Here is a 454947-nt window from a genome sequence, read left to right on the forward strand (position 1 = left end):
ACGCTGGCAGCGCGGCGACGATCTTCCCGGCTTCGGCCACGCGCTGTATCCGCAGGGCGATCCGCGCGGCGCCGAGCTGCTGGCACGCGCACGCGAACGCCACGCAGGCGAGCGCGAAATGGCCGCACTGGAAACACTGATCGCGGCGACCGAGGACATCAGCGGCCTGCGACCGAACATCGATTTCATGCTCGCCGCGATCTGCCACCTCAACCGGCTGCCGGCGACGCCGGCGCTGGTGATGTTCGCCGCAGGACGCCTGGCCGGCTGGCTGGCGCATGCGCTGGAACAGCAGGCGCAGGGCCGCCTGATCCGTCCGCGCGCCCGCTACACGGGCATCACGCCGGCGGCGTGATACCCGCGCGCGGGTTTGACATCGCGGACGCATGCAGGGACCCTGCGGATGTCCGCCCACCGTGTCGCTTGCAATGCGCCCTTCCCTCCTCCTGTGCCTGCTGTTGACGATGATGACGCCCACCACCATCGCCCGGAACGCCGACAATCCTCACGCACCGACCGCGGCCTCCACGCCGGTGCCGCCCCCGCCTGCCTGGTTGCCCGCCCTGGAGGCGCGCTACGACGCCGAGTTGCGTGCTGCCGGGCTCGACGACCGTGTGTTCACGGCCGAGCACTGGTGGACCGTGACCACGCCGCTGCTGGAGCGCACGCGCGGTTTCCATGTGGAAGACATCGGCCGCAGCGTGGAGAACCGTCCGCTGCGCCACGTGCGCTGGGGCGAAGGCAGGACGCAGGTGCTGCTCTGGTCGCAGATGCATGGCGATGAGAGCACGGCCTCAATGGTGCTGTCGGACCTGTTCCGCTTCCTCGGCGAACACCCGGACGATCCGCAGGTGAAGGCGCTGCGCGCGAACACCACGCTGCATGTCCTGCCTATCCTCAATCCTGACGGCGCCGCGCGTTTCCAGCGCCGCAACGTGCAGGGCATCGACATCAACCGCGATGCGCGCATGCTGGCGACGCCCGAAGCACGCACGCTGAAGGCGCTGTACGACAAGGTGAAGCCGATGTACGGCTTCAACCTGCACGACCAGCGCGTCGGCTACCGCGCCGGCGACTCCGATCGCGGCACCGCCATCGCGTTGTTGTCGCCGCCGTACAACCACGCCGCCGACGTCAACGATGTGCGTGCGCGCGCCATCGAAGTGGCGGGCGTGATCCGCACGGCGCTGGAACCCTACCTGGCCGGCCATATCGCACGCTGGGATGAAACCTTCGATCCGCGCGCGTTCGGCGACCTCACCACGCAGTGGGGCGCCAGCACCGTGCTGATCGAGGCCGGCGGCATCGAGGGCGACGTGCAGAAGCAGCGCCTGCGCAAGCTCTACTTCCTCGGCCTGGTGGCGGCACTGGACAGCATCGCGACCGGCAGCCACCAGGGCGTATCGCCTGCGCTCTACCGCGAACTGCCGGAGAACGGCGACGTGTGGCCCGACCTGTTGGTGCGCGGCGGCACGCTGGCCGTGCCGGGCCGGCCCCCGATGAAGGCCGACCTGCTGGTCAACTTCCGCAACCCATTGATGGAAACCGACGGTGCGATCGCCGATGTCGGCGATCTCGGCAGAAAGAAGGCGCGCCGCACCATCGACGCACGCGACCTGTTCATCGTGCCGATCCCGGGACATGCGGGCGAACGCACGCGGATCGAAGCCAACGACGAAGGCGACAACGACGAGCCGCCCTCGCCTCTGCCGCTCACGCCGGGCGCGAGCGCGCACTTTGTGCTCAGCCGCGATCCGCAGGGCCGCGACGTGGTGTGGACGCTGGATGGCAGCGTGGATCCGGCGGCGCCCTCGCCACCCGCACGCTGATCTTCAGCTACCGACTTCCGGCCCGCGCTTCAGCGCGCGTTTCACTTCCTCCAGCGCGTTAGGATCGTCCAACGTGGACAGGTCGCCGGGATCGGCGCCCTGCGCCAGCGCCTGCAACGAGCGCCGCAGCAGCTTGCCGGAGCGCGTCTTCGGCAGGGCATTGACGATGTAGACCCGCGCCGGCCGCGCGACCGCGCCCAGGCTCTGCTCCACCGTGCGCCGCATGCCATCGGCGGCCTGCACGCGTTCGTGCGGTTCGTCGGTGGCGTGCCGCAGCGTCGCGAACACCACCGGCACCTGCCCTTTCAGTTCGTCGGCCACGCCGATCACGGCGGCTTCCGCCACGGCCGGGAAGCCCGAGACGGATTCCTCGATCTCGCGCGTGCCCAGGCGATGCCCGGCGACGTTGATGACGTCATCCGTGCGGCCGAGGATGAAGGTGTAGCCGTCCTCGTCGCGGATCGCCCAGTCCAGCGAGCTGTACAGCAGTTCCTTGAAATGGCTGAAATAGCTGGAGATAAAGCGTGCGTCGTCGTTCCAGATCGTCGTCATGCAGCCCGGCGGCAGCGGCGGCTGCATGACCAGCACACCCTTCTGCCCGGGCCCGACATCCTCGCCGGTGCTCTCGTCGATCACCCTCATGCGATAGCCGAGATTCGGGAAGCCGGGCGAACCGAACCGCACCGGCTTCATGTCCAGGCCCGGCAGCAACGTCAACGCGGGCCAGCCGGTCTCGGTCTGCCAGTAGTTGTCGATCACCGGCTTGCCCAACGCATCGGTGATCCAGTGCGCAGTGGGTTCGTCCAGCGGCTCGCCCGCCAGGAACAGGTATTTCAGCTCGGACAGATCGTGGCGCTTGATGAAGTCGATGTCGTGCTTCTTCAACACGCGCACCGCCGTCGGCGAGGAGAACATCGTGCGCACGCCGTACTGCTCGCACAGCGCCCACCAGATACCGGCATCCGGATGGGTCGGCAGGCCCTCGTAGAGCACCGAGGTGGCGCCGACGATCAGCGGGCCGTACACGTTGTAGGAATGCCCCACCGCCCAGCCGACGTCCGAGGTGGAGAACATCACCTGCCCGGGCCCCACGTCGAACACCGTGCGCATCGACAGCGCCATGGCCACGGCATAGCCGCCGACATCCCGCTGCACGCCCTTGGGCTTGCCGGTGGTGCCGGAGGTGTAGAGCAGATAGCTGGGCTCGTTCGATTCCAGCCATTCGACCGGCACCTCGGCACCGCCGACGGCGGCACGCAACGTGGCGTAGTCTTCGTCGCGGCCCGCCACCTTCGGCTCGGCCGCATCCAGCCCGCGCGAGACGATCAGCACCCTGGCCGGCGGCGTGGCGGCCTTCGCACAGGCTTCGTCCACCAGCGGCTTGTACGGGATCACCTTGCCGCCGCGGCTTCCCGCATCGGCAGCGATCAACAGCTTCGGCTGTGCGTCGTCGATGCGCAGCGCCAGGTTGTGCGCGGCGAAGCCTCCGAACACGACCGAATGCACCGCGCCGATGCGCGCGCACGCCAGCATCGCGAACACGGCCTCGGCCATGTTGGGCATGTAGATGACCACGCGGTCGCCGCGGCCGACATCGAGCTTTTTCAGCACCGCGGCGAAGGCGTTCACCTCGCGGTAGAGGTCCCGGTACGTCAGCTCGCGGGTGACATCGGTCTCGGTGGACACCGCCACCAGCGCCAGCTGATCGCCGCGTTCGGCGAGGTGGCGATCCACCGCGTTGTAGCAGAGATTGGTCTGCCCGCCGACGAACCAGCGGCGGAACGGAGGATTGGAATAGTCCAGCACCTGCTGCGGTGACACATGCCAGTGGATGGCCTTCGCCTCCTCGCCCCAGAAGGCCTCGGGCTGCTCGATCGAGCGCCGATAGACGTCTTCGTATGCCATGTGATCCTCCCAGATCCGACAGCCGGGACCAGCATAGACCTGCCCTGTCGCGGCCACCTTCCTACCTTGGTCGCATGGCGCCCCCTGGAGGCATCGACACGCGTCGCTCGTCACGCGTCGCAATGCGCCCGGAGGGTGAACCATCGGAGTGGCGATGCGCGATGCCGCAAAAAAGAACGCCGGGCATAAGCCCGGCGTTCTTCGCACTCATTGCAGGCCGCGATCAACCCAGCAGATGCGCCACGCCGCTGCGCTCTTCTTCCAGTTCGCCCAAGGTCTTGTCGATGGCGGCCTGGCTGAAATCGTCGATCGGCAGGTCCTTCACCATGGTGTACTCGCCGTTCTCGGTGGTGACGGCGAAGCCGAACATCACGCCTTCCGGGATGCCGTAGCTGCCGTCGGACGGGATGCCCATCGTCACCCACTTGCCGTTGCTGCCCAGCACCCAGTCGCGCACGTGGTCGATGGCGGCGTTGGCGGCCGAGGCGGCCGAGGACAGGCCACGCGCCTCGATGATCGCGGCGCCGCGCTTGCCGACCTGCGGGATGAAGGTGTTGGCGTTCCAATCGGCGTCGTTGATCTTGTCCTTCAGCGACTGGCCGTTGACCGTGGCGAAGCGGTAGTCCGGGTACATGGTCGGGCTGTGGTTGCCCCACACGACCAGCTTTTCGATGTCGCCCACGGCCACGCCGGCCTTGTTGGCCAGCTGCGACAGTGCGCGGTTGTGGTCCAGGCGCAGCATGGCGGTGAAGTTCTTCGACGGCAGGTCCGGCGCGGACTTCATCGCGATGTAGGCATTGGTGTTGGCCGGGTTGCCGACCACCAGCACCTTGACGTTGCGGCTGGCGACCTTGTTCAGCGCCGCGCCCTGGGCGGTGAAGATTTTGGCGTTCTCCAGCAGCAGGTCCTTGCGCTCCATGCCCGGGCCGCGCGGACGCGCGCCGACCAGCAGGGCCACGTCGGCGTCCTTGAACGCGACTTCCGGATCGTCGGTACCGACGATGCCGGCCAGCAGCGGGAACGCGCAGTCTTCCAGCTCCATGATCACGCCCTTCAGCGCGGCCTGGGCCTTCTCCAGCGGCAGCTCGAGCAGTTGCAGGATGACCGGCTGGTCCTTGCCCAGCATTTCGCCGGAGGCGATGCGGAACAGCAGCGCGTAGCCGATCTGGCCAGCGGCGCCGGTGACGGCAACACGGACGGGGGTTTTCATGGTGCGGACTCCTTTGGAAAGCGGGAACGGGGACCTGGGAACGGGAAATGGAACATCGCGGGCAGCGTCGCGCGGAACCTTCATTCCTGGTTCCCCGTTCCCTGTTCCCGCCGTACTTGTTACTTCAACTCGGCAAAGAATTCCTGGAAACGCTGCAGGCCCGGCGCGAGCTGCGGCGTCGGACAGGTGTAGCTGATGCGCAGCGCGCGCGGCTCGCCGAATGCCGAACCCGGCACGCAGGCAACGCCCTTGGCGTCGAGCAGCGCATTGCAGAAGTCGACGTCGTTTTCGATCTTCACGCCGTTATGCGACTTGCCGAAGGCGCAGCTGATGTCCGGGAACACGTAGAACGCGCCCTGCGGACGCGGGCAGACCACGCCGGGAATCGCATTCATCGCAGCGAGCACCTGGTCGCGCTTGGCCTGGAACTCGGCGTTCTTCGCGGCTGGCACGTCCTGCGGACCGGTCAGCGCGGCGATCGCCGCGGCGGTGACCACTTCCGGCACGTTGGTGATGTGGTTGGAATTCATCGTGGTCAGCGCCTTGGCGACCGCCTCGGGGCCGGCCATGAAGCCGACGCGCCAGCCCGGCATGCCGTAGGTCTTGGACAGCGAATCGACGAACACCGTGCGGTCGCGCAGTTCCGGTCGCGCCTGCACGAAGTTGGTGTAGACCAGCCCGTCGAACAGCATCCGGTTGTAGATGTCGTCGGTGACGATCCAGGTGTCCGGATGCTTCACCAGCACATCGGCCAGCGCGGCGACTTCCTCGCGCGTGTAGACCATGCCCGTCGGGTTGGACGGGTTGTTGAACAGGAAAACCTTCGGCGTGTGCGTCGCCAGCGCTTGGTCCAGCTGTGCCGGCGTCAGCTTGTAGTCCTGGCTGGCCGGACAAGGCAGCGGCACCGCCTTGGCGTTGACGATGTCGGCGATGTCGGCGTAGGTGGTCCAGTACGGCGACGGGTAGACGATGGTGTCGCCTTCGTCCAGCAGCGACTCGGCCAGGTTGTACAGGATGTGCTTGGCGCCGATGCCGGTGGACACGTTGGCACGCGTGTAGCCCGTCAAGCCCAGCGCCTCGATGTGCTGCAGGAACGCGTCCAGCAGCGCGTCGGTGCCGCGGTTGCTGCCGTACTGGCCGGAGTCCTTCGCCAGCGCGTCGCGCGCGGCCTGGTAGACGTGATCGCCAGGCAGGAAATTGGGAACGCCGATCGAGAAGCTGATGATGTCGCGGCCTTCGGCCTTCAGCTTCTTGGCCTTTTCGGCCACCGCCATGATCGCACTGGGCTTGGCGCGACCGATGCGCCGGGCAAGCAGGGGCATTGCACAACCTCGCGTGGAAAGGTCAGGGAGGGTCGCCGCCGTCTTTTTGCGGCGCAAAATGGTATCACGGCCCCTCGCCGCGACCGGATGCGCCAAAGGTCCAAGGCGGCGGGTGCGGCCGCCTTGGATGGAGCCCAGGATCAGGCGCTCAGGAAGCGGTTCCACTCCGCCACGCGCTCGGCCTTGGCGGCCAGCACGGCGTCGGCATCGCCTTCGATGGTGACCTTGGTGATCAGGTCGCCCTGCTTGACGGCATCGACCACGTCCAGGCCTTCGGTGACCTTGCCGAACACGGTGTGCTTGCCGTCCAGCCACGGCGTGGGCACGTGGGTGATGAAGAACTGGCTGCCGTTGGTGTTGGGGCCGGCATTGGCCATGGACAGCACGCCGCGCTCGTGGCGCACGCCGTTGGTGGTCTCGTCCTCGAAGCGGTAGCCCGGGCCGCCACGGCCGGAGCCTTCCGGGCAGCCGCCCTGGATCATGAAGTCGGCGATCACGCGGTGGAAGTTCAGTCCGTCGTAGAAGCCACGCTTGGCCAGGTTGACGAAATTGGCCACCGTCAGCGGCGCCTTGTCGGGGTAAAGCTCAATCTTGATGGGGCCGCGCGAGGTATCGAAGGTAGCGGTCAGCTGACTCATGGGGTGGTTCTCCAGGGTGAAAAAAGGGAAACGGGTGGCGTACCACGCCGGCAGTGGCTACCCGGGTGCGGCCGAGCCCGACATCGGGTCGGCCACGAGACTATGGAAGCGCCAGACGCCCCCTCCCCGCCCAACAAGGGGCCGGATGGGGGAGCGGCGACAGGTCGAGGCCGGGGATGCAGGCCTTCCCTTTGCGAGATCACGGCGCCAGTCCGGGATTTCAAGGGAAGACCGTCGTCGGCGGCGTTCGTTCAGTGTTCTCCGGCAAATCAGGTGCTTAGGGCTCGATAGCCCGCTATAATACGCCGCCTTCTTTCCTCCCCGTCCTCGCGCCCTGCCCCTTCGAAGGGGGTATCCGGGTGCGTTTTTCCGATCCCAGAATCCATGTCCATCCAAAACCTCCGCAATATCGCGATCGTCGCGCACGTCGACCATGGCAAGACCACCCTCGTCGACCAGCTGCTGAAGCAGTCCGGCACCCTCTCCGAGCGCACCGTGCTGGCCGAACGCGTTATGGACAGCAACGATCAGGAAAAAGAGCGCGGCATCACCATCCTCGCCAAGAACACCGCCATCACCTGGCGTGAGAACCGCATCAACATCGTCGACACCCCCGGACACGCCGACTTCGGTGGCGAAGTCGAGCGCGTGCTGTCGATGGTGGATACCGTGCTGATCCTGGTCGATGCGATGGACGGCCCCATGCCGCAGACCCGCTTCGTCACCCAGAAGGCCTTCGCGATGGGCTTCAAGCCGATCGTGGTGGTGAACAAGATCGACCGCCCGGGCGCTCGCCCGGAATGGGTCGTCGAGCAGGTGTGGGACCTGTTCGACCGCCTGGGCGCCACCGCCGAGCAGATGGATTTCCCGATCGTCTACGCCTCGGCGCTGAACGGCTACGCCAGCCTGGACCCGGAGGTCCGCTCCGGCGACATGACCCCGCTGTACGAAGCGATCATGCAGCACGCGCCCAAGCCCGACGTCGACCCGGAAGGCGCCTTCCAGATGCGCATCAGCCAGCTGGACTACAACAACTTCGTCGGCGTCATCGGCATCGGCCGCATCCAGCGCGGCACGCTGAAGAAGAACATGCCGGTTGCCGTGATCGACCGCGAAGGCAAGAAGCGCCAGGGCAAGGTCCTGCAGGTGCTGGGCTTTCTGGGCCTGGAGCGCATCGAGCAGGAAACCGCCGAGGCCGGCGACATCGTGGCCATTTCCGGCATCCAGGACCTGACGATCTCCGATACGGTCTGCGCGCTGGACGTCCCGGAGGCGCTGCCGGCGCTGACGGTGGACGAGCCGACCATCAGCATGACCTTCCAGGTGAACAACTCGCCGTTCGCCGGCCACAAGGACCTGTCCGGCGGCAAGTTCCTGACCAGCCGCCAGCTGAAGGAACGCTTGGAACGCGAAACCGTGCACAACGTGGCGCTGAAGGTCGAGCAGTTGGAGGATGCGGACAAGTTCCTGGTCTCCGGCCGCGGCGAACTGCACCTGTCGGTGCTGATCGAGAACATGCGCCGCGAAGGCTACGAGCTGGCCGTGTCTCGCCCTGAGGTCATCATCAAGGAGATCGACGGCCAGCTGATGGAGCCGATCGAACAGCTCGTCGTCGACGTGGAGGAAGTCCACCAGGGCGGCGTGATGGAGAAGCTGGGCACCCGCAAGGGCCAGCTGAAGAACATGGAACCCGACGGCAAGGGCCGCGTGCGCCTGGACTACGAAATCCCGGCGCGCGGCCTGATCGGCTTCCAGAACGAGTTCAAGACGCTGACCCAGGGTTCGGGCCTGCTGTTCCACGTGTTCGACCACTATGGCCCGAAGGAACAGGGCGCCATCGCCAAGCGCCTGAACGGTGTGATGATCGCCAATGCGCCGGGCGCCACGCCGGCGTACGCGCTGGGCCCGCTGCAGGAGCGCGGCAAGCTGTTCGCCGCCGAAGGCGACAACGTGTACGAAGGCCAGCTGGTCGGCATCCACTCCAAGGACAACGACCTGACCGTCAACGCCATCAAGACCAAGCCGCTGACCAACATGCGCGCCTCGGGCAAGGACGACGCCATCCAGCTGACCCCGGCGATCAAGTTCTCGCTGGAGCAGGCGCTGGACTTCATCGACGACGACGAACTGGTGGAGATCACGCCGAAGGAAATCCGCCTGCGCAAGAAGCTGCTGACCGAGAGCGACCGCAAGCGCGCCTCGCGCGCGGCGTAACCGCCGCCCGCGCCTTGGACGACGCCGCCTACAATCCCGACCCCAAGGCGCATCCCGGCCTGCACGCCATCGCCCTGTTCGAGGGCGCCAAAGGCGTGCTGGCCCTGGCCTTCGCCGGCGGCCTGCTGGCGTTCGGCCCGGAACGCCTGCGCGAGAGCGTGCAGGCGATCGTCACCCGTTTCATCCCCGACGCCGGTCCCGGCGTGGTGAGCCAGTGGATGGCGCGCATCAATCCCGAATCAGTCCACGTGGCCGCCCTCATCATCGCCGTGTATGCGGGCATGCGCCTGCTGGAGGCCTGGGGCCTCTGGCGCGCACGCGCCTGGGCCTCGTGGCTGGGCTGCATCGGCTCGGCCGCCTACCTGCCCCTGGACGTGTATGCGCTGTACCACCACCGGGGCTGGCATACCTGGGCGCTGCTGCTCGTCAATCTGGTGATCGTGTGGGTGCTCTGGCGCGATATCCATCGTCGCCGGTCGATTTGACGCGCGGTGCGGGGGCTGCGTAGCCTGCACACCCATGTGACAAAGGTGTCCGCATGCGTCGATCCCTGCTGCCGCTCGGCCTGATGCTCGCCCTGGCAGCCTGCCAGCCGGCGTCGCCGCCGAATGCCGCCGCGCCCGCAGCCCCGACCGACTTCATCTATGCCGAACTCGACATCGCCGACCTGCAGGCGCGCATGCAGGCCGGGGAACTGGACAGCCGCCGGCTGACACAGGCTTACCTGGACCGGATCGCCGCGGTCGACAAGGCCGGCCCCCAGCTCAATGCCGTCATCGAACTGAACCCGGACGCCCTTAAAGAAGCCGCCTTGCGCGACGTGGAACGCCGCGCCAATGCGGTGCGCGGTCCGCTGCATGGCATCCCGGTGCTGCTGAAGGACAACATCGATGCGGTACCGATGGCCACCTCGGCCGGCTCGCTGGCACTGAAGGATTTCCGACCCGGCCGGGATGCGTTCCTGGTGCGGCGCCTGCGCGAGGCCGGCGCGGTGATCCTGGGCAAGGCCAACCTGAGCGAGTGGGCCAACTTCCGCTCGTCGCATTCGACTTCAGGCTGGAGCGCGCGCGGCGGGCAGACCCGCAACCCCTACGCACTGGACCGCAATCCCTGCGGCTCCAGCTCGGGCAGCGCGGTGGCGGTATCCGCCAACCTGGCGGCCGTCAGCGTGGGCACCGAAACCGATGGCAGCATCCTGTGCCCGGCGGCGATCAATGGGGTGGTCGGCCTGAAGCCCACTGTGGGCCTGGTCAGCCGGCAGGGCATCCTGCCCATCTCGCACAGCCAGGACACCGCGGGCCCCATCGCACGCACCGTCGCCGATGCCGCGCTACTGCTCGGCGTACTGGCCGGGCGGGACCCTGCCGACGCCGCAACGACCAATGCAGCCTGGAACACCACCCTCGACTACAGCGCGCGACTGACGCCCGGCGCGCTGAAGGGTGCGCGCATCGGCGTGCTGCGCAGCAAGGCAGCCATCCATCCCGACGCGGCCGCGGCGCTGGAGGGCGCCATCCAGGTGATGCGCGAGGCCGGCGCGATCGTGGTGGATGCGGAGATTCCCACCGACGGCCAGTGGAACGCCGACGAGCTGGAGCTGCTGCTGTACGAGTTCAAGCACGGCCTGGAACGTTACCTCGCCGAGCGCAACGCCCCGCTGACCACGTTGACGCAGCTGATCGGCTACAACGAACAGTACCGCCTGTCGGAGATGCCGCATTTCGGCCAGGACCTGTTCGAGCGGGCCAACGCCAAGGGCGGACTGGGCGAATCGGCCTACATCGCCGCCCGCAGTCGCGCACGCCGCCTGGCCGGGCCCGAGGGCATCGACGCCGCGTTGAAGGCGCAGCGGCTGGATGTCCTGATCGCCCCCACCACCGGTCCTGCCTGGCTGACCGACCACAAGGCCGGCGACCACTTCCCTGGCGGCGGTTATGGCGCTGCCGCCGTCGCCGGCTACCCCAGCCTCACCGTGCCGGCGGGCCACAGCGACGGACTGCCGCTCGGCATCGTGTTCATGGGAACGGCATGGAGCGAAGCCCGGCTGATCGCGCTCGGCTACGACTACGAGCAGCGGACGCGGGCACGCAAGCCGCCCGAGTACTGGCCGACCCTGCCCCCCGGCGCCACGCGACATCGGACCGGCGGCTAATGTAAGACGTTTCGCGACGCGCGGCGCTTGCAGCCGCGGCACGTTCGTGGCGTCATAGCCAACTAACGGCAGGTGGGGATCGCACGCGTGGAGTCAGGCGCGGACCGGGCATCGGAACTGCGTGCGTTGAGTGGATCCGTCTCCACGGCACGACGACGCCAGAGAAACCTGAACTCGCTTGCGTGGGGCGTGCTGGTCGCGGCCTGCCTGTTGTCGCTGTGGGCCGGCGCGACCGCCTGGCGGCAGGCCCGCGATCACGCGCGTGCCCAGTTCGACACCCGCGCCGATGCCATCGCCACCGCCATCGGCACGCACATGAATGCCTATGAGGACACCGTGCGTGCCGCCGCCGCGGTGCTGGAGGGGCGGCAGGACATCGAGCAGGACAGTTTCTACGCATTCGTGGACAAGCTGCAGGTGCCCACACGCCAGGCCGGCGTTCATGGGCTGGGCTTCGCGCGCCACGTGCGCCATGACCAGCTCGAGGCCTACCTCGCGTCCCAGCGCGCACGCTACGGGGACGCCTTCGCCATCCATCCAGCCGGCGAACGCAGCGAGTACGTCGTCGTGGACCTGCTGTATCCGGATACGCCCGGCATGCGCCCCCTGCTGGGGAAGGACGTCATGGCGGAAACGGTGCGTCGCAGCGCCATCGAATCGGCGCGCGACAGCGGCGAACTGGCCGCCGCCCCCCTGGTCGCGCTGGGCGACGCCTCCCACGGCAGCACCGGCACAGCGGGCTTCCTGCTGTACGCGCCGGTATACGCCGACCCGGTGGCGGCAGTCACCGTGGAAGCGCGGCGGCGCCTGCTGCGCGGGTTCGCTACGGCGGGTTTCGGCTGGGAACGGGTCATGGAGGACGCCATCGGCAGGACCGCCGGGGACGAGTTCGACCTGCAGCTGCTCGCACGCGACTTCGGCGACGAACCGGTCTTCCAGCTCCGCGCGCTGCGGGATCGCCACGGCCAAGGCTGGCGGCCGGCCTTCACGGCCCAGCGCAGCATCCGCGTGCTGGGCAGCGAGTGGCAGCTCGTCCTGCAGTCGCCGCCGCTGCGCGATGCCCTGTCCGGGTTGACGACCATCGTTTCGCTGACGCTGTGCGGGATCGGATTGGGAGGGCTGCTGTTCCTGCTGCTGCGCAACCTGGCGCGCACCGAGCACCGCAGCCGCGCCCTGCTGGACGCGGTCGCCGACCATCTGCCCGCGCTGATCGCCTATGTCGATGCCGATGGGCGTTACGGCTTCGCCAACCGCGCCTGCCGGGAGTGGTCGGGAACGGAGGCGGAGTGGCGCGAGCGGCATGTGGACGAGGTGCATGCGAGCGCGCCGGCGTTCCTGGCCTCGCTCAAGCAGGCCATGCGCGACTGTACGCCGGACCGCTGGATCGCGTGGGACGCCGAACTCGGGCAGCCCCCACGTGCCGTCCACCTGTACCTCGTGCCCGACGTCGAGCCGGGCCGGCGGATCGCGGGCTGGTACCTGATGGGCAACGATGTCAGCGAACAGCGGCGCACGCACCGCGAGCTGGCGCTGGCGCGCGACCACCTCAAGCGCGTCACTGATCGCCTGCCCGCGCTGATCGCGCAGTTCGACTCCGAACACCGGCTGGTCTTCCACAACCGCGCGTTCGCCGAACAGATGCGTTGGCGCGTGAGGCCGCAGGCGGGCCAGCACATGCGCGAACTCTTCGGCGAGGACGCGTACCTGCGTCGGTTGCCGCAGATCGAAGCGGCCCTGCAGGGGCGCGAGGGCGAGTTCGAGAGCAGTTTCGCCACGGTGGACGGCGTGCGCAGCCTGCACAGCTTCTACACGCCCGACATCGATGAAGCGGGCAGGATCGGCGGATTGTTCGTCATGACGATCGACATCACCGAGAAAGCACGCCTGGAACACGCGCTGCATGAGGCGAACGAACTGGCCGAAGTCACCCTGACCTCCATCCGCGAAGCCGTCATCACCGTCGACACCGAGGGGCGGGTGACGTACCTCAATCCCGCGGCGGAGGCGCTGTGCGGCTGGAGCATGGAGCAGGCGCTGGGCGAGACGCTGGATCGCGTGGCGCCGCTGGCGAAGGTCCAGGCGCAGCCGGAAGCCGACGGTCCGCACGCGGCGGGCCAGCCGGGCGACCTGCGGCTGGAGCGCAAGGACGGTTCGTACATGCTGGTGGAGCGCTCGCTGTCGTCCATCCACGATCGCGACGATCGCCTCGTAGGCACCGTGATGGTGCTGCGCGACATCACCGAATCGCGCGCATTGAGCTCGCGCATGACCTTCCTGGCCCACCACGACGTGCTGACCGGGCTGCCCAACCGCCTGCAGCTCAACGAACGCCTGGGCCAGGCCATCACCCACGCCACCAACCACGGCAACGGTATCGCCGTGCTGTTCCTGGACCTGGACCTGTTCAAGCACGTCAACGACGCGCTGGGCCACCACACCGGCGACGAACTGCTGCAGCAGGTGGCACGACGGCTGCAACGCAATGTCGGCAACCTGGGCACGGTGTACCGCACCGGTGGCGACGAATTCGTGGTGCTGCTGCCCAACGTGGTGGCGCGTGACAGCGTGCTGCAGGTTGCGGACCGCCTGCTCGCCCTGTGCGGCACACCGTACACCGTGGCCTCGCACGAACTGCACCAGGCCTTCAGCATCGGCATCAGCCTGTTCCCCGACGATGGCTACGATGCTGGCACGCTGATGATGCGTGCCGACGCCGCCATGTACCTGGCCAAGCGCAACGGCCGCAACGCCAGCCGTTTCTACACGCGCGAGCTCGCGTCCAGCGTGGACGCCCGCATCGAACTGGAAAACAGCCTGCGCCGCAGCCTGCGCAACGGCGACCTGATCCTGCACTACCAGCCGCAGATCGACAGCGTGAGCGGGCGGATCGTCGGCGTCGAGGGCCTGGCGCGCTGGCAGCGTGGCGACCGACTGGTACTGCCGGGCGAATTCCTGCCCATCGCCGAAGAGACGCGCCTGATCGTCGACATCGACCAGTGGGCCATCCACGCGGCGTGCAGGCAGAACCGCATCTGGCAGCAGGCGGGCCTGCCGCCGATCCGGGTATCGGTCAATATCGCCGCCGCCAACTTCGATACCGACGACCTGGTCGACACGGTGGTTGAAGCGCTGCAGGACAGCGGGCTGCCCGCCGAGTTCCTGGAGTTGGAAGTCACCGAAACCACGCTGATGCGCGACGTGCAACGGACCGACCGCGCGCTGCGCGCCCTGAAAGCCTTGGGCGTGCGCATCGCCATCGACGACTTCGGCACGGGCTTCTCCAGCCTCAGCTACCTGGGCAACTACGGCTTCAACGTGCTCAAGATCGACCAGACGTTCGTGCGGGACGTCGGCGAACCGAACCAGGCCGCCATCACCCGCGCCATCATCAGCCTGGCGGCGCAATTGCAATGCCGCACGATCGCCGAAGGCGTCGAAACCGCCGCGCAGGCGGCCTGGCTGGTCGCCAACGGTTGCGACGAGCTGCAGGGCAACTACTTCAGCCCATCGGTGCCGGCTGCGGAGTTCGCGCGCCTGTATGCGCGCGGGAAGACCTGGCGCCTGCCACCGATCGCGCCAGCCGCGCACACGCGCGGTTGGTGACGCCGGCCCGGCACGGCCGTCAATGCGTGGCCGGCGCGGCCAGCTGGCTCTGCTTGCGCACGATGCACATGGCGATCTCCAGCGACTGCTCGTAGTTCAGCCGCGGATCGACGGTGGAGCGATAAGCGCGCTCCAGATCCAGGTCCGTCAGTTCCCGCGCACCCCCGGTGCATTCGGTGACGTCCTCGCCCGTCAGTTCCAGATGCACGCCACCCAGGCGCGTACCGGCCGCCGCATGCAGGTCGAAGGATTGCTCGACTTCCCCGCGCACGTTGTCGAAGCGGCGGGTCTTGAACCCGTTGCTCGTGCTTTCGGTATTGCCATGCATCGGGTCGCACACCCATAGCACGCGACGACCGTCGCGGCGGACCGCATCCAGCAGCGGGGGCAGCTTGTCCGCAATCTGCTTCGCCCCCATGCGATGGATGAAGGTCAGGCGGCCCGCCTCATCTTCCGGATTCAATACGTCGATCAGCCGCAGCAGTTGGTCGGGCGTGACCGAGGGCCCCACCTTGATGGCGATGGGATTGCGCACGCCGCGCAGGTACTCCACGTGCGCGCCGTCCACCGCCGCGGTGCGCATGCCGATCCACGGATAATGGGTGCTGAGGTTGAACCAGCCCCACTGGCGGGGCACCTCGCGCGTCAACGCTTCCTCGTACGGCAACAGCAGCGCTTCGTGCGAGGTGTAGAAGTCGATCCGGTTGAGGTTGTGCACCTCGGAGCCCGACAGCGTCTCCATGAACCTCACCGCGTCGCCGATCGAGGTGACCATGTGCTGGTATTCGTTCGCCAGCGGCGAATAGCCTACCCAGTTGAGGTTCCAGTATTCGGGATGGTGCAGGTCGGCGAAACCGCCGTCGATCAGCGCACGCACGAAGTTCATCGTCATCGCCGAGCGCGCGTGCGCCTTGATCATGCGCCGCGGGTCGGGCACGCGGGCTTCGGGCGTGAATTCCGGCGCATTGACCAGGTCGCCGCGATAGCTGGGCAGCGTGACGCCGTCGCGCGTTTCCATGTCAGCCGAGCGTGGTTTGGCGTACTGCCCTGCAAAACGCCCCACGCGCACCACCGGCAGCCGCAGGCCATGCACCAGCACCAGGCTCATCTGCAAGAGCACTTTCAGCCGGTTCGAGATCAGCCCGGACTCGCAGTCGCTGAAGCTCTCGGCGCAGTCGCCACCCTGCAGCAGGAAGCGCTTGCCTTCCTGGGCTTCCGCCAGTTGTTTCTTCAGCGAGAAGATCTCCCACGACGTGACCAGGGGCGGCAGCTGGCGCAGTTCGCCCAGTGCCGACTCCAGCGCCGCGGCATCCGGGTACGTGGGCATCTGCACGGCCGGACGCGAACGCCAGCTGTCTGGCGCCCAGTTCGGCGGCAGGGTGACGGCGCGCAGATTGCGGTCGGACGGATTCATGGTGGACTCCTGGGGGCCCACCATCCTGCCAGATTGGTGCGCCGCGTCAAATCAGCGGAAGGTCGAGGTCCTGCGGATGCGGAAGCCGATCCAGAGCGCCCAGACCGCCAGCAGCGCAAACCACACCAGGCTCCACATCGGCATGGTCAGGCCCAGGAAACTCCAGTCGATGGTGCTGCAGTCGCCCTTGGCGGTCAGCACCTTCTGCACCACGCCCAACCACGTGTTGGTCTCGATCATGTAATCCCAGCCCGGGCCGCAGCTGGGCATCAGCGGTGGGTACAGCTGGACCCACACGTGCCTGCCCGCGATGCCGATACCGGTGGCCGCACCGATGAAGGCCAGCACGCCGTACCCCTTGCGACCACCGGGCCGGCGTGGTCCATGCAATGCGCCGAGCAGGAAGAACACCCCGGTCGCGGCGAAGGCCAGCCGCTGGAAGATGCAGAACGGACACGGTTCCAGCTGCTGCACGAACTGCACGTACAGCGCATAGCCCAGCAGGCCCGCGCAGATCGCGAAACCCAGGAAGCACTGCGCACGGAAACTCCAGCGAAGAGGATTCATTGGCACCGGTGGCATGAGGTCTTGCCCGCATTATCCATGCGTGGTGGGGCCAACGTCACCCTGCGGCGCTTCGCCGCGCCCTCGCTCGCCTGAAAAGCAAAAACCCCGGCATCGGCCGGGGTTTCTGGGGTCGCGCGGTAACGCGAGGCTTACTCGGCCGCCGCTTCCGGACGGTCGACCAGCTCGACGTACGCCATCGGGGCGTTATCGCCGGCGCGGAAGCCGCACTTCAGGATGCGCAGGTAGCCACCGGGACGCGACTGGTAGCGCGGGCCCAGCGTAGTGAACAGCGTGCCGACGGCTTCCTTGTCGCGCAGGCGCGAGAAGGCGAGACGACGATTGGCGACGCCATCGACCTTGCCGAGGGTGATCAGCGGTTCCGCGACGCGGCGCAGTTCCTTGGCCTTCGGCAGGGTGGTCTTGATCAGGCCGTGCTTGATGAGCGAAGCGGCCATGTTGCGGAACATCGCTTCGCGATGGGCGCTGGTGCGGTTGAACTTGCGACCGGCTTTCTGGTGGCGCATGGGTGTGATTCCTGTTGAATGGTGGGTCGTTGTACTTCGCTGTCGCCTTCCAGGCGTTGGAACAGTGGACTGCGGGTGGTCCGTACCGGCCATCCCTGACCGGAGCGCCGCAGACCTTCAGGTCCGTCGGCGTGGTGTTGCATCTGGAACAGCGGGACCCCCGCGCGAACGCGGGAGTCCCGTATCACTTCATCAGCCGAGCATGCCGTGCTGGGCGACACCGGCCGGCGGCCAGTTCTCCAGCTTCATGCCCAGGGACAGGCCGCGCTGGGCCAGGACTTCCTTGATCTCGGTCAGCGACTTCTTGCCGAGGTTCGGGGTCTTGAGCAGTTCGACTTCCGTCTTCTGGATCAGGTCGCCGATGTAGTAGATGCTCTCGGCCTTCAGGCAGTTGGCCGAACGCACGGTCAGCTCCAGGTCGTCGATCGGGCGCAGCAGCACCGGATCCACACCGCTGGCGGCCTGCTTCGGCGCGCCGCGGTCGCGATGCGTGAAGTCACCGAACACCGACAGCTGGTCGCTGAGGATGTCGGCGGCGGTGCGCACGGCTTCCTCGGCGTCGATGGTGCCGTTGGTCTCGATGTCCAGGACCAGCTTGTCCAGGTCGGTGCGCTGCTCGACGCGCGCGGATTCCACCGCGTACGCCACGCGACGGACCGGCGAGAACGAGGCGTCCAGCACCAGGCGGCCGATCGCACGGGTCTCTTCGTCCGGACGGCGGCGGGCAGCGGCCGGCTGGTAGCCGAAACCGCGCTCGATCTTCAGGCGCATGTTCAGCGCCGTGTCCTTCGTCAGGTTGCAGATGACCAGTTCCGGATTCAGGATCTCGACGTTGTGGTCGGTCTTGATGTCGCCGGCGGTGACCACGCCCGGGCCCTGCTTGGCCAGGCTCAGCGTGGAGGAGTCGCCGCTGTGGATGCGGATGGCCACATCCTTCAGGTTCAACAGCACTTCCAGCACGTCTTCCTGCATGCCTTCGATGGTGCTGTATTCGTGCAGCACGCCATCGATCTCGACTTCGGTGATCGCGAAGCCGGGGATCGACGACAGCAGCACGCGGCGCAACGCATTGCCGAGCGTATGGCCGTAACCACGCTCCAGCGGTTCGATGACCACCTTCGCACGGTTGCCGGTCAGGCGCTCGATCTGCGGGCCGCGGGGGCGCAGCACTTGCTGAGTAATACCCGTCATGTTGCTTTGTCTCCTGCGGTCCCCCGGTCGCCCGGGGGTGCGTGAATGAATTACTTCGAGTACAACTCGACGATCAGCGCTTCGTTGATGTCGGCGGGCAGGTCCGAACGCGCCGGAACCGCCTTGAACACGCCACTGAACTTCTTCGCATCGACTTCGACCCACGACGGGTTCAGGTCGAGCTGCTCGGCGACCGTCAGCGACTCCTGCACGCGGAGCTGCTTCTGGGCCTTCTCCGACAGCGCGATCGCGTCACCGGCCTTGACCTGGTAGGAAGGCAGGTTGACCGGCTTGCCGTTGACCAGCACGCCGCGGTGCGAGACCAGCTGGCGCGCGGCCGGACGGGTCACGGCGAAGCCCATGCGGTAGATGACGTTGTCCAGACGGGTTTCCAGCAGCTGCAGCAGGTTCTCGCCGGTGTTGCCCTTCTTGGTCGAGGCCTTCTTGTAGTAGTTGCGGAACTGGCGCTCCAGCAGACCGTAGATACGCTTGACCTTCTGCTTCTCGCGCAGCTGGGTGGCGTAGTCGGACAGCTTGCCCTTGCGGGCGGTGGCGCCGTGCTGGCCGGGCTTCTGCTCCAGCTTGCACTTGGAGTCCAGCGCACGGGCCGGGCTCTTGAGCGACAGGTCGGCGCCTTCGCGGCGCGCGAGCTTACAGGTAGGACCGATATAACGAGCCATTTCTTATCGCCCCCTTAGACGCGACGCTTTTTCGGCGGACGGCACCCGTTGTGCGGGATCGGCGTCACGTCGATGATGTTGGTGATCTTGTAGCCCACGTTGTTCAACGAACGCACGGCCGACTCACGACCCGGACCCGGGCCCTTGATGCGGACTTCCAGCGACTTCACGCCGTAGTCCAGTGCGGCGCGGCCGGCCTTCTCGGCGGCGACCTGGGCCGCAAACGGCGTGGACTTGCGGGAACCGCGGAAACCGGCACCACCCGAGGTCGCCCAGGAAAGCGCATTGCCCTGGCGGTCGGTGATGGTGACGATGGTGTTGTTGAAAGAAGCGTGGACGTGGGCGACGCCGTCGGTGATGACGCGCTTGATCTTCTTCTTGACTTTGGCAGCAGCTGGCTTGGCCATGATGGTCGCCCCTTACTTCTTGATGGCTTTGCGCGGGCCCTTGCGGGTGCGGGCGTTGGTGCGGGTGCGCTGGCCACGCAGCGGCAGGCCGCGACGGTGGCGCAGGCCGCGGTAGCAGCCCAGGTCCATCAGGCGCTTGATGGCGATGCCGACTTCACGGCGCAGGTCGCCTTCGACCACGTACTTGCCGACTTCGGCGCGCAGACGCTCGACTTCCGGCTCCGACAGGTCGCGGATCTTGGTGGTCGAGGCGACGCCGGCGGCTTCGCAGACCTTCTTGGAACGGGTACGGCCAATGCCGTAGATGCTTTGCAAACCGACCCAGACATGCTTCTGGGCAGGCAGGTTGACACCTGCAATACGCGCCATGACGCGGCTCTCCAACTGTGAGTATTGGCCCGTGTACGGTCATCCCGGGCGGGATTCGCGCAGACAGGCGGAGTGAACTGGAAATTTTAGCAAGATCCGGTGGTTACGGGAAGCCCGTGCCGGCCAAAGCCGGCGGCGGACCGGCATGGGGAGTGTGCCCATGCTCCGGCGCCGGAACCTGCCTGGTGCGGGAAGGGGGTTTCCCCCCTGCCCCGCCCCGCCCGCGCTACTCTGGCGCAGGGACTGGCCGGTTCGCACCCCCGCACCGGATCGCTGCGGGGGCCGCCCATCTAAGTCAGCCGGCCATGAGGGCCGGACTGGTGCGGGAAGCCCGCGATTATACCTCAGCCGCGGGGGGCAAGACCGCCCCGCGAACCACCCTTCAGGTTGGCCTTCTTCAGCAGGCTCTCGTACTGGTGGGACATCAGGTGCGCCTGGATCTGCGCGATGAAGTCCATCACCACCACCACCACGATCAGCAGCGAGGTGCCACCGAAGTAGAACGAGGTGCCCAGCTGCGTGCGCATCACTTCCGGCAGCAGGCAGACCGCCACCAGGTACAGCGAACCGATGGCCGTCAGGCGGGTCAGCACGCCATCGACGTAGTCGGCGGTGGCCTTGCCTGGGCGGATGCCCGGGATCAGCGCGCCCGACTTCTTCAGGTTCTCGGCGGTTTCCTGCGAGTTGAACACCAGCGCCGTGTAGAAGAACGCGAAGCCGATGATCATTGCGGCGAACACGATCATGTGCAGCGGCTCGCCCGGGGCGAGCGCATTGGAGATGCGCTGCAGCCAGGTGGTGGCACCACTGTTCTCGCCGGACCACATCGCCAGCGTGGCCGGGAAGGCCAGGATGCTGGACGCGAAGATCGGCGGGATGACGCCGGCCATGTTGAGCTTGAGCGGCAGGAACGAGGTCTGGTTCATGTACGCATTGCGACCGCCCTGGCGGCGCGCGTAATTCACCGTGATCCGGCGCTGCCCGCGCTCCACGAAGACGACCAGGAAGGTGAAACCGAGCACCACCACCGCGATGACCAGCAGCGAGATGAAGCTCAGCGTGCCGTCACGGAAGGCCCCCACCGTCTGGATCACCGCACCCGGCAGGCCGGCCACGATGCCGGCGAAGATGATCAGCGAGACACCGTTGCCGATGCCGCGCTCGGTCACCTGCTCGCCCAGCCACATCAGGAAGATGGTGCCGGCGGTCAGTGCGACCACTGCGGTCAGCACGAAACCCATGCCCGGCGCGTACACCACCGGCATGCCGCCCGGCGCGACCTGGTTCTGCAGCGCGGTGGCGATGCTGCCGCCCTGCACGACCGCCAGCAGCACGGCGCCGATGCGCGAGTACTGGGTAATCTTGCGGCGACCGGACTCGCCTTCCTTCTGCAGTGCCTTGAGGCTGGGGAAGATGTGCACGCCCAGCTGCATCACGATCGACGCCGAGATGTAGGGCATGACGTTCAGCGCGAAAATGCTGAAACGGTGCAGGGCGCCGCCCGAGAACATGTTGAACATGTCCACGATGCCGCCGCCCTGCGCCTGCATCATCGCAAGCATGGCATCGGGATTGACGCCCGGGACCGGAATGAAGCAGCCGATCCGGTAGACGATCAGCGCACCCAGCACGAACAGCAGGCGCTGGCGGAGTTCGGTGAACTTGCCTGCGCCTGCCAGCGCACCGGCGGCATTACCCTGCGCCATGCGTCCGTTACTCCTGCACGCTGCCGCCGGCAGCCTCGATGGCGGCCTTGGCACCGGCCGTAGCGGCCACGCCCTTCAGCACGAACGTCTTCGTCAGCTCACCCTTCTTCACGATCTTGGCGCGCTTGGCGGTGCTGGGCACCAGCTTGGCGGCACGCAGCGCGGCGAAGTCGATCTCGCCGGCTTCCAGCTTCTCCAGCTGGTAAGACAGCACTTCGGCGCAATCCAGCTTCAGCTTGGAGCGGAAACCGACCTTCGGCAGACGCTTGATCAGCGGCATCTGGCCGCCTTCGAACTTCGCCTTGATCTTGCCTTTGCCGGCGCGCGCGAACGAGCCCTTGTGGCCGCGACCCGCGGTCTTGCCCAGGCCGGAACCGATACCGCGACCGACGCGGGTGCGTTCGGTACGGGCGCCGTCGGCGGGCTTCAGTGTGTTGAGACGCATGTTGATTACTCCTCGACCTTGACGAGGTAGTGGACCTTGGCGATCAGGCCGCGCACCTGCGGGCTGTCCTTCAGTTCACGCACGTCGTTGAGCTTGTTCAGGCCCAGCGCCTTCACCGACAGGCGGTGGCGCGACTGGGAACCACGCAGGCCGCGCACCAGGCGCACCTTGACGGTCTTGTTGGACTCGTTAGCCATTGAGGAGTTCCTCCACCTTCTTGCCGCGCTTGGCCGCGATGCGGGTCGGCGACTGCATGTCGCTCAGGCCCTTCAGCGTGGCGCGCACCAGGTTGATCGGGTTGCGCGAACCGACGGCCTTGGCCAGCACGTTCTTCACGCCCACCGCTTCCAGCACGGCGCGCATGGCACCGCCGGCAATCACGCCCGTACCTTCCGACGCCGGCTGCATGAACACGCGCGCCGCACCGTGACCAGCCTTCACCGGGTGCCACAGGGTGCCGTTGTTCAGGTCGACGTTCAGCATGCCCTTGCGGGCGTACTCCATCGACTTCTGGATCGCGACCGGCACTTCACGCGCCTTGCCGTAACCGAAACCGATCTTGCCGTTGCCATCGCCCACCACCGTCAGCGCGGTGAAGGTGAACTGGCGACCGCCCTTGACGGTCTTGCTGACGCGATTGACCGCGACCAGCTTCTCGATCATGCCGTCGTCGACTTTCTCTTCGCGGTTGCGGTCGCGATCGCGACCCCGCGGCTGACGTTCTTCTGCCATTGCTTGAATTCCTTGGTTGATGAGGTATGTACGGCTTGGCCGCTTATGGTTGTGGTGTGGAGCGGTGACGCATCGGCCGCTGCAGAAGAGCGACCGCGCCCGGCGCAGCCCGCGCCGGCAGGACAAGGCATGGGGTCGCCCCCATGCCTTTCAGGATTAGAACTGCAGGCCGCCTTCGCGGGCCGCGTCGGCCAGGGCCTTGATGCGGCCGTGGTAACGGTAGCCCGAGCGATCGAACGCAACCTTCTCGATGCCCGCGGCCTTGGCGCGCTCGGCGATGACCTGTCCCACGCGGGCGGCGGCGTCGCTGTTCTTGCCGTTCTTCAGGCCATCCTTGACGTCGGCCTGCAGGGTGTTGGCGGAGGCAATAACCTTCGCGCCGTCGGCGGTGAACAGCTGGGCATAGATGTGCTGGCCGGTGCGCAGCACCGACAGGCGCGGCACGCCGAGCTCGCGGATGTGCGCACGGGTCGACTTGGCGCGACGCAGACGGGCGGTGTTCTTGATGCTCATGATCTGGTTCCTCGAAGCCGAAAGCCCGGTTAGGCCTTCTTCGCTTCCTTGCGGATGATGGTTTCGTCGGAGTACTTCACGCCCTTGCCCTTGTAGGGCTCCGGCGGACGGAAACCGCGGATCTTGGCGGCGACTTCACCCACACGCTGCTTGTCGGCGCCCTGCACCAGGATTTCGGTCTGGGTCGGGGTGGCGATGGTGATGCCTTCCGGCGTCTTGAACAGGATCGGATGGGAGAAACCCAGCGACAGGTTCAGGTCCTTGCCCTGCATCGCGGCGCGGTAGCCCACGCCGACCAGCTCCAGCTTGCGCTCGAAGCCTTCCGACACGCCCTTGACCATGTTGGCCAGAATCGCGCGGATGGTGCCGGTGATGGCGTCGTCGGCCGGCGTGGCGGGCGACAGGTTGGCCACGCCGTTATCGACGTTCAGGTCGACGCCGGCAGGCTTGGCGATGGACAGGGTGCCCTTCGGGCCCTTGACGTTGAGGGTCTCGCCCTGGACGTTCAGTTCGACGCCCTTGGGGAGGTTGATCGGCTTCTTGGCTACGCGGGACATGTTCTGGGCTCCTTCGCTTAGGCCACGAAGCACAGGACTTCACCACCGACGCCGGCCGCACGGGCCTGCGCATCAGTCATGATGCCCTTGGAAGTGGAGATGATGGCGACGCCCAGGCCACCGAGGACCTTGGGCAGTTCGGCCTTGCCACGGTACTGGCGCAGGCCCGAACGGGACACGCGGCTCAGCTTCTCGATGACCGGCTTGCCTTCGAAATACTTCAGGACGATCTCGAGCTCGGCCTTGTTGTTCTCGGTCTTCGTTACGCGGACGTCGCCGATATAGCCTTCGGCCTTCAGGACGTTGGCGATCGAGGTCTTGATCTTGGAGGACGGCATCTTCACCGTCGGCTTGCCCACAGCGGCGGCATTGCGAATGCGCACCAGCATGTCGGCGATGGGATCAGTCATGCTCATTAGAGTCTGCCTTATGAGTAGCACCGATATCCGCTTTCGCGAAAATCTTGTGTTGTCCCTGGAACCCCCAGGCGGGCCGCCGGCGGACCGGCACTCCCCGGCCAGGCCACGGGAGCCGAACATTGTACAACAACAAGTCCGGCGTGTGCCGGACTTGTCGCTTCACTCCGTGCGACCGCCCTCGCGGGTGGCGCGGGAGACGGTTACCAGCTGGCCTTGCGCAGGCCGGGAACGTCGCCGTTCATGGTGGCCTTGCGCAGCATGTTGCGGCCCAGGCCGAACTTGCGGTACACGCCACGCGAGCGGCCGGACAGTTCGCAGCGGTTGCGCTGGCGGCTCGGCGACGAGTCGCGCGGCAGCTTCTGCAGCTTGGTGACCGCTTCGATCTTCTCTTCGTACGATGCCGTCGTGCTGGAGATGATCTTCTTCAGCGCATCGCGCTTGGCGGCGTACTGCTTGGCCAGCTTTTCCCGCTTGATGTCGCGGTTGACCATCGAGGTCTTTGCCATGATGTCTTCTTCCTAGCGAATCAGTTGCGGAACGGGAACTTGAACGCTTCGAGCAGCGCCTTGGCTTCGGCGTCGTTCTTGGCGGTGGTGGTGATGGCGATATCCATGCCGCGGATCGCGTCGACGGCGTCGAAGTCGATTTCCGGGAAGATGATCTGTTCCTTCACGCCCATGTTGTAGTTGCCGCGACCGTCGAACGAACGCCCGGACACGCCACGGAAGTCGCGGACGCGCGGCAGCGAGATGCTGATCAGGCGGTCCAGGAATTCGTACATCTTGGCGCGACGCAGGGTCACCTTGCAGCCGATCGGCCAACCGTCGCGGATCTTGAACGAAGCCACCGACACGCGGGACTTGGTCGTGATCGGCTTCTGGCCGGTGATCTTGGCCAGGTCGGCCACGGCGTTTTCCAGGATCTTCTTGTTGGTCGCCGCTTCACCCACACCCATATTGATGGTGATCTTGGTGATCTTCGGCACTTCCATCGGATTGGTGTAGCCGAACTTCTTCATCAGAGCCGGCGCCACTTCTTCCTTGTACATTTTTTCGAGACGGGTGGTCATGACCTCATTCCTCAGGCGTCGAGCGCCTCACCGCTGGAGCGGAACACGCGCAGTTTGCGTCCATCCTCCAGCACCTTGAAACCGATACGCTCGCCCTTGCCCGTCGCCGGGTTGAACAGCGCGACATTGGAAATGTGGATCGAGCGCTCGCTCTCCACCACGCCACCCGCAATGCCGGCCTGCGGGTTCGGCTTGGTGTGGCGCTTGACGACATTAACGTTGGACACGACCACGCGATCGCCGTCCACACGCACAACGTCGCCCTTCTTGCCCTTGTCCTTGCCGGTGATGACGACGACCTGGTCGCCCTTCTTGATACGGTTAGCCATTTCTATGTCCTCCGCTCAGAGCACTTCAGGCGCGAGCGAAACGATCTTCATGAACTTCTCGGAGCGCAGCTCGCGGGTCACGGGCCCGAAGATGCGGGTGCCGATCGGCTCCTGCTTGTTGTTGAGCAGCACGGCGGCGTTGCCGTCGAAGCGGATCAGCGAACCGTCCGGGCGGCGGACGCCCTTGCGGGTACGCACGACCACGGCGTCGTAGACTTCGCCCTTCTTGACCTTGCCGCGCGGAATGGCGTCCTTGACGGTCACCTTGATGATGTCGCCGATGCCGGCGTAACGGCGCTTGGAACCGCCCAGCACCTTGATGCACATCAGTTCCTTGGCGCCGGAGTTGTCGGCCGCGTCAAGGTAGCTCTGCATCTGGATCATGATTCAGATCTCCTCTTTATTCGGCCGCGCGGGTGATGATTTCCACCACGCGCCAGTTCTTGGTCTTGGACATCGGGGCGATCTCGGTCACGCGCACCACGTCGCCTTCCTTGCAGCTGTTGTCCGCGTCGTGCGCGTGCAGCTTGGTGGAACGCTTGATGTACTTGCCGTACAGGGCGTGCTTGACCTGACGCTCCACCAGGACGGTGACCGTCTTGTCCATCTTGTTGCTGACGACGCGGCCTTCGATGGTGCGTTGCGCTTTGTCTTTGTTATCGCTCATCTTGGTCGCTCCTTACTTCTGGCTGCCCAGCAGGGTCTTGACGCGAGCGATCTCGCGACGGACCCGGCGGGTTTCATGCGTCTTCGGCAGCTGGCCGGTCACCTTCTGCATGCGCAGGGAGAACTGCTCCTTGCGCAACTCGGTCAGGTGGGCCTTCAGCTCGTCAGCCGATTTCTCGCGGAGTTGCTTGAGTTCCATTAGCGCACCGTCCGGGTCACGAAAGTGGTGGTGACCGACAGCTTGGCCGCGGCCAGGCGGAACGCCTCGCGCGCGATGTCCTCGCTGACGCCTTCGATTTCATAGATCATGCGGCCCGGCTGGATCTGGGCGACCCAGTACTCGACGTTACCCTTACCCGAACCCATTCGGACTTCGATGGGCTTCTTGGTGATCGGCTTGTCGGGGAACACGCGGATCCACATCTTGCCGCCGCGCTTGACGTAGCGGCTGATCGAGCGGCGGGCCGCTTCGATCTGGCGCGCGGTCAGCTGACCGTGCGCCGTGGCCTTCAGGCCGTACTCGCCGAAACTGACGAGGTTACCGTTCCAGCTCAGGCCTTCGTTCCGGCCCTTGTGCGTCTTGCGGTATTTGGTTCGCTTGGGTTGCAACATGACTGATTACCTCGCGTCGCGGTCACGAGCCGGGCGCGAAGGACGCTCGCTACGCTCGGGGCGCGCGTCGTCCTGCTTCTCCTGACCCACCTGGCTGAAATCGAAGATTTCGCCCTTGTAGACCCACACCTTGATGCCGATGATGCCGTAGGTGGTCTTCGCCTCGGCAAAACCGTAATCGATGTCGGCACGCAGCGTGTGCAGCGGCACGCGGCCTTCGCGGTACCACTCGGAACGGGCGATTTCCGCACCGTTCAAGCGGCCTGCCACGTTGACCTTGATGCCCAGGGCACCCAGGCGCATCGCGTTGCCCACGGCGCGCTTCATGGCGCGGCGGAACATGATGCGGCGCTCCAGCTGCTGCGCGATCGATTCGGCCACCAGCTGGGCGTCCAGCTCGGGCTTGCGCACTTCGGTGACGTTGATGTGCGCCGGGACGCCCATCAGGTCGCTCACTTCCTTGCGCAGCTTCTCGATGTCCTCACCGCGCTTGCCGATCACCACGCCCGGACGGGCGGTGTGGATGGTCACGCGGGCGGTCTTGGCCGGACGCTCGATCAGGATCTTGGAAATGCCGGCCTGGGCCAGCTTCTTGCGAAGCATCTCGCGCACCTTCAGGTCCGCGGCCAGATAGTCGGCGTAGTCGCGCTTGTTGGCGAACCACTTGGAATTCCAGTCCTTGGCGATGCCCAGGCGGATACCGGTCGGATGAACTTTGTGACCCATACTTATTTGCCCTCGCCCACGACCACGGTGATGTGGCTGGTGCGCTTCAGAATGCGGGTGCCACGGCCCTTGGCGCGGGCCATGAAACGCTTCAGCATCGGACCTTCGTCGACCATGATGGTCTTGACCTTCAGCTCGTCGACGTCGGCGCCCTGGTTGTTCTCGGCGTTGGCGATGGCGGACTCCACGACCTTCTTGATCAGGTGGGCAGCCTTCTTGTCCGAGAACTTCAGCAGGTTGACGGCGCGCTCGGCCGGCAGCCCGCGCACCTGATCAGCGACCAGGCGGGCTTTCTGGGGGGAGATGCGCGCGGTGCGCAGGATGGCTTTCGCTTCCATGGTCATCTCTCCTTACTTCTTGCCGCCGGCTTTCTTGTCGCCACCGTGACCCTTGAAGGTACGGGTGACGGCAAACTCGCCGAGCTTGTGGCCGACCATGTTCTCGTTGACCAGCACCGGAACGTGGTTCTTGCCGTTGTGGATGGCGATCGTGAAACCCACCATTTCCGGCAGGATCATCGAACGGCGCGACCAGGTCTTGATCGGCTTCTTGCTGCCGCCCGCGGCCTCCACCTTCTTGACGAGGTGGTGATCGACGAACGGGCCCTTCTTGAGTGAACGTGCCATGGTCGATTAGCCCCTACGATCGCGGACGATGAATTGCTGCGTGCGCTTGTTCTTGCGCGTCTTGTAACCCTTGGTCGGCACACCCCACGGGGTGACCGGGTGCGGGTTGCCCTGGCCGGCCTTGGCCTCACCACCACCGTGCGGGTGGTCGACGGGGTTCATGGCCGCACCGCGGACGGTCGGCTTGACACCACGCCAGCGCTTGGCACCGGCCTTGCCCAGCTTCTCCAGGCTGTGCTCGTCGTTGCCGACTTCGCCCACCGTGGCGCGGCACTCGACCTGCACCTTGCGCATCTCGCCGGAGCGGAGGCGCAGCGTGGCAAAGCCCTGCTCGCGGGCCACCAGCTGCACGGCGGCGCCGGCGGCGCGGGCGATCTGCGCGCCCTTGCCCGGCTTCAGCTCGATGCCGTGGATCGTCGTACCGACCGGGATGTTGCGCAGCGGCAGCGTATTGCCAGCCTTGATCGGCGCATCGCTACCGGCGATGACCTGGTCGCCGGCCTTCAGGCCCTTGGGGGCGATGATGTAGCGGCGCTCGCCATCGACATAGCACAGCAGCGCGATGTGCGCAGTGCGGTTGGGATCGTATTCGATCCGCTCCACGCGCGCCGGGATGCCTTCCTTGTCGCGCTTGAAGTCGATGAGACGGTAGTGCTGCTTGTGGCCACCGCCGATGTGGCGGGTGGTGATGCGACCGTGGTGGTTACGACCACCGGTCTTGCTCTGCTTCTCGAGGAGCGGCGCATGCGGCGCTCCCTTGTGCAGGTCGGGCGTCACCACGCGGACGGCGGAACGGCGGCCGGCGGAGGTGGGTTTGAACTTCATCAATGGCATGTGGGTCTACCTCAGGCCTTGGCCGACACGTCGATGGCCTGGCCATCGGCCAGACGCACGTACGCCTTGCGCCAGTCGCCGCGGCGGCCGGCGCGGTTGCGGAAGGACTTGTTCTTGCCCTTCACGTTCACCACGTTGACCGTCTCGACCTTGACGTCGAACAGCTGCTCGACCGCGGCCTTCACATCAGCCTTGGTGGCATCGTTCGAGACTTCGAAGACGTATTGGTTGGAGAGTTCCTGCAGGCGCACGGTCTTCTCGGAGACACGCGGAGCGCGCAGCACGGCAAAAATCTTTTCGTTGCTGATCATGCCAGCCACTCCTCGATCTTCTTGACGGCATCGGCCGTGATCAGCACGGAGTCGGCACCGACCAGTGCCGCCGGATCCAGGCCCTGCACGTCGCGCACTTCCACGTAGGGAAGGTTGCGGGCGGACAGGTACAGGTGCTCGGAGGCATCCTCGGTGACGATCAGCGGACGCCGACCCAGTTCCAGGCCCTTCAGCTTTTCGACCAGGGCGCTGGTCTTGGTGGCGTTCACGTCGAACGCCTCAACGACCTTCAGACGGTTCTGGCGGTTCAGCTCGGACAGGATCGAGCTGATGGCCGCGCGATACATCTTGCGATTGACCTTCTGCGCGAAGCTACGCGGCTTGGCCGCGAAGGTCACGCCGCCACCGACGAAGATCGGCGCGGTCAGGGCACCGTGACGGGCACCGCCACCCTTCTGCTTCTTGGACTTCTTGGTGGTGCCGTTCACTTCGGCGCGGGTCTTCTGCGCCTTGGTGCCTGCACGACCGGCGTTGCGGTAGGCAACGACGACCTGGTGGACCAGATCCTCGCTGAATTCGCGGCCGAACACGTCGTCGGAGACCGACAGCTTGTTGGCGCTACCTGTAATGGCTAGTTCCATGGTCGTTCTCCTCAACCCTTGCTTGCCGGACGGACGATCACGTCGCCACCCGGCGCACCCGGCACGGCGCCGCGAACGGCGATCAGGCCGCGCTCGGCGTCCACGCGGACGATTTCCAGGTTCTGCGTGCTCTGCTGCACGGCACCCATGTGGCCGGACATCTTCTTGCCCGGGAACACGCGGCCAGGCGTCTGGCGCTGACCCAGCGAACCCGGCGCGCGATGCGACAGCGAGTTACCGTGGGTGGCGTCGCCCATGCGGAAGTTCCAACGCTTGATGGTGCCCTGGAAGCCCTTGCCCTTGGTGACGCCCTGGACGTCGACCTTCTGGCCCACTTCGAAGATGTCGGCCTTGATCTCGCCGCCGACGGTGAAGTCACCCAGCTTGTCGGCTTCGACACGCAGCTCCCACAGACCACGACCGGCTTCGACCTTGGCCTTGGCCAGGTGACCGGCGACCGGCTTGGTGACGAGCGAGGCGCGGCGCGTACCGACGGCGACCTGCACGGCGCTGTAGCCGTCGGCTTCCGGGGTCTTGATCTGGGTGATGCGGTTCGGGGTGGCTTCAATCAGCGTCACCGGGATGGACTTGCCGTCTTCGGTGAACACTCGGGTCATGCCGGCCTTGCGGCCGACGAGACCCAACGAATATTTCTTCGCGGTCATGGTCGTTGGCCTCAGGTCAGCTTGATCTGCACGTCGACGCCGGCAGCCAGTTCGAGCTTCATCAGCGCGTCCACGGTCTTGTCGTTGGGGTCGACGATGTCGAGCACGCGCTTGTGCGTGCGGGTCTCGTACTGGTCGCGCGCGTCCTTGTCGACGTGCGGGGACACCAGGACGGTGAAACGTTCGATCTTGGTCGGCAGCGGGATCGGGCCGCGCACCTGCGCGCCGGTCCGCTTGGCCGTCTCAACGATCTCGCTGGCCGAGCGGTCGATCAGACGATGATCGTACGCCTTGAGCCGGATTCGGATCTTTTGGTCCGCCATGACGGAAATTTCCTTCGTTAAAGAGCGACGGGCGCGGCCTCTGGGATGCCTTGCCCCGGTTAGTCCAAGCTGATCCATTTCCCCACCGCCCGCGAGGACTCCACGAGCGGAAAGCACCTGAACCGGCTGGGGATTCTTCCTGAAAAACAAGGCAGGCCGGTAAACCGGCCCGCCCAGACATGAAAGTATAGGACGCGTGACACACCCCGTCAACCACCAGGGCGCCCCGCCCGGCCGAAGCCTGCAGGATGGCACGCGACACTCCGTGTCTGGCGAACACGAGGCGCATCCTGCACCTCTTTTCGCGGTAGGCCGGCCTCCTCCCAGGGGGCGCCGGCAGATATTGCGATCCTGAATAGCGGGTCGCCATTCGGGGGCCGGCATTGTAGCCGCTCAGCAGCCTTGCCGCAAGCGCTTCGCGGCTCCAGCTGATGCACCCCCAAGGAAGGCCGGCGTTACCAGCCTTCCCGGGTTGCGTGGCGCGCCCGGAGGCGCGACACGCGGGACCGCCGGGGCCTTACTTGATGATCTTGGCCACCACGCCGGCGCCGACCGTACGGCCGCCCTCGCGGATCGCAAAGCGCAGACCTTCGTCCATCGCCACCGGGTTGATCAGCGTGACCACCATCTTCACGTTGTCGCCCGGCATCACCATCTCCACGCCTTCCGGCAGCTGCACCGCACCGGTGATGTCGGTGGTGCGGAAGTAGAACTGCGGGCGGTAGCCCTTGAAGAACGGGGTGTGACGGCCGCCTTCGTCCTTGCTCAGCACGTAGACTTCGGCTTCGAACTCGGTGTGCGGGGTGATCGAACCCGGCTTGGCCAGCACCTGGCCACGCTCCACGTCGTCACGCTTGGTGCCGCGCAGCAGCAGACCGGCGTTGTCGCCCGCCTGGCCCTGGTCCAGCAGCTTGCGGAACATTTCCACGCCCGTGACCGTGGTCTTCTGGGTCGGACGGATACCGACGATTTCGATTTCGTCGCCCACCTTGATGATGCCGCGCTCGATACGACCGGTCACCACGGTGCCGCGGCCGGAGATCGAGAACACGTCTTCCACCGGCATCAGGAACGGCTTGTCGACGTCACGCTCCGGGGTCGGGATCCAGGTGTCCAGCGCGTCCACCAGCTTCAGGATCGCCGGCACGCCGATCTCGCTCTGGTCGCCTTCCAGCGCCAGACGGGCCGAGCCCGAGATGATCGGGGTGTCGTCGCCCGGGAACTCGTACTTGCTCAGCAGTTCGCGGACTTCCATCTCCACCAGCTCCAGCAGCTCGGCGTCGTCCACCATGTCGGCCTTGTTCAGGAACACGACGATGTACGGCACGCCCACCTGGCGCGACAGCAGGATGTGCTCGCGCGTCTGCGGCATCGGGCCGTCGGCGGCCGAGCACACCAGGATCGCGCCGTCCATCTGCGCCGCACCGGTGATCATGTTCTTCACGTAGTCGGCGTGGCCCGGGCAGTCCACGTGCGCGTAGTGGCGCGTGGCCGATTCGTATTCCACGTGCGCCGTCGAAATCGTGATGCCGCGCGCCTTCTCTTCCGGCGCCGCGTCGATCGCGTCGTACGCCTTGAACTCGCCACCGAAACGCTCCGCGCCGATCTTCGTCAGCGCCGCCGTCAGCGTCGTCTTGCCGTGGTCAACGTGGCCAATCGTGCCCACGTTCACGTGCGGCTTGGTGCGTTCGAATTTACCCTTTGCCATTGTCTTTACCTATGTGATTCGTGATTCGTGATTCGTGGTTGGCTTGATGCGGGACCCGTGCTCTTGCGAATCACGAATCCCGAATCACCCATCACGTCTTTTAGTTCTTCTTGACGACCGCGTCGGCGATGTTGGCCGGCGCTTCCGCGTAATGGTCGAACTCCATCGAGAACGTGGCGCGACCCTGCGACATCGAACGCAGCGTGGTGGCGTAGCCGAACATTTCGCCCAGCGGCACCATCGCGTTGATCACCTTGCCGGACGGACTGTCGTCCTGACCCTGCAGGATGCCGCGACGACGGCTCACGTCGCCCATCACGTCGCCCAGATAGTCTTCCGGGGTGACGATCTCGACCTTCATGATCGGCTCCAGCAGGACCGGCTGGGCCTTGCTGAAGGCTTCCTTGAACGCCATCGAGCCGGCGACCTTGAACGCCATTTCGTTGGAGTCGACGTCATGGAAGGAGCCGTCCACGGCCTTGATGGCGATGTCGACGACCGGGAAGCCGGCCAGCGGACCGCTCTTCATGGCCTCTTCGATGCCCTTGCCCGCCGCTGCGACGTATTCCTTCGGCACGACGCCGCCGACGATGGCGCTCTCGTACGAGAAGCCCACGCCGCGCTCGACCGGCGACATCTCGATGACGATGTGGCCGTACTGGCCGCGACCGCCCGACTGGCGCACGAACTTGCCTTCCTGCTTGATCGCCTTGCGGATCGTCTCGCGATAGGCCACCTGCGGCTTGCCGACGTTGGCCTCCACGTTGAACTCGCGCTTCATGCGGTCGACGATGATGTCCAGGTGCAGCTCGCCCATGCCCGAGATGATGGTCTGACCCGATTCCTCGTCGGTACGGACGCGGAACGAGGGATCTTCCTGCGCCAAACGACCCAGCGCCAAACCCATCTTCTCCTGGTCGGACTTGGTCTTCGGTTCGACGGCCATCGAGATGACCGGCTCCGGGAAGCTCATGCGCTCGAGGATGATCGGGGCGTCCTGGGCACACAGGGTGTCACCGGTGGTGACGTCCTTCAGGCCCACGGCAGCCGCGATATCGCCGGCCAGCACTTCCTTGATCTCGTCACGGTTGTTGGAGTGCATCTGCAACAGACGACCGATACGCTCCTTCTTGCCCTTGACCGAGTTGAAGACCTGATCGCCGGCATTCAGCGTTCCCGAATACACGCGGAAGAAGGTGAGCGAGCCGACGAACGGATCGGTCATGATCTTGAAGGCCAACGCCGAGAACGGCGCCTTGTCGCTGGAATCGCGGGTCAGCTCCTTGGATTCGTCATCCACGTCGGTGCCCTTCACCGCCGGCACGTCCACCGGCGACGGCAGCAGCTTGACCACGCCGTCCAGCATGGCCTGCACGCCCTTGTTCTTGAACGCCGAGCCGCAGAACATCGGCACGATCTCGGTCTTCAGCGTACGGGCACGCAGCGCGGAATAGATCTCGTCCTCGGTCAGCTCCTCGCCACCCAGGTACTTGTCCATCAGCTCTTCGTTGGCCTCGGCGGCCGACTCGACCATGAACGCACGCGCCTCCTCGGCCACGGACTGCAGGTCAGCCGGGATGTCGCGGTACTCGAAGGTCATGCCCTGGGTCTTGTCGTCCCACGCGATGGCCTTCATCTTGACCAGGTCGACGACGCCGACGAAACCGTCCTCGGCACCGATCGGCACCTGCATCGGCACCGGCGAGGCGCCCAGGCGCGACTTCAGCTGGTCGCGGACCTTGAAGAAGTTGGCGCCCGTCCGGTCCATCTTGTTGACGAACGCGATGCGCGGAACGTGGTACTTGTTGGCCTGGCGCCACACGGTCTCGGACTGCGGCTGCACGCCGCCCACGGCGCACAGGACGAACACCGCGCCGTCGAGCACGCGCAGCGAGCGCTCCACTTCGATGGTGAAGTCGACGTGCCCGGGGGTGTCGATGATGTTGAAACGGTGCTCCGGCATGGACTTGTCCATACCCTTCCAGAACGCGGTAGTGGCGGCGGACTGGATCGTGATGCCACGCTCCTGCTCCTGCTCCATCCAGTCCATGGTCGCGGCACCGTCGTGCACTTCACCGATCTTGTGGCTCTTGCCGGTGTAGAACAGGATGCGCTCGGACGTGGTGGTCTTGCCGGCGTCGATGTGCGCCATGATGCCGAAGTTGCGGTAACGCTCGATGGGAGTGGTGCGAGCCACGACAGTCTCTCTTTTCTGATGGAGGGCCGGCGGGATGCCGTGGCCTTCCGTGGAGGGCGGATCTTCAAATGGCCGAATGCCGCCTTTCGGCGGCCTTCGGGATCGGGACGCCGGAGCGCGTCCCAGGGGCACCTAGATGGTGCCGAGGGCCCTTGATCGCAAGGGCCCGCAGGCCGTTACCAGCGGTAGTGCGCGAACGCCTTGTTCGCTTCCGCCATGCGGTGGGTCTCTTCACGCTTCTTGATGGCGCCACCGCGGTTCTCGGAGGCATCCAGCAGTTCGGCGGCAAGCTTGCGCGGCATGGAGTTCTCGCCGCGCTTGCGGGCGGATTCGATCAGCCAGCGCATCGCCAGCGCCATGCGGCGCGAGGAACGCACTTCGACCGGCACCTGGTAGGTGGCGCCGCCGACGCGGCGGGACTTCACCTCGACGGCCGGAGAGACGTTGTCCAGCGCCTTCTCGACCAGCTCCAGGGCGTTCGGATTCTTCTCGCCGATCACATCCATGGCGCCGTAGACGATCTTCTCGGCGACGGACTTCTTGCCGCTCAGCATCACCATGTTGATGAAGCGGGCGATCGTCTGGCTGCCGTGCTTGGGGTCCGGCAGGATTTCACGTTGGGGGGCAGAGCCTTTGCGCGACATGTTCGTTTATTCCTTAAGCCTTGGGACGCTTGGCGCCGTACTTGGAACGGCCCTGGCGGCGCTTGGCGACGCCCGAGGCGTCCAGCGAGCCGCGCACGGTGTGGTAACGCACGCCCGGCAGGTCCTTCACGCGACCGCCGCGCACGAGCACCACGGAGTGCTCCTGCAGGTTGTGGCCTTCACCGCCGATGTAGCTGATGATCTCTTCCTGGTTGGTCAGGCGCACCTTGGCGACCTTGCGCAGGGCCGAGTTCGGCTTCTTCGGGGTGGTCGTATAGACACGGGTGCACACGCCGCGACGCTGCGGGCAGTTGTCCAGCGCGGGCGACTGGCTCTTGTACGTGGGGGCCTGCCGCGGCTTGCGGACCAGCTGATTGACGGTTGCCATAGTGGATTCTTCGTGTGAAGGCCGGAGCCTTGTTTGACATGAAAACGAAGGCAGGCCGCAAGACGGCCCACCTAGACGGAAAAGTATAGCCGGCTACCCACCCGACCGTCAACGCGACGGGGGTAGGTGCCTGCCAACTGACTGCGATCCCGCCCTTCCTGGGCCGAAAACGAGGCGCGTCCTGCGCCTCTTTTCGTGGTCTGGGACGGCCCGGAGGCCGTCGGGTGGTACGGATTAGCTTGCGCTGGACTCCTCGCCCGCCTCGTCCGAGGTCACGGCCACCGGGGCGGCCGGCTCGCTGACGACACCGGACAGGGCGTCGACCTCGGCTTCGGTCAGGCCGGAGGCATTGCGGCGCCGCTGGTTGTGGTACGCCAGACCGGTGCCGGCCGGGATCAGGCGGCCGACGATGACGTTCTCCTTCAGGCCGCGCAGGGTGTCGCGCGTACCGCGGACAGCCGCCTCGGTCAGCACGCGGGTGGTCTCCTGGAAGGAAGCCGCGGAGATGAACGATTCGGTCGCCAGCGACGCCTTGGTGATGCCCAGCAGCACGGGATCGTACTTGGCGGGCAGCTCGTTACGCGCGACCAGCTTGGCGTTCTCCTCGATCACGCGCTGCTTCTCGACCTGCTCGCCCGCCAGGAACTTGCTGTTGCCGGCATCGGTGATCTCGACCTTGCGCAGCATCTGGCGGGTGATCACCTCGATGTGCTTGTCGTTGATCTTCACGCCCTGCAGGCGGTACACGTCCTGGATTTCCTTCACCAGGTAGGCGGCCAGCGGCTCGACGCCCAGCAGGCGCAGGATGTCCTGCGGGCTCGGCTCGCCGTCCACGATGGTTTCGCCCTTGGCCACGTGCTCGCCTTCGAACACGATGATCTGGCGGAACTTCGGGATCAGCTCCTCGTGCTCGGAACCGTCGGTGTCCTTGATGATCAGGCGCTGCTTGCCCTTGGTGTCCTTGCCGAAGCTGATGATGCCGGAACGCTCGGCCAGGATGGCCGGGTCCTTCGGCTTGCGGGCTTCGAACAGGTCGGCCACGCGCGGCAGACCGCCGGTGATGTCGCGCGTCTTGGACGCTTCCTGCGGCACCTTGGTGACCACGTCGCCCACGCCGACGGGCGCGCCGTCCTGCAGGTTGACGATCGAGCGCGGCGGCAGCAGGTACTGCGCCGGCAGGTCGGTCCCCGGGATGCTCAGGTCCTTGCCGTCCTTGTCCACGATGCGGACGATCGGACGCAGGTCCTTGCCCTGCGAACCGCGACGCTTCGGATCGGTGATCTCGCGCGAGGCCAGACCGGTCAGTTCGTCGGTCTTCTCGATGACGGTGACGCCGTCGACGAAGTCGACGAAGCGCACGAAACCGGCCACTTCCGACACGATCGGGTGGTTGTGCGGATCCCAGTTCGCCACGGCCTGGCCGGCGGTGATCTGGTCGCCGTCCTTGACGTTGATGGTGGCGCCATAGGGCAGCTTGTAGCGCTCGCGCTCGCGGCCATGGCCGTCGAGCACCGACAGTTCGCCCGAACGCGACACCGCGACCAGGCTGCCATTGGCGTGCTCGACGAACTTCAGGTTGTTGAACTTGATCGAGCCGGTGGTCTTGACGGTGATGTTGTCGACCGCCGCCGCACGCGATGCCGCACCACCGATGTGGAACGTACGCATGGTCAGCTGGGTGCCGGGCTCGCCGATCGACTGCGCGGCGATGACGCCGACCGCTTCGCCGATGTTGACGATGTGGCCACGGGCCAGGTCGCGGCCGTAGCAATGCGCGCAGACGCCGAAGTCGGATTCGCAGGTGATGGTGGAACGCACCTTCAGGGACTGCACGCCGGCATCTTCCAGCTTCTGCACCCAGGCTTCGTCCAACAGCGTGTTGCGGGTGACGATCGGATCCTCGTCGTTGCCCGGCAGGAACACGTCCTCGGCCACGATGCGGCCCAGCACGCGGTCGCGCAGCGGCTCGACCACGTCGCCGCCTTCCACGATCGGGGTCATGGTCAGGCCTTCCAGCGTGCCGCAATCGACCTCGGTGATCACCACGTCCTGCGCCACGTCGACCAGGCGACGAGTCAGGTAACCGGAGTTGGCGGTCTTCAACGCGGTATCGGCCAGACCCTTGCGGGCACCGTGGGTGGAGTTGAAGTACTCCTGCACGTTCAGGCCTTCGCGGAAGTTCGCCTTGATGGGCGTCTCGATGATCGAGCCGTCGGGACGGGCCATCAGGCCGCGCATGCCGGCCAGCTGGCGGATCTGCGCCTGGCTGCCACGGGCGCCGGAGTCGGCCATGATGTAGAGCGAGTTCATCGACTTCTCGTTGATGGTCTCGCCCTTGGCGTTCTTCACCTTGTCGGTGCCGATGGTGTCCATCATCGCCTTGGCGATGCGCTCGTTGGTGCGCGACCAGATGTCGACCACCTTGTTGTAGCGTTCGCCGGCGGTGACCAGACCGCTCTGGTACTGCTCCTGGATCTCCAGCACTTCCTGCTCGGCTTCGCCCAGGATGCCCTTCTTCTCGGCCGGGATCAGCATGTCGTCGATGCCGATCGAAACGCCGGCGCGCGTGGCGTACGCGAAGCCGGTGTACATCAGCTTGTCGGCGAACACGACCGTGTCCTTAAGGCCCAGCATGCGGTAGCTGGAGTTGATAAGGCGGCTGATGGCCTTCTTGTTCAGCTCGGTGTTCACCAGGGCGAACGGCAGGCCTTCCGGCAGGATCTCGGCCAGCAGCGCGCGACCGATCGTGGTGTCCACGATGCTGGTCTGCTTGCTGCGGCCGCCTTCCTCGTCGATCACGGTGCCGCTGATGCGGACCTTGACCTTGGCGTGCAGCTCGACGGCGCGGTTGTCGTAGGCGCGCTTGACCTCGGCGATGTTGGCGAACGCCATGCCCTCGCCCTTCTTGTTCTCCAGCGCGCGGGTCATGTAGTACAGACCCAGCACGACGTCCTGCGACGGCACGATGATCGGCTCGCCGTTGGCGGGCGACAGGATGTTGTTGGACGACATCATCAGGGCGCGCGCTTCCAGCTGGGCTTCCAGCGAGAGCGGCACGTGCACGGCCATCTGGTCGCCGTCGAAGTCGGCGTTGAACGCAGTACAGACCAGCGGGTGCAGCTGGATGGCCTTGCCTTCGATCAGCACCGGCTCGAACGCCTGGATGCCCAGGCGGTGCAGCGTCGGCGCGCGGTTCAGCAGGACCGGGTGCTCGCGGATGACTTCTTCCAGGATGTCCCAGACTTCCGCTTCCTCGCGCTCGACCAGCTTCTTGGCGGCCTTGATGGTGGTGGCCAGGCCACGACGCTGCAGCTTGGCGAACACGAACGGCTTGAACAGCTCCAGCGCCATCTTCTTCGGCAGGCCGCACTCGTGCAGGCGCAGGGTCGGGCCGACCACGATGACCGAACGGCCCGAGTAGTCGACGCGCTTGCCCAGCAGGTTCTGACGGAAGCGGCCCTGCTTGCCCTTGATCATGTCGGCCAGCGACTTCAGCGGGCGCTTGTTGGTGCCGGTGATGGCGCGGCCGCGGCGACCGTTGTCCATCAGGGCGTCGACCGACTCCTGCAGCATGCGCTTCTCGTTGCGCACGATGATGTCGGGCGCATTGAGTTCCAGCAGGCGGCGCAGGCGGTTGTTGCGATTGATGACGCGACGGTACAGGTCGTTCAGGTCGGAGGTCGCGAAGCGGCCGCCGTCCAGCGGCACCAGCGGACGCAGGTCCGGCGGCAGCACGGGCAGCACGGTCATGACCATCCATTCCGGACGGTTGCCCGACTCCAGGAACGCCTCGATCAGCTTGATGCGCTTGGTGAGGCGCTTGAGCTTGGTCTCGGAGTTGGTGCTGGCGATCTCCTCGCGCAGGTTCACCATCTCGGCCTGCAGGTCGATGGTGCGCAGCAGGTCGTAGACGGCCTCGGCGCCCATGGCGGCGTCGAAGTCGTCGCCATGTTCCTGGCGCGCCTGCATGAACTGCTCTTCGGTCAGCAGCTGGCGGCGTTCGAGCGAGGTCAGGCCCGGCTCGGTGACGACATAGGCTTCGAAGTACAGCACGCGCTCGATGTCGCGCAGGGTCATGTCCAGCATCAGGCCGATGCGCGACGGCAGCGACTTCAGGAACCAGATGTGCGCGACCGGGCTGGCCAGGTCGATGTGGCCCATGCGCTCACGGCGCACCTTGGCCAGCGTCACTTCCGTGCCGCACTTCTCGCAGACCACGCCGCGGTGCTTCATGCGCTTGTACTTGCCGCACAGGCACTCGTAGTCCTTGATCGGGCCGAAGATGGCCGAGCAGAACAGGCCGTCGCGTTCGGGCTTGAACGTCCGGTAGTTGATGGTTTCCGGCTTCTTCACTTCGCCGAAGGACCACGAACGGATCAGGTCCGGCGAGGCCAGCGCGATCTTGATCGCGTCGAAGTCCAGCGTCTGGCGCTGCTGGTTGAAGAGGTTGAGCAGGTCTTTCATTTTGTTTCTCCGTCAGGAGGAATCTTTGTCGGGGGCGGGATGACGTGCTTGCAGCGCGGGCGCAAGGATGCGCCCGCGCGTGGCGATCAGTCTTCCAGTTCCATGTTGATGGCGAGCGAGCGGATTTCCTTCACCAGCACGTTGAAGGATTCCGGCATGCCCGCGACCATCTCGTGGGCGCCATCGACGATGTTCTTGTACATCTGGTTGCGGCCCTGCACGTCGTCCGACTTGACCGTCAGCATTTCCTGCAGGGTGTGCGCCGCGCCGTAGGCTTCCAGCGCCCAGACTTCCATTTCACCGAAGCGCTGACCGCCGAACTGCGCCTTGCCGCCCAGCGGCTGCTGGGTGACGAGCGAGTACGGACCGGTGGAACGCGCGTGCATCTTGTCGTCCACCAGGTGGTTCAGCTTCAGCATGTGCATGTAGCCGACCGTGGTGTGGCGGTCGAACGCCTCGCCGGTGCGGCCGTCGTACAGCTGGGTCTGGCCGCTGATCGGCAGATCCGCGAGCTCGAGCATGTGCTTGATCTCGGTTTCCGCCGCGCCGTCGAACACCGGGGTGGCCATCGGCACGCCGTCGGTCAGGTTCTTGGCAAGCGCGATCAGTTCGGCATCGCTGAACTGGTCCAGGTCCACGCGGTCTTCGCCCAGCTTCTGATCGTGGTTGTAGATCTGGGTCAGGAACTTGCGCAGGTCAGCGACCTTGGCCTGGGCATCCAGCATGTCCTGGATCTTCTTGCCCAGTCCCTTCGCCGCCCAGCCCAGGTGCACTTCCAGCACCTGGCCGATGTTCATGCGCGACGGCACGCCCAGCGGGTTGAGCACGATGTCCACCGTCTCGCCGTTGGCCATGTACGGCATGTCCTCGACCGGCACGATGGTCGACACGACGCCCTTGTTGCCATGACGGCCGGCCATCTTGTCGCCCGGCTGGATGCGGCGCTTCACGGCCAGGTACACCTTGACCATCTTCAGCACGCCCGGGGCGAGGTCGTCGCCCGCGGTGATCTTGCCGCGCTTGTCGGCGAAGCGGCGCTCGAACTCCTTCTCGTGCGCCTGGATCTGCATCTGGGCGCGCTCGATGGCGTCGGAGGCGTCATCGTCCTTCATGCGCAGGGTGAACCACTCGGACTTCTTCAGCCCGTCCAGGTACGCGTCGGTGATCGCGTCGCCCTTCTTCAGGCCGGCCGGACCGCCGTTGGCCACCTTGCCGACCAGCTGCGAACGCAGGCGGGCGTAGATGGCGCCTTCCAGGATGCGGAACTGGTCGTCGAAGTCCTTCTTGACGCGCTTGATCTCGTTCTCCTCGATCTGGCGCGCGCGCTTGTCCTTCTCGATGCCGTCGCGGGTGAAGACCTGCACGTCGATGACGGTGCCGTCCATGCCCGGGGGCACGCGCAGCGAGCTGTCCTTCACGTCCGAGGCCTTCTCGCCGAAGATCGCGCGCAGCAGCTTCTCTTCCGGGGTCAGCTGGCTTTCGCCCTTGGGCGTGACCTTGCCGACCATGATGTCGCCGGCGCGCACTTCGGCACCGATGTACACCACACCGCTCTCGTCCAGGCGGTTCAGCGCCTGCTCGGAGACGTTCGGAATGTCGGCGGAGATCTCTTCCGGGCCCAACTTGGTGTCGCGCGCGACACAGGTCAGCTCTTCGATGTGGATCGTGGTGTAGCGATCCTCTTCCACCACGCGCTCGGAGAGCAGGATGGAGTCTTCGAAGTTGTAGCCGTTCCACGGCATGAACGCGATCAGCATGTTCTGGCCCAGCGCCAGCTCGCCGATGTCGGTCGACGGACCGTCGGCCAGCACGTCGCCGCGCGCCACCACATCGCCCACGTTCACCAGCGGGCGCTGGTTGATGCACGTGTTCTGGTTGGAGCGCGTGTACTTGATCAGCGAATAGATGTCGACGCCGGCATCGGTTTCGCCGGAGATCTCGTTCTCGTTGACCTTCACCACGATGCGGCCGGCGTCGATCTGCTCGACCACGCCGCCACGACGGGCGTTCACGGTCACGCCCGAGTCGCGCGCCACGGCGCGCTCGATGCCGGTACCGACCAGCGGCTTCTGCGCACGCAGCGTCGGCACGGCCTGGCGCTGCATGTTGGCGCCCATCAGCGCGCGGTTGGCGTCGTCGTGCTCGAGGAACGGCACCAGAGCCGCGGCGACCGACACGGTCTGCATCGGCGACACGTCCATGTAGTGCACTTCGCTCGGCGGCTTCAGCAGCGATTCGCCCTGGAAGCGGCACGGCACGAACTGCTCGGTCAGGCGGCTCTTGGCGTCGTGCAGCGCGTTGGCCTGCGCGATGACGTACTCGTTCTCCTCGATCGCCGACAGGTACTCGATCTCGTCGGTGATCACGCCGTCCACGACCTTGCGGTACGGCGTCTCGAGGAAGCCGTAGCTGTTGGTGCGCGCGTACACGGCCAGCGAATTGATCAGGCCGATGTTCGGACCTTCCGGCGTTTCGATGGTGCAGACGCGGCCGTAATGGGTCGGGTGCACGTCGCGCACTTCGAAGCCGGCGCGCTCGCGGGTCAGGCCGCCCGGGCCGAGGGCCGAGACACGACGCTTGTGCGTGACTTCCGACAGCGGGTTGTTCTGGTCCATGAACTGCGACAGCTGCGAGGAGCCGAAGAACTCCTTGATCGCGGCGGCCACCGGTTTGGCGTTGATCAGTTCCTGCGGGGTCAGGCCCTCGGACTCGGCCATCGACAGGCGCTCCTTCACGGCGCGCTCGACGCGGACCAGGCCCACGCGGAAGACGTTCTCGGCCATTTCGCCGACCGAACGCACGCGACGGTTGCCCAGGTGGTCGATGTCGTCCACGGTGCCGCGGCCGTTGCGGATCTCGGTCAGGACCTTGATGACGTCCAGGATGTCCGAGGTCTCGCCCAGGCTGGCGACCAGGCGCTTGGCTTCCTCATCGTTGCGCGCGCCGAAGTACTTCTTGTCGTACAGCACGGCTTCGCCGGTGGTTTCCTTGCGGCCCACGCGGCGGTTGAACTTCATGCGGCCGACATTGGACAGGTCGTAGCGCTCGAAGGTGAAGAACAGGTTGTGGAACAGGTTCTGCGCGGCGTCCTTGGTCGGCGGCTCGCCCGGGCGCATCATGCGGTAGATTTCGACCAGCGCTTCCAGCTGGGTCTTGGTCGGGTCGATGCGCAGGGTGTTGGACAGGTACGGGCCGCGGTCCAGGTCGTTGACCCACAGCGTGCCCACGGCGTCCACGCCGGCCTTGCGGAACTTGGCCAGCTGGTCGTCGGTGATCTCGTCGTTGGCCGCGGCCAGCAGCTCACCCGTGTTGGCGTCGATCACGTCGTGCGACAGGATGCGGCCCACCAGGTATTCGTCCGGCACGGCCAGGGCGGCGATGCCGGACTGCTCCAGCTGCTTCACGTGGCGCGCGGTGATGCGCTTGCCGGCTTCCACGATGACCTTGTCGCCGTCGGCCAGGTCGAAGTTCAGCGTCTCGCCGCGCAGGCGCTCGGCGACCAGTTCCAGCTGCACGCCTTCGGGCAGGATGTGGAACGTGTTGACGTCGAAGAACTCGTTGAGCATCTCCTCGTTGGAGTAGCCCAGGGCGCGCAGCAGGATCGAGACCGGCAGCTTGCGGCGGCGGTCGATGCGGGTGAACAGCGCATCCTTCGGGTCGAACTCGAAGTCCAGCCACGAGCCACGGTAGGGAATGATGCGGGCGCTGTACAGCAGCTTGCCCGAGCTGTGGGTCTTGCCGCGGTCGTGGTCGAAGAACACGCCCGGCGAACGGTGCAGCTGCGAGACGATGACGCGCTCGGTGCCGTTGACGATGAAGGTGCCGTTGTCGGTCATGAGCGGGATCTCGCCCAGGTAGACCTCCTGCTCCTTCACGTACTTGATCGCCTTGGTGGACGACTCGCGGTCGTAGATCACCAGGCGCACGGTCACGCGCAGCGGGGCGCCGTAGCTCAGGCCGCGGTTGCGGCACTCGCGCTCGTCGAACACCGGCTCGCCCAGCTTGTAGCCGACGTATTCCAGCGCGGCGTTGCCGCTGTAGCTGGCGATCGGGAAGACCGACTTCAGCGCGGCGTGCAGGCCACGGTCCTCGCGCTTGGCGGGATCGACGTGCTCCTGCAGGAATTCGCGGTAGGAGTCGACCTGGATGGCCAACAGGAACGGGACTTCGAGGATCGAGCGCTGCTTGCCGAAGTCCTTGCGGATGCGCTTCTTTTCGGTGAACGAATATGTCGTCATGTGACTGTGCCTTTGGCAGCGTGGGGCGCGCGTCCGCGACCGCACGGGGGACATTCTTTCGAACGGGGGAATTTTCAGTTGGAAGTCGCTGGTATTGCCGGCACCAGCACGCCCTCTGCTGCTACTTCCAACTACAAACTCGCTTGGGCGGGAGTCGGGAATAGGGAATGGAGAATCGCTGGCGAGCAAGGGACGGCGCTGCGCTGGTGCGATTCCCTATTCCCTATTCCCTCTTCCCGTTGAAACGACCGAAGGCCAGGGGCTTGCGCCCCCGGCCTCGGGTTGTCGCCTGAGTGGACCGGCGACGGATACGGCTTACTTGACTTCGACGCTCGCACCAGCGGCTTCGAGGTCCTTCTTGAACTTCTCGGCATCTTCCTTCGACACGCCTTCCTTCAGGACGCCGCCGGCCTCGGTGAGGTCCTTGGCTTCCTTCAGGCCCAGGCCCGTGATGGCGCGGACGGCCTTGATGACGTCGACCTTCTTCGCACCGGCGTCCTTCAGGACGATGGTGAACTCGGTCTGCTCTTCGACCGGGGCGGCGGCAGCGGCCGGACCGGCAGCGGCGACGACCGGGGCGGCGGCGGAGACGCCGAACTTCTCTTCGATGGCCTTGACCAGCTCCATCACTTCCATCAGGGTCTTGCCGGCGATGGCGTCGACGATCTGTTCGTTGGAAAGGGACATTGTGTTTACCTTTGGAAATTATCTGGGATTAGGGTTCGTAGAACCGTAGAAGACGTCGGATCAGGCTTCGGCCGGGGCTTCGGCTGCGGCTTCCGCCGGCGCTTCGCCACCACCCTGCTTGTCGGCCACGGCCTTGACGGCGCGGGCGAACATCGAGGCCGGTTCGGCCAGCACACGGGCCAGCATGGCCAGGGCCTGGTCGCGGGTCGGCAGCGACGCCAGGACTTCCACATGGCTGGCCGGATACAGCTGGCCACCCACGGAGACGACCTTCGGCTGCAGCTTGTCGTTACCCTTGGCGAATTCCTTGATCAGGCGGCCGGCAGCGCCGGGCTCCTCGGTCGAAAACGCATACAGCAGCGGACCGACGAGCTTGTCCTGGACAACCTCGAACTCGGTACCGGCCACGGCACGCACGGCCAGCGTGTTCTTGACAACCTTCAAGTACACGCCGGTCTCGCGGGCCTTCTTGCGCATCGCGGTCATCTGACTGACCGTGGTGCCTGCGTATTCGGCGGCGACCAGGGAGTGCGCCTTGGCGGCGACGTCTGCCAGCTCGGCGACTACTTCTTGCTTCTGGGACAGATTGAGAGCCATACACTCCTCACTTATTGACTCCGCTCGCGACTCCTGCCGCTTGCGGTCCTGGACGGCACCCCTCCGTGGGTACCGGGGACACGAAGGTCCCGTCGGTGGCCTGTCTGACTGGCGACCTTGCGGTCGTGCTCCAGAAAACTTCCAGAAGGCGGCACCATCTGCGCAGGCGCATTCCCGGGGGAATGGATTAAGCGGTCCCGCTAGCCACGACGGCGATTCCCTGCCAGCACGAGCTTCCCTGCCCGTCGTCGTTGCGCGCTGACCGCACCTGCGGTCTTTGACGGCTGTCGCTTGCACCGGCACCCCGGCCTGGGCGACTGCCCTCAAAATTCGTTGCGCCCTGCCCCGCGTCGCGGGACAGGGATGATGCGATTACTTCAGGGACAGCGAGGACTGGTCGACGGTGACGCCGGGGCCCATGGTCGAGCTGACCGAGATCTTCTGCAGATACTGGCCCTTGGAGGTGGCCGGCTTGGCCTTCACCAGGTCGATCAGCAGCGCCTGCAGGTTCGACTTCAGCGCTTCGTCGTCGAAACTGGCCTTGCCGATGGTGCAGTGGATGATGCCGGCCTTGTCGGTGCGGTAGCGCACCTGGCCCGACTTGGCGTTCTTCACCGCCTCGGCCGGGTTCGGCGACACGGTGCCGACCTTCGGGTTCGGCATCAGGCCGCGCGGGCCCAGGACCGTACCCAGCTTGCCGACCACGCGCATCGCGTCCGGCGTGGCGATGACCACGTCGTAATTGATGTCGCCGGCCAGCATCTTCTCGGCCAGGTCATCCATGCCAACGGCTTCGGCGCCGGCGGCAGCGGCTTCGTCGGCCTTGGCGCCAGCCGGGGCGAACACCGCCACGCGGACGGACTTGCCGGTACCGGCCGGCAGCACGGTGGAGCCGCGGACCTGCTGGTCCGACTTCTTGGCGTCCACACCCAGGCGCACGGCCACGTCGACGGACTCGACGAACTTGGCCTTGACCGCGGTCTTGACGATCTTCAGGGCCTCGTCAATGGCATACGCCTTGCCGGGGGTCACGGCGGCCAGGATGGCCTTCTGTCGCTTGTTCTGTGCCATCTCTTAACCCTCCACCGTCAGGCCCATGGAGCGGGCCGAACCCGCGATCGTGCGCACCGCTGCATCCAGATCGGCCGCGGTCAGGTCGGGTTCCTTCGCCTTGGCGATGTCCTCGAGCTGCTTGCGGGTGACCTTGCCCACCTTCTCGGTGTTCGGGCGCTTGGAGCCGGACGTGATGCCGACGGCCTTCTTCAGCAGGATCGTCGCCGGCGGCGTCTTGGTGATGAAGGTGAACGTACGGTCGGAATAGGCCGTGATGACCACCGGAATCGGCAGGCCCGGCTCCAGCTTCTGCGTGGCGGCGTTGAACGCCTTGCAGAACTCCATGATGTTCAGGCCGCGCTGACCCAGCGCAGGACCGACCGGCGGCGAGGGGTTGGCCTGGCCGGCCTTCACCTGCAGCTTGATGTAACCGACAACTTTCTTTGCCATGTGAGTACTCTCCGGGTGCTAGCGCCTGTGAAGGCTCCCCATCGGACCGGGAAAATCACGCGTCCCGGCATCGCGTATCTCGAATGCGCCGACGGCCGCCCGAAGGCGGCCATGGCCCCCGCCGGCTCAACCGTTCAGGGAGCCGCGCAGTATAACAGGCTTTTGGCAGGACCGCCCAGACGGTCCGGCCGCCGACTCAGGCCTTCTCGACCTGGCCGAACTCCAGCTCCACCGGGGTGGAGCGGCCGAAGATCAGCACCGCCACGCGCAGGCGGCTCTTTTCGTAGTTGACTTCCTCGACCACGCCGTTGAAGTCGTTGAACGGGCCGTCGGTGACGCGGACCATCTCGCCCGGCTCGAACAGGACTTTGGGCTTGGGCTTCTCGACGCCCTCCTGGACGCGGTCCAGGATGGCCGCCGCCTCTTCGTCGCGGATCGGCAGCGGACGATCCGCGGTACCGCCGATGAAGCCGAGCACCTTGGACGTATCCTTCACCAGGTGCCAGCTCTCGTTGTCCATGCGCGGGATGCCACCCTCGTCATGGGTTTCGATCTGGACCAGCACGTAACCCGGGAAGAACTTGCGCTCGGAACGGCGCTTCTGGCCGGAGCGCATTTCCACGACCTCTTCGGTCGGGACCAGCACATCGCCGAACTTCTCCTGCATGCCGTCGCGGACGATGCGGTCGCGCAACGCCTGCGCCACCGACTTCTCGAACCCGGAATAAGCATGGACGACATACCAGCGCTTCACTGAGCGACTCTCCTCAACGGCCAAAATTCAGGAACCACTCGATCAACGCCTGGATGGCGAAATCGAAACCGGCCAGGATCAGGCTGAGCACGATCACCACGACTATGACCACCCACGTGGTCCGGGTGGCTTCCTCGCGCGTGGGCCACACCACCTTGCGCAACTCGAAACGCGACTCGGCCAGGAATTCGCGGGTATCGCGCCCCTTGCCGGTCTGCAGGAACACCAGCGCGCCCAGCACCAGGCCCGCAACCACCGCCAGCGAACGCAGCGGCGTGGCCCATTGCCCATTGAACCACCACCACGCCACCAGACCACCCACGACCAGCGCGAGCGCCAGGACGTACTTGGCGATGTCGGCCGCGGGCGTGCCGGCTTTGGATTGTTCGACCTTGCTGTTCAAGTCAGTTGTCGCTCTTTAGCTCGAGGGGAGCACGGCAGATCCGGACTCCGCGGGGAAGGAGGTGGCACGCCAGGAGGGACTCGAACCCCCAACCTGCGGTTTTGGAGACCGCTGCTCTGCCAATTGAGCTACTGGCGTATCGATTTGCTACAACCTTCCCTTAGACGGCGAAGGCGGACCGAGGTTCCGGCCCGCCCTTCGCGCTGTCCGGCGAACCCGTCGCCGGGACCGCCGGGGCCTTACTTGATGATCTTGGCCACCACGCCGGCGCCGACCGTACGGCCGCCCTCGCGGATCGCAAAGCGCAGACCTTCGTCCATCGCCACCGGGTTGATCAGCGTGACCACCATCTTCACGTTGTCGCCCGGCATCACCATCTCCACGCCTTCCGGCAGCTGCACCGCACCGGTGATGTCGGTGGTGCGGAAGTAGAACTGCGGGCGGTAGCCCTTGAAGAACGGGGTGTGACGGCCGCCTTCGTCCTTGCTCAGCACGTAGACTTCGGCTTCGAACTCGGTGTGCGGGGTGATCGAACCCGGCTTGGCCAGCACCTGGCCACGCTCCACGTCGTCACGCTTGGTGCCGCGCAGCAGCAGACCGGCGTTGTCGCCCGCCTGGCCCTGGTCCAGCAGCTTGCGGAACATTTCCACGCCCGTGACCGTGGTCTTCTGGGTCGGACGGATACCGACGATTTCGATTTCGTCGCCCACCTTGATGATGCCGCGCTCGATACGACCGGTCACCACGGTGCCGCGGCCGGAGATCGAGAACACGTCTTCCACCGGCATCAGGAACGGCTTGTCGACGTCACGCTCCGGGGTCGGGATCCAGGTGTCCAGCGCGTCCACCAGCTTCAGGATCGCCGGCACGCCGATCTCGCTCTGGTCGCCTTCCAGCGCCAGACGGGCCGAGCCCGAGATGATCGGGGTGTCGTCGCCCGGGAACTCGTACTTGCTCAGCAGTTCGCGGACTTCCATCTCCACCAGCTCCAGCAGCTCGGCGTCGTCCACCATGTCGGCCTTGTTCAGGAACACGACGATGTACGGCACGCCCACCTGGCGCGACAGCAGGATGTGCTCGCGCGTCTGCGGCATCGGGCCGTCGGCGGCCGAGCACACCAGGATCGCGCCGTCCATCTGCGCCGCACCGGTGATCATGTTCTTCACGTAGTCGGCGTGGCCCGGGCAGTCCACGTGCGCGTAGTGGCGCGTGGCCGATTCGTATTCCACGTGCGCCGTCGAAATCGTGATGCCGCGCGCCTTCTCTTCCGGCGCCGCGTCGATCGCGTCGTACGCCTTGAACTCGCCACCGAAACGCTCCGCGCCGATCTTCGTCAGCGCCGCCGTCAGCGTCGTCTTGCCGTGGTCAACGTGGCCAATCGTGCCCACGTTCACGTGCGGCTTGGTGCGTTCGAATTTACCCTTTGCCATGGCTGCTAGTTCTCGCGTGAATCGTCAATGGGAAGTGGTGCTCACGAATGGAATCGAACCATCGACCTCCTCCTTACCAAGGAGGTGCTCTACCGACTGAGCTACGTGAGCGTGAAACCTGTTCGTGTTGCCTGGACTTGCTGCAGACCCTGTACGGGCGTTCAGTGGAGCGGGAGACGGGAATCGAACCCGCACTAGTAGCTTGGAAGGCTACAGTTCTACCATTGAACTACTCCCGCACCGGGAGACCACTACAACTCGAAACAACAACGGAAAGCTGGTGGAGGGAGGTGGATTCGAACCACCGAAGGCGTAAGCCAGCAGATTTACAGTCTGCCCCCGTTGGCCGCTTGGGTATCCCTCCGGGATCACCGGACTGATCAGGCTTGGCGGCCAAATCAAACCAGGGTGAAACAGCCCGAGATTTTGGCGTGTGCGGATGCGTCTGTCAACGCGCCAGACACATTTTTTTCTCAGACGTTGAACCGGAAGTGCAGGACGTCGCCCTCCTGGACCCGATACTCCTTGCCCTCAAGCCGCAAGCGGCCGGCGTCGCGGGCGCCCGCCTCGCCCCGGTACTTGATGAAGTCGTCGAAGGCGATGGTTTCGGCGCGGATGAAACCCTTTTCGAAATCGGTATGGATCACGCCCGCCGCCTGCGGCGCGGTGGACCCCGCCCGCACGGTCCAGGCCCGGACTTCCTTCACGCCGGCGGTGAAGTAGGTCTGCAGGCCCAGCAGGGCGTAGGCGGCCCGGATCACCCTGTTAAGGCCCGGCTCGTCCAGCCCCAGATCGGCCAGGAAGGCGTCCCGGTCGGCGTCGTCCAACTGGGACAGCTCTTCCTCGATGGCGGCCGACACCGGCACCGCCTGGGCCCCCTCAGTCGCGGCGCGGGCACGCACGGCCTCCAGGTGCGGATTGTTCTCGAACCCGTCCTCCAGCACGTTGGCCACGTACATGACCGGCTTGAGGGTCAGCAGGAACAGGTCGCGGACCAGCGCCTTCTCCTCTTCGTCCAGCCCCAGCGCGCGACCGGGCCTGCCGTCGTTCAGGCCGGCCTGCAGCTTCTGCAGTACCGGCTTGCGGGCGATGGCGTCCTTCTCGCCGGCCTTGGCCGACCGTTCGGCGCGGTTGAGCGCCTTCTCCACGCTTTCCAGGTCGGCCAGCGCCAGCTCGGTGTCGATGGTGTCGATGTCCGAGATCGGGTCGATCCGGTTGTTGACGTGGATGACGTCATCGTTCTCGAAGCAGCGCACCACGTGGGTGATGGCGTCGACCTCACGGATATGGGCCAGGAACTTGTTGCCCAGACCCTCGCCGCTGGCCGCGCCCGCGACCAGCCCGGCGATGTCGACGAACTCGACCGCGGTCGGGATGACCTTCTGCGGGTTGATGATCTCGGCCAGCTGGTTCAGGCGCGGGTCCGGCACCGGCACCACGCCCACATTGGGCTCGATGGTGCAGAACGGGAAGTTGGCCGCGGCGATGCCCGCCTTGGTCAGCGCGTTGAACAGGGTCGACTTGCCGACGTTCGGCAGGCCGACGATGCCGCATTTGATGCCCATATTCGAGTAGTGAGTCGTGAGAAGTCAGGAGTGAGCGCACTGGCGCCCTCACTCCTCACTGCTCTCCACTCAGCCCTGCCTTGGGGTATGCAACCGCGTCATCGCATCCATGAAATTGCCCAACACCGCCAGCGGCAGCACGCCCAACGCGTCGTCGATGGCCCGCGCGATCAGGATCTCGTCGTCCTTGCCTGGCTTGCCCAGCACCCAGCTGGTCACCCGGTCCTTGTGGCCGGGATGGCCGATGCCGATGCGCAGGCGGTGGAACTTGCCATGACCCAGGTGCTGGATGGTGTCGCGCAACCCGTTCTGGCCGCCATGGCCGCCATCGAACTTCAGCCTGGCCACACCAGGTGCCAAGTCCAGCTCATCATGCGCCAGCAGCGCCTCTTCCGGCGCGATCTTCCAGAACCGCAGCGCCGCGGCGACCGACTTGCCGCTCAGGTTCATGTAGGTGGCCGGCTTCAGCAGCCACACCGGCTGCCCGGCTACGACGACCTTGGCGGTCTCGCCGAACAGCTTGCTGTCCAGGCCGAAGCGCTCACCCTGCCGTTCCGCCAGGGCGTCGACAAAATGGAACCCGGCGTTGTGCCGGGTTCGGGCATGTTCGGCACCGGGATTTCCCAGTCCGACGATGAGGCGCAGGCCTGCCATGGGGACGCATCACGCGCCTGCGCCCGCCGGAACGGGCGCAGGCTCACGCGATTACTTGTCGTCCTTCTTGGCGACCTTCGAAGCCGGCACTTCGGCCGACTCGGCCGGCGCTTCCTCGGCTTCTTCCTTGCCATGCTTGGCGATCACGACGGCGACGTCGTGCTCCTTGCCCAGCTTCAGCTCGGGGATGACCACACCGGCCGGCAGCTTGACGTCGGACAGGTGGATCACCGCACCGATGGCCAGGTCGGCCAGGTCGATCTCGATGAACTCCGGCAGGTCCTTCGGCAGGCACTCGACCACGACTTCGTTCAGCTCGTGGGTAACCACGACCTCGGCGGACTTGCCGGCCGGCGACTTGTCTTCGTTGAGGAAGTGCAGCGGCACCGCGGTGCGCAGCGTCTCGTTCTCGTTCACGCGCTGGAAGTCCAGGTGCATGATCTGCTGCTTGAACGGGTGGCGCTGCATGTCACGCAGCAGCACTTTCTGGATGTCGCCATTGAGGCTCAGGTCCAGGATGGACGAGTAGAACCAGTCGTTCTGGCTGGCCAGCCAGACCTCGTTGTGGTTCAGCTGGATGCTGACCGGATCGAGTTCGCCACCGTAGACGATGGCGGGCACCTGGCCGGCGTGACGGAGGCGGCGGCTCGCACCCTTACCCTCGTCCTCGCGGCGCTGCACCTTGATTTCATGCGTGTTTGCCATGTTTCTTCACTACCCAGGTTGTGGGATCGCCTTGCGGCGGCCCGATGAAGGCTCATCCGCGACCAGATGAACCCGAAAAGCCACGCCCCGATGAGCCGGCGCGCGGCGGAGACTCAATCCACGTACAGCGAACTGACCGACTCGCCGAAGGCGATACGGCGGATCGTTTCCGCCAGCAGTTCCGCCACCGACAGCTGGCGGATCTTGCTGCAGCCCTGCGCCTGCGGCGAGAGCGGGATGGTGTCGGTGACGACGAGTTCGTCGAGCACCGAGTTGTTCAGGTTGTCCACCGCCGGGCCCGAGAGCACGGGATGGGTGCAGTACGCCGCCACCTTGTTGGCGCCGTGCTGCTTCAGCGCCGCGGCCGCGGCGCAGAGGGTGCCGGCGGTGTCGACGATGTCGTCCACCAGCACGCAGTCCTTGCCTTCCACGTCGCCGATGATGTTCATCACCGTGGCCACGTTGGCGCGCGGACGGCGCTTGTCGATGATCGCCAGGTCGGCATCGTCCAGGCGCTTGGCGACCGCACGGGCGCGCACCACGCCGCCCACGTCGGGCGACACGACCAGCAGGTTCTCCGTGCCGTAGGCGCGCCAGATGTCGGCCAGCAGCAGCGGGGAGGCGTACACGTTGTCCACCGGGATGTCGAAGAAACCCTGGATCTGGTCGGCGTGCAGATCGACCGTCAGCACGCGGTCGGCGCTCACCGCGCCGAACATCTTCGCCGCCACCTTGGCCGTGATCGGCACGCGCGAGGAGCGCATGCGGCGATCCTGGCGGGCGTAGCCGAAGTACGGCACCACCGCGGTGACGCTGCTGGCCGATGCGCGCTTCAGCGCGTCGATCAGCACCAGCAGCTCCACCAGGTTCTCGGCGCTCGGCGCGCAGGTCGGCTGCACGACGAACACTTCCTGCCGGCGTACGTTCTCCTGGATCTCCACCTGCACTTCGCCGTCGGAGAAACGGGACACCAGCGCCTTGCCGGGACGCACGCCCAGTTCGCGGCAGATGCTGTTGGCCAACGGCTTGTTGGCGTTGCCGGAGAACACAAGCAGGTTACGTTCGTCTTGCATGGGTCGTCTCGGCGGATGCGGCTGGACTGGATTGGCAGGGGCGGAAGGATTCGAACCTACGAATGCCGGGATCAAAACCCGGTGCCTTAACCACTTGGCGACGCCCCTAGGCGTTTTTCTCCGTTCCGCGGACCTGCGCCAGCGCATCCAGCAGCGGCGAGCGCGCCGCGCCCTCCACCACCCGGGCACGCAGCCCGGCCGGCAGACGCGCCAGCGCAGCCTCGGCGGCGGCCCGGTCGGCGAACTCCACGAAGCAGCCGCCGCCGGAACCGGTCAAGCGTGGCGTGCCGATATGCGAAAGGGCCTGGAAGACCGCCTCGATGGCAGGCTCCCGGCGACGCACGACCGGCTCGAACGCGTTGCCGAGCAGTGATCCCGAAACGAAGTCCGATATTTTCGCGGGTGCAGCATCACGCGTCAAATCCGGGGACGCGAACAGCGCCGCGGTGGGCACGTGGACGCCCGGATCGACCAGCAGGTACCACGCCGGGGGCAGGTCCAGCGGGGTCAGGACCTCACCGACGCCTTCCGCCCAGGCATTCCGGCCTCGGACGAAGACCGGAACGTCCGCCCCGAGCTGCAGGCCCAGCCCCGCCAGCCGGTCCGGGCCCAACTTGCAGCCCCACAGATGGTCCAGCGCCACCAGCACCGTCGCGGCGTCGGACGACCCACCACCAAAGCCGCCCCCGGCCGGAATGCGTTTTTCGACGCCGATATCCGCACCTTGATTCGCTTTGGCGACTTTTTGCAAAAGTTTGGCAGCCTTGATGACCAGGTCGTCATCCTCGGCCACACCGGGAACCGAGGCGCCGACACGTCGGACCATGCCGTCGGACCGGGGGCGCAGGTGGATGCGGTCGCCCCACGCCAGCAGCCGGAACACGGTCTGCAACACGTGGTAACCATCGGCCCGTCGGCCGGTGATCTGCAGCACGAGGTTGAGTTTCGCGGGGGCCGGCCACGTGGACCAGCCCTCTTCGGCGGGAAACCGGCTCACTGCGGCGCCATCTGCCATTGGTCGACGGCGAGCTTCACCGCTGCGCCGTCGCGTCGCGCCTCTACCCGACGCGGCAGGACGGGTCGGGCGCCCTCGGCCGGAAACCAGTCCAGATAGTCGACCCGCCAGCCGTGCTGCGACAGGGCACGCAGGCGGCCTTGGGGGTCGTATTCCAGCCCCTCCACTGCCATGGCGGGGTCCGCCAGACCGCGCGCCCAATGCACCATCGAGGCTACCGGGATGTCCCAGCCGGTGGCCTGTCTCAACAGGTCCGCTGCGTCGCCGCCCTCCCGGGTTCCGCCCTCCAGCCCCTCCAGACGGCCTGCGCCGGTCTGCAGGTCGCCGGCCAGCCGCCAACTCTGGCGGGTGACCGGCGCGCTGAGCGCGACCCGGTAACGGGCGTCGGTCTGCTCCCAATCGATGCGGCCGCTGCCGCCCTTGCCGTTGGCGCTGACGGCCACCCGCCCGGAGAACGACCAGTCCGCCTGCGAGGCCAGCCATGCGGCCCGCGTGGCCTGCGACGCCTGCGCGGCCGCGAGCGCTTCAGGATCGCGCAGGACCGGCGAGCCCACGGCCGGTCCGCGCGTGGCGCAGCCGGCCAGCGACAGGGCCATCAGCCCCGCCCACAGCATTCCTGAAACCTTCATGCGCCCGTCTTCTCCAGCGCCCGCTGCAGCGAGCGGTTGTCGGGATCGATCTTGCGCGCCTCCTCGAAGAACCGGCGCGCCTCCTCCTTCTGTCCCATCACCCACAGTACCTCCGCGACATGCGCGGCGATCTCGGCGTCCTTCTGCAGGGTGAAAGCCCGGCGCAGCTCCACCAGCGCCTCGGCGTTGCGCCCCAATCGATACAGGACCCAGCCATAGCTGTCGATGATCGCCGCATCCTCGGGCGCGGCGGCCCGGGCGCGATCGATCAGTTCCAGGGCTTCCTGGTAGCGCGTGGTGCGGTCGGCCAGCGTATAGCCCAACGCGTTGAGCGCGGCCACGTTGTCCGGCTCGATCACCAGGATCCGGCGGAAATCGGCTTCGGCGTGGTCGATGCGGTCGCGGCGTTCCCAGGCCAGGCCGCGCGAATACAGCAGCGCCAGGTCGTCGGGATAGGCGGCCAGCCCGCGCGCGAAGACCTCCAGTTCGCCCGCGTCCTGCTGATCCTCGTGGCGCAGCTCGGCTTCCATCAGATAGGCGTCGCGACGGGTCCCGTCGCCGACCTCGGCATCGGCCTGCAGCCTTCGCGCCTCGGCGAAGGCTTCGTCCTTGCGCTCCAGGTCGAACAGGGTCTTGATCGCCCGCAGGCGCGCTTCGGCGCGCTGTTCGCCGGCTGGAACGCTGCGGTACCACGCCAGCGCTTCCTCGCGCCGTTCGAGGAACTCGGCCATCTGGCCCAGCAGCAGGCGACGTTCCGGGCTGTAGGCCGTCGCCGGGTCCTTCCCCGTGGACGCCCGCTTCAACTCCTCATACAGCGCATCCAGTGCCTGCTTGTCGTCGGCCTTGGCCAGCAGCTGCGCCCGCAAGCCGTAGGTCAGGGTGTCCTGTGGCCCCTGCCCCATCGCCCGCGAGGCCGCCGCCGGGTCGCCCAGCCGGTCGTACTCTTCCGCCAGCTTGAGGCGCAGCGCCGCATCACCGGCCGCCTTCGGCAGCAGACCGTCCAGCACCGTTTTCGCTTCGTCCTTGCGGCCAGCCTGCTGCAACTGGCTGGCCTGCAGCAAGGCCACCTGCGGCTCGCCGGAGAAGCGCTTCACCACATTCGCCACCATGCGCTCGGCCAGCACCGGCTGGTCCATCTGCTGGGCCAGCCCGGTGAACGCCAGCCAGGCCTGCAGGCTGTCGGGGATGGCGCCCTGGTCGACCAGCTCCCGCAGCAACCGCGGTGCCAGTTCCGGATCCTTGCCTCCGCTGGCCAGCGCGGTGAGCGCATACCGCCAGCCCAGCTCGTCCGGGTCCTGCATCAACCCGGCCAACTCCCGACGGGCCTGGCGACCCTGCCCCTGGCGCAGGGCCAGCGTGGCTTCTGCCCCACGCAGGGCGAGCGTACGCGGCGATCTGGCCCGCCAGAGTTTCAGTGCCTCGGCAGCGCGCGCATCGTCCTTGGCCAGCAGGGCGATGCGCGTGGCGCGCTCGGCCAGGCCGGCATCGTCGTCCTGTCGGGCCGCATCCAGGTACCAGCGCGTCGCGTCGGGCAACTGGCCGGCCTGCAGGGCGAACTCGCCGGCCATGACGGTGGTCAGCGCATCATCCTTCGGTTCCACGGGACGCGTGGACGGAGCGGCCAACGCCGTGGGCGCCAGGGCCACCAGCGCCAGCGTCGCCAGGCGGGTGCGAATCATTTCGGACATGAAACTCACGTGGGCCGTAAAATGGCGGCCCTGATGAGCCAGCAGCTTACTGCAAGCACCTGAACGATGACGTTGTGGGTCCTCGGATTGAACCACCAGACCGCGCCGGTCGACCTGCGCGAACGGGTGGCGTTCGACGCCGGCACGGTGCCGCATGCGTTGTCGTCGCTGCGCGCGTTGCCGGACGTGGCCGAGGCCGCCCTGCTGTCCACCTGCAACCGCACCGAACTCTACGCCGTGGCCGAAGATGGCGACGTGCTGTCCAGCTGGCTGGCCACCCATGCCGAAGGCCTGGAGGGCTATCTGTACCGGCATCGCGACGCCGATGCGGTGCGCCACCTGTTCCGGGTGGCCACCGGCCTGGATTCGATGGTGCTGGGCGAGCCGCAGATCCTGGGCCAGGTGAAGGACGCCTGGGCGACGGCGCGCGAACACGGCGCGCTCGGCAACCGCCTGGACCGGCTGTTCCAGCAGACCTTCGCCGTGGCCAAGCGTGCGCGCACCGATACGCGGGTCGGCGCCAACCCGGTTTCGATCGCCTCCACCGCCGTGCGCCTGGCGCAGAACTCCTTCGCCCGCCTCAGCGAGTCCACGGTGCTGCTGGTCGGCGCCGGCGAAACCATCGAACTGGCCGCCAAGCACCTCAGCGAAGGACGGGTGCGCCGCCTGCTGGTGGCCAACCGCACGCTGGCGCATGCGCAGGAACTGGCCAGCCGCCACGGCGGCTACGCCCTGCCGCTGGCCGAACTGGACCGCCACCTGGCCGAGGCCGATGTGGTGTTCTCCGCCACCGCCGCGCGCGAGCCGGTGGTGCGCCACGCGCAGGTCGCCGCTGCGCTCGCCGCGCGCAGGCACAAGCCGATGCTGCTGTTCGACCTGGCCGTGCCGCGCGACATCGACGCATCGGTGGCGGAGCTGCGCGATGCCTACCTGTACACGGTCGACGACCTGGAACGCGCGGTCGAGGACAACCGGCGCAGCCGGCGCGAAGCCGCCGATGCGGCCGAGGCCATCATCGACGTGCAGGTGGGCCGGTTCATGGAAAGCCTGCGCGCCGGCGCGCGCACCGAGCCGCTCAAGCGCCTGCGCGCCCTGGGCGAGGCCACGCGCGAGGACGTGCTGGCCAAGGCACGCCAGCAACTGGCCAACGGGCGCGAACCCGAACAGGTGCTCGACTTCCTGGCCCACACGCTGACCAACCGGCTGCTGCACCCCCCGACGGCCGCCCTGCGCGAGGCCGCGCTCAACGGCGACGCCGACCTGGCCCGCGCCGCCGACCGCCTGTTCCCGGCCCAGCCGCCCTATTCCCACCTGAAGAACGACGATGACGCCAACGCTGCGCCGTAAGCTGGAAGCGCTGGCCGAACGCCGGGAAGAACTCGAACGCCTGCTCGCCGACCCGGACGTGATCGGCGATGGCGACCGTTTCCGTGCCTTCTCGCGCGAGTTCGCACAGCTGGAACCGCTCGCCACCGCGATGGCGGAGGAAAAGCGTGCCCGGGCCGACCTGACCGCGGCGCAGGCGATGCGCAACGACCCCGAGCTGGCCGAACTGGCCGACGAGGAAATCACCGCCGCGCAACAGCGCCTGACGCAGCTGGACGAACAGCTGATGCTGTTGCTGCTGCCCAAGGACAGCCGCGACGAGGGCAACCTGTTCCTGGAAGTCCGCGCGGGCACCGGCGGCGACGAGGCCGCCATCTTCGCCGGCGACCTGTTCCGCATGTATGCGCGCTATGCCGAACGCCAGGGCTGGAAAGTGGAGGTCGAATCCGACAGCCCGGGCGAGCACGGCGGCTACAAGGAAATCGTCGCCCGCATCGTCGGCCGCGGCGCATACTCGAAACTGAAGTTCGAATCCGGCACCCATCGCGTGCAGCGTGTGCCGGAAACCGAATCGCAGGGCCGCATCCATACCTCGGCCGCCACCGTGGCGATCATCCCGGACGTGGACGACGTGGACGAGATCGTGATCAACCCGGCCGACCTGAAGGTCGACACCTTCCGCTCCTCCGGCGCCGGTGGCCAGCACGTCAACAAGACCGAATCGGCCATCCGCATCACCCACGTGCCGACCGGCGTGGTGGTGGAGTGCCAGACCGAGCGCAGCCAGCATGCCAACCGCGACAAGGCGATGAAGCGGCTGAAGGCGCAGCTGCTGGAGGCCGAGCGTAGCAGGCAGCAGGCCGCGCAGGCCGAATCGCGCAAGCTGCAGGTCGGCAGCGGCGATCGCAGCCAGCGCATCCGCACCTACAACTTCCCGCAGGGCCGCATCACCGACCACCGCGTGGAAGGCCTCACCCTGTACGATCTGCCCAATGTCATCCAGGGCGATCTGGACGCACTGATCGACCGCCTCGCCCGCGAGCATCTGGCCGACGAGTTGGCACGCCTGACGGAGTCCGCATGACGCTCACCGTTGTCCGCCGCGCGGGCCTGAACCACCTGGACGTGGTGGCGCATCTGTTCGACCTGTACCGGATGTTCTATGGCCAGCCGAGCGATCCGTCGCTGGCGCGCGCGTTCATCCGGGCCAGGCTGGAGCGCGACGAATCGGTGGTCCTGCTGGCCTGGCGCGACGAGCAGGCCGTCGGTTTCGTCCAGTTGTACCCTGCGTTCTCGTCGGTCAGTGCGGCCCGCACGTGGATCCTCAACGATCTGCTGGTGGTGCCCGAAGCGCGCCGGCTGGGCGTGGCGCGTGCCCTGCTGTCCTCCGCGGCCGACTTCGCCCGCGACGACGGCGCCTTGCGGCTGGAACTGGAAACCGACCACGACAACCACGGCGCGCAGGCCCTGTACCGTGACATGGGCTGGACGCTGTACGACGGCACACTGCGCTACCGCCTCCCGCTCCGCTGACGCACGATTGCGCTACGCTGCGCGGCATGAGCCATGCCGACGACCTGATCCCGTTGCACCTGTGCGTGCTGACCGTTTCCGACAGCCGCACCCTGGCCGAGGACCGTTCCGGCGACTACCTGGCCGAAGCGCTCGGGCGCGAAGGCCACCACCTGCATGCCCGCGCCCTGCTGCCCGACGACCGCTACCGCCTGCGCGCGCAGGTGTCGCAGTGGATCGCCGATCCGGCCGTGGACGGCATCCTGGTGACCGGCGGCACCGGCTTCACCGGTCGCGATTCCACGCCCGAAGCGCTGCTGCCATTGCTGGACAAGGACATGCCGGGCTTCGGCGAACTGTTCCGGCAGATCAGCTTCGACGAGATCGGCACCTCGTCGCTGCAGTCGCGCGCCTTCGCCGGGCTGGCCAACCAGACCTTCCTGTTCTGCCTGCCCGGCTCCACCTCGGCCTGCCGCACGGCGTGGGAAAAGATCATCCGCGCGCAGCTCGATGCGCGCACGCGGCCCTGCAACCTCGCCACGCTGCGTCCCCGCCTGAAGGAATGAGTCAGGAGAGCTCCACATGTCGCTCGATGCCACCCTGCGTCTGCTCACCAAGGCCAGCGGCCTGACCGCCGCCGACCTGGCCGCCGCCATCCCGCGGGCCGGCGTATCCACCGTCAAGGCCTGGCTGGCCGGCGAGAAAATGCCCGGCAGCGAGCAGCTCAACGCCCTCGCCCGCGCGTTCGGCGTGCCGGCCGGCGCACTGCTGTCGGAACTGGCCTCCACGCTGGACCCGGCGCGCACGCAGGGCGAACACGACCTGCTCGCCGCCTATCGCGCCCTGAACACCCGCCAGCAGGGCGCACTGCTGGAAGTCGCCCGCGGCATGGCCGGCCACGCCGCGCGCCGCAAACGCTGAACCTCCCACCGCCGCACAGGATGACGCGATGAAGCCGCTCAAGCGCAAGGACTACGAAGCCCGCCTGAAACCCCTGCAACTGGAACTGGCGGCCATGGCCCGCTGGGCCTCGCATTGCGGGGCGCGCATCGTGGTGGTGGTGGAAGGCCGCGACACCGCCGGCAAGGGCGGCGCCATTGGCGCCATCACCGAACACCTCAACCCGCGCCAGTGCCGCGTGGTGGCGCTGCCCAAGCCCAGCGAACGCGAAGCCACGCAGTGGTATTTCCAGCGCTACATCGCGCACCTGCCGGCCGCAGGCGAGATCGTGCTGTTCGACCGCAGCTGGTACAACCGCGCCGGCGTCGAGAAGGTGATGGGCTACTGCACGGACGAACAGTACCAGCGCTTCCTGCAGCAGGCACCGGTATTCGAACGCGGCATCACCGACGACGGCATCCTGCTGTTCAAGTACTGGCTGTGCGTGGACCAGGCCCAGCAGGAGGAACGCTTCGCCGAGCGTGCGGACGAACCGCTGAAAAGCTGGAAGCTGTCGCCGATCGACCTGAAGGCGCGCGAGAAGTACGCCGACTACACCGCCGCGCGCGAAGCGATGCTCAAGGCCACGCACACCGCCAACGCCCCGTGGACGCTGGTGGATTTCAACGACCAGCGCGTCGGCCGCCTCACCATGATCCGCGACCTGCTGGACCGCCTGCCCGACACCCGCGTGCCGGTGGAACCCCTGGGCCTGCCGCCACTGCGCGGCAAGCTGCACAAGGAACGCTACGGCGTGCTCAAGCCGATCAAGCCGCAGCGCGGCGGCTGACGATGCGCCTGCCCTTCATGGCCGCGGTGTGGCTGGCGGCGACGCCCGCGCTGGCGCAGGACCCGGCGGGTACGCAAGATCCGTCGGCGACCACCCTGGAAACGCTGACCGTGCGGCCCGAGCCGGAGGAAGTCGTGGACCTGTACCGCTTCCGCAATCCCATCGAGGTGGAACCGGGCACGTTCGAACGCACGTGGCGCGAACCGACCAGCCTTGAGCAGTTGGGCAAGAACGGGGGCATCGTGCCGGTGCTCGCCGGCCTGGCTGCCAAGGGCATCCAGGCCGGCGCGCGCAAGATCCCCGGCTGGAAGGAACCCAGGCAGGCGGTGGTCGCGCGACCGCCGCCGCTGGACGAAGCCCAGACCGCACGCGCGCTGCGGCTGCACGAAGCGGGGGAGTGAAGTCTCAGCCGGTGACGAAGCCGTCGTTTACCGCTCCCGTCCACGCGTCGCGCACGACCGATTCGACGCGCGCAGCGGGTGGCCCGTGGTAAAGCCACGCTTCCAGCGCGTCCAGCGCCGCGGCATCGCCCTCGGCGATCACTTCCACGCCGCCGTCGGCAAGATTGATGGCCCGGCCGCACAAGCCAAGATCCAGCGCGCGCTCGCGCGTGGAGGCGCGGAAAAACACGCCCTGCACCTTGCCGCCGACCCGGAAACGCGCGGCGGGCATCAGGCCCCGGCCTTCGGCCCGCCTGCCGCCGCGATGGCCGCCTCGATCTCCTTGCCCGTCACCGGACCGAGGAACTGCTTGGCCACTTTGCCGTCCGGTGCGATCAGGTAGGTCAGCGGCAGGCCGCGCGGCGTGGCGAAGTCCGCGGGCGGGTTGTACACGTCGAGGATCGCGATCGGGTAGACGACCGGCCGCTCCTCCAGGAACGCCTTCAGCTCGTCCGCCTCGATTTCCTCGTAGGCCAGCCCGATCACCTCGATGTGGTCGTTGTCCTTGTCCAGCGCCGACAGGTCCGGCATTTCCTTCAGGCATGGCGCGCACCAGGTGGCCCAGAAGTTCACCACCACCCATTTGCCACGATGCGCGGCCAACGAGTAGTCGGCGCCATCCAGCGTCTTCACCTGCAGGGTCGGCGTCTCGGCGGTCCGCTCGGCGGGTTTCTCCGCGTCGGGATCGACGTCCTGCACGTGGGCCTCGATGGCCGGTTGTGCCGCTTCCGAGGGCGCGGAGCCGGCATTGCAGGCGGCGAGCGACAGCACGACGGCCAGCGACAGGGAGGGAACGGACTTCATGCAGGCTCCTGGGAGGATTCGACGTACAGGTCGCTGACGCGCTTCTTCAGCAGTTCGCGCAGGGGCACGCGCAGGTCGTCCAGCGCGCGCCGCGCCGCGCATCCCAGCGCATCGTCATGGAAAGGAAGGTGCGCTTCGGCGACGGGAATGCGCAGCTGGCAGGCTTCGTACAGGTCGCACAGCGTCAGGTCGTCCAGGTCGCGCGCCAGCAGCCACTCGCCTTCCTCGTCGCGACGCAGCAGGTTGATTTCGGCCAACTGGCCCAGCATCTGCTGGATCAGCGAATCGGTCAGCATCGGCTCCATCGCCAGGATCTGGTCGCTGTGCAGCCCCCTGCCCTGCGCACGCGCCTGCGCGAAGCGGCCCAGCATGCGCAGCAGGCCGTAGATCTCGTAGCCCAGCGGCAGGCGCAGCGCGACCGGCTGGTAGCGGAACGCCGCCATGCCCGACGCCAGCGACGCACCCAGCAGCACCGCCACCCAGCACAGGAAGATCCACAGCAGCAGGATGGGCGCGGCCGCCACCGCGCCGTAGATCTTCTGATAGGTATTGAAACTGCCCAGGTAGACGCCCAGGCCCCACTTGGCCAGTTCCAGCAGTACGGTGGCCAGCAGCGCGCCGGCCACGGCGTAGCGCCACTTGATGGTCCGGTGCGGCACCACGCGGTAGATCACCACGATGGCCGCCAGCTCGATCAACACCGGCGCCACGCTCAGCGACAGCGTCTGCAGCCACTTGCCGCCGCTGGTGGCGAACACCGGCAGCGCATAGAAACGCGCCGACAGCGCCAGCGAGGCGGCAGCCATCAGCGCCCCCAGCGTCAGCACGGTCCAGTAGACGAGGAAGCGCGAGAGTTTCGGCCGGGCGCTGTGCACCCGCCAGATGCGGTTGAAGGTCGCCTCGATGCTGTTGAGGGTGATCAGCAGCGACACCACCAGCGCGATCACGCCCACCGCCGTCAGCTTGCCGGTGTTGGCCAGGAAGCCGTCCAGCTTCACCTTAAGGCTGGCCGCCGCGCCCGGCAGAAAGTTGGCGAAGATGTAATCGCGCAGCTGGTCGCTCCATTCCTGGAACGTGGAGAACGCCGACAGCACGCCGAACACCACCATCGCCAGCGGCACCAGCGCGAACAGCGTGGTGTAGGCCAGCGAGCCGGCCGCCTGGAACAGGCGGTCGTCGAGGAATCGCTTGGCCAGGAAGCGGAAGAAGGTGCCCATGCGCGCACGGTCGCGCATGCGTTCGGTCCAGCGGTTCAACGAGTCCAGGGGCTCCATGGACGGAAGGGTAACCGATGCGTCTTGGAGGCGACATCGCCGATACTAGGCGCTCCCCGAACGACGAAGACGGCCCATGCCCGAGATCCTGGTGCTCTACTACAGCCGCGGCGGTTCCGTGGCCAAGCTGGCGCGGCAGATCGCGCGCGGCGTGGGCGAAGTCGACGGCATGTCCGCGCGCCTGCGCAGCGTGCCGCCGGTGGCCGCGGTGACCCAGCAGGCGGCACCGCCCGTGCCCGAGGACGGCGCGCCGTACGTGGACCGGCAGGACCTGGCCGAGTGCGCAGGCCTGATCGTCGGCAGCCCCACCCGCTTCGGCAACATGGCCGCGCCGGTGAAGCACTTCATCGACGGGCTGGGCGCGGAATGGGCCAGCGGCACGCTGGTGGGCAAGCCGGCGGCGGTGTTCACCTCCACCGCCACCCAGCATGGCGGGCAGGAATCCACGCTGCTGTCCATGCAGGTGCCGCTGCTGCACCACGGCTGCGTGATCGTCGGCATTCCCTTCACCGAGCCGCAGCTGAGCAGCACGCGTACCGGCGGCACGCCGTACGGCGCCAGCCATGTGGCCGGTGGCCAGGACGATCCACAGCCCAGCGACGAGGAAGCCGCGCTGGCGCGTGCGTTGGGCCGGCGCGTGGCCGACATCGCGCGTCGGCTGGAGGTGCGCTGATGGAACGCTCGCGCCTGGTCCTGGCCGGCCTGCTGCAGCTGCTGGCCGTCCTGTATGCGGTGTGGTTCTACGGCGACCGCCAGTACACGCTGGCGCTGCTGGTGTTCGCGCTGCCGCCGATCCTGCTGATGATCGGCGTGATGGCGCGGCGGCGCACGGCGGCATTCTGGGCGGGCGTGTTGGCGCTGTTCTGGTTCTCGCACGCGGTGATGGTGGCCTGGGCCGATCCGGTGAAGGCGCCCTTCGCCTGGGCGGGCATCGTGCTGTCCGTCGGCATCGTGCTGGCCACCAGCTGGCCGGCGTTCGCCAAGCGGTTCGGCAGCAGGGAATGAAGCGTTTCGTCGCGACACTGTTCCTGGGTCTGTTCGCGCCATCCGCGTGGGCACAGGAGGCGGTGTGCGAACCAGTCGAACCGGCACGCGTGGAGAACCGGGACGGCAGCGTGCTGACCGTGCGGACGGAATGCCCTTCGCCCACGCTGCGTCGCCACATCGTCGAGCTCGCGTGCGACGCCGGACGTACCTGCGACCGCCTGGAGATCGACCAGGAAACGACGTACACCCCGATGGGCAATGCCCGTCTGGTGGATCTGGACGGTGACGGCCTGCATGAGATCGAGATCCTCGGCGCGTGCGGTGCGGGGCCGAACTGCGAGGGCGATGTCTACCGGGTCGACCCGGCCACGCGGACGCTGCAGCACTTCTTCAGCGGTGGTTATTACGAGCTGCAGTTCATCGACGGATGGCTGGTGCAGGCCGGGCGCAGCAGCTGCTGCAGCTGGAACTATCTGATGTGGAAGCTGGATGCCGTGCGGTCGCTGCCCCTCGGCGACGGCAACCAGGACCTGCGGGCGCAGGTGGACGGCAGTGGCGCCACGTACGACGAAGACGGTCGCGGGGACGCGCAATGCACGTTCCTGCGGGAAAGCAGCGATAATCGCGTGGTGGTCGCACCGCCTTCGCCGGGACTGGAAGAAATGATCTGCCGGCACTACGGCGAGGCGTACCGCCTGACACCCCCGGACACAACGCCAGGCGCGCCGTGAGCGCCGGCAGGAGCACAAAGATGGACGAGCTGCTGATCGTCACCACCGGTGGCACGATCGACAAGATCTACTTCGACGACAAGTCCGATTACCAGATAGGCGACCCGCAGATCGGCATGATCCTGCGCGAGTTGGGGGTGACGTTCCGTTTCACGGTCATCCCGATCCTGCGAAAGGATTCGCTGCACATCACCGACGAGGACCGCGAGCTGATCCGCGCCACCATCGCCGCGCAGCCGACGAAGCACGTGCTGGTGACGCACGGTACCGACAGCATGGTGCAGACGGGCCACGTGCTGGCCTCCATTCCGGACAAAACCATCGTGATGACCGGCGCCCTCAGTCCGGCCCGCTTCCGCGGCTCGGATGCGGAGTTCAACATCGGCTGCGCCATCGGCGCCGTGCAGTCGCTGCCGGCGGGCGTCTACATCGCCATGAACGGCCGCATCTGGGACCCGGCGAAGGTCAGGAAGAACGTGGCGGCGAACCGGTTCGAGGCGGTGTGATACCGGCCGACGGACGCAGAAGCAACAATGAGGCCCGCAGATGCGGGCCTTGTGCTTTCACGGGAGGGAAAATCGTTTCCCGACGCCTACGCTGAAAACCTCTCCTGACCCTGTGTCGGAATGGGCCTACGGCGGTGAAATGGCGAATGCGCAAAGGTTTGACGACAGCGGGACGGCCTTTGCACCCAGGGCCTCATAGAGCGAGATGGCCCTGAGGTTACTGGAGCGCACATTGTTGATCACCAGCTCGCGACATCCCTCGTCACGCGCCTTCTGTCGCAGCTGTTCGATCACCGTACTGCCATAGCCGCGAGAGCGCTGCCTCGAATCGATCTCGATCTTCTCCAGCACAAAGCGCTCGCCCGACTCGAACCACCCATGAGCACGACCTACGCGGCGGCCATCGAGCCATGGCTCAATGACATAGTGCCGTCGCTGCTGGCTCTCCTCGAAGCACCAGTCTGTTTTCCATTGGAGGGGGGTTGCTTTCAATGAGGGTCCACTTGACGGCGATGGCCGAATGCCGGGTCACGCTGGGCCGTGTCGCGGCCCAGGCAAAGGCAAACAGGCCGGAAGGGGAGGCAGAATACCTGTCCCCAGCTGAATCGCCGCGCAGCCGACCCGGCACGCGCAGGTCACCCACGGCACCGACAGCAGGATGCAGATGGGCCACGAGCTAGCCTCCATCCCGGACAACACCCGCGTGATGACCGGCGCGCTCAGCCGGGCCCGCTTCCGTGGCCCAGACGCGGAGTTTTTCATTAGCGACGGCGCCATCGGCGCAGTGCAGTCGCTGCCGGCAGGCGTCTACATCGCCATGAACGGGCGGATCCGGGACCCGCCGAAGATCAGGAAGAACGTGGCGGCGAATCGGTTCGAGGCGGTGTGAGGCTGGATGCCTTCCATCCTCGGTAACGACAAGGTCCGCTGATGCGGGCCTTGTCGCAAGGGGAGATGAGGGGCATGGGGCCTGCCCGGCATTCCGACACGGCACGCCACATCAGCGGGCGTAACGGCATGCCGCTTGCGAGCGCAAGAAGCGGATATCGGCGGGTGGCACGGGCCGATAGATTCTCCCGACTCAACAAGACGGGAGTTGCAGATGGATGTACTGGCAAAGAAAGTGGCCATCGTCACCGGGGCCAGCTCCGGCATTGGACGTGCGACGGCCAGGCTGTTCGCCAGAGAAGGGGCGCGCGTGGTCGTGAGTGGACGTCGTTCCGCCAAACTCGACGCGCTTGTCAGTCAAATCGAAGCCGAGGGCGGGCAAGCGATCGCGGTGCCGGGCGACATCAAACACGAGAAGGTGGCCAAGGCCCTGGTCGACACGGCCAACGACCGCTTCGGTGGCCTTGACGTTGCGTTCAACAACGCGGGGATGGTGGGAGAGATCAAGCCCATCACGGAGATGTCGCTCGACGAATGGCACGAGATGCTCGACACCAATCTTGCCAGCGCGTTCCTGGGCGCCAAGTACCAGGTGCCGGCCATGCTGGCGCGCGGCGGCGGCTCACTCATCTTCACGTCCTCCTTCGTCGGCTACACGGCCGGCCTTCCCGGCATGGCGGCGTACGCCGCCAGCAAGGCGGGACAGATCGGCCTGGTCAAGGCGCTGGCGGCCGAATACGGCGCGAAGGGTATCCGGGTGAATGCCGTCCTCCCCGGAGGCACCGACACGCCCGCCAGCCTCACCCATGCGCCGGACGCCACGCCGGACGTGCAGGCTTTCGTGGAGGGCATCCATGCGTTGAAGCGCATGGCCATGCCCGAAGAGATCGCACGCTCCGTCCTGCATCTGGCATCGGATGCGTCGAGTTTCATCACGGGCACGGCCTTTCTCGTCGACGGCGGGGTATCCATCGCGCGCGCCTGACAGGGAGACAGGTCCGCTTCGGGTCGGCAGCCGACATCCGACGTGTCTGTCGGCTATCGGCCCCCTACGGCTCGCGCGAGACGTGGGTTCGCCGGCCCCTTCAGCGGCCCCTGCCAGCATCGGCCATGCGCGGAATGGCATCCCGGGCCACCGCGCAGGCCTGCATCGCCGCGACGGCACCTTGGCCAGGATGGGGCGCCCCCCATGCGTTGCACGGCAGCGGTGGGCGCGGGTAACGCCTATTTCCCCTCGCGGGACAGCAGGTGATCGGCCAACGCCTGATAGGCGGGAAGGGACGTCGCATCGTTGGCGGCGTTGGCCGCCTGCGGGTGCGACGCGAAGCGCACGATCACCATCTCCGCCTTCGGATCGATGTAGACGGTCTGGCCGTGGACGCCACGCGCCGCGAATGCGCCATGGGCGTTGTGGGTGACCCACCACATGTCGCGATACGACCAGCCGACCAGGCCCGGATGCCCGGAACGCGCGAATGCCGCGCGACTCCCTCCCTTGCGGATGTCCTCCACTACCGCGCGCGGGATGAGCTGCTCGCCCTGCCAGCTCCCGCCGTCGAGCAGCAGCTGGCCGAAGCGCGCCATGTCGCGCAAGCCGGCGCTGAAGCCACCTCCGGCCACCGGCATGCCGGTAGCATCCACCTGGAAGTAGCCGGCCTGCTCCATCCCCATGCGGCGCCAGATGCGTTCCGACAGCAGGGTCGCGACCGACTTGCCGGATGCGCGTGCGACGATCCAGCCCAGCACATCGGCGTTGGGCGTCTTGTACGCGAACGCCTCGCCCACCCGGCATCCGGACTCGGGCTGCAGCGTGCGCAGGTAGGCCGCCGTCCCGACCACCTCCGCACCAGGCTGCGGCAATGGATTGCTGGCCTTGGCGTACTCCCAGATTTCCGCTTCCGGATCGGCGTAGTCCTCGCTGTAACGCAGGCAGGTGGTCATGTCCATCACGTCGCGGACGCGCGCATCCGCGAACGCCGACCTCGCGAGCTCCGGCACGTAGCGCGTCACGGGCGCCGCCGGGTCGATCACGCCCTCGGCGGCCAACATCGCGGCCAGGGTACCGGTCAACGACTTGGTCACCGACATCGCGGCATGGCTGCGGTCCTCGCGCAGCTCGCCGGCATAGAACTCGTACACCACGCGGCCGCGATGCAGCACCACCAGACCGTCGGTGTAGTTGGCCGCCAGCGATGCCTTCCAGGTCATCGGCGCGCTCGCCCCGGTGGGCGTGAAGCGGATCGCATCGATCGCGCCGTCCAGCGCCACCGGCAGCGGCACCGGTGCGCCCAGCCCGCGCGACACCTCCACCGTGGGCAGGAACTCCCGCATGTGCACCACGCTCCAGCGCAGTGCGGGAAAGCGGAAGAACGACCCATCGGCCGCGCTCAGGCGCTTGTCGGGCGGCGGCGGAAAGCCCTGCATCCAGCCCAGGGCGCGGGGGTCGGAGGCCTCGGCATCGGGCGCAGCGTTCGGCGGGGCCGTATCGGCTGCGTGTGACGGCCCGGACATGCCCAGCAGCACGAGTGCGAGCGCGGCGACGAATGCATGTGTCATGGGCTGTTCCTCAGTCGAGTTCCTGGACCCCACCACCCGAGACGGTGAGGATCTGTCCGCTGACCCACGCCGCCGCGGGCGAGCACAGGTACAGCGCGGCATTGGCCATGTCCTGCGGCTCACCCAGTCGGTGGATGGGCGTGTGCGCAAGCATCCGCTGCTCGATGTCGTCGTTGAGCACCGACGCCAGCGCCGCGGTGCGGGTGGCGCCCGGCGCGATGCCGTTGATGCGCACGCCCAGCGGACCGAGGTCGAAGGCAAGATTGCGGATCAGGTGGTTGGTGGCGGCCTTGGAGGCCCCGTATGCGGCCATGCGCTTGTTGCGGTTCTCGCCCGCCATCGAGGTGATCGCCAGCATCGCGCCGCCGCCGGCTTTCTGCATTTCCGGCGCCGCCAGCTGGGCCAGCCGGAACAGCGAGAACACGTTGAGGTCGAATGCGCGACGGAAGTCGGCCATCGGCATGTCGAAGGGCTTCGGCCCGCCGCCGCCGGCATTGCTGACCAGCACGGTGAGCTTGCCGAAACGGGCGACGGTCTCCCGCACCAGCGCCTCCAGTGCGTTTTCGCGAGTCACGTCGCAGGCCAGGCCCAGCGCCTGGCCGCCGCGCGCCACGATGCCGTCGGCAACCGCCCGCGCCGCGCCTGCGTCCAGGTCGCTGGCCACCACGCCCGCGCCGGCGGCGGCGAACGTCTCGGCGATCGCGCGGCCGATGCCTGCGCCGGCGCCTGTGACCACGGCCACCTGGCCGTCCAGCCTGAAATCCGCAGGATCGAACATCGCGCGCTCCTCGCAGCCGGAATGACGTGCGGCTACTGTACGCCGACTTCACCGGCCCGGCACGCCGCTCGACCACCTGCCGTCGGAACGCCACCCATCGCTGGACCGATGTCCGCCGAGCCTTGTCCGAATACGATGCCCGCGCCTGCGCACCACCCGGCGAGTCGTGGCTCGTGCGCCGCGAATCCCGGCTTGATCGGCCTCCTGAGCGTGCCTGCACGCGCTTCCCAAGCCGCGCCACTGCCGCACGGGCCACCGCACGCGAGGCGGCGTCACCCTACCCCACGCTTCGCCTTGTGATACGCCACCAGCGCGTTCGCATGGCCGTGGCCCAGCTTGTGCTGCGACTTCAGCACGGCCACCTGCTCCATGTGCTTGCGGTCGCTGATGGCATCCAGCACCTTGAACCAGTGCTCCACCGGCTTGCCGTACTGCTTCTCTATCGAGGGGAAGTAGGAGGCCGGGCCTTTCACTTTTTCGTTCGTCGTCATCGTCGTCTCTCATCGTGCCGTGGCGGCGGCCGTCCCATTGGCTGCCGGGATACCGCCCTTGCCTGTTCGACGAAACTGCGTGCACGGGATCGACATGCGGACACGCGGTCGTCAGTCACAGCTCGCCCCCATTGCCTGTCCTTGCTATGCCCCATGAAAGGGCGTAGAACGGTTGCGCGCACACTCTCGGCGCCTACGAGCGCCCATGATGGAACCGAAAGAAGCCTGCGAAGCGGGCATCGTGCTGCGCATCGAATTTGCCGAGCGACGCAACGCCCTTGGCATGGGCTATGTGCAGGCCAGAGCGAACTTCAGGAGCGCGAAAGCGCCCTGCACGGTGTATGTCGTGACCCGCGAGCTGCACGCCACGCCCGAAGCCGCCGAGGATGACATCCTCAAGATCGCGCGGCGGCAGGGCTGGGGCATCGCCTAGGTTCGGACCCAGTCTCGACCGGCGCGTGGTCGACGGGTCCGAACGCCTGCCGCCTGATTCCGGATTCGCACTCTGCTCCAACCCGGCCCGTGCATCGCAGGCGGTGGGTGCCGGCGCGGTCGATCATGTCGGCGATCACCTTGGGCTGCGTTGAGCTGCCCCCGCATCGCGGGGCCGTTGCTTTCCATCACCCAGCAACGAGCTATTCGTTGCCGCCGCTCGTTCCTTCCGGCTCCTCCGTTCCCTGCCGGCTGATGCGCCACCGCGCGCCCAGGTTGCGGCTGGCTTCGTCGAGGCCTTGTCCTTGCCGGTCACCTTCAACACACCGTACGCCTCCAGCGCAGCGGCCATCAGGTCGCTGTCCAGCGCCATTTCGGTGTCAATGACTCGCTGGTGGAGATGGGCGATGCGCAGGATGAGCGGGCGCCGCAGGTCCAGCGTCTGCTGGCCTATGACGGGAGAAGATCGATGGCGATGTCGCCCCGCATGCGGATGTCAGGACGCGAACTGATCGATTTGTGCCCGTGGGGCCTAGAAGTGCAAATCGCTTTGCGCGATTTGCACATGTTCCACGAATCTATATGGAATCAGTTATTGGGCTTCGTCGGATTCGGATTCTCCGTATTGGGAACCCATACCCACGCGCAACCAGAGGAAACGCATATCCACTGAAAGCATCCCGAGACAGTACAAAATTCACCTTGGCCTGCTTGCACGGGAGCCGGCGCTGCTGCAGCCATACCGCCCAACATCATGGCCAATGCCATCGAAAGACCATATTTTGCCTTCATGAGATCGTCCTTGTGTCTTTTGCGCACCCTTAAGTAGGTGCGAAATCAGTAGATATGCAGACCAATCTCGTGTCAATACGATTGGCTTGATACATCGGTGTACCAAGGATCGCGACTGCCCCGCGTCTTCGCTTAGGAGGCCCTGTCTGGGCCATCGCATTTGGTACGCGGGGGAGACGCCAGCAGGTGGCTCGGACCAGATTGATTTGGCCGTCACGGGGTAGCGCCCGCACCCTCGCCTTTAGAAAAGAACCCCGGCCAAGGCCGGGGTTCCTCCTGCACCTCCGTGCGCGCCCCAGCGGGCAGACGCTCAGAAGGTGATGCTCCAACTGTTGATGTAGCCGGTGTCGACGCTGGCGCGATCGCGGGCGCGCAGACGCCAGCTGCCGTTGAGCGCTTCGCTGGACAGGTTGACCGTGTAGGTCTGGTTGATGTTGTCGGCGCTGCCGCCGCTGCGGTTGTGCAGCACGTATACCGAACCATCGGGTGCGATCAGGTCCACGATCAGGTCACCGATGTAGGTGTGCACGATGTTCACCGCCACCTGCGCGTTGCTGGGCGCATTGCCCGTACGGCCCGACACGGCGATGGTGCTGGTCACGCCGGTGCTGTTGTTGTCCGGAATGTTGACATCGGTGCCGTTGGTGTAGGTCGTCGTGCCGCCGCCCGGCGGGGTGCCGCCCTGCACCGCCGTCACCGCGCCGTCGGCGTTGGCGATGCCCGCGCCGCACCCGCCGGAGCACGTGCCGGGCAACGGACGCGCCGTGCTCTTCAACGTGCTTTCCACCTGTGCGGGCGTCAGCGGCGAGGGCGCCGCGGCCTGCATCAGCGCGACCACGCCAGCCACGTGCGGCGCCGCCATCGAAGTGCCGTTGTACGAGGCATAGCTGGCGCTGCCCGGCGTGGTGGTGCCGGTGTTGAGCGTGGACAGAATGCTGGCGCCCGGCGCGGAGATGTCGATGCCCGTGCCGTAGTTGGAGAAGCTGGCGCGCGAGCCCGCCGACGTGATGGCCGCCACGGCGATGACGTTGGGGCAGTTGGCGGGAACCGAACTGGACACGTTGGTGTTGCTGTTGCCGGCCGCCACCACCACCGTGGTACCGCGACCGACGGCGCCGTTGATCGCGTTCTGGTACGTGGTGGAGCAGGTGCCGCCACCACCCAGCGACAGGTTGATCACTTCGGCCGGGTTGGCGTTGGCGGGCACGCCGCTGACCGTGCCGCCGGAGGCCCAGGTGATCGCGTCCGCGATGTCCGAGGTGTAGCCGCCGCAGCGACCCAGCACGCGCACCGGCACCACCTTGGCGCCGAACGCGGTGCCGGCCACGCCACTGGCGTTGTTGGTGACCGCCGCCACCGTGCCGGCCACGTGGGTGCCGTGCCAGCTGGAATTGGTCACCGGTGAACCGCTGTAGCACTCGCCCGCCACCGGGTTCCAGTCGCCTTCGTCGTTGGGGTTCGAATCGCGGCCGTCGCCGTCGCGCGAGACGAACGTGTCGCTGATGAAGTCGTAGCCCGGCAGGAGGTTGGCGTTGAGGTCGGCATGGTTGGTGATGCCGGTGTCGATGACCGCCACCACCACGCCCGCACCGGTGGACTTGTCCCACGCCGGCCGCACGTTGATGCCCGCCGCCGTGGTGCCGAAGCCCCACTGTTCGGAGAAGCGCGTGTCGTTGGGCGTCAGCACCGCGTACATGCGCTGGTCCACTTCCACGTAATCGACGTTGGGATCGGCGGCCAGCTGGCGCATCAGCGATTCGGCTTCCACCCGGTCCAGCTTGCGGTCGGCGCGCACGACGTCCGCGCCGCTGGCGGCAAGACGGCGCAGCTTCTGCAGGCCCAGCGCGCGGCCACCGCGCTTGGCGACGCCGGTGCTGGCGGCCGTACTGAGCGAGCGTTGCAGCTGCGTCGCGTTGGTGCTTTCGGCACTGCCGTCGCGGTACTTCACGATGAAGCGATCGTAGCCGCCCGGCTCTTCCGCCCGCAGGCCGCTCATGTCCACGCGGCCGGCCATCGCCGGCAACGCGTACAGGGACATCAGCACCGCCGACGACAGGCACAGCAGGCGCACACGCGAACCATGCTTTGCAATTCCAGACATCAGACTCTCCCTCAAAGGTTGACAGCCGCGAATGCGGCAAGAGCCCGGTCGGGGCGCGGAGACTGACACGGGAGGGCGTAGCGGACTGCCGCGTTCGACCGGGCGACACGCCATGCAATGCATGGCGCACCACGACGCTAGCGGAGCCCGGCCGCGTGAATCAGCGATGAAAGCCACACTTCATCGCATGATGTTTCAAACGTAATCGCCGGGATACACGCATGAAGCGGGAGCCACCGGTGGACACCGCTTCGTAGATTCATTTACGTGCTGCATGCGTGAAGATCGCGAATTTTCTATTCCTGCGCGCGTCGGTTGCGTACGCGAAAAGGAGGTTCGCTCGATGCGTCTCTTCCTGAGGTAGAGACACGGCCGTGGATCGGTCGCTCACGCCATCGCGGCCTGGCAAGCCCGGAAGAGGTCTTCTCGAGACGAGAAACCCCGGCCAAGGCCGGGGTTTCTCCTGCACTTCCCTGTACATGCTCGCGGTGCATCCTCAGAAGGTGACACTCCAGCTGTTGATGTAGCCGGTATCCTTTCTGGCGCGATCCCGGGCACGCAGGCGCCAGCTGCCGTTGAGCGCTTCGCTGGACAGGTTGACCGTGTAGGTCTGGTTGATGTTGTCGGCGCTGCCGCCCGTGCGGTTATGCAGCACGTACACCGAACCATCGGGTGCGATCAGGTCCACGATCAGGTTACCGATGTAGGTGTGCACGATGTTCACCGCCACCTGCGCGTTGCTGGGCGCATTGCCCGTACGGCCCGACACGGCGATGGTGCTGGTCACGCCGGTGCTGTTGTTGTCCGGAATGTTGACATCGGTGCCGTTGGTGTAGGTCGTCGTGCCGCCGCCCGGCGGGGTGCCGCCCTGCACCGCCGTCACCGCGCCGTCGGCGTTGGCGATGCCCGCGCCGCACCCGCCGGAGCACGTGCCGGGCAACGGACGCGCCGTGCTCTTCAACGTGCTTTCCACCTGTGCAGGCGTCAGCGGCGAGGGCGCCGCGGCCTGCATCAGCGCGACCACGCCAGCCACGTGCGGCGCCGCCATCGAGGTGCCGTGGTACGAGGCGTAGCTGGCGCTGCCGGGCGTGGTGGTGCCGCTGTTGAGCGTGGACAGGATGCTCTGCCCCGGCGCGGAGATGTCGATGCCCGTGCCGTAGTTGGAGAAGCTGGCGCGCGAGCCCGCCGACGTGATGGCCGCCACGGCGATGACATTGGGACAGTTCGCCGGCACGGCGTTGGACACGTTGACGTTGCTGTTGCCGGCCGCCACCACCACGGTGGTACCGCGACCGACGGCGCCGTTGATCGCGTTCTGGTACGTGGTGGAGCAGGTGCCGCCGCCGCCTAGCGACAGGTTGATCACTTCGGCCGGGTTGGCGTTGGCGGGCACGCCGCTGACCGTGCCGCCGGAGGCCCAGGTGATCGCGTCGGCGATGTCCGAGGTCAGGCCGCCGCATCGGCCCAGCACGCGCACCGGCACCACCTTGGCGCCGAACGCGGTACCGGCCACGCCACTGGCGTTGTTGGTGACCGCCGCCACCGTGCCGGCCACATGGGTGCCGTGCCAGCTGGAGTTCGCGACCGGGGAATTGAGGTAGCACTCACCCGCCACCGGGTTCCAGTCGCCTTCGTCGTTGGGGTTCGAATCGCGGCCGTCGCCGTCGCGCGAGACGAAGGTATCGCTGATGAAGTCGTAGCCCGGCAGGAGGTTGGCGTTGAGGTCGGCATGGTCGGTGATGCCGGTGTCGATGACCGCCACGACCACACCCGCGCCGGTGGACTTGTCCCACGCCGGCTGCACGTTGATGCCCGACGAGGTCGTGCCGAAGCCCCACTGTTCGGAGAAGCGCGTGTCGTTGGGCGTCAGCACCGCGTACATGCGCTGGTCCACTTCCACGTAGTCGACGTTGGGATCGGCGGCCAGCTGGCGCATCAGCGACTCGGCTTCCACCCGGTCCAGTTTGCGATCGGCGCGCACCACGTCCGCGCCGCCTGCCGCCAGCCGGCGCAGTTTCTGCAGGCCCAGCGCGCGGCCGCCGCGCTGGGCGACGCCGGTGCTGGCCGCATTGGTCAGCGAGCGCTGCAATTGCGTCGGATTGGTGCTTTCGGCACTGCCGTCGCGGTACTTCACGATGAAGCGGTCGTAGCCGCCCGGCTCTTCCGCCTGCAGGCCGCTCATGTCCACGCGGCCGGCCATCGCCGGCAACGCGTACAGCGATGCGAGCACGGCAGACGACAGGCATAGCAGGCGAACTCGCGAACCACGCATTGCAAATCCAGACATCAGCTTCTCCCAAAATGTTGAAAAAGCCGCGAACGCGGCAAAGGCCCGGACGGGACGCAAGAGGTGGCACGGAGGACATGGCGGCCTGCCGCGTTCGGCCGAACGACGCGCCGTGCAACGCATGACGCATCCAGACGCTAACGGAGCGAACCCGCGCCATTCCGTGACAGCGAGCACACTTGATCGCATCACGATTGCAGCGAAATCTAGATTGCCTCCGCCTTGAGGAGCATCCGCGGAACGACGGGCAGCGCCATGCTCGGCACTCGGCCCCGCGATGCGGTTCCATCTCACACTTGCATCGCACCCGCCACAAAAAAACGAGGCCCGCCAAGGGCGGGCCTCGTCCTCGTCCGTGCGCAAGGGTGGATCAGTCGCGCAGCTTCACCAGCCAGCCATGGCGATCCGGCAGGCGGCCGTACTGGATATCGGTCAGTTCCTTGCGGATGCCCATCGTCACTTCACCCGCCGGCGCGTTGATGTCGCCAACGGCGAAGCCCTTGCCCTTCAGCTGGCCGATCGGCGTGATCACGGCGGCGGTGCCGCAGGCGAAGACTTCGACGATGTCGCCGGAGGTCACGCCCTGCTTCCACTCATCGATGGAGACCTTGCGCTCTTCGACGGCGTGACCGCGATCGCGCGCGATCTGCAGGATGCTGTCGCGGGTGATGCCTTCCAGGATGCTGCCCGACAGCGCCGGGGTGACGATGCGGCCGTCCTTGTAGACCAGGAACACGTTCATGCCGCCGAGTTCCTCCAGGTACTTGCCTTCCACCGGATCGAGGAACAGCACCTGCGAGCAGCCCTGTGCCTGCGCTTCCTGCTGCGGCAGCAGCGAGGCGGCATAGTTGCCGCCGCACTTCGCCGCGCCAGTACCGCCCTTGGCGGCGCGTGCATAGTCTTCGGACAGCCAGATCGACACCGGCGCCACGCCCTTGGCGAAGTAAGCGCCCGCCGGGCTGGCGATGACGTAATAACCGGCCTTCTGCGCGGCGCGCACGCCGAGGAAGGCTTCGGTGGCGATCATGAAGGGACGGAAGTACAGGCTGGTCTCCGGCGCCGACGGCACCCAGTCGCCATCGACGGCGACAAGTTGGCGCAGCGACGCGACGAACTCGGACACCGGCAGCTGCGGCAGCGCCAGGCGTGCGGCCGAGCGCTGCAGGCGCGCGCCGTTGGCGTCGGGACGGAAGGTCCAGATGGAACCGTCGGCATGGCGGTAGGCCTTGATGCCTTCGAAGATCTCCTGACCGTAATGCAGCACGGAAGCCGCCGGGTCCAGCGACAGCGGGCCGTAGGCGCGTACCTGCGCATCATGCCAGCCCTGCGCCTTGTCCCAGGTGATCTCGACCATGTGGTCGGTGAAGTGCAGGCCGAAACCGGGATTGGCGAGGATGGCGTCGCGCTCGGCGGCCGTGCGGGCCTTCTCGTTGCGGATCACGCGGTAGGTCAACGGGGCGGCGTTCATCACGTTCATCTCTTCCTTCCTGACGGGTTCTGCAGCGGGCGAGCCGGGGCTCAGAGCATGCCGGTTTCCAGCTTGGCGGCTTCGGACATCATGTGGCGGCCCCACGGCGGGTCGAACACCAGTTCGACATCGGCCTCGGCCACGGTGGGGATCATTTCCAGCTTGCTGCGCACGTCGTCGACCAGGATCTCGCCCATGCCGCAGCCGGGGGCGGTCAGCGTCATCTTGACCTCGACGCCGCGCTGGCCATCCTCGCGGGTGCTGAGGTTGGCTTCGTACACCAGGCCCAGGTCGACGATGTTGAAGGGGATCTCCGGATCGAAGCAGGTGCGCAGCTGGTTCCAGACCAGCGCCTCGACCTCGTCGTCGCTGGCGTTGTCCGGCAGCGACAGCGGTTCGGTGGGTTCCTTGCCGATGGCGTCGCCGTCCTTGCCGGCGATGCGGAACAGGTTGCCTTCCACGAAGACGGTGTAGCTGCCGCCCAGCGCCTGGGTGATGTAGCCGTAACTGCCGGCCGGCAGGGTGACGAGTTCGCCCTGCGGCACCAGCACGGCCGCGCAATCGCGGGAGAATTGGACGGGTTCGCTGCTGCGGGAATACATGCCGGACCAGATGGTGGCGCGCGTGGGGCGCTGCAAGGCGGCCTATTGTAGCCCCCACCCCCGGGAACCGGGTCGAAGCCTTATCCTTGGCGGCCCTGTCGGAGTTCCCATGCCCCCCGCGACGCGTCGCCCTTCCCGCTGGCTGGTCCCCCTGATGTTGCTGCTCGGCGGCGCCAGCCTGGTCCTGATCTGGGTGACGGCCGCCCTCTATCTGCAACGGCAGGCGGGCTGGATGGCCCTGCTTGCGGCTCTGGACGTGATCGTGGTGCTGCGTCTGGCCGGCATGCCGGCGGGCACGCCGCGGGCCGCGCTGGCACTGGTGGCGACGGTGGTGATCTGCGGGATGTCGCTGTGGGGCATCGTGGCGACGCAGTTGGGCTTCGCGCTGGGGCTCACGCCGTGGGATTCGGCGCTGAAGCTGGGCCTGCACCATGGCTGGACGCTGCTGATGTTGGCGATGACGCCGCTGGACTGGGCCGCGCTGGCGCTCGCCCCGCCGGCCGCCGCGTGGGGCGCACGCTGACCGTTCAGGCCAGTCCCCCCTCGCGCATGCAAGTGGCGAACACCTGCACGGCCTGCTCGATCTCGGCCACGGACATGCTGGCGAATCCCATCAGCAGCCCGGCCTGCGAGGGAGAACGCTGGTAGTACGGCGCGATGGAGTACAGGTCCAGCCCTTTGTCGCGCGCGGCGAGGATCAATGCGTTCCCCTGTTCCGGGTCCGCCCTGCGCAGCCACGCGACAAGGTGCATGCCAGCGCGCGAGTCGGCCACATGCAGCGCATCGCCCAGTTCCCGCGACAGCGCGGCCAGCAGCGCGCCACGTCGCTCCAACAGCGCGCGCCCGGCGCGGCGCAGGTGGCGCTCGAAGCCGCCATCGGCCATGAAGTTGGCCAGCGCGGCCTGCTCGATGGCGGAACTGCCGAAGTCGTCCTGCCACTTGGCGTTGAGGTAATCGCGCTGCAGGCCGGGCGGCATCACCAGGTAACCCAGCCGCAGCGAGGGGAACAGCGCCTTTGAGAACGTGCCCACGTAGACCACACGGCCGTCGCGGTCCAGTGAGCGCAGCGCAGCCAGCGGCTGGGCGTCGTAGCGGAATTCGCCGTCGTAGTCGTCCTCGAAGATCCAGCAGTCGTGCCGGCTGGCATAGGCCAGCAGTTCCAGCCGGCGCTCCAGCGTCATGACCACGCCGGAAGGGAACTGGTGCGACGGCGTCACGCACACCAGCTTGGGCGGCGCGGCAGGCAGCCGGTCCAGGCGCAGGCCGTGCGCGTCCACCTCCACGGCCTCCACCTGCGCACCATGGATCTGCAGCACTTCGCGCATCGCCGTGTAATGCGGTTCCTCCAGCACGGCGCTTTCGCCCACGTCCAGCAGCACGCGTGCGGTCAACGCCATGGCCTGCTGGGTACCGGCGACGATGAGCACGTCCGCGGGGGCGGCCTGCACGCCGCGACGGCGCGCCAGGTAGTCGCACACCGCTTCGCGCAGAGCCGGCAGGCCCTGGGTCATCGGGTAGCTGGGGGGCGTGTACGCGGCGGCGCGGCCCAGTTCGCGCGCCCAGGCGGTGGTGAGCGCGGGGTTGGTGTACGGCACACCGTAGGAGAAGGCGTAGCGCATGCCGGGCGTTGCCCGCCCGGGCATGGTGGCGTGGTCGTGGAAACGGCGGCCGCGCCGGGCGAAGGCGGACTGCGGGGGGTGCTCGACCTGGGCGGGCGACGGCAGTGCCTCGGGCTTGACCGGGGGCGTGACGAAGCTGCCCGACCCCACCTGGCCGCGGACGAAGCCCTCCGCCCGCAGCTGCTCGTAGGCGGCCAAGACGGTGTTGCGCGACAGACCCAGCTCGCGCGCCAGCTGGCGCGTGGCCGGAAGGCGGCCACCTTCGCCCAGGCGGCCGGCGAACATGGCCGCCTTGAGGGCCCGGGTCAGCTGGGCATGCAGCGGCCCCTGGCCGTCCATGTTCACGTGCACGAAAAACTCCCTGCGTGGATTGGCCCTATTCCAAGCGATGGAATTGGACCTTGATAGTGCCACTTCCAAGCGCGTTGATAGAGCCAATTCCCCTGCCGGAGGTGTCCCGCCATGCCCGTCCTGCTCGCCCACGGCGTCGAACGCCCTCATCTCCGGACGCCCTGGGTGCTGCTCGCGGCGGCCACTGGCGCGGTGCTGGACCTCGGTGTGGTGGTCCTGTTCTGGGGGTTCGAGGGCGTGGACCCGCTGCGCATCCCGCAGTCCATCTCCGCCTGGTTCCTCGGCCGCGCCGCCTACGACGGCGGCACCTCCACCGCCTTGCTCGGGGTGCTGGCCTACACGGCGCTGGTGTGGCTGCTGGCGCATCTGTACCTGGCCGCGTTCAGGCGTCATGCCGCGCTGCGCCGACACCCGTTGCGCGTCGGCGCCCTGTTCGGCGCGTCGATGTACGTGGCGGTGTTCCATGTGGCCGTCCCTTTGCTGGCGGTGGAGGGCGGCGCACCGTCCCGACCCGACGGGGTGCTGGTATGCCTGCTGGCGTGCGCCGGACTGATCGGCGTACCGATCGCCTGGGCGTGCGGACGCGTGATGCGTCGCTGAAATCCGCGTCGGCATGGCCCCGTGGGGCGGGGACGCAATTGGATCTGTGCATGCGCGCACGCCACACGTCCAATCGCAGCCCCGATGTCCCATCCGCATGCACATGACACCTTCCTGCTTCCGCCGTGCCGTCGCTCCCACCGTGTTCCTCGCCGCCGCCTTCGCGGGCTCGCTCGACCTGCTGTACGCCTTCGCCTTCTGGGGTGCCCAAGGGGTGCCACCGGTGCGCATCCTGCAATCCATCGCCTCGGGGTGGCTGGGGCGCGAAGCCTATTCGGTCGGCGCGCCTGCGGCCGTGCTCGGCGCACTGTCGCACTACGGCATCGTGCTGGTGATGGCGTGGGCCTGTTATCGGGTGGCGCGCATCTGGCCCGCACTGGCCCGGCGCCCCTGGCTGTTCGGACCGCTCTACGGTGCAGTGCTCTATCTGGCGATGACCTACGTGGTGGTGCCGCTCTCCGCCGCAAGCAACGGGCAATGGCCTGCGTGGCAATGGAGCCAGCTGGCGCACCTGGCTGCGCACATGGCGCTGGTGGGCACACCCTGCGCATTCGCCGCCGCACGCGCGCTGCGCGGCCCGGCGCCCGGCTGACGACAAAAGGGCGTGCACGTTCATTCCGGCCCGCATGCCGACAACGGCAACTCCATCGCCTGCAGTCCCTCGCCGGTCAGGGACGACTCGGCAAACAGCACCAGGCCCATCACGCGGATGTCCGCATCCGCAGGCAGCGGCACGCTGGCCTCGCTGGCATGTGTGTCGCCGAGGACTGGCAATGGCCCCTGCAGGTGTCTTACCACCCGGTCGTGCCGCAGCCACCTGCCGGCGTTCTCGCCGCCCGTCACCCGCCGGCTCAGCCCGTCCTCATAGAGGGCCAGCCACAACAGCGATGACGAGACGGACGCTTCCCGCGTGTGTGCGCCGATCGCCACGCGCAATTCGCCCTGTCCGCGCGTGACATCCAGGGAGAGGTCGATGCCCGGCGGCAGAAAACGCTCCGCCGCCAGCAGCCTCGAGAACGCGCCCGTGTCCCGCCAATCGACCAGCACGTGCCGACCCATCATCACCTGAGGCGTCACCACCACGCGCTTGCCGGCGAGCAGGACGCGTGCCTCCTGTCGCCTGCCATGCAACGGTGCGGCGAACGGATCGGGCCAGCCGATATCGTCCCAGTAGTCCACGTGCAGCGCCAACAGCACGGGCCGCTGGTCTGGCGGCTGGAGCGCCAGCGACGACAGCCATCGATCCGCTGCGGGGCATTCGCTGCAGCCTTCGGCGGTGTACAACTCGACCAACGGCACACGCCCGCTTCCGCTCGTCATCGAACACGCCGCATCGGCTTCCATGCACGCGGCGATGCCCGTGATCCAGCAGACGGCCCGCAATGCACTGCGCAGCATGGCGACTCCCAGGCGTGAATGGAAGGCATGACGCTAGCGGCGCGCTCCCGTGAGCGTTGTGCAGGCGCTGCGCAAGTCGTGGCCCGGGATATCGCTGCACGCGCCGCATGGACGCGCCGGTCCGGATGATCAAGCCGCGCATATCGTTTTCGTCGTGGTGCGCGCAATCCCGGGGTTAAGAACTCGTGATGCTGACGGAAGCCCGCCGACGCAGCGCGGGCGCCTTCCACCCATCACGGAGCCATCCCATGACGTTGCAGCACAGCCCACTGCGCGAGGCCATCCGCGTGGCGCTCGCCGCCACCGCGATGTACACCTGCGCCGCGGCCGCCCAGGACAGCACGCAGGACCCCACCACGCTGGACCGTATCGAGGTCACCGGCAGCCGCATCCGCCAGGTCGACATGGAAAGCGCCGCGCCGGTGTTGACCATCAGCCGGGACGACATCGAGCGACAGGGTTTCCAGTCCATCGCCGACATCCTGCAGAACATCTCCGCCACCGGTGCGCCGGCGATCAGCCGCGCCATGCCGTTGTCGGCGGGCGAGAATGTGGGTGGACAGTTCATCGACATGCGCAACCTCGGCACCGTGCGCACGCTGGTGCTGGTGAACGGCCAGCGCATCGGCGCCAGCACCAGCGGCCTGCAGGACATCTCGCTGATCCCGACCGCCGCCGTCGAACGCATCGAGGTGCTGAAGGACGGCGCCTCGTCGATCTACGGCTCCGACGCCATCGCCGGCGTGGTCAACATCATCACCCGCTCCGGTGTGGAAGGCGCGCAGGCGCAGCTCTATCACGGCCAGTACGACGAGGGCGACGGCAAGATCACCCGCGCCGACTTCGTACTGGGTTTCAACGGCGACCGCGGCTCGCTGACCACCGCGGTGGAGTACCGCAAGGAAGAGGAGGTCATGGCCCGCGACCGGCCATACTCGGCGTACCCGCAGGGCCAGTGGCATCCCACGCGCGGATGGACGACGGTGAGTCAGTGGGGCGTGATCAATCTTCCCGCGTCCCTGGGCGGCAATCGCGTGCTCGACGCCGGCGCCGACTGGCGCAACATCGGCAACTTCCATGCGCTCAACACCAATACCGGCACCAGCGCGGCCGATCCGGCCGGCTCCACCGCCGACAAGAGCAATCCCAACCAGCAGACCCACCTGCGCACGCCGCTCGAGAGCCGCTCGCTGTTCGTCGATGGCAGCTTCGACCTTAACGAGGACATCCGCCTGCGCGGCAGCATGCTGTACAGCGAGCGCGAGGCGGCACGGCAGGTGGCCGGCTACCCGTTCCAGAGCGCGTCGTTCGGCCTGATGATGTCGGCCGACAGCTACTACAACCCGGTCGGTACGCACCACGGTTATGCCACACCGACCGCCGTCAACTTCGCGCGCCGCACGTGGGAGATCCCGCGCGTGGACAAGCCCACCTCCACCACCTGGCGCTTCACCGCGGGCCTGGAGGGCAGCTTCCAGGCGGGCGAACGGTTCTACGACTGGGACGTGAACTACCTGTACAACAACAACAAGGTCCAGCAGGAGAACTACGGCAACCTCAATCTGGCGCGCGTGGCGCATGCGGTGGGCCCGTCGTTCCTCAACGCCAACGGCCAGGTGCAATGCGGCACGCCGACCAGCCCGATCCCGCTGACCGACTGCGTGGCCTGGAACCCCTTCATCCCCTTCGGCCGCGTCGGCGACGGCGGCCTGACCGACAACCAGGCGCTGACCGACTTCCTGTTCCAGACGTTGAACTCGACCGGCGAGACGGAGACCGAAGCGTTCACCGCCAATCTGTCGGGCTCGCTCTTCGCGCTGCCCGGTGGCGAACTGGGCTTCGCCGTGGGCGTGGAAAGCCGCAAGGAATCCGGCCGTTTCATTCCCGACGCGATGGCGGTGACGGGCAACTCAACCACCCTGTCCGCAGGCCCCACCCGCGGCAGCTATCGCGTGGACGAGCTGAATGCCGAGCTGTCGATCCCCCTGCTGGCCAACCTGCCCGGTGCCGAGGAGTTGAGCTTCAGCGTGGCCACGCGCTATTCGGACTACGACACCTTCGGCGATACCACCAACAGCAAGCTCGGTTTCAAGTGGAAGCCGGTCGACTCGGTGCTCGTGCGCGGCACCTACGCCGAAGGCTTCCGCGCGCCGACCATCAACGACCTGTACGGCGGGGGTTCGCAGACCTTCAGCTTCTTCACCGACCCTTGCGACACGCTGTTCGGGGCATCGGCCGGCAATGCATCGGTCCGCGCGCGCTGCGCCCAGGACATCGCCAATGCCGACACCTACCGCCAGCTCGCACAGGGCTTCGTCCCGGCCGGATCGCCGAACTCGCAGACACCGGTGGCGTTCTTCAACGGCTCCAACCCGGACCTGCTGGCGGAATCGTCCGAATCGAAGACGCTGGGCGTGGTGTGGAGCCCGGGATTCGCCAGCGGCCTGAACGTCAGCCTGGACTGGTGGAACATACGTATCGAAGACACGATCGTGGCCGATACGCCCACACAGATGCTCAACGACTGCTACATCCAGAACGATGCCGCGCGCTGCGCCGCCTTCACCCGCGACCCGGTGCTCGGCTTCGTCAACAACCTGACTTTCAACGGCATCAACGCCGGTTACCGCGAAACGGAGGGCTACGACCTGGACCTGAGCTATCGCCTTGCCACCGAAGCGGCGGGCGATTTCCGGCTGGTCTGGCAGACCACCTACACCGCGCGCGATGAGATCAAGACCGACACCAACCCCGCCACCCTGCCGCAGCAGTTGGTCGGCTACGCGACCTCGCCCGGTTTCATCGGCACGTTCCGCGTCCGCTCCAACGCCAACCTGACGTGGACCTACGGCAGCTTCGGCGCGACCTGGGGCGCCCGCTACTACTCCTCGCAGAAGGAAACCTGCCTGTCCGCAGCCCTGTTCCCGGACGAATGCAGCGATCCCAGCTTCGTCGCCGCTAACCCGGCGCAGTCCCGTGCGGTGCACAAGCGCGGCTCGGTGACGTTCAACGACATCGAGTTGCGCTGGACGGCGCCGTGGGATGCGACGATCTCGGTGGGTGCCAACAACGTGTTCGACCGCCAGGGCCCGCAGTTCTACAGCCAGCCCAGCGCCAACGTGTCCTACCACGGCCAGTACGACATCGGCCGCTTCCTCTACATGAAGTATCTGCAACGCTTTTGAGCGACGCCCGCGTCCGGACCCGTGCTGGGGCCGGACGCGGGGCGCGCAGCGGCTGCACATCCATCGCGCGCGTGCGGTCCATTGCCGGCGCTGCCCGGGCACCACGCGCCCCCGTGCGTTGCGCGATGCTGCATGCGTCCACAGCGCCGCACCGCTCTCACGGCCAGACCGGGCGCCAGTTCCCCGCAGAGGAACGTCCTGCCCTTCAGGTGGACATGCCCGGCCCCGCCGGGCGTTCTTTTTTGCGGCCGGGAAACGCGGCCGGGGCGACGCATTGGCCCTCGTGCAGGGCAGCGAATTGGCCCTCAAACGCCGCGCCAATGACGCCTAGAGTGGTCTTGATGCAGTGCTTCCAGCGCATGCATGCAGAGGGCCAATACGATGCGCACACTCCACTACAGCCTCAGGTTCGGCGACAGTCTCGATCTCTCCCGACTTCCCGACGATGCCTTCCACGTCCTGCATGCGCGCGGCCGCGGCATCCAAGTGGATACACCCGCCGGATGGATGTCGCTGTGGTGGCCGCTGCACGGCCCACTGGCTCTGTCCGCCACGGGCGGCCACTGGACCCTGCCCTCACGCCACATGCAGGTGTGGCGTGACGGTGCGCTGCGCTGCCGCGCACTCGGTGCGCGCGGATGGCTCGCACTGTGTGCGCCCGTGGCCGCATGGGAGCGTATGGGGCAGACCCGCGAGCCGGCGAACGGGCTACTGCCATGGCGCGGCCGCGCCAGCCGCGACGCGGCGGGCCTGCTCGCACGGATTGCCCGCGACGGCCACGCAGGCGATGCACGCACGCCGGGCGACCCTGCCACGTTGCTCGAAGCCCTGCATTCTGCGCTGGCCGACCTGCAGGTCGATCTACAGGCCTGCCTGGCCCGCTGCAACGGCCGCACCCTGGCACGGCGGCAGCAGACGTTGCTGCGCCTGCTGCGCGTGCGCCATACGATCGAATGCAACCCCGACGTGCGGCTGGACCTGGATGCGCTGTCCGGCATGGCGAACTACTCGCCCTGCCACCTTATCCGCATCTATCGCAACGTGTTCGGGGAAACACCCACCGAGTACGCCGCGCGCCTGCGCGAACGCCAGGCTTGGGACATGGTCAGCGGTACCGGACTGCCGATCTGCGAGATCACCGGAATGCTGGGATTCGAGAGCCAGAGCGCATTCTGCCGCGCGTTCAAGAACGCCTTCGGCCGCACCACTTCGGAAGTCCGCCGCCTGCGACAGGAGGACGCCGACGAAGTGCGCCAGCCCGCTGCCGCCTGACGACCAGGATGCGCGCAGGCCGGCGGCCTCAGTGCCCGCCGTCCAGCGCCTTCAGTTCGCTGACCAGCGCGTTCGCCATCTCCGAGCCGTCGCCGTACAGCATGCGGGTATTGTCGGCGTAGAACAGCGCGTTCTCGATGCCGGCGAAGCCCGTGCCCTTGCCGCGCTTGATGACGATGGTGTTCTTCGAATTCACCACGTCGAGGATGGGCATGCCGTAGATGGGGCTGGCCGGGTCGGTCTTCGCCACCGGGTTGACCACGTCGTTGGCGCCGATGACCAGCGAGACGTCGGTGTTGGCGAACTCGGGGTTGATGTCGTCCATGTCGGCGATCAGGTCGTAGGGCACGCCGGCTTCGGCCAGCAGCACGTTCATGTGGCCCGGCATGCGGCCGGCGACCGGGTGGATGGCGAACTTCACCTTCACCCCGCGTTCCATCAGCTTCTGCGTCAGCTCCCAGATCTTGTGCTGCGCCTGGGCCACCGCCAGGCCGTAGCCGGGCACGATCACCACGCGTTCGGCATAGGCCATCATCGCGGCCACGTCGGCGGCTTCGATGGGCTTCATCGATCCGCCGATCTCCTGCATGGCCGCGCTGCCGCCACCGAAGTTGGAGAACAGCACGTTGCTGATCTTGCGGTTCATCGCCTTGGCCATCAGCCGCGTCAGCAACATGCCGGCCGCGCCCACCATGGTGCCGGCGATGATCAGCGCTTCGTTGCCCAGCACGTAGCCTTCGAACGCCACCGCCAGGCCGGTGAAGGCGTTGTACAGCGAGATCACCACCGGCATGTCGGCGCCGCCGATGGGCAGCGTCATCAGCACGCCCAGCGCCAGCGACAGCACGAAGAAGGCGATGATCCATGGCATGGCCAATGTGGCCAGCGCCATCACGCCGCAGGCGATGGCGGCCAGCGCGACCAGGGCGTTGAACCACTGCTGGCCCGGGAAGGTGTAGCGCTTGTCCATGCGCCCGTCGAGCTTGGCCCAGGCGATCACCGAACCGGTCAGCGAGACCGCGCCGATCAGCGCGCCGGTGACAGCCAGCGACAGCGTGAAGGTCGACGGAACAGCCGCTTCGCCGCCGGAATAGCGCACCAGTTCCACCGCGCCGATGGCCGCCGCGGAACCGCCACCCATGCCGTTGAACAGCGCGACCATCTGCGGCATGTCGGTGATGGCGACCTTCTTGCCCCACACCCAGTTCAGGCCCACGCCGACCACGATGGCCGCGACCATCAGGCCGATGTTGTGCAGGCCCGGCAGGAAGAACGTGGCGATCGTGGCGATCAGCATGCCCACGCCCGCCCACTGGATGCCGCTGCGTGCGGTCCGGGGGCTGGCCATGCGCTGCAGGCCCAGCAGGAACAGCGTAGCGGCCACGAAATAGCTCAGCTTCACCAGCGTCAACGCACTCATGCAAGGCTCCCTTCAGACGACGACGCGGACCGCTTGTCCAACCGATGGTGTTCACGCATCTCGATGGCGGTCTTCAGCAGCCCCACCATGCCCAGGCCGAACGCGACCAGTCCCAACGACAACTGGTTCACCACCGTCGTATCGGCCAGGTACGCACCGACCAGCCCGGCCACCATCGGGGTGACCGTATACAGGGACAGCAGCACAAGCATCCAGCGCCCCTTGCGCGGGTCCTGCCAGACCCGCCTGGAGACGTCGTTCTGCGTTCTGGTGGGGTCCTGCAGCGAAGACAGGCCGATGCCGATGCCGGCGTACAGCAGCACGTAGTTGAAATCGTCGTAGACCGTCGCCCCGCTGTCGGTGCCGGCCACCGCGAGCGACCAGCCCGCTTTGGCCGCGTACCCCAGCGCCACCAGCAGCGCGGGGTACTGCAGGTAGCTCAACCACTGGAAGAGGTCGCGCGCGGTGGCGCGAGCGGGCGCAGGCGTGATCGGCATGCTGCTCACTTGCCACCCGCGGGCTTGCTGCTCTTGAACATCTCCAGCATGCGCTCGGTGACCACGTAGCCTCCGGCGGCGTTACCGGCGCCAAGCAGGACGGCGATGAAGCCGATGGCCTTCTCCAGCGTCGTATCGGCGTGGCCCAGCACCACCATCGCGCCGATCAGCACGATGCCGTGAATGAAGTTGGAGCCCGACATCAGTGGCGTGTGCAGGATCACCGGCACCCGCGAAATGATCACGTGCCCGGCGATGGCCGCCAGCATGAAGATGTACAGCGCCACGAACCCGTCGCTCATCCGCTCCCCCATCCTGTCCACGTTGTCGGCGCCGCCGCGCAGGGGCGGGGCGTGTTCCGCATCATAACCATACCTGAATCCACCGGGGCTCCAGCGGGGGCGTGTCAACCGGACGCGCCGTGGCGCGTTCCCGCCTGCGGTAACCACGGAGGATCGACCTTGACGCCCATCCCCGCCCCTGCGCATCCGCATCGCCCGCGCCCTTCGGATCGCGGCTGATTCACGGCACCGGCCGCTAAGCTATGTTGGTGAGCAGCGCCCCCCCTCCGTCGCCGGACACGATGTCGTCCCCCGTATCGGCGGCGACGCTGGAACGGTTCCTCGCCGACATCGGCCCGCGGGCGTTCCGTTTCGCCGAGGCCGGACTGCGCCACCGCGAGGACGCGCTGGATGCGGTGCAGGACGCCATGATGAAGATGCTGGCCTACGCAGACCGCCCCGCCGAAGAATGGACCCCGCTGTTCTGGAGCATCCTGCGGCGGCGGATCGTGGACCTGCAGCGCCGCGCCAGCTTCCGGCTGCGCTGGCTGCTGCCCACCGGCGACCGTGGCGAGGAAGGCCCGGTGGACTGGGCGCCCGACCTGGGCGCGGGCCCCTCGCAGGCGCACGACCAGCGCGAGGCCTACGCGCGTCTGGTGAGGGCGCTGCGCGGCCTGCCGGCACGCCAGCGCGAAGCGTTCACGCTGCGCGTGCTGGAAGAACTGGACGTGGCGGACACCGCGCGCGTCATGGGTTGCTCGGAGGGATCGGTGAAGACCCACCTGTCCCGTGCGCGAGACGCCCTGCAGAAGCAACTGGAGGAATTCCGATGAACCCGCATACCTGTGACGACGGCGGCTTCGATGCGCAGGCCCGCAGCCTGCATCGCGCGGCGCTGGCGCAGATGTCGCCTCAGACCCTGGCGCGCCTGCGCGCCGCCCGCCATGAAGCCCAGCGCGCCGCGCCGGCCTCCGGCGGCGCGCGCCCGTGGCGCTGGCTCACCGCGACCGCGTTCACCGCCGTGCTGGCGGTCGGCGTCGGCCTGCAGTTCCTGCCGCAGGCGCCCACCCCCTCCTCCCCCGGCGTCACGACGCCCGTGCCGCTGGCTGCGACCGACGGCGACGCGCTGGACGGAACCGCCGCCGGCACGCTGGAAGAAGACCCCGACCTGTACCTGTGGCTGGCGTCCGCCGAGGCGCAGCCCCTTGCGATGGAGTGACCCATGACATCCCGTATCGCCCGCCTCTTCGTCCTGGGCCTGCTGGCCTTCGCGTCTGCCCAGGCGTTCGCCCAGTCGCCGCCGCCCGCGCCCCTGCCCACCTGGGAACAGCTGACCCCGCAGCAGCGCGAGGCGTTGATCGCCCCCTTGCGCGACCGCTGGAACCGCGAGCCCGAGGACCGTCCCCGCATGATGGAGCGCGCGCAGCGCTGGCAGGCCATGTCGCCCGAACAGCGCGCGCAGGCGCGTCACGGGATGAAGCGCTTCGAAGGCATGAATCCGGAACAGCGCCGGCAGGCCCGCGCGCTCTACGGCCGGATGAAGGAACTCACGCCCGAGCAGCGCGCCGCGCTGCGCGACCAGTGGAAGAAGATGACGCCCGAGCAGCGCGAGGCGTGGATGCAGGAGAACGCACCGCGGCGGCGGCCGTCGCGGGAGGAACGCTGATCCGGTTTCGCCCGCGTCAGGCCGCTTGCGCGGGCGCGCCGGACCGTTCCGGCCACACGGTCTTCGCCAGCAGTTCGTCGTTCCAGTCGAACTGCAGCGCACCGTCCCTGACGAACAAGGACACGAAGTTGAGCACGTTGCGTGCGTACATTTCGCTGGCGTGCACCGCGCCCAGGCTGGCCAGATTCAGCGGCCCGGCGATGGTCACGCCCTGTGCGTCGTAAGTCTCGCCGGGGCGGGTGAGTTCGCAGTTGCCGCCGGTCTCCGCCGCCAGGTCCACGATGACGCTGCCCGGTTTCATGCCCGCCACCATCGCGGCGGTGATGATCTTCGGGGCCGGCCTGCCGGGGACCGCCGCGGTGCACACCACCACATCGATGCCTTTGAGGTGGTCGGCCAGGCGCTGCTGCTGCAGAGCGCGTTCCTCTTCGGTGAGCTGGCGCGCATAACCGCCCTCGCCCGCCGCGCTCACGCCCAGGTCGAGGAACCTGCCGCCCAGCGATTCGATCTGTTCGCGCGTTTCCGGGCGCACGTCGAAACCTTCCACCTGCGCCCCCAGGCGCTTGGCCGTGGCCACGCCCTGCAGCCCGGCCACGCCGGCACCGACGATGAGCACCTTGGAGGGCCGGATGGTGCCGGCGGCCGTGGTCAGCATGGGGAAGAAGCGCGGGGCGAGCTGCGCCGCGATCAGCACCGCCTTGTAGCCGGCCATGCCGGCCTGTGAACTGAGCACGTCCATCGCCTGCGCGCGCGTGGTGCGCGGCAGCCGTTCCAGCGGAAAACTCTGCAAGCCACGCGCCTGCAGCGCATCGGCCCGCACGGGATCGGCGGTGGGCTGGAGCATGCCGACCAGCGTGGCGCCCGCCTTGAAGCCGGCGATCGCATCGGAGGCAGGCGGCTGCACGCAAAGCAGCACATCGGCCTGCGCCCGGCCTTCGCCCCCATCCACGGCGGCGCCGGCATCGGCGTAGGCCTGATCGATGAAGCCGGCCCCCGCGCCTGCGCCACGTTCGACGACCACGCGCGCACCGGCGGCGATCAGCTTCTTCACCGTCTCCGGCGTGGCGGCCACCCGGCGCTCGCCGGGCGCGGTTTCCTTCAGTACCCGAACTTCGACCGCCATGGCGCCCCTCGTCGTTAGGTCATCGCTGCGGCGATGCTAACAGAGCGCGGCAGGGCCGCGCGGACACCCGGCGCGATCAGGAAGGAATGCCTGCCGAGGGCGTGGGCTCCAGGCGTTCGATCACGCCCTGCATCGCGCTGTCGAACGCGTCCTCGCTCTGGTGCGTGCGCAGGCGGCCCAGCCTGACCATGGCCGCCAGTTCCTCCGGCGAGGCCACGCAGAAGCGCACGCCGCGCCGGTTGACGAACAGCAGGCGCGAGGAAATGGGACTGACCCAGGACAGCTTGCCGGCCTGGACCTTGTTGTCCTTGTCGATGAAATCCAGCCACGTACCGATGGGCAGGCCGCGGAAATGGTCCGCATCGCTATGGTCGAAATCGAGCGTATCGGCCCCACCGACCAGCTGGATGGGCGTGGCCTCTTCGTCCACGGCCGGCTTGGGCAGCACCACCTGGGGCAGTTCGGGCAGTGCCTTTTCCAGGTCCGGACGCGCCGCGGCCACGGCCTGCAGCGTGTCGTGCAGCGCGTCGACGGCCCCGCCCGCCGCATCCTGGTTCAGGCCGACACTGGCGAACACCTTCAGCAACGCCGGCCTCCAGGCCTGCAGCCACGGCTTGCCGATCACATGGCGCTGCGCTTCGGTCAGTTCTTCCAGCAGCCCGTCGGCCAGCGCCAGCGATTCGCGCAGGCCCTCGCCCTCTTCGCCCTCGCGCAGCACCGTCATGGTGACGTGGTGGGCCCACGGCTGACGCAGGAAATCCTCGATCGCCTGCGGCACGCGGCGGTCGGCCAGGCGCTCGTCCAGCTCGGCAGCCATCCGGGTGCGCGCAGCTTCCAGGCGCTCCTGCCCGCGCTGGATCTCGGCGGCACGGCGCTCGGCGATCTCGATGCGGCGACGGTGCTGTTCCAGGAACGCGCGGAACTCCTCTTCAAGCGTCAGGAAGATGGCCAGATTCTCGTTGAACTCGGCCACCAGGCGGTCGATGACCTCCTCGACCTTGGTCAACAGGGTGCGCTCGGCGGCACTCTCGCCGTTGTTGCCCTCGCAGGCCTCGGCCAGCACATTCAACAAGCGGCGCGCAGGATGCGTCTTCTGCACGAACATGCGGCGGTCCAGCAGCGCCACCTTGACGAACGGCACCACCAGGCGGCCGATCAGTTCGCGCGGACGGCCTTCCAGATCGCGCTCGTCCAGCATCACGTCGAACAGCATGCCGACCAGGTCGATGGCGTCCTCGTCGACCGGCGCCAGACGCGCCGTGGCCGGATCCACGCCCAGCTGCATCGCGCTGCTGAGCACTTCGTTCTTCAGGCGCTGCGACAGCGACTCGCCCGTGTCGCCGATGGCGGCGCGCAGCGTGGCACTGGGGGAACTCTGCAGCAGCGACAGCACCGACAGCATCTCGCGCTGCGACAGGTCGCGCTGCGGATGCGCCGGGCGCGGCGCCTCGTCCTGCACGTCACGGCCACGGCGCGATTCCTGCAGCAGGTGATGCAGTGCCTCCAGCAGCACGCCCTGCGCACCGGGCGCAGCGGCATAACCGGGCGGCACTTCGCCGAAGCCGGGGGACGGCGCACCGGCATGTGCGGCCTGCAGGCCACGGTTCACGCCGGCCATGCGGTTGAGGAAGCGCGCGGCCCAGGCCGGGGCGCCCGGCTCCTCGTCGGCGATCAGGTCCTCCAGCTCGCGCGCAGGCTCGGGCCTGGACGCACGGCGCGCCGCCGGATCCGGCGCGGTACCGCCGCCGAGCCGTTGGTCGAGCGCCGCGTAGATCCGGGCGATCGCCGGGACCAGGTCCCGTTCGCACAGCTTGATCACCACCAGCCTGACCTCCGGGGCCAGGTCGCAGGCCGAGAAGGCCTGGTGGACCGCCACGCCGATGTGCTCGGGGCCGATCGGATTGAGGTCGCTGTCCAGCACCACGTCGCCGGCGATCCAGCCGAGCCGCCGGTCCAGCCGCGCCAGCACCGGCTTGCAGTCGCGCTGGATCACGCTGGCCAGGTTGCGTACGGCCAGCCGGGATTCGAGTTCCTGGTCCGTCACCAGGGTCAGGGTGTCGTCCGCCCCCTGTGCGAATGCGGTCTCCATCGACAGCGGCTGTCCTTCCTGCAGGGACTTCCAGGCACGCTGCAGGTGGGCGCGGAAGCGCACGATGATGTCCTCGCGACGGCGACGCAGCTCGCGCATGGCATCCAGGAACGCCATCTGCGAAGGGCCCGCGCGCTCCGCGCGGTCGAACAGGGCGTCGTCGAACCGGCCCAGCGCCATGGCGAAGGCGTCCACCAACGGCGGGATCGCCGCGTCGCGCGCCTGGTCGAGCAGGCGCGTGTCGCGCCCGGGGCGGTCCGCGATATTGAAGACGTTCGACATGCGCAGGGTCTCCGCCCGGGGAGGGCGAAAGGCGTTCGGGGGATGCGGACCGGGGATCCGCCATGACATCGTAGGAAATCCGCCGCACGGGCAACCGTGATGGGCTCGGCATTTTAGTGCCATGCAACAACATGCGACACGGTAAACTTGACGCATGTCGCTTACCGATCCCCTGCACGCCCTCGACACACGCCGCTCGGTGCCGTCGAAACAACTCGGCGAGCCCGGCCCGGACCACGCCACGCTGCTGCGCATGCTGTCCTCGGCCGTGCGCGTGCCGGACCACGGCAAACTGGTGCCGTTCCGCTTCATCCGTCTGCAAGGGGAGGCCCGCCATGCGCTGGGCGACCTGCTTGCGGCACGCACCTTGCATCTGCAGCCGGATGCGGCCGATGCCGTCGTTGAGAAGGACCGCGCACGCTTTTCCCACGCGCCGGTGATCGTCACCGTGGTGGCGCGGCTCACGCCGGGGCACAAGGTGCCCGCGCAGGAACAGCTGCTGACGGCCGGCAGCGTCTGCTTCGCCCTGCTGCAGGCCGCGCAGGCGCTGGGCTTCGGTGCGCAATGGCTGACCGGCTGGATGGCCTACGACGAAGCCGTCGCCACCGCGCTCGGCCTGTCGGCCGACGAGCGCATTGTCGGCTTCATCCATATCGGCACGCCGAGGATGGAAGCACCGGAGCGCGAGCGCCCCGATCCCGCCCTGCTGCTCACGGACTGGACGCCCGGTGACTGAAGCGCTGCCTGTGCGTCCGCTCTACCTGGTCGACGCCAGCCTGTACGTGTTCCGCGCCTGGCATTCGATGCCGGACGAATTCCAGGACGCCGAAGGCTGGCCCACCAACGCGGTGCACGGCTTCGCACGCTTCCTGCTGGAACTGCTGGAGAAGGAGCGGCCGGCGCACATCGCCATCGCCTTCGACGAAGCGCTGGACAGCTGCTTCCGCAACCGCCTGTATCCGGCCTACAAGGCCAACCGCGATCCCGCGCCGGAAGCGCTGCGCCGCCAGTTCACCCACTGCAAGGCACTGTGCGCCGCGCTGGGACTGAGCGTGCTGTCGCATGGCGAGTACGAAGCCGACGACCTGATCGGCAGCGCGCTGCACGCCGCCCGACCGCAGGGGTACCGGGGCGTCATCGTGTCGGCCGACAAGGATCTTTCCCAGTTGCTTGGCGAGCACGACGAGCAATGGGATTTCGCGCGCGGCCAGCGCTGGGGCATGGCCGGCGTGAAGGCGCGGCATGGGGTGGAAGCGCGGCAGATCGCCGACTATCTGGCCCTGACCGGCGATGCGGTGGACAACATCCCGGGCGTCAGCGGCGTCGGGGCGAAATCCGCCGCGGTGCTGCTGGCGCACTTCGGCGACCTGGATACTCTGCTGGCCCGCGTGGACGAAGTCGCCTTCCTGCGCCTGCGCGGCGCCGCCACGATGGCCGTGCGCCTGCGCGAACAGCGCGAACACGCCCTGCTCTGGCGGCAACTGACCACCATCGCACTGGACGCCCCCCTGGGCGATATCGCCCACGGCCACGCCCGCGGCCCGGCCGATGGCGACATGCTCGCGGGCCTGTCCGATGCGCTGCGCTTGGGCCCGATGACGCGACGGCGGCTGCGGGTGGCGGCGAGGCTGGAGAACTGACACGTCCTGTCTTCGCCTTGTGCTGCGGATAGAATTCAGGATCAACCACAAGGAAGGACGCGATGCATCTGCTTGTCTGCGGCGGCGCCGGCTACGTCGGCTCCCACGTCGCCAAGGTCCTGGACGACCGCGGCCATCGCGTCACCGTCCTGGACAACCTGAGCACGGGTCACGAGCAGGCGGTCCGCTGGGGGCAGCTGATCCGGGCGGACCTTCTCGACCCCCACAGTCTGGAGGCGGCCTTCCAGGGACAGCACTACGATGCCGTGCTCCATTTCTGTGCCCGCTCCCTGGTCGGGGAGTCGATGAGTGCGCCCTACGACTACTACGAGAACAACGTGGTGGGAACGCTTAACCTGCTGCGCGTGATGCGCAGGCACGCGGTGGGTCGCATCGTGTTCTCCTCCACGGCCGCCGTCTTCGGCAATCCGGTCAGCGCGCTCATTGACGAGGATCACCCCAAGGCGCCGATCAATCCGTACGGGGCCAGCAAGCTGATGGTCGAGCGCATCCTGGCGGATGCGGCGCAGGCCTATGGATTGCGCTCGGTGTGCCTGCGCTATTTCAACGCGGCCGGGGCGTCCGCTGCGGATGGCATCGGCGAGTCCCATGAACCCGAAACGCATTTGATCCCCAACCTGCTGCGTGCGTTGATCAATCCTGCGGCGCCGTTGAAGGTGTTCGGGCAGGACTACCCGACACCGGATGGCACCTGCGTGCGGGACTACGTGCACGTGCTTGATCTGGCGGATGCGCACGTGCGGGCGCTGGACTACATGACGGACACGCCGGGTGCGCACGCCTTCAATCTGGGCAACGGCACGGGCTTCAGTGTCATGCAGGTGATCCGTGCGGCCGAACAGGTCACCGGGTTGCCGGTGCCGTTCGAGGCCGCGCCACGTCGTGCCGGTGATCCGCCCGTGCTCGTGGCGGCAAGCCAGCGGGCGCGCGAGGTATTGGGGTGGGCGCCGACCTTTACCGACATCGAAGCCGTGCTGCGCAGCGCCTGGGATTGGCATCGCGCCCCGGCATTCTGAGTGGGCCACGCGCCCGGTACGCAAGAGGATCCACGATGAAACTTCCGCATTTCCTGTCCAGCTACCTGAAGCACAGCAAGGACCTGATGGACTCGCACGACGAGGGCGAGGCGATGTCGCTGGCGGTGGGGGGCGATTACGAGGCGGTGGGGATGCTGGAGTTCCAGTTACTCAAGCATCTGGGGCTGCGACCGGAGCATACGGTGGTGGATGTGGGCTGCGGCAGTGGGCGGCTGGCGTACCGGCTGAAGGACTATCTGACCGGACCATACGTGGGAATCGATGTGGTGCCGGAATTGTTCCAGTATGCGCAACGTAAGTGCGGGCGGGATGATTGGCGCTTCTATGCCGCACCCGGCACGGTGATCCCGGAGCCGGATGCCTCCGCGGATTTCATCACGTTCTTCTCGGTGTTCACGCACCTGCAGTTCGAGGAAACCTACCGTTACCTCCAGGACGCCAGGCGGGTGCTCAAGCCCGGCGGCAAGATCGTGTTCTCGTTCCTTGAATTCCGCATCCCTTCGCACTGGAACATCTTCGAGGCCTCGCTGCAGGATACGCGCCCGGACAAGGTGTTGAACCAGTTCATGGATCGGGATGGGATCAATGCGTGGGCGCAACACTTGGGCTTGGAGATCGACCAGATCTTGGATGGCGACAGGAACTACATACCCCTCGATCAGTTGATCCGGTGGGATGATGGTCGTGAAATGAGAAGTGAGGGTAGCTTGGGCCAGTCGGCTTGCGTCCTCGGGCTGCCCGAACTCCCTCACCATGACTAAGCTGCCCAGTCCGATTGTATGCACAGGGTTCCATCGAAGTGGCACTTCGTTGGCAGCGCAGTGGCTCCACAAGACAGGCTTCGACCTCGGGGCACGACTCGTACCTCCTCACCCATCCAACCCCGACGGACACTTCGAAGATGAAGATGTGGTGGCTCTACACGACCGATGGCTGGCTCGCCAATGTACCGATTGGATCCATGCTTCCAGCGAGCCGCCCGCCATCGATGAGGAACTGATATCAGATATTCAGGCCTATGCCGCTAATCGCACGAAAGAGACCGCGGCGTGGGCCATTAAGGATCCGCGCGCCACGTTATGTCTACCTGCATGGGAAACTGCCACACAACATAAAGCCCACTACCTTCTGGTCGTCAGGCATTGGACGGAGTGTGCTCAGTCCCTCCTCTTCCGCCACTCGCGCGAACTGGCCTACCACCTCCCGCGTGGTGAAGGGGCGCGCCAGCATCTCCGACTGTGGGTCCAGCCTCAGCTTGCGTACCAAGCATGGCTAAGCGCCAATCGAGCCCTACTTCATTTCGCGAGCACCAATCAGAGCTGCTCAATTGTCACCGCCGACTTTCTCCGTAGTGCGAACTGTGTCGAACTGCTGCTGAGTGACGGGCGGAAGGTTGCGCTCACTGCCAACGATAAGCCGCGAATATTGCAGGGGCTTCTGCGCGACGCCCCAATGTCGCAGTACCACCATGCACTAGACCCTGCTCTCTTGTTAGAGCTTGATGGATTGTGGGACGAACTGACCGCGCTTACAGAACTGAAATCCCCCGCTGATCTCACTAAGCGCGACTACACCGCATTCACTTTAATCAACGAGACACATACAGCCACAACTCCCGCCAGGTCGCTGCCGGAAACTAATGCAACACCCCGGAACGGAGACGGGGCTCTAGACGTCGCAAAGATACTAGCCGACGTAGAGCAACGCCCAGTGGAAAATCGCGCCATCAAAGCATTGGCGGAAACCCACAAGCTCATGGTCGCTGGACGCTTGGAGGACGCTCTTGCCGTTGTAAAGCACGGTTTGAGCTCCACGCCTGACAGCGTCGATCTAAATATTACTTATGGCGACCTGCTGCTTCGACTGAGCCGGGCCGAGCTCGCCCTTGCCCCGTACCAACTCGCAGCGCAGACCAAGGACACTCCTGGACTCCGACTACGCTTAGTTAAGGCTTGGCTGGCGCGAGGCGAGTATCAATCCGCGCAACATGCCGCTCTGCAGCTGCTGCACGATGACCCCGGAAACCAAGAGGTGATCCATCTCGTCGGCACATGCATACTGGCAGAGTCTGGGCCAGAAGCAGCCATCGCTTGGCTAGAAACTCAAGAAGGACTGGGGCGCGCCTCACTGTTGCTTCTGGCGAAACTCTTGTTTCCCGTGGACTACATCAGAGCGAATCAAGTCTACCTACAAGCAGTGATCGCCACCATTTCGAAGGAAAATCTCGAGTCCTGGCGGGACGAAATATTAAGCCAAGTGACCGATCAGCACTCACGCAGTCGACTTGAGTTCGCTCTTCACCGGCACTGGGATGCGCTGCAAGGCCTGCCCGACCCCCAACCGATCAAGATTCCATCAGTCGGACAGAAGACAACCTGAAACCAGCCATCTCCATGACGGCCGAATTCTTACCATAGTTGTTGTCGTACAAGTGAACTTCGATTCCAAGCAGTCCCGCCCCCACGGCTACATGTAATCGGTCTGTCCGTACCAGCCTGGCAGGGGCGAGGGCCGTCAGGAAACACGCGGCATTGGCCATGATGCTTTGAGTCGAATTGAGCTTGGGATAGTAGATCGCGGATAGATCCACCCAACTTTTCACACCTTTAGGTCGGCGTCCCGCCTCACCATCTCCGCGAAATATGTCTAGCACCAAAGAGGTTCGCTCTCCAATCGCGTCCCGGAAGCTCTTAACCGCCGCCAAGCAGTCGTCCTGAAACGATAAGCCGAATGCCATATCGCAAGCGCCGTGCGCCTCTACACCCGGCATACCGGACAAGTACTCTAACGACAATGCGTCCCTGCAGAACACCGTCATGCCAGAGCTAGCACGCCAGAAATCCTCGTGACCCCGAACAGTGTGTGGCAGCACCAGTACCGGGCGCCCCAGCGACTGAAGGAAACGCAAGCAAGCGACACCACCCTCGTACATGTCCACCAGAGCCCCGCCGCCGCCGTAAACGCATACATCTCCATCGCGGACTTGCTCTGCACCGCCGGTAAGGAACTGCCACTTGAGCCCCTTCCTATTAAACGCCTGGATCGTCGCGGCTGCGATCAGGTTGTCCCCCTGATTGCCTCCATTTGGCATATACAAGACCCTGACGTTGTCACCGTACTTTTTCTTAATGAAATCGACGGGATCTTCCATTTAGCCTCTCAGGAATTTTTCAGTGTAAAGATCAAGGAATGGGCCGTCTTGCTTCACCTTTCGGAGGAACAGGGTGCTGTCACCAAAGGCAGGAATGTCTTCGAGAGCACCGAACACGTAGGGTTTTGGCTCACGAGAAAAATCCGCATAGACAGGACAGGGTTCCGAAGGCTGTGCTGCGCCCGAATGCATTGCGGCCAGAGTGTGGAAATAGATCTCATCCGGAATTGCAGAGAATCTAAAAGACTCGATCAGCCAATCATTGTTGTCATACTGCTCAAGGCAGAATTCGGCGATATCCCGCGGCAGACACCACCACTGCGGGCCCGCAAAGATCCGCACTGGAAATTTTCCACGCCGACGCAGGACCTGGATCTCATTCACGAATGCCAATGAGCCCTCGTCGATGTACCGGCTTTCCGCCGGCAACCATCGAGGCGTAGTGAAGGACGAATCGAAGTGGAAATAGTTAGCATACCTCGCGTGGGGCTCACTTCCTGGCAAGCAGACGTGGGAAGTCATTCTGATGCCTGCACTCGATATGCGGCGATAAAGATCATTCCCAGGCAGCGTAGGGATCGCATCGTCAGACACCAGCAAGAAGTGGGTGTTCTCCGGGCGCTGCAGGGCGCATCGCAGTAGAGACAAGGTAGCCTGAACCATGCTGAAGCCCCCCCAAAAAACGGAACGGCGGTCTGGTACGAAGCTGACGTTTCGCGACTGGCTAAGCGGGGCATAACCGTCTAGCGCCGCCTTTCTGTCCACGTGCAGATAAACCTCAAACTGCTCGGGGTCCAATAGCGGCACGTATCGCTCCAACGCACTCGTACAAGAATGCGCCAAAACCATGATCGCTACGCTCACGACCGGGCCTCCGCCTCGATGGGTCTGATTTCACCCTGATCGATCATATATCGCTCCAAGATCAACGGCGCCAGTTCACCTGCTGTCAACGCCGCTTCAATTCGACCAAGCGACTCCTCGACACAGGAAAAATCAAGCCCCGCAAGTCCAAATACATTGTATTTCCACCACTGGACTGCCTCGAATCTCTTTATGATGGACTCGTTGAATCTGTACTTTTTAATTTTCGCGGGAACCCCCGCGACGATCGCATACGGCGGTACATCATCTATGACTACTGCCCCCGCAGCGATGATCGCGCCATCGCCTACGGTCACACCCGACCGGACAATCACGTTCTTGCCGATCCAGACATCATTTCCAATAGTTACTACAGCGTTAGACGTGAAGCCCTTTTCTGGCGGCAGATTCTCGTAACCGCGCGCGCTGAGCCAGGCAGACCAGCCATGTACATCGCGCACGTACTGCATCATGGAAGTTGAAAGCCAGCTGGTCGGATGCTGGTCGGATGCGATATCCACCCCGGGGGCGATCGAGCAGAACCTGCCGATTCTGCAGACACCAAGCTTTCCACCGTAGATGCCGGTGAATGCCCCCACCTGAATCAGGTTGAGTGGCGCCAGCTCGGCCTGAATGACTAGCGGCGCCTCAAACCAACTTCTTGGATCGAGGCGCGGTGGCGCCTTCGAAAACGTCAGCCCTGCGCTGGCAGGCGTCGCATTGGAAATCATTGAAGCGCTCCTTGATGCTTAGCGCAGTTCTGGAACGCCTAAGCCTGGCGCACCACTCCACAACACGTTCAGATGCTGCGTCGAACACTCCGCCTGCGATGCGGGGGAATGAACACCTTGGCGGCAAATTGACCATTGCTCGACACTGCTGGCACGCACCAAAGATCTCGCCCACGCATCGGCATTGGCCACCGGCACATGAAGGCCGTTGACCCCATCGACGACTTTCTCTCCCATACCACCGATGTTGCTCACCAACAGCGGTCGACCATAGAGAAATGCCTCCTGGATCACCATCGGCGAGTTTTCCCACCAGACGGACGGCACCACCACCCAGTCGATGTTGGCCATGCGGCTGGCGATCTCGTGCGGCTGGTAGGGCCCCACCCACTGCACCACGCCCTCCTTGATCAACGGATCCGCCAATTCCTTGATCCTGTCGCGGAACTCGCCGCTCTGGGTCTCGAGATTGGCGCCATGCACTTCCAGCACGATCTGCTTGCGCTCGGACTTGCGCATCTGCGTGAGTGCGCGCAGCAGCACATCCAGACCCTTGAACGGATTGATCTGGCCGAAGTAACCGAACCGGTTGCGGGACTCCCCTTCCGCCAGCGGGCGCGGCGGTAGCGGCTGCACGTCATCCTGACCGTTCTCGATCACCACGATCCGGTCGGCCGGGATACCCCACGCGATGTAGCGCTGGCGCAGGAACTCGGACGGCGACACGAACTGGTCCACGTAGGCGAAATGGCTCTGGATGAAATCCTTGCGGCGCCAGAAATCCTGCACCGAGTACTGCGGGAAACATAGGCGGCAATCGTCGTACGACTCGCGACTGCACAGACGGCCGTTGGTCTTGATCATCTGCCCCTGGTTGTTGCAGATGGCCATGTACTCGTGCAGCGTCAGCACCAGCTTGATCGTGGGGTCGAATTCCTTGACCAGGCGCAGGAACTCCACGCCCAAGTGGGCGTAATGATGCGTGTGCACCACATTGGGCCGCAGCGCGCGCAACAGATCGAGGAAGCCATTGACCAGCGAGCGGCGATGCGCAGCCTTCAGCATGGTCCAGTCGCCGATGCTCTGCTCCCACAGGTACTCGTTGGCACGCCTTGGCGTGATGGCGCCGTTGGCGCCACGCCCGCGATCTGCGCTGGCCAGGAACCACGCCTGCTCCACCTCTTCGCTGTCGCGGTACGCCTTGTAAAGGTTGTAGGCGGCGATCTCGCCGCCCCCCAGGCTGAAGTCCGGGTGGCGGTGGGACATCACCAGGATGCGGGGCTTGTTGGACATCGGCAGCGTCTCGACGGCGCTCATTCAGCAGCCTCCATGGTCGACTCGATGAGGGTGCGCCAGCGGGCCTGGTGGCGATGCGCGTTCCACAGCGTGACCTTGCTGCGGAAATCCTGCGTGCCCAGCGCGGCCATCGACTGCCGCTCCAGGTGCACGAGTTCGACCTCGGGCAGGTAGGCGGACGACAAGCCCTCGGCACGCAGCTTCAGGCAGAAATCCGAATCCTCGAAGTCGCCGATCAGGTAGCCCGTATCCCAACCACCGATGCGGTCGAAGTCCTCGCGCCTCACCAGCACGCACGCACCGGTGACACCGGGTACGTCCACGACGCCCTTGCGAGAGTCCAGCATGGGATCCAGCCCCATCATCGGATGCTCATTGATGTAAACCTCATGCTCCGGCGCCCATGCGAAGCGCATACCCGCGTGCTGTATGCCGCCATCGGCGAAGAGAAGCCGGGGCCCCACCGCTCCTACGCTGGGACGCTCGTCCAGCACCTCCACCATGCGCTGCAGCCAACCGGGTGCGCGCGGGAACACGTCGCTGTTCAGGAAAAGCAGATGGCGCCCCTTGGCGTACTGCGCACCGAGATTGTTGGCGCCGGAAAAGCCGCGATTGACGCCCCCCCATACCCAGGTGAACGGCACGCGATACAACGCATGCAACTCTTCCGCTAGCTGGCGGAATCCGGGAACGATGTTCGGATCGTCCAGGACATAGACCAGCTGCGCATGCTGCCGGATCCAGGAATCGCGCACCCATGCCAGCATCTGGCTCTCGACGAAATCCACGCGACCGTAAAGCGGCACCACGATGCTGACCGCAGGCGCCTCGAGCACCTTCCCGCACTCGCGCACGGCGACCGGATACTCGTCCCAATGCGACCGCGCGCGCTCGATCATCGCGGAGACCAGGGGCACGTCGAACTCATTCACGCGCCGAGTCCAGTCTTCATCGCTCGCGCCGACATCGAACAACCAGCGCGAGAACGTGACCGGATCCTCGCTCAAGGGGGTCAGCGCCGCTTCGGCCAGCAGATGAATGCCATCCTCGGAAAGCGCCTTGATGCGAAAGTGCGAGGGCACTCCCGTTACCGGCGCATTGAGAATGAAACCGCAGCGGCGCGCAGAGGCCCCGTAAAGAGAGCCGAACAGCTGGTGCACATCGTTGCGCACCAGGCGATGAGCGCCTTCGAACGAGTAAGTGTTGCCCTTGTCGTCCTCGCCCCACACCTGGGTGCCTGGTCGCGCGACCAGCCAGCCCACCACGATGACCTGTCCTGTACCCCGAATGACGTGTGCGGCCTCAAGGTAGGCCTTGGCGTCCAGGGACTCGGTGGCGGCCGCCGGGAAGCGGGTGATCGCCTCGCGCCACTCGGGGGTATGGGGCGTCATCGCGCTCGTCAACAACCCCGCGGAGGGCCCCAGCAGACCCGAGTCGGCGTCGGACAACTCGCTGGCCGACCGCAGCACGAGCGCCTGCGCGCCCGTCCGGCCATCGCGCAGGGCCCAGGACAGGCCGACCGGCGTCCCCGCCGGGATGTCGGCGATCAGCACGAAACCGGCTTGCGCTTCTTTCGGCAGGTTCAGGTGCGTCGACACGTCCGGCCGCCCGAACCGTGTTTCGCCCGTGTTCACGGACGTCCCCTCGGCCGACAGGGCGAGCTGGATCGGGCCGGTGCTCCACCCTCCCACCAGCACCTTGTCGCCCAGTCGCACCGCAACGTCCACCTTGATGCGGCCCGGCGTGCCACCCGACCGGTCCCGGAACTCGAGGGGCGTTGCCTGGATGTCGACCGCATCCGATCCGCTCGCGGCCTTGGAAGGCTGCGCCATTTTCCCCAACAGATTCTTCATGGCGATGGCTGTGTGCTCCGTTGACTGTAGCGACGACGTGGTCGCCGCTTATTCCGTTTCGACGACGCTGGCGCGCACCAGCGACAGGGGCGTACCGAGCCGCGACGCATTGCGCCCCACGCGGACCCGCAAAGCCTGGACCAGTTCATGGGCGACGACCGGCTGCTCAAGGGCGAGCGACAACCGGAACCCGTATTTCCCCTGCTTGCCGACATAGTCGTTCACGTCATCACGCTGTACACGCTCGAACGATTCCAGCAAATGCTTCTGGCCGGCGAACTCCAGGCAGACCACGTCGGCCTCGCGACCGCGGTCGTCCATGGCCCAGCCGATCACCTCCAGGCTGTCGCGGGTCGCCCGGATGCGCTCCACCACGCCCCGCGAATCGCCGAAAAGCACCGGATCGGAGCTCATCGCGGCGTCGCGTTCTTCGGACGAAGCCTGCGACACGATGTCGCGATAGGAGTCCAGGGCATCGGCCGTGTCGCCGAAGAAGTGCATGCGACCCTTGTCCAGAACGAGCGCCTTGTTGCACGTATCCCGCAGCAGACGGGTGCTGTGGCTGGCGAGGACCACGATGCGGCTGCCCTCGAAACGATCCTTCATGCGCTTTTGCGCACGTGCAACGAAGGCGGCGTCGCCCGTGGACAACCACTCGTCCATCAACAGGATATCGGGCTGCACCGCCGTGGTGATGGCGAAGCCGAGCCGCATGCGCTGCCCACTGGACAGCGTGTAAAAGGGGTACTCGGCTCTGTCGGCCAATCCGGCGAACTCAAGGACGTCGGGCGCTATCGCCTTCAGCTGGCGATAGCGCAGGCCCATGGCCGTGCCACGCAGGAAGATGTTCTCCGCCACGGATGCGTACTCGGCGAAGCCCAGCAGCGGGTTCAGCAGCGACTGGCGGTTGCCCTCTACGCGGAGCACGCCTGCCGTAGGCGCGTAGGCGCCGTTGAGTACCCGCAAGAGCGTGGTCTTGCCCGCGCCGTTCAGGCCCATGACGCCGATGCGGTCGCCGTCGACCGCTTCGAAATTGATGCCCGACAGGATCGTGGACTGATAGCGCACGGAACCCGACAAGGTCGCCAGCAGGTCGCTATACCCCTTACGCCCGGTCTTGTGGACCTCGGTGGGCAGTTCCAGCGAGACGTTGTAAGCACGCAGCATGGCCGTCATGGCGTTCTCCTTACAGCCATGCCGGCATGCGCTTGGCCAAGCGCCCGTATACGATGGATGCCAGCACCAGCCCCACTGCAGTCATCACGCCCAGGTAGGCATACGTCATCGGCTCGATCGGCTCGCCCAATACCGGCCCGCGCACGACCGCGAGCAGGTGGTGGAACGGATTGGCCCGCATCAGCATGCCATGCACGGTATCGGCCGGCGCATCCTTGGCGAACCAGACGATGGGGGTGATCAGGAACATGGCCAGCATCACGCTGCTGAAGAACTGGTTGACATCGGGGAAGCGCGCGCCGATGAACGCCAGCAGTGTGCCATAGAGCAGCAGGTTCACCAGGACGACGAGGAAACCGACGAGCGCCCCCAGCATGCCCATCGGAAGGATGGGCGCATCGCCCACCAGCACGATCACCAGCAACGGGACCGCGAACAGGAAGTAGATCACCGAGCGCGCCAGCGGGCGCAACACGTAGTCGGTCAGGCGCAGGTGACCTTCATGGATATAAGGCAGATACGAGGCGAAGCTGTTGCCAGCCTCCATGACGACGGTCGACATCAGCCGGAACGCGATGAAGCCAAAGCCTATGTGCGCAAGGAATCCCGCTTCTTCGGGCACGGCGCTACCGCGGATCGCACGGAAGAACAGACCCAACCCCCAGATGTAGATGATCGGCGGAAAAAAGATCCAGAACAGTCCGAGCGCGTTCTTGCGATACTTGGTGATCACGTCCAGCCAGCTGGCATACAGCCAGTGGTCGGGTTTGCGGAAGCTCTCGGCCAGATGCCGGAAAAGGAGACTCATCGTTCGGATTGCCTGGGACGTCAATGTCGGGAAAGGGCGCCGGCGACGCGCAGCTTCGGCGATCGCGGCGGGAAGGCCAGGCCGTAATCGCCCTGGTCCAGCGTGAGGTTGGGGTTGTAGGCGGGATCGTCATGCAGCACGTCGCCCCAACGCCACTTCATGGCGTGCACCTCGGCGGCGAAGCGCTGCTGCTTCTCCGGCGAGTTTTCGCTGCCGCGGCTCGCCGACTCGTGGTGGTACAGCTCGGCGTACGGGGTCCAGACATTGCGATAGCCGGCCTGAAGCAGGCGCAGGCAGAAATCGATGTCGTTGAAGGCCACGGGGAGCGCCTCGTCAAAGCCTCCCACCTCCTCGAAGACGCTTTTCCTCACGGCCATGCAGGCCGCGGTCACGGCGCTCATGTTCTGCGCCACCCACGCACGGGCCATGTATCCCGGCGCGCCACGGCCCATGCGGGTGTAGACGTGGCCGGCGACCCCGCCCAGACCCAACACCACGCCTGCGTGCTGGATGGTATCGTCGGGGTAGTAGAGCATCGCCCCGATCGCGCCGGCGTCGCGCTGCACGGCACGTTGCACCAGCTCCAGGAGCCAGGAGGGATTGATGACCTCGGTGTCGTTGTTCAGCAGGCACAGGACGTCGCCCGTGGCCTGACGCGCGCCGTGGTTGACGATCGCGGAGAAATTGAAGGGAATCGGATAATCCAGCACCCGCACGCGCGGCGTGGCACGAAGCACCTTCAGCAGCTGGCGCGAATCGGCTTCTAGGCTGCCATTGTCGACCACCACGACTTCGAAATCGGGGTAGTCCGTCTTCTCCAGCACGCTCGTCGTGCAGATGGATAGCAGGTCGGCGCGATCCCGGGTCGGAATGATCAGACTGACTTTGGGCAGGCGGGCCGGCGCCAACCGCGTGCGGTAGCAGCCCGGGGACACGACGTCCACCGTGCCCGGGCGACGGATGCGCTGCAAATGCTCTTCCACGGCGCGCCGCCCCGCCTCGGACGCGTAGCTTTTCTGATCGCCGCCGAGCGCGGTGGATCCCTCTATCGCACGCCAGTGGTACAGGATGCGCGGGATGTGGCAGATCTGCTCCGGCGCCAGCACCTCGGTGCACCTGAGGACTAGGTCGTGATCCTGCGAGCCCTCGAAGCCCGCGCGCAGCAAGCCAACCTGCGCCAGCAGGCCCGTTTCCACCACCAGCAGGTGACAGATGTAGTTCTGGGAGCGCAGCAGCTCCGGATTCCATCCGGGCTTGAAATGCGGCTCGAAGCGGCGACCGGTCGGGTCGATCTTGTCCTCGTCGCTGTAGAGCAGCCTGGCCTGCGGGTGCTCGGCCAGCGCAAGCGCCACTTGGTGCAACGCGTCCGGGCTGAGTTCGTCGTCGTGATCGAGGAACGCGACGTGGCTTCCGGTCGCCATCGCCAGCGCGCTGTTGGTCGCCAGGCTGATATGGCCATTCTCCTCGCGGACCGCCACCTTGATCCGCGCATCGTCGCGCGCGTACGCGCGCAGGCACGCCGCCACCCTCGGATCCGTGGATGCGTCGTCGGCGATGCAGAGCTCCCAGTTCCGGTACGTCTGGCCGCGCACACTGTCGATGCAGCTCCGCAGGAACGGCAGCGGCGTGTTGTAGACGGGCAGCACCACCGATATCAGCGGACCGCTGGCGTACTGGCCCGCCTGGAGGCGCGCACGCTCGAGTCCCGACCCCTTCAGCGGATCGAAATGATCCAGCCACAGCGTGTACCCGCCGGATGCGTGCCGCGAAGCGCCGTAGTAGCGGTGCACGAGGTCGTCGACAGCAGGACTCAATCCCCGCCTGCGGACTTCGCCCAGGAACCTGCCGAAGCGCGTAGCGAATGCGCGCAGCGAGGAACGCTCGCCCCCGCGCGCCTCCTCTGTCCCCTGTAGCAGAAGCCCCAGCGCCCGCATCCGCGTGATCCGTCGGAACACCATGGCGCCGGCCTGGAAACGCACCGGGCGGATCGAAGGGTCGAAGCGCAACGCGCGCAGGGGCCGGCTGATGATGACCATGCCGCGGATCCGGCCGGCAGCATCGGGGGGCGGCAGCGGGATGCGGGTCGCTTCGCTACAGCCTCCGCCATAGTCCGGATAGAGGCAGGGCCGCTGGATATCGCCGTCCAGGGCGATCAACGCGACATCGACCAGATACCAGCCTGGCGCGAGCGCGTGGATGCCCCGAACGGGATCCACGCGGAACTGGGGGTCGTCCCCCTCGGCCTCGTACACCATCTCCCCCGACGGACCCGTCCCGACCGTCAGTTGGACGATCGGGGTCAGACGTGCATCAAGATGCTGAAACCGGAAAGTTCGCAGAACGCGCAAATCCATCATTCCCCAGGCCTGCCGTCGCTGGCAGCCGAATTCCCCAAAACCTGCGAGGCTCCTCCTCGACACAGGAGTGTAACAATTTCCAGCAGGCTAGCTATCGTCACTGCGCACAGGAACCGGACATGACATCTCACATATCGCCTCATCTTCCCGTTCAGAAACATGAAATCGACGGAATGGACAATGCACGCCCGGAACAGGCCCGCATCGTCTGGCAAGGCAAGTACCAGCGCATGATGGTGCGCGGCACGTGGGAGTACGTGGAGCGCGCGCACGCCGGTGGGCTGGCCGCGATCATCGTCGCGGTGACGCCGCAGGACGAGGTGCTGTTCGTCGAGCAGTACCGGGTGCCGTTGCAGGCGCGCACCATCGAGATGCCGGCCGGCCTGGTGGGCGACATCCATGCCGGCGAATCCATCGAAGCGTCGGCGATCCGCGAACTGGAAGAGGAGACCGGCTGGACCGCCGCGCGCGCGGAGGTGCTGATGATCGGCCCCACCTCGTCCGGGAGCAGCAGCGAGAAGATCGCCTTCGTCCGCGCGACCGGCCTGCGCAAGGTGGGCGAAGGCGGCGGCGATGGTGACGAGGACATCGTCGTGCACGCGATTCCCCGCGCACGCGCCGCCGCGTGGCTGGCACAGAAGATGGCCGAAGGCTATGAACTGGACGCCAAACTCTGGGCGGGTCTGTGGATGATCGACCACCACCTGGACGGCACACCGCGCGCCTGAGCAGGCCGCGCCCGGACAGACTCAGTCGGGTCGGGCCTGATACCCCGTCAGGCGCCATACCCCGCCCTCTTCGTACCGGAGCGTGACCCGCTCCCGATACGGCAGGCCCAACGCCCCCATCCGGCAGGAGAACTCCAGTACGGCATAGGTGCCCGGCGGCTGTGCGCGCCCCCCGCGCGGACGATCGATCCGCGCGGCAGTCCAGCGCCGCTCCATGCCCCATCCCAGCGCGCGACGATGCGAGGTGATGGCGGCGATGAAGGCGTCCCGGGTCTGATGCCGTCGAAGCAGCGCCGAGGCGGCATCCCACATCTTCCCCACATCGCCGTTTTCGACCACGCGGATCAGGCGCAGGGCGGCCATGCCGAGCCGGGCGACATCCACATCCTCCAGCCCGATGCGGGGCGATCCGATCTCCGAGACAACGTCCTGCTCTGCCATCGCCCCCATCGCACCCTCGCCATCATGCGCTCAGAGGCTTCATCGGAAATCGTCCGCGACCCCGGACACACAGACACGGCACAGCAGGCGAAACGGCGCGCGGATACACGCCGACTCACGCGGGCGGCACCGCCGCGCACCGCACGCGTCCATCCTCAACTCACGTGCCGGCACACCTCATGAACGTGCGTGCGCGCAGACCTGGCCGCACACGCCGTCCCGCCTCTGTCCCTCAGGCGAACGCGTCGGTGGCGCGCACCAGGGCGTCGACATTCTCGGCTTCGAACGCCGAGTGGCCCGAGGCCGGCGTGATCTCCAGTTTCGCCCGGGGCCACGCCTTGTGCAGGTCCCACGCATTGGCGATGGGGCACACCACGTCGTAGCGCCCATGCACGATGACGCCCGGGATGTCGGCGATGCGCGGTGCATCGCGCAGCAGCTGGTCTTCGACCTCGAAGAAGCCGCCGTTGACGAAGTAGTGGTTCTCGATGCGCGCGAACGCCAGGGCGAACTCGGGCTCCTCGTGGCCGCTGACGAAATCGGCGTCCACGTGCAGGAAGCTGGTCGCGCCCTCCCACACGCTCCAGGCCTTGGCCGCGGCCAGGCGCGTGGCCTTGTCGTCCGAGGTCAGGCGGCGATGGAACGCCGAGATCAGGTCGTGGCGCTCCACCGGCGGGATCGCGGTGATGTAGTGCTCCCAGGCGTCCGGGAACAGGCGGCTGGCGCCTTCCTGGTAGAACCACTCCAGTTCCCAGCGTCGCAGCATGAAGATGCCGCGCAGCACCAGTTCGGTGACGCGCTGCGGATGCGTCTCGGCGTAGGCCAGCGCCAGCGTGGAGCCCCAGCTGCCGCCGAACACCTGCCAGCGTTCGATGCCCAGCGTCTCGCGCAATTTCTCGATATCCGCCACCAGGTCCCAGGTGGTGTTGTCCACCAGATCGGCATGCGGTGTGGAGCGGCCGGAGCCGCGCTGGTCGAACAGCACGATGCGGTATTTCGCGGGATCGTGGAACCGGCGCATCTTCGGGCTGCAGCCTGCGCCCGGCCCGCCGTGCAGCAGCACCACGGGCTTGCCCTGCGGATTGCCGCACTGTTCGTAGTACAGCGTGTGGCGGTCGTCGACTTTCAGCGTACCGGTGTCGAAGGGTTCGATGTCGGGGTACAGCGTGCGCATGGGCGGCCCGTTCTGGATGAAAGCGACAGTCTAGCGGCTCGTGTCTTGCACTTCCGGTAGTCGTCCGAGGGTCACGCGGTCGCGCGCCTCCAGGTCGGCTTCCGTGGCCACGTCGACGAAGCCCGCAGCGGTCATCAGCGCGCGGATGGCGGCGCCCTGATCCCAACCGTGCTCCAGCAACAGCCAGCCGCCCGGCACCAGGAAGCCCGGCGCCCCGCCGATGATTTCGCGGAGGGCGTCCAGCCCGTCCGTACCGGAAGCCAGTGCTGTCGTCGGCTCGAAGCGCAGGTCGCCCCGCATCAGGTGGACGTCGTCGTCGGCGATATAGGGCGGATTGCTGGCGATCAGATGGAAGCGCTCGCCCCGCAGCGGCATCCACCAGCTGCCCTGGCGGAATTCGACATGGGCGATGCCGTTCGCCACGGCGTTCATGCGGGCGACGGCGAGCGCGTCGGCGCTGAGGTCGGTCGCTATCACACGGGCCTGCGGGCGCTCGCTCGCCAGCGAAAGTGCGATCGCACCGGTGCCGGTGCCAAGGTCGGCCACGCGCCATGATGTGTCCGCCGACAGGCGCTCAAGCGCCAGTTCGACCAGCCGCTCGGTCTCCGGGCGCGGAATGAGCGTGGCGGGCGACACCTTCAGGTCCAGGGTCCAGAAGCCCCGATGGCCCGTCAGGTAGGCCACCGGCTCCCCGGCGATGCGGCGCGTCAGCAAGGCTTCGAACGCGGCCGTGTCGGCATCCGTCAGGCCCGCGTCGCCGTGTGCGAACAGCCAGGCGCGGTCGCGTTCCAGTACACGCAACAGCAGCAGTTCCGCCTCGTGGCGCGCTTCCGGGCCCGGTAGGCGCGCGGCGGCGGCACGCAGGGCGGAGTCGATCCTTACGGGGGTCTGGTGGGCGGTCATCGCACGCATGGTACCGGCCGCCGGGGCGCCGGCGCCCGGGTATCGCCGCACCGCACCATCATGGTGCTCAATCGCGTCCAGGCATCCGCCGCGCGGACATCGGTATTGCGAGGGTCGTTCGCCGCGGAAACGCCTCAGTCTTGTCGCTGATCGTCACGATGAATCGGCGCCGACTGCCACGTGAATCCCTTGAAAAACAGCGTGTTGGGCCACAGGTTCAGGCCAGGAAGGTCATCTTCCCGAGTCAGATCCGCAGTGCCTCACGATTTCATAGCTTGAGCCTATTGATTCAATTCCATTAATCGATTTGAGATATCAATAGACCCTGCCTACCATGGCGCCATCGCTTCACCACACCCATCCCACTCCACACGAGGATTTCCGATGTCCCTGATCAACACCCCGGTCCAGCCATTCAAGACCACCGCCTTCCACAACGGCGAGTTCGTCGAAGTCACCGACGGCACCCTGAAGGGCAAGTGGTCGGTCCTGATCTTCATGCCGGCCGCCTTCACCTTCAATTGCCCCACGGAAGTGGAAGACGCCGCCGCGAACTACGCCGAGTTCCAGAAGGCCGGCGCCGAGGTCTACATCGTCACCACCGACACGCACTTCTCGCACAAGGTGTGGCACGAAACCTCCCCGGCGGTGGGCAAGGCCCAGTTCCCGCTGGTCGGCGACCCGACCCACCAGCTGACCCGCGCCTTCGGCGTGCACATCGAAGAAGAAGGCCTGGCCCTGCGCGGCACCTTCGTCATCAACCCGGAAGGCGTCATCAAGACCGCCGAGATCCACAGCAACGAGATCGCCCGCGACGTGTCGGAAACCCTGCGCAAGCTGAAGGCCGCGCAGTTCACCGCCGCCAACCCCGGCCAGGTCTGCCCGGCCAAGTGGAAGGAAGGCGCCAAGACCATCGCGCCGTCGCTGGACCTGGTCGGCAAGATCTAAGTCGCCCCCGCACCACCGGCGCATCCGTGCATGGATGCGCCTGCTCCAAGAACACGCATCGAACCACCTCCGGGCCACGCGCCCGGAGGTCGGTCTCCCCGACGGACGCTTGCAGCAGCGGCATGTGCCGCTTGCCGGTTCCCCTCCCTGGCCGGCTCCCTCCCCCGGCGCATGCCGCTCCTGCAAACGCCTGACCTCACTTCCCCCGATTCCTCCACGGAGACGTTCGCCATGCTGGACGCCAATCTGAAGACGCAGCTGCAGGCCTACCTGGAAAAGGCCGTGCGCCCCATCCACATCACCGCGTTCCTGGACGACAGCGACGCCTCGGCCGAGCTGCAGTCGTTGCTGCACGACCTGAAGGACGTATCCGACAGGATCAGCGTCACCGAGCAGCGCGGCGGCGAACGCACACCGTCGTTCTCGCTGACCTCGCCGGGCCACGATATTCATCTGACCTTCGCCGGCCTGCCGATGGGCCACGAGTTCACGTCGCTGGTACTGGCGCTGCTGCAGGTCGGCGGCCATCCGTCGAAGCTGGCGCAGGACGTGATCGAGCAGATCCGTTCGCTGGACGGCGAGTATCGCTTCGAAACCTACTTCTCGCTGTCGTGCCAGAACTGTCCGGACGTGGTGCAGGCACTGAACCTGATGGCGGTGCTGAACCCGAACATCCAGCACGTGGCCATCGACGGCGCGCTGTTCCAGCAGGAAGTCGAGCAGCGCGAAGTGATGTCGGTGCCGACCATCTTCCTCAACGGCGACGTGTTCGGCGCCGGCCGCATGGGCGTGGAGGAGATCGTCGCCAAGCTGGATACGAACGCAGGCCAGCGCGAGGCCGAGAAGATCAAGGCCAAGGCGCCGTACGACGTGCTTGTCGTCGGCGGCGGCCCCGCCGGCGCGGCGGCCGCGATCTACGCCGCGCGCAAGGGCATCCGTACCGGTGTGGCGGCCGAGCGCTTCGGCGGCCAGGTGCTGGACACGATGGCCATCGAGAATTTCATCTCCGTGCCCTACACCGAAGGCCCGAAGCTGGCCGCCGCGCTGGAACAGCACGTCAAGGACTACCAGGTCGACGTGATGAACCTGCAGCGCGCGGAGAAGCTGGTGCCGGCCGGTGCCGATGGCCTGGTCGAAGTACAGCTCGCCAACGGCGCGTCGTTGAAGTCGAAGACCGTGATCCTGTCCACCGGCGCGCGCTGGCGGCAGATGAACGTGCCCGGCGAGAACGAGTACCGCAACAAGGGCGTGGCCTACTGCCCGCACTGCGATGGCCCGCTGTTCAAGGGCAAGCGCGTGGCGGTGATCGGCGGCGGCAACTCCGGCGTCGAGGCGGCCATCGACCTGGCCGGCATCGTGGCCCAGGTCACCCTGATCGAATTCGACGGCAAACTGCGCGCCGACGAGGTGCTGCAGCGCAAGCTGCACAGCCTGCCCAACGTGCGCGTGGTCACCAGCGCGCAGACCACCGAGGTGCTGGGCGACGGCAGCAAGGTCACCGGACTGGTCTACAAGGACCGCGTGGGCGGCGATACGCACCGCGTGGAACTGGAGGGCATCTTCGTGCAGATCGGCCTGCTGCCCAACACCGAATGGCTCAAGGGCGTCGTGGAACTGAGCCCGCGCGGCGAGATCGTCATCGACGACCGCGGCCAGACCAGCGTGCCGGGCGTGTTCGCCGCCGGCGATGCGACCACCGTACCGTACAAGCAGATCGTCATCGCCATGGGCGAGGGTTCGAAAGCCGCCCTCAGCGCCTTCGACCACCTGATCCGCAGTTCCGCCCCGGTGGAAACTCCGGACGCCGTGGCGGCATGATGCATCGCGCGGGCGGTGCGCCCGCGCCGCTCCGCGCGCCTTGAGGGAGGGTTCCGATGAATCTGCGCGACCTGAAGTACCTGGTGGCCCTGGCCGACCACAAGCATTTCGGTCGTGCCGCCGCGGCGTGCTACGTCAGCCAGCCCACGCTTTCCACCCAGATCAAGAAGCTGGAGGACGAACTGGGCGTGCCGCTGGTGGAGCGCGCGCCGCGCAAGGTCATGCTGACGCCCGCCGGCCGCGATGCCGCCGAGCGTGCGCGCCGCATCGTGGCCGAGGTCGAGCAGATGAAGGAAGCCGCCCGCCGCAGCCAGGACCCGGAGGCCGGCACCGTCCGGTTGGGAATGTTCCCCACGCTGGGGCCCTACTTGCTGCCGCATGTGGTGCCGCGCATCCGCGCGCGCTTCCCGCACCTGGAGCTGCTGCTGGTCGAGGAGAAGAGCGACGTGCTGCTCTCGCGCCTGCGCGAGGGCAGGCTGGATGCCGGCCTGCTGGCCCTGCCGGTGACGGACGACCAGTTGCACACCGAGTTCCTGTTCGAGGAGCCGTTCGTGCTGGCGGTCCCCGAATCGCATCCACTGGCGCAGCGCGGGTCGCTGACGCTGGCCGAACTGTCGCAGCAGCAGCTGCTGCTGCTGGAGGACGGCCACTGCCTGCGCGAGCAGGCGCTGGATGTGTGCCGCCTGTCCGGCGCCAACGAGAAATCCGAGTTCCGTGCCACCAGCCTGGAAACCCTGCGGCAGATGGTGGCGGCGGACGTGGGCATCACCCTGCTGCCGACGCTGGCGGTGACGCCGCCCGTGGCGCGTTCGCCGAACATCCACCTGCTCGGCTTCAGCGATTCGCATCCCAGCCGACGGATCGCAATGGTGTGGCGCAAGAGCTCGGCGATGAGCGCATTCCTGCAGGCGTTCGCGCAGGTGTTCCGCGAACTGCCGCCTGAGCTTTTCCAGCCGGACGCGCCCGTGCCGGCCGCACCACCGGCCGACGTCGCCGGACCCGTGCCGACGCCTCCGCGCCCGGCTTGAACCAGGCCGCCTTCCGGGCTACGGTAGGCAGGCAAAACAGGACCCCGATGGGCGGCGCGGCGACGCGTCGCCCGTTTCCTTTTGCGCGATCCCAAAACCAGAGAGAACACGATGAACAACACCCGCACCAGCGGCTTGCCGCCTTCGCTGCCCCCGCTCGTCATCTCCAGCCGCGACATGTCCCGCCTGGAAGCCCTGCTCGACACCCCCGTGCTGCGCCGGCACCCCGCCGCGCTGGCGCTGATGGACGAACTGAACCGCGCCGACGTGCGATCGCCGGAGGACATGCCCGGCAACGTGGTGACGATGCATTCGCGCGTCGAATGCGAAGACGAGCTCACCGGCGAGCACCATCGCCTCACCCTGGTGTACCCCCACGAAGCGAACGTCGAGACCGGCCTGGTCTCCGTGCTGGCACCGGTCGGCAGCGCACTGCTCGGACTGTCGGTGGGGCAGACGATCGACTGGCAGACGTCCGGCAACCGGCCATTGCGCCTGCGGGTCACCGCGATCGATTACCAGCCCGAAGCCAGCGGCGACCTGCACCGCTGATCCGCAGCCGCGTTATCGCGTCAATCCACGAAAAGTACGCTCCCGCAGCCGGCCTGCCCCTGCGGGACAGGGCATACTTGTCGCCCGATTTCCCCCACCCCATCGACCGCTCATGACCGACTCCGCTCCCTCCAAGCTGCAGCAGCTCCGCGACCTGTCCGTGGTCGTCGCCGACACCGGCGACTACGACGCCATCAAGCGCCTCAAGCCGGTGGACTGCACGACCAATCCCACCCTGGTGAAGAAGGCGCTGGATCTGCCGGTCTATGCCGACCTGATCGAAGAGCAGCTGGCCTGGGCGCGCGCGCAAGGCGGCGGCGACGCGCTGGTGGACGAAGTGGTGGATCGTCTGACCATCGGCGTGGGCGCCAGGCTCGCCGGCCTGATCCCCGGCCGCGTCTCCACCGAGGTCGATGCCGACCAGGCCTACGACACCGGCGCCACCATCGCCAAGGCGCGCAAGTTCGTGCAGATGTATGCCGACCACGGCATCGACCGCGAGCGCATCCTCATCAAGGTCGCCTCCACCTGGGAAGGCGTGGAAGCCGCGCGCCAGCTGCAGGCCGAAGGCATCGACTGCAATCTCACCCTGATCTTCAACCCCACCCAGGCCATCGCCTGCGCCGAAGCCGGCGCGTTCCTGATCTCGCCGTTCGTGGGCCGCATCCTGGACTGGTACGTGGCCAACGGGCAGGCCCCGGCGCACATCGACGAGGATCCGGGCGTGGTGTTCGTGCGCGGCGTGTACACGGAGTTCAAGCGCCGCGGTTCGCCGACGGTGGTGATGGGCGCCTCGTTCCGCTCCACCGCGCAGATCGAGGCGCTCGCCGGCTGCGATCGCCTGACGATTTCGCCGGACCTGCTGGAGGCGCTGGACCAGGACCGTGGTCCGCTGCCGCGCAGGCTGTCGCCCCTCGAAGCGCAGCGCGTGAACGCGGAGGCGGTCACGGCCGACCGTTTCGGCGCCGCGATCCAGGCCGATCCGATGGCGAAGGAAAAGCTCGCCGCCGGCATCGAGACCTTCGCCAAGGACCTGGCCGCGCTGCGCGCCACCGTCCGCGAGAAGCTGTCCGCCTGACGCCACCCCGACCCGACGCGGGCAGGGCTGGCGCCCGCGCGCCGGACACGGGATGATCGGGCGCATGCGCGCCCTCCTGCTCTGGTCCGCCCTCCTCGCCGCATCCCCGATGGCCCATGCGTCATCGGACGATGCCAGCCTGATCTTCGTCGGCGACATCATGGTGGCGGAAACGCCCGGCGAGCTGATCGCACGCGGCGAGGATCCTTTCCAGCCCTTCGCGGCGCTGCTGTCTTCGCACGACGTACGGATAGGCAACCTGGAGTGCGTGGTCGCGACCACGGGCACCGCGGAAGGAAAACCGTACACGTTCCGGGCCGATCCGCGCACGCTGCCGGTCCTGAAGCGGCACTTCGACGCCGTGTCCCTGGCCAACAACCACTCCGGCGATTTCGGCAAGGCCGCATTCGCCGAGCAGCTGGCGCTGATGGACAAGGCGGGCCTGCCCTATTTCGGCGGCGGTCGCGATGCCACGGCAGCGCATGCACCCTGGATCGTCGAGCGCAACGGCGTGCGCATCGCGCTGCTGGGCTATGTGGAGTTCAAGCCCCGTTCCTTCGAAGCCGATGCCAGCCGCCCCGGCGTGGCCTGGAGCGGCGAGGACGACGACGTGATCGAGGACATCATCGCCGCGCGGCGCGTGCACCGGGCGGACATCGTCATCCCCTTCATGCATTGGGGCTGGGAGGACGAACCCGATCCCAGTCCGCGCTTGCGCGCATTCGCCCGGCGCATGATCGACGCGGGCGCCGACATGGTGGTGGGAGGTCATCCGCACGTCACCCAGGGCGCCGAGTACTACCGCGGCAAGCCGATCATCTACAGCCTGGGCAACTTCCTGTTCAACGGATTCGACACGCCCGCGACGACCACCGGCTGGGTGCTGTCGGCCAGGGTGGACCGCACCGGCGTGGTGGACTGGCGCACGCACGTGGCCAGGCTCGATGCCAACGGCGTGCCGCATCCGGACCCGACCGCCAGCAGTCCCTGCGCCAGCCCCGACCGGAAGACCATCAACCAATGCGCGGGCGAATGACATGAAGGCCGGACGCTTGCTGACCCTCCTCGCCCTGGCGCCGCTGGCCGTACAGGCCCAGGCCGCCAGCGTACGCTGCCACATCGTCTACGGTGGCGAGCACTTCACCGTCGACGCGGCGCCGACCGACGATCCCTACCGGGCGACCGGCACGAAGGTCGGGCGCTACTTCGAGTTCAAGCCGGTCTACGTGGACCGTGTCGCCACCGGCAAGGCCGTCAAGGTCTATGTCTACGGCATGGCCACCGGCCAGCCCGTGCTGATCCATGCGGCCACGCACGCGCCCCCGTTCGCCGGGAAGCAGGAAGGACGCGGTTTCACCGGCCTCCATGCCGTCTACGAACCCACCAAGAGCAGCGAACTGCAGTACTGGTGCGAACACCTGCCTTGATGCCGGCCGGGCGTGGGATCAGACGCCCAGTCCGACAGGGCAGCTCACGCCGGTGCCACCCAGCCCGCAGTAACCGTTCGGATTCTTGGCCAGATACTGCTGGTGGTAGTCCTCGGCGTAGTAGAACGCCGGCGCCGGATAGACGATCTCGGTGGTGATGTCGCCGTAGCCGGCGGCACGCAGCGTCTGCTGGTAGGCCTGCCGGCTGGCTTCGGCCGCGGCCTGCTGTTCCGGCGTATGGCAGTAGATGCCGGAGCGGTACTGCGTGCCCACGTCGTTGCCCTGACGCATGCCCTGGGTGGGGTCGTGGCTTTCCCAGAACACCTGCAGCAGGCGTTCGAACGACACCTGGGCCGGGTCGTACACCACGCGCACCACTTCGTTATGGCCGGTCTGGCCGGAGCAGACTTCTTCGTAAGTGGCATTCGGCGTGCCGCCGCCCGCGTAGCCGACCGCGGTGGTGTACACGCCGGGCAGCGTCCAGAACGCGCGTTCCGCCCCCCAGAAACAGCCCAGGCCGAACTCGACCTGCTGCAATCCGTCGAATGCATCCCGCAGCGGGCGTCCGTTGACGAAATGCACGTTGTGCAGCGGCAGCGGCGTGCTGCGCCCCGGCAGCATGTCTTCCGCGCGCGGCATGCGCTGCTTGTAGGCTCCGATACCCAGCATGGCGAACCTCGTGTGTTGGGGGAAAGCGGATCAGGCCGGCAGGATGCCCAGGCCTTCGTCGTCGCCTTCCAAGATGGGGCCGTTGCCGCCTGAATCCAGTCCCACGCCCTGCACGACGCCTTCCGCGTCGGAGAACGCTGTGTCCGGCACGCAGACGCGCAGCACGCCGAACAGCGGCAGTTCGCCCATGCCGCCCAGCAGCGACTCGCCGAACACGAACGCCGGGATCTCCGCTTCCTCCAGCGCGTGCTTCACCAGATGGGCGTCGAACAGGTTATCGGCCAGGTAGACCACGCGCATGGATACATCCTCCGCGGCCAGCCTACACCCGGTCAGGCAGGCAGGGGCTTGCGCAACGCGTCGGTGGCCGGCACCGATTCAGGCTCGAGCGCCGCCGCGGCCCGCCATGCCTGCATCGCCGGCAGCGCGAACAGCGCCTGCATGTAGCGGCGCGTGGTGTCGTCCACCTCCACACCATAACCATCGAAGCGGATCGCCACCGGTGCGTACATCGCATCGACGATGCCGAACTCGCCGAACAGGAACTCGCCATCGCCGCCATGCGCCTCGCGCAGCGCGCGCCACAGCGCCTGCACGCGGTCGATGTCGCGCTGGGCGGCAGCGTCCCAGCGGTAGGCATCCGGCGTGCGCCGGCTGTTCATCGGCAACTGCGTGCGCAGCGCCGTGAAGCCGGAGTGCATTTCAGCGGCCGCCGCGCGTGCCACCGCACGTGCGGCACGCTCGCGCGGCCAGCCCTGGCCGTCCAGCCAGCGCTCGTTGGCGTACTCGCAGATCGCCAGCGAGTCCCAGACGTGCACATCGCCATCGTGCAGGGCGGGCACCTTGCCGGTCGGGGAATGGCGCCCGACTTCCGCGGCGAACTGCGGGGTATCGAGCGGCAGGCGGACTTCTTCGAAGGCCACGCCGAAATGACGAAGCAGCAGCCAGGGGCGCAGCGACCAGGACGAGTAGTTCTTGTTGCCGATGACCAGGACGGGAAGGCGCATGGGCGGTTTCGCAGGCACGAGGGCCGTTCAGGATAGACCAGCCCGGGCGCCGGACCGGCTAAACTTGCGTTTTCCTGAGCCTGCTGCCCTCCCGATGTCCAACGATGCCGCCCAGCCTGCCGACCTTCCGGACGATGCCGCCCCCGAAAAGCGGGACTTCATCCGCCAGATCGTGCGCGAGGACCTGGCCAGCGGCCGCCACGTCGCGGTGAAGACGCGCTTCCCGCCCGAGCCCAACGGCTACCTGCACATCGGCCATGCCAAGGCCATCTGCCTGGACTTCGGCATCGCGGCCGAGTTCGGCGGCGTCTGCAACCTGCGCCTGGACGACACCAACCCGGCCAAGGAAGACCCCGAATACGTGCGTGCCATCCAGGACGACGTGCGCTGGCTGGGGTTCGACTGGCACGACCTGCGCCACGCCTCGGACTATTTCCAGGTGCTGTACCTGGCCGCCGAGAAACTGATCCGCCAGGGTGACGCCTTCGTCTGCGACCTGAGCGCGGACGAAGTGCGCGCTTACCGCGGCACCCTGACCGAACCCGGCCGCAACTCGCCGTACCGCGACCGCAGCGTGGAAGAAAACCTGGACCTGTTCCGCCGTATGCGCGCGGGCGAATTCCCGGATGGCGCACGCACGCTGCGCGCGAAGATCGACATGGCCAGCGGCAACATCAACCTGCGCGACCCGGCGCTGTACCGCATCAAGCACGTCGAGCACCAGAACACCGGCAACGACTGGCCGATCTATCCGATGTACGACTACGCGCATTCGCTGAGCGACGCGGTGGAAGGCATCACCCATTCGCTGTGCACGCTGGAATTCGAGGACCACCGCCCGCTGTACGACTGGTGCGTGGACAAGGTGGACTTGGCGAATTCGCCGGACCTGCTGGCGCCGCTGCTGGCCAAGGGCCTGCCGAAGGAAGCCAGCAAGCCCCGCCAGATCGAGTTCTCGCGCCTGAACTTCAACTACCTGGTGATGAGCAAGCGCAAGCTGCTGGCGATGGTCAACGACCGCTTGGTCGACGGCTGGGACGATCCGCGCATGCCCACGCTGCAGGGCATCCGCCGCCGCGGCTACACGCCGGCCGCGCTGCGCCTGATGGTGGACCGCGTGGGCATCAGCAAGCAGAACTCGCTGCTGGACATCGGCATCCTGGAAGGCGCGCTGCGTGAGGACCTGGACGCCGCCGCGCCGCGCCGCATGGCCGTCATCGACCCGGTGAAGCTGGTGCTGGCCAACCTGCCGGACGGTCACGAAGAAACGCTGACGTTCTCCAACCATCCCAAGGACGCATCCTTCGGCCAGCGCAGCGTGCCGTTCTCGCGCGAGCTGTGGATCGAGCGCGAGGATTTCGAGGAAGTGCCGCCGAAGGGCTTCAAGCGCCTGACCTCCGGCGGCGAAGTGCGCCTGCGCGGCGCCGGCATCGTGCGCTGCGATGAAGTGATCAAGAACGACGCCGGCGAGATCGTCGAGCTGCGCGGCTGGCTGGACCCGGAGTCGCGTCCCGGCATGGCCGGCGCCGAGCGCAAGATCAAGGGCACCATCCACTGGGTCAGCGCCATGCACGCCGTCGCCGCGGAGATCCGCCTGTACGACCGCCTGTTCACCGTGCCGAACCCCGATGACGAGTCGGAGGGGAAGACCTACCGCGACTACATGAACCCGGACTCGCGGCGCACGGTCACCGGCTACGTGGAGCCGGCGGCCGCCAGTGCAGCGCCCGAGCAGTCGTTCCAGTTCGAGCGCACGGGGTATTTCGTCGCCGACCGCTACGACCACACGCCGGAACGTCCCGTGTTCAACCGCAGCGTCACCCTGCGCGACACCTGGGCGACCAAGGCCTGATGCCGGCGCCTTTCACCGCGTCTTGAAGCGGCGAAAGGCAGGCTGGCGCGCACCACCACCGAGGAAGGAGTCCGCCATGTCCCGCATCGCGCTGCGCCTGTTGCCTGCCATGCTGTCGTGCCTGTTCCTGTTCGCGCTGTCGGGCTGCGCGGCGCCGGCGTCCTCCGAGGGCGTGGCGACCGATCCGCCCCCCGCATCAACGCCGGCGCCCAAGCCGACCGGCGGCAACCTGCCACCGCGCGAAGCCGGCGCCGTCGCCGTGGACTACAGCTGCCGGACCAGCGCCGACTGCGCGGTGAAGAACGTGGGCAACTGCTGCGGCGCCATGCCGGCCTGCGTCAACAAGGACAGCTCTACCGACCCGCAGGGCGTGCAGGCGCAATGCGCTGCGAGTGGCCGCATGAGCGTCTGCGGCTTCGCCGACGTGACCGCGTGCCAATGCGTGAGCGGCCGCTGCGAATCCGATTACTCTTCCTCGACACTGCCTGCCCGGTAATGCTCTACCAACAGATCCACCTGACCCTGCCCGCCTGGACCCACGACCTGGTCGATCCCGCGGCGACCTACGCCAGCGACGAAGAGAAGGTCGCGCTGGCCATCGAGCTCTCGCGTCGCAACGTCGACGCGAACTCCGGTGGTCCGTTCGGCGCGGTCGTATTCGGACCCGACCATCGCGTCATCAGCCTCGGGGTGAACCGGGTGATGCCGCACACCTGCTCGCTGGCGCACGCCGAGAACATGGCCTACATGCTGGCGCAGCAGCGCCTGCAGACGCCGCGCCTCAACGAACGCATGGCGCCGGTGGTCCTGGCCACGTCCTCGCAGCCGTGCTGCCAGTGCTACGGCGCGACGGTGTGGGCCGGCATCGACCGCCTGCTGATCGGCGCGCGTGCCGAGGACGTGATGGAACTGACCGAGTTCGACGAAGGCCCGCTGCCGGCCGACTGGATCGGCGAGCTCAACAAGCGCGGCATCGAAGTCGTGCGCGACCTGCGTCGCGACGACGCGCGCGCCGTGCTGCGCCGCTACGGTGAATCGGGCGGCGACAGGTACTGAGCCGGACGCAGGGAAGCCCTCCCCCCGCTTCTCCTGTACCCTGTGACTGCGGCAGGCGCCGCAGCCCTCCGCTTCACGCGACCGTGCCATGTCATCGACGACCGGCCTGCTGGCCTATTGCCGCCAGGGATTCGAACCCGAACTTGCCGCCGAGCTGACCGAGCGCGCCGCGCTGGCCGGCTTCGCCGGCTATGCCCGCGCGCAGCGCAACGATGGCCACGTGGTGTTCGTGTGCGGGGAAGCGCAGGCGCTCGACCGCGCCCTGCCCTGGCGCGAGCTGATCTTCGCGCGGCAGAAGCTGCGGCTGCTGGCCGAGCTGCGCGGCATCGACCCGAAGGACCGCATCACGCCCCTTCTCGCCGCCCTGGCCGGCGGCGGGCGCTACGGTGACCTGTGGGTGGAGCATCCGGACTCGGACAGCGCCAAGCCGCTGGCGGGACTGGCGCGCAGTTTCGGCAACGCGCTGCGTCCGGCGTTGCGCAAGGCCGGGTTCCTCACCGAGAAAGACGATGCGCGCCTGCCGCGCCTGCACGTGGTGTTCGTGCAGGGCGACCACCTGTTCCTGTGCGCGGCGGACGCGCGCGACAGCGCGCCGTGGCCGCTCGGCATCCCGCGCCTGAAGCTGCTGCCGGATGCGCCTTCGCGCTCGGCACTGAAGCTGGAGGAAGCCTTCCTGTCCCTGCTCGATGATGCCCAGCGCGAGGCACTGCTGAAGCCCGGCATGACCGCCGCCGACCTGGGTGCCGCGCCCGGCGGCTGGACCTGGGTGCTCACCCGCCACCACCTGCGCGTGACCAGCGTCGACAACGGCCCCTTGCGCGAGCACGTGCTGGCCACGGGCCTGGTCGAGCACCTGCGCGCGGACGGCTTCCACTGGAAGCCACCGCAACCGCTGGACTGGATGGTCTGCGACATGGTCGAGCAGCCACGGCGCGTCGCCGAGCGCATGGCGCAGTGGTTCCGCGAAGGCTGGTGCCGGCACGCCGTGTTCAACCTCAAGCTGCCGATGAAGAAGCGCTGGGACGAGACCAAGCTCTGCCTGGAGCTGTTCGCGGACCAGGCCGGCCGGCCACTGGAGATCCGCGCACGCCAGCTGTACCACGACCGCGAAGAGATCACCGTGTTCGCAACGCCGGGCTGACACGTGCAGACCCACTGCGCGCCCCCGAGGGGAAACCGATGACGTCACCCGGGTCCACACGCATCGTGGCGGCACTCCTTGCCGCGCTGCTGGCCGGCTGCACCCACATGGGCACGCCCGCCCGCACCGGCGCTGCGGAGGAAGCGCTGTACGTCGCGCGCGATGTCGTCGGTGACGGCGCGTTCGGTGAAGGCATCGAGGGCCCGGCCTTCGGTCCGGACGGTGCGCTGTATGCGGTGGGCTTCGGCCGCGGCGGCACGATCGGGCGGGTGACCTTCGATGCCGATGGCAGCGGACGCGCGGACCTGTTCATGACGCTGCCCGAGGGCAGCACCGGCAACGGCATCCGCTTCGATACCGACGGCTTCATGTACGTGGCCGACTACACCGGCCACCAGATCCTTCGCATCGATCCACGCGACCGCTCGGTGGGCGTGTTCGCCACCCTGTCGGGCGCGCACCAGCCCAACGACCTCGCCTTCGCGCCGAACGGGATGTTCTACGCCAGCGACCCGGACTGGCGCACCGGCACCGGCCAGCTGTGGCGGATCCTGCCCTATGGCAGGGCCGCGCTGCTGGAAACCGGCATGGGCACCACCAATGGCGTGGAGGTCGGCCCGAAGGGCGACGTGCTGTACGTCAACGAGAGCGTGCAGCGGCGCGTGTGGGCCTACGACCTGGACGCCAGCGGCGGGATATCCGGCAAGCGCCTGCTGATCACCTTTCCGGACCATGGCCTGGACGGCATGCGCACCGACGTGCGGGGCAACCTCTACATCGCCCGGTACGGGGCCGGCACGGTGGCGGTGGTGTCGCCGCAGGGCGAGCTGCTGCACGAAGTGCGGCTCAAGGGACGCAAGCCGACCAACGTTGCCTTCGGCGGGCCCGACGGACGCACGGTGTTCGTCACCCTGCAGGACCGTGGCGCCATCGAAGCCTTCCGTACGGCACTGCCCGGGCGCGAAACCGGCCCGTAACGCCGCGGCCGCTCACTTGCGGCCGAGCGCGTCCTCGATCGCCCGCTGGGCCAGCGGCGCCATCACCGCATAGCCGGCCGGCGTGGGATGCACGCCATCCGCGGCCAGCCGGGCATCCAGCCCGCCTTCGGCGTTGGCCATGGCCCGGTGATAGTCCAGATGCACGGCCCCCGACGCGCGCGCGTAGGTCTCGATCCATTGGTTCAGCGCCTTGATCGGCTCGGCCGGTCGGTAGCCCGGTCGCCAAGGGTAGGCGCTGGCGGGCAGCACGGATGCCAGCACCACGCCGATGCCGTTGGCCTGCGCCAGCTGCACCATCGAACGCAGGTTGTCCTCGATCATGCGCTGCGTGGCCGGTCCGGTATTCCCGGCAATGTCGTTGGTCCCGGCCAGGATCACCACCACCTCCGGGTTCAGCGCGATCACGTCCTGGCGGAAGCGCACCAGCATCTGCGCCGTGGTCTGCCCGGAAATGCCGCGGTTGACGTACGGCTTGCCCGGAAAAAACGTCGTGTCCGTCATGCGCCCCCACCCGTCGGTGATGGAATCCCCGTAGAACACCACGCGGCCCGCTTCGTGCGCGGGCAGGCGCGCGTTGTCGTCCCGATAGCGCGTCAGGCCGGGCCAGTCGAGCAGGCGCTGCTGCAGGCCCTGCACGCGCTCGGGCGGCAGCGATGCCGCCGGGGCGATGTAGTCCGGATCCACCGCCGGTGCCTGCGTCTCCGCCCGGGCGACAGCGGCCGTCAGCAAGGGAACAAGCAACAGGGCGCAACGCAGGAAGGGCATGATCGAGTTCCAGTGAGTGGGGCTGGCGTACCCTACGCGATCCCACGCCGCGCGGCACCTGGCACGTCGTCGGCCATGGCGTGCGATCGGTTAGTCTCAGTCCCTGCAATCCGGCCCGGACATACTGGCCCGACAGCGAAGGAGCGTCATGAATCCCCTCTCCCTCAAGGACCCCGCCGGCTTCGGCAACGAGTTCCTCCGTCTGACCCTGCTGCAGGGGTTCCAGTCGCTGACCAAGCGCGACCTGGAGTTGCTGATCTTCGTCCTGCTGGAGCGCGATGGCGCCATCGGCCGCGACGAATCCAACTTCACGGTCGCCGGCAAGCTGCGCGTGACGCCCGCCAAGGTCAAGGCGCTGCGTCGCGACGGCTATGCGCGCTGGCGGGCGCTGGTGCCGGAGGAACGCGATGCGGCCCTGCAGCGCATCGTGGCGACCGTGCTGACCGAGGCCAACCTGAAGGCCGGCGCGAAGCATGTCAGCGAACGCAGCCGCAAGGACGGCTTCCTCGCCATCCGCATCGAGCATCCGGACGACCACCAGCAGTTCGAACAGGCCATCCTCGACGTGGGCGCGCTACCGGTGTACGAGCGCAACCGCGAGGTCGTCGCGGTGCGCTTCGACACCCTGCTGGCGATCGCCGAGCGCTGGGGCTACCTGCAGACGGATCCTGCGTCCGTCGTGGCGGAACTGAAGAAGCTGACCCCCACGGCCGAAGAAGTGGCCGACCTGCTGAAGAAGGACGTCTCCAAGCTGCGTTGGCAGGACGCGCGCAATGCGCTCAACAGCCTGGGCGCGAAAGCCGTCACGAGTACCGCCGAGGGCGGGCTCAAGGGCCTGCTGAAGATCGTGTTCCCGTTCATCCCGGGCTGACAGGATTCAGGCGGACGCGATCTCCACCCGCCTTCCTCCGGCGCGCGCGGACGCGAAGATCGCATCCAGGGCGAGCATGTCGCGCCAGCCCTCCTCGCCGGGCACGCGCGGCGGACGACGTTCCAGGATGGCCAGCGCATCGGCATCCATCTGCCGCGCCTGCTGCGCGGGCGTGGCGCCGATCACAGCGTCGAAGCGGCGCCCGTCGCTGGCCTGGCCACGCACGCCTTCGTACGCCTGGAACGGCGACAGTTCGTACCAGCCTTCCTCGCACTCGGCGCGCAGCAGGTTGAGGTTGCGGCCGAAGCTGGTTTCGCACGCGGCGGTCACGCCGTCCGGAAATTCGAGGCGGAAGCGCATCGTCTCGTCGACACCGCGGAAGATCTCCGGCCGTTCCACCGACGAGGTCGCGGTGACCGCGACCGGTTCGGCAGCGGTGGTGTAGCGCGCGGCATTGAGCGCGTAGACGCCCATGTCGTACATCGCGCCGCCGCCGCGCGCCGCGTCCAGGCGCCAGGTATCGCGGCTGGCGCCGTCGAACCCATGGAAACCGGCCTCGGCGCGGATGTGCCTCAAGCGGCCGAACGGCCGGGACTTCGCCAGCGCCATCACCGCCTGCGTATTGGGTTCGTGCTGCATGCGGTAGCCGATCGCCAGCTGCACGCGGTGCTGCCGGCAGGCGTCGATCATCGCGCGCGCTTCGGCTGCGTCCATCGCCATCGGCTTCTCGCACCACACGTGTTTGCCCGCGGCGGCCGCGCGCAGGGTGAACGGCTTGTGCAGATGATTCGGCAGGACGACGTAGACCACGTCGATGTCCGTGTTGTCGGCGATGCGGTCGAAGCCTGCATAGTCGTAGACGTTGCGATCGGGAATGCCGTGTCGCCGCTGCCACTCCGCCGCCTTCGCGGGCGTGCCGGTGACGATGCCGGCCAGGCGGCAGTGCTTCGTCGCCTGCAACGCGGGCGCCAGCAGGTCGCGGCTGTAGTAACCCAGGCCGACCAGGGCGACGCCGAGCGGTCGCGAACGCTTGGCGTGCACGCGCGGCATCACGCCTGCCAGGCCGGCCGCCGCCAGGGTGCCCAGCAGGCGCCGGCGGGCGGGATCGTGCACGGAAGAAGCGTCGTCGTTCATCGCGGCGGCCTCGTGGGGGAATCCCGAGGCTACCGCATGCCTGCAGCCGATGTCGTCAACGCCCGCGCTGGCCCGCCGCGTGCCGCCAGAAGAAGTCCACCAGGGGTGGCAGCTTGCCGGCAAGGCCGAGCAACGGCCCGCGCAACAGGGTCAGGTGCATCTCGTCGTTGGAGAACAGACGGTTGATGCCGTCGAAGGCATGGGCCGCGGTCGCATTCTCACTGCGGCGCTGGCGCGCCCAGCGCTCGAGCCGGTGCGGCGCATCCCAGTCGGCGCGCTTGGTGGTGGCGGCACGGATGCCGTCGCGCAGCGCCGCGACATCGCGCAGGCCCAGGTTGACGCCTTGCCCCGCCAGCGGATGGACCACGTGCGCGGCATCGCCTGCGACGATCACCCGCCCGGCGACATAGTCCCGGGCCAGCTGGCGCTTCAACGGGAACGCGGCGCGTGGCGAGGCCAGGACCACTTCGCCGCGCTGACCGCCCATGGCCTGCGTCAGCTCCCGACCGAAGCTGGCTTCATCAAGCGCCAGTACACGCTCGGCCTCCGCGTCGGGCAACGTCCAGACGATGGAGCTGAGGCCGTCCGCGAACGGGAGGAAGGCCAGCGGCCCCCTCGGCAGGAAGCGTTGCCACGCGGTGTCCTCGTGCGGCTCCCCGGTGCGCACGAACGCCACCACGCCACGCTGCGCGTAATCGTGTGCGGCGACCTCCAGCCCGGCCAGACGCCGCAGCGTGGAATCGCCGCCGTCGGCGGCCACCGCCAGCCGCGCATCGATACGCGTGCCGTCGTCCAGCCGCAGCGTCACGCTGCCCGCGTCCTGCTCCATCGCCTCCACGCGCGCCGGGCAACGCACCTGCACGCCAGCCGCCGGCAGCGCGGCCCACAGCCGATCGACCAGCAGTGCGTTCTCGACGATCCAGCCCAGCTGCGTGCGTCCCAGTGCATCGGCATCGAAGCGCAGTTCGCCGCCGCCCGCCGCGTCCCAGACGCGCATGCGTCGGTAGGGCTGCGCGCGCGCACCGCGCACTGCGTCCCATACGCCGGCCGCGTCGAGCAGCGCCGCGTTGTCGGGCGCGAAGGCATACACCCGCAGATCCGGCTGCGACGGCGACCAGCGCGGCGGCTCGCGGCCTTCGACCAGCATCACCTCCAGCCCCTCGCGCGCCAGCACCAGCGCGCAGGCCGCACCCACCACGCCGCCGCCGACGACGGCCACGTCGATCTGTCCGCGCCGCTTCATGCCGCCTCTACCCGGCAGAGCGCCGGCACGTCGCCGCGGAAGCCCATCGCGCCCCCCACCAGGAACGCCTGCAGCGAGGGTTGCGCTTCCATGGCCACCAGGCCTGCGCTGCGCACGGGCTTCAGCAGGGGCGAAGGGTTGGCCGTCAGGCGTGCCAGGCCGTCGGAGAACGCGAGCGTGCGTTCGCGATCCTCGCGCCGCCGCGCCGCATAGGCGGCCAGGCGGGAGGCGGCGCCCGGATCGTCACCGCGCGCGATCTCCTCGGCCAGCGTCAGGGCATCGCGCAGGCCCAGGTTGAAGCCCTGCGCGCCGATCGGATGGATCGTCTGCGCCGCATTGCCCAGCACGACCGCGCGGTCGGCGACCAGCCGTTGCGCGACGACGCGGACGATGGGATACGCGCTGCGCTCGCCGCTGGCGACCAGCCGGCCAATGCGCCAACCGACCGCGTGCTGCAGACGCGCCAGCCAGGCCGCTTCGTCCAGGGCGGCCACGGTCTCGGCCTGCTCGCGCGCCACGCCGTGCACGACGCCCCAGTGGCGATCGCCACGCGGGAGCAGCGCGGTCGGGCCGTCGTCGCCCAAGCGCTCGTACGCGGTGCCGTCCGGCGCCTGCGTGGCCCGCACGCGGGCGACGAACAGGGTCTGGCCGTAATCGTGCTCGTCCACACCGATGCCCAGTGCCTCTCGCACGGCGCTGCGGGTTCCATCGGCGGCCACCACCAGGCGGGCATGCAATGTGCGCTCGCCCCCGGCATCGGCGATCCGCAGCGCGCGATGGCCGGCTTCGTCCGGGGCGAAGCCGACGAAACGCGCCGGCCGGTACCGGGTCAGCCCCGACAGGCCGGCCAGCCGGGCTTCCAGCGCTTCGCCGAAGTCGCGCGCCACGACCACCTGGCCGAACGTGGCACGGCCGTAGTCCTGCGCCTCCAGCCGGACCCGACCGAAATCCCCCTGCCGGCTGATGTGGATGCGGCGGATCGGCCCGGTGGGCGTGCGCAGCTGCTGCATCACCCCCAGCGCGGTCAGCGCATTGACCGTCGCCGCTGCGAAGCTGAGGTTGCGCTGGTCGAATACCGCCGGCATCTGCCCGGCAGGTGCCGCTTCCACCAGGCCCACCTCCACGCCCTGGCGCACCAGGGCGATGGCAAGACTGGCACCCACCAGCCCACCGCCCACGATCACTACGTCATGCCGATCTGTCATGCCGACATGATAGCGCCCGCCCTGCGGACCCCGACCGGCCGGCTCCGGTAGAATGCGGGGCTGAGTCTCCGGAACCGTGCCTGATGAACACCACTTCGCAACGCGCCCTCGTGATGGCGCTGGTCGCCGCTCTGCTGGTCCTCACCCGCCTGCACCTGCCCACCACGTTCGGCCACCTCGGGCCCCTGCCCGATGCCAGCTGGGCCGCGTTCTTCATCGGCGGCTACTACCTGCGCGGCTGGTCGCGCTGGGCGTTCCCGCTGTTCATGGCGGCGGCGGTGGCGGTCGACTATGTGGTGATCAGTGGCCAGGGCATGAACTTCTGGACGCACTATTGCGTGTCGCCGGCGTATTGGTTCCTGCTGCCGGCGTACGGCGCACTGTGGGCCGGTGGCACGCTGCTGCGCCGCTATCAGACCGCGCACCACGGCCGCACGCTGGCCCTGCTGATCGGCAGCCTGCTGGCGTCGGTGACCGTCTGCCACCTGCTCAGCCAGGGCAGCTTCTACTGGCTGAGCGCGGTCATCGCCGAGCCCACCCTCGCCGGCTGGTGGAAGAACTTCAGCGACTGGTACCTCCCCTACCTGCGCGTGGCCGCGCTCTACGTGGGCCTGGCGGTCATCGTGCACGTGATGGTCGGCCAGGTCGTGCGCCTGGCCCGTCCGCGCGCGCGCGCTGCCGGCTGACCGGGCCGCCATCCGGATGGGCAACCGCCTCTCGAAGATCTACACCCGCACCGGCGACGATGGCAGTACCGGGCTGGGCGACGGCACGCGCGTGGGCAAGGACTCCGCGCGCGTCACCGCCTACGGCACGGTGGACGAAGCCAATTCGGCCATCGGCGTGCTGCTGGCCGTACCCAGCGTGGCCGACGACATCCGCGCCCTGCTGACCACCGTGCAGCATCAGTTGTTCGACCTGGGCGGCGAGCTGTGCATCCCCGGGCATGCCGCCATCACCGGCGACGATGTCGAGGCGCTGGAGCGGCAGCTGGACCATTACAACGACGATCTGCCGCCGCTGAAGGACTTCATCCTGCCGGCGGGGGGCGAGGCCGCCTCGCGTTGCCACCTGGCCCGCACCATCGTGCGCCGGGCTGAGCGCGAGACGGTCACCCTGGCCCGCCACGACGCCGTGCGGCCGGAAGCGATCCGCTACCTCAACCGGCTGTCCGACCTGCTGTTCGTCCTGGCCCGGGTGCTGGCCCGCGCCGACGGCCAGGGCGAAGTGCTGTGGAAGCACGAACGCCGGCACGCATAGCCGCGGGCCTGCTCCCAAGGTCGAGTGCCGGCCCCTGCCGGGCCGCGCATAGAATGGACCCGGACATCCACCCGGGAGAGGCGGTTCCCGCCCCGTCGAGGGCAACGCCGGCATCGTGATCATCTATACCCATCCCGCCTGCCTGTTGCACGATCCGGGCCCCGAGCACCCGGAGCGGCCGGCACGGCTGGAAGCGGTGCTGGAGGCGCTGCGCGGGCAGCACGGCGATGCCGACTGGCGCGAGGCGCCCATCGTGAAGCTGGGCGACCTGCGCCGGGTGCACGACGACGCGCTGGTGCACGAGGTGCTGGAGGCCGATGTGGCCGGCTACCGCATGCTCGACCCGGATACGGTGATGTGTCCGGCCTCGCGCGCAGCCGCGCTGCGGGCCGCGGGCGCCGGCGTGGCGGCAGTGGATGCGGTGATGAACGGCGAGGACCGCGCGGCCTTCTGCGCAGTGCGCCCACCCGGCCACCATGCGACCGGCACGGCGGCCATGGGCTTCTGCCTGTTCAACAACATCGCCGTGGCGGCGGCCTATGCCCTCGACAGGCATGGGCTGGAGCGCGTGGCCGTCATCGACTTCGACGTCCACCACGGCAACGGCACCCAGGCCATCTTCTACAACGATCCGCGCGTGGCCTATTTCAGCAGCCACGAATCGGGCATCTACCCGCACAGCGGCGCGCCCTACGAGCGCGGCGTGGGCAACGTGTTCAATGCCCTGCTGCCGCCGGGCAGCGGGGGCTTCCGCTTCCAGAACACCTGGGCGGACGAACTGCTGCCCGCGCTGGACGACTTCAGGCCGCAGCTGCTGCTGATCTCGGCCGGGTTCGACGCGCACATGCGCGACCCGCTGGCGGACCTGATGCTGGAGACCGAGGACTTCGGCTGGCTGACCCGGCAGCTGCGCGAGGTGGCCGAACGGCATGCTGGCGGAAAGATCGTGTCCATGCTCGAAGGCGGCTACGACCTGGACGCCCTGCGCGAGTGCACCGTGGTCCATGTGGAGGCGTTGCGCTGAGCCGGACGGGTCCGCCCGCCGGTCGCTGAACCCCGCCCGACATCGTCCCGGGGCCTTCATTGCCCGCATGCATGGGATGGGGCAAGCTAACGGCCGTTTTTCGTCCGACAGCGAGCCCAGTAACGCGTGCGCCCTGCCCTCCGCCTGCTACCGTTACCCCTCAGCATCGCCCTGTGCCTGCCCGCGCTGGCCGACGATGAGAAGCCCGAAAGCTGGGCGCTGTGTCCCATCCAGGACGCGGTTCCGGCATTCGGCGAGGCGCCGCAGGCGCCTGCGCCCGGCAATGCCCAGGCCACGCGCGAGCAGCGTGCCGAGCAGCCCACCTCCATCGAAGGCGACAGCCTGGGCGGGACGGAGACCAATCTGGAGTACCAGGGCAACGTGGCGCTCAGCCGCGGCGACCAGTTCCTCGGCGCGGACAACCTGAAGTACGACCAGGAGAAGGACACCTACGTCGCCGACGGCCACATCCGCTACCAGGATGCCGGCATCCGTCTGATGGCCGACAGCGCGCGCGGCGACCAGGGCGCCGATACGCACCAGATCGACAACGTGCGCTACCAGCTGGTGTCCCGTCGCGGCAACGGCGGCGCCGACCGCATCGACATGAAGGGGCCGGAAGGCAGCCTGCTGCACTCCACCTACTCCACCTGCGATCCCGAGGACCGCCGCTGGGAACTGCGCTCGCGGCGCATCGACATCAACACCGACGACGGCTGGGGCGTCGCGCGCGGGGCGACGATCCGGCTGGGCAAGGTGCCGGTGCTGTACGTGCCGTACCTGAAGTTCCCGATCGACGACCAACGCCACACCGGCCTGCTGTACCCGGCTGTCGGCCTGTCCGGCCGCAACGGCTTCGACTGGAAGCAGCCGATCTACCTGAACCTGGCGCCGAACTACGACGCGACGCTGGAGCCGCGCTACATGAGCGAGCGCGGGTTCCAGATGGGCGCGGAGTTCCGCTACCTGTACGAAAAGGGACGCGGCGAAATCCAGGGTACCTGGATGAACAAGGACGACCTGGTCCGCGACCGCATGGGTGAGGCGGACTACGACGACAAAAATCCGAACAACCCGGATCCGGACGACGGGCGCGGCTTCTTCTCCTTCGAGGGCAGCCATCGCTTCAGCCGCAACTGGCAGGCGCGCGCCAACCTGATCTGGCTGAGCGATGCGCGCTATCAGGAAGATTTCGGCAATTCGCTTTACGGGCAGGCGTATTCCTCGGTGACCAGTACGGCCGGCGTCTACGGCGCGGGCGAGTTCTGGAGTGCCGGCGTGATGGCCGATCAGTGGCAGCTGTCGGACTATCTGAGCAGCGAAGCCTCCCTGCCCTACAACCGCCTGCCGCGCGCCTACCTCAACTGGAACCAGCCGCTCAGCCGCTGGATCAACGTCGGCGGTCATGTCGAGGCGGTGAGGTTCCAGCACAACGAATGGGGCGACGGCAGCCGGCTGGACATCAAACCCACCCTCTCCTTCCCGCTTCAGGGCGCGGCGTGGTACGTCACCCCGACGCTGGCGTACCGGCACACCGAGTACCGGCTCGATGCCGAACTGGCGCAGAGCGTCGCGGTGCGCCAGGCAAGCGCGGCCTACGGGCTGGATGCCGACCAGTTGTCGCCGGCGCAGATCGCCGAGTTCTACAACCGCTCCCCCAGCCGCAGCCTGCCGATCGGCTCGCTGGACGCGGGCGTGTACTTCGACCGCGAAACCGAGATCAAGGGCGACCGTTTCCTGCAGACGCTGGAGCCGCGGCTGTTCTATCTGAAGGCGCCCTATCGCGAACAGGACGGCCTGCCGATCTTCGACACGCGCCCGTTCAACTTCAGCTACGGCCAGCTGTTCCGCGACAACCGCTACACCGGCCCGGATCGCCAGACCGACGCCAACCAGCTGACCCTGGCGCTGTCCACGCGGCTGCTGCGGCAGAAGGACGGCTTCGAGCGGCTGTCGGCCAGCATCGGCCAGATCCGCTACTTCGACGACAGCCGCGTCGTCCTCCCCGGTGAGGTGCCGCTGGAAAAGGGCAAGTCGGCGTGGGTGGTGGACGCCAACTATGCGCCGACCGACCGCTGGACCATCGGCGCGTCCTACCAGTGGGACCCCAAATTCCGCCGCGAGGACCTGGCCAGCGTGCGCGCGCGCTACCTGCTGCCCGACGACGGCGTGGTCAACATCACCTATCGGCGTCGCCGCGACCTGCTCGAACAGGCCGACTTCTCGTTCCTGTATCCGGTCACGCCGGCGTGGAGCGTGGTGGGCCGCTACTACCATTCGTTCTACCGCGATGCCGCCACCAACCAGGAGCCCGGCCTGCTGGAAGGCGTGGCCGGCGTGCAGTGGGACAGCTGCTGCCTGGCCGTGCGCGCGCTGGTGCGCCGTTACGTGCGCAACCGCGACGGCGACATGAACACCGGCTTCCAGGTCGAGTTCGTCCTGAAGGGCCTGGGCTCGGCGGGCCAGGACACGGAGCGTACCCTGCGCCGTGCTATCCTCGGTTACTACCGAGACGACCTCTATCTCGTCCCGCCTAGCAATATCGCGCAGCGACCGGACGATACTTCCTACGATCCGGATCCGATTCCATGACCAAGCCGTTTCCCCGCCTCCTGATTGCCGGCCTGCTGGCCCTCTCGACCGTCGCCACGCCGGTGATGGCGCAGACCCTGCAGCCGCTGGACCGCATCGCCGCCGTGGTGAACGAGGACGTGGTGCTGCAGAGCGAAATGGACCGCGCCGTGCAGAACGTGCTGGCCCAGTACGCCAACCAACCGGGCCAGCTGCCGCCGCGCGCGGTGCTGGAGCGGCAGGTGCTCGAGCGCCTGGTGCTGGTCAAGCTGCAGGTAGCCCGCGCCACCGAAAGCGGCATCCGCATCGGCGACGCCGAACTGAACAACGCCATCAATGCCGTGGCCCAGCAGAACGGCACCACCCCGGACGGCCTGCGCCAGCGGCTCGAGGCCGATGGCATGTCCTTCGACGAGTTCCGCAGCTCGCTGCGCGACGAGATCACCATCCAGCGCCTGCGCCAGAGCTATGCGCAGTCGCGCGTGCAGGTGAGCGAAGGCGAAGTGGACGCAGCCATCGCCGCACAGGCCGCCACCGGCGTGCAGTACCGCCTGGCCCATATCCTGGTGGCGGTGCCCGACGGCGCCAGCGCCGACCAGATCAGCACCGGCAAGAGCAAGATCGATGGCGTGAAGGCGCTGGTCGACAAGGGCGAGCTGGATTTCTCGGCCGCCGCGGTGCGCTACTCCGACAGCCCCAACGCGCTGGAAGGCGGCGACCTGGGCTGGCGCAGCGTCGACGAGATCCCGACGGCGTTCGTCGAGATGCTCAAGGGCATGAGTCCCGGCCAGGTGGTGGGCCCGCTGCGCGGCCCCAGCGGCTTCCAGCTGCTGAAGCTGGTGGAAGTGCGCGATGCCGCGCAGATGGAGAAGCGTTCGGTCACCGAATACAACGCGCGCCACATCCTGGTGCGCGTCACCCCGACCCAGGATGCCGCCGCGGCCAAGGCCAAGATCGACACCCTGCGCGCACGCATCGCCGGCGGCGCCGACTTCGTCGAAGTGGCGAAGGAATCCACCGAAGACGCCAACAGCCGCGACGATGGCGGCGACTTGGGCTGGTTCCCGGCCGACGCTTTCGGCCCGGCGTTCGGCCAGCAGGTCAGCGGCCTGCAGGATGGCCAGGTCAGCGCTCCGTTCCGCACCGACGCGGGCTGGCACATCGTCCAGCGCGTCGGCAGCCGCCAGACCGACGTGACCGACCAGAACCGCCGCGCCCAGATCCGCGAAACCATCGGCCGTCGCAAGGCCGAGGACGAGTACAACCGCTTCCTGCAGGAGCTGCGAGGCGAGGCGTACGTCAGCTTCCGCACCGGCGACCGCGCAGAGACCACGCCGGGCGGCTGAGATGACCCCCCGGCTGGCGCTGGTACCGGGTGAGCCGGCCGGCATCGGCCCCGAGTTGTGCGTGCGGCTGGTGCAACAGCCGCGACAGGACTGCTCGCTGCTGGCTTTCGGCGACGCGGCCACGCTGTCGGCAGCGGCGCAGGCGCTGGGGCTTCCTCTCAGACTGCTCGAAGAGCACCAGGTCGCCGCGCGCCCGGGCGACCTGCGCCTGCGGCCGATACCCAATGCGGTCCCCACCGAATTCGGCCGCACCGATCCGCGCAATTCGCCTGCCGTCGTCGAAGCGCTCACGCGCGCAGCAGACGCCTGCCTGACCGGCGAACTGGATGGCCTGGTCACCGGTCCCGTGCACAAGGCCGCCATCAATGCCGGAGGCATCGCCTACACCGGCACCACTGAACTGCTGGCCGAACACGCGGGCCGGCCGGTGGTGATGATGCTCGCCAACGCGATCGTCCGCGTCGCGCTGGTCACCACCCACCTGCCTTTGCGCGAGGTGCCGGATGCCATCACGTCCACCACGCTGGAGGAAGCGCTGCGCATCACCCACGCGGCGCTGCGGGCGGATTTCGGTATTCCCCATCCCCTCATCGCGGTCCTGGGGCTGAATCCGCACGCGGGCGAAGCCGGCCACCTGGGGCGGGAGGAGATCGAGGTCATCGAGCCGGTGCTGCACACGCTGCGGGCGGATGGCCTGGACCTGGTGGGTCCGCTCCCGGCCGACACGGCGTTCCTGCCGCAGAGGCTGCGCGGCTTCGATGCCGTGGTGGCGATGTACCACGACCAGGGCCTGCCGGTGCTCAAGTACAGCGGGTTCGAGCAGGCCGTGAACCTGACCCTGGGCCTGCCCTACCCCCGCGTGGCCGTCGACCACGGCACCGCGCTCGAACTGGCCGGCAAGGGCACCGCGGATCCGTCCAGCCTGTTCGCCGCCGTGGCCACCTGCGCACGCATGGCCTCAACGCGAGGAGTGAGTGGGGAGAAGTGAGGGGTGAGCGAGATCTACAACCTCTGTTCCTCCCACCCGCCCCACTCACTTCTCACTTCTCCACACTCACTCCTCGCCCTATGTCCTTCAAGGCTCCCCCCAAGAAGTCCCTCGGCCAGCACTTCCTGACCGATCGCACCTACATCGAAAAGATCGTCATGGCGGTCAATCCCCAGCCGGGCGACCGTCTCGTGGAGATCGGGCCGGGCCAGGGCGCCATCACCTTCCCGCTGCTGCGCAGGCACGGCGAACTGACCGCCATCGAGTTCGACCGCGATCTCATCACGCCGCTGATGGAGGCCGCCGAAGGCGTGGGCCGGCTCACCATCATCCACAAGGACGTGCTGGATGTGGATTTCGGCAAGCTGGCGGGCGAAGACAGGCTGCGCCTGGTCGGCAACCTGCCCTACAACCTGTCCTCGCCCATCCTGTTCCATGCCATCGAGCACGCCGCGTCCATCCGCGACATGGTCTTCATGCTGCAGAAGGAAGTCGTGGACCGCATGGCCGCGGAACCCGGAAGCAAGGTGTACGGACGCCTCAGCGTGATGCTGCAGGCCTACTGCCGCGTGGACAGCCTGTTCGTGGTGCCTCCCGGCGCGTTCCGTCCGCCGCCGAAGGTGGATTCGGCCGTGGCGCGGCTGGTGCCGCGCGCGGCCGACCAGGTGGGCATCCGCGACCACCGCCGCTTCGCGGACGTGGTGCGCGCCGCATTCGGCCAGCGCCGCAAGACATTGCGCAATGCGCTGTCCGGCACCTGCAGCGTGGAGCAGATCGAAGCGGCGGGACTGCGCCCCGACCTGCGCGCGGAACAGGTGCCCGTCAGCGATTTCATCCGTCTGGCCAACCAGCCCGACGCATCCTGACCGCACGCAACGTGCCGTCGTTTCCGCTTTGACGTGCCATTGCATACACTGAACGCATGGATTCCCCCGACTACGCCATCGACGTCGACGTCGCCACGCGCTTCCTGGACGACCAGTCCGCGCCCGAGGACGGCCGCTACGTGTTCGCGTACACCATCCGCATCCACAACCGCGGGCGCGTGCCCGCGCAGCTGCTGCGCCGCCACTGGGTGATCACCGACGCGAATGGCAAGGTGCAGGAAGTGCACGGTGAGGGCGTGGTGGGCGAACAGCCCTGGCTGAGGCCGGGCGAGGATTTCCGCTATACCTCCGGCGCCGTCCTCGAGACCGCGCTCGGGACCATGCAGGGACGCTACGACATGCTCGCCGACGACGGCACCCGCTTCGACGCCCCCATCGCCGCCTTCACCCTGTCCGTCCCGCGGACCCTGCACTGAGGCCCCGGCGCATGAGTGTCTGGGCCATCGGCGACCTGCAGGGCTGCTACGACGCCACGCAGCGACTGCTGGAGAAGATCCGCTTCGATCCCGCGCAAGACCGGCTGTGGTTCTGCGGCGACCTGGTCAACCGCGGCGGACAGTCGCTGGAAACGCTGCGCCTGGTGCATTCGCTGCGCGAACAGTGTGTCGTCGTGCTGGGCAACCACGACCTGTCCCTGCTCGCCATCGGCGAGCGCTCGCCGGACGAGCAGCGCAAGGTCAATCCCGACCTGCAGCGTGTGGTCCTGGCCGACGACGCGCGCGTGCTGCTGGACTGGCTGCGCCTGCAGAAGCTGCTGCACGTGGACCGCGAGCTGGGCTGGATGATGGTGCACGCCGGGCTGGCGCCGAAGTGGACCATTACCCTGGCCGAGAAGCACGCGCGCGAAGTCGAGGCGCAGCTGCACGGCAATGGCTACCGCAAGCTGTTCCGCAACATGTACGGCGACAAGCCGAACTGGGCGCCGCACCTGTCCGGCCACGACCGCTCACGCGCCATCATCAACGTCCTCACCCGCATGCGTTACTGCACGCCGCGCGGGCGCATGGCGATCGAAGAGAAGGGTGCACCGGGCCGGCAGGCCCAGGGGCTATACCCCTGGTACGAAGTGCCCGGCCGCGCCGAGCGCGACCTCAAGATCGTCTGCGGCCACTGGTCCACGCTGGGCCTGATGATCGGCCATGGCGTGCATGCCATCGACACCGGCGCCGTGTGGGGCGGCAAGCTGACCGCGCTGCAGTTGGACACCGACGAGATCCGGCTGGTGCAGGTGCCCGGCCGCGACGTACCGCCTCCGCCCAAAGGCGAACTGCCGAAGGATTGAGCGCGTAGCGTGCGCCATGCGCACGCTACGTTCGGTCAGACGCGCCGGTACTCGACGAAGTCGAATCCGATGGCATGCTTCGCGTCCGCCGGATGCGGTTCGCGGGCGACTTCATGCCATTCCGCCGGATCGAAGGCCGGGAAGAACGCATGCGCGCCCTCCACCTCGGTATCGACCTCGGTGAGGTGCAGCACGTCGGCGCGACCCAGCGTGAGCGCGTAGACCTCGCCGCCACCGATCACGCAAAGCTCCTCGCTCCCCTGCTCCACCGCGATACGGACCGCCTCGTCCACCGAGGCGACCGCCTGCATACCCTCGAACGGCACGCGTCCGCTGCGCGTCAGCACCAGATTCAACCGTCCGGGCAGCGCACGCCCGAGCGACTCGGCCGTCCTGCGTCCCATCAGCACCGGCTTGCCGAGCGTCAGCGCCTTGAAGCGCTTCAGATCGTCCGGCAAGCGCCACGGCAGGTCGTTGTCGCGACCGATGGCGCGATGACGGTCCAGCGCGGCGATCAGGGAGATGCGCACGGGCGCTCAGACCGCCACCGGCGCCTTGATCGCCGGATGCGGATCGTAGCCGTGGATCTCGATGTCGTCGAAGGTGAAGGCGAACAGGTCGGTGACCTCGGGATTGAGGCGCAGCGCGGGCAGCGCGCGGGGCGTGCGTGCCAGCTGTTCCCGGGCCTGCTCGTAGTGGTTCGAGTACAGGTGCGCATCGCCCAGCGTGTGCACGAAGTCGCCGACGCCCAGCCCCGTCGCCTGCGCCACCATATGCGTCAGCAGCGCGTAGCTGGCGATGTTGAACGGCACGCCCAGGAAGATGTCGCCGCTGCGCTGGTAGAGCTGGCAGCTGAGCTTGCCGTCGACCACGTAGAACTGGAACAGCGAATGGCACGGCATCAGCGCCATCTTCGGCAGTTCGGCGACGTTCCAGGCGCTGATCACCAGCCTGCGCGAATCCGGGTTGCGCTTGATCTCCTCCACCAGCCACTGCATCTGGTCGACCGTCTTGCCGTCGGCGCCTTCCCAGCTGCGCCACTGCTTGCCGTAGACCGGGCCGAGTTCGCCGTTCTCGTCGGCCCACTCGTCCCAGATGCTGACCTTGTTGTCCTTCAGATACGCGATGTTGGTCTCGCCCTTCAGGAACCACAGCAGCTCGTGGATGATCGAGCGCAGGTGCAGCTTCTTGGTGGTGACCAGCGGGAAGCCTTCGTTCAGGTCGAAGCGCATCTGCCAGCCGAACACGCTGCGCGTGCCCGTGCCGGTGCGGTCGGACTTCTCGGCGCCGTGCTCCAGCACGTGGCGCAGCAGGTCGAGGTATTGCTTCATGCGCGCTCTCCGGCGAGGGACTTCACGTTCACTTGCCGGCGACCGGCGCGGGGACGACGGGCTGGAGCGTCGGCGCGCGTCGCGACAGCCACAGCAGGTACAGGCCCAGCAGCACCAGCGGCACGCTGAGGATCTGGCCCTTGGTCAGCCAGCCCCACGCCACGTAATGGCCTTCATCGGGCACGCGGACGAACTCCATCAGGAAGCGGAACACGCCGTACATCAGCGCGAACAGGCCCGAGACGAGGTAGCGCGGCCGCGGCTTGCGCGACACCGTCCACAGCACGACGAACATCACCAGCCCTTCGAGGAAGGCCTGATAAAGCTGCGAGGGGTGGCGGGCGAACGGATCCAACGCACCCGCGGCGTATTGCGCCTTCAGCTGCAGCGCGTCCAGATGGCGCAGCGCCGGATCGGTCGGAAAGATCACGCCCCAGCCGGCCTGGGTGTACTTGCCCCACAGTTCCGCGCCGATGAAGTTGCCCAGCCGCCCGAAACCCAGTCCCGGCGCGGCCAGCGGAGCCACGAAATCCATCGTGTCAAAGAAATGCAGCCGGTGCCGGCGCGACCACCACAACGCCGCGGCCATCACGCCGAGCAGCCCGCCGTGGAAGCTCATGCCGCCTTCCCACACCTTGAAGATCGACAGCGGATTGTCGAGGAACGTGCCGAACCCATAGAACAGCACGTAGCCGATGCGCCCGCCCAGCACCACGCCGAGCATGGCGTAGAACATCAGGTCGGAGAATGCGTCGGCATCGACACCCGGCAGGCGCCCCTGTGAAGCCCGCCTGCGTCCAAGCCACCAGGCCACGACGAAGGCCAGCAGGTACATCAGGCCGTACCAGTGCAGCTTGACCGGCCCCAGCGAAAAGATGATCGGATCGATCTGGTGGAGGTAGATCATGCGCCTCGGCATGGCCGGTGGGGAGCGCCTATTTTGCCCCAGGCGGGCATGCGGATGGGCATCCGTCCACTCCCGCCATAGCGCAGGGCTTGCCTGGCCGACCCCGGATGCCGGGTCGGACTGCCGGCCCACGGAGCAGGCTCCGTTCTGCGAAGTCGCCTTTCAATCCAGCAGCGCCGGCCGATTCGGCAGTTCGTCCTCGTCGGACTGGCCGTCCTGCTGCGGCCAGTGCAGCGCCAGCAGGTCGGAGACCGCACGCACGCCGTCGATCACCGCCCGTTCCGGATGGCCGGCGCGCATTTCCTGCTCGATCAGCCGGCAGACCTGACTCCATTGCGCGTCGCTGACGCGCCCGTCCAGTCCGCGGTCGGCGACGATCTCGATGCGATGGTCGGCCAGCAACAGATAGATCAGCACGCCGTTGTTGGCGTCGGTGTCCCAGGTGCGCAGACGGACGAAGACCTCGTGCGCACGTTCGCGGGCCTGCACCCCTGCCAGCACCGCGCTAGGCGGCAGGTTGGTTTCCACCGCGAACATCACCTCGCCGCGGTGCAGGCGTTCGCCGGCCGCAATGGCCTCGGTGATGCGATGCAGGCTGTCCTCAGGGAACAGCCGGCGCGACGAGCGTGCGAACAGATGGCGCAGCAGGCGCATCACCAACTCCCCGAGGCGCCACCGCCTCCCGACATGCCGCCCCCACCGCTCCAGCCACCCCCCCCGAAGCCGCCGCCACCTCCGAACCCACCTCCGAACCCGCCGCCGCCCCAGCCTCCGCCGCCGCCACCCCAGCCACCCCAATCGCGATGACGGGCGTAGGCACCCCGCGTCGACACCGAGGCCAGCCCATACAGCAGGCCGAAAACGCCCGCGATGCCAGCCGGAATCAGCGACGACAGCAGCAGCGCCACGCCCGCCGCAGCGCCACCGGTGAACAGGCCGCGCAGCCCGGCCGGCGCGCGGCCGAACATGCCCCGTACCACGGTCGCCACCACGAACGCGGCGAACAGCGCGAAGAGCCAGTCGCCACCGGAACCTTCGCCCGTCGTCGACCGGTGCGTGCTGACGGGCGCCGGCAACGATTCGCCATCGATCAGTTTCACCAGCACGGCCGTGGCGTCGGTGATGCCGCCGGCGTAGTCGCCGGCACGGAACTTCGGCACCAGGTATTCCTGGATGACGCGGTTGGCCACGGCATCGGGAATCGCGCCCTCCAGGCCATAGCCGGTATGGATGCGCACCCGACGGTCGTCCTTCGCCACCACCAGGATCACCGCGTCGTCCACGCCCTGGCGCCCCAGCTTCCACTGGTCGGCCACGCGCTGGGTGTAATCGAAGATGTCTTCGGGCTGCGTGCTGGCCACGATCAGCACCTGCAGTTGGCTGCCCTTGCGCTGTTGCAGCGCCAGCGCCTGTTGCTTGAGCTGCTGCTTCTGTGTGGCGTCCAGCGTGCCGGTGGTATCGACCACCGGCGAATCCAGCGCCGGAATGGCCGCCAGCGACTGTGCCCAGACCGGCGCAGCGACCAGCAGCAGGCACCATGCCAGCGCGCGCAGCATGGCGGCGATGGCCTTGGCTCAGTTGTCCGGGGACGGAGCAGGCGGCGGCGTGGGCGCCTGCGGCGCGGCCGGCGGCGGCGAACCGAAGTCGACCGCGGGAGCCTCGGAAATCGCCGCCTCGTTCTCGACGGTGAAGTTCGGTTTTTCCTTGGCGCCGATGATCTTGGCGGTGACCACCTGCGGGAACTGGCGGATATAGGTGTTGTAGTCCTGCACCGTCTGGATGTAGCGGCCGCGGGCGACGGTGATGCGGTTCTCGGTGCCTTCCAGCTGCGCCTGCAGGTCGCGGAAGGACTGATCGGATTTCAGGTTGGGGTAGTTCTCGGTCACCACCAGCAGGCGCGACAGTGCGCTGGATAATTCACCCTGCGCCTGCTGGAACTGCGCCAGCGAAGCGGCGTCGTCGGCGTTCACCTGGATCTGGCCGACCCGGGCGCGCGCATTGGTCACGTCGGTCAGCACCTGCCGTTCCTGCTGGGCGTAACCCTGCACGGTCTTGACCAGATTGGGGATCAGGTCCGCACGGCGCTTGTACTGGTTCAGGACTTCCGACCAGCCGGCCTTCACTGCCTCGTCCTTCTGCTGGATGGCGTTGTAGCCGCAGCCCGACAGCAGCGCGACCAGCACGACGAGCAACCACAGACGCGACACCTGGCGCATGGCACGGCACTCCCTTGGGCGGACGTGCCGATTCCAGCACCTTGCCCATGAAGGCGCAAGCTGCGCGCACGCGCTGCGGGAGACGCTTCGTTAGGCCTTCGTGAAAAAGGAAGGGCTCCCGAGGGAGCCCTTCGCGACATCAGGAGAGAAATGAGGAGCTATTCACGCAGCATGCGCAGGCCGGCGCGCTTCTTGGCCCACAGGTTGAGGCATTCGACCACGGCCGAGAAGCCCATCGCGCCATACAGGTAGCCCTTCGGGATATGCATCTCGAAGCCGTCCAGCAACAGGTACGCACCCACCGCCACGATGAAAGCCAGCGCCAGCATCTTGATGGTGGGGTTGTTGTCGATGAACTGGCCCAGCGGACGCGCCGCCAGCAGCATCACCGCCACGGCCAGCAGGATCGCGGCCACCATCACCGGCGTGTGGTTGGCCATGCCGACCGCCGCGATCACCGAGTCCAGCGAGAACACGATGTCGATCACGGCGATCTGCGCGATCACGCCGGCGAACGACGCCGCAGGGCGGGTGTGCACGTCTTCCGAATCGGGTTCGCCCTTCACCAGCTCCAGGATCTCCTTGGTGCCTTTCACCAACAGGAACACGCCGCCCAGGATCAGCACCAGATCGCGCACCGAAATGCCCTGGCCGAACAGGGTGAACAGGTCGGAGGTCAGGCCGGCCAGCCAGGCCAGCGTCAGCAGCAGCATGATGCGGGTGATGCACGCCACGGCGATGCCGAACTTGCGCGCGACTTCGCGCTGGTGCGGCGGCAGCTTGCTGACCGCGATGGAGATGAAGACCAGATTGTCGATGCCCAGCACGATCTCGATCGCACTCAGCGTGACCAGCGTGATCCACACCTGCGGATCGGTAAGCAATTCCATCATCAGGGAGTACCTAGGTTCAGATCAGGAGTTCAGAGGTAGCGCGGCGCGAGGACCAGCGCCCAGCACAGCAACACGTTCATCATCAGCACGAACACGGCGGCCGAACCCATGTCCTTGGCGCGGCCGGCCAGTTCGTGGTGTTCCGGGCCGTAGCGTTCGATCACCGCCTCGACGGCCGAATTCAGCAGCTCGGCCGCCAGCACCAGCAGGCAGCTGCCGATCATCAGCGCGCGCTCCAGGCCGCTCTGCCCCAGCCACAGGGCCAGTGGCGCCATGACCACCAGCAGATAGACCTCCAGGCGGAACGAGGATTCGTGCATCCACGCTGCCCGCAGTCCCTGCAGGGACCACACGGTGGCTTTCAGGATGCGGCCCGGGCCGCGCGGTAAGTGTCCGGTTTCGTCAGCCATGGGGCGGGTAGAGGCGAAAGTGGGGCCGCATCGGCCTTGCCGGACGGCCAAGGCCTGATCCAGCGGAAGCACGTGTCGGGTGGGCTGGCACCGTCAACGTGCCAAGGCGCCAATTTTGCCACAACGGGCTCCCCGGCCGCGTCGGCGCGGTTTGCATCCCCTGGAACGGGCTGGTCCACTAGACCCCTTCCGTGTCCGAGGAGCCCGCACCCCGTGTCGTTCATGAACACCCTTCGCCCCCTTCTTGTCGCCGCGCTGGTCGTCCTGCTGCCTGCCTGCGCCGGCGTGCAGCCTGCAACGCCGGAACCCGCGCCACCCTCGACGGTGAAGGCCGCGCCCCGCATCCCGGAGCAGGTATCCAACGCGGTCTGGGAGGCGGACATGCAACGCTTCGAGGCCGCCGATGCGCAGTCGCCGCCGCCACGCGGCGGCGTGCTGTTCATCGGCAGCTCGTCGATCCGCTTCTGGGACACGCTGGCGCAGGACTTTCCGGGCGTGCCGGTGATCAACCGCGGCTTCGGTGGTTCGGAACTGCGGGACAGCACGTGGTACGCCGACCGCATCATCGTGCCGTACGCACCGCGCCAGATCCTGATCTATGCCGGCGACAACGACCTCAATGCGGGCCGTACGCCGCAGCAGCTGCGCGCCGACTTCATCGCCTTCGTGGAACGCGTGCGCCGCGACCTGCCCAAGGCGAAGATCGCCTACATCAGCACCAAGCCCAGCCCTTCGCGCGCGCAACTACTGCCCGTACAGCGCGAGGCGAACACGTTGATCGCAGCGGAAGCCCACCGCCTGGGCGTGGACTACATCGACATCTTCACGCCCATGCTGGATGCGACGGGCCAACCGGACGAAAGCCTGTTCATCGAGGACCGCCTGCACATGAACCGCGCGGGCTATGTCATCTGGCAACGTGCGATCGCGCCCTACGTGAAGTAGTCCCTCGCAGAAAAAGAAGCCCGGCGATGCCGGGCTTCTTCGTTCCATGGAGGCCTTGCGTCAGAAGCCGCTGGCGTCGAGGCGCCCACCGGTGACGGTCTTGCCCTGCAGCGATGGCGTCGGCACGGTGCTGTTGAGAATGGCGGCCTTTATCTGCGCCGCGGTCACGCCAGGACGGGTCGATGCATACAGAGCCGCGGCACCGGTGACATGCGGCGTGGCCATCGAGGTGCCGCTGTAGCTGGCATAGCCTGACGAAAGCTTGCCCTTCGACGACGTCGGCACCGTCGACCAGATGCCATAGCCCGGCGCACCCAAGTCCACCGTGGTGGCGCCGTAGTTGTAGACCAGCGCACCGGTGGAGCGCAGCGCCGCCACCGAGATGATGCTCGCGTTCGGGTACGCCGCCGGATAGCAGGCGCCCGAGGTGTTGCCTTCGCAATTGACGCTGTCGTTGCCGGCCGCGACGATAGTGAGGATCTCGGCCTGGCCGGCGCGGTCGATGGCATCGCTCAGCGCCTGCGAGTAGCCCCCGCCCCCCCACGAATTGTTGGTCGCCACCAGGTTCAGGCCGTGGCGGGTCTTCAGGTCGGTGAAGTAATCCAGCGCCTTGACCGCGTTGGCGGTGTTGCCGCCGCGGCGGCCGAGGAACTTGCCGCTGATCAGCTTCACGCCGCTCCAGCACACGCCGGCCACGCCCTTGCCGTTGCCGCCCACGCCGGCGATGGTCCCGGCCACGTGCGTACCGTGGTCGTCGTTGGCCCCGCCGGAGTTGATGTTGTTGCTGTTGCCGTCGAAGTCCCAGCCGCGCACGTCGTCGACGTAGCCGTTGCCGTCGTTGTCCACGCCATCGACCGGATCGTACGGGTTGGTCCAGATGTTGGCGGCCAGGTCTTCATGGTTGAAGTAGATGCCTTCGTCGATCACGCCGATCACGACGTTGCCGCAACTGGTGTGTCCGGCGGCCCATGCCTCGGACGCCTGTGAACCGTAGGCGTTGGCGGGCGTACCGGCGTCGCCGTACATGCCCCACAGCGAGCCGTTGGTGGAATAGGTGTCGTTGGCAACCGCGTGGTGCTGGTAGGTCCAGTTCGGCTCGGCGTATTCCACGGCCGGATCGGCGCTGAGCGCCTGCACGGCGGCGGACAGGTCCATGTTGCCCGGCAGCTTGAGCAGCGCGATCTCGCCGGTGCGGCCGTTGCCGCGGCGCACGGTATCCAGCTTCTGCGCGCCCAGGCCATGCACCACGGCCTGGCGGTCGGCGGCTGCGGCGCCATCGCGGTACTTCACCAGCAACTCGCCGCTGGCGTGGGGCTTGCCTTCCTTCAGGCCCTTGACCACCAGGTCGGGCCTGCCGCCCGCGCTGGCCGCCTGCGCCGCCCCCATGGCCACCAGCGTCAGTCCCACCCATACCGCCATGCGATTCTTCTTCATAGACCGATTCGACTCCGCGTGTTGTGGTTGCCGCGCCGAGCGGCGCAGTGGATCGAATCTAGCTTGTAATAACGGTTCTAGATATCGAATATGGCTCACATTTGCAGTGCTTCGCGCACGCATTCGCGATGTCACCGGTAGCCATGAGAGCGATTCGCATCGCAACGTTGGAAGTCGCTGCGATGCGATGCACCGTTACCTGATTCAGCGCCTGCGTGGCACCCCCTCCGGTTGGTGCAGGCTGAGCACATTGCCGTCCGGATCGAGGAAATCCAGCGACAGTCCGCCATCCGGCGATTCGCTCACCGGCACCACGATTTCGACGCCTTTGGCCACCAAGGCTTCGGCGTGGTCGTCGATGCCGCCGTCGAGGCTGAAGACCACCACCGGGGATTCGCCCGGACGTGCGGGCCGTAGAATGAACACCAGCGCCAGGCCGTCCACTTCGCCCATCGCCCACGGTCCGTCATGTCCCTCCAGCGCTTCCACCGGCAACCCCAGCGTGTCGCGGTAGAACGCGACCGAGCGGGCCAGATCGGAAACGAAGAACACGATGGCGCCTACCTTGCAGTTGCTGATCATGGGATGTCCTCCTGTGTGATTCCCGTCCTTACGTTGCCGCGGAGGCGCGATGTGTGAGCGCCCGCGTCGATCAGGACCAGGTGCCCGTCCGGATCGTGCGTGCCCAGGCCATCGCCGACGCGCATGGCGGCCTTCAGTGCGCGGCGGACCAGGCCGAACGGAAGATCGGCGGAGCGCGCCGGCTCGCGTACGTAGGCCAGCGCCAGACTCTCGGCGCGCAGCTGCGGGGACTGCGTGGCCAGCGCGCGTCGGATGCGGGTGAGGCGCTGGCGGAAGGCGGTCGGTTCGATGCGCAGGATCCAGCGGATCTCGTCCGCCGACAGGCCATGCAGCGCCAGCAGCGCAAGGCGGCGCGCCGCCGGCGGCAACGTCGCCAGCCAGGTGGGCGATGCATCGTGAAGCGGGCGGAGCGGCACGGCGTCCTCCGCATCGCCCGCCTGCCAGTCGGCCATGGCTTCGCGACGACGACGACGCACGCCGCTGCGCGCCGCCAGCGCGGCCTGGCGCTTGAGGACGCCCGACAACCAGGGTAGATCGTGCCGGCCGGCAAGGCACGCGGCCAGCAGCGTGTCCTGGACCAGATCCTCCGCATCCTCGACGCGACGGCACAGGCGCAGTGCCTGTGCGCGCAACCGGCGATACGTCGCCAGCGACAGCCCGTGGTCCCCGTCACCACCGCCGGAGTCGGTCATTCAGTCGTCCCGCTGGATGGCCGTACCGCGACTGCCGTCGGGCCGGATCCAGCCCCGGTACATGCCGCGCGTACTGAACGCGACCACCACGTTGCCGTCGCGATCCAGCGCGATCACGCCACCGTCGCCGCCATGCGCAGGCACCTCGCCCAGCACCACGTCCTCGGCGGCGTGGCGCAGGCGGTCGCCGCGATACGCGACCCGGCATGCGATGTCATGCGCGACCGCATTGCGGATGTAGTATTCGCCCCAACCCGAGCAGGACACGGCACAGCGCGCATCGGCCCAGGTTCCCGCGCCGATTAGCGGGGAATCGCCCACCCGTCCCCAACGCTTGTTGGTCATGCCGCCGGTCGACGTGGCGGCGGCCAGATGGCCACGGCTGTCCAGCGCGACCGCGCCCACCGTGCCGAAGTAGCGCCCGCGCAGGTCCTGGCTGGCTTGCCAGGTCTGCTGCTCCTCCCGCTGGGCCTCCAGCAGCTGCAGGCGCCGCGCTTCGGTGGAAAACCACTCATTGGGCACCCGCTCGATGTCGGCGTGCAGGTCGGCGAACTGCTCCGCGCCGGCCCCGATCAGGAAGACATGCGGAGAATCTTCCAGCACCCGCCGTGCGAGCCTCACCGGGTTGCGTACACTGGAGACGCCGGCGACCGCGCCGGCACGCCGGTGCTGTCCGTCCATGATCGAAGCGTCGAGCTCGTGCCGGCCGTCGGCGGTGAACACGGCGCCGCGTCCCGCATTGAAGCTGGGGGCGTCCTCCAGCGCGCACACGGCGGCCTCCACGGCATCCAGCGCACCGCCCCCTGCGGCAAGCACGCCGTAACCGACGTCCAGCGCGTGGTCGAGATCGGCGTGGATGCGCTGCGCGGCCGTTTCGCCTAGGGTCGCCATGTCGATCACGCCCGCGCCGCCATGGATGACCAGCGCGAGCGGCCGGCGCGGGGACTGCATACTCATGGCACCCTCCGGTCTGCGGACCCGATGGCGCCAGCATACTCCGCGCTACTGCGAGCGGAGCGCCTCGATCGGATCCAGCTGCGAGGCCTTGCGCGCGGGGTAGTACCCGAAGAACAGCCCGGTTGCGATGGAGAAGCCGGCAGCCAGGCCGATCACCTGCCCGTTCAACACCACCGGCAGTTCGCTGAACTGGCCGACCAGCAGCGCGCCGGCCACGCCGATCACGATGCCCAGCACGCCACCGCCCAGCGACAGCAGCATGGCTTCGGCGAGGAACTGCCTGCGCACGTCGCCCGGTCCCGCGCCCACCGCCATGCGCAGGCCGATCTCGCGGATGCGCTCGGTCACCGACACCAGCATGATGTTCATGATGCCGATGCCGCCCACGATCAGCGAGATGGTGGCCACCGCACCCAGCAGCAGCGACATCAGCTTGGTGGTGGCCGTGCGGGTGGCGACGATCTCGGAAATATTGCGAACGTTGAAGTCGTCTTCCTCGCCCGGATTGATCTTGTGCCGCTGGCGCAGCAGCGCTTCCACTTCGCCCTGCACGTAGCTGAGATCCTTGGCATCGGCCACGGTCAGCGCCACCTGCATCACCGCGCCCGGCGGCAGGCCCATCGAACCCATCAGCCGGCGACGCGCGGTTTCCAGCGGCACCATCATCACGTCGTCCTGGTCCTGCCCGAAGCCGCCCTGCCCCTTCGGTGCCAGCGTACCCACCACGGTGAACGGCACCCGGCCCAGGCGTACGGTCTGGCCGATGCCGCTGTCCTCGCCGAACAGCGTGCGCCGCACCGTCTCGCCGAGGATCACGACCTTGGCCGCACTGGAGTAGTCCTGCGCGTCGAAGCCCTCGCCGTTGGCGATCACCCAGCTGTTGATGTCGAAGAAGTCGGACTGCACGCCCTGCCAACTGGTGGATGCATTGTTCTCGGCGAACACGATCTGGGTGTTGCCGCGCAGTGCGCCCGCCACGTACTGCACTTCCGGGATCTCGTTGCGGATCGCCTCCACGTCACCCTCCTTGAGGGTGTAGAAGCTGCTGGAACTCATGCGCACGCCACCGCCACCCGGGCCGCGGCCCGCCCCGGGGCTGATGTCCAGCCGCTGCGAGCCCAGCCCGGAGACCAGCTTGTCGATTTCGGCCTGCGTGCCCTGCCCCACCGACACCATGACGATGACGGCGGCGATGCCGATGATCACGCCCAGCGAGGTCAGTGCGCTGCGCATCCAGTTGCCGCGCAGCGCGTGCAGTGCGGTGCGCAGGATGTCGGAGAAGTTCATGGCAGAAGGCCGGGAGTGGGGAATTGGGAATCGGGATTCGCAAACGCAAAGCCGCACCGCATGAGCGAGGCCAAGGCCGGCAAGAAATGCGGAAAGATCACGGGTGTGCGCCTCTAATTCCCGATTCCCGATTCCCGAATCCCGGCTCCTCATGCAGTTCGCCATCGCGCATCACCAGGATGCGGTCGGCGTGCGTGGCGACTTCGGGATCGTGGGTGATCAGGATGACGGTATGGCCGTCGTCGCGCAGGCGCTTGAACAGGGCCAGGATCTCCTCGCCCGTCTTGCTGTCCAGCGCACCGGTGGGTTCGTCGGCCAACAGGATCGGCGGCTGGTTGATCAGCGCGCGTGCGATGGCCACGCGCTGCTGCTGGCCGCCGGACAGTTCGTTCGGACGATGTCCCGCACGCTCGGCCAGGCCGACCGCGGCCAACGCCTGCCTTGCGCGTTCGGCGCGCTCGCCCGGCGGCACCTGCGCGTAACCCAGCGGCATGGCCACGTTCTCCAGCGCGGTCATGCGCGGCAGCAGGTGGAAGCCCTGGAACACGAAGCCGATCTTCTCGCGGCGCAGGATCGCCAACTGTTCGGCGTCCAGCGTGGCCACGTCGATGCCGTCGCACAGGTAGCGGCCGTCGGTGGGCGTGTCCAGGCAGCCGATCAGGTTCATCAGCGTGGACTTGCCCGAGCCGGACGGCCCCATGATGGCGACGAAGTCGCCGCGGTCCACGCGCATGTCGACGCCTTTCAGCGCGACGACTTCCGCCTCGGTGCCGGCGGAATAGACCTTGCCCAGCGCGTGCGTCTGGATGACCGGCACGCGGTCGCCCGCATTCGCTGACGGCATGTTCATTCCTTCGCGCGCTCGCCCACGACCACCACGTCGCCTTCCTTCACCGCGCCGGACACCTCGGTGCTGCTGCCGTCGCTGGCGCCGATGCGGACCTGCACCATCTCGGGCTTGCCGTCGACCAGCGTGTAGATGGGCGCGCGCTTGGCGCCCAGCAGGGCGCGCAGTTCGGCATCCCAGCGCTGCTTCTGCGTATCGTCCAGCGTGGCGCGGAACGGTGCGAAGTCCTGCTGCATGCGTTCGGCCATGCGCTGGCGCATCTGCGCCTGCATCGCGCCACTGCCGCCGCCGGCATTGCCACCCGGCCGGGGAGCGCCGCCGAACATGCTGGCGCCACGCTGCTGCGCCTGCGCCATCCGCGCGGCCTGACGTTCCCGCAATGCCGTGAGCGCGGCATCGAACGCAGCCTGCTGGTCGGGCTTGAGCTGCAGGCTGCCGGCCACGCGCACCAGGTCGTCGCCGATACCGCCGCTCCGGTTCTGACCGCCCTGCGGCGCCTGCGCGCTGGCGGTGGCATTGGCGGCCTCACCGGTCGGCTTGTAGCGCAGCGCCGCGTTGGAGACCTTCAGGATGTCGTCGCGCTTGCTGACCTCGATCTCGGCGTTGACGGTCAGGCCGGGCAGCAGGGTGCCGTCGCTGTTGTCCACGCTGACCACCACCGGATACGTCACCACGTTGCTGGTGGTGGTGGCCGACAGGCGCACCTGCTGCACCTGCCCGCGGAACTGACGGTCGGCGAAAGCGTCGACGGTGAAGGAGACCGCCTGCCCCACCTTGACCTGGCCGATGTCGGCCTCGTCCACGGCCAGCTCGATCTTCATCTTCGACAGATCCTCGGCGATGGTGAACAGCTCGGGCGCCTGCAGGCTGGCGGCCACGGTCTGTCCCGGCTCGATGGTGCGCGTCAGCACCACGCCATCCACCGGGGAACGGATCACCGTGCGGTCCAGGTTGACCCGGGTGGTCTGGGTGGATGCAGTCTGCTGGCGGATCGATGCCTGCGCCGCATTGACCTGCGCGCGCGCCTGGTCGCGGGCGGCGCGGGCCAGGTCCACGTCGCTCTGCGCGACCAGCTTCTGCCGGCCCAGGTCGGCCTTGCGCGTGTAATCGAGTTCGGCGTTCGCCAGCGTGGCCTGCGCCTGCTTCAGGCTGGCCTGCGCGTTGGCGATCTGCGCATTGCCCTGTTCGATCTGCGCTTCGTACGTACTCGGATCGATGCGCGCCAGCACTTCGCCCTTCTTGACCTCGCTGTTGTAGTCGACCAGCACGTCGGTGACCTGGCCGGAGATCTGGCTGCCGACGGTCACCGTGGAGATGGCGCTCAGCGTGCCGGTGGCCGAGATCGCCACGCGGATGTCGCCGCGTTCGATGGTGGCGGTGCGGTAGGCACTGTCCGCCGCTTCCCCCTTGCGGGCGGTCCACCACCAGGCGCCTCCACCGAGGATGGCCACCACGGCGATGCCGAGCAGCAGGGAGGGGATGGACTTCTTGCGCGGGGCGGAACGGACAGGCTGGCTCATGCAGTGAGTCGGCTCGGAAGGTGGGGAGTCGGGGGATGGGAACGCACCGGGGGCCGCGGCGTTGACAGCCCCGCGCGCCGGTCGGTTCCCGTATAGATTACGGAACGAAGCGGATCGTCGCCGTCGTGCCGCGTCCCAGTTCGCTGTCCAGCTCGATCTTCCAGCCGAACCGGTCGCACAGCCGGCTGACGATGGACAGGCCCAGTCCGCTGCCCTGCGGCCGGCTGGGGTCGGCCCGGTAGAAGGGCTCGAAGACCCGCACCATCGATTCGGCCGACATGCCGATGCCCGTATCGCGCACGATCACCCGGTCCGGTTCCAGGATCACGTCGATCCGTCCACGGTCCGTGTAGGAGCAGGCGTTGCGCAGCAGGTTGCTCACCACCACCTGGAACACCCTCGGTGGCGCATGCAGCCGCGGGCGCGCGTGCAGCGTGACTTCCAGGTCTACCGGCTTGTTGAGCAGCAGGGCGCGCGCATTCTCGGCCTCGTCCATGACGATGTCGGCCACGTCGAAATCCTCGCTCTGCGGCTCGACCTCGGCCTCGCGGGCCAGGATGAGGAACGCGTCGATCACCGCCTCCATGTCGCGGCCGGCGCGCTGGATGCGCTGCAGGGCGCGCGCCACCCGCGGTGGCGAATCCTCGGCCATCGCCATGTCGCTGGCCACGCGGATCACCGTCAGCGGCGTGCGCAGTTCGTGGCTGGCGTCGCGGGTGAAGTCGCGCTCACGCGCCACATGCGCGGTCACACGCTGCGCCAGCCCATGCAGGGCGGCGGCCAGCTGGCGCGCTTCACCCTGCACGTCGCTGGGCAGGCGGTCGGCGGCGAGCGTGCTGACGTCGGGACGGCGCGGGTCCCACTCGGCCACCTGCCGTGCCAGCCAGCTGACCGGCGAGACCAGCCGCTTGGACGCGCGGTAGGTCAGCCAGGACACCAGGTAGATCGCCACCAGCGTCATGATGATCGGCACGGTACCGAAGTAGAACGCCAGCCGCTCGGCCTGCGAGCGCAGGAACACCAGATACAGGCGCCCGGCGGGCTGTTCGTCCACCAGCACCAGCAGGTCGTCGTCCTTGAGTTCGTGGAAGCCGGGCCGGAGGTCGCGCAGGTTCTCGGGCAGCACCAGGTTGGAATGGCCCTTCACCACCAGGTAGCCGCGCAGGTTGTGCGTGTTCGGCGGGGGTTGTGCGGTGCTGGCGCTGTACAGCTCCCAGAAGTGCGCGGCTTCTTCCTGCAGCGCGGTGTTCATCAGGCTGTGCTTGATGACCGCGGAGATCAGGTACACGCCCAGCACGATGGCCAGGCTGACCATGACGGCCTGCAGGATGAAGGCGATCCTGAGCTTGCGTGGCAGGCCGTGGCGCATGGGGATCCGTCGGGCGAAAGCCGGAGTATGCCGCGCGCGGACGGCCGGGTCAGCCGATGTCGGCGATGCGGTAGCCCGCGCTCTGCACGGTGTGCAGCAGCGGCTTGTCGAACGGCTTGTCGATCACCTTGCGCAGGTTGTACAGGTGGCTGCGCAGGGTGTCCGAGTCCGGCAGGCCGTTGCCCCAGATCTCGCGTTCGATCTCCTGGCGGGTCACCACGCGCGGCGATTCGCGCATCAGGATGGTCAGCAGGCGCAGGCCGATGGGCGACAGCATCAGCTCGGTGCCGCCGCGAGTGGCCCGCATGCTGACCGGATCCAGCACCAGATCGGCGACCTTCAGCACTTCGGCACCCACCTGGCGGCGCTCGCGGCGGATCAGCGCCCGCAGGCGGGCTTCCAGTTCCTGGATGGCGAAGGGCTTGGTCAGGTAGTCGTCGGCACCGGAACTCAGCCCGGTCAGCTTGTCGTCCAGGGTGTCGCGTGCGGTCAGCATCAGCACCGGGGTGGACTTGCGCGCCTCGTTGCGCAGCCGCTTGCAGACCTCCATGCCGTCCAGACGCGGCAGCATCAGGTCCAGCACCAGCACGTCGTAGCTGTTCTCCACGGCCAGGCGGTAGCCGTCCAGGCCGTCGGTGGCGTAGTCGACCTCGAATCCGCGTCCTTCCAGGTATTCCCCGATCATCTCGGAAATGTTGCGGTTGTCTTCCACCACCAGCACCAGACCTGCGGTTTCCTGACTGTGTCGCATGACAGCTCCTTGAAAGGCTTCAGGTTTGTGAAACTACCTGTCTGCCGGTAGACACCGTGTGAAGACGCCGGCTCCATTCAGCCGGCAGTTGGGATTACGCTCTGCCATCCCCTCCTTCGAATGGCCCCCATGCTCGAACGCGTCCTGCCCCTGTGCCTGCTGCTGGCCTCCAACGTCTTCATGACCTTCGCCTGGTACGGCCACCTGAAATACAAGTCCGCGCCCCTGGTGGTGGCGATCCTCGCCAGCTGGGGCATCGCCTTCTTCGAGTACTCGCTGATGGTGCCGGCCAACCGCATCGGCAGCGCGGTTTATTCGGTGGTTCAGCTGAAGACGATCCAGGAGATCCTGACCCTGCTGGTCTTCGCCGGCTTCAGCACGTGGTACCTGGGCCAGCCGCTGAAGTGGAACCACTACGCGGCGTTCGCCCTGATCGTGGGCGCGGCATTCCTGATGTTCTACGAGTGAAGCAGGAGTGAGGGGAGAGGAGTGAGCCGTGAGCAGAGCCCTGCTTTTCCTCACTTCTCACTCCTGTTCACTCACTCCTAGAACCGGATCTTCCCCGTCAGGATGTCCTTGAACATCACCCAGTCGCCGGCAAAGGAATAGAACGGGTGCTTGAAGGTCGCGGGGCGGTTCTTTTCGAAGAAGAAGTGGCCGACCCACGCAAAACCATAGCCGCAGAACAGCGCGGCGAGCAGCCACCAGGCATTGCGTTCGACAACGGCCAGCGCCACCAGGGCCAGTACGCCGCAGCTGCCGATGAAATGCAGCCTGCGCGAGGTGCGGTTGCTGTGTTCGGCCAGATAGAACGGATAGAACTCGCGGAAGCTGGCGAAGCGGCTCATGTCCCCTCCCACAGGGTCAGGCGGCGCGTGGCGAGAACATGATCACCGCCATGCCGGCCAGGCACAAGCCGGCGCCCAGCAGGTCCCAGCGCGTGGGTTTCACTGCATCCACGGCCCACAGCCAGAAGATCGCCATGGCGATGTAGACACCCCCATAGGCCGCATAGACCCGACCCGAAGCCGTGGGGTGCAGCGTCAGCAGCCCGGCGAACAGCGCCAGGCTGGCCGCGGCCGGCACCAGCAGCCAGGCGCTGCCGCCCTTGCGCAACCACAGATAGGGCAGATAGCAGCCGACGATCTCGGCCAGTGCGGTCAGCAGAAAGAGCAGCAAGGTTTTCATGTGACCCCTGTAGGAGGCGCGTCAGCCCCGATGTCTGGCGCGGTCGAGACTGAAGCCCTCCTACGCACCCTGCCGCTTGACCCTCGCCCACAGCGCTTCCTGCTGCTCCAGGGTCAGTGCGGACATCGTGGTGCCGTCTTCGACGGCCAGCGATTCCATCGCGCGGAAGCGGCGCTCGAACTTCAGGTTGGCCCGGCGCAGCGCGCCGCCCACGTCCACCTTCGCATGACGCGCGAGGTTGGCGGCCACAAAGAGGAGGTCGCCGATCTCGTCCTCCAGCCGTGCGTCGCGTTCGGGCGACGGCGCCGCGGCGAGCTCGACGCGGACTTCATCGATCTCCTCGTGCAGCTTGTCGATCACCGGCGCGGTGCCCGGCCAGTCGAAACCCACGCGCGCCGCGCGCGACTGCAGTTTCACCGCGCGCTGCCATTCGGGCAGCCCGCGCGCGACGCCGGCCAGCGCCGAGGTGTCCTCCTCGCCGGCGGCCTTGCGCTCGGCGGCCTTGATCGCTTCCCAGTTGACGGTCTGCGCTTCGGCATCGGCGAAGGCGGCATCACCGAACACGTGCGGATGCCGGCGGACCATCTTGTCGCAGATGGCGGCGACGACATCGTCGAACGCGAAGGCGCCCCGCTCCTGCGCCATCTGCGCATGGAAGACGACCTGCAGCAGCAGGTCGCCCAGTTCGTCCTTCAGCGCAGGCAGGTCGCCGCGGTCGATCGCGTCGGCGACTTCGTAGGCTTCCTCGATCGTGTAGGGCGCGATGGTCGAAAAATCCTGCTCCAGGTCCCAGGAGCACCCGCCATCGGGGTCGCGCAGGCGGGCCATGATGGCCAGCAACCGTGCGATGCCCCGCTCAGGCGGTGCGGGCATGTCCATGCTCATCCCCCAGCGCCTGCGCCAGCCACGTCCGCCACGGCAGCGTCATGTCGCCCAGCGCGACGAAGTCGCCGTTGAGCAGCGTCTGGCGGCGGTTGTAGCGGAACGCGCGGCCATCCGGCGCCAGCAGTGCGCCGCCCGCCGCTTCCAGTACGCACTGCGCTGCGGCGGTATCCCATTCGCTGGTCGGGCCGAAACGCGGATAGACGTCCAGCGCGCCCTCGGCGATGCGGCAGAACTTCAGCGACGATCCCAGCGACATCTCCTCGATGCCGCCCATCGCATCCAGGAAGGCCTGGGTGCGCGCATCGCGATGCGAACGGCTGGCGGCGACCTTCAGCGCACCGGTCGCGGGCGAGCGTGTGCGGATCTGGGTGTCCACCTCGCCCACGCGGCGATAGGCGTTGCGGCCTTGGCGGGCGTGCCAGGTCTCGCCGGTCACCGGCGCGTGCACCACCCCGAAGATGGGTTCGTTCTGCTCGATCAGCGCGATGTTGACGGTGAACTCGCCATTGCGCTTGATGAACTCGCGGGTGCCGTCCAATGGATCCACCAGCCAGTAGGTGGGCCACTGGCTGCGTTCGGACCAGGGAACATCGGCGGCTTCCTCCGACAGCACCGGCCATTGCGGCGTGAGCCGGCGCAGGCCGTCGGTGATCACCTGGTGGGCGGCCATGTCGGCGGCGGTCAGCGGGCTGTCGTCGGTCTTCTGCTGTACGTCGAAGGTGCCTTCGTACACGGCCATGATGGCCTGGCCCGCTTCGCGGGCGATGACGATGACGGCTTCGTGCAGGTCGGCGGTCATCCGGCTCATGTCCGCTCTTTCAACCATTCGCGGGCGATGAACAGCGCCGCCAGCGAACGGCCTTCCGAAAAATCCTCGCGCAGCATCAGCCGGTCGAGGTCTTGCAACTTCCAGGGCACTACTTCCAACTCCTCGGGTTCATCCCCCGGCAGGCGCTCGGGGTACAGGTCTCTTGCCACCACCAGCCAGGACTGGTGGCTCATGTAGGTGGGTGCCAGGGTCAGGGCACGCAGCACGTCGATGCGGCGCGCGCCGAAGCCGGCTTCTTCCTTCAGTTCGCGGTCGGCCGCCTGCTCGGGCGTCTCGCCCGCATCGATGCGGCCCTTCACCAGGCCCAGTTCGTAACGGTGCATGCCGGCGGCGTACTCCCGCACCAGCAGCACCGTGTCGTCGTCCTGCATCGGGACCACCACCACCGCGCCATGGCCCTGCGAGCGCAACCGGTGATAGCGGCGGCGCTCGCCGTTGCTGAATTCCAGATCCAGCTCCTCGACATGCCGGTCCGGCCCGTCGGTGCGCTGGGTGATGCCGTGGATGATCGGCAGGCGGCTCATCGGGCGGCGCGGCGTCCACGCCCGGCGCGCGAGGCACGACGACGGCAGGGGGCGGAGCCCGATATCATGTGGGGATGCGACGACAGGATCATCAAGCGGGAATGCTAGCAGAGGCCGAGGACTGGCGTGACCGCGATCTGTCGGTGCTATGGCATCCCTGCACCCAGATGCGTGAGCATCCGCACACCTTGCCGCTGGTGCCGATCGCACGCGGCGAAGGCGCTTGGCTGATCGGCCACGACGGCAAGCGCTACCTGGACGCGGTCAGCAGCTGGTGGACCAACCTGTTCGGCCATGCCGAACCGCGCATCGGCGCCGCCATCGCCGCGCAGGCCGGCGCGTTGGAACAGGTGATGCTGGCCGGCTTCACGCACGCGCCCGCGGTCGAACTGGCCGAGCGCCTGCTGGCGGTCGCGCCGCGGCAGCCCGGTCGCGCGCCGCTGTCCAAGGTGTTCTACGCCGACAACGGCTCGGCCGGTGTGGAAGTGGCGCTGAAGATGGCCTTCCACTGGTTCCACAACCGTGGCGACACCCGGCGCACGAAGTTCATCGCGCTGGAGAACGGCTACCACGGCGAAACGCTCGGGGCGCTCGCGGTGGGCGACATCCCCCTGTACCGGCGTGTGTATGCGCCGCTGCTGGCCGAAGCGCTGTTCGCGCCTTCGCCCGATGCCTACCTGGCGCAGCCGGGCGAATCCCCGGCCGAATGCGCCACGCGCGCGGCCGATGCGCTGGCCGCATTGCTCGACCGTCACGCCGGCGAGGTCTGCGCGGTGATCGTCGAGCCGCGCGTGCAGTGCGCCGGTGGCATGCGCATGCATCATCCGGACTACCTGACCCGCGTGCGCGAGCTCTGCGACACCAGTGGCGCGTTCCTGATCGCCGACGAGATCGCGGTGGGTTTCGGCCGTACCGGCACGCTGTTCGCCAGCGAACAGAGCGGCGTGATGCCCGACCTGCTGTGTCTGTCGAAAGGCCTGACCGGTGGTTTCATGCCGTTGGCGGCGGTGCTGGCCACGCAGGCGATCTACGACGGCTTCCTGGACGATTCGCGCGAACGCGCCTTCCTGCATTCGCACAGCTACACCGGCAATCCGCTGGCCTGCGCCGCCGCGCTGGCGTCGCTGGCCGTCTTCGGCGACGAAGACATCCTGGCGCGCAACCGTATTACCGCGCGCGGGATGGCCACGCTGGCCGAACCGCTGGCCGCGCACCGCCATGTCGCCGACGTGCGCCAGGCCGGCATGGTACTGGCGTTCGAACTGACCCGGGACGGCGACAAGGCCACGCCCTTCCCCCCCACCGCACGCGTGGGCCTGAAGGCCTACCGCGCTGCGCTGGCACGGGGCGTGGTGCTGCGCCCGCTGGGCGACGTGCTGTACTGGATGCCACCGTACTGCGTGGACGAGGAGCAACTGCAGCTGCTCGCCGATGTCACCCGCCACGCCATCGACGAGGCCACGTCATGCGACTGACCCGCTGTTATGTGGCGCTGCCGCTGCAGGCGGGCGCACGCGTCGTCCTGCCCGAACTCGTGGCCAACCACCTGGTCCGCGTGCTGCGGCTGCGCGAGGGCGACGCCTGCGTGTTGTTCAACGGCGATGGCCAGGATCATGACGGCCGCATCGCGTCCATCGGCAAGCGCGAGGTGGTGGTCGAACTGCAGGCATCGCGGGCGGTCGACAACGAATCCCCGCTGCATGTGACCCTGCTGCAGGGCATCGCGCGTGGCGAGAAGATGGACCTGATCCTGCAGAAGGCGACCGAACTGGGGGTCGCTGCGGTCGTCCCCGTCATGGCCGAGCGCACCGAAGTGAAGCTGGACGCCGAGCGCACCGAGAAACGCATGGCGCATTGGCGCAGCGTCATCGCGTCGGCCTGCGAACAGAGCGGCCGCGCACGGTTGCCGACGCTGTCCGCGCCGGCGGCGCTCGCGGAGGCTGCGCGCATCGTTCAAGCCGACGCGATGAAGTTGACGCTCGATCCGACTGGAGACGTCTCGCTGGCCACCATGCAGATCGTCGGCGGTGCAGTGGTGGTGGCGATCGGCCCGGAAGGGGGCTGGTCGCCGCGCGATCGCGACACCCTGTCGGCGGCCGGATTCACCGGGCTGAGGCTTGGCCCGCGCATCCTGCGCACGGAAACCGCCGGTCTGGCCGCCATCGCCGCGCTGCAGTCGAGATTCGGCGACCTGTAGGGGGGCCGGGCCCGCCATCGCACGGCATCGGGCGCATGGATTGCGCGCCCGAGACTGGCGAACATGGATAGCGACAAGGGGGGCCAAGCCACCCTGCGGAACGTCAGGCCGCGTTGGCCAGCGCTTCGCCGATCATCGCTTCGACGACTTCCAGGTCCGGCAGCACGGCGGCTTCGTCGCCGAGCAGCACGCGGACCTTCACGCCGACCGGGAGCTCTTCCTCGGTCGCGTCGGCCAGCAGGCCATCGCGCGGCACCGACACCAGGCGCGGGAACGAGGGCGTGAGCAGCGCGAAATACGGGCGATCCTTGTCGCCGCTCAGCGCCTTCAGCACCACGATCTTGCTGTTCAGCGCGACAGGCTCGTTCGCATTGCCGCTCAGGCGGCCGAACGCCACCAGCGGCACCGGCCAGCCATGCCAGTCGATCCGACCCGGCAGCCAGTCGGGCATGTCGGCGATCGGCTCGACCGGTGCGCGGGTCAGCACCTCGGCGACGGTGGCATTGGGCAGCAGCAGGCGATGCTCGCCCGCCTGGATCAGGACGCCGCGGATCTCGTCGTTGGAATGAGCCATTGTGTGTTCCTCAGAACCAGCGGTCGGTCAGGCGTTGCGCCAGCTGCACGGGGGTGCCGAGCTCGGCACCGCGGGCGGCCAGCGCACGCGGCGCGGCCGGGTCATAGCAGCCTTCCTGCGACTGGCCGAGCACCAGCGCGCCCTGCGTGCCCAGCGCCGCCGCCGGATCGACCAGCGCGCTGTCGCTGCCGCTGAGCAGCAGTACCGCGCTGTCGGCGGGGGGAAGCTGCGGGATCATCGTGTGGATGACCGTGCCGGGGCGGAACGCCACCTGGCCGGCATCCACGAACGGCACGACGTCGCCGGGCAGCACGTAGATATGTCCCGCTTCGGCAGGCGTGCCGGCCTCGGCCAGTACCACCGGCATGTGCGCCACGCGCTCCATCTGCCGGACCAGGTTGTCGTAGCGGCCACCGTCCAGGCGCAGGTGCACCAGCAGCGGCTTGGGGAATCCCTCCGGCAGCTCGGCCAGCAGCTTGCGCACCGCATCGGGGCCGCCGATGCCGGCGAAGACCAGCACGGCGCCCTGCACGCGGGCGGCCGCCGACGCACTGCCGGCATCCAGCGGTTCCAGTTCCAGAGTGGACAGGTCGAACTTGGGCATCGGTACCGGCGGCGGGACCGACGGCACCTCGGGCAGCGGCGGCGGCACGGCCGGAGACGATGCCGGGGCCGTTTCCAGGCCGGCCGTGCGCAGCCAGTCGTCGGCATCCACGACCTGTTCCCCGACCTGGCGCGCCTGCAGGCCGCCGGTATAGGCGAAATCGTCGCTCGGAAGTTCCAGCGCCCGGTCGGCCGCCTCCTCCAGATGCAGGGCGATGCCGTCGGCTTCGTGCAGCTGCGCGGGTGTCACCGGCAGGCCGGGTTCCAGCTGCAGGACCACGTCCTCTTCGCGGCCGGGAGGCAGGACATCGCGGTGGCCGTGCAGCTTGGCGGCCAGGTGGCGCGCCCATCGCTGCGCCTCCCAGCCCTGTCGACGCGCGGCCAGATCGGCTTCGTCGAAGATGACGGCGACCGCAGGATCGTGCAGCACGTTGTCGAAGCGCTCCAGGCTGTCCTCGATGGCCGGCTCCAGCGCCACCAGCACCACCTGGGGCGCGCTGCCGCCCAGGGCGTCCGCGTCCAGCGTATTGGGGTCGTCTTCCAGCACGATGTCGGCGCCCGCTTCATGCAGCGCCACGCGCAGGCGCTCGCGCGCCTCGCCCGGGCGCGCCAGCAGGGCCACGCGTTTGGCTTCACTCACGGACACGGGCGATTCCCAGCAGGTCGTACACGTTGCGCATCAGGTCCAGCTCCTGGTACGGCTTGCCCAGGTAACGCTGCACGCCGATGTCGAAGGCGCGCTGGCGGTGCTTGTCGCCGGTACGCGAGGTGATCATCACGATGGGCACGTCCTTGAAGCGCGGATCGGCCTTCATCGTGGTAGCCAGCTCGTAACCGTCCATGCGCGGCATCTCGATATCCAGCAGCATCAGGTCGGGCACGCGCTCCTCCAGCTTCTCCAGCGCTTCCACGCCGTCGCGCGCGGCCGAGACCTCGAAGTTGTGGCGTTCCAGCACGCGGCTGGTCACCTTGCGCATGGTCAGCGAGTCGTCCACCACCATCACCAGCGGCACGCGGCGCTGCTCGACGGCCGCCGTGGGCTGCGCCGGCTGGGCCGGCTGCGCCAGGTGGCGGCGCACCAGCGGTGCGGCGTCCAGGATCACCACCACGCTGCCATCGCCGGTGATGGTGGCACCGTAGATGCCCGGGATGGAGGCGATCTGCGGGCCGACCGGCTTGACCACGATCTCGCGGTTGCCCAGCACCTGGTCCACGGCGACGGCTGCACGCAGGTCGCCGGCGCGCACCAGCAGCAGCGGCACCTGCGCCTGGCCCTCGGCCTTGGCCGGGCCGTGACCCACCAGATGGCCGAGGTTGTACAGCGGATAGTCCTCGCCGGCGTAGTGATAGGCGCCGGTACCCGCGTTGAAGCGCGCGTGGCTGATGCGGCCGATGCCACTGACCGCCGCCACCGGCACGGCGAACTGGGTTTCGCCGATCTGCACGAACACCGCCTGGGTGACCGCCAGCGTCTGCGGCAGGCGCAGGGTGAAGGTGGCGCCCTGGCCCGGCGTGGAGCTGATGTCCAGCGAGCCGCCCAGCTGGCGTACCTCGTTGTGCACCACGTCCATGCCCACGCCACGCCCGGCCAGCTGGCTGACCTGGTCGTAGGTGCTGAAGCCGGACTCCAGGATGAGGCGGTCCAGATCGGCGTCGGCCAGCGTGGCACCGGGCTGGATCAGCCCGCGCTGCTCGGCGCGACGGCGGATCGCCTCGCGGTCCAGGCCGGCACCGTCGTCGGAGACGACCAGCACCATTTCCGACCCTTCGCGGCGCAACGCGACCTGCACGGTGCCCTCCTCCGGCTTGCCCGCCTTGCGGCGCGCCTCCGGCGACTCCAGACCATGCGCGACCGAATTGCGCAGCAGGTGCTCCAGCGGGGCGGTCATGCGCTCCAGCACGTTGCGGTCCATTTCGCCGTGGGTACCGGACAACTGCAGGTTCACCTGCTTCTGCGTGTCGCTGGCCGCCTGGCGCAGCACGCGGCGCAGGCGCGGCACGATGCCCTCGAACGGCACCATGCGCGCGCGCATCAGGCCGTCCTGCAGCTCCGAGCTGACGCGCGACTGCTGCTGCAGCAGGCTGTCGTACTGACGGGACAGGTCGTCCAGCACGCCCTGCAGGCCGCTGATGTCGGCGGCCGATTCGGCCAGCGCACGGCTGAGCTGCTGCAGCGTGGAGAAGCGGTCCAGTTCCAGCGGATCGAACGTCGGGTCCTGCTTGTCGTGCTCGCGCTGGTAACGCGCCACGATCTGCGCTTCCGTTTCCAGGTCCAGGCGGCGCAGCTGGTCGTGCAGGCGGATGTTGGTGCGGTCCAGTTCGGCCATCGCACCGCGGAACGCACCCATCTGCTGTTCCAGGCGCGCGCGGTAGATGGCGACCTCGCCGGCGTGGTTCACCAGCCGATCCAGCAGGTCGGCGCGCACGCGCACCTGCTCCTGCTGGCCCATCGGGAAGAACTCCTCCTCGACGGGCGCAGCCAGGTCGGTCTCGATCGGGGCCGACAGCGGCGCCAGTTCGATCGACGCGGGCGCCGCAGCGACGACTTCCGGCGCGGTCGGCAGTTCGATGCCGCGCGCACGCGCATTGAACTCCGCGATCATGCCGTCCGGGATGGTCACGGCGCGACGCGCGGTGACGCGCGCCAGCTGCGCATGCAGGGTGTCGAATCCACGCTCAAGCAGCTGGATCGCCCGGCGGTCCAGCTCGGTGCGCTGGCCGGCGATCGATTCCAGCATCGACTCGATCGCGTGGCCCAGGTCGCCGACGGCGTGGATGCCCGCCATGCGCGCACCGCCCTTCAGGGTGTGCAGGTCGCGCTGCAGGCTGATCACCAGCGCGCGGTCTTCCGGCGTTTCGCGCAGCTTGGCCAGCAGGTCGTCGGAGTGGTCGAGCAGGTCGTTGCCTTCCTCGATGAAGATCTCGACCAGGTCCAGGTCCAGCCCGGTCAGGTCGAGGGCCTCCTCCGGCTCCGGCATGTCGGCGGGCGCACTGGTCACGGCAGACTCCTCGGCTTCGACGGAGGCAACGGGTTCGACGTCCTGCGATGCGGAAGTCTCCGCCTCGGATGCATCCTCCACGTCGACGATGTCCTCGGTTTCGACGACCTCGACGACCTCGGGCGCTTGCGCAGCTGCGTCTTCCATGGCGAGACGGTCGACGATCAGCGATGCGTCGGCATCGGCGTCGGTGTCGCCCGCTTCCTCCACCGTCGGCGAAGTCGCGTCGATGGCCTCGCCAGAGGTCTCTTCGCGGACATCGACAGGGTCGGCGGGACCGGCAGTCTCCGACACTACGGCGGGCTCGGCCGCGGTGGTCTCGATCTGTTCCCCGGACACGGCTGCGTCGACCTTGTCCTGCGCCGCGGCGTCATCAGCCGGCTGCTCGTCGCCGGTGGTCTCGGCTGCCGGTGCGGCATCCGTCTCGGCGAGGAAGGCGGGCAGATCGCCATCGACCAGCACGGCTTCGTCGACAGCAGCGAAGCCGATGTCGTCCGAGGCGTGCTCCGCGCCGTCGGCCAGTTGCGGGACGGGCTCGTCGACCGGATCGGTCTCTGTCACGTCGTGCAGCCCGGCATCAGCATCGGCGTCGATGTCGGCGGCGGTCACCTCTTCTATCGCCGATGGCGCTTCGTCCTGCTGCGTCTCTTCATCCTGCTGCGCCTCTTCGCTCGACGGCACCGCAGCATCGACGTCCGGCACCTGCGTGCGCGGCAGGATGCGATAGTCGATGTCGTAGAAGGTGACGCTCTGGTCGGCGGGCGCCGTGGCCTGGGGCAGGTCGGCGGGGATGTCTTCCCGCGACACGGTCTCTCCCGCATCGACCGGAAGCGCTGCGCCCGTGTCCGTCGGAAGTTCTGCGGCGTCTTCTCCCTCGGCGTTACCGGCGATGGCGAATGCACCCGCCACATTGGCCGCCTCGGTATCGAGGTAAGCCGACAGGTCCATCGCCAGCAGTTCCACGTCGGATGGCCCGACCGGCGCGGCGATGGGCGTCTGGCCCACGTAGGTCCCCTGGCGCGCGTCATCGACGATCTGCGCGCCTGCACGCAGGTCGGGCAGGCTGTCGCCCAGCGCCACCAGGTGTGCGGACAGCGCGGTGAAGACGGGAATCCGCGGCGACGGCGCCTGCAGGGCCGCCACGCTGCGGCGGATCGCCTGCGCGGTATCGGCCAAGGCGGCCACGCCTTCCGGCGTGGGCGTCTCGCCCGCTGCCAGCAGCCGCTTGACGTACTGTTCCGCCGGCGCGGTGACGTGGGTGATTTCGGGCACGTCGGCCATGGCCAGGGCGCCGTTCATCGTGTGGATGGCGCGCAGCAGCTCTTCGCTGACCGGGGTAGCCTCCACCTGCGCCTTCTGCAGCCAGGTGTCGACGGTGTCCAGGTGGTTGTCGACTTCGGTTTCCAGGATCTCGCGCAGCACCGCGTCCACCGACGCCGGCGTACCTTCGGTTTCCGGCTCGAACACGGCCGGCACGTCCTCTGCGACCGGAGCGACGTAGGCGGGCTCGACGAACTCCTCGTCCTCGGCCAGCACGGGGGCTTCGGCGCTGTAGTAGGCGTCTTCGCCGGCGGCAAGACGATCGGCCACGTCCTGCAGGCCGGTCAGGTCGGCGGTCACGCTGCCCTGGCCGCGCAGTGCGGCGTTGAGCTGCGGGAGCGCATCGCAGGCCTGTTCCAGCAGCGCTTCGACGGCGTGGCTGGGCTCGCGCGTGCGGTCCAGCACGCGGTTGAGCATGTTCTCCACCTTCCAGCTGAACTCGCCGAGCGTCTTGGCGCCGACCAGGCGCCCGCTGCCCTTCAGCGTGTGGAACACGCGACGGATCGGCCGCAGCCGTTCCAGGTCTTCGGGATTGCTGCGCCATACCGGCAGCAGCTGACGGAGGTTGACGATCTCCTCGTCGAACTCCTCCAGGAAGACCTCGCGGATCTCGTCGTCGATGTCGGTGGCGTCGCCATCGAAGCCGCCGACCACGGTCGCCGCCGGGAGCGCGGCGGCCGCAGCCGCGATTTCATGGCGAAGATCCGGCAGCGCGTCTTCTTCCGCCTCGACCGCTGTGGTCGGAGCGAACCCAACGGCCTCTTCCCGCGGCGCGGGCGCCTCGGGTTCGACCAGCGCGTCGTCCGGCGCCGACGCAGTCGCCTGTTCTTCAAGCTCGACCACGAAGGTCGTGGCTTCGACGCTCGCCCCGGCCTCTTCGAAACCGACCGGATCGAAGGGATTCGCGTCGCCCAGCACGGGCGCCGTATCGAGCGGCTCCAGGCTCAGCGCGCCGAAGGACGGCGCGGGCGCGGTGTCCTCTGCGGGCTGCGCGGTCGGTGCCTCGATCGCGGGCGCCGCGGGCGGTTCGGTCGCGGCCACCGCCGGTGCGGTGACGACCGCGGACTCCTGTTCGGCCGGCGCTTCCGGCGGCAGCGGCCAGTAGCGCAGCGCTTCCAGGCTGCCGCGGGTGATCTCGAGGATGTCCTCGCGATTGGGACGCCGCTCGCGCAGGGCTTCCAGGTAGTACTCCAGGCTGGCCATCGCGTCGGCCAGGGTGTCCAGCTGCTGTCCGCCGGGCACGCGCTTCTTGCCGATCAGTTCGCTGCCGACATAGCGGCGCACGCCGGTCACGTAGTCGCCGGCCTGGCCCAGTTCGAGCATGCGCAGCGCGCCGGCCACTTCGTCCAGCAGGCGCGGCACCTCGGCCAGTTCGCCGTGGTCCCAGTTGGTCTCGATGAAGGCGACGAAGCGCTCGCGGGCACCGGCGAAATTGATGATCGCCTCCTGCGCCAGGACCTCGACGGTGCGTTGGGATTCAGCCGTACTCGGGTCGGGCGCGGCGTCGCCGGCGCTGCCCAGCCGGGCCACCTGGTCGTCCAGCGACGCGTCCACGTACAGCAGCGCGCCGGCCACATCGAGCAGCGTGCCTTCGTCCGCCGGCCGGCTGCCGGCGACGACGTCGCGCAGCGTGTCGCGCTGCTGCATCACCACGTCGCGCGCCACGCCCAGGCCCATCATGCCCAGCGTGTCGGCCACGTTGCCCAGCTCGGCAACCTGCGGCTCGAGGTCGTGGGCGTCGCTGCCGGTGCGCAGGTGCAGGTCCAGCGCATCCTTTACCCGCAGCAGTTCTTCCTTCACCGCATTGCCGACCGTGTCGAGCAGTTCGCGGTTGCGCCCGCTCAGGCTGCTGCGCGCGTGGTCGATCTCGGCCTCGCTGGGCGCCGCGGCATCGCCGGCGCCCGGCGGGAACAGCATGCTCTCGTTGAGCCCGGACGCGCCGCGCGCGGCGCGGATCTCGTTGAGCAGCGGCAGCAGCACGATGGGAATGTCGCGATGGCCTTCCTGCAGGCGTTCCAGGTAATCCGGCAGCAGCACCGCGCCGCGCATCAGCGTGGCGCAGGCCTCGTCGCGATCCCCCGCGGCGCCTTCCTGCAACGCCTTGGCCAGCAGCTCCAGCTCCTCGGCCACCATCGCCGGGGCATACAGCTCCACCATGCGCAGCGTGCCCTGCACCTGGTGCAGGTAACCGGCGCAGAAACGCATGCGGCTGGTATCCGCGGGCGTCTCGACGAACGCCTCGATCTCCTGCCGCACCAGGCGCAGGGTCTCGTCCAGCTCGGGCTTCACCCAGCCGAGCACGGCGTGGCTCATGGCTTCGCGCAGCGCACTCATCGGCGGGCTCCCGCGACGACGGCGGAACCGTCAGCCTCGCGCTGCTGGCGGGCGGGATGGCGTAGGAAGTTCATGCGGTACGTCCCGTCCTCAGCCCGGCAGCTTGAAGTCGGCGACCGAACGGCGCAGGTCCGACGCCAGCTGCGCCAGGTGGCCGATCGATTCGGCGGTCTGGCCCGCGCCCAGCGAGGTCTGCGAGGTGATCTGCCGGATCACGCCCATGGTCTGGGTGATGTCCAACGCCGCGGTGGACTGCTGCTGGGCGGCGGAGGAGATGTTCTTGATGAGGTTGTTGAGATCGTTCGACACGCGTTCGATCTCGCCCAGCGCGGTACCCGCATCCTCGGCCAGGCGGGCGCCGGACACCACTTCGGCGGTGGTCTGCTCCATCGAGCTGACGGCTTCGTTGGTGTCGGCCTGGATGGTCTGCACCAGCGATTCGATGCGGCGGGTCGCCAGCGACGTGCGCTCGGCCAGGCGCTGCACTTCGTCGGCCACGACCGCGAAACCGCGGCCCGCTTCACCGGCCGAGGCCGCCTGCACGGCCGCGTTGAGCGCCAGGATGTTGGTCTGCTCGGAAATGTCGTTGATCAGTTCCACCACCGAACCGATTTCCTGCGAGGACTCGCCCAGGCGCTTGATGCGCTTGGAGGTCTCCTGGATCTGGTCGCGGATCTGGTCCATGCCGCGGATGGTCTCGCGCACCACGCCCGCACCCTCGGTGGCGATCTGCACCGAGCGCTGCGCCACTTCGGCCGATTCGGTGGAGTTCCTCGACACTTGGTCGATGCTGGTGGCGATCTCGCTGATGCGGTCGGAGGCGGTGGTGATCTGGTCGGCCTGGTGGCCGGCGGCCTCGGCCAGCTGCAGCGCGGTGGCCTGCGTTTCCTGGGTCGACGCGGCCACCTGCACCGAGGTGTCGTTGATCGTCGTCACCAGGTTGCGCAGTTCGTCCACGGCGTAATTGATGGCGTCCGCGATGGCGCCGGTCATGTCCTCGGTCACCGAGGCCTTCACCGTCAGGTCGCCTTCACCCAGCGAGCTGATTTCGTCCAGCAGCCGCATGATCGCCTGCTGGTTGCGGCTGTTGTATTCCACCTGGGTCTGGTAGCGCACTTCCTGCTCGCGCTGGCGGGTGCGGTACAACGAGTACAGCAGGCCGATGATGGAGATCAGCGCCGCGATGCCCGACGCGATGCCAAGCCAGAAATTGGGGAACAGGCGGGTGTCGCGCACCGAGCCGAACGCCGAGAACGCCTGGAACAGGTTGGTGCTGTCCTGCAGCATCTGGCCGGAGCCATTGGTCAGCGCGGTGGCCGCCGCCTGCGCGGCGAACAGGTTGCGCGAGCTGGCCAGGATCGCGTCCAGGTCCTTCTTCATCGCCGTCCACAGGGTCTGCGAGTTCTGCAGCGCCGTGAGCGCGGCGCCATTGCGGACCGCCGCGATGCCCAGGTCGGGGTTGCCGTCGCGCAGGCCGTCCAGCACCTGGCCGAACAGCACCGCATCGCGGCCCAGCGCGTCGCCAGCGGTGGCGGCGCCGGCGCCACCGGCGCGGATTTCCGTCACCCGGCGGGCCATCGTGCCCGCCAGCACGACCTGCTGGAGCGCACTGTAGATCTGCGAGGACGGCGCGCCGCCGGCCGACATGGCGCGCACCACTTCGTTGAGCTGCGCCTGCAGGTTGGGCACCTGGTTGGCGAAGCGGTCGGCGTTGCCTGCCAGTGCCAGCACCGCGGCCTCGGAGGCGACGATCTGGTCGGCGCTCTTGCCCAGCGGCGCCCAGGTGGCGCTCAGCTTGGCCAGCGGACCGGCGATGGCGCCCTCGTTGCCGAAACGGCTCTGCAGGTCGGCGACGGTCGATTCCACCGACTGCTTGGTTTCCTTGAACGCCTTGAACGCCTCGGCGTTGCCGGCCACGGCCTCGCGGCCCTGGTTGGCCAGCTGCTGCGACAGCACGCGCATGTCCGATGCGCCGGTGCTGGCACCGGACAGACGGCTGCCCTGGTAGGTGGCCACGCCGGTGTTGGCGCCGAAGACGATCACCGAGATCGCCAGCAGCGCCAGCCAGAAGCTGTTGCCGAAACTGCCGATCTTGCTGGCGCTAGGAGAATCCGTCGCAGTGCTCATCGTTCAACCCCTGGATAGTGCTTGTCGTTCGCGCTCAGAGCGCGGTCTGGCGGAATTCCGGTGTGCGCGCCAGCAGGCCCAGCGCGAACACCCCCCACCGCTGATCGTCGCTGGCGAAAGCGCGATCGATGAAATGCCCGTAGCGGCCGTCCGCCAGGTCGCCCGGCTCGACCTGCTGCGACTCGTGGAAGCTGCGCTGGCCGTACAGTTCGTCGATGGTCAGGGCCACGTCGCCGCCGGCCTGGCGCATGACCAGCACGCGCTGGCCCTCGTGCAGGACGGTGCGCTCGCCTTCTAGGAACTGCTTCAGGTCCACCACCGGGAACAAGTTGCCGCGCAGGTTGCCGATCCCCAGCAGCCACGGCTGCGCGCCGGGCACCGGCGTGACCGGCGGCATCGGCACGATTTCCACCACTTCCCCGAAGTTGGAGATCAGCCGGCGCTTGCCCACGCGGTAACCCACGCCGCGGTACTGGTCCTGCGCGATCTCGCGGGCGGGCTGGGCCACGGCATGCGCCAGGCTGCGGCGCTCGTATTCGGCCAGCGTATCGAACGGTGTGCGGATCATGGCCCGCCCCCTGTGCACTCAGTGCGAATGGTCGCCATGCCGCCAGCCCCTCAGGTGCTGACGTGGGCGCGGATGGCGTCGAGGAGTTCCTCGCGCGTGAACGGCTTGGTCAGGTACTGCTCCGAGCCGACGATGCGCCCGCGCGCCTTGTCGAACAGGCTGTCCTTGGACGACAGCATGATGACCGGCGTGGACTTGAACACCTGGTTGTTCTTGATCAGCGCGCAGGTCTGGTAGCCATCCAGGCGCGGCATCATGATGTCCACGAAAATGATCTGCGGCTGCTGGTCCGCGATCTTGGCCAGGGCCTCGAACCCGTCCGTCGCGGTCACCACTTCGCAACCCTCCCGCTTGAGCAGGGTCTCCGCGGTGCGGCGGATGGTTTTCGAGTCATCGATCACCATGACCCGTAGGCCGTGGAATCCACCGGCCTGGCCTTCGTTCTGCGTCATTACCTGATTTCCCCGTGCGCGCGTGGCTTCATAGACGAACCGGCCCCGCTGCGTTGGTGCTTATATCCCCTATCCCGCCGCGCACTGTCAAGCCGCACCCCGGCGGACGGTGTCACTGAACGGCGTGGTGCGAACTGCGTCTCAGTTTGCGCCGATGGTGCGAACGGGGTGTTCCATGCGCGTCGGCCCGGGCGAGCGGCATGCCCTGATACCATCGTGCCGTCTCCCGCAGAACCGCCCCCCATGCCACTGGATGTCGTCGTCGTCATGGACCCCATCGGGTCCATCAAGATCGTCAAGGACACCACCTTCGCCATTCTGCTGGAAGCCCAGCGGCGCGGCCACCGCCTGCACTACGTGATCCCCGGCCGGCTGTCGCTGCGCGACGGCGTGGCCCAGGCCCAGGTGGCGGCGCTGACCGTCAAGGACGACAAGGCGGGCTGGTTCACCCTCGGCGACACGCGCACGCTGACCTTTGGTCCCGGCCAGGTGGTGCTGATGCGCAAGGACCCGCCTGTCGACGATCAGTACCTGTACGACACCCACGTACTGGGCATCGCCCAGCAGGCCGGCGCGCTGATCGTCAACGATCCGCAGGGCCTGCGCGACTACAACGAGAAGCTGGCGGCGCTGCTGTTCCCGCAGTGCTGTCCGCCGACCCTGGTCAGCCGGGATCCCGCCGCCCTCAAGGCCTTCGTCGCCGAGCACGGCGAAGCGGTGCTCAAGCCGCTGGACGGCATGGGCGGGCGCTCGATCTTCCGGGTGAAGGCCGGCGACCCCAATACCAACGTCATCCTGGAAACCCTGGTCGGCGACGGTCGCCTGACCCTGGCCCAGCGGTTCATCCCCGGCATCAAGGACGGCGACAAGCGCGTGCTGCTGGTGGACGGCGAACCGGTGGACTATGCGCTGGCGCGGATCCCGCAGGGCGACGAGTTCCGCGGCAACCTGGCCGCTGGCGGCCGCGGCGAAGGCCGGCCCCTGAGCGAGCGCGACCGCTGGATCGCCACCCAGGTGGGCCCGGAGATGAAGCGGCGCGGCATGCTGTTCGTCGGCCTGGACGTGATCGGCGATTACTTGACCGAGGTCAACGTCACCAGCCCCACCTGCGTGCGCGAACTCGATGCGCAGTTCGGGCTGAACATCGCCGCCCTGCTGTTCGACGCGATCGAGAAGAAGCTCGCCTGAGATGTCGGCGGTCCCCGTCACCCCACCGAAGATCGGTGCGAACGAACGCCTCGGCGCCACGCTGGCGCTGTCGCTGATCGTGCACGGCCTGCTGGTGCTGGGCGTGGGCTTCGCCCTGGACGACGCCGCGCCGGTGATGCCCACGCTGGACGTGATCCTCAGCCAGACCAGCACGCCGCTGACGCCGAAGGAAGCCGACTTCCTGGCTGCCGCCAACCAGGAAGGCGGCGGTGAAAGCGACCAGGCCAGGCGCCCGCGCGACAGCCAGGCCGGCTGGATTCCCCAGCCCGATACCGGGCTGGCCCCGCAACCCCTGCGCGCGCAGACGACGGCCCCGGCGCCGCCGCCGGAAAGCCGGGTGGTCACCACGCGCGCGAGCGACGCGCGCGCACCAGCGGCAGAGGCCCGGCCGCAGCCGGACCAGCCCGACCTGCCGCAGGGCGAGCAGAAGGTGCAACGCGATGCCGAGATGGCGCGACTGGCCGCCGAGTACCACCTGCGCTCGGAGCTGTACGCCAAGCGCCCGAAGCGCAAGTTCGTCTCGGCCAGCACCAAGGAATACGTCTACGCCAACTACCTGCGGGCGTGGGTCGACCGCGCCGAGCGCGTCGGCAATCTCAATTACCCCGACGAAGCGCGCCGCAAGCGCCTGGCCGGCACGCTGGTGATCAGCGTGGCGGTGCGCCGCGACGGCAGCGTGGAGCAGACCCGCATCATCCAGTCCAGCGGCATTCCGCTGCTGGATTCCACCGCACTGCGCATCGTGCAGTTGGCCTCGCCGTTCCCGCCCCTGCCCGAGACCGCCGAGAACGTGGACATCCTGCACGTCACCCGCACCTGGCGCTTCCTGGCCGGTGGCGAGGTGCGCGACGAGTAGCAGGCCGGTTCAGCGCGAGGCGCGCAGGGCCTTCTGTTCTTCCAGGGTCAGCGCGACGTTGTTGCGCAGGTAGGCCGGCTCCACGCGCTCGGGCGCGATGACCTCGCCACGCTGCCAGGCGTCCACCGCCAGCCGCGCCAGATCAGCGGCATGCGGCAGCGCGTGCGGGTCGATGCGGGCGAAGCGCGCGTGCAGCGCGGTCGCCAACGCACCCTCGACGGCGGCGAATCCCGTGCCCATGCCGATCCAGCCGGTGGCATCGCCGGGCAGCCGGTACTCGGCCGGCGCGACGACGCTTTCGTCGGTGGTGGCCTGCAGACCGTCGCCCTGACGCACGAACGTGCCGGTGTAGATCTCGCCCATCCGCGCATCGATCGCGGCAAGGATGGCGTGGGGCGCGCCGATATCGCAGCCGCCCTCGCCGGCCAGCGCGGCCGGCGGCGGCACCTGCGCGGCCAGCACCGCCAGCGTCGAGACCGGCAGCAGCGGCCGGTCCAGCGCCAGGGCGATGCCTTGCGCCAGCGCGATGGCCAGACGGACCCCGGTGAACGCACCCGGGCCGCGACTGAGCGCCACCGCATCGAGCTGCGAACGGGAGATGCCGGCCTCGGCCAGCAGCTGCCCGGCCCATGGCAATGCCAGCTCGGCATGGCGGCGCGGCGCTATCTCGAAGCGCTCGCGCACCTCGCCATCGACGTAGACGGCGACGGAACAGGCTTCGGTGGCGGTTTCGAAGGCGAGCAGCTTCATGCGGGTCGGCAGGCAGTCATCGGACAAGGATACCCGTGCGGATCAGAAGCGGGCATCGGCGAACCAGTCGTCGGCGGGCGCCTGCGGCGCGACGGCCCCGTCGTCGCTGATCGCGGCGCCGAAAAAGCCCTGCACGTCCTGCACGCGCTGCGTACGCGCGAACGGCGGCAGCGAATCCAGGAAGATGCGGCCATACGGCTTGCCCGTCAGGCGCGGGTCGCACAGCACCAGCACGCCGCGGTCGGTTTCGCTGCGGATCAGCCGGCCCACCGCCTGCTTCAGCGCGATCACCGCCTGCGGCAGCTGTTCGTCGCGGAACGGATTGCCGCCGGCACGACGTACCGCCTCCAGGCGCGCCTCGAACACCGGATCATCCGGCGCGGCGAAAGGCAGCTTGTCCACCACCACCACGCTCAGCGCATCGCCGACCACGTCCACGCCCTCACGGAAACTCGCCGCGCCCAGCAGAACGCCGTTGCCCGATTCGCGGAAGCGCTGCAGCAGGGTGCCGCGCGGCGCCTCGCCCTGGACGAACAGCGGCCAGGGCCCGCCGCGCAGCGCCTCGGCGGCCTCGCGCAGCGCGCGGTGCGAAGCGAACAGCAGGAACGCCCTGCCCTGGGACGCCTCCAGCACCGGGCGCACGGTCGCGATCAGCGCCTGGCCGAAGCTGGGCGCGTTGGGGTCCGGCAGGCCGGCAGGCAGGTAGCACAACGCCTGATGCGGCCAGTCGAAGGGACTGGGCTGGAGCAGCGTCGGTGGGTCATCCAGACCCAGGCGGGTGGCGAAGTGGTCGAAGCGGCCACCGACGGCGAGCGTGGCCGACGTGAACACCCACGCCGCACGCGACTGCTCGCGGTGCTGGCGCAATGGACCGGACACGTCCAATGGCGTGCGCTGGCAACGGAACGCGCGCGGCGTGAGTTCGTACCAGAGCACGTCGCCGTCGTCGGGTTGCGGCAGCTCGTCATCGTCGAAGGCCTCCGCGCCGGACGATGAGGCATGCCAGCGCGCCAGCCGCTTGGCGAACTCGGCGGCGCGCGCGGCGCAGGCTTCCAGCCCGAGCGATGCCTGCGCCAACGGCGCCAGCGCCGCGGACAGCTCGGCCAGCGCCCGATCGAGGGCGTCGAACCCGGCCGCCACCTCCGGCCGGGCCAGCAGGCGTTCGCGGGTGCCCCGCGCGGGCAGGCCTTCCATCGCCGCGCGGGCCTCGCGCAACGCCTGTTCCAGCGCGCGCACGGGCGGCTGCAGCGCCGACAGCGCGCCGGCGACGTCCTTGCATTCGGCCAGGCAGTCGCGCGCCAGTTCCTGCAGCGGCCGCATGCCGAACCCTTCGCCGAAGAAGTTCGCCGCCAGTTCGGGCAACTGGTGGGCCTCATCGATCACGAAGGCCTGCGCGCCCGGCAGGATCTCGCCGAAGCCCTCCTGCTTCAGCGCCAGGTCGGCCAGCAGCAGATGGTGGTTCACCACCACGATATCGGCCGCCTGCGCGCGCTGGCGCGCCTGCACCACGAAACAGTCGTCCCAGAACGGGCATTCGCTGCCCAGGCAGTTGTCGATGGTGGAGGTAACCAGCGGCAGCAGCGGCGAATCGTCCGGCAGCGACGCCAGTTCGGCCATGTCGCCGAATTGGGTGCGTCCGCCCCACGCGACGATCCGCTGGAACTGGTCCACCTGCTCGCGGCTGGTGAAGGTGGTGCGCAGGGCCTGCGGGTCGCCCTTGGCCTGGTTCAGGCGGTAGCGGCACAGATAGTTGCTGCGCCCCTTCAGCAACGCGGATTTCAGCCCGGCCACGCCCAGCGCGTCGCGTACGCGCGGCAGGTCGCGATGGTACAGCTGGTCCTGCAGTGCGCGCGTGCCGGTGGAAATGATGGTCTTCAGGCCCGACAGCAGCGCCGGCACGAGGTAGGCGAACGTCTTGCCGGTGCCGGTGCCGGCTTCGGCCAGCAGCACGTCGCGCGCGTCGAACGCATCGGCGATCGCCGCCGTCAGGCGCTGCTGGGCGTCGCGGGGCGCGAAAGCGTCGAGTCGTTCCGCCAGCGCACCGCCCTCGCTGAGGGCATCGCGGCTGGCCTGGGCTAGTTGGGACATCGGGGAAACGTAAGACGGCGTGCAGCGACAAGGGTACCGCGTCGCTCCGCGGGCGGCATGCGCCTCACATCCGCTCGATCACCGGCACGGTGCACGCGTCGCGGCGGCTTTCCGCTTCGGCGATCGCGGCCCCCATCGTGGCCGCGCGTGCGGCCTGCTGGGCGGCGTCCTCCGGCGTGTGACGCGCGGGCAGCGGCGCCTGCACGGCGAGTTCATGCTGGCGCGCCTGGCGCACCGTCTCCCAGTGCTGGCGGCACAGCGGGCCCACCTGCGAGCCCAGCTGGAATGCGCGCTGGGCCAGCGTCTCGGCGCGCGCGTAGTCGCCCTGCAGGATGGCCACTTCGGCACGTTCCTGCAGCACGGCGGGATCCTCGGGCACCAGCAGCAGCGCCTGGTTCAGCGCGTCCCCGGCGGCCGCGGCATCGCCGGCGGCACGCGCCTGCTGCGCCCGCTCGCGCAGATCCTCCACCTGCGGGTCGCGCAGCGGTTGCACGGCCAGTTCGCGGTCGTCGTCGCCGGCGGCGGCATGGATGGCCGCCACGCGCTGGGCGGGGGTCATGGGGTCCTGGGGGGCGGGTGCTTCCGGCATCGGCGAGGACGCACATCCACCCAGAGCCAGCAGGAACAGGGGAAAGGGGAACTTCATGATCACGGGCGTGGCGGGGGAGTCTCTTCAGGGGGCGGCGCGGGCTCTTCCTTGCGGTCCAGGCCGAACCAGCTGCGCCAGCCGCCACCGCTGTCGGCGTCCTCGCCCTCGATCAGTGGCTGCTCGACCACGCAGGCCGCGTAGGCCGGGGCGTGGCCGGAGACGAAGGGCAACTGACGCGCACCGGGACAGCCGGCATCGGTGCTGTTGGAGCCTACGACCCACTGCCAGTCCAGGCCCTTGCCGGACACCTTCAACGGCGCGCTGGGCAGGCGCGCGAACAACCCCGACCAGACGCGCATGGCGCCGGTACCGCCGTAAAGTCCGGTCTGCTCGTTCTGGTCGTTGCCCATCCAGACCACGGCCAGATGGTCGCCGGTATAGCCCGCGTACCAGCTGTCGCGCCCGTCGTTGCTGGTGCCGGTCTTGCCGGCCGACTGCAGGCGTCCCAGTCCGTCGCCGATCAGCTGGCGGCCGGTGCCGCTGGACACCACCTGCTGCAGGGCGACCGTGATCAGGTTGGCGGCGATCGAATCGCCCTCCTGCGCCGGTGCCGGCGTCTTGTCGTAGCGCTTGAGCAGCCTGCCATCGGGGTCGAGTACGCCGCGCACGGCATGCAGCGGCTGGATCTCGCCACCGGAGGCGAGGAACTGGTACAGCTGCGCCATCGCATACGGGCTCTGGTCGGTGGCCCCCAGGATCAGCGCCGGGTTGGGCTCGGCCTGAATGCCGGCCAGCACGCGGATCAGCTGCGCCAGACGGTCCGGTTCGACCTGCATGCCCACGCGCACCGTGGCCTGGTTGTACGAGCGGGCCAGCGCATCGACCAGGCGCACGGTGCCGTGGCTGCGGCGGTCGGCATTGGCCGGCGTCCACCGCTTGTTCTTGCCCAGCTGCACGGTGACCGGCGAATCGTCGACCCATGACGCCAGCGAGTACTGGTCGGGCTGCGCCAGCGCCAGCAGGTAGACGAAGGGCTTGAGCAGCGAGCCGACCGGCCGCTGCGCTTCCACCGCGCGGTTGAAACCCACTTCCGACACGTTGCGGCTGCCGACCACGGCCAGCACATCGCCGTCGTGCACGTCGGTCACCACCATGCCGGCCTGCAGCGGCGGCCGGCGCTTGTTCTCCAGCGCCTTGATGGTGCGCGTCACCGACGCTTCGGCATACGCCTGCGCCGAGGGCGACATGCCGGTCAGGACCGTCAGCCCGGCGCCCTGCAGGGCGCTCTCGGGGTAGTCCCGCGCCAGCTGGCGACGGACCAGGTCCACGTAGGCCGGGAAGCGGTTCGCCGCCGCCATGCCCGGCGTCTTCGTCACGCCCAGCGGGGCCTGCAGCGCGCGCTTGTACTCGGCGTCGTCGATCAGGCCGGTTTCGTGCAGCTTCAGCAGCGCATAGTCGCGGCGCTCCTTCGCTCGTTCCGGGTTGCGGCGAGGGTCGTAGTGCGACGGCCCCTTGACCATGCCGATCAGCAGCGCGACCTGCTCGGTGGTCAGGCTGTCGAGGTCGCGTCCGAACCAGAATTCCGAACCCGCCGCCACGCCATGGATGGCCTGGCTGCCGCGCTGGCCCAGGTAGACCTGGTTGAAGTAGGCCTCCAGGATGGTGCGCTTGTCGTAGCGCGCTTCCAGGATCAGCGCGAACAGGATCTCGTTGAACTTGCGGGTCGGCGTCTGCTCCTTGCCGATGCCCAGCAGACCGCTGCGGGCCAGCTGCTGGGTCAGTGTGCTGGCGCCCTGGCGGGTGTCGCCGCCGGATTTCACCAGCAGCCATGCCGCGCGCACCATGCCGGACAGGTCCACGCCGTGGTGGTCCTTGAAGTCGCGGTCCTCCACCGCCTGCAGGCCGGTGACCAGCAGCTCCGGCACTTCCTCCAGGCGCACCAGGCGGCGTTCTTCCTGCTTCTGCCCGTACAGCGTGGCGATGCGCGCCGGGTCCAGCCGCGCGGCCTTCAACGACTGCTTGCGGGCGACATCGCGGACGGCCGCCACGCGCCCGCCGGACAGGGTTACCTGGATGCGGCGCGGCGCCACGCGGCCGTCCACATCGATGTAGCCGCGGCTGGAAATGGTGAAGCGGCTGCCTTCGCGCGCATACGTGCCCGGACTCTGGCCGGCACCGTCGTCGCGGTAGGCGGCGGCATCGAGTTCGGTCTTCAGCGTCTGCGCATCCATGGCCAGCCCGGGCGCGAGCTGCAGGGGACGCGCGTACACGCGGGTGGGGATCTGCCAGCGCAGTTCGCCGAAACGCTCGGTGACCTGATGGTTCAGGTACAGCGTGTAGGGGATCAGGAACCCCAGGCCCAGGCCCACGGCCGCCAGTCCCCAGCCGAGCAGGCGCTGCCGCCAGACCGGTCGGCCCTCGTCACCGTCGTCGATGTCGTCTTCGTCCAGCGCTTCGTCGTCGTAGTCGTTGCGGGCCACAGGGGATGCGACAATGGGAATTCGGGCGAGTCTAGCGCAGCCGTCGAGGGTGCGCCCGGCCCGCTCCCCTTTCGCTCAGCTGGAGTTGCAACGGAATGTCGATGACGTGGGCCGACGTGCGCTTCATGCTGGAACGCGCGCGCGGCCTGCTCCGTCGAGGTCTGACCAGTCTGCGCACGCGTGGGCTGGTGGCGACCTGGGCGCGGGTACGCCGTCAGTTCGCGCGGCATCGCCGGTTGCCGCCCGTATCGCTGTACAGGCCTGGCGAGGCACCCTTCGCGCCGTTCGCCGTGCCCGCCAGCGACGCCCCCCGCGTCAGCATCGTCGTTCCCGTCTACAACCAGGCATCGCACACCCTCGGCTGCCTGCGCGCGCTGGCCGAGCATCCCCCGTCGGCGGCCTGCGAGATCATCGTCGTCGACGACGGATCCAGCGACCAGACGCACGACTGGATGACGTCGATCGCGGGACTGCGTTACCACGTGCGCGCCGGCAACGGGGGTTTCATTGCCGCATGCAACGACGGCGCCGCGCTGGCGCGCGGCGAGTACCTGGTCTTCCTCAACAACGACACGTTCCCGCAGCCGGGCTGGCTCGACGCGCTGCTGCACACATTCGGCACATGGTTAGATGCGGGTCTGGTGGGCGCCCAGCTGGTCTACCCGGACGGCCGCCTGCAGGAAGCCGGCGGCGTGGTCTTCGACGACGGGTCGGCCTGGAACTACGGGCGCTTCGAATCGCCCGAGGATCCGCGCTACACCAGCGTGCGCGATGCGGACTATTGCTCCGGTGCCGCGATCATGGTGCCGACCGGGCTCTTCCGGGATATCGGCGGTTTCGACGTACGCTACGCGCCCGCGTACTACGAAGACACCGATCTCGCCTTCGCCGTCCGTGCGCGCGGCCTTCGGGTGCTCTACCAGCCCGCCGCGCGCGTCGTGCATCTTGAAGGCATCACCGCCGGCACCGACACCGGTAGCGGGATCAAGGCCTACCAGATCCGCAACCGCGACCTGTTCGCACGCAAGTGGGCCGAGGCACTCGTCGGGCGGCCGGCAGCCGGCACGCTACCCTCCCCCTCGACGCTTGCGCGCGGCCGACGGCAGGTTCTGGTGGTCGATGCCGAGACGCCGCGCCCCCGGCATGATTCGGCGTCGTTGCGCATGGTCAATCTCATGCGCCTGCTGGTGGACGAAGGCGCGCATGTGGTGTTCCTTCCGGCGGACCTGCGCGCCGCGGGAGAGGACGCGGCGGCCCTCCGGCAGCTGGGCGTCGAAACCTGGCATGCCCCGTTCGCCGGCAGCGTCGCTTCGTGGATGCGCGCGCACGGCCAGCGTTTCGACGTGGTGCTGCTGTCGCGCCACTACGTCGCCGCCGAGCTGATTCCGCTGGTGCGCCGTTACGCACCGCAGGCCCGCGTCGTGTTCGACACGGTGGACCTGCATTTCCTACGCGAACAGCGGGGCGCGGACCTCGCGGGCGATGGCGCACTCCGCCGCAGCGCGGGGAAGACACGCGATCGCGAACTCGCGCTGATGCGCGGGGCGGACACGACGCTGGTGGTCAGCCCCGTCGAACGCGACATGCTGGCCGCGCTGCTGCCGGCGACCGCCCACGTCGAAGTGCTGTCGAACCTGCACGACCTCGCCGGAAGCGGCGCACCCTTCGCGCAACGCCGGGACCTGGTGTTCGTGGGCGGCTTCCGCCATCCACCGAATGCCGATGCGATGCTGTGGTTCGGCCGCGAGATCTTTCCCCGCATCCGTGCGCGACTGCCCGACGTCCGACTTCACTGCATCGGCGCCGAGCCTCCGAATGAGATCCGCGCGCTGCAGGAGATTCCCGGCATCACGGTGCATGGACACGTGCCGGACCTCGCGCCTTACATGGACGGCGCACGTCTGGCGGTCGCGCCGCTGCGTTTCGGCGCCGGCGTCAAAGGCAAGGTGAACCTGAGCATGGCGCATGGCCAACCCGTGGTGGCGACGCCGTGCGCGGTGGAGGGCATGCACCTGGTGGATGGCCACGATGTGCTCGTCGCGGAAGGTGCCGACGCCTTCGCCGATGCGGTGGTGCGCCTGTACGGCGACGCGTCGCTCTGGCACCGTCTGTCCACGAACGGTCGCGAGAACATCCGCAAGCACTTTTCGCTGGACGCCGCGCGCGACACGGTTCGGCGGATCTTCTTCTAGCGCGGCGGCGCTGCCTGCGCGAGCCGTACGCGCGCGAGAAAGTCGTCCAGGCCCGACACGCCCGCATCGAGGCGACGCGCCTCCTCCAGTGCCTGCGCGGCAAACGCCACGTCGCCCTCGCCCAGGCGCTCGCTGCCCACCGCGATCCACTTCTCGGCCAACCGCCGGCGCGCATCGGTGAGGCCCGCGTCGCGCGGCTGCAGCGTCTGCCAGGCCTGCAGACAGGCCTGCGCACGGCGGATGCGGTTGGCGCGCAGTTCGTCTTCGTAGCAGTTGCGCACCGCGGGCAGCAGCCGCGCGGAGGCCTGCTTCACCGCCGGCGCGTCCGCCGCGAGCGCCTGTGCGGCACGCAGCTTGTCGTAGGCGCTTTCGCCGGGCGGCGCGAGCCATTGACCCTGGGCTTCGGCGCTTGCCATCTCCGCCAGCAGGGTCTGTACACGGCGCGCGCGCTCGCCGGCCGACATGCCCGTGCCGGGGCGATCGCGCGCCTGCTCCGCACGCGCCACGGCCTGCTCCGCCTGGGCGATGCGGGGAGAGTGCGGCGCAAGCGCGCGTGCGTCCAGCAGCTCACGCCGCGCCTGCTGCAGGCGGAAGTCCGCGGCATGCCGTTCGGCCCGTCCCGCATGGGCCACGCCCACCTGCTCCAGCCCCTGACGTGCCGCCGCGTCGTCGGGCGCGACGGCCAGCACCTCCTCGTAAGCCGCCCGCGCCGTGGCCAAGCGACCGCGCGCGAGATCCCGTGCAGCTGCCCGGCGACGCGTTTCCAGCGCGGTGGCGAGCGCGGCCTGCGCCTGCGGCAAGCCCACGTGTCCGGGGTCGAAGGCGCGTGCCTGGGCGATCAGCGACGCAGCTTGTTGCAGATCGTTGCGCTGCAGGTGCCGGCCTGCCTCCTGCAGCAGGTCCGACAACGCATCCTCACGCCCTTCCAGCGCTTCCAGCCGGCCCGGCTGCAGGGCCAACACGCGCTGGTACAACGGCAGCGCGGCGTCCGGACCGCCGACCAGGCGTCCCGCGGCATGCGCCTGCATCGCCGCCTGCACCACACCATCGAGCCCGGCATGCTCGGCCTCGCGCGCGCGCAGGCGTGCGGCCAGCGCATCGGCCTGCGCACGCGGCACCTGAAGTTCGCGCGCCAGCGCAAGGCGTTCGCGCGCTTCGGCGAAACGGCTCTGCGCGAGCGCGGCGGCCGCCTGTCGCAGGGCCTCCTGGCCCACGCGCCGCAGGCCCATGGCCGCCTCGCTACGGTCGGTATCCAGCGCCTGCGCCGCTTCGTAGAGTTGGCGCGCACCGCTGCCGTCCGTCGCATCGAGATGTCCGCCGGCGAGCGCGCTGTCCGCCTGGTCGAGCAAGGTCTGCACCCGCGTCTCGGGCCACAGCGCATCCGCCAGCGGACGGCGGAACACGACCAGCAGCACGACCAGCAGCAACGCCACCAGGAGGGCCCATCGCCAATACCGCCGGTCGCGCCAGGCGGGGACAGGGTGATCACGCCGTGCGCGCGGGGCCGCGACGATGCGCGTCCAGTCGATGCGCGGTTCGATGCGGCGATCGCGGCCGGTGTCGGGGCGGTCTTCGCGGGTCACGCCCGCAGGATAACGGCTCAGCCTGAACGTCGCGCGTCTTCCACGCCCGGTAGCGCGTCCAGCTTGCCCAGCAGGGTCGAGAGCTGGCCGAAGTCGGCCACCTTCAGGCGCAGGCGCAGGTGTACGCGTCCGCTGGCGCGGTTGCCCTGGCTGTTGATGTCCAGCACGTTGGCTTCTTCCTGGGCGATCAGCGTGGTGATGTCCTTCAGCAGCCATTTGCGGTCGAGCGCCGTGACCTGCACGTCGACCTCGTAGCCGCCGCCGGCCTGGCCCCACTCCACCGGCAGCACGCGCTGCGGGCTGGCGGCGGCGAGCCGCGCGAACGAGGCGCAATCCGCGCGGTGCACGGTGACGCCGCGCACGCGCGTCAGATACCCGGCGATCGGCTCACCGGGTACCGGCTGGCAACAGCGCGCCAGCTGCACCAGAAGGTTGCCCACGCCCTGCACGGTGAACTTCGACTTGCCGGGTGCCGCGACCCTGCGTGGCGGGCGCCGCACGGGCAGCGCAGGGACGTCGGGTTCAGCCGTTGCCCGCTGCTCTTCGTGCAGTGCGCGCCCTACCTGGTGGGGCCCGACATCGCCCAGCGCCACCTGGATGTAGAGATCGTCGATGCTGTCGGCGTGGAATTTCTTCGCCACACCGGCCAGGTCGGCCTGGTGCAGGCCCAGGCGCTTGAGCTCCTTCTCCAGCAGTTCGCGCCCCGCCTGCAGGTTGCGCGTGCGGTCCAGCTTGTGGAACCACGCCCGCACCTTGTCGCGGGAGCGCCCGCTGGCGAGGAAGCCGTTGGCCGGCAGCAGCCAGTCACGGCGCGGCTCGGGTTCCTTCGAAGTCAGGATCTCGACGCGATCGCCGCTGCGCAGCACGTGGTTGAGCGGCACGATGCGCCCATTGACCTTCGCCCCGCGCGTGCGGTGCCCGACCATGGTGTGCACGTGGTAGGCGAAATCGAGCACCGTGCCGCCGCGCGGAAGGTCCACCACTTCGCCCTTCGGCGTCAGCGCGTAGACGCGGTCCTCCACCAGCTCGGCATCCAGATCGCCAGCCAGGGTGCCCTCGCCCGTCGCGTCGCCGCTGCCATCGAGCAGGCGGCGCATCCAGGCGATCTTGCGGTCGAATGCATCGCCGCCGCCCTTGCCTTCCTTGTACTTCCAGTGCGCGGCCACGCCCAGTTCAGCCTGCGCATGCATCTCGTGCGTACGGATCTGCACTTCCAGCGTCCGTCCCTCGGGACCGACCACGGCCGTGTGCAGCGAGCGGTAGTCGTTGGCCTTGGGCCGGGCGATGTAGTCGTCGAACTCGCTGGGAATGGGCACCCACAGCGCATGCACCACGCCCAGCGCCGCATAGCACGCCGCCACGTCGTCCACCGCGATGCGCACTGCGCGCAGGTCGTAGAGTTCGTCGAAACCGACCTGCTTGCGCTGCATCTTCCGCCAGATGCTGTAGATGTGCTTCGGCCGGCCGCTGATCTCGGCGCGGATGCCGTGTTCGGCCAGGGCCTTCTGCAGGCTGGCGATCACCGCGGCGATGTAGCGCTCGCGCCCGGTGCGCTTCTCGTCCAGCTGGGTGGCGATCTGCTTGTAGACCTGAGGCTGCAGGTACCGGAATGCCAGGTCCTCCAACTCCCACTTGAGCTGCCAGATGCCCAGCCGGTTCGCCAGCGGCGCATGGATGTCGCGGGTGAGCCGCGCCAGCGCCTGGCGCTCGGGCTCGGGCAACGCGCCTGCCGCGCGCATGCGCGCCAACTGGCGGGCCAGCAGGATCGTCACCACCCGCAGGTCGCGCACGATCGCCAGCAGCAACCGGCGCAGGCCTTCGGTGTTGACGCTGCGCTCCTGCTCGGCGTGCAGGGCCCACACCTGGGCCGCGGCGGCCTGGCCTTCGCGCAGATCCGCCAGCGCGGCGGACATGCCGGTGCCGCTACGCACCGCGGACTGCAGGGCCGGCACCGCGTACAGCAGCGCGGCCAGCATCACGTCGCCATCGGCGGACAGGGCCGCCAGCGTATCCAGCGTGTCCGCGGCCACGCCCACCGGATCGGGCATGCCGGCATCGGCGCCCTCCTGCGCGGCCGCTTCGGCGAGCGCATGCCGCAACGGCTCAGGCAGCGCTTGCAGCGCAGGCCGTTGCAACAGCGTGGCGATGTCGTGAACGGGGGGCACCATGGCAGGACGGGACCGCGGCCAAGCGCCGCCGGAATGACTACACTAACGGCCAGTCGACCGCAGGAACAACCATGAAGATGAGCCGCTTGTTTCTATCCCTCGTGTTGCTGACCGCCCCGCTGGCCGCATTCGCCCAGGATGCGTCGAACGATGCGCGGTTCGCCGACCTGCGCGCCTCGATGACGGCGGAGGAATTCAAGGCTGCCGGCCTGGACAAGCTGTCCGATGCCGAACTGTCGGCGCTCAGCGCGTGGTTGACCCGCAAGGTCGGCGCCGAAACCGCGCGTGCGGTGGAACAGGTCCGCCAGGAGACGCAGACCGCGGTCGCCCAGGCCCAGGCCGACACGCGCAAGCAGGTCGAACAGGAGAACCGCGGCTTCTTCGATTTCGGCTCGGACGAACCCATCAAGAGCACGCTGGCCGGCGAGTTCAGGGGATTCGCGAAAGGCAACCGCTATACGCTGGCCAACGGGCAGGTATGGGAGCAGATCGAAGCGGCCAGCCTGAGCGGCGTGCGCAAGACCAACCCGGCCGTAACCATCAAGCCCGGCCTGTTCAACAACTGGTTCTTCCGCATCGACGGCTACAACACGCCGGCCAAGGTGCGTCGCATCAAGTGACGCCCGCTCAGCCGCGCAGCGCCTGCAGGCGCTGCGCGAGCTTCTTCGGCGACACGCCCGCACGCGCGCCCAGCTCCTGGGCGAACATCGACACGCGCAGTTCCTCCAGGTCCCAGCGCAGGGCCTGCCAGTCCGCCGATCCGGCAACGCCGTCCTCCACCGCCTGCGCCAGCGCATCGGCAAAGGGCTTGATCTCCAGCATGCGGGCCTGGTCGCGGGCGGGGTCGCGCACCGCGCGCTCGGCGCGCAGGCGCATCGCCTTCACGTAGCGTGGCAGCTGCGCCAGTGCATCGGCCGGGGTTTCGCGCAGGAAGCCCGGATGCACCAGCGCTGCAAGTTGCGCGCGCAGGTCGTCGAGGTTGCCGCGTGCCCAGCCCATCAGCGGCGCTTCCAGCTGCGGCTTGAGGTCGGCGACGGCGGACAGGATGGCTTCGGCCAGCTTCAATCTTTCCATCGCTTCGCCGAACAGCCGTTTGCCCGCCTCGTCGCGCCGCCGCTCGAACGCGGCACGGTCGCGGATCGCCTCCAACCCGTCCGCCAGCACCGCATTCATCGCCGCATCGACGATGTCGCCGCGCAGGCGTTCCTGCGATTCGATGGCCGCATACAGCAGGCCGGTCTTGGGCGAAACCGGCAGCTGCTTGCGGGCCTGCTTCACCTTGTCGGCCAGGGCGATCTCCAGCAGGCGGCGCACGCCGCGCGGGTGGGCCGCCTCGGCTTCGGCCCGGTCGGCGAACACCTGCAAGGCCACCGTATCGCCCTCGTCGCGCAGGGCCGGATAGGCCGGCACGCCGGCTTCGCCCGGGACTTCGTGCGGGATGGCCTGCGGCGGAAAGTCGCGCAACCCGCTGGCCGCCATCGCGCGGCCGGCGCGTGCGGCGAAGGCCTGGCCGGCCTTCGCGCCGAAGCGCGCACGCAATGCATCCAGGTCGCGCGACTCGGCCAGCACACGGCCTTCGCCACCGCCGCGCGGATCTTCGCGCAGGCGCAGGTTCATGCGCAGGTGCGGCTCCAGCGCCGCTTCTTCGAAGTCCAGCGCGGTCACCGGCACCCCGGTCGCCTTCGAAAGAAAGCGCGCCAGTTCGCCGCGGATATCGTCGGCCGTCGGCTTCGGGAACGCCTCGAAGAACGCACGCCCGAAATCCGGCGCGGGGACGTAGTTGCGCCGCATCGCCTTGGGCAGGCTGCGGATCAGGGCCGAGGCCTTGTCGGCGACGAATCCCGGCGCCAGCCACGACAAGCGCGCCGGATCGAGCGCATTGAGCAGGTGCAGCGGCACCTCCAGCGTCACGCCGTCATCGGCCGCGCCCGGTTCGAACCGGTAGTGCAGCGGCAACCGCGCGTCGCCGAGCGCGAAGTATTTCGGGTAGCGGTCTTCTTCACTGCCTTCGCCGGGCAGCAGGTCGGTCAGCGACCAGTGCAGCGCGCGGCGCTTGTCCGCCGGCAGCGCTTTCCACCACGCGTCCAGACCCGTCGCGGAATGGAGGTCGGACGGTACGCGATCCAGATACCAGCGCGCCTGCCAGTCCTCATCGGCGACCAGGCCGGCGCGGCGCAGCTTGGCTTCTTCCTCACGGGCCTGTGCCAGCGTCTTCAGGTTGTCGGCCACGAAGCCGGCACGTGTGTTGATTTCGCCGGTGACCAGCGCCTGCCGAACGAAGAGGTCGTGCGCTTCGCCCGGCGCGATGCGACCGTAGTGGACCGGCTTTTTCGGCGCCAGCACCAGTCCGAACAGGCTGATCTGCTCGGAGGCCAGCACCTGGCCCTGCGCGCGCGACCAGTGCGGGTCGAAGTGCCTGCGCAGCAACAGGTGCGGCAGCTCGGCGATCACCCAGTCCGGTTCGATCGCGGCCAGGGTCATGCCCCACACCTTCTGCGTATCCAGCAGGTTGGCCGCCAGCAGCCACGGCGGCGGCCGCTTTGACAGCGGGGAGCCGGGGAATGGCAGGAAACGGCGTTGCCGCGGCGCCTGGAAATCGCCCTTGTCGGTGCGATGACCAATCTGCGTCGGCAGGCCAGCGATCAGCGCGCGGTGCAGGGTCTGGTAGGCGCCGGCGCGCACGCGCTCGCTGAAACCACCCCCGGCGGGCGTCTGGTCCTGCTGCGCGCGCACCGCTACCGACGCGGCTTCGGTCTTCCCTTCGCGCGCCAACCTGGCGGCACGATGCAACTGCCCGCGGGTGGCCTTCACGGCCGCGGCATCATCGCGCGTGACCGGCGGCGCACGGCTGCCGTCCAGCAGCGGCGCCATCGCGGCATCGGCGTCTTCTTCCTTCCAGCCCAATTCCTCGCACAGCAGGCGCAGCTGGCGATGCAGCTCGCGCCACTCGCGCATGCGCAGGAAGCCCAGGAAATGGCGCCCGCACCAGTCGCGCAGCTTCGACTGGGTGAGATCTTCGTGCGCCTGCCGATACGCATCCCACAGGCGCAGCACGCCGACGAATTCGGAGCGGCCGTCGGCGAACTGGGCGTGTGCGGCGTCGGCCGCGCCGCGCGCGTCGGCCGGTCGCTCGCGCGGATCCTGGATGCCCAGGAACGAGGCGATCACCAGCATCGGCCGCAGGCAGCCGGCAGCCTGCGCGGCCACCAGCATGCGGGCCAGTTTCACGTCCACCGGCAACCGTGCCATCTGCCTGCCGACCGCGGTCAGGCGGCGCTCGCCGTCGATCGCGCCCAGCTCGGCCAACTGCTGCCAGCCATCGGCGATGGCGCGCTCATCGGGCGCCTCCAGGAACGGGAAGTCCTCGATCCGGCCCAGGCCCAGCTGCAGCATGCGCAGGATCACCCCGGCCAGGCTGGAGCGGCGGATTTCCGGGTCGGTGAACTCCGGCCGCGCCTGGAAATCGGCCTCGCCGTACAGGCGGTAGCAAATGCCTTCGGCCACACGCCCGCAGCGGCCCTTGCGCTGGTTGGCGCTGGCCTGCGAGATGGGCTCGATGTGGAGGCGATCGAGTTTGTTGCGTGGGCTGTAGCGCTTGACGCGCGCAAAGCCCGGATCGACCACGTAGCGGATGCGCGGCACGGTCAGCGAGGTCTCGGCCACGTTGGTGGCCAGCACGATGCGCCGGCTCGGCCCCGGGTTGAACACGCGGTCCTGGTCCTGGTTGGACAGGCGCGCGTACAGCGGCATTACCTCGGTATTGCGGTACTTGCGCCGCTCCAGCGCCTGGTGTGCATCGCGGATCTCGCGTTCGCCGGGCAGGAAGACCAGCACGTCGCCGCGGGCGTCCAGCCGGGTGATCTCGTCGACGGCGCCGACGATGGCGTCGTTGACGGTGCGTTCGCCTTCCTGTTCGCCCTCGCCTTCCAGCGCGCGGTAACGCACCTCGACCGGATAGGTGCGGCCTTCCACGCTGATCACCGGCGCGTCGTCGAAATGCTTCGCGAAGCGTTCGGTATCGATGGTGGCCGAGGTGACGATGACCTTCAGGTCGCGGCGTTTGCGCAGCAGCTGTTTCAGGTAACCCAGCAGGAAGTCGATGTTGAGGCTGCGTTCGTGCGCTTCGTCGACGATGATCGTGTCGTAGGCCGACAGCCAGCGGTCGCTGGCGATTTCCGCCAGCAGGATGCCGTCGGTCATGAACTTGATGTGGGTGTCCTCGCCCACCTGGTCGTTGAACCGCACCTGGAAGCCCACGCCCCGGCCCAGCTCGGTCTTCAGTTCCTCGGCCACGCGCCGTGCCACCGCGCGGGCGGCGATCCGGCGCGGCTGGGTGCAGCCGATCATCCCGGCCACGCCACGCCCGGCGGCCAGGCACAGCTTGGGCAACTGGGTGGTCTTGCCCGACCCGGTCTCGCCGGCGATCACCACCACCTGGTGATTGCGGATCAGCTCGATGATGCGATCGCCCTCGCGCGCAATCGGCAGCGATGCATCCAGCGTCACCACCGGCACCGTCGACAGACGGCGCTCGCGGGTGGCGATCGAGGCGTTCAATGCCTGTTCGAAGACCTGCCGCGCGCCGGCATCGGCCGGCTTGCCCTGCCAGCGCGACCACAGCCCGTGCAGGCGGCCGCGGTCGCGGCTCAGCGCGCGATCGAGCGCACGCCGGCCGTGTTCGAGGGCGGCGCGGTCGGGATGGGCGGGGGCAGGGTCACGGGGGATGTTCATTCTTCAGCAAGCGGTTGAAACTTTTCTCTCACGCCACATGTTCTAGTGTGCCTATTGTGCCGCCTCAACCCACCCTCAGGAGAATCCGCATGGCCAAGCCGAAGACCAAGCCCGCCAAGACCAAGGCCGCGCCCGCCGGCGCCCCCCTCGCCTCGGCCCCGTCGGCACCTAACATCGATATCGGGATCAGCAGCGGCGAGCGCAAGAAGATCGCCGACGGCCTGTCGCGGTTCCTGGCCGACAGCTACACGCTGTACCTGAAGACCCACAACTTCCACTGGAACATCACCGGCGCGATGTTCAATTCGCTGCATACGATGTTCGAGACGCAGTACACCGAGCAGTGGACCGCGCTGGACGAGATCGCCGAGCGCATCCGCGCGCTGGGGTTCAACGCGCCGGGGTCGTACCGCGAGTTCGTCGGTCTGACCTCGATCCCGGAAGAGCCGGGCCTGACCGACAGCGCCGACTGGCGCGAGATGGTCCGCCAGCTGGTGGTGGGCAACGAGGCGGTCTGCCGCACCGCGCGCAAGGTGCTGGACATCGCCGACGACGCCGACGATGCGCCGACCGAGGATCTGTTGACCCAGCGCCTGCAGACGCACGAAAAGTACGCGTGGATGCTACGTTCGCTGCTGCAGTAATCGCGGCGCTCCCGGCGCCTCGAAACGCCCGGCTGGTCCGGGCGTTTCTTTTTGGACTTGCGGATGGATCGCTTGCCTCGAGAGATGGTGCCGCTGGCCGCGGGGCCTTACTTTTCTTTGCTTGTGCAAAGAAAAGTAAGCAAAAGAAACACACCCCGGCGGTCCGCCCGCCGCCAAGCGGCGGGTGCGCAGTCCCGGCGGGAATTTTCGGACGGGGCCTCCTGCCCCGGCCGAAAACGGCGCACATCCTTGTGCGCCGCCCTGCGGGTTTTACCCGCCGGGACTGCCGGACCTCAGGGGCCCCAAGAGCCACGCCTGAGAGATCCGAGGCTGCAGCTTCGCTTTTGCTTGCCTTCGTGTCCCCATGAGGCACGGCGAGCGGGCCGGGTAAAACCCGAAGGGCGCCGTCATGGATGACGGCGTTTTCGTATGGCACAGGGATGTGCCATACGAAAATTCCCGGCCCGCCCGCGGACCCGGAGCGAAGCGCAGGGCGTGCCGCCTGGGGTGTGTTTCTTTGCTCCTTTCTTTGCACAAGCAAAGAAAGGAGGCCCCCGCGGCGAGCGGCGCCATGTATCCAATAAAAAAAGTCCATCCCGCAAGGCCATGAAACAAATGCCATCGTGGATGTGGTGCCAAACCCACGTCTGGTGGGACAGTGTCTTCGTTGCCCCTCTCCCAACCCCTCTCCCACCGGGACATCCTTCGATCGCCGCAGCGAGAGGGGCTTCCACCCGCCGCTCGCACCAGGATGAACTCCTACCCCCAGTCAAAGGGTTTCCCGATAGCCCCCTGTGCCCACCGACCAGGCCAGCACCCGTCCGCGCGTTATCCTTGTCCCCATGTCGTCTCCCGCCCTCGAAACACTGCAGCGCGTCTTCGGTTACAGCGCCTTCCGCGGCCACCAGCAGACCATCGTCGAACACCTCGCCGCGGGCCACGATGCCCTGGTACTGATGCCCACGGGCGCCGGCAAGTCGCTGTGCTACCAGGTGCCCGCGCTGCTGCGCGAGGGCACCGGCATCGTCGTTTCGCCGTTGATCGCCTTGATGCAGGACCAGGTGGACGCCCTGCGCCAGCTGGGCGTGCGCGCCGCATTCCTGAATTCCTCGCTGGCCGCCGACGAAGCCGCCCAAGTGGAACAGGCCCTGCTCCGGGGCGATCTGGACCTGCTGTACGTGGCGCCGGAGCGGCTGCTGACAGGGCGCTTCCTGTCGCTGCTGGACCGCAGCCGGATCGCCCTGTTCGCCATCGACGAGGCGCACTGCGTCTCGGCCTGGGGCCACGACTTCCGCCGCGAATACCTGGAACTGGCCCTGCTCCACGAGCGCTGGCCCGACGTGCCGCGCATCGCGCTGACCGCCACCGCGGACCCGCCCACCCAGCGCGAGATCGCCGAGCGGCTGAACCTGGTGGACGCGCAGAAGTTCGTCAGCTCGTTCGACCGCCCCAACATCCGCTACACCGTGGTGCAGAAGGACAACGCCCGCCACCAACTGAGGGACTTCCTTCGCAAGCACCGGGGCGAGGCAGGCATCGTCTACTGCCTGTCGCGCAAGCGGGTGGAGCAGTTCGCCGATTACCTGGCCGAACAGGGCTTCAATGCCCTGCCCTACCACGCCGGCCTGGATGCCGAAGTGCGTGCGCACCACCAGCGGCGCTTTCTGCGCGAGGACGGCATCGTCATGGTGGCCACCATCGCCTTCGGCATGGGCATCGACAAGCCCGACGTGCGCTTCGTGGCGCACGTGGACCTGCCCAAGTCGATGGAAGGCTACTATCAGGAAACCGGCCGCGCCGGCCGCGATGGCGAGGCCGCCGAAGCCTGGCTGTGCTACGGGCTGGGCGATGTGGTGCTGCTCAAGCAGATGATCGAGCAGTCCGAGGCGGGGGAAGAACGCAAGCGCCTGGAGCGGCGCAAGCTGGACCAATTGCTCGGCTACTGCGAATCCACCCAGTGCCGGCGGCAGGTGCTGCTGGCCGGTTTCGGCGAGGTATACCCGCACGACTGCGGCAACTGCGACAACTGCCTGAGCCCCGCCGAGACCTGGGACGCCACCGAGGCCGCGCAGAAGGCCCTGAGCTGCGTGTACCGCAGCGGTCAGCGCTTCGGCGTGAACCATGTGATCGACGTGTTGCGCGGCAGCGAGAGCGAACGTATCCGCCAGTGCGGCCACGACCACCTGACTACCTACGGCATCGGCAAGGACCTGGACGCCACCACCTGGCGCAGCGTGTTCCGGCAGCTGGTGGCCTGCGGCCTGCTGGAAGTGGAGGCCGAGTTCGGCAGCCTGCGGCTGACCGAAGGCAGCCGCGCGGTGCTGCGGGGCGAGCGACGCCTGCAGCTGCGCAAGGAACAGCGCGAGCGGCGCGAACGCGACCGCAGCTCTCGCAGCGGCGTGGCCGTCGAGGCCGCCGACCTGCCCCGCTTCCAGGCCCTGCGCGACCTGCGCGCGCAGCTGGCGCGCGAGCAGAACGTGCCGGCCTACGTCATCTTCCACGACAGCACGCTGCGCACCATCGCCGAGCAGCAGCCCGCCACGCTGGACGACCTGGCGCGTGTGGGCGGCATCGGTGGCGCGAAGCTGGCGCGCTACGGCGAGCGCGTGCTGGAAGCCCTGGGTGCGGTCGGCTGAGTTCGGCCGCGAAGGCGTCCGCATCAGCCGGCATTCAATTCCCGGCTGTTAGCGTTCCCTGCAGGTGCCCGCCCGGCGCGCCGCTTCCAGGAATCCAGCATGAAGACGTTGCCGTTCGCTCTGCTCGCCTTGCTGACAGCAACGCCCGCCTTGGCCCAGTCGAACGCCGAGGCTCTGGATCTGGCCCTGCCCAACGCCAGTGCCTACGCCAACGACGCGCCCGGCACGTGGTACGGCGACCGCCAGCAGGCAAAACCGAAGGGACCGCGCGCCGAAGTGCCTGTCGACCCCTGCGCCTGGTACGGCGATGACGACGGCGATGGCGTGAGCGGCAGCATCACCACCGGCATAGGCTACAGCAAGGGATACGGCCGCAGCACCTACAACGCGGCCAACCTCAACCTGTGCAAGACCACGTACAACGACGAAGGCAAACCGCGTACGTTCAACCTCGACATCAATGTCAGTCGTTCCGATGGGCCCGGCTTTTACTACGGCCCCGGTCATGGCCCCGGACCGATGATGCGGGCCGCGCCGCGCCCCTGATCCGCCGTCAGCTGCGCGTGGCCTGGCGCGCAGCGCCGGCCACGCACAGCAGCAACGCGACGAGCAGGCCGAACGCCATCGGCAGCGAGGTCGCCTTGGCGACGAAACCCAGCGCCGCAGGCCCCAGCAACACGCCCGCGTAACCCATCGTGGTGACGGCGGCCACCGCCAGGTGCGTGGGCATGTCGTGCTGCCGTCCCGCCGCGGAGAACATCACCGGCACCACGTTCGCGGCGCCCGCACCGACCAGCGCGAAGCCTGCCAGTCCTGCCATCGGCGACGTACACAGGATGGCCACAGCGAAACCCGACGCAGCGACGAGCGCACCGCAGACGACCACCCGGAACGCGCCCCATGCCTGCACGATGCGGTCGCCGCTCAGGCGACCGAGCGTCATCGTCACCGCGAAGGCCACATAGCCGAAGCCTGCGGTTGCGGGGTCGGCATGACGCACGGTGCTGAGGAAGACCGCGCTCCAGTCCAGCACGGCGCCTTCGGACAGGAACATCGCGAAGCACACCGCGCCCAGCAGCAGCACGCGGCCGCGCGGCAGCACGAACGCCGGATGATCGCCTTCGCCGCCCTGCGCCAGCAGGCCACTCCGTGCCGCGGCCAGCAGCAGCGCCGCCAGCACGGCCGTACCGGTGATCGCGCCCAGCGGCGACGCACCCCATGCCAGCGCACCCGCCACGCCGCCGGCGCCGGCGATGCCGCCGACGCTGTACATGCCGTGGAACCCGGACATCATGGCGCGCCCGCTGGCGCGCTCGACGATCACCGCCTGCAGGTTCATCACCACGTCCAGCACGCCCAGGCCGGCGCCGAACACGGCCAACGCCGCCGCCAGCACTGGAATCGAGGGCGCCAGCATCAGCGCCGGCAGGCACAGGCAGATCACCGTGCCCGCGGCGAGGATCGTGCGCCGGCAGCCGAACCGCGCGGCCAGTCCGCCGGCCAGCGGCATCATCAACACGGAACCGATGCCCAGGCAGAGCAGCATCAGCCCGAGTTGCGCATCGTCGAGGGCCAGCCTGCGCTTGGCGAACGGAATCAACGGCGCCCAGGCCGATACCGCGAAGCCGGCGATGAAGAAGGCGAGACGGGTGGCGATGCGTTCGCGCGCGCCGGGGCGGTCCGCGCCCGCACGGCCGTGGAAGGCCTCAGGGACCGACATGCCGCGTCAGGACGCGAGCAGCTCGAACTGCACCGCCTCGCCCGCCGTGGCCGAAGGCGCGACCCACAGGTCGAACAGGCCAGGCTCTGCCGCCAACTGGTTGTCGACGCCATGGAACGCGAGGTCGGCACGCGTCAGGGTGAATTCGACATCCAGCGACTGTCCGGCGGCCAGAGCGACCTTGCGGAACCGCTTCAGCTCGCGGACCGGCCGCACCCGGCTGGCGATGCGATCGCGCACGTACAGCTGCACCACTTCTTCGCCATCGCGCGCACCGGCGTTGGTGATGCGCGTGCGGACCGTCAGGGTGTCGTCCCAGCCCAGCCGGACGGCGCTGAGCTGCGGCAGGCCGTACTCGAACCGCGTGTACGTCAGCCCATGGCCGAACGGATACAGCGCCGCATGCGGCACCTCACGCCAGCGTGTCTGGAAGAAACGCGGCGTGCCCGGCACGTTGGGACGGCCGGTGGCGGGATGGTTGTAGAAGTACGGCTGCTGGCCTGCGTCCTGCGGGAAGCTCACCGGCAGGCGCGCCGAGGGGTTGTAGTCGCCGAATACCACATCGGCCACCGCCGGCCCGGTCTGCGTGCCGAGGAACCACGTCACCAACAGCGCCTGCGCCTCGCGCACCGCGCCCTCCAGCGCCAGCGCACGGCCGTTGCGCAGCACCACCACGACGGGTGTGCCGGTCGCGGCGACAGCCTCGGCCAATGCCTGCTGTGCCGCGGGGATCACGATCTGCGTGCGCGACTGCGCCTCGCCGGAGAAGTCATGCGGTTCGCCCAGCGCCAGCAGCACGACATCGGCCGCGCGTGCGGCGGCCACCGCGGCCTCGATGCCGCCCTCGACCGCGTCCTCGATGCCGCTGCCCGGCACGACGACCAGTGCGGACGGATCGTCCAGCGCCGCGCGCAGACCGGTTTCCAGATCGACCATGCGCGAGGCATCGCCGAAGATGTTCCAGCAGCCACCGAGGTGGGCGGTGTCCTGCGCGAACGGCCCGATCAGCGCGATCCGTTGGCCGCGCTTCTTCAGAGGCAGCACGTCGCCATCGTTCTTCAGCAGGACGATGGACCGGCGCGCACAGTCGCGCGCCAGCGCGTCGTGCGCCGGGATGTGCGATTGGTCCGCCTCGCGTGCGGCGTCCAGGCAGCGGTAGGGATCGTCGAACAGGCCGGCCGCCGCCTTCACGTGCAGCACGCGGCGCACCGCCTCGTCGACCTCGGCCATCGACAGCCTGCCCTGCTCCACGAGTGCGGCCACGTGGTTGGCGTACACGCCGCTCTGCAGGCTCATGTCCAGGCCGGCCGACAGCGCCTTCTGCGCTGCATCGGCCTCATCGGCGGCATAGCCGTGGGCGACCAGTTCCAGGTCGGACGTGTAATCGGAGACGACGAAGCCCTCGAACTTCCACTCGCCGCGCAGGATGTCGGTCAGCAGTTCGCGGTTGGCGGACGCGGGCACGCCGTTGATGTCGTTGAACGAACTCATCAGCGTCAGTGCGCCGGCATCCAGGGCGGCCTTGAACGGCGGCAGGTGCACGTCGCGCAGGGTCTGCGGCGCCATGTCCACGAAGTTGTAGTCCAGGCCGGCGGAAATCGCGCCATAGGCGGCGAAGTGCTTGGGCGTGGTCAGCAGCGAATCGGGCGCGGTCAGGTCCTCGCCCTGGAAGCCGCGCACGCGGGCGGAGGCGAACTCGCAGGACAGGTACACGTCCTCGCCGGAGGTTTCGGCCACGCGGCCCCAGCGCTGGTCGCGCGCGACATCCACCATCGGCGCGAACGTCCAGTGGATGCCGGCCGCGGTCGCTTCCTTCGCGGTGGCCCGCGCGGTGCGCTCGGCCAGATCGGGTTCGAAACTGGCGGCTTCGCCCAGCGGGATCGGGAACACGGTGCGCATGCCGTGGATCACGTCGGCGCCCAGCAGCAGCGGGATGCCCAGGCGGCTCTCCTCCACCGCGATGCGCTGCGCCTCGCGGCCCTCGGCCGCGCCCACGCCGTTGAACAGCGCGCCGACGCGGCCGCTGCGGATCTGCTCGCGCACCTGCTCGGCATCGCGGGCGAAGGTCTCCGGGTTGACCTCGAAGGCGAACGGCCGCAGCGCATCGGCGAAGGCGCCGAGCTGGCCGATCTTTTCCTCCAGCGTCATGGCGGCGATCAGGCGCTCGATCCTTCGCTGATGCGGCATGTAGGCGATCCTCCCGGCAACGCGGGTGTTACGGAGACGGCATTATGAAAACGTTTACAGTCAGGGTCAAACCCCGCCGGGGAGGGCCTCGGCGTCCTCCCGGGACCGCCCGCCTCAGCTCGCCATGCCGGAATGCCGCAGCAGGGCGTCGATGCGCGGCGCGCGGCCACGGAAGGCGCGGAAGCTCTCACCCGCCGGACGGCTGCCGCCCCGTGCCAGGATTTCGCGGCGGAAGCGTGCGCCGGTGGCCGCGACCTCCTCCGGCGCTTCCTCGAACGCCGCGTAGGCATCGGCACTGAGCACCTCGGCCCACTTGTAGCTGTAGTAGCCGGCCCCGTAACCGCCGGCGAAGATGTGGCTGAACTGGTGCGGGAAGCGGTTCCAGTCCGGCGGCACGTTCACCGCCACCTCGGCGCGCACCCGGTCCAGCAGCGCCAGCACGCTGTCGTCGGCCGCATCGAAGCCGCTGTGCAGCTGCATGTCGAACAGCCCGAACTCGAGCTGGCGGACCGTCGCCATCCCGCTCTGGAAATTCTTCGCCGCGACCATCCTGTCGAACAGCGCGCGCGGCAAGGGTTCACCGGTATCCACGTGCGCCGTCATCGCCTGCACCCGCGCCCATTCCCAGCAGAAGTTCTCCATGAACTGGCTGGGCAGCTCCACCGCATCCCACTCCACCCCGTTGATGCCGGCCACGCCCAGCTCGCCGACCTGCGTCAGCAGCTGGTGCAGGCCGTGCCCCATCTCGTGGAACAGGGTGGTGACATCGTTGTGGCTGAGGGTCGCGGGCCTGCCGTCCACACCTTTGCCGAAGTTGCACACCAGGTACACGATCGGCGTCTGCGTCCCCCGCGCCGTGTCGCGCCGGTTGCGGCAGTCGTCCATCCAGGCGCCGCCCCGCTTGCCCTCGCGGGCGTACAGGTCCAGGTAGAACTGGCCGACCAGCGTGCCCTGGTCGTCCACCAGCCGGTAAAAGCGCACATCCGGATGCCAGGTGGGCGCCGCATCCTGCTCCACCCGCAGGCCGTACAGGTCGCCGATCACGCCGAACAGGCCCTTCAGCACCGCCGGCTCGGTGAAGTACTGCTTCACCTCCTGCGCCGAGAAGCTGTAGCGCGCCTGCTTGAGCTTCTCGCTGGCGTAGGCCAGGTCCCAGGCTTCGACGGTGTCCAGCCCCAGGTGCTCGCGCGCGAAGGCTTCCAGTTCGGCGCGGTCGCGCTGCGCATGCGGCTTGGCGCGCGCGGCCAGATCGCGCAGGAAGCGCAGCACCTCGTCGGGCGTGTCGGCCATCTTGGTGGCCAGCGAATAGGCGGCGTAGCTGTCGAAGCCGAGCATGCCGGCCAGCTCCATGCGCAGCGCCAGGATGCGGTCGATCAGCGCGGAGTTGTCGAGCGCTTCGTTGCCGCCCAGCTCCGAGGCGCGCACCGCGTTGGCCCGGTACAGCGTCTCGCGCAGCGCGCGATCGTCGGCATACGTCTGCACCGGCAGGTAGCACGGCATCTGCAGGGTGAACTTCCAGCCGGGCTCGTCGTCGGCCTTGGCGGCGGCGCGCGCGGCGGCCACCACGTCGGCCGGCAGGCCGCCCAGGTGCTGCTTGTCCTTGATCCAGAATTCGTACTCGTCGGTAGCATCCAGCACGTTCTGCGAGAACTTCGCCGACAGGGCGGCTAGCTCTTCCTTCACCTCGGCGAAGCGGGCCTTCTGCGCATCCGGCAGCTCCGCGCCGCCCAGGCGGAAGTCGCGCAATGCGTTCTCCAGCACCTTGCGTCGCGCATCATCGTAATGCACGGCCTCGGGCGCATCGGCCAGGGCACGGTACTGGCGGTACAGCGCCAGGTTCTGTCCCAGTGCGCTCCAGAAACGCGTCACCTTCGGCAACTGCGCGTTGTAGGCGCCGCGCAGGGCGGGCGTGTTCACCACGGCCTCCAGATGGGTCACCTGGTTCCAGGCCCGGGCGAGGCGTTCGGTGGCGTCGTCCAGCGGCACCACGAAGCTGTCCCAGGTCACCGGCGAAACCGCCTCGGCGGCGGCGACCGCCGCTTCCGCATCGGCCAGCAGGTGGGCGATGGCGGGCGCGATGTGCTCGGCACGGATCTCGTCGAAACGCGGCAGGCCCGAGAAGTCGAGCAGGGGGTTGGTCATGGGGACACCTGGTGCGAAGGGAATTCAGAGGGGCCAGTCGGCCTGCGCCAGTGGCGGCAGGCCGCGTCCGGCGACGGCGGTCGCGACGGCATCGTCGCTTTCCACGATGGGGATGCCGCGCTCCAGATACCAGTCCCGGTTGTAGTAGCTGTGCGCGTACCGTTCACCGCTGTCGCACAGGATGCTGACGATGGAACCGGACCGGCCGGCGGCCCGCATGCGTTCGGCCGCGGTCAGCACGCCGACGAAGTTGGTACCGGTGGAGCCGCCGACGCGCCGGCCCAGCACGGTGCTGACGTGGCGCATGGCGGCCAGGCTCAGCGCATCGGGTACCTTCACCATCGCGTCGATGCAGGCGGGGATGAAACTGGGCTCGCAATGCGGACGCCCGATGCCCTCGATGCCGGATCCGCGTCCGCAGGTCAGCGCCGTATCCTCGCAGCCGGCGCAGGCACCCCGGTACTGGTCGAAGAACACCGAATGCTCCGGATCCGCGCACAGCACACGGGTGGGATGACGGCGGTAGCGGACATAGCGCCCCAGGGTGGCGCTGGTGCCGCCGGTGCCCGGGCTGCACACGATCCAGTCGGGAATGGGGTGCGGTTCGGCGTCCATCTGCTTGAAGATGGATTCGGCGATGTTGTTGTTCGCCCGCCAGTCGGTGGCGCGTTCGGCGTAGGTGAACTGGTCCAGGAAATGGCCACCCGTCTCGCAGGCGAGCTGCCGCGACACGTCATTGATCGCGCCCGGATCCTCGACCAGGTGGCAGCGGCCACCCTGGAACTGGATCGCGGCGATCTTGTCCGGCGAGGTCGAGGACGGCATCACCGCGATGAACGGCAGACCCAACAGACGCGCGAAGTAGGCTTCGGACACGGCGGTGGAGCCGCTGGAGGCCTCGATCACCGGCGCGCCCTCGCGCAGCCATCCGTTCGACAGCGCGTACAGGAACAGCGAGCGCGCCAGGCGGTGCTTCAGACTGCCGGTGGGGTGGCTGGACTCGTCCTTCAGGTAGACGTCGATGCCGGGAAAGCCGGGCAGCGGCAGCGGGATGAGGTGGGTATCGGCGGACCGGTTGAAGTCCGCTTCGATGCGCTGGATCGCCTGCGCCGTCCAGTCACGTGCTGCCGTGGTCACGCCGCCCCCTTGCGTGCGCCGATGCGAAAGCGGCGCGGTGATGGCGCGGCGGCGGGATGTGCGTGGTGGGCCGTGAAGGATTCGAACCTTCGACCAAAAGATTAAAAGTCTTCTGCTCTACCGACTGAGCTAACGGCCCGGGAACGCATCCCGGCCTTGCACCGGGATGCGCATTCTAGCGCATCGTCCGCGAGGGGGCGAAATCCGCCCGGTTCACACGTAGTGCGTGGGGTCCGGCACGCCGGCGTCGGCGAAGCCGGCGGCGCGCAGGCGGCAGGCATCGCAGTGCCCGCAGGCGCGTCCCTGGTCGTCGGCCTGGTAGCAGGACACCGTCTGCGAGAAATCGACGCCCAAGCGCATGCCTTCGCGCACGATGTCGGCCTTGCTCAGGCGCAGCAGCGGCGCATGGATGCGCAGGCCAGCCCCTTCCACCCCCGCCTTGGTGGCGAGGTTGGCGAGCTTCTCGAACGCCTCGATGAATTCCGGCCGGCAATCCGGATAGCCCGAGTAGTCCACCGCGTTGACGCCGCAGAAGATGTCGCTGGCGCCCAGCACCTCGGCCCAGCCCAGCGCGACGGACAGCATGATGGTGTTGCGCGCGGGCACGTAGGTCACCGGGATACCGGGGCCGCCGGCCTCGGGCACATCGATGTCGTCGGTCAGCGCCGAGCCGCCGATGCTGCGCAGGTCCACGTGCACGGTCTTGTGCGCCACGGCGCCCAGGGACTGCGCCACGCGCGCAGCGGCGTCGAGCTCGGAGGTGTGCCGCTGGCCGTAGCGCACGCTGAGCGCATGCACGGCGAAGCCCTGCGCGCGGGCGATGGCGACGACGACGGCGGAGTCCATGCCTCCGGAAAGTAGGACGACGGCGTTTTTCATGTGCGGGATTCGGGAGTGGGGATTCGGGATTGGCAACGGCGGAACAGGATGTGCTTTAACGTTGTGGCGACCGGTCGCTCGGTGGGTCCTCGTGGGAAGCGCGTGCTGTCGGACTCACGAATCCCGAATCCCGAATCCCGAATGCCCAATCCCCGCCCTCAACGCCCCGGCTCGTCGTTCCACAGCAGCTTGTGCAGCTGCATCTGGAAGCGTACCGGCAGGCGGTCGGCGACGATCCAGTCCGCCAGGTCGCGCGGATCGAGTTCGCTCTTGCTGGGCGAGAACAGCACGTCGCAGCGCTCAGCCAGCCGGTGCTCGGCCACCATGGCGCGCGCCCATTCGTAGTCCCCGCGGCCGCACAGGACGAATTTCACCTGGTCGCGCGCGGTGAGTAGCGGAATGTTCTCCAGCCGGTTGCGGGCCATCTCCCTCGAGCCGGGCGTCTTCAAGTCGACCACGCGCGAGACGCGCGGATCCACGCCGGCGATGTCGATGGCGCCCGAGGTTTCCAGCGACACGTCGAAGCCCGCATCGCACAGCTTCTGCAGCAGCGACAGGCAGCGCTTCTGCGAGAGCGGTTCGCCGCCGGTCACGCAGACATGCCGCACACCCTGGCGCGCGACTTCGGCCACGATGTCGTCGATCTCCCGCCATTGCCCGCCGTGGAAGGCGTAGGCGGTGTCGCAGTACTGGCAGCGCAGGGGGCAGCCGGTCAGGCGCACGAACACGGTGGGCCAGCCGACGGCATTGGCCTCTCCCTGCAGGGACAGGAAGATTTCGGTGATCTTGAGGCGTTCCAGCGGGGACTGGACGATCTCGCTGGGGCGGGCGGCGTCGTTCATGGGGTGCGCATGATACGCCCTGCGTGCCCGGCGGGCCGCGTGGGTGCCCGGACGCGATGGCTCAGCGCAGGCGGCCCAGCTGGATCGCGCGCAGGCGATCGTCGGCGGTACGGGCGACGTCGGTGCCGGGGTACTTCGCGACGACCTCGGCCAGCGTGCGCTCGGCTTCGGGCAGTTTGCCCAGCCCGTAGTCGCACAAGCCCAGTTTCAACAGGGCGCCGGCAGCCTTGTCGTGCGTGGGGTACTGGGCCAGCAGCGCACGGAACTGGTCCGCCGCCAGCGCGTAATTCTGGGTGACGTAGTAACTCTCGCCCAGCCAGTACAGCGCGTTGGGTGCGTAGACGCCCGAGGGGTACAACTGGAGAAAGCTGCTGAACAACTGCGCGGCGTCGGCGTAATCGCCGGCCTTGAGCTTGTCGAAGGCGACGTTGTACGCGGTGCGTTCGTCGCCGGCCGCGGACATCGCGCCCAGGTCGCCATGCACGCTGGGCGGGCGTTCGGTGGTGGCGGGGGCAACGGCAGGCGCCGGCGCAGTGGCCGGCCCGGATGTCGGTGTGCTGCTCAGCGGAGGCGCCGCCACAGGCGCGGGAGTGACCGGCGCAGCGCCGCCTTCCAGGCGGTTGAGACGGCCGTCCAGGTCCAGGTACTGGTCCCGGTTGCGCTGCTTGAGCTGTTCGTTCTCGTTCTGCAGCTGTTCCAGCTGGGCCCGCAGCTCGCGCAGTTCCGTTTCCTGCTGGGTGACGCGGTTGAGCAGGTCGAGATTCTGCTGGGGATTGTTGGCTTTGGCCTCCAGCGCCGCGACGCGGTCGGCCAGGCTGACGCGCTGGGCATGGGCGGGAGCGGCGGCCACCAGGGCCGCCGCGAGAACCAGCATGTACTTCTTGGCGATCATCGTGACGACGACGGCTTACTTGGCCGTGTAGACGATCTCGACGCGACGGTTCTGCGACCAGCAGGACTCGTCGGACTGGGTGCACACCGGGCGCTCTTCGCCGTAGCTGACCACGGTCAGCTGGCTGGCCGAACCGCCGGCAGCCTGCAGGGCCGAATTGACGGCATTGCCGCGGCGCTCGCCCAGACCCAGGTTGTACTCGCGGCTGCCGCGCTCGTCGGCGTGGCCTTCCAGCGAGATGCGCGAGGACGGACGGTCGCGCAGGTACTTGGCGTGGCAGCCCATGATGGCCTGGAACTCCGGCTTCAGGGCGTCCTGGTCCAGGTCGAAGTACACCACGCGCTGGCGCAGGCAGGCGTCGGTGTCCAGGTCGTTCGGGCCGTACACGCCCGAGGTGGTCGGCGCGGTCGGGGTGGTCGGCGCGGTAGTAGTGGTATCGGCCGGCGCTTCCGGCTTGACGGCCTTCTTGCAACCTGCCAGCACGGCAACGGACATCAGGGACAGCATCAGCACACGGGTGGTGTTGTTCATGGTCATTCCTTGCGTCATGGGGAACGGGGGATCGAAGTTACATTGTAGACATAAACTTAACGGGCGGTCCGGTAAGGCGACCACGCCGGTTCGCGCACATCGGCATTGGCCACGACCAGACGCTGGCGTACGCGCGCATCGGCCGAGACGGCATACAGCACGCCCCGCCCGCCCTCGCGCGCGGCATACAGCACCATGCTGGCATTGGGGGCGAAGCTGGGCGATTCGTCCAGCGAGCCCGGCGACAGCGACGACCAGCGCGCACTGCCCAGGCTGCTGTCCATCAGGGCGATGCGGTAGTTGTTGCCCGCGCCCTGCACGACGGCGATCTTCTTGCCGTCGAAGGACACGGTGGCGGTGGCGTTGTACGTGCCCTCAAACGTCACCCGGCTGGCGCTGCCGCCTGCCGCCGGGACGCGGTAGATCTGCGGGCGACCGCCGCGGTCGGAGGTGAAGTAGATCGTGCCGCCGTCCGCGCTCCACACCGGCTCGGTGTCGATGGCGGAGGTGTTGGTCAGCTGGCGCAGCGAACGGCTGCCCAGGTCCATCACGTAGATCTCGGGATTCCCGCTGCGCGACAGGGTCAACGCCAACTGGCGGCCGTCCGGCGAGAACGCGGGGGCGCCGTTGATGCCGCGGAAGCTGGCCACCTTCTCGCGCGCGCCAGTGGAGATGTCCTGGATATAGATGGCCGAGTTGCCGCTTTCGAAGCTGACGTAGGCCAGCCTGCGGCCGTCCGGGCTCCACGACGGCGACAGCAGCGGCTCGGCCGAGCGCACCACGGTCTGCGGGTTATAGCCGTCCGAATCGGCCACCATCAGCGCATAGCGCGTGGCCTTGCCGGTGCCGGCGGCGGTCACGTAGGCGATGCGTGTCCAGAACGCGCCACGCACACCCAGGATCTTTTCGTAGATGGCGTCGGCCATCTGGTGGGCCACGTCACGCATGGCGCTGGCGCGGGCAGTCATCGCCAGGCCGAGCATGCGCTCCTGCTTGGCCACGTCGAACAGTTCGTACTCCACCCGGTAGCTGCCGTCGCCGGCATCGGCCACGCGACCGACCACCAGGTAGTCCTGACGCAGGGCGCGCCAGGTCGGGTACTGGATCTCGCCGCCCCGCGTCGGGCGCTCGGTGATGCTGGCCACCGGCAGGGTCCGGAACGCCCCGGAACGCTCCAGGTCGGCACGCACCACCGCCGCCACATCGGTGGCCGGCGCGGCGGCCGTGCCCTGGTAGGGCATGGGCACCACGGTGATGGGCAGGGCGGAGGCGTTGCCGCCGATGATGTCGATTTCCAGACCCTGCTGCTGGGCGGAAGCCAGCGCGGGCAGGAGCGTGAAGAGGACGAGGGCGAACCAGCGCAGCGGTTTGATCATGGGCACGGCAACTCTGCGGTTGGGCGGGGCGGCACAGGGATACCAGCCCCCGCGTGAACGTTTTAACAATTGTGAACGAGGATCGCGAAAACGCCGCGTGAAGTCAGCGATCCCGAGCCTCGAAGTTGAGCGTCAGGGTACGCGCGAACACCGATTCGTAGCCCCGGTACGGCAGCGGCTGGGCCTTCAGCACCGCGCGCTCCACCGAATCCTGGCCCGCCGCGTCCATCGCGCACCCGGGCTGGACCTTGGCGCTCATCACCTCGCCGCCCGGCAGCTGGGTGATCACCACCCGGCAGCGGGTGCCGACCGGCACCGACTCGGGACGGGTCCACTGCCTCAACACCGCCTCCTGGATGGCCGCCGCATAACGACCCCGCAGGTCCGCATCGGTGCCGCCGCTTCCGGCCGGAGCCGCGGGCTGGCTGTATTGCGACTGGTTGGCCGACGAAGCCGCCTGCCGCGCACGCGCGTCGGCCAGCTGGCGCAGCTTCTGCTCGGCCAGCTGCGCCTCGCGGGCGGCCTGGGCACGCTGCCGGCGGATTTCCTCCAACCGCTTCTTGTCGGCTTCGGCCTTCTGCTGCGCCTCGGCGGCGATGCGCTTCTGCCGGTCCTCTTCCTGCTGCGCGGCCAGGCGGCGCTGCTGCTCGGCCTGCTCCTGGCGCTTGCGCTCGGTCAGATCGATCTGTTCCTGGCGGCGCTTGGCTTCCTGCTCCTGACGGGCCTTTTCCTGCGAGATCGCCTCCAGCCTCGCCTCGTCCTGTTCGGTCGTATCGGGAACGGGAATGCGCTCCTGCGCCTCGGCCTGGCGTTCGACCGGCGCATCCTGCGGGGACGGCTCGGGAATCGGCTGCGGCGGCGGCACCGTATCTTCCGGCGCCGGCTCCGGTACAGGCTCGGGCAACGGCGCAGGCGTGAAGTCGAGCGCGCGTTCGACGGCGCGCTGGTCGGCAGCGGACGCGTCCAGCGTGGCCTCCATCGTCGGCGCACCGGCCGCATTGAGGCGATCGCGGTCCCAGGTCAGCAGCGGCGACACGATCAGCAGCACGGCCAGCAGCAGGTGCAGGCCGACCGCCCAGGCGATCGCCCGGCCCAGCCCTTCGTCGCGTTGGGCCGGATGGCGCGGGGCGACTTCAGCGTGCATTGCCACCCGCGTTGGTCATCAGGCTGACATTGCTGACCTTGGCGCGACGGAGCACGTCCATCGCATCCAGCACCTTCTGGTAGGGCGCCGAACCTTCGGCCGCCACCATGATGCGCAACTCGTTGCCCTGCTCGCCCCGGATCGCGGCGACCTTGGCCTCCAGTCCAGCAGCGTCCAGCACTTCAGGCTGCTTGGCTTCCGGCAGCTTCAGGCCGAAGCGGCCGTCCGGATAGGCGATGACGATGATGGGCTCGTTGCGGGTCTCGACCGCCTTCGCGCTCGACGACGGCAGCTTCACGTCCACGCTCAACGTGAGCAGCGGCGCGGTCACCATGAAGATGATCAGCAGCACCAGCATCACGTCGATGTACGGCACGACGTTGATCTCGGACTTCAGCTTGCGGCGCTTGCGATGGAAGATGCTTCCGGCCATGGGGCGCTCCGCTTACTCGCCCGAACTCTGGCGCTGCAGGATCGAACTGAATTCCTCGGCGAAGCTCTCGTAGCGCACCGACAGGCGCTCGACGCGGGTGGTGAAACGGTTGTAGGCCCACACCGCCGGAATGGCGACGAACAGGCCGATCGCGGTGGCGAACAACGCCTCGGAGATGCCGGGCGCCACGGCGGCGATGCCCGCCTGTTCGCCGCTGTTGAGCATGTCGTGCATGGTGACCATGATGCCGAATACGGTGCCTACCAGGCCCACGTAAGGCGCGGTCGAGCCGATGTTGGCCAGCAGTTCCAGGTTGCGTTCCAACTGGTCGACCTCGCGCGTGTAGGTCACGCGCATCGCGCGCTGCGCGCCTTCCAGCTGCGCGCGTCCGTCCAGGCCGCGCTTGTCGCGCAGGCGGGTGAACTCGCGGAAGCCGGCTTCGAAGATCGCCTCGAGCCCGGTGACCACGCGATTGCGGTCGGCGGCACCGGCGTAGAGCTTGTGCAGTTCGGCGCCGGACCAGAACCGGCCTTCGAACTCGTCGGCGTCGCGGTTGGCGGTCTTGAACACCCGCGCCTTGCGGAAAATGATGATCCAGCTGATCAGCGAGCCGGCCAGCAGCAGCAGCACGATCAGCTTCACCGGCAGGCTGGCCTTGAGCATCAGGTCGATGTAGTTGATCCCGCTGTGCACGGTCTCGGCCGTGGCCTGGGCGGCGGCGGCGGCGGTTTCCGGCGGCAGCGCCTCCACCACGGTGTCCTGGAAGGCCAGCAGCGTTGCGATCATCCGTCGTTCCTCGATTCTCGTGTTGTCTTGCGTGTCGGGTTAAAGCGGCGGGCCCGGGGTCTCGAGCCGGCGGAACTCTTCGTACAACGTCTCGGGCAGCGCAACGGGTCTGAACCCGGACGCGCTGAGCGCCGCGACCTTCACCTCGGCGGTGAGCAGCACCTCACCGCCGCGCTCGATCGTCTGGGCGAACACCAAGCTGGCCCGCTTGCACTGGTGGATGCGCGCGCTGACCTGCAGCAGATCGTCCAGCCGGGCGGGGCGCAGGAAATCCAGGCGCATCGCGCGGACGGCGAACACCAGGTCGTGGGTCTGGCGCAGCTGCTCCTGAGCGTACCCGCGGGCCCGCAACCACTCGGTGCGGGTCCGCTCCAAGAAAGCGACGTACTGCGCGTGGTACACCACGCCACCGGCGTCGGTATCTTCCCAATAGACGCGTGTCGGAAAGATGAACGGAGCCGCATCCACGGCGATCGTCTTCGAATCAGTCGTCAAAGCATGCGCTCCCGCACGGCATGGTGCATACCAACCTGAAACCAGTGGCGCTCAGAAGAGTTCGCCTGGCGCGTCGCTCGCGTCCGGCACCCTGCCCTTCGGCGTCAGCCCCAGGTGCAGGTAGGCCTTGCGGGTGGCCATGCGACCCCGGGCGGTACGGATCAGGAAGCCCTGCTGGATCAGGTAGGGTTCGATGACGTCTTCCAGCGTGCCGCGCTCCTCGCTGAGCGCGGCGGCGAGCGATTCCACACCGACCGGCCCGCCATCGAAGCTGTCGATGATGGTGCGCAGCATGCGGCGGTCGAGTTCGTCGAAACCTTCCGGGTCCACTTTCAGCATCTGCATGGCCGCGCGCGCCACGTCCACGTCGATGTGGCCGTTGGCCTTGACCTGCGCGTAGTCGCGCACGCGCCGCAGCAGGCGGTTGGCGATGCGCGGCGTGCCGCGCGCGCGACGGGCGACCTCGGCCGCGCCCTCCGGCACGCAGTCCATGCCCAGGATGCGCGCCGAACGCTGCACGATGCGGGTGAGCTCCTCGGGCGAATAGAATTCGAGCCGCTGCACGATGCCGAAACGGTCGCGCAGCGGCGCGGTCAGCAGGCCGGCGCGCGTGGTGGCGCCGATCAGCGTGAACGGCGGCAGGTCCAGCTTGATCGAACGGGCCGCCGGCCCCTCGCCGATCATGATGTCGATCTGGAAGTCCTCCATCGCCGGATACAGCACCTCCTCGACCACGGGCGAGAGACGGTGGATCTCGTCGACGAACAACACATCGTGCGGCTGCAGGTTGGTCAGCAGCGCGGCCAGGTCGCCGGCCTTCTCGATCACCGGACCGGAGGTGACGCGCAGGTTCACGCCCAGCTCGTTGGCGATGACATGACTCAGCGTGGTCTTGCCCAAGCCGGGCGGCCCGAAGATCAGCACATGGTCCAGCGCCTCGCCGCGTCCTTTCGCCGCCTGGATGTAAATGTCCAGCTGCTCGCGCACCGGCTTCTGGCCCAGGTACTCGTCCAGCCGCCTGGGCCGGATGCTGGCCTCGATGGCGTCGTCTTCGCGGGTGGCGGAGGAATCGATGAGGCGGTCGGCGGTCATGCGGCTATGGTAGAGCAGGAGTGGGCGGAGAGGAGCGAGAAGTGAGCAGGATCACCCTCCTCGCTTCTCGCCGCTCGGCACCCACTGCTAGATCTCGACCTGCGCGCCCAGTTCCACCAGGCGGTTGCCCGGAATGCGGAAGAACCCCGTCGCCGGCGCGGCGTTGCGGTGCATGGCCGCGAACAGCTTGTCTCGCCAGAACGGCATGCCGCCCTGGCGCCGCGCCACGATCGTCTCGCGACTGGCGAAGTAGGTGGTCTCCATCGGATCGAAGTACACGCCGCCCTGGTCGCAGGAGCTCATCAGCGCCTGCGGCACGTCCGGCGTCTCGGCGAAGCCGTAGCTGATCACCACGCGATAGAAGTCGTCGCCGATGGGCTCGATCTTCAGCCGCTTCTTCTTCGGCGCGTACGGCACCGTCAAGGTTTCCACCGTCAGGAACACGTTGCGTTCGTGCAGCACCTTGTTGTGCTTCAGGTTGTGCAGCAGCGCGTGCGGCACCACGCCCTTGTCGGCGGTCAGGAAGATCGCGGTACCCGGCACGCGCACCGGCGGGGCCAGCATCAGGCCGGGCAGGAAGGTATCCAGGCGGATGCCGTCCTTCTGGACCTCGCCATGCAGCAGTTCGCGGCCGCGCCGCCAGGTGCGCATCATGGTGAAGGCGGTGATGCCGATGAACAGCGGCACCCACGCGCCGATGCCGGTGACCAGCTTCGCGCCGTTGGCGAACAGGAAGGCCAGGTCGATCACCAGGAACACGCCGCACAACGGCAGCACCCAGCGGCGGGAATCGGGCCAGCGCGTGTACGCGACGATCGCCAGCAACAGGGTGTCGATCAGCATGGTGCCGGTGACCGACAGGCCGTAGGCCGTGGCCAGCGCGCCCGAGCTCTGGAAGCTCAGCACCAGCACCACCACCGCCAGGTACAGCATCAGGTTGACCGACGGCACGTAGATCTGGCCGATCGTGTCCTTGGAGGTGTACTTGATGTGCAGGCGCGGCAGGTAACCCAGCTGGATGGCCTGGCGGGTCACCGAGAACGCGCCGGTGATGACGGCCTGCGAGGCCACCGCCGCCGCCGTGGTGGCCAGCACCAGCATCGGGATCTGCGCCCAGTCCGGGATGGACATGTAGAACGGGTTGGCCACCGCCTCGGGATGGCGCAGCAGCACGGCGCCCTGGCCGTAGTAGTTCAGCACCAGCGCCGGCAGCACGAAACCGAACCAGCCCCAGCGGATGGGCTGCTTGCCGAAGTGCCCCATGTCGGCGTACAGCGCCTCGCCGCCGGTGACGGTCAGCACCACCGCACCCAGGATCAGCACCGCGTGCCAGTCGTGGGTGACGAAGAAATGCCAGGCCCAATAGGGGTTGAGGGCCGCGAGCACCGACGGGTTGTGGGCGATGTTGTAGATGCCGAAGCCGGCCAGCACGATGAACCAGGTGATCATCACCGGGCCGAACGCCTTGCCCACCTTGGCAGTGCCGAAGCGCTGGAACGCGAACAGGCCGGTCAGGATCACCAGGCTGATCGGCACCACCCATCGGGTGAAGACCGGCGACACCACCTCCAGGCCTTCCACCGCACCCAGCACGGTGATGGGCGGGGTGATCATGCCGTCGCCGAAGAACAGCGCCGCGCCGAAGATGCCGAGGATGCCCACTGTGTAGTTCAGCCGCGAGCCCTTGGTCAGGCTGCGCTGCGCCAGCGCGGTCAGCGCCATGATGCCGCCCTCGCCGTCGTTGTCGGCGCGCATGATCACGATGACGTACTTCAACGTCACCACCAGCAGCAGCGACCAGAAACCCAGCGACAGCAGCCCGCGGACCGTGTCCGCATCCGGCGTCAGGCCGAAGTGCGGATGGAACATTTCCTTGATGGTGTACAGCGGGCTGGTGCCGATGTCGCCGAACACCACGCCGACGGCGCCCGCCACCAGGGCGACCATGCCGGCCTTCGAATGGCCGTGCTGTCCGGCGTCGTGGGGAGATGTGGGGGTGGACATGGCGGCCGGAAGGGTAGCGCTGTGGAAGTGAAGGGGTGCTCTAGGCGACGGTCAACGCAGCGCCGACTGCAGCGCCTTGCGGATGATCGTCGCGGCCTCGTCGCCTGGCGCAGTGGCGTCGCGCGCCATGCGGCTGGCTTCGGCCGGCTTGTAGCCCAGCTGCTGCAGGGCGATGGTCGCCTCGGACTGCGGATCGGCCGGCAAGGCACTGATGCCGCCCACGCCGGTGCCGATCAGGTCGGCCGCGCGGTCGCGCAGCTCCACCACCATGCGTTCGGCGGTCTTCTTGCCGATGCCGGGGATGCGCGTCAGCGCGGCGATGTCGCCCGCCTGCACCATGCGCGCGAATTCGTCCACGCTGGCACCGGACAGCACGGCCAACGCGATCTTCGCGCCGACGCCGCTGACCTTCTGCACGTCGCGGAACAGCCGGCGCTCGCCCTCGCGCAAGAAGCCGTACAGCGCCACGCTGTCCTCTTTCTGCGCATAGTGGGTGAACAGCAGCACTTCGCGACCCACGTCGGGCAGGTCGTAGTGCGTGCTCATCGGCGCTTCCAGTTCGTAGCCCACGCCGCCCACGTCGATCACCAGCCACGGGGGCGACTTGTACGCCAGGATGCCGCGAAGACGTCCGATCATTTCCTGCTCCAGGCCAGTTGCGAACTCACCCCCAGCCGTTTGGCCGTGGCGCGTACGTGCGCATGGGTGATGGCGACGGCCAGCGCATCGGCGGCATCGGCCTGCAGTTTGCCGTGCAGGTTGAGCATGATGCCGACCATGTGCTGGATCTGGGTCTTCTCGGCGTTGCCGCGCCCGACGACGGCCAGCTTCACTTCCTTGGCCGCGTACTCGTGCACGGGCAGGTCGCGCAGCACCACGGCGCTGATGGCGGCGCCGCGCGCCTGCCCCAGCTTGAGGGCCGAATCGGGATTGCGCGCCATGAACACCTTCTCGATGGCGACCTCGTCCGGCTGCCAGGTGGCGATGATGGCGGCCAGGCCGTCCAGCAGCACGCGCAGCCGCTGGGGGAAATCCTCCGCCCCCAACAGCACCAGCGGCGCGTGGTGGACATGGCTCACCCTGCCCGCGCCGTCGACATCGATGATGCCGATGCCGGTGCGCTGGGAGCCGGGGTCGATGCCGAGGATGCGGGTCATTGGAGCCGGGATTGGGGATTCAGAATTCGGGATTCGACGCCGGCGGAGGCAGGACGGGGTATCGCGTGGCCGGGAAAGCACTCTTGCGAATCCCGAGTCCCGAATCCCGAATCCCGGCCGTCAGGCATACGCATCCGCGCCCAGCTCGGCGTTGGAATAGACGTCCTGGACATCGTCCAGGTCTTCCAGCATGTCCAGCAGCTTCTTCACCTGCAGCGCGGTGTCGCCCTGCACGCTGATGTCGTTGTCGGCACGGAAGGTGATCTCGGCGTGATCCGGCTTCAGGCCGGCGGCTTCCATCGCGTCCTTCACGCCCTGGAAGGCCTCCGGCGCGGTGACCACGTCGATCGAGCCGTCATCGGGGTACACCACAATGTCGTCGGCGCCGGCTTCGATGGCGGCTTCGGTGATCTTTTCTTCGTCCGCGCCCGGCGCATAGCTCAGCACGCCCAGGCGCTTGAACATGAAAGCCACCGAGCCCTCGGTGCCCATGTTGCCGCCGCACTTGCTGAAGGCATGGCGCACATCGGCCACGGTGCGCACGCGGTTGTCGGTCAGGCAGTCGACGATCACGGCCACGCCACCGGGCGCATAGCCCTCGTAGCGCACTTCCTCGTAGACCACGCCCTCCAGTTCGCCGGTGGCCTTCTTGATGGCGCGCTCGATCACGTCCTTGGACATGTTCGCCGCCAGCCCCTTGTCCACCGCCACCCGCAGCCGCGGGTTGTTGGCAGGATCGCCGCCGCCGGCACGGGCCGCCACGCCGATCTCGCGGATGATCTTGGTGAAGATCTTGCCGCGCTTGGCGTCGGTGGCGTTCTTGCGGGCTTCGATGGACGGGCCTCTACCCATGGTGACTTCCGGAGTGCTCTGACAAGGGCGCGGATTATACGCGCCCCCCGCCCGCGTCACGGCCCGCTGTCGAAGCGGCCCTCGCGCAGGAAATGCGCCGCCTGGCGCGCCGCGTCGGCGGAGAACACCAGCCCGGTGTGGCTGGCCGGCACCACGCAGTGCGCGGCCAGCCCCGGCAGCCGGGTTTCTTCCAGCGCGACCGTGCCATCGGAGTCGCCCTCGAACCGGGTGATCAGGCGGCCGATGCCCCGCGCCACGTTGCCCGCCACCATCCCGACCGGCACCGTGCCCTCCCAGGGAGGGCAGCCGGCCTGCAGCAGGCCGCCGCTGCGACCCAGCACGGGCGCGGTCCACGCCCGCCGTCCCAGGTCACGCGCGGCACCGCTGCCGCACAGCGGCGAGCCCAGGCAGACCATGCGCTGCACCGGCAGGCCAGGCGCGCGGCGCAGCGCCTCAAGGCCAATCAGTCCGCCCAGGCTGTGCCCCACCAGATGGACGGGCGGCCCGCCCTGCAGACGCGCGATCAACGCGGCAATGGCGGGCTCCGCCCCCCCGAGGATGCTGGGGTAGCCGAAGGTTTCCACTTCGAAGCCTTCGTGCCGCAACCGCCGTGCCAGCGGTGTGAGCCAGGATTTCGCATTCCAGATGCCATGCACCAGCAGCACGTGTGGCATCGAGGGGGGCTGTGCGGTCATGGCCGGAAGTGTGGTGGAAGCCTAAGCGGGCCGCCAGCCCGTTCAGTGCGTCGCATGGGCGCGCTTCCATTCGCGTGGCGACAGCCCGCTGTGCGCCTTGAACGCGCGCGACAGCGCGGCCTCGCTGCCATAGCCCACGTCCGATGCGACCACCTTCAGTGGCTTGCCGTGGCGCAGCGCCTGCTGCGCCAGGCCGACGCGCCAGCCCTGCAGGTACTGGCCGGGCGTGATGCCGAGCGACTCGCGGAAGGTCGACGCGAACACCGTGCGCGACATGCCCGCCACGCGCGCCAGATCCTCCAGCGTCCAGTCCTTCGCCGGCGCCTCGTGCATGGCGACGATCGCATTGCGCAGGCGCGGATGGGAAAGCCCGGCCAGCATGCCGCCCTTCACCTCGCCGGTTTCCATCAGCTGGCGCAACACTTGGATCATCACCACCTCGAACAGGCGGTTCACCAGCGCGGTGCGTCCGCAGCGCTGGGTGAAGGCCTCCTCGAACAGCAGCGCCAGCACGTCCCCGGCGCCATGGATGCCCGACAGGGGCAGGCAGACCGCGTCGGGCAACGCCGCACAGATCGGATTCTGGTCGCCGCCCTCGAACCGCAACGTCGCGCAGGTCATGTCGGCACCGCGCACCGGGTCGCTGATGAAGCGGTGCGTCAGCGCGCGCGGAAAAAGCAGCAGGCTGGGCTCGTCGATGCGCAGCGAGGTCGCGCCATAGACCACCTCCAGCGGCCCCTGCCGGATCAGGTGCAGCTGACCCAGGCCCATGTCGGCCTCCAGCGTGTTGATGCCGCACAGCGCACCGGCATTGAACACCTGTGCGCTCACCGAGAACCGGTCCAGGAGGACAGCCAGCCGATCGACCATGTCGGAACTCCAGATCAAGTTTTCAGGATTCTATATCACCCTTCGTACCAACGTGGCGCGCAAAGTACACCTCACCGGACGGCCACCCGCCCCGGACCACTCCTCTCTCCAAGGAAACCGCCATGTCCATCGAAAAAATCCTCTACACCGCCACCGCCACCGCCTCGGGCGGCCGCGAAGGCCAGGCCACCTCGTCCGACGGCGTGCTCGACGTCAAGCTGACCACCCCGCGCGAGCTGGGCGGCGCCGGCGGCGACGGCACCAACCCGGAACAGCTGTTCGCCGCGGGTTATTCGGCCTGCTTCCTGGGCGCGCTGAAGTTCGTCGCCGGCAAGCAGAAGGTCGCCCTGCCCGCCTCGACCACCGTCACTGGCAAGGTCGGCATCGGCCAGATCCCCACCGGCTTCGGCATCCAGGCCGAACTGACCATCGCCGCTCCCGGCGTTGCCCGCGAGCAGTTGCAGACCCTGGTCGACGCCGCCCACATCGTCTGCCCGTACTCCAACGCCACGCGCGGCAACATCGACGTGACGCTGGTGCTGGCCGACTGACCCCTCCTCCTGCACCACCCACCACAGGAATCCTCGCCATGAACGCCATCACCCGCACCATCGCCGCCACCGTCCTGGCCGTCGCCACCCAGGCCAGCCTGGCTGCCCCCGCCAGCGTTCCCGCCCCGGTCGCCGTCGAGCGCACCGCCAGCTACATCACCACCGCCGACGGCGTGCAGCTGTACTACAAGGACTGGGGCCCCAAGGATGGTCAGGTCGTCGCCTTCAGCCACGGCTGGCCGCTGTCTTCGGACAGCTGGGAATCGCAGATGATCTTCCTGGCCGCCAAGGGCTACCGCGTGGTCGCCCACGACCGCCGCGGCCATGGCCGTTCCAGCCAGCCGTGGGACGGCAACGACATGGACCACTACGCCGACGACCTGGCCACCGTGATCAACACGCTGGACCTGAAGGACGTCACCTTGGTGGGCTTCTCCACCGGCGGCGGCGAAGTGGCGCGCTACATCGGCCGCCACGGCACCCGCCGCGTCAAGAAGGCTGTACTGATCAGCGCCGTGCCGCCGCTGATGCTGAAGACCGCCGACAACCCGGGCGGCCTGCCGATCGAGGTGTTCGACGGCCTCCGCAAAGGTTCGCTGGACAACCGCGCGCAGCTCTACAAGGACATCGCCTCGGGCCCGTTCTATGGCTTCAACCGCCCCGGCGCGAAGGTCTCGCAGGGCCTGATCGACAGCTGGTGGGCGCAGGGCATGCAGGCCGGCCACAAGAACACGTACGACTCCATCGCCGCGTTCTCCGCCACCGATTTCCGCGCCGACCTGAAGAAGTTCGACGTCCCCACCCTGGTCATCCACGGCGACGACGACCAGATCGTCCCCATCGACGCCTCCGGCAAGGCCTCGGCCCGCCTCATCAAGGATGCCCAACTGATCGTCTACCCCGGCGCCCCCCACGGCCTCACCGATACCCACAAGGACCGCGTCAACCAGGACCTGCTGACCTTCCTCCAGAAGTAAGCGGAACACCGAAAACAGCAACGGCCGCTAACGCGGCCGTTTGCTTTTTTGCTTTCAACACCCGTGTCGTCGCCAGACCCGAAGGGCGGCGGACAAGGATGTCCGCCGTTTTCCGCCTCGCCAGGAGGGCGAGTCGGAAAATCCCGCTGGTGATGAAGTGATGGGATTGCTTCGCCGAGAAAGACGCTTTCTTTTGGTGACTTTTCTTTGCGTCACCAAAGAAAAGTTACCCGCTGGACCGCAGGGCCAGCGGAACGCTCTTCGCGTCACGACTCCGCGGAGGCTTCACGCCGCAGGATGAACTCATCATCCAACGTCTTCCCCACCGGAAACTTGTACTCCCCCACCCGCACAAACCCCTGCCGCGCATAGAACCGCTGCGCACCGAAATTCTCCGACCACACCCCGATCCACAGCGTCCGCGGCCCGTCCCTCAACAACCACCGCTCCACCTCGGCGAACAGCTTCCCGCCCCAGCCACCGTTCTGGTGTGACGCCAGCACATAGAGCCGCTTCAGCTCCCCATCACCCGTCCGCACGTCCGGATGCGGCAACCCGCACGGACCCGCCGTCGCATGACCCACGGCCACGCCGTCGTCTTCCAGCAGCCATACCGCGTAGTCCGGATGGGACAAAATGACTTTCTGCTTTCCCACCTCGTAGGCATCGGCGAGGAATGTCGCCAAGTCCTCGGCCGGATACAGATGGCCGAAGGTCTCGGTGAAGGTACGCGACGCCAGGTCCGACAGCACGGTCGCGTCATCGACGGTGGCGCGACGGATCCGCACGCTCACGCGTCCTCTTCGTCCTCTTCTTCTTCGTCCGCCTCGTCATCCTCGTCGGCGTCCTCGTCCTCTTCCTCGTCGTACTCTTCTTCGTCTTCTTCTTCGTAGTCGTCTTCGCCGAAGTCCTCACCGTCCCAGCGGCCCTGGCCGTCCGGCACGAAGGTCACCGCCATCGCGGCCGGCGACGTGCCGACGCGCACCAGCCAGCCACCGAACACGCGCGCGCGTTCCGTCACCAGGCCCGCATCGGCGCCTTCATTGCCCAGGCGTTCCCACTCAAGCGAAAAAGCAACTTCCGTCATCTTGGCTCTCTTGATGTTAAGCCCCCTTGAGTCAAGGGGGCGCGGCGTCAGCCGCGGGGTTGTGGCATGCAACGGCGCGGGGCCCGTCATTTCGCCCAGGCGAAATGACGGGGGCTTGACCGCTTGGCGGTCAAGTCCGCGGACGAACCTGGATATGGACTTCAGCAAGCTGCTCGTCCGGGATCGGCGACGGCGCGCCGGTCATCAGGCACTGCGCCGTGGTGGTCTTCGGGAACGGGATCACGTCGCGGATCGACTCCGTGCCGGCCATCAGCGCCGCGATGCGGTCGATACCGAACGCGATGCCGCCGTGTGGCGGCGCGCCGAAACGCAACGCATCCAGCAGGAAGCCGAACTTCGCCTCGGCTTCTTCCGCGCCGATGCCGAGCAGCTCGAACACCGCGCTCTGCATCTCCGGCCGGTGGATGCGGATCGAACCGCCGCCGATCTCGTTGCCGTTCAGCACCATGTCGTAGCCGCGCGACACCGCGGTCTTCGCATGGGCGCGCAGGTCGGCGATGTCGTCCATCGCGGGCGCGGTGAAGGGGTGATGGAGCGCGACGTAGCGCTGCGCGTCCTCGTCCCACTCGAACATCGGGAAGTCGGTGACCCACAGCGGCTTCCAGCCGTCCTGCACCAGACCGAAGTCCTTGCCGGCCTTCAGGCGCAGCGCGCCCATGAAGTCGCTGACCTTGTTGTAGCCGCCCGCGCCGAAGAACACGATGTCGCCGTTGCCGGCGCCGACGTGCTTCACCAGCGCCGCGAAGGCGTCCTCGGCGAAGAACTTCCGGATCGGCGAGGAGATTTCGCCGGCCTCGTCGATCTTGATGTAGGCCAGGCCCTTGGCACCGTACTTGGCGGCGTGCGCGGCGTACTCGTCGATCTGCTTGCGGCTCAGCGACGCGCCGCCGGGGATGCGCAGCGCGGCGACGCGCCCGTCCGGGTCGCTGGCGGCCGCGGTGAATACGGCGAACTCGCTGGACTTCACCAGCTCGGCCACGTCCACCAGCTCCAGCGCGATGCGCAGGTCCGGCTTGTCCGATCCGTAGCGGCGCATCGCTTCGGCCCAGGTCATGCGCGGGAACGGGCTGGCCAGTTCAACGTCCATCACTTCCTTGAAGATGTCGCGGATCATGCCTTCCACGGTGTCCTGCACGTCGCGCTCGCGCACGAAGGCGAATTCCATGTCGAGCTGGGTGAACTCGAGCTGGCGGTCGGCACGCAACGCCTCGTCGCGGAAGCAGCGCGCGATCTGGTAGTAGCGGTCGAAGCCGGCCACCATCAGGATCTGCTTGAACAGCTGCGGCGACTGCGGCAGCGCGTAGAACTCGCCCGGATGCATGCGCGCCGGTACCAGGAAGTCGCGCGCGCCCTCCGGCGTGGCCTTGGTGAGGATGGGCGTCTCGATGTCCTGGAAGCCGCGCGCGTCCAGCCAGCGGCGCAGCGCCTGCACCAGGCGGATGCGGGTACGCTGCTTGCGCTGCATGTCGGGGCTGCGCAGGTCCAGGTAGCGGTACTTCAGGCGGATGTCCTCACCCGGGTTCTCGTGGTGATGGAACGGCAGCGGCTCGGCCTTGTTGAGCACGGCGATCTTCGTCGCGATCACTTCCACCTTGCCGGTGCGGATCTTGGCGTTGACCGCTTCGCGCGCGCGCACGACACCTTCGACCTGCAGCACGTCCTCGTAGCCCAGCGACGCGGCGACCTTGAACACCTCGGCATTGGACGGATCCACCGTCACCTGCACGATGCCCTCATGGTCGCGCAGATCGATGAAACACACGCCGCCGAGGTTGCGGGCGACATCGGTCCAGCCGCACAGGGTCACGGTCTGGCCGATCATGGCCTCGTCGACGAGGCCGCAGAAATGGGTACGCATGGGGGCTCCACTGGGTTCGGACCGGGGCCGGGACATCCCGCGGCCGTAACAGGCCGGTCAAGCCCGTTAGTTTACCCGCTCCCCTGCCCTCCGGCCCGGACTGCCCCCTGCACAGCCTTAACGGGTCGGGCGTATGCTGGCGCCTCCCCAGGAGGGTGCCGCCATGAAGAAGCCGTTGTTGCAGTCCGTTTTCGTACTGTTGCTGGCCCTGGCGGCCGGCAGCGCCTTTGCCCAGATAGCGCCCAAGGCCTACGCGCCGGAAGACCTGCGCACGCTGTCGGTGCAGGACCAGACCCGGGTCATCAGCCTGGAGTATTCCGAACAATCCCGTGGCCGCCGCATCCCGGACGACCAGTTGCGGTTCTACCTGGACCAGGTCAACCGCTCCAACTGGACCTTCAGCCGGATCAAGCAGGACATCGCCCAGTCGTTGGGCGGCAACAGCGGCGGCTGGGACCCGAACCCTCCCGCGCATGGACAGACCATCCTGTGCGAGAGCAAGAGCGGCGACGCCCGGCGCTGCACCCCGCCTTGGCGCGGACCGTCGCGACTGGTACGGCAGCTTTCCAGCAGCCGCTGCATCGAGAACACCACCTGGAGCTCGCAGGACGGGCTGATCACGGTGTGGAAGGGCTGCCGGGGCGAGTTCGCTGCCGCCGGGGGGTCCACCGGCAGCATCCGCTGTGAAAGCAATGATGGCCGTGGCCGCACCTGCCGCACGCCGTGGAGCGGCCATTCACGCCTGACTCGGCAGTTGTCCAACGCCGCCTGCATCGAAGGGCGCAGCTGGCAATCGCAGCAGGGCCAGGTCTATGTCGGCAACGGCTGCCGCGCCGAATTCGCTCCCCGCATCGGCGGCGGTGGCGGCGGCTCCAGCGATTACTCGGTCACGTGCAGCAGCGAGGACAACCGCCGCAAGACCTGCGCCTACGATCCGCGCCAGGGCCGGCCGATCCTGTTGCAACAGATCTCCAAGACCAGCTGCCGCGAAGGCTACAGCTGGGGCTACGCCGGCAACCAGATCTGGGTGGACCGCGGCTGCCGCGGCCGCTTCGGGCCGCGCTGATCGCTTCTCATCCGCTCAACCGTCGGCGCCCCACGGCGCCGGCGGCGGTTCGACCGGCGTGGTGAGGTCGAATTCCACCCGGAACAGCCGCCCGTTCGGCCGGCTCAGTTCGTAGACGAAGGTCTTCGCGGGCACCAGTTCCATGGCCCAGGTGTTGTCGAGCGACGCGTTCAGGCCTGCTCGCTTGAACATCGCCACCGACTCGGCATCTACCGGAAACGTCTGCCGCTGCGCCGTGCCGGCGTCCACCGTGTCGCCGCCGTACATCGTCACCGCATCGGGCTGGCCGTCCTGGTGCCTGTGGTCGTGCTTCAGGCGCAGTCCCGTGCCGGTCCGTGTCACCACCCAGGTGCGCGAACGGTCGTCGCCCACATGGAAGGGGATGCGTATCTCGCGCGTCGTCTCGTCGCAGCCCCGCACGTGCATGACCAGCGCCTTGCCCTCGAACGGGTCGGGCGTGGCGGATGCGGGCTGGTTGGCCGTGATGCGGCCGGCGTAGGCCTTGCCGCACTGCACCTGCAGCGCAGAGAGAAAGGCGTCGGCGGGCGTCGATGACGATGCCCCCATGGACGACGTGGCGCAGCCTGCGACGGACAACGCAGCAAGCGCGAGCAGGGTCTTCTTCATGGCATCCCTTCTTTGAGGAAGGGATGCACCATACACCGCCGGCCTCAGGCCGAGGGCGTCGACGACGGCTTGGCTTCCGTCTTGGCCGGCGCGCTTTCGGCCTTGGCCGGTGCCGATTCGGCGGGCTTGGACTCACCGGACGGCTTCGCACCCTCGCCACCGTCGGCCAGGTTGCGCTTCTTGTCGCCGTCCTTCTTGAAGTCGGTTTCATACCAGCCGCTGCCGGCCAGACGGAACGCCGGTGCCGTCACTTGCCGCTTCACCGTCGACTGCCCGCAGGACGGGCAGGTGTCGGGATCGGGGTCGGACAACTTCTGCAGACGGTCGAAGCGGTGGCCGCACTGGGTGCATTCGAAGGCGTAGATGGGCATGACAGTCGATCGTGGAGGACTAACGGGAACAACCGGAACGGGAGGCTGTGTGGGGACGGCCGGCGGACGAATCAAGCCTCATCGTACAGCGCCGACCATGCCTCCTCGGCCCTGGCCAGCTGCTGCTGCAGGTCTTCCCGCTCGCGGCCAAGGCGTGCGGCCAGGTCGGCGTCGGCATACGTGTTCGGTTCGGCCAGGCGCGCATCCACCTCCGCCAGCTGGCCTTCCAGCTCGGCGACCCTGGCCTCGGCGGCGGCCAGCTTGACCGGATTGACCTTGCGCGCCGGGGCGGGCGCGGCCTTCGGTGCGGGTGCCGGCTCGCTGCGCAGCGGCTTGCTGCCCTGGGCGGAAGCCCGCGTGCGCAGCCAGGCGGCGTATTCGTCCAGGTCGCCGGCGAAGGGCTCGACCACGCCGTCGGCCACGCGCCAGAACGTGTCGCAGACCAGGCCGATCAGGTGGCGGTCGTGAGACACCATGACGATGGCGCCATCGAAATCGCTGAGCGCTTCGGCCAGCGCTTCGCGCATTTCCAGGTCGAGGTGGTTGGTGGGTTCGTCGAGCAACAGCACGTTGGGCTGCTGCCAGGCGATCAGCGCCAGCGCCAGGCGCGCACGTTCGCCGCCGGAGAATCCATCCACGGGCTCGAACGCGCGGTCGCCGGGGAAATTCCATTTGCCCAGGAAATCGCGGAACGATTGGTTGCTGGCATCAGGCGACAGATCGCGGAAATGGTCCATCGGCGACTGGCCCTCATGCAGCGACTCCACCGTGTGCTGGGCGAAGTAACCGATGCGCAGGTCCGGGTGCGCCATGCGGTCGCCGGCCATCGTCGGCAGTTCGCCCACCAGCGTCTTCACCAGCGTGGTCTTGCCCGCGCCGTTGGGGCCCAGCAGGCCGATGCGCTGGCCCGCTTCGAGGCCGAAGCCGACGTTGTGCAGGATCACCGCATCGGGCCCGTAGCCGGCTTCGACATGATTGAGCCGGATCAGCGAGAACGGCAGCTTGGCCGGCTCGGCGAACTCGATGCGGAATTCGCGCTCGGCGCGCACCGCCTCGGTGCCGGCCAGCTTGGCCAGGCGCTTCATGCGGCTCTGCGCCTGCGCCGCCTTGGACGCCTTGGCCTTGAAGCGGTCGATGAAGCTCTGCAGGTGCGCGCGCTCGGCCTGCTCCTTCTCGTGCGCGATCTGCTGCTGGCGCAGCTGTTCGGCGCGCTGGCGCTCGAAATCGGTGTAGCCGCCGGTATAGAGCTTGGCGCCGCCGCCATGCAGGTGCAGGGTGTGGGTGGCGACGTTGTCGAGGAACTCGCGGTCGTGCGAGATCAGCAGCAGCGTGCCCGGATACTTCAGCAACCACTGCTCCAGCCAGAGCACCGCGTCCATGTCCAGGTGGTTGGTCGGCTCGTCCAGCAGCAGCAGGTCGCTGGGCATCATCAGCGCGCGCGCCAGGTTCAGGCGCACGCGCCAGCCGCCGGAGAACGACGACACCGGGCGCGAATGCGTATCCGCCGGAAACCCCAGGCCGTGCAGCAGCTTGCCGGCTCGCGCTTCGGCATCGTACGCGCCGATCTCGGCCATCTTCTGGTGCGCATTGGCGACCGCTTCCCAATCCTCCCGCGCGGTGGCCTCCGCTTCGGCCTGCAGCACGGCGGCGACTTCGGTGTCGCCACCGAGCACGAACGCCAGGGCCGGGTCCGGCAGCGAGGGGGTTTCCTGCGCCACGCTGGCGATGCGCACCTTGCCGGGCAGGTCCAGGTCGCCCTTGTCGGCCTCCAGTTCGCCCTGCACGGCGGCGAACAGGCTGGACTTGCCCGCACCGTTGCGACCCACCACGCCGACGCGGTAACCCGCATGCAGGGTGAGGTCGACGTTGGACAGCAGCAGGCGCTCACCACGGCGGAGCGCGAAATTACGAAGGGCGATCAAGAAACAACCTACGGGGATTTGGGAGAAGCGGCCGCGTAGTTTATCGATAGCACTCCCACTCGACGTTGTTAAGAAACCATTGACATGCCCATCAGCGGCCTGATAACCAGAGTGTGTACCGCCTAAGTCCATGGTTTCAAAGGAAACTTTGCAAGCCCTGATTCATTTGAAGTCGCACTTCGCCGTTTTTCCGGAGCCCCCCATGATCCGCACCCGCTCACCCCTGACCATCGCCATCGCCCTGGCCCTGGTCGCCCCCGCCACCTTCGCGCAGGAATCCGCTCCCTCCGACGCCCGCACGCTCGACACCCTGATCGTCACCGGCACCCGCGTCAGCGACCGTACGGTCGCCGAATCGCAGTCGCCCATCGACATCATCACCCCCGAGGTCCTGCAGGCCACCGGCACCACCGAACTGGCGACCGCGCTGGCACGTGCGCTGCCCTCGCTCAACTTTCCGCGCCCGGCGGTCACCGACGGCACCAGCGGCGTGCGCCCGGCGCAGTTGCGGGGCCTGTCGCCCGACCAGGTGCTGATCCTGGTCAACGGCAAGCGCCGCCACATCTCGGCTCTGGTCAACGTCAATGGCACGATCGGCCGCGGCTCGTCGGCGGTCGACCTCAATGCGATCCCCGTGTCGGCGATCGAACGCGTGGAAGTGCTGCGCGACGGCGCGTCGGCGCAGTACGGCTCCGACGCGATCGCCGGCGTGGTCAACGTGGTCCTGAAGGGCGCCGGCAAGGGCGGCTCGCTGGTGGCGGACATGGGCGGGTATTCGGCCGGCGACGGACGCCAGTACCAGCTCTCCGGCGATACCGGCGTGGCGTTCGCCGACGGCCGCGGCTTCGTGCATGTGGCGGGCCAGCTGACGACCCAGGACGAAACCAACCGCGCAGGCCCCTATCAAGGCACCGCGCCGAACACCGGCAACAACCCCGACATCGGCGAAGTGGCCTATGTTTATGGCGATCCCAAGGTGGACGCCGGCGCGGTGTCGGCCAACGCCGGCTTCGCGTTCAGCGACAACGTGAGCGCCTATGCCACGGCGATCGCCAGCAACCGCGACATCACCTCGTTCGCGTTCTACCGCTCGCCCAACCACAGCAACCAGGGCGCGCTGCTGGCCCAGGTCTATCCGGACGGCTACGTGCCGGAGATCAACCAGCTCTCGCAGGACCGCTCGCTGGTGGCTGGCGTCAAGGGCGACACCGAGAGCGGATGGAAGTGGGACGTCAGCTACAACTACGGCTACAACCACCTGAAGTTCCATACCCAGAACAGCATCAACTACAGCCTGGGTACGTCCAGCCCCCGCCGCTTCTACGACGGCGCGTTGGAGTACACCCAGAACGTGCTGAACGCCGATGTCAGCAAGCCGCTGGAGATCGGCCTGGCCTATCCCGCCACCCTGTCCTTCGGCGCGGAGTACCGGCGCGAGAAGTGGAACCAGTCGCCGGGCGCGCCCAACTCGTACAGCAACGGCGGCGCGCAGGGCTTCGGCGGCTTCACGCCCGCCAACGCGGTGCATTCCGACCGCGACAGCTACGCCGCCTACGTGGGACTGGAGGCGGACCTGACCGAGAAGTTCTCCGCCGGCATCGCGGGCCGCTATGAGGACTATTCGGATTTCGGCAGCGAAGTGTCGGGCAAGCTGTCGGCGCGCTACGCCTTCAGCGACGTCGTGGCGCTGCGCGCCACGGTGGCCAGCGGCTTCCGCGCACCGGCGCTGGCGCAGCAGTATTACCAGGTGGTGACCTCGCAGTACAACGCGAGCGTGGACCGCTTCTTCGAATCGGGCACGTTCCCGGCCACCGGCGCGGTCGCGCAGGCGCTGGGGGCCGATCCGCTGACCGCCGAAACCTCGCTGTCGTACGGCCTGGGCCTGGTGCTGCAGCCGGTGGAGCGTCTGTACATCACCGTCGACGCCTACCAGATCGACATCGACGACCGCATCGTGCTGTCCTCCAACCTGCTGCTGGGCGGCAACGCCGCCGCGCAGGCGCTGCTGGCGAGCCTGGGCGTCAACGGTGTCACCAGCGCGCGCTACTTCACCAATGCCGCCGACACCCGCACGCGCGGCATCGACGTGATCGCGCAGTACACCGTGCCGCTAACCAACAGCAGCCTGAACCTCACCGCGGGCTACAACTACAACAAGACAGAAATCCAGCGCATCGCACCGAACCCATCGGAGCTGACCGCCCTGGGCGCCAACCTGTGGCGCATCGGACGCGACGAACAGGGTCGCATCGAAGAGGGCTATCCGCGCGACAAGGCCACGCTGACCGCAGCCTGGAACCTGGCCCGCTGGGACTTCACCTTCGGCGCCACCCGCTATGGCGAATTCACCACGCGCGTCAGCGAAACCGGCAATCCAGCCAACGACCAGACCTATGGCGCCACGTGGGTCCTGGACGCCTCGGCCAGCTACCGTCCCAGCGAGAACTGGAAGCTGACCCTGGGCGCGGACAACCTGCTGGACGAGTATCCCGACCGTACCCTCTTCCCCAACTCGAACAGCGGCCAGTTCCCCTACAGCAGCCAGTCGCCGGGGGGCTTCAACGGCGCCTACGTGTACGGCCGCATCGCTTACACCTGGTAACGCGCATCCGCGCCTGAGCTCACCGGAACGCCCCGCCCCATGCGGGGCGTTCCCGTTCCGGCGGCCTGCGAGCGTCCGGATGCGCATGCCGCGGGTTTGCCGCACGCACGCCGCATCGGCGACACTCGACCGATCACGCCGAGGAACCGCGCCGTTCGATGCACCATGACACCGACCTGATCAACATCATCGCGGTAGGCCTGGCCCTGGCCTTCGTGCTGGGCGCGCTCGCGCACAGGCTGCGCCTGTCGCCGCTGGTCGGTTACCTGCTCGCAGGCGTCTTCGTGGGGCCGTTCACGCCCGGCTTCGTGGCCGACCAGGAGCTGGCCAACCAGCTGTCGGAACTGGGCGTGATGCTGCTGATGTTCGGCGTGGGCCTGCACTTCTCGCTGGAGGACCTGCTCGAGGTCAAGGCGATCGCGATCCCAGGCGCCATCGCGCAGATCGCGGTCGCCACCGGCCTGGGCTGGGCGCTGGCCTGGGGCATGGGCTGGACGCCGCTCAACGGCTTCGTGTTCGGCCTGGCGCTGTCGGTGGCCAGTACCGTGGTGCTGCTGCGTGCGATGGAGGACCGGCGACTGTTGGAAACCCGGCGCGGCCGCATCGCGGTGGGCTGGCTGATCGTGGAGGACATCGCCATGGTCCTGGCGCTGGTGATGCTGCCGGTGCTGGCCGACACCTTCGGCGAAGCGTCGGGCGACGAACCGGCGAGTTTCGGCCGCTTCGTCGTGGCCATCGCCTGGACGCTGGTCAAGCTCGGGGCATTCGTGGCCTTCATGCTGCTGGTGGGCCGCCGGGTGATCCCTTGGACCCTGGAGAAGATCGCCGCCACCGGCTCGCGCGAGCTGTTCACCCTGTCGGTCCTGGCCATCGCACTGGGCGTTGCGTTCGGCTCGGCCACGCTGTTCGGCGTGTCCTTCGCGCTGGGCGCGTTCTTCGCCGGCATGCTGCTCAACGAATCGGAACTCAGCCACAAGGCCGCCAACGATTCCCTGCCGTTGCGCGACGCCTTCGCGGTGCTGTTCTTCGTATCGGTGGGCATGCTGTTCAATCCGGCCATCCTGATCGCGCATCCGTGGCAGGTGCTGGCCACGTTCGGCATCATCGTGGTGGGCAAGTCGCTGGCGGCGTTCTTCATCGTGCGCGCGTTCAAGCATCCCGCCGGCACCGCCCTGACCATCTCGGTCAGCCTGGCGCAGATCGGCGAGTTCTCCTTCATCCTGGCCGCGCTGGGCGTGTCGCTGAAGATCCTGCCGCCGGACGGCCGCGACCTGATCCTGGCCGGCTCGCTGCTGTCGATCATCGCCAACCCGTTCCTGTTCTCCTGGCTGGACCGCTGGCAGAAGAAACAGGACTCCCTGGCGCCCGTGCCGGCCGAGCCGGAAGTACCTCCCGGCCCTTCGTTGGACGTCACCGACCACGCCATCATCATCGGCTACGGCCGGGTGGGCAGCGAACTGGCCCGCGTGCTGCGCGACCGCGGCGTGCCGCTGATCGTCATCGACGACAACGGCGACCACGTGGCACGCGCCCACGATGCCGGCATCCCCGCGATCCGCGGCAGCGCCGCCGCCGACCGCGTGCTGGCCGAAGCGCACCCCGAGCGCGCGAAGATCGCCGTGCTGGCGATCCCGCAGCCGCTGGAAGCCGGCGAAGCGCTGGCCAAGCTGCGCGCGATCAATCCGGCGCTGACGCTGCTGGCGCGCGCGCACAGCGAAGGCGAGGTGAAGCACCTGCTGGAACACGGCGCCGATGGCGCGGTGCTGGCCGAGCGCGAACTGGCGTTCTCGCTGGCGGAAATGGTGATGTCCACGCCGCCCTACCGCCCCCAGCGCGTCGCGGGCTGATCCGGTCGATCAGCCGCCGGAGGCCGTGGCTTCGGCCGCCGTGTCGGCCAGCACCTCGGCCAGCGGCCGGGGCGCGCCGTACAGGTAGCCCTGCACGCGCTGCACCCCCAGGCGACGCAGGCAGTACTCGGTGTCCTCGTCCTCTACGAACTCGGCGACCGTCGCCGCGCCGAACGCCTTCGCCACCGCCACGGAGGCCTGCACCACGGCGTAGTCCTTGCCCAGCTGGGCCACGTTGCGCACGAACGAGCCGTCGATCTTGATCACATCCACGGGCAGTTCGCGCAGGCGCGCGAAGCTCTGCATGCCGGTGCCGAAATCGTCGATGGCGATGCGGCATCCCAGCGCGCGCAGGTCGGTCAGCAGATGGCTGGCGGCGGCGGTGTTGGAGATGGCCGCGGTTTCGGTGACCTCGAAGCACAGCGCGCTCATCGGTAACGGCGAACCCGCCAGCAAGGTGCGCAGTTCCACCTGGAAGCTCATCGAGGCCAGGCTCTGTCCGGTCAGGTTGATCGCGATCTCCCGGCAGTGCGGCAAGGCGGCGGGCGACTTGCGCAGCAGGCGGAACAGTGCACGCACCACGGCCAGGTCCAGTTCGGCACCCCGGCCCGCGGCCTCCAGCGGCGCCATGAAACGCGCCGGCGACATGATCTCGCCCCGCTCGTCCAGCAGCCGGCACAGCACTTCGCCCGTGAGCGCATGCGGATCGGCATCGGGCGCATGCTCCAACTCGCGGATCGGCTGGAAGTACAGGACGACGCGCTCGTTGCGGAGACTGGCCAGCGCCTCCGTCGCATCGTGCAACTGGCGGCGCTGGCTCTGGCGCACGCGGCGATGGCCCGCATCGTGGTACCGCGGCCGCAGCTCGCCATGATGGCGCGCCTCGAAGGCCAGATGCGACGCGGTCACCACCGCGCGGTCCACCACCCGTGCATGCGTACCGTTGAATGCGGCCACGCCCAGGTAGGGGAGCAGCCGGATCGGCTGGCCGCCGACGTCGATCTCGGCATGCTCCACCCGCGCCACCACGCGTTCCCACAGGTCGGGATCGCCCGCCTGGCGGGGCAGCAGCGCGAACTGTCCGGTACCCACGTAATAGGCTTGCACCAGGTCCTCCAACCGGCGCGCGGTGGCGTTCATCGCCTGCGCCTGGATGTCCAGACCGAAGCCGGCCACCAGCGAGTCGGTCTGGTCGAGCAGCAGGTAGCCCAGTTCGGTGCGCGCCAGGGGACGGGCGATGCGCTCGCGCAGCGCCTTGAGGTTCGGCAGCCCGGTGATCTGGTCGCGCAGCGTTTCGGCCGACAGGCGTTCGGCCAGTTCCTGCCGGTCCCGGTGCGTCAGCCACAGGTACAGCATCGCCAGCAACAGGATGTTGAGCTCCAGCGTGACGTGCAGCAGGTTGAAGAAGCCGACGGCAGTGTTCGCATATTCGGCCGTACCGGCCACCAGGCCCACCAGCAGCAGCAACGTCAGCGACAGGGCCGCCATCGCCCCGTGGGAAGGCAGGCGCAGCATGCTCCAGCCCAGTACCAGCAACAGCGCGAAGCGGTAGTCCATCAGCACGAGCTGTGAGGATGTCGCGCTCATGAAGGTTTTCCGCACCAGCAGGGACGCCCACACGCTGGCGACCAGTCCGGCCCCCAGCGCGACCAGCCACAGCCAGTGCCAGGCGGCCTCCGACCGTGGCGCCGGATGGCCACGCTCGCGCCAGGCCACCACGACCGGGAGGGTCACCACCGCCACCCCGAACTGCTTGGCGAAGAACATCTGGAAGACCGTGCTGACCGCTGCGCCCGACGTGGACACCAGCGCGATGCTGAAGCCGACCAGCGCCAGCACCAACGGGTACAGCAACAGGCCGATGGCGGCGAAGCGGATCAGGTCCGGCCGCTGCACCCGCTGCCCCTCCGGACGCGGCCAACCCAGCCACCGCGCGCACGCCAGGCTCCAGCCCAGAGTGAACAGATAGTTGGCGCCCCCCCACGCCAGCACGGCACCGGGCCGCCCACCATCGAAGTAGAGCTGGCGCACCATCCAACCGGCGAAGGTCGCCAGGAAGCATCCGGCCACCACCCGGCGGTCGCGCTCGAGCATGGCGATCGCCAGCAGCAGGCCGGCATGGAGATGGACCAGCGAGGCATCGGCCACCTGGCCGAAGAAATCGATGCGGTAGCTCACGGGGATCTGCTGCAGCACCAGGCACAGGCCGCCCAGCAGCAGCACCTTGGCGGCCCGTCCCGCACGCCACACGCCTTCGACATGAGCGACGCTTGTCATCCGACCGTTCCCCGGAACGCTGGCGCGAGGTGGCTGCGCGGCCCGGCGAGTGTAGCGGACCCCGATCGTGCCGGAACAGCGGCCCAGGGTGGCCGCAGGGGTGGCGGATGCGCGGTCAGGACACCGGGGCCGCCGGCGCCACGTGTTGCGGCAGCAGCCTGGAAGCGATCGGCTCGGGACGACCGAAATGGTAGCCCTGGCCCCATTTCACGCCCATGCCACGCAACTGCTCGGCCAGGCTGGCGCTTTCGACATATTCGGCGACGGTGGCCAGGCCATGGGCATCGGCCACGGCGATCGCCGCACGCACGATCTCCAGGTCGCGCGACTGGCTCTGCATGTTGCGCACGAACTGGCCATCGATCTTCAGGCTGTCCACCGGCACCAGCCGGAGGCGCTCGAAGTTCTGCATGCCGCTGCCGAAGTCGTCCAGGGACAGCGAGCAACCGCGCGCGCGCAGGTCGTGGAACAGGCGCAGCACGGGCTCCTGACTGGAGATCACCGCGGTCTCGGTCAGCTCGAAGCACAGCGCGGCATGCGGCAGCGGGGCCTGTCGCAGGAGTTCGGCGAAGCGCGCGCGGAACGACGCCGACGCTACGCTCTTGCCGCTGAGGTTGATGCCGAGCCGGGCGATGCCCGGTACCGCGAGCGGGTGAGCCCGCAGCCATTGGAACAGGCACTCGATCACCGCAATGTCCAGCTCGGACGCATGACCGCCCGCCTCGAGATCGGCGATGAAATCGCTGGGGAACAGCAGTCGGCCGTGCGCCGTTCTAAGCCGGCACAGCACTTCGCCCTGGAACCCCGCCATCGTCTGGCCCGCCAGGGCTACGATGGGCTGTACGTACAGCTCCACCCTGCCGGCATGCACGCACGCCAGCGCCTCGGCGGCGGCGACCAGCCGATGGCGCCGCGCCTGCGTATCGGGCTTTGCCGACGCACCGGCGTCGCAGGACAGCGGGTTGTGTTCGCCCGCTTCCCGCGCGCGCAGCGCGGCATCGCACGCATTGGCCAGGCACTCGTCGAGCGACTGCATGCCGGTGCGATCGCAGGGCGCCACGCCCAGATAAGGCGTCACCCGCAACTGCACGCCGTGCCACTGGAACACAAAGCCCTGCAGGCGCCGCAGGATCTCCTCCATGTCGCCGGCCCGGGTACCCGCCGCTTCGTTGCCCAACGGCAGCAGGACGAACTGTCCGCCCCCCATGTGGTAAGGGCGCGCCAGCGGCACCATTTCCCTGCCGATCTCCCGCAGCAGCTGCGACTGGGCCCGCCAGCCGTAGCTTCCCAACACGCGCTCGACCTGGTCCAGCAACAGGAAGCCCAGCGCAGCGGGCTTGGTGGGCGAGGTCCGCCACGCTTCGCGCAGCGCGTGGGCGTTGTCCAGTCCGCTGATCGCGTCGTGGCGGCACATGGCGCGGAGATGGTGGTACCGGTGCTTGCGTTCGCGGTTGAGCAGGAACAGCACGGCAAGGATCAGCACCATGAAATTGCATTCGACCAGATGCGCCAGCAGGCCGACGACCTGCGGAGGAGACGCGGCCTGCCCGGCCTGATCGGTCAGGCCATGCAGCAGGACCAGATGCGTCGACGTCAGCAGGGGCATGGAGTACTCGACGCGCCACAGCAACATGGCGATGCCCAGCAGCACGCCCGCCAGTGCGCGATAGTCGTAGACCATCTCCACCCACTGCGACGATGGCCAGGCTTGCAGCACGTGCGCCGCCAGCACGCTCACGCAAAGCCAGGTCACCACCGCCACCCAGCGACCGCGCGGAGCGCGCCGCAGGCGGTCGTCGGTCCACAGCAGCAGGAACGGCAAGGTCACCACGCCCACGCCCACATGCTTGGCCAGCCACAGCTGGACCGAGGCATTGGCCACGGTCACGAGCGAGTCGCCATGCGTCCAGCCCACGATGGCGGACAGCAGCGTCCAGCCGGTAGGAAACAGGAACAGGCCTACCGCGGCGTAGCGGAACATCCCCGACACCCTCAGGCGATGGGCGCCCCGGAAGGGCCCCCCGGCCCAGCGCGCGCACCATTCGGTCCAGCGCCACTGCAACACCATCGCGACGGCGAATCCGACCGCATAGGACTCGGTGGGCGCCTCCAGGCGGGCACGCCACCACCAGTGCAGGAAGCTGGTGAAAAAGGCCGCGGCCAGCACACGCCGATCGCCTCCCAGCAAGGCGACGCCCAGCAGCAGCCCGGCGTGCGCATGCACCAGCGAGGCTTCTCCGGTCGGGTACGCATGATGGAAGAAGCGCGCGCTGTACTCCACGCCGACACTCTGGAAGAGCCAGCAGGCGAACGAGACCAGACACGCGTCCACCCACCAAGCGCGACGTCGCGTAACCATCGTAGCGTCTCCTCCCCAAGGGGCGACGCAGGTGCGGACAGCCGCCGCCCCCCGCATCGCGCCGGGGCCGACACTACTCCGGTGCTCTCTACAATGCGATAGCGCGCTTCTAATGTGAGTCGAAGGTGCGTGCTTCGTTTGTCACATTCGGATTGCCGATGCAGCCGCTCATGATGCGGCCACACCGCATGCGGGCCCGGGGAACCGCTTCGTCCCCGTTCCCCGGGGATGCGCTCACACCGTTGCCGTGCTTCGCGCGAAGCGAAGCTGACCGCCTTCGGCGAGCACGTGCACGGTGTCGCCTGCGCCGAACTCGCCCGCCAGGATCTTCTGCGCCAGCGGATTCTCCAACTGCGCCTGGATCGCGCGCTTCAGCGGCCGTGCGCCGTACACCGGATCGAAACCGACGTTGCCCAGCAGCGCCAGCGCCGAATCGTCCAGGTCCAGCACAATCTGGCGCTCGGCCAGGCGCTTGGCCAGGTAACGCGTCTGGATGCGGGCGATCTCGCGGATCTGCGCCTTGTCCAGCGGATGGAACACGACGATGTCGTCCAGCCGGTTGATGAACTCGGGGCGGAAGTGCGCCTGCACCACGCCCATCACCGCCGCCTTCATCTGCGTGTAGCTCTCGGGCGTGTCGCCCGACAGTTCCTGGATCAGGCTGGAGCCCAGGTTGGACGTCATCACGATGACCGTGTTGCGGAAGTCCACCGTGCGGCCCTGGCCGTCGGTAAGGCGACCGTCGTCCAGCACCTGCAGTAGGATGTTGAACACGTCCGGGTGCGCCTTTTCCACTTCGTCCAGCAGGATCACGCTGTAAGGACGACGGCGCACGGCCTCGGTCAGATAGCCGCCTTCCTCGTAGCCGACGTAGCCGGGAGGCGCGCCGATCAGGCGGCTGACCGCGTGCTTCTCCATGAATTCGCTCATGTCGATGCGCACCATCGCGTCGCTGCTGTCGAACAGGAACTCCGCCAGCGCCTTGCAGAGCTCGGTCTTGCCCACGCCGGTCGGACCCAGGAACAGGAAGGAGCCGCTGGGACGGTTGGGATCGGACAAGCCGGCGCGCGAACGGCGCACCGCATCGGAGACGACCTTGATCGCCTCTTCCTGGCCGATCACGCGGCCACGCAGCGACTGCTCCATCTGCAGCAGCTTCTCGCGCTCGCCCTCCAGCATCTTGCTGACCGGGATGCCGGTCCAGCGGCTGACGACCTCGGCGATCTCCTCGTCGGTGACCTTGTCCTGCAGCAGGCGGAAGCCCTTCTGCTCGGCCTCCTGCGCCGCCGCCAGCTGCTTCTCCAGTTCCGGCAGCTGGCCATACTGGAGTTCGCTCATGCGGGCATAGTCCTGCTTGCGCTGCGCGGCCTCCAGCTCAAGTTTCACGCGCTCGATCTGCTCCTTGATCTTGGTGGCGCCGGTCAGGGTGGCCTTCTCGGCCTTCCAGATCTCTTCCAGGTCGTTGAACTCGCGCTGCAGCGATTCGATCTCGGTTTCCAGGTCGGCCAGGCGCTGCTTCGACTGCGCATCCTTTTCCTTCTTCAATGCCTCGCGCTGGATCTTGAGCTGGATCAGCCGGCGCTCCATCCGGTCCATCTCTTCCGGCTTGGAGTCGATCTCCATGCGGATGCGGCTGGCGGCTTCATCCATCAGGTCGATGGCCTTGTCGGGCAGCTGGCGGTCGGCGATGTAGCGATGGCTCAGCGTGGCGGCGGCGACGATGGCCGGGTCGGTGATCTCCACGCCGTGGTGCACGGCATACTTTTCCTTCAGGCCGCGCAGGATGGCGATGGTGTCCTCGACGCTGGGTTCGCCCACGAACACCTTCTGGAAACGGCGTTCCAGCGCGGCATCCTTCTCGACGTACTTGCGGTACTCGTCCAGCGTGGTAGCGCCGATGCAGTGCAGTTCGCCGCGCGCCAAGGCGGGCTTGAGCATGTTGCCGGCGTCCATCGAGCCTTCAGCCTTGCCGGCACCGACCATGGTGTGCAGTTCGTCGATGAAGAGGATGATCTGGCCTTCGTTCTTGGCCAGGTCGTTAAGCACGGCCTTCAGACGCTCCTCGAATTCGCCGCGGAACTTGGCGCCGGCGATGAGCGCGCCCATGTCCAGCGACAGCACGCGCTTGCCGCGCAGGCCCTCGGGCACTTCGCCGTTCACGATGCGCTGGGCCAGGCCCTCGACGATGGCGGTCTTGCCAACGCCGGGCTCGCCGATCAGCACCGGGTTGTTCTTGGTGCGGCGCTGCAGGACCTGGATGGTGCGGCGGATTTCCTCGTCGCGCCCGATCACCGGGTCCAGCTTGCCGGACTCGGCGCGCGCGGTCAGGTCGATGGTGTACTTCTCCAGCGCCTGGCGCTGGTCTTCGGCGTTTTCGGATTGCACCTTTTCCCCTCCCCGCAGCTTCTCGATGGCGGCCCGCAGCTTCTGCTTGTCGGCGCCGCTGGCCTTCAGCTCCTGGCCGGCAGCCCCGCTGTCGTCCAGCGCGGCCAGCAGGAACCACTCGCTGGCGATGTAGGTATCGCCGCTGTCCTGTGCCAGCTTGTCGGTGACGTTGAGCAGGCGCGCCAGGTCGTTGCCGATGGACAGGTTGCCGGCCTGGCCGGTCACCTTTGGCAGTCTGTCCAGCGCTTCGCCCAGCCGTTCGCGCAGCACGGGCACGTTGACGCCGGCCTGCGCCAGCAGCGGGCGCGTGCTGCCGCCCTGCTGTTCCAACAGCGCGGTGAGCACGTGCACCGGCTCGATCATGGTGTGGTCGCGGCCCACGGCCAGCGACTGCGCGTCGGCCAGCGCCTGCTGGAAACGCGAGGTCAGTTTGTCCATCCGCATCGGGAGAACCTCAAGGTAGAAGGGGCCGGCGAACCCGACCGATGCTACCCAGATGCGGTTAAGCGGCGGTGTTTCAAGGCCTGCTGAGATCAGAGTTCACTGTAGGGTGGGCCTTCGCCCACCGTCTTCGCGACACCCGGAACGGCGGGCCTGGGCCCGCCCTACGCCTTCTTCTGAAGGGACAATGCGCCCAGCAGTACGGCCAGCGCGGCGTAGGCCCCGGCGAACTGCCAGAGGATGGTCGCGCGCAGCCCTTCGACGTTCCACGGCAGGTAGATGCCGCCGCGCGGATCCACCGAGTGGATGATGCCGAACAGCGTCAGCACCGCGCCCACCAGCAGCGCGACGACCGCGCGTCCGTTGCGCCCGTCGATCATCGCCACCAGCGCGGTGGTCCAGATCATCGCGGTGATGATGAAGCCGTTACCCAGGGTGACGATGGTGGCCAGATCGGGCAGGCCATGCCCATCCACGCCCTCGTACAGGGCGGCGAAACGGTCCGGCGCGATCCACGCCGGGTTGCCGAACTTGATCGTCAGCAGGTAGGCCACCGACGGCAGGAAGCCAAGCGCCACCGCGATGGCGTGCTTGCGCGGCGTTTCGGTGAAGGCCTGCACGGTGATGTCCAGGCCCACGTAGACGATGATCGGCGCCAGCACCGCCACCGGCAGCCACTGCACCAGGCCCGACACGTAGCCGAGCACGCCGCCGAGGCCGATGAAGATCCCCGTCAGCAGCGTGTAGCCCTTGCGCGCGCCCATGTGCTTGTACGCGGGCTGGCCGATGTACGGCGTGGTCTGCGCCACGCCGCCGCAGACACCGGCGACCAGCGTGGACACCGCCTCGGCCAGCAGCACGTCGCGCGTGCGGTAGTCGTCGCCCGCGGCGCGCGCGCTCTCGCTGACGTTGATGCCGCCGACCACCATCAACAGACCGAACGGCAGCAGCAGCGGGAGGTACGGCACGGTGTAGGCCAGGCCATCCAGCCAACCCAGTGTGGGCAGCGGCAGCGTCAGCGCGAGCGGCACCGCCTCGGGCACCTTGAAACCCGGCGCACCCAGGCCGGCCAGGCCCAGCCCGTAATACAGCGCGGTACCGACGATGAAGGCCAGTAGCACGCCGGGCAGCTTCACCGGCAACTTCCCCTTCGCCACCAGCACGTACAGCAGCAGGCCGAAGGTGACGAAACCGACGATGGGCTGGCGCAGTGTCTCGATCAGCGGCAGGAAGCCCAGCAGCGTCAGCGCCGCGCCGCCGATGGACCCCAGCAGGCCCGCGCGCGGCACCGCGCGCGTGACCGCATCGCCGAAGAACGACAACACCAGTTTCAGCACGCCCATCACCACCAACGAGGCCATGCCGAGCTGCCAGGTGGCGGTGGCCGCGGCCTGTTCGTCCAGGCCGGCCTGCTTGAAACCGACGAACGCCGGTCCCAGCACCAGCAGCGCCATGCCGATGCTGGTGGGCGCATCCAGGCCCAGCGGCATCGCGGTGACGTCGTCGCGTCCGGTCTTTGCCGCCAGCCGGTGCGCCATCCACGTGTAGATCAGGTTGCCGACCAGCACGCCCAGCGCGGTGCCCGGGAACATGCGGGTGAACACCACCTCGGCGGGGAACTGGAAGATGCCGATCAGCGCAGCGGCGATGAAGCCGAGGATGGACAGGTTGTCCACCACCAGGCCGAAGAAACCGTTGAGGTCGCCGGGGACGAGCCATTTGCCGCTGCGGGTCTGTGAAGTCATGGGAGGAGGAGTGAGTGGAGAGGAGTGAGAAGTGAGTAAAAGCAGAGCCAGGTGCTCGCGGGCTTTCCGCTCACTCCTCACTCCTCCCCACTCACTCCTGCTTCAAAAGGATACGTCCACCGCATGCCGCGACCACAGCACTGACTGGTGGCCGGTGGCCTGCTTCCACGCCAGGCGGATCGCCTCGATATCGGCCCGGCGCTGCGGGGTGTCCTCGTGCAGCACCACCAGCACCTTGGTCTTCAGCCGGTTGGGTTCCTTCGCGCCGCGGAACAGCCACTGGCCGTAGGCGTCGAAGACGGTCAGGCCGTCGGGGAAGCGCGCGGTCACTTCCTTGTCCAGGAAGGCGCGCCACGTCGCCTCGGTGATGGGCTCGGCCTGCGGACGGTCGGCCGGTCCGGTCTCTTCCCCCACGCCGAAGTACAGCTCGCTGCGCACCCAGCCGTTCGCGCTGGCCGGACGCAGCACATCGCCTTCCAGCGCGGCGGTGGTGGCAGGGGCGGGCGCGACGGGCGGCGTGGACGCACATCCGGCCAGCGCGAGAAGGACCAGCAACCAGACAACACGATGGGACATGGGGAAGACCTCGCGGGAGAAGGGCAGGATGGAGCACGCCGCCGCGATGGCCATATGACGCGACGGCATAAGGTGATGGACAGCGGAGATGACGCACGGTCCGCAGCAGTGGTTAATATATCGCTTCATCGCAATATAGCGATAGACTTCGCGCCCCTCCCCCTCGCCCCACGAGACCCGCATGTCCCACCCCGTCCTTGCTCCGCTCGGCGCCGCCATCGTGCTGGCGCTCGCCCTCCCCGCCCATGCCCAGACCGCGCCTGCCGGCGCCACCGACCTGGACGCGGTGATCGTCACCGGCACCCGTGCCACCGACCGCACCGCGCTGGAGTCCACCTCGCCCATCGACGTGCTGACCGCCGAGGACATCCGCAAGGCCGGCGTGCTCAACGGCGAACTCGGCAGCGCGCTGCAGGCGCTGCTGCCCTCGCTGAACTTCCCGCGCCAGTCCAACTCCGGCGGCGCCGACCACATCCGCGCCGCGCAGCTGCGCGGCCTGAGCCCCAACCAGGTGCTGGTGCTGGTCAATGGCAAGCGCCGCCACACCAGCGCGCTGGTCAACACCGACAGCAAGATCGGCAAGGGCAACACGCCGGTGGATTTCAACGCCATCCCGGTCAGCGCGATCAAGCGCATCGAAGTGCTGCGCGACGGTGCCGGCGCCCAGTACGGCTCCGATGCCGTGGCCGGCGTCATCAACGTGATCCTCAACGACGCGCCGGAAGGCGGGGCGTTCGAAGCCAGCTACGGCGCACACCACACCAAGGTGGAGCCGATCGACCAGACCGTCACCGACGGCCAGACCGGCTTCTTCAGTGCGCAGGTCGGCGACCGTATCGGCGATGGCGGTTTCTTCCGTGTCGGTTTGGAATACAAGCAGCGCGAGGGCACCAATCGCGCCGGCTTCGACCAGATCCCGTTCTTCGAGGAGCAGACGCCCGACAACCTGGCGCTGGCCGGCCAGCGCAACTACGTGCTGGGGGACGGCAGCTCGCGCGACATCAACGCGTGGCTCAACGCGGCCGTGCCGCTGGGCGAATCGGCCGAGTTCTATGCGTTCGGCACGTACCACCAGAGCGATACCGAAGGCGCCAACTATTTCCGCTACCCCGATGGCGTGGCGAACTGGAAGGAGGTCTACCCGAACGGCTACCGCCCGATCTCGGAAGGCGACAACCTGGACCTGGCCGGTGTGGCCGGTGTGCGCGGACAGTGGGGCGACTGGGACTACGACGCCAGCCTCAACCACGGCCGCAACGCATTCACCTACCGCCTGCGCAACTCGCTCAACGCCTCGCTCGGCCCGACCAGCCCGACGCGCTTCAAGACCGGCGATTACGAATCCGGCCAGACCCTGGTGAACCTGGACCTGAGCCGCGTGTTCGGCGCGCATACGTTCGCCACGGGCGTCGAGTTCCGGCACGAGACGTTCGAAACGGGCGCCGGCGACCCGGCATCCTATGCCGCCGGTCCCTTCACGGACCGTCCGACCGGCTCGCAGGCCGGCGGCGGACTGACGCCGCAGGACACCGCCGACCTGGACCGCGACGTGTCCAGCATCTACGCCAGCCTCAGCAGCCAGTGGGGCGAGAAGTTCACCACCGACATCGCCGCGCGCTACGAGCACTACGACGACTTCGGCGGCGAGCTGACCGGCAAGCTGGCCGCCCGCTACGAGTTCGCGCCTGCCTTCGCGCTGCGCGGCTCGGTGTCGAACAACTTCCGCGCCCCCTCGCTGAGCCAGATCGGGTTCGAATCCACCTCCACCGGCTACGACGCCTCCGGCCAGCTCACCCAGGGCCGCCTGCTGTCGGTCAACAATCCCATCGCCCGGGCGCTCGGCGCACAGGATCTGGACCCGGAGAAATCGCTGAACCTCAGCGTCGGCTTCACCAGCCGCATCGGCGAGCACTTCGACGTGTCGCTGGACGTGTTCCGCATCGACATCGACGACCGCGTGGCCCTCACCGAACGCATCGGTGGCGATGCACTGACCGACTTCGTGCTGGACACCTTCGGCGTGCCCGGCGTGCAGAGCGCCAACTTCTTCATCAACGCCGCCGACACCCGCACCGAGGGCGCCGAACTGGTCGCCAACTGGCGGCAACCGCTGGGCGACGGCAACCTGCTGCTGACCGGCGCGTACAGCTACGCCAAGACGGAATTGAAGAACATCGCGACCACGCCGGCCGAACTGCTCGCCATCGACCCGGGCTACGTGCTGTTCGGCGTGGAGGAAAGCAACACGCTGACCGACGCCGCCCCGCGCACGCGCGGCACCTTCACCGCCATCTGGGATACCACGCAGTGGTCGCTGCTGGGCCGCGTGAGCCGCCACGGCAGCGCCAAGCGCGTGTTCAACTTCGGAGGCGGCTTCGAGCCGGAGCAGACCTATGGCGCCGAGTGGCAACTGGACGCGGAAGTCGAGTACCGCGTGTCGCCGAAGTGGAGCGTCGCCCTCGGCGGCCTGAACCTGACCGACGAGTACCCGGACCTGTCGAGCGCGGACATCTCCTACTTCGGCAACCTGCCCTACGACGTGCTGTCACCCATCGGCAGCAACGGTGCGTACTACTACACGCGGGTGCGCTACACGTTCTGAGTTGGACAGACGTCATCCCGGCGCAGGCCGGGATGACGGTCATGCAGCGTGCGCCATGCGCACGGCCCCGGCATTGCGGACGCACGGCGTCGTGCGCATGGCGCACGCTACAGGAAGCGCGCGCGCTCCTCCTCCGTCGGCACATGGCACGCGGTGGTGCCGAACAGGCGATAGCGATTGCGCGCGATCCACCGGTACACCGGATCGCGCACGAAACGCGGTACCCACGCGATGACGCCCGCCAGGCGCCATGCTCCGCCCAGCCCGGTCAGCACGCGCCGGATGGCGTCGCTGTCGGTCCACGCGCGCTCGCCGTCGACCAGCAGGAACGATGCGGGGTCGTCAGGATCCAGTCCATGCCGCGCCAGCAACGCGCGACCCGCGTCCGTCTGCATCGCCGCGAAACGATAGCGGCCCTCACGGTCGTGCTTCAGCAGGAAACGCACCCAGCCGTTGCACAGCACGCAGATGCCGTCGAAGACGATGACCGGCACTCGCGGACTGGATGAATCCCTTGTCGTCACGCAACCTCTCCATCAAACAGGATGATTCCCCTCTCCCCGCGTGCGGGGAGAGGGTGCCAACGGCGGGTGAGGGGGGAACGGAGCCTGCCACCCATCGCGCCACCGCAACGGCGCAACGCGCGATGCACTGACGCTCGCTCCCCGTGTCGACAACGAGCAGCGCCCCTCATCCGTCCTCCGGGCACCTTCTCCCCGCAGGCGGGGAGAAGGACAGCCATTCACTCGCTGCGTACATCCAGCCAGCCCGTGTAGTGCACCAGCAGTCCGACGAGCGGCAACCAGGCCCGCACATCGAACGCGTAACGCTCGCCGTCCGCGAATTCGCGCGCGCCGACGCCGGTGAACCAGCGTGGCGGTAGCGACACGCCGAACACACCGACCCGGACGACACGCCAGACTATCGCCTCGTTTACGACCTCCAGGTGGAACCCGAACGTCGCTACGCCCAATCGTTCGCACAGCACGTCACCCTCGCGCCACAGCCGCGAGGGCATGGCGCGGCCTCCGATGAAACGGGTCCATCGTTCGTGGTCAGGTGATGCGTCGATCTTGACGCACAGTGGGCCTGCGCCCGCGGGTGGCAGGTGCGTGGCAGCGGCAATGAGTCGGGACAGCACGCCGGATCCGCGTTCGACCCGTACCTCGCCCGTGTAGCGCTGCAGGCCCTGCGCCGCGTGCAGGGCGCGCACGGGTGCCGGCAGCGTGGCGAACGCCGGTCCCAGCAATGCTGCGAACAACGGGCTTACGCCTACATCCACGCCAGCGTGGCGATGCGGCCGCTGCGGCCGTCGCGGCGGTGGGAGAAGAAGCGGTCGGGTTCGCTGATCGTGCAGAGATCGCCGCCATGGATGTCATCCGCCCGCATGCCACGCGCGACGAGGCGGCGACGCGCGAGCGCAGGCAGGTCGGCCAGCCAATGGCCCGGACGCGTCGGCACGAACGCCGCGGCCGCGCCCGCATCCTGCGAGACGAAGGCGGCGAAGACGTTCTCGCCGACTTCGTAACGCCGCGGCCCCGCCGCCGGCCCGATCCACGCCACCACGTCCGCGGCCGGTGTGCGCATGGCCGCCAGCGTCGCCTCCAGCATGCCCTTCGACAGCCCCGGCCAGCCGGCGTGCGCGGCGGCGATCTCGCGGCCGTCCTTTGCCGCGAACACCACCGGCAGGCAGTCGGCGGTGAGGATGGCCAGCACCACGCCCGGCGTCGTCGTGACCAGCGCGTCGGCGACGGGCTCGGGCGCATCGCGGTCCGGGGGTCCGTCCACGCGCACGACATCCGTGCCATGCACCTGTTTCAGCCAGTGCGGCGTCGACGGCAGGCCGGCCAGTTCGGCCAGCTGCGCGCGATTGCACGCCACCGTGGCCGGATCGTCGCCGTCGGCCGCGTACTTGTTGCCCAGGTTGAAGTGGTCGAACGGCGCCTGCGACACGCCCGCGCCATGGCGCAACGTGGTGAACGCGTGCACGCCCCGCGGCGCGGGCCAGGCGGCCTGCACGACGGGCGCACGATTCACTTGCGCTGCGCCTGCGTGTCCGCGCGCAGGGCCGCCAGCAGCGCCAGCATGTCGGCCGGCACCGGCGCCGTGACGCGCACCGGTTCACCGCTGACCGGATGCGCGAACTCCAGCGTCTCGGCATGCAGGGCCTGACGGCGGAAGCCCCGCAGCACCGCGATCAGTTCGTCGCTGGCGCCCTTCGGCAGGCGCAGCGGGCCGCCGTACAGCGGATCGCCGACGATCGGGTATTTGATGTGCGCCATGTGCACGCGGATCTGGTGGGTGCGCCCTGTCTCCAGCCGGCATTCCAGCGCGGTATGCGCGCGGAAGCGCTCGCGCAGGCGGTAGTGGGTGACGGCGTCGCGGCCATCCTCGCGCACGGCCATCTTCAGGCGGTCGCGCGGGTGGCGGTCGATCGGCGCATTGGCGGTGCCGCCGGAGACCATCGCACCGACCACGATCGCCAGGTACTGGCGATGCACGTCGCGCGAGGCCAGCTGCGCCACCAGCGAGGTGTGCGCCGGCAGCGTGCGCGCCACCACCATGACACCCGAGGTGTCCTTGTCCAGCCGGTGCACGATGCCCGCGCGCGGCAAGGCCGACAGCGACGGATCGCGGAACAGCAACGCATTGACCAGCGTGCCGGTGGGATTGCCGGCACCGGGATGAACCACCAGTCCGGCGGGCTTGTCCAGCACGAAGACGTGCTCGTCCTCGTACAGGATGTCCAGCGGGATGTCTTCCGGCTCGGCGTGGGTCTGGGTATCCAGCACCACGTCCAGGCTGGCGGTCTCGCCGCCGCGCACGGGGTCGCGCGGGCGCACCACCTGGCCATCCAGCAGCGCATTGCCGGACTTGATCCACTCGGTCAGGCGCGACCGGGAGAACTCGGGGAACAGCTCCGCCAGCGCGGCGTCGAAGCGCCGGCCGGCAGCGCTGGCGGGCACGACGGCCGTGCGTGGGGTGTCGGAGGAATCGGGGGAATCGGGTTCGGTCATGCGGGAAAACGTCCAGGAAGGCCATGCCGCCGGTCCGTATTGGCCGATTGTTCATGGCGAAGGCGGCGCCTAGGCTATCATCGACAGCCTGTTTCCCTGCCGCGGCCTGCCGCCAGCCCATGACCCAGCGTGCCCTTCCCCGCCTTACCCGCCCCTCCGCGTCCGCCCGTCTGGTCCTGCTGGCACTGGCGATCGCCTTCGCCGGGACCGGCTGCGGCAAGATCTTCAAGAAGAAGGAAGCACCTGAGAACCAGCCGGTCGAGGTGATGTACCAGGAAGCGCACCAGGCCATGGCCAACAACAACTGGGAGCGCGGCCTGACCAGCTTCCGCCGCCTGATCGCCCAGTATCCCTACGGCCCCTACACCGAGCAGGCCCTGATGGAAACGGCCTATGCCGAGTACAAGGCCGGCAAGCTGGACGACGCGGTGACCACCATCGACCGCTTCATCCGCACCTACCCCACGCACCGCAACATCCCGTACATGTACTACCTGCGCGGGCTGGCCAACTCCAACCGCGACACGGTGTTCCTGCAGAAGGTGTGGCGCCTGGACGCCAGCCGCCGCGACCTGGCCACGCCGATGCAGGGCTACAACGACTTCAACCGCGTGGCCGAGAACTACCCCAACAGCCGCTACGCCGCCGATGCCCGCCAGCGCATGGTGGCCCTGCGCAACCAGTTCGCCCTGCACGAACTGGACACCGCCCTCTACTACCTGCGCCGCGACGCCTATGTGTCGGCCGCCAGCCGCGCCAAGTACCTGCTGGAAACCTATCCGCAGAGCGCGCACCAGAACGACGCCGTCGCCGTGCTGGCCGAGGCCTACACCCGCCTGGGCAACGAAGCCCTGGCCGCCGATGCCCGGCGCGTGCTGGAGTTGAACGACCCGCAGCACCCCTGGCTGGCCGGCAAGTGGCCGGACTATCCGTGGATGGTGCGTCGCCTGAACCCGTTCGCGGGCGAGAAGTCCATCAACACCGCCGAGCGCCGCAACGACGACTGAGCCCAGCGCGATCGTCCGGAAGAAAGGGCCTTAGGGCCCTTTCTTCGTTTGGGGTCGGATCATTCGGCCGCGCTGGCCCTGTCCCAGTCGAAGCGCGTCAGTACCGCCAGCTGCTGCGGCTCGATCACGCCGTTGTGCTGGATGCCGTCGATCACCCAGGTGGGAAATACGGTCACGCCGGCCGCCGCGCATGTCGACGTCATCGGCGTGTTGCGCCCGCCGGGCGAGCACTCCACATAGGGCAGCCGGTCCGCCGCATGGCCGAAGCGGCGCTTCTGCTGCCGGCATTCCACGCACCATGACGCGCCATAGAACTTGGCGCCGTAATCGGACAGGTGCTGGGCCAGTGCCGCCGCACGACGGCTTTCCGGACGCTGGTGCAGCAGTCCGCTCTGATGCACGTGAAGGACAGCCACGACCAGCAGTACCGGCAACGCCTGCACCACCCACCACCGCTGCCAGGGCTGGCCGGGCGCGGACACGGGGCGGCGCAGCTGCAGCCAGCCGAACATCGCCGCCAACACCGCCAGCGAAGCCAGGCAGCCGATGCAGAAGGCGTCGAGCACCACAGCCCCCACCGCCGTGAGGTACACGCTGATCGCCAGCCCCAGCAGCACCAGCCGCCACTGCCGCTGCCACCGCAGCAGCGGCGACGCCTTGCGCGACAGCGACACCCACACGATCACCGCATACAGGCCGAAGCCCCACAGTGCCATCGGCAGGCCCATTAGCGTGGACCAGCCGCTGCGCTGGATCGCATCGCACCCCCCATCGGCGCCGCAGAACGCAGAGGGCGACCCGCTCCCCGCCGTCCAGGCCAGGTAGCCGGTGATCAGCAGGCCCAGCGCCGCCAGCGCCAGCATCACGCGATCCGGTGGCGTCGCCACGCGCGGTACCGAGCCCGCCTGATGCACGTGATGCGCCTTGCGCTTCTTCTTTCGGGTGGTCATGCGGATCTCCGGGGGGTGCGTTCGCGGCGCAGTCGCCGGCTCACAGCGCGTACTTGTTGGTGATCGGGTAGCGACGCTCGCGGCCGAACGCGCGACGCGAGACCTTCGGTCCGGGCGCGGCCTGGTGGCGCTTCCACTCGTTGATGCGTACCAGCCGCAGCATGCGGTCCACGGTGGCGGCATCGAAGCCGGCGGCGACGATCTCGTCGCGCGACTGCTCCAGGTCCACGTAGCGGAACAGGATGGCGTCCAGCACGTCGTACGGCGGCAGCGAATCCTGGTCCTTCTGGTTCTCGCGCAGTTCGGCCGACGGCGGACGCTCGATCACGGCCGGCGGGATCACCGGCGCGCCACCCACGGTGTTGCGCCAGCGCGCCAGCGCGAACACCTCCGTCTTGTACAGATCCTTGATCGGCGCGTAACCGCCGCACATGTCGCCGTAGATGGTGGCGTAGCCGACCGCGTACTCGCTCTTGTTGCCGGTGGTCAGCAGCAGGCCGCCGAACTTGTTGCTCAGCGCCATCAGGATGACGCCGCGGCTGCGCGACTGCAGGTTCTCCTCGGTGGTGTCGGCGGGCGTGTCGCCGAACACCGGACCGAGCGCCTCCAGGAAGCCCTTGAACGGCGCCTCGATCGAGATGGCTTCCAGCTTCACACCCAATGCCGCGCACTGCTCGGCGGCCAGGTCGTTGGACAGGCCCGCGGTATAGCGCGACGGCAACCGCACCGCGGTGACGTTCTCCGCGCCCAGCGCGTCCACCGCCAGCGCCAGCACCAGCGCCGAATCGATGCCGCCGGACAGGCCCAGCCACACCTTCGAGAAGCCGTTCTTCCCGCAGTAGTCGCGGATGCCGCGCACGATCGCGCGCCAGGCCAGCGCGTCGCGGCTCTCGTCGCCGTCGTCCATCCACACCACGGGACTGAACTTCCGCGCGGCCGCGTCGAAATCCACCACCAGCCACTGGTCGGTGAACGCCGCCGCCGCCGGGTGCACGGCGCCATCGCCGTCCGCCACCACCGATGCACCGTCGAACACCACCGCGTCCTGACCGCCCACCACGTTGAGGTAGGCCAGCGCCATGCCGGTCTCACGCGTACGCTCGGCGATCAGCGCGTCGCGCTGCGCATGCTTGTCGCGGTCGAACGGCGAAGCGTTGGGCACCAGCGTCATCACGGCGCCCGCGCTGGCGGTGTCGGCCAGCGGTTCGGGAAACCACAGGTCTTCGCAGATCACCAGGCCCAGGGGCACGCCTTTCACGAGGAACGTGCAGGCGCCCCCATCCGGGTCCACGTCGAAGTAGCGGCGCTCGTCGAATACCGCGTAGTTGGGCAGTTCGCGCTTGCGGTAGGTGGTCTCGACCGCGCCGTCGCGCAGCACGCTGGCCGCGTTGTAGACCACGCTGCCCGCGCTCTGCGGCCAGCCCACCACGGCGACGATGCCGTGCGTGGTGGCCGCGATCTCCGTCAGTGCGGTCTCGCAGTCGGCCAGGAAGCGCGGCCGCAGCAGCAGGTCTTCCGGCGGATAGCCGCTGACCGCCAGTTCGGGGAACAGCACCACGTCGGCCCCGTACTCGTCGCGCGCCTCGGCGATCATGCGGCGGATGTTGTCGCTGTTCTGCGCCACCGCGCCGACCGGGAAATCGAACTGCGCCATCGCGATGCGGAGGATCTGGGTCATGTCGGCCTTCGATGGGAACGAACGCCGGCATTATCCCAGACCGCGCACCCGGCGCCGCGCGAAAAAAGCCCCGCGGCGTCCGGGACGCGCGCGGGGCAGCGCAGGAAGCGATGCGCGAGACGGGGAATCAGCCCGCCAGGCGGGCGGCGATACGCTGCTGCTCGTCCTTCAGCGCCTGCGGGGTGCGGGCGCCGAACTCCTGCAGGTACTCGCCAAGGCTGGCGAACTCGGCCTGCCAGCCGGCGCGGTCGAAGCCGAACAGCAGTTCGTGGGCCTCGTCGCTGAGCGCCACGCCGTCCAGGTTGAGATCCTCGGCGCGCGGCAGGTGGCCGATAGGCGTTTCCACCGCATCCGCCTTGCCCTCGACGCGCCGGATCATCCACTCCAGCACGCGCAGGTTCTCGCCGAAGCCGGGCCACAGGAACTTGCCGTCGCCGCCCTTGCGGAACCAGTTCACGTGGAAAATCTTGGGCAGCTTCGCGCCAGCCCGGTCGAACGACAGCCAATGGGCGAAGTAATCGGCGAAGTTGTAGCCGCAGAACGGCTTCATCGCCATCGGGTCGCGGCGCATCACGCCCACCGCGCCGGTGGCCGCCGCCGTGGTTTCCGAACCCATCGCCGCGCCCACCAGCACGCCATGCGTCCAGTCGCGCGCCTCGAACACCAGCGGCACCAGCGAGGCGCGACGGCCGCCGAAAACAATGGCGCTGATCGGCACGCCCTGCGGATCCTCGGCCTTGGGCGAATAGCTGGGGCACTGCCGCGCGGAGACGGTGAAGCGCGAGTTGGGGTGCGCGGCCGGGCCGTTGGCCGGATCGTACTTGCGGCCCTGCCAGTCCAGCGCGGGCGTGCGCGAGTCCAGCCCTTCCCACCACGGCTCCTGGTCGTCGGTGACGGCGACGTTGGTGAAGATGGTGTGGTGGCTGATGGTGGCCAGCGCATTCGGGTTGGAGCCGTCCGAGGTGCCGGGTGCCACGCCGAAGAAGCCGGCTTCCGGGTTGATCGCATACAGGCGGCCATCGGCGCCCGGACGCATCCAGCAGATGTCGTCGCCGATGGTCCACACCTTCCAGCCGGCCTGGCGGTAGCCTTCCGGCGGGATCAGCATGGCCAGGTTGGTCTTGCCGCAGGCGGACGGGAAGGCGGCGGCGATGTAGTGCGTTTCGCCCTGCGGGTTCTCGATGCCGACGATCAGCATGTGCTCGGCCAGCCAGCCTTCGTTGCGGGCCTGGTGCGAGGCGATGCGCAGGGCGTGGCACTTCTTGCCCAGCAGCGCATTGCCGCCGTAACCGGAACCGAAGCTCTTGATGGTCAGTTCGTCGGGAAAATGCATGATGAAGCGGCGGTCCGGGTCCAGCTCGCCGGTGGAGTGCAGGCCCTTCACGAACGCACCTTCGCGCTCGATGCGCGCCAGCGCGGCCGTGCCCATGCGGGTCATGATGCGCATGTTCGCCACCACGTAAGGCGAATCGGTGATTTCCACGCCGCAGCGCGAGAGCGGCGAGTCGATCGGGCCCATGCAGTAGGGGATGACGTACAGCGTGCGCCCGCGCATGCAGCCGGCGAACAGCGCATCCATCTTCGCGTGCGCCTCGGCCGGGGCCATCCAGTGGTTGTTGGGGCCGGCGTCTTCCTGCTGCGGCGTGCAGACGAAGGTCAGGTGCTCCACCCGCGCCACGTCGCTGGGGCTGGAGCGGTGCAGCCAGCTGTGGGGGTGGGTTTCCGGGTTCAGCGGCAGCAGGGTGCCGTCGGCCAGCATCTGCTGGGTCAGCCGCGCGTTCTCGGCGTCGCTGCCGTCGCACCAGTGGATGTGGTCCGGCTGGGTCAGCGTGGCGACTTCCGCAACCCAGGCGTTCAATGCGTCCAGCGAACTGCCCGGAAATTCGTTGCGTTTGAAAACATCGACCGCTGCGTTCATGCCACGCCCTCGAGAAGTGAGACCAAAATGATACCAATGTCTTGTCCTTCAGACGAGGAGAACGTCGAGGGACGGTCATCACCGCCGGTCGGGCAGGGGTGACCCCGTCTCACGGATGCCCAAGAAAGCCCGTCGCACAAGGCTTTCCTGCCTGTGGAAGGGGTTCCGGGACAGGCGGATGGAGCTCCGAAGGCCATCGATCGGGCTCGGAGAGCCAACGACGGGGCTCTGCCATCCCATCGATGGGGCTCTGAGCGCCATCGATGGCGCTCCCAGTGCCATCGATCACCCTTGGAGCCCCATCGATCGGGCTCGGAAGGCGATCGGTGGAGCTCAGAGCGCGATCGATGGGGCTTGCCGGGCGATCACTGGAGCCAACCGGGCCATCGATGGCCTTCCGACCCCGATCGACGACATTCCGGGCTCGATCTCCGCCACCGCGCCTACACCTGGCGCGAGCGTCGGTAGGGATTGAACAACTGCAGCAGCCACGGCTTCTGCGCCAGCACCAGGCTGACGCCCACCCGGTCTTCCGCCGGCAGGGTGGCGTCCCGGGCCAGCAGGGCGTCGAACTCGCGCGCCACTTCCTCCAGCCGCTGGCGCAGCTGCTTCACCCCGTCGATGCTCAGGCTGCCGCTGAGCAGCAGCAGCGCGTCCTGCTCGCCGTCGAAGGGGTCGGCGAAGTAGTCGGTCAGCAGGGTGTGGCGGAAATAACGCTCCATCGGCCCGTCGGCGCGCCAGCGGAAATTGCGCGCCGTCAGCGCGCGACCGCGGTTGCCCGGCATCAGTTCGATGATGCCCAGCCGGTCCAGCTTCACCAGCAGCCCGGTCCACTGCGCCGTCGTGAAGCCGAAGTGGCCCATCACGTCGTCCTCGCGCCAGCGGTTGAGGGTGAGGAACAGCGCCATCAACAGCCGCGGGTCGTCCACCAGCGCCTGTTCCTGCGCCTCGCTCAACTGCGCCATCGCCTTGCGCCCGCGCGAGGCCTCGGCGCTGAGTTCGGCCAGGCCGACGTCCAGCACGTCGCAGATCTGCTCCAGCCGCTGCAGGCTCATCGCCCGCCGGGAGAACATGCGCTTGACCGCCGCTTCGCTCATGCGGATGCGACCGGCCAGCTCGCGGTAGGTCAGTTCCTGCGCGCGCAGGCAGCGCTTCAGAGCATCGATCAGGTCCACCGAGACGGCCATCGGTAGCGCATTCCTATACCGGGTGTTGCGCGGGAGCTTACCTCGTCGATGCCGGTTGAACCGCCCGGCGTGCCGCGACAAGGCTGCGACACCCTGGAGGAACCCGCATGACCCGCCTGATCGTCCGCTCGCTGACCCTCGCCCTGGCCACCGTCCTCTCGGGGGGCGTGGCCCTCCCCGCGCAGGCCGCGCCGCAGTCCGACGGCGCCAGCCGGCTGTCGCAGGCCAGCCTGGAGGCCTCCATCGAAGTGCCGGTCGCGGTGATCCACGCCCTGGGCCATGGCGCCTCCGCGGTGGTCGCCGGCGTGGCGGTGGTGGCCGGCAGCGTGGCGGTGACTGTCTCTCTCGCGGCGGCAGGCGTGGTGGGCGCGGCCTCGTTCGTGGTCTACCTGAGCGCGGAGGCGATCAAGCGGCTCGGCATCGCGGTGGGCACGGCGATCAGTGTCGCGGCCGTGTCGACGGGCTGGATCCTCAGTGCGGCCGGTGAAGCGCTGTGCTTCATCGCCAACGACGCCGCCCGACCGCATATCCACAGCCACCGCTACGGCGGGTGATCGCGTGATGCGCGCACTCACCGCCCTGCTTCTCGCCTTCGTCCTCGCGCTGCCGGGGACGGCGCATGCGGGCGATGCATGCAAGTCATTGGAAATGCCGCCGCACAAGGTCGCGGATGCTGCGCGCACCGCCTTGCTGGCGGCGCAGCAGTTGGACGAGGTGGACGCACCGGTCGCCCTGATCGCGCGCGTCGGGACCGACCTGTCCAAGCAGGGCCTGGTCTACAGCCATGCCGGCTTCGCGGTGCGCGACCACGCCCACGGGCGCTGGACGGTGGTGCACCTGCTCAACGAATGCGGCAGCGACCGCTCCGGCCTGTACGCGCAGGGGCTGGTGAACTTCTTCGCCGACGACCTGGTGAATCAGGACCTGCGCATCGTGTGGTTCGCTCCCGAGATCGCCGACCGGCTGGCGGTGCGCTTGCAGCAGATGCCGCGGCACAGCCTGCACCACCCGCGCTACAACCTGATCGCGCGTCCCGGCAGCGAGGACTACCAGAACTCGACCGCCTGGATCGTGGAAGTGATGGCCGCCGCGCTCGCCGACCGCGGGATCTACGATCGCCGCAGCGCCTACGCCTTCGCCCGCGGCGATGGCTTCGTGCCGGACACGGTGCACATCGCCTACTCCAAGCGCGTACTGGGCGGTCTGTTCTCCGCCAACACCGACTTCACCGACCATCCGGTCGGCACGCGATTGTCCGGCGACTATCCCGTCGTCACCGTGCGTTCGATCTTCCGCTGGCTGGAGCGCAGCGGGTATGTGCGCGAGCAGCGGGAATGGCGGGGTGGTGTGCGGCAGCGGGCGATGGGGCCGGCGTGAGTCGTTCCGTGGGGTGTACCTTGGCCCACCTTGGACCCGCCCGCCTTTCCCAAACGTCCGAGGCCCATAATCCATCGCAATGAATGCGACGTGTTCATATTGCCGTACACGGATGAGTTCCGATCAGGAGTAGTGAAGGAGTCATCGAGCACGACTCCGGGCTCCGCCGGCATGATCCGTTACGATTCGGCTTATGACTAAAGGTGAGGAGCCTCATTTGGTTCTGCGGGGGGAGTTGCCACCCCGCCTCTTAAACCTTGCCGCTCGTAGCCAGGAACTCGACTGGACAGTACGAAGGCTCGTTGGCGAGCTTGCAATTCCTCAGGGAGTACGGCCCGGTGTCGCATCGGCCCTGTACACCCTTTCGCTGGAGCATGGAACAGGAGTTCTTTCCCTCCTGAGCGCCGGGAACACGGCCTCGGCGTTGGCGCTCCTGCGGCCACAGGCGGAAGCTCTCGGGAGGGCTTGCTGGGCAAGGTATGTGGCCGGGGACCAGTGGCTAGATCAACTAGTCGAGGACTTGGCTCCTGGTGAAAGGCCTTCTCAATTTCACAAGAGGCCCGACCGAGTCCTTGAAGATCTTCACGGGAAGGCTCCTCCTTTCATCCTCAACTCGCTAGGTATCGTGCTATCCGACAAGCTCATGGCCTGCTTGCATGATCTAACGCATGGTGGCCGCAGCATGATCTTCGGCCAAGCCCGGGGCCATGTAGCCGAGATCCTGCTCGAATGCATTCTGCTTTCCAACGCCATTACCAATCATGCAGCGGCTGAACTGGTTAGTCTTTGCACCCCGCCAGGCTCCCAGATCGCGCGCCGTCTCAACAAGCTATCTCGCGTTTACAGGGATTGCTTTCTGAAAATACCTCACGGATGGAGTCCTGCCCCAAGCTGGCTGCTTCCCCACGGCTACCTGCACGGACATAACACGGAATGCCATCCCGAGCTCGCTGACGCGCTCGGCTATTGCTGGGAGGCTTGGATCCCGGGCCTTGCTGCGCCCCATGCCCCGCTGACTGATTGATACCAAGGTCAGACCAGATTCCTTCGAAGACCTTCAAAAATCGGCCGATCCTGTAGGCTGAATCTTTGCGCGACGTGACCCAGTCACACAACAACCACACGCGCGGTGGGTCAAGGCCCACCCTACAGAACTCAGTTGGGAATCAGCGTCGAGATGACGTGTTCGAGATAGGTCTCGAATTCTTCCGAGGTCATGCGCGGCTGCTGCAGCTGCAGCGACAGCTGCAGGAAGCCCACGTAGGCGGCATACGTCAGGCGCGCACGGTGGGTGGCGTCGGTGCGCTGCAGGCCGGCCTGGCGGAACATCGCCACCAGGTAGTCCAGGCGACGCTGGGAGATGCGGTCGATCACCGGCTGGACGGAGGGATGGTCCAGCGCCTTCAGCAACTCGCTGTAGATGATGTGCGGCTTCACCTCGTGGCCGACCAGCTGGAACAGCGCACGCAGGCGCTCGCGCGGATCGGCCACCTGTTCCAGGCTGCCGAAGATGCTTTCCTGTTCCACGGCCTCCCAGCGCTCCAGCGCCGCCTGCAGCAGGGCATCGCGCGACGGGAAGTGCCAGTAGAAGCTCCCTTTTGTGACACCCAGCCGGCGGGCCAGCGGTTCCACCGCCACGGCCGAGACACCCTGCTCCGCAATGAGATCGAGGGCGGCCTGGGCCCAATCGTCCGCACTCAGGCGCGCGTTGCGCGAGGGGGCGGGGGGGCTGCTGTCGGGGCTGGGTGTGTTCATGTTCGCATTTAACCATACGGCGAGGTGTGTAGCGGTATGTATGTTGCGACGCACAACAAAATAAATACAAATCAATCAGTTGCATTGGAAACGCGTATCACGAACCGATTGACTGCTCTAAATGAGACAACCCATACTAGCCCGTATGGTGCAGCATGCCTCCCTTCCCTTCTCCGCCGTGTCCGGCTCCGCCACCGGAACGGACCGCGTGCCGGTCGGGCAAGGGGCCTTCTCGCTGGCGATCCGCCGCTTCCCTTCCCCGCGCGCACTGCAGGGGCACCCTGCCCTGGTGTATGCACACGGCTTCGGCCAGACGCGTGGCGCGTGGAACCGCACCGGCCTGGCGATGGCCGCGCACGGCTACGCCGGCCTGGCCTACGATGCGCGCGGTCACGGCGAGTCGGACCGCAATGCCGCCGGGCTGCCCTACACCGGCGACCAGTTCGCCGATGACCTGATCGTGGTGGCCGGCGAGCAGCCCGAGCCGCCGGTGCTGGTGGGCGCGTCGATGGGCGGGCTGTTCGGCCTGATCGCAGAGTCGCGCTGGCCCGGGCTGTTCCGCGCCATGGTGCTGGTGGACATCACCCCGCGCTGGGAGCACGCCGGCCTGCAGCGCATCCTGGCGTTCATGACGGCGTTTCCCGACGGCTTCGACTCGCTCGAGCACGCGGCCGACGCCATCGCGGCCTACCAGCCGCAGCGGCGCACGCGCAAATCCGCCGACGACCTGCGCGAGTTGTTGCGCGAAGGCGGCGACGGGCGCTGGCGCTGGCATTGGGATCCGCGCCTGGTGGACGAACTGGCCCGCGACAGCGCGCAGCACCAGGACGCCATCGCCGACGCCGCCCGCCGCGTACGGTGTCCCGTACTGCTGATCAGTGGCGGGCGCAGCGACCTGGTCTCGGAAAAGACCGTCGAAGAGTTCAAGACGCTGGTACCGCACGCGCGCCACATGCACCTGCCGCAGGCCACCCACATGGTGGCCGGCGACGACAACGACGCGTTTACCGCCACCGTGCTGGAATACCTGGCAGGCCTGCCGGCCGCGTCGGGCAACGCCGAATCCGATGTAACCGAATCCGTGTCCGGAGCAACCCCATGAGCATCGTCATCCCCTTCCTCGCCTTCCTGCTGGCGGGTGCGTTCGCCGCCTACCATCGGCTCCGGCTGGCCTACTGGGCCGCCATCACCGCCAGCCTGCTGGTGGCCTGCTGGCTGCTGGGCGCCAATCCCACCGCCACACTGGTGGCTGCGCTGGTGGTGCTGGCGATCGCGGTACCGCTGCTGATCCCCGCGATCCGCAAGCCGCTGATCACCGCCCCCGCGCTGGGCTTCCTGCGCCGCGCGCTGCCGCCGCTGTCGCAGACCGAGCGCATCGCGCTGGAGACCGGCTCGGTGGGCTTCGAGGGCGACCTGTTCACCGGCGACCCGGACTGGAACAAGCTTCTGGCCTACCCCAAGCCGCAGCTCACCGCCGAAGAGCAGGCCTTCCTCGACGGCCCGGTGGAAGAGCTGTGCAAGATGATCAACGACTGGGAAATCACCCATGTCCACGCCGATCTGCCGCCGGAGCTGTGGGACTACATCAAGAAGAACAAGTTCTTCGGCATGATCATCCCCAAGCAATACGGCGGGCTGGGCTTCTCCGCGCTGGCGCACCATAAGGTGATCCAGAAGATCGCCTCGGTCAGCAGCGTGGTCAGCTCCACCGTCGGCGTGCCCAACTCGCTGGGCCCGGGTGAGCTGCTCAACCACTACGGCACGCAGGAACAGAAGGACTACTACCTGCCGCGCCTGGCGATCGGCCAGGAAGTGCCCTGCTTCGGCCTGACCGGCCCGTTCGCCGGCTCCGACGCGACCTCGATCCCCGACTACGGCATCGTCTGCAAGGGCGAGTGGAACGGCGCCAATGTGCTGGGCATCCGCCTGACCTTCGACAAGCGCTACATCACCCTGGCCCCGGTCGCCACGCTCATCGGCCTGGCCTTCCGCATGTACGACCCGGACGGCCTGCTCGGCGACACGCGGGATATCGGCATCACCCTGGCACTGCTGCCGCGCGAGACCCCCGGGGTGGACGTGGGCCGGCGCCACTTCCCGCTGAACTCGCCGTTCCAGAACGGCCCCATCCACGGCCGCGACGTGTTCATCCCGCTGAGCCAGCTGATCGGCGGCGTTGAAATGGCCGGCAAGGGCTGGAACATGCTCAACGAGTGCCTGGCCGTGGGCCGCTCGATCACCCTGCCCTCCACCGCCAGCGGCGGCGCCAAGTTCGGCGCGCGCGTCACCGGCAGCTATGCGCGCATCCGCAAGCAGTTCGGCCTGTCGGTCGGTCGCTTCGAGGGCGTGGAGGAGGCGCTGGCCCGCATCGGCGGCAAGGCGTACGCGATCAGCGCGCTGTCGCAGGCCACCGCCGCTGCCGTGGACCGCGGCGACGTGCCGTCGGTGCCGTCGGCCATCGCCAAGTACCACTGCACGAACATGGCCCGCGACATCGCCAAGGACGTGATGGACGTGGTGGGCGGCAAGGGCATCATCCTGGGCCCGCGCAACTTCGCCGGCCGCGCGTGGCAGGCCTCGCCCATCGCCATCACGGTGGAAGGCGCCAACATCATGACGCGCAGCCTGCTGATCTTCGGCCAGGGCTCGATCCTGTGCCATCCCTACATCATCAAGGAAATGCGCGCTGCGCAGGATCCGGATGCCAAGGCGGGCATCCAGCAGCTCGATGCCGTGCTGTACCCGCACATCGGCGGCGCGATCTCCAACGCCGTGCGCTCGTTCTGGTTCGGCATCACCGGCTCGAAGATCGGCGCCGCGCCGGGCGATGCCTACACGAAGAAGTTCTTCCGCAAGCTGGACCGCTACGCGGCCAACCTGGCGCTGCTGACCGACATCTCGCTGGGCGCGCTGGGCGGCAAGCTGAAGTTCAAGGAATCGCTGTCGGGCCGCCTGGGCGACGTGCTCAGCCATTTGTACATGATGGGCGCGGTGCTCAAGCGCCACCACGACGAAGGCGCGCCGGAAGCCGACAAGCCGCTGCTGGCCTGGGCCTTCCACAACAGCGCCTATGAGATCGAACTGGCGCTGTCGCAGGCGCTCCGCAACTTCCCGATCAAGCCGCTGGGCTGGCTGTTGTGGCCGGTGGTGTTCCCGTTCGGCCGCCGTGCCGTGGCCCCGGGCGACCGCCTGAGCCACCGCGTCGCCATGCTGCTGATGGCGCCGAACGAAGCGCGCGACCGCCTGGGCCAGGGCGTGTTCCTGACCCCGTGCGAGAACAACCCCGGCGGTCGCATCGACAGCTACCTGGCTGCGGCCGTGGCCGCCGAGCCGGTGGAGCGCAAGTTCCTGAAGGCGCTGAAGACCAAGGACATCGAAGCTCTGGACTACAGCGCGCAGCTCGACGAGGGTGTGCGCGAGGGCTGGATCACCGTGGAAGAGCGCAAGCAGCTGGAAGAGTTGCGCGCGATCACGCTGGACACGATCACGGTGGACGACTTCGACGTGCACGAACTGCGCGCCGCGAGTTACTACGACATGCCCCAGCACAAGCGCCAGCCGCGCGAAGCGGCCTGACGCCCTTACCGGAAGACACGACGACGGCGGGCATGTCCCGCCGTCGTCGCGACAGGAGCCCACGATGAGCGCCGACGTCCTGAAGATCTACCGCAGCGTGAGCCGCAAACCCTTCGGCCAGTGGCTGTTCTCGCGCCTGATCTGCTTCAAGGCGCCCTACTTCGGCAGTATCGGCCCACGCATGGTGCGGCTGGAGCCGGGCCGTGGCGAGGCAACCATCCGGCACCGCCGTTCGGTCACCAACCACCTGGGCACCGTGCATGCGATCGCGCTGTGCAACCTGGCCGAGTTCGTCGGTGGGCTGACCACCGACGTCAGCATCCCGCGCTCGATGCGCTGGATCCCCAAGGGCATGACCGTCGAGTACCTGAAGAAGGCCGTAGGCACCATGCACGCCGTCGCCACGCCGGCGTTCGAGCCGCATGAATCGGCCGAGGGCTACGACCTGCCGATGGACGTGGTGGTCAGCAACCCGCAGGGAGAAGCGGTGTTTCGAGCGCGTATCGGCATGTGGGTGTCGCCGAAGCCGCCTCGCGAGGCGTCGCCGTTGTAGGAGCGACGTAAGCCGCGACCGCACGCTCCAGGGTGCCGGCGCTCTTGGTTGGTGCGAGAACGGATGCCTTGCGGTCGCGACTCACGTCGCTCCTACAGTGGCATTTCTCAAAGAAGCCAGATCGCCGCCAACGCCGCGATCGCCGGCACGCCCTGCACGTAGAAGATGCGCCGACTGACACTCCACGCACCGTAAAGCGCGGCGACGACCACGCACAGCAGGAAGAACACGACCACGTTCCACTGCGCAATCACCAGCCCCCACAGCAGGCCGGCGGCGAGGAAGCCGTTGTACAGCCCCTGGTTGGCCGCCAGCACGCGGGTGGTCTCGGCCTTCTCCGGCGTGTTGCGGAAGGTCTTCAGGCCCGCCGGTTTGGTCCAGAGGAACATCTCCAGCACCAGGAACCAGGCGTGCAACGCCGCCACCAGCACCACCAACACCGCCGCGATCACGCTCATTCCCGCTTCTCCGCTTGCCCGTGCGCAGCATAGCGGCGTCACACGGCTGCGTCAGCCCTTGATGACCCAGGCTGCCCGGAGGCCGCGTCGCGTTCGGCCGCGCGCTCGGACGGGAGTTTCCTTTCCTCGCGCAGCAGTTTCCATCCACTGAACGTGAAGGCGCTGGCCGCCAGCAGGCCGACGCCGAATACCGCGCTGGAGCCGAATGCGGACACGAACTTGTGCAGCCACACGAAGCTCAGATCGCCGCCGCGATAGATGACCGTGTCGATCGCGGCGCCGGCCTTGTAGCGCCACTCGCGATCGACGCGGGTATAGATGGTCTCGCGTGCCGGCTTGGTCAGCGAGAACTCGCTGGCCCGCGTGACCACCTGCACGATGGCCACCATCATCGGCAGCGGCGAGGCGGCCAGCAGCGAGTAGCCCAGGATGATCGCACCACCCGGGATGAGCAGCGCGGGGCCGACCCCGAAGCTGCGCAGCAACCAGCGCGTGACCAGCAGCTGGATGAACAGGGTCAGCGCGTTCACCGCCATGTCGATGCCGGCGTAGTACGCGGTACTGGCAGCCGGGTCGGTGTAGAACTTCCGCACGATCGCGGCCTGTTCGTTGTACAGCAGCGTGCCCACGCCCACGCCCATCACCACCAGCGACGCCAGCCAGCGCAGCAGCGGCTCGCGGGCGATCAGCTTCAGCCCGGCCAGCACTTCGCCCCCCATCGGCGTCTCGCCGCTGGTCGCCCTGCGTTCCTGCTCGCGCGCCACCGCCCACAGGCGCATGCGCAGCTGGCATACCACGCACACCACGAGGAAACCGGCCGACACCAGCATCAGGTTGGCGATGCCGATGCGCTCGACGAAAGTGCGGGTGAGAACGGGGCCGAGGATCGCGCCGACCGTGCCGGCCGCGCCGATGTAACCGTAGAACTTGCGCGCTTCGGCATTGCTGAAGACATCCGCCATGAAACTCCAGAACACCGCGACCGCGAACAGGTTGAACACCGCGATCCACAGGAAGAAGGCCATCCCGCGTCCCGGCATCCCGCTGTCGAACAGCATGTAGAACAGCAGCAGCGTGCCGATGAAAAAGCCGTAGACCGCCGGCAGGAACACGCGGCGCGGATACCGGCTGACCAGCCAGCCGTAGGCCGGTTGCAACAGCAGCATGATGATGAAGGTGCAGGTGAACAGCACCTGCAGGGTGAAATCCTTCAGCGCCAGGCCGCGCACGGCGAAGAACTCGATCATCGCGGGCGGGAAGACCGCCTGCACATCGCTGGAGGCGGCCATCGCCTCGCGCACCGGGCGCAGCACGTAGTAGCCGCTGAGCAGACAGAAGAAGTAGACGAACGCCCACAGCAGCGGCGGGGACTCGGACATCGCCGCACGGAATCGGCCGAACCGGGTGGTCGCTGGGGGAGACGGGTCCATGGGGCGCGGCCTGCGATCGCATCATCGGGACGCGGGCACCGCCCGCCTGTGGCGCGCAAGGTATCCGATGCACTGCAACATCGCCAGCCTTTTCGCCACGCACCGACTGGCCGGATCAAGGCCCGACCACGTGTGCGGCAGCCGCGCATCCCGGCAGAGCAAATGCTCTATCCCCCCCCGCTAGGTTCGGTCCGTCTTCGCAATCGGGCAGCATGTGTACGACTACATCATCGTGGGCGCCGGCTCGGCCGGCTGCGTGCTCGCTCACCGCCTGAGCGAAGATCCGGCCTGTCGCGTGCTGCTGCTGGAAGCCGGTCCGCGCGACTGGCACCCCTTCATCCACATGCCGGCCGGCCTGGCCAAGCTGGTCGGCCAGAAGGGCGTGAACTGGAACTACGACACCGCGCCCGAGCCGCACCTGGACAACCGGCGCCTGTGGTGGCCACGCGGCAAGGTGCTTGGCGGCTCCAGTTCGATCAACGCGATGTGCTACATCCGCGGCGTACCGCAGGACTACGACGACTGGGCCGATGCCGGCGCGGAGGGCTGGGGCTGGAACAGCGTGCTGCCGTACTTCCGCCGTGCGGAACGTAACAGCCGCGGCGCCGACGCCCTCCACGGTGCCGACGGCCCGCTCCACGTCTCCGACCTGCGCTACACCAACGAACTGTCGGCCGCCTTCATCGAGTCCGGCGTGCAGGCCGGCTACGCCCGCAATCCCGACTTCAACGGCAGGACCCAGGAAGGCTTCGGCCTCTACCAGGTCACCCAGAAGGGAGGCGCCCGCTGCTCGTCCGCGGTGGCTTACCTGGACCCGGCACGCGATCGCCAGAACCTGGACATCGTCACCGGCGCACTGGTCCGGCGCATCCTGCTGGACAAGAACCGCGCAGTCGGCGTGGCCTATGCACGCGGCGGCCACGAGGTCGTCGTGCGCTGCGAAGGCGAGGTCCTGCTGTGCGGCGGGGCGATCAACTCGCCGCAGTTGCTGATGCTGTCGGGCATCGGCCCCGCCGAGCATCTGGCATCGCACGGCATCACCCCACGGCACGTTCTGCCCGGCGTGGGCAGGAATCTGCAGGACCATCTGGACATCTGCACGCTGCAGCACAGCACGCAGCGCGTCACCTACGACCGCACCAGCGAGCTGAAGACCGCCTTCGACTACTTCCTGCGAGGGCATCGCGGTCCGGGCAGCAGCAACATCGCCGAGGCGGGCGCGTTCGTGCGTTCGCCGCTGGCGCCGGACGAGCGCCCGGACATCCAGATGCATTTCGTGCCCGCAATGCTGGACGATCACGGCCGCCACCGCCTGCCTGGCGACGGCTACACGGCGCATGCCTGTTTCCTGCGCCCGCGCAGCCGCGGCCGCATCCTGCTGGCCAGCGCAGACCCGCGCGCGGACGCGCGCATCGAGGCGAACTACCTGAGCGATCCGGAAGGCTTCGACCTGAAGATGATGGTCGAGTGCGCGAAGCTGGCACGCGAACTGTTCGCCCAGCCCGCGTTCGACGCCTACCGCGGCGCACCCATCCACCCGGCCCGCAACGACCTGACCGATGCGGAGCTGGTCGCCTTCATCCGCGCCAAGGCCGAGACCGTCTACCACCCGGTCGGCAGCTGCCGGATGGGGTTCGATGACGATGCGGTGGTGGATCCGGCGCTGCGCGTCCGGGGTCTGGACGGCCTGCGCGTGATCGATGCGTCCGTGATGCCCACGCTGATCGGCGGGAACACCAATGCACCGACCATCATGATCGCGGAGCGGGCGTCGGACCTGATCCGCAACCGGCCGGTGCTGGCCGCCGCGCCGATTCAGCCAGCGAGCCCGGTGCCCCACGCGATGCCGCTGGCTACCACCGGCTGATTGCGGCACCCGCCAAGGATCGCCACCTTCCGGCCCCGCGCGGCCGTTCTTGAGCCACCAAGCGCCGAACGCGCCGCATCGATGGCCCGGAACTTGCAGGTCCGCGCATGCAGCGTCCGGCATGCAGCCTAGCGCCTGCGCGTATTCAGGCGGCGCGCATCGCACGAAGAAATGGGACGCCCGGCACATCTGCAATCTTCAGCAGGATGAACGACATGGCCCTCGAACTTCCCGCGGTTTGTGCAATGGAAAAAAGCGGCGTTATGATCCCGGACAGCACCAGCTTTCGCAGGGCGTCTCGCACCATGAAACCGAAGAAGAGCCGGCGGTCGCCGCATTCCCTGCGGATCGCCCTGATCGGCATGATGCTTCCGCTGACGTTGTCGTCCACGGCGCAGACACCACAGCGCTGGGGATCGCCCGGCACCGCCTCCGATGCGGGGATTTCCGGCGTGGCCACCGCCAGCACTGCACCGTACGTCTCCCCCACCCAGCCGCGCCCCTATCGGACCGCGCTGCCAGGCCAGAACATCCGTCCGCTGGCCGCCGGCTTCGATGTGCGCGCCTTCGAGACGATGGCCGAGCACCTGACGGTGGGCCAGCGCGTGCCGGGACTGGCCATGGCCATCGTCCACAACGGGCGCGTGCTGAGCGCGCGCGGTTATGGCGTCACCGATGTGGTCAACCCGCAGCAGGTCGACGCGCACACCGTCTTCCGTCTGGCGTCGCTGTCAAAATCCTTCGCCAGTACCCTGGCGGGCCTGATGGTGCAGGACGGCTCGCTGCGCTGGGACAGCAAGGTCAACCAGTACGTACCCGGCTTCCAGCTGAGCGATCCCGTCGCGACCTCGCGCGTGACCGTGGCGGACGTACTGAGCCACAGCGTGGGCCTGCAGGCCCACAATGCCTTCGACCGCGACATCGAGGCCAACGCCGAGTACTACGATGTCGCGCGCAAGCTCGCCTACGCGCCGCTGAAGTGCGCCCCGGGCGAATGCTATGCGTACCAGAACGTCGCCTTCAGCCTGATCGGTGACGTGGTGTTCGCCGCTTCGGGCACGTTCTACGACCAGGCGGTGGATCGGCGCATCTTCAAGCCCCTGGGCATGAACGACGCCAGTCTGGGCCTGGCCGGCATCCAGGGCAGTACCCGCTGGGCGCGACCGCACGTGCGCAGCCGCAACGGCTGGGTTTCGCTGACACCCAAGCCGACCTACTACCGCCTGCCTCCCGCCGCCGGCGTCAACGCCAGCGCCAGCGACCTGGCGCAGTGGCTGATCGCGCAGACAGGCCACCGCCCCGACGTACTGCCCGCGCCGCTGCTGGCCACCCTGCATGCCCCGGTGGTCACCACGCCGGGCGAAATGCGCGGCGGCTGGCGTCGCGAGCGCATCCACTCGGCGAGCTATGCCCTCGGCTGGCGCGTATTCGACTACGCCGGCCAACAGGTGATCTTCCATGCCGGTGCGGTGCAGGGCTATCGCGGCCTGATGGCGCTGGTTCCGGGACAGGACTTCGGCGTGGCGATGGTCTGGAACAGCGACAGTTCGCTGCCCTCGGGCCTGCTGCCGACCATCCTCGACCGGGCGATGGGCCTGCCGGGCGAGCCGTGGGTCGAGACGCCCGCCGACTACGACCTGCTGCTGGCCGAGTCGCCCGATAGCGTGCCGGCACAGGAGCGCAAGGACGCAGGCACCTCCTCGCAACGCAGCACCGCGTCGCCCCGCTGAGTGCACGTGCGCGCTGCATCACCCCGCAGCGCGCGCCGGGGGCTATGCGTCCGAGGCTTCCATCAGCGCCTTGAGCCGGGCCAGCCCCTTCTCGTAATCCGCACCGATCATCCGGTCGAACAGCAGACCGAGCCAGCGGCTGAAAGGATTCAGGCCGTGCGTGGTGTCGAACGCCCAGGTCACCCGCGTTCCGCCGGCTTCCGGCACCAGCCGATACGTGGCCTGTGCCTGGCTACCGTCGAAGTCCAGCGCTACCACGATCCTGCTGTGCGGTTCGCTGGCGATGATCTCCTGGCTGCCGCTACCCACCGCGCGGTTTCCCACCCAGCGCATGCGCGCGCCCACCCCCTGCGCCGGGCCTTCGAAGGTGTACCTGGCCTGCGGATCGTACTCGGCCCAAGGCGACCACGCGTTGAAACGTCCGAACGAATCCAGGGTGGCGAACACCTGCTCGGGACTGCGCTCGATCAGGACGCTGCGCTCGACGTGCGTCGTCGACGGCAGCAGCAATCCACCCGCGACGAAGACCATGCCGACCGCGACGATCGCCGCCAGCGTCCATCTGAACAACTTCATGCCCGCGCTCCAGGGTGGTCCAGGGGCGGTAGCCTAGCCGCTCGCCCATAAAAAAACTCTCCCCCCGCTGGGCACAGGGAGAGAGTCCATGGTGTTACGGCTAATCGGGGTTGGCTTAGATCAGCGGAGCCGGGGTGGCCGGCAGCGCGACCGGGGCCGCTTTCTTCTTGGACTTCTTGGCAGCCTTCTTGGCGGGCTTCTTCGCAGCCTTCTTGGCCGGCTTCTTGGCTACTTTCTTGGCAGCCTTCTTGGCGGTCTTCTTGGCAGCCTTCTTGGCAACCTTCTTCGCCGGCTTCTTGGCGACCTTCTTGGCAGCCTTCTTGGTGGTCTTCTTGGCGGCCTTCTTCGCCGGCTTCTTGGCGACCTTCTTGGCTACCTTCTTGGCGACCTTCTTCACCGCCTTCTTGGCCTTGGCGACCTTCTTGGCGACCTTCTTGGCAGCCTTCTTCACGGTCTTCTTGGCAGCCGACTTCTTGGTGGCCTTCTTGGCGGCCTTCTTGGCGGCCGGTTTCTTCTTCGCAGCTTTCTTCATTGCCATGTGATGGCTCCTCGTCTGTGAACTATGGTGTTGTACGTCTGGCTACAGCACATCTGCCCGAAGGCAGGCCCAGCTGCAAGAAACGCCGCGGGAGTCGGACCCGTCGGCAGCCGCTGCCGCGACACGCGCGGCGATGCGGATTCCCCAGGGGCCAGGCGTGCGAAACCCGGCTCCCTACAAATAAGAGAACACCCGCGTCGCCGGGCGACGCGGGTGTCATGGAAAGGGGGTGTTGCGTTTCTGCGGGGGAAGCGATGCCTGCGTCCACCCCGATCCGGGTGACGATGGACTGTGTTGTCTCTCGCGCTGTCGTGTTGATTCGACTCACTCGCTTCCGCAGCATGCTCTGCTTGGGGCGAAACCTAATCACGGTTTTTCGAGGTGTCAACACCTGCGCGCAACTTTTTTTCGTTCTCCTGCCCGGACCTGATGGCGGCGGCGAACACTTGGCGCACCCGCACCGCCGCTCCCTGTCAGCCAAGGTTGGCGGCGCCTCGACGCATGCAAGAAAAAAACATCGGGAAAACGCGCTTTTTGTTCATCGAGGTCGAGCGCGCCGATGATGTCGCGAGGTCGACGCGAGCGCCTCGCGACCTCGGACACGACCATTCCGGCGGCTTGAACGCGAGCTAAAAAAAATTTCCGGAAAGGCATCCGATTTCGCGTCGCACAAGCCCGAATGCGCCGAACTGCGCAAACTTTTTTCCCTCCCGCGACCGATGCGTTGCCGCGTTCGACGCCTCCGCATCGCGGCTGAAGTGCGATCGCGCGGCAGCGGATGGGTGGCGACATCGCACGTTCGCCGTCCGTGCGTACCGGCGATTCCGCCTTGCCGTCCGCCGGGCGCATGCTGCCTTCGACCATGCTGGGTGGGGTGTTGCATGCGCGCCGGATGCTCCGGCGCCACGCGCGGATCCACCTTGACGCCGGCGTCCCACGACGGCGGAAACGAAGCGGGGAACCGGCGACGAGGGAGACATGCTCCTTCGCCGCCGGTTCCCCGTCAGGGGACAGCCGGTGGGCTGCCTCAGTGGTCTTCGTCTTCGATCAGTTCGGCGTAGTCGTCGGGCGACAGCAGTTCGTTGAGCTGGTCCGGCTCCTCGGCCTCGATCACGAAGATCCAGCCCTCGCCGTAGGCGTCCTCGTTGATGGTCTCCGGCTTGTCCGACAGCGCCGCGTTGACTTCCACGACCTTGCCGGTGACCGGGCTGTACACGTCGGAGGCGGCCTTGACCGATTCGACCACGGCACTGGCGTTGCCGGCTTCGATGCGGTCGCCGACGTTCGGCAGTTCGACGTAGACCAGGTCGCCCAACAGGCCCTGCGCATGGTCGGAGATGCCGACGGTGACGCGACCGTCGCTCTCCAGGCGGGCCCATTCGTGGGACTTGAGGAACTTCAGATCGCCGGGAATCTCACTCATGGGGTACTCCGGATCGGTGCGGTAGGTCGGGATGGGAACGATAGTTTAGCGGAGTAAGCCACAGGTGAAGACGGCCGCCTGTGATTCATTCCAGCACGCCCGGCTGGGCCTGACCGTCGCGCACGAACGGGAACTTGACCACGCGCACCGGCACTTCCCTGCCCCGGATGTCCACACGCACGTCGCCGGCCGCACCCAGCGCGATGTCGCCGGCAGGCACCCGCGCGAACGCGATGGCCTTGCCCAGCGTCGGCGAGAAGGTGCCCGACAGGATCTCGCCCTCGCCATACGGGGTGAGCACCTTCTGTCCATGGCGCAGCACGCCCTTCTCGTCCATCACCAGGCCGATCATCTGGCGCGGCGCGCCGGCGGCTTTCTGCGCCTCCAGCTTCGCGCGACCGATGAAGGGGCGGCCTTCGTCGAGCGACACCGTCCAGGCCAGCGCCGCTTCGTAGGGCGAAACGGATTCGTCCATGTCCTGTCCGTAGAGGTTCATGCCCGCTTCCAGCCGCAGCGTGTCGCGCGCGCCCAGGCCGGCCGGCTTCACCCCGGCGGCCAGCAGCGCGTTCCAGAACGCGACCGCCTCGCTTCCCGGCAACACGATCTCGTAGCCATCCTCGCCGGTGTAGCCGGTGCGGGCGACGAACAGCGGCTCGCCGTTCGCAGTGGAAGCATCGGCGGCGGAGAAGCGGGTCAGCTTGCCGACCTTGGCCCGGTCCTCTTCGCGCAGCAGGCCGTGCACGCGTTCGCGCGCGGCAGGACCCTGCACGGCGATCATCGCGAAGTCGGGGCGCTCGCTGACCTCCACGTCGAACGCCGCGGCACGGGCACCGATCCACGCCAGGTCCTTCTCGCGGGTGGCGGCGTTGACGACCAGGCGGAAGAAGGCGTCGTCCATGAAGTAGATGATCAGGTCGTCGATCACCCCGCCTTCCTCGTTGAGCATGGTCGTGTACAGCGCCTTGCCCGGCTTCTGCAGCTTGTCCACCGAGTTGGCCACCAGCTGGCGCAGAAATTCCCGGGTGCGCGGCCCGCGCAGGTCCACCACGGTCATGTGGCTGACGTCGAACATGCCGGCATCGCGACGCACCTGGTGGTGCTCTTCGATCTGCGAACCGTAATGGATCGGCATGTCCCAGCCGCCGAAGTCGACCATCTTGGCGCCGAGCGCACGATGGGTGTCGTTGAGGAGGGTCTTCTGGGTCATGGCGGCTTCCGGGGCGGGCAAAGAAGCGCATTATCCCAGAACGCACCAGGGCGGTGCGCCGCCCTCACAGGCCGTAGTAGGCCTCATTGATGCAGTCGACCGTGCGCGCATCCAGCACGTCGAAGCGCGCATCGGGCAGGCGCAGGCGTCCGGCCCAGGCGATGTCCTTCAACCATTCGGTGGAGGTGTCGTGTTGCCGCACGATCGCCGCCACCCGCGCATCGTCGCGCCCGTTCACCCGGCACGTGCCGAACTGCAGGTAGTAGCCCGGGCGACCGGTGGGATAAGGCAACGCGTCGGTGATGCGCCACTGCGCCCGGGTGCCGTCGCGGCCGGCCAGTTGGCCGGCAATGACGAAACGCGGGATGGGTTCGCCGCCGTCCGCGGCGGCGGGCGAAGCCAGCACGCCGACCGAGTAATCGCAGACGCGGGCCGGATCGATCGAATCGGAGACGCAGCTCCCGCCCAGTTCGTCCAGGCCGGCGGGATACGGTGGCACGACGCGACCGACCAGGTCGGCCGCCGTCACCGACAGTGGCGCCAGCACCGACATCGACCACGCCAGCGTGCTCGAACCCACCTCAGGCCTCCTGCACCTTCAATGTCATGCCGTTCACGGCGACCACGCGGACCCGCATGCCCGCCGGCAAGTCCGGGCCTTCCACCGTCCAGAACGCATCGTCGATCTTCACCCGGCCGCGTCCCCCTTCGATGGCCTGGTCGAGCACGGCCACGCTGCCCACCAGCTGTTCGGCGCGCCGGTTCAACAGCGGCTTGTCGCTCTGCCGACCCCTGCCGCGGAACCACCTGCGATAGACCGCCACCGAGATCAGCGCCAGCACCGAGAACAGCACCGCCTGCGCCAGCCAGCCGAGCCCGGGCGCCACCAGCACCACCAGCGCCATCGCCACCGCGGCGAAGCCGAACCACAGCATGAACGCGCCCGGCACCATCGCCTCGGCGGCGAACAGCACCAGCGCCCCGATCGCCCAGAACGCGAACTTGAAGCTCATGTCAGGCTCCCGGAACGCGGGGCGGACGCGATGGCGCCGCGGCCTGCTGCTTGTTCAGTGCCTCCTTGGCCAGTTCGGCGATGCCGGCGATGGAGCCGATCACGCCGCTGGCCTCCATCGGCATCAGCACGAACTTCTGGTTCGGCGCCATGGCCAACTCCTTGAAGGCCTCCACGTATTTCTGCGCGATGAAGTAGTTGATCGCCTGCACGTCGCCCTGGGCGATGGCGTTGGACACCAGTTCCGTCGCCTTGGCCTCGGCCTCGGCCAGGCGTTCGCGCGCCTCCGCCTCGCGGTAGGCGGCCTCGCGCTTGCCTTCGGCCTCCAGGATCGCGCCCTGCTTTTCGCCTTCAGCGCGCAGGATTTCCGACGCCCGCGCGCCCTCGGCCTCGAGGATGGAGGCGCGCTTGTCGCGCTCGGCCTTCATCTGCCGGGCCATCGCGTCCACCAGGTCGCGCGGCGGCTGGATGTCCTTGATCTCGATGCGGTTGACCTTCACGCCCCACGGGCTGGTCGCATGGTCCACCACGCCCAGCAGCTTGGCGTTGATGGTTTCGCGCTGGCTGAGCGACTCGTCCAGGTCCATCGAGCCGATCACGGTACGGATGTTGGTCTGCACCAGCGCGATCATCGCCTGGTCCAGGCTGGACACCTCATACGCCGCCTTGGCCGCATCCAGCACCTGGAAGAACACCACGCCGTCCACCTTCACCACCGCGTTGTCCTTGGTGATGACGTCCTGCGACGGCACTTCGAACACCTGCTCCATCATGTTGACCTTGCGGCCGATGCTCTGCATGTACGGGATCAGGAAGTGCAGGCCGGGGGACATGGTGTGGGTGTACCTGCCGAAATGCTCCACCGTGAACTCATAGCCCTGCGGCACCACACGGACACCCTTGAAGAAGGTGACCACGATGAACAGCACCACCGCCGCAACCACCAATGTGGAAAGACCGAACTCCATTGCTGACCCCCTTCCTGTGACGATGGTCCGATTATAGGCATGGGCGGTCCCGGCGCCGTGCGCGGGAACTTCGGCGACCCTGCGACGGTATTGCCCGCTACGGCATCCCTATGTCCGACAGCCCCGGGAATCCCTCCGCTTGAGCCGATCGCAGTTCGCCATCGATGTCCCCGACAGCCTGGTCGCGCGTGCGCGCACCGGCTGCCGGGAGGCGTTCGAGCAGATCTACCGGCGTTTCGAGCGCCCGGTCTTCACCCTGGCGCTGCGGATCTGCGGAGACCGGGAGGCCGCGGGCGATGTTTTGCAGGACACCATGCTGAAGCTCTTCCACCATCTGCCCGATTACCGGGGCGACTGCCCCTTCTGGGGCTGGCTGCGGCAGATCGCGGTCAACGAGGCGCTGTTGCGGCTCAGACGGCAGAAGCGGCTGGTCGCCGAAATCGCGGTGGAGGAAGACGACCTGCCGCAGGACCAGGGCCTGCCTCCGGCAGCCGCGGCGGATGCGGCGTTGCTGCAACGCGCGCTCGAAGCCCTGCCCGCGGCAACGCGCAGCGTGCTGTGGCTGTACCACGCCGAAGGCTACACCCACGACGAGATCGCCGGACTGATGCAGCGCACACCCAGCTACTCCAAATCGCAGGTCGCCCGCGGCACGCGCCGCCTGCGGGCGCTGTTGAACATCGAGGACACCGTCCATGCCTGATTCCCGTGCCCGCGAACCCCTGCCGCGCGACTGGCGCGACGCCTTCGGCGGCCTGCCGCTGGAAACCCCGCCGGAGGGCGCCTGGCAACGCCTTGCCGCATCGCTGCCGCCGATGCAGGCGCGCGCACGCCGGACGCGCTGGCGCCGCCCTGCCCTGGCGCTGGCCGCCACCGCCTTCTTCGCCGCCGTGATCCCGCTCATGCAATGGCGGAACGCCGAGGTCACCACGCCACCGCTGCAACGTGCACCGACCCTCGCCACGACGTCATCCGCGCGTCCGGATGCGCCGACGGCTCCCTCCGGGAACGCACCCGCGATCGGCATTCCGACGGATATCGCCGCTACCCCGCCGCTCGCCACTGCATCGCCGATGCGCCGTTCCGTTGCGCGCGTCTCGCCTGTTCCGGCGACCGCCGAGCCTGCGCGGCTGGACGCGCTGTACACCGAGTCCGCCCGTCTCGAAGCCGTGCTTGCGCAGCTGCCCGACAGCAACACCGGCAACGTGGCTGCGCTCGCGGTCAGTGCCGACCTGCAGGACCACGTCAGCCATATCGATCTCGCGCTTTCGCAACCTGCCCTGCCGGACGCCACTCGCACCGCGCTGTGGGAACAGCGCGTCGACACCCTGCGCCAGCTCACGGGCGTGGAAGCCACCCAACGCTGGCAGGTCGCCCTGAACGACGACGCCGCCGACACCGCCATCTATTGATAAGCACACGCACCTAGGAGACTTAAGATGCTCAAGTCCTTTTCCACGACACTGCTCGCCTTCGCATTGGCCGCACCCCTGCCGGGCTTCGCACAGCAGGACGACGCCGCCAGGCAGAAGGAACTCGACGCCGCGCGCGCCGACCTGCAGCGCGCCGCCAAGCGCGTGGCCGAACTCTCGAAGGACGCCGGCCGCGTGGGTTCTCCCGTCGAGATCGATCATCTCATCGTCCGCCGCCCGCGCCTCGGCATCCTGCTGTCGGGCGACGACGCGGCAGGCGTGCGCATCACCGGGGTGACGCCGGACAGCGGCGCCGCCAAGGCCGGCCTGAAGGCGGGCGACCGCCTCCTACGCGTGGACGGCGAAACGGTCAACGGCAGTACCGGCGATGGGCGCGTGGCGCATGCGCGCAAGCTGCTCGCCGACCTCCAGGCCGAGACGCCCGTGCGCGTCACGTACCAGCGCGACGGCAAGACGTACGACGCCAGCGTCACGCCCACCCAAGTCTCGCCGCGCGTCGCGTTCGCTGGCCAGGGGCCTGGCACGTTCTTCTTCCGTACCGGCGAAAGCGGCATGCCGTGGATCGACGGCGCGCCCATGCCGATGGGCGAGATCGCCACCGTCATCGCGCCGGAAGTCCAACGCGAGCTGCGCCAGCTCGGCAGGCTGGGCGACTGCAAGGGCGAGGATTGCCGCCTGCCCGCGCTGGCCGAAGCCTTCCGCTGGAGCAACCTCAACCTGGCGACGGTGGATGCCTCGCTCGGCCGCTACTTCGGCACCGAGAACGGCGTGCTCGTCCTCTCCGTCGGTGAAGAACTCGCGGGTCTTCAGGCCGGCGACGTGATCCGCAAGGTGGACGGCAAGCCGGTGACGACGCCGCGCGACGTCACCCAGGCGCTGCGCGACAAGCCCGAGGACGCCAAGGTCGCGGTCGAGTACCTGCGCGATCGGCAGACACGAACGAGCACCGTCACCGTTCCCAAGGCCGCGGCGTTCCGGTTCCCGTCGACATCACGCGTGGTGGTGAAGCCGCGCGCGACCGAAGCAGCCGGCAAGGCGCCGACCGTCGTGGAGCGTCGGCGCGTGATGATCGTCGACCAGGACGGCAAGGTGCAGACTTTCGAGGACGACGACAGCGACGCACCGCTGCCGCCTCCGCCGCCGGCACCGCCCGTGCCTGCTTCGGGCAAGGGCGGCACGCTGCTCTGACACGCATTATTAGAAGAGAAACCCGTGAATCCCCTGCCCCCGCATCCGCGGGGGTCTTTTTATGGAGAAGAGCGGCACCTCCGTGTGCCGGAGAGAACCTTCAGCGGGACGATCCGGCCGCGGCGGCACGTTCCGCGGGTGCGGGTTCGACCCAGTCGGCGAACACCCGGGCGATGTCCGCGTCCGTCACGGTCTTGCCTTCCTGGATCTCGCCCGCCTGCGTGAACAGCGGGATGATCATCGCCATGCCATTGACCTTGGTCGTCAGCCGCACGCCGGGAGCCTGCGACAGGAGTCCGTCCCAGTGCGCGCGCACCTTGGCCCAGTAGCCGGCCGTCGCCTGCCAGTAGTCGCGTGCAGGCCTGAAGTCGACCTCGGTGGTCTTCAGGTAATCGTTGAAGCCGAATTCGCGCGCCAGTTCCACCTGCGTCCCGTCGGGCTTGCGCAGCACCTTGGTGTTGAACTGCTCGTGGGTCCAGCCATTCGGCGTCAGGGTGTGGCGGTTGACCACGGAAAGCGCGTTGTAGTCGCTGCGCCGGGTGTACTCGCGGCGCGGCAGCGGGCGCCAGGTCAGGTCGCTGGTCCAGGTGGCCACGCCGTTTCGGTAGTCCCAGCGCCCCGTCCCGCAGTAGCGCGGCGCATCGCTGACCTCGTACACGCACTGCGTCCAGGCGCCCCGCGTCGCGTCGGCCGCCATCGCGCGCACGTGCCATGTCTGGTCGTCGCTGAACTCGAAGCGCGTCTGCGCCTGGTAGGTCCAGTCCTGGCGCCAGTGCTTGGTGACGTGGCCGCTCTTGGGATCGACCAGGAGGTGTTGCAGGACGATCCGGGTGGGCGTGTCCTCGACGACGATGACGGTCTCATCGCCGCCACTGCGCATCGCGGGCTGGCGCTCGTAGCCCGGCTGCAGCAGGACGGTTTCGTCGAAGGCGAAGTCGACGGTGTAATCGCCCTGCATCGCCAGGATGGCCAGGCGGTCGCGGACGGGATCGGCGGCCCAGGCCTGGCCGACGGACAGCAGCAGCGTGGTGGACACCAGGGTGGCAACCGGCTTGTTCACGGGGTTTCCTCTCATGTTCTTCTGATCAGCGGAATGACGTTGTCGCCCGCCTCACGCGCTTCCTCCGCAGGGGAGGCATAGGAAGGCGGACGGGACGGAGACGGCAGACTGATGTCGGTGCGGGGCCCGCCCTCCAGATCGGCCCCTTCCGCCTGCGCGATGCGCTGCGCGGTCGTAGCGCCCAATGCCGACATCAACGGCAGGCTGGCGGCCAGCACCGGCAGCGCCGCAGGCTGCGGTACCGCATGCAGGTGCAGTACGCAGGCACGCCATTGCCCACCCAGCAGACGTCCGGACAGGCGACGCCACAGGCGATCCGCCAGCCCGCCGGCATCGCTATCCCGGCCGACCGGCAGCGATGCCGCCAACCGGTCCCACGCGACGAAGTCGCTGTCCGGCAACAGGCACAGGCGCCAGCAGCAGCGGCCCTGTACGTCGAAGAACAGCAGGCGTTCGTCGAGTCCGTCGCTGCCCACACCGGTGTGGACTTCCACCCGCACGGCCTGCTGCCAACCGGCGAGCTCGCTGCCCTGTTGCGTGCGGTACAGGCACAGCACCGGGCCCAGCGCCGCCAGTTGCGTGGCGGCGGGGGACGCATCGCGCACGTCGCAGAACACGGGACCTGGCATCAGGCGCAGCGTCGCCATGGCCGTTACCAGCTCACGGCAAGGCTGGCCGACAGACTGCGCCCCGGCGCGGTGTAGCGGGCCAGCGTCGTACTGGTGTCCAGCACCAGCGCGATGTCGCCGGCTTCGATATAGGTGCGGTCCCCCAGGTTGAACACACCGACGTTGAACCGGGCCCCGGGCGCGAAGTTCCAGTGCGCATACAGGTCGAGCACGCCATAGCCTGGCTGGCGGTAGTAGGCCGGATCGGAGACGCGGCGCTTGCGGTCGACGAAACGACCCGCCAGTTCCGCACCCCATGACGGCGCGTCGTACGCCAGGCCCAGCGTCGCGGTCAGCGGGTCCACGCTGTCCAGCGGCGTATCGGCGCTGCGATCCTCGCCGCGCGACCACGCGGCCGCGCCGCGCAGCGACCAGCCGTCCCACGCATCGGACAGCGCACCGATGTCCAGGCCCGCCTTGAACTCCACGCCATGGATCTGCGCTTCGGAAATGTTCTGCGACTGGTAGACCATCAGCCCGTCATCGTTGTAGCCGATGAAGCGCATCGACTCGATGAAGTCGTCGTAGCGGTTGTAGTAGCCCGACAGGCTGGCGTACGCCGCCTTCCCGGCGTAGCGGACGCCCAGTTCCACGCCATCGCTGGTTTCCGGCTTCAGGTCCGGGTTGGCGATCGCCGTGTAGCCGAACTGCACGTTGGTGAAGCCGATGTTGACGTCGTTGTACGGCGGCGAGCGGAAGCCGTGCGCATAGCCGCCGAACAGCGACCACGCGGGTGCGAACCTCCACACCATGCCCAGCTTGGGCGACACGGCGGTCTCGCGGATGTCCGCCAGCGCCAGGCCCGGGTTGTCGGTGTCGAAGATGGCATCGTGCCGGGGGTCGAGCCGGTAGTGGTCCACGCGCAGGCCCGGCACCAGCCGGAACGTGCCGTCGGCGAAACCGATCTCGTCCTGCACATACAGTGCGGCGGTCGTGGTCCTGCTGATCGGGAAGTCGCGCACGGGGAACGTATCCGGCGCCATCACCGGCGTGCTCACGCCGGTCAGCGGAAACGTGCGCAGACCGTCGCGCTTCTGCCGCGTCTCGGTGCGTGCGATGTCCAGGCCGTAGATCAGGTCGTGCCGGACCGATGCACCGAACCCCTTGCGGAAATTCGCCTGCAGACCGTGGGTCCGCTGGTCGAAGTTGAATTCCCGGTCGCGGATGTCGCGCAGCGTTGGCGCCGGCAGCGTCCGTTCCTCGCGCGTGTACTGGGTGGTTTCGCTGTCCTGGCGGTAGACCTGCCAGTCCAGGCTGTCGGCGAAACCGGCCGACAGGTCGTCCCATTCGTGCGCGAAGGCGACACGCGCACGCGTCTGGTGGTCGCGCGCGATCACGCGATCATGGGTGGCGCGCGTGAGCGACTGGTAGCCCTGCTGGGTCAACAGATCGGTGTCGGCGCTGTCTTCGTTGCCCTCCACCGTCAGGCGGAAGCGCTGCCCTTCAGTCGGCGAGAAGACCAGCTTCGTCAGCAGGCTGCGGCCGTCCCGCTCCTGCGGATTGGGCAGCGTGCGCGCGCCGCCGATGCCGGCGACGTCACCCTGATTCTCGGTTTCCTGGCCCTGCCGATGGCCCACGCCGACCAGGCCGCTCCAGCGCTCGCCGCCGAACGCCGCGGTGGCGTTGCCGAACAGGCCATTCCAGCTGCCGTCATAGCCGAGGCGGAACCCGAAGTACGCCTCCTTCCGGTCGTCGAGATAGTCCGACGGGTCCCTGGTGATGAAGGAGACCACGCCGCCGAGGGCATCGGACCCGTACAGCGAACTGGACGGCCCGCGCACGATCTCGACCTGCTTCAGCGTATCGAGGTCGACGAAGTTGCGGTTCGCATTCGAGAAGCTGCCGATCGAGAACGCATCCGACACCGGGATGCCATCGGTCTGGATGCGCACGCGGTTGCCCTCCAGGCCGCGGATGCGGAAACCGCCCAGGCCGAAGCGGCCGAAGCTGGAGGTCACCGTGACGCCGGGCTCGTAGCGCACCAGGCCCTTGATGTCGCGCACCAGGCGGTCGTCCAGTTCCTCCCGATCGATGACACTGACCGAGTTGGGTACGTCGGCGACGGCGCGCTCGCTGCGCGTGGCGGTGACCTGGATGCGCTCGAACTCCCGCGTAGCGGTGTCGGCGGACGTTTCGGCACGGGCATGGCCGGCAAGGGCCAGCCACACGGCCGCGGTGAGCAGCGTGGGACGCTTCATGGCGTACAGCATTCCTGTGGGTGATGAAGACCCGGAAGGCTGGCGGCCGGAGAATCCTTGGCTGGCGCCCGGTGGAGAGAGAGGGTGTTCGGCAGCGGCGCGTCGCAACGACGCACCGTCGCGACGAGGGTTCGGCCTACTTGGTGAGGATCAGCTTGTCGTTGCTGGTGTGGCGCAGGCGATACACACGGTCGCCGTGGCGGATGAGGACTTCGCGCTGCCCTTTCAGCAGGGCCGTGCTGTCCAGGGTGTCCTCGGCCTGCGGCCGGGCGTGCGACAGGGAAAGGCGCTCGCGCAGCGCCAGCGAATCGGACGTGGGCAAGGCGGTGACGTTCGAGATCATCGGGAAGCTCCAGGACGGAACGCCAATGATGATAATGATTCTTATTTGCGAGTCAACACCCCGAATGGGGCTCCCAACTCAGTCCGCGGCGGCGGTCAGCCGGGCCCACACCGGCTCGTCGTATCGCCCCGCAAGCTCCAGCGCCGTGAGGTTTTCGCGCAGTTGCTCCGGGCGGCTGGCGCCCAGGATGACGCTGGAGACATGCGGGTTCTGCAGGCACCAGGCGATGGCCAGCGGCGCAGGCTTCTCGCCCAGTTCGGCCGCCGCGGCGGCATAGCGGGCCGCGCGCTCCGGCCGCCGGGCGCCCTCCGCACCCAGCACCATCCGGCGCAGTTCCTCGTGCCCGGCCCGGCCCAGCCGGGTGTCGCCGGCGATGTCCTTCCCGTATTTTCCGGTCAGCAGTCCGGAGGCGAGCGGCGACCAGGTGGTGGTGCCCAGGCCCAGCTCGGCGTAGAGCGGCGCGTACTCCAGTTCCACCCGCTGCCGATGCAGCAGGTTGTACTGCGGCTGCTCCATGGTGGGCCCGTGCAGATGATGCTTGCGCGCGATCGTGGCCGCTTCGCGGATGCGGGCGGCCGGCCATTCCGACGTGCCCCAGTACAGCACCTTTCCCTGCCGGATCAGGCTGTCCATCGCCCAGACGGTTTCCTCGACCGGCGTATCCGGATCCGGCCGGTGGCAGTAGTACAGATCCAGATAGTCCACCTGCAGCCGGCGCAGAGCCGCGTGGCAGGCATCGAACACATGCTTGCGCGACAGGCCGCGCTGGGTGGGGCGCGGGTTCTCCACCGCGCCGAAGCACACCTTGCTGGACACGCAGAAACCATCACGCGGCAACCCCAGCGCGCGCAGCGCTTCGCCCATCACGCGCTCGCCTTCGCCATGGCCATAGACCTCGGCGTTGTCGAAGAAGTTGATCCCGTGGTCCCAGGCCAGCGCAATCAGTTCGCCCGCCTCGCGCGGGCCGACCTGCTGCCCGAACGTCAGCCAGGCACCGAAGGAAAGGGCTGAGACCTGAAGGCCCGACGTGCCCAGGCGGCGATACTGCATGGCAGGCTCCGGTGGCGACCGCGCCCATCGTAGCGCCCGTCCGGGCCACCCGCACGACGCCAAATGAGAATGGCTCCGCCCCGCACGGCGCACACCGCCTACAATGCGTGCGCTTTCCTCCTCCGGGGAGTAGCCCACCCGTCCAGACGGGTTCCGCGCGTCAACACACTTGGTCGACCGACCATGGCGCGCGGGACGAAGCGATCCGCTTCGCCGGGCAAGACCGAAGGCAGGCGTCGCGCTTACCCGGGCCGGGCAGTGCGTCGTTTGCCTTCGCGTCCATCCGCGAATGCCTGGCCCCGGAGTCGTAGATGTTCTCTCTGCAAGCCCTGCTGGTATCCACCGGCACCGTCACTCTGGCCGAGATCGGCGACAAGACCCAACTGCTCGCCCTGCTGCTGGCCGCGCGTTACCGCAAACCGTGGCCGATCGCGCTGGGCATCCTGGCCGCGACTCTGGTCAACCATGCGATCTCGGCGTGGCTGGGCGCGGAATTGACCGACTGGCTGTCGCCCGACGTGCTGCGCTGGGTCGTGGCCGCCAGTTTCCTGGCCGTGGCGCTTTGGACGCTGAAGCCGGACCGGTTGGACGAGAACGAGAAGCTGCCGGCCCATGGCGCCTTCCTGGCGACCACCATGGCGTTCTTCCTGGCCGAGATCGGCGACAAGACCCAGGTGGCTACGGTGCTGCTGGCCACGCGCTACGACCCCCTGTGGCAGGTCATCGCCGGCACCACGATCGGCATGCTGTTGGCCAACCTGCCGGTGGTCTGGCTGGGCCACCGGTTCGCCGACAGGCTGCCGCTGAAGCTGGCACGAACCCTGGCGGCCGCGGTGTTCTTCGGCCTGGCCCTCTGGGTCGCCTGGCGCGGAGTTGGCTGAACGGACTGGTGGAGCCGGCGCGCTGCTAGACTGCGCGGTCAGAACAATACGCAAGGTCTGGGGGAATACATGCTGGAAGTCTTGGGGCGGATCGGCTTCGGCCTGTTCGGTCTGGCGGTGCTGATCGGCATCGTCTGGCTGTTTTCCAACAACCGCCGGGCCATCGACTGGAAGCTGGTCGCCACCGGCATCACCCTGCAGATCGCCTTCGCCGCCCTGGTGCTGCTGGTGCCGGGCGGACGCGAGGTCTTCGACTGGCTGGGCCATGGCTTCGTGAAGATCCTGGAGTTCGTGAAGGCGGGCTCCGGTTTCATCTTCGGCAGCCTGATGGACACCGAGAAGTTCGGCTTCATCTTCGCCTTCCAGGTGCTGCCCACCATCATCTTCTTCGCCGCGCTGATGGGCGTGATGTACCACCTGGGCGTGATGCAGTTCATCGTGCGGATGATGGCGCTGGCCATCACCAAGGTGATGCGCGTGTCCGGCGCCGAGACCACCAGCGTCTGCGCCAGCGTGTTCATCGGCCAGACCGAAGCGCCGCTGACGGTACGCCCCTACATTCCGAAGATGACCGAGTCCGAGCTGATCACCATGATGATCGGCGGCATGGCCCATATCGCCGGCGGCGTGCTGGCGGCCTACGTGGGCATGCTGGGCGGCGGCGATCCGGAACAGCAGGCCTTCTACGCCAAGCACCTGCTGGCTGCGTCGATCATGGCCGCGCCGGCCACGCTGGTGGTGGCGAAGCTGCTGATCCCGGAAACCGGCACGCCGCTGACCCGCGGCACGGTGAAGATGGAGGTCGAGAAGACCTCCAGCAACATCATCGACGCCGCCGCGGCCGGTGCGGGGGACGGACTGAAGCTGGCGCTGAACATCGGCGCGATGCTGCTGGCCTTCATCGCCCTGATCGCGCTGATCAATGCGCCGCTGACCTGGTTCGGCGACGTCACCGGCCTGGCGGCCGCCATCGGCAAGCCGACCGACCTGGCCACGATCTTCGGCTACCTGCTGGCCCCGATCGCCTGGGTCATCGGCGTGCCCTGGCAGGACGCCACCACGGTGGGTTCGCTGATCGGCCAGAAGGTCGTCATCAACGAGTTCGTCGCCTACCTGCAGCTGGCCGGCATCGTGAACGGGCAGACGCCCGGCGTGACCCTGACCGACGAAGGCCGGCTGATCGCCACGTACGCCCTGTGCGGCTTCGCCAACTTCAGCTCGATCGCCATCCAGATCGGCGGCATCGGCGGCCTGGCGCCGGAGCGGCGTTCGGACCTGGCGCGCTTCGGCCTGCGCGCCGTGCTGGGTGGCACCATCGCCACGCTGATGACGGCCACCATCGCCGGGGTGCTGTCGCACTTCGGCTGATCCGGAGGGAGCGGCCGCCGGCCGCTTCCTTCCTCCTGCTTACGTTTCCCTCCCGTGATCACGGCATTGCCGTGGTCCGGACGCCAGGTATCCCCGCATGAACACGCCATTCCCCACCCCGTCCCACGTCGTCGTCGTGGGCTCCTTCAACGTCGACCACGTGTGGCGCTGCGACGCCCTGCCGGTCGCTGGCGCGACCATTGCCGGCCGCTACGCGAACGGCCCCGGCGGCAAGGGCTTCAACCAGGCCATCGCGGCGGTGCGGGCGGGAGCGGACACGACCTTCGTCTGCGCGCTGGGCGATGACGCCGGTGGCCGGCTGGCGCGCGACCTGGCGGCCGCCGACGGCCTGGCGCTGCGCGTGCAGGCAAGCGACGAGCCCACCGGCACCGCCGGCATCTACGTGGACGCGCACGGGCGCAACACCATCGTCATCGGTGCCGGCGCCAACGCGATGCTGTCGGCCGATTTCGTCGCCCGCCAGACGGACGTGCTGACGACAGCCGGGGTGGTGCTGGTCCAGCTGGAATCGCCTGCCGACGCGGTGCTGGCCGCGCTGCAGGCCGCACGGCAGCAGGGCGCCACCACCCTGCTGAACCCGGCGCCGGCGAATGCCGCGACGACCACCGAGCTGCTGGCGCATGCCGACGTCATCACGCCCAACGAAACCGAGTTCGCCGCCCTGCTCGCCCGCCATCTGGGCGAACGCATCACCGCCGACGATGTCGCCACCCTCGATGGCGTCACCCTGCACCAGCACTGCCGGCAGCTGTTTCCGCACGGTACGGTGGTGGTGACGCTGGGAGCCACCGGCGTGTACGTCTCCCACCCCGAGGACGCGTTGCGCGGCGATGCGCGGCCGCACTACCGCATGGCTGCCGAAGCGGCGACGGTCGTCGATACGACGGGCGCCGGCGATGCCTTCAACGGTGCGCTGGCCGCATCGCTGGCGGAAGCTTCGCAGGCGTCATTCGCCGACCATGTGCGCTTCGCCAACCGTTACGCCGCGCTGTCCACCGAACGGGCCGGAGCCGCGCTGGCCATGCCGCTGCTGAGCGAACTGCGGGCGCGCTTCGACACCGTGGCGGGCTGAACCAGGCCTCCGGTCGAGGGCCCGCAGGCACATGCCAGCGGACACCTCTAGCTACTGATAACCATTCTCATTTAGAATGATCGGGTCCGACACGCCCGATCCTTCTCCATGACCTCTCCGCTCCGCCTGAGCCTGCTTGCGCTCGCCCTCTCATCCATTCTGAGCCCGGCTGCGGTTGCGCAGTCCAACGATGCCGTCCAGCTCGACCGCGTGACGGTCTCGGCCAGCACCAGCCGCATTCCGGATTCCGCCGCGGCCCTGCCGAACACCATCACCATCATCGATCGCCAGCAGCTGGATCAGCAGCTGGCGCTGACACAGGACCTGTCCCAGGTCCTGGCCAACCTGATTCCCGCCTTCACGCCTTCCCGCCAGAAGCTGACCAACGCCGGTGAGAACCTGCGCGGCCGCAAGCCGCTGTATCTGGTCGACGGCGTACCGCAGTCGACGCCATTGCGCGAAGGCGGACGCGACGGCCACACCATCGATCCGGCGATGATCGAGCGGATCGAAGTGATCCACGGCGCCAATGCGCTGCAGGGCCTGGGCGCCTCCGGCGGCATCATCAACATCATCACCAAGCGCGCGCCCCGCAAGGACGGCGAGACGTTCCACGATGTCAGCGTCAGCGCAAGCGTGGCGGTCCCGCGCGAAGACGACAGCGCGGGCTACAAGGCGTCCTACGTCTTCGGCACGCGCCGCGGCGACGTCGACTTCGTCGGCGGCGCCTCCCTGGCCAGCGAAGGACTCTATTACGACGGCGATGGCCGGGCGATCGCCGTCAACGACGTCCAGGGCGACCTGATGGACGCGCGCAGCCACAACCTCTTCGCCAAGGTCGGCTGGAACCTCGACGGCCAGCGTCGGCTGCAGGTCAGCGCCAACCACTACGAGCTGCAGGGCAACAACGACTACCGCACCGTGCCGGGCAACATCGCCACCGGCCAGCTGGCCACGTCCGCGCCCGGCGGCAGCGAAGGCGAAGGCGCGCGCAACCGCTCGACATCGGTGGTGCTGGATTACACCGATCATGACCTGGCCGGCGGCTTCCTGCAGACGCAGCTGTACTGGGTGGATTTCAAGGCCCTCTACGGCGGCAGCTACTGGGGCGACTTCTGGGGCGACGGGCGCGACCCGGACTGGTACGACCAGTCGCAGAACGCGTCCAAGAAACAGGGCGGCAAGTTCAGCTGGTCGCGCGGCGACCTGTTCGGGATGGACCTGCGCGCCACGTTCGGACTGGACCTCGCCCGTGACCGCACCTACCAGGAGCTGGTCTACGCGCAGATCGACTGGGTTCCGGAAACGACGTACGAGTCGGTCTCGCCCTTCGTGCAGGCGGAATGGCGGTTCGCCGATGCCTGGCTGCTGACGGGCGGCCTTCGCCATGAGCGCGGTGAACTGCAGGTGGACGACTACCTGACCATCCCCGACCAGCGCACCGTGCCGGCCGGCGTGAAGGGCACGCGCTACCTGGTCACCGGCGGCACCACCAAAACCACCGAAACCCTGCCGAACCTGGGCCTGGTGTGGGAAGCCACCGACGCGCTCAAGCTGTACGCGTCCTACGCCGAAGGCTACACCGTGGCCGACATCGGTCGCGTGCTGCGCGGCATCACCGCGGCCGGCCAGCGGGTGGACAACCTGGTCGACCTGCAGCCGGTCATCGCCGACAACCAGGAGGTCGGTCTGGATTACGACGACGGGCGCTGGCTGGTGCACCTGGCCCTGTACCGCTCCGACTCCGACCTGGGCTCGCGTCTGGCCTTCGATACCGCGACGCAGACGTATGCGGTGGTCCGCGAACGGACCGAGATCAAGGGCTTCGATGGCAGCCTGTCGTACCGCTTCAGCGACGGCATGCGTGCGGGCCTGGCCTATGCGCGCAGCGAAGGGCGCTACGACAGCAATGCCGATGGCCGCGTCGACAGCGACCTGCCGGGCATCAATATCAGCCCGGACCGGGTCACCGCGTTCTGGGAGGCGGCGTTCACGCCCTCGGCGGACGTGCGCCTGCAGGCGAGCAAGGCGCTGGACCGCGAATTCGACCTGCGCGGCAACCCGGTGGCCGACTTCGACGGATACACCACGGTGGATCTGCTCACCCGCATCAAACTGCCCGTCGGCACGCTGAGCGTGGGCGTGGAGAACCTCTTCTCGGAGCAGTACGTGACCTACTACTCGCAGAGCACGCCACGCAACGACACCTACACCGCCGGACGCGGGCGCGTGCTCACGGTGGGCTGGTCCCACCGCTTCTGACGCGCCTCGACAACGCCCCGCATGCTTCCACGCCAGGCCATATCCGCCCCCTCCGCATGGCGCTTCCGCCCCGTGCTGAAGTGGCTGCACCTGTGGCTGGGACTGTCCGTGGGCCTGGTGTTCGCCGTCGTGTCGTTGACCGGCACGGTGCTGGTGTTCCAATCCGAACTGCTGCTGGCTGCGCATCCCGAACTGGAGCGCGGACGGCTCCCGCCGCTCGCGCTTCAGGGTCACGCGTTGGCGCGGATCGTGGCAGAGGCGGAGGAAAGCGGCATCCGTTCCATCGATCTGCCCTCGCCGAGGCTGCCTGCCTGGCAGGCGTTCGCCGCCCAGGGTGAACGCCACTACTTCGATCCCGCCAATGGCAAGCTTCTGCTGGTGCGGAATACGGGCAACGACGCGGTGATGTGGATGCGCGACCTGCACACGCACCTGCTGGCCGGCGAGGCGGGCGAGCAGGCGCTGGGCGCGGCCGGCATCGTGTCACTGTTCTTGCTGCTGTCCGGACTTTATCTGTGGTGGCCGCGCCTGGCCGCGTTGGCGGCGAGCCTGCGCTGGCATGCGGCGCCACCTGCCCGGCGATGGCTCAGCTGGCACCGCAGTCTGGGGGTTCTCCTGCTGCCCTTATTGCTGGTGGTGACCTTCACCGGCGTGGCGATGGTGTACAGCCAGCCGTTCCGGAGCGCGCTCCGCTGGACCTTCGCCGACGGGCCCGAGGTCGTACCACCCTTGCCGATCGAACGGAGGACCACCGCCATCGATTGGCCGGCCGTGCTGCTGGCCGCGGCGGACGCGGCTCCGCGGGGCAGCGAACTCCGCCGCGTCAGCGTGCCGGAGGGCGACAACGCCCTGGTGTCGATCCGTTTCCGCGCTCCGGGCGAGTGGCATCCCAACGGCCGCAGCGTGATCTGGCTGGACCCCTACCGCGCACGCGCGGTGCAGGTGCACGACGCGACCGTGCAGGGTACCGGCGCCCGCATCAGCGAGACGATGTATCCGCTGCATGGCGGCTTCGTGGGCGGGCGCGCCTGGCAATGGGCCGTCGCCGCTGCAGGGCTGCTGCCCGCCTTCCTCCTGGCGACCGGCTTCCTGTTCTGGCGCGCGCGACGCCGCAGGCGCTGACCCTCCGGGGCCGGCGGTACAATGCCGCCATGCAGATCGGCCCTTACCGCATCGACCCGCCGGTGATGCTGGCCCCCATGGCCGGCGTCACCGACAAGCCGTTCCGGCTGCTGTGCAAACGGTTGGGCGCGGGCCTGGCGGTGTCGGAAATGACCATCAGCGACCCGCGCTTCTGGACCACGAACAAGTCGATGCGCCGCATGGACCATGACGGCGAACCCAGCCCCGTCAGCGTCCAGATCGCCGGCACCGAGCCGCAACAACTCGCCCATGCCGCGCGCTACAACGCCGACCACGGCGCGCAGATCATCGACATCAACATGGGCTGTCCGGCCAAGAAGGTGTGCCACGCCTGGGCGGGATCGGCGCTGATGCGCGACGAGGCGCTGGTGGGCCGCATCCTGGAGACCGTGGTGAAGGCCGTGGACGTGCCGGTCACGCTGAAGATCCGCACGGGCTGGGACTGCGACCACCGCAACGGGCCGACCATCGCGCGCATCGCGCAGGAGAGCGGCATCGCCTCGCTGGCCGTGCACGGCCGCACGCGCGACCAGCACTACACCGGCGTGGCCGAGTACGAGACCATCGCGGCGATCAAGGCCGCGCTGCGTATTCCCGTCGTCGCCAACGGCGACATCGACTCGCCGGTCAAGGCCGCGCAGGTGTTGGCGCAGACCGGCGCCGACGCGGTGATGGTCGGCCGCGCAGCGCAAGGCCGTCCGTGGATTTTCCGTGAGATCGCGCACTTCCTCGCCACCGGCGAGCACCTTCCCCCACCGGCGCTGCATGAAGTGCGCGACATCCTGCTGGGCCACCTGCAGGCATTGCACGCCTTCTACGGCGAACCGCAGGGCGTGCGCATCGCCCGCAAGCACCTGGGCTGGTACGCGAAGGACCGGCCGGAACAGGCCGCCTTCCGCGCCGTGGTGAATCGCGCGGAGACTGCCGGGGAACAGCTGCGGCTCACGCGCGACTACTTCGATGCCCTGATCGCCGGCGATGCGCTGCCGACGGCGGCCTGATTCTCTGACGGAGGCTTTCGTGACCGAATCCAGTTCTCCCTACCTGCATGGCTTCTCGCCGGTGGAGCAGGCCCGCCTGATCAAGCAGGCCCGCCTGCTGGAAAGCACGCTGTTCAACCATGTCGACTACACCGGGGTGCGCCGCCTGCTGGAAGTGGGCAGCGGCGTGGGCGCGCAGACCGAGATCCTGCTGCGCCGTTTTCCCGATCTGCACGCCACCTGCGTTGACCTCAACCAGGTGCAGCTGGACGCCGCGCGCGACAACCTGGCGAAGATGCCCTGGTGCCGCGACCGCTACACCCTGCAGCAGGCCGACGCCAGCCGCCTGCCCTTCGGCGCACGCGACTTCGATGCGGCGTTCCTTTGCTGGATCCTGGAGCACGTGCCCAACCCGGCGCGCGTGCTCAGCGAAGTACGGCGCGTGCTGGCGCCGGGTTCGCCGATCTACGTCACCGAGGTGATGAATTCCTCGTTCCTGCTGCATCCGTACTCGCCCAACACCTGGCGCTACTGGATGGCGTTCAACGACTTCCAGTACGACAGTGGCGGCGACCCGTTCATCGGCGCCAAGCTGGGCAACCTGCTGCTGGCCGGTGGTTACCGCGACGTGGTCACGGAAATCAAGACCGTGCACTTCGACAACCGCGAGCCGGCAAGGCGGAAGGACATGATCGCGTTCTGGGAGGAACTGCTGCTGTCCGCCGCGGACTCGATGGTCGAGGCGGGCCGGGTCACCCAGGACGTGGTCGATGGCATGCGCCGCGAGATGCACGACGTGCAGAACGACCCGGACGCGGTGTTCTTCTATGCCTTCGTGCAGGCGCGCGCAACGGTCTATTGACCGACCGGCCTATTGCGCATGATCCCCGCCCGCCTGCGGCGCGGGAGGCGCGTGCGCGTCGTCAAGCCTGGCGCGCACAGGAATCGGTGAGGGATGCCACGTGCGATGCCACATGGCCGCCAACAGACGGCCCAGACCGTCGCCACCCCTGACCGGGATGGACCATGGCTCCTGCACGGGCGCCATGGCCTGCCAGCGTCCGTCGCGCCATTCCGCCACCTGGAAACGGAAGTTGTAGTCCGGCTCCACGCCCATGCGCAGGTCGGACAGGACCAGGCGACCCTGCCGGACCTGCGCGCGCATGAAGCCATGGTTGAACCACGACAACCGTTGCACCGCAGGCACGTCCGCCGCTTCGCGCAGCGCTTGCACGTTCGACGGGTAGCCTCGGAACCTCAGCGGGCCCTCATCGACCAGCACCGAACGCTCGGCTTCCACATAGCCCGACGGCGTCATCGCCACCACACGCCACAGCAGCGTGTTGAACGGCATGGGCACCGAGAAGTACGGCGCATCGCCCAGGCCCATGGCGGCCAGCGTGCGTTCGGCTTCGCGGTCGACCATCGCCTTGGCCACCAGCGACCAGCCCAGATAGGCGCTGCTGAGCACCAGGCCCACCAACAGTGCACGCCGGGCGGCGGCGCGATCGCGCAGGAACCACGCGGCCACGCAGGCGACCAGCAGCCAGACGGTGTAGAGGGGATCGATGATGAAGACGCTGGACCACATCGTCGGTGGCGGGGACAGTGGCCACCACAGCTGCGTGCCGTAGACGGTAAAGGCATCCAGCAAAGGATGCGTCACCAGTGCCAGCTGGATGGCCCAGAACCAGCGCGCGGGCGCGGATGCGACGCGACCGTGGCCGAACCGTTTGAACAGCCACCACACCAGCCAGCCCACCAGCGGCAGCAAGAACAGCGAATGGCTGAAGCTGCGGTGCACGGTCATCAAGGTGACCGGATTGTCGGAGAACAGCGCGATGGGCAGGCTGTCCAGGTCAGGCAGCGTACCGAGGGCGGCGCCCGCGAGCAGCGCGGCGCGACGATGGGCGGCGGGGGCGATGGCGGCGGCGACGGCGCCGCCGAGGACGATCTGGCTGAGGGAATCCATGCGGCGATCCTAGCAGCCGTCGGCGGGATTGCTCACGCTGCGTGCGGCACGTCGTGCGCGACCAGGCGCAGGCGCGGGGCGACATGGGACAGGACTTGGCCGGTGTGCGCCAGCAGGCACAGGCTGCCGTCCGCCTCTTCGCTCAGCGCGGTCAGGCTTTCCACCCAGTCGCCGTCGTTCGCATACAGCAGGCCCTCGCGCTGGAGCAGCGCGGCGCGATGGATGTGCCCGCAGACGATGCCATCCAGGCCGCGCCGTCGCGCATCGTCCAGGCCCGCATGCACGAAGCGCGCGATATAGCGCTCAGCGGTGTCGCTCTGGCGCTTCAGGTACTCCGCCAACGACCAGTAGCGCAGGCCGAAGCGGCGACGCAGCCGGTTGGTCAGCCGGTTGCCGGTGAGGATGCGGTAGTAGAGCCAGTCGCCGAACTTTTCCTGCAGCCCGCCGAAGTGGGTGACGCCGTCATAGTCGTCGCCATGCGTCACCAGCAGTCTGCGTCCATCGAGCGTGGTATGGATCGCACGGCGACGCACCTGCATGGCCGGCAGCATCAGGCCGCAGAAGCGGCGGATCGGCCGGTCGTGGTTGCCGGGGACATAGATGAGTTCGGTGCCGTTGCGTGCCAGCGCGTGCAGCGCCTCGATGACGCGATTGTGGGCCGCGTCCCACCACGCGCGTCGCTGCGCCATCCACCACAGGTCGACGATGTCGCCGACCAGATACAGCCGCCGGCACTGCAGCCCGCCGAGGAAGTCGGCGAACTCCGCCGCATGGCAGTGCTTGGAACCCAGATGGACGTCGGAAACGAAGACCGCGCGCCGCATCGAGCGTGGCACGGCCGGCGGACTCATGCCGCCGCCTCGGTCGGGCGCCACGCCTGGCCCAGGTAGCGTTCGCGCTTCTTCGGCCGGATACGGTGCAGGTCCACCTCGATCAGCCCGTCGATGGAATCGCTAAAGTCCGGATCCACGCCGAACGCAAGGAAACGCGCCCCGCCCGGCTCGCAGAGCTCGGTGTACTGCTTGTAGAGCATGGGCACGGTGGCGCCCAGCGTGTCCAGATTCGTCTTGAGCACGCGGAAGGCGGTATCGGCCTCGAGCGTGTCGAAGCAGGGCGGTGTGGCGGTGTAGCGAAACGGATGGCGCGAGCGCGCCTCGCCATTCGGATCGCCGTAGTAGTGCGCGTAGTACGCGACGATCTGTTCGCGCGCATGCAGCGGCAGTGCCGCGCTCATCGACACCGCACCGAACAGGTAGCGCACGCGCGGATGCCGGCGCAGGTAGGCGCCGATGCCCTGCCACAGGTAGTCGATGCTGCGGCTGCCCCAGTAGTCGGGCACCACGAAACTGCGGCCCAGTTCCATGCCCGCGGCCAGCCGCGGCAGCGCATCGTCCGCGTAGTCGAACAGCGACGCCGTGTAGAGACCCTTCAGACCCTGCGCCGCCAGCACCGGCGCGCCGCGCGCCAGCCGGTACGCGCCGGCGATCTTCCGCTGCGCCGCATCCCACAGCACGATGTGTTCGTACCAGGTGTCGAACGCATCCACGTCCATGCGCTTGCCCGTGCCCTCGCCCACCGCGCGGAAGGTCAGTTCGCGCAGCCGGCCGATCTCGCGCAGCAGCGGCGAGCCACCGGCCAGGCGCCCCACGCAGATCCGCTTGCCGTCGGTGGTCTCACCCAACACGTCCAGCGCATCGATACAGGCCGCAAGCGCCTCCGGCGCCAGCGCATCGACCAGGGGCTCCTGCACCTCGGCCGGCGGCTCGACGCGCCGGCCCTCGCGGCGACCGAGCGCGTACAGCGCCTCGCGCACCTGGCGGATCAGCGTGGCGGGGGCGATGGTCGGGTCCAGTCGCAGCGGCCGGCCCACATGCAGCTGCAGGCGACGCTGGCTGCGGCGGAACATCTCGCGCGCCAGCAGCGCCGTGCCCGCCGGCTTGAACAGGGCCGACGCGCCATAGAAGAACGCGGAGTTTCGCGCCACCACCCGCACCGGCAACACCGGCGCGCCGGTCGCGCGCGCAAAGCGCAGGAAGCCGCGACGCCAGCGCGTATCGCGCACGCCCCGTGGACCCAGCCGCGAGACTTCGCCAGCCGGGAACACGATCACGCACTGCTCGGCTTCCAGGGCCTGTTCGACCGCCCGCACGCTGTCCGCGCTCGGCTTGCCGCCCAGGATGCGCACGGGCAGCAGCAGCGGGGCGACGGGCGCGATGCCGGCCAGCATGTCGTTGGCGACGATGCGGACGTCGCGCCGCACCCGGCCCACCATCTGCAGCAGCGCCAGTGCATCCAGCGCGCCGGACGGATGGTTGGCCACGATCAGCAGCCGCCCCTGCGCCGGGATCCGGCGCGCGTCCTCGTCGGCGACGGCGGGCCGCAGGTTGAGATGGTCGATGGCGGCATCGATGAAGTCCAGGCCGCGCAGGTGGCCGTGATCGGCCAGGAAGGCATAGGCCTGGTCCAGCCGGGACCAGCGCCCCAGGGTGCGCAGCAGCGGACCGGTCAGCCGGGCGCGGCGGCCGCGGAACCAGTGGGGGTAGCGTTCGGCGATCTGGCGTTCCAGCAGGTGCATGGGCAGGGGCTGGCGGCGGGGTTTCGCCGCGCAGCCTGCGCCTGGCCGGCGACAGCACGGTGTCCGTTTTCTGGCAGTCCGGTGACACCGGGGCGCTTGATTCCCCCTTAACCCCGGACAACCCTGAACGGCGCAGAATGCACGCACCGCCCCCGGCGTGTATCATGCGCGCCCATCTTTTCATCCGAATCAAAGGATATAAGCCTGATGTCCAGCTACCTGTTCACCTCCGAATCGGTCTCCGAAGGCCATCCGGACAAGATCGCCGACCAGATTTCCGATGCCGTGCTGGACGCGATCCTGGCCCAGGACAAGCGCGCGCGCGTGGCCTGCGAGACGCTGGTGAAGACGGGCGCGGCCATCGTGGCCGGCGAAGTCACCACCACCGCGTGGGTCGACATCGAGGCGCTGGCGCGCAAGGTCATCAACGACATCGGCTACGACAATTCCGACGTCGGCTTCGACGGCCACACCTGCGCCATCATCAACATGCTCGGCAAGCAGTCGCCCGACATCAACCAGGGCGTGGACCGCAAGAAGCCGGAAGAACAGGGCGCGGGCGACCAGGGCCTGATGTTCGGCTATGCGTGCAACGAGGCGCCGGAATTCATGCCCGCCCCGCTGTACTACAGCCACCGTCTGGTGGAACAGCAGGCCAAGGTGCGCAAGAAGGGCAAGCTGAAGTGGCTGCGCCCGGACGCCAAGTCGCAGGTCACCCTGCGCTACGACGGCAACACCGTGCTGGGCCTCGACGCCGTGGTGCTGTCGACCCAGCACGATCCGGACATCAAGCAGAAGGACCTGATCGAGGCCGTGCGCGCCGAGATCCTGGTGCCGGTGCTGCCCAAGAAGTGGCTGGACGCGCTGCCGAAGAACAAGGTGCACATCAACCCGACCGGCAAGTTCGTCATCGGCGGCCCGGTGGGCGACTGCGGCCTGACCGGCCGCAAGATCATCGTCGACAGCTACGGCGGCATGGCCCGCCATGGCGGCGGCGCGTTCTCGGGCAAGGATCCGTCGAAGGTGGACCGTTCGGCCGCCTACGCCGCGCGCTACGTGGCCAAGAACATCGTGGCCGCCGGCCTGGCCGACAAGTGCGAAGTGCAGGTCTCCTACGCGATCGGCGTGGCCGAACCGACCTCGATCTCGGTGACCACGTTCGGCACCGGCAAGGTGGGCGACGACGTGATCGAGAAGCTGATCCGCAAGCACTTCGACCTGCGCCCGTACGGCATCACCAGGATGCTGGACCTGGAACACCCGATCTACCAGCCGACCGCCAGCTACGGCCACTTCGGCCGCAAGCCGAAGGAGATCAGTTACGTGGACGGCGCCGGCAAGAAGCAGACCGCGACCGCCTTCTCCTGGGAGAAGACCGACCGCGCCGAGGCGCTGCGCAAGGACGCCAAGCTGAAATAATCGCCGCGAACTCCGCGACGACGGGAACGGGCCGCACCAGCGGCCCGTTTTCTTTTGGAATCCGGCATTGCGCGCGCGACGCCGGGATCGGTTAGCCTGCGCGCCTCAGCTTGCGGAGGCATGCCATGGAATCGCTGAAGAGCCACCAGCTCGCCATGACGGTACTGATGACGCCGGACATGGCCAACTTCTCCGGCAAGGTGCACGGCGGCGCGATCCTCAAGCTGCTCGACCAGGTGGCCTACGCCTGCGGCAGCCGTTATGCCGGCAGGTACGTGGTCACCCTGTCGGTGGACCAGGTGATGTTCCGCCAGGCCATCAACGTGGGCGAACTGGTGACCTTCCTGGCCTCCGTCAACCACACCGGCACGTCGTCGATGGAGATCGGCATCAAGGTGGTGGCCGAGGACATCCGCAAGCAGAGCGTGCGCCACGCCAACAGCTGTTTCTTCACCATGGTCGCGGTGGACGACGATGGCCGCACCACACCCGTACCGCCGCTGGAGCCGACCACCCCGGACGAGATCCGACGCTTCGCGGCCGCACGCCTGCGCCGCCAGCTGCGCGAGGAGATGGAACGGCGGCATGCCGAACTGGGCAGCCGGGCGGCGGAAACTGCCTGAAACCGGCGCCCGGCGGCCCGCGCCGGCTACAATACGCGCATGTCCCTGATGCACTTCCAGCGGGTCGACTTCAGTGTCGGCGGTCCGCTCCTCCTCGAACACGTCGACCTGTCCATCGAACCCGGCGAACGCGTCTGCATCGTCGGCCGCAACGGCATGGGCAAGTCCACGCTGATGCGGCTGATGGCCGGCGAACTCAAGCCCGACGACGGCGAGATCCGCGTGCAGAACGGCGTGGTGGTCGCGCGCATGGCACAGGAAGTGCCGCAGGACACGCAGGGCACCGTGTTCGATGTGGTCGCCGAAGGCCTGGGCGACCTGGGCCAGCTGCTCGCGCGCTACCACCATGCCGTGCACGACGGCGACATGGACGCGATGGGCGAAGCGCAGGCGCAGATCGAAGCCCAGCACGGCTGGGACCTGGACCGCCGCGTACAGCAGGTGCTCGAGCGGCTCGAACTGCCGGAAGAGACCGATTTCGCCGCGCTGTCCGGCGGCATGAAGCGCCGCGTGCTGCTGGCGCAGGCGCTGGTCCGGAACCCCGACATCCTGCTGCTGGACGAGCCCACCAACCATCTCGACATCGAAGCGATCGCCTGGCTGGAAGGTTTCCTGAAGTCGTTTTCCGGCAGCATCGTCTTCGTCACCCACGACCGCAGCTTCCTGCGCTCGCTGGCCACGCGCATCCTCGAGATCGACCGCGGCCAGCTGACCAGCTGGCCCGGCGACTACGACAATTACCTGCGCCGCCGCGAGGAGCGCCTGCATGCCGAAGCGCAGGAGAACGCCCGCTTCGACAAGCTGCTGGCGCAGGAAGAAGTCTGGATCCGCCAGGGCATCAAGGCCCGACGCACCCGCAACGAAGGCCGCGTCACCGCGCTGAAGGCGATGCGCCGTGAGCGCGCACAGCGCCGCGAACTGTCCGGCAACGTGAAGATGGAAGCCGCGGCCGCGCAGTCCTCCGGCAAGAAGGTCATCGAGGCCACCCACATCACCCAGGCCTACGACGGCCGCGTGCTGCTGGACGACGTGTCGGCGACCATCATGCGCGGCGACCGTGTCGGTATCGTGGGTCCGAACGGCGCCGGCAAGTCGACACTGCTGAAGATCCTGCTGGGCGAGCTGGCACCCCAGCATGGCGAAGTGAAGCTGGGCACCGGCCTACAGATCGCCTACTTCGACCAGCATCGCAGCCAGTTGGACGAGTCCCGCACCGCGCTGGAGAACGTGGCCGAAGGCAGCGACTTCGTCGAGATCAACGGCAGCCGCAAGCACGTCATCGGCTACCTGCAGGACTTCCTGTTCTCCCCCGAGCGCGCCCGCGCGCCGATCACCCGCCTGTCCGGTGGCGAGCGCAACCGCCTGCTGCTGGCCAAGCTGTTCGCCCAGCCCTCGAACCTGCTGGTGATGGACGAACCGACCAACGACCTGGACGTCGAGACGCTGGAACTGCTGGAAGAGCTGCTGCTGGACTACAAGGGCACGCTGCTGCTGGTCAGCCACGACCGCGACTTCCTCGACAACGTGGTCACCAGCACGCTGGTGCTCGAAGGCGAAGGGCGGCTGGGCGACTACGTGGGCGGCTACACGGATTGGCTGCGCCAACGACGTGCACCCAGCGTGGCCGCCACAGCAGCCGCGACGCCCAAGCCTGTCCTATCGAAACAACCCGAACCCGTCGCCGCCAAGCGCAAGCTGGGCTTCAAGGAAGCGCGCGAACTGGAACAGCTTCCGGCGCGCATCGAAACGCTGGAAGCCGAGGTCGCCAGGCGCACCGAAGCGATGAACGATCCGGCCTATTACCAACAGTCCCCGGCCGACCTGCAGCGCGCGAACGAAGAGCTCGCCGCCAAGCAGGCGGAACTGGACCACGCCTACCAGCGCTGGTCGGAGCTGGATGGTTGAATTCCTCGACCCCGTGTAGGAGCGCCTCACCCCGTGTTCTGCACGCCCTGCGACACGCCGTTGATGCTGGCGACCAGCGCATGCAGCAGCGCATCGTCCTGGCGGTCGCTGGCGCGCCAGCGCTTCAGCAGGTCGGCCTGCATCACGCTGATCGGGTCGATGTAGGGATTGCGCAGGCGAATGGACAGCGCCAGGCGCTGGTCATGCTGCAGCAGCCAATCGTTGCCGTTGAGCGCCAGCACCCAGCGCACCGCGGCTGCATGCTCCTGCTGCACCTTCGGGAAGAACTCGCCATGCAGCTCGCCCGCCATCCTCGAATACATCTCGGCGATGCTCAGGTCGCCCTTGGCCAGCACCATGGAGACATCGTCGAGGAAGGTCTTGAAGAACGGCCAGTCGCGCGCCATCTCGCGCAGCACGTCTTCGCCATGGGCATCCACTGCGGCCTGCAAGCCGGCGCCCACGCCGTACCACCCGGGGATCACCGCGCGCGCCTGGCTCCAGGCGAATACCCACGGGATCGCACGCAGATTGCCCAGTGCCGCATCCTGGCCCAGCCGGCGCGAGGGCCGCGAGCCCAGCGTCATCCGCTCGATCACGTCGATCGGCGTGGCGCTGCGGAAATAGTCCATGAAGCGCGGCGACTGCACGAACGCGCGGTAGGCCCGCGTACTTTCCTCCGCCACGAGCGCCATGATCCCGCGCCAGCGTGCTTCACGCGGCTCCGGGGGACGCGGCCTCAGGCTGGACAGCAGCACCGCCCCGACCGACTGCTCCAGCGAACGCAGCGCCAGCGCGCGGATGCCGTACTTGCGGTGGATCACCTCGCCCTGCTCGGTCACGCGCAGGCGCCCGTCCACGCTGCCGCGCGGCGCCGCTTCCAGCGCGCGCGTGGTCTTGCCGCCACCGCGAATGATCGAACCGCCGCGACCGTGGAAGAACGTCAGCCTGATGCCCAGTTCCTGGGCGGCCTCGACCAGGTCCACCTGTGCCCGCTGCAGGCCCCAGCGCGAGGCGGCGATGCCGCCGTCCTTGCCGCTGTCGGAATACCCCAGCATCACCATCTGCACGTTGCCGCGCGCGGCCAGATGGGTCCGGTAGACCGGATCAGCGAGCAGGTCGCGCAGCACATCGGTGCCATGTCCCAGGTCGTCGATGGTCTCGAACAGCGGCGCGATGTCGAGCGGCACCTGCCCCGCGTCGTCGACCAGGCCGCCTCGCCGCGCCAACGCCAGCACGGTCAGCACATCGGCGCGGCTGTGCGCCATGCTGATGATGTAGGTGCCCAGCGCATCGGTACCGTGCCGTGTGCGCGCATCGGCCAGCGCCTTGAAGACCGCATCCAGCCGTTCGTTGCCTTCCTCGGCCGACCCCGGCAGGACCGCATCGCCGCTGGCATACGGCCCCAGCAATGCAGCGCGCTCGACCGCCTCGCGCTGCTCCCAGTCGGCATCGCCCAGTGCCGCCGCCACTGCGCGCGCATGCACGCTGGATTCCTGCCGCACGTCCAGCCGGGCGAGGTGGAAACCAAATGTGCGTACGCGCCAGGCCAGCCTGCGCACTGCAAACCACCCCGCGTGGATGCCGCGGTTGGCTTCCAGGCTGCGCAGGATGAGCTCGATGTCGTGCGCCAGTTCCTCCGGCGAGGCGTAGCCCTCGGGTCGGTCTTCCAGCGTGGCGTGCAGGCGCGCGCGCATGAGGTCGTTGAGCAGACGGTAGGGCATGTCTCCGTGGCGCGGGCGCGACTTCTTCGCCGCATCGGGCAGTAGCGCGCGGTACTGCTCCACCCGCGCCGACACCTCGCTCGAAACACCGATGATCGAGCTTGACTGGCTGAGCAGCGTGGTGAGCTGACGCAGCTCCTTCAGGTAGCGCGTGAGGATGGCGCGTCGCTGCGCATCCAGCGTGGCCGTGACGGTGCGTGCATCGACATTCGGATTGCCGTCCATGTCGCCGCCGACCCAGGTGCCGAAGCGCAGCACGCGCGGCAGCCGCGCGGTGACCTCGGGCGCGGCGCCATAGACCTCGGTGATGGCGCTTTCCAGCGTTTCGTACAGCACCGGGATGACCCGGTACAGCACTTCGATCAGGTAGAACCCGACATGCTCGCGTTCGTCTTCCACGCCCGGGCGCACCGGCGAGGAGTCGGCCGTCTGCCAGGCCGACGTCAGCGCCATGCGGAAGCGCGCGGTGTCGGTGGCCAGTTCGCCGGGGGTGCGCGTGCCGTCCAGCCTGTTGATCAGGCTGGCCACCATCAGCTGCTCTTTCTCCAGCAGCGCGCGCCGCACCGCCTCGGTCGGGTGCGCGGTGAAGACCGGCTCCACGTCGATGCGCGGCAGCCAGCCGGCCAATTCCTCAAGGGAGACGCCCTGCGCCTTGAGGCGGGCCAGCGCGTCGTGCAGCCCATCGGGCTGCGGCCGCGCGCTGCCGGCCCGCTGGTAATCCCGCCGGCGACGGATGCGATGGACGCGTTCGGCGATGTTCACCACCTGGAAGTAGGTGCTGAAGGCGCGGATCAGCGACTCCGCCTGCGCGGGCGACTGCCCGTCCAGCAAGCCGGCCAGCGACTGCGGCGGTTCGCCCGACTGGCGGCGCGCGATGGCGGTGGTTCGCACCCGTTCGACATGGGCCAGGAAGTCCGGCGAGACCTGTTCGGCCAGCATCTCCCCCACCAGCGTTCCCAGGCGGCGCACGTCCTCGCGCAGGGGGACGTCGGGCGGGGCGAATTCGAGGCTGATGGGACTGTTCATGCGCGGCGTGGGGTCCGTCGTGGGCCGGGATTGGTATTGTCCTTGCGGACAATTGGTCTGCTGCAGGACAGCATCCGAAGCCTACCCGATCAGGCCAGGCCGTGCGTCATCGTTTCATCCGGAACAAGCGATATAATGTGTCCGCCGAGGGGCGCTGCGACCGTGATGTCTGTTCGACAGGCAAGCACGGCCAGGCTCGGCAGGAAACCGCAACGGCGCCCGGTCAAGCATGCGAGCCCCGCTCGCCACCTTCCCGGAGCCAACACGATGAACGCAGTACGCAAGTTTTCCACCGAGGGCGACTACAAGGTCGCCGACATTTCTCTGGCCGATTGGGGCCGCAAGGAACTCGACATCGCCGAGCATGAGATGCCCGGCCTGATGTCCATCCGTCGCAAGTATGCCGCCACCAAGCCGCTGAAGGGCGTGCGCGTGACCGGCTCGCTGCACATGACCATCCAGACCGCCGTGCTGATCGAGACGCTGAAGGACATCGGCGCCGACGTGCGCTGGGCGTCGTGCAACATCTTCTCCACGCAGGACCACGCCGCCGCCGCGATCGCTGCCAGCGGCACGCCGGTGTTCGCCTGGAAGGGCGAGACGCTGGAAGAGTATTGGGACTGCACGCTGGACGCCCTGACCTTCACCCTGCCCGACGGCACCCTCACCGGCCCGGAACTGGTGGTCGACGACGGCGGCGACGTCACCCTGCTGATCCACAAGGGTTATGAGCTCGAGAACGGCAGCGACTGGGTCAACACCGCCTCGGGCAACCACGAAGAGCAGGTCATCAAGGACTTGCTGAAGCGCGTGGCCAAGGAGCGCCCCGGCTACTGGACCCGCGTGGTCAAGGACTGGAAGGGTGTGTCCGAAGAGACCACCACCGGCGTGCACCGCCTCTACCAGATCGCCGAACAGGGCAAGCTGCTGGTGCCGGCGATCAACGTCAACGACTCGGTCACCAAGTCCAAGTTCGATAACCTGTACGGCTGCCGCGAGTCGCTGGCCGACGGCCTGAAGCGCGCGATGGACGTGATGCTGGCCGGCAAGGTGGCCGTGGTCTGCGGCTACGGCGACGTGGGCAAGGGCTCGGCGCACTCGCTGCGCGCCTACGGCGCCCGCGTGATCGTCACCGAGATCGACCCGATCTGCGCGCTACAGGCGGCGATGGAAGGCTTCGAGGTGAACACCGTCGAGGACAGCCTGGGCCAGGCCGACATCTACGTCACCACCACCGGCAACAAGGACATCATCACCCTCGCGCACATGCGGGCGATGAAGGACCAGGCCATCGTCTGCAACATCGGCCATTTCGACAACGAGATCCAGGTGGACGCGCTGTACGCCTCGGACGCCAAGCGCATTAACATCAAGCCGCAGGTCGACAAGTTCGTGTTCCCGAACGGCAACGCGATCTTCCTGCTGGCCGAAGGCCGCCTGGTGAACCTGGGCTGCGCCACCGGCCACCCGAGCTTCGTCATGTCGAACTCCTTCGCCAACCAGACGCTGGCGCAGATCGACCTGTGGGCGAACAAGGACGTGTACGAGAAGACCGTCTACCGCCTGCCGAAGCACCTGGACGAGGAGGTCGCGCGCCTGCACCTGGAGAAGATCGGCGTGAAGCTGACCACGCTGACCCAGGACCAGGCCGACTACCTGGGCGTGGCGGTCGAAGGCCCGTACAAGCCGGACCACTACCGCTACTGATCGAAGCAGTGCACGGGGCAGCGTCCGCGCTGCCCTCTCGATCCACGGCAGGCGCGGGTATGCGCCTGCCCCTCGGGGCCTCTCCATGTCGATCCCGGTTTCGTTCGAGTTCTATCCGCCCAAGACCGATGAGCAGCGCGCGCAGCTCGACCGCACTGCGTACAAGCTGAAGGCGCACGCCCCCGACTATGTGTCGTGCACGTTCGGCGCCGGCGGTTCCACGTTGAGCTACACGTCCGAGACGGTGCGCCATCTCAACCAGCACCATGGCTTCGATGCCGCGCCGCACCTGTCCTGCGTGGGCGGGAGCCGCGAGGAAATCCGCGAACTGCTGCGGCTGTACAGGGCGCTTGGGTGCAAGCGCATCGTCGCGCTGCGCGGCGACCTGCCTTCCGGCATGGGCCACCCGGGCGACCTGCGCTATGCGTCGGAGCTGATCGAGTTCATCCGCGCCGAACATGGCGACACCTTCCACATCGAAGTCGGTGCTTACCCCGAAACGCACCCGCAGGCCGAGGATGCCCTGACCGACCTGCGCCACTTCAAGGCCAAGGTCGATGCCGGCGCCAACGGCGCGATCACCCAGTATTTCTACAACCCGGATGCGTATTTCCACTTCGTCGACGCGGTGCGCCGGCTGGGCGTGGACATCCCGATCATCCCGGGCATCATGCCGATCTCCAATTTCACCCAGCTGCGCCGCTTCTCCGAAGCCTGCGGCGCGGAGATCCCGCGCTGGATCGGCAAGCGCATGCAGGCGCTGGGCGACGATGCGGATGCGATCCGCGACTTCGGCGCCGACGTGGTGGCCAGCCTCTGTGAGCGGCTGGTCGCCGGCGGCGCGCCGTCGCTGCACTTCTACACCCTGAACCTCGCCAAGCCGACCCAGACCGTTCTGTCCCGCCTGGGCTGGGCGGCCTGAACGCCGGGGCGCGCCATGCGCCCCACCCGCAGGTGAACGGCGGTCGCACTCCGGGCATGCGCTCGGTGACCGGATGCCATGCCCGGATTACGCTGCAGGCATGCGCCTCCCGCTTCTCCTTCTCGCCAGCCTGTGCCTGTGGGCCGGATTCCCTGCAGCACCCGCCGAGGCGCAGCAGCAGGGCGTACAGCGCTGTACGACGATGGACGGCGACACCGTCTACACCGACAAGAACTGCGAAGACATCGGCGCGATGGATCGGCTGCCAGCCGGTACCACCGGGCCCTCGGCGACGGGCGCGCTCTATCGCGGTGGCTGTTCCCGCACCCTGAGCGATCTGGTGGCGCAGGTGTCGATGGCGATCACGGCGGGTGACGTCAACCGGCTGGCGGGCGTATACCACTGGAGCGGCGTGTCCGATGCCGCCGCCTTGCGCATCCTCGACCAGTTGGAAGCCGTGACGCAGCGCCCGCTCGTTGACATCGTGCCGGTGCGCACTGCCCCCGCGCCGATCCTCGATGCCGAGGGCGCGGTCGTCGATCAGAACCGGGATGGCTATTACCCGACGACGACCCGGCAGACGCGGCCCGTTGGCCTGCGCATCGTGCAGACGCTGAAGAACGGCGCCACGCCCTCGAACACCACGTTCGGGCTGCGACGTGCCTACAACTGCTTCTGGATCACGCTGTAACCGCGTTGCCGTGGGCGCTTCAGGTGCGCGCGGGGTGGGCTGACGACACGTCACGCGTCGGCGAGAAGCGGAGCGTCGCCACCACGCCCTTCGATTCGCCCGGCCGTACGCCGACCTCCCAGCCGTACAGCGCACACAGCCGGCTGACGATGGACAGCCCGATGCCGCCTCCCTGCGAATGGCCGGCATGCGTGCCGCGATAGCCGCGCTCGAACAGGCGCGCGGCGTCCTCCTTGCTGAGGCCAGGCCCGGAATCGATGACTTCCACCGCATCCGGCAGCAGGCGAACGACGACCTCGCCCTCCTTGGTGTACTTCACCGCATTGCCGATCAGGTTGCCCAACGCGACGGACAGGGCGGCCTCGGGCGAGTCCACACGGGCGCCTTCCTCGCCTTCCACGCGCAGGGTCAGCGGCTTGCCGCCCAGTGTGGCGCGGTGGGCTTCCAGAAGTTGGTCTACCACGCGCGCCACGTCGGTATTGCCGTGACCCCGCTCGTTGCGCGACAGCAGCAGCAGCGCGCTGATCAGGTCGGTGCACTGCTGCTCCGCACGCTGGATGCGCTGGATGCGGGTGCGTGTCTTCTCGTCCATGTCCGGCCGCGACAGCATCAGTTCCACCGACCCGCGGATGATGGCCAGCGGCGTGCGCAGCTCATGGCTGACGTCGGCGTTGAACTCGCGGTCACGCTGGACGACTTCGGTGAGGCGCTCGGAGTAGTCGTCGAGCGCCTTGGCGAGTTCGCCGACTTCGTCCTCGGGAAAGTGCGGAGCCAACGGCCGTGGGTTGCTGCTGCCGCGGTAAGCGCGCAGGCGCGAGGCCAGTTCCGACACAGGACTCATCACGCGGGAGGCGGACCACCAGCCGATCAACAACGAGATCCCAGTGAACACGACGACCACGCCGATCAACGCGTTGTTGAATTTGCTCTTGGCCTTGACTGATTCCGTCTTGTCATACGCAAGGAAAAACCAGGCTTCAGGCGTTTTCTGAACGGCAAGCCAGTAGGAGAACGGCGAACCATCCTCGTCAGTGCCGCTTATCGTATGGATGCCGTTAGGCAGGTCGTGCCACTCCGGCTGATCAATCTTCAGCTGAGCGAACTTGTCCGGCGCAAACGCGTAGGCGCGCATGGTCTGCACCCGCAGGTCACGTTCGCGTCCTCCGCTGGCTTCGTAACGTCGCTGGTACTCGGTAATGTTCTGGCTGATCGCATCAACGACGAGGTCCTCCTCGACACGATTGCGCACCCAGTTGGCGGAGAACGCCAGAAGCAGGGTCAATCCGAACCCAAGCAGCACGAACGACAGGATGATGCGGGTGCGCAGCCGCCGCCGGAAGCGGCGGTGGCGGCGGGGTTTCGACGACTCAGCTGCTGGCATCGGGTGCGGCGATGCGGTATCCGATGCCATGGCGGGTCTGGATGTACGGCGAGTCGAACGGCTTGTCCACCACCGCGCGCAGGCCGTGGATGTGCACGCGCAGGGAATCCGAATCGGGCAGTTCCTCGCCCCAGACTCGGGTCTCCAGCTCCTGGCGCGTCACCACGGCCGGCGAGGCCTCCATCAGTGCCTGCAGGATCTTCAGCGCGGTGGGATTGAGCTGCAGCAGCTTGCCCTGGCGGCGCACTTCCAGCGTATCCAGGTTGTATTCCAATTCACCCACCTCAAGCACGCGCGTCTGCACGCCCTTGCCACGACGGGACAGGGCGTTCAGGCGCACCTCGACTTCCTGCAGCGCGAACGGCTTGATCAGATAGTCGTCGGCGCCGGAATCGAAGCCGGCCAGCTTGTTGTCCAGCGAGTCGCGCGCAGTCAGCATCAGCACCGGCGTCTGCTTGCGTGCCTCGTTGCGCAACTTGCGACAGACCTCCAGGCCGTCCATGCCCGGCAGGTTGAGGTCGAGCACAATCGCGTCGAACTCATGCACGACCGCCAGGTGCAGCCCGGTCACACCGTCGGCCGCGAAGTCGACGGTGTGGCCACGCTCTTCCAGATAGTCGCCGAGGTTGGCGGCGATATCGCTGTTGTCTTCGATGACGAGGATGCGCATCTGTATCAACGAGATTCGAGGATGGGCTGGCGGAAGTTCTTGCCCAGCTCTTGCTGCGATTCTTCGCGCATGCGGCGACGTTGTGCGACCGTGTGGCACTGCGTGGTTGCGCGGTGCGAACCGACCTTCTTTTCGCGCGTACACACCAGGCGACTGTCTTCCCCGGCTCGCGTCAGAATCGTATTGACCAGTTCCTGATCGTTGATGACCTTCACCTTGTCATCCGATGACAGCTGATCCACTCCACCTGCGCGCTGGAGGGAATCGCCGATGCGGTTGAGCGCATTGCGCACTTCAATCCGGTCCGTCTGGGAGATTTCGGCGTAGGCCTTGCCCTCCGCAAGATCCGCCAGGATCTTCTCCTTCTGCTTCTCGAACGGCACGGAGACATTGAGTTGGCCTGTCGCGGTCGTGTCCGCGCCCGATGCCGCGCTCATCGACGCTTCCGCCGCAGGTACGGCCAGCAGCATAACGGAGACAAATAACAGCTTACGCATCCTTTCACCTCGCTCGAAATTGTTCACCCGCCAAAGTAGCCGGAGATGCGCCGCAACCCGCCATTTCCCGAAGCCGGGGTGAAGCGGTGCGGGCAGATCCGATTCTTGCATAGGTAACTGCGACTACGCCAAGGCATTCCAATAAAAAAAACAAGGCCCAAGCGGGTGGACGCCCGCTTGGGCCAAAGTAATGCCCCGATTACCGTAATCCTGTGCTTTCCAGATGAATCCACCGGGAGGAACGCAGAGCTGCGGTCCGGGAGAGGCTACGCGGGGAGCGATTAAACACCCGTTAAAAGGGACGTTAAATCCATGTGAAAGGGGCGATCAGCCGCCCTGTTCAGCATGCATCGCCAGGTGCTCCACGATCCTGCCGGCCACATCCACGCCACATACCGCCTCGATGCCCTCCAGGCCGGGCGTGGAATTGACCTCCAGCACCAGCGGGCCGCGCCTGGCCCGGATCAGGTCCACGCCCGCGACCCCCAGCCCGAGCACGCGCGCGGCCCGTACGGCCACAGCCCGCTCCTCGTCGGTGGCCGCCACGTGCAGGGCCGTGCCGCCCCGATGCAGGTTCGAGCGGAAGTCCCCTTCCGGCGCCTGCCGGCGCATGGAGGCCACCACCTCGTCCCCCACGACAAAGCAGCGCAGATCGGCCCCGTCCGCCTCACCGATGAACTCTTGCACCACGAAGCTGGCATACAGACCACGCAGGGCCTCCACCACGCTGCGCGAAGCCGAGGGCTTCTCGGTGAGCATCACGCCGGCCCCCTGTGCGCCTTCGTTCAACTTGATCACATGGGGGGGCGGGCCGAGCATGGACAGCAGGTCGGAGGTATCGTCGGGGTTGTCGCCGAACACGGTCACCGGCAGATCGATGCCCTGCGCGGCCAGCAGCTGGTGCGCGCGCAGCTTGTCGCGGGCTCGCAGGATGGCATCCGACGGATTGGGGCTGTAGGTGCCCATGAGTTCGAACTGCCGCAGCACCGCCGTGCCGTAGCGGGTGATGGACGCGCCGATGCGGGGAATGACGGCGTCGTAGCCGGCCAGCGAGCGGCCCTTGTAGTGCAGCTGGAAGCCGGACGAGGCGATGCGCATATAGCAGCGCAGCGGATCAAGCACCCGGACCGTGTGGCCGCGCTGGCGTGCGGCCTCCACCAGTCGGCGGGTCGAGTACAGCTTGCTGTTGCGCGACAGGATGGCGAGCTTCATGGACGCGGGATCACCTGGGCCGCGTGCAGCATCGCACGCCCGGAAGGCCGGACGATGACGACGAAGGCGAGAGGGGGGATGGAGCGGGTGATGGGAATCGAACCCACGCTAGCAGCTTGGGAAGCTGCAGTTCTACCATTGAACTACACCCGCGCGGACGACCGAAGTCTATGCCGGGCCGGGGGACAAGGCAATGCGGCGCCGGCGACCGGCGCCGCATCGTTCAGTCACTTCAGAAGCTACCGCCCAGCGTCATGAAGGCGGTGGTATTGGTGCCGCCTCCCTGGTTGACCGTCGTGGTGACGCCCAGGTTGGCATCGAAGCCGAACAGCTTGGTGCGCGCGCCCATCAGCAGGGTGCCGTAGCCGTCGTCCGTGTCCAGCCCCGGAACGGCGTAGGCGCTGGTGCCCGGCAGCGACAGGGCTTGCGCGAACACCTCCTCGGCCGGATCCTCGAACTCCTTGTCCACGGTCAGGCGAGCGTACGGCTGCAGGTGGTCGTTGATCGCATAGCTGAGCTCGTAGCCAGCGCTGCCGATCAGCGAATCGAACTCCTGGTCCGGATACGCCAACGCGCTGGAGTTGACGTTGCTCTCGCTGTAGCCGTCCATGTCGATGGTCTGCGACAGCACGCTGATCACCGGACCATGGCGGAACGCGCCCTCGCCCCACTGGTAGCCGGCGCTCAGGCCCAGGCTCAGGTTGGTGCCGTCAGGCGAGCCGCTGTGGCGGCGGGTGACGTCGCCCAGCTGGACTTCGCGGTCCACGTCGTAGGAGATCCAGCTGTAGCTCACCTGCGCGTTGGCCCACAGGCGGTCGCCGTACCAGCCGGCGAAACCGCCCAGCGTGGCGTCGGCTTCGTCGAAGCTGCCGCTGCGCTTGCCGAAGTCGTACTTCGCGCGGCCATAACCGGCGAACGCACCGTAGACCATCGAACCCCGCGACCAGTCCACGCCGAAGGTCCCCATCGGGCCGGCGCCGTCGTACAGGTCGCCATCGCCGTAGCGCAGGAAGTCCCCGCGCAGGTCGCCCCACCAGCGCATGCCGTCGGCCTCGGGCTTGCCGGCCACGTGCGCGGCCACGCGGTCGGCGCGCGCACGCCCGTGCACGGACGCGGTGTACGGCAGCAGCGCGATCTGGCGCGGGCCTTCCAGCATCGCCACGGCGTACTGCGACAGGATGCTGTGCGCCTTCGAGGTGGGGTGCACGCCGTCGGCGAAGGCGTAGGTATCCGGCGCATTCGGAGTGACGTACGAGGTCGGGTTGCAGGTCAGCGAGTTGGCGGTGATCTGCGGCTGGCAAGCCGTGCCGGTGACGTTGGCGAACCCGTACTCGGCCGGGCTGGCGACGATTTCGCGCAGCAGGGAGAACGTGTCCAACGGAATGACCCGCAGGCCGGCCGTATCGATCGCGTTGAACAGTGCGGCGTTGTAGGTGGTGGAGAGCTGCGTGCCCGCCGCGGCCGCGGCGGCACCCTGCGCGCGGAAGCCCGGCGTCACGCCCAGATCCGGAATGGTGGGCACCAGGATGTAGCGTGCACCGGCGTTCTGCAGCCTGCCGATGATGCCCACCTGCGCGGTCACCGCACCGCCGATCGTGGTGGTGGGATCGGCGCCGCCGCTGGTGATGGCGAACAGGTCGTTCGCACCGCCCCAGACCGTGTAGAGCGCGTTGGGATCGGCACGGCCGCCGGTCGAGGCCAGGTAAGAGTTGACCTGGGTGGCGAGCGAGGGAATCGGACCCAGCGCGCCGGTGGTGTTGGTGCCCACGCGCGCGCCGCCGGCCGCGTAGTTGGTGCCCACTTGGCCATTGCCGTTGGCGTAGGCGCCGGTGCCGTAGTACTCGGCCAGGTACTGGGACCAGACGAAGCCCGGATTGGTGGTGAACTGGCCGGTCACCGGCCGGACGGACGCCGGCAGCAGCGGGCGGAAGTAGCCGGCGTCGGTCAGGCTGTCGCCGAAGAACACGGTCTGCGTGTACGGACCGTCCTGGGCCAGGACGGGGGCTGCCGCCATCGCCAGCGCGACGGCCAGCAACGAACGGACGGGCGAGATGGAACGCTTCATGGAATCTCCCGGGGCAATGGATGATGGACTGCGCGCCGGCTCTGCCGTACGGCTGCGCATGGCGCGCATCGTTCCACCAAACGCGGCCGGCGCACACGCTGCAATGCGGCAATGACATCCGCCATGGGCGACAATGCCGCCATGGACATCCAGTTGAACGGGCAGCCCCATGCCCTGCCCCACCCCGGCACCCTTCTCGCCCTGCTCCAGCAACAGGGCCTGGCCGAGCGCCGCGTCGCGGTCGAGCTCAACGGCGAAATCATCCCGCGCAGCCGCCATGCGCAGACCACGCTGAAGGACGGCGACCGGGTCGAGATCGTGCACGCGCTGGGCGGCGGCTGAGCCCACCGGCCGCGCCCGTCCGCGCGGTGCCACCCTGCGTCCAACATCGGCGATAATCGCCGCATGTCCAACACCGCCCCCCATGACCCGCTGGTGATCGCGGGCAAGACCTACCGTTCCCGCCTGCTGACCGGCACCGGCAAGTTCAAGGATTTCGAGGAAACCCGCCTGGCCACCGAAGCCGCGGGCGCCGAGATCGTCACCGTCGCCATCCGCCGCACCAACCTGGGCCAGTCGCCCAACGAGCCCAACCTGCTCGACGTGCTGCCGCCGGAGCGCTACACCATCCTCCCCAACACCGCCGGCTGCTACACCGCCGACGATGCCGTGCGCACCTGCCGGCTGGCGCGGGAACTGCTCGACGGCCACACCCTTGTGAAGCTGGAGGTACTGGGCGACCAGAAGACGCTGTACCCCGATGTGGTGCAGACCCTGGCCGCCGCGGAGAAGCTGGTGGCCGACGGCTTCGACGTGATGGTCTATACCAGCGACGACCCCATCCTGGCCCGCCGCCTGGAAGAGATCGGCTGCGTGGCGGTGATGCCGCTGGCCGCGCCGATCGGCTCCGGTCTGGGCGTGCAGAACAAGTACAACCTGCTGGAGATCATCGAGAACGCGAAGGTCCCGGTGCTGGTCGACGCCGGCGTCGGCACCGCCTCCGATGCCGCCATCGTCATGGAACTGGGCTGCGACGGCGTACTGATGAACACCGCCATCGCCGGGGCGAAGCATCCGGTACTGATGGCCAGCGCCATGAAGAAGGCCGTGGAGGCCGGTCGCGAAGCCTTCCTCGCCGGCCGCATCCCGCGCAAGCGCAACGCCTCCGCATCGAGCCCCATCGACGGACTGATCGGCTGATGACCGATCCGTTCTCCAGCCCCGGGGCGAAAACACCGCCCAAGCCCTTCACCCTCACCGAGGGACGGCGCGAGGTGCGCAGCTTCGTGCTGCGCCAGGGCCGCTTCACCGAGGCGCAGCAGCGTGCCTTCGATACCCAGTGGCCGCGCTTCGGGCTGGACTACACGGGCGAACCGCGCGATTACGACGCGGTCTTCGGCCGCAGCGCGCCCCGCGTGCTGGAAATCGGCTTCGGCAACGGCGAGGCCCTGCGCTTTGCGGCTCGCCACGACAAGGACCGCGACTACATCGGCCTGGAAGTGCACGCTCCCGGCGTGGGCCGCCTGCTGAACGCGCTGGCCGAAGACGGCAGCGACCATGTGCGCGTCTACCACCACGACGCGGTGGAAGTGCTGCAGCACGAAGTCGCCGACGGGTCGCTGGACGAGGTGCGCATCTACTTCCCCGATCCCTGGCACAAGAAGCGCCACAACAAGCGCCGCCTGGTGCAGCCGGAATTCGCCGCGCTCGTCGCGCGCAAGCTGCGCCCGGGCGGGCGCCTGCACTGCGCCACCGACTGGGAGGCCTATGCCGAACACATGTGGGACGTGCTGGATGCCACCCCGGGGCTGGTCAACCGCGCCGGCCCGCGCGGCAGCGTGCCGCGCCCCGACTGGCGCCCGCAGACGCATTTCGAGACCCGCGGCCAGAAGCTGGGCCATGGCGTGTGGGATCTTGTCTATGACAAGACGGGAATGGGGACCGGGGAATAGGGAATGGATGCGATGACCCGTCCACGTCCTCCTGCATGTAAAGGGCCGCTGAGCCGGGGCGCCCCCGCCGATTCCCGATTCACCATTCCCGATTCCCGCCTGCCGTAATGGACAACGCGCTGACGCTGACCAACGACATGAAGCTCGTCCTCGGGCTGGTCGGCTTCACGATGGCGATGTTCCTGTTCGAACGCATCCGCGCCGACCTGGTGGCGCTGGTGGTGCTGGTGGTGCTGGGCATCACCGGCCTGATCGCGCCGGAGGAGATCTTCGGCGGCTTCTCCGGCAACGCGGTGATGAGCATCATCGCCACGATGATCCTGGGCGCGGGACTGGACCGCACCGGCGCACTGAACCGCCTGGCCTCGTGGCTGCTGCGGCGCGGCCACGGCATCGAGCAGCGGCTGCTGCTGATGACCACGGCCATCGCCAGCCTCAACTCGTCCTTCATGCAGAACCCGTCGGTGATGGCGCTGTTCATGCCGGTGGCCTCGCGGCTGTCCTCGCGTACCGGCCTGTCGCTGCAGCGGCTGCTGCTGCCCATTGCCGCCGCCATCGTCATGGGTGGCGCCTTCACCATGGTCGGCAACTCGCCGCTGATCCTGCTCAACGACCTGCTGGTCTCGGCCAACAACAACCTGCCCTCCGGCATGGCCACGCTGGAACCGCTGCGCATGTTCGCGCCTGCGCCCATCGGCGTGCTGCTGGTCGCCGCCTCGCTGCTGTACTTCCGCTACTACGGCGACAGGAAGCTCAAGGACGAAACCGAAACCAGCGTGACGCCCGCCCGCACCGAAAGCTACTTCGCCAACACCTACGGCATCGAAGGCGATGTGTTCGAGCTGATCGTCACCGCGGAAAGCCCGCTGGTGGGGATGTCGCTGGGCGAGGCCGAGGCCCTGCACGACGCGCCGCTGATGCTGGCGCTGCAGACCGGCAACGACACGCGCCTGGCCCCGCCGGCCGACATGCGCATCTGGGTGGGCAGCGTGCTGGGCGTGATGGGCGCGCGTCAGGAGGTGGGCGATTTCGCGCAGAACCACTTCCTGCGCATGTCCTCGCGGCTGCGCCACTTCGGCGACCTGTTCAACCCCAGCCGCGCCGGTATTTCCGAGGCGGTGGTGCCGCCGACGTCGAAGTTCATCGGCAAAACCGCGCGCGAGCTGCGCCTGCGCAAGCAGAACGGCATCAGCCTGCTGGCGATCAACCGCGACAAGAAGGTCATCCGCGACAACGTGCGGGAAGAGAAGCTGCGCGCCGGCGACATGCTGGTGTTCCACAGCATCTGGCAGGACCTGGGCCAGGCTGCGGAGAGCCGCGACTTCGTGGTGGTGACCGACTACCCGAAGGGCGAGCAGCGTCCGCACAAGTTCAAGATCGCCATGGCCATCTTTGCCATCACCATCGTCATCGCGCTGACGTCCAAGCTGCCGGTGGCCCTGACCCTGATGACCGGCGTGGCCGGCATGCTGCTGACCGGCGTGCTGCGCATGGACGAGGCCTACGGCGCGATCAACTGGAAGACGGTGTTCCTGATGGCCGGCCTGATCCCGCTGGGCTGGGCGATGGACAGCAGCGGTGCGGCGGCGTGGGTGGCCGGACACACGGTGGAGCGCTTGCCGGAGGGCATTCCGGTGTGGGCGCTGGAAATCGCGGTCGCGCTGCTGACCACCGCGTTCTCGCTGGTCATCAGCCACGTGGGCGCGACCATCGTGATGGTGCCGATGGCGATCAACCTGGCGCTGGCCGCGGGCGGCAACCCCACCGCGTTCGCGCTGATCGTGGCGCTGTCGGCGTCCAACAACCTGATGACGGCCTCGAACCCCGTGATTTCCATGGTGGTCGGCCCGGCCAACTACACCTCGCGCCAGTTGTGGCGCGTGGGCGGGCCGCTGTCGCTGATCTACACGATGGTCGTCGTGCTCGCGGTCAATGTGCTGTTCTGGTGGAACGGTCGCGCCGGATGACGACCCCATCGCTGGCACTCACGTTGCTGCCGGGGCGCTACGCCGTCGCGCAGCTGCCGGCCGGCGCCGCCCTGCCCGCCTGGTGGCCCACCGGCGGCATGCGCCACGCGGGCTGGACCGACGACGAACTCTCGCTCGTCTGCGAAGAGCAGCATGTTCCCGAGGACGTGCGCTGCCAACGCGGCTGGCGCATGTTCAAGCTGCAAGGCCCCTTCGATTTCGCGCTGACCGGCATCCTGAAAGCGGTGCTGGATCCGCTGGCGGCCGCGGGCGTAGGCATCTTCGCGCTGTCGACCTACGACACCGACTATGTGCTGGTGCAGGCGCACCAGCTGGAGCAAGCGGTGTCCGCCCTGCTTGGGGCGGGTCATCACCTTCGTCCCTGACCCTTCCGTGCCCGTCAACGACGCTGCAGGAGGATTCGCATCAACACCGCACCGAAGTGCAACCAGATTGCGCCGAACACCCCAAGCCGGGTGACGAAGCCGCGCTGTGCGGCTTCGAACGTGCGGAAATAGCGCCACAGCCCGCGGTGCTTGTGCCATTCCACGAACACGGGACGCGCGCGGCTGGACACCCCACGGATGTGCAGCACGCGGATGTCGTTGGCGACCGCGACGACTGCGCCGGCCTGGCGTGCGCGCCGGCACAGGTCCATGTCCTCGGCGTGCAGCCGATAGCCTTCATCCAGGCCGTCCAGGCGATCGAACAGGGGGCGGGACAGCAGCATCAGCGCGCCGGATACGGCGTCCACCGGCTGCAGCACCACCGTGTCGTCCGGCGGCACGCCGAGTTGCGACGCGCGACCGGGTGCGCGCAGCATCTGGGCGAAGACCGGGTCGCGACGACGTGCGGCGGCGTCGCGCACGCCCGCTTCGTCGACCAGATCGACGCCCAGCAGGACCTCGCCGGCGGAACCCGACGCATGCGCGCGCAGCCGCGACAGCGTGTCGGCTTCCACCATGAGGTCGGGATTGACGAAGGCCAGCCACGGCGCATGCGAATCGCGTGCGCCCTGGTTGCAGCCCACCGCGAAACCCGGGTTGTCGGGATTGGCGATGAAACGTACGCGATCGTCGTGCAGCGCATGCCGCTGCACGATGTCCAGGGTGGCATCGGTGGAGGCATTATCGACCACACGGATCTGGTCGACGCCGTGCGCCAGGCGCAGGCGCATCAGGCAGTCGTCGATGGTGTCCGCACTCTCGTGGGTCACCACCACCACGGCGATGGCATCCACCTCAACCGAAGAGGTCACGCTGGCGCTCCGGCGATCCGATGTCGGCATACAGGGCGGCCAGACGCTCGCGCGGTCCGCGCAGCGGGTCGTCCATCAGGAAGGTGGCCAGCCGTGGCGTGAAGGTCGGCCAGCGCGCGTTCAACGCATCCATGTCGCCATCGGCCGGGCCGCCCTCACGGCCGCGCGCGACGAACGCGGTCTCGCACAGCACGTTGCGCCAGCCCAGGCCGGACAGACGCAAGGACAGGTCCACCAGGGCCGCATACCATGAGGCGTAGCTCGCTGTGTCCAGCCCACCGACGCGCTTGCGGGCGCTGCCACGCAGCGCGACGGCATGCGCGACCGCAGCGGGCAGTTCCGGATGCAGCGGCGGCATCGCCGCGCAGGCCTGCGCGGTGCGCTCGAAATCGTCCGGCGGCGGGCTCACCTCGCCCAGCCGCGGCCAGGCCGCGGTCTCGCCGGCGTTGCACCAGGATGTGGCGGTGGCGATGGCGGCATCGCGGGCCAGGCAGGCGGCCAGCTGCTGCAGCCAGCCGGGCAGCGGCTGCGCATCGGGCGACAGCACGACCACGTCGACATCGCCGCACGCGGCCAGCATCTGATCCATGTGCGCCACCTCGCCCAGCATGCGCGGGCGCCGCGTGTAGTCGGCCTGCAACCGGGTCCGTCCCAGCCAGCGCTCGATGATGGCCAGTCCGCGCGGCCCCGCCTGCGCGTCGTCGGCCAGCCACAGGCGCGTGCCTGCGGGCGTGCCGGCATCCAGCGCACCCAGGCAGGCATCGAGCGCATCGTCGTCGGTGCCGATCGGCAGCAGGACGATGGGCAGGGACGATGCGGGCGGCGGCGTCACTTGGAACGGGGCGTGTTCAGCGGCTCAAGCGCACGGAAACGCTTGCCGTACTCGTCGGTCAGGTCGTTGGCTTCCTGCGGGTTGCTGACGATGGTGGGCGTCAGCAGCACGATGACCTCGCTGCGCTCCGTGCCGGTGGTCTTCTTGCCGAACAGGCCGCCGATGATCGGCAGGCGGCTCAGGCCCGGGATGCCGGAGGAGCCCTGGGTCGCCGTATCGCTGATCAGGCCGGCCAGCATCACCGTGTTGCCGGCCTGCACGGCGCCTTCGGTCTTGAAGCGGCGCGTGTTGATGCGCACGTTGCCGTTGGCGTCCGGCTCACTGCCCGGTGAACTGACTTCCTGCACGATGTCGAGGAAGACCATACCGTCCTTGGTCACGCGCGGGCGCACCTTCAGGATCACGCCCGTGTCCAGGTACTGCACCTGGCTGTAGGTGTTGTCGGTGCCCAGTCCGGGGTTGACGGTGACCGACGAGATCGGGATGCGGCTGCCGACGTTGAGCGTGGCCTCGGCGTTGTTGCGCACGAAGATGGACGGCGTCTGCAGCAGGCGTACGTCGGATACTTCGTCCAGCGCGGTGATGACGGCGGCGGCGTCGTTCTTCACCAGGGTCCAGACCGCGCCCGCACCGCTCACGCCGCCGATGCTGCCGGCGAGCGTGCTCCACTTGCTGGGCCCACCCGCGCCCGGCGCAGCGAAGGGACCCAAGCCGTTGTCGGTCATCGCCCGTTCCAGGTACCAGTTCACGCCGTAGCTCAGGTCGCCGGTCAGCGACACTTCCGCGATCTGCGCCTCGATGTGGACCTGCAGCGGCATCACGTCGAGCTTTTCGACCACTTCCCGGATCGACTGCCAGGCGCTGGCGCTGGAACGCACCAGCAGCGTGTTGGTTTCCTCGACCGCCGCCACGCCCACGCGTGCGCCGTCGACCTCCAGCGTCACCGCGCCGTTGCCGCTGTCGCGCTGGTTGAGCGAGAGCGAGCCGCCGCCCAGTCCTCCGCCCGAACTGCCGCTACTGCTGCCGAAATCGACCGAACCTCCGGTGCCGTTCATGCCGCCATCGTTGATCTGCACGGGCTCGGTGCCCGGCATCAGCGACACGTTGCCCGCGCCGCCGGTGGAACGGCCGTCGCTGGACGCGTTGCCGCCGGAGGCGCCGAAGACTTCGGCCAGGCGCTGGGCGAGTTCGCGCGCCTTGATGTATTTCAGCTCGTAGGAGAAAAGGCGGCTACCCTCGCCCGCGCCGTCGATGCGCTCCAACCATTGCTGGATCTGGTCCAGGTAGGCCGGCTGCGGGGTGATCACCAGCACCGCGTTGGCGCCTTCCAGCGGCATGAAACGGAACATGCCGGCGCTGGGCGTCTTGCTGTCGTTGCCGAACACCTTTTCCAGGTCGGCCACCACGCGGGTGGCGCGCCCGGACTGCAGCGGGAACACGCCCACCGACATGCCCGACAGCCAGTCCACGTCGAAGATCTCGACGGTGCGCAGGTAGTTTTCCAGCTCGCTGCGCGTGCCGGCCAGGGTGATGACGTTGCGCGTGCCGTCGACATTGACGATGGCGTTCGGCCGCGCGTACGGCTCCAGCACCTTCTTCATCTCGCTGGCCGAAATGAAGCGCAGCGGCACCACGCGCACTTCGTAGCCGCGCGCATTCGAGGCCGGGCCCGTGCGCGGCGCCACGCTGCCGGCCAGGGCCTGGTCGGCAGGGATGATGTTGTAGCGGCCACCGCTGTAGACCAGGCGCGCGTTGTTCCAGCCCAGCACCATCTCCAGCAGGTTCAGCGCCTCGGCCGGCGACACCGGCTTGGGCGTGCCCAGCGTCACCGTGCCCTGCACGCCCGGCGCGATCACGTAGTTCTGCCCCAGCATGTCGCCGAGGATGGCCTTGACCACGGCATGCACGGACTCGCCTTCGAAATTGAAGGTGGCCGAACCGCTGCTGGCCCCGCCCAGCGACGGCAGCGGCGCGCTGGCCGCACTGCGGTTGATCATCTGCCCGTTGCCGCGCCGGATCTGCGCCTGCGGACCGGTAACGGGCGCCTCATCCTCCCTCACGGGCACGGTCTGCGCCGCACCCGGCACGACCTCGCCCGCCGCTGCGGGCGTCGTGCGGCGCACGTCGGGCACGGGCGCGCTGGCGCAGCCGGCCAGCAGGCCCAGGCCGAGGGAAAACAGGATCACGCGTAACGTCATGCCGGCACTCTACTGTGTCTTGCCGGGCGTTGCCGGCGGCGGGGTGGGTTGGGCCTGTTGCTGCCGCAGCTGCGCGCGGCGCTGCTCGATGCGCTGGCGGATGGCTTCCATCTGTTCGTCGCTGGTGGTCGCCGGAGCGGCGGGGGCGGGCGCAGCAGAGGTCGGCGCCGCCGCGTCCGCCGTCGCGGCCGGAGGCGGCACCGGTGTCGGTCCGGCAGGGATCGGTACTGGCGCGCTGTTGCCGCCGGTCGGGCGTGCAGCAGGCATGGGAGCGGCGGCAGGTGGCACGGCTCCCGTTCCGGTCATCACCGTGGGCGGCTGTCCGCCGGCACCATCGAACACCCGCAGCTCGAGTTCGCGGCGACCTTCCGGACCATCGAAGACGGCACGCCGTGGTGCCAGTTCGGTCAACCGCCAGCCGGGGAAGCCGGCCGGCGATTCGCCCAGCTTCACCCGCAGGCCCTCGCCGCCCTGCGCCGGCTGCACGATGGCCAGTTCCAGGCGGGGCGTGATCAGCACGCTGCTCAGCACCAGGTCGAAGGCCGGCGCGGCCGCTTCCTCGCCCGACAGGAAGAACGGCTTGGGACGCCGGTCTTCCGAGAACAAAGGCCGTTCGCCCACCATCGCGTACTGCGGCAACGGACCCAGGCGTTCCGGCGGCGCCGCGGGCAGTCGCGGCAGGGGCTGCACCAGGTCCGGGTCGGCAGGCAGCGGCGTGATCCGCCCGCCGAGCCCGAACATCGCCAGCACGGCGACCAGCAACGACCACCCCGCGACCACCGCGAGGATCCAGGTGCGGGCGTTCCAGGCGTCACGGCGCACGTGCGGGCTCCCGTGGGGCGGCCGGCGCCGGCTTGAGATAGCCGTACAGGTCGAAGTTCACGTCCAGGCCACCGGCCCCCGTCTCGCTTGCCTGGAAGGCGTAGCGCTGCGCCAGGATGTTGAGGTTCTCCACGAACAGGCGCGGACTGCCGGATTCGATCTGGTGCAGCACCGAGGCCAGCTCCGGTGCCCCGCACCGCAGGCGCACCTGCACCACCACGCGCGGGTAGATCTCGCGGCCGGTGAGGGCCAGCGGCGACTGGTTGGCGATGGCGCAGCTGCGGTTGCCCGGGCTGGCCTGCTTGACGATGGCTTCCAGTCGCTGCACCAGGCCGGCGGTGGCCAGTTCGACCGTCGCTTCCGGCAGGAAACCGGGGCGCTGCGCCTGCTGTTCCAGCGCCGCGGCCAGTTCGCGCTGCACCTGCGGCGCCTGCTGCAACTGGGTGCGGATGCGCAGTTCGCGTTCGCGCAGTTCCGCCACGCGACGGCCGGTCTCCTGCAGGGGCACGGTCCACCACGGGTGCACCAAAAGCAGGTAGCCCAGCAACAGGGCGCCCAGCAGCAGGGCCAGCGCCAGCCAGCGGTCGCGGTCAGTGATGGCCGGCGGCATCGGCGCCTCCCGCAGATGTGGCGGCGGACGGATCCTGCTTTCCCAGCAGTTCGGCGGTCAGGGTGAAGCGGTCCATGCGCGTACGCGGGTCCGGCTGCAGGGCACCGCTCAGCGCGGGGTTGCGCCACAGTGGAGACCCCTGCAGGCGTGCGACCAGCCCCGAGGCCTCCGGGCTGAAGCCGATCAGCGTCAGGCGATCGCCTTCGATGGCCAGCTTCTCGAGATAGGTGGTGTCGGGCAACCGGCGGGTGATTTCGTCCATCACTTCCAGCGCCGTCGGGCGCCTGGCACTGGTCTGGTTCAGGGTGGTGGTGCCGGCGACCAGGTCGACCAGTTGCTGGCGCTGTGCAGCCACCCGGCGCGCGGCGTCGGCGTTGGCCTCGACCTGCGCGGCGAATGCCTCGGCCCCGGCCTGCCGGTTGTCGAGCACCCGCCACGCCGCGAATACCAGCGCACACACGGCCACGGTCGCGAACACCAGGTGCAGGCGACGCTGGGGCGCCTGGCGCGCTGCACGCGCCTCCTCCGGCAGCAGGTTCACCCCCAAGGGCAGGCCATCGGCATCCTCGACATCGGCGCCCGCCAGGCCGCCGCCCAGCGCACCCAGTCCGGACAGGCCGGCGGCGAAGATCGCCTTCGGCACGGCGACCAGTTCCACGTCCAGCTGCCCGTCCTCGCGCACGCCCAGCACGCGCGCATCGAAGCAGGCCTCGTGCGCGGCGAACGGGGTCTGGCGGTCGATCTCGAAACGGACGACATCACGCAATCGGTCGGCCGCGGCGGACGGCAGCAGCAGCCTGCGCCTCAGCACCTTGTCGGCGGGCATCAGCCACCAGCGGGGCAGCTCGGCCAGGCGGGTGCCCAGCAGCGCGCGCAGTTCACCCGGCGTCACCGTGGCGGGCAGCCGCGCCAGCGCATGCCGGTGCGCGGCCTGCTGCCAGGCCATGGCCACCTCGTCTTCGTGGCGCTGGAAGAGCAGGCGGTCGCCGGTCAGGCCCAGCAGCACGCGCCAGCGGGCCGGCAACCAGGTCGCCAGCGCCTGTCCCCACCACGCCAGGAAACTGCGGGGCCCGGGACCGAGGCGCGCCCGGAACCGCTGCAGGGTGTCGCGTACGCCGCTCATTGTGGTGACGCGCCCTCCTCCCAGCGCAACAAGGTGTAGGCCGAACCCGGTACCGGGCTGGCCCCCGCGCGCACCACCGTCCGCAACGACGTCTCGCGGCCATCGGCCAGCCGCGCACGGCTCTCGATACTATACGTGCCGCTGCCGGTGCCGACGAGTTGCAGGGCGCCCGCGGCGCCGGCCGCTTCGCGCTGCGCCAGCCACGCCGTGGCATCCATGCCCATCGCCACCAGCACCGTCCCCTGCGCATAGGTGGCATCGGGTTGCCCGCGTCCCGAGTACAGGGTGAGGAACGGTTCCAGCCGCGCGTACAGATCGGGCGTCATGCCCAGCACCTGTTCCAACTCGGCGATGGTTTCGAAAGGCGCGTCCTTGGCGCCGTAAGGGCGGCCCGCCGCCGCATAGTCGCCATCTTCCGCCCCACCGACCGGTTGGCCGAGGTCGTCGGCATCGCGCCAGTCCACGATGGCCGCCGCCAGCGCGTCGCTGGCATCGGGCGGCTCGCCCAGCGCCTGCATCAGGCGGGACAGCAGCGGCACATCGGCCTGGTTCAGGTCGACCTTGCCGGTCTCGTCGATGATGCGCACTTGGACATCGTGCCCGTCGAATCGCCATGCGTAAGCGCGGCCGTTCGGTTGCCAGTGCGTTTCCGGATTGCGGTCCGCTACCCGCACCAGCGCATACTCCATGCCGGCCCGCGCGATCTCCTGCGCGATCGCACCGCGGCTGCCCACCCGGCCCTGCAGCGCCTCGATACGCGCCGTCAGCGCGTACGCACCCACCAGCGCGGTGAGCAGGGCCACCAGCCACAGCACCAGCAACAGCGCGGCGCCGCGCACGTCGCTCATGGCAGCACCGGGGCGTTGCTGCCCGACAGCGCGCCGCCACCAGCACCACCTTCGCTGCGTGCCAGCGTCACCACCAGGTCGGGCCAGCGCCCGCCCCGGACGGCTTCCACTTCCATCTTCACCTGCAACGGCAGCATCTCCGAGGTCTCCCACCGGTCCTGCCACGGCCCCAAGCGGTTGTCCGCATCCAGCCCGCGGTAGTGGAAGCGCACCACGCGCAGGCCATCGGCCAGCCGCTCCGCGCGCAGGCCGCGCGCCGCCAGATCCACGTCCTCCAGCGACGCCTCCGGCTGCGCCACCGCGAAGGCGACCCGCAGCTGGCCCGCCTCGTCGGCGACCACGTCATGCAGGTAGGGGCCGCCGTAACCCAGATAGTCGGGCAGGTCGGCCACGAAACGCATGCGCTGCGGCGACCCCAGGAACCGCGCCTGCCGCAGCGTGCCGCGGTCGGTCGCGAACACGATCGGCTGCGCCGAGGCCAGCCGTGCGCGCAGATAGCCGTGCACGGCGCGCATGCGCTCGCTGGCCTGCGCCATGTCCTCGCCGCGGGTGACCACCGCGGTGGACGAGCGCAGCGTGGCGAAGGCCAGCGCCAGCCCGGCCGCCAGCAGGACCAGCGCCAGCAGCACTTCGATCAGGGTGAAGCCCTGGGCGCGGCGCGATGTCATGGCGATGCCGCCTGGTTGATGTCGCGCGGCGCCAGGCGCAGCGTTCGCCACTGCAGCGCCTGTCCGCGGCCGTCGCCCCAGCGCACCTGCAGGCGCACGTCGAGCAGCTGCGGGGCGCCCGGGTCGCGCTGCGCACGCGCCGCCAGCGGATCGGCGAACGGCGCCACGTCCAGTTGCCAGCGGTAGCGGTCGCGTTCGAAACCGCCCTCCTGCCGCCCCGGCTGCAAGGCTTCGCCCGCACCCAGCTGCGCCAGCAGCGACTGCGCATGCAGGGTGGCGCGGCTGGCATCAGCGGAATCGCGCACCTGCCGCGTCGCCCCCGACAGCGAGCCCAGCAGCAGGGTCAGGGCCAGCGCCAGCAGCGCGAACGCCACGATGACCTCCAGCAGGGTGAACCCCTGCTGCCGCGCGGATGAGGGCGTGTTCATGGCGCACGCACCTCGTCGCGCAGCAGGCGCACCTCGCCGGTCAGCCAGCCGACGTCCACGCTCCATGCCGCGCGCCCGCTCGCCAGCGTGACCCGGCCCCCGGTCGAGCCACCGTCGGGGAAGAACAGGATGGCGCCCTCGCCCGCACGCGCCTGCGCTTCCCTCGCACCGGTGAAGCGCACCGCCAGCGACGCGTCGATGGCGCCGCGGCGGTCGCCCGCGGCTTCCCACTGGTGCGCGCGCGGATCGATGCGGAAACGCTGCGCCTGTCCGGTGGCGATGGCGCGCGCCCGCGTATACCGCAGCTGCGCGGCGATGTCCTTGGACTCGGACCGCAGGCGCATGCCTTCCATGCCGCCGGTGAAGACCATCGCCGCCAGCACCGCGGCGGCGGCCATCAGGGCCACCACCAGCAGGGTTTCGAGCAGGGTGAATCCGTCCTGCCGGGCACCTGCACGCCGCCCGCCGGGCGCGTGGGCATGCGAGGGGGCGCTGCGGCAGGCCACGACGGTGGGCGCCGGCGCTTACTCGTTCCGCAGGTCCGCGTCGACGCTGTCGCCGCCGGCCTTGCCGTCCGCGCCCAGGCTGATCAGGTCGAACCGCTGCGATTCGCCGGGGATGCGGTACTCGATCGGATTCTTCCAGGGGTCCAGCAGTTCGCTTTCCTTCGCATACGGCCCCAGCCAGCCGGCCACGTTGCCGGGCTGCGTCACCAGATCGGACAGCTGCGCGGGATAGCTGCCGGTGTCCAGCTGGTAGGTCTCGATCTTGCCGGACAGCGTCTGCAGCTGCGACTGCGCCAGCTTCACCTTGCCGCTGTCCGCACCGCCCATCACGCGGCTGCCGACCAGCACCAGGATGCCGCCGATGAGCACCAGCACGATGATGATCTCCAGCAGGCTGAAACCCTGCTGCGAGCGCGGCGAGCGGAATGCGGTCTGCGGGCGCGGATGGGACATGGTGCGGTTTCTCCGGAATTCAGTTGATGGCGCCGGTCAGATCGTACAGCGGGACCAGCACGGCGATGATGACCACACCCACGACCGCCGCCAGGACCAGCGTGATGGCGGGGACCAGGGCGGCCAGCATACGGTCCAGCACCTGAGCGGTTTCCTGCTCGAAGGTCTCGGCCGTCTTCAGCAGCATGCCGTCCAGCGCGCCCGACTCCTCGCCCACCTGGATCATCTGCAGGGCCAGTCGCGGGAAGCGCTTGCCCTTGCCCAGCGACGCCGACAGGCCGTGGCCGTTCTTGACGTCGTCGGCGGCGGCATCGACATCGGCGGCCAGCGCGCGGTTGCCCAGCACGTTGCGGGCGATGCCCAGCGCGGTCAGCAGTGGCACGCCGTTCTTCAGCAGCGTGCCCAGCGTGCGCGCGAGACGGGCGGTCTCCAGCCGCGCCAGCAGCGGGCCGGCCATCGGCCGTTCCAGCAGCCAGGCATCCAGTCGCGCGCGGAAAGCCGGGTCGCGGCGGCGCCGGTCGAACCACAGCACCGCCAGCGCGGGCACGGCGATCAGCACGAACCAGAAATCGCGGACGAAGGCGCCCAGCCACAACACCCCGCGCGTGAACCACGGCAGGGTGACGTCCAGGCTTTCGTACATCACCGCGAACTGCGGCACCACGTATCCCAGCAGGAACAGCAGCGCCAGCCCCACCACCACCAGCAGGATCGCCGGATACACCAGCGCATTCACCACGCGTCCCTTCAGCGCGCGGCTGCGCTCCAGGTAGTCGCCCAGCCGCTGCAGCGTGTCGTGCAGGCTGCCGCCGGCTTCGCCGGCACGCACCATGTTGATGTACAGCCGCGAGAACAGGCCATGCTGGCGGTCGAGCGCCGCCGACAGCGGCGCGCCGCCGCGCACGGCATCGCGGATGTCGGCGATCACGCGGCGCGCCTTCTCGTCCTCGGGCAGGTCCAGCAGGATGCCCAGCGCGCGGTCCAGCGGCTGGCCCGCGCCCAGCAGCGTGGCCAGTTGCTGGGTGAACTGCACCAGGCGGTCGCCCCCGAACGCGTTGGGACGCCACAGCTGCGTCCAGCTGCGGCCGGCACCGGCCACCGCAGGCACCGCTTCCACCGGCAGGTGTCCCTGTTCCTGCAGCCGCATCACGACGTCGGCGTCGCTGGCGGCCTCCATCTGGCCTTCCAGCATCTCGCCATGCGCGTTGAGGGCCTTGTAACGGTAGAGCGGCATGCCGATGGGAACCGGGAGAATGCGCCAACTTACCGCATTCGCCGGGGCATCGTCATGCGTGGACCCTGCAGGCGCCTCGGCCCGGGCATTCCGGGACCGAGGAGCCGCATGCCCGCTCAGGGCGCGGTGTAGCTGCCGCGCACGCTGACGTTGGCGAACTTCGTCTTGCCGACCAGCGACACGTAGTACGTGCCCGCCTGCGGACTGGCGATGTTGACCATCTCGTTGTTGCCGGGACGCGCCGAACGCAGATCGTAGTTCGATGCGGTGGCCGGACTTCCGAACTTCACGTACACATCGGCATTGCCGCTGCCGCCGTAGCTGATGAACGAGAGTTGGGTGGCCCCGGCCGGGACGACCAGCGCGTACTGCACCACCGCGTCCTTGGCACCGGTGTTGCCGCCCACCGCGACATTGTTGGTCAGGACGGTCGCCGCAGGCGGCTCGCCGCCGCCGATGACGGCCTGGACCGCCGCGGCCGCATTGACGATGCCCGCACCGATGGGGCGGTTCGCCGGCGGCGCCACGGGGAACGGACGCGCGGTGGACTTCAGGGTGGCCAGTACCTGCGCCGGCGTGAGCGGCGTCTCCGCCACGCTCTGCATCAACGCGACCACCGCCGCGACGTGCGGGGCCGACATCGACGTACCGCCCATGCCGAAGTAGGTCTCGGTAGTGGGAACGGTGGTGCCCGCATTGCCCGTGGACCACACGTAGCCGCCCGGGTTGCCGTCCACGCTGCCGCCACCGCCTGGCGCGGAGATGTCGACGCGCGTGCCGTAGTTCGAATACGAGGCGATGCCGCCGGTGATGCGCGTGGCGCCCACGGTGATGACGCCGACGCAGTTGCCCGGCGAATAACCGCTGACGTTGCCGGCGTCGTTGCCGGCCGCCACCACGACGGTGCTGCCGTTGGCGATAGCGATGTTGAAGGCATTCTGTTCCACCGCGCTGCACGCGCCGGAACCGCCCAGGCTGAGGTTGATGACTTCCGCAGGGTTGGCGTTGGCCGGAACGCCCGCGACCGTACCGCCCGAGGCCCAGATCACGGCATCGGAGATGTCGGACGTGTAGCCGCCACAACGACCCAGCACGCGTGCCGGCACGACCTTCGCATCGAATGCGCCTCCGGCCATGCCCTTGGCGTTGTTGGTCACTTCCGCGACGGTGCCCGCCACATGGGTGCCATGCCAGCTGCTGTCCTGCACCGGCGAGCCCGCGTAGCATTCGCCCGCCACCGGATTCCAGTCGCCCTCGTCGCGCGGATCGGCATCGCGCAGGTCGCCATCGCGGGACACGAAGGTGTCGCTGATGAAGTCGTAGCCGGGCAGGATGTTCGCATCCAGGTCGCTGTGCGCGGTGATGCCCGTGTCCAGCACCGCGACCACGACGCCCGCGCCGGTCGCACTGTCCCAGGCCGTCGGCAGGTTGATGCCACCGACCGGATCCTTGAAGTGCCATTGATACTGGTTGTAGTAGGTGTCGTTGGGTACCAGGCGCGCATAACGGCGCGCGTCCACTTCGACGAATTCGACATCGGGATCCGTCGCCAGCTGGCGCAGCAGGCTTTCGGCCTCCACGCGATCCAGCTTGCGCGAGGTCTTCACCAGTTCCGCGCCGATGCCGAGGCGGCGCAGCTTCGCGGCGCTCACCGCCTTGCCGTTCGCCGGACCCAGCGCGGCACGCGAGACAGCGCCGACCAACGAACGCTGCAGCGTTGCACTGCTGGTGCGCGCCGTGCTGCCGTCGCGGTACTTCACGATGAATCGATCATAGGTCTCGCCGTCGCGCAGACCCGCGGTACTGACATCGCCCGCCCAGGCGGAGCCTGCGACGCCCCCCAGCGCGAACATTGCGGCGAGTGCAGCAACCAACGGACGGCGACGCGAATTGCGGAAAGAAGAATAGGGATTCACTTGACCTGCTCCATGTCTACAAGGATGAACGAACTGGGTAACCCGTTTACCAACTGCTTACTCAACGACTTGCGACTTCCCTTTCAAGCGGATCGTGCAGGTACCCCTGTTTACCTGCCACGACACTCTTCACGCGATGAACACACGCCATTAACGCCTTGTTTTCAGCGGTTTTCGTCGCGTTGCATCGAACGTAGCAAATCTCTCGCAAATTGCACAACGCACGGGTAGTGTTCGATGACACGGAGTGTTTTTTGCATCATCTCGGGACAAGGGGATGGGGAATGCGGGAAGTGTTTTCCTTCGCGGCATCGCGCATTGCGGTTCCGCTTGCACGTCTTTTCTGCAGCATCGTGATGCTGCGTCTTTCGCATCCATTGCGGCGCGCCCCTGCCTCGCATTCCGCGCCACGCTCCCTGCTCCGATTTCCCGAGTCCATCGCTCCGTGCGCGCCGGCCATGCGTCTCCCCTGTCGCATGCCGCGCAGTCCGTTTCGCTGACGCAGTCCGCCTCGCATCTCCGTGCCGCCAGGCCCGGAGGCTGTCGTATTCCCCCGAAAACACAGAAAGAAGGACGTGATCCATGAACAGGATTTACAGCAAGGTGTGGAACCCTTCCCTTGGCATGCTGGTGGTGGCCTCGGAGCTCGCGCGACGCGCGCACGGCGTGATGTCGTCCGGTGCGCGCGTGCGTGCACGCCTGGGCGTGACGCTGCTGGCCTCGGCCCTGCTCGTGGGCATTCCCTTCGGCGCGGCATTCGCGCATGACAAGCAGAAGGGTCCGCCGCAGAACGACAAGCCGCAGATCGGAACGGGACCTGCCTACTGCGTGGATGCGCGCGGCAATCCGATCAAGGACGGTCGGCCGGGCGAGAACGCGGTGGCCTGCGGCGACGATGTCGATGCCTCCGGCCGACATGCGGTGGCGGTGGGCTACAAGAGCATCGCCAGCAAGGCCGGCGCCACCGCCATCGGCGGTTACGCGGAAGCCAAGGGCGTGAATGCGACCGCCGTGGGCTACGACAGCAGCGCGACCGCGCAGGGCGCGACGGCACTGGGCAGCCAGAGCACCGCCACGGGAGCGAACGCCACGGCCGTAGGCACGCAGGCCAACGCGACGGGCGCAGGCGCGAGTGCGGTGGGAACGGGAAGCAGCGCAACCGGCGCGTACGCCGGCGCCTTCGGCAGTGCGTCCACGGCGACGGGCACCCAGTCGCTGGCGGCAGGCCACACCAGCACGGCAACCGGCATTGCCACGGTGGCGGTCGGCGGATTCGCCAATGCTTCGGGCAGCTTCGACACGGCCGTCGGCTACGGTGCAGACGCCAGCGGTGGCGATAGCACGGCACTGGGCTCCGGCTCGCTCGCCACCGGCTACAACAGTGTCGCGGTCGGCGGTTCGCTGCTGGGCCTGCTGCCGACCGAGGCATCCGGCGACTTCTCGACCGCAGTCGGCGGTGGCGCATGGGCGCCGGGCACGAACGCGACCGCCATCGGCAATCTGGCTTCGGCGACCGCCGACAACAGCGTCGCGCTCGGCGGCGATTCCGTTGCCGACCGCGAGGACAGCGTGTCGGTCGGCAGCGCCGGCAGCGAGCGTCAGATCACCCACGTCGCCGCCGGTACCGAAGGCACCGATGCGGTGAACCTGGATCAGTTGAATGCGGTCGCCGAAGCCTCGGAGAACGCGACGCGCTACTTCAAGGCAAACGGGGCGAACGACGGCACCGATGACGCCACCGCCACCGGCGACTACGCCACCGCCTCCGGCTCTTCCGCGCTGGCGGAGGGCGTGGGTGCGACGGCGACAGGTTCCGGCGCGTTCGCACTGGCGAACGGCGCCACGGCAACCGGTTTCAACGCCACCGCCACCGGCACCAACAGTGTGGCCAACGGTGCGGGCGCGCAGGCCATCGGTGCAGGCGCCGTTGCGGTGGGCGGCCAGCGCCAGCTGTTCGACGAGAACGGTGACCCGGTGCTCGACGAGGACGGCAACCCGGTCTATGCCAGCACCGAAGCCACAGCGGACGATGCCACCGCCCTCGGCGCAGGCGCCGTTGCCAGCGAGGTCGGCGCGACAGCCTCGGGCGCAGGCGCGAATGCGTCGGGTGCGTACGCATCCGCGCTCGGTACGGAAGCCACCGCGTCCGGCACGCAGGCCACGGCCGTCGGCTTCCGCAGTGGCGCATCGGATGACGCCGCCACCGCCGTCGGCGGCTACAGCAGTGCCTCCGACTTCGGCGCCTCCGCGTTCGGCTATGGCGCCGAAGCCAGTGGCAACAGTGCCACGGCACTGGGCTTCGGAGCGGTGGCGAGCAACTTCGATTCCACCGCCCTGGGTTCGAACGCCGTGGCCAGCGGCGACAACAGCGTGGCCGTCGGCGGCGCGTTCTTCGGCTTCATTCCGACCGAGGCCTCCGGCGACTACTCGGTGGCGGTCGGTGGTGGTGCCTACACGCCGGGCTTCAATTCGGTGGCGCTGGGCAATCTGGCCACGGCCGAAGCCGACAACAGCGTGGCCATCGGCGGCGACTCGGTCGCCGATCGCGAGGACAGCGTGTCGGTCGGCAGCGCCGGCAGCGAACGCCAGATCACCCACGTCGCCGCCGGCACCGAAGGCACCGATGCGGTGAACCTGAATCAGTTGAATGTGGTGGCCGAAGCCTCGGAGAACGCCACGCGCTACTTCAAGGCCAATGGGGCCGACGATGGCACGGACGACGCCACGGCCACCGGCGACTACGCGACGGCGTCCGGTTCGGCCGCTTTGGCTGAAGGTGTCGGCGCGACCGCGACCGGCTCCGCTGCCTTCGCATTGGGCGACGGCGCGACCGCCACCGGCTTCTCCGCGACCGCCACCGGCAGCAACAGCGTCGCCACCGGCAGCAGCGCCGAGGCCAGCGGCGATTCCAGCATCGCCATCGGCGGGCAGGTAGACGCCTTCGATGCCGACGGCAATCCGATCAACGTCAACACCGTCGCTTCGGGCCTCGGGGCCACGGCCGTGGGTTCCGGCAGCCTGGCGTCGGGGCTGGGCAGTGCATCGTTCGGCGTGCTCAGCGAAGCCAGCGGCGAAGCGAGTTCCGCGTTCGGCTATGGCAGCACGGCGACGGGATCGTATGCGTCCAGCTTCGGCCATGCCAGCGGGGCCACCGGCGACTACAGCGTCGCCGTCGGCGGCCCGGCGGACCTGATTCCCGGTTTCGGCCTGCTGGTCTACACGCAGGCCAGCGGCTTCAGCGCGGCGGCCTTCGGCAGCGGCGCCATTGCGGCGGGCGACTACAGTATGGCGGCCGGCAGCCTGGCCGAAGCGTCGGGCCTGGAAAGCACGGCGGCTGGCTTCTTCTCCTACGCGCCGGGCGACTACGCCACCGCACTGGGTGCGGAATCCTGGGCCAGTGGCGACAACAGCACCGCGGTCGGCTTCTACAGCACGGCCCTGGGCGACAACAGCGTGGCGCTGGGCGCCAACTCGACCGCGGACCGCGACAACACCGTCTCGGTCGGCGATGTGGGCAGCGAACGCCAGATCACCAATGTCGCCGCCGGCACCGAAGGCACCGATGCGGTGAACCTGGATCAGTTGAATGCGGTGGCCGATGCCTCGGAGAACGCCACGCGCTACTTCAAGGCGAACGGCGCGAACGACGGCACCGATGACGCCACCGCGAAGGGCGACCACGCCACTGCCTCCGGCTCCGCCGCGCTGGCGGAGGGCGTGGGTGCGACGGCGACCGGTTCCGGTGCGTTCGCGATCGCCGATGGCGCGACGGCAACCGGCTTCAACGCCACCGCCACCGGCCGCAACAGCGTGGCCAACGGTGCCGGCGCGCAGGCCACCGGTGCGGGCGCGATCGCGCTGGGCGGCCAGCGCCAGCTGTTCGACGAGAACGGCGATCCCGTGCTCGATGAGGACGGCAATCCCGTCTATGCCAGCACCGAAGCCACGGCGGACGATGCCACGGCCCTGGGCGCGGGCGCCGTCGCGGGCGAAGTCGGCGCGAGCGCCGTGGGGGCTGGTGCGAATGCGTCCGGTGCCTACGCCACCGCCCTGGGCACCGAAGCCTCGGCAGCGGAAACGCAGTCCACGGCGGTCGGCTTCCGCAGCAGTGCGGGCGGACTGGCCTCGACCACGGTCGGCGGCTACAGCAGCGCGGGCGGGGATTTCGCCTCGGCGTTCGGCTACGGCGCCGATGCAGGCGGGAGCGGCGCGACGGCGGTCGGCGAAGGGGCCGCCGCCGGCGGCGATGAAAGCACCGCCGTGGGCGGCACCACCTTCTTCGGCCTCATCAACACACGTGCCAGCGGCACCGGCAGTTCGGCCTTCGGCAACGGGGCCTGGGCCACCGGCGAGTACAGCACTGCACTCGGCCACAACAGCTACGCGGATGGCGAAGAGAGCGTGGCCGTGGGCGTGAACGCCGTGGCCGGCGCAACCAACAGCGTGGCGATCGGCGCCAACTCCTGGAACGACCGCGACGACACCGTGTCGGTCGGCGATGTCGGTAGCGAACGCCAGATCACCAACGTGGCCGCAGGCACGGAAGGCACGGATGCCGTGAACCTCGACCAGCTGAACGCACTGGCCGAAGCGTCGGAAAACGCCACCCGCTACTTCAAGGCGAACGGTGCCGGCGACGGCAGCGACGACGCCACCGCGACCGGCGATTACGCGACCGCCTCCGGCGCGGCGGCGCTGGCGGAGGGCGTCGGTGCGACGGCGACGGGGTCCGGTGCCTTCGCGATCGCCAACGGCGCGACGGCCACCGGCTTCAACGCCACCGCGACCGGCGAGAACAGTGTCGCCAGCGGCGCAGGCGCGCAGGCGACAGGCGCGGGTGCCGTCGCGCTCGGCGGGCAGCGCCCGCTGTTCGACGAGAACGGCGACCCGCTGCTCGATGAAGACGGCAATCCGGTCTACGCCGGCACGGAGGCGACGGCCGACGACGCCACCGCGCTGGGGGCAGGCGCCGTCGCCAGCGACAGCGGCGCCACCGCCACCGGCGCGGGGGCCTCCGCGTCCGGCGCCTATGCCACCGCCAACGGCACGGAGAGTTCGGCGTCGGGATTGCAGGCGACGGCGGCCGGTTTCCGCAGCGATGCATCGGGCGATGGATCGGCGGCGATCGGCAGCTACAGCAGCGCATCCGCCTTCGCCGCCTCGGCGTTCGGCTACGGTGCGGAAGCGTCGCAGGAAAGCGCGACCGCGCTGGGCTTCGGTGCCGTCGCGAGCAACTACGACAGCACCGCGCTGGGTTCGAACGCCATCGCCAGCGGCGACAACAGCGTGGCGGTCGGCGGCGCGTTCTTCGGCTTCCTTCCGACCGAGGCGTCCGGCGACTACTCGGTCGCCGTGGGCGGCGGCGCGTACGCGCAGGGCGTCAACGCGGTGGCGGTAGGCAACCTGGCCAGCGCCGAAGCCGACAACAGCGTGGCGATCGGCGGAGACTCCGTCGCGGACCGCGAAGACACCGTCTCCGTCGGCAGCGCCGGCAGCGAGCGCCAGGTCACCAACGTCGCGGCCGGCACCCAGGCCACCGACGCCGTGAACCTGTCGCAACTGAGCTTCGTGGCCAGTTCGCTTGGCGGTGGCGCGGGATTCTCCGGCGGCGTGTTCATCGCACCCAGCTATACGATCCAGGGAACGTCGTACAACAACGTCGGTGCGGCCTTCACCGCGGTGGATGCCAAGCTCAACCAGCTGTTCGGCATGTATGACGAACTGAGCACCGGCGCAGCCGCATCCAGCGGCGGCACGCCGCCCACGCAGGCAAGCCAGGCACGCGCGACAGGTGGCAGCGAGACCGCATCCACGGGCACCGCCTCGACCGGTGGCGCGGCCAACGGACCGACGCGTGGAGCGACGGCCGGCGGCAACCAGGAAGGCGGCGGCGTCGCCAGCAGCCAGCCTGCCGCCACCGCATCGGCCGATCCTGCCGACGCTTCCGCCGCGGCAACGACGTATGCGGATGCGGGCGATGTCGCCACGCTCGAAAGTGCGCGCAGTTATGCCGATGCGGCGTCCGCCGACACCCTGGCCAGCGCGAAGGCCTACGCGGACTTCCAGGTCAAGGCGCTGGAAGACGACTTCAACGCCTTCCGGGGCGACGTCAACCGCCGGTTCTCGGAGCAGGACCGCCGACTGGACAGGATGGGCGCCATGAGTTCGGCGATGTTGAACATGGCCATCAATGCCGCCGGTAGCCGCAGCCCGCGCGGACGGGTCGCCGTGGGTGCCGGCTGGCAGAACGGCGAGAACGCGCTGTCGGTGGGTTATTCCAAGCCGATCGGCGACCGCGCGTCGTTCAGCATCGGTGGCGCATTCAGCGGCGACGAGAAGTCGGCCGGCGTGGGCTTCGGTATCGATCTGTAAACCACGGTCGCGCGACGAAGAAGGGCCCGGCGATGCCGGGCCCTTTCCTTGTGGGATATCCTCGGCTCAGTCGCAGTCCATGCGCCCTTTCGGCAGCACCCGCGGGTTGCCCATCGCGAACAGCGTGATCGGCCGTTCCCACATCTCGAACGAGGATACGCCCGGCGTCACGCCGCAGGTGCTGGCGTATTCGAAACGTTCGCCATCGGTGGAGACGTAGAGGTCGAACTTGATCGCGTCCGGCAACGTGCTGGAGACCATCAACGTGGTCTGGCCGGCGTCGCCGCTGCGGGTCCCGCGCAGGTTGCCCGCGCCCGGCTGCGCCGGCGCCCAGGACACCACCTTGCCGCCGACGACGTCCACCTGCAGGGCCAGTGCCGGAGAACCGCTGCCTATGGCGAAGCCCGGCGGCAGTTCGGCGCGGGCCAGCGTGCGCGCCGGCTTGTCCTTCGCGGCGACGGGCAGCAGCACCAGCGCCGCCGCGAACAGGCAGATCCGCATCCCGTCCTTCAGCATGGCTCAACCCTCCTCGGTGACGCGCAGCACTTCCTCGATCGTCGTCTCGCCGGCCAGCGCCTTGGCGATGCCGTCCTCGTACATGGTCTGCATGCCGGCGTCGCGCGCGAGCTGTTCGATCTCGCCCATGCCGGCGTGGCGCATGATGGCGCGGCGTATCTCGTCGTTCATCACCAGGAACTCGACGATGGTAGTGCGGCCCAGGTAGCCGGTCGGCGCGATGGCCGAGCCGCGCGGGCGGTACAGGAATATCTCGCCCTGCGGCTGGAAGCGGCGAAGCCCGAACTTCTCGATTTCCTCGGGCGAGGCAGCGTACTTCTCGGCATGCGTGGGCTCGAGCCGACGCACCAGGCGCTGGGCCAGGATGCCGTTGATGGTGGAGGTCATCAGGTATTCCTCCACCCCCATGTCGAGCATGCGGGTGATGCCGCCGGCCGCGTTGTTGGTGTGCAGCGTGCTGAGCACCAGGTGGCCCGTGAGCGCGGACTGGATGGCGATGCGCGCGGTTTCCAGGTCGCGCATTTCGCCGATCATGATGATGTCCGGATCTTGGCGCACGATGCTGCGCAGCGCATGGGCGAAGTCCAGCCCGATCTGCGGCTTGGCCTGGATCTGGTTGATGCCCTCGATCTGGTATTCGACCGGATCCTCGACGGTGATGATCTTCACGTCCGGCGTGTTGAGCTTGCTCAGCGCGGTGTACAGCGTGGTGGTCTTGCCCGAGCCGGTGGGGCCGGTGACCAGCAGGATGCCGTGCGGCTGCTGCAGCACCTTCTGGAACTGCGGCAGGAAGGCATCGGTGAAGCCCAACTTCTTGAAATCGAACACGACCGTCTCGCGGTCGAGCAGGCGCATCACCACGCTTTCGCCGTGGGCGGTGGGCACCGTGCTGACGCGCAGGTCCAGTTCCTTGCCCTGCACGCGCAGCATGATGCGGCCGTCCTGCGGCAGGCGGCGCTCGGCGATGTTGAGCCGCGCCATGATCTTGATGCGGCTGATCACTGCGGCAGTGAGGTTGGCGGGCGGACTTTCGCCCTCCTCCAGCACGCCGTCGATGCGGTAGCGCACCTTCAGGCGGTTCTCGAACGGCTCGATGTGGATGTCGGAGGCGCGCAGTTCGACCGCCCGCTGGATGACCAGGTTGACCAGGCGGATGACCGGCGCTTCCGATGCCAGGTCGCGCAGGTGCTCGACATCGTCCAGGTCCGCGGTGGCCTCGCCGTCGGCGTTCTCCACGATGGCGCCCATCGCGCTGCGGCCCTGGCCGTAATAGCGCTCGACCAGGTCGCTGATCTCCGAACGCAGCGCCACCCTGACACGCACATCGCGGCCGGTGGCCAGGCGCACGGCTTCCCGCGCGTAGGCGTCCTGCGGGTCCGCCATCAGCAGGTCGACGTGCGTTTCGTCCTCGCCGACCGGGCAGACATGGAACTGCTTGAGGAAACGGAGCGAAAGCGCCACCGACTCGGGCGGCACGTCGGGCATGTCCTTCGCCGTCACCAGCGGCAGCCCGAGCACCTCGGCGGCCGTCTCCGCATGGTCGCGCTCGGACACCAGCCCCAAGCGCGACAGCAGCGACAGCAGGTCGCCCCCGGTCTCGTCCTGCAGCCGCCGCGCCCGCCCCAGGTCGGCTTCCTTCAGCCGCCCGCGGGCCAACAGGGCCGCGACGATGCGTTCGTCGTCGGAAAGCGGGGTATCGAGCGCGGCAGCGTTCACGGGAGCCTCCTTCGGATTCCCGACTTTATCAGGTCGGCGTGCGTCGGCAGCCTGCGACCCGTCGTTCCGGGGAATTTTCGCCCCGGGGCCGCAGCGACCGGGCGCTGGCGGCAATGGCTGCCGTCGGCTTTCAACCCGACGCCAACTGATGGGTGGGGGCCGGTGAATCGCACCTTCGCGAAGACCTCGTGGGGTCACCCCCGAGAGAAAGCTTGTCAGTGAGATGGATACAACCAGCATTATCGACACCGGCCATTCGCTTGGCGAACGACAGAGGATCGCCCCTCATCACGACAACCTCCGAACTGCTCTCGCTCCAAATGTTAATTGCATGAACTTCGCTGAACCGCTAGAAATCGGAACACGAGGCAGGGATCGAAATGACCTGCCCCCAAGACCCGTACCAGTAGTTACTGACAAAGTCCGGCGTTGAAGGGTACCGCATTGTTGGCTTGCTGTGCTCTGTGATTGGCGGCGAATTGAGCCGGTGAGATGCGTCCGCAACTGCTGTGTGGCCGAACCTCGTTATAGTCCCGTCGCCACGCGGCGATGACGTCTCGGGCCTGGGTCAGTGAAGTGAACCATTGCTCGTTGAGGCATTCGTCGCGGAACTTGCCATTGAAGCTTTCGATGTAGCCGTTCTGCATCGGCCGGCCCGGCTCGATCAGCAGATGTTCGATGCCATGCCGCTGCGTCCAGGCGATGAAGACACGGCTGGTGAACTCCGGCCCATTGTCGGTTCGTACCGCGCGGGGATAACCGCGGAAGCAGGCGGCCCGATCCAGCACACGAACCACATAGGCACCGCTGATGCCGTGGTCCACGGCGATGTCGACGCTTTCGTGGCTGAAGTCGTCGGCGACGGTCAGGCACTTGAGTCGACGCCCATTGGCCAGCGCATCACTGACGAAGTCCATGCTCCAGACCGCGTTGGGCTGGCTCGCTGGCGACAGCGCTTGACGCTCGCTCGCCGGCCGCTTGGCTTTCCGGCGCCGGCGTACGGCCAGATCCGCCTCGCGGTACAGGCGGTAGATCTTCTTGTGGTTCACGTCGGGGAACTCCGGGCGCAGCAGGTCGTGCAGGCGGCGATAGCCAAACCGGCGGCGAACCTGGGCCAGTTCGATGATCCGGGCTGACAACGCCTGCGTGGCGGCCGTCGGCTCGGGCGGATGGCGGAAGGCGTCGCGGGACAGCCCCGCAAGGCGGCAGGCCCGGCGCTCGCTCACCGTCGTGAGTTCGAGCATGTGCCGGACCGCCTCGCGCTTGCGTTGCGGGGCTAGCGTTTTACCCCGAAGCCGACCTTCAGCGCCTCGATGTCCAGGTGCGCCTCGGCCAGCAGCCGCTTGAGCCGGTTGTTCTCCGCTTCCAGCTCCTTCAGACGCTTGGCGTCCTCGGCTTCCATGCCGCCGTACTTGGCCCGCCAGGCGTAGAAGCTGGCGGGGCTGAAACCGTTTTGCCGCGCCAGCTCGGACACGGCCATGCCGGCCTCGGCCTGTTTGATGAATCCGATGATCTGCTCGGTAGTGAAACGACTCTTCTTCATGTCCGTCCTCTTGGGTGACGGACTTTACAGCTTCACGTGGTACGGCTCAGCGGGGGCAGGTCACTTTAACGCCTATGGCGCGGCAGGTCTCTACGGCGTACCCGAGGGTGGAAGCCAGGTTGTCAACCACGTCCGTGCCACCGACATGGTTGGCGCGGCCAATCGGCATTTCGGCGAAACGCGCGTCTATGCTACGCAACAGGATATCGACATTCTGCTGCGGGGAGGATCGCTGCCCAGCCAGCAAAGCAGGTGGGACCTAATCGGCGATCTGCGCAAGATGGGCCCGGATATGACGCATGGTGCGGTCCAGTTCCACAGCGGACAGCGCAAGCCAGAAGAACTCGCCATCTATGGCCCCAACACGATCATCAACAGTGAGAACCGCGCGCTCTACGAGCAACACAAGCCCGAGTTCGATGCCTACCGGGAGAGCATCCGCTCGGCTGCGGAGGACGTGGCGCTGGCGACGAAGCTCACCGGCGCGGGCATCGCCTACACGTCCGCGATCGGCTCCCAGTACGTGATGCACAAGGTCCGGCACGGCCTGATGGGCAACGAAGTTCACGACGAGCTGAGGGCGCTTCGACTGGCGGCGCAACGCGCGACGGACGAGAGAAATCGCGACTTCGTGCCGCCCGATCGACCGCTGATCTACCGGGACAGTGCCGGCAGCCCCCTGGAGCAGATCGACGGGCGGATACAGGATCTTCGCCGCGCCCCCATGCGGGAAGACAGCCAGTGCAAGCCGGAGCGCGGAAGTGGCTGGCCCTCGCGGCCCGCCAGCGATTCCACACCGTCGCCGGTCTCGCTACGCGATGACCCCCTCGCCTACATCGACCGCATGGTGGCCGCCTACGACGCCGGCGACCTGGGCGGCTTCCGCCGGATGACTCAGGTTGCAGCCGACGATCCACATGCGAGGAGGGTAAGTGCGACTGCGACGGCCCAGGTGGATGCCGAAGAGCGGCAGCAGGCGCTGCTGGCACAGGCCGCCGAGCAACAAAGTGCGGAGCAGAGGCAGGTCACGGTGTCGGCCGGCATCGCACGCACGATCTGACGCCAACGCTGCCAAGGAAAGCAGGATGGACACCGACCGGATCACCGACCTCGTCGCCAGTGTGTCAGCCCTCATGGAGCGGTTCGAACGCCGTACGCAGCAGATCGAGGACAGCTTGCAGGCTGCGCACCGGCAGCTCCACGAGCTCTCGCAACAATTGCCTGAAACGCTCCGTCGGGCTGCCGATACGGAAATGCAGCATCTGCGGGGCAGTGTCGTGAGCGCCGTCGATGCGGGCATCGGACAATCCGTCTCGATCTACCAGACACGTCTGGAAACGTCGGGACAGGATGTGCGGCAAGCCTCGCATGCACTGGCGGCGCAGATCCATGCCGCGCGTACCCTCCATCGGCATCTGCTATGGCAGGTCGTCGGCGTCTGTCTTGCCAGCCTCGCCCTGATCGTTCTGGGCGGCGGCTGGCTTTCCAGCCACTACTACGACGAGATCCGCCGCCACCAGCTATCGGCGCAACTGCTGAAAGCCTATGACGCCGCCGACGTGACCCTGTGCGATGGCAGGCTGTGCGCCAACATCGACCCGAAAGGCGAAGCGTTTGGCGAGGAGGACCAATATCGTCCGGTCCGGGACCGCCCGTGAGCGCCCGGACCGGCAACCCTCAACGCCTGCTCACCCCACCCACACCCGCGCGTTGCGGAACATGCGCAGCCACGGCGAGTCTTCCGGCCAGCCGGCCGGGTGCCAGCTGTGGTTGGCGCTGCGCGGCGTGCGCTCGGGGTGCGGCATCAGGATGGTGGCGCGGCCGTCGTCGCTGGTCAGGCCGGTGATGCCGTCGGGCGAGCCGTTGGGATTGAGCGGATACGCCGTCGCGATCACGCCATCGCCGTCCACGTAGCGCAGCGCCACGCGCGCCGCAGCCTGGTCGACCGGACCGGCGAACGAGGCGCGGCCTTCGCCGTGCGCCACCGCCACCGGGATGCGTGAGCCGGCCATGCCGCGGAAGAACACCGACGGCGACTCCTGCACTTCCAGCAGCGCCGTGCGCGCTTCGAACTGTTCGCTCTGGTTGCGCAGGAACACCGGCCAATGCTGCGCACCGGGGATGATGTCCTTCAGCTGGCTCATCATCTGGCAGCCGTTGCAGACGCCCAGCGAGAACGTGTCGGTCCGCGCGAAGAACGCCGCGAAGGCCTCGCGCAGCGCACTACGCTCCAGGATGGAGGTCGCCCAGCCACGCCCCGCACCCAGCACGTCGCCGTAGCTGAAACCGCCGCAGGCGGCCAGGCCGCTGAAGTCCGCCAGTGATACGCGGCCCGCGATCAGGTCGCTCATGTGCACGTCGAACGCGTCGAAGCCGGCACGGGTGAACGCCGAGGCCATCTCGATCTGGCCGTTGACGCCCTGCTCGCGCAGGATCGCCACCTTCGGGCGCTTGCCCGTGGCGATGAACGGCGCGGCGACATCCTCGGTGGCATCGAACGACAGTTTCGGCTTCAGGCCGGTGCGCCCGAACTGGCGTGCGATTTCGCGCTCCTGGTCGGCGGCCTCGGGGTTGTCGCGCAGCTTCTGCATCGCGTGCGTGACCGACCACCAGGCATCGAACAGCTCTTCCCAGCGCCATTCGGCCAGAACGTCGCCGTCCTGCTGCACGCGGATCGTCGCCGCCGTGGTCGGGCGCGCGATGCGCTGCGCGCATTCGGTCAGCGCATGGCGCTCGACCAGGTCGGCGAAGGCCGCGCGATCCTCGTCGGCCACCTGCACCACCGCGCCCAGTTCCTCGGCGAAGAGCGTGCGGAACGCATCGTCGCCCCACCCGTCCAGGCTGATGTCCAGCCCGCGATGCGAGGCGAACGCCATTTCGCACAGCGTGGCAAACGCGCCACCGTCGCTGCGGTCGTGGTAAGCCAGCAGCAGGCCGGCTTCGCGCGCATCGGCGATCAGGTGGAAGAAGTCGCGCAAGCGCTGCGGATCGTCCAGGTCCGGCACGCTTTCATCACGGCCGTCGCCGGCGAACGCCGGCCATGCGCCATCGCCGCCCGACTGCGGATACACCTGCGCCAGGACGGAACCGCCGAGCCGCTTCTTGCCCGCGCCCAGGCCGATCAGCCACAGTTCGCTGTCGTCTTCGCGCGACAGCAGCGGAGTCAGCTGCTGGCGCACGTCGGTGACGGGCGCGAACGCGCTGATGATCAGCGAGACCGGCGACACCGACTTCTGCGCCTGGCCGTCGCTGTGCCATTGCGCCTGCATCGACAGCGAGTCCTTGCCGACCGGAATGCTGATGTCCAGCTCCGGACACAGTTCCATGCCGACGGCCTTCACCGCATCGAACAGCAGCGCGTCTTCGCCCGGATGGCCGGCGGCGGCCATCCAGTTGGCCGACAGTTTCACCCGGTGCAGCGATTCAACCGGCGCGGCGCACAGGTTGGTGATGGCTTCGCCCACCGCCATGCGGGCGGCGGCGGCGGCGTCGAGCAGCGCCAGCGGGGTGCGCTCGCCGATCGCCATCGCTTCGCCGACAAAGCCTTCGTAGCCGCTCAGCGTGATGGCGCAGTCGGCCACGGGCATCTGCCAGGGGCCGACCAGCTGGTCGCGCGCGGTCAAGCCGCCGATGCTGCGGTCGCCGATGGTGATCAGGAACTGCTTGGCCGCCACGGTCGGATGCGCCAGCACGCGCAGGCCGGCTTCATGCAGGTCCAGGTCAGCCGTCTGCAACGCGGGCCACTTGGGCGGCGCCGGGTGCGCGGTGTCGCGATGCATCTTCGGCGGCTTGCCGAACAGCACGTCCATCGGCAGGTCGATGGGATAAGCCCCTCTCCCCTCGGCGACCGAAGGAAGTCCCTGCGGGAGAGAGGGGTTGGGGTGAGGGGAACCGGAGCCGGTGATGGCGGAACCACCCTGACCTTCGTCGCCCCTCATCCGGCGCTGCGCGCCACCTTCTCCCGTAGGGAGAAGGGAAGCATCGTCCAAGGCGCCGTAGCCCACTACAAGTCGCTCTTCCTTCGTGGCCACGCCGACGGCCGCGAACGGGCACCGCTCGCGTTCGCAGATCGCCGCGAATTCGGCCAGCCGCGCCTGTGGCACGCCCAGCACGTAGCGTTCCTGCGACTCGTTGCACCACAGCTGCATGGGCGACAGCGAGGGATCGTCGCTGGGCACCCTGCCCAGGTCGATCACGCCGCCCACGCCGGAGTCGTGCAGCAGTTCCGGGATCGCGTTGGACAGACCGCCCGCGCCGACGTCATGGAACCACAGGATCGGGTTGTCCTCGCCCATCGCCACGCAGCGGTCGATGACTTCCTGGCAGCGGCGCTCCATCTCCGGGTTGTCACGCTGCACGCTGGCGAAATCCAGATCCTCGGCGCTCTCGCCCGAGGCGACCGAACTGGCCGCGCCGCCGCCCAGGCCGATCAGCATGGCCGGGCCACCCAGCACGATGACGGCGTCGCCGGGCGACAGTGTCTTCTTCTCCACCTGGATGCGGTCGATCGCGCCCAGGCCACCGGCCAGCATGATCGGCTTGTCGTAGGCGCGGGTCAGCGCCTCGCCCTCCGGCAGCTCGAAGCTGCGGAAATAGCCCAGCAGGTTCGGCCGGCCGAACTCGTTGTTGAACGCGGCGCCGCCCAGCGGGCCATCCAGCATGATGTCCAGTGCCGGCGCCATGCGCGGGTTCAGCGCGCGCGGCGCCTCCCAGGGCTGGGGCAGCGTGGGGATGCGCAGGTGCGAGACCGAGAAGCCGGTCAGGCCGGCCTTGGGCTTGCCACCGCGGCCGGTGGCGCCTTCGTCGCGGATCTCGCCGCCGGCGCCGGTGCTGGCGCCGGGGAACGGCGCGATCGCCGTGGGGTGATTGTGCGTTTCCACCTTGATGCAGAACGCCGAGTCGACGCTCGCCTCGACCCGGTACTGGCCGCTGCCGTCCGGGCGGAAACGCGCGGCCGGGTAGCCTTCCAGCACGGCCGCGTTGTCGCTGTAGGCGCTGAGCGTGTGCTCGGGCGTCTGCGCGTGGGTGTGCTTGATCATCCGGAACAGGGAACGGTCCTGTTCCTTGCCGTCGATGGTCCAGCTGGCGTTGAAGATCTTGTGCCGGCAGTGCTCGGAATTGGCCTGCGCGAACATCATCAGCTCGACGTCGGACGGATCGCGACCCAGCTCGGCGTAGCGCGTGCGCAGGTAGTCGATCTCGTCGTCGGCCAGCGCCAGGCCCAGGCGCGCGTTCGCGGCCTCCAGCTGCGCCAGCGGGATGCGCTCCAGTTCGCCGCGCGCGGGCGCGGTGAACAGGGCCTGCGCCTGCTCGCGGCTGGCGAGCAGGGACTGCGTCATCGGGTCGTGCAGCGCCTTGGCCAGCGCGTGCGACGCATCGTCCCAGCCTTCCAGGTCGATGCGCAGGCCGCGCTCGACGCGCTTCACCGGCTGGCCGGCGCCGCGCAGCAGCTCGGTGGCCTTGCTGGCCCACGGCGACAGCGTGCCCAGGCGCGGGGTGACGAAGCGGGAAACCGTGCCGTCCGCCTGGGGGACGTCGCCCTCGTTGGCCTGCAGGACGCGCCGCAGGGTGGCCAGGTCCGGGCTGGCGCCCGGGTCGACCTCGACGAAGTACACGTGCCAGGCGCCGCGGACACGGACGGCGGGGGCGATGGACTGGAGCTTGGATTCGAGCCGCGCGCGGCGGAAATGCGACAAGGCCGATTGGCCTTCGAGGACGATCATGTCCGGGAACCGTGGGGGCGTGCCGTCAGGACGGGGCCCGCTATTGTAGCGAAGCCGGCGCTGGGCCGGCTTCTCTGGCATCAGGGCGCGGCGCCCGCGGCGGCGGCCGGGGTCTTTTTCGCCGCCAGCTCGTCCAGTTTGGCCCGCAGGGCGGCCGGCGGCAGATAGCCGCCCAGCTGGACGCCTTCGGCCGAATAGATGGCCGGGGTGCCGCTCACGCCTACCCGCTGGCCCACGTCGTACTCCATCGTCACCGGGTTCTTGCAGTCGCGCGGCACGACCGGCTTGCCGGCCTTGGCGTCGGTCAGCGCGCGCTTGCGGTCGGGGGCGCACCAGACCGAGATCATGTCCTTGTGGTCCTGGCTGCCCAGGCCCATGCGCGGGAACGCCAGGTACTCCACGGCGATGCCGAGGCGGTTGAGCTCGCCCACTTCGCCATGCAGCTTGCGGCAATAGCCGCATTCGATGTCGGTGAACACGGTGACGGTGTACTTGGCGTTCGGCGGCGCGAACACGATGCGTTCGGCGTGCGGGATGGTGGCGATCAGCTTGCGGCGATGCTCGGCCAGCGCGGGGCTGTTCTGCATCAGGTCTTCCTGCGCCTCCAGATCGAGCACGGCACCCTGCATCAGGTAGCGACCGTCGTCGCTGACATAGAGCAGTTGGCCGCCGGCGATGACCTCTCGGAAGCCCGGCAGCGGCGCCGCACCCACGTATTCCACCTTGGCACGGGGGTTGAGTTTGGCGATCGCGGCCCGGGCGCGGTCCTCCGCCGAACCGCTGGCGGCGGTCGACGCCGTCGCCGGCTTGGCCGCGGTCGGCTTGTCGGCGGCAGGCGCTTGCGGGGCCTGCGCGCACGCGGTCAGGCTGAGGGCGCCCAGCAGGGCGGCGGTGATCAGGCGGGGCATCAGGAGCATCCGGTGGAGCCGCGGCGCGGCAGGTGGCGGAGAGAAGTGCCGATTCTGGCACACGGCGACGGGCGGCCGGCTTAACCGGCCGCAAGCGTGACCGGGTTCATGCGCGCGGGTGGTGGCGGCCGTGCAGCTGCTTGAGGTGTTCGCGCGCCACCAGGGTGTAGATCTGCGTGGTCGACAGCGAGCTGTGTCCCAGCAGCAGTTGCAGGGCGCGCAGGTCGGCGCCGCGGTTGAGCAGATGGGTGGCGAAGCTGTGCCGCAGTCCGTGCGGGCTGATGCGGGCAGGGTCGATGCCGGCCACCGCCGCATAGCGCTTCACCAGGGTCCAGAACTGCTGCCGGGTCGGCGGTTCGCCCCCCGTGCCGAGGAACAGCGACGGCACACTGCGTTTCCCGGCGAGGGCGGGACGCGCCTGCGCCAGGTAGGTTTCCAGCCAGTGCTGCGATTCCTCGCCCAAGGGCACCAGCCTGTCCTTGCTGCCCTTGCCGGTGACCCGCAGCACACCCTGGCGCAGGTTGACCGCGGTGGCCGGCAGGTGGACCAGCTCGCTGACACGCAGGCCCGCGGCGTACATCAGTTCCAGCATCGCGCGGTCGCGCAGGCCGAGCGGCGTGGCGGTGTCGGGCGCGGCCAGCAGCGCGTCGATTTCGGTTTCGGTCAGCGCCTTGGGCAGCGAGCGTGGCAGGCGCGGCGGGTCCAGCAGGGCGGTCGGATCGTCGCGCCGCAGCCCCTGCCGCAGCCGATGGGCGAAGAAGGCCCGCAGGGCCGACAGCAGGCGGGCGTTGCTGCGCGGCGAATAGCCCTGGCGGGTCCGCCAGGCCAGGTAGTCGAACAGGCCCGCGCGATCGGTCGCAGCCAGTCCGCCCCCGCGGCCGTCGCGCCAGCGGGCGAAGCCCTCCAGGTCGCGCCGGTAGCTGTCCAGCGTGGGTCGCGCCAGCCCGCTCTCGGCCCAGATCGCATCGAGGAAGGCGGCGATGTCGGCGGCATCCGTATCCGGGACCGGAGGCAGGGCGCTCGCCTGCTGGCGGCGTTCGGCGGGCGTGGGGGCAGTCATGCGGCAAGCTTAGGCGATGCGTTCCCGGTCTTGTGGGAGCGACGTGAATTGCGAAGCGGGGCTTGGGACGCGATCGATGCTGAGGACCGATGTCTGCGGCGTCGTTCACAACCCCGCTGTTCCAGCGTGAGGGGCTGGGTCTTCGCGACTCACGTCGGTCCCACAGGAGTCGAACGGGCGTAGCCGGTATCCTGTCGCGATGAAATCCGCACCCGCCATCGAGAAACCCCGCGCCCTGATCGGCTGGCGCCTGCTCGCCCTGCTCTACGACGTCTGGCCGGTGCTGGCGATGTGGCTGGCCGTGGCCATCCCGTTCGTCCTGGTCGACGTGGTGATCAGTGGCGATGTCCGCCACAACATCGAGCCCTTCACCCCGATGTGGTGGCTGCTGTGGGCGTGCTGCTGGGGCGTCGCCGGCCTGTACGCCACCTTCAGCTGGCTGCGCGGCGGACAGACGCTGGGCATGCGGCCATGGCGACTGAAAGTGACCGCACCCGATGGCGGCGCGCCGTCACTCGCCACGCTGTGGCGCCGCTATGCGCTGGCGACGTTGTCCACGCTGGCCGGCGGCTTTGGATTCTGGTGGGCGTGGCTGGACCGGGACCGGCTGACGTTCCACGACCGCTACAGCGGCACGCGCATGGTCCGGCTGCCGAAGCGCACCTGAAAGCGTCTCAGCGGCTGCGTCGCCGGAACAGCAGCCACGAGATGCCCAGCAGGGCGAACGGCGGGATCGCATAGGCGATGCGGTAGTCCAGCCGGAAGGCGCCCGCCAGGCGGACGAACATGGTCTGCAGCACCCAGAAACCCACCGCGAACACGATGCCCAGGAACAGCCGCTTGCCCATGCCGCCGCTGCGCAGGCTGCCGAAGGCGAAGGGAATGGCAGCCAGGCACAGCGCCAGCACGTTGAGCGGATAGAACCAGCGCGCCCAGTACTGGTCCTCGTAGTCGCGCGCGTCCAGTCCGTTGCGCTTGCGGTAATCGATGTTCTGGCTCAGCTCGTGGCTGGGCATGTTGCGCGCGCGCACCAGACTGGACGACAGCACCGACGCGTCCAGTTCCGACTCCCAGCGCTCGCCCAGCACCGTGACCTGGGTGGCGGAGCGTTCGTTGAAGGTGGTGCGGCGGACGTTCTTCAGCAGCCAGTAGCCGTCCAGGTGCTCGGCGATGGCGGCGTGCGCGATGGAGGCCAGGCGGCCGTCGTCCGCCAGCTCGTACATGCGCACGTCGCGCAGCTGCAGCGACACCTTGCCGCCCGGCTGCTCGCGCTCCTCGCCGCTCTGCGCGTAGAGGAACGTGTTGCCCTCGCGTGCCCACAACCCGGAGTAGCGGTCCATCGCCACGTTGCCGGTGCGGGCGCTCATCTTCAGTGTGTCGGCCTGGCGCTGGCCCCAAGGGCCCAGCGTTTCGCCGCTGACCACCATCAGGCCGGTCAACAGCGCCAGCGCCGCCGCCACGGAAATGCTCAACCGCCGCCGCGACAGGCCCAGCGCACGCAGCGCGGTCAGTTCCGAGCTGGCCGCCAGCTGCCCCAGCCCCATCAGCGAGCCGATCACCGCCGCGGTGGGAAACATCGTGTAGGCGCGGCGGGGCACCGTGTACAGCACCCAGGCCACGGCATGGCCGAAGGTGTAGTTGCCGGTGCCCAGGTCGCCGATCTCGCCGGACAGCGCCATCACCACATCCAGGCCCACCAGCACCGCCCAGGCCAGCAGGACGGTGACCAGGACCACCTGGCCCACGTAGATGTCGTGCAGGCGGGGCATGAACCTCATGCGCGCCTCCGCGGTCGCGACGGCCGGCCATCGCGCAGGTAGAACCAGATCGACGCGGCCAGCAGCGGCAGGGTCAGCCACCACAGGCCCGCCAGTCCGGGCAGCTTGTCCTCGCTGAGCCACTGGGTGCCGTTGAACATCAGGCTGATGCCGACCAGATAGGCCAGGAAGCCCAGCATCACCCGCCCGTAACGGGTCTGACGGGGCGAACTGCGCGACAGCGGCAGGGTCAGCAGCGCGAACGCCAGCGCCAGCAGCGGCGGGGTCAGGCGCGCGTGCAGCTGCGCGTTGGCGGCCGGACGCGCGTCGCCCAGCAGGTTCGAGGTGGGCTGCAGCGAGGGATCGTCCTTGTCCAGGGTGTCGGCGCGGTCCGGCAGGGCGACTTCATTGGCCTTGTAGCGGATCAGCCGGTAATCCAGGCCGGGACCGTCCGGGCCCTCAACCCGGAAGCCGTCATCCAGTCTCAGGTAACGGTTGCGTTCGCCCTCGAAGAACATCTGCCCGGACTTCGCCGTCACCACGTCGATGCGGCCGTCCTTCGCCCGGTGCATGAACACCCTGCTCAGGCCGGTCCCGTCCGGCGACAGCCCGCTCACGTAGACCACCGCGCCGCTGGACAGCACGGTGAACTTGCCGGCGTCCAGGCCCGAGACCACCAGGCTGCGGTTGGCGTGTTCCAGCATGTTCTGCGCGGTGCGCAGCGCCCATGGGCCCAGCCACAGCGAGCACAGGCCGACAATCACCACCACCGGCACCACCAGCATCAGCAGCGGCCGCAGCAGGCGGCGCGGGCCGATGCCGGCCGCCGTCAGCACCGCCATTTCCGAATCCCGGTACAGGCGCGAGAACGCCAGCAGCAGCCCCAGCATCAGCGCCAGCGGGATGATGTAGGGCATGTAGTTAAGGAACTGCAGGCCCAGCTGGGACAGCAGCAGGCGGGCCGGCACCTTGCCGTCCGCCACGTCGCCCAGCAGGTCCGCCATCACGCCGCCCACGCTGACCATCAGCAGGATGATCAGGGTGGCCAGGAAACTCTGGGTGAATTCCCGGAACAGGTAGCGGTCCAGCTTCGGCATCAGGAGGGCTTGATCTACAATCTCGGGCTTGTGCGCCGCACCTGCGGCGGCGGTCTCTGCGGTCCGGGATGGCGCCAGCCACCTTTCATCCGGCCCGCGATTGTACGTAACTGAACCGGGAATCTGATCAATGACGCTGGAATTCACCCTGAACCGCGAAGCCCCCGCCCAGGCCGGCGTCGACTGCCTCGTGGTAGGCGCCTGGGCCGACAAGAGCCTCACGCCGGCCGCGCAGGCCGTGGATGCGGCCAGCGGCGGCAAGCTGTCGGCCCTGGTCCAGCGCGGCGATGTCGGTGGCAAGACGGGCAAGACCACCCTGCTGCACGACCTGCCGGGCGTCGCCGCCCCGCGCGTGCTGGTGGTGGGACTGGGCGAAACGGCCAAGTTCGGCGTGGCCCAGTACCTGAAGGCCGTCGGCGATGCGGCCCGCGCGCTGAAGACCGGACCGGCGAAATCCGCGCTGTTCACCCTGACCGAAGTGGACGTGAAGGACCGCGATGCCGCCTGGAAGATCCGCCAGGCCGTGATCGCCGCGGACCACGCCTGCTACCGCTATACCGCCACCCTGGGCAAGAAGAAGAACGACGACCCGGGCCTGGTCCGCTTCGACGTCAGCGGCGACGACGCCCAGGCGCTGGCGCAGGGCGTGGCCATCGCCGCGGGCGTGCAGACCACCCGTGAACTCGGCAACCTGCCGCCGAACATCTGCAACCCGGCGTATCTGGCCGAGCAGGCCCAGAAGCTGGCGGCCGAAACCGGCGCCGAGGCCGAGATCCTCGACGAGGCGCAGATGGAAGCGCTGGGCATGGGGTCGCTGCTGGCCGTGGCCCGCGGCTCGGCCAACCGCCCGCGCCTGATCGTGCTGAAGTGGAACGGGGGCGGCGACGCCAAGCCGTACGTGCTGGTCGGCAAGGGCATCACCTTCGACACCGGCGGCGTGAACCTGAAGACCCAGGGCGGCATCGAGGAGATGAAGTACGACATGCTGGGCGCGGGCAGCGTCATCGGCACGTTCGTCGCGGCGGCGAAGATGAAGTTGCCGCTGAACCTGGTGGTCATCGTGCCGGCGGTGGAGAACGCCATCGACGGCAATGCGTACCGCCCGTCCGACGTCATCACCAGCATGTCCGGCAAGACGATCGAGGTGGGCAACACCGACGCCGAGGGTCGCCTGATCCTGTGCGACGCCCTGACCTACGCCGAGCGCTTCAAGCCGGCCGCACTGGTCGACGTCGCCACGCTGACCGGCGCCTGCATCGTGGCGCTGGGCCGCTATGCCAGCGGCCTGATGAGCAAGCACGACGACCTCAGCAACGAACTGCTGGGAGCCGGCGAGACCGTGTTCGACCGCGCCTGGCGCCTGCCGCTGTGGGACGAGTACCAGACCCAGCTGGAATCCAGCTTCGCCGATGTCTACAACATCGGCGGCCGCTGGGCTGGCGCGATCACCGCCGGCTGCTTCCTGGCCCGCTTCACCGAAGGCCAGCGCTGGGCGCACCTGGACATCGCTGGTGTCTCCAACGACGAAGGCAAGCGCGGCATGGCGACCGGCCGCCCGGTCGGCCTGCTGAGCCAGTGGCTGCTGGACCGGAGCAGCGAGAAGTGAGCGAAGAGAAGTGAGGAGTGAGCAGAGCACGCTCCCCTCTCACTTCTCCCCACTCACTCCTGCCTTCTATGCCCCGCGCCGACTTCTACCTGATCGCCAAGCCGCGGTTCCTCGAGGAGCCGCTCAAGCTCGTCTGCGAGTTGGCCCGCAAGGCCTACGACAGCAACCAGTGGACGCTGGTGCTGGCACGTGACGCGGCGCAGGCCGAGGCACTGGACGAGCTGCTGTGGGAGTTCGATCCGGACGCCTACATCCCGCACCAGATCGCCGGCGACGAAGAGGACGAGTTGACGCCCGTGCTGATCGCCACGCCGGATGTCGACGTGCCGGCCCGCGCGCTGGTGATCAACCTGCGCGACGAGGCCTTCGCCGGTGCCTGCGAGCGCGTGCTGGAAGTGGTGCCCGCCGATCCGTCCGCGCGCGAACCGCTGCGCGAGCGCTGGAAGCAGTACAAGGCGCGCGGCTTTGAAGTGAACAAGCACGATATGTAAGAGCGAGTGGGGAGCGCAGAGAAGTGAGGAGTGAGTGACACCCTTGCTCTTGCCCTTGCCGACGCCGCCCTCACTCCTCACTCCTCAACACTCCCCACTCGCCCTATGACCCTCGCCTCCAGCTACGACCCGAAATCCTTCGAATCCCGCCTGTACGCGCAGTGGGAAGCCGCCGGCTACTTCAAGCCCAGCGGCAAGGGCGAACCGTACACCGTGCTGCTGCCGCCGCCGAACGTCACCGGCACGCTGCACATGGGCCATGCGTTCCAGCACACGCTGATGGACGCGCTGGTGCGCTACCACCGCATGCGCGGCTACGACACGCTGTGGCAGATGGGCACCGACCATGCGGGCATCGCGACGGAAATGGTGGTCAGCCGCAACCTGGCACTGGAACGCAAGGGCGAGACGCGCGACTCGCTGGGCCGCGACGGCTTCATCGCCAAGGTGTGGGAGTGGAAGGCGCAGTCCGGCGACACCATCGAGCGGCAGATGCGCCGCATGGGTGCGTCCGGCGACTGGTCGCGCAGCACCTTCACGATGGATGAGCAGGCGTCCAAGGCCGTCATAGAGGCCTTCGTGCGCTGGCACGAGCAGGGCCTGATCTACCGCGGCCAGCGCCTGGTCAACTGGGATCCGGTGCTGAAGACCGCGATTTCCGACCTGGAAGTGGAGAACGTCGAGGAAGACGGCTTCCTGTGGTCGATCGCGTACAAGCTGGAGGACGGCGCCAGCTACGAGCATGTCGAGCGCGATGCGGATGGTAATGAGACGTTGCGCGAAACTCGCGACTACCTGGTAGTGGCTACCACGCGCCCGGAGACGCTACTTGGCGATGCCGCGGTGATGGTCCATCCCGAGGATGAGCGCTACGCTCATTTGGTCGGCAAGAAGGTGAAGCTGCCGCTGACCGGCCGCGAGATTCCCATCATCGCCGACGACTACGTTGATCGGGAGTTCGGCACCGGCGTAGTCAAGGTGACTCCCGCGCACGACTTCAACGACTATGCGGTGTGGCAGCGCCATGTCGGCCAAGGCGCATTTGACGACGTTCCCAACGACGGACTGATCAATCTATTTGACCAGTCTGCGCGGATCATAGAGTCGGGCACTGGCGCTACTGCACGCTCGAGCATTCAAGCTGGATCGTTCGACTCATTAGCAGCCGCGTCAACCGATTCGGAAATTGTTGACGTAATTCCTGCGAAGTATCGCGGTCTGGACCGCTACGAAGCCCGCAAGGTCGTGCTGGCGGACTTGGAAGACCTTGGCCTGCTGGTCGAAACCAAGCCGCACAAGCTGCAGGTGCCGCGCGGCGACCGCACCAACCAGGTGATCGAGCCTTACCTGACCGACCAGTGGTTCGTGAAGATGGACGGGTTGGCCAGGCGCGGCCTGGAACTGGTCGAGTCCGGTGAGGTGAAATTCGTGCCGCCGAACTGGATCAACACCTACCGCCACTGGATGGAGAACATCCAGGACTGGTGCATCAGCCGCCAGCTCTGGTGGGGCCACCGCATTCCGGCGTGGTTCGACGACGCGGGCAACTGCTACGTCGGCCGCGACGAAGTCGAAGCGCGCGCCAAGGCCGGGCTCTCCGCCGATGTCGCGCTGACCCAGGACAGCGACGTGCTGGAGACGTGGTTCTCCTCGCAGCTGTGGCCGTTCAGCACGATGGGCTGGCCTGACGAACAGGCGATGGCCGAACGCGGCTTCGCCCGCTACCTGCCCTCGTCGGTGCTGGTCACCGGCTTCGACATCATCTTCTTCTGGGTGGCGCGCATGGTGATGGCCACCGACAGCTTCGTCGGCCAGGTGCCGTTCCGCGACGTCTACATGACCGGCCTGATCCGCGACAAGGACGGCCAGAAGATGTCCAAATCCAAGGGCAACGTGCTGGATCCGCTGGACATCATCGACGGCATCTCGCTGGAGGACCTGGTGGCCAAGCGCACCGGCGGCCTGATGCAGCCCAAGATGGCCGAAAAGATCGAGAAGGCCACGCGCAAGGAATTCCCGGACGGCATCGTGGCGCACGGCGCCGACGCGCTGCGCTTCACCATCGCCGCGCTGGCGACCCACGGCCGCGACATCAAGTTCGACATGGGCCGCGCCGAGGGCTACAAGAACTTCTGCAACAAGCTGTGGAACGCCACCCGCTTCGTGCTGATGAACACCGAGGGCTTCGCTGCCGCCGGTGCACCGCAGCCGAAGACGGATGCCGAACGCTGGATCCTGTCGCGCCTCGCGAAAGTTGCCGCGGAAGCCGAAGCGCAGTTCGGCGCCTACCGCTTCGACCTGCTGTCGCAGGCGCTGTACGAGTTCGCCTGGAACGACTTCTGCGACTGGTTCGTCGAACTGGCCAAGCCTGCTCTGAGCAAGGCCGAAGGGCCTGCACTCAATGACAGTGACAAGGATGCGGCCGACAGCACCCGCCACACGCTGCTGTACGTGCTGGAATCGCTGCTGCGCCTGCTGCACCCGCTGACCCCGTTCGTCACCGAGGAACTGTGGCAGCAGGTCGCGCCCAGGCTGGGCATCGACGGCGGCACGGTGTCACTGCGCCCGTATCCCACCGCCGCCGATTTCGCCGGCCAGGACTACGCGCAGGCCGACGCCGATGTGGAGTGGCTGAAGACCATGGTGTCCGCGCTGCGTCGCGTGCGCAGCGAGCTGAACGTGTCGCCGGCGAAGACCATCCGCCTGCTGCTGCAGGACGGCAACGACCACGACCGCACACGCGTCGTGCGCTTCGCGTCGTCGCTGTCGTTCCTGCTGAAGCTGGACGACATCGCATGGCTGGAAGCCGGTGCGGACGCGCCCGCCTCCGCCGCCGCCGTGGTCGGCGAATTGAAGCTGCTGGTGCCGCTGGAAGGCCTGGTCGACCTGGACGCCGAGCGCGCGCGCCTGGACAAGGAAATCGCCCGCGTGTCCGGCGAGAAGGACAAGAGCGAGGCCAAGCTGGCCAAGTTCACCGACAAGGTGCCGCCAGCCGTGGTCGACCAGGAGCGCCAGCGCCTGGCCGACTGGAGCAGCCAGCTCGCCGCCCTGCACGGGCAGCGCGCGAAGCTCTGAACAGACGGGAGACCCGTGTCCCGCCCCCTCTGGTGATGGTGCTGTGTGGCGCCATTGCTTGGGTGGTCGCGTACGCGTTGCCCGCGGGGATCATCGCCCTGCCGCCATCGCTGCGCCCGATGCTGATCGCGTCGCTCGCAGGACTCGGCCTGCTGTTCAACCTGTCGCCGAAGCTCGCTTTCGGCCGGGCCGGTACGACGGTGAACCCGCTGCGCCCGGCAGCGTCTCGGGTACTGGTAATCACCGGACTGTACCGCCTCTCACGCAATCCGATGTACCTGGGACACGCGCTGTTGCTGGTCGCGTGGGCCTGCTGGCTGCAACATCCCGCCTCGCTGATTGGTGCGCCGCTGCACATGGCGTACGTCACCCGTTACCAGATCCTGCCGGAGGAGCACGCGCTTTCGGCGTCGTTCGGAACCGCTTACGAGGCGTATCCGGCCCGCGTCCGACGCTGGCCTTGATGGACGAAGAACCCGCGCCGTGTCGTCGACCGTTGACGTCATCCCAGCGCACGCTGGGATCCACATTGACGTTGCTGTTGTCCCTTCAGCGCAGCCAGAATCAGAATGGATTCCCCCATTCGCGGGAATGACGGACAGACGCAGGGATGACGTTGGGAAGTTCACCGTCGTCGGCGGCAGCGCGCGGGCGGGCCAGGGCCCACCCTACAAAGGCGGCATCGTGGTGATGTCGTCGGCGACCAGTTCGATCGCCATCACCAGCGCATCCTCGCGGCCGTCGCGGGCCGGGTAGTAGCGTGGGCGGCGACCGATCTCGTTGAAGCCTTCGCTGTGGTACAGCGCGATCGCGCCCGGGTTGGACGGCCGGACTTCCAGGAACACGCGTTGCGCACGCTGGTCGCGCGCGATCTTCACCAGCGCACGCAGCAGGTATCGGCCCAGTCCCCGCCCCTGACGTTCGGGCGCGACACAGATGTTCAGCACATGCGCCTCGTCCGCGGCGATGCTCAACAGCCCGTAGCCGATCACCAGCCCGTGTTCGGTCATCACCCACGACGGATAGCCGGATTTCAGGCAGTCGCGGAAGATTCCCCTTGTCCAGGGAAACGGATACGCCCGTTGTTCGATCGCCATCACCGCGTCGAGGTCACCCTCGCGCATCGGCCGCAGGCTGGGTGCGGACGCCGGTAATGCCTCGACGCCCAGCGTACTCACGACGGCGTGCCCCGCCGCAGGCGCCGCAGCAGCGGCCATAGCGCGCGCTTGGCCGCGGGATTGCCGCGCAGCTCGACCGACGATGGCCATTGTGCGAACACCTCCGCCGCACCCGGCGCGTTGGGATTCACACCCGAGGCGCGGATCAGCGCGAAATGCAGCCGGTCGGGCATGCGAGAGCCGGGCGTGCGCGACGGCGACGCGGGACGCACCGGCGGCGTACGTTCGATCGCCTCGGGTCCAGGCGGCCGGGCGCGCACGGGCGAGGGGGACATCGCGCGCTCGGGGCGCTCGGCCACCGGTTCGGCCGCCTCAGGCAGAGCGCCCGCTTCGGTAGGCCAGTCGGCGGGCAGGAAGACGGTCAGGCCCAGCGCTCGCAGCCAACCCTGCTGCTCGGCCGACCACAGACGGTCCGCCGAGAGCGTCACGCCTGCGCGTCCTTTTGCCGGCGCATCCGGTGCCACAGCCAGTACCCCGGCCCCGACAGCGCATACACCACGCCGACGGCCAACAAGGTGCGCGGCAGGTCGATGAAGAGGATGGCCAGCACCAACGGCACCAGTGCCAGCACCACGAACGGAATGCGGTCGGCTTTCGCCCCGCCTTCACCCGTTCCCTTGAAGCTCCAGAAGCGGATGCGGCTGACCATCAACAGTGCCGCGGCCAGGGTCACGCCCAGCGCCACATAGCGCAGTTCCTCGCCGGTCCAGCCCAGTTCGCCGTCGGCGAACGCCCACACGAAGGACATCATCAACCCCGCCGCCGCCGGGCTGGCCAGGCCGATGAACCATCGCTTGTCCACCGTGCCCACCTGGGTGTTGAAGCGGGCCAGGCGCAGCGCCGCGCAGGCCGCGTACAGGAACGCCACCACCCAGCCCACGCGGCCCATCACGCCGCCATCGAACTTCAGCGCCGACAGCGACCAGTGGTACATCACCAGCGCCGGCGCCAGGCCGAAGCTGACCAGATCGGCCAGCGAGTCGTACTGCACGCCGAAGTCGCTGCTGGTGCCGGTCAGCCGCGCCACCCGCCCGTCGATGCCGTCCATCAGGCCCGCCACGAAGACCGCGACCGCGGCGTGGACGAACTGACCGTTCGCCGCGGCGATGATCGCGAAGAACCCCGCGAACAGGCCGGCCGTAGTGAACAGGTTGGGCAGCAGGTAGATCCCGCGCGAGCGCGGGGGCGGCTTGATTTCGTTCATGGGTCGCAGTTTAGCCCAAGCGGTCCGTGCTCCGGCTTGCCTGTACGCCCTCGGGGTGCTGCAATCGGGGTTCCTCGATCCCGGAGCCGGCCATGCGCCTCGTCCCCTGTCTCGCCGCGCTGGCGCTCTGCCTCGCCGTCGCCGCCACGGCTCAGGCCCAGCAGGTCTACCAGTGGAAGGACAAGAACGGCGTCACCCACTATGCCGACAGCCCGCCACCGAACCAGGTGGTGCAGAACCGGCGCATCAACCAGTACGGCGCACCGACGGCGGAGGCCTCGCCCAGCGGCAAGCCGGCCGAACATCCGCAGTGCGTATCGGCGCGGAAGAACCTGGACATCCTGGGCCACCAGGGTCCGGTCCAGCAGGACACCGACGGTGACGGCAAGCCTGACGTCACCCTGGACGACACGGCGCGCGCCAACCAGCGCGCCCTGGCCGACGCGGCGGTAAAGGCCTACTGCAAGCCGGGCGGCTGACGCTTCGTGCGGGCCTGGCTGGCCGTCGTGGTCGGCATCGCCGCGGGCGGCGGCATCGCCTGGTGGCTGGCGCGCGAGTCACCGGAACCCCGACAGCACACGCAGGCGCGGGCCCGCCAGGCGGCTGCCCAGGCACAGGACATCCGCCCTTCGCTGTATCGCTGGCGCGATGATGCCGGCGTGCTTCAGATCACCGACCGTCCGCCGACAGGCCGGCGCTACGAACGACTGGACCGTGACATGCCCGCCGGCATCCGGGTGGAAGGCGATCGGGCCGGGCCGCCGGAATAACGCCCCGCGCGCGGCCAAGGCTGGCAAAATAGGCGATTCGTCCCCCTGAACGCCGATGCCGATGCGCCTGTCGCAGTTCCACCTCCGCACCACCAAGGAAACTCCGGCCGACGCCGAACTGGTCAGCCACCAGCTGATGCTGCGCGCCGGCATGATCCGCAAGCTGGCCGCCGGCCTGTACACCTGGTCGCCGCTGGGCCTGCGCGTGCTGCGCAAGGTGGAAACCGTCGTGCGCGAGGAAATGGACCGCGCCGGCGCCATCGAAATGATCATGCCGACCATCCAGCCGCGCGAGCTGTGGGAGGAAACCGGACGCTGGGAGAAGTTCGGTGGCCAGTTGCTGAAGATCACCGACCGCAAGGAACAGCATTTCTGCTACAGCCCCACGGCCGAGGAAGCGGTGACCGACTTCGCGCGCCAGGAGCTGTCCAGCTACAAGCAGCTGCCGGTCAACTTCTACCAGATCCAGACCAAGTTCCGCGACGAGATCCGTCCGCGTTTCGGCGTGATGCGTGCGCGCGAGTTCGTGATGAAGGATGCGTACTCCTTCCACATCACCGACGAGGATCTGGTGCGCGAATACCGCAACATGCATGCGGCCTACACGCGCATCTTCACCCGCCTGGGCCTGGACTTCCGCGCGGTGCAGGCAGACAGCGGCGCCATCGGCGGCGACGCCTCGCAGGAGTTCCACGTGCTGGCGGATTCGGGCGAGGACGCCATCGCGTTCTCCACCGGCTCCGACTATGCCGCGAATGTCGAAACCGCACAGGCAGCCGCACCCGGCCCGCGGGCGGCCGCCTCGGAAGCGATGAACAAGGTCGCCACGCCCACGCAGAAGACCTGCGAGGACGTCGCCGCACTGCTCGGCATTCCCCTCCAGCGCACCGTCAAGTCGATCGCCCTGATGACGGATGGCGGCTTCGTGTTGGCGCTGGTACGCGGCGACCACGCCGTCAACGAGATCAAGCTGGGCAAGGTCGCCGGCATGGCCGACTACCGCCTGGCGACGGAGGCCGAAATCCTGGCCCACCTCGGCAGCGAGCCCGGCTTCCTCGGCCCGATCGGCGCTAAGCAGGCGATCCGCGTGATCGCCGACCGCGACGTGGCGGCGATGGCGGACTTCGTGGTCGGCGCCAACGAGACCGGCTTCCACCTGGCGGGCGTCAACTGGGGCCGCGACCTGCCGGAACCGGAGACCGTGGCCGACATCCGCAACGTGGTGCCCGGCGACCGGGCCGCCGACGGCGGCGAGATCCGCATCGTACGCGGCATCGAGGTGGGCCATGTGTTCCAGCTCGGCCGCAAGTACAGCGAAGCGATGAAGTTCACCGTGCTGGACGAGACCGGCAAGGCCGCCACGCCGGCGATGGGCTGCTACGGCATCGGCGTGTCGCGCATCGTGGCGGCGGCGATCGAACAGAACCACGACGCCAACGGCATCATCTGGCCGGCGCCGATGGCGCCGTGGGCCGTGGCCGTCTGCATGATCAATCCGAAAAACGATGTCGCGGTGAACAGTGCGGCCGAAGCCCTGCTCGAAGAACTGCAGGCTGCCGGCATCGAGGCGGTGCTGGACGACCGCGGCCTGCGCCCCGGCGCGATGTTCGCCGACATCGAACTGATCGGCATTCCACATCGCGTGGTGGTCTCCGAACGCGGGCTGGCCGCGGGCACGTTCGAATACCGCGCGCGCCGGGCGACGGAGGCCGAGAACATCGGTCGCGACGAACTGCTGGCGCGCCTGCGGGGCTGAGGCCGCGGGTGCGCGGCGGGACGCGGCGTGGTTTGTACCGCGATTATCCCGTCGATTAAGATGATGATTCGGCCAAGGACGGGCGCCCCCTTCCCGACTGGAGATTCTGATGTCGATCGACCTGCGTAACCTGTCCGCCAAGGAGCTTGGCGCCCTGATCGAGAAAGCCAAGCAGCAGCAGAACCGGCTGGCCAAGCGCACGCCCATCGCGACCGTGCGCAGCAAGATCACCAAGTTCGCCAAGGCCGAGGGCTATACGCTGGAAGAGCTTTTCGGCATGTCCGGCAATCGGGGCGCCAAGGGCGCGGCAAAGCCCAGCTCCCGCGCCGGCCGCAAGCTGGGCAAGGTCGCGCCGAAGTACCGCAACCCGGCCAACCCGAAGGAAACCTGGACCGGCCGCGGCAAGCATCCGCGCTGGATGGCGGCCCTGATCGCCAAGGGCAAGAAGGCCGACGACTTCCTCATCAAGAAGAAGTAAGCCGCTGCGGCATTGGACACGAACGGGAGGCCTGGCCTCCCGTTTTCGTTTGCGCAGGTCGCCTCAGAGATTCTTGCGCGAAGAGATCAGCAGGTTGCCGAACAGCAGGCCCGCGATCAGCGCCATCACCACGTTGGTCACCGCCAGCAGCGCGGACTGGCCCACGCCCACATCCTGTTGCTGCACCAGCGTCAGCAGGCCGCGCAGGCTGGTGCTGCCCGGCACCAGCATCAGGATGCCGGGCACACGGATGAGCGCACCCGGCCGGTTGGCCCAGCGCGCAAATGCGTTGCCGGCCGCCGTCAGCACCAGCGCGGACAGGAAGATCCCCACCGGACTGCCCCAGGCCTGCCCGGCATAGCGCGAAATGCTGTACCCGGCGATGGCGGCGGCCATCACCCAGAAATAGTCGCGCCGGTGGGCCTTGAACAGCACGGCGAAGGCATAGGCCGCGAACACCATCGCGACCCACTCCACCCATTCCGGCTGCGGCCTCAGCGCGCGGACTTCCGGGTACAGGCCCACCAGCTGCGCCAGCGTCACCGCGATCATGCTGCCGACGGTCAGCTTGAGCACCGTCGCCATGGCGCCGGCGAAACGTGCCACGCCGGATACCAAGTGCTGGCTGGTCAGCTCGTTCACCGCATTGGTGAGGGCCATGCCGGGCAGCAGCACGATCAGCGACGCGATGATCACCGTGTTGAGATTGAGCGGCGCGATGAAGTTGGCCACCAGGATGGCGACGAAGCCCGCCACCAATGCCGAGATCGCGTCGCTGGCTTCCTTCATCTGTGGCCGGCGCGCGATCAGCTCGCCCAGCACGCCGATGATGATGCCGATCAGCCCCGCCGTCGCCATGTCCAGCCACGGCAGCCGCCACAGCCCCGCGACGGCCGCCGCCGCCAGGCCCGACGCGAAGATCTGCATCGCGCGCCAGCGCGCGCTCGGCGTGCGGTCGAGTGCGCGCAGCGCCGTGTGGCCCTGGGCGATGCTCATTTCCCCCATCGACACGGCATCGGCGATGCGGTCCGCTTCGCTGAGCTTGTGCAGGTCGGTTTCGCCCGGCGCCAGCCGGATCACCCGCGTGCTGTCGCTGGCCCCCAGCGGCCGTACCGGATCGCTGAAGCTCAGGATCAGGCCGGTCGGGTTCGACCACGGCTCGCAATCCAGGCCCAGCCGCTGCGAGAGCCCGACCACCGTGCCCTCCAGCCGCTGCGCGGTGGTGCCGTAACGGTGCAGGCGCCCGGCGATCTCGCAGACGAAGGCGATGCGCTGGGCGTAGGTCGCAGGAGTCAACGTGTCGTCGGCCATCGGCACAGTATCGCCGAAGCGGCGTGCGGTCGCCTTCATCGCATGCTGCTTACACTACGCACCCGCAACAAGACTGGGGTACAGGTGGGCATCGGCGAGGCCATGGCGCTGGGCAGCGCGGCGACATGGGCGGTGGGCGTGATCCTGGCACGGCAGCTGGGCGTGCATCTGCCGCCGCTCGCGCTCAACCTGCTCAAGAACGGACTGGTGCTTGCCGTGCTGGCACCGGTGGCGCTGGTGCTGCATGCGGGGGCCTGGCCGTCGCTGCCGGCGGAGGAACTGGCCATCGTCGTGGCCAGCGGCGTGATCGGCATCGCGCTGGCCGACACCCTGTACTTCCGCGCGCTCAACGAACTGGGCGCCGGTCGGATGGGCGTGATCGGCAATCTCTACAGTCCGCTGGTGCTCCTGCTCGGCTTCCTGTTCCTGGACGAACGCCTGGGCGCGGGACAGTGGCTGGGGTTCGCGCTGGTGGGGCTGGGCGTCCTGCTGGTCAGTCGCCCCCCCGGGGAATGGCGGACGCATCCTCAGCACACGGCGCGCGGCGTGGTCATCGGGCTGGCCGCGATCGCCCTGATGGCCATCGCCATCGTGATGGTCAAGCGCACGCTGGAAACCCAACCCTTGCTGTGGGTGACCACACTGCGGCTCGCCGGCGCGGTCGCGGGCCTGCTGGGGCTGGCCGCGCTGCCGGCGATGCGCGCGCGCATGCGCTTCGTCGCCTCCGGGGTGCCGTGGCGTCGCCTGCTCGTGGCCGCGTTGGTCGGTCAGGGACTGTCGATGGTGTTGTGGCTCGGCGGCTACAAGTTCACCTCGGCCTCGGTGGCCGCGATCCTCAACGAGTCCGCCTCGGTCTTCGTGGTGGTGCTCGCGGCGCTGTGGTTGCGGGAACCGCTGGGCAAGCGGGCGTTCATCGGCGTGGTCCTCACGTTCAGCGGTATAGCCTGTATGCTCCTTGGCCGAGCGATGCCATGACCCCCACCCTTGCCCGCCCGCACTGCGAAGCCGATGCCGCTGAACCCCGCCGGGTCCGGCTGGGCGGCGACTGGACGCTGTCCAGCGCGCTGGAGGTGGCCGAGCAGCTGCGCACGCTGCCGGACGCGGTCGACCAACTGGATGCCACCGGGATCGACCGCATCGATTCCGCCGGCGTGCTGCAGTTGATGCGCTTCGCCAAGCGCCGCGGCATGGAGCTGTCGGACATCGCGTTCCGTACCGACCATCAGGCACTGGTCAGCACCATCGAGGATGTCGCCGACGACCGGCCGCCACGCAAGCGCGACTACGGCGTACTCGCCGCGCTGTCCCGTCTGGGCCAGCGGGTCCACGAGAACGGGCAGGAAATCGTCGCCCTGCTCAGCTTCACCGGCGAGAACCTGGTCAAGCTGGTGCGGATGGTCAAGGAGCCGCGCCGTTTCCGCCCCACGGCCACGGTGGCGCACATGGAAGCGGTGGGCCTGGATGCGGTGCCGCTGGTGATCCTGCTGTCGTACATGGTGGGGGCGGTGATCGCCTTCCTCGGCTCTACGGTGCTGCGCGACTTCGGCGCGGAGATCTACGTGGTGGAACTGGTGAGCATCGCGTTCCTGCGTGAATTCGCCGTGCTGATGACGGCCATCGTGCTGGCCGGTCGCACCGCGTCGGCCTTCACCGCGCAGATCGGCGCGATGAAGAGCCGCGAGGAGATCGACGCCATCCGCACGTTGGGTCTGGACCCCATCGACCTGCTGGTGATCCCGCGCCTGCTCGCGCTGCTGGTGATGCTGCCGCTGTTGACCTTCATTTCGATGATGGCGGGCCTGGCCGGGGGTGTCACCGTGGGCGCCTTCGACCTGGACATCCCGCCGCAGATGTACATCGCGCGCATGCACGACACCATCGAAGTGCGCCACTTCCTGGTGGGCCTGTCGAAGGCGCCGGTGTTCGCGCTGGTGATCGGCCTGATCGGCTGCCTGGAGGGCCTGCGCGTGGAGGGCACCGCGCAGTCCGTCGGCGAGCGCACCACATCCAGCGTGGTGCAGGCCATCTCGCTGGTGATCATGATCGACGCGCTGGCCGCGCTGTGGTTCATGCACATGGATTGGTGACGATGGCATCAGGGATCGGACAACCGTCGACGGATTCGGCTGGCGGGCTTCTGCCAGCGACGCCGCAAGCGCATGCCGCTTCGTCGGCCCATGACGCCGTGATCCAGGTGCGGGGGCTGGTCAACCGTTTCGGCGAGCAGACCGTGCACGAGGGCCTGGATCTGGACGTGCGCCGCGGCGAGATCCTCGGCGTGGTCGGCGGTTCCGGTACCGGCAAGTCCGTGCTGATGCGCGCCATCCTCGGCCTGCGCGAGCCGCAGGAGGGCCGGATCTCCGTGCTCGGCGAGGATGCGCTGTCGCAGGACCCCGCCGCGCGCCAGCACATCGAACGCAACACCGGCGTGCTGTTCCAGGACGGCGCGCTGTTCTCCTCGCTGACGGTCGGCGAGAACGTGCAGGTGCCGCTGAAGGAGCATCATCCGGAACTGCCGGACAGCTGGCGCTACGAACTGGCCCTGCTGAAGGTCAAGCTGGCCGGCCTGCCCGCCGATGCGCTGAACAAGCTGCCATCGCAGCTGTCGGGCGGCATGCGCAAGCGCGCCGGGCTGGCCCGCGCGCTGGCCCTCGATCCGCCGCTGCTGTTCCTCGACGAACCCACCGCGGGGCTGGACCCGATCGGCGCGGCCGCATTCGACCGTCTGATCAAGACCCTGCAGGAAGCGCTCGGTCTCACGGTGTTCCTGATCACCCACGACCTGGACACGCTGTACGCGATCTGCGACCGCGTGGCCGTCCTGGCGGACCGCAAGGTGGTCACGGTCGCGCCGCTGCCGGAGGTGGAGCAGTTCGACCATCCCTGGGTGCAGGAATACTTCCACGGTCCGCGCGCGCGCGCCGCGCGCGACGGACAGCGGCCTTCCGTGCCCTCCCTTTCGCAAACGGCGGTCTGATCCATGGAAACACGCGCCAACTACGTCCTCATCGGGGCCTTCACCCTCATCATCGCCAGCGCGCTGCTGCTGTTCGGGTTGTGGGCGGCCAAGTATTCATCGGAACGCACGTGGCAGGAGTACCAGGTGGTGTTCCGCGAGGCGGTCACCGGCCTGTCCGTCGGCAGCCCGGTGCAGTACAACGGCATTGCGGTGGGCTCGATCACCAAACTGTCGCTCGCGCCCAACGATCCGCGCCAGGTGATCGCGCGCATCCGGGTGGAGTCGTACACGCCGGTGAAAACCGATACCCGTGCGAAGCTCGCCATCACCAGCCTGACGGGGCCGACCATCATCCAGCTCAGCGGCGGTACGCCGCAGGCACCGGCCCTGACCAGCGTGGACAGCCGCGAAGCGCCGGTGATCCAGACCGCTCCGTCGGCACTGCAGAACATCACCGACACCGCGAACCGCATCGTCGAGCGCCTGGACCAGGTGCTGAGCGACAAGAACGTGGCCAGCATCACCGCCACGCTGGACAACCTGGAATCCATGAGCAACTCGCTCGCCAGCCGCGAGGACGGGCTGGAGTCGCTGATCGTCAGCGCGCGCGACGCGGCGCAGAACCTGGACAAGACCCTGACCACCACCAACGGCGCCATCGAGCGCCTGGACAAGAATCTGGTGCAGGAGCTGCCTGGGATCCTGGACAAGCTGGAAACGACGCTGGGCAAGCTGGATTCGGCGGCCGGCAACGCCGATGCGATCCTCGGCGAGAACCGGGCCGCCATCAACAGCTTTGCCAATGACGGCCTGGGCCAGTTGGGCCCCACGCTGACCGAACTGCGCGGCCTGGTGCGCGACCTGCGCCGTGTCAGCGACCGCCTCGAAGGCAATCCCGCGCGCTACCTGCTGGGCCGCGATGCACCCAAGGAGTTCGACCCGAAATGAAGCCGATGCGCCTCGTCCTTGTCCTTCCCCTTGCGCTCGCGCTGGCCGGCTGTTCCATCCTGGGCAGCGAACAGCGCGATCCCGTCACCATCTTCGCCCCCGACGTCCGCGTGTCGGCGCGCCCCGACTGGCCTGCCGTGTCATGGACGCTGGTGATCGCCAAGCCCACCGCGGCGCGGGTGATCGACAGCCCCCGCATCAGCGTGCGGCCGACACCGGGCGAGCTGCAGGTCTATCGCGGCGCGTCCTGGGCGATGCCGGCAACGGACATGCTGCAGGACGCGGTACAGCGCACGCTGGAGGATTCCGGCCGCATTCCGGCCGTGGCCAGCGCCGACGCCGGCATCCTGGGCGACTACAAGCTGGTCATGGACCTGCGCCGGTTCGACGCCGACTACGCGGGCGGCGCACTGCCGGAGGCGGTGGTGGAGGTGAACGCCAAGCTGGTGAACAACCGCGGCCAGCGCGTCGTCGCCTCGCGCACGTTCCTGCAGCAGCGGCCAGCGGATGGCGTGGACGTCGCCCGTGTGGCCGCGGCGTTCGAACAGGCGCTGCAAGCGGCCACGACCGATATCGCGGGTTGGGTGCTCGCTTCGGGGAATAGCGACCCGAAGCCGGCCGCATCCCCCTGACCCGTCCGCCGCTCAGCGGCGACGCGCCGGATCGACCTGGCGGAACGTCAGATTGATCCGGGGAGCCACCACGCGGGAGGTACGCGGAAGCGCATGCCGGTACAGCCGTTGGGTGTCACCGGACATCACCAGCAGGCTGCCATGCGGCAGTTCTAGCGTGCCTTTCAGTGCCCCATCGTGGCGGTGCTTCAGCGCAAAACGCCGCACGCCGCCCAGGCTCACCGAGGCGATGACAGGACGTGGACCCAGTTCGGGCTCGTCGTCGCTGTGCCAGCCCATCGCATCCCGCCCGTCGCGATACAGGTTCGCCAGCACGCTGTTGAACGGCACTCCCAGTTCCTCCTGCAGCCGCACCCTGAGCACGGACAGGGCCTGATTCCAGGGGCAAGGCGTGAAATCGGCGCCCGAATAGCGGTAGACCGCCCCTGCATCCCCGATCCAAGCGCTGAGACGGGGGGAATCCACTTCACGTCCGAACATCCTGATCCGGTGCACGCTCCACGGCAGGTCGCGCTGGAGGAGGCGCAACAACGCATCGGCCTGGTCGACGCCCAGCCATTCCGGCACGAACGCGAGCGATGCGCCCGGCAGCGCAGGGAAGGTTCCATCCGTCGGCAGTGGCAAGGGTATGGTCACGCCCGCGATGCTCGCGGATTTGCCCCGTCCCGCGCAAACCCCGAAAATACCGGCAGCCTAACGCCCTGCTGGAGCCAAGCCCGATGTCCGATGTCGAACGCGATGTGATGGAGTACGACGTCGTCACCGTCGGCGCGGGCCCGGCGGGCCTGGCCTTCGCCATCCGGCTGAAACAGTTGGATCCCGATATCTCGGTCTGCGTGATCGAGAAGGCCAGCACGATCGGCGCGCACATCCTGTCCGGCGCCGTGATCGAACCACAACCGCTGGATGCCCTGCTCCCCGGCTGGCGCGACAATCCACCGCCGATCTGCGTGCCGGCCACGGAGGACGAGTTCTGGTACTTCAGCAAGGAAGGCGGCCGCAAGTTCCCGATGGTGCCGCCGGGCATGCGCAACCATGGCAACTTCATCGTGTCGCTGGGCGCGATGTGCGCCTGGCTGGCCCCGCAGGCCGAAGCGCTGGGCGTGGAGATCTACCCGGGCTTCGCTGCCGCCGAGACGCTGCACGACCACGACGGCAAAGTGTTGGGTGTGCGCATCGGCGACATGGGTATCGCCAAGGATGGCAGCCACAAACCCGGCTACACGCAGGGCATCGACATCCGCGCCAAGGTCACCGTGCTGGCCGAAGGCGCCCGTGGCCACCTGACCAAGCGGCTGGTCAAGCGCTTCGCGCTGGACAAGGACAGCGATCCGCAGGCGTATTCGATCGGCATCAAGGAACTGTGGCAGGTGCCGGAAGGCCGCGTCACGCCCGGCAAGATCGTGCATACCCTGGGCTGGCCCGCCAGCAACGACATCTACGGCGGCAGCTTCCTCTACCACCTGGAGAACAACCAGATCGCCCTGGGCTATGTCAGCGGCTTGGACTACAAGGACCCTGAGTACAAGCCGTGGGAAGCCTTCCAGCAATGGAAAAACCACCCGCTGATCAAGCCGCTCCTTGAAGGCGGCAGCATCCTGTCCGCCGGTGCGCGCGCCATCGTCACCGGCGGCTGGCAGTCGCTGCCGAAGGTGGAAATGCCCGGCGCGCTGCTGATCGGCGATACCGCAGGCCTGCTCAACGTGCCGAAGATCAAGGGCACGCACCAGGCCATCCGCAGCGGCATGCTGGCGGCCGAGCATCTGGTGACATCGCAGCTGGCACCCGAAGGTTTCGACGCGAAGCTGCGTGCCTCGGATGCGATGGCCGAGCTGAAGTCCGTGCGCAACATCAAACCCGGCTTCAAGAAGGGTCTGTGGTTCGGCATGGCCAACGCCGCGTGGGAAACCGTCACCGGCGGTCTGTCGCCCTGGACGCTGAAGGTCAAGCCGGATTGGTCATCGCTCGACAAGCTCAGCGAACACGAAGCATCCAAGCGCGACTACGTGGACCGCACCCTGGCCCCGCGCGACCGCCTGCAGGGCGTCTACTTCGCGGCCACCGAGCATGACGAAGACCAGCCCGTGCACCTGCGCGTGCACGACACGTCCGTCTGCGTGACCCGTTGCGCCGCCGAGTACGACAACCCCTGCACGCGCTTCTGCCCGGCGGGAGTGTATGAGATCGTCGCCGACGGCAACGGCAAGCGCCTGCAGATCAACGCCGCCAACTGCGTGCACTGCAAGACCTGCGACATCAAGGATCCCTACCAGATCATCGACTGGGTGACGCCGGAAGGCGGATCGGGGCCGAATTACCAGAACCTTTAAGGACTCCGTGTCGAATTCCCTGTCCCGGCAACTTCGCACCACGCTCTTCTACGCGCTTCGGACCGCCTTCCGGTTGACGCCGATGTCGCAAGCAACGCGCGACCGCTTGCGCCAGCGCTTTCTCGACACGCGCGGGCATTGGGTGCCGGAGGGCCCGAAGGGCAAGGCACCCACCGGCCAGTTGCCCCGGCGCCCGTACGTACGCTCGGATGAGCGTGCCATCGGCTATGTCCCCTACGAGAAGGGGGAACTACCCGACCCCTTGCCCGCCACCCTGGTCGCGTTCTATCTGCCGCAGTTCCATACCATCCCCGAGAATGACGAATGGTGGGGCAAGGGCTTCACCGAATGGCGCAACGTCACCCGCGCCCTGCCCCAGTTCGAAGGGCACTACCAGCCCAAACTCCCCGGGGATCTCGGCTTCTACGACCTGCGCAACGTCGAGGTCATGCACGAACAGGCACGCCTGGCCCGCGAGTACGGCATCAGCGCGTTCTGCTTCTACTTCTACTGGTTCGGCGGCAAGACGCTGCTGGAGACGCCACTGCGCAATTGGCTCAACGACAAGTCGATCGACCTGAAATTCTGCTTGTGCTGGGCGAACGAGAAATGGACCCGCACCTGGGATGGCCGCGGCGACGAGATCCTGATCGACCAGAAACATTCGCCCGAGGACGATATCGCGTTCATCGCGCACGTGGCGGAGTACATGCGGGATCCGCGGTATTTGCGGGTGGATGGGAAGCCGATGCTGGTCGTCTACCGGCCGGGGACGCTTCCGGAGATGGCAGTTACCGCTCGTCGCTGGCGCACGTGGTGCATGGAGAACGGGATTGGCGAATTGCACATCGGCTATGTTCAGAGTTTCGATCAAATCGACCCACGTACTGTGGGGCTCGATTCATGCATTCAGTTCCCACCAAACCTCAGCCAACCCAGCTCGATCACATCCCTTCAGGTGCTTGTCAACGGTGGGTACAAAGGACAAGTGCTTGATTGGCGCGAAATGGCGCGCGGATTCCAGAATCCCGACACCACGTCTTATCCGCGCCACTATGGTGTCAATTGCGGATGGGATAACGAAGCAAGGCGGTCAGGCAAGGGACGCACCTACCTCCATGCCTCGCCGAGACGCTATCGCGATTGGCTGCGCCACGCCATCAGTAGTCTGAGTGTGCATCCTTCCGCTTCCGAGCGCCTGGTCTTCATCAATGCCTGGAATGAATGGGCTGAGGGTGCGGCCCTTGAACCGGACCAGAGACTGGGCTACGCATGGCTCAGCGCGACGCGTTCCGCCCTGACTCCACCGGTGAGTCGTATGACCGGGCACCATGCGATCATTCACGCGTGGTATCTGGAAGACGTTCCCGAGCTGCTCGGTGCATTGTCTTCCACCGCGCTGAGCTGGCACGTAGTGCTGACGACTTCCCCCGAGAAGCGTGAGGCCCTCGCGGAGCTGGTGCAAGGAAGCGAACTGAACATCGAGATCTTCACGATCGAAAATCGCGGCCGCGATCTCCTGCCTTTCCTGAAAGCTGCGGATCGTTTGCTGGATTTTGGGGTCGACGTCGTGCTCAAGCTTCACACCAAACGCTCCGAACATCGGGACGATGGGGTCCAATGGCGAAGGGAACTGCTCAAGCGGCTTCTCACCCAAGACCGCGCCTCCAAGACGCTGGACGCCTTCATGCGCGACGAGACTATGGGGCTCGTGGCTCCGGAAGGTCATCTTCTTCCTATCGAGGCGCATATTGGGGCCAACAAGGAAGGCATGGAATATCTTGCGCGGCGCGCTGGATTGCCGGCGCACGATGCTCACGACTTTTTTCCGGCTGGATCGATGTTCTGGGTTCGCTTGGCGGCGTTGCGACCGTTGCTGGATGCAGGCCTGCTCGCCTCCGAGTTCGAGGCGGAATCGGGCCAAATCGACGGCACGCTAGCTCACACGGTCGAGCGCAGTCTTGGCCTCTGCGTCCGCGAGGCGGGCTTCAGGTTGACGACCGTTGCTGACCTCATGAAAGAAGGCGATGTCTTACCCAACCGGCCAGGCCCGTATCAATATACAAGCAGCCGCTGAAGCTGCCTTACTCGACATCATGCAGGGATAGACTCTCCGCCTCCGCGAAAGCGCGGAACAAAAAGCCGGATTGCTCCGGCTTCTTCGTGCGCCTCAATCCGGCAATCAGCCAGGAGGGAGCGTCGCTGCAAAGATATCCCAGCCGGTCGGGTACCCGCCAGGGAATGGCAAGGTTGCCACCGCGAAGACGCCTGACGCGCTTCCCGTCCACGTATACAGCTCGGTCTTCCCGGTGTTGGTCCACACCAAGTCCGCAAGACCGTCACCGTTGTAATCCCCGACCGCGGCGACCCGGTACTGAGTTCCCACGGGCCTTGCGCCACCGTAGGTCAGCGAAGCACCGTTCATCAGCCAATACTCCAACGCACCAGCCGTCGGGTTATGCCAGAAAAGGTCCGCGCGTCCGTCGCCATTGGCATCGCCCGTACCGACGATATTCCAACCCGTCGGATAACCCGGGAAGTTCACGCGGGTGATGGAGTAAATGCCAGAGTCCGACTGTATCCACATCCACAGTTCGGTCTTGCCCGTGTTGGTAAATACGATGTCGGCACGACCGTCCCCCGTGAAGTCGCCGATGGCGGCGACGCGGTAGATGTTGGCCACCGATCGAGCGCCACCGTACGTGATCGCGGTGCCATTCATCAACCAGTATTCCAGCGCACCCGAGGTCGGGTTGTGCCAGAAAATGTCCGCCCTCCCGTCACCGTTGGCATCCGCGACACCGACAATGCTCCAGCCGGCAGGGTAGCTGCGCAGCGCGCTGACCGAATAGGTGCCCGAGGCATTTCCAATCCAAGCGTAAACGGACGTCGAGCCCCCCTTCGACTGGTCGTACCAGATGACGTCCGCGCGCCCATCGCCATTGATGTCGCCGATCCCGCCGATGCGATACTGGCTCGCTACCGCATTGGCGGAACCATAGGCGTACGACGTTCCGTTCATCACCCAGGGCTGGGCGGCTTGCGCCGTGATGCTGTGCCAAAAGAGGTCAGAACGCCCATCGCCATTGACGTCGGAAACAGGCGATCCAGAGAAGGGCACCACTGTCGCCCGGAACGTCGCCACCACCGGAATCGTCTGGTTCAGGCTCCGCGCATTGTCCTCGCTGTTGGCCACGCCGCACGCGAGATTACCGCCGCTGCCGCACGTACTCTTCAGGGGCGTGGAGAAGATGCGGTGCGAAACCTGCCCGTAGTCCCCGTACGCCATTATGGTGAAGAAGTCGCCGGACGCGGCAGCCGTCTTGTACCCGAAGGAGTAGGCGTAGCGACCGTATTGCAGGCCACCTGAGGAATTTTTGGAATTGGCACGGTCATGTGCCGAGCCCATCAAGTGAGCGGCTTCATGCACCAGGGTTTCATCGGCGCAGAAGTACGTCTTGCCGTCGGTGCCCTTGTCGTAGCCATCGCTGATGACGGCGTATCCCCACGGCGCGTCCGCCGCGGTGATGTCGGTCTGGTTGGCGCCATTGAGCCAGGCGATGCCGCAGCCCTCGTTCTCCGGCGTATTGAACTTGCGTACCAGCACGACGATATCCGCGCCGTACTGGTCGCGCGCCGTGCGCAGCGGGGCGAGACTGGCCGGAATGGTGACAGAGGACTGGCCATTGCTGCCGGTCAGTTCGGTCAGCGCCGTCTGGTTGCTGTTGGTATTGGTGTAGCTGACCTGCAGGGCATGGACGATGCGCAGATAGCCGTTGACGCCGCTGTTGACGAAGGCCTGGTTGCCAACCTGTACCAGGAAGACCAAGCGGGTGGCGGCGCCCGATGCCCCCTGATTCTCCGTTACAAACTCAGGCGTGTAGCCGATGACCACGTCGATGGTGTTGGCAGCGGTCTGCGGCGCACCCTGCGCCACCATGGTCGCGCCCTGGCTCACGGGCGCCGACTGGCTGACCGCGGCCCCCATCGACGAGCGCAGCGCGGCCGCCTCCGGGATCATCATGTCCACATGGCCCTTGGTCGCCGACACGACCTTCGAGGGATCGGTCTGGACAGCGAACACCCTGCCGTTACGGGTCTGCAAGCTCAGTGCCGGTTTGCCGTTAGCCTGCGGGATGGAACCGAACACCGCCTTCTCGCCGAAGGTGATGATGGCTTCCTGCATGGGATCGCCGCCGACCACACGGCCGATCCAGGTCCAGTTGCCGTCGATTTCCTCGACATGGCGCTCGTACCGCAGTTTGACCTGGCTGCCATCGGGCGAGGGGACCGTCATTTCGCCGGTGGCCACCGCCTTGAAAGCGTGCGCCTCGCTGATGGCGGTGGGGTACCACGTGTAGGCGCCTTCCTGCTTGGCAGCCTTCGCCTGGTCCGGATAGGACAACAGCGCGCCGCGGTCCGGCGCATTGGCAATCGAGGCGCCGATCGCGCGGGCCAACGGAAGCGCGGCCGGCAGCGTGCCGGACGGCTGGGTCGCGGCCACGCCACGCATCCCGGCCACGCCCGATTCGGGGTTGCCTCCACTGCACCCGGCCAGAGCCACTACCAAGGCGCAAGCGCCAATGCGGAGTTTCATACGTACCCTCAAGAAAAACAGTTGGAGCCCCTGAACGGACAATATAGCCCAGCTGACCGGCTGTAAAACAGCCAACCCGGTCCGCTTCCCTGTTTATCGGCAGGATGACGTACAGCTGAAAGTCAGATGCGTCGCCAGTAACGTGAGCGGAGATTTGACCCCGGTCACGCCACCATGGCGCGCGTCAAGCCAGCGACCGATAGGGCACGCCCGTCTTCGCACGGAGCTCTGCCTCGGTCACCCCGTCGGCCGATTCCACCAGCACCAGTCCCTCCCCGGTGACGTCGAACACCGCCAGATCGGTGATGATCCGATCCACCACGCCGACGCCGGTCAGCGGCAGGTCGCACTGGGGGAGGATCTTGTGGCTCCCGTCCTTGGCCACGTGCTCCATCAGCACGACGATGCGCTTGACCCCCGCCACCAGGTCCATGGCGCCGCCCATGCCCTTGACCATCTTGCCCGGCACCATCCAGTTGGCCAGGTCGCCCTTGTCGGTGACCTGCATGGCACCCAGCACGGCCAGGTCGATGTGGCCGCCGCGGATCATGGCGAAGGAGTCGTGGCTGCCGAAGTAGCTGGCGCCAGCGCGCGCGGTGACGGTCTGCTTGCCGGCATTGATCAGGTCGGCATCCACCTCGTCCTCGGTCGGGAACGGACCGATGCCCAGCAAGCCGTTTTCGGACTGCAGCCAGACGTCCATTCCGGCGGGAATGTGATTGGCAACCAGGGTCGGCAGGCCAATGCCCAGGTTCACATAGGCGCCATCGGTCAGTTCGCGGGCAGCGCGCTGCGCCATCTCATCGCGGGTCCAGGGCATCACTTGTCTCCTTGGCGGACGGTGCGCTGCTCGATGCGCTTCTCGGGGGCGGGGTTGTGGACGATGCGGTCCACGTAGATGCCCGGCAGGTGGACGTGGTCCGGGTCGATCGCGCCGACCTCCACCACCTCCTCGACCTCGGCAATGCAGACCTTGCCGGCCATCGCGCAGGCCGGGTTGAAGTTGCGCGCGGTCTTGCGGAACACCAGGTTGCCCGCCTTGTCGGCCTTCCACGCCTTGACCAGCGACACGTCGGCCATCAGCGCCGTCTCCATCACGTACCAATGCTCGCCGAACTGGCGCGTTTCCTTGCCTTCGGCGACGACCGTGCCGTAGCCGGTGCGGGTGAAGAACGCGGGAATCCCGGCGCCGCCGGCGCGCAGGCGCTCGGCCAGCGTGCCCTGCGGGTTGAACTCCAGCTCCAGCTCGCCCGACAGGAACTGGCGCTCGAACTCCTTGTTCTCACCCACGTAGGACGAAATCATCTTCCTGATCTGACGGGTCTCCAGCAGCAGCCCCAGTCCGAAGCCGTCCACGCCGGCGTTGTTGGAGATCGCCGTGAGCCCCTTCACGCCGCTGTCGCGCAGGGCGCCAATCAATGCTTCGGGGATGCCGCACAGGCCGAAGCCACCGACCGCCAGCGTCTGGCCGTCGGCCACGACGCCTTCAAGCGCCGCTGCCGCACTGGGATAGAGCTTCTGCTTGCCTCCGGAGCCGGGATTACCCGCCATGGCGCGATCCATTCGATGGTGAAAGCCGGCATTCTACCCAGCCGCCCATCCCGGACACAGGTACTTTCGGGCAATGGGAATCCGGCGCGGGGCGTGCGCGTACACTGCCGCCATGAGAACCGTCGCCCTCGTCACCGCCGTCGCTGCCACCGGGCATGACGATGACCTCGTTCCCCTGCTCGATGCGTGTGCCGATGCCGGCCTGCATGCCCGCGCCGTGGCCTGGGACGATCCCACCGTGAACTGGGGGCGTTTCGACACTGTCCTGCTCCGCTCGCCCTGGGACTACACCGAACGGCTGCCGGAGTTCCTGGCATGGGCCGAACGGGTGGACCGTGCGACCCTGCTGCTCAACCCCCTGAACGTGGTCCGCTGGAACACCGACAAGCACTATCTGGCCGATCTGGCCGCCGTCGGCATCCCCACGGTGCCGACGACGTTCGTGGAGCCCGACGCCGAACCCATGGAGGCCCTGAGCCGCTTTCTGGAGGCGTTCGCGGATGCGGACGAGTTCGTGGTCAAGCCGACCGTCAGTGCCGGCGCGCGGGACACCCAGCGCTACCAGCGCGACCAGCAGTTCGCCGCCGGCAACCATATCGCCCGGCTGCTCGACCAGGACCGCAGCGTTATGCTGCAGCCCTACCTGTCCACGGTGGATGCCGCTGGCGAAACCGCCCTGGTCTACTTTGCCGGCCATTTCAGCCATGCGCTCCGCAAGGGCGCGCAGCTGCCTCCCGGAGAAGCGGCACGCCAGGCGCCTATGGCAGCGGGCGACATCACCGCGCGCGATCCCCTGCCTTCGGAATTCACCCTCGCCGAGCGCATCCTGGCCGCGACCACGCGTCTGCGTCAGCTGGAGGCGCCCCTGACCTACGCACGCATCGACCTGCTGTCCGGCCCGAACGGCCAGCCCTGCCTGCTCGAACTGGAGCTGACCGAGCCCTCCCTGTTCTTCGACCAGGCCCCCGGCAGCGCAGCCCGACTCGCCGCCCTGCTCGCCGCGCCGCCGGCAGACGCCACCGTACGGACTCGCATGGATCGGGCCTGACGGCTAAAATCCGGCTTCTGCCCTCGGCCCACCGCCGCGGCCGGGCCTCTCCGTCGCACACAGGAATTCCCGCAGGATGAAGATTCTCGTCGCCTACAAGCGCGTGGTGGACTACAACGTCCGCATCCAGGTCAAGCCGGACGGCTCCGGCGTGGTCACCGACGGCGTCAAGCTGTCTCCCAACCCCTTCGACGAGATCGCGCTGGAAGAAGCCCTGCGCCTGCGCGACAAGGGCATCGCCACCGAGGTGGTGGTCGCCACCATCGCCCCCGCCGACGCCCAGGCCCACCTGCGCAACGGCCTGGCCATGGGCGCCAACCGTGCCATCCACGTGGTCACCGATCAGGCCATCCAGCCGCTGACCGCCGCCCGCACCCTGCTGAAGCTGGTCGAGAAGGAATCGCCCGATCTGGTGATCCTCGGCAAGCAGGCCATCGACGACGACGCCAACCAGACCGGCCAGATGCTGGCCACCCTGTGGGGCCGCCCGCAGGCCACCTTCGCCGGCAAGCTCGACATCGCCGACGGCAAGGCTACGGTGGTGCGCGAAGTCGACGCCGGCCTGGAAACGCTGGAGGTCGACCTGCCTGCGGTCGTCACCACCGACCTGCGCCTCAACGAACCGCGCTTCATCAAGCTGCCGGACATCATGAAGGCCAAGAGCAAGCCGCTGGAAACGCTGCAGCTGGCCGACCTGGGCGTCGAATCCGCCGATACGCACAAGACCACGCACTACGCCCCGCCAGCCAAACGCAGCAAGGGCGTCATGGTGAAGGACGCGGCCGAACTGGTCGCCGCACTCAAGCAGAAGGGGTTGCTGTAATGGCCAAGGTTCTCGTCATCGCCGAACACCTGGACGGCAAGCTCAACGCCTCCACCGCCAAGACCGTTAGCGCCGCTGCGGCCGTGAACGCCGACGCGATCGACGTGGTCGTGCTGGCTGCCGACCCGACGGCCATCGCTGCCGAAGCCGCGCAGATCGCCGGCGTTGCGAAGGTGCTGACCGTCGCCAACACCGCCAACGCGAACGCGATCGCCCAGGTGCTCGCGCCTCAGATCGCCAAGCTCGCCGCGGGCTATACGCACGTGTTCGCGCCCTCCACCACCTTCGGCAAGGACCTGCTGCCCTGCGTTGCCGCTCTGTTGGGCGTCAACCAGGTCTCCGACCTGATGGCCGTGGAAGGCCCGCATACCTTCAAGCGTCCGATCTACGCCGGCAACGCGATCATCACCGTCGAAGCCCCGTCCGATCAGACCGTCGTCGCCACCGTGCGTACCGCCTCCTGGCCGGAAGCGGCCAAGGGCGGCAGCGCGACGGTCGAAGCCGTCAGCGTGGACGCCACCCTGCCCACGCACACCCGTTACATCGGCCTGGCCGCCGGCAAGTCGGATCGCCCTGACCTGCAGAGCGCCAAGCGCGTCGTCTCCGGCGGTCGCGGCGTCGGCTCAGCCGAGAATTTCAAGGTCATCTATGCGCTGGCGGACAAGCTGGGCGCCGCCGTCGGCGCCTCCCGCGCCGCGGTCGACGCCGGCTATGTGCCGAACGAACTGCAGGTCGGCCAGACCGGCAAGATCATCGCGCCCGAGCTGTACGTGGCCGTCGGCATCTCCGGCGCCATCCAGCACCTGACCGGCATCAAGGATGCCGGCACCATCGTGGCGATCAACAAGGACGCCGAAGCGCCGATCTTCGAGATTGCGGACATCGGGTTGGTGGGGGATCTGTTCCAGTTGCTGCCAGAGCTGGAAGCGCAGCTCTGACGGCTTACGACAGTGCGCGACTTGCCGACGCCCGGAAGCAATGAAGCCTCCGGGCGACCCGTGCCGAGGCGTCTCGCCCGATCCGGGACGTGGCGGTACCGTTCTCGATGAAAGCCGCGCGCGAGCCGGCGCTTCGGGCATGCGCGCCGCAGGGACAAGGCGGATTGCCTGCGGCGTCGGTGACCAATCCGTGACGCGTACATGCCAGGCAAGAGACCTTCTGCCGACATCCGCAGCACGCCCGGATGGTCCGCAGCGGTCGCCGTGAACGCATCCCACGCACCGGAAAGCCGCCTCCGGGCCTGAGTCAGCACATCCCTAAGACGCGTGCCGCCCATGCCGCCACACACAGCAAACGGGCGGGCGACGAGCGGATCGGCTCGACCGGCTGAGCGTCGAGTACCTGACCGGACGCAGTCTCGACGCAACGTGTCCCCGGGCACATCGGTCGTCGCCCGCCAGCTCTAGACTATGGGTTTGACAAGGCGCCGATTAAGGTCACTGGCGGCATGATCTGCGCAGCTCCAATATACCCCCTTCGGTTGGCGCCGAGACCCCCGCACCTCGCAACCCTGTGAGTAAACGTGGAATCCCGCGCGCAACGACGCTACCGCTACAAGGAACGCAGCATGAAGAACCTGATTCCAGTCATCCTCTCCGGTGGCTCGGGGACCCGACTCTGGCCCCTGTCGCGAGAGGCCTATCCCAAGCAGTTCCTCCCTCTCATCGGCGACCAGACGATGCTGCAGGCCACTTGGCGGCGCATTGCTCCCGTCAGTGACGCCAGGCCGATCATCGTTGCGAACAATGAACATCGGTTCATGGTGGCGGAACAAATGCGCGAGATCGGTATCGAGCCCGCGGCCGTGGTGCTTGAGCCTGTGGGGCGGAACACCGCGCCGGCGATCGCAGTGGCGGCCATGCTCGCCGTGGCACAGAATGAAGACGCAGTACTGCTCGTGCTTCCTTCGGATCACGTGATCGCCAACGAGCAGGCTTTCCATGACGCCGTGGGTTCCGCGCTGGATGCGGCCGAGCGTGGCGCCCTCGTGACGTTCGGCATCGTGCCCGCAAGACCGGAAACCGGCTATGGCTACATCAAGGCCGGCAAAGGCGAAAACCCCAGGCCGGTCGAACGTTTCGTGGAAAAGCCCGACCTGGAAACCGCCAAGTACTATCTGGAAAGCGGGGAGTATCTATGGAACAGCGGGATGTTCATGTTCAAGGCATCCCGATATCTGGACGAACTGCGCCGCTTTGACCCCGACGTGCTCGCCGCGTGTGGGCAAGCGCTCGCGCTGGGCAGCCGCGATTCGGACTTCATTCGTCTGGACAACGATGCCTTCTCCGCGATCCGCGGCAATTCGATCGACTACGCGGTGATGGAGCGGACAAGCCGCGCCGCCGTGATCGCACTCGACGCCGGATGGAGCGATGTAGGTTCATGGGGCGCGCTTTGGGAGGCATCGCACCAGGACGAGAACGGCAATGCCCATCATGGCGACGTGATCGCCATAAACTGCAGGAACACCTATGCGCACGGCAAGCGCCTGATTGCCATGATCGGCCTAGAGGATGTTGTGGTCGTTGAAACCGATGATGCCGTTCTGGTCGGCCACCGCGACCGCATCCAGGAAGTCAAGGACATCGTCGGCAGAATCAAGGCAACAGGCCGGCCGGAGGCGTTCGCGCATCGGAAGGTGTACCGCCCTTGGGGCGCCTATGACTCCATCGACAATGGCGCGCGCTTCCAGGTGAAGCGCATCACGGTCAAGCCGGGCGCGAGCCTGAGCCTGCAGATGCACCACCACCGCGCCGAGCACTGGATCGTTGTTAGCGGTACGGCCGAGGTAACGCGAGGAGATGAGGTGATACTGCTCGCCGAGAACCAGAGTACCTATATTCCGCTCGGGATCATCCATCGATTGAGGAACCCCGGAAAACTTCCCCTCGAACTTATCGAAGTCCAGTCCGGAAGCTACCTCGGCGAGGACGATATCGTACGTTTTGACGATGCCTACGGACGCGTAAATGCCTGAGCATCCCCGCACGCTCCAGTCCTCCACCCTTGGGACATCCGGCGTCGCGCCGGTCTCGCTGTCGGTGGTTTCACCCGTCTATGGCTGCAAGGGATGCCTGGAAGAGCTTGTCGACCGGATCGCCTCCGCGGTCGCCCCCCTCGGGGGCACCTTCGAGGTCATCCTCGTCGATGACTGCAGTCCCGACGGGGCATGGTCCCGCATCACCGAGCTTGCCGAAAGCCGGCCCTGGCTTCGCGGCCTGAGACTGTCCAGGAACTTCGGTCAGCACTACGCCATCGCCGCGGGTATTGAGGGATCGCGCGGTAACGTAGTCGTCGTGATGGATTGCGACCTGCAGGATTCACCCGAGGACATTCCCGCACTTGTCGCCGGCCTCGTCGACACGGACGTCGTGTTCGGCCAGCGCACGGAACGACAGGACTCTGCCTCTAAGCGCTTCTTCTCCTGGGCCTTCTTCCGCCTTCTGTCCTGGCTGACCGGCGTTCCCCAGGACCATACGACCGCGAACTTCGGCGCATACAGCCGCAAGGTGATCGACGTCATCAACGACATGCCGGAACGCGACCGCTGCTTTCCCCTGATGGTGAAATGGACAGGGTTCTCCACCAGCTACTTGCCGGTTAGCCACGCGACCCGCAAGGAGGGCAGCAGCGGCTACAGTTTCAGCAAGCTGCTGCGCCTGGCCACGGAGATCGTGCTGTCATACTCTGACAAGCCCTTGAGGCTGGTCGTCAAGGTGGGGCTTGGGTTTGCCGCCATCGCGTTCGGCATGGTTGCCTGGACGCTGTTCCGCTTCATCCAGGGCGACACTCAGGTGGCAGGCTTCACGAGTATCATCGCCTCGATCTGGCTCGTGGGCGGCGTGATCATTTCCTGCTTGGGCATCCTCGGCCTGTACCTGGGCCGGCTGTTCATCGACGCAAAACGTCGCCCCTATTACCTGGTCTCCGAACAGACGCCGGAGGAACATCGTGCAAACTGAGCTGCTCTCGTCCTCGCCCCTGGAGTCGGCTCGCTTCGGCCTTACGGTCATGCGTGGAAAACAGAGCGCTGGCGACAGCAAGGCCATCGCGAAGGCCATATTCGAGTCGGAATGCGACCTGGCCATCATCCGGGTTCCGAGTGCGACCGGCGAGATCCACGGGATATCCCGCTGGGCGCTACCCTGCATCCACGCCGATACCCTGGTCTACTACAAGTGCGACCTGCGCAAGCACGTGCCGCAGCCATTGAGGAATGCCGACCTCGCCTTCCGGAGGGCAGGACCCGGTGATATCGAACCGCTGCGTGCGCTGATCGCGGAGACGTTCCTGAACTACAAGAGCCATTACCACGCCAACCCCCTACTTCCGCGCGAGAAGATCCTCGCCGGTTATCAGGAGTGGGCGGAGAGCCATGCCCTGGCGCCCGACCGGACGCTATGGATCGCGGAACGCAACGGTCGGTTGACGGCCTTCGCTGCCTGCTCGGAAACGCCAAACGGACAGACCGGCGAAGGTGTCCTGTATGGCGTCGCCCCAGGCGAGGCGGGCGGCGGTGTCTACGGCGACCTGATCCGGCACACGCAGTCGGATTTCGCGCAGCGCGGATTCCCGACGATGCTGGTTTCGACGCAGGTCAACAACTTCGCTGTGCAGAAGGTATGGGCACGCGAAGGCTTTTACCTTTTTGAGGCATGGGACACCTACCACGTAAACGCCCTTCTTTCGCCCCGCAGCAAGGTCTCCTCCGATTCGCTGACGTTCACCAAGGAGCAGGTGGCCGCCTTTGCCGCCGCGTCCGGCGACGTGAACCCCATCCACCTCGACGACGATGCCGCCCGCGAGGCGGGTTTCCCCGGCCGCATCTCCCACGGGGTACTCGCCGCGGCGGAACTTTCGCGCATCCTGGGGACCAAGGTGCCCGGACCCGGGACCATATTCGGACGACTGGACATGGCGTTCATTCAGCCGGTGCTCGCAGGGGAAGTTTACGAGGCGGCATTGAAGATCCCGGGCGGAGTGAGATCCGGCGGACCGATGCATGCGGTATTCGAGGTACGGGATGCGCAGTCCCGCATCTGCGTGTACGCCCATACCGACATCATCCTGCGCTAACCAAGCATCCCCTCGAAAGGCTGACGGCTTACATGAGCTACTTGTTCATCGCGTGCACCATCTTCCTGACCGTCTACGGCCAGGTTGTCATCAAGTGGCAGGTTGGCCTCCACCCCGCCATAGCGGCAGACGGCCTCAGCGCGAAGAGCATCGTCTCGCTTCTCCTCAATCCCTGGATTATCAGCGCGTTCGCCGCGGCCTTCGGCGCATCGCTGTTCTGGATGGCCGCGCTGAGCAGGATGCCGCTCAGCAAGGCCTATCCGTTCACCGCGCTCAGCTTCCCCTTGATCGCACTGCTCGCTACCTGGCTCTTCCGCGAACACTTCGACCTCAACAAGCTGCTGGGCACCGCCTTGATAGTCGCCGGCGTCCTCTTCCTGTCACGATCGGGGATTTGAATGAGCCAGATCACGCACGGCATCCGCTCCATCCTTTCGCATCCCTCTGTCTACGATTTCACGCAAAGCGTCCTCGGTGCGGGCCGCTCACGCAAGAATTTGGTGCGGGACTACATAAGGGCCAAGCCTGGGGACATATTGCTCGATATCGGCTGCGGGACCGCCGAACTCATCCCGTACCTGCCCTCGGATATCGAATACGTCGGGTTCGATCTGTCGCCGCAGTACATCGAAGCCGCGAGGCGCAGGTACGGCACACGCGCCCGCTTCAAATGCATGGACATCGCCCAGTTCAACGACACACTGATCAAGGACGGTGCCGACATCGTGCTGGCGATAGGCATCCTGCACCACCTCGACGACGAGCCCGCCCGTGCGCTTATACGCACCGCATGGAACAAACTGAGGCCCGGCGGGCGGCTGGTCACCGTGGACGGCACCCTCACGGACACCCAATCCCGCATGGCCCGGCACATCATCCTCCGGGATCGTGGACAGAATATCCGCACGCCGACGGGCTACCGGGAGCTGGCCGAACAGGAGTTCTCCTCGGTGCGGGCGACGGTACGCGAAGACATGCTTTTCGTCCCCTACACGCACTGCATCCTCGAGTGCACGCGCTGAATCACACCCCCGCAGGGAAGGATCATGACAATCCCCTTCAACAAACCATACATGACGGGCAACGAGCTGACTTACATCGCCGAAGCCCATGCCAACGGTCATCTTTCGGGCGATGGGCCGTTCACCCGTTACTGTAACGCCTGGCTTGAACGACAGATCGGCTCCACGAAGGCGCTGCTGACCCATTCCTGCACGGCAGCGCTTGAGATGAGTGCACTGATGCTGGAGCTCCAGCCCGGCGACGAAGTGATTATGCCGTCCTACACTTTCGTATCTACCGCGAACGCATTCGTGCTCCAGGGTGCCGTCCCGGTATTTGTCGACATCCGCGCCGACACCCTGAACATCGACGAAAGACTGATCGAAGCCGCGATCACACCCCGAACAAAGGCGATCTGCGTCGTCCACTACGCCGGCGTCGCCTGCGAGATGGACGAGATCATGCGCATCGCGGCCAAGCACGGGCTGATGGTCGTGGAGGATGCCGCGCAAGCCATCTACTCCTCCTACAAGGGACGCCCACTCGGCTCGATCGGCGACTTCGGATGCCTAAGCTTCCACGAGACCAAGAACATCATCTCCGGCGAAGGCGGCGCCCTGCTGGTTCGCGATGAGGCCAAGGTCCAGCGTGCCGAGATACTGCGGGAGAAAGGCACGAACCGGAGCAAGTTCCTGCGCGGTCAGGTCGACAAGTACACGTGGGTGGACGTTGGTTCGTCCTATCTTCCCAGCGAGATCGTGGCAGCATTCCTGCGAGCGCAAATGGAAGCGGGCGAGGCGATCACCGCGCGCCGGCTCGCGCTTTGGGACCGCTATCATGCCTGGGCGGCCGGACATGAGCGCGACGGGCGCGTGCGCAGGCCGTTCATACCGAAGGACGCATCGCACAACGCGCACATGTACTACCTGCTCCTGCCCGATCTGGATGCTAGGAGCCGTTTCATCGACGCCATGCGAGTGGCGGGCGTGGGTACTGTGTTCCACTATATTCCTCTCCATTCGGCACCACATGGCCTGAGATGCGCCCGATCGTCGGGCAGCATGGAAGTCACCGACCGCGTCAGCGGCCAGTTGGTGCGGCTGCCGTTGTGGCTCGGACTGGAGGATCGCCTCGATGAGGTTTTCACCGCGGCGGATGCCGCATTGGCGACCCTCTGAGTGGCTGACGCAGCCTCCCGCACCGGCTCGCGCTCGTGGGTGGACGTATTGGCGCCCATCGCGCTCCTCATCGCCACAGCGTCCGCCTGCCAATACCTGACGGACGAGCTGCGGGCCGGCCTGCACAGCGATTCCGCGCTGAAGTCGGTGCTCGCGGCCGTGGCGCTGCAGGAAGGCCGCCTGGTCCCCCATAGCTGGACCTTCGCCAACGGGGACATCCTCACCACGACGCCTTACGCCGTCCTGATACCTCTGCAGGACTTGTTCGGCATGTCGTTTGATACCAATGCCGCGGCCGTCATTATCTGCCTTCTCGCGATGCTGGGCGCTCTCTATGGACTAGCCAGGTCGATTTCGCCTGGACCGCGTTCGCAGGCGTTCGTCACATGCGCGCTTGCCGCTTGCGCCATGTCCTCCGCCAACCTAGAGTTCATCACCGCCCAAGGTGCGTATTCGCTTTACGCGGCGTTGGCGTTCCTCTTGTTCTCGCTGCTGCTGCGCCCGGCCTCCGGCCTGGCCCGCTGGATGCCAGCCGTGCTGTCTTTTCTGCTGGCTGCCAGCAACCCGATGCGCGCATGGGTGGCTGTGTTGTTGCCGGCCATCCTGGCTCACATGGCCGTCGTCTTGGTCCCGGTCCCCGGCCAAGACCAAACCCGGCGAGCAGGACTGGCGGGTCTGGTTCCGATGCCAGTGCTCTCGCTGGTCGCGGGTGCCGCCGCAGGGCATCTTGTGTACGCCCTCGTCATCATGCCTGAGGTGCAGAACTTCGATGCAGCGGCCCGCATATCGCCTGCGTCGGTCGAACACATCCGCCAGGTCGCCTCGCGACTGCCGGGCGACTGGTTCGGCTACTTCCAGATCGCGGGTGCCTGGTCATCGCTTTCGATCGCGATGCGGCTGTTGCAACTCGGCGTGTGGGTGATCGCATGCGCGATACCCGTCGCGCCTGCCGTCGCTATCCTTTCCAGGCGTACGTCGCCGGCCCTGAAACACGCCGCTTGGCTGACCTATGCCCTGCTGGCTTCCGGTTTACTTCCGTTGGTGGTCCTGGAAGGACTCTATCAGGGCACGATGGAAGTTCGTTACGCCACGCTAGGAATTCTGCTGGGGGTCACAGTGCTTCCCGCACTGGCCTACCAGCTGCGACAGACTCCTCGTCGCGGACCGTATCGCTGGACCGCAGGCTTCCTGCTCATCATCGCAACGGCGACCTCCTTCGCATGGCAGGACAGCGCCACGCCGGTCACGGCGGATGTGCGTGGCGTCAACCTGCGCCAGCGGATGGCCCTAGTCGACATGCTGCAAGAGCAACGCGTCGGCACGGCCGTGGCGACCTACTGGAACTCCCATGTACTGTCCGTGCTCTCCTCCGGGACGGTGATGGTCAATCCCGTGGGTTACGGCGAGCGCCTCGCGCCGTTCGCGCACCACGTACCCAACGAGCCACTGCATGGAAGCGCAGGCCCGCTGGAGGCCGTGATCCTAAGCGATACCGAGCTTTCCGCCGACGGCGGCGACGCCGTCATCGAGCAGCTGGGAGAGCCCCGGGCGAAGTTGAAATCCGGCAGCTTCAACGTCTGGCTCTACGGGGCAGGCACCGCGGCGAAGATATTTGCCGTCGGCCACCGCTTCGACGCGCCAGTGGCGCCCGACATGGTCGCCATCGAGAGCTCACCCGCGCTTCCGTCATGCGGTGAGGACCATTGCTCGGTGCGATTGCACGTGCGGAACAGGGGACGGCTCCCTCTCGCGACCGCAGGCAAGGTGCCCATGCGGATCGGATTGCGGGGGCTGGGAAAGGATGGCCAGCTGTTGTCGGACTTGGGGCGGGTCGATTTCCAAGTGCCCCTGCAACCGGGCCAATCCGATGATCTTGTTGCGCGGATAGGCACGATTCCACCCGAGGTGGCCAGCATCCAGGCCTGCTTGCTGCAAGAGCAGGTACAGTGGCTCTGCGACCGGACGGGGCCTGCGGATGATCCTTCGGTAGTTCCCCTAGAACAAGCGGCCGATCCGGCATCCGTCGGCGTCGTGCTCACGGGGCCCGGCCCATCCGCATGCAAGGCCAGTCCGGGCGTGCAATGCCGCACGCACCTTACCATCCGCAACACCGGGCGATTCGCATTGAATGGACCGGGCTCAAGGCCATTGATAGTCGGTTTTCGCGCGCGAAAGCCCGACAGCGTCGGGGGCGGGCTCACCGAGGGGCGCGTCATGCTCCCGCAACCGCTGGGCGCGGGTGCCGAGGCCACGGCCACCATCACGCTCGAGGCCGGCGACGCTGGCCTGGACTACCAGGTATGCGTGCTGCAGGAACACGTGGCATGGCTATGCGAGCGGACGACGTATGGAGATGTTCCACCGACGGCCCTGGACCAGCCAGCGGATCCTGACTTGGTCGGCGTGGTCCTCACGGGCCCGGGTTTCTCTGCATGCGCTCAATCCAAGCGTGCATCGTGCCGGTCCACGCTGACGATCCGTAACGTCGGCAAGCTGCCCATCAATGGGCTTGGCTCGAAGCCATTGGTGATCGGCTATCGGCGAACCACCGCCAGCCCAGGGAGCCGCGCCGGTGAAGGCAGGATAACCCTGCCCCATCCGCTGGGCGCCGGCGCCGAAGTCACCGTTGCCATCACCCTGGAGGCGGATCAGGCAGGACAGGCATTCCAGGTCTGCCTGCTCCAGGAACACGTCGCTTGGCTGTGCGACAAGACCCAAGGGCCGGCACCAGCGCTCCCGTAGCAGCCGGGGCGTCGTGCAGCGACGCGGACGTCCTCACCGTGCCGTGCTCAGGGCTTGGCGAGCGCCAACCAATCGGGCATGCCGGTACGGTACTTCGCGATCCCCCGCTCCAGATTCTCCCAATAGCCCGGTGTCAGGCGATAGTGCTGCTCCGCGAAGAAGAGCGCCTGGAAGCGTTCCGGATGTTTCGCCACCAGCAGCGCATCCTTCTCGAAGAACCGGTTGCGCTCGGCTTGCGATTCTCTTGCGACGTCCCGGCGGTGCGGCGGGTGGTAGACGACCACATCATGCGCATAGGGAACCTGACCCACCGCCTGCAGGCGCCAGCCGAAATCCGTGTCCTCGCGGAAGTGAGGCTCGTCGAACGCCAGGTCGAAGCCGTCCAGCATCTGGAAGCAGTCGTTGCGGACCATCAGGTTGGCGGTCATGAAGCCAATGCCTTCGAACCCGATGTTCGTCACCGGTCGCCAATCGGGGTCATCGAGATGGTCGGAACGGATCAGCCCCTCGACACCGACGACGCCGGGGGTCGCCAGTATCAAGGCTCCCTTCTCAAGCCAGTCCGGCTCGGGCTCGCAATCATCGTCCGTGAAGGCGATGTATCGACCCGACGCCATTGCCCCGCCGAGGTTGCGTGCCTTGACCGCACCCCGCACTTCAGTGTGGATGTACGTCAGCGGAAAGCCGAATGGTGCACCCGCCCGCGGCCAGCGCTCTCTGGATTGATCGACCACGATTACTTCGAAGTTCGCCAAGCTCTGCTCCGCGAGCCGTTCCAGGACGGTATCGAGCAGCCCGTGGCGTTCGTACGTAGGTATCACCACGGAGAACTCGGGCTGCGTGCGCCGCTTCTCTTCGAAGCGCTTGCGTAACACCGTGCCCAGGCTCGGCGATATCCGCTCCCAGGCATAGAAGGACTCCACCGCCCGGCGCCCACGATGTCCCAGCGATCGGCGTGCGTCCGGGTCCGCCAGGAGCGCGGAGAGGACCGCGGAGAAATCGTCCATTCCCGCGACCTCGAACGGCAGCTCGCCCGTAGCCACGATGCCACGCGCGCCGACCTCCGTAGTCACGACAGGTATGCCCGCCGCCATGAAATCGAACATCTTGATGCTGGTACCTGAGCCGCTGGCAAGCGGGTTGAGCGCGACATCCGCCGCGCGCAACCAGCGGCTCTTCTCCTCTTCGTCCACGACGCCGAGCGCCCGCACGTTCCGAGGCGCCCCATACAAGCCCTCGCAACACCCCCCCATCAACACGAACGTCGTCCCGGGCAGGGCGGGAGCGAGTGCATCCACGATGAACTGCGCGGCCGCGTTGTTGGGCGCATAGTTGGACCCAAGGAACACCGCGCAATCGCCCTCGATGCCGAGCGCACGCTTGGTTTCCAGGCGCGTGGATTCATCCGGCACCTGATGGGTGAACGCAAAGATGCCATTCGGCACGACCCTCAGCTTCGCCCACCCCGCTCCGTAGAGCCGCGCGAACGTATCGCGATCCTCATGCGAACACGCCAGCGTTAGGTCGGCCTCGTTGGCGAGCCTAGCCTCTAGGACCGCAATATGCTGGAGCAGCGCGTCCGCCTGAGGCAGATCGTCATGGAGCGAGGTCCTAAGGATGGACTCCACGTTGTGGGAATCGTAGACGAGCAGGTGGTGCGGCCTCAGTGCGTCGCGGAGCGCCGGATACGCCCAGGGGTGCGAGAACACGACGATGTCCGCCTCGCCGATGTGCTCGCGCGCCACCCTCAGATACTCGGGACTCAGGTGCACCTGCTGGTCGAACTCGACGTCGATCATCACGCGTCCGCCCATACGGCCGCTGGATTCAGCGGCCGCCTCGTGGTGTGCCGCGCTCAGCGGAACGCAGATCTCGCGGAGCCCCGGGGTCAAGAAATGGTCCCGCGGCTGCTCGCCCGGCCAATCGTAGGATCCCACATAGGTGGCTTGGATCGCGTCACCCAGAGCGTGGTACAAGCCAAGCAGGCGCTGGCGCCCTCCCCCGATGGCAGGCGTAATGGGCTGGAGGTCGACGATGGCGACTCTGAGCTGCTTCATAAAGGTCCTCTTTCTTACTGCATGCCGGCGGATACCAGCCGTTCCGCAATCCGTGTCCAGGAAAGAGATCTGACCCACTCCTCGCCGGCCTTACCCATGGCGGCAGCCTGCTGTGGCTGGGCCAGCAGCCGCTCGAATGCATCGCACAGCGCCTGCGGGCCGGGAGCGCTCACAAGCCCATTGCGGCCATCCTTGACCAGGTTCGCGGCTTCCCCCGAATCGTTGCACGTCACGACGGGCTTCGCGCTGGCAAATGCTTCGAGCGTGATATACCCGTAATCCTCACGCTTGGGGGTGAATGCCACGAGATTCGCTCCCGAATAGAGCGCACGGAGTTCTTCGTCCGAAACCCGGCCAAGGAACTCGATCCTGGGGTCTCCCTCCGCCATCTCGCGCAACGCGGACTCGGCTTCGCCGGTTCCCACGACCTTCATGCGCACCGCACGATCGCGCAACAAACGCATTGCCCTGATCGGCAGATCCACGCGCTTCCACGGGTGCAATCGTCCCGGCACGAGGATGTAACCCTGCGCGTCGCCAGCGGAGAACGCATCCGACCACAAAGGTGGGTGCAATACCTCCGATTCGATGCAGTTGGCGGCGCGCAACCTCGCGCTTACCTCCTCGCCAATGGTGAACACCGCCTTGCAACGCGGCGGCGACAGCGCACCCGTGTCCAGCGCATGAACGAGGCTCCGCTGCTTGCACTGGTCCTCGCTCCCCGATCCGAAGGCATCTTCGTACATGTCGTAGAACACGCGTATCGTATGGACCAGGTAGCAGACATGACGCGGATGGCGCACCAGCCAACTGGGAGCCTTCGTTGAAATCACAAGGTCGTAATTCGAGACATCCAGATCGTACGCGTACACGTAGCTTTGCTTGATGTTCTCGAACGTCGCCTCGTCTGTCGGCACCGGAAGCTCCGAAACCGAATGCCCCGCAGCGCGCAGTGCAGCGACCAACGCATCATAGAAGCGCTCGGCTCCGCCCTGTTCCCCGCTGGCGGGACGCGCGGTGACGACCCCTATGCGCAAGCGGCTCATGACGCGGCTACGCGGCGCAGATCAGCCTCCACCATCATCGAGATCAACTCGACAAGGGAGGTCTTGGGACTCCAGCCAAGGACGCGCTTTGCCTTGGCGGGATTACCCAGCAATACGTCCACTTCGGCCGGCCGGAAGAACTTCTCGTCGATCACGATGTAGTCGCGTGCATTCAGGCCCACGAGGGAGAACGCGATCTCGCACATGTCGCGCACCGTGGTGGTCTCGCCGGTCGCGACGACATAATCCGCACCGCCTTCCTGCTGCATCATCAGCCACATGGCCTCGACGTAATCTCCGGCGAAGCCCCAATCCCGCTTGGCGTCGATGTTGCCGATCCGCAACTCCTTCTGCTTCCCCAGCTTGATCCGGGCCACCGCGTCGGTCACCTTCCTGGTGACGAACTCGATTCCACGCAGGGGCGACTCATGGTTGAAGAGTATCCCGCTCGACGCGTGCATGCCGAAACTCTCCCGGTAGTTGACCGTCGCCCAGTGCGCCATCAACTTGGCCACCCCGTAGGGACTGCGAGGATAAAACGGCGTCGACTCGTCCTGCCTGTCCGCCTGGATCAGGCCGAACATCTCGCTGGTTGACGCCTGGTAGAAGTGCGCGGCCGGATTGCAGATGCGAACAGCCTCCAACACGTTCAGTGCGCCCACGCCATCCACTTGCGCGGTGAGGATCGGCTGTTGCCACGAAGAGCCCACGAAGCTTTGGGCTCCCAGGTTGTATACCTCGTCGGCCTTGGAGACTTCCATCGCCCGTATCAGGGAAGAAAGGTCGGCCAGGTCGCCATCGAGCAGCACGACCTCGTCCGCGATACCCAACTCCCGGAGGCGCCACAAGGTGTTCGTGCTGCGGCGGGCGAGCAGACCGTAGACTTTGTACCCCTTTTCGAGCAGCAGCCGCGACAAATAGGCGCCGTCCTGTCCTGTTATACCTGTAATGAGGGCGTTCTTGCTCATGGCTTTTTCCTTGCGTCATTGAGTATTTCGGACAAAGTCCTGTCGAACGGGATGATGGGTTCCCATCCCGTGTCGGCCCGCAGGCGGCTGGGGTCGGCGCACATCCTGGTTTGTTCGGAGGAGCGGACGCGCGCCGGATCGGTGATCAGCGGCGGATCCACGCCTGCGATCCTGCACATGTCCTTGAAGATGGACCGCAACGACCGCTCCACCCCGCTGCCCACGACATAGGTCTGCCCGCCCTTCCCCCGTGACAGCAGGCTGGCATACGCTCGAACGACGTCCCTTACGTCGGTGAAGTCGCGGGTGACATCGATGTTGCCGACATGGACGGCATCCTGCCGACCCTCGAGACATCCGATGATCTGTGCCGCCATGGAAGGCACGGCAAATCGATGGTCCTGGCCGGGCCCCACGTGGTTGAACGGCCGAGCCACGACTACGTCGACTCCCTCGCTGCGGTGCCATTGCAGGCACAGCTGTTCGGCAGCCCATTTGCTGACCGCGTAGGGGCTACGGGGTTCGGGCATCCGGATCTCGCTTACCGGCATCTCATCCAGCGGGACCCGGCCATAGATGTCGCCCGAACTCACGTAGAGCAGGCGTCCGCAGAAACCCACGGCGCTGAGGCCTTGCAGCAGGTTCAGCGTACCCCCGAGATTTATGTCGAACGTTTCTACGGGTGCTTCGAAGGATCGGGGCACGAAGCTTTGCGCGGCAAGGTGGATCACCCCATCCGGCTTTGAATCGACCACCCAGGAACGCACCGCTTCGCTGTCGCGCACGTCCCAGAGGGGGGGCGTGCCGATGAGCTGGACGTTCCCGCCGAAAACGCCGCGTGAAACGGCCTCGGCGACGTGAGCGCCCACAAACCCGGACATGCCCGTTACCAGCAGCCGCAGACGCTCAGGCATGGGGCTTCCTCGCTACGATGGAGTAATCCGCCGCGACATGGAGGCGCTCGATCACGGCGTTGACGGTCTCAGCGCCAGGCTGGTCCGCGGGCCACAGCGGAGGAGCATTGAGATCGCGCGCCTCGGTCAGGCGCTCGATCCGTGGATCCACGAATCCGCGCTCACGCACCAACCAAGCCAGCGTGACCGGCGGCAGCGGATTGCGGTGGGTGGGATCGAGGAAGAACCAATGGCTGGATACCGAGAGATTCTCCGGGTTCGGCGTTTCCAGGACGATCACGCCGCCCGGGCGCAGGACCCGAAACGCCTCATCGATCAGGAGGATGAGGGATTCGAATGGCAGGTGCTCCACCAGATGCATGGATGTGACCGCCCCCATACTGGCATCCGGCATCGCTCGCATCACCTCGATGGCATCGCCCTCCGAGACGTCCATGCCCGCGGCGCGGCAGGTCTCGATGAACACACGGTTGATGTCGATGCCACGGACGTGCATGCCATGGTCGCGGGCCAGCTCCATCCACTCGCCCCGCCCGCACCCCACATCCAGGATCGGTGCTTCAGCGGTGATCTCCCCGCCCTCGCGCACCCAATCAAGATAGGGAGCGGCACGCGACCGGATCATTTCCCTAGCTCCGCGGAAGGCATCCTCGAAATCGGCGTACAGGGGATCCAATGCGCGTGCGAAACGCCTGGCGCCTTCGGCGATGCCTTGCTGCTCCCGCCACTGCTGTTCCATTTCGGTCACCTGGGCAAGGCGCTGACACGCAGCATCCAAGTCCATACGCACGGTGGCCAAGGCAGTCTTTGCTTCACCCAGCTCGCGCCTGATCTGGGACAGCTCCTCACCGAAACGTTGGAGTTCCTGCCGTGACTCCTCCCTCGCACTGTGGAGATCCTCTGTTACCTGATTCGCAATCACCTCGTATCGCGAAGCCATACGCTCGCCCCGGCGCACCTGCTGGGCGAGCTGGTTCATCTCGCGGGCGCCATCCCGCCTGGCCCGCGCCTCGGCCGCTGCCAACCGGTTCAACAGGCGGCCGAGTTCATGCGCTTCGCGCGCCTGCCTCGCCTCCGAGATCCTCTGCCGGCGCCCCGTCACTCCGAGCTTTGCCAGTCCATGCAACCATGCGACGACGGGCCCGATGTAACGCTTCTGCTCCCAACGGACCAGCGTATAGGGCAGCAGAAGCCCGTCGACGTGCACACCGCGGCTCACGCCCTCCGCCGACCAGCGTATGTTGCCAAGCAGTTCCACCTTGCTCTTGCCTTCCCGCAGGGCATGCAGCACGCCCGCGAACCCTTGCGGGTCGGGCGGGCGGCGAAGGATCGCCACGTACGCGTTGGCGACGAAGTCCTCGTCGTCGAAGCCCGTCAGCTCCGCCAGCGCATATTCGCGTTTCGGCGGGATCCGGGGATGTGAAGGCACCCACTCGACAGCTGGCGCGCTGCTAGACTCGTCTCGTACCGCCGTCTCGCCCTGGGAGCGGCGACGTGCCAGTTCTGCCCGCACGCGGGCGAGCAGGTCCCTGCCATCCACGGGCCCTGCTTCCACGCGCGGGGCTTCCTCAAGCTCCCTGCGCATGCCGGCAACGAGCGCATCGACATCGATCGATCCGCGGTCTGCTTGTCCATTATCTCTAGTCATTCTCGTCCTGGCTGCTTGGGGCTCTGCACTTCAATACGTCAGGGCGGGCTACGCGCGGGAGAGCTGGCCAACCCCGTCCAGCGCCCCTTCCCGGATCTCGATCTCGGGCGGTAGCCAGTTGCTTCCGACGAACGTGGGCCTGTCGGCATTGGCGACCGTGAACACCAAAGCAAGGTCCCGCCACTCGTAGTTCTTCACCAGATGGGTCTCGGTACTGGAAAGCGCCACGGACACCGAATAGGTACCCGGCCCCAGGTTTGCGTCGAATCTGGCCGTGAAGTGGATGCAGTCACCGGCCTTCAATCCGCACCTGACCTGCTCGGTATGGAAAGTGTTCGTACCGAACATCACCTGCCCCAGGCGATCGCGGATCATGTAGCCAAAGACCAGCTGCTCGATGTCGGACCTGACCTCAACCCTCGCCGAAAGGGCGACACGATCCCCCACCCCGATGTACTCCACCGGCCGGGCACCGGAATCCAGCAGTTCCAACCTTGCGACGGTAGCCTCGCCGGTCCCGGACTTAGTCGCCGCCCTGCCCTCCCCGTCTCGTCCGGTCTCGATCTTGTCGTTCTCCTTCGCCGCCACCAACGCGTTGTAGTAATCGAGCACCTCGCTGGGCGCGCCGTCACGAACCAAGCGTCCGCCGTCGATCAGGATCGCCCGGTCGCACAACGACTGGATCGCAGCCGGATCGTGGGAAACTATGAGCAGCGCGGTTCCGAGGGCCCGGTACTCGCGAATACGCTTGAAGCACTTGTGGACGAAGTAAGCATCGCCGACGGCGAGCGCCTCGTCGACGATGAGGAGGTCGGGGCGCACAGCGGTCGCGACGCTGAAAGCCACGCGCATCTGCATGCCGGAAGAGTAGGTGCGGAGCGGCTGGTCGAAGTACTCCCCGATCTCGGCGAACTCCTCGATGCTGCTGATCAGCTGGTCGATCTCGTGTTGCGACGCGCCCATCAGCCCTGCAGCGTGGCGGGCATTCTCCCGCCCGCTGAGTTCGGGATTGAACCCGAGCCCGAGTTCCAACAGGGCCGAAGTGCGTCCCGTTGCCGCGACGCGGCCGGACGACTGCCGGGTTGTGCCCGCGATGATCTTCAGCAACGTACTCTTCCCGGCTCCATTCTGGCCGACGATACCTACCGCCTCGCCGACACCCACCCAGAAAGAAACGTGCTGCAGGATCCTGTGTTCCTCCGTCGGCCTGACGGGAATGCCGAACCAACGGGCAAATCGCTGCAGTTCGCTGGAATAGACGATGTAGGACTTGCTGACGTCCTCGACGGAAAGGATCGATGGGTTCATAACGCATCCACCAGTTCAGGCGAAGCGCGGCGGAACACCAACAGCGCCACCAGAAGCAGCACCACGGCGGAAGCCAAAGGAAACAGGAGCGTGCGGATATCCGGCGGCTGCCCGTACAGGATCACGGCGTGATAGCCCTCTACCAGAGCCGTTAACGGATTCGCCCAAAGCACCGCCCTGAAACCCTCCGGGACGATGTTGGCCGGATACACGATGGGTGTCAGCCAGAACCAGAACTGCAAGACGACCGCCATTACCTGCCCGACGTCGCGCGCGAACACATTCAAGGTGCCGAGCAGGAGGCCGATGCCGCTCGCCAACGCTATCACGATCGCAAGAAGCACCGGGATCCAAAGCAGGTTTACGGTCGGCGTCACTCCCAATACGGGAACGATGACCATCACGACAGCGAGCAGCACGAGGTTATTGACGAGCGCCGAACCCACCACGATTACAGGAAGACAAATGCGCGGAAACTGCATCTTCTTCAGCAACGATCCGTTGTCGATGAATACGGTGAGGGATCGCTGGACGATCTCGGCAAAGATCGACCAGCACAGCGTTCCCGACAAGAGATAGATCGCGAAGGAATACTTGTTGTCGATGCCGGGAATCTTCGCCGCCAGCACATTCGACAACACGATGGCGTATACCACCGCCTGGGCCAGCGGCTGCAGGACGATCCACAACGAACCGAGTCGGCTGCGCGCGACGCGCAGCTTCAGATCATTGACGATAGACGAGCCGACGAATCCGCGGTACCGCCAGACCGGGGCGAGCAGGGAAATCATTGGAGCCTCACGTATTCATTGGTTTCGACGGGGCGTTGGGCCGGGAAGCGGCGGGGGCATGCCTACCGCCAGTATCTCTGCGCAGCGCCGCATGATTCGTTCCGCCGCCCGCTGGGGCGCAAGCGCACTGAGCACGGCCTGTCGCCCACGCTCGCCCAACTGCGCCGCGGCGCCCCGATCATTCGCCAGTTCGCGCATGTGCACTGCGGCCATGCCCACATCCGCCTCGGCCCACATCGCTCCGGCGACATGGGGATATTGGCCTTCCAGGACGGGCACCAAGGTGTAATCAACCAGCCTGCTGTTGTCGGTCGTCATGAATTCCATGTTGCCCGACCAACCCGTCGCGACGACGGGCTTTCCCAACGCCATGCATTCGGCCAGCCCAAGGCCGAATCCCTCCGCGCGATGAAGCGAGATGTACGCATCGCAGCAGCGTTGCAGATCCTGCAGGTGGCCGGCATCCATGATCTGGTCGCGTATGAGGATGCGGCGGTCGTCCGCTACGGCGCTCAACAGGTTCAGGAGCGTATCGCCGTACTGGTGCCCGTTGCTCGTCTTCACCAGCAGGAAGACATCTTCGCGATCTTTCGGGAACGCCTTCTTGAAGGCCTCTAAGACCGCGAAGGGATTCTTGCGCTCCAGCCATGAGTGGAAATCGAAAGTACACAGGAACACGAACGCATGCTCGGGCAACCCGAAATGGGAGCGGTCCAGGCTAGCCGGAGCGAGGGGACCTAACGGCAAGGGCACCAGCAGGACGGGCTTGCTGGTGACCTTGCGGAATGCCCGCTCGACGAAGGTCGAGGCCACCATGATCTCGTCCACGTCATCCAGATGTGGGATCCACTCGGCTGGAATGTCCTCCAGTTCCCAGAACCAACAGCCGATCACGTGCTGTCCTGCCAGACGTGCTCGCCCGATCTTGGCGAACGCTTCGTCCAGATAATCCGGATTCACGAAGATGATGCTGATGCGGTGCGGGGCCTCGTCGCCGATGAAGGGCTCCAGGCTCCTGTCTTCCCATCCATGCGGGAGGCCCAGATCGATGTCGACAATGGAAACGTCTGCACCGCTATCCAGCAATGCGCGCGCATAAAGCCGCGCGCTTTCGGCGAGCCCGAACTGGCCCCGCATGTAGCCAAAGAGGTTGACCCCGGCTGATGGCAGTCCCGGATCCCTGGGTCCGGCACTGCGATCAGCGCCCGCAACGACCGACGGCCGCACCGGGGGCCAGCTTTCCGCATTCGGGAAGCGCAGGCGTTCGCGCGTCGACGACGCAATGCTCGACGCCACGCGCGCGCGCCATGACCCGGGAAGCCAGCGGTACACGGCCTGCAGCCATCCCTGCCTGCGTCCCCACGCGGACAGGTTCATGAGAAGGAAGCTCCGAGTCGCGAAAGAAGGCATGGGCCTCATTGCGGGCGACAGTACTTCGGCTTGGCGGGCTCATCGCTCATCCGGCGAGGGCCGCCAGCACGTCCGCGCGCAGGTCACCGATGACCTCCACCCCCACGCTCAACCGCACCAGCCCGTCGGTAATCCCCAGCTTCTCCCTACGCTCCACCGGCACCGACGCATGCGTCATCACCGCCGGGTGATTGACCAGGCTCTCCACCCCACCCAGCGATTCGGCCAGGGTGAACAGCTTCGTGTTCTCGCAGAACGTGCGCGCGGCGTCGAAGCCGCCCTTGAGCACGATGGAGATGATGCCGCCGTAGCCCTGCATCTGGCGGGTCGCCAGTGCGTGCTGCGGGTGCGATGTCAGGCCGGGGTAGATGACCTTCTCGATTGCGGGGTGCGTTTCCAGCCACTGCGCCAGGGCGAGCGCGTTCTCGCAGTGCGCCTTCATGCGCAGGTGCAGGGTCTTCAGCCCACGCAGGGCGAGGAAGCTGTCGAAGGGTCCCTGGACAGCGCCGATGGAGTTCTGCAGGAAGGCCATCTGCTCGGCCAGTTCCGTGTCGTCACCCACCACCACCATGCCACCGACCATGTCGGAGTGGCCGTTGAGGTACTTGGTGGCCGAATGCATGACGATGTCGGCGCCCAGCGCCAGCGGGCGCTGCAGGATGGGCGAGGCGAAGGTGTTGTCGACGACCACGCGCAGGCCGCGCTTGTGCGCGATATCGCAGATGGCGGCGATGTCGACGATCTTCAGCATGGGGTTGGTGGGCGTCTCCACCCACACCAGTCGCGTTTCCGGACGGATGGAGGACTCGAACGCCGCAAGGTCGGTCATGTCGACGAAGCTGAAGTCCAGCCCGGCCGTGCGTCGACGCACGCGCTCGAACAGGCGATAGCTGCCGCCGTACAGGTCGTCCATCGCCACGACGTGGCTGCCGCTGTCCAGCAACTCCAGGATCGTCGAGGTGGCCGCCATGCCGGACGCGAAAGCGAAGCCGCGGCTGCCGCCTTCCAGCGCCGCCACGCAACGCTCGTAGGCGAAACGCGTGGGATTGTGCGTGCGCGAGTACTCGAAGCCCTGGTGAACGCCCGGACTGCTCTGGGCGTACGTGGACGTGGCGTAGATCGGGGGCATGACTGCGCCCGTGGTGGGATCGGGCGCCTGGCCACCATGGATGGCCAGCGTACCCAGTGCGAGATCGCCCGCGTCCCCACCGGAAGGGGATGAATGTGTCGCCATGTTCGGGTTCCTTGAATCAGCCGGCCATTCTACCGGCCGAGTCTTAACATATCGTCCATGTCCGGCGGTCCTCCCCTGTGGGCGGCCGGAGTCTGCCGGCTACTGTGCGCGGCGTCGCAGATAATTCAACAGGTCGATACGCGTGATCAGCCCCAGGAAGGCATCCCCGTCGGTGATGATGGCCACTTGGCCGCGGTCGAAGACCGGCAGCAGGGCCTCGATCGGGGAGCGCACGTCCAGCCGGTCCAGCTTGCTGACCATGGCCGTGGCGACCGGATCGCGGAAGCGGGTCTCGTCGCCGTACACGTGCAGCAGCACGTCGCTCTCATCGACGATGCCGACCAGCCGGTCGCCTTCCATCACCGGCAGCTGCGACACGTCGTACAGTTTCATGCGCTGGTAGGCCGTGGTCAGCAGGTCGGTGGGGCTGACCACCACCGTGTCGCGCTGGCTGCACGGGCGCAGGATGAGGTCGCGCAGGTCGCCGTACTGGGGCCGGTCGATGAAGCCGTTGTCCAGCATCCAGTAGTCGTTGTACATCTTCGACAGGTACTTGTTGCCGGTGTCGCAAACGAATACCAGCACCTTCTTGGGCTCGGTCTGCTCGCGGCAGTACTTCAACGCCGCTGCCAGCAGCGTACCCGTGGACGAACCACCCAGGATGCCTTCCTTCGCCAGCAACTCGCGTGCCGTCAGGAAGCTCTCGCGATCGCTGATCGCATAGGCCTTCTTGACCCGACTGAAGTCCGAGATCTGCGGCAGGAAGTCTTCGCCGATGCCTTCCACCAGCCAGCTGCCCGACTTCGTGCTGAGCGTGCCTTCATTGATGTACTGGGTGAGGATGGAACCCACGGGGTCGGCGAGGATCATCTCGGTCTGCGGCGAGTGCTGCGCGAAGCAGCGCGACAGGCCGGTCATGGTGCCGGAGCTGCCGCAGCCGAAGACGATGGCGTCCAGCTGCCCTTCCATCTGGCGCAGGATTTCCGGCCCGGTGCCGAACTCATGCGCGGCCGGGTTGTCCGGGTTGCCGAACTGGTTGATGAAGTAGGCCCCGGGCGTCTCACGCGCGATGCGCTCGGCCAGGTCCTGGTAGTACTCGGGGTGGCCCTTGGCCACGTCCGAGCGGGTCAGGATGACCTCGGCACCCATGGCCTTCAGGTTGAAGATCTTCTCCCGGCTCATCTTGTCCGGGACCACGAGGATCAGTTTGTAGCCCTTCTGCTGGGCTACCAGCGCCAGGCCGATGCCCGTGTTGCCGGCCGTGCCCTCCACCAGCGTGGCACCGGGCTTCAGGTCGCCCCGCTTCTCGGCCGCCTCGATCATCGACATGCCGATGCGGTCCTTGATGGAACCGCCTGGATTGGCGCTTTCGAGCTTCAGATAGAGGGTGCAGAGCCCGGTGTCGAGGCGCCTGGCCTGGACGATCGGCGTATCGCCGATCAGCTCGAGTACGGAGGAGTGGATCGCCATGCGGCCGTGCATCCGGTGCGGAACGTGACCCGGATTATCGCATCTGGGTGACGCGGACGGCGACGGCCGACGAGGAGGCCGTCGCCGCCCGCGACGAGAAAGCGCGGGGGAGGCGTCAGTGGGGCTTGGCGTCGTAGATCCGGAGCAGTCGCTCCTTGGCGTGCAGCTTCTCGCGCTTCATCTGGCCCAGCAGGTTGTCGTCGATGGGCAGGACGCCCAGTTCGGCGTCGGTGACCTTCTTGTCGAGCTCGCGATGGCGCTGGTACAGCTGCTTGAACTCCGGATCGGCCTTGATGAGTGCTTCGATTTCGGCCTGCGGTTGACCTTCGAACATGATCGTTTACCTCCTTCAGCGGAAATACAAACGCCCCGGCCTTTACAGGCACGGGGCGTTGGCTTGGGAGCGGAGGACCTGACCAGCAGCGCGGGCACCCTCCACCGGAATGCCCGCGGCCATCTGCTTGCCAGCGGCGGTCTCCGGTGGAATGGGAACAGGCGTCATCGGGTCGGTTCTCCGGTGAGCCAAGCGACGGGGGCCGCTTGGATATACGACCCTACTCCTCCCCTCCGGGGCGGGCAAGACCCATCGCAACCTGTTGACCCCTATGAGGGTGCCTGACACCGCTGGCGTTCAGTTCGGCCCGCCCAAAGCGCCAGAGCTTCATTCATCCTTTTGATTTTCAAGGAAAAATCAGTGCGTGACGATCACATCCAGCGCGCGGGCCTTGCTGCCGGTGCCCTTGCCGCTGCTCTGCAGCCTCGATTTCGCCACCCCCGCCGCCGTCAGCGCATCGCGCAGAGCGTCGGCACGGCGCTGGCCTGGGGTCTGCTTGTCGCCATAGCTGTCGATGCGCGCACGCGCCTTCGGGTTGGCCTGCAGGTAAGCGGCCAGAGCACTCGCACGGGAGGCGCCGCTGGCCGACAGCTTGGCCGAGTCGCCGGCGAAGGCATCCGCCCCCAGCGTGAACACCTCGCCCCGGGCTTCGAACCGGGAAGCCGGCAGCTTGGCGCCGGACACGAGCTCGGCCTCTTCCCGGGCCAGCTTGAGTTCGCGCTGCCGCGCTGCGCTCAGGCGGTTGGCCTGCTGGCCGGCGACCGTGTCGAGCGTGGTTTCCGCTTCCTGTCTCGCCAGTGCCTCGGCTTCTGCGGCCAGACGCAGGCGCTCGGCTTCCTCGGCCTGGATCTGGGCCTGCACCCGCAAGCGCTCGGCTTCGCGACGCGCCCGCTCGGCTTCGCGGCGGCTGGCTTCCACCAGCAGTTCGCTGCGCGTGCGGTCCAGGCGATCGGCTTCGCGGCGCGCCGACTGCGTGCGCGCCGCGATCTCGGCGATCTGCACGCGGCGTTCGGCCACATACTGCGCCGTTTCACGTTGGCTGCGCCGTGCCTTGTCGAACGCGGCCACGGCGTGCTGGGCCTGCAGTTTTTCGTAGGCGGCCAATTCGGCCAGGTCGGGATCGGCCTGGAGGGCGGCCAGCCGTTGGTTCAGCTGCACGACCACGGGATTTTCGGCCGCCACAGCGCCCTGTGCGGCCAGCGCCAGGCCCAAGAGGCCGGCCACGATCTGGGGACGGCCCTTCATCGCCGACCCTCCGCGCCGAGCTGGGCCTGCAGGTCGGCGATCTCGGCCTTGCGCTGTGCGACCTCGGCGGTCGCCACGGCTTCCTGGCTGCGCGCACGCGCCAGATCGGCATCGACGGCGGCACGCAGAGCCAGATCCAGCGCCGCCTTCTTCTCGCGCGCCGCATGAGCCGCCTGCGCGTGCGCCAGCGACTGGCGGGCCACCGCGAGTTCGGCAGGCGCGTACTGGTCGGCATCGGCCTGGGTGGCGCGCTGCACGGCCCGCACGGCGGCTTCCAGCTCGGGCGTCAACGCCGCCTGCGCGAATGCAGGCGCCGCCGACAGGGCCAGTGCCACTACTGCGGCCGCCATCACATGCGGGGGTCGTCGGAAGTATGAGAAGCTAACTGTCATTGGGGTGCCGTCGCTCAGAGGGGTGCGCGCGGCCATTGTCGGAAGCCTTTGGTGCGGTTGCAACGCCGTGCCACGCAACATGGGGAGCTTTGCACATGGACATCGGCTATTTCCTGAAGCTGATGACCGAGAAGAACGCCTCGGACATGTTCCTGACCACCGGGGCGCCGGTCTACATCAAGATCGAGGGCAAGCTGTACCCCTTGGGCAATACCGGCCTGCCACCCGGCATGGTCAAGAAGATCGCCTATTCGCTGATGGACGAGGGCCAGGTGCCCGTGTTCGAGCGCGAGTTGGAGCTGAACATGGCGATCGCCCTGCAGGACGCCGGCCGCTTCCGCGTCAACGTGTTCAAGCAGCGCGGCGAGGTGGGCATGGTCATCCGTGCCATCCGCAGCGTGATTCCCAGCATCGAAGAGCTGAACCTGCCGCCGGTGTTGAAGGACATCATCATGACGCCGCGCGGCCTGGTGCTGATCGTGGGGTCCACCGGTTCGGGCAAGTCGACGTCGCTGGCCTCGATGATCGACTACCGCAACACCACCAGCACCGGCCATATCCTCACCATCGAGGATCCGATCGAGTACCTGCACCGGCACAAGCAGTCCATCGTCAATCAGCGCGAAGTGGGCCTGGACACCCATGCCTTCCACAACGCGCTGAAGAACGCGATGCGCGAGGCGCCGGACGTCATCCTGATCGGCGAGATCCTGGACGCCACCACCATGGAAGCGGCCATCGCCTTCGCCGAGACCGGCCATTTGTGCCTGGCGACGCTGCACTCCAACAACGCCGACCAGACCATCGAGCGCATCCTCAACTTCTTCCCCGAGAGCGCGCACAAGAACGTACTGATGAACCTGGCGCTGAACCTGCGTGCGGTGGTCTCGCAGCGCCTGGTGAAAGGCGTCGACGGCCGCCGCCTGCCCGCGGCCGAGGTACTGATCAACACGCCGATGATCCGCGACCTGCTGCGTCGCGGGCAGGTGCACGAGATCAAGGCCGCCATGGAGGAGTCGCTGGAGGAAGGCATGGAGTCCTTCGACCAGTGCCTGTTCCGGATGGTGAAGGAAGGACTGATCGAGCAGGAGGAAGCGCTGCGCGCGGCCGACTCGCGCGACGGCCTGGCCTTGAAGTTCCGCCTGTCCGAGGGCAGCAAGGGCGAGCACGACCCCTACGCCGACTACGACACCGGCAGCGCCTCGCCCCGCATCACCCACGGCTTCGGCTGACAGCGCGGCGCTCACGCACCACGGTGGGCGGTCGTCCGTCCGTTCCCTCAGGCGTTGGCGTCGGGCTGGTTCTCGGGACGCGCCTGATCGAAGGCCGGCAAGGCCAGGCAGGCCTGCTCGATGCGCAGGAGCGTGGGGAACGCCGCCATGTCCACGCCGAAGCGGCGCGCGTTGAAGACCTGCGGTACCAGGCAGCAGTCGGCCAATCCCGGCGTCTGGCCGTGACAGTACACGCCGGTCGCCGCATCCTCGGCCAGCAGGGTCTCGATGGCGGTGAAGCCCTCGACGATCCAGTGCTTGACCCAGTCCTCGCGCTCGGCCTGGGGCACGTTCCAGGTGCCTTCGAAATACTGCAGCACGCGCAGGTTGTTGAGCGGATGGATGTCGCACGCCACCATCTGCGCCAGCGCGCGCACGCGCGCACGGTCGCGTGCCGTCATGGGCAGCAGGCGCGGCGACGGCCAAGCCTCGTCCAGATACTCCAGGATGGCCAGCGACTGGCGGATCACGCGCTCGCCATGCTGCAACGTGGGCACCATGTGCTGGGGGTTCTTGGCCACGTACCCGGCCGCGTGCTGCTGTCCGCCGTCGCGGACCAGGTGTACGGGCAGCGTCTCGAACGCCAGACCCTTGAGGTTCAGCCCGATGCGCACGCGGTAAGCGGCGCTTGAGCGCCAGTAGGAATACAGCCGCAGTTGCTCAGCCATGCAGACCGCCCCTTGCGGAATGCCCCTTCCAGTGCCAGAAATCCGCGTCCATGCCGGTTCCGCTCCGTCCTCTAGTCACACTGGGCCCGCGCGGGTCATCAAGGCAAGGGCTGCGGTTCGATCCGCTGCTCGATCACGCCGAAAATGGAACGACCGTCACGATCCTTCATTTCGATGTGGACCACATCGCCGTATTTCATGAAGGGGGTGGACGGCTTGCCGTCCCGCAGCGTCTCCACCGTGCGCTTCTCGGCGAAGCAGGAGGCGCCCTTGGACACATCCTCGTTGGCGATGGTGCCGGACCCGACCAGCGTGCCGGCCGACAGCGGGCGGGTCTTGGCCGCGTGCGCCACTAGCTGGGCGAAGTCGAACTGCATGTCCACGCCGGCTTCCGGCGCACCGAACCACTCGCCGTTGATGTGCGTCACCAGAGGCAGGTGCACCTTGTTATCCTTCCACGCATCGTCCAGCTCGTCCGGCGTCACGAATACCGGCGACAGCGCCGAGCGCGGCTTGGACTGCAGGAAACCGAACCCCTTGGCCAGCTCGGCCGGGATGAGGTTGCGCAGCGACACGTCGTTGACCAGGCCGATGAGCTGGATGTGGGCGGCCGCCTGTGCGGGGGTGACGGCCATCGGCACGTCGTCGGTGACGACCACGATTTCCGCCTCCAGATCGATCCCGTAGTCCTCACTGACCACCTTGACCGGATCGCGCGGGCCCAGGAAGGCCGCGCTGGTGGCCTGGTACATCAGCGGATCGGTGTAGAAGCTCGCCGGCACTTCCGCATTGCGCGCACGGCGCACGCGCTCGACATGCGGCAGGTAGGCGCTGCCGTCGACGAATTCGTAGGCGCGCGGCAACGGCGCCGCCATGGCCTGGGCGTCCATGTCGAAGGCGCCATCGGCATCGCCGGCGTTCAGCGCTTCGTACAACGCGTTGAGGCGTGGCGCCGTGTTGCTCCAGTCCTCCAGCGCGCGCTGCAGGGTCGGCGCGATGCCGGTGGCGCGCACGGCCCGCGTCAGGTCCCGCGACACCACGATCAGGGTGCCGTCACGACCGCCTTCCTTCAGGGAACCCAGCTTCATCGGAACTCCAGTCAACCGCGCACGCGCGCCTTCGTTTCAATTGTAACGAATCCGATCCGGATTCAGCCGACTTCGTCGTCGCCCTGGAAGCCCCCGGACCGGAATGTCAGCACCAGCGTATCCCGGTGGCCGGTGGCGTCCAGCGGCTGGATCGGCGTGGACTCGTGAATGACGCGTTCATCGTCCAGGAACAGCAGCGACCACGGGACCTCCAGGGTGAAGCGCTGCCCGTCCGGTCCGGACGCCTCGAACACCCGGGTCTCGCCGCCCTTGATGCCGGTCCGGCCCACCAGCAGCACGGCCACGAAATCCACGCCGTCGCGGTGGGCGCCCTCCGGCGTCGGCCGGCCGATACCGTCGGTGGTGTCGATGCGGAACTGGTGCGCTTCCACGTACCAGGCACGCTCACCCTTCAGTGCGGAGCACCAGCGCGCCAGGCCGACCAGCAACTGGCGCCAGGCGGGCGCCTCGGCCACGGCCGGCTCGATCGGTTCGAACCAGCGCTGCATGCCACCGTGCAGGGCGTTGTAGTCCAGCGACTGCCAATGCGCACGGTGCGGCGCCCGGCGGACGTCGTCGCCCTCCACCACGAAGCAGGCGTGCCGCCGGCGACGGTAACGCCCGCCGTCCTTCAGGTAGCCGTCGGCCTCCAGGCGGTCCCAGCTGGGGACCAGCAGCGCCAGACCGGCCAAGTCGGTGCCGGTACCCTGCGCCATGTCCGTCGGCGCGAGCACGGCATAGCCGCGCGCGCGCATGCGGGGCAGCGCGTCGGCGACCGGGCAGAAGGGAGGTGGGAACATCGCGACCATCGGCAGATCCCTCAACGCAAAAACCCGCCAGAGGCGGGCTTTTGCGGATGTCCAGTGGACTTCAAGTTGGCAGCCCCGGATGGATTCGAACCACCGAATGCCTGAGTCAGAGTCAGGTGCCTTACCGCTTGGCGACGGGGCTGTGTAACCAGTGACGCGTAGTGTAGCGCGTCTGTTAGCGCTTGGAGAACTGGGTGGCGCGACGGGCCTTGTGCAGACCGACCTTCTTGCGCTCGACCTCGCGGGCGTCGCGGGTCATGAAGCCGGCCTTGCGCAGTTCCGACTTCAGCGACTCGTCGTACTCCACCAGTGCGCGGGCGATGCCCAGGCGGATGGCGCCGGCCTGGCCGGTGATGCCGCCACCGGTGGTGGTCACGGTGATGTCGAAGCTCTCGGTGTTCTTGGTCAGCTCCAGCGGCTGGCGCACGATCATGCGGCCGGTCTCACGGCCGAAGAACTCGTCCAGCGGACGACCATTAACCGTGATGTTGCCGGTGCCCTTGCGCAGGAACACGCGGGCGGTGGAGGACTTGCGACGGCCGGTGCCGTAGTTCTGAGTGATAGCCATGATTAGATGTCCAGGACCTGCGGCTGCTGAGCGGCGTGCGGATGATTCGGGCCGGCGTAGACCTTGAGCTTGCGATACATGTCGCGGCCCAGCGGGCCCTTCGGCAGCATGCCCTTCACGGCGGTCTCGATGACGCGCTCCGGATGGCGCTCCAGCGCCTGGGCCAGCGTCTCGGTCTTCAGGTTGCCGATGTAGCCGGTGAAGCGGTGGTACTTCTTGTCGGCCAGCTTGTTGCCGGTGACGTGGATCTTCTCGGCATTGATCACGACCAGGTAGTCGCCGGTATCAACGTGAGGGGTATAGACGGGCTTGTGCTTGCCGCGGAGGCGGCGGGCCAGCTCGGTGGACAGGCGACCCAGGGTCTTGCCTGCTGCGTCGACGACGTACCAGTCGCGCTGGACGGTCTCGGACTTGGCGGTGAAGGTGCTCATGTGGATCTCGTGTAGATGGTCGGGCGGATTCCGCGGTTTCCCGGGCGGAACTTTGCCACGCGTTGTGAAGGGTGAAACGGAAGAGGCGGGATTGTACGGGGCCTTGCCGCAGTGCGCAACCCGGGGCTGCCCGACCCATCGTGGCGCCGGGCAGACGCGAGTCCGCCGAGGCGGCACAATGGAACCCATGAACACGCGGACCCTCTCCCTTCTCGACGGCTGGCTGGTGGAGGCCCAACGAGGGCTGGACACCGTTTTCGGCAACCCGCCCGCCCATCGCGCCAACCCCGCCGGCGATACCCCCGACGTCGCGCTGGAACCGGACGAGCAACGCCATGCCGCCGGCCTGATGCGCATCAACCATGTCGGCGAGGTCTGCGCCCAGGGCCTTTACTTCGGCCAGGCGGCCGTCGCCCGCGACAACGCCACCCGCGCCCACCTGCTGGACGCGGCCGAGGAAGAGACCGACCACCTGGCCTGGTGCGCCGACCGTCTGCGCGAACTGGACAGCCGGCCCAGCGTGTTCAACCCGCTGTGGTACGCCGGCAGTTACGCGCTGGGCGCCTTGGCCGGCCTGCGCGGGGATGGCTGGAGCCTGGGGTTCGTGGTGGAAACCGAGCGCCAGGTGGAGGCGCACCTGGACGAACACCTCGAGACCCTGCCCGCCGCCGACCTGCGCAGCCGGGAAATCCTGACCGTCATGAAGGCCGACGAAGCCCGTCATGCCGACCATGCGCAACAGGCCGGCGCACGCACCCTGCCCGCGCCGATCCCGACCCTGATGGCGGGCGCCTCCAAGCTGATGAAGGCGGTGGCATACCGCCTTTAGGAGGACGAACCTTCAACGACGCTTTCCCGCCGGAAGGCAGCGTCAACAGGATCATCTGGAGGCGGGCCCGGGCCCGTCCTACACGCCGGACGTCAGCTTCAGCCCGACGATGCCGGCCACGATCAGCCCGATGCACACCAGGCGAGCCGCCGTGGCCGGCTCCTGGAACAGCCACATGCCGACGAACGCCGTACCGACGGCACCGATGCCCACCCAGACCACGTAGCCCGTACCCAGTGGGATGTGCTTCAGCGCGACCGCCAGCAGCCAGAAGCTGGCCGCCGCCGCCACGGCCGTGACGACGCTGGGCACGAATCGGGTAAAACCCTCGGAATACTTCAGACCTACGGCCCACACCACTTCCAGCAATCCCGCCAATACCAGCCAGACCCACGCCATACGTCACCTCCTCAGGTTGATCGCCCGGGCCATAACGCGAAACGGCCCGGAACTCGCGTTCCGGACCGCCGTCGGTCCTGATACGCGGCTCGCGCCGCGGGCGGGTCGTCCCGCCGGTTGTGTGAGCAGACTAGCGCAGGCCACCCGAACCGGATGTAACCCGCATCCGCCGCCAAGCCGTCATTCCGACAGGTTGCGCCCGTGGTACAGCTCCTCGATCTCCCGCTTCAGGCGCGCCTCGATCTTCATGCGCTCCTTGAACGAGAGGTTCTTGGCCTTCTCCTCGAACAGGTAGTTGTCCAGGTCGAAGTCCTTCAGGTGCATCTTCGTGTGGAAGATGTTCTCCTGATAGACGTTCACGTCGAGCATCTCGTAGCGCGACTTGATGTTCTTGGCCAGGAAATCCTGGATCGAGTTGATCTTGTGGTCGATGTAGTGCTTCTTGCCCTTCACGTCGCGGGTGAAGCCGCGCACGCGATAGTCCATGATGACGATGTCCGACTCGAGGCTCTCGATCAGGTAGTTCAGCGCCTTCAGCGGCGAGATCACGCCGCAGGTGGCCACGTCGATGTCCGCGCGGAAGGTCGCGATGCCGTTGTCCGGATGGGTTTCCGGATACGTGTGCACCGTGATGTGCGACTTGTCCATGTGGGCCACCACCGCGTCGGAGATGATCTCCTTCCCCGCATCCTTCTTGTCGATCACCGGCTCCTCGGAAATGAGGATGGTCACCGACGCCCCCTGCGGATCGTAGTCCTGGCGGGCCACGTTCAGGATGTTGGCGCCGATGATCTCCGCCACATCCGTGAGGATCTGGGTCAGACGGTCGGCGTTGTACTCCTCGTCGATGTACTCGATATACCGGCGGCGCTCATCCTCGGACGAGGCGTAGCACACGTCGTAGATGTTGAAGCTCAGCGCCTTGGTGAGGTTGTTGAAGCCTTGCAGCCGCAGGCGAGGCAGGGGTTTTACCACGGCGGTGGTCCCTCTCTGGGGGGTATCGGATGAGGGGGCGGATTATGCGCCATATGGGGTGACAGCGAAATGTCCGCGTCCGCCCGTCGGCCGGTCGGCATGGGACTGGCCCAGCCCTTGCATGGCCTGCGTTTGCCGTCGGCCACGTATTCGGACTAAGCTTCCTGAATTACGAGCTGCGACCACCATGAGCCTAGGCATCCCCCTTTCAGCCCCCGCTCGCCCCGCCGCCAGTCCCCTGACGCCGGACACCGCCACGCTTGAGCGCTTCCTGGCCCACAGCCATCGTCGCCGCTACCCAGCCCGTGCCGATGTCTTCCGCCCGGGCGACCCGGCCGGCACCTTGTATTACGTGGTCAGCGGCTCGGTCAGCATCATCACCGAGGAAGACGACGACCGCGAACTGGTGCTGGGCTATTTCGGCGCCGGCGAGTTCGTCGGCGAGATGGGCCTGTTCATCGAATCCGACCGCCGCGAAGTGATCCTGCGGACGCGCACCCAGTGCGAGCTGGCCGAGATCAGCTACGAGCGTCTGCACCAGCTGTTCCTGGGCACGCTGTCCGCCGACGCACCCAAGATCCTGTACGCCATCGGCGCCCAGCTGTCGCGCCGCCTGCTGGACACCAGCCGCAAGGCCAGCCGCCTGGCGTTCCTGGACGTGACCGACCGCATCGTGCGCACCCTGCACGACCTGGCCCGCGAACCGGAGGCCATGAGCCACCCGCAGGGCACCCAGCTGCGCGTGTCCCGCCAGGAACTCGCCCGACTGGTCGGCTGTTCGCGCGAGATGGCCGGTCGTGTATTGAAGAAACTGCAGGCCGACGGCGCCCTGCACGCGCGCGGCAAGACCGTCGTCCTGTACGGCACGCGCTGAGAACGCGACACTCCTGGCAAGAGCAGGCCACCGGACAGTCGCCTGCCCACCGATAGCCGTGATGTGTCTGCTGGCCGTTTCGCACGGCCTCCCGCTCGAAGGAACCCATCTCGCCCTTGTGCACCTCCCGCGCGCTTGAGCCGCGCTGACAGGCGGCATCCGCACATGCCGCAGCCGTCCGGCACGAGGTGCCCGGACAGGCACGCGCGGCGGCGATCCGCGTGCGCCCTGCCTGCCCCCCCCACAGGACTTCTTTAGCGCGCGATATCCAGCGGCGCCTGCGTCCGTGGCTCCGCGGCTGGACCTGCGACGCGTTGCTGCGCGTCCAGCGCCTGCTGGTGCGCGTCGACGCGGGCATGCCATGCCTGACCGACAGCCGATGCCTGCAGGCCCTGTTGCGCCGCCTGCAGCGCGGCCGGGCTTCCATCGCGGGCGGCAGCGAACAGACGTTCGATCTCCGGGCTCGGCTGCCATGCCGCGGGAGCGACTGACGTGACCGAAGGCGCAGGTGTCGCCTGCGGGGTGCCGGCCGGACGGTCGCGCGCCTCCTGAGCCGCGGGCTCGCCGGGGGCCAGCGGCCCCCGTGCGCGGTCGATGCCGTCGAGCACCAGACCCAAGGGGCCGCGCGCCGCGACCGTGACGCTGCGGCGCAGGTCGCTTACATCGTCCCGATAGTCCGCGATGATGCCGCGGTGATCTTCCGCGAGCCCCCGCGCCTGCGGATCGGCCAGCGCGGAACGGTCGGCTCGCCCTTCGCCATCCACCGGCAGGAAGTTGTGCATGCTGTGCGAGTCGGCGGACACCACCGACGCCGTCAGCGGCATGTCCCGCTGCAGCAGGTCCCGCAGCATGTTGTCGTGATAACCGGTGCGGTGAAGGGTCTCGATCTCCTGCGCGGTGGCGTAGATGCGCACGTGCCCGTAATGGGGACTGGCGGAGCTGACCGCGTCGACCGCCATCACATGGTTGGTCACGCGATTGCCGCCTTCCGGAATGCGCCGGTCCAGGCTGGCCGCGCCATAGGCGTTGAACGTCTCGCCCCGCAGGTCGAAGTGGTGGGCCGACACCTGTGCGAGCGTGCCGCCGAGGGAGTGTCCGGTCACGGTCACTTCCGGCACCGCTCTGCCCGGCTCGCGTCCCTGGCGTTCCGCGAACTCGACCGCGCGACGTGTCAGCTCCACCGCATCCGCGGCCTGGCTGTTGGTGCGCGCGAACACCATGCCACCGTCGGCGACCATGCCGTCACGGAACGCCTCCCGCCCGAACTCGGTGCCGCGATGGGCGGCGATTACCGCGCCACTGGCCTCATGCTGATAGACGGTGCCCTGGTAGCCGGTGCGCGGATGGTCCACATGGTCGATCACGCGGTAGCGCTCGCCGCCGATGACGACATCCTTGTTGAGCAGGTCCTGCATCTGCCCGCCACGGTCGTAGCTGTGATCCGCAAGGTAGGCATACTGCTGTGGGGTGAGTCCCATGGTCAGGCCTCCCCGGCGGTCAGCACGATGTTGAAGAATTCTTCGCGCTGGTCGGCTGGCACTTTCTGCAGATCCAGCTGCCCGTAATCGCGATAGCTGTCCGCACCCGGCTCACTCGGATAGCGCGCCTTCCAGTAGTGGATCGCCTTGGCGGTGCCTTGCGACACCTCGTCGCCGTTGAGCTTGGCTACGAAGCGCGTTCCGCCCTCGGCACCCGGTGCCTGAAGCTGCACCTGAGCCTGGATCAGCTGCCAGCGGCACACGCCGCGCCCCTGGTAGTCGGCATCGACCATGCCGTCGACATGGACGACACCGGCGTACTCGTTGTCGGAGACGCGCTGCAGGCGCAGCGGGATGTCGTGGGTCGGTACGGCAGAGGTATGACCTCCCGCATTGTCCTTCGGTGGCGGCAGGCATTCGGGATTGACGACGTCGTACTGCGCCGCGCTGGAGACGACCTCCAAGGGACCGGGGGCTCCCTCGATGCGCAGCGTCAGACGATAGGTCTGGCGCGGAGCGGGATTCTCGGTGAATGTCGGGGGGCTGTTCTGACTGTCCATGGCACCGCTGCAGGCTGTGGGGGAAACAAGAAGGAGAAGGAAGGCTGTCGTCAACGCCTTACTTCGCCCATCCGGTAGATGATCCATCTTCATTCTCCTCGACTCGCATCGACGACTGACGCCGTCCTCGGAATTCCTGGGGCGCGGAGGCACGGCACAAGAGCCGCGACCCGCACGCCTTGACGATTGACGATCGCGTTGAACGACGGGCGCAGAGCCACGCTGGCCGGCGCTCCGCGCGACTCAACGGGCCGGACCCGTCGGGTCGCGGCCCGTGACCGAGGGTTCGACCGTTGGCGATTCCTTCCGCCACGATTCGCCTGCTGGCGTCTTGAGGTAATCGTCCAACGCCTGGCGCATGGCGCGGTCATCGCCGCCATGCATCGCCGCGAACATGCGATCCACGAACGAACGCTGCGCGTCCTCGCTTCGGGCCTGCGGCAGGGCGCTGGCCGCGTCGGGATCGCGTGCGGCCTCGCGCGTGGCCGCAGTCAATGCCGCGCGGGAGCGATCGCCGTACTCGCCATCCATCTTCAGCCCGCGATCCGCCTGGAATGCACGCAGGGCATGTTCGGTCTGCGGCCCGAACTTGCCCGAGGTCGTCTCCAGCGGCCTGCCATCGGCGCCGTGGTAGCCCAGCTGGTTGAGCTGCTGCTGCAGTTCGCGCACTGCGGCACCCGATGCGCCGTCGCGCAGCACCTCGGCCGCGAGCGGGCGTGAGGACACGGCAGCATCGCGATCGGCGCCGCGCAACAGCGGCAACGGATCGACCTGACGGCCATCGCGCCATAACTCGAAATGCAGATGGGTATCGCCCTGGGCCGGCGTATTGCCGGTACGCCCCATGGTGCCGATCTGCTGCCCGGCCTCCACGCGCTGCCCATTGCGCACGCTGAACCCATCCAGGTGGAAGTACTTGGTGAGCGAGCCATCGTCGTGCCGCACATGCACGGTATTGCCGGCCGCCTCGTTGTTCGGACGCACCACCACGGTACCGCCCGCGACGGCCACCACCGGATCGCCGACGTTGCCCTCGATGTCGATGCCGCCATGGCGCCGCCCACCGCTGCGTGGCGTACCGAACTCACCCCGGCCCTCGCGTGGCTTGTCGGCCTGGTTGATCTCGCGATTGCCCGGTGTCGGCCACGCCAGTCCGCCTTCGCGCGGTTGCGCTTCTACAGGTTGGGCGCGGTTGCGCTCCCGTTCCGGCAACGCGAGCTGCTGCGCGATGGCCTCGCGCGTCCGCGCGTCGGCATTGCCGGTGGCTTCCAGCTGATTCGCCGTCTGGAAAGCGCGGATGGCCTCCTGCGTCCTGCCGCCGTAGATGCCCGAGCGCGTTTCCAGCTCTGCGCCTTGGCCATCGCGAAATCCAAGCTGGTTCAACGACGTCTGCAAGGCGCGCACCTCTTCGCCCCGCTCGCCGGTCTGCAGCACGCCATCGGCCAGCGGCGACGTGCGCTCGCGCGCAGCCGCGCCCGGCTGCGTGGCCTGGATGCCACGATCGGGAATGCTGATGGCGGCGTACTTGGCGTTCCAGTACTGCGCAAAGGTGGTGGCCAGTTCGCGGTCATCGAGTCCGCGAAGTTCTTCAGGCTTGCGCCCTGTCAACCTCTCGACATCACTGGCGCTGATGTTCCCCAATATGTTCCGCCGGGTACTCGTGAGCGAGAACTCTCCCGTCGCGATGGCGCTTTGCACGGACTCATAACCAGCAGCTCCCTGCTGGTGAGCAAGATAAAGATCGAGCCCGCTTGGCGTCTCGTTTCCTGACAGAAAATCATGACCACTACGCTGCTGCCTGCGGCTTATGTCCGCAAGATTGTCCTGGTACAGCGCTGCAGCCGCACGCGTACTCTGCACGGGATCGAATTCTTGTCCCGCGATGCCGTAATCCTCCGCCGTGCGCGGCATGAACTGGAACAACCCCTTCGCACCACTGGGGTTGCTCGCATCCGGGTTGAAGCGGCCGCCCGTCTCGATGTAGGCGAACCGGAGGAAGTCCTCGCGGGGAATGCCGCTCGCCTGTGCTTGGCGCTCGACGATATCGAGGATCTGTTCACGGGTGTAGCCACTGGCCATCACTGGCTCCTCTTGCTGATGTTCGCGACCGTGGGTCGCAGGACGTCAACCGGGCTCGATCCGTGAGCCTTGTAATGGGCGGTCAACTCGAAAAGTTCAGGGCGTATACCGCTCTGCATTCGCGTCGAAGCGGTAGGTTACCGCATCCGCGGGCCCGAGCGCACGTACCTTGCCGGGGCCGGCATTCGTGTTTCCCGAGGGGGTGACTTTCAACGCCGGCAGTCCGCCGTCCGACCCCGGCTCGAAGGCCAGCTCGCCGGTACTGGCGGTGCAGGGCATCACATGACCGTCACTGCAGGCCGCCTTATTGTCTCCGCCAACGCGCACACTGCCAAGGTAGCCCCACTGACGGAACGACAACGCATCCTTGCCGTCGGGATCGAAGAGGAACATGGCGAACGACTGCACCTCCTCGCCATTCATGAAATCTCGCGTCGGAACGGCCAGTACGTAGCGGCCATCGGCAGTGGCGTATCCCTGCGCCTTGCGCGACGTATCGACCTCGTCCGCGCGCCCCAACCGTCCGAACTCACCGACGTAGCCATCGGTATCCGGCTTCGACCACTCCACCTTGCCATCCTTCTCGACGCGCGTGAACGTCGCCTGGGAGATGGCGACATGCTCGGGGTCCATCATCCCGTTGTCGCCTTCTGGACCTTCGCCCACGCTCCTGCTGCCGAAGCCGGTGAAGTAGTGCTTTCCGTTCAATTCGAATGCGTGGCCGTACCAGTAGCTGACGGTGGCACCGCCATCGACTTTGTAACTGACCGCGCCATCGCCGTCGCGCTGGTATATGAAATACAACACGCTGTCCGCGGAAGGCGGCTTCAGCTCCGACATGTCCTTTTCCTTCGTTTTGGGGGGCGGTGTCCCGGTCGCTGCGTCCGTACTTTGTGGTGCCTGCGCATCGCAACCGCCGGCGGCTATCGCGATGGCGACCAGGAGCAGGGAGGAAAGCTGTTTCATGTGCGGCAACCTCATGTGGGCGATTCCTCGGGTGCGGATTCCGCCAGCGCACGGCGGAGGTGATGCCTCAATGATGGATAGGCGTGTATTCCGGGCGCCCGGAGCCTTCCCAACGCCCGGAGGAAATGGCTTTCGGGCAGACCGTCTTGTATTGCGCCAAGGACAGGGTGTCATCCTTCGTCCATGGCTTTCCATAGGGATTCGGCGGATCGCAATACGGCATCAGCGTGTACGCGCCGGTGAAGGGCGGTATCGGCTTCCAGCACGGCGCAGGATTCCGTCTGATGTCCTGCCCCTGCGTGCAGAACACGAACGGATCATCCATCCGGTAGAACAGGCGCTGGTAATAGCCGCTGGACTGGGCGCTGAGGTCGAACAGCACCAGCAGACTCAGTGGGATAGCGAACTTGATGCTTCGTTTCATGGCTACACTCCTTCGTAGTACATGGGAATCGACGCTCGCAGGCTGCCTGCACGCCGCGATATGTCGCCACGCGCCTGATGTGGCGAATGTTGCAATCCACGAGTAAGAGGTTCGGATTGCGCGGCTCTCATCACAGCTCGCCCCTACTCAAGCGTTGTACGCGATTGACTTTCCGATCGCTCCCTAGAAGAAGGCGGCAGCATCGGCGGCATAGCAGGGAGCAACAGGGGTATCACCAGCCCCTCGCCACCCTGTTGCATGGCCTTTCTGCCAAAGCACTTGCGCAGCATGGCAACCACATCACACAAGGCATGTCCAAAGTAATGAAGCATGTCCTACGCTACTCAACCAGCACCGGCCGGGAACAGTTCGAATAATTGACCTTACATGACCGCCCGTTTATCGCATCACATTTTCGAATTGCAAGGTTAGAAGCTTCTTCTACAGTCGTCCCATTCTGATAGTACGCAATAGACCTTCCTGCTGCATCAATAGGCTCCGCTACGACAGCGCAGCTGTTCTTGTACTCATACGCAAGCCTGCAATTCTTCCCGCCCATCGCAACACATTTTCTCTTTGCTTCGCGCCTTGCTGCTGCCTTGGTGAAATGACCTACTGACGTACCGACGTATCCGTTCGCTTCGTCTTCGACCATCGCGCCCCAAGTTGTTCGCCAACGAGGTGGTGGTGGCGCGTGCCCTGCTGACACACCACTTGGAAGACATTGAGAACTCCCTGGCGTTACCCCTTGCGGGCACGCCATTTGGGCCGACGCATAACTCGCACACACAAAAGTTCCGAGCCAGGCACAACTCCATGCAGTCAAACCGTGGAGCCTCATGAATACGCCCTCGATGATGTTTGCGCAGCGGCTGACGAAGCGCCCGCATCCGCTTTATCAACGGGCGCTGGCGTTAACGGATACATCGCTCTGCCCTGACCAGGCTGCATCACCTGCCCCTGCCCAAACGCGTTGTACGCCATGAACTGTCCGACGGTGCCCTGGAAGAATGTGGCCGCCATCGGCGGCACGGTGATCAGGAACAGGGTCATCAGCAGTCCTAGGCCGCCCTGCTGCATCGCCATGCTGCTGACGCCCTGGGGCGAAGCGCTGGCTGCCAGCATGGTCAGATACTGGGCGGCGTACGAGACCGCCACCGCTCCCAGCAACTTCGAGATCATCGACACCGTGAAGCTCAGCACCGCCAGCGAGAACATGGTGCCGATGCCGTACCAGACCCACTTCTGGAACATGCCCTTGGTCTGCTCGAACCCCAGACACAGGATGAAGAAAGGCCCCAGACCGATAAATAGCGCCATGGCCATCTTGTACATCAGCAGGATCGCCCCTCCCATCAACGAGGGACCGGCCACCCCTACTCCGGTAAACCACATCGTCCGCGTCTTCGCGGCCTGCAGCGTCTCATCGAAGCTGGTATAGAGCGCATCGATGGCGACCATCGCGCCCTCCATGGCCTGCAGGTTGTCGTCGATGGTGTCCTCGGGGCCCTCCTCCTCACCGGTCACCATTTCGTTGATCGTGGTCGGCATGTCGTCGGTCAGTAGCCGGTGGAGATCGCTGCTGCCCAGGGTGAACGTGGTGGCCACGGTGATGATGAGCACCCATTTCAGCGAATGGACCACCAGCTCCATCATGAACTGGCGCGACTGGCCGGTGACGATGCGGTAGCCCTGCAGCAGCACCCAGAGCGTCAGCAGGACGAAGGCGATGCCACCGATCCACTCGGCCATCGCGCCGAGCAGGTTGTCGCGGAAGATGTTGATCTCCTCGTCGACCCAGTCGAAGACGAGCCGGAAGAACGCCCAGCGCTCGACGGCGCCGATCGCCGCCTCCATGCTGCGCAGCAGCAGGGCGAATCCGTTGTCCAGTGAAGGCAGGTACGCCATGTTCATTCCTTCGTGTCGCCGCGACGCATCCTGCATCGCAGCGCAGGTTCGGGTCTAAGTTCAGTTGCGCCGTTTGGACTGTGCGATCTCGAGCGCCGCTTTCAGTGTGGCGATGCCCACCGCCCCGCCGATGGCGCTGCCCAGCCCCCCGCCTGATTCACCTTTTCCATCCAATGCTTGCTGGGCCAGTGTCTTGCTGGCCTCCTGCAGGTAGCCGATCCGCGCAACATAGGCATCCATGTAGGTCTGCTGCTGCTGGCGGTCGATCTCCATCTGCGACATCAGCAGCAGGATGCGGTTCGTGTTGTCCTGCAGCTTGCCCACCTCGTGGCTGCGGATGTTGGCGCGCTGCCGCTTCAGTTCGTCCAGGTACCGCTGGCGCTGGGTGGTGACCTCGTACATCTTCAGCGAGTAGTTGTACTTCGCCAGTTCCGTGTTGACGATTTCGCGGCACAGTTGGTACTGCTGCTGAGCGATACCGCTGGAGGCCTGCTTGCAGCGGTTGTCGGCGTTCATGTTGACGCCGCTCTGCGTAGGCTGCGCGTGCTGCAGCTTCTCCTCGGGTTCCGGCGCCGCCTTGCTATCCTCGTTGTTGCCGTTGAACGATTCGAACACCTGCTGCTGGTAGAGTTCGCGCAGGTTGCCGTTCACCGTGCCATCGCCGTTGCCGGTCGCACTGGCGGTGCCGATGCGTCCGTTCATATCCCTCAGCTTGGAATTCGCGTCCCGGTCGATGACGCGCCATTGCGCATGGGCGCTGGCGGCTACTCCCAGCCCGGTGATGAGCAGGAAGGCGACAAGAGCGCGGGCGGTCGAGTGCAATGTCAGCGGTTTCATGAGGATGTCCTGTGAGCTTCGTCAGCGCTGTGTGCTGGAGTACGTGGGCCGCGGGAACGCGGACCGTTGGAATGGTCTTCACGACCGGGAGATGATGAAGGCCCCGTTTTATCGCGACGGCTTCGCGAACCTTTCCGCTCTTCCTGGAAACGCGGCAGCCACTGTTCTGGCAACAGGTCGGCCTTCTCAATACCAAGCCGCTGTGCTTCTTCGTCGACGATCCGGTGCATGATCTCGATGTTGTCCGTGCTGGCCGAAATGACCGCCAACGCATCGTCCATCCCTCGCAGGTTGAGCTGGCAGACGGTCGAGGCATGGCCCTGCTTGACCAGGAAGCAGCGCGAACGTTCGTCCAGGCTCTTGATCACTTCGAATTCCGCATCGGTGAGCTTGAGGCCGTCGATGTAGTCCTCTCGGGCGGCATTCGGATTCGGCAACAGGATCAATGTCGCCGTCTGCTCGATCAGCGCGGCCGAGATATCGCTCGCCAATGCGTCTTCCGGGCTCTGCGTGGCGAAGATGCCCAGGCCATTCTGCTTGCGAATGGTCTTCTGCTTGTTCTTGGCGAAATCCTTCAGTGCGCCGCCACCATCGAGGATCTTCCAGAACTCGTCCATCACGTAGATAAGCGGCCTGCCATCGATCAGCTCTTCCAACCGATGCAGTAGGTAATTGATCACCGGCACGCGGATCTCGGCGTTCTCGATCACGTCGGTGTAGTCGAAACCGATGATGCTGGCTCGACCCAGGTCGATGGTGTCCACCGGGTTGTCGAACACCCATCCCAGCGCATTGCCGGCCGTCCACTTGCGCAGGCGCGCGTAGAGCCCGTCATCGCCCATGTTGGGCAGGCTCTTCTGGAAGTTGGTCATCGACCGCAGGTGAAGCGGCATGTCGAGCATGGCTTCGACCGCGCGGAAGACGTCCTCGTCCTCGCGTGCGGTGTAATGGGTCTTGCCGGCGAGCACCTTCACCAGGCCTGCCAGGAACTGCACGTTGGCGTCGGTGCGTTCGCACTGGAACGGGTTGAACCCGGTCGGCTGTCCATTCTCCAGCGCCAGATAGTTGCCACCGCACGCGCGCACGAAGATCTCGGCACCGCGGTCCTTGTCGAAGAAGAAAATGGTCGGCACCGGATCGAACTTCTGCACCTGGCTGAGCAGGAAGTTGATCAGGGCCGTCTTGCCGGTACCGGACTTGCCGATGACCATGGTGTTGGCGATGGCCTTCTCGCCCAGCGAGTTCTCCGCCGGATGGGTGGCATGGAAGTTGAAGTAGTACGGCTGGCCGTTGGTGGTCTGCAGCACCGTGACGCATTCGCCCCAGGGATTGTTGTCGCGCTTCCCGGTGGCGAAGTTGTGTAGGGGCGACAGTCCCAGGAAGTTCAGCGAGCTGACATTGGCCAGCCGCGTCCGGTAGCGCCAGTTGCCGGGCAGCTGCGAATAGAAGGACGAACAGACGGCCAGGTCCTCCTTGGCCGACACGAAACCCGCATTCGACAGCTCTGCCCGCGCGACAGCGATGTTATGCGAGAGACGCTGCTGATCCTCGGCATACAACGTCAGGATGAAGTGGTATTCGCCCAGCACGAAGTTTCCGGATGCGACCTGGTCCATCGCATGATCCAGCTCGGCGATCTGGCTGACCGCCTTGTCGCCCGAGGAGATCATCATGCCCTTGGTGCGGTCCAGCACTTTCAGTGCATCCTGCCGCCCCATGGGACTGAACGAGTGGGTGATGACGTACTCGAAGTCCAGATATTTCAGGCCGTTGAGAATCCCCGGCCAGGTACCGTCGGTGTATTCCTTGATGTTGAGGACGGCCCCGAAGTGGTTCTGCCCATCGGGCGTGCGCACGACGAAATCGCCCGACTTCGACGAGAACATGTGCCGGCTTACCGGCAGATAGTCATAAACCGGCGCGCGAAGAACCGGCACGGGCTCCGAGATGCGGTTCAGGACGAAACCGAAGAATTCCAGCGTCTCCGAGAACACCCCGCCCCTGTCGGACTGGTACATGCCGAGGCGTACCGGCGCGTAGTCCTTCAGCACGGCCTCCACGTTGCCGGCCAGCTCCGTGAGCTTGGCGACCGCCTGATCCTGCTCCGCCTGCAGGCGCGGGACGTCGGCGGACTTCTCCACGAATTTCTTCCCCATGACGACCGGCCGGTAGATCATCGTGAGGTACAGCTCGTTGTTCATGATCTTCTGCGCGGAAAGCGCATCGAAGTACTCGTCGGACAGCGCCTGGTTGAAGGCCTGCGCGAATCGGGCGTCGGACCTTACGCGACCACGACGCCGCAGGTCGTGCACCCAGAATGCCACGTTGACGAAGTCCGGCGCGCGCAAGGTCTGCAGCATCCGGTTGAAGCTGTTGTGGCGATGCTCCAGTTCCCACTCCTCGCGCCCGACGAAGGGCAACCCGTCCAGTCGCCACGTCAGCAGGAAATCGCCACCCGTTGTCTTGACCACATGCGGCGAAACGTGGGCGGACAGCGGGATGAACTCGGCGATGGACAGGTCGGGCGCGAGCATGGGATCAGTCCGGAATCGAATCGTCGAAACGCTTGCGGTAGGCGTTGGGCGTGAACACCCACATGCCTTCGTGATGGCGCAGGTTCCGGACCTTGGTCCGGAACTGCCAGCGCAGGCCCAGCAGCCGGAAGATCATCTCGTCGCGGCGCGCCATCTGCCGCATGATGAAGATGACCACCGGCAGCAGGGCCAGGAAGAACATGTTGAAATAGAACGTGGCCAGCAGGCAGCCGCCTGCCCCGATCGCGAAGGGTACGTAAGGTACCCCCATGAACATGGGCGGGCGCGTGCAGCCCCGGAACAGCACGTTCTTATGCATGCTGCATGAGCATCTGGCCGACGACCATGGCCGTCGAGGTCACGTCATCCGGCAACAGCATCTTGGCGATCTGCGCTGCCGCACCGATCAGGAAGCCGCCGATCAATACTGGCGCCACGTCGCCGACGCGCTTGTGGTTGAAGGCGATCTGATAGCCGGCGAAGATCACCGCGATGGTGACGATCGCGATCGAGGCGACGTTCAACAAGCTGTTGATGTTATTGAAGAACGTGGTGACGCGACCCTCGGCTCCAGAGCCATCCTGCGCGAACGCCAGCTCAGGGAACGCCAGCGCCGCGACGGCGACGGATGCGATGGCCAAGGTAGCGAAGAACTGCTTTACGTGGATCATGTGCTGGTGGTTCATGGTGTACCCCAATAGTGATGGTGACGATAGGTGGCACTTTCGCGTGCCATAGGCCATCCGTGGCGGTTGCTGCTAGAAGACGAAAGCGTCATCCCTCCCGGATATCTGCACGGCCGGCGGCGTCTGGGGCACCACGGCGGTGTTCTGGTAGTACGGCTGCACCATGACCGGTGCATCCGGCGCCTGCACAACGGCGGGCGCCTGCGGGCTGGCGGCGGTTGACGCCGGGACGGCGCCACCGCTCGCGGCGGGGATGGCGGTGGACGGAGGCGCGGCGCGGCCGTTCCGCGCATCCTCGATGCGACGTTCCACTAGCGAGGGTTTGCCACTGGCGCGGGCGGTCGCCGGCACCGGGCGGCGCGACGGTGCCGTGGTACGACGGTCGATCACCGGAATCGGTGCTGCCTCCTGCCCCGCCTTGCGCTGCCAGGAGGCAAAGACCTTCTGCACGTAACCGTGCCGATAGCCGGTGGTAAAGTTCCCCGAGTAGTAGCAGCTGAACGCCTTGCCCCAGTCCCTGCCCGACCGGCCATAGCATTCGGCAAGGATTCGCGCGCCCGCGCGAAGGTTCGGACAGGTGTCGAAAGCCTTCTCGTAACTGTCCAAGCCCTGGCGCGACAGGTTGTAGCGGTTGACCTGGGCCAGTCCCAGCGAGAAGTTGTAGCCGCGCTCTTCGAGCATGCGCGCTGTCGAGAGCGCCTCAGCCAGGCTCCGCGGCTGTCGCGCCAACCGGCCCCCGACGACGCCGATCGCGTAGGGGTTGAACGATGATTCGACCTTCACGACGTGCTCCATCACGGTCGGCGGAACCGCCAGCCCCGTGCATCCCATCAGTTCCATGCCGGGCAGCATCCGATTACCCCCTTCCACGAACATCAGAGTTGCCGACCCCGGCAACGACACGATCGTTCACACAAGCCGCTTGATGGAAGCCTCGGACGCGAGCGGTCGATGCGGACATGGAGTTCTTGAGGAAGACGCGACGCATGGAATCTCCTTTCACGCCAGTGCGCGGGCGGGGTCGAAATCGATCCCGGTGATGTAGCGGCGGCCCGCATGTGCCTTGATGTGGACCACGATGTCGATGGTCATCTTCAGCAACCGCTTGATCACCTCGAACTCCAGCCCCGCCCCTTCCGACGATGCCTTGACCATCAGCGCGAGCTGATCCCAGGTCTGGGCCGTACTGCCGGCATGGCAACTGGTGATCGAACCGGGATGGCCCGATGCGCAGTTGCGGATGAAGTAGAAGGACTCATCGCCTCGCAGCTCGGCCAGGATGATGCGGTCAGGCTTCATGCGTAGGCACGCCTCCATGCAGTTCTTCGCGGTGACGTTGCTGGCGCTTTGCCCGCCCTTGGAGTACAGCAGGTGAACCACGTTCGGCTGGCGGATGAAGAGCTCGCGTGCATCCTCGATGGTCACCAGACGCTCCTGATCGGGGATATGGTTGACCAGCGACTTCATGAAGGTGGTCTTGCCGCTTCCCGTGGCACCGGCCACGACGATGTTCTTGTGATACAGGACCGCCTTGCGGAAGAACTCGGCGTAGTTGCGGCTGCGGCGTAGTTCGAGCAGTTCCTGATCATGATCGCCGAGCGACTGCTGCTGTTCCAGGATCTCGTCGAAGAACCCGTCCTGTTCGTACTGCTCCAGCGTCTTGCTGAACTTGGCGGGCAGGCGGATGGTGATCGATACCTTGCCCGCGTCGCAGGCCGGCGGGATGACGAACTGCGCGCGCTGACCGGTGGGAAACGTCAGAGACACCATCGGATCGATGTCCGTGATGCGCTGGCCGGTATTGCTCTCGTTGACGACGGAGGTGCAGAACTGGCGGGCGCGATCGAAGGTCAGGGTGGGCACGTCGGCTTTCAGCCAACCCTCGCGCGCTGTCTCCAGGTAGATCTCGCCCGGGCGATTGATGCAGATCTCGGTGACGTCCGAGGAATGCATGTGATCGCCGATGCCGAGCACCTGGTACTGGTAGTCCAGGAACTCGTTGGAGACGCGGGCAAGGGGTTCGTTCTGCGTATCCATGCCGGCATGCCGTCAGCGCATTACCGCGGAGAAGTCCACGTCGCGGGCCACGTAGACGCTCAGGATGGTGCCTTGGTTGATCGTCACCGTCGGCGGACGCGCCATGTTGCGGTCCAGCGCCATGTTCGCCAGTCGCTCCATGGTACGGGCGGTATTGCTCTCGTAAGGATTCTGGTAGATCGCGCCGTTGACGACCGCCGTTTCCTGGGGACCGTTCTTGGCGCCCGCGTACTTGAAGGCGTCGCTGAGCAGACTGATCAGCAGCGCCGAGGAAATGCGCTGCGCCCAGTGGGCCGAGTAGTGCCCGGGATTGCCGGCCGACCCGAGCATGTCGGTGCCGGGGCTGCGCATGTTCACGTCCATGCCGGTCGGCGTGGTGATGCGGTCCCACACGATGGCGGCGCGCTCGCCGATGATCGCTTCGGAGTTGTAGCTCCCCATGACCTTGGAGCCGCGCGGCAGCAGCAGGCGCTTGCCGTTGACCGAGTAGACCGGCTCAGTCACCACGCACGAGGTATACCCGGGCACGTCCGTGATGACGCGCGACTCAAGAACGCACCGGATGTAGGTGCCGCGCAGCAGCAGTGTATTGGGGTTGTAAAGGGGTTTTGCGCTGGTCACGCCATCGGGCGGTTCGCGCGGCGCGACCGGCGCCTGGCCTTGTCCCATCAGAGCCGCGTACTGCGCCATGCCGGGGTCTGCCGCTTCGGCAGGCGTGATGGCGTCGGGATTCCCTCCTTCGCCGAAGGTCGTCGCCATGTCCAGCATGCGGCGCTCGCGCAACGACAGCTCCTGCCGCTCGGGGATGCCGGAGGGCATTGCCATCATGGAGGCGGCCGAGGACGCGGTGTCTTCGACGACCGGGAGAGGCGGCAGGTCTGGCTCTACGGGGACGGGTGCGACTTCCTCAGGGAGTTCGGGCAGATCCCGCGGTGCGGCGGGAATGACCACTTGCTCGCCCTCAGCCCGGGCCTGCGCATCCTCTGTTTTCGACGAGAGGCCGCCGCTGAATATCCAGAACACGACGAGCAGCATCAGTATGATGATGCCCGCCAGGAACATCAGCGCCTTCCGATTGAGACGCTGCACATCGGCGGATCGCAGGTAGGGCGCATTGGCGTCGAGGTCGGGCTCCGGCACATGGCGCGCGGTCTCGTAGGGATTCTGAGGGCCGGCGTGGTCCGGTCCCTTGTCAGGATGGTCGTTGGGCGTCTGGTTCATTGCTCGGGGCTCCTGCGCAGGCCCACCACGTTGTCGCCATGGCGGATGACCAGGTACGGGTATGTGCCATGCACGACGATCGTGTCGTCCTGCACCGTGGAGTTCACGACGAACTCGTCGCCCTGCTCGCTCTCTCTTGCGAACACCACAGGGAAGTTGCCGCTGGGAAAGCGCGTGCGGTCGCCCATGCGAATGTAGGTGAACTGGCGATCGTCGTAGACCGTGGCTGGGACAAGCCACGCGGGGCCACGCTTACGTTGCGCGTACTCGTAGTTGAAGTGATATGCGCGTCCCGGCTCGACGCCGGTGTTCAGTTCGGACGCGACTTCCTGCGGCTTGTCCGCCGCACCCGCGAAACTGGTATCGCCCGGATAGGCGAAAGTGATGCGGTACTGCACGCCAGCCGCCCTCGCCTGGTCGAGCACGCGCCAGTCCGTGGCGACGACCTTCAGCTCGAAGATGTAGGAATGCGCCGCCGTGCGCACCAGCAGATTGGTGTCGACATCGACGTTCTTCGGCTTCAGGTAGAACACGTTACCGCGGCGACTGATATCCCATCCGCCACTGAAGCCGGTGCTGAAGTCCAGGATCTCCTCGTGCGGCGACAATTCGATCTGGGTCGTGATGCCCAAGCCCGTGCGTACCGGATAGACCTTGTCCGGCGCGTAAGTGTACTGCTCGATCACCTGCGCGTACGCGGGCGCTGCCATCAGTAGCACGCCTAGCGTGGCCAAACGCATCATGGCGTCCTTCCACCTCATCGTTGGGGCACTCCGTTTCCGGTCTCGGATTCCGACTGTTCCGCAGGCAGCGGCGCTGTCGACACATCGTTCTCACTTGTCACCTGGGCCGGGCCAGGCGCCGTCGCGACCGCTCCGTCCGCGCTTGCCGCGGCCGAGGGCACGTCAGGCGCCATGTCGGCAGAGGACGGAGGCGCGGGGAACTCCCGCTCCGGCAGCGCCGCGGATGCGAAGTCCTCGTCCACGCGATAGTTGGTGACCCGGAACCCCAGAGGATTGAGCAGCCTGTCCTCTTCGTTGAGACGGAGATCGGGGCTGTAGGTGAACTCCATCGTGGCGATCTTGCTGTCCAGCGCCTGAGAGATGCCCCGCCCCTTCTCGTAGACGCTGCGTTGGAAACGAACGGTCGCACCGGTGGGGCGCCGACCCTCTGTTCCGCCGATCAGCACGATGCTGAGTATCCGGACGCGCACCGCGCGACCGCTGCCATAGAGCCGGAACGGTCGCTCGGGGTTGCTTTCCGAGTGCAGTGCCACATAGGCGGGCGCGACCGCGGGCCCCGCCATCGACAGCGTGGTCCTCCAATTGCGCTGGCCGATCAATCCGGAATCGTAGGATTCCCGTGCCAGCACGAACTGCGCCACGTTGCTCTTGTTGATCGCTTCCTCCGTGGTGACGTCGCGGTCTTGGAAGTTGCCGGACAGGCGCGCCACACTGGCCGTTCCCGTGTAGGGATCGGCCATCACCAGATAGGGCACCTTCTCCTTCAACGGCAGAAAGATGAAATAGCCGCCGGCGAGGATCAGCGACATCACGATCGCGGACCACGCGACGAGCCAGGCCCTGCGCTCGCTCTTCCGCGCGCGTTCGGCCAGAGTCAACTCGAAGCTGACGCCCTGTGCTACTGCACGATCGATGTCCGGCGACGAGGTCTTCTTCTTGAACATGGGACGTTCGCCCTCAGTCACCGGTGGGCGCGGAAGGCGCTGCGTCCGCGGGCGGCGGCAACGACTGGCTCACGATGATCCGCGGACGCTCGACCACCACCCGGACGCCCTGTTCGGCATAAGCGGCCGAAAGCGCACTCGCTGCATCCTCGAGACTGCCGGTCCGGATCTGCGCAACTGGCGAATGCAGCGTGTAGTCGTTCGGGTGCAGGTAGGACAGCGTGAGGCGCGCATCCCTTGCCCACCGGCCGAGCATGGTTTTCAGGGTGGAGTCCGCCGGGGACGCCTGATAGATGTAGGCCTGTTGGAGTGGAATGGCCTGAGGCACCTCGGCGAAACGGTTAACCGGACGCCAACGTCCACCTACGTCTTTCGGCGTGGGCGTCGCGCACCCCGCCATTCCCATCACCGCAAAGATCACGCCCGCCATCAGAGACGCGCGAAAGACAGCGTTTCCACTCACGTGTAGACCACCCTGCAATCGTCGGCAACACCCATCCGCTGCGCCCCATCGCTGGACGCTCCGCGGTACTGAAGATTGTGTGTGGGCGGCAGTGCGCGAACGCGCATCGGGATCCGCGGGCAAGCCGCGATCTTCACCGCGCACGGATTGAAGGCCCGTGCCATACCCCCTGTACGCATCCATGTGGTTGACGCTCCGTTGAAACGGTGGCATTCGCGAATCACATCCGATCCGCGTACTGCATCACGACATTCGCGCCGAACATATCCACGCGATTTTGTGCCGTCAAGACACTTACTCGAGTAAACATGTGTATGAACATTCGCTGCCTCCGACGCACGCGCACGAAACCCCATAAAACAAGCTGTTTATTGCAGATTCGTGAAGCGACGATCATTACTTCACTCATGGACGTGAAGGTGATTGTGAAAGTACGCACCGCGTCACATCCAATGTGAAAATCGGATTCACCTAGATGACTGAGACACGCGCGCGACCAGCATCAGCTGGATATTGAAGTACCCAACGTTGTGCAGCATTCTGAAAAAGGTCGATCGCCTCGCTTCACATCGAACAGGGATGGATATGGACTCGTCGAAGATGGATGAATTCGTCGCCAATGCCGCACTGCTCGCCGCGCACCTCAAGGAGAAGTGCGAGCAGGCAGCGGCTTTGCAGCAGGCCTCGGCGCAGGATCTTCAGGGCGCCGCGATCGTGGTACGCAAGACGATCGAGGAAGGGAAGCGCGAGCTTGTCGAGCACGCAGGTTCTGCCGTCTCCTCGGCGCTGTCGGAGAAGGTGCCCGCTGCGACGCAGGCGATTCTCGACACCGCGGCGCGCCTGAAGCAGGTGACCGACCGTCTTCAACACGAACAGGCCGCACTCGAAAGGCGTCTGCGCTTCCTTGGCGCGAGTACGCTGGGGGCCATCGCAGTGGCATGCCTGCTGTTGGTGGCAGGGACCGGCTATGCGTCATGGCACAACGTGCAGCGCGCTCAGCGCGCGCACGTGGATGCGGAGGTGCTCGAAGCCCTGCGTCACGTGACGATCACCGCCTGCGATGGGGCGCCCTGCATCAAGCTCGAGGAGGGTCTGCGCCGGTGGGAGAAGAACGGGGAGTATGTGATGGTCGATGGCGCAGCCGCGGGCGGCAGCGAACCCGCAGGGCGGCGCTGACGACGGGCGAAAGGCGGCTCGCGGCCGTGTGAATGGAATCGGTGACAGAGGGACTCTTGGGAAACGTGCGTATTCTGGCAAGCGTCGTGCTCGGCATCGCCGCCCTCTTGGCGGCGATCTATCTGGCCGGCTATCTCTCGCTGCTGTTCCTCGGCCTGGATGGTGGGCAGGTCGGATGGAGCACCTATTTCGACTATCTGAGGCACCTGGACCACCCGCGCGTACAGGCTTACGCCTGGCGCATCAAGACTGCGGGTGCGATCGGCGGCGGACTGATGCTGCTGGCGTGGGCTGCCTCGGTGGTGATGATCTACAAGTTGCGCAGTCACCGTAATCTGCACGGTCGGGCCAGATTCGCCGGTATGGTCGATCTGGGCAGGAAGGGATTCCTCGGCGGCGGGGACGACGGCATCGTCGTGGGCCAGATGAACGGCACGCTGCTGCGCTTGCGCGGTCAGCAGTTCGTGATCCTGGCCGCCCCCACCCGTTCGGGCAAGGGCGTGGGCGTCGTGATACCAAATCTCCTGGACTATCGCGAATCCGCGGTGGTGCTCGACATCAAGCAGGAGAACTTCGACCTCACTTCGGGTTGGCGGCAATCGATCGGGCACGAGGTGTACCTGTTCAATCCGTTCGCGGAAGATCGCCGGACTCATCGATGGAATCCGATGACCTACGTGTCGCCGGACCCTGCCTTCCGCGTTTCCGACCTGCAGAGCATCGCCGCGATGCTCTACCCCGATGGCGACGACAAGGACAAGTTCTGGGTCAGCCAGGCGCGCAATGCGTTTCTGGCGTTCGCGCTGTATCTGTGCGAGCGGCACGAGCACGACCACACTACTGAGAAGCCCACCCTGGGCGCGGTGCTGCGGCTCGCGTCCGGTGACGGCGGAGAGCTGAAACCCTACCTGCAGAAGCTCGTGGAAGCGCCCTTCCTCAGCCAGCAAGCCCGTACGGCGTTCTCCGGCCTGCTCTCGCAGGCTGATGTGACGTTCGCATCCATCATCGGTTCGTTCCGGGAGCCACTGAATCCGTGGCTAAACCCGGTGCTCGACGCGGCCACCAGCGAGGATGATTTCCGCCTTGACGACGTGCGTCGGCGTCGGATGACGATCTACGTCGGCATCCAGCCGAACAAGCTTGCCGAGAGTCGGTTGATCGTGAACCTGTTCTTCAGCCAGCTGATCAACGTCAACACCAAGACGTTGCCGCAGAACGACGCGTCACTGAAGCACCAGTGCCTGCTGCTGATGGATGAGTTCACCTCGATCGGACGCGTGGACATCATCTCCAAGGCCGTCGCCTACATGGCCGGCTACAACCTGCGGCTGCTGCCCATCATCCAGTCGATGGCGCAGCTGGATGCGGTCTACGGCAAGGAACTTTCGCGCACCATCATCACCAACCACGCGCTGCAGATCATCTATGCGCCCCGCGAACAGCAGGACGCCAACGACTATTCGGAAATGCTGGGCTATACGACGATCCGTCGCCGCGCACGGACCCGCTCGCATGGACAGGGCCGCAATGTCTCGGATAACGAGGTGCTGGAAAAGCGCGCCCTGATGTTGCCCCAGGAACTCAAGGCCATGGGGCCGGAGAAGGAAATCGTGCTGTACGAAGGTCTGGCCCATCCGATCCTGTGCCGGAAGGTGCGCTACTACAAAGAGAGCTACTTCATCCGGCGGCTGTTGCCGAAGGTGGCGGTGGAACCCCTGCGGATCTAGATGGAACCTCTCGCAGCGCGGGCGGACCCCCGGCTAGAATCCGCAGGTTGCCCAACCCGCGCTCCGAGGTCCGCCATGCAATGCCCGAAATGCCACAGCGCGATGGAACTGGTCGTGGAGCCGGAGGCCAGTGCGCATCGCTGCACGCAGTGCAAGGGGCTGTGGTTCGAAATGATGGCGCATGAGACGCTGAAGCATCGTGCCGAGGAGATCGATACCGGCGATCCGGCGCAGGGCGAGGCTTGCAACAAGGTCGACCGGATTGCTTGCCCGGTCTGCATCGGCAACCGGGATCTCATCCGCATGGTCGACCCGCAGCAGCCGCATATCTGGTTCGAGAGCTGCAAGAACTGCTACGGCCGCTTCTACGACGCGGGCGAGTACCAGGATTTCGCCGAGATCGGGTTCGCCGACCTGATCAAGGCCTGGAACGCGCCCGAGCGCCTCTGACGCGGCGCGCGCCTAGGACGTCGCTGCACCGCCCCGCTCCCTGCAGCCCCAGTTGAGGATGGGAGTTCCCGGCGGCAGCACCCGCCTGAACATGTCTACGCGCGCCGGCTTCGGGTTGACCACAACGGGCGCGCGCGCCGACTTCAGCAATGGCAGGTCGGCGCTGCTGTCGGAGTACGCCACCGCGATTTCGCCATAGCCGCGCTCGCGCAGCATGCGCATCTTCTCTTCGTTGTGGCAGTGGCGCGTGGCCACGACCGCGCCCAGGCGCGGGCCGACGGCCGTGCCGATCACTGGCACATCCTCGTGGGCGACGAAACTGAGGATCGCGCGCGCCAGCTCGGGCGGTGCGCCGGTCGCGACGACCACGCGGTCGCCGGTGGCCCGATGCTCGCGGAACACCTCCAGCGCATGGGGCAATAGCCGCCGCTGCACGTCCTCGCGATGGATGGCCACGTACTGGTCGATCAGCGCATCGAAGCTGCGCCGGCCGTGCAGGCCGAACGTGCCGATCCAGATGTACCCGGAGATGCCGCGACGACGCGTCGGCAGGAACGCCACCATCGGGCCCAGCACGACGGATGCGGCCAAGGCCGCGACCATGCGCAGCGGATTGCGCTGGATCAGCCACTTGACCAGATGGCCGCCGGAATCGCCGTCGTAAAGCGTGTGGTCGAAGTCGAAGACGACAACCGGCGCATCGGCACGCGGCGTCGGATAAGGAGCGTCCGTCATGTCGCGAAGAATAGCTGACGCAGGGCCTCGCCGGGTTCTTCGGCGCGCATGAAAGTCTCGCCCACCAGGAACGCATTCACGCCCGCATCGCGCATCGTGGCGACATCCTCCGGCACCACGATCCCGCTTTCGGTGACCAGCAGCCGGTCCTTCGGCACCGCGTCCTTCATCGCCAGCGTGGTGTCCAGGCTGACCTCGAAGGTGCGCAGATTGCGGTTGTTGATCCCGACCAGCGGCACCGGCACCTGCAGGGCGCGCTCCAGTTCGTCGATGTCGTGCACTTCCACCAGCACGTCCATGCCCAGCTGCATGGCCAGGCCGGACAGGTCGACCAGCTGACCGTCGTCCAACGCCGCCACGATCAGCAGGATGCAGTCCGCGCCCAACGCACGCGCTTCGTACACCTGGTACGGATCGACGGTGAAGTCCTTGCGCAGCACGGGCAGCGTGCATGCGTCGCGCGCCTGCCGCAGGTAGTCGTCCGCGCCCTGAAAGAAATCGACGTCCGTCAGCACCGACAGGCAGGCCGCGCCGCCGAACTCGTAGCTGACGGCGATATCGGCAGGACGGAAGTCCGGGCGGATCACGCCCTTCGAGGGACTGGCCTTCTTCACCTCGGCGATCACCGCCGGATCGCCCTGCGCGATCATCGCGTTCAGTGCGTCGGCGAAGCCGCGCGTCGGCGGCGCATCGGCGGCGCGCGCGCGCAGGTCGGCCAGCGAGACGCCGGCGCTGCGCTCGGCGATCTCGTCCGCCTTGCGGGCAAGGATGGTGGTCAGGATGTCGCTCATGCAGTCCTCAGGCGGGCACCCGCCTGTGCGGGCCCCTATTTTCGCACTATCCGCGGCGCCCGGTGGCCTCGCGGTCCCAGCCATAGGCGCGCTCGACCTTGGCAACGCGCAGCTCGAAGTGGTCGTACCAGTCCCGCCGCCCCTGCTCACGCGCGGCCGTGTGCTCGGCATGCTGGCGCCAGACGAGGATCGCCGCCTCGCTTTCGAAGTACGCCACGGTGATGCCGAAGCCATCCGCCCCACGGGTGGATTCCATCCCGAGGAACCCCGGCTGCTGCTGCGCCAGTTCGACCATCCGCTCAGCCATGGCACCGTAGCCGGCCTCATCCTGGCTGTTGCGCAGCGACGAGAAAATCACCGCGTAATAAGGGGGTTTGGGCAGGCGGGCGAATCCGCTGGCGGCCATGTCATGCCTCCCCATGCGACAGGCCCAGGGCCTGTGTGGTCGCAACGAACTGCTGCAGGCGCTCCAGGGCCCGGCCGCTGGCGATGGCATCGCGTGAACGGGCGATGCCATCTTCGATGCTCTCCGCCACGCCGGCCACGTACAGCGCCGCACCCGCGTTCAGCACCACGATCTCGCGTGCGGGGCCGGGCTTGTTGTCCAGCACGCCCAGCAGCATCGCCTTCGATTCGGCCGCGTCGGCCACGCGCAGGTTGCGGCTGGCGGCCATCGCGATGCCGAAGTCTTCCGGGTGCAGTTCGTATTCCCGCACTTCGCCATCGCGCAGTTCGCCGACCAGCGTACCTGCGCCCAGCGACAGTTCGTCCATGCCGTCGCGACCCCAGACCACCAGCGCGCGCTCGGCACCCAGTTCCTGCAGCACGCGGGCCTGGATGCCGACCAGATCCGGATGGAACACGCCCATCAGGATGCTGGGCGCGCCCGCGGGATTGGTCAGCGGACCGAGGATGTTGAAGATGGTGCGCACGCCCATTTCGCGCCGCACCGGCGCGACCACCTTCATCGCGGGGTGATGGATGGGCGCGAACATGAAGCCGATTCCTGTCTGCGCGATGGATTGCGCCACCTGCTCGGGCTGCAGTTCGATGCTGACGCCCAGCGCTTCCAGCACATCGGCGCTGCCGGACTTCGACGACACGCTGCGATTGCCATGCTTGGCGATGCGTGCACCGGCCGCGGCCGCGACGAACATCGAGCACGTGGAAATGTTGAAGGTGTGGGAACCGTCGCCGCCGGTGCCGACGATGTCGACCAGATGCGTGCGGTCGGCAACTTCGACGGTGCGCGAGAACTCGCGCATCACCGCGGCGGCGCCGGCGATCTCGCCCACGGTCTCCTTCTTCACGCGCAACCCGGTCAGGATGGCAGCCGTCATGGTCGGCGAGACGTCGCCGCGCATGATCTGGCGCATCAGGTCGACCATCTCGTCGTGGAAGATCTCGCGGTGCTCGATGGTGCGCTGGAGGGCTTCTTGTGGGGTCAGTGGCATCTTGGATGGCCTGTAGGAGCGGGCCATGCCCGCGATACGCTGGGTGCCCGGCAGGAACCGCATCGCGGGCATGGCCCGCTCCTACAAAGGCAGGTGTCGGAGATCATCTCTCCAGGAAGTTCTTCAGCAGCGCGTGCCCGTGCTCGGTCAGGATCGACTCGGGGTGGAACTGCACGCCTTCCACGGGATATTCGCGATGGCGCAGACCCATGATCTCCTCGAAGCTGCCGTCCTCGTTCTCGGTCCAGGCGGTGACTTCCAGCGCCTCCGGCAGGCTGCTGCGCTCCACCACCAGCGAGTGGTAGCGCGTGGCCTCGTAGGCATCCGGCAGGCCGGCGAACACGCCCTTGCCTTCGTGACGGATACGCGAGGTCTTGCCATGCATGATGCGGCCCGCGCGGATGACGTGGCCGCCATAGGCCTGCCCGATGCTCTGGTGTCCCAGACAGACACCCAGGATGGGCGTGTTCGCACCCAGCCGTTCGATGATCTCCAGCGAGACGCCTGCCTCATTCGGCGTGCAAGGGCCGGGCGAAATGACGATACGCTCGGGCGCGAGCTTCGCGATCTCGTCCACGGTCATCGCATCGTTGCGCACCACCTTCACCTCGGCACCCAGCGACTGCAGGTACTGCACGAGGTTGTAGGTGAAGCTGTCGTAGTTGTCGATCATCAACAGCATCGGTCAGGCTCCTTGTGCCTGCTGGGCGGCACCAACGGCCTGGCCCTCTGTATACAGCGCGGAGAAGGTCGCCGCGAACGCTTCGATCTCGGACTCCGGCGTCGCCCACGACGTCATCAGGCGGATGACCGTGGTCCCGTCGCCACGCCGCTCCCAGGTTTCGAACTCGACGAACGACTGCAGGCGCTCCACCACCGCGTCCGGCAGCACCGGAAACACCTGGTTGCTGGGCGATTCGACGGCCAGCGGTACGCCGGACCGCTGCAGGATCTCGCGCAGCCGTGCCGCCATGGCGTTCGCATGCGTGGCCAGCACGAAGTACAGGCCGTCCTCGAACAGCGCTTCGAACTGCGCCCCCACCACCATGCCCTTGGCCAGCATCGCACCGCGCTGCTTGATGATGTGGCGGAACTCCGTGCGCAGGATCGGATTGACGATGACCAGCGCCTCGCCCAGCAGGGCGCCGTTCTTGGTGCCGCCGATGTAGAACGCATCGGCCTGCCCGGCCAGCAAGGCCAGGTCGACGTCATTGCCTTCGGTCGTCAACGCCGAGGCAAGGCGCGCGCCGTCGACGTAGAGCAGCAGGCCATGATCGCGACAGAAGCCGCCCAGCGCCTGCAGTTCCTCGGCGCTGTAGACGGTTCCCCATTCCGTGCTGTTGGAGATGTAGACCAGCCGCGGCTTCACCATGTGCTCGCCGTGGTGGCCGTCGAGGCATGGCCGGACCAGCACCGGACTCAGCTTGCCGTCCGGCGTGGCGACCGTCAGCACCTTGTGGCCGCTGGCTTCGATGGCGCCGGTCTCGTGCGTGGCGATATGGCCGCTGGCCGGCGCAATCACCGCTTCGTGCGGGCGGAGGAAAGCCGCCAGCGCGACGAGGTTGGTCTGGGTGCCGCCTGCCAGGAAATGGACGTCGGCGTCACGACCCAGGCGGTCACGGATCAGCGCGGCGGCGCGTGCGCTGTGGACATCGAGACCATAGCCCCGGTTGACCTCGGCGCTCGCGACGGCCAACGCCTGCAGCAGGCGTGGATGTGCACCCTCACTGTAGTCGTTGCGCAGGCTGATCCTGGCATTGTCAGTGGCGATCTCCATCACAGGCCCTTCGCCGCTTCCGCGACCGCACGGAACAGCGCGCGGCCCTTGTTCATCGTCTCGTCCCATTCCTTCTCGGGATCGGAGTCGTAGACGATGCCGGCGCCGGCCTGCACGTGCAGGCGGCCGTCCTTGATGACGGCGGTGCGGATGGCGATGGCGGTGTCGGCATCGCCGTGCCAGCCGATGTAGCCGATGCTGCCGGCGTAGACGTTGCGCTTGATCGGCTCCAGTTCGCGGATCACTTCCAGCGCGCGGATCTTCGGCGCGCCGCTGACCGTACCGGCCGGGAACGTCGCACGCAGCACGTCGGCATAGCTCAGTCCGGGCAGCAGCCTGCCGGTGACTTCGCTGACGATGTGCATGACGTGGCTGTAGCGCTCGATGACGAACTGCTCGCCCACCTGCACGGTGCCGGCTTCCGACACCCGGCCGGTGTCGTTGCGGCCCAGGTCGATCAGCATCAGGTGCTCGGCGCGTTCCTTCGGGTCGGCCAGCAGTTCGGCTTCCAGCGCGAGATCCTCGTCGTGCGTCTTCCCGCGCGGACGGGTGCCGGCGATCGGCCGCACGGTGACTTCGCCCTGCTCCAGGCGCACCAGGATCTCAGGCGACGAACCCACCACCTGCACGTCGCCGACATCGAGGAAGTACATGTACGGCGACGGATTCAGCGCGCGCAGCGCACGGTACACATCGACGGGACGCGCGTTGAACGGCACGCTCAGGCGCTGGCTCAGCACCACCTGGAAGATGTCGCCGGCGCGGATGTATTCCTTCGACTGCTCCACCGCGGCGATGAAGCCGTCATGGGTGAAGCCGGAAACGAAGTGGCTTTCGTCCAGTACGTCGCGGGTGATCGGCGCGGGATAGGAGCCGGGCTGGCGCAGCTTGGCGGTCAGCGTATCCAGCCGCGCCTGCGCCCGTTCCCACGCACCCGGTTCGCGTGGATCGGCGTGCACGATCAGATAGAGACGGCCCTTGAGGTTGTCGAAGACCGCGACTTCCTCCGACAGCATCAGCAGGATATCGGGCGTACCGAGTTCGTCCGGTTTGTCGCCCGTGGCCAGGCGCGGCTCGATGTAGCCGATGCACTCGAAGCCGAACCAGCCCACCAGGCCGCCAGTGAACCCTGGCAGGTCCGGCAGGCGCGGCACCGAGTACGCGGCGCGCAGCGCCTCGACTTCGGCGAACGGGTCTTCGACCTCGCGCGCCTCGACCAGTTGGCCGTGGTCGCGGATTTCCAGGCGGTGGCCATGGAAGGTGACCACGCGCCGCACCGGCAGGCCGATGATGGAGTAGCGACCGAAGCGTTCGCCGCCTTCCACCGATTCGAACAGGTAGGTGTGCGGCGCGTCGGCGAGCTTCAGGTAGACCGAGAGCGGCGTGTCCAGGTCGGACAGCACTTCACGGACAACGGGGATGCGATTGAAGCCTTCAGCAGCGAACTGCTGGAACGGGTCGTGCGGGATCAAGCGGGCTTTCCTTCCGGGACGCGATGGCGGGGCGGGCGACGGCTACGGGCCACCATCGCCAGCTGCGGCGTGCGGAAAATTGGGAAAGCGGGCGCGTGGGGTGGGACACGCCCCTACTCTACCCGATGCGACCGCCGACCGACCACTATGCGCATGGTTTCAGGCGCAACGGGCACGCCAGGGGCAGGTGCATCCGCACGCGCCCGGCCACGCAGTCGACGCGGAAGCGGCGGGAGGCCACCGGCTCGCCATCCAGGTTGAGCGTCAGCGGTTCGTCTGAGGCCAGCTCCACCCAAGGCAGGCGGACGCGGGTCGCCACCCGGTCCAGTGCCGCATGCTTGCCCTCCTTGATCAGGGTGCCCACGGTGGCCGCGACATCGCCGGAGAGGTCGGGAACGATCGTCAGGTCCAGCTGGCCGTCGTCGACCAGCGCATCGGGGCACAGCGCCTGGCCTCCCCCGGCCTGCCGGCCGTTGCCGATCCCGAGGGCGATCAGGTCGCCTTCCCACGCGAAATCCGGTCCGCGCAGCTTGGCCTGCAGGGGATCGATGCGGCCGAGCCGGGCGATGCCGGTGATCAGGTACGCCAGGCCGCCGAGCATCTTCTTCAGCCCCTCGTCCGTTTCCACCGTCACTTCGGTACCGAAGCCGCCACTGGCCAGGTTCGCGCACCAGTGGGTGCCATCGTCGGCGTCGATGCGCAACAGGTCGAGCGGCGCGGCCACCACCTCGCGAACCAGCTGCAACGCCGCCAGTGGTCCGTCGGGGATGCCGGCTGCCGTGGCGAAATCGTTGGCGGTGCCCAGCGGCACCAGTCCCAGCGAGGGCAGCGCGTCGGCGGTCGCGTCGCGATGCGCCAGCGTGGTGGCGACCTCGCTCAAGGTGCCGTCCCCGCCGGCCGCAATCACCGTATCGACGCCGTCGGCGATGGCCTCGGCGACATAGCGCTCGGCATCGCCGTCTTCCCAGGTGACGCGCACGTCCAGGGCGATGCCCGTCTCGCGCAGGGTCTGCACGGCCGCGCGCAGGTCATCGTCACCGGCGGATTTACCGTTGAGGATCAGGCGCCAGTGCGGTGGGGGCATAGGAGGTTCCTTCGGGGACGCACGAGGATAGCCGCTCTCCTGTAGGAGCGACGTGAGTCGCGACTGCATGCTGTCGCCGCCAGCGAACCTGTCTACCCGAGAACCCTGGGACTGATGATCCGCGGTCGCGACTCACGTCGCTCCTACAACAGCCTTCCCATCGTCATCTTCCCGTCACACACCATCCGTAGTGTGGAAGGCCATAGCAGGGACGATGGGCGGAGGCAGGATCAGCCTCCAATTCTTCCGGGGCGGTGGCGCAGGCCATCGCCCTACTGCTTTGTCAGGCGCCGCGCGCCTCGGCGACCGCGGCGCGCATGCGGGCGATGACATCCGCATAGTCCGGGGCATTGAAGATCGCCGAGCCGGCGACGAAGGCATCCGCGCCGGCCGCCGCGATCTGGCCGATGTTGTCGGCCTTCACCCCGCCGTCGATCTCCAGGCGGATGTCCTTGCCGGTCTTGTCGATCATCGCGCGCACGGCGCGCAGCTTGTCCAGCGCCGACGGGATGAAGGCCTGTCCGCCGAAGCCGGGGTTCACCGACATCAGCAGCACCAGGTCCAGTTCCGGCAGCACCCAGTCCAGTACCTCGACCGGCGTGCCGGGGTTGAGCACCAGGCCGGCCTGGCAGCCGAGCGACTTGATCAGCTGGATGGTGCGGTGCACGTGCTTCGAGGCTTCCGGGTGGAAGCTGATGATGCTGGCGCCGGCCTCGGCGAAGTCGGGCACGATCCGGTCCACCGGCTCCACCATCAGGTGCACGTCGATCGGCGCGGTGACGCCGTGCTTGCGCAGCGCGCTGCACACCATCGGCCCGATGGTCAGGTTGGGCACGTAGTGGTTGTCCATCACGTCGAAGTGCACCCAGTCGGCGCCGGCCTTCAGCACGTTGTCGACTTCCTCGCCCAGGCGGGCGAAGTCGGCGGACAGGATGGACGGGGCGATGATGCAGTTCGACATGGAGGGGCTCACTTGCGCTTGCGCAGGGTCTTGATGCGGTCGTAGGCGGCGTTGATCTCGCCGGCCTTGCGTTCGGCCTGGCGGCGCAGGTCTTCCGCCGCACCGGCCATCTTGTCGGGGTGGTACTGGGAGATCAGGCGGCGGTACGCCTGGTCGATCTCCGCATCGCTGGCGTCGCTCGTCAGGTCGAACACCCGGTACGGATTGTCGCGACTGAGCCTGAACCAGTCCTCGTCGAAGGCATGGCCGATGATCAGCCCCACCAGGCCGCCCAGGGGGTGGCGCATCAGCAGCCAGCCGGCCACGAATCCCAGCAGTTTCCCGTACCAGCGCTTCATCCGGCCCGCCTTCTTCAGCAAGCGGGCATTTTACGGCACACACGGGCCTCAAGCGCCGTACACTACGCGGCCCGGTCCGGTACCTGGCCCCGCAGCCGCGGGTGAAGGGCCTCCCCGGGGCACGGGCGCACGGCCTGCCGCACGCCCCCACGACGCTGTCGCCTCGCTGGTTTCCGGAACTCCCCAAGGAGTGTTTGTGCCCACGACGTTGCTCCAATCCGATCTGCCCGGCCTCACCCTGCGCCATCGCGGCAAGGTCCGCGACGTGTTCGACCTGCCCCGCGACCGCCTGCCCGCCGATGCGCCCGAGGGCGATTGCCTGCTGATGGTGGCCACCGACCGCCTGTCCGCATTCGACGTGGTGCTGCCCGATCCCATTCCCGGCAAGGGCGAGATGCTCTGCCAGATCTCCAATTTCTGGTTCGCCAAGACCGCGCACCTGATGCCCAACCACCTGACCGGCATCGATGTCGCGTCGGTGCTGCCGGCCGGCGTGGATGCGTCGCTGTACGCCAGGCGCGCGGTGGTGACGAAGAAACTCAAGCCCGTGCCGGTGGAGGCCATCGCCCGCGGTTACCTGATCGGCAGCGGCTGGAAGGACTACCAGCGCACCGGCAAGGTCAGTGGGATCGTGCTGCCCGACGGGCTGCGCCAGGCCGAGAAGCTGGCCGAGCCCATCTTCACGCCGTCGACGAAAGCCGCCGTGGGCGACCACGACGAGAACATCGACTTCGACGCCATGGTGAAGACCGTGGGCGCCGAGCTGGCCGAGCGCGTGCGCGATGCCACCCTGCGCATCTACCGCTTTGCCGCCGATTTCGCGGCCGAACGCGGCATCCTGCTGGCCGACACCAAGTTCGAGTTCGGCACGGACCAGGACGGCCGGCTGTACATCATGGACGAGATGCTGACGCCGGACTCCTCGCGCTACTGGCCCGCGGACCAGTACGAGGTCGGCACCAGCCCGCCGAGCTACGACAAGCAGTTCGTGCGCGACTACCTGGAGACGCTGGACTGGAACAAAACGGCCCCAGGCCCATCGTTGCCCGCCGAGGTCATCGAGCGCACGCGCGCCAAGTACGCCGAAGCGCTGCAGAAGCTGGCCGGCATCACGGTCGACTGAGCGCACGCGGCCCTGCAGGAGCGGGCCATGCCCGCGATGCTTTTACGCACACTGGTCGAAGGGCATCGCGGGCATGGCCCGCTCCTACGATGTTGCGATGGCCGGCCCGCCCGTCCTGTCCGGGCTGCGGTATGCTCCATACCCTGCCGCACTGCCATCCTCGGGAGGGATGAATGAACGCGACCGCGCAACGTCCGGTGGACCGCTGGTTCGCCAGCTATTCCGGCGACCACCAGAACGACACCAACCAGCTGATCCATGTCTTCGCCGTGCCCACCATCCTGTGGACGGTGGTGGCGCTGCTGTGGTGCATTCCGGTGTTCGGCACCTGGGTGAAGTCGGGTGCGTGGGCGGCCCTGGCGATGTTCGCCGCCTGGATGTACTACTACAAACTGTCCCGCCCACTGGGCTTCGGCATGCTGGCCATCTTCATTGCGATGGCCTGGCTGACGCGCTGGCTGGAAGCGCTGCTGGGCCTGCAGAACCTGCTCTACCTCGCCATCGCCGTCTTCGTGCTGGCCTGGATCGCGCAGTTCATCGGCCACAAGATAGAAGGCAAGAAGCCCAGCTTCCTGACCGACCTCACCTACCTGCTGATCGGGCCGGTGTGGGTGCTCAGCAAGTTCTATCGGAAGATGGGCTGGAAATATTGAGCGTAGAGCCGGGCTCGCCCGGCTTATGCACGGACTGGATCGCATCGATTTCTCGAGGAGCAGCGGACCAAGCTCCGCTCTACGAACCCACCGCCCGCGCGTCAAGAACGAAGGCCCGTGGCGCATAACCGAAGTCGCGGAGTGCCGGCGTCGCATCGAAGACGAGGTCCTCACGCATGCGGGCCACCGCATCGTCGGTCAGACCCCGCATCAGGCCGGTCATGCGGGCCAACCCCAGTACGGCCCTGAACACCGGCATCGGCACTTCCCACAGTTTTGCGGGCGGGTCCAGCGCCGCCAGCGTACGCGTGACCATGTGGCGATAGGCGAGCGTCTCACCGCCCGGCAGCGCATACGCCTTGCCATGCGTGGCAGGCACGTCCACCACCGCGAGCGCTGCGTGCGCCAGATCGTCCACGTGCACCGGCTGACGCTTTCCGTTCGCGCCACGCGGCAGCACGAAAAAACCCATGCGTCGTCCCATCGCCGCGATGCGTGCCAGCGTCTGGTCGCGTCCCGCCCCATAGACCAGTGTCGGACGCAGCAATGTCGCCGCCGCCCCGTTGGCCGAGGCGGTATCGAAGACGATGCGCTCGGCCGCCTGCAAGCGCGCAACGATGTCGCGTTCGTAGGCGTCGGCCGACGCCTGCTTCGTATCCAGGCTGGTGGAACCGAACGCGACCACGCGTCGCGTGGCGACCTGCCCGCGCGCATACCACTGCGCGAAGCCGTCCAGCGGCCCGGTGCTGAAGACCACGTCGACAGCCTCGGGAAGTCCGCCGACGTTGGCGAACTCGCCGGTCAGCCAGGTCACCCCGCCTGCCGGTGGACGCGGCCCACGCGACACCGCGAACACCTGCCATCCCGCGCCCGCCAGCCGCGCCAGCAGCGCCTCGCCGATCTGGCCGCTGGCACCGAACACCAGCGCGGTCCGCGCCGACGCGTCAGGCATCCGGGCGGGCGTCTTCGTCGACCGCATCGATAGGCTGCGGCGGTTCGCCATCCGGCATCGGCGGCCGCTCGGCCATGTGCAGCGACAGCGCCGCCTTTGCCATCAGGTGCGCACTGATCGGCGCGGTGATGAAAAGGAACGCGGTGATCAGCAGCTCGCGCGGCTGCGGATCCGTGCCGCCCAGCGCGTGGTATCCCACCGAGGCGATCAGCACGCAGCCCACGCCCAGCGTGCTGGCCTTGGTCGGTCCGTGCAGCCGCTTGAAGAAGTCCGACAGCTTCACCAGGCTGAAGGAGCCCACGAGGATGAAGAAGCTGCCCACTGCGAGCAGGAGCACCAGCAGGATGGCGAAGACCCAGCTCATTCGACGATGTCCCGGCGCAGCACGTACTTGCTCAGCACCACCGTGCCCACGAAGCCCAGCATGGCGATGATCAGCGCCGCTTCGAAGTACACCGCCGTGCCCAGGTACATGCCGAACAGCATCAGCTGTGCGATCGCGCAGACATACAAGGTATCCAGGGCGAGGATGCGGTCCGGCACGCTGGGACCGCGCACCAGCCGGTACAGCGCCAGCAGCATGGCCACGCCGACCACGTGCATCGCGCCGATCACCGCGTACATCACCAGGGCCTGCGGGGTCATGGGAAGATCTCCATCAGCGGCGCCTCGTAGCGCGTCTTGATCTGCCGGATCACGTCGTCGGCATCGTCCAGGTTGAGCACGTGCACCAGCAGGTGGCGCCGGTCGTCGGACAGGGCCGCCGACACCGTGCCCGGCGTCAGCGTGATGATGCTGGTCAGCGCCGCGATGCCGTGGATGTTGCCGATGTCCAGCGGCACCCAGATGAAGCCCGGGCGGATCTTCCGTTCCGGCCCCAGCACCTGCAGGGCGACGGTGACGTTGGCCTGCACGATGTCCCACAGCAGCACGCCCAGCATGCGCGGCACGCTGCGCAGCCGGCCGATGCGGGCGAACTCGCGGTCCAGCCGCGCCGCGAACGGCGGGATCACCAGCGCCAGCACCAGCGCCATCACCACCTGGCCGACACTGATCTCGTCATTCATCAGCAGCCAGAAGCAGAACACCGTCACGCTCAACGGCAACGACGGCAACCAGCGCTTGCGCCACGTCGCGGCCATGCTCAGGGCTCCCTCAGGATCGGCAGCGCGGCCCGCACGTGCTCCACGTAGTCGCCGGGCGAGAGCAGTTGCGTGGCCGTGGCGCGCGCGTAGTCCAGCACCGGAGCGGCCGCGATCACCAATGCCACGCCATAGGCGAGCAGCAGCACGATGGCCGCCGTCTCCAGCGGGCGCGACGGCACGTGGGCCATCTCGTGCTCGGGCGTATAGGCTTCCAGCCGATGCTGCCCGGCGTCCGGCCACGGCGCCACGCGCCAGAACAGCCGCGTGCCTGCGCGCGCCAACCCGACCAGCATCATGAAACTGGTACCCAGCACCAGCAGCCACACCCAGAACGTGCGCGGACCGGCCGGCACGGCTTCCAACAGCAACAGCTTGCCGATGAAGCCGGACAGCGGCGGCAGCCCTGCCAGCGACACCGCCGCCACCAGGAACAGCAGGCCGGGCACGGTCTTGTCCGGCAACGCCGCGATCACGTCCTTGCGGTCGCCGGCGCGTCCGCGACGACGGCGGATCAGGTCGGCCAGCAGGAACAGCGCCGCACCGGCGAAACTGCTGTGCACCAGGTAGTACAACCCCGCGCCCACCGTGCCCTCTGTTCCCAGCGAAAACGCAACGAACAGCGTGGCCGCCGACCCCAGTACCAGGTAGGCCGCCAGCGCGCGCAGCCGCGTGGCCGCCAGCACCCCCAGCGACGCCAGCACGAGCGTGGCCGCACCCAGCACCAGCAGCGCCGGCCAGGCGAAGCCCTCCAGCGGCCCCATCGCACCGAAGCTCAGCGTGCCCAGCCGCAACACCGCGTACAGCCCGACCTTGGTCATGATCGCGAACAGGCCCGCCACCGCGGCCGGTGCGTGCGTGTAGGTTTCCGGCAGCCAGAAATACATCGGCAGCAGCGCGGCCTTGGCGCAGAACACCACGAACAGCAGGCCGGCCGCCGCCTGCACCAGCGCCACGTCGTGCGGTGGCAGCTGGGCCACGCGCACCGACAGCTCGGCCATGTTCAATGAACCCAGCAGGCCATACAGCAGGCCCAGCGCGATCAGGAACAGTGTCGATGCCGCGATGTTGAAGGCGACGTAATGCAGGCCGGCACGCATGCGCTCGCCGCGGCCGCCGCTCAGCATCAACCCGTACGATGAGATCAGCAGCACTTCGAAGAACACGAACAGGTTGAAGATGTCGCCCGTCAGGAACGCCCCGTTCAAACCCATCAGCTGGAACTGGAAGAACGCATGGAAGTGCGGCGCGCGGCGGTCCCAGCCCGCACAGGCGTGCAGCAGGCACGCCGCGCCGAGCAGCAGCCCGACCAGCAGCATCAGCGCGGACAGGCGGTCCACCATCAGCACGATGCCCAGGCGCGCCGGCCAGTCGCCCAGCAGGTAGACCGAGACTTCGCCGGACGCTGCCGAGGCGACCAGCATGCAGGCCACGGCCAGCATCGCCGCGATCGAGGTCCACGCCACGATGCGCTGCGGCACCATGCCGAACCGGCGATGCTCGAAGAACAGCGCGATCGACGCGGCGAACAGCGGGATCAGGATGGGCAGGGCCGGCAGGTGGTTCATGCGCGCGGCTCCGTTTCTTCCGCCTTCGCGGCATCGCGGGCTTCCTCATGCCGGCGCTGTTCGCTGGCAAGGAATTCGCGCTCGGCCTTGGAGCCGTCCACGTGGTCGCTGTCGTTGTCGCCACGGCTGCGGATCGCCAGCACCACGGTCACCGCGGTCATCGCGAAGGCGATCACGATGGCGGTCAGCACCAGCGCCTGCGGCAACGGATCGGTGTAATGCGCCAGGTCGGCCGGCACGCCGTCGCGGAGCACCGGCGGCTTTCCCGGCACCAACCGTCCGCCGGAAAAGATCAGCAGGTTGGTCGCATACGACAGCAGCGTCAGCCCGAGGATCACGTCGAAGCTGCGCGCACGCAGCAGCAGGTACACGCCCGCAGCGGTGAGAATGCCGATCGCGCTTGCCATCGCCAGTTCCATCAGCGCAGCTCTCCGGTGCGGGTGGAGCGCTCACCGGGTTCCATCACGCCCAGATGCGATATGCGCGTACGCGACGGGCGGATGGTGCCCATCATCGACAGGATCAGCATGGCGCCGCCGAACACCACCAGGTACACGCCGGTATCGAAGCCGATGGCGCTGGCCAGCGGCACCGTGCCGATCAGCGGGAGTTCCAGGTCCAGGTGTCCGCTGGTCAGGAATGGCACGCCGAAGACCATCGAGGCCACGCCGCTCACGCCGGCCACGATCAGGCCCGCACCGACGCAGCGCACATAGTCGAAGCCGAAGCGCGATTCCACCGAGGCCGCGCCCTGGATGACGTACTGCACCAGCAGCGGCACCGCCAGCACCAGTCCCGCGATGAAGCCGCCGCCCGGCGCGTTGTGACCGCGCAGGAACAGGAACACCGACACGGTCAGCGTCAGCGGAAACATGATCTGCGCAAGATCCGCGGGAACAGGCAGCTTGATCGGCGGACCCGACATCACCTTTTCCGGCGCCATGCGCGCACGTCGCAGCAGCGCGTGCACGATCAACGCGGCGATGCCGAACACGGTGATCTCGCCGAAAGTATCGAAGCCTCGGAAGTCCACCAGGATCACGTTCACCACGTTGGCGCCATAGGCTTCAGGCAGCGAACGCGCCAGCAGTTCGCCGCTGATCGTATCGCCCGGCCGCGTCATCATCTGGTACGCCAGCAGGCCCACGCCGGTACCCGCGACCAGCGCCACCGTGATGTCGCGCAGGCGCCGTCGCGGTGTGCGCTCCGGCGGCGAGCGCGGCGGCAGGTAGTGCAGGCCAAGCAGCAGCAGGACCAGGCTGACCATTTCCACCATCAGCTGGGTCAGCGCCAGATCCGGCGCGGACAGGAACACGAACGCCAGGCTCACCATCAGGCCGGCCCCCCCCAGCACGACCACCGCCAGCAGCCGCTGCCGGTACAGCCGGATCGTCCACACTGCACAGACCACCAGCACCAGCCACAGCAGCCAGCCCAGCAGCGGCATCGGCTGCGACGCGCGCCACTGCAGCGGCGACGTATCGCCTCCGATAAAGGGGGCGGCACCGGCCACCGCCGCGGCCAGCACCAGGCACAGCAGGCTACGCTGCAGGCTGCCGTTGGCCAGGGTGTCGGTGAACCGGCCGGCCAGCGCGTACAACGCTTCCATGTTCCATCGGAACACCTTGCGCCCCAGCGAGCGCCTCACGATGGCATGCAGGTCGAACAGGCGCCGCAACCCGAAGTACAGCGCGATGCCGCCCGCGATGCCGGCCAGGCTCATCAGCAGCGGCGTATTGATTCCGTGCCACACCGCCAGGCTGTAGTCGGGCATGGCCTCGCCGAGGATCGCGGCGGCGCCCGCGTGCAGCGCCGGCGCCACCGTCCACGCCGGGAACATGCCCACCGCCACGCACAGCACCACCAGCACTTCCACCGGGATCTTCATCCAGCGCGGCGGCTCGTGCGGGGTCACGTCCAATGCGCGCGGCCCGCGGCCGAAGAACGTCTCGTAGACGAAGCGCAGGCTGTAGGCCACACCGAACATGCCGTACAGCAGCGCCGCCACCGCGATGCCGTCGCGCATCGCGCGATGTCCGGGGATGTCCAGCGCTTCGGCGAAGAACATCTCCTTGGACAGGAAACCATTGAGCAGCGGGATGCCCGCCATCGCCAGCGACGCGACGATCGCCAGCGCGCTGGTCCACGGCATGTAATGGCGCAGGTTGCCCAGCCGGCGCATGTCGCGGGTGCCGGTCTCGTGGTCGATGATGCCCGCGGCCATGAACAGCGAGGCCTTGAACGTGGCGTGGTTGAGGATGTGGAACACGCCGGCCACCACCGCCATCGGCGTGGAGATGCCGAACAGCAGCGTGATCAGCCCCAGGTGCGAGATGGTCGAGTAGGCCAGCAGGCCCTTCAGGTCGTGCTGGAAGATCGCGTACCAGGCGCCGACCAGCAAGGTCAACGCGCCGACGGTACTGACCACGTAGAAGAACAGGTCGGTGCCCGCCAGCGCAGGGTGCAGGCGCGCCAGCAGGAACACGCCGGCCTTCACCATCGTGGCCGAGTGCAGGTAGGCCGATACCGGCGTGGGCGCAGCCATCGCGTGGGGCAGCCAGAAGTGCAGCGGAAACTGCGCACTCTTGGTGAACACGCCCGCCAGCACCAGCGCCAGCGCCCACGGATACAGCGCACTGCCGCGTATCAGGTCGCCCGAGGCCAGCACCACGTCCAAGTCGTAGCTGCCGACGATGCGCCCGATCAGCAGCACCCCGCCGAGCAGCGCCAGTCCACCGGCGCCCGTGATGGCCAGCGCCATGCGCGCGCCCTCACGCGCATCCTGCCGATGCGACCAGAACCCGATCAGCAGGAACGAGCTGATGCTCGTCAGTTCCCAGAACACCACCAGCAGCAGCAGGTTGCCGGCCAGCACCACGCCCAGCATCGAACCCATGAACAGCAACAGGGAGGCGAAGAAGCGCGGCGCGCTGTCCTGCTGGCTGAGGTAGTAGTGGGCGTACATCACCACCAGCCCGCCGATCGCCAGTACCAGCCCGGCGAACAGCCAGGCCAGGCCGTCCAGCCGCAGGGTGAACGACAGGCCGATCTGGGGAATCCAGGCGTGGTCGGCACGCAGGTCCCAGCCGTTCAACACACTGGGCGTCATCCATGCCAGCAGCACCAGGCCCAGCAGCGGCGCCAGGCCCGCGAGCCATGCGGTGGCGCCGCGCGGGAGACCGCGCGCCAGCGCCACCACCAACGCGAGCACGAACGGCAGCGCCAGCAGGATTTCGAGGAAAGGGATCATCAACCGCCTTGCGTTGCAGGGAATGCGTCATTCGCGAGCAATCGCCCCGAGTTTAACAAACCCGTTCACGGCTGCCTGAGCCGTCATTCAGTCAGGCGAGCAGCGCGATCTCCAGCACCACCCATCCCGCGAAGGCGGCCAGCAACAAGCCGCCTTCCCGGCGGCTGAAGCGCAGGTCGCCGCGCAGCATCGGGTACAGCACCAGTACGAAGGCGATGGCGGCGGGCAGTTCCAGCCGGACGAACGATTCGGGCAGCGCCATGGGGCGGAAGGCCGCCATGCCGCCCACCACCACCAGCAGGTTGAACAGGCTCGAACCGATGACGTGCCCGGCCACCATGTCCCCCTGCCCGCGCCGCGCCGCCATCGCGGCAGCGGCGATTTCCGGCAGCGCGGTACCGATGGCCACCGGCAGCAGGCCGGTCAGCAGCGGCGAAAGGCCCCAGTGGGCGCCGATCACCGGCGCGCCCTGCACGACAAAGCGCGCGCCGTAGTAAAGCAGCACGGCGGCCGCCCCGAAGCGCAGCAGGTTCATCCACAGCACCGTGCGCGTGGCGGCGAAGGCCTCGAGTTCCGCGCGCACGCCCGCGTCCTCGCGCGATGCGCGCGCCAGCAGGAACGCCAGCGCCGCCACGAATCCCAGCAGCAGCGCCACGCCCTCGCCCCGACCCACCACGCCATCCAGGCCGAACACGATGAGCGCCAGCGAGGCCAGCGCGAGCAGCACCAGCAGGGGCGAAAGCACCCGCATCCGCACGAGGATCGGCGCGACCAGAGCGGCCAGACCCAGCGTCAGCCCCAGGTTGACGATGTTGCTGCCGACGGCATTGCCGAGGGCCAGTTCCTGGGAACCCACCCACACCGCGCGGGCGTTGACCGCCAGTTCTGGCAGCGAGGTGCCGAAGGCGATCAGCAGCAGGCCCGCCACGAACGGCGACGCCCCGATGCGCTGCGCCAGGCCCGATGCGCCCTTGACGATGGAGTCGCCGCCCAGCGCCAGCAGCAGCAGGCCCAGCGCGAAATATCCCCAGGCTTCCGTCATCGCCCCGCACTCCCCTCGTGGATAGCGGGGATTCTATGCCGCCCCGCTTGCTCAGGAACAGCCTTCGACGTACTCCACCTGCGGCGACAGGCCCACGCGCCACGAGGTGACCTTGCCAGCTGCGTCGACCTCGAACACCAGCCGGGTCGGCGCCACATCGCCGGCGTCCATGGACAGGTACTGCCCGCCCTGCGTGTACTTGTGCGGCGACGCCTTCAGCGCGCCACCGTAGAGTTTCTGCAGTTCCTCCACGCTCAGGCCGACCTTGCCGCCACCTGGTGCGGTTTCCTTGTCCGTGCCCACGTCGTAGCGAACGAACTTGCCGTCTTCCATCATGAAGGCGAAGTCGGCAGGCCGCGTGATCCACTTCGGCCACAGGTAGTGGCAGGTCGTGCCCTCCATCGGCGCGCCGTTGAGCTCGCCGCCCCAGGCCGCGCGCGCTTCCTCGACGCTGCTGCCCAGTTTCATGTCGCCGTAACCGAGGAAACTCGCCTGGCTGACCGGTCCGGCCGGTGCCGCGGTGTCGTCGGCGGCGGGCGTAGGCGCAGGAGCTTCGGCCATCGGCGTGGCGGTCGCGGTGGTCTGCGGCTCGGCGGTCGCGGGCGCAGCGGCGGGGTCGCGCTGGCACGCGGACAACAGCGTGATCGCCATCACGAGGGGCAACAACGACTTCATCGGTTCTCTCCATTGCACAAACGTGAATCGTAGCGTCGCGGCGTTAAGTCATCGCGAACGTCGCTGTCATCCGCACTACATCACCGCGGCCTAGCCTGCGCGCGCACTCGTCTTCCGCTCGCCTTCCGCTCGCCATGCGCCCGACCAAGACCGACCTCGCCCGCCAGACGCTGCAGACCCACACGGGCGCGCTGGGCATGCGCGAGCGGCGCGCCCTGATCCTCTGCGACGGGCAACGCGACCTGGCCGAACTGGTGCGGCTGTTGGGGCAGGATGCGCCGCTGCTGGTGCAGCGCCTGGTCTCGGCGGGGTATCTGGCGACGCCCTCCACGCAGCGGGCGGTGCAGCCGCCGCCCTCGGGCGCGGTACCCGTGATGCCTTCGACGGGTACGCGTCGCTCGCTGGTGGCGGCCAAGGTCTACCTGTCGGGCATGCTGGAACTGCAGCGCGACCCGGAGGCCGCGCATCATCGCGGCCGACTGCAGGCACGACTGGATGATGAGGCCCTGCTCGAGGCGCTGGCCGATGCCTATCGCTTCCTCGAGGGCCACGTCGCGTCGACGCTGGCCGACCGCATCCGCGAACGTCTCTTCGAAGCACTGCCACACGAGCCGCTGCAGCGCATGCGGGCCCTGCTGGACGCCCGCGCCAACGCGACCGTGTGCTGACGGATCTCAGGCCTGCGACGGCGCGAAATGCCTGCGCAGGCCGGCCCAGCAGGCCTGGTAGTCGCGCTGGCGATGCGCGGCTTCGACCGCCTGCCGGGTGGGACGGATCACCGCGCGCGTCTCGAACATGAACGCCATCGTGTCGAGGATGACATCCGGCTTCGACAGGTCGGCGTTCGACGCCTTCTCGAAGGTCGCCGCATCGGGGCCATGACCCGTCATACAGTTGTGCAGCGACGCACCGCCCGGCGCGAAGCCCTCGGCCTTGGCGTCGTACACGCCATGGATCAGGCCCATGAACTCGCTGGCGATGTTGCGGTGGAACCACGGCGGACGGAACGTGTCCTGCGCCACCAGCCAGCGCGGCGGGAAGATCACGAAGTCCATGTTGCCCACGCCCGCCGTGTCGCTGGGCGAGGTGAGCACCAGGAAGATCGACGGATCCGGGTGGTCGTAGCTGATCGAGCCGATGGTGTTGAAGCGGCGCAGGTCGTAGCGGTACGGCGCGTAGTTGCCGTGCCAGCCCACCACGTCGAGCGGCGAATGGCCGATGTCCGCGCGCCACAGGTGGCCCTGGAACTTGGCGATCAGTTCGAACTCGCCTTCCATGTCCTCGTAGGCGGCCACCGGCGTTTCGAAATCGCGAGGATTGGCCAGGCCGTTGGAGCCGATCGGGCCGAGATCGGGCAGCCGCAGCGCGGCACCGAAGTTCTCGCAGACATAGCCGCGCGCCTCGCCGTCGGGCAGTTCGACCAGGAAGCGTACGCCGCGCGGCATCACGGCGATCTGCTGCGGTTCGATATCGATCACGCCGAATTCGGTGGCGATGCGCAGCCGCCCCTGCTGCGGGACGATCAGCAACTCGCCATCGGCGTCGTAGAAGTAGCGCCCCTGCATCGACCGGTTGGCGGCGTAGAGGTGAATGCCGACGCCGTGCTGGCCTTCCGGCCCGCCGTTCCCCGCCATCGTGTACAGGCCGTCGACGAAGTCCGTCGGCGCCTCCGGCATGGGCAGCGGCGACCAGCGCATCTGGTCCGGCGACACCGGTCCGGCGCTGAAATCGCTGTGCAGGCGGTGCTGCGCGTAGGGCTGGAACGGCCCGTGCATCGCCGCCGGGCGGATGCGGTACAGCCAGCTGCGCCGGTTCTCCGCCCGCGGCGCGGTGAAGGCGGTGCCGCTGAGCTGTTCGGCGTACAGCCCGTGCGCCACCCGCTGCGGCGAGTTGCGGCCTTCCGGCAGCGTGCCGGGAATCGCTTCGGTGGCGAAGTGGTTGCCGAAGCCGGTCTGGTAATCGCCGTCAGTGCACATCTTCATTTTCGATGCCTTCAAAGCCCCTCTCCCGACGGGAGAGGGGTTGGGGTGAGGGGCGATGGTGAGAGGGTCCGGCAGATCGCCTCGACCACCGCTTCCATCTGCGTCAGTACGTCGTTGTCCCAGAAGCGCAGGACAGTGAAACCTTTCGACTCCAGAAACCGGGTTCGCGCGCGATCCGATTCTTCCGAGTGCTGCGATCCATCGACTTCAACCACCAGATCAGCCGACAAGCAGCAGAAGTCGACCGTATAGGGGGGAATGGAATGCTGTCGGCAGAATTTCAGCCCGTCGATGTTGCCTCCACGCAAGACCGAGCACAGCTTACGCTCCGCATCCGTCGAACCACTACGCAGTTCCCGCGCACGCTCGAGGGATCGGGTCGCCATGGGAGGTCTGCGGTGGATCTTCATCGTGGTTCTCCTGCCCCTCACCCCAACCCCTCTCCCGCAGGGAGAGGGGCTTGGAGCGGGAGCCTACAGCACCCCGCGCTTCATCTGGTCCCGCTCGATGCTCTCGAACAGCGCCTGGAAATTGCCCTCGCCGAAGCCCTCGTTGCCCTTGCGCTGGATGATCTCGAAGAAGATCGGCCCCAGCGCGTTCTGGGTGAAGATCTGCAACAGCTTGCGCTGCTTGGTCTCCACGTCGGCGTCGATCAGGATCTTGTTGCGCGCCAGCCGCGCAACGTCCTCGCCGTGGTTGGGGATGCGCTGGTCGATCACCTCGAAGTACGTGTCCGGCGTATCCAGGAACTCCACCCCCGCCTCGCGCATCCTCTCCACCGTCGTGTAGATGTCGTCGGTGAAGCAGGCGATGTGCTGGATGCCCTCGCCCTTGTAGGCGTCCAGGTACTCGTTGATCTGGCTCTTCGGGTCGCTGGACTCGTTGAGCGGGATGCGCACCATGCCGTCCGGTGCGGTCATCGCCTTGGACAGCAGGCCGGTCTTGGCGCCCTTGATGTCGAAGTAGCGGATTTCGCGGAAGTTGAACAACCGCTCGTAGTAGTCCGCCCACTTGGCCATGTTGCCGTGGTAGAGGTTATGGGTCAGGTGGTCGATGAAGGTCAGCCCGAAGCCCTTCGGCATCAGGTCCACGCCGGGCAGGTATTCGTAGTCCGGGTCGTGGATGGTGCCCTTGTCGTCGTAACGGTCGACGATGTAGAGCATGCAGTCGCCGATGCCCTTGATGACCGGCGCGGCGACGGCCTTGGTCAGTTCGTCGGCGGCGTCGAACGACTCGGCGCCGTTCTTCAGCGCCTGCACGCGCGCCCACTCGGCCAGCTTTTTCACCCGGATCGCGAAACCGCAGGCACTGGGGCCGTGCTGGGCCGCGAAGCGGGCGGCGAAGGAGTCCGGATCCTCGTTGATCAGGAACGTACAGTCGCCCTGGCGGTAGGTGCTGATCGGCCGCGTCCTGTGGCGCGCGACCTGGACGAAGCCCAGCTTGCGGAAGTAGTCGTGCAGGTGATGGGCTTGTCCGGCGGGGGCGGCGAACTCGACGAACTCGAAGCCGTCGATGCCCATCGGATTGTCGAACGTCGTGGGCTGCATGCCCAGGTTGGGTTGTGCGTTCATGGGGCACCTCGCTAGGCTTGCAGGAATAAGCTTCAATATAGTTTCAGCTGAAACCACCCACAAGTAGCAGCGCAGCATGAGCCAACCCGCCGATCCCGTCGTTCACGCCGATTTCGACCTCGACCGCCTGTTTTCATACCGGCTGAGCGTGCTGTCCAACCGGATCAGCGGGGCGATTTCCCGCGAGTACCACCGCCGTTTCGGCCTGGCGATCACCGAATGGCGGGTCATGGCGGTGCTGGGGCGCTTCCCGGGCCTGTCGGCCGGCGAGGTGGCCGCCCGGACCGCGATGGACAAGGTGGCGGTCAGCCGGGCGGTGGCCCGCCTGCTGGAGCGGGCGCTGATCCAGCGCGAGATCCACGGCGACGATCGCCGCCGCTCGGTGCTGGCGCTGACCGACGAAGGCTTCCGGGTCTACGACGAGGTCGCACCGATGGTCATCGAGTACCACCAGCGCATGCTGGAACCGCTGACCGAAGAGGAGCGGACGATGCTGGACCGGCTGATCGACAAGCTGGCCGGGGAAGGCGTCAAGCGCATCGAGGGCTGAGCGGCCCGTTTCCGTAGAGCCGAGCTTGCTCGGCTGCGCGATGTACGAACCCGACAGCAGCGGAGCAAGCTCCGCTCCAGGAAAAAACGGCGGCCCATGGCCGCCGTTTTCACTGGACTCCCGCTTGCGCGGGGATGATGCATCGGCAAAGGCGCGCCCTTGGGGCACGCGCCGATGCGTCACTTCACGCCGTGCATCAGGCGCTGGATCAGCGGCGCGATCAGGAACAGCAGCACGCCCGGGATCAACAATGCCCAGAAGCCGAAGGTATAACCGCTCAACGCGGATTCCACGCTCATCCCGCTCTCGCCACTGACGTGGCTGGCGAAGATGCCGGAGAGATTGTTGCCAATCGCGGTGGACAGGAACCAGCCACCCATGCCGAAGCCGACCAGGCGCACGGGCGCCAGCTTGGTCACCATCGACAGGCCGATGGGCGACAGGCATAGCTCGCCGATCGACTGGATCCAGTAGACCGCAAACAGGGTCCAGAACGGGATCTTCAGGCTCTGCGGATCCACCAGGCTGGACAGCGCAAACATCAGCAGCAGGAAGGCCAGGCTGTTGAACAGCAGGCCCAGGCCGAACTTGCGCGGAATCGACGGGTTGTTGCTACCCAGCTTCACCCACAGCCAGGCGAGCAGCGGTGCCATCGTGATGATGGCGATCGAGTTCACCGACTGGAACCAGCCCACGGGGAAGGTCCAGCCACCGAAATCGCGATTGACGATGTTCTGGGCGAGGAAGTTGAACGAACTGCCGGCCTGCTCGAAGAAGCACCAGAACAGCACGTTGAACGCGAAGATGATCAACATGGCGATGGCCATGTCGCGACGCACCGGCCCATCCTTGAAGCCTTCGCGCAGGATCAGCACGCACAGCGCCACGAACAGCGCGGTGAGGATCCACTGGAGGGCACCGGCACCGATCGACAGCAGAAAGTAGATGGCCGGGATGGCGAGCAGCGTGCAGATCGCCGTCACCAGCACGCGGCCGGCTCCCTCGGTGCCCGGCATCGGCCGGCCGATGCCTTCGAGCTGCTTGCGCCCGAACCAGAACCACACCAGCGAGATCAGCATGCCGATGCCAGAGACCAGGAACACGACCTTGTAGACCGGCATGTCCGGCGAGCCGCCCATGATCCGCTCGGCCAGCAGGCCGGTCAGCCATGGCGCGATCATCGCGCCCAAGTTGATGCCCATGTAGAACAGGGTGAAACCGGAGTCGCGGCGATCGTCGCCCTGCAGGTACAGCTTGCCGACCATGGTCGAGATGTTCGGCTTGAACAGGCCGTTGCCCGCGATCACCGTGGCCAGGCCGAGTTTGAAGATGTTCTCGTCCGGCCACATGATCATGAACAGACCCGCCGCCATGACCACCGCACCCAGCAGGATCGAACGCTGGTAGCCGATGACCTTGTCGGCTACGTAGCCGCCGAACAGGGCCGCCGCATAGACCAGCGCCAGGTATGCGCCGTACAGGCGGCTGGCCGGCGCTTCGCCGGCGCTATCGCCGCCGTAGAACTGCGCGACGATGTACAGGGCCAGGGCCCAGCGCATGCCATAGAACGCGAAGCGTTCCCAGAACTCGGTCATGAACAGCATCCACAAGGGGCGCGGATGCCCCAGGAGCTGCTTGAATTCCGGTATCCTTTCCGGCGTTGACGTGTCGACGGCTCCGCTCATGCGGGCTCCCCCTAGAAGAAAGTGGTTCAGGACTCCAATGGCCCGCGCCTTCGGCGCAGGACGCGCGAGGATTACCGACGCGGGCGGCGGGCGTCAAACGGGCCGGCGCCGGCGCGCACGCCGGCCTCCCGCTGTTCAGCGAGCTAAGTGGTTGCGGCAGAAAGGATTTGCTGCGCCCGCGATACGCTCAGCCCGGCGCGTACTCGTAGCTCGCCCCCACGCCCAGTGGCAGCCCCAGCGCCCAATAACCCAGCAGGAACAGCGTCCACGTGCCCAGCAGGGCCAGCGAGTAAGGCAGCATCATGGCGATCAGGGTGCCGATGCCGGTACCGGTGACGTAACGCCGGCAGTAGACGACGATCAGCGGGAAGTACGGCATCAGCGGCGTGATGATGTTGGTGGTCGAATCGCCCACGCGGTAGGCCGCCTGGGTCAGGTCGGGCGATACGCCCAACTGCATCAGCATCGGCACCAGGATCGGGCCGATCAACCCCCACTTGGCCGACGCCGAACCGATCAGCAGATTCACGGCGCCGGTGAGCACGATGATGCCGGCCAGCGTGATGGCCATCGGCAGCCCCAGCGAACGCAGCAGGTCCGCGCCCTCCACCGCCACCAGCGCGCCCAGGTTGGAGTTGCCGAAGGCGGCGATGAACTGCGCGCAGAAGAACGCCATGACGATGTAGTACCCCATGCCGTTCATCGCCTTGGCCATGCCCTGGACAACGTCCCGGTGTGTCTTCACCGTGCCGGCGGCATAGCCGTAGACGATCCCCGGCAGCAGGAAGAACACGAAGATCAGCGCCACGATGGACTGCATCAGGGGCGCAGCGGGCGCCAGCAGCGGATGCGTCTGCGGCGGCACCTGGTCGGCCGCGGCGCGCCACGGGGAATCGTCGCCCGCCAGGCTCCAGGCGAAGAGGGCGAGCGCCAGCGCCATCGCACCCAACGCCCAGGCCAGGCCGCGGTTCTCCGCCGGCGCCACCGCCTCCATCTGCGGCAGCCCCGCCGGATCGCCGTCGATCGGCGCGGCGCGCAGGCGTGGCTCGATCACCCGGTCGGTCAGGAACCAGCCCACCAGCACGATCAGCAGCGTGGAGGCGGTGGTGAAGTAGAAGTTGTTGAGCGGGTTGATCTCCAGCGTCGGCGCGACCACCTGGGCTGCGGTCTGGGTCAGTCCCGCAAGCATCGGATCCAGCGAGGACGGGATGCCTACCGTGGCCGAGAAGCCGCCGGACACGCCCGCGAAGGCCGCCGCGATGCCGGCGAGCGGATGGCGGCCGGCGGCATAGAAGATCACCGCGCCCAACGGGATCACCAGCACGTAGCCCGCATCGACCGCCACATGGCTGAGGATGCCGACCAGGATCAGCATGGGAGTCAGCAGCATGCGCGGCGTGACCGACAGGATCTTGCGCAGCACCGCGTTGATGAACCCGGTGTGCTCGGCCACACCCAGCCCCAGCATCGCCACCAGCACCACGCCCAAGGGTGGAAAGTTCACGAAGGTGCGTACCAGGCCGGCCATGAACCCGGTAAGCGAGGTCCCCGACAACTGGTCGACGATACGGATGGGCTCGCCCGAGCGCGGATCGATCGCACTGAACGACACGCCCGACAGCCACCACGACACCAGCCACACCACCACCATCAGGATCAGGAACAACGCCGCCGGATCGGGCAGACGGTTGCCGGTGCGTTCGATCAGATCGAGCAGGCGGACGGGAACGGAGCGGCGGGCGTCCTGGGCGGGCGGCGTCATCGTCGGGCGTATTCCTGCGGAGTGGGTCGACCGCATCCTACCAGCCCGACGCACGGCGCTTTCAATGCGGCTTCAGATAACGCGCGTCGTCGAACGTGCTGCACCAGTGGGGACGGTAGACCACGATCAGCGCCATCGCCCCGCCGGACAGGAACGCCTCGCCGAACATCATCAGCGGCGTTGCCAGCAGGTAGAACCCGGCGCCCGGCAGCCCCAGCCAGACCGCGGCGAGATGCTTGACCAGGTTGCAGGCCGCGATGACCAGCGCACCGCCCAGGAAGCCCTGCACCAGCACGTACACGAACAGGTGGGGCGGCAGACGGCGTTCGCAGAACCGCGACCACGCCCAGCCCAGCGCCACCGGCAATGCCGCCGTGGCCAGGAAATCCGGGCCAGGTCCCAGCCACGCGTAACCGAACGGCCAGGCCACCAGCGAGGCGACCGCCAGCGCCCACAGGGCGAACGCCGGGCCGAACATCAGCACCGCCACCATCGCGCCGGTGAAGTTCAGCTGCACGCCGGCCAGGCCATGGGTGTTGAACACGCGCAACAGCACCAGCGCCATCGTCGCCATGCCCAGCACGCGCTGGGCTTCGGCGTCGCCCTGCAGCTTGTGCCAGGGCAGCCGGAGCGCGGCCAGCGCCAGGACCGCCAGCGCTGACGCGCCCGACAGCCACTGCAGCGCGGCCATCACGTCCATCGGTCAGCGGCCGGGTCCGATCGAGGTGCGCACGTCGAACAGCTCCGGGAAGAACGTCAGCTCCAGCGCCTGGCGCAGGAAACCCACGCCACTGGAACCGCCAGTGCCGCGCTTGAAGCCGATGATGCGCATCACCGTGCGCATGTGGCGGAAGCGCCAGAGCTGGAACTGGCTCTCCAGGTCCACCAGATCCTCGCACAGCGAATACTCGCGCCAGTAGCGGTCGGTGTCCTCGTAGATCGCTTCGAACACCGGCAGCAGGGCGGTGTCGGCGGCGTGCGACTGCCGCCAGTCGCGTTGCAGGTGCCGCGCGGGGATGGCGTGGTTCCAGCGCGCGAGGTACATCAGGAACTCGTCGTACAGGCTGGGCGCATCCAGCACGGCCTCCAGGCCGGCATGCCCCTCGGGGTCGTGCGCGAACACCTTCAGCATCGCCGCGTTCTTGTTGCCCAGCAGGAACTCGATGGTGCGGTACTGCAGCGACTGGAAGCCCGACGACGGCCCCAGCAGGTCGCGGAAACCCATGTATTCCGAGGGCGTCAGCGTCTCCAGCACCGACCACTGTTCGGTCAGCTGGCGCATCACCTGCTTGGCGCGCGCCAGCACCTTGCGGCACTGCCAGACCTGGTTTTGCTGGAGGAAACCGATGGCGGCGCGCAGCTCGTGGATCATCAGCTTCATCCACAGCTCCGAGACCTGGTGCTGCACGATGAACAGCATCTCGTCGTGGTGCGGCGGGTCGGAGACCGGGTGCTGCGCGGACAACAGGCGGTCCAGCTGCAGATAGCCGCCGTAGCTCATGCGGCCCGAGAGGTCGGTGTGGATGCCCGCTTCCAGCGGGCGCTCGTTCTTTTCTACGGCCATCCGTCGATCAACCGGGGCACCGCCCTGGGGGCGGCGGGGGCGCCAGCGTAACCGATGCCGGCGTGCGACCCCGGCAAGGCGATGGAAAACCGGCACTTATGTCATGCCCATGCAATGCGTGTACCACAGGCTTGGGCTACATTGCGCCGGCCGGGGGCGGATCCGCCCCCGACAGGGGGCGGCATCCAATCCACTGAGGGAGAACCCGTTACATGGAAATGCCACGGGGCCGCCTTGCGGCCGTGTTCGCGTCTTTGGCCCTGCTCTTCGCCGCGTCGTCGGTGCAGGCGCAGGTGGTCATCAGCCAGGTCTACGGCGGCGGCGGCAACAGCGGCGCCACGCTGAAGAACGATTTCATCGAGCTGCGCAACAACGGGCCCACGGCGGTCGATCTGACCGGCTGGAGCGTCCAGTACACGTCCTCGGCCGGCACCAGCTGGGGTAGCCGCACCCCCCTCAGCGGCACGATCCCCGCCGGCGGCTTCTACCTGATCCAGCAGGCGCAGGGCGCCGGCGGCACGGTGGACCTGCCCACGCCCGATGCCACCGGCACCATCGCCATGAGCGGTACCGCCGGCAAGGTGGCGCTGAGCCGCAGCACCACGGCGCTGACGGGCGCCTGCCCGACCGCCGATGCGAACGTGGTCGACTTCGTCGGCTTCGGCAGCGCCGCCAACTGCTTCGAAGGCAGCGCACCCACCGGCACGCTGAGCAACACCACCGCCGCGCTGCGTGGCGGCGATGGCAGCATCGACACCAACAACAACGGCGCCGACTTCGCGGTCGGCGCGCCGAATCCGCGCAACAGCGGCGCCGAGCCGCCGGAACCGCCGGATCCGCCGCTGGCGCTGACCATCGCCCAGATCCAGGGCAACGGCCTGCTGTCGCCGCACAACGGTAAGCGCGTGGTAACCGAGGGCATCGTCACCGCGCTCAAGTTCAACAACGGCTTCTTCCTGCAGGCCGCCAACGACGATGGCGACCCGGCCACGTCCGACGCCGTGTTCGTATTCACCAGCAGCGCACCGCCCGCCACCGCCGCGGTCGGCAACCGCGTGCGCGTGACCGGCACGGTCGAGGAATACACCCCGTCGTCCAATCCGCATCAACTGGCGATCACCGAGATCGTCACGCCGACGGTGGAGGTGCTGGAAACCGGCGTCGCCCTGCCCGCCGCGATCGAACTGACCGCCGCCGAGCTGGGCCCCGACGCGCTACCCGGAACGCTGGAGCGGCTGGAAGGCATGCGCGTCAGCGTGACGCAGTCGGTGGTGATCGCCCCGTCCGGTGGCAGCATCGACGAGAACGACGCGCTGTCCTTCAGCGATGGCGTGTTCCATGTGGCCCTGCCCGGCGTGGCGCGGCCGTTCCGCGAGCCCGGCATCGCGGTGATGGATGCCGTCACCCTGCCGGCCGGCAAGAATCCGCCGCGCTTCGACACCAACCAGGAACGCCTGATGGTGCGCAGCCGCGGCCAGGTCGGCGCGCAGCCGCTGTCGGTCGACACCGGGGCGGAGGTCGCCGGACTTCTCGGCGTACTGGACTACTTCGCCGGCACCTGGGCGCTCCTGCCCGACGTGGCCGCGCCGCCGGCCGTCAGCGGTGGCCGCCTGCCGGAAGCCGTCAACGACCCCCGCTACGACGAAGTCACCGTCGGCAGTTTCAACCTGCTGCGCCTGTTCGACGAGGTCAACGACAGCAACGGCGCAGTGACGCTGACCCCGGAAGCGCTGGACAAGCGGCTGGCCAAGGCGGCACTGGCGATCTGCGACTACCTGAAAGCCCCGGACATCCTGGGCGCGGTGGAAGTGGAGAACCTGCGCGTGCTGCAGCTGCTGTCCGAACGCATCGACGCCACCTGCGCCGCGCGCCCGGGCTATGTGCCGTACCTGCAGCCGGGCAACGATGTGGGCGGCATCAACGTCGGCTTCCTGGTTAGCTCGCGCCTGACCGCCGACGGTGTGGCCCGCGTCGAGGTGCTGGACGTGGCGCAGTTCGGCAAGGAGACCACCCTTGCCAACCCGAACGGCACCACCAGCCTGCTCAACGACCGTCCGCCGCTGCGCCTGCGCGCCCGCGTACACCAGGACGCGACGTCGAGCTATCCGCTGACGGTGATCGTCAACCACCTGCGTTCGCTCAACGACATCAACGACACCCTGCCCGGCAGCAGCGGCTGGGCCACCGGCGGCGAGCGCGTGCGGGTGAAGCGCGGCGCCCAGGCGGTCTACCTGGCGCAGCTGGTCGAGGAGATGCAGCAGGCCAACCCGGACGAGAAGATCGTGCTGGTCGGCGACTTCAACGCGTTCGAGTTCAACGACGGCTACGTGGACGTGATGGGCATCATCCGGGGCGACGCCGCGCCGGAGGACCAGGTGCTGACCTGGATGCCCAGCCCGCTGACCGTGCCGCTGGTGGATGGGTCGCAGCTGATCGCCGATCCGGCGCAGCGCTACTCGTATTCGTTCGAGGGCAACGCCCAGACGCTGGACCACGTGCTGGTCAACGAGTCGCTGGTGATGGATGCCGCGCTGCGCGTGGACCACGCGCGCATCAATGCGGACTTCGGCGTGGACAACTTCGGTGATGCCACGCTGGCCGTGCGTTCGTCCGACCACGATCCGGTGCGCCTGAGCATCCGCGTGCCGTCCTTCGCCCGCGCCGACCTGTCGGCGACGGTGTCGGCCGACCGCGCCGACGCCAACGTCGGCGACACCGTGCGCTACACCGCCACCGTCCGCAATGCGGGCCCGGGTGCGGCATCGCCGGCGGCGT

At 67.5% G+C, this 454947-nt stretch carries 419 protein-coding genes, 8 tRNA genes, 3 pseudogenes and 1 riboswitch (2 of these 431 only partly in view); of the genes and pseudogenes, 143 read left to right on the plus strand and 287 right to left on the minus strand.

The window, feature by feature from the left end; all coding sequences use genetic code 11:
* Together V8246_RS02800 and V8246_RS02805 are read left to right on the plus strand one after the other, a co-directional pair.
* Positions 1 to 355, plus strand: partial view of a citrate synthase family protein gene (locus tag V8246_RS02800; protein WP_336187832.1) — the 3' end only. The gene continues 863 nt to the left of window position 1, outside the view; the window shows 355 of its 1218 coding nt (coding positions 864-1218); its start codon lies beyond the left edge, outside the window; it ends in the stop codon at positions 353 to 355.
* A gap of 73 nt (positions 356 to 428) precedes the next feature.
* Positions 429 to 1829: a M14 family zinc carboxypeptidase gene (locus V8246_RS02805; protein ID WP_336187833.1), complete on the plus strand. Its 1401-nt coding sequence runs from the start codon at positions 429 to 431 to the stop codon at positions 1827 to 1829.
* A gap of 3 nt (positions 1830 to 1832) precedes the next feature.
* On the opposite strand, the gene prpE is transcribed toward V8246_RS02805, so the two are convergent.
* From prpE to V8246_RS02825, 4 genes are all read right to left on the minus strand, one after another.
* Positions 1833 to 3734: a propionate--CoA ligase gene (gene prpE / locus V8246_RS02810; RefSeq protein WP_336187834.1), complete on the minus strand. Its 1902-nt coding sequence runs from the start codon at positions 3732 to 3734 to the stop codon at positions 1833 to 1835.
* A gap of 223 nt (positions 3735 to 3957) precedes the next feature.
* A complete protein-coding gene (locus V8246_RS02815) occupies positions 3958 to 4944 on the minus strand; it encodes a malate dehydrogenase (RefSeq protein ID WP_336187835.1) in 987 nt (328 codons plus the stop codon).
* A 119-nt stretch (positions 4945 to 5063) separates the two neighbouring features.
* The gene (locus V8246_RS02820; RefSeq protein ID WP_336187836.1) at positions 5064 to 6266 is read right to left on the minus strand and encodes a pyridoxal phosphate-dependent aminotransferase; all 1203 of its coding nucleotides are present in this window, start codon (positions 6264 to 6266) and stop codon (positions 5064 to 5066) included.
* A 140-nt stretch (positions 6267 to 6406) separates the two neighbouring features.
* Complete coding sequence (locus V8246_RS02825) at positions 6407 to 6904, minus strand: peptidylprolyl isomerase (protein WP_187574534.1); 498 nt, start codon at positions 6902 to 6904, stop codon at positions 6407 to 6409.
* A 384-nt stretch (positions 6905 to 7288) separates the two neighbouring features.
* On the opposite strand from V8246_RS02825, the gene typA reads away from it, so the two are divergent.
* The 4 genes from typA (at position 7289) to V8246_RS02845 (ending at position 14873) form a co-directional block, all read left to right on the plus strand.
* Positions 7289 to 9118, plus strand: coding sequence for a translational GTPase TypA (typA, locus tag V8246_RS02830; RefSeq protein ID WP_336187837.1), 1830 nt, complete (start codon positions 7289 to 7291; stop codon positions 9116 to 9118).
* Between the two features lie 14 nt (positions 9119 to 9132).
* The gene (locus V8246_RS02835) at positions 9133 to 9603 is read left to right on the plus strand and encodes a DUF2127 domain-containing protein (protein ID WP_336187838.1); all 471 of its coding nucleotides are present in this window, start codon (positions 9133 to 9135) and stop codon (positions 9601 to 9603) included.
* Between the two features lie 53 nt (positions 9604 to 9656).
* Positions 9657 to 11270 (plus strand): amidase, encoded by a 1614-nt coding sequence (locus V8246_RS02840; protein ID WP_336187839.1) that lies wholly within the window; start codon positions 9657 to 9659, stop codon positions 11268 to 11270.
* Positions 11271 to 11396: 126 nt separating this feature from the next.
* Positions 11397 to 14873, plus strand: a complete 3477-nt coding sequence (locus tag V8246_RS02845; RefSeq protein WP_336187840.1) for an EAL domain-containing protein — start codon at positions 11397 to 11399, stop codon at positions 14871 to 14873.
* 19 nt (positions 14874 to 14892) lie between these two features.
* Here the strand turns inward: V8246_RS02845 and V8246_RS02850 are convergent, their stop codons facing one another.
* The 54 genes from V8246_RS02850 to V8246_RS03115 all read right to left on the minus strand — a co-directional run bounded on the left by V8246_RS02850 (position 14893) and on the right by V8246_RS03115 (position 57502).
* On the minus strand, positions 14893 to 16287 hold the full coding sequence (locus V8246_RS02850; RefSeq protein WP_336187841.1) for a 3-deoxy-7-phosphoheptulonate synthase class II: 1395 nt from the start codon (positions 16285 to 16287) through the stop codon (positions 14893 to 14895).
* Between the two features lie 51 nt (positions 16288 to 16338).
* The gene (locus V8246_RS02855; RefSeq protein ID WP_336187842.1) at positions 16339 to 16854 is read right to left on the minus strand and encodes a disulfide bond formation protein B; all 516 of its coding nucleotides are present in this window, start codon (positions 16852 to 16854) and stop codon (positions 16339 to 16341) included.
* A gap of 149 nt (positions 16855 to 17003) precedes the next feature.
* Complete coding sequence (gene rplQ, locus V8246_RS02860; RefSeq protein ID WP_271250408.1) at positions 17004 to 17378, minus strand: 50S ribosomal protein L17; 375 nt, start codon at positions 17376 to 17378, stop codon at positions 17004 to 17006.
* Between the two features lie 192 nt (positions 17379 to 17570).
* Positions 17571 to 18569: a DNA-directed RNA polymerase subunit alpha gene (gene rpoA / locus V8246_RS02865; RefSeq protein ID WP_185895436.1), complete on the minus strand. Its 999-nt coding sequence runs from the start codon at positions 18567 to 18569 to the stop codon at positions 17571 to 17573.
* A gap of 50 nt (positions 18570 to 18619) precedes the next feature.
* Entirely contained in the window at positions 18620 to 19249 is a 630-nt protein-coding gene (gene rpsD, locus V8246_RS02870) for a 30S ribosomal protein S4 (protein ID WP_055941309.1), read from the minus strand.
* A 14-nt stretch (positions 19250 to 19263) separates the two neighbouring features.
* On the minus strand, positions 19264 to 19656 hold the full coding sequence (gene rpsK, locus V8246_RS02875) for a 30S ribosomal protein S11 (protein WP_055941307.1): 393 nt from the start codon (positions 19654 to 19656) through the stop codon (positions 19264 to 19266).
* A gap of 12 nt (positions 19657 to 19668) precedes the next feature.
* A complete protein-coding gene (gene rpsM, locus V8246_RS02880; protein ID WP_055943298.1) occupies positions 19669 to 20025 on the minus strand; it encodes a 30S ribosomal protein S13 in 357 nt (118 codons plus the stop codon).
* A 344-nt stretch (positions 20026 to 20369) separates the two neighbouring features.
* Entirely contained in the window at positions 20370 to 21731 is a 1362-nt protein-coding gene (secY, locus tag V8246_RS02885; protein WP_162109781.1) for a preprotein translocase subunit SecY, read from the minus strand.
* 7 nt (positions 21732 to 21738) lie between these two features.
* Positions 21739 to 22182, minus strand: coding sequence for a 50S ribosomal protein L15 (rplO, locus tag V8246_RS02890; RefSeq protein WP_336188320.1), 444 nt, complete (start codon positions 22180 to 22182; stop codon positions 21739 to 21741).
* Positions 22182 to 22373, minus strand: coding sequence for a 50S ribosomal protein L30 (gene rpmD / locus V8246_RS02895; RefSeq protein WP_055941302.1), 192 nt, complete (start codon positions 22371 to 22373; stop codon positions 22182 to 22184). Before rpmD ends, rplO begins: the two co-directional genes overlap by 1 nt.
* Positions 22366 to 22908, minus strand: a complete 543-nt coding sequence (gene rpsE / locus V8246_RS02900; RefSeq protein WP_055941300.1) for a 30S ribosomal protein S5 — start codon at positions 22906 to 22908, stop codon at positions 22366 to 22368. The genes rpmD and rpsE overlap by 8 nt, the downstream gene beginning before the upstream one ends.
* 156 nt (positions 22909 to 23064) lie before the next feature.
* A complete protein-coding gene (gene rplR, locus V8246_RS02905; RefSeq protein ID WP_245087913.1) occupies positions 23065 to 23421 on the minus strand; it encodes a 50S ribosomal protein L18 in 357 nt (118 codons plus the stop codon).
* Between the two features lie 29 nt (positions 23422 to 23450).
* A complete protein-coding gene (gene rplF, locus V8246_RS02910) occupies positions 23451 to 23978 on the minus strand; it encodes a 50S ribosomal protein L6 (protein ID WP_336187843.1) in 528 nt (175 codons plus the stop codon).
* Between the two features lie 17 nt (positions 23979 to 23995).
* Positions 23996 to 24394, minus strand: a complete 399-nt coding sequence (gene rpsH / locus V8246_RS02915; RefSeq protein WP_162109785.1) for a 30S ribosomal protein S8 — start codon at positions 24392 to 24394, stop codon at positions 23996 to 23998.
* 203 nt (positions 24395 to 24597) lie between these two features.
* Positions 24598 to 24903, minus strand: a complete 306-nt coding sequence (gene rpsN, locus V8246_RS02920; RefSeq protein WP_162109786.1) for a 30S ribosomal protein S14 — start codon at positions 24901 to 24903, stop codon at positions 24598 to 24600.
* Between the two features lie 20 nt (positions 24904 to 24923).
* Positions 24924 to 25466: a 50S ribosomal protein L5 gene (rplE, locus tag V8246_RS02925; protein ID WP_162109787.1), complete on the minus strand. Its 543-nt coding sequence runs from the start codon at positions 25464 to 25466 to the stop codon at positions 24924 to 24926.
* Positions 25467 to 25477: 11 nt separating this feature from the next.
* Positions 25478 to 25795 (minus strand): 50S ribosomal protein L24, encoded by a 318-nt coding sequence (gene rplX / locus V8246_RS02930; protein WP_162109788.1) that lies wholly within the window; start codon positions 25793 to 25795, stop codon positions 25478 to 25480.
* Between the two features lie 15 nt (positions 25796 to 25810).
* Positions 25811 to 26179, minus strand: coding sequence for a 50S ribosomal protein L14 (gene rplN, locus V8246_RS02935; protein ID WP_013535986.1), 369 nt, complete (start codon positions 26177 to 26179; stop codon positions 25811 to 25813).
* Positions 26180 to 26195: 16 nt separating this feature from the next.
* Positions 26196 to 26462, minus strand: a complete 267-nt coding sequence (gene rpsQ / locus V8246_RS02940) for a 30S ribosomal protein S17 (RefSeq protein WP_056878823.1) — start codon at positions 26460 to 26462, stop codon at positions 26196 to 26198.
* 12 nt (positions 26463 to 26474) lie between these two features.
* A complete protein-coding gene (gene rpmC / locus V8246_RS02945; protein WP_055941284.1) occupies positions 26475 to 26660 on the minus strand; it encodes a 50S ribosomal protein L29 in 186 nt (61 codons plus the stop codon).
* Positions 26660 to 27073, minus strand: coding sequence for a 50S ribosomal protein L16 (rplP, locus tag V8246_RS02950; protein ID WP_336187844.1), 414 nt, complete (start codon positions 27071 to 27073; stop codon positions 26660 to 26662). Before rplP ends, rpmC begins: the two co-directional genes overlap by 1 nt.
* Before the next feature lie 6 nt (positions 27074 to 27079).
* Positions 27080 to 27799, minus strand: a complete 720-nt coding sequence (gene rpsC / locus V8246_RS02955) for a 30S ribosomal protein S3 (protein WP_056878821.1) — start codon at positions 27797 to 27799, stop codon at positions 27080 to 27082.
* A 2-nt stretch (positions 27800 to 27801) separates the two neighbouring features.
* Positions 27802 to 28137, minus strand: a complete 336-nt coding sequence (gene rplV / locus V8246_RS02960; protein ID WP_055943295.1) for a 50S ribosomal protein L22 — start codon at positions 28135 to 28137, stop codon at positions 27802 to 27804.
* A gap of 12 nt (positions 28138 to 28149) precedes the next feature.
* Positions 28150 to 28425 (minus strand): 30S ribosomal protein S19, encoded by a 276-nt coding sequence (gene rpsS / locus V8246_RS02965; protein ID WP_055941277.1) that lies wholly within the window; start codon positions 28423 to 28425, stop codon positions 28150 to 28152.
* Positions 28426 to 28431: 6 nt separating this feature from the next.
* The gene (rplB, locus tag V8246_RS02970; protein ID WP_185895434.1) at positions 28432 to 29259 is read right to left on the minus strand and encodes a 50S ribosomal protein L2; all 828 of its coding nucleotides are present in this window, start codon (positions 29257 to 29259) and stop codon (positions 28432 to 28434) included.
* A gap of 11 nt (positions 29260 to 29270) precedes the next feature.
* Complete coding sequence (rplW, locus tag V8246_RS02975) at positions 29271 to 29570, minus strand: 50S ribosomal protein L23 (RefSeq protein ID WP_055941273.1); 300 nt, start codon at positions 29568 to 29570, stop codon at positions 29271 to 29273.
* Positions 29567 to 30172 (minus strand): 50S ribosomal protein L4, encoded by a 606-nt coding sequence (gene rplD / locus V8246_RS02980; protein WP_336187845.1) that lies wholly within the window; start codon positions 30170 to 30172, stop codon positions 29567 to 29569. The genes rplW and rplD overlap by 4 nt, the downstream gene beginning before the upstream one ends.
* Positions 30173 to 30183: 11 nt before the next feature.
* Positions 30184 to 30837 carry a 50S ribosomal protein L3 gene (rplC, locus tag V8246_RS02985; RefSeq protein WP_336187846.1) on the minus strand — a complete coding sequence of 218 codons (654 nt, stop codon included), beginning with the start codon at positions 30835 to 30837 and terminating at the stop codon, positions 30184 to 30186.
* An 11-nt stretch (positions 30838 to 30848) separates the two neighbouring features.
* Positions 30849 to 31160, minus strand: coding sequence for a 30S ribosomal protein S10 (rpsJ, locus tag V8246_RS02990; protein WP_188663085.1), 312 nt, complete (start codon positions 31158 to 31160; stop codon positions 30849 to 30851).
* A gap of 517 nt (positions 31161 to 31677) precedes the next feature.
* Positions 31678 to 32868, minus strand: a complete 1191-nt coding sequence (gene tuf / locus V8246_RS02995; protein WP_162109794.1) for an elongation factor Tu — start codon at positions 32866 to 32868, stop codon at positions 31678 to 31680.
* A gap of 100 nt (positions 32869 to 32968) precedes the next feature.
* Positions 32969 to 35065: an elongation factor G gene (gene fusA / locus V8246_RS03000; RefSeq protein ID WP_185895431.1), complete on the minus strand. Its 2097-nt coding sequence runs from the start codon at positions 35063 to 35065 to the stop codon at positions 32969 to 32971.
* A 176-nt stretch (positions 35066 to 35241) separates the two neighbouring features.
* Positions 35242 to 35709 (minus strand): 30S ribosomal protein S7, encoded by a 468-nt coding sequence (gene rpsG, locus V8246_RS03005; RefSeq protein ID WP_056879074.1) that lies wholly within the window; start codon positions 35707 to 35709, stop codon positions 35242 to 35244.
* A gap of 13 nt (positions 35710 to 35722) precedes the next feature.
* The gene (gene rpsL / locus V8246_RS03010) at positions 35723 to 36097 is read right to left on the minus strand and encodes a 30S ribosomal protein S12 (protein ID WP_055945224.1); all 375 of its coding nucleotides are present in this window, start codon (positions 36095 to 36097) and stop codon (positions 35723 to 35725) included.
* Positions 36098 to 36331: 234 nt separating this feature from the next.
* Complete coding sequence (gene rpoC, locus V8246_RS03015) at positions 36332 to 40561, minus strand: DNA-directed RNA polymerase subunit beta' (protein WP_336187847.1); 4230 nt, start codon at positions 40559 to 40561, stop codon at positions 36332 to 36334.
* A gap of 86 nt (positions 40562 to 40647) precedes the next feature.
* The gene (rpoB, locus tag V8246_RS03020; protein WP_336187848.1) at positions 40648 to 44799 is read right to left on the minus strand and encodes a DNA-directed RNA polymerase subunit beta; all 4152 of its coding nucleotides are present in this window, start codon (positions 44797 to 44799) and stop codon (positions 40648 to 40650) included.
* Positions 44800 to 45114: 315 nt separating this feature from the next.
* Positions 45115 to 45486 carry a 50S ribosomal protein L7/L12 gene (gene rplL / locus V8246_RS03025; protein ID WP_142126299.1) on the minus strand — a complete coding sequence of 124 codons (372 nt, stop codon included), beginning with the start codon at positions 45484 to 45486 and terminating at the stop codon, positions 45115 to 45117.
* A 60-nt stretch (positions 45487 to 45546) separates the two neighbouring features.
* Positions 45547 to 46083: a 50S ribosomal protein L10 gene (gene rplJ / locus V8246_RS03030; RefSeq protein ID WP_093487379.1), complete on the minus strand. Its 537-nt coding sequence runs from the start codon at positions 46081 to 46083 to the stop codon at positions 45547 to 45549.
* Positions 46084 to 46455: 372 nt separating this feature from the next.
* Complete coding sequence (gene rplA, locus V8246_RS03035) at positions 46456 to 47154, minus strand: 50S ribosomal protein L1 (protein ID WP_162109798.1); 699 nt, start codon at positions 47152 to 47154, stop codon at positions 46456 to 46458.
* Positions 47155 to 47157: 3 nt separating this feature from the next.
* Positions 47158 to 47586, minus strand: a complete 429-nt coding sequence (rplK, locus tag V8246_RS03040) for a 50S ribosomal protein L11 (protein ID WP_162109799.1) — start codon at positions 47584 to 47586, stop codon at positions 47158 to 47160.
* Between the two features lie 196 nt (positions 47587 to 47782).
* A complete protein-coding gene (gene nusG, locus V8246_RS03045; RefSeq protein WP_162109800.1) occupies positions 47783 to 48340 on the minus strand; it encodes a transcription termination/antitermination protein NusG in 558 nt (185 codons plus the stop codon).
* Between the two features lie 13 nt (positions 48341 to 48353).
* Entirely contained in the window at positions 48354 to 48743 is a 390-nt protein-coding gene (gene secE / locus V8246_RS03050) for a preprotein translocase subunit SecE (protein ID WP_185895428.1), read from the minus strand.
* A gap of 62 nt (positions 48744 to 48805) precedes the next feature.
* Positions 48806 to 48881, minus strand: a tRNA-Trp gene (locus V8246_RS03055).
* A 101-nt stretch (positions 48882 to 48982) separates the two neighbouring features.
* Positions 48983 to 50173 carry an elongation factor Tu gene (tuf, locus tag V8246_RS03060; RefSeq protein WP_162109794.1) on the minus strand — a complete coding sequence of 397 codons (1191 nt, stop codon included), beginning with the start codon at positions 50171 to 50173 and terminating at the stop codon, positions 48983 to 48985.
* Positions 50174 to 50208: 35 nt separating this feature from the next.
* A tRNA-Thr gene (locus tag V8246_RS03065) sits at positions 50209 to 50284 on the minus strand.
* Positions 50285 to 50338: 54 nt separating this feature from the next.
* Positions 50339 to 50412: transfer RNA gene (locus V8246_RS03070), tRNA-Gly, on the minus strand.
* A 39-nt stretch (positions 50413 to 50451) separates the two neighbouring features.
* Positions 50452 to 50537, minus strand: a tRNA-Tyr gene (locus V8246_RS03075).
* A 109-nt stretch (positions 50538 to 50646) separates the two neighbouring features.
* Positions 50647 to 51738, minus strand: a complete 1092-nt coding sequence (gene ychF / locus V8246_RS03080) for a redox-regulated ATPase YchF (RefSeq protein WP_336187849.1) — start codon at positions 51736 to 51738, stop codon at positions 50647 to 50649.
* 69 nt (positions 51739 to 51807) lie between these two features.
* A complete protein-coding gene (pth, locus tag V8246_RS03085; protein WP_336187850.1) occupies positions 51808 to 52392 on the minus strand; it encodes an aminoacyl-tRNA hydrolase in 585 nt (194 codons plus the stop codon).
* Between the two features lie 51 nt (positions 52393 to 52443).
* Positions 52444 to 53097, minus strand: coding sequence for a 50S ribosomal protein L25/general stress protein Ctc (locus V8246_RS03090; protein ID WP_336187851.1), 654 nt, complete (start codon positions 53095 to 53097; stop codon positions 52444 to 52446).
* 113 nt (positions 53098 to 53210) lie between these two features.
* Entirely contained in the window at positions 53211 to 54170 is a 960-nt protein-coding gene (locus V8246_RS03095) for a ribose-phosphate diphosphokinase (RefSeq protein ID WP_055940747.1), read from the minus strand.
* 32 nt (positions 54171 to 54202) lie between these two features.
* Positions 54203 to 54278 (minus strand) — tRNA-Gln (locus V8246_RS03100).
* A complete protein-coding gene (gene ispE / locus V8246_RS03105; RefSeq protein WP_336187852.1) occupies positions 54277 to 55185 on the minus strand; it encodes a 4-(cytidine 5'-diphospho)-2-C-methyl-D-erythritol kinase in 909 nt (302 codons plus the stop codon). Before ispE ends, V8246_RS03100 begins: the two co-directional genes overlap by 2 nt.
* Positions 55164 to 55814 (minus strand): lipoprotein insertase outer membrane protein LolB, encoded by a 651-nt coding sequence (gene lolB, locus V8246_RS03110; RefSeq protein WP_336187853.1) that lies wholly within the window; start codon positions 55812 to 55814, stop codon positions 55164 to 55166. The genes ispE and lolB overlap by 22 nt, the downstream gene beginning before the upstream one ends.
* Positions 55811 to 57502, minus strand: coding sequence for a hypothetical protein (locus V8246_RS03115; RefSeq protein WP_336187854.1), 1692 nt, complete (start codon positions 57500 to 57502; stop codon positions 55811 to 55813). The genes lolB and V8246_RS03115 overlap by 4 nt, the downstream gene beginning before the upstream one ends.
* A gap of 66 nt (positions 57503 to 57568) precedes the next feature.
* Between V8246_RS03115 and hemA the strand changes: the two genes are divergently transcribed.
* Genes hemA through V8246_RS03150 form a run of 7 tightly spaced genes read left to right on the plus strand, consistent with a single transcriptional unit; the run spans position 57569 to position 62470 of the window.
* Positions 57569 to 58849 (plus strand): glutamyl-tRNA reductase, encoded by a 1281-nt coding sequence (hemA, locus tag V8246_RS03120; protein WP_336187855.1) that lies wholly within the window; start codon positions 57569 to 57571, stop codon positions 58847 to 58849.
* Positions 58827 to 59912: a peptide chain release factor 1 gene (gene prfA / locus V8246_RS03125; RefSeq protein WP_336187856.1), complete on the plus strand. Its 1086-nt coding sequence runs from the start codon at positions 58827 to 58829 to the stop codon at positions 59910 to 59912. The genes hemA and prfA overlap by 23 nt, the downstream gene beginning before the upstream one ends.
* Entirely contained in the window at positions 59909 to 60361 is a 453-nt protein-coding gene (locus V8246_RS03130) for a GNAT family N-acetyltransferase (RefSeq protein WP_336187857.1), read from the plus strand. Before prfA ends, V8246_RS03130 begins: the two co-directional genes overlap by 4 nt.
* A gap of 26 nt (positions 60362 to 60387) precedes the next feature.
* A complete protein-coding gene (moaB, locus tag V8246_RS03135) occupies positions 60388 to 60906 on the plus strand; it encodes a molybdenum cofactor biosynthesis protein B (RefSeq protein ID WP_336187858.1) in 519 nt (172 codons plus the stop codon).
* Between the two features lie 16 nt (positions 60907 to 60922).
* Positions 60923 to 61261, plus strand: coding sequence for a helix-turn-helix domain-containing protein (locus V8246_RS03140; protein WP_336187859.1), 339 nt, complete (start codon positions 60923 to 60925; stop codon positions 61259 to 61261).
* Between the two features lie 28 nt (positions 61262 to 61289).
* The gene (gene ppk2, locus V8246_RS03145; protein ID WP_187574518.1) at positions 61290 to 62069 is read left to right on the plus strand and encodes a polyphosphate kinase 2; all 780 of its coding nucleotides are present in this window, start codon (positions 61290 to 61292) and stop codon (positions 62067 to 62069) included.
* Between the two features lie 2 nt (positions 62070 to 62071).
* Positions 62072 to 62470, plus strand: coding sequence for a hypothetical protein (locus V8246_RS03150; RefSeq protein WP_336187860.1), 399 nt, complete (start codon positions 62072 to 62074; stop codon positions 62468 to 62470).
* A gap of 4 nt (positions 62471 to 62474) precedes the next feature.
* Here V8246_RS03150 and V8246_RS03155 read toward each other — a convergent pair whose 3' ends face one another.
* The 3 genes from V8246_RS03155 to V8246_RS03165 are packed head-to-tail and all read right to left on the minus strand — an operon-like array spanning position 62475 to position 64587.
* Positions 62475 to 62741 carry an acylphosphatase gene (locus tag V8246_RS03155; RefSeq protein WP_336187861.1) on the minus strand — a complete coding sequence of 89 codons (267 nt, stop codon included), beginning with the start codon at positions 62739 to 62741 and terminating at the stop codon, positions 62475 to 62477.
* Positions 62741 to 63313: a TlpA disulfide reductase family protein gene (locus V8246_RS03160; RefSeq protein WP_336187862.1), complete on the minus strand. Its 573-nt coding sequence runs from the start codon at positions 63311 to 63313 to the stop codon at positions 62741 to 62743. The genes V8246_RS03155 and V8246_RS03160 overlap by 1 nt, the downstream gene beginning before the upstream one ends.
* Positions 63310 to 64587 carry a YihY family inner membrane protein gene (locus tag V8246_RS03165; protein WP_336187863.1) on the minus strand — a complete coding sequence of 426 codons (1278 nt, stop codon included), beginning with the start codon at positions 64585 to 64587 and terminating at the stop codon, positions 63310 to 63312. Before V8246_RS03165 ends, V8246_RS03160 begins: the two co-directional genes overlap by 4 nt.
* A gap of 76 nt (positions 64588 to 64663) precedes the next feature.
* Between V8246_RS03165 and wrbA the strand changes: the two genes are divergently transcribed.
* From wrbA to V8246_RS03185, 4 genes are read left to right on the plus strand one after another with little or no spacing between them, the layout of a single operon-like run.
* Positions 64664 to 65260, plus strand: coding sequence for an NAD(P)H:quinone oxidoreductase (gene wrbA, locus V8246_RS03170; RefSeq protein WP_336187864.1), 597 nt, complete (start codon positions 64664 to 64666; stop codon positions 65258 to 65260).
* A complete protein-coding gene (locus V8246_RS03175) occupies positions 65260 to 65592 on the plus strand; it encodes a DUF2069 domain-containing protein (RefSeq protein WP_336187865.1) in 333 nt (110 codons plus the stop codon). Before wrbA ends, V8246_RS03175 begins: the two co-directional genes overlap by 1 nt.
* On the plus strand, positions 65589 to 66305 hold the full coding sequence (locus V8246_RS03180) for a hypothetical protein (RefSeq protein ID WP_336187866.1): 717 nt from the start codon (positions 65589 to 65591) through the stop codon (positions 66303 to 66305). Before V8246_RS03175 ends, V8246_RS03180 begins: the two co-directional genes overlap by 4 nt.
* A gap of 20 nt (positions 66306 to 66325) precedes the next feature.
* Positions 66326 to 66811, plus strand: a complete 486-nt coding sequence (locus V8246_RS03185) for an asparaginase domain-containing protein (RefSeq protein WP_192201835.1) — start codon at positions 66326 to 66328, stop codon at positions 66809 to 66811.
* Positions 66812 to 66937: 126 nt separating this feature from the next.
* On the opposite strand, the gene V8246_RS03190 is transcribed toward V8246_RS03185, so the two are convergent.
* Positions 66938 to 67303, minus strand: a complete 366-nt coding sequence (locus tag V8246_RS03190) for a GNAT family N-acetyltransferase (RefSeq protein ID WP_336187867.1) — start codon at positions 67301 to 67303, stop codon at positions 66938 to 66940.
* A 100-nt stretch (positions 67304 to 67403) separates the two neighbouring features.
* Here V8246_RS03190 and V8246_RS03195 point away from each other — a divergent pair.
* Positions 67404 to 67700 (plus strand): annotated as a pseudogene (locus V8246_RS03195) (asparaginase); the annotation flags it as partial.
* Positions 67701 to 67913: 213 nt separating this feature from the next.
* Positions 67914 to 68684, plus strand: coding sequence for an SDR family oxidoreductase (locus tag V8246_RS03200; RefSeq protein ID WP_336187868.1), 771 nt, complete (start codon positions 67914 to 67916; stop codon positions 68682 to 68684).
* 239 nt (positions 68685 to 68923) lie between these two features.
* On the opposite strand, the gene V8246_RS03205 is transcribed toward V8246_RS03200, so the two are convergent.
* From V8246_RS03205 to V8246_RS03215, 3 genes are all read right to left on the minus strand, one after another.
* Positions 68924 to 70255 (minus strand): serine hydrolase, encoded by a 1332-nt coding sequence (locus V8246_RS03205; RefSeq protein WP_336187869.1) that lies wholly within the window; start codon positions 70253 to 70255, stop codon positions 68924 to 68926.
* 10 nt (positions 70256 to 70265) lie between these two features.
* Positions 70266 to 71033: a 7-alpha-hydroxysteroid dehydrogenase gene (gene hdhA, locus V8246_RS03210; protein ID WP_336187870.1), complete on the minus strand. Its 768-nt coding sequence runs from the start codon at positions 71031 to 71033 to the stop codon at positions 70266 to 70268.
* A 272-nt stretch (positions 71034 to 71305) separates the two neighbouring features.
* Positions 71306 to 71524 carry a DUF4287 domain-containing protein gene (locus tag V8246_RS03215; RefSeq protein ID WP_336187871.1) on the minus strand — a complete coding sequence of 73 codons (219 nt, stop codon included), beginning with the start codon at positions 71522 to 71524 and terminating at the stop codon, positions 71306 to 71308.
* A gap of 205 nt (positions 71525 to 71729) precedes the next feature.
* On the opposite strand from V8246_RS03215, the gene V8246_RS03220 reads away from it, so the two are divergent.
* Both V8246_RS03220 and V8246_RS03225 read left to right on the plus strand, forming a co-directional pair.
* Complete coding sequence (locus V8246_RS03220) at positions 71730 to 71957, plus strand: hypothetical protein (RefSeq protein ID WP_336187872.1); 228 nt, start codon at positions 71730 to 71732, stop codon at positions 71955 to 71957.
* Positions 71958 to 72350: 393 nt separating this feature from the next.
* Complete coding sequence (locus V8246_RS03225; RefSeq protein WP_336187873.1) at positions 72351 to 72629, plus strand: hypothetical protein; 279 nt, start codon at positions 72351 to 72353, stop codon at positions 72627 to 72629.
* Positions 72630 to 73058: 429 nt separating this feature from the next.
* Here the strand turns inward: V8246_RS03225 and V8246_RS03230 are convergent, their stop codons facing one another.
* From V8246_RS03230 to sufT, 4 genes are all read right to left on the minus strand, one after another.
* Entirely contained in the window at positions 73059 to 74849 is a 1791-nt protein-coding gene (locus V8246_RS03230; protein WP_336187874.1) for a S8 family serine peptidase, read from the minus strand.
* Between the two features lie 496 nt (positions 74850 to 75345).
* On the minus strand, positions 75346 to 77136 hold the full coding sequence (locus V8246_RS03235; protein WP_336187875.1) for a S8 family serine peptidase: 1791 nt from the start codon (positions 77134 to 77136) through the stop codon (positions 75346 to 75348).
* Between the two features lie 370 nt (positions 77137 to 77506).
* Positions 77507 to 78604, minus strand: coding sequence for a branched-chain amino acid aminotransferase (locus tag V8246_RS03240; protein ID WP_336188321.1), 1098 nt, complete (start codon positions 78602 to 78604; stop codon positions 77507 to 77509).
* 50 nt (positions 78605 to 78654) lie between these two features.
* Entirely contained in the window at positions 78655 to 79206 is a 552-nt protein-coding gene (gene sufT / locus V8246_RS03245) for a putative Fe-S cluster assembly protein SufT (RefSeq protein WP_336188322.1), read from the minus strand.
* Between the two features lie 109 nt (positions 79207 to 79315).
* Between sufT and V8246_RS03250 the strand changes: the two genes are divergently transcribed.
* Positions 79316 to 79729 (plus strand): hypothetical protein, encoded by a 414-nt coding sequence (locus V8246_RS03250; RefSeq protein WP_336187876.1) that lies wholly within the window; start codon positions 79316 to 79318, stop codon positions 79727 to 79729.
* A 4-nt stretch (positions 79730 to 79733) separates the two neighbouring features.
* On the opposite strand, the gene V8246_RS03255 is transcribed toward V8246_RS03250, so the two are convergent.
* Complete coding sequence (locus tag V8246_RS03255; RefSeq protein WP_336187877.1) at positions 79734 to 81176, minus strand: PLP-dependent aminotransferase family protein; 1443 nt, start codon at positions 81174 to 81176, stop codon at positions 79734 to 79736.
* A 111-nt stretch (positions 81177 to 81287) separates the two neighbouring features.
* Between V8246_RS03255 and V8246_RS03260 the strand changes: the two genes are divergently transcribed.
* On the plus strand, positions 81288 to 81776 hold the full coding sequence (locus V8246_RS03260; RefSeq protein WP_336187878.1) for a hypothetical protein: 489 nt from the start codon (positions 81288 to 81290) through the stop codon (positions 81774 to 81776).
* Between the two features lie 103 nt (positions 81777 to 81879).
* Complete coding sequence (locus tag V8246_RS03265; protein ID WP_336187880.1) at positions 81880 to 82368, plus strand: hypothetical protein; 489 nt, start codon at positions 81880 to 81882, stop codon at positions 82366 to 82368.
* Positions 82369 to 82388: 20 nt separating this feature from the next.
* Here V8246_RS03265 and V8246_RS03270 read toward each other — a convergent pair whose 3' ends face one another.
* Positions 82389 to 83174: a DUF1223 domain-containing protein gene (locus tag V8246_RS03270; protein WP_336187881.1), complete on the minus strand. Its 786-nt coding sequence runs from the start codon at positions 83172 to 83174 to the stop codon at positions 82389 to 82391.
* 248 nt (positions 83175 to 83422) lie between these two features.
* On the opposite strand from V8246_RS03270, the gene V8246_RS03275 reads away from it, so the two are divergent.
* Positions 83423 to 86359: a TonB-dependent receptor gene (locus tag V8246_RS03275; RefSeq protein WP_336187882.1), complete on the plus strand. Its 2937-nt coding sequence runs from the start codon at positions 83423 to 83425 to the stop codon at positions 86357 to 86359.
* Positions 86360 to 86740: 381 nt separating this feature from the next.
* Positions 86741 to 87631 (plus strand): AraC family transcriptional regulator, encoded by an 891-nt coding sequence (locus V8246_RS03280; RefSeq protein WP_336187883.1) that lies wholly within the window; start codon positions 86741 to 86743, stop codon positions 87629 to 87631.
* Between the two features lie 28 nt (positions 87632 to 87659).
* Here V8246_RS03280 and V8246_RS03285 read toward each other — a convergent pair whose 3' ends face one another.
* From V8246_RS03285 to V8246_RS03295, 3 genes are read right to left on the minus strand one after another with little or no spacing between them, the layout of a single operon-like run.
* Positions 87660 to 89051: an NAD(P)(+) transhydrogenase (Re/Si-specific) subunit beta gene (locus V8246_RS03285; RefSeq protein ID WP_336187884.1), complete on the minus strand. Its 1392-nt coding sequence runs from the start codon at positions 89049 to 89051 to the stop codon at positions 87660 to 87662.
* Complete coding sequence (locus V8246_RS03290; protein ID WP_336187885.1) at positions 89048 to 89548, minus strand: hypothetical protein; 501 nt, start codon at positions 89546 to 89548, stop codon at positions 89048 to 89050. The genes V8246_RS03285 and V8246_RS03290 overlap by 4 nt, the downstream gene beginning before the upstream one ends.
* A gap of 5 nt (positions 89549 to 89553) precedes the next feature.
* Positions 89554 to 89850, minus strand: a complete 297-nt coding sequence (locus tag V8246_RS03295; RefSeq protein ID WP_093296220.1) for an NAD(P) transhydrogenase subunit alpha — start codon at positions 89848 to 89850, stop codon at positions 89554 to 89556.
* A 281-nt stretch (positions 89851 to 90131) separates the two neighbouring features.
* On the opposite strand from V8246_RS03295, the gene V8246_RS03300 reads away from it, so the two are divergent.
* The 3 genes from V8246_RS03300 to V8246_RS03310 are packed head-to-tail and all read left to right on the plus strand — an operon-like array spanning position 90132 to position 91495.
* Positions 90132 to 90662, plus strand: coding sequence for an RNA polymerase sigma factor (locus V8246_RS03300; protein ID WP_336187886.1), 531 nt, complete (start codon positions 90132 to 90134; stop codon positions 90660 to 90662).
* Complete coding sequence (locus tag V8246_RS03305) at positions 90659 to 91048, plus strand: hypothetical protein (RefSeq protein WP_336187887.1); 390 nt, start codon at positions 90659 to 90661, stop codon at positions 91046 to 91048. The genes V8246_RS03300 and V8246_RS03305 overlap by 4 nt, the downstream gene beginning before the upstream one ends.
* Before the next feature lie 3 nt (positions 91049 to 91051).
* Positions 91052 to 91495, plus strand: coding sequence for a DUF3106 domain-containing protein (locus V8246_RS03310; protein ID WP_336187888.1), 444 nt, complete (start codon positions 91052 to 91054; stop codon positions 91493 to 91495).
* 16 nt (positions 91496 to 91511) lie between these two features.
* On the opposite strand, the gene V8246_RS03315 is transcribed toward V8246_RS03310, so the two are convergent.
* Positions 91512 to 92618 carry an NAD(P) transhydrogenase subunit alpha gene (locus V8246_RS03315; protein WP_336187889.1) on the minus strand — a complete coding sequence of 369 codons (1107 nt, stop codon included), beginning with the start codon at positions 92616 to 92618 and terminating at the stop codon, positions 91512 to 91514.
* 76 nt (positions 92619 to 92694) lie between these two features.
* A complete protein-coding gene (locus V8246_RS03320) occupies positions 92695 to 94989 on the minus strand; it encodes a DUF1631 domain-containing protein (RefSeq protein WP_336187890.1) in 2295 nt (764 codons plus the stop codon).
* A gap of 154 nt (positions 94990 to 95143) precedes the next feature.
* Here V8246_RS03320 and V8246_RS03325 point away from each other — a divergent pair, with 154 nt between their 5' ends.
* The 5 genes from V8246_RS03325 to V8246_RS03345 all read left to right on the plus strand — a co-directional run bounded on the left by V8246_RS03325 (position 95144) and on the right by V8246_RS03345 (position 100066).
* Positions 95144 to 95725, plus strand: coding sequence for a nitroreductase (locus V8246_RS03325; protein ID WP_336187891.1), 582 nt, complete (start codon positions 95144 to 95146; stop codon positions 95723 to 95725).
* A complete protein-coding gene (locus V8246_RS03330; RefSeq protein ID WP_336187892.1) occupies positions 95718 to 96629 on the plus strand; it encodes a 5'-3' exonuclease H3TH domain-containing protein in 912 nt (303 codons plus the stop codon). Before V8246_RS03325 ends, V8246_RS03330 begins: the two co-directional genes overlap by 8 nt.
* A 62-nt stretch (positions 96630 to 96691) precedes the next feature.
* Positions 96692 to 97666: a UDP-glucose 4-epimerase GalE gene (galE, locus tag V8246_RS03335; protein WP_336187893.1), complete on the plus strand. Its 975-nt coding sequence runs from the start codon at positions 96692 to 96694 to the stop codon at positions 97664 to 97666.
* A gap of 35 nt (positions 97667 to 97701) precedes the next feature.
* Complete coding sequence (locus V8246_RS03340) at positions 97702 to 98448, plus strand: class I SAM-dependent methyltransferase (RefSeq protein WP_336187894.1); 747 nt, start codon at positions 97702 to 97704, stop codon at positions 98446 to 98448.
* Positions 98441 to 100066 (plus strand): hypothetical protein, encoded by a 1626-nt coding sequence (locus tag V8246_RS03345; RefSeq protein ID WP_336187895.1) that lies wholly within the window; start codon positions 98441 to 98443, stop codon positions 100064 to 100066. Before V8246_RS03340 ends, V8246_RS03345 begins: the two co-directional genes overlap by 8 nt.
* Here the strand turns inward: V8246_RS03345 and V8246_RS03350 are convergent.
* The 8 genes from V8246_RS03350 to V8246_RS03385 all read right to left on the minus strand — a co-directional run bounded on the left by V8246_RS03350 (position 100032) and on the right by V8246_RS03385 (position 109923).
* Positions 100032 to 100838, minus strand: coding sequence for a polysaccharide pyruvyl transferase family protein (locus tag V8246_RS03350; RefSeq protein ID WP_336187896.1), 807 nt, complete (start codon positions 100836 to 100838; stop codon positions 100032 to 100034). The two genes, V8246_RS03345 and V8246_RS03350, sit on opposite strands and share 35 nt — an antisense overlap.
* Complete coding sequence (locus tag V8246_RS03355; protein ID WP_336187897.1) at positions 100839 to 101702, minus strand: beta-1,6-N-acetylglucosaminyltransferase; 864 nt, start codon at positions 101700 to 101702, stop codon at positions 100839 to 100841. It lies immediately after the preceding gene.
* The gene (locus V8246_RS03360) at positions 101699 to 102433 is read right to left on the minus strand and encodes a CatB-related O-acetyltransferase (protein ID WP_336187898.1); all 735 of its coding nucleotides are present in this window, start codon (positions 102431 to 102433) and stop codon (positions 101699 to 101701) included. Before V8246_RS03360 ends, V8246_RS03355 begins: the two co-directional genes overlap by 4 nt.
* 18 nt (positions 102434 to 102451) lie before the next feature.
* Positions 102452 to 103750 (minus strand): glycosyltransferase family 4 protein, encoded by a 1299-nt coding sequence (locus V8246_RS03365; RefSeq protein WP_336187899.1) that lies wholly within the window; start codon positions 103748 to 103750, stop codon positions 102452 to 102454.
* A complete protein-coding gene (locus V8246_RS03370) occupies positions 103747 to 105561 on the minus strand; it encodes a glycosyltransferase family 2 protein (protein ID WP_336187900.1) in 1815 nt (604 codons plus the stop codon). The genes V8246_RS03365 and V8246_RS03370 overlap by 4 nt, the downstream gene beginning before the upstream one ends.
* A 69-nt stretch (positions 105562 to 105630) precedes the next feature.
* Complete coding sequence (locus V8246_RS03375) at positions 105631 to 106758, minus strand: ATP-binding cassette domain-containing protein (protein ID WP_336187901.1); 1128 nt, start codon at positions 106756 to 106758, stop codon at positions 105631 to 105633.
* Positions 106759 to 106768: 10 nt separating this feature from the next.
* Positions 106769 to 107566, minus strand: a complete 798-nt coding sequence (locus V8246_RS03380) for a hypothetical protein (protein ID WP_336187902.1) — start codon at positions 107564 to 107566, stop codon at positions 106769 to 106771.
* Between the two features lie 20 nt (positions 107567 to 107586).
* A complete protein-coding gene (locus tag V8246_RS03385) occupies positions 107587 to 109923 on the minus strand; it encodes a glycosyltransferase family 2 protein (RefSeq protein ID WP_336187903.1) in 2337 nt (778 codons plus the stop codon).
* Between the two features lie 173 nt (positions 109924 to 110096).
* On the opposite strand from V8246_RS03385, the gene V8246_RS03390 reads away from it, so the two are divergent.
* Entirely contained in the window at positions 110097 to 110651 is a 555-nt protein-coding gene (locus tag V8246_RS03390; protein ID WP_336187904.1) for an NUDIX hydrolase, read from the plus strand.
* A gap of 21 nt (positions 110652 to 110672) precedes the next feature.
* Here the strand turns inward: V8246_RS03390 and V8246_RS03395 are convergent, their stop codons facing one another.
* The 3 genes from V8246_RS03395 to prmC form a co-directional block, all read right to left on the minus strand.
* Positions 110673 to 111092, minus strand: a complete 420-nt coding sequence (locus tag V8246_RS03395) for a DUF4019 domain-containing protein (RefSeq protein ID WP_336187905.1) — start codon at positions 111090 to 111092, stop codon at positions 110673 to 110675.
* Between the two features lie 232 nt (positions 111093 to 111324).
* Positions 111325 to 112266, minus strand: a complete 942-nt coding sequence (gene pip / locus V8246_RS03400) for a prolyl aminopeptidase (RefSeq protein WP_336187906.1) — start codon at positions 112264 to 112266, stop codon at positions 111325 to 111327.
* Positions 112267 to 112296: 30 nt separating this feature from the next.
* Positions 112297 to 113169, minus strand: a complete 873-nt coding sequence (prmC, locus tag V8246_RS03405; protein ID WP_336187907.1) for a peptide chain release factor N(5)-glutamine methyltransferase — start codon at positions 113167 to 113169, stop codon at positions 112297 to 112299.
* A 384-nt stretch (positions 113170 to 113553) separates the two neighbouring features.
* On the opposite strand from prmC, the gene ahpC reads away from it, so the two are divergent.
* The 7 genes from ahpC (at position 113554) to V8246_RS03440 (ending at position 120020) form a co-directional block, all read left to right on the plus strand.
* Positions 113554 to 114117, plus strand: a complete 564-nt coding sequence (gene ahpC, locus V8246_RS03410; protein WP_187574488.1) for an alkyl hydroperoxide reductase subunit C — start codon at positions 113554 to 113556, stop codon at positions 114115 to 114117.
* 231 nt (positions 114118 to 114348) lie between these two features.
* Complete coding sequence (gene ahpF / locus V8246_RS03415) at positions 114349 to 115935, plus strand: alkyl hydroperoxide reductase subunit F (RefSeq protein WP_336187908.1); 1587 nt, start codon at positions 114349 to 114351, stop codon at positions 115933 to 115935.
* Positions 115936 to 115991: 56 nt separating this feature from the next.
* The gene (locus V8246_RS03420; RefSeq protein WP_336187909.1) at positions 115992 to 116963 is read left to right on the plus strand and encodes a LysR substrate-binding domain-containing protein; all 972 of its coding nucleotides are present in this window, start codon (positions 115992 to 115994) and stop codon (positions 116961 to 116963) included.
* A 111-nt stretch (positions 116964 to 117074) separates the two neighbouring features.
* The gene (gene rnk, locus V8246_RS03425) at positions 117075 to 117515 is read left to right on the plus strand and encodes a nucleoside diphosphate kinase regulator (RefSeq protein ID WP_336187910.1); all 441 of its coding nucleotides are present in this window, start codon (positions 117075 to 117077) and stop codon (positions 117513 to 117515) included.
* Positions 117516 to 117627: 112 nt separating this feature from the next.
* A complete protein-coding gene (locus V8246_RS03430) occupies positions 117628 to 118593 on the plus strand; it encodes a transaldolase (RefSeq protein ID WP_336187911.1) in 966 nt (321 codons plus the stop codon).
* A gap of 64 nt (positions 118594 to 118657) precedes the next feature.
* Entirely contained in the window at positions 118658 to 119629 is a 972-nt protein-coding gene (locus V8246_RS03435) for a CapA family protein (RefSeq protein ID WP_336187912.1), read from the plus strand.
* A 1-nt stretch (position 119630) separates the two neighbouring features.
* On the plus strand, positions 119631 to 120020 hold the full coding sequence (locus V8246_RS03440; protein WP_336187913.1) for a hypothetical protein: 390 nt from the start codon (positions 119631 to 119633) through the stop codon (positions 120018 to 120020).
* Positions 120021 to 120038: 18 nt separating this feature from the next.
* Here V8246_RS03440 and msrA read toward each other — a convergent pair whose 3' ends face one another.
* The 3 genes from msrA to V8246_RS03455 are packed head-to-tail and all read right to left on the minus strand — an operon-like array spanning position 120039 to position 121696.
* Positions 120039 to 120689 (minus strand): peptide-methionine (S)-S-oxide reductase MsrA, encoded by a 651-nt coding sequence (msrA, locus tag V8246_RS03445; protein ID WP_336187914.1) that lies wholly within the window; start codon positions 120687 to 120689, stop codon positions 120039 to 120041.
* A gap of 30 nt (positions 120690 to 120719) precedes the next feature.
* Positions 120720 to 120989, minus strand: coding sequence for a DUF2007 domain-containing protein (locus tag V8246_RS03450; protein ID WP_336187915.1), 270 nt, complete (start codon positions 120987 to 120989; stop codon positions 120720 to 120722).
* Positions 120990 to 121021: 32 nt separating this feature from the next.
* Positions 121022 to 121696, minus strand: a complete 675-nt coding sequence (locus V8246_RS03455; protein WP_336187916.1) for a glutathione S-transferase family protein — start codon at positions 121694 to 121696, stop codon at positions 121022 to 121024.
* Between the two features lie 94 nt (positions 121697 to 121790).
* Between V8246_RS03455 and V8246_RS03460 the strand changes: the two genes are divergently transcribed.
* The 5 genes from V8246_RS03460 (at position 121791) to V8246_RS03480 (ending at position 126722) form a co-directional block, all read left to right on the plus strand.
* On the plus strand, positions 121791 to 123548 hold the full coding sequence (locus V8246_RS03460) for a glutamine--tRNA ligase/YqeY domain fusion protein (protein WP_336187917.1): 1758 nt from the start codon (positions 121791 to 121793) through the stop codon (positions 123546 to 123548).
* A 76-nt stretch (positions 123549 to 123624) separates the two neighbouring features.
* Positions 123625 to 124044, plus strand: a complete 420-nt coding sequence (locus V8246_RS03465; protein ID WP_336187918.1) for a hypothetical protein — start codon at positions 123625 to 123627, stop codon at positions 124042 to 124044.
* The gene (locus V8246_RS03470) at positions 124044 to 124604 is read left to right on the plus strand and encodes a nucleoside deaminase (RefSeq protein ID WP_336187919.1); all 561 of its coding nucleotides are present in this window, start codon (positions 124044 to 124046) and stop codon (positions 124602 to 124604) included. Before V8246_RS03465 ends, V8246_RS03470 begins: the two co-directional genes overlap by 1 nt.
* Before the next feature lie 88 nt (positions 124605 to 124692).
* On the plus strand, positions 124693 to 125745 hold the full coding sequence (gene rlmM, locus V8246_RS03475; protein ID WP_336187920.1) for a 23S rRNA (cytidine(2498)-2'-O)-methyltransferase RlmM: 1053 nt from the start codon (positions 124693 to 124695) through the stop codon (positions 125743 to 125745).
* A 107-nt stretch (positions 125746 to 125852) separates the two neighbouring features.
* The gene (locus tag V8246_RS03480) at positions 125853 to 126722 is read left to right on the plus strand and encodes an SMP-30/gluconolactonase/LRE family protein (RefSeq protein WP_336188323.1); all 870 of its coding nucleotides are present in this window, start codon (positions 125853 to 125855) and stop codon (positions 126720 to 126722) included.
* A 12-nt stretch (positions 126723 to 126734) separates the two neighbouring features.
* On the opposite strand, the gene V8246_RS03485 is transcribed toward V8246_RS03480, so the two are convergent.
* Positions 126735 to 127508 carry an SGNH/GDSL hydrolase family protein gene (locus V8246_RS03485; RefSeq protein WP_336187921.1) on the minus strand — a complete coding sequence of 258 codons (774 nt, stop codon included), beginning with the start codon at positions 127506 to 127508 and terminating at the stop codon, positions 126735 to 126737.
* A 148-nt stretch (positions 127509 to 127656) separates the two neighbouring features.
* Here V8246_RS03485 and V8246_RS03490 point away from each other — a divergent pair, with 148 nt between their 5' ends.
* Entirely contained in the window at positions 127657 to 128379 is a 723-nt protein-coding gene (locus V8246_RS03490) for a hypothetical protein (RefSeq protein WP_271250456.1), read from the plus strand.
* Positions 128380 to 128385: 6 nt separating this feature from the next.
* On the opposite strand, the gene V8246_RS03495 is transcribed toward V8246_RS03490, so the two are convergent.
* Genes V8246_RS03495 through ubiH form a run of 3 tightly spaced genes read right to left on the minus strand, consistent with a single transcriptional unit; the run spans position 128386 to position 131961 of the window.
* Positions 128386 to 129513 carry a Gfo/Idh/MocA family oxidoreductase gene (locus V8246_RS03495; RefSeq protein ID WP_336187922.1) on the minus strand — a complete coding sequence of 376 codons (1128 nt, stop codon included), beginning with the start codon at positions 129511 to 129513 and terminating at the stop codon, positions 128386 to 128388.
* A gap of 55 nt (positions 129514 to 129568) precedes the next feature.
* The gene (locus tag V8246_RS03500; protein WP_336187923.1) at positions 129569 to 130756 is read right to left on the minus strand and encodes a UbiH/UbiF family hydroxylase; all 1188 of its coding nucleotides are present in this window, start codon (positions 130754 to 130756) and stop codon (positions 129569 to 129571) included.
* On the minus strand, positions 130753 to 131961 hold the full coding sequence (gene ubiH / locus V8246_RS03505) for a 2-octaprenyl-6-methoxyphenyl hydroxylase (protein ID WP_336187924.1): 1209 nt from the start codon (positions 131959 to 131961) through the stop codon (positions 130753 to 130755). Before ubiH ends, V8246_RS03500 begins: the two co-directional genes overlap by 4 nt.
* Before the next feature lie 83 nt (positions 131962 to 132044).
* Between ubiH and V8246_RS03510 the strand changes: the two genes are divergently transcribed.
* The 9 genes and pseudogenes from V8246_RS03510 (at position 132045) to V8246_RS03550 (ending at position 141319) form a co-directional block, all read left to right on the plus strand.
* Entirely contained in the window at positions 132045 to 132647 is a 603-nt protein-coding gene (locus V8246_RS03510) for a hypothetical protein (protein WP_336187925.1), read from the plus strand.
* 16 nt (positions 132648 to 132663) lie between these two features.
* Positions 132664 to 133221 carry a cob(I)yrinic acid a,c-diamide adenosyltransferase gene (locus V8246_RS03515; RefSeq protein ID WP_162110498.1) on the plus strand — a complete coding sequence of 186 codons (558 nt, stop codon included), beginning with the start codon at positions 132664 to 132666 and terminating at the stop codon, positions 133219 to 133221.
* 115 nt (positions 133222 to 133336) lie between these two features.
* Positions 133337 to 134245, plus strand: coding sequence for a histone deacetylase family protein (locus V8246_RS03520; RefSeq protein ID WP_336187926.1), 909 nt, complete (start codon positions 133337 to 133339; stop codon positions 134243 to 134245).
* A gap of 126 nt (positions 134246 to 134371) precedes the next feature.
* Positions 134372 to 136837: an LPS assembly protein LptD gene (lptD, locus tag V8246_RS03525; RefSeq protein ID WP_336187927.1), complete on the plus strand. Its 2466-nt coding sequence runs from the start codon at positions 134372 to 134374 to the stop codon at positions 136835 to 136837.
* A pseudogene (locus V8246_RS03530) lies at positions 136834 to 138144 on the plus strand (peptidylprolyl isomerase); the annotation flags it as partial. The gene lptD and the pseudogene V8246_RS03530, both read left to right, overlap by 4 nt.
* Positions 138145 to 138163: 19 nt before the next feature.
* Positions 138164 to 139150: a 4-hydroxythreonine-4-phosphate dehydrogenase PdxA gene (pdxA, locus tag V8246_RS03535; protein ID WP_336187928.1), complete on the plus strand. Its 987-nt coding sequence runs from the start codon at positions 138164 to 138166 to the stop codon at positions 139148 to 139150.
* A gap of 80 nt (positions 139151 to 139230) precedes the next feature.
* The gene (gene rsmA / locus V8246_RS03540) at positions 139231 to 140016 is read left to right on the plus strand and encodes a 16S rRNA (adenine(1518)-N(6)/adenine(1519)-N(6))-dimethyltransferase RsmA (RefSeq protein ID WP_336187929.1); all 786 of its coding nucleotides are present in this window, start codon (positions 139231 to 139233) and stop codon (positions 140014 to 140016) included.
* A 56-nt stretch (positions 140017 to 140072) separates the two neighbouring features.
* A complete protein-coding gene (gene apaG / locus V8246_RS03545) occupies positions 140073 to 140453 on the plus strand; it encodes a Co2+/Mg2+ efflux protein ApaG (RefSeq protein WP_271250466.1) in 381 nt (126 codons plus the stop codon).
* An 11-nt stretch (positions 140454 to 140464) separates the two neighbouring features.
* Positions 140465 to 141319 carry a symmetrical bis(5'-nucleosyl)-tetraphosphatase gene (locus tag V8246_RS03550; protein WP_336187930.1) on the plus strand — a complete coding sequence of 285 codons (855 nt, stop codon included), beginning with the start codon at positions 140465 to 140467 and terminating at the stop codon, positions 141317 to 141319.
* A gap of 35 nt (positions 141320 to 141354) precedes the next feature.
* Here the strand turns inward: V8246_RS03550 and V8246_RS03555 are convergent, their stop codons facing one another.
* From V8246_RS03555 to V8246_RS03590, 8 genes are all read right to left on the minus strand, one after another.
* Positions 141355 to 141849, minus strand: coding sequence for a dihydrofolate reductase (locus tag V8246_RS03555; protein WP_336187931.1), 495 nt, complete (start codon positions 141847 to 141849; stop codon positions 141355 to 141357).
* A 6-nt stretch (positions 141850 to 141855) separates the two neighbouring features.
* On the minus strand, positions 141856 to 142650 hold the full coding sequence (locus V8246_RS03560; protein ID WP_336187932.1) for a thymidylate synthase: 795 nt from the start codon (positions 142648 to 142650) through the stop codon (positions 141856 to 141858).
* Positions 142651 to 142678: 28 nt separating this feature from the next.
* Positions 142679 to 143557, minus strand: a complete 879-nt coding sequence (gene lgt / locus V8246_RS03565) for a prolipoprotein diacylglyceryl transferase (protein WP_336187933.1) — start codon at positions 143555 to 143557, stop codon at positions 142679 to 142681.
* Between the two features lie 162 nt (positions 143558 to 143719).
* Positions 143720 to 144211 carry a TPM domain-containing protein gene (locus V8246_RS03570; RefSeq protein WP_336187934.1) on the minus strand — a complete coding sequence of 164 codons (492 nt, stop codon included), beginning with the start codon at positions 144209 to 144211 and terminating at the stop codon, positions 143720 to 143722.
* On the minus strand, positions 144211 to 145113 hold the full coding sequence (locus tag V8246_RS03575) for a TPM domain-containing protein (protein ID WP_336187935.1): 903 nt from the start codon (positions 145111 to 145113) through the stop codon (positions 144211 to 144213). The genes V8246_RS03570 and V8246_RS03575 overlap by 1 nt, the downstream gene beginning before the upstream one ends.
* An 18-nt stretch (positions 145114 to 145131) precedes the next feature.
* A complete protein-coding gene (locus V8246_RS03580) occupies positions 145132 to 145773 on the minus strand; it encodes a LemA family protein (RefSeq protein ID WP_336187936.1) in 642 nt (213 codons plus the stop codon).
* A 158-nt stretch (positions 145774 to 145931) separates the two neighbouring features.
* Positions 145932 to 146669: a TerC family protein gene (locus V8246_RS03585; RefSeq protein WP_336188324.1), complete on the minus strand. Its 738-nt coding sequence runs from the start codon at positions 146667 to 146669 to the stop codon at positions 145932 to 145934.
* Positions 146670 to 146695: 26 nt separating this feature from the next.
* Positions 146696 to 147076, minus strand: a complete 381-nt coding sequence (locus V8246_RS03590; RefSeq protein WP_298157386.1) for a diacylglycerol kinase — start codon at positions 147074 to 147076, stop codon at positions 146696 to 146698.
* A gap of 222 nt (positions 147077 to 147298) precedes the next feature.
* Between V8246_RS03590 and V8246_RS03595 the strand changes: the two genes are divergently transcribed.
* The gene (locus tag V8246_RS03595) at positions 147299 to 148021 is read left to right on the plus strand and encodes an SGNH/GDSL hydrolase family protein (RefSeq protein WP_336187937.1); all 723 of its coding nucleotides are present in this window, start codon (positions 147299 to 147301) and stop codon (positions 148019 to 148021) included.
* Positions 148022 to 148081: 60 nt separating this feature from the next.
* On the opposite strand, the gene V8246_RS03600 is transcribed toward V8246_RS03595, so the two are convergent.
* From V8246_RS03600 to V8246_RS03640, 9 genes are all read right to left on the minus strand, one after another.
* Positions 148082 to 149455 carry a S8 family serine peptidase gene (locus V8246_RS03600; protein ID WP_336187938.1) on the minus strand — a complete coding sequence of 458 codons (1374 nt, stop codon included), beginning with the start codon at positions 149453 to 149455 and terminating at the stop codon, positions 148082 to 148084.
* 204 nt (positions 149456 to 149659) lie between these two features.
* Positions 149660 to 150037, minus strand: coding sequence for a VOC family protein (locus V8246_RS03605; RefSeq protein WP_336187939.1), 378 nt, complete (start codon positions 150035 to 150037; stop codon positions 149660 to 149662).
* Positions 150034 to 150729: a hypothetical protein gene (locus V8246_RS03610; RefSeq protein ID WP_336187940.1), complete on the minus strand. Its 696-nt coding sequence runs from the start codon at positions 150727 to 150729 to the stop codon at positions 150034 to 150036. Before V8246_RS03610 ends, V8246_RS03605 begins: the two co-directional genes overlap by 4 nt.
* Positions 150730 to 151686, minus strand: coding sequence for an isoaspartyl peptidase/L-asparaginase (locus V8246_RS03615; RefSeq protein ID WP_336187941.1), 957 nt, complete (start codon positions 151684 to 151686; stop codon positions 150730 to 150732).
* Between the two features lie 45 nt (positions 151687 to 151731).
* Positions 151732 to 152973, minus strand: a complete 1242-nt coding sequence (locus V8246_RS03620; protein ID WP_185895352.1) for an ABC transporter permease — start codon at positions 152971 to 152973, stop codon at positions 151732 to 151734.
* A gap of 97 nt (positions 152974 to 153070) precedes the next feature.
* Positions 153071 to 153817, minus strand: coding sequence for an ABC transporter ATP-binding protein (locus V8246_RS03625; protein ID WP_336187942.1), 747 nt, complete (start codon positions 153815 to 153817; stop codon positions 153071 to 153073).
* Positions 153818 to 153819: 2 nt separating this feature from the next.
* Positions 153820 to 155340, minus strand: a complete 1521-nt coding sequence (locus V8246_RS03630; protein ID WP_336187943.1) for an efflux RND transporter periplasmic adaptor subunit — start codon at positions 155338 to 155340, stop codon at positions 153820 to 153822.
* Positions 155341 to 155437: 97 nt separating this feature from the next.
* A complete protein-coding gene (locus V8246_RS03635; protein ID WP_245121497.1) occupies positions 155438 to 156709 on the minus strand; it encodes a HAMP domain-containing sensor histidine kinase in 1272 nt (423 codons plus the stop codon).
* Positions 156710 to 156758: 49 nt separating this feature from the next.
* Positions 156759 to 157460 (minus strand): response regulator transcription factor, encoded by a 702-nt coding sequence (locus V8246_RS03640; protein ID WP_056879702.1) that lies wholly within the window; start codon positions 157458 to 157460, stop codon positions 156759 to 156761.
* Positions 157461 to 157589: 129 nt separating this feature from the next.
* Between V8246_RS03640 and V8246_RS03645 the strand changes: the two genes are divergently transcribed.
* The gene (locus V8246_RS03645; RefSeq protein WP_162110603.1) at positions 157590 to 157928 is read left to right on the plus strand and encodes a DMT family protein; all 339 of its coding nucleotides are present in this window, start codon (positions 157590 to 157592) and stop codon (positions 157926 to 157928) included.
* A 77-nt stretch (positions 157929 to 158005) separates the two neighbouring features.
* On the opposite strand, the gene V8246_RS03650 is transcribed toward V8246_RS03645, so the two are convergent.
* The 5 genes from V8246_RS03650 to nudE are packed head-to-tail and all read right to left on the minus strand — an operon-like array spanning position 158006 to position 160886.
* Positions 158006 to 158308 (minus strand): DUF962 domain-containing protein, encoded by a 303-nt coding sequence (locus V8246_RS03650; RefSeq protein ID WP_162110601.1) that lies wholly within the window; start codon positions 158306 to 158308, stop codon positions 158006 to 158008.
* A 16-nt stretch (positions 158309 to 158324) separates the two neighbouring features.
* Complete coding sequence (locus tag V8246_RS03655) at positions 158325 to 158648, minus strand: YnfA family protein (RefSeq protein ID WP_336187944.1); 324 nt, start codon at positions 158646 to 158648, stop codon at positions 158325 to 158327.
* 60 nt (positions 158649 to 158708) lie between these two features.
* Positions 158709 to 159521, minus strand: a complete 813-nt coding sequence (mazG, locus tag V8246_RS03660; protein ID WP_336187945.1) for a nucleoside triphosphate pyrophosphohydrolase — start codon at positions 159519 to 159521, stop codon at positions 158709 to 158711.
* On the minus strand, positions 159505 to 160341 hold the full coding sequence (cysQ, locus tag V8246_RS03665) for a 3'(2'),5'-bisphosphate nucleotidase CysQ (RefSeq protein WP_336187946.1): 837 nt from the start codon (positions 160339 to 160341) through the stop codon (positions 159505 to 159507). Before cysQ ends, mazG begins: the two co-directional genes overlap by 17 nt.
* Positions 160338 to 160886, minus strand: coding sequence for an ADP compounds hydrolase NudE (gene nudE / locus V8246_RS03670; RefSeq protein WP_336187947.1), 549 nt, complete (start codon positions 160884 to 160886; stop codon positions 160338 to 160340). Before nudE ends, cysQ begins: the two co-directional genes overlap by 4 nt.
* A gap of 74 nt (positions 160887 to 160960) precedes the next feature.
* Here nudE and bioA point away from each other — a divergent pair, with 74 nt between their 5' ends.
* Together bioA and V8246_RS03680 are read left to right on the plus strand one after the other, a co-directional pair.
* Positions 160961 to 162361, plus strand: coding sequence for an adenosylmethionine--8-amino-7-oxononanoate transaminase (bioA, locus tag V8246_RS03675; protein ID WP_336187948.1), 1401 nt, complete (start codon positions 160961 to 160963; stop codon positions 162359 to 162361).
* Positions 162352 to 163083, plus strand: a complete 732-nt coding sequence (locus tag V8246_RS03680; protein ID WP_336187949.1) for a 16S rRNA (uracil(1498)-N(3))-methyltransferase — start codon at positions 162352 to 162354, stop codon at positions 163081 to 163083. Before bioA ends, V8246_RS03680 begins: the two co-directional genes overlap by 10 nt.
* A gap of 103 nt (positions 163084 to 163186) precedes the next feature.
* On the opposite strand, the gene V8246_RS03685 is transcribed toward V8246_RS03680, so the two are convergent.
* From V8246_RS03685 to pilG, 6 genes are all read right to left on the minus strand, one after another.
* Complete coding sequence (locus tag V8246_RS03685; RefSeq protein ID WP_336187950.1) at positions 163187 to 163657, minus strand: chemotaxis protein CheW; 471 nt, start codon at positions 163655 to 163657, stop codon at positions 163187 to 163189.
* 10 nt (positions 163658 to 163667) lie between these two features.
* Positions 163668 to 164906: a chemotaxis protein CheB gene (locus tag V8246_RS03690; RefSeq protein WP_336187951.1), complete on the minus strand. Its 1239-nt coding sequence runs from the start codon at positions 164904 to 164906 to the stop codon at positions 163668 to 163670.
* A complete protein-coding gene (locus V8246_RS03695; RefSeq protein WP_336187952.1) occupies positions 164893 to 170913 on the minus strand; it encodes an Hpt domain-containing protein in 6021 nt (2006 codons plus the stop codon). Before V8246_RS03695 ends, V8246_RS03690 begins: the two co-directional genes overlap by 14 nt.
* Before the next feature lie 90 nt (positions 170914 to 171003).
* A complete protein-coding gene (locus V8246_RS03700) occupies positions 171004 to 173040 on the minus strand; it encodes a methyl-accepting chemotaxis protein (RefSeq protein WP_336187953.1) in 2037 nt (678 codons plus the stop codon).
* Between the two features lie 34 nt (positions 173041 to 173074).
* On the minus strand, positions 173075 to 173605 hold the full coding sequence (locus tag V8246_RS03705) for a chemotaxis protein CheW (protein ID WP_162110615.1): 531 nt from the start codon (positions 173603 to 173605) through the stop codon (positions 173075 to 173077).
* Positions 173606 to 173658: 53 nt separating this feature from the next.
* On the minus strand, positions 173659 to 174060 hold the full coding sequence (gene pilG, locus V8246_RS03710) for a twitching motility response regulator PilG (protein WP_162110591.1): 402 nt from the start codon (positions 174058 to 174060) through the stop codon (positions 173659 to 173661).
* Positions 174061 to 174303: 243 nt separating this feature from the next.
* Here pilG and gshB point away from each other — a divergent pair, with 243 nt between their 5' ends.
* Together gshB and V8246_RS03720 are read left to right on the plus strand one after the other, a co-directional pair.
* Entirely contained in the window at positions 174304 to 175248 is a 945-nt protein-coding gene (gene gshB, locus V8246_RS03715; RefSeq protein WP_336187954.1) for a glutathione synthase, read from the plus strand.
* Position 175249: 1 nt separating this feature from the next.
* Entirely contained in the window at positions 175250 to 176125 is an 876-nt protein-coding gene (locus V8246_RS03720; protein ID WP_336187955.1) for a TonB family protein, read from the plus strand.
* A 9-nt stretch (positions 176126 to 176134) separates the two neighbouring features.
* On the opposite strand, the gene tsaB is transcribed toward V8246_RS03720, so the two are convergent.
* From tsaB to mrcB, 4 genes are all read right to left on the minus strand, one after another.
* Positions 176135 to 176875: a tRNA (adenosine(37)-N6)-threonylcarbamoyltransferase complex dimerization subunit type 1 TsaB gene (gene tsaB, locus V8246_RS03725; RefSeq protein ID WP_336187956.1), complete on the minus strand. Its 741-nt coding sequence runs from the start codon at positions 176873 to 176875 to the stop codon at positions 176135 to 176137.
* 42 nt (positions 176876 to 176917) lie between these two features.
* On the minus strand, positions 176918 to 178963 hold the full coding sequence (locus tag V8246_RS03730) for an ATP-dependent DNA helicase (protein ID WP_336187957.1): 2046 nt from the start codon (positions 178961 to 178963) through the stop codon (positions 176918 to 176920).
* A gap of 64 nt (positions 178964 to 179027) precedes the next feature.
* A complete protein-coding gene (locus V8246_RS03735) occupies positions 179028 to 179552 on the minus strand; it encodes a hypothetical protein (protein WP_336188325.1) in 525 nt (174 codons plus the stop codon).
* Positions 179553 to 179611: 59 nt separating this feature from the next.
* Positions 179612 to 182032: a penicillin-binding protein 1B gene (gene mrcB, locus V8246_RS03740; RefSeq protein WP_336187958.1), complete on the minus strand. Its 2421-nt coding sequence runs from the start codon at positions 182030 to 182032 to the stop codon at positions 179612 to 179614.
* 95 nt (positions 182033 to 182127) lie between these two features.
* Between mrcB and V8246_RS03745 the strand changes: the two genes are divergently transcribed.
* Complete coding sequence (locus V8246_RS03745) at positions 182128 to 184224, plus strand: glycosyltransferase (RefSeq protein WP_336187959.1); 2097 nt, start codon at positions 182128 to 182130, stop codon at positions 184222 to 184224.
* Here the strand turns inward: V8246_RS03745 and V8246_RS03750 are convergent.
* Complete coding sequence (locus V8246_RS03750) at positions 184221 to 185807, minus strand: hypothetical protein (RefSeq protein ID WP_336187960.1); 1587 nt, start codon at positions 185805 to 185807, stop codon at positions 184221 to 184223. The genes V8246_RS03745 and V8246_RS03750 overlap by 4 nt on opposite strands.
* A 17-nt stretch (positions 185808 to 185824) precedes the next feature.
* Entirely contained in the window at positions 185825 to 187975 is a 2151-nt protein-coding gene (locus tag V8246_RS03755; protein WP_336187961.1) for a bifunctional (p)ppGpp synthetase/guanosine-3',5'-bis(diphosphate) 3'-pyrophosphohydrolase, read from the minus strand.
* A 71-nt stretch (positions 187976 to 188046) separates the two neighbouring features.
* Between V8246_RS03755 and V8246_RS03760 the strand changes: the two genes are divergently transcribed.
* On the plus strand, positions 188047 to 188595 hold the full coding sequence (locus tag V8246_RS03760) for a hypothetical protein (protein ID WP_185895328.1): 549 nt from the start codon (positions 188047 to 188049) through the stop codon (positions 188593 to 188595).
* Between the two features lie 7 nt (positions 188596 to 188602).
* Here V8246_RS03760 and hrpA read toward each other — a convergent pair whose 3' ends face one another.
* Entirely contained in the window at positions 188603 to 192706 is a 4104-nt protein-coding gene (gene hrpA, locus V8246_RS03765) for an ATP-dependent RNA helicase HrpA (protein ID WP_336187962.1), read from the minus strand.
* An 89-nt stretch (positions 192707 to 192795) separates the two neighbouring features.
* Here hrpA and V8246_RS03770 point away from each other — a divergent pair, with 89 nt between their 5' ends.
* The 3 genes from V8246_RS03770 (at position 192796) to V8246_RS03780 (ending at position 196532) form a co-directional block, all read left to right on the plus strand.
* A complete protein-coding gene (locus V8246_RS03770) occupies positions 192796 to 193350 on the plus strand; it encodes a Dps family protein (protein ID WP_162111319.1) in 555 nt (184 codons plus the stop codon).
* A gap of 842 nt (positions 193351 to 194192) precedes the next feature.
* On the plus strand, positions 194193 to 195986 hold the full coding sequence (gene recQ, locus V8246_RS03775; RefSeq protein ID WP_336187963.1) for a DNA helicase RecQ: 1794 nt from the start codon (positions 194193 to 194195) through the stop codon (positions 195984 to 195986).
* A 99-nt stretch (positions 195987 to 196085) separates the two neighbouring features.
* Positions 196086 to 196532, plus strand: a complete 447-nt coding sequence (locus V8246_RS03780) for a hypothetical protein (protein WP_336187964.1) — start codon at positions 196086 to 196088, stop codon at positions 196530 to 196532.
* Between the two features lie 7 nt (positions 196533 to 196539).
* On the opposite strand, the gene V8246_RS03785 is transcribed toward V8246_RS03780, so the two are convergent.
* The 21 genes from V8246_RS03785 to V8246_RS03885 all read right to left on the minus strand — a co-directional run bounded on the left by V8246_RS03785 (position 196540) and on the right by V8246_RS03885 (position 217220).
* A complete protein-coding gene (locus V8246_RS03785; protein ID WP_336187965.1) occupies positions 196540 to 197706 on the minus strand; it encodes an MFS transporter in 1167 nt (388 codons plus the stop codon).
* A gap of 6 nt (positions 197707 to 197712) precedes the next feature.
* Positions 197713 to 199893 (minus strand): glycoside hydrolase family 3 N-terminal domain-containing protein, encoded by a 2181-nt coding sequence (locus tag V8246_RS03790; protein WP_336187966.1) that lies wholly within the window; start codon positions 199891 to 199893, stop codon positions 197713 to 197715.
* Positions 199894 to 200007: 114 nt separating this feature from the next.
* Positions 200008 to 202035: a M3 family metallopeptidase gene (locus V8246_RS03795; protein WP_336187967.1), complete on the minus strand. Its 2028-nt coding sequence runs from the start codon at positions 202033 to 202035 to the stop codon at positions 200008 to 200010.
* A gap of 24 nt (positions 202036 to 202059) precedes the next feature.
* Positions 202060 to 203172, minus strand: a complete 1113-nt coding sequence (locus tag V8246_RS03800; RefSeq protein ID WP_336187968.1) for a PLP-dependent cysteine synthase family protein — start codon at positions 203170 to 203172, stop codon at positions 202060 to 202062.
* A gap of 63 nt (positions 203173 to 203235) precedes the next feature.
* Positions 203236 to 203311 (minus strand) — tRNA-Lys (locus tag V8246_RS03805).
* 74 nt (positions 203312 to 203385) lie between these two features.
* Positions 203386 to 204051: a 7-cyano-7-deazaguanine synthase QueC gene (queC, locus tag V8246_RS03810; protein ID WP_336187969.1), complete on the minus strand. Its 666-nt coding sequence runs from the start codon at positions 204049 to 204051 to the stop codon at positions 203386 to 203388.
* A 158-nt stretch (positions 204052 to 204209) separates the two neighbouring features.
* Positions 204210 to 204893, minus strand: a complete 684-nt coding sequence (gene queE, locus V8246_RS03815) for a 7-carboxy-7-deazaguanine synthase QueE (protein ID WP_336187970.1) — start codon at positions 204891 to 204893, stop codon at positions 204210 to 204212.
* Positions 204894 to 204954: 61 nt separating this feature from the next.
* Positions 204955 to 205785 carry a tol-pal system protein YbgF gene (gene ybgF, locus V8246_RS03820; RefSeq protein ID WP_336187971.1) on the minus strand — a complete coding sequence of 277 codons (831 nt, stop codon included), beginning with the start codon at positions 205783 to 205785 and terminating at the stop codon, positions 204955 to 204957.
* A gap of 15 nt (positions 205786 to 205800) precedes the next feature.
* Complete coding sequence (gene pal / locus V8246_RS03825) at positions 205801 to 206316, minus strand: peptidoglycan-associated lipoprotein Pal (protein WP_336187972.1); 516 nt, start codon at positions 206314 to 206316, stop codon at positions 205801 to 205803.
* A 56-nt stretch (positions 206317 to 206372) separates the two neighbouring features.
* A complete protein-coding gene (tolB, locus tag V8246_RS03830; RefSeq protein ID WP_336187973.1) occupies positions 206373 to 207692 on the minus strand; it encodes a Tol-Pal system beta propeller repeat protein TolB in 1320 nt (439 codons plus the stop codon).
* A gap of 103 nt (positions 207693 to 207795) precedes the next feature.
* A complete protein-coding gene (gene tolA, locus V8246_RS03835; RefSeq protein ID WP_336187974.1) occupies positions 207796 to 208836 on the minus strand; it encodes a cell envelope integrity protein TolA in 1041 nt (346 codons plus the stop codon).
* A complete protein-coding gene (locus V8246_RS03840; protein ID WP_162110840.1) occupies positions 208826 to 209269 on the minus strand; it encodes an ExbD/TolR family protein in 444 nt (147 codons plus the stop codon). The genes tolA and V8246_RS03840 overlap by 11 nt, the downstream gene beginning before the upstream one ends.
* A 12-nt stretch (positions 209270 to 209281) precedes the next feature.
* Entirely contained in the window at positions 209282 to 210055 is a 774-nt protein-coding gene (gene tolQ / locus V8246_RS03845) for a protein TolQ (RefSeq protein WP_093487632.1), read from the minus strand.
* A 39-nt stretch (positions 210056 to 210094) separates the two neighbouring features.
* Positions 210095 to 210550, minus strand: a complete 456-nt coding sequence (ybgC, locus tag V8246_RS03850; RefSeq protein WP_336187975.1) for a tol-pal system-associated acyl-CoA thioesterase — start codon at positions 210548 to 210550, stop codon at positions 210095 to 210097.
* A 51-nt stretch (positions 210551 to 210601) separates the two neighbouring features.
* A complete protein-coding gene (gene ruvB / locus V8246_RS03855) occupies positions 210602 to 211642 on the minus strand; it encodes a Holliday junction branch migration DNA helicase RuvB (RefSeq protein WP_336187976.1) in 1041 nt (346 codons plus the stop codon).
* Between the two features lie 87 nt (positions 211643 to 211729).
* Positions 211730 to 213589: a potassium transporter Kup gene (locus tag V8246_RS03860; protein WP_336188326.1), complete on the minus strand. Its 1860-nt coding sequence runs from the start codon at positions 213587 to 213589 to the stop codon at positions 211730 to 211732.
* A 108-nt stretch (positions 213590 to 213697) separates the two neighbouring features.
* Positions 213698 to 214285: a Holliday junction branch migration protein RuvA gene (gene ruvA, locus V8246_RS03865; RefSeq protein WP_336187977.1), complete on the minus strand. Its 588-nt coding sequence runs from the start codon at positions 214283 to 214285 to the stop codon at positions 213698 to 213700.
* Positions 214282 to 214803 carry a crossover junction endodeoxyribonuclease RuvC gene (ruvC, locus tag V8246_RS03870; protein WP_336187978.1) on the minus strand — a complete coding sequence of 174 codons (522 nt, stop codon included), beginning with the start codon at positions 214801 to 214803 and terminating at the stop codon, positions 214282 to 214284. Before ruvC ends, ruvA begins: the two co-directional genes overlap by 4 nt.
* A 120-nt stretch (positions 214804 to 214923) precedes the next feature.
* Positions 214924 to 215655: a YebC/PmpR family DNA-binding transcriptional regulator gene (locus tag V8246_RS03875; RefSeq protein ID WP_187574431.1), complete on the minus strand. Its 732-nt coding sequence runs from the start codon at positions 215653 to 215655 to the stop codon at positions 214924 to 214926.
* Between the two features lie 56 nt (positions 215656 to 215711).
* Entirely contained in the window at positions 215712 to 216350 is a 639-nt protein-coding gene (locus V8246_RS03880) for an alpha/beta fold hydrolase (protein ID WP_336187979.1), read from the minus strand.
* 42 nt (positions 216351 to 216392) lie between these two features.
* Positions 216393 to 217220: an AraC family transcriptional regulator gene (locus V8246_RS03885; RefSeq protein WP_287758034.1), complete on the minus strand. Its 828-nt coding sequence runs from the start codon at positions 217218 to 217220 to the stop codon at positions 216393 to 216395.
* A 122-nt stretch (positions 217221 to 217342) separates the two neighbouring features.
* Between V8246_RS03885 and V8246_RS03890 the strand changes: the two genes are divergently transcribed.
* Positions 217343 to 217771, plus strand: coding sequence for an organic hydroperoxide resistance protein (locus V8246_RS03890; RefSeq protein WP_336187980.1), 429 nt, complete (start codon positions 217343 to 217345; stop codon positions 217769 to 217771).
* Positions 217772 to 217809: 38 nt separating this feature from the next.
* Positions 217810 to 218748: an alpha/beta hydrolase gene (locus V8246_RS03895; RefSeq protein ID WP_336187981.1), complete on the plus strand. Its 939-nt coding sequence runs from the start codon at positions 217810 to 217812 to the stop codon at positions 218746 to 218748.
* 266 nt (positions 218749 to 219014) lie between these two features.
* Here the strand turns inward: V8246_RS03895 and V8246_RS03900 are convergent, their stop codons facing one another.
* From V8246_RS03900 to aspS, 3 genes are all read right to left on the minus strand, one after another.
* The gene (locus V8246_RS03900; RefSeq protein ID WP_336187982.1) at positions 219015 to 219542 is read right to left on the minus strand and encodes a GNAT family N-acetyltransferase; all 528 of its coding nucleotides are present in this window, start codon (positions 219540 to 219542) and stop codon (positions 219015 to 219017) included.
* Entirely contained in the window at positions 219539 to 219835 is a 297-nt protein-coding gene (locus tag V8246_RS03905; protein ID WP_336187983.1) for a DNA primase, read from the minus strand. The genes V8246_RS03900 and V8246_RS03905 overlap by 4 nt, the downstream gene beginning before the upstream one ends.
* 130 nt (positions 219836 to 219965) lie before the next feature.
* Positions 219966 to 221714 (minus strand): aspartate--tRNA ligase, encoded by a 1749-nt coding sequence (aspS, locus tag V8246_RS03910; RefSeq protein WP_336187984.1) that lies wholly within the window; start codon positions 221712 to 221714, stop codon positions 219966 to 219968.
* A 163-nt stretch (positions 221715 to 221877) separates the two neighbouring features.
* Here aspS and V8246_RS03915 point away from each other — a divergent pair, with 163 nt between their 5' ends.
* The gene (locus V8246_RS03915) at positions 221878 to 222780 is read left to right on the plus strand and encodes a DUF3011 domain-containing protein (RefSeq protein ID WP_336187985.1); all 903 of its coding nucleotides are present in this window, start codon (positions 221878 to 221880) and stop codon (positions 222778 to 222780) included.
* A gap of 15 nt (positions 222781 to 222795) precedes the next feature.
* Here V8246_RS03915 and V8246_RS03920 read toward each other — a convergent pair whose 3' ends face one another.
* The 3 genes from V8246_RS03920 to V8246_RS03930 all read right to left on the minus strand — a co-directional run bounded on the left by V8246_RS03920 (position 222796) and on the right by V8246_RS03930 (position 225700).
* Positions 222796 to 223347, minus strand: a complete 552-nt coding sequence (locus tag V8246_RS03920; protein ID WP_336188327.1) for a hypothetical protein — start codon at positions 223345 to 223347, stop codon at positions 222796 to 222798.
* Positions 223348 to 223451: 104 nt separating this feature from the next.
* The gene (locus V8246_RS03925) at positions 223452 to 223778 is read right to left on the minus strand and encodes a zinc ribbon domain-containing protein (protein WP_336187986.1); all 327 of its coding nucleotides are present in this window, start codon (positions 223776 to 223778) and stop codon (positions 223452 to 223454) included.
* 71 nt (positions 223779 to 223849) lie between these two features.
* Positions 223850 to 225700, minus strand: a complete 1851-nt coding sequence (locus V8246_RS03930) for an ABC-F family ATP-binding cassette domain-containing protein (protein WP_336187987.1) — start codon at positions 225698 to 225700, stop codon at positions 223850 to 223852.
* Positions 225701 to 225902: 202 nt separating this feature from the next.
* Between V8246_RS03930 and V8246_RS03935 the strand changes: the two genes are divergently transcribed.
* Positions 225903 to 228302, plus strand: a complete 2400-nt coding sequence (locus V8246_RS03935) for a TonB-dependent receptor (RefSeq protein ID WP_336187989.1) — start codon at positions 225903 to 225905, stop codon at positions 228300 to 228302.
* A 158-nt stretch (positions 228303 to 228460) separates the two neighbouring features.
* Positions 228461 to 230149 (plus strand): YbaL family putative K(+) efflux transporter, encoded by a 1689-nt coding sequence (gene ybaL, locus V8246_RS03940; protein ID WP_336187990.1) that lies wholly within the window; start codon positions 228461 to 228463, stop codon positions 230147 to 230149.
* Between the two features lie 9 nt (positions 230150 to 230158).
* Here ybaL and V8246_RS03945 read toward each other — a convergent pair whose 3' ends face one another.
* From V8246_RS03945 to V8246_RS03965, 5 genes are all read right to left on the minus strand, one after another.
* A complete protein-coding gene (locus V8246_RS03945; RefSeq protein ID WP_336187991.1) occupies positions 230159 to 232426 on the minus strand; it encodes a bifunctional diguanylate cyclase/phosphodiesterase in 2268 nt (755 codons plus the stop codon).
* A 115-nt stretch (positions 232427 to 232541) separates the two neighbouring features.
* A complete protein-coding gene (locus V8246_RS03950; RefSeq protein ID WP_336187992.1) occupies positions 232542 to 234785 on the minus strand; it encodes a GGDEF domain-containing phosphodiesterase in 2244 nt (747 codons plus the stop codon).
* Between the two features lie 234 nt (positions 234786 to 235019).
* Positions 235020 to 237614, minus strand: a complete 2595-nt coding sequence (gene clpB, locus V8246_RS03955; protein ID WP_336187993.1) for an ATP-dependent chaperone ClpB — start codon at positions 237612 to 237614, stop codon at positions 235020 to 235022.
* A 161-nt stretch (positions 237615 to 237775) separates the two neighbouring features.
* A complete protein-coding gene (locus V8246_RS03960; protein WP_336187994.1) occupies positions 237776 to 239356 on the minus strand; it encodes a hypothetical protein in 1581 nt (526 codons plus the stop codon).
* A gap of 102 nt (positions 239357 to 239458) precedes the next feature.
* On the minus strand, positions 239459 to 239932 hold the full coding sequence (locus V8246_RS03965) for a DUF3574 domain-containing protein (protein WP_336187995.1): 474 nt from the start codon (positions 239930 to 239932) through the stop codon (positions 239459 to 239461).
* 181 nt (positions 239933 to 240113) lie between these two features.
* Here V8246_RS03965 and V8246_RS03970 point away from each other — a divergent pair, with 181 nt between their 5' ends.
* Positions 240114 to 242534, plus strand: coding sequence for a TonB-dependent receptor (locus V8246_RS03970; protein WP_336187996.1), 2421 nt, complete (start codon positions 240114 to 240116; stop codon positions 242532 to 242534).
* 107 nt (positions 242535 to 242641) lie between these two features.
* Here V8246_RS03970 and V8246_RS03975 read toward each other — a convergent pair whose 3' ends face one another.
* The 4 genes from V8246_RS03975 to rluD all read right to left on the minus strand — a co-directional run bounded on the left by V8246_RS03975 (position 242642) and on the right by rluD (position 245551).
* Positions 242642 to 243058, minus strand: coding sequence for a thiol-disulfide oxidoreductase DCC family protein (locus V8246_RS03975; RefSeq protein ID WP_336187997.1), 417 nt, complete (start codon positions 243056 to 243058; stop codon positions 242642 to 242644).
* Positions 243059 to 243276: 218 nt separating this feature from the next.
* Positions 243277 to 243795 (minus strand): DUF4166 domain-containing protein, encoded by a 519-nt coding sequence (locus V8246_RS03980; protein ID WP_336187998.1) that lies wholly within the window; start codon positions 243793 to 243795, stop codon positions 243277 to 243279.
* A gap of 11 nt (positions 243796 to 243806) precedes the next feature.
* Positions 243807 to 244571: a peptidoglycan editing factor PgeF gene (gene pgeF / locus V8246_RS03985; RefSeq protein ID WP_336187999.1), complete on the minus strand. Its 765-nt coding sequence runs from the start codon at positions 244569 to 244571 to the stop codon at positions 243807 to 243809.
* Positions 244568 to 245551 carry a 23S rRNA pseudouridine(1911/1915/1917) synthase RluD gene (gene rluD / locus V8246_RS03990; protein WP_336188000.1) on the minus strand — a complete coding sequence of 328 codons (984 nt, stop codon included), beginning with the start codon at positions 245549 to 245551 and terminating at the stop codon, positions 244568 to 244570. Before rluD ends, pgeF begins: the two co-directional genes overlap by 4 nt.
* Before the next feature lie 119 nt (positions 245552 to 245670).
* Between rluD and V8246_RS03995 the strand changes: the two genes are divergently transcribed.
* Entirely contained in the window at positions 245671 to 246558 is an 888-nt protein-coding gene (locus tag V8246_RS03995; protein ID WP_336188001.1) for an outer membrane protein assembly factor BamD, read from the plus strand.
* Positions 246559 to 246617: 59 nt separating this feature from the next.
* On the opposite strand, the gene V8246_RS04000 is transcribed toward V8246_RS03995, so the two are convergent.
* From V8246_RS04000 to V8246_RS04015, 4 genes are all read right to left on the minus strand, one after another.
* Entirely contained in the window at positions 246618 to 247508 is an 891-nt protein-coding gene (locus V8246_RS04000; protein WP_336188002.1) for a vitamin K epoxide reductase family protein, read from the minus strand.
* 40 nt (positions 247509 to 247548) lie between these two features.
* Complete coding sequence (locus tag V8246_RS04005; RefSeq protein WP_336188003.1) at positions 247549 to 249186, minus strand: NAD+ synthase; 1638 nt, start codon at positions 249184 to 249186, stop codon at positions 247549 to 247551.
* Positions 249187 to 249313: 127 nt separating this feature from the next.
* On the minus strand, positions 249314 to 251104 hold the full coding sequence (locus V8246_RS04010; RefSeq protein ID WP_336188004.1) for a phosphoenolpyruvate carboxykinase (GTP): 1791 nt from the start codon (positions 251102 to 251104) through the stop codon (positions 249314 to 249316).
* Between the two features lie 443 nt (positions 251105 to 251547).
* On the minus strand, positions 251548 to 252291 hold the full coding sequence (locus V8246_RS04015; protein ID WP_336188005.1) for a helix-turn-helix transcriptional regulator: 744 nt from the start codon (positions 252289 to 252291) through the stop codon (positions 251548 to 251550).
* 107 nt (positions 252292 to 252398) lie between these two features.
* On the opposite strand from V8246_RS04015, the gene V8246_RS04020 reads away from it, so the two are divergent.
* Both V8246_RS04020 and V8246_RS04025 read left to right on the plus strand, forming a co-directional pair.
* Positions 252399 to 252845: a hypothetical protein gene (locus V8246_RS04020; protein ID WP_336188006.1), complete on the plus strand. Its 447-nt coding sequence runs from the start codon at positions 252399 to 252401 to the stop codon at positions 252843 to 252845.
* A gap of 7 nt (positions 252846 to 252852) precedes the next feature.
* Complete coding sequence (locus V8246_RS04025; RefSeq protein ID WP_336188007.1) at positions 252853 to 253668, plus strand: DUF2145 domain-containing protein; 816 nt, start codon at positions 252853 to 252855, stop codon at positions 253666 to 253668.
* Positions 253669 to 254823: 1155 nt separating this feature from the next.
* On the opposite strand, the gene V8246_RS04030 is transcribed toward V8246_RS04025, so the two are convergent.
* Positions 254824 to 255423 carry a TetR/AcrR family transcriptional regulator gene (locus V8246_RS04030; protein WP_336188008.1) on the minus strand — a complete coding sequence of 200 codons (600 nt, stop codon included), beginning with the start codon at positions 255421 to 255423 and terminating at the stop codon, positions 254824 to 254826.
* Positions 255424 to 255601: 178 nt separating this feature from the next.
* Here V8246_RS04030 and V8246_RS04035 point away from each other — a divergent pair, with 178 nt between their 5' ends.
* From V8246_RS04035 to V8246_RS04045, 3 genes are all read left to right on the plus strand, one after another.
* Positions 255602 to 256525, plus strand: coding sequence for an alpha/beta hydrolase (locus V8246_RS04035; protein WP_336188009.1), 924 nt, complete (start codon positions 255602 to 255604; stop codon positions 256523 to 256525).
* Entirely contained in the window at positions 256522 to 258999 is a 2478-nt protein-coding gene (locus V8246_RS04040) for an acyl-CoA dehydrogenase (protein ID WP_336188010.1), read from the plus strand. Before V8246_RS04035 ends, V8246_RS04040 begins: the two co-directional genes overlap by 4 nt.
* Positions 259000 to 259063: 64 nt before the next feature.
* A complete protein-coding gene (locus V8246_RS04045) occupies positions 259064 to 259552 on the plus strand; it encodes a hotdog fold domain-containing protein (RefSeq protein WP_336188011.1) in 489 nt (162 codons plus the stop codon).
* A 107-nt stretch (positions 259553 to 259659) separates the two neighbouring features.
* On the opposite strand, the gene V8246_RS04050 is transcribed toward V8246_RS04045, so the two are convergent.
* A complete protein-coding gene (locus V8246_RS04050; protein WP_336188012.1) occupies positions 259660 to 260010 on the minus strand; it encodes a DUF1304 domain-containing protein in 351 nt (116 codons plus the stop codon).
* 38 nt (positions 260011 to 260048) lie between these two features.
* Complete coding sequence (locus tag V8246_RS04055; protein ID WP_336188013.1) at positions 260049 to 261440, minus strand: MFS transporter; 1392 nt, start codon at positions 261438 to 261440, stop codon at positions 260049 to 260051.
* Between the two features lie 214 nt (positions 261441 to 261654).
* On the opposite strand from V8246_RS04055, the gene V8246_RS04060 reads away from it, so the two are divergent.
* On the plus strand, positions 261655 to 263307 hold the full coding sequence (locus tag V8246_RS04060; protein WP_336188014.1) for a choline dehydrogenase: 1653 nt from the start codon (positions 261655 to 261657) through the stop codon (positions 263305 to 263307).
* Between the two features lie 145 nt (positions 263308 to 263452).
* Here V8246_RS04060 and V8246_RS04065 read toward each other — a convergent pair whose 3' ends face one another.
* Positions 263453 to 263698 carry a hypothetical protein gene (locus V8246_RS04065; RefSeq protein WP_336188015.1) on the minus strand — a complete coding sequence of 82 codons (246 nt, stop codon included), beginning with the start codon at positions 263696 to 263698 and terminating at the stop codon, positions 263453 to 263455.
* Here V8246_RS04065 and V8246_RS04070 point away from each other — a divergent pair.
* The gene (locus V8246_RS04070) at positions 263670 to 265037 is read left to right on the plus strand and encodes a serine hydrolase domain-containing protein (protein ID WP_336188016.1); all 1368 of its coding nucleotides are present in this window, start codon (positions 263670 to 263672) and stop codon (positions 265035 to 265037) included. The genes V8246_RS04065 and V8246_RS04070 overlap by 29 nt on opposite strands.
* A gap of 42 nt (positions 265038 to 265079) precedes the next feature.
* On the opposite strand, the gene V8246_RS04075 is transcribed toward V8246_RS04070, so the two are convergent.
* From V8246_RS04075 to V8246_RS04105, 7 genes are all read right to left on the minus strand, one after another.
* Entirely contained in the window at positions 265080 to 265613 is a 534-nt protein-coding gene (locus tag V8246_RS04075) for an SRPBCC family protein (protein ID WP_336188017.1), read from the minus strand.
* Between the two features lie 115 nt (positions 265614 to 265728).
* Entirely contained in the window at positions 265729 to 266151 is a 423-nt protein-coding gene (locus V8246_RS04080; protein WP_336188018.1) for a hypothetical protein, read from the minus strand.
* Positions 266152 to 267178: 1027 nt separating this feature from the next.
* Positions 267179 to 267574: a glycine cleavage system protein GcvH gene (gene gcvH, locus V8246_RS04085; protein WP_162108977.1), complete on the minus strand. Its 396-nt coding sequence runs from the start codon at positions 267572 to 267574 to the stop codon at positions 267179 to 267181.
* Between the two features lie 85 nt (positions 267575 to 267659).
* Complete coding sequence (gene gcvT / locus V8246_RS04090) at positions 267660 to 268781, minus strand: glycine cleavage system aminomethyltransferase GcvT (RefSeq protein WP_336188019.1); 1122 nt, start codon at positions 268779 to 268781, stop codon at positions 267660 to 267662.
* 64 nt (positions 268782 to 268845) lie between these two features.
* Positions 268846 to 269361, minus strand: a complete 516-nt coding sequence (locus V8246_RS04095; RefSeq protein WP_336188020.1) for a hypothetical protein — start codon at positions 269359 to 269361, stop codon at positions 268846 to 268848.
* 1 nt (position 269362) lies between these two features.
* Complete coding sequence (locus V8246_RS04100; RefSeq protein ID WP_336188021.1) at positions 269363 to 269794, minus strand: NfeD family protein; 432 nt, start codon at positions 269792 to 269794, stop codon at positions 269363 to 269365.
* A 1-nt stretch (position 269795) separates the two neighbouring features.
* Entirely contained in the window at positions 269796 to 270761 is a 966-nt protein-coding gene (locus V8246_RS04105; protein WP_336188022.1) for an SPFH domain-containing protein, read from the minus strand.
* A gap of 139 nt (positions 270762 to 270900) precedes the next feature.
* Between V8246_RS04105 and V8246_RS04110 the strand changes: the two genes are divergently transcribed.
* From V8246_RS04110 to V8246_RS04120, 3 genes are read left to right on the plus strand one after another with little or no spacing between them, the layout of a single operon-like run.
* Positions 270901 to 271464, plus strand: a complete 564-nt coding sequence (locus V8246_RS04110; protein WP_336188023.1) for a sigma-70 family RNA polymerase sigma factor — start codon at positions 270901 to 270903, stop codon at positions 271462 to 271464.
* Positions 271457 to 272173 carry a hypothetical protein gene (locus tag V8246_RS04115; RefSeq protein ID WP_336188024.1) on the plus strand — a complete coding sequence of 239 codons (717 nt, stop codon included), beginning with the start codon at positions 271457 to 271459 and terminating at the stop codon, positions 272171 to 272173. Before V8246_RS04110 ends, V8246_RS04115 begins: the two co-directional genes overlap by 8 nt.
* Positions 272174 to 272200: 27 nt before the next feature.
* Positions 272201 to 273382 (plus strand): PDZ domain-containing protein, encoded by a 1182-nt coding sequence (locus V8246_RS04120; RefSeq protein WP_336188025.1) that lies wholly within the window; start codon positions 272201 to 272203, stop codon positions 273380 to 273382.
* Positions 273383 to 273482: 100 nt separating this feature from the next.
* On the opposite strand, the gene V8246_RS04125 is transcribed toward V8246_RS04120, so the two are convergent.
* The 5 genes from V8246_RS04125 to V8246_RS04145 all read right to left on the minus strand — a co-directional run bounded on the left by V8246_RS04125 (position 273483) and on the right by V8246_RS04145 (position 278701).
* Positions 273483 to 274406: a DUF6607 family protein gene (locus V8246_RS04125; RefSeq protein ID WP_336188328.1), complete on the minus strand. Its 924-nt coding sequence runs from the start codon at positions 274404 to 274406 to the stop codon at positions 273483 to 273485.
* A 47-nt stretch (positions 274407 to 274453) separates the two neighbouring features.
* On the minus strand, positions 274454 to 275089 hold the full coding sequence (locus V8246_RS04130; protein ID WP_336188026.1) for a Hemin transport protein: 636 nt from the start codon (positions 275087 to 275089) through the stop codon (positions 274454 to 274456).
* A 5-nt stretch (positions 275090 to 275094) separates the two neighbouring features.
* Positions 275095 to 277308: a TonB-dependent hemoglobin/transferrin/lactoferrin family receptor gene (locus V8246_RS04135; protein WP_336188028.1), complete on the minus strand. Its 2214-nt coding sequence runs from the start codon at positions 277306 to 277308 to the stop codon at positions 275095 to 275097.
* Positions 277309 to 277444: 136 nt separating this feature from the next.
* Positions 277445 to 277651, minus strand: a complete 207-nt coding sequence (locus V8246_RS04140) for a hemin uptake protein HemP (RefSeq protein ID WP_185895263.1) — start codon at positions 277649 to 277651, stop codon at positions 277445 to 277447.
* Between the two features lie 78 nt (positions 277652 to 277729).
* Complete coding sequence (locus V8246_RS04145; protein WP_336188029.1) at positions 277730 to 278701, minus strand: aldo/keto reductase; 972 nt, start codon at positions 278699 to 278701, stop codon at positions 277730 to 277732.
* A gap of 311 nt (positions 278702 to 279012) precedes the next feature.
* On the opposite strand from V8246_RS04145, the gene V8246_RS04150 reads away from it, so the two are divergent.
* The 7 genes from V8246_RS04150 (at position 279013) to V8246_RS04180 (ending at position 287290) form a co-directional block, all read left to right on the plus strand.
* Entirely contained in the window at positions 279013 to 279582 is a 570-nt protein-coding gene (locus tag V8246_RS04150; RefSeq protein WP_336188030.1) for a TMEM165/GDT1 family protein, read from the plus strand.
* Positions 279583 to 279651: 69 nt separating this feature from the next.
* Positions 279652 to 280950: a nucleoside transporter C-terminal domain-containing protein gene (locus V8246_RS04155; RefSeq protein ID WP_185895259.1), complete on the plus strand. Its 1299-nt coding sequence runs from the start codon at positions 279652 to 279654 to the stop codon at positions 280948 to 280950.
* Between the two features lie 97 nt (positions 280951 to 281047).
* A complete protein-coding gene (locus V8246_RS04160; RefSeq protein WP_336188031.1) occupies positions 281048 to 282043 on the plus strand; it encodes a ribokinase in 996 nt (331 codons plus the stop codon).
* Between the two features lie 108 nt (positions 282044 to 282151).
* On the plus strand, positions 282152 to 284305 hold the full coding sequence (locus V8246_RS04165) for a TonB-dependent receptor (protein WP_336188032.1): 2154 nt from the start codon (positions 282152 to 282154) through the stop codon (positions 284303 to 284305).
* Positions 284306 to 284326: 21 nt separating this feature from the next.
* Positions 284327 to 285427 carry a PepSY-associated TM helix domain-containing protein gene (locus V8246_RS04170; RefSeq protein WP_336188033.1) on the plus strand — a complete coding sequence of 367 codons (1101 nt, stop codon included), beginning with the start codon at positions 284327 to 284329 and terminating at the stop codon, positions 285425 to 285427.
* A 29-nt stretch (positions 285428 to 285456) separates the two neighbouring features.
* Positions 285457 to 286449 carry a tRNA dihydrouridine synthase DusB gene (gene dusB / locus V8246_RS04175; RefSeq protein WP_336188034.1) on the plus strand — a complete coding sequence of 331 codons (993 nt, stop codon included), beginning with the start codon at positions 285457 to 285459 and terminating at the stop codon, positions 286447 to 286449.
* 19 nt (positions 286450 to 286468) lie between these two features.
* A complete protein-coding gene (locus V8246_RS04180; RefSeq protein WP_238394881.1) occupies positions 286469 to 287290 on the plus strand; it encodes a class I SAM-dependent methyltransferase in 822 nt (273 codons plus the stop codon).
* Positions 287291 to 287299: 9 nt separating this feature from the next.
* Here V8246_RS04180 and V8246_RS04185 read toward each other — a convergent pair whose 3' ends face one another.
* From V8246_RS04185 to V8246_RS04195, 3 genes are read right to left on the minus strand one after another with little or no spacing between them, the layout of a single operon-like run.
* Entirely contained in the window at positions 287300 to 288400 is a 1101-nt protein-coding gene (locus V8246_RS04185) for a metal-dependent hydrolase (protein ID WP_336188035.1), read from the minus strand.
* Positions 288401 to 288432: 32 nt separating this feature from the next.
* Entirely contained in the window at positions 288433 to 289251 is an 819-nt protein-coding gene (locus V8246_RS04190) for a UDP-2,3-diacylglucosamine diphosphatase (protein ID WP_336188036.1), read from the minus strand.
* A complete protein-coding gene (locus tag V8246_RS04195; RefSeq protein WP_336188037.1) occupies positions 289248 to 290975 on the minus strand; it encodes a lysophospholipid acyltransferase family protein in 1728 nt (575 codons plus the stop codon). Before V8246_RS04195 ends, V8246_RS04190 begins: the two co-directional genes overlap by 4 nt.
* A 207-nt stretch (positions 290976 to 291182) precedes the next feature.
* Between V8246_RS04195 and metK the strand changes: the two genes are divergently transcribed.
* From metK to V8246_RS04210, 3 genes are all read left to right on the plus strand, one after another.
* The gene (gene metK, locus V8246_RS04200) at positions 291183 to 292394 is read left to right on the plus strand and encodes a methionine adenosyltransferase (protein WP_336188038.1); all 1212 of its coding nucleotides are present in this window, start codon (positions 291183 to 291185) and stop codon (positions 292392 to 292394) included.
* 125 nt (positions 292395 to 292519) lie between these two features.
* Positions 292520 to 293017, plus strand: coding sequence for an acyl-CoA thioesterase (locus tag V8246_RS04205; protein WP_336188039.1), 498 nt, complete (start codon positions 292520 to 292522; stop codon positions 293015 to 293017).
* Positions 293018 to 293056: 39 nt separating this feature from the next.
* A complete protein-coding gene (locus tag V8246_RS04210; RefSeq protein ID WP_336188040.1) occupies positions 293057 to 294922 on the plus strand; it encodes an ATP-binding cassette domain-containing protein in 1866 nt (621 codons plus the stop codon).
* 26 nt (positions 294923 to 294948) lie between these two features.
* Here V8246_RS04210 and ppc read toward each other — a convergent pair whose 3' ends face one another.
* Positions 294949 to 297672 (minus strand): phosphoenolpyruvate carboxylase, encoded by a 2724-nt coding sequence (gene ppc / locus V8246_RS04215; protein ID WP_336188041.1) that lies wholly within the window; start codon positions 297670 to 297672, stop codon positions 294949 to 294951.
* A 140-nt stretch (positions 297673 to 297812) separates the two neighbouring features.
* A riboswitch (S-adenosyl-L-homocysteine riboswitch) is annotated at positions 297813 to 297900 on the plus strand.
* A 39-nt stretch (positions 297901 to 297939) separates the two neighbouring features.
* On the opposite strand from ppc, the gene ahcY reads away from it, so the two are divergent.
* The 3 genes from ahcY to V8246_RS04230 all read left to right on the plus strand — a co-directional run bounded on the left by ahcY (position 297940) and on the right by V8246_RS04230 (position 300992).
* Complete coding sequence (ahcY, locus tag V8246_RS04220) at positions 297940 to 299379, plus strand: adenosylhomocysteinase (RefSeq protein WP_336188042.1); 1440 nt, start codon at positions 297940 to 297942, stop codon at positions 299377 to 299379.
* A gap of 85 nt (positions 299380 to 299464) precedes the next feature.
* Positions 299465 to 300301, plus strand: coding sequence for a methylenetetrahydrofolate reductase [NAD(P)H] (gene metF / locus V8246_RS04225; protein ID WP_336188043.1), 837 nt, complete (start codon positions 299465 to 299467; stop codon positions 300299 to 300301).
* A 100-nt stretch (positions 300302 to 300401) separates the two neighbouring features.
* A complete protein-coding gene (locus V8246_RS04230) occupies positions 300402 to 300992 on the plus strand; it encodes a hypothetical protein (RefSeq protein ID WP_336188044.1) in 591 nt (196 codons plus the stop codon).
* Positions 300993 to 301011: 19 nt separating this feature from the next.
* Here V8246_RS04230 and V8246_RS04235 read toward each other — a convergent pair whose 3' ends face one another.
* The 6 genes from V8246_RS04235 to V8246_RS04260 all read right to left on the minus strand — a co-directional run bounded on the left by V8246_RS04235 (position 301012) and on the right by V8246_RS04260 (position 306784).
* Positions 301012 to 302403, minus strand: a complete 1392-nt coding sequence (locus V8246_RS04235; protein WP_336188045.1) for a HAMP domain-containing sensor histidine kinase — start codon at positions 302401 to 302403, stop codon at positions 301012 to 301014.
* Positions 302360 to 303043: a response regulator transcription factor gene (locus V8246_RS04240; RefSeq protein ID WP_055936695.1), complete on the minus strand. Its 684-nt coding sequence runs from the start codon at positions 303041 to 303043 to the stop codon at positions 302360 to 302362. The genes V8246_RS04235 and V8246_RS04240 overlap by 44 nt, the downstream gene beginning before the upstream one ends.
* A 5-nt stretch (positions 303044 to 303048) precedes the next feature.
* Positions 303049 to 303540, minus strand: a complete 492-nt coding sequence (locus tag V8246_RS04245) for a hypothetical protein (RefSeq protein WP_336188046.1) — start codon at positions 303538 to 303540, stop codon at positions 303049 to 303051.
* Between the two features lie 327 nt (positions 303541 to 303867).
* A complete protein-coding gene (gene rimK, locus V8246_RS04250) occupies positions 303868 to 304752 on the minus strand; it encodes a 30S ribosomal protein S6--L-glutamate ligase (protein ID WP_336188047.1) in 885 nt (294 codons plus the stop codon).
* Between the two features lie 79 nt (positions 304753 to 304831).
* A tRNA-Gly gene (locus V8246_RS04255) sits at positions 304832 to 304905 on the minus strand.
* A 79-nt stretch (positions 304906 to 304984) separates the two neighbouring features.
* Positions 304985 to 306784 (minus strand): autotransporter domain-containing protein, encoded by a 1800-nt coding sequence (locus V8246_RS04260; RefSeq protein ID WP_336188329.1) that lies wholly within the window; start codon positions 306782 to 306784, stop codon positions 304985 to 304987.
* Between the two features lie 174 nt (positions 306785 to 306958).
* Here V8246_RS04260 and thiS point away from each other — a divergent pair, with 174 nt between their 5' ends.
* From thiS to V8246_RS04285, 5 genes are all read left to right on the plus strand, one after another.
* Positions 306959 to 307159, plus strand: coding sequence for a sulfur carrier protein ThiS (gene thiS / locus V8246_RS04265; protein WP_162109028.1), 201 nt, complete (start codon positions 306959 to 306961; stop codon positions 307157 to 307159).
* Positions 307160 to 307222: 63 nt separating this feature from the next.
* On the plus strand, positions 307223 to 308017 hold the full coding sequence (locus tag V8246_RS04270; protein ID WP_336188048.1) for a thiazole synthase: 795 nt from the start codon (positions 307223 to 307225) through the stop codon (positions 308015 to 308017).
* Positions 308017 to 308769, plus strand: coding sequence for a tRNA (guanosine(46)-N7)-methyltransferase TrmB (trmB, locus tag V8246_RS04275; protein WP_271250564.1), 753 nt, complete (start codon positions 308017 to 308019; stop codon positions 308767 to 308769). The genes V8246_RS04270 and trmB overlap by 1 nt, the downstream gene beginning before the upstream one ends.
* A gap of 107 nt (positions 308770 to 308876) precedes the next feature.
* Positions 308877 to 310736, plus strand: a complete 1860-nt coding sequence (locus V8246_RS04280; RefSeq protein ID WP_162109010.1) for an SLC13 family permease — start codon at positions 308877 to 308879, stop codon at positions 310734 to 310736.
* Entirely contained in the window at positions 310733 to 311122 is a 390-nt protein-coding gene (locus V8246_RS04285; RefSeq protein WP_336188049.1) for an ACT domain-containing protein, read from the plus strand. Before V8246_RS04280 ends, V8246_RS04285 begins: the two co-directional genes overlap by 4 nt.
* Positions 311123 to 311136: 14 nt before the next feature.
* On the opposite strand, the gene V8246_RS04290 is transcribed toward V8246_RS04285, so the two are convergent.
* From V8246_RS04290 to V8246_RS04350, 13 genes are all read right to left on the minus strand, one after another.
* Entirely contained in the window at positions 311137 to 311994 is an 858-nt protein-coding gene (locus V8246_RS04290) for a glycosyltransferase family 2 protein (RefSeq protein ID WP_336188050.1), read from the minus strand.
* The gene (locus tag V8246_RS04295) at positions 311978 to 312826 is read right to left on the minus strand and encodes a glycosyltransferase (RefSeq protein WP_336188051.1); all 849 of its coding nucleotides are present in this window, start codon (positions 312824 to 312826) and stop codon (positions 311978 to 311980) included. Before V8246_RS04295 ends, V8246_RS04290 begins: the two co-directional genes overlap by 17 nt.
* Positions 312823 to 315024: a type II secretion system secretin GspD gene (gene gspD / locus V8246_RS04300; protein ID WP_336188052.1), complete on the minus strand. Its 2202-nt coding sequence runs from the start codon at positions 315022 to 315024 to the stop codon at positions 312823 to 312825. The genes V8246_RS04295 and gspD overlap by 4 nt, the downstream gene beginning before the upstream one ends.
* Positions 315025 to 315033: 9 nt before the next feature.
* The gene (locus V8246_RS04305; protein ID WP_336188053.1) at positions 315034 to 315846 is read right to left on the minus strand and encodes a hypothetical protein; all 813 of its coding nucleotides are present in this window, start codon (positions 315844 to 315846) and stop codon (positions 315034 to 315036) included.
* Positions 315836 to 316456: a type II secretion system protein GspM gene (gene gspM / locus V8246_RS04310; RefSeq protein WP_336188054.1), complete on the minus strand. Its 621-nt coding sequence runs from the start codon at positions 316454 to 316456 to the stop codon at positions 315836 to 315838. The genes V8246_RS04305 and gspM overlap by 11 nt, the downstream gene beginning before the upstream one ends.
* On the minus strand, positions 316437 to 317579 hold the full coding sequence (locus tag V8246_RS04315) for a PilN domain-containing protein (protein ID WP_336188055.1): 1143 nt from the start codon (positions 317577 to 317579) through the stop codon (positions 316437 to 316439). Before V8246_RS04315 ends, gspM begins: the two co-directional genes overlap by 20 nt.
* Complete coding sequence (locus V8246_RS04320) at positions 317576 to 318427, minus strand: type II secretion system minor pseudopilin GspK (protein WP_336188056.1); 852 nt, start codon at positions 318425 to 318427, stop codon at positions 317576 to 317578. The genes V8246_RS04315 and V8246_RS04320 overlap by 4 nt, the downstream gene beginning before the upstream one ends.
* Positions 318424 to 319095, minus strand: a complete 672-nt coding sequence (locus V8246_RS04325) for a prepilin-type N-terminal cleavage/methylation domain-containing protein (RefSeq protein WP_336188057.1) — start codon at positions 319093 to 319095, stop codon at positions 318424 to 318426. The genes V8246_RS04320 and V8246_RS04325 overlap by 4 nt, the downstream gene beginning before the upstream one ends.
* A complete protein-coding gene (locus V8246_RS04330) occupies positions 319092 to 319523 on the minus strand; it encodes a prepilin-type N-terminal cleavage/methylation domain-containing protein (protein ID WP_336188058.1) in 432 nt (143 codons plus the stop codon). Before V8246_RS04330 ends, V8246_RS04325 begins: the two co-directional genes overlap by 4 nt.
* A complete protein-coding gene (locus V8246_RS04335; RefSeq protein WP_336188330.1) occupies positions 319520 to 319951 on the minus strand; it encodes a GspH/FimT family pseudopilin in 432 nt (143 codons plus the stop codon). The genes V8246_RS04330 and V8246_RS04335 overlap by 4 nt, the downstream gene beginning before the upstream one ends.
* Before the next feature lie 96 nt (positions 319952 to 320047).
* The gene (gene gspG, locus V8246_RS04340) at positions 320048 to 320482 is read right to left on the minus strand and encodes a type II secretion system major pseudopilin GspG (protein ID WP_162109023.1); all 435 of its coding nucleotides are present in this window, start codon (positions 320480 to 320482) and stop codon (positions 320048 to 320050) included.
* Between the two features lie 19 nt (positions 320483 to 320501).
* The gene (locus V8246_RS04345) at positions 320502 to 321716 is read right to left on the minus strand and encodes a type II secretion system F family protein (protein WP_336188059.1); all 1215 of its coding nucleotides are present in this window, start codon (positions 321714 to 321716) and stop codon (positions 320502 to 320504) included.
* Positions 321717 to 321832: 116 nt separating this feature from the next.
* Positions 321833 to 323569 carry a S8 family peptidase gene (locus V8246_RS04350; RefSeq protein ID WP_336188060.1) on the minus strand — a complete coding sequence of 579 codons (1737 nt, stop codon included), beginning with the start codon at positions 323567 to 323569 and terminating at the stop codon, positions 321833 to 321835.
* 645 nt (positions 323570 to 324214) lie between these two features.
* On the opposite strand from V8246_RS04350, the gene V8246_RS04355 reads away from it, so the two are divergent.
* Positions 324215 to 330004 (plus strand): ESPR-type extended signal peptide-containing protein, encoded by a 5790-nt coding sequence (locus V8246_RS04355; RefSeq protein WP_336188061.1) that lies wholly within the window; start codon positions 324215 to 324217, stop codon positions 330002 to 330004.
* 66 nt (positions 330005 to 330070) lie between these two features.
* On the opposite strand, the gene V8246_RS04360 is transcribed toward V8246_RS04355, so the two are convergent.
* From V8246_RS04360 to V8246_RS04370, 3 genes are all read right to left on the minus strand, one after another.
* Positions 330071 to 330520: a hypothetical protein gene (locus tag V8246_RS04360; protein ID WP_336188062.1), complete on the minus strand. Its 450-nt coding sequence runs from the start codon at positions 330518 to 330520 to the stop codon at positions 330071 to 330073.
* Between the two features lie 3 nt (positions 330521 to 330523).
* Positions 330524 to 332236 (minus strand): type II secretion system ATPase GspE, encoded by a 1713-nt coding sequence (gene gspE, locus V8246_RS04365; protein ID WP_336188063.1) that lies wholly within the window; start codon positions 332234 to 332236, stop codon positions 330524 to 330526.
* Between the two features lie 410 nt (positions 332237 to 332646).
* A protein-coding gene (locus V8246_RS04370; RefSeq protein WP_336188064.1) for an IS3 family transposase occupies positions 332647 to 333779 on the minus strand; the annotation gives its coding sequence in 2 pieces (ribosomal slippage) (positions 332647 to 333524 and positions 333524 to 333779; 1134 coding nt in all).
* Between V8246_RS04370 and V8246_RS04375 the strand changes: the two genes are divergently transcribed.
* Together V8246_RS04375 and V8246_RS04380 are read left to right on the plus strand one after the other, a co-directional pair.
* Positions 333778 to 334839 (plus strand): hypothetical protein, encoded by a 1062-nt coding sequence (locus V8246_RS04375; protein WP_336188346.1) that lies wholly within the window; start codon positions 333778 to 333780, stop codon positions 334837 to 334839. The genes V8246_RS04370 and V8246_RS04375 overlap by 2 nt on opposite strands.
* A 25-nt stretch (positions 334840 to 334864) precedes the next feature.
* Positions 334865 to 335437, plus strand: a complete 573-nt coding sequence (locus tag V8246_RS04380; protein WP_336188065.1) for a relaxation protein — start codon at positions 334865 to 334867, stop codon at positions 335435 to 335437.
* A gap of 30 nt (positions 335438 to 335467) precedes the next feature.
* On the opposite strand, the gene purL is transcribed toward V8246_RS04380, so the two are convergent.
* The 3 genes from purL to xerD form a co-directional block, all read right to left on the minus strand.
* Entirely contained in the window at positions 335468 to 339502 is a 4035-nt protein-coding gene (purL, locus tag V8246_RS04385; protein WP_336188066.1) for a phosphoribosylformylglycinamidine synthase, read from the minus strand.
* Between the two features lie 80 nt (positions 339503 to 339582).
* On the minus strand, positions 339583 to 340410 hold the full coding sequence (locus V8246_RS04390; protein WP_336188067.1) for a thioredoxin fold domain-containing protein: 828 nt from the start codon (positions 340408 to 340410) through the stop codon (positions 339583 to 339585).
* 106 nt (positions 340411 to 340516) lie between these two features.
* Positions 340517 to 341470, minus strand: a complete 954-nt coding sequence (gene xerD / locus V8246_RS04395) for a site-specific tyrosine recombinase XerD (RefSeq protein WP_336188068.1) — start codon at positions 341468 to 341470, stop codon at positions 340517 to 340519.
* Between the two features lie 199 nt (positions 341471 to 341669).
* Here xerD and V8246_RS04400 point away from each other — a divergent pair, with 199 nt between their 5' ends.
* Positions 341670 to 342137 (plus strand): RDD family protein, encoded by a 468-nt coding sequence (locus tag V8246_RS04400; protein ID WP_336188069.1) that lies wholly within the window; start codon positions 341670 to 341672, stop codon positions 342135 to 342137.
* Between the two features lie 7 nt (positions 342138 to 342144).
* Here the strand turns inward: V8246_RS04400 and lptG are convergent, their stop codons facing one another.
* On the minus strand, positions 342145 to 343296 hold the full coding sequence (gene lptG, locus V8246_RS04405; protein WP_336188331.1) for an LPS export ABC transporter permease LptG: 1152 nt from the start codon (positions 343294 to 343296) through the stop codon (positions 342145 to 342147).
* Entirely contained in the window at positions 343245 to 344324 is a 1080-nt protein-coding gene (gene lptF, locus V8246_RS04410; protein ID WP_336188070.1) for an LPS export ABC transporter permease LptF, read from the minus strand. Before lptF ends, lptG begins: the two co-directional genes overlap by 52 nt.
* A gap of 130 nt (positions 344325 to 344454) precedes the next feature.
* Here lptF and V8246_RS04415 point away from each other — a divergent pair, with 130 nt between their 5' ends.
* The 4 genes from V8246_RS04415 to V8246_RS04430 all read left to right on the plus strand — a co-directional run bounded on the left by V8246_RS04415 (position 344455) and on the right by V8246_RS04430 (position 349960).
* On the plus strand, positions 344455 to 345930 hold the full coding sequence (locus V8246_RS04415; RefSeq protein WP_336188072.1) for a leucyl aminopeptidase: 1476 nt from the start codon (positions 344455 to 344457) through the stop codon (positions 345928 to 345930).
* Between the two features lie 68 nt (positions 345931 to 345998).
* Positions 345999 to 346421, plus strand: coding sequence for a DNA polymerase III subunit chi (locus tag V8246_RS04420; RefSeq protein WP_336188074.1), 423 nt, complete (start codon positions 345999 to 346001; stop codon positions 346419 to 346421).
* Positions 346422 to 346526: 105 nt separating this feature from the next.
* Positions 346527 to 349496 carry a valine--tRNA ligase gene (locus V8246_RS04425; protein ID WP_336188076.1) on the plus strand — a complete coding sequence of 990 codons (2970 nt, stop codon included), beginning with the start codon at positions 346527 to 346529 and terminating at the stop codon, positions 349494 to 349496.
* Positions 349497 to 349531: 35 nt separating this feature from the next.
* Positions 349532 to 349960, plus strand: a complete 429-nt coding sequence (locus tag V8246_RS04430; RefSeq protein ID WP_336188077.1) for an isoprenylcysteine carboxylmethyltransferase family protein — start codon at positions 349532 to 349534, stop codon at positions 349958 to 349960.
* Positions 349961 to 350164: 204 nt separating this feature from the next.
* Here V8246_RS04430 and rimI read toward each other — a convergent pair whose 3' ends face one another.
* From rimI to pssA, 3 genes are read right to left on the minus strand one after another with little or no spacing between them, the layout of a single operon-like run.
* Positions 350165 to 350620, minus strand: coding sequence for a ribosomal protein S18-alanine N-acetyltransferase (gene rimI, locus V8246_RS04435; RefSeq protein ID WP_336188332.1), 456 nt, complete (start codon positions 350618 to 350620; stop codon positions 350165 to 350167).
* A gap of 50 nt (positions 350621 to 350670) precedes the next feature.
* Entirely contained in the window at positions 350671 to 351102 is a 432-nt protein-coding gene (locus V8246_RS04440) for an alanine acetyltransferase (protein ID WP_336188078.1), read from the minus strand.
* Entirely contained in the window at positions 351099 to 351878 is a 780-nt protein-coding gene (gene pssA / locus V8246_RS04445; protein WP_336188079.1) for a CDP-diacylglycerol--serine O-phosphatidyltransferase, read from the minus strand. Before pssA ends, V8246_RS04440 begins: the two co-directional genes overlap by 4 nt.
* A gap of 92 nt (positions 351879 to 351970) precedes the next feature.
* Here pssA and V8246_RS04450 point away from each other — a divergent pair, with 92 nt between their 5' ends.
* The 4 genes and pseudogenes from V8246_RS04450 to V8246_RS04465 form a co-directional block, all read left to right on the plus strand.
* Positions 351971 to 352357, plus strand: a complete 387-nt coding sequence (locus V8246_RS04450) for a DUF4124 domain-containing protein (RefSeq protein WP_336188080.1) — start codon at positions 351971 to 351973, stop codon at positions 352355 to 352357.
* A gap of 6 nt (positions 352358 to 352363) precedes the next feature.
* Positions 352364 to 352648 carry a DUF4124 domain-containing protein gene (locus V8246_RS04455; protein WP_336188082.1) on the plus strand — a complete coding sequence of 95 codons (285 nt, stop codon included), beginning with the start codon at positions 352364 to 352366 and terminating at the stop codon, positions 352646 to 352648.
* Positions 352649 to 352709: 61 nt separating this feature from the next.
* Complete coding sequence (locus V8246_RS04460) at positions 352710 to 354404, plus strand: proline--tRNA ligase (protein ID WP_336188333.1); 1695 nt, start codon at positions 352710 to 352712, stop codon at positions 354402 to 354404.
* 109 nt (positions 354405 to 354513) lie between these two features.
* Positions 354514 to 354876 (plus strand): annotated as a pseudogene (locus V8246_RS04465) (H-NS histone family protein); the annotation flags it as partial.
* Positions 354877 to 354945: 69 nt separating this feature from the next.
* On the opposite strand, the gene V8246_RS04470 reads toward V8246_RS04465, so the two are convergent.
* Positions 354946 to 356193 carry a threonine/serine exporter family protein gene (locus V8246_RS04470; RefSeq protein WP_336188334.1) on the minus strand — a complete coding sequence of 416 codons (1248 nt, stop codon included), beginning with the start codon at positions 356191 to 356193 and terminating at the stop codon, positions 354946 to 354948.
* A 42-nt stretch (positions 356194 to 356235) separates the two neighbouring features.
* Here V8246_RS04470 and V8246_RS04475 point away from each other — a divergent pair, with 42 nt between their 5' ends.
* From V8246_RS04475 to V8246_RS04495, 5 genes are all read left to right on the plus strand, one after another.
* Complete coding sequence (locus V8246_RS04475) at positions 356236 to 357168, plus strand: DMT family transporter (RefSeq protein ID WP_336188083.1); 933 nt, start codon at positions 356236 to 356238, stop codon at positions 357166 to 357168.
* The gene (locus V8246_RS04480; protein WP_187574343.1) at positions 357165 to 358280 is read left to right on the plus strand and encodes an MlaE family lipid ABC transporter permease subunit; all 1116 of its coding nucleotides are present in this window, start codon (positions 357165 to 357167) and stop codon (positions 358278 to 358280) included. Before V8246_RS04475 ends, V8246_RS04480 begins: the two co-directional genes overlap by 4 nt.
* Before the next feature lie 98 nt (positions 358281 to 358378).
* Positions 358379 to 359170 (plus strand): ABC transporter ATP-binding protein, encoded by a 792-nt coding sequence (locus tag V8246_RS04485; RefSeq protein ID WP_313495347.1) that lies wholly within the window; start codon positions 358379 to 358381, stop codon positions 359168 to 359170.
* Positions 359171 to 359173: 3 nt separating this feature from the next.
* Entirely contained in the window at positions 359174 to 360100 is a 927-nt protein-coding gene (locus tag V8246_RS04490; RefSeq protein ID WP_336188085.1) for an MlaD family protein, read from the plus strand.
* Positions 360097 to 360732, plus strand: coding sequence for an ABC-type transport auxiliary lipoprotein family protein (locus V8246_RS04495; protein WP_336188086.1), 636 nt, complete (start codon positions 360097 to 360099; stop codon positions 360730 to 360732). Before V8246_RS04490 ends, V8246_RS04495 begins: the two co-directional genes overlap by 4 nt.
* A gap of 12 nt (positions 360733 to 360744) precedes the next feature.
* Here the strand turns inward: V8246_RS04495 and V8246_RS04500 are convergent, their stop codons facing one another.
* Positions 360745 to 361362 (minus strand): alpha-ketoglutarate-dependent dioxygenase AlkB, encoded by a 618-nt coding sequence (locus V8246_RS04500; RefSeq protein ID WP_336188335.1) that lies wholly within the window; start codon positions 361360 to 361362, stop codon positions 360745 to 360747.
* A gap of 89 nt (positions 361363 to 361451) precedes the next feature.
* Here V8246_RS04500 and V8246_RS04505 point away from each other — a divergent pair, with 89 nt between their 5' ends.
* Positions 361452 to 363062 carry an electron transfer flavoprotein-ubiquinone oxidoreductase gene (locus V8246_RS04505; RefSeq protein ID WP_336188087.1) on the plus strand — a complete coding sequence of 537 codons (1611 nt, stop codon included), beginning with the start codon at positions 361452 to 361454 and terminating at the stop codon, positions 363060 to 363062.
* A 7-nt stretch (positions 363063 to 363069) separates the two neighbouring features.
* A complete protein-coding gene (locus V8246_RS04510) occupies positions 363070 to 365139 on the plus strand; it encodes a glycoside hydrolase family 99-like domain-containing protein (protein WP_336188088.1) in 2070 nt (689 codons plus the stop codon).
* A 105-nt stretch (positions 365140 to 365244) separates the two neighbouring features.
* On the opposite strand, the gene V8246_RS04515 is transcribed toward V8246_RS04510, so the two are convergent.
* The 3 genes from V8246_RS04515 to V8246_RS04525 all read right to left on the minus strand — a co-directional run bounded on the left by V8246_RS04515 (position 365245) and on the right by V8246_RS04525 (position 369210).
* Positions 365245 to 367659: an FG-GAP-like repeat-containing protein gene (locus V8246_RS04515; RefSeq protein WP_336188089.1), complete on the minus strand. Its 2415-nt coding sequence runs from the start codon at positions 367657 to 367659 to the stop codon at positions 365245 to 365247.
* Positions 367660 to 367843: 184 nt separating this feature from the next.
* On the minus strand, positions 367844 to 368479 hold the full coding sequence (locus tag V8246_RS04520) for a CoA transferase subunit B (protein ID WP_187574338.1): 636 nt from the start codon (positions 368477 to 368479) through the stop codon (positions 367844 to 367846).
* Entirely contained in the window at positions 368479 to 369210 is a 732-nt protein-coding gene (locus V8246_RS04525) for a CoA transferase subunit A (RefSeq protein ID WP_336188090.1), read from the minus strand. Before V8246_RS04525 ends, V8246_RS04520 begins: the two co-directional genes overlap by 1 nt.
* Before the next feature lie 112 nt (positions 369211 to 369322).
* Between V8246_RS04525 and V8246_RS04530 the strand changes: the two genes are divergently transcribed.
* The 10 genes from V8246_RS04530 to V8246_RS04575 all read left to right on the plus strand — a co-directional run bounded on the left by V8246_RS04530 (position 369323) and on the right by V8246_RS04575 (position 381079).
* Positions 369323 to 370258 (plus strand): hypothetical protein, encoded by a 936-nt coding sequence (locus tag V8246_RS04530; RefSeq protein WP_336188091.1) that lies wholly within the window; start codon positions 369323 to 369325, stop codon positions 370256 to 370258.
* Between the two features lie 76 nt (positions 370259 to 370334).
* A complete protein-coding gene (locus V8246_RS04535) occupies positions 370335 to 371081 on the plus strand; it encodes an electron transfer flavoprotein subunit beta/FixA family protein (protein WP_187574335.1) in 747 nt (248 codons plus the stop codon).
* Entirely contained in the window at positions 371081 to 372019 is a 939-nt protein-coding gene (locus tag V8246_RS04540) for an electron transfer flavoprotein subunit alpha/FixB family protein (RefSeq protein WP_336188092.1), read from the plus strand. The genes V8246_RS04535 and V8246_RS04540 overlap by 1 nt, the downstream gene beginning before the upstream one ends.
* 629 nt (positions 372020 to 372648) lie before the next feature.
* Positions 372649 to 374058: a mannose-1-phosphate guanylyltransferase/mannose-6-phosphate isomerase gene (locus V8246_RS04545; RefSeq protein ID WP_336188093.1), complete on the plus strand. Its 1410-nt coding sequence runs from the start codon at positions 372649 to 372651 to the stop codon at positions 374056 to 374058.
* Complete coding sequence (locus V8246_RS04550) at positions 374051 to 375043, plus strand: glycosyltransferase family 2 protein (RefSeq protein WP_336188094.1); 993 nt, start codon at positions 374051 to 374053, stop codon at positions 375041 to 375043. Before V8246_RS04545 ends, V8246_RS04550 begins: the two co-directional genes overlap by 8 nt.
* Positions 375033 to 376157, plus strand: a complete 1125-nt coding sequence (locus V8246_RS04555) for a GNAT family N-acetyltransferase (protein WP_336188095.1) — start codon at positions 375033 to 375035, stop codon at positions 376155 to 376157. The genes V8246_RS04550 and V8246_RS04555 overlap by 11 nt, the downstream gene beginning before the upstream one ends.
* A gap of 32 nt (positions 376158 to 376189) precedes the next feature.
* Positions 376190 to 376555, plus strand: a complete 366-nt coding sequence (locus tag V8246_RS04560) for an EamA family transporter (protein WP_336188096.1) — start codon at positions 376190 to 376192, stop codon at positions 376553 to 376555.
* Positions 376556 to 377179, plus strand: coding sequence for a class I SAM-dependent methyltransferase (locus V8246_RS04565; RefSeq protein WP_336188097.1), 624 nt, complete (start codon positions 376556 to 376558; stop codon positions 377177 to 377179).
* Between the two features lie 24 nt (positions 377180 to 377203).
* On the plus strand, positions 377204 to 378337 hold the full coding sequence (gene rffA, locus V8246_RS04570) for a dTDP-4-amino-4,6-dideoxygalactose transaminase (protein ID WP_336188098.1): 1134 nt from the start codon (positions 377204 to 377206) through the stop codon (positions 378335 to 378337).
* On the plus strand, positions 378338 to 381079 hold the full coding sequence (locus V8246_RS04575) for a hypothetical protein (RefSeq protein ID WP_336188099.1): 2742 nt from the start codon (positions 378338 to 378340) through the stop codon (positions 381077 to 381079). It abuts the gene before it with no gap.
* A gap of 47 nt (positions 381080 to 381126) precedes the next feature.
* On the opposite strand, the gene V8246_RS04580 is transcribed toward V8246_RS04575, so the two are convergent.
* The 13 genes from V8246_RS04580 to V8246_RS04640 all read right to left on the minus strand — a co-directional run bounded on the left by V8246_RS04580 (position 381127) and on the right by V8246_RS04640 (position 395896).
* Positions 381127 to 383136 (minus strand): glycosyltransferase, encoded by a 2010-nt coding sequence (locus V8246_RS04580; RefSeq protein ID WP_336188100.1) that lies wholly within the window; start codon positions 383134 to 383136, stop codon positions 381127 to 381129.
* 14 nt (positions 383137 to 383150) lie between these two features.
* Positions 383151 to 384182: a glycosyltransferase family 4 protein gene (locus V8246_RS04585; RefSeq protein WP_336188101.1), complete on the minus strand. Its 1032-nt coding sequence runs from the start codon at positions 384180 to 384182 to the stop codon at positions 383151 to 383153.
* Positions 384179 to 385150 (minus strand): GDP-mannose 4,6-dehydratase, encoded by a 972-nt coding sequence (locus V8246_RS04590; RefSeq protein WP_336188102.1) that lies wholly within the window; start codon positions 385148 to 385150, stop codon positions 384179 to 384181. The genes V8246_RS04585 and V8246_RS04590 overlap by 4 nt, the downstream gene beginning before the upstream one ends.
* Positions 385147 to 386064 carry a GDP-mannose 4,6-dehydratase gene (locus V8246_RS04595; RefSeq protein ID WP_336188103.1) on the minus strand — a complete coding sequence of 306 codons (918 nt, stop codon included), beginning with the start codon at positions 386062 to 386064 and terminating at the stop codon, positions 385147 to 385149. Before V8246_RS04595 ends, V8246_RS04590 begins: the two co-directional genes overlap by 4 nt.
* Positions 386057 to 387712 (minus strand): methyltransferase domain-containing protein, encoded by a 1656-nt coding sequence (locus V8246_RS04600; protein ID WP_336188104.1) that lies wholly within the window; start codon positions 387710 to 387712, stop codon positions 386057 to 386059. Before V8246_RS04600 ends, V8246_RS04595 begins: the two co-directional genes overlap by 8 nt.
* Positions 387713 to 387760: 48 nt before the next feature.
* A complete protein-coding gene (locus tag V8246_RS04605; RefSeq protein ID WP_336188105.1) occupies positions 387761 to 389020 on the minus strand; it encodes an ABC transporter ATP-binding protein in 1260 nt (419 codons plus the stop codon).
* Positions 389017 to 389811, minus strand: a complete 795-nt coding sequence (locus V8246_RS04610; RefSeq protein ID WP_336188106.1) for an ABC transporter permease — start codon at positions 389809 to 389811, stop codon at positions 389017 to 389019. The genes V8246_RS04605 and V8246_RS04610 overlap by 4 nt, the downstream gene beginning before the upstream one ends.
* Before the next feature lie 15 nt (positions 389812 to 389826).
* The gene (locus V8246_RS04615) at positions 389827 to 391188 is read right to left on the minus strand and encodes a glycosyltransferase (RefSeq protein WP_336188107.1); all 1362 of its coding nucleotides are present in this window, start codon (positions 391186 to 391188) and stop codon (positions 389827 to 389829) included.
* A 79-nt stretch (positions 391189 to 391267) separates the two neighbouring features.
* Entirely contained in the window at positions 391268 to 392455 is a 1188-nt protein-coding gene (locus tag V8246_RS04620) for a cystathionine gamma-synthase (RefSeq protein WP_336188108.1), read from the minus strand.
* Between the two features lie 99 nt (positions 392456 to 392554).
* The gene (locus V8246_RS04625) at positions 392555 to 393925 is read right to left on the minus strand and encodes a pyridoxal-phosphate dependent enzyme (RefSeq protein WP_336188109.1); all 1371 of its coding nucleotides are present in this window, start codon (positions 393923 to 393925) and stop codon (positions 392555 to 392557) included.
* 115 nt (positions 393926 to 394040) lie between these two features.
* Positions 394041 to 394259: a YdcH family protein gene (locus V8246_RS04630; protein WP_162110524.1), complete on the minus strand. Its 219-nt coding sequence runs from the start codon at positions 394257 to 394259 to the stop codon at positions 394041 to 394043.
* A 357-nt stretch (positions 394260 to 394616) separates the two neighbouring features.
* Complete coding sequence (locus V8246_RS04635; RefSeq protein ID WP_336188110.1) at positions 394617 to 395504, minus strand: OmpA family protein; 888 nt, start codon at positions 395502 to 395504, stop codon at positions 394617 to 394619.
* Positions 395501 to 395896: a DUF4398 domain-containing protein gene (locus V8246_RS04640; protein WP_336188111.1), complete on the minus strand. Its 396-nt coding sequence runs from the start codon at positions 395894 to 395896 to the stop codon at positions 395501 to 395503. Before V8246_RS04640 ends, V8246_RS04635 begins: the two co-directional genes overlap by 4 nt.
* 95 nt (positions 395897 to 395991) lie before the next feature.
* Between V8246_RS04640 and V8246_RS04645 the strand changes: the two genes are divergently transcribed.
* Positions 395992 to 397128 (plus strand): PilT/PilU family type 4a pilus ATPase, encoded by a 1137-nt coding sequence (locus V8246_RS04645; RefSeq protein ID WP_185895184.1) that lies wholly within the window; start codon positions 395992 to 395994, stop codon positions 397126 to 397128.
* Positions 397129 to 397175: 47 nt separating this feature from the next.
* On the opposite strand, the gene maiA is transcribed toward V8246_RS04645, so the two are convergent.
* The 6 genes from maiA to rplM form a co-directional block, all read right to left on the minus strand.
* A complete protein-coding gene (maiA, locus tag V8246_RS04650) occupies positions 397176 to 397835 on the minus strand; it encodes a maleylacetoacetate isomerase (RefSeq protein ID WP_336188112.1) in 660 nt (219 codons plus the stop codon).
* A gap of 98 nt (positions 397836 to 397933) precedes the next feature.
* Positions 397934 to 398923: a fumarylacetoacetate hydrolase family protein gene (locus tag V8246_RS04655; protein WP_336188113.1), complete on the minus strand. Its 990-nt coding sequence runs from the start codon at positions 398921 to 398923 to the stop codon at positions 397934 to 397936.
* A gap of 62 nt (positions 398924 to 398985) precedes the next feature.
* Entirely contained in the window at positions 398986 to 399723 is a 738-nt protein-coding gene (locus tag V8246_RS04660) for a 2OG-Fe dioxygenase family protein (protein ID WP_336188114.1), read from the minus strand.
* Between the two features lie 76 nt (positions 399724 to 399799).
* Positions 399800 to 399874, minus strand: a tRNA-Gln gene (locus V8246_RS04665).
* A gap of 33 nt (positions 399875 to 399907) precedes the next feature.
* Positions 399908 to 400300, minus strand: coding sequence for a 30S ribosomal protein S9 (gene rpsI, locus V8246_RS04670; protein WP_298152147.1), 393 nt, complete (start codon positions 400298 to 400300; stop codon positions 399908 to 399910).
* 2 nt (positions 400301 to 400302) lie between these two features.
* Positions 400303 to 400731 carry a 50S ribosomal protein L13 gene (gene rplM, locus V8246_RS04675; RefSeq protein ID WP_055936916.1) on the minus strand — a complete coding sequence of 143 codons (429 nt, stop codon included), beginning with the start codon at positions 400729 to 400731 and terminating at the stop codon, positions 400303 to 400305.
* 178 nt (positions 400732 to 400909) lie between these two features.
* On the opposite strand from rplM, the gene coq7 reads away from it, so the two are divergent.
* Positions 400910 to 401560 (plus strand): 2-polyprenyl-3-methyl-6-methoxy-1,4-benzoquinone monooxygenase, encoded by a 651-nt coding sequence (gene coq7 / locus V8246_RS04680; protein WP_336188115.1) that lies wholly within the window; start codon positions 400910 to 400912, stop codon positions 401558 to 401560.
* A gap of 78 nt (positions 401561 to 401638) precedes the next feature.
* Here the strand turns inward: coq7 and sugE are convergent, their stop codons facing one another.
* Together sugE and speD are read right to left on the minus strand one after the other, a co-directional pair.
* The gene (gene sugE, locus V8246_RS04685) at positions 401639 to 401959 is read right to left on the minus strand and encodes a quaternary ammonium compound efflux SMR transporter SugE (RefSeq protein ID WP_336188116.1); all 321 of its coding nucleotides are present in this window, start codon (positions 401957 to 401959) and stop codon (positions 401639 to 401641) included.
* A gap of 180 nt (positions 401960 to 402139) precedes the next feature.
* The gene (gene speD / locus V8246_RS04690; protein ID WP_185895179.1) at positions 402140 to 402934 is read right to left on the minus strand and encodes an adenosylmethionine decarboxylase; all 795 of its coding nucleotides are present in this window, start codon (positions 402932 to 402934) and stop codon (positions 402140 to 402142) included.
* Positions 402935 to 403121: 187 nt separating this feature from the next.
* Between speD and crp the strand changes: the two genes are divergently transcribed.
* Positions 403122 to 403808, plus strand: coding sequence for a cAMP-activated global transcriptional regulator CRP (gene crp, locus V8246_RS04695; RefSeq protein WP_185895178.1), 687 nt, complete (start codon positions 403122 to 403124; stop codon positions 403806 to 403808).
* Between the two features lie 254 nt (positions 403809 to 404062).
* Here the strand turns inward: crp and V8246_RS04700 are convergent, their stop codons facing one another.
* From V8246_RS04700 to V8246_RS04775, 16 genes are all read right to left on the minus strand, one after another.
* Positions 404063 to 405286: a lipase gene (locus V8246_RS04700; protein WP_336188117.1), complete on the minus strand. Its 1224-nt coding sequence runs from the start codon at positions 405284 to 405286 to the stop codon at positions 404063 to 404065.
* Positions 405287 to 405288: 2 nt separating this feature from the next.
* On the minus strand, positions 405289 to 405846 hold the full coding sequence (locus tag V8246_RS04705) for a hypothetical protein (RefSeq protein ID WP_336188118.1): 558 nt from the start codon (positions 405844 to 405846) through the stop codon (positions 405289 to 405291).
* A gap of 243 nt (positions 405847 to 406089) precedes the next feature.
* Entirely contained in the window at positions 406090 to 407925 is a 1836-nt protein-coding gene (locus V8246_RS04710) for a peptidoglycan-binding protein (protein WP_336188119.1), read from the minus strand.
* Between the two features lie 96 nt (positions 407926 to 408021).
* On the minus strand, positions 408022 to 408891 hold the full coding sequence (locus V8246_RS04715; RefSeq protein WP_336188120.1) for a hypothetical protein: 870 nt from the start codon (positions 408889 to 408891) through the stop codon (positions 408022 to 408024).
* A gap of 67 nt (positions 408892 to 408958) precedes the next feature.
* Positions 408959 to 409315, minus strand: coding sequence for a hypothetical protein (locus tag V8246_RS04720; protein ID WP_336188121.1), 357 nt, complete (start codon positions 409313 to 409315; stop codon positions 408959 to 408961).
* 837 nt (positions 409316 to 410152) lie between these two features.
* A complete protein-coding gene (locus V8246_RS04725; RefSeq protein WP_336188122.1) occupies positions 410153 to 411223 on the minus strand; it encodes a type IV secretion system protein in 1071 nt (356 codons plus the stop codon).
* A 60-nt stretch (positions 411224 to 411283) separates the two neighbouring features.
* A complete protein-coding gene (locus V8246_RS04730; protein WP_187574304.1) occupies positions 411284 to 412060 on the minus strand; it encodes a hypothetical protein in 777 nt (258 codons plus the stop codon).
* Positions 412057 to 414594: a VirB4 family type IV secretion/conjugal transfer ATPase gene (locus V8246_RS04735; RefSeq protein WP_336188123.1), complete on the minus strand. Its 2538-nt coding sequence runs from the start codon at positions 414592 to 414594 to the stop codon at positions 412057 to 412059. Before V8246_RS04735 ends, V8246_RS04730 begins: the two co-directional genes overlap by 4 nt.
* 4 nt (positions 414595 to 414598) lie before the next feature.
* Positions 414599 to 414913: a VirB3 family type IV secretion system protein gene (locus V8246_RS04740; RefSeq protein WP_185895169.1), complete on the minus strand. Its 315-nt coding sequence runs from the start codon at positions 414911 to 414913 to the stop codon at positions 414599 to 414601.
* The gene (locus tag V8246_RS04745; protein WP_336188124.1) at positions 414906 to 415280 is read right to left on the minus strand and encodes a TrbC/VirB2 family protein; all 375 of its coding nucleotides are present in this window, start codon (positions 415278 to 415280) and stop codon (positions 414906 to 414908) included. Before V8246_RS04745 ends, V8246_RS04740 begins: the two co-directional genes overlap by 8 nt.
* Positions 415281 to 415352: 72 nt before the next feature.
* Positions 415353 to 416132, minus strand: coding sequence for a transglycosylase SLT domain-containing protein (locus V8246_RS04750; protein WP_336188125.1), 780 nt, complete (start codon positions 416130 to 416132; stop codon positions 415353 to 415355).
* A gap of 147 nt (positions 416133 to 416279) precedes the next feature.
* Positions 416280 to 417317 (minus strand): P-type DNA transfer ATPase VirB11, encoded by a 1038-nt coding sequence (gene virB11 / locus V8246_RS04755; protein WP_336188126.1) that lies wholly within the window; start codon positions 417315 to 417317, stop codon positions 416280 to 416282.
* A gap of 12 nt (positions 417318 to 417329) precedes the next feature.
* The gene (locus tag V8246_RS04760; RefSeq protein WP_336188127.1) at positions 417330 to 418538 is read right to left on the minus strand and encodes a TrbI/VirB10 family protein; all 1209 of its coding nucleotides are present in this window, start codon (positions 418536 to 418538) and stop codon (positions 417330 to 417332) included.
* The gene (locus V8246_RS04765; RefSeq protein WP_336188128.1) at positions 418535 to 419281 is read right to left on the minus strand and encodes a TrbG/VirB9 family P-type conjugative transfer protein; all 747 of its coding nucleotides are present in this window, start codon (positions 419279 to 419281) and stop codon (positions 418535 to 418537) included. The genes V8246_RS04760 and V8246_RS04765 overlap by 4 nt, the downstream gene beginning before the upstream one ends.
* A 14-nt stretch (positions 419282 to 419295) precedes the next feature.
* Complete coding sequence (locus V8246_RS04770) at positions 419296 to 420225, minus strand: type IV secretion system protein (RefSeq protein WP_336188129.1); 930 nt, start codon at positions 420223 to 420225, stop codon at positions 419296 to 419298.
* A gap of 13 nt (positions 420226 to 420238) precedes the next feature.
* Positions 420239 to 420655, minus strand: coding sequence for a hypothetical protein (locus tag V8246_RS04775; protein WP_336188130.1), 417 nt, complete (start codon positions 420653 to 420655; stop codon positions 420239 to 420241).
* 633 nt (positions 420656 to 421288) lie between these two features.
* Between V8246_RS04775 and V8246_RS04780 the strand changes: the two genes are divergently transcribed.
* The 3 genes from V8246_RS04780 (at position 421289) to V8246_RS04790 (ending at position 424041) form a co-directional block, all read left to right on the plus strand.
* A complete protein-coding gene (locus V8246_RS04780; RefSeq protein ID WP_336188131.1) occupies positions 421289 to 421864 on the plus strand; it encodes a hypothetical protein in 576 nt (191 codons plus the stop codon).
* Positions 421865 to 421920: 56 nt separating this feature from the next.
* Positions 421921 to 423591 (plus strand): type IV secretory system conjugative DNA transfer family protein, encoded by a 1671-nt coding sequence (locus V8246_RS04785; RefSeq protein WP_336188132.1) that lies wholly within the window; start codon positions 421921 to 421923, stop codon positions 423589 to 423591.
* A gap of 75 nt (positions 423592 to 423666) precedes the next feature.
* Entirely contained in the window at positions 423667 to 424041 is a 375-nt protein-coding gene (locus V8246_RS04790; protein ID WP_336188133.1) for a zf-TFIIB domain-containing protein, read from the plus strand.
* 12 nt (positions 424042 to 424053) lie between these two features.
* Here the strand turns inward: V8246_RS04790 and V8246_RS04795 are convergent, their stop codons facing one another.
* The 10 genes from V8246_RS04795 to V8246_RS04840 form a co-directional block, all read right to left on the minus strand.
* Positions 424054 to 424776, minus strand: coding sequence for an HAD-IB family phosphatase (locus tag V8246_RS04795; protein ID WP_336188134.1), 723 nt, complete (start codon positions 424774 to 424776; stop codon positions 424054 to 424056).
* Positions 424773 to 425567, minus strand: a complete 795-nt coding sequence (trpC, locus tag V8246_RS04800; RefSeq protein WP_336188135.1) for an indole-3-glycerol phosphate synthase TrpC — start codon at positions 425565 to 425567, stop codon at positions 424773 to 424775. Before trpC ends, V8246_RS04795 begins: the two co-directional genes overlap by 4 nt.
* 46 nt (positions 425568 to 425613) lie before the next feature.
* On the minus strand, positions 425614 to 425973 hold the full coding sequence (locus tag V8246_RS04805) for an antibiotic biosynthesis monooxygenase (protein WP_336188136.1): 360 nt from the start codon (positions 425971 to 425973) through the stop codon (positions 425614 to 425616).
* Between the two features lies 1 nt (position 425974).
* Positions 425975 to 427021: an anthranilate phosphoribosyltransferase gene (trpD, locus tag V8246_RS04810; protein WP_336188336.1), complete on the minus strand. Its 1047-nt coding sequence runs from the start codon at positions 427019 to 427021 to the stop codon at positions 425975 to 425977.
* A gap of 103 nt (positions 427022 to 427124) precedes the next feature.
* Positions 427125 to 427703 (minus strand): aminodeoxychorismate/anthranilate synthase component II, encoded by a 579-nt coding sequence (locus V8246_RS04815; protein ID WP_336188137.1) that lies wholly within the window; start codon positions 427701 to 427703, stop codon positions 427125 to 427127.
* A gap of 3 nt (positions 427704 to 427706) precedes the next feature.
* Positions 427707 to 428798, minus strand: a complete 1092-nt coding sequence (locus tag V8246_RS04820; protein ID WP_336188138.1) for an aminotransferase class I/II-fold pyridoxal phosphate-dependent enzyme — start codon at positions 428796 to 428798, stop codon at positions 427707 to 427709.
* Positions 428798 to 430270 carry an anthranilate synthase component I gene (gene trpE, locus V8246_RS04825; RefSeq protein WP_336188139.1) on the minus strand — a complete coding sequence of 491 codons (1473 nt, stop codon included), beginning with the start codon at positions 430268 to 430270 and terminating at the stop codon, positions 428798 to 428800. The genes V8246_RS04820 and trpE overlap by 1 nt, the downstream gene beginning before the upstream one ends.
* 145 nt (positions 430271 to 430415) lie before the next feature.
* On the minus strand, positions 430416 to 431354 hold the full coding sequence (gene yegS / locus V8246_RS04830) for a lipid kinase YegS (RefSeq protein ID WP_336188140.1): 939 nt from the start codon (positions 431352 to 431354) through the stop codon (positions 430416 to 430418).
* Positions 431355 to 431637: 283 nt separating this feature from the next.
* A complete protein-coding gene (rpe, locus tag V8246_RS04835) occupies positions 431638 to 432315 on the minus strand; it encodes a ribulose-phosphate 3-epimerase (protein ID WP_336188141.1) in 678 nt (225 codons plus the stop codon).
* Positions 432316 to 432323: 8 nt separating this feature from the next.
* Positions 432324 to 432653 carry a DnaJ domain-containing protein gene (locus V8246_RS04840; RefSeq protein WP_245088684.1) on the minus strand — a complete coding sequence of 110 codons (330 nt, stop codon included), beginning with the start codon at positions 432651 to 432653 and terminating at the stop codon, positions 432324 to 432326.
* Positions 432654 to 432849: 196 nt separating this feature from the next.
* Between V8246_RS04840 and V8246_RS04845 the strand changes: the two genes are divergently transcribed.
* Both V8246_RS04845 and V8246_RS04850 read left to right on the plus strand, forming a co-directional pair.
* Positions 432850 to 433776: a phosphoribosylaminoimidazolesuccinocarboxamide synthase gene (locus V8246_RS04845; RefSeq protein WP_336188142.1), complete on the plus strand. Its 927-nt coding sequence runs from the start codon at positions 432850 to 432852 to the stop codon at positions 433774 to 433776.
* A gap of 173 nt (positions 433777 to 433949) precedes the next feature.
* Positions 433950 to 434429 (plus strand): Mpo1-like protein, encoded by a 480-nt coding sequence (locus tag V8246_RS04850; RefSeq protein ID WP_336188143.1) that lies wholly within the window; start codon positions 433950 to 433952, stop codon positions 434427 to 434429.
* A 79-nt stretch (positions 434430 to 434508) separates the two neighbouring features.
* Here V8246_RS04850 and V8246_RS04855 read toward each other — a convergent pair whose 3' ends face one another.
* The 9 genes from V8246_RS04855 to V8246_RS04895 all read right to left on the minus strand — a co-directional run bounded on the left by V8246_RS04855 (position 434509) and on the right by V8246_RS04895 (position 443058).
* Positions 434509 to 435381, minus strand: a complete 873-nt coding sequence (locus tag V8246_RS04855; protein WP_336188145.1) for an NAD-dependent epimerase/dehydratase family protein — start codon at positions 435379 to 435381, stop codon at positions 434509 to 434511.
* Positions 435374 to 435745, minus strand: coding sequence for a Na+/H+ antiporter subunit G (locus tag V8246_RS04860; RefSeq protein WP_336188146.1), 372 nt, complete (start codon positions 435743 to 435745; stop codon positions 435374 to 435376). Before V8246_RS04860 ends, V8246_RS04855 begins: the two co-directional genes overlap by 8 nt.
* Positions 435742 to 436026 (minus strand): K+/H+ antiporter subunit F, encoded by a 285-nt coding sequence (locus V8246_RS04865; RefSeq protein WP_162108147.1) that lies wholly within the window; start codon positions 436024 to 436026, stop codon positions 435742 to 435744. The genes V8246_RS04860 and V8246_RS04865 overlap by 4 nt, the downstream gene beginning before the upstream one ends.
* Positions 436023 to 436523, minus strand: coding sequence for a Na+/H+ antiporter subunit E (locus tag V8246_RS04870; RefSeq protein WP_336188147.1), 501 nt, complete (start codon positions 436521 to 436523; stop codon positions 436023 to 436025). The genes V8246_RS04865 and V8246_RS04870 overlap by 4 nt, the downstream gene beginning before the upstream one ends.
* A gap of 2 nt (positions 436524 to 436525) precedes the next feature.
* Complete coding sequence (locus V8246_RS04875) at positions 436526 to 438091, minus strand: monovalent cation/H+ antiporter subunit D (protein WP_336188148.1); 1566 nt, start codon at positions 438089 to 438091, stop codon at positions 436526 to 436528.
* Complete coding sequence (locus V8246_RS04880; RefSeq protein WP_336188149.1) at positions 438088 to 438510, minus strand: Na+/H+ antiporter subunit C; 423 nt, start codon at positions 438508 to 438510, stop codon at positions 438088 to 438090. Before V8246_RS04880 ends, V8246_RS04875 begins: the two co-directional genes overlap by 4 nt.
* Positions 438510 to 441341, minus strand: coding sequence for a monovalent cation/H+ antiporter subunit A (locus V8246_RS04885; RefSeq protein ID WP_336188150.1), 2832 nt, complete (start codon positions 441339 to 441341; stop codon positions 438510 to 438512). Before V8246_RS04885 ends, V8246_RS04880 begins: the two co-directional genes overlap by 1 nt.
* A gap of 91 nt (positions 441342 to 441432) precedes the next feature.
* On the minus strand, positions 441433 to 442383 hold the full coding sequence (locus tag V8246_RS04890) for a calcium/sodium antiporter (protein WP_336188151.1): 951 nt from the start codon (positions 442381 to 442383) through the stop codon (positions 441433 to 441435).
* Between the two features lie 51 nt (positions 442384 to 442434).
* Positions 442435 to 443058 (minus strand): lectin, encoded by a 624-nt coding sequence (locus V8246_RS04895; protein WP_336188152.1) that lies wholly within the window; start codon positions 443056 to 443058, stop codon positions 442435 to 442437.
* 134 nt (positions 443059 to 443192) lie between these two features.
* Between V8246_RS04895 and V8246_RS04900 the strand changes: the two genes are divergently transcribed.
* Entirely contained in the window at positions 443193 to 443726 is a 534-nt protein-coding gene (locus V8246_RS04900; RefSeq protein ID WP_336188153.1) for a hypothetical protein, read from the plus strand.
* Positions 443727 to 443732: 6 nt separating this feature from the next.
* Here V8246_RS04900 and hmgA read toward each other — a convergent pair whose 3' ends face one another.
* From hmgA to hppD, 3 genes are all read right to left on the minus strand, one after another.
* On the minus strand, positions 443733 to 445034 hold the full coding sequence (gene hmgA, locus V8246_RS04905) for a homogentisate 1,2-dioxygenase (RefSeq protein ID WP_336188337.1): 1302 nt from the start codon (positions 445032 to 445034) through the stop codon (positions 443733 to 443735).
* Between the two features lie 17 nt (positions 445035 to 445051).
* Positions 445052 to 445450 (minus strand): DUF559 domain-containing protein, encoded by a 399-nt coding sequence (locus tag V8246_RS04910; protein ID WP_336188154.1) that lies wholly within the window; start codon positions 445448 to 445450, stop codon positions 445052 to 445054.
* 63 nt (positions 445451 to 445513) lie between these two features.
* Positions 445514 to 446611 (minus strand): 4-hydroxyphenylpyruvate dioxygenase, encoded by a 1098-nt coding sequence (gene hppD, locus V8246_RS04915; RefSeq protein WP_336188155.1) that lies wholly within the window; start codon positions 446609 to 446611, stop codon positions 445514 to 445516.
* A gap of 76 nt (positions 446612 to 446687) precedes the next feature.
* Here hppD and V8246_RS04920 point away from each other — a divergent pair, with 76 nt between their 5' ends.
* On the plus strand, positions 446688 to 447161 hold the full coding sequence (locus V8246_RS04920) for a MarR family transcriptional regulator (protein WP_336188156.1): 474 nt from the start codon (positions 446688 to 446690) through the stop codon (positions 447159 to 447161).
* Between the two features lie 179 nt (positions 447162 to 447340).
* On the opposite strand, the gene V8246_RS04925 is transcribed toward V8246_RS04920, so the two are convergent.
* The 4 genes from V8246_RS04925 to V8246_RS04940 all read right to left on the minus strand — a co-directional run bounded on the left by V8246_RS04925 (position 447341) and on the right by V8246_RS04940 (position 452172).
* On the minus strand, positions 447341 to 448846 hold the full coding sequence (locus tag V8246_RS04925) for an oligopeptide:H+ symporter (protein WP_336188157.1): 1506 nt from the start codon (positions 448844 to 448846) through the stop codon (positions 447341 to 447343).
* A gap of 187 nt (positions 448847 to 449033) precedes the next feature.
* Positions 449034 to 450608: an AbgT family transporter gene (locus tag V8246_RS04930; RefSeq protein ID WP_336188158.1), complete on the minus strand. Its 1575-nt coding sequence runs from the start codon at positions 450606 to 450608 to the stop codon at positions 449034 to 449036.
* 61 nt (positions 450609 to 450669) lie between these two features.
* The gene (locus V8246_RS04935) at positions 450670 to 451299 is read right to left on the minus strand and encodes a hypothetical protein (protein WP_336188159.1); all 630 of its coding nucleotides are present in this window, start codon (positions 451297 to 451299) and stop codon (positions 450670 to 450672) included.
* Between the two features lie 12 nt (positions 451300 to 451311).
* Entirely contained in the window at positions 451312 to 452172 is an 861-nt protein-coding gene (locus tag V8246_RS04940) for a tryptophan 2,3-dioxygenase family protein (RefSeq protein ID WP_336188160.1), read from the minus strand.
* Positions 452173 to 452384: 212 nt separating this feature from the next.
* On the opposite strand from V8246_RS04940, the gene V8246_RS04945 reads away from it, so the two are divergent.
* Positions 452385 to 454947, plus strand: partial view of a lamin tail domain-containing protein gene (locus V8246_RS04945; protein WP_336188161.1) — the 5' portion only. 683 nt of this gene lie beyond the right edge of the window; only the first 2563 of its 3246 coding nucleotides appear in the window; it begins with the start codon at positions 452385 to 452387; the stop codon falls past the right edge of the window.

This window comes from Pseudoxanthomonas sp. F11, from assembly GCF_037046485.1.
Lineage (GTDB): Bacteria > Pseudomonadota > Gammaproteobacteria > Xanthomonadales > Xanthomonadaceae > Pseudoxanthomonas_A.

Bases quoted from the DNA above. Each gene is read 5' to 3' on its own strand.
- hrpA (WP_336187962.1), bottom strand. From the start codon at position 192,706: ATGAACATCCCCCGTGACCCTGCCCCCGCCCATCCCGACCGCGCCGCC.
- pilG (WP_162110591.1), bottom strand. From the start codon at position 174,060: ATGACGCAGAACGAAGGCCAGGCCGGTGGATTCCACGGCCTACGGGTC.
- V8246_RS03270 (WP_336187881.1), bottom strand. From the start codon at position 83,174: ATGCTGCGCAGTGCATTGCGGGCCGTCTGCTGGATCACGGGCATCGCC.
- crp (WP_185895178.1), top strand. From the start codon at position 403,122: ATGAGCCTAGGCATCCCCCTTTCAGCCCCCGCTCGCCCCGCCGCCAGT.
- V8246_RS04420 (WP_336188074.1), top strand. From the start codon at position 345,999: ATGCCCCGCGCCGACTTCTACCTGATCGCCAAGCCGCGGTTCCTCGAG.
- trpD (WP_336188336.1), bottom strand. From the start codon at position 427,021: ATGCCACTGACCCCACAAGAAGCCCTCCAGCGCACCATCGAGCACCGC.
- rpoB (WP_336187848.1), bottom strand. From the start codon at position 44,799: ATGACGACATATTCGTTCACCGAAAAGAAGCGCATCCGCAAGGACTTC.
- rpsH (WP_162109785.1), bottom strand. From the start codon at position 24,394: ATGAGCATGACTGATCCCATCGCCGACATGCTGGTGCGCATTCGCAAT.
- virB11 (WP_336188126.1), bottom strand. From the start codon at position 417,317: ATGGATACGCAGAACGAACCCCTTGCCCGCGTCTCCAACGAGTTCCTG.
- apaG (WP_271250466.1), top strand. From the start codon at position 140,073: ATGGATTCCCCCGACTACGCCATCGACGTCGACGTCGCCACGCGCTTC.
- V8246_RS04735 (WP_336188123.1), bottom strand. From the start codon at position 414,594: ATGCTCGCGCCCGACCTGTCCATCGCCGAGTTCATCCCGCTGTCCGCC.
- V8246_RS04475 (WP_336188083.1), top strand. From the start codon at position 356,236: ATGCTGCTTACACTACGCACCCGCAACAAGACTGGGGTACAGGTGGGC.
- V8246_RS03895 (WP_336187981.1), top strand. From the start codon at position 217,810: ATGAACGCCATCACCCGCACCATCGCCGCCACCGTCCTGGCCGTCGCC.
- lolB (WP_336187853.1), bottom strand. From the start codon at position 55,814: ATGAAGGTTTCAGGAATGCTGTGGGCGGGGCTGATGGCCCTGTCGCTG.
- V8246_RS04935 (WP_336188159.1), bottom strand. From the start codon at position 451,299: ATGGCCGCGCTGCAGTGGCTGTCGGGCGCGTCAGCGCTGGCGGTCCTG.
- V8246_RS03755 (WP_336187961.1), bottom strand. From the start codon at position 187,975: ATGGTGCCCCCCGTTCACGACATCGCCACGCTGTTGCAACGGCCTGCG.
- V8246_RS04270 (WP_336188048.1), top strand. From the start codon at position 307,223: ATGTCCAACACCGCCCCCCATGACCCGCTGGTGATCGCGGGCAAGACC.
- V8246_RS03395 (WP_336187905.1), bottom strand. From the start codon at position 111,092: ATGGCAGAGCAGGACGTTGTCTCGGAGATCGGATCGCCCCGCATCGGG.
- V8246_RS04430 (WP_336188077.1), top strand. From the start codon at position 349,532: ATGGTGCTGTGTGGCGCCATTGCTTGGGTGGTCGCGTACGCGTTGCCC.
- V8246_RS04805 (WP_336188136.1), bottom strand. From the start codon at position 425,973: ATGGCCGCCAGCGGATTCGCCCGCCTGCCCAAACCCCCTTATTACGCG.
- V8246_RS04130 (WP_336188026.1), bottom strand. From the start codon at position 275,089: ATGGCGACGCTGCGCCTGATGCCAGGTCCCGTGTTCTGCGACGTGCGC.
- V8246_RS04625 (WP_336188109.1), bottom strand. From the start codon at position 393,925: ATGGCGATCCACTCCTCCGTACTCGAGCTGATCGGCGATACGCCGATC.
- rpe (WP_336188141.1), bottom strand. From the start codon at position 432,315: ATGTCGAACTGCATCATCGCCCCGTCCATCCTGTCCGCCGACTTCGCC.
- V8246_RS04760 (WP_336188127.1), bottom strand. From the start codon at position 418,538: ATGAACCAGACGCCCAACGACCATCCTGACAAGGGACCGGACCACGCC.
- V8246_RS03770 (WP_162111319.1), top strand. From the start codon at position 192,796: ATGGCCAAGCCGAAGACCAAGCCCGCCAAGACCAAGGCCGCGCCCGCC.
- V8246_RS04775 (WP_336188130.1), bottom strand. From the start codon at position 420,655: ATGGCGGGCGTGATCTTTGCGGTGATGGGAATGGCGGGGTGCGCGACG.
- mazG (WP_336187945.1), bottom strand. From the start codon at position 159,521: ATGCCCGCACCGCCTGAGCGGGGCATCGCACGGTTGCTGGCCATCATG.
- trmB (WP_271250564.1), top strand. From the start codon at position 308,017: ATGACCGATCCGTTCTCCAGCCCCGGGGCGAAAACACCGCCCAAGCCC.
- tuf (WP_162109794.1), bottom strand. From the start codon at position 32,868: ATGGCAAAGGGTAAATTCGAACGCACCAAGCCGCACGTGAACGTGGGC.
- V8246_RS04450 (WP_336188080.1), top strand. From the start codon at position 351,971: ATGCGCCTCGTCCCCTGTCTCGCCGCGCTGGCGCTCTGCCTCGCCGTC.
- V8246_RS03365 (WP_336187899.1), bottom strand. From the start codon at position 103,750: ATGAGCGCCGTCGAGACGCTGCCGATGTCCAACAAGCCCCGCATCCTG.
- V8246_RS03785 (WP_336187965.1), bottom strand. From the start codon at position 197,706: ATGTCGGTCCCTGAGGCCTTCCACGGCCGTGCGGGCGCGGACCGCCCC.
- ppc (WP_336188041.1), bottom strand. From the start codon at position 297,672: ATGAACAGTCCCATCAGCCTCGAATTCGCCCCGCCCGACGTCCCCCTG.
- V8246_RS04620 (WP_336188108.1), bottom strand. From the start codon at position 392,455: ATGGCGACACATTCATCCCCTTCCGGTGGGGACGCGGGCGATCTCGCA.
- cysQ (WP_336187946.1), bottom strand. From the start codon at position 160,341: ATGAGCCGGATGACCGCCGACCTGCACGAAGCCGTCATCGTCATCGCC.
- thiS (WP_162109028.1), top strand. From the start codon at position 306,959: ATGGACATCCAGTTGAACGGGCAGCCCCATGCCCTGCCCCACCCCGGC.
- V8246_RS03500 (WP_336187923.1), bottom strand. From the start codon at position 130,756: ATGAAGCGGCGCGGACAGATCGACGTGGCCGTCGTCGGCGGCGGCGTG.
- V8246_RS02820 (WP_336187836.1), bottom strand. From the start codon at position 6,266: ATGCCCCTGCTTGCCCGGCGCATCGGTCGCGCCAAGCCCAGTGCGATC.
- V8246_RS04100 (WP_336188021.1), bottom strand. From the start codon at position 269,794: ATGAGCTTCAAGTTCGCGTTCTGGGCGATCGGGGCGCTGGTGCTGTTC.
- V8246_RS03695 (WP_336187952.1), bottom strand. From the start codon at position 170,913: ATGAGTGCGCTGCGCGAAGCCATGAGCCACGCCGTGCTCGGCTGGGTG.
- V8246_RS04610 (WP_336188106.1), bottom strand. From the start codon at position 389,811: ATGATTTCCCTGCTCGCCCCGGTCTGGCGGTACCGCGGATTCGTCGGC.
- xerD (WP_336188068.1), bottom strand. From the start codon at position 341,470: ATGACTGCCCCCACGCCCGCCGAACGCCGCCAGCAGGCGAGCGCCCTG.
- V8246_RS04780 (WP_336188131.1), top strand. From the start codon at position 421,289: ATGGATGAATTCGTCGCCAATGCCGCACTGCTCGCCGCGCACCTCAAG.
- rffA (WP_336188098.1), top strand. From the start codon at position 377,204: ATGACAATCCCCTTCAACAAACCATACATGACGGGCAACGAGCTGACT.
- V8246_RS03970 (WP_336187996.1), top strand. From the start codon at position 240,114: ATGTCCCACCCCGTCCTTGCTCCGCTCGGCGCCGCCATCGTGCTGGCG.
- V8246_RS04195 (WP_336188037.1), bottom strand. From the start codon at position 290,975: ATGCACCTGCTGGAACGCCAGATCGCCGAACGCTACCCCCACTGGTTC.
- rplB (WP_185895434.1), bottom strand. From the start codon at position 29,259: ATGCCATTGATGAAGTTCAAACCCACCTCCGCCGGCCGCCGTTCCGCC.
- V8246_RS04795 (WP_336188134.1), bottom strand. From the start codon at position 424,776: ATGACGGACGCTCCTTATCCGACGCCGCGTGCCGATGCGCCGGTTGTC.
- V8246_RS04115 (WP_336188024.1), top strand. From the start codon at position 271,457: ATGCCTGATTCCCGTGCCCGCGAACCCCTGCCGCGCGACTGGCGCGAC.
- V8246_RS03345 (WP_336187895.1), top strand. From the start codon at position 98,441: ATGACTAAGCTGCCCAGTCCGATTGTATGCACAGGGTTCCATCGAAGT.
- V8246_RS04550 (WP_336188094.1), top strand. From the start codon at position 374,051: ATGCCTGAGCATCCCCGCACGCTCCAGTCCTCCACCCTTGGGACATCC.
- V8246_RS03370 (WP_336187900.1), bottom strand. From the start codon at position 105,561: ATGGCGCAGCCTTCCAAGGCCGCGAGCGGATCGGATGCGGTCGACATC.
- V8246_RS04010 (WP_336188004.1), bottom strand. From the start codon at position 251,104: ATGAACGCAGCGGTCGATGTTTTCAAACGCAACGAATTTCCGGGCAGT.
- V8246_RS04860 (WP_336188146.1), bottom strand. From the start codon at position 435,745: ATGAGCTGGGTCTTCGCCATCCTGCTGGTGCTCCTGCTCGCAGTGGGC.
- V8246_RS03550 (WP_336187930.1), top strand. From the start codon at position 140,465: ATGAGTGTCTGGGCCATCGGCGACCTGCAGGGCTGCTACGACGCCACG.
- V8246_RS03250 (WP_336187876.1), top strand. From the start codon at position 79,316: ATGCCCCCCGCGACGCGTCGCCCTTCCCGCTGGCTGGTCCCCCTGATG.
- V8246_RS03890 (WP_336187980.1), top strand. From the start codon at position 217,343: ATGTCCATCGAAAAAATCCTCTACACCGCCACCGCCACCGCCTCGGGC.
- rplN (WP_013535986.1), bottom strand. From the start codon at position 26,179: ATGATCCAGATGCAGAGCTACCTTGACGCGGCCGACAACTCCGGCGCC.
- V8246_RS04235 (WP_336188045.1), bottom strand. From the start codon at position 302,403: ATGGCATCGGATACCGCATCGCCGCACCCGATGCCAGCAGCTGAGTCG.
- V8246_RS03240 (WP_336188321.1), bottom strand. From the start codon at position 78,604: ATGAACGCCGCCCCGTTGACCTACCGCGTGATCCGCAACGAGAAGGCC.
- V8246_RS03220 (WP_336187872.1), top strand. From the start codon at position 71,730: ATGATGGAACCGAAAGAAGCCTGCGAAGCGGGCATCGTGCTGCGCATC.
- V8246_RS03390 (WP_336187904.1), top strand. From the start codon at position 110,097: ATGGACAATGCACGCCCGGAACAGGCCCGCATCGTCTGGCAAGGCAAG.
- V8246_RS04920 (WP_336188156.1), top strand. From the start codon at position 446,688: ATGAGCCAACCCGCCGATCCCGTCGTTCACGCCGATTTCGACCTCGAC.
- V8246_RS04315 (WP_336188055.1), bottom strand. From the start codon at position 317,579: ATGAGCGGCGTACGCGACACCCTGCAGCGGTTCCGGGCGCGCCTCGGT.
- nudE (WP_336187947.1), bottom strand. From the start codon at position 160,886: ATGAGCCGCCTGCCGATCATCCACGGCATCACCCAGCGCACCGACGGG.
- rluD (WP_336188000.1), bottom strand. From the start codon at position 245,551: ATGACCGAACCCGATTCCCCCGATTCCTCCGACACCCCACGCACGGCC.
- V8246_RS03275 (WP_336187882.1), top strand. From the start codon at position 83,423: ATGACGTTGCAGCACAGCCCACTGCGCGAGGCCATCCGCGTGGCGCTC.
- V8246_RS03130 (WP_336187857.1), top strand. From the start codon at position 59,909: ATGACGCTCACCGTTGTCCGCCGCGCGGGCCTGAACCACCTGGACGTG.
- gshB (WP_336187954.1), top strand. From the start codon at position 174,304: ATGCCACTGGATGTCGTCGTCGTCATGGACCCCATCGGGTCCATCAAG.
- V8246_RS03760 (WP_185895328.1), top strand. From the start codon at position 188,047: ATGAAGATGAGCCGCTTGTTTCTATCCCTCGTGTTGCTGACCGCCCCG.
- V8246_RS03580 (WP_336187936.1), bottom strand. From the start codon at position 145,773: ATGCGCCAGGTGTCGCGTCTGTGGTTGCTCGTCGTGCTGGTCGCGCTG.
- rplK (WP_162109799.1), bottom strand. From the start codon at position 47,586: ATGGCAAAGAAAGTTGTCGGTTACATCAAGCTGCAGGTGAAGGCCGGC.
- tolB (WP_336187973.1), bottom strand. From the start codon at position 207,692: ATGATCAAACCGCTGCGCTGGTTCGCCCTCGTCCTCTTCACGCTCCTG.
- V8246_RS03860 (WP_336188326.1), bottom strand. From the start codon at position 213,589: ATGGTCGCCCTGGTGGCGGGCGCCGTCGGCGTGGTGTTCGGCGACATC.
- V8246_RS04375 (WP_336188346.1), top strand. From the start codon at position 333,778: ATGTCCGTCCTCTTGGGTGACGGACTTTACAGCTTCACGTGGTACGGC.
- V8246_RS04930 (WP_336188158.1), bottom strand. From the start codon at position 450,608: ATGACGCCGCCCGCCCAGGACGCCCGCCGCTCCGTTCCCGTCCGCCTG.
- V8246_RS04600 (WP_336188104.1), bottom strand. From the start codon at position 387,712: ATGACTAGAGATAATGGACAAGCAGACCGCGGATCGATCGATGTCGAT.
- pth (WP_336187850.1), bottom strand. From the start codon at position 52,392: ATGGCAGGCCTGCGCCTCATCGTCGGACTGGGAAATCCCGGTGCCGAA.
- rpsE (WP_055941300.1), bottom strand. From the start codon at position 22,908: ATGGCAGAAGAACGTCAGCCGCGGGGTCGCGATCGCGACCGCAACCGC.
- V8246_RS04055 (WP_336188013.1), bottom strand. From the start codon at position 261,440: ATGGACCCGTCTCCCCCAGCGACCACCCGGTTCGGCCGATTCCGTGCG.
- V8246_RS03470 (WP_336187919.1), top strand. From the start codon at position 124,044: ATGCTCTACCAACAGATCCACCTGACCCTGCCCGCCTGGACCCACGAC.
- V8246_RS04345 (WP_336188059.1), bottom strand. From the start codon at position 321,716: ATGCCGCTCTACCGTTACAAGGCCCTCAACGCGCATGGCGAGATGCTG.
- V8246_RS04505 (WP_336188087.1), top strand. From the start codon at position 361,452: ATGTCCGATGTCGAACGCGATGTGATGGAGTACGACGTCGTCACCGTC.
- V8246_RS04380 (WP_336188065.1), top strand. From the start codon at position 334,865: ATGGACACCGACCGGATCACCGACCTCGTCGCCAGTGTGTCAGCCCTC.
- prpE (WP_336187834.1), bottom strand. From the start codon at position 3,734: ATGGCATACGAAGACGTCTATCGGCGCTCGATCGAGCAGCCCGAGGCC.
- V8246_RS03215 (WP_336187871.1), bottom strand. From the start codon at position 71,524: ATGACGACGAACGAAAAAGTGAAAGGCCCGGCCTCCTACTTCCCCTCG.
- hmgA (WP_336188337.1), bottom strand. From the start codon at position 445,034: ATGTGCACTGACGGCGATTACCAGACCGGCTTCGGCAACCACTTCGCC.
- V8246_RS04140 (WP_185895263.1), bottom strand. From the start codon at position 277,651: ATGATCTCGAACGTCACCGCCTTGCCCACGTCCGATTCGCTGGCGCTG.
- V8246_RS03265 (WP_336187880.1), top strand. From the start codon at position 81,880: ATGACACCTTCCTGCTTCCGCCGTGCCGTCGCTCCCACCGTGTTCCTC.
- V8246_RS04160 (WP_336188031.1), top strand. From the start codon at position 281,048: ATGAACACGCCATTCCCCACCCCGTCCCACGTCGTCGTCGTGGGCTCC.
- V8246_RS03235 (WP_336187875.1), bottom strand. From the start codon at position 77,136: ATGTCTGGATTTGCAATGCGTGGTTCGCGAGTTCGCCTGCTATGCCTG.
- rplQ (WP_271250408.1), bottom strand. From the start codon at position 17,378: ATGCGCCACCAGAAAGCCGGTCGCAAGTTCAACCGCACCAGCGCCCAT.
- V8246_RS04520 (WP_187574338.1), bottom strand. From the start codon at position 368,479: ATGCCCTGGACCCGCGATGAGATGGCGCAGCGCGCTGCCCGCGAACTG.
- V8246_RS03635 (WP_245121497.1), bottom strand. From the start codon at position 156,709: ATGCGCCACGGCCTGCCACGCAAGCTCAGGATCGCCTTCATCCTGCAG.
- rpsD (WP_055941309.1), bottom strand. From the start codon at position 19,249: ATGGCTCGTTATATCGGTCCTACCTGTAAGCTCGCGCGCCGCGAAGGC.
- V8246_RS03280 (WP_336187883.1), top strand. From the start codon at position 86,741: ATGCGCACACTCCACTACAGCCTCAGGTTCGGCGACAGTCTCGATCTC.
- V8246_RS04745 (WP_336188124.1), bottom strand. From the start codon at position 415,280: ATGAACCACCAGCACATGATCCACGTAAAGCAGTTCTTCGCTACCTTG.
- gspG (WP_162109023.1), bottom strand. From the start codon at position 320,482: ATGTCCCATCCGCGCCCGCAGACCGCATTCCGCTCGCCGCGCTCGCAG.
- V8246_RS04730 (WP_187574304.1), bottom strand. From the start codon at position 412,060: ATGAAACCGCTGACATTGCACTCGACCGCCCGCGCTCTTGTCGCCTTC.
- V8246_RS03485 (WP_336187921.1), bottom strand. From the start codon at position 127,508: ATGCCCTTCCTGCGTTGCGCCCTGTTGCTTGTTCCCTTGCTGACGGCC.
- V8246_RS03595 (WP_336187937.1), top strand. From the start codon at position 147,299: ATGAACACCCTTCGCCCCCTTCTTGTCGCCGCGCTGGTCGTCCTGCTG.
- V8246_RS04230 (WP_336188044.1), top strand. From the start codon at position 300,402: ATGCGCCTCCCGCTTCTCCTTCTCGCCAGCCTGTGCCTGTGGGCCGGA.
- rplE (WP_162109787.1), bottom strand. From the start codon at position 25,466: ATGACCACCCGTCTCGAAAAAATGTACAAGGAAGAAGTGGCGCCGGCT.
- V8246_RS04820 (WP_336188138.1), bottom strand. From the start codon at position 428,798: ATGGAGATCGCCACTGACAATGCCAGGATCAGCCTGCGCAACGACTAC.
- V8246_RS03735 (WP_336188325.1), bottom strand. From the start codon at position 179,552: ATGCCGGAAGCACCCGCCCCCCAGGACCCCATGACCCCCGCCCAGCGC.
- V8246_RS03885 (WP_287758034.1), bottom strand. From the start codon at position 217,220: ATGGTCGATCGGCTGGCTGTCCTCCTGGACCGGTTCTCGGTGAGCGCA.
- V8246_RS04360 (WP_336188062.1), bottom strand. From the start codon at position 330,520: ATGCTGAAGGACGGGATGCGGATCTGCCTGTTCGCGGCGGCGCTGGTG.
- rplR (WP_245087913.1), bottom strand. From the start codon at position 23,421: ATGAGCATCAAGAACACCGCCCGTCTGCGTCGCGCCAAGTCGACCCGT.
- V8246_RS03350 (WP_336187896.1), bottom strand. From the start codon at position 100,838: ATGGAAGATCCCGTCGATTTCATTAAGAAAAAGTACGGTGACAACGTC.
- V8246_RS02840 (WP_336187839.1), top strand. From the start codon at position 9,657: ATGCGTCGATCCCTGCTGCCGCTCGGCCTGATGCTCGCCCTGGCAGCC.
- V8246_RS03300 (WP_336187886.1), top strand. From the start codon at position 90,132: ATGTCGTCCCCCGTATCGGCGGCGACGCTGGAACGGTTCCTCGCCGAC.
- V8246_RS03185 (WP_192201835.1), top strand. From the start codon at position 66,326: ATGGACGAGCTGCTGATCGTCACCACCGGTGGCACGATCGACAAGATC.
- V8246_RS03915 (WP_336187985.1), top strand. From the start codon at position 221,878: ATGAAGAAGCCGTTGTTGCAGTCCGTTTTCGTACTGTTGCTGGCCCTG.
- V8246_RS04700 (WP_336188117.1), bottom strand. From the start codon at position 405,286: ATGGGACTCACCCCACAGCAGTATGCCTACCTTGCGGATCACAGCTAC.
- V8246_RS03925 (WP_336187986.1), bottom strand. From the start codon at position 223,778: ATGCCCATCTACGCCTTCGAATGCACCCAGTGCGGCCACCGCTTCGAC.
- moaB (WP_336187858.1), top strand. From the start codon at position 60,388: ATGAGCCATGCCGACGACCTGATCCCGTTGCACCTGTGCGTGCTGACC.
- V8246_RS03625 (WP_336187942.1), bottom strand. From the start codon at position 153,817: ATGCCGTCAGCGAATGCGGGCGACCGCGTGCCGGTCATCCAGACGCAC.
- gspM (WP_336188054.1), bottom strand. From the start codon at position 316,456: ATGCCGCCGGCCATCACTGACCGCGACCGCTGGCTGGCGCTGGCCCTG.
- V8246_RS04490 (WP_336188085.1), top strand. From the start codon at position 359,174: ATGGAAACACGCGCCAACTACGTCCTCATCGGGGCCTTCACCCTCATC.
- V8246_RS04740 (WP_185895169.1), bottom strand. From the start codon at position 414,913: ATGCATAAGAACGTGCTGTTCCGGGGCTGCACGCGCCCGCCCATGTTC.
- ahpC (WP_187574488.1), top strand. From the start codon at position 113,554: ATGTCCCTGATCAACACCCCGGTCCAGCCATTCAAGACCACCGCCTTC.
- V8246_RS04850 (WP_336188143.1), top strand. From the start codon at position 433,950: ATGAACGCGACCGCGCAACGTCCGGTGGACCGCTGGTTCGCCAGCTAT.
- V8246_RS04630 (WP_162110524.1), bottom strand. From the start codon at position 394,259: ATGTTCGAAGGTCAACCGCAGGCCGAAATCGAAGCACTCATCAAGGCC.
- rnk (WP_336187910.1), top strand. From the start codon at position 117,075: ATGAACAACACCCGCACCAGCGGCTTGCCGCCTTCGCTGCCCCCGCTC.
- V8246_RS04890 (WP_336188151.1), bottom strand. From the start codon at position 442,383: ATGACGGAAGCCTGGGGATATTTCGCGCTGGGCCTGCTGCTGCTGGCG.
- V8246_RS03935 (WP_336187989.1), top strand. From the start codon at position 225,903: ATGATCCGCACCCGCTCACCCCTGACCATCGCCATCGCCCTGGCCCTG.
- V8246_RS03730 (WP_336187957.1), bottom strand. From the start codon at position 178,963: ATGTCCCAACTAGCCCAGGCCAGCCGCGATGCCCTCAGCGAGGGCGGT.
- V8246_RS04030 (WP_336188008.1), bottom strand. From the start codon at position 255,423: ATGAACACACCCAGCCCCGACAGCAGCCCCCCCGCCCCCTCGCGCAAC.
- V8246_RS03160 (WP_336187862.1), bottom strand. From the start codon at position 63,313: ATGAAGTCCGTTCCCTCCCTGTCGCTGGCCGTCGTGCTGTCGCTCGCC.
- V8246_RS04855 (WP_336188145.1), bottom strand. From the start codon at position 435,381: ATGCCTGACGCGTCGGCGCGGACCGCGCTGGTGTTCGGTGCCAGCGGC.
- V8246_RS03510 (WP_336187925.1), top strand. From the start codon at position 132,045: ATGAACACCACTTCGCAACGCGCCCTCGTGATGGCGCTGGTCGCCGCT.
- rplX (WP_162109788.1), bottom strand. From the start codon at position 25,795: ATGGCTAACCGTATCAAGAAGGGCGACCAGGTCGTCGTCATCACCGGC.
- V8246_RS04000 (WP_336188002.1), bottom strand. From the start codon at position 247,508: ATGACCACCCGAAAGAAGAAGCGCAAGGCGCATCACGTGCATCAGGCG.
- V8246_RS04460 (WP_336188333.1), top strand. From the start codon at position 352,710: ATGCGCCTGTCGCAGTTCCACCTCCGCACCACCAAGGAAACTCCGGCC.
- V8246_RS03460 (WP_336187917.1), top strand. From the start codon at position 121,791: ATGTCCAACGATGCCGCCCAGCCTGCCGACCTTCCGGACGATGCCGCC.
- rlmM (WP_336187920.1), top strand. From the start codon at position 124,693: ATGTCATCGACGACCGGCCTGCTGGCCTATTGCCGCCAGGGATTCGAA.
- rpsI (WP_298152147.1), bottom strand. From the start codon at position 400,300: ATGGCTATCACTCAGAACTACGGCACCGGCCGTCGCAAGTCCTCCACC.
- ruvC (WP_336187978.1), bottom strand. From the start codon at position 214,803: ATGACCCGCATCCTCGGCATCGACCCCGGCTCCCAGCGCACCGGCATC.
- galE (WP_336187893.1), top strand. From the start codon at position 96,692: ATGCATCTGCTTGTCTGCGGCGGCGCCGGCTACGTCGGCTCCCACGTC.
- V8246_RS04400 (WP_336188069.1), top strand. From the start codon at position 341,670: ATGAAATCCGCACCCGCCATCGAGAAACCCCGCGCCCTGATCGGCTGG.
- V8246_RS03455 (WP_336187916.1), bottom strand. From the start codon at position 121,696: ATGCGCCTTCCCGTCCTGGTCATCGGCAACAAGAACTACTCGTCCTGG.
- V8246_RS03285 (WP_336187884.1), bottom strand. From the start codon at position 89,051: ATGAGTGCGTTGACGCTGGTGAAGCTGAGCTATTTCGTGGCCGCTACG.
- V8246_RS04470 (WP_336188334.1), bottom strand. From the start codon at position 356,193: ATGGCCGACGACACGTTGACTCCTGCGACCTACGCCCAGCGCATCGCC.
- V8246_RS04645 (WP_185895184.1), top strand. From the start codon at position 395,992: ATGGACATCGGCTATTTCCTGAAGCTGATGACCGAGAAGAACGCCTCG.
- rpsN (WP_162109786.1), bottom strand. From the start codon at position 24,903: ATGGCAAAGACCTCGATGGTCAACCGCGACATCAAGCGGGAAAAGCTG.
- V8246_RS04515 (WP_336188089.1), bottom strand. From the start codon at position 367,659: ATGAAACTCCGCATTGGCGCTTGCGCCTTGGTAGTGGCTCTGGCCGGG.
- V8246_RS03875 (WP_187574431.1), bottom strand. From the start codon at position 215,655: ATGGGTAGAGGCCCGTCCATCGAAGCCCGCAAGAACGCCACCGACGCC.
- V8246_RS04535 (WP_187574335.1), top strand. From the start codon at position 370,335: ATGAAGATTCTCGTCGCCTACAAGCGCGTGGTGGACTACAACGTCCGC.
- V8246_RS03720 (WP_336187955.1), top strand. From the start codon at position 175,250: ATGTCGGCGGTCCCCGTCACCCCACCGAAGATCGGTGCGAACGAACGC.
- rpsC (WP_056878821.1), bottom strand. From the start codon at position 27,799: ATGGGTCACAAAGTTCATCCGACCGGTATCCGCCTGGGCATCGCCAAG.
- V8246_RS04590 (WP_336188102.1), bottom strand. From the start codon at position 385,150: ATGAGCAAGAACGCCCTCATTACAGGTATAACAGGACAGGACGGCGCC.
- ahcY (WP_336188042.1), top strand. From the start codon at position 297,940: ATGAACGCAGTACGCAAGTTTTCCACCGAGGGCGACTACAAGGTCGCC.
- V8246_RS03605 (WP_336187939.1), bottom strand. From the start codon at position 150,037: ATGATCAGCAACTGCAAGGTAGGCGCCATCGTGTTCTTCGTTTCCGAT.
- V8246_RS03095 (WP_055940747.1), bottom strand. From the start codon at position 54,170: ATGCAAGACGAACGTAACCTGCTTGTGTTCTCCGGCAACGCCAACAAG.
- V8246_RS04210 (WP_336188040.1), top strand. From the start codon at position 293,057: ATGTCCCTGATGCACTTCCAGCGGGTCGACTTCAGTGTCGGCGGTCCG.
- rpoA (WP_185895436.1), bottom strand. From the start codon at position 18,569: ATGACGGGTATTACTCAGCAAGTGCTGCGCCCCCGCGGCCCGCAGATC.
- V8246_RS04325 (WP_336188057.1), bottom strand. From the start codon at position 319,095: ATGACATCGCGCCGCGCCCAGGGCTTCACCCTGATCGAAGTGCTGCTG.
- V8246_RS04155 (WP_185895259.1), top strand. From the start codon at position 279,652: ATGCTGGAAGTCTTGGGGCGGATCGGCTTCGGCCTGTTCGGTCTGGCG.
- V8246_RS03360 (WP_336187898.1), bottom strand. From the start codon at position 102,433: ATGATTTCCAATGCGACGCCTGCCAGCGCAGGGCTGACGTTTTCGAAG.
- V8246_RS04710 (WP_336188119.1), bottom strand. From the start codon at position 407,925: ATGGCCAGTGGCTACACCCGTGAACAGATCCTCGATATCGTCGAGCGC.
- V8246_RS04240 (WP_055936695.1), bottom strand. From the start codon at position 303,043: ATGCGCATCCTCGTCATCGAAGACAACAGCGATATCGCCGCCAACCTC.
- V8246_RS04390 (WP_336188067.1), bottom strand. From the start codon at position 340,410: ATGCCCCGCCTGATCACCGCCGCCCTGCTGGGCGCCCTCAGCCTGACC.
- V8246_RS04585 (WP_336188101.1), bottom strand. From the start codon at position 384,182: ATGAGCCGCTTGCGCATAGGGGTCGTCACCGCGCGTCCCGCCAGCGGG.
- V8246_RS04815 (WP_336188137.1), bottom strand. From the start codon at position 427,703: ATGCTGTTGATGATCGACAACTACGACAGCTTCACCTACAACCTCGTG.
- rplM (WP_055936916.1), bottom strand. From the start codon at position 400,731: ATGAGCACCTTCACCGCCAAGTCCGAGACCGTCCAGCGCGACTGGTAC.
- V8246_RS04545 (WP_336188093.1), top strand. From the start codon at position 372,649: ATGAAGAACCTGATTCCAGTCATCCTCTCCGGTGGCTCGGGGACCCGA.
- ispE (WP_336187852.1), bottom strand. From the start codon at position 55,185: ATGGCAGATGGCGCCGCAGTGAGCCGGTTTCCCGCCGAAGAGGGCTGG.
- V8246_RS04075 (WP_336188017.1), bottom strand. From the start codon at position 265,613: ATGAAGTTGTTCAGATGGACGCTGGCGGCGATCGTCGCGGTCGGCATG.
- V8246_RS03200 (WP_336187868.1), top strand. From the start codon at position 67,914: ATGGATGTACTGGCAAAGAAAGTGGCCATCGTCACCGGGGCCAGCTCC.
- V8246_RS04660 (WP_336188114.1), bottom strand. From the start codon at position 399,723: ATGTTCCCACCTCCCTTCTGCCCGGTCGCCGACGCGCTGCCCCGCATG.
- rplF (WP_336187843.1), bottom strand. From the start codon at position 23,978: ATGTCCCGCGTAGCCAAGAAGCCGATCAACCTCCCCAAGGGCGTCGAA.
- rplW (WP_055941273.1), bottom strand. From the start codon at position 29,570: ATGATCAGCAACGAAAAGATTTTTGCCGTGCTGCGCGCTCCGCGTGTC.
- queE (WP_336187970.1), bottom strand. From the start codon at position 204,893: ATGAACGACGCCGCCCGCCCCAGCGAGATCGTCCAGTCCCCGCTGGAA.
- ruvA (WP_336187977.1), bottom strand. From the start codon at position 214,285: ATGATCGGACGTCTTCGCGGCATCCTGGCGTACAAGTCGCCCCCGTGG.
- rpmD (WP_055941302.1), bottom strand. From the start codon at position 22,373: ATGGCTAACGAGTCCAACAAGACCGTCAAGGTGCGCCTGGTGCGCGGC.
- V8246_RS04150 (WP_336188030.1), top strand. From the start codon at position 279,013: ATGTTCTCTCTGCAAGCCCTGCTGGTATCCACCGGCACCGTCACTCTG.
- V8246_RS03440 (WP_336187913.1), top strand. From the start codon at position 119,631: ATGAAGGCCGGACGCTTGCTGACCCTCCTCGCCCTGGCGCCGCTGGCC.
- rpoC (WP_336187847.1), bottom strand. From the start codon at position 40,561: ATGAAAGACCTGCTCAACCTCTTCAACCAGCAGCGCCAGACGCTGGAC.
- V8246_RS04765 (WP_336188128.1), bottom strand. From the start codon at position 419,281: ATGATGCGTTTGGCCACGCTAGGCGTGCTACTGATGGCAGCGCCCGCG.
- V8246_RS02855 (WP_336187842.1), bottom strand. From the start codon at position 16,854: ATGAATCCTCTTCGCTGGAGTTTCCGTGCGCAGTGCTTCCTGGGTTTC.
- sufT (WP_336188322.1), bottom strand. From the start codon at position 79,206: ATGTATTCCCGCAGCAGCGAACCCGTCCAATTCTCCCGCGATTGCGCG.
- ahpF (WP_336187908.1), top strand. From the start codon at position 114,349: ATGCTGGACGCCAATCTGAAGACGCAGCTGCAGGCCTACCTGGAAAAG.
- V8246_RS04895 (WP_336188152.1), bottom strand. From the start codon at position 443,058: ATGAAGTCGTTGTTGCCCCTCGTGATGGCGATCACGCTGTTGTCCGCG.
- V8246_RS03320 (WP_336187890.1), bottom strand. From the start codon at position 94,989: ATGTCGAACGTCTTCAATATCGCGGACCGCCCCGGGCGCGACACGCGC.
- rpsS (WP_055941277.1), bottom strand. From the start codon at position 28,425: ATGGCACGTTCACTCAAGAAGGGCCCGTTCGTCGATCACCACCTCGTC.
- V8246_RS03465 (WP_336187918.1), top strand. From the start codon at position 123,625: ATGTCCCGCATCGCGCTGCGCCTGTTGCCTGCCATGCTGTCGTGCCTG.
- V8246_RS02815 (WP_336187835.1), bottom strand. From the start codon at position 4,944: ATGAAAACCCCCGTCCGTGTTGCCGTCACCGGCGCCGCTGGCCAGATC.
- rsmA (WP_336187929.1), top strand. From the start codon at position 139,231: ATGTCCTTCAAGGCTCCCCCCAAGAAGTCCCTCGGCCAGCACTTCCTG.
- V8246_RS03790 (WP_336187966.1), bottom strand. From the start codon at position 199,893: ATGCCGCATCAGCGAAGGATCGAGCGCCTGATCGCCGCCATGACGCTG.
- V8246_RS04655 (WP_336188113.1), bottom strand. From the start codon at position 398,923: ATGAAGCTGGGTTCCCTGAAGGAAGGCGGTCGTGACGGCACCCTGATC.
- dusB (WP_336188034.1), top strand. From the start codon at position 285,457: ATGCAGATCGGCCCTTACCGCATCGACCCGCCGGTGATGCTGGCCCCC.
- V8246_RS04495 (WP_336188086.1), top strand. From the start codon at position 360,097: ATGAAGCCGATGCGCCTCGTCCTTGTCCTTCCCCTTGCGCTCGCGCTG.
- ychF (WP_336187849.1), bottom strand. From the start codon at position 51,738: ATGGGCATCAAATGCGGCATCGTCGGCCTGCCGAACGTCGGCAAGTCG.
- V8246_RS04025 (WP_336188007.1), top strand. From the start codon at position 252,853: ATGCGCGCACTCACCGCCCTGCTTCTCGCCTTCGTCCTCGCGCTGCCG.
- maiA (WP_336188112.1), bottom strand. From the start codon at position 397,835: ATGGCTGAGCAACTGCGGCTGTATTCCTACTGGCGCTCAAGCGCCGCT.
- V8246_RS03700 (WP_336187953.1), bottom strand. From the start codon at position 173,040: ATGAGCACTGCGACGGATTCTCCTAGCGCCAGCAAGATCGGCAGTTTC.
- V8246_RS03655 (WP_336187944.1), bottom strand. From the start codon at position 158,648: ATGAAAACCTTGCTGCTCTTTCTGCTGACCGCACTGGCCGAGATCGTC.
- V8246_RS03880 (WP_336187979.1), bottom strand. From the start codon at position 216,350: ATGACCGCACAGCCCCCCTCGATGCCACACGTGCTGCTGGTGCATGGC.
- rpsM (WP_055943298.1), bottom strand. From the start codon at position 20,025: ATGGCGCGTATTGCAGGTGTCAACCTGCCTGCCCAGAAGCATGTCTGG.
- V8246_RS03420 (WP_336187909.1), top strand. From the start codon at position 115,992: ATGAATCTGCGCGACCTGAAGTACCTGGTGGCCCTGGCCGACCACAAG.
- rplL (WP_142126299.1), bottom strand. From the start codon at position 45,486: ATGTCCCTTTCCAACGAACAGATCGTCGACGCCATCGCCGGCAAGACC.
- V8246_RS04565 (WP_336188097.1), top strand. From the start codon at position 376,556: ATGAGCCAGATCACGCACGGCATCCGCTCCATCCTTTCGCATCCCTCT.
- V8246_RS04870 (WP_336188147.1), bottom strand. From the start codon at position 436,523: ATGGCCGCGACGTGGCGCAAGCGCTGGTTGCCGTCGTTGCCGTTGAGC.
- V8246_RS03495 (WP_336187922.1), bottom strand. From the start codon at position 129,513: ATGAACGACGACGCTTCTTCCGTGCACGATCCCGCCCGCCGGCGCCTG.
- V8246_RS03180 (WP_336187866.1), top strand. From the start codon at position 65,589: ATGAAGCGTTTCGTCGCGACACTGTTCCTGGGTCTGTTCGCGCCATCC.
- tolQ (WP_093487632.1), bottom strand. From the start codon at position 210,055: ATGATCGCAACGCTGCTGGCCTTCCAGGACACCGTGGTGGAGGCGCTG.
- V8246_RS04415 (WP_336188072.1), top strand. From the start codon at position 344,455: ATGACGCTGGAATTCACCCTGAACCGCGAAGCCCCCGCCCAGGCCGGC.
- V8246_RS03620 (WP_185895352.1), bottom strand. From the start codon at position 152,973: ATGAACTTCTCCGACATCCTGCGCACCGCACTGCACGCGCTGCGCGGC.
- V8246_RS03965 (WP_336187995.1), bottom strand. From the start codon at position 239,932: ATGTCCCATCGTGTTGTCTGGTTGCTGGTCCTTCTCGCGCTGGCCGGA.
- V8246_RS03165 (WP_336187863.1), bottom strand. From the start codon at position 64,587: ATGGAGCCCCTGGACTCGTTGAACCGCTGGACCGAACGCATGCGCGAC.
- V8246_RS03685 (WP_336187950.1), bottom strand. From the start codon at position 163,657: ATGGCTCATTCCAACGACGAGATCCGCGGCGTCCTGATCCAGGCGGGC.
- V8246_RS03375 (WP_336187901.1), bottom strand. From the start codon at position 106,758: ATGACGGCCATGCTGCGTGCTTACAACGTCTCGCTGGAACTGCCCACC.
- hppD (WP_336188155.1), bottom strand. From the start codon at position 446,611: ATGAACGCACAACCCAACCTGGGCATGCAGCCCACGACGTTCGACAAT.
- V8246_RS04245 (WP_336188046.1), bottom strand. From the start codon at position 303,540: ATGCGTAAGCTGTTATTTGTCTCCGTTATGCTGCTGGCCGTACCTGCG.
- V8246_RS03155 (WP_336187861.1), bottom strand. From the start codon at position 62,741: ATGCCCGCCGCGCGTTTCCGGGTCGGCGGCAAGGTGCAGGGCGTGTTT.
- V8246_RS03435 (WP_336187912.1), top strand. From the start codon at position 118,658: ATGCGCGCCCTCCTGCTCTGGTCCGCCCTCCTCGCCGCATCCCCGATG.
- V8246_RS03140 (WP_336187859.1), top strand. From the start codon at position 60,923: ATGTCGCTCGATGCCACCCTGCGTCTGCTCACCAAGGCCAGCGGCCTG.
- V8246_RS03260 (WP_336187878.1), top strand. From the start codon at position 81,288: ATGCCCGTCCTGCTCGCCCACGGCGTCGAACGCCCTCATCTCCGGACG.
- V8246_RS04595 (WP_336188103.1), bottom strand. From the start codon at position 386,064: ATGCCTGAGCGTCTGCGGCTGCTGGTAACGGGCATGTCCGGGTTTGTG.
- V8246_RS03290 (WP_336187885.1), bottom strand. From the start codon at position 89,548: ATGCCGATCACGCCTGCGCCCGCTCGCGCCACCGCGCGCGACCTCTTC.
- V8246_RS03090 (WP_336187851.1), bottom strand. From the start codon at position 53,097: ATGGCAAACACGCATGAAATCAAGGTGCAGCGCCGCGAGGACGAGGGT.
- V8246_RS04880 (WP_336188149.1), bottom strand. From the start codon at position 438,510: ATGGAACTGGCGATGGCAAGCGCGATCGGCATTCTCACCGCTGCGGGC.
- V8246_RS04120 (WP_336188025.1), top strand. From the start codon at position 272,201: ATGCTCAAGTCCTTTTCCACGACACTGCTCGCCTTCGCATTGGCCGCA.
- V8246_RS04145 (WP_336188029.1), bottom strand. From the start codon at position 278,701: ATGCAGTATCGCCGCCTGGGCACGTCGGGCCTTCAGGTCTCAGCCCTT.
- V8246_RS04170 (WP_336188033.1), top strand. From the start codon at position 284,327: ATGCTTCCACGCCAGGCCATATCCGCCCCCTCCGCATGGCGCTTCCGC.
- V8246_RS04425 (WP_336188076.1), top strand. From the start codon at position 346,527: ATGACCCTCGCCTCCAGCTACGACCCGAAATCCTTCGAATCCCGCCTG.
- V8246_RS03325 (WP_336187891.1), top strand. From the start codon at position 95,144: ATGTCGCTTACCGATCCCCTGCACGCCCTCGACACACGCCGCTCGGTG.
- V8246_RS04720 (WP_336188121.1), bottom strand. From the start codon at position 409,315: ATGAAACGAAGCATCAAGTTCGCTATCCCACTGAGTCTGCTGGTGCTG.
- V8246_RS04530 (WP_336188091.1), top strand. From the start codon at position 369,323: ATGAGAACCGTCGCCCTCGTCACCGCCGTCGCTGCCACCGGGCATGAC.
- pal (WP_336187972.1), bottom strand. From the start codon at position 206,316: ATGAACAACACCACCCGTGTGCTGATGCTGTCCCTGATGTCCGTTGCC.
- V8246_RS03150 (WP_336187860.1), top strand. From the start codon at position 62,072: ATGCGCCTGCCCTTCATGGCCGCGGTGTGGCTGGCGGCGACGCCCGCG.
- queC (WP_336187969.1), bottom strand. From the start codon at position 204,051: ATGAAAAACGCCGTCGTCCTACTTTCCGGAGGCATGGACTCCGCCGTC.
- gcvH (WP_162108977.1), bottom strand. From the start codon at position 267,574: ATGAGTGAGATTCCCGGCGATCTGAAGTTCCTCAAGTCCCACGAATGG.
- rplV (WP_055943295.1), bottom strand. From the start codon at position 28,137: ATGGAAGCGAAAGCCATCCTGCGCACCGCGCGCATCTCCCCCCAGAAA.
- V8246_RS03205 (WP_336187869.1), bottom strand. From the start codon at position 70,255: ATGACACATGCATTCGTCGCCGCGCTCGCACTCGTGCTGCTGGGCATG.
- clpB (WP_336187993.1), bottom strand. From the start codon at position 237,614: ATGCGGATGGACAAACTGACCTCGCGTTTCCAGCAGGCGCTGGCCGAC.
- hemA (WP_336187855.1), top strand. From the start codon at position 57,569: ATGACGTTGTGGGTCCTCGGATTGAACCACCAGACCGCGCCGGTCGAC.
- rpsG (WP_056879074.1), bottom strand. From the start codon at position 35,709: ATGTCGCGCAAAGGCTCTGCCCCCCAACGTGAAATCCTGCCGGACCCC.
- V8246_RS03945 (WP_336187991.1), bottom strand. From the start codon at position 232,426: ATGACAAGCGTCGCTCATGTCGAAGGCGTGTGGCGTGCGGGACGGGCC.
- ubiH (WP_336187924.1), bottom strand. From the start codon at position 131,961: ATGACAGATCGGCATGACGTAGTGATCGTGGGCGGTGGGCTGGTGGGT.
- V8246_RS04355 (WP_336188061.1), top strand. From the start codon at position 324,215: ATGAACAGGATTTACAGCAAGGTGTGGAACCCTTCCCTTGGCATGCTG.
- V8246_RS03630 (WP_336187943.1), bottom strand. From the start codon at position 155,340: ATGAGCCAGCCTGTCCGTTCCGCCCCGCGCAAGAAGTCCATCCCCTCC.
- V8246_RS03905 (WP_336187983.1), bottom strand. From the start codon at position 219,835: ATGACGGAAGTTGCTTTTTCGCTTGAGTGGGAACGCCTGGGCAATGAA.
- V8246_RS04050 (WP_336188012.1), bottom strand. From the start codon at position 260,010: ATGAGCGTGATCGCGGCGGTGTTGGTGGTGCTGGTGGCGGCGTTGCAC.
- pssA (WP_336188079.1), bottom strand. From the start codon at position 351,878: ATGAACGAAATCAAGCCGCCCCCGCGCTCGCGCGGGATCTACCTGCTG.
- V8246_RS04750 (WP_336188125.1), bottom strand. From the start codon at position 416,132: ATGCTGCCCGGCATGGAACTGATGGGATGCACGGGGCTGGCGGTTCCG.
- V8246_RS03960 (WP_336187994.1), bottom strand. From the start codon at position 239,356: ATGACTTCACAGACCCGCAGCGGCAAATGGCTCGTCCCCGGCGACCTC.
- V8246_RS04540 (WP_336188092.1), top strand. From the start codon at position 371,081: ATGGCCAAGGTTCTCGTCATCGCCGAACACCTGGACGGCAAGCTCAAC.
- ybgF (WP_336187971.1), bottom strand. From the start codon at position 205,785: ATGATCGCCAAGAAGTACATGCTGGTTCTCGCGGCGGCCCTGGTGGCC.
- rplP (WP_336187844.1), bottom strand. From the start codon at position 27,073: ATGTTGCAACCCAAGCGAACCAAATACCGCAAGACGCACAAGGGCCGG.
- V8246_RS03995 (WP_336188001.1), top strand. From the start codon at position 245,671: ATGACCCAGCGTGCCCTTCCCCGCCTTACCCGCCCCTCCGCGTCCGCC.
- lptF (WP_336188070.1), bottom strand. From the start codon at position 344,324: ATGCCGAAGCTGGACCGCTACCTGTTCCGGGAATTCACCCAGAGTTTC.
- V8246_RS03490 (WP_271250456.1), top strand. From the start codon at position 127,657: ATGAATCCCCTCTCCCTCAAGGACCCCGCCGGCTTCGGCAACGAGTTC.
- rplC (WP_336187846.1), bottom strand. From the start codon at position 30,837: ATGACCGCGAAGAAATATTCGTTGGGTCTCGTCGGCCGCAAGGCCGGC.
- V8246_RS04580 (WP_336188100.1), bottom strand. From the start codon at position 383,136: ATGAAGCAGCTCAGAGTCGCCATCGTCGACCTCCAGCCCATTACGCCT.
- V8246_RS04285 (WP_336188049.1), top strand. From the start codon at position 310,733: ATGACGACCCCATCGCTGGCACTCACGTTGCTGCCGGGGCGCTACGCC.
- V8246_RS04330 (WP_336188058.1), bottom strand. From the start codon at position 319,523: ATGAACACGCCCTCATCCGCGCGGCAGCAGGGGTTCACCCTGCTGGAG.
- V8246_RS03795 (WP_336187967.1), bottom strand. From the start codon at position 202,035: ATGACCAACCCCCTGCTCGACTTCTCGGGCCTGCCGCGTTTCGACGAG.
- V8246_RS04525 (WP_336188090.1), bottom strand. From the start codon at position 369,210: ATGGCGGGTAATCCCGGCTCCGGAGGCAAGCAGAAGCTCTATCCCAGT.
- V8246_RS04770 (WP_336188129.1), bottom strand. From the start codon at position 420,225: ATGTTCAAGAAGAAGACCTCGTCGCCGGACATCGATCGTGCAGTAGCA.
- V8246_RS03115 (WP_336187854.1), bottom strand. From the start codon at position 57,502: ATGTCCGAAATGATTCGCACCCGCCTGGCGACGCTGGCGCTGGTGGCC.
- V8246_RS04900 (WP_336188153.1), top strand. From the start codon at position 443,193: ATGCGCCCGACCAAGACCGACCTCGCCCGCCAGACGCTGCAGACCCAC.
- V8246_RS03840 (WP_162110840.1), bottom strand. From the start codon at position 209,269: ATGGCCGGAAGCATCTTCCATCGCAAGCGCCGCAAGCTGAAGTCCGAG.
- V8246_RS04840 (WP_245088684.1), bottom strand. From the start codon at position 432,653: ATGAAGCGCTGGTACGGGAAACTGCTGGGATTCGTGGCCGGCTGGCTG.
- V8246_RS03650 (WP_162110601.1), bottom strand. From the start codon at position 158,308: ATGAGCCGCTTCGCCAGCTTCCGCGAGTTCTATCCGTTCTATCTGGCC.
- V8246_RS03295 (WP_093296220.1), bottom strand. From the start codon at position 89,850: ATGAGCGACGGGTTCGTGGCGCTGTACATCTTCATGCTGGCGGCCATC.
- V8246_RS03590 (WP_298157386.1), bottom strand. From the start codon at position 147,076: ATGGCTGACGAAACCGGACACTTACCGCGCGGCCCGGGCCGCATCCTG.
- V8246_RS03570 (WP_336187934.1), bottom strand. From the start codon at position 144,211: ATGCGCCTGCTGCGCCATCTGTTCGCACGCTCGTCGCGCCGGCTGTTC.
- V8246_RS04350 (WP_336188060.1), bottom strand. From the start codon at position 323,569: ATGTTCGCGCTGGGGGGCGTCGCAGGCTCCGCCTGGGCGGGCGATGTC.
- V8246_RS04135 (WP_336188028.1), bottom strand. From the start codon at position 277,308: ATGAAGCGTCCCACGCTGCTCACCGCGGCCGTGTGGCTGGCCCTTGCC.
- coq7 (WP_336188115.1), top strand. From the start codon at position 400,910: ATGGAACCCATGAACACGCGGACCCTCTCCCTTCTCGACGGCTGGCTG.
- V8246_RS03385 (WP_336187903.1), bottom strand. From the start codon at position 109,923: ATGATGGATTTGCGCGTTCTGCGAACTTTCCGGTTTCAGCATCTTGAT.
- V8246_RS04480 (WP_187574343.1), top strand. From the start codon at position 357,165: ATGACCCCCACCCTTGCCCGCCCGCACTGCGAAGCCGATGCCGCTGAA.
- V8246_RS04875 (WP_336188148.1), bottom strand. From the start codon at position 438,091: ATGAACCACCTGCCGGCCCTGCCCATCCTGATCCCGCTGTTCGCCGCG.
- rimI (WP_336188332.1), bottom strand. From the start codon at position 350,620: ATGCGCGAGGGTGACCTCGACGCGGTGATGGCGATCGAACAACGGGCG.
- bioA (WP_336187948.1), top strand. From the start codon at position 160,961: ATGCGACGACAGGATCATCAAGCGGGAATGCTAGCAGAGGCCGAGGAC.
- V8246_RS03305 (WP_336187887.1), top strand. From the start codon at position 90,659: ATGAACCCGCATACCTGTGACGACGGCGGCTTCGATGCGCAGGCCCGC.
- V8246_RS04715 (WP_336188120.1), bottom strand. From the start codon at position 408,891: ATGAAACAGCTTTCCTCCCTGCTCCTGGTCGCCATCGCGATAGCCGCC.
- V8246_RS04940 (WP_336188160.1), bottom strand. From the start codon at position 452,172: ATGGCCGTAGAAAAGAACGAGCGCCCGCTGGAAGCGGGCATCCACACC.
- V8246_RS04070 (WP_336188016.1), top strand. From the start codon at position 263,670: ATGATGCTTCCGCTGACGTTGTCGTCCACGGCGCAGACACCACAGCGC.
- V8246_RS03560 (WP_336187932.1), bottom strand. From the start codon at position 142,650: ATGAAGCAATACCTCGACCTGCTGCGCCACGTGCTGGAGCACGGCGCC.
- V8246_RS03315 (WP_336187889.1), bottom strand. From the start codon at position 92,618: ATGGCGGTCGAAGTTCGGGTACTGAAGGAAACCGCGCCCGGCGAGCGC.
- V8246_RS04605 (WP_336188105.1), bottom strand. From the start codon at position 389,020: ATGAACCCATCGATCCTTTCCGTCGAGGACGTCAGCAAGTCCTACATC.
- V8246_RS04005 (WP_336188003.1), bottom strand. From the start codon at position 249,186: ATGACCCAGATCCTCCGCATCGCGATGGCGCAGTTCGATTTCCCGGTC.
- V8246_RS03575 (WP_336187935.1), bottom strand. From the start codon at position 145,113: ATGCTGCGCGCGCTGGCATGGTGCCTGCTGCTGGTCGCTGCGCCGGTC.
- V8246_RS03780 (WP_336187964.1), top strand. From the start codon at position 196,086: ATGAAGACGTTGCCGTTCGCTCTGCTCGCCTTGCTGACAGCAACGCCC.
- V8246_RS04910 (WP_336188154.1), bottom strand. From the start codon at position 445,450: ATGAAGATCCACCGCAGACCTCCCATGGCGACCCGATCCCTCGAGCGT.
- V8246_RS03645 (WP_162110603.1), top strand. From the start codon at position 157,590: ATGCTCGAACGCGTCCTGCCCCTGTGCCTGCTGCTGGCCTCCAACGTC.
- prmC (WP_336187907.1), bottom strand. From the start codon at position 113,169: ATGACCGCCCACCAGACCCCCGTAAGGATCGACTCCGCCCTGCGTGCC.
- V8246_RS04280 (WP_162109010.1), top strand. From the start codon at position 308,877: ATGGACAACGCGCTGACGCTGACCAACGACATGAAGCTCGTCCTCGGG.
- gspD (WP_336188052.1), bottom strand. From the start codon at position 315,024: ATGACGTTACGCGTGATCCTGTTTTCCCTCGGCCTGGGCCTGCTGGCC.
- V8246_RS04885 (WP_336188150.1), bottom strand. From the start codon at position 441,341: ATGATCCCTTTCCTCGAAATCCTGCTGGCGCTGCCGTTCGTGCTCGCG.
- tuf (WP_162109794.1), bottom strand. From the start codon at position 50,173: ATGGCAAAGGGTAAATTCGAACGCACCAAGCCGCACGTGAACGTGGGC.
- rplA (WP_162109798.1), bottom strand. From the start codon at position 47,154: ATGGCACAGAACAAGCGACAGAAGGCCATCCTGGCCGCCGTGACCCCC.
- secY (WP_162109781.1), bottom strand. From the start codon at position 21,731: ATGGCGCAGGGTAATGCCGCCGGTGCGCTGGCAGGCGCAGGCAAGTTC.
- hdhA (WP_336187870.1), bottom strand. From the start codon at position 71,033: ATGTTCGATCCTGCGGATTTCAGGCTGGACGGCCAGGTGGCCGTGGTC.
- rpsK (WP_055941307.1), bottom strand. From the start codon at position 19,656: ATGGCCAAGCCAGCTGCTGCCAAAGTCAAGAAGAAGATCAAGCGCGTC.
- ybaL (WP_336187990.1), top strand. From the start codon at position 228,461: ATGCACCATGACACCGACCTGATCAACATCATCGCGGTAGGCCTGGCC.
- V8246_RS03920 (WP_336188327.1), bottom strand. From the start codon at position 223,347: ATGGGGGCATCGTCATCGACGCCCGCCGACGCCTTTCTCTCTGCGCTG.
- V8246_RS03380 (WP_336187902.1), bottom strand. From the start codon at position 107,566: ATGAGTCTCCTTTTCCGGCATCTGGCCGAGAGCTTCCGCAAACCCGAC.
- trpC (WP_336188135.1), bottom strand. From the start codon at position 425,567: ATGAGCGACATCCTGACCACCATCCTTGCCCGCAAGGCGGACGAGATC.
- V8246_RS04015 (WP_336188005.1), bottom strand. From the start codon at position 252,291: ATGGCCGTCTCGGTGGACCTGATCGATGCTCTGAAGCGCTGCCTGCGC.
- V8246_RS04615 (WP_336188107.1), bottom strand. From the start codon at position 391,188: ATGAACCTGTCCGCGTGGGGACGCAGGCAGGGATGGCTGCAGGCCGTG.
- V8246_RS03515 (WP_162110498.1), top strand. From the start codon at position 132,664: ATGGGCAACCGCCTCTCGAAGATCTACACCCGCACCGGCGACGATGGC.
- gcvT (WP_336188019.1), bottom strand. From the start codon at position 268,781: ATGACCCAGAAGACCCTCCTCAACGACACCCATCGTGCGCTCGGCGCC.
- V8246_RS03745 (WP_336187959.1), top strand. From the start codon at position 182,128: ATGTCGATGACGTGGGCCGACGTGCGCTTCATGCTGGAACGCGCGCGC.
- rplJ (WP_093487379.1), bottom strand. From the start codon at position 46,083: ATGGCTCTCAATCTGTCCCAGAAGCAAGAAGTAGTCGCCGAGCTGGCA.
- rpsL (WP_055945224.1), bottom strand. From the start codon at position 36,097: ATGGCAACCGTCAATCAGCTGGTCCGCAAGCCGCGGCAGGCCCCCACG.
- V8246_RS04105 (WP_336188022.1), bottom strand. From the start codon at position 270,761: ATGGAGTTCGGTCTTTCCACATTGGTGGTTGCGGCGGTGGTGCTGTTC.
- V8246_RS02850 (WP_336187841.1), bottom strand. From the start codon at position 16,287: ATGAATCCGTCCGACCGCAATCTGCGCGCCGTCACCCTGCCGCCGAAC.
- prfA (WP_336187856.1), top strand. From the start codon at position 58,827: ATGACGCCAACGCTGCGCCGTAAGCTGGAAGCGCTGGCCGAACGCCGG.
- ruvB (WP_336187976.1), bottom strand. From the start codon at position 211,642: ATGACCGCCGACCGCCTCATCGATTCCTCCGCCACCCGCGAAGACGAC.
- V8246_RS03480 (WP_336188323.1), top strand. From the start codon at position 125,853: ATGGGCACGCCCGCCCGCACCGGCGCTGCGGAGGAAGCGCTGTACGTC.
- V8246_RS03230 (WP_336187874.1), bottom strand. From the start codon at position 74,849: ATGTCTGGAATTGCAAAGCATGGTTCGCGTGTGCGCCTGCTGTGCCTG.
- recQ (WP_336187963.1), top strand. From the start codon at position 194,193: ATGTCGTCTCCCGCCCTCGAAACACTGCAGCGCGTCTTCGGTTACAGC.
- lgt (WP_336187933.1), bottom strand. From the start codon at position 143,557: ATGATCTACCTCCACCAGATCGATCCGATCATCTTTTCGCTGGGGCCG.
- V8246_RS04205 (WP_336188039.1), top strand. From the start codon at position 292,520: ATGGAATCGCTGAAGAGCCACCAGCTCGCCATGACGGTACTGATGACG.
- V8246_RS04865 (WP_162108147.1), bottom strand. From the start codon at position 436,026: ATGACCCCGCAGGCCCTGGTGATGTACGCGGTGATCGGCGCGATGCAC.
- V8246_RS03430 (WP_336187911.1), top strand. From the start codon at position 117,628: ATGACCGACTCCGCTCCCTCCAAGCTGCAGCAGCTCCGCGACCTGTCC.
- V8246_RS04635 (WP_336188110.1), bottom strand. From the start codon at position 395,504: ATGAAGGGCCGTCCCCAGATCGTGGCCGGCCTCTTGGGCCTGGCGCTG.
- V8246_RS04040 (WP_336188010.1), top strand. From the start codon at position 256,522: ATGAGCATCGTCATCCCCTTCCTCGCCTTCCTGCTGGCGGGTGCGTTC.
- V8246_RS04705 (WP_336188118.1), bottom strand. From the start codon at position 405,846: ATGGACAGTCAGAACAGCCCCCCGACATTCACCGAGAATCCCGCTCCG.
- V8246_RS04725 (WP_336188122.1), bottom strand. From the start codon at position 411,223: ATGGCGTACCTGCCTTCACTGGACAACGGATTCGCCCTGCTGCTGCGC.
- V8246_RS03610 (WP_336187940.1), bottom strand. From the start codon at position 150,729: ATGACCGACTCCGGCGGTGGTGACGGGGACCACGGGCTGTCGCTGGCG.
- V8246_RS04045 (WP_336188011.1), top strand. From the start codon at position 259,064: ATGAGCGCCGACGTCCTGAAGATCTACCGCAGCGTGAGCCGCAAACCC.
- rpmC (WP_055941284.1), bottom strand. From the start codon at position 26,660: ATGGAACTCAAGCAACTCCGCGAGAAATCGGCTGACGAGCTGAAGGCC.
- V8246_RS03450 (WP_336187915.1), bottom strand. From the start codon at position 120,989: ATGCGCGTGGTCTACCTGGCCGATAACCTGTTCGACGCCCATCTGGTG.
- msrA (WP_336187914.1), bottom strand. From the start codon at position 120,689: ATGCTGGGTATCGGAGCCTACAAGCAGCGCATGCCGCGCGCGGAAGAC.
- rpsJ (WP_188663085.1), bottom strand. From the start codon at position 31,160: ATGGCGGACCAAAAGATCCGAATCCGGCTCAAGGCGTACGATCATCGT.
- V8246_RS04790 (WP_336188133.1), top strand. From the start codon at position 423,667: ATGCAATGCCCGAAATGCCACAGCGCGATGGAACTGGTCGTGGAGCCG.
- ppk2 (WP_187574518.1), top strand. From the start codon at position 61,290: ATGAAGCCGCTCAAGCGCAAGGACTACGAAGCCCGCCTGAAACCCCTG.
- V8246_RS03640 (WP_056879702.1), bottom strand. From the start codon at position 157,460: ATGCGACACAGTCAGGAAACCGCAGGTCTGGTGCTGGTGGTGGAAGAC.
- pdxA (WP_336187928.1), top strand. From the start codon at position 138,164: ATGACCCCCCGGCTGGCGCTGGTACCGGGTGAGCCGGCCGGCATCGGC.
- metF (WP_336188043.1), top strand. From the start codon at position 299,465: ATGTCGATCCCGGTTTCGTTCGAGTTCTATCCGCCCAAGACCGATGAG.
- typA (WP_336187837.1), top strand. From the start codon at position 7,289: ATGTCCATCCAAAACCTCCGCAATATCGCGATCGTCGCGCACGTCGAC.
- V8246_RS03615 (WP_336187941.1), bottom strand. From the start codon at position 151,686: ATGAGTATGCAGTCCCCGCGCCGGCCGCTCGCGCTGGTCATCCATGGC.
- V8246_RS03680 (WP_336187949.1), top strand. From the start codon at position 162,352: ATGCGACTGACCCGCTGTTATGTGGCGCTGCCGCTGCAGGCGGGCGCA.
- V8246_RS04080 (WP_336188018.1), bottom strand. From the start codon at position 266,151: ATGGCAATGAAGAAAGCTGCGAAGAAGAAACCGGCCGCCAAGAAGGCC.
- V8246_RS03310 (WP_336187888.1), top strand. From the start codon at position 91,052: ATGACATCCCGTATCGCCCGCCTCTTCGTCCTGGGCCTGCTGGCCTTC.
- pip (WP_336187906.1), bottom strand. From the start codon at position 112,266: ATGCGCACGCTGTACCCCGACATCGAACCCTTCGACACCGGTACGCTG.
- V8246_RS03340 (WP_336187894.1), top strand. From the start codon at position 97,702: ATGAAACTTCCGCATTTCCTGTCCAGCTACCTGAAGCACAGCAAGGAC.
- metK (WP_336188038.1), top strand. From the start codon at position 291,183: ATGTCCAGCTACCTGTTCACCTCCGAATCGGTCTCCGAAGGCCATCCG.
- V8246_RS04560 (WP_336188096.1), top strand. From the start codon at position 376,190: ATGAGCTACTTGTTCATCGCGTGCACCATCTTCCTGACCGTCTACGGC.
- purL (WP_336188066.1), bottom strand. From the start codon at position 339,502: ATGATCGTCCTCGAAGGCCAATCGGCCTTGTCGCATTTCCGCCGCGCG.
- rplD (WP_336187845.1), bottom strand. From the start codon at position 30,172: ATGGAACTAGCCATTACAGGTAGCGCCAACAAGCTGTCGGTCTCCGAC.
- yegS (WP_336188140.1), bottom strand. From the start codon at position 431,354: ATGCCCCCACCGCACTGGCGCCTGATCCTCAACGGTAAATCCGCCGGT.
- V8246_RS02805 (WP_336187833.1), top strand. From the start codon at position 429: ATGCGCCCTTCCCTCCTCCTGTGCCTGCTGTTGACGATGATGACGCCC.
- V8246_RS04925 (WP_336188157.1), bottom strand. From the start codon at position 448,846: ATGAGCGGAGCCGTCGACACGTCAACGCCGGAAAGGATACCGGAATTC.
- tolA (WP_336187974.1), bottom strand. From the start codon at position 208,836: ATGCACGCTGAAGTCGCCCCGCGCCATCCGGCCCAACGCGACGAAGGG.
- V8246_RS03600 (WP_336187938.1), bottom strand. From the start codon at position 149,455: ATGAAGAAGAATCGCATGGCGGTATGGGTGGGACTGACGCTGGTGGCC.
- V8246_RS03175 (WP_336187865.1), top strand. From the start codon at position 65,260: ATGGAACGCTCGCGCCTGGTCCTGGCCGGCCTGCTGCAGCTGCTGGCC.
- sugE (WP_336188116.1), bottom strand. From the start codon at position 401,959: ATGGCGTGGGTCTGGCTGGTATTGGCGGGATTGCTGGAAGTGGTGTGG.
- tsaB (WP_336187956.1), bottom strand. From the start codon at position 176,875: ATGAAGCTGCTCGCCTTCGAAACCGCCACCGAAGCCTGTTCCGTCGCC.
- V8246_RS04185 (WP_336188035.1), bottom strand. From the start codon at position 288,400: ATGGATTCCCTCAGCCAGATCGTCCTCGGCGGCGCCGTCGCCGCCGCC.
- rpsQ (WP_056878823.1), bottom strand. From the start codon at position 26,462: ATGAGCGATAACAAAGACAAAGCGCAACGCACCATCGAAGGCCGCGTC.
- V8246_RS04190 (WP_336188036.1), bottom strand. From the start codon at position 289,251: ATGAGTCCGCCGGCCGTGCCACGCTCGATGCGGCGCGCGGTCTTCGTT.
- wrbA (WP_336187864.1), top strand. From the start codon at position 64,664: ATGCCCGAGATCCTGGTGCTCTACTACAGCCGCGGCGGTTCCGTGGCC.
- V8246_RS04165 (WP_336188032.1), top strand. From the start codon at position 282,152: ATGACCTCTCCGCTCCGCCTGAGCCTGCTTGCGCTCGCCCTCTCATCC.
- rimK (WP_336188047.1), bottom strand. From the start codon at position 304,752: ATGAAGCTCGCCATCCTGTCGCGCAACAGCAAGCTGTACTCGACCCGC.
- V8246_RS03950 (WP_336187992.1), bottom strand. From the start codon at position 234,785: ATGGTTACGCGACGTCGCGCTTGGTGGGTGGACGCGTGTCTGGTCTCG.
- aspS (WP_336187984.1), bottom strand. From the start codon at position 221,714: ATGCGTACCCATTTCTGCGGCCTCGTCGACGAGGCCATGATCGGCCAG.
- V8246_RS04640 (WP_336188111.1), bottom strand. From the start codon at position 395,896: ATGACAGTTAGCTTCTCATACTTCCGACGACCCCCGCATGTGATGGCG.
- V8246_RS04020 (WP_336188006.1), top strand. From the start codon at position 252,399: ATGACCCGCCTGATCGTCCGCTCGCTGACCCTCGCCCTGGCCACCGTC.
- V8246_RS02825 (WP_187574534.1), bottom strand. From the start codon at position 6,904: ATGAGTCAGCTGACCGCTACCTTCGATACCTCGCGCGGCCCCATCAAG.
- V8246_RS04320 (WP_336188056.1), bottom strand. From the start codon at position 318,427: ATGAGCGACGTGCGCGGCGCCGCGCTGTTGCTGGTGCTGTGGCTGGTG.